At 52.9% G+C, this 461373-nt stretch carries 355 protein-coding genes, 2 tRNA genes and 1 other RNA gene (2 of these 358 running past the window's edge); 265 read left to right on the forward strand and 93 right to left on the reverse strand.

What is annotated here, in order from left to right; translation table 11 throughout:
• On the reverse strand, nt 1-676 hold the 5' portion of the coding sequence (locus MKY86_RS09420) for a histidine--tRNA ligase (RefSeq protein WP_076078306.1). 605 nt of this gene lie to the left of the window's left edge; the window shows 676 of its 1281 coding nt (coding positions 1-676); the start codon lies at nt 674-676; its stop codon lies off the left edge, out of view.
• Nucleotides 677-963: 287 nt separating this feature from the next.
• Between MKY86_RS09420 and MKY86_RS09425 the strand changes: the two genes are divergently transcribed.
• Together MKY86_RS09425 and MKY86_RS09430 are read left to right on the forward strand one after the other, a co-directional pair.
• Nucleotides 964-1617 carry an HD domain-containing protein gene (locus MKY86_RS09425; protein WP_076078307.1) on the forward strand — a complete coding sequence of 218 codons (654 nt, stop codon included), beginning with the start codon at nt 964-966 and terminating at the stop codon, nt 1615-1617.
• A gap of 91 nt (nt 1618-1708) precedes the next feature.
• A complete protein-coding gene (locus MKY86_RS09430) occupies nt 1709-3160 on the forward strand; it encodes a DEAD/DEAH box helicase (protein ID WP_076078309.1) in 1452 nt (483 codons plus the stop codon).
• Nucleotides 3161-3224: 64 nt separating this feature from the next.
• On the opposite strand, the gene MKY86_RS09435 is transcribed toward MKY86_RS09430, so the two are convergent.
• On the reverse strand, nt 3225-3929 hold the full coding sequence (locus tag MKY86_RS09435; RefSeq protein WP_076078311.1) for a hypothetical protein: 705 nt from the start codon (nt 3927-3929) through the stop codon (nt 3225-3227).
• 205 nt (nt 3930-4134) lie between these two features.
• Nucleotides 4135-5850: an ABC transporter ATP-binding protein gene (locus MKY86_RS09440; RefSeq protein ID WP_076078313.1), complete on the reverse strand. Its 1716-nt coding sequence runs from the start codon at nt 5848-5850 to the stop codon at nt 4135-4137.
• Between the two features lie 219 nt (nt 5851-6069).
• Between MKY86_RS09440 and MKY86_RS09445 the strand changes: the two genes are divergently transcribed.
• From MKY86_RS09445 to MKY86_RS09535, 19 genes are all read left to right on the forward strand, one after another.
• Complete coding sequence (locus tag MKY86_RS09445; RefSeq protein ID WP_209874443.1) at nt 6070-6174, forward strand: YjcZ family sporulation protein; 105 nt, start codon at nt 6070-6072, stop codon at nt 6172-6174.
• Nucleotides 6175-6366: 192 nt separating this feature from the next.
• Complete coding sequence (locus MKY86_RS09450; RefSeq protein ID WP_076078315.1) at nt 6367-7599, forward strand: CynX/NimT family MFS transporter; 1233 nt, start codon at nt 6367-6369, stop codon at nt 7597-7599.
• Nucleotides 7600-7756: 157 nt separating this feature from the next.
• Nucleotides 7757-8767: an ABC transporter substrate-binding protein gene (locus MKY86_RS09455; protein WP_076078317.1), complete on the forward strand. Its 1011-nt coding sequence runs from the start codon at nt 7757-7759 to the stop codon at nt 8765-8767.
• Between the two features lie 124 nt (nt 8768-8891).
• Nucleotides 8892-10502, forward strand: coding sequence for a helix-turn-helix domain-containing protein (locus MKY86_RS09460; protein WP_076078319.1), 1611 nt, complete (start codon nt 8892-8894; stop codon nt 10500-10502).
• 103 nt (nt 10503-10605) lie between these two features.
• Nucleotides 10606-10689: transfer RNA gene (locus tag MKY86_RS09465), tRNA-Leu, on the forward strand.
• Between the two features lie 437 nt (nt 10690-11126).
• Nucleotides 11127-11372 carry an acyl carrier protein gene (locus tag MKY86_RS09470; protein WP_076078321.1) on the forward strand — a complete coding sequence of 82 codons (246 nt, stop codon included), beginning with the start codon at nt 11127-11129 and terminating at the stop codon, nt 11370-11372.
• 12 nt (nt 11373-11384) lie between these two features.
• On the forward strand, nt 11385-12713 hold the full coding sequence (locus tag MKY86_RS09475) for a hypothetical protein (protein WP_143803665.1): 1329 nt from the start codon (nt 11385-11387) through the stop codon (nt 12711-12713).
• Nucleotides 12714-12746: 33 nt separating this feature from the next.
• Complete coding sequence (locus MKY86_RS09480; RefSeq protein ID WP_076078325.1) at nt 12747-13856, forward strand: hypothetical protein; 1110 nt, start codon at nt 12747-12749, stop codon at nt 13854-13856.
• Nucleotides 13810-14988 carry a radical SAM protein gene (locus MKY86_RS09485; RefSeq protein WP_076078327.1) on the forward strand — a complete coding sequence of 393 codons (1179 nt, stop codon included), beginning with the start codon at nt 13810-13812 and terminating at the stop codon, nt 14986-14988. The genes MKY86_RS09480 and MKY86_RS09485 overlap by 47 nt, the downstream gene beginning before the upstream one ends.
• A gap of 2 nt (nt 14989-14990) precedes the next feature.
• Entirely contained in the window at nt 14991-15875 is an 885-nt protein-coding gene (locus MKY86_RS09490; protein ID WP_076078328.1) for a hypothetical protein, read from the forward strand.
• Entirely contained in the window at nt 15875-16783 is a 909-nt protein-coding gene (locus MKY86_RS09495) for an FkbM family methyltransferase (protein WP_076078330.1), read from the forward strand. The genes MKY86_RS09490 and MKY86_RS09495 overlap by 1 nt, the downstream gene beginning before the upstream one ends.
• Before the next feature lie 10 nt (nt 16784-16793).
• Entirely contained in the window at nt 16794-17777 is a 984-nt protein-coding gene (locus tag MKY86_RS09500) for an ABC transporter ATP-binding protein (protein WP_076078338.1), read from the forward strand.
• The gene (locus MKY86_RS09505) at nt 17774-18577 is read left to right on the forward strand and encodes an ABC transporter permease (protein WP_076078340.1); all 804 of its coding nucleotides are present in this window, start codon (nt 17774-17776) and stop codon (nt 18575-18577) included. Before MKY86_RS09500 ends, MKY86_RS09505 begins: the two co-directional genes overlap by 4 nt.
• Before the next feature lie 9 nt (nt 18578-18586).
• Entirely contained in the window at nt 18587-19390 is an 804-nt protein-coding gene (locus tag MKY86_RS09510) for an ABC transporter permease (RefSeq protein WP_076078342.1), read from the forward strand.
• A gap of 27 nt (nt 19391-19417) precedes the next feature.
• Nucleotides 19418-20476: a Gfo/Idh/MocA family protein gene (locus MKY86_RS09515; protein WP_076078344.1), complete on the forward strand. Its 1059-nt coding sequence runs from the start codon at nt 19418-19420 to the stop codon at nt 20474-20476.
• Entirely contained in the window at nt 20466-20720 is a 255-nt protein-coding gene (locus tag MKY86_RS09520; protein WP_076078346.1) for an acyl carrier protein, read from the forward strand. The genes MKY86_RS09515 and MKY86_RS09520 overlap by 11 nt, the downstream gene beginning before the upstream one ends.
• Nucleotides 20714-22204, forward strand: a complete 1491-nt coding sequence (locus MKY86_RS09525; protein WP_076078348.1) for a discoidin domain-containing protein — start codon at nt 20714-20716, stop codon at nt 22202-22204. The genes MKY86_RS09520 and MKY86_RS09525 overlap by 7 nt, the downstream gene beginning before the upstream one ends.
• A 116-nt stretch (nt 22205-22320) precedes the next feature.
• A complete protein-coding gene (locus MKY86_RS09530; RefSeq protein ID WP_076078350.1) occupies nt 22321-24765 on the forward strand; it encodes a glycoside hydrolase family 38 N-terminal domain-containing protein in 2445 nt (814 codons plus the stop codon).
• A gap of 105 nt (nt 24766-24870) precedes the next feature.
• Nucleotides 24871-26424, forward strand: a complete 1554-nt coding sequence (locus MKY86_RS09535) for a response regulator transcription factor (RefSeq protein ID WP_076078352.1) — start codon at nt 24871-24873, stop codon at nt 26422-26424.
• Between the two features lie 386 nt (nt 26425-26810).
• Here MKY86_RS09535 and MKY86_RS09540 read toward each other — a convergent pair whose 3' ends face one another.
• The 3 genes from MKY86_RS09540 to MKY86_RS09550 form a co-directional block, all read right to left on the reverse strand.
• The gene (locus tag MKY86_RS09540; protein ID WP_076078354.1) at nt 26811-27764 is read right to left on the reverse strand and encodes an ROK family protein; all 954 of its coding nucleotides are present in this window, start codon (nt 27762-27764) and stop codon (nt 26811-26813) included.
• Nucleotides 27754-29580, reverse strand: coding sequence for a class I mannose-6-phosphate isomerase (locus MKY86_RS09545; protein WP_076078356.1), 1827 nt, complete (start codon nt 29578-29580; stop codon nt 27754-27756). Before MKY86_RS09545 ends, MKY86_RS09540 begins: the two co-directional genes overlap by 11 nt.
• 108 nt (nt 29581-29688) lie before the next feature.
• Nucleotides 29689-30588, reverse strand: a complete 900-nt coding sequence (locus MKY86_RS09550; protein WP_076078357.1) for an AraC family transcriptional regulator — start codon at nt 30586-30588, stop codon at nt 29689-29691.
• A gap of 81 nt (nt 30589-30669) precedes the next feature.
• On the opposite strand from MKY86_RS09550, the gene MKY86_RS09555 reads away from it, so the two are divergent.
• From MKY86_RS09555 to MKY86_RS09585, 7 genes are all read left to right on the forward strand, one after another.
• Nucleotides 30670-32202, forward strand: a complete 1533-nt coding sequence (locus tag MKY86_RS09555) for a response regulator (RefSeq protein WP_076078359.1) — start codon at nt 30670-30672, stop codon at nt 32200-32202.
• 156 nt (nt 32203-32358) lie between these two features.
• Nucleotides 32359-34056, forward strand: a complete 1698-nt coding sequence (locus MKY86_RS09560; RefSeq protein ID WP_076078361.1) for an extracellular solute-binding protein — start codon at nt 32359-32361, stop codon at nt 34054-34056.
• Nucleotides 34053-34943, forward strand: coding sequence for an ABC transporter permease (locus tag MKY86_RS09565; RefSeq protein ID WP_076078363.1), 891 nt, complete (start codon nt 34053-34055; stop codon nt 34941-34943). The genes MKY86_RS09560 and MKY86_RS09565 overlap by 4 nt, the downstream gene beginning before the upstream one ends.
• A 15-nt stretch (nt 34944-34958) precedes the next feature.
• Entirely contained in the window at nt 34959-35840 is an 882-nt protein-coding gene (locus MKY86_RS09570; RefSeq protein ID WP_076078365.1) for a carbohydrate ABC transporter permease, read from the forward strand.
• Nucleotides 35841-35964: 124 nt separating this feature from the next.
• Complete coding sequence (locus tag MKY86_RS09575) at nt 35965-37689, forward strand: sensor histidine kinase (protein ID WP_340826765.1); 1725 nt, start codon at nt 35965-35967, stop codon at nt 37687-37689.
• Nucleotides 37690-37903: 214 nt separating this feature from the next.
• Nucleotides 37904-40987, forward strand: a complete 3084-nt coding sequence (locus MKY86_RS09580) for a PAS domain S-box protein (RefSeq protein ID WP_340826766.1) — start codon at nt 37904-37906, stop codon at nt 40985-40987.
• Between the two features lie 146 nt (nt 40988-41133).
• Nucleotides 41134-41529, forward strand: coding sequence for a NusG domain II-containing protein (locus MKY86_RS09585; RefSeq protein ID WP_036725293.1), 396 nt, complete (start codon nt 41134-41136; stop codon nt 41527-41529).
• On the opposite strand, the gene MKY86_RS09590 is transcribed toward MKY86_RS09585, so the two are convergent.
• Genes MKY86_RS09590 through MKY86_RS09600 form a run of 3 tightly spaced genes read right to left on the reverse strand, consistent with a single transcriptional unit; the run spans nt 41530 to nt 44483 of the window.
• Entirely contained in the window at nt 41530-42387 is an 858-nt protein-coding gene (locus MKY86_RS09590) for a TIGR03943 family putative permease subunit (protein ID WP_076078369.1), read from the reverse strand. It abuts the gene before it with no gap.
• A gap of 37 nt (nt 42388-42424) precedes the next feature.
• Complete coding sequence (locus MKY86_RS09595; protein ID WP_076078371.1) at nt 42425-43414, reverse strand: permease; 990 nt, start codon at nt 43412-43414, stop codon at nt 42425-42427.
• A 31-nt stretch (nt 43415-43445) separates the two neighbouring features.
• Nucleotides 43446-44483 (reverse strand): CobW family GTP-binding protein, encoded by a 1038-nt coding sequence (locus MKY86_RS09600; RefSeq protein ID WP_076078373.1) that lies wholly within the window; start codon nt 44481-44483, stop codon nt 43446-43448.
• A gap of 227 nt (nt 44484-44710) precedes the next feature.
• Between MKY86_RS09600 and rpmG the strand changes: the two genes are divergently transcribed.
• The 7 genes from rpmG to MKY86_RS09635 all read left to right on the forward strand — a co-directional run bounded on the left by rpmG (nt 44711) and on the right by MKY86_RS09635 (nt 50343).
• A complete protein-coding gene (gene rpmG, locus MKY86_RS09605; RefSeq protein WP_036725285.1) occupies nt 44711-44860 on the forward strand; it encodes a 50S ribosomal protein L33 in 150 nt (49 codons plus the stop codon).
• Nucleotides 44861-44908: 48 nt separating this feature from the next.
• A complete protein-coding gene (locus MKY86_RS09610) occupies nt 44909-46117 on the forward strand; it encodes a GTP-binding protein (protein WP_076078374.1) in 1209 nt (402 codons plus the stop codon).
• A gap of 421 nt (nt 46118-46538) precedes the next feature.
• Complete coding sequence (locus tag MKY86_RS09615; RefSeq protein WP_076078376.1) at nt 46539-47246, forward strand: metal ABC transporter ATP-binding protein; 708 nt, start codon at nt 46539-46541, stop codon at nt 47244-47246.
• Nucleotides 47192-48052 (forward strand): metal ABC transporter permease, encoded by an 861-nt coding sequence (locus MKY86_RS09620; protein ID WP_076078384.1) that lies wholly within the window; start codon nt 47192-47194, stop codon nt 48050-48052. The genes MKY86_RS09615 and MKY86_RS09620 overlap by 55 nt, the downstream gene beginning before the upstream one ends.
• Before the next feature lie 89 nt (nt 48053-48141).
• Nucleotides 48142-49257 carry a metal ABC transporter substrate-binding protein gene (locus MKY86_RS09625; RefSeq protein ID WP_076078507.1) on the forward strand — a complete coding sequence of 372 codons (1116 nt, stop codon included), beginning with the start codon at nt 48142-48144 and terminating at the stop codon, nt 49255-49257.
• A 21-nt stretch (nt 49258-49278) separates the two neighbouring features.
• On the forward strand, nt 49279-49548 hold the full coding sequence (gene rpsN, locus MKY86_RS09630) for a 30S ribosomal protein S14 (RefSeq protein ID WP_076078385.1): 270 nt from the start codon (nt 49279-49281) through the stop codon (nt 49546-49548).
• Nucleotides 49549-49719: 171 nt separating this feature from the next.
• Nucleotides 49720-50343 carry a class I SAM-dependent methyltransferase gene (locus tag MKY86_RS09635; RefSeq protein ID WP_076078387.1) on the forward strand — a complete coding sequence of 208 codons (624 nt, stop codon included), beginning with the start codon at nt 49720-49722 and terminating at the stop codon, nt 50341-50343.
• A gap of 116 nt (nt 50344-50459) precedes the next feature.
• Here the strand turns inward: MKY86_RS09635 and MKY86_RS09640 are convergent, their stop codons facing one another.
• Complete coding sequence (locus tag MKY86_RS09640) at nt 50460-51044, reverse strand: helix-turn-helix domain-containing protein (RefSeq protein WP_036702276.1); 585 nt, start codon at nt 51042-51044, stop codon at nt 50460-50462.
• 199 nt (nt 51045-51243) lie between these two features.
• On the opposite strand from MKY86_RS09640, the gene MKY86_RS09645 reads away from it, so the two are divergent.
• The 17 genes from MKY86_RS09645 to MKY86_RS09725 all read left to right on the forward strand — a co-directional run bounded on the left by MKY86_RS09645 (nt 51244) and on the right by MKY86_RS09725 (nt 69503).
• On the forward strand, nt 51244-51531 hold the full coding sequence (locus MKY86_RS09645) for a Dabb family protein (protein ID WP_036702274.1): 288 nt from the start codon (nt 51244-51246) through the stop codon (nt 51529-51531).
• A 219-nt stretch (nt 51532-51750) separates the two neighbouring features.
• Nucleotides 51751-52191, forward strand: coding sequence for a DUF86 domain-containing protein (locus MKY86_RS09650; RefSeq protein ID WP_076078388.1), 441 nt, complete (start codon nt 51751-51753; stop codon nt 52189-52191).
• Between the two features lie 46 nt (nt 52192-52237).
• Entirely contained in the window at nt 52238-52903 is a 666-nt protein-coding gene (locus tag MKY86_RS09655; protein WP_076078390.1) for a helix-turn-helix transcriptional regulator, read from the forward strand.
• Nucleotides 52904-53001: 98 nt separating this feature from the next.
• A complete protein-coding gene (locus MKY86_RS09660) occupies nt 53002-53481 on the forward strand; it encodes a YtxH domain-containing protein (protein WP_081751142.1) in 480 nt (159 codons plus the stop codon).
• 226 nt (nt 53482-53707) lie between these two features.
• Nucleotides 53708-54514 (forward strand): glutamate racemase, encoded by an 807-nt coding sequence (racE, locus tag MKY86_RS09665; RefSeq protein WP_036725271.1) that lies wholly within the window; start codon nt 53708-53710, stop codon nt 54512-54514.
• A 168-nt stretch (nt 54515-54682) separates the two neighbouring features.
• Nucleotides 54683-55891: a M14 family metallopeptidase gene (locus tag MKY86_RS09670; protein WP_076078392.1), complete on the forward strand. Its 1209-nt coding sequence runs from the start codon at nt 54683-54685 to the stop codon at nt 55889-55891.
• Between the two features lie 576 nt (nt 55892-56467).
• The gene (locus tag MKY86_RS09675; RefSeq protein ID WP_076078393.1) at nt 56468-57844 is read left to right on the forward strand and encodes an FAD-dependent oxidoreductase; all 1377 of its coding nucleotides are present in this window, start codon (nt 56468-56470) and stop codon (nt 57842-57844) included.
• Nucleotides 57841-58779, forward strand: coding sequence for a carbohydrate ABC transporter permease (locus MKY86_RS09680; RefSeq protein ID WP_076078395.1), 939 nt, complete (start codon nt 57841-57843; stop codon nt 58777-58779). Before MKY86_RS09675 ends, MKY86_RS09680 begins: the two co-directional genes overlap by 4 nt.
• Before the next feature lie 25 nt (nt 58780-58804).
• A complete protein-coding gene (locus MKY86_RS09685) occupies nt 58805-59641 on the forward strand; it encodes a carbohydrate ABC transporter permease (RefSeq protein ID WP_076078396.1) in 837 nt (278 codons plus the stop codon).
• A gap of 102 nt (nt 59642-59743) precedes the next feature.
• Nucleotides 59744-61108 carry an ABC transporter substrate-binding protein gene (locus tag MKY86_RS09690; protein WP_162174689.1) on the forward strand — a complete coding sequence of 455 codons (1365 nt, stop codon included), beginning with the start codon at nt 59744-59746 and terminating at the stop codon, nt 61106-61108.
• A gap of 82 nt (nt 61109-61190) precedes the next feature.
• Nucleotides 61191-62939, forward strand: a complete 1749-nt coding sequence (locus MKY86_RS09695; RefSeq protein ID WP_076078398.1) for a sensor histidine kinase — start codon at nt 61191-61193, stop codon at nt 62937-62939.
• Entirely contained in the window at nt 62920-64542 is a 1623-nt protein-coding gene (locus MKY86_RS09700; RefSeq protein ID WP_076078400.1) for a response regulator transcription factor, read from the forward strand. The genes MKY86_RS09695 and MKY86_RS09700 overlap by 20 nt, the downstream gene beginning before the upstream one ends.
• A 106-nt stretch (nt 64543-64648) precedes the next feature.
• A complete protein-coding gene (locus MKY86_RS09705; protein WP_076078401.1) occupies nt 64649-66001 on the forward strand; it encodes an FAD-dependent oxidoreductase in 1353 nt (450 codons plus the stop codon).
• Between the two features lie 232 nt (nt 66002-66233).
• Nucleotides 66234-68375: a family 16 glycoside hydrolase gene (locus tag MKY86_RS09710; RefSeq protein ID WP_340826780.1), complete on the forward strand. Its 2142-nt coding sequence runs from the start codon at nt 66234-66236 to the stop codon at nt 68373-68375.
• A 166-nt stretch (nt 68376-68541) separates the two neighbouring features.
• Nucleotides 68542-68793 carry a hypothetical protein gene (locus MKY86_RS09715; protein ID WP_036725259.1) on the forward strand — a complete coding sequence of 84 codons (252 nt, stop codon included), beginning with the start codon at nt 68542-68544 and terminating at the stop codon, nt 68791-68793.
• 125 nt (nt 68794-68918) lie between these two features.
• A complete protein-coding gene (locus MKY86_RS09720) occupies nt 68919-69221 on the forward strand; it encodes a HesB/IscA family protein (RefSeq protein WP_036702251.1) in 303 nt (100 codons plus the stop codon).
• A 42-nt stretch (nt 69222-69263) separates the two neighbouring features.
• The gene (locus MKY86_RS09725; RefSeq protein ID WP_036725257.1) at nt 69264-69503 is read left to right on the forward strand and encodes a DUF1450 domain-containing protein; all 240 of its coding nucleotides are present in this window, start codon (nt 69264-69266) and stop codon (nt 69501-69503) included.
• 40 nt (nt 69504-69543) lie between these two features.
• Here the strand turns inward: MKY86_RS09725 and MKY86_RS09730 are convergent, their stop codons facing one another.
• On the reverse strand, nt 69544-69903 hold the full coding sequence (locus tag MKY86_RS09730; protein ID WP_143803671.1) for a hypothetical protein: 360 nt from the start codon (nt 69901-69903) through the stop codon (nt 69544-69546).
• Nucleotides 69904-69950: 47 nt separating this feature from the next.
• Nucleotides 69951-71084, reverse strand: a complete 1134-nt coding sequence (locus MKY86_RS09735; RefSeq protein WP_036725255.1) for a THUMP domain-containing class I SAM-dependent RNA methyltransferase — start codon at nt 71082-71084, stop codon at nt 69951-69953.
• Between the two features lie 170 nt (nt 71085-71254).
• On the opposite strand from MKY86_RS09735, the gene MKY86_RS09740 reads away from it, so the two are divergent.
• On the forward strand, nt 71255-71884 hold the full coding sequence (locus MKY86_RS09740; protein WP_076078405.1) for an O-methyltransferase: 630 nt from the start codon (nt 71255-71257) through the stop codon (nt 71882-71884).
• An 88-nt stretch (nt 71885-71972) separates the two neighbouring features.
• Here MKY86_RS09740 and MKY86_RS09745 read toward each other — a convergent pair whose 3' ends face one another.
• Nucleotides 71973-73193: an MFS transporter gene (locus MKY86_RS09745; RefSeq protein WP_036725253.1), complete on the reverse strand. Its 1221-nt coding sequence runs from the start codon at nt 73191-73193 to the stop codon at nt 71973-71975.
• A 229-nt stretch (nt 73194-73422) separates the two neighbouring features.
• Between MKY86_RS09745 and hemE the strand changes: the two genes are divergently transcribed.
• The 10 genes from hemE to MKY86_RS09795 all read left to right on the forward strand — a co-directional run bounded on the left by hemE (nt 73423) and on the right by MKY86_RS09795 (nt 84001).
• A complete protein-coding gene (gene hemE, locus MKY86_RS09750) occupies nt 73423-74484 on the forward strand; it encodes a uroporphyrinogen decarboxylase (RefSeq protein ID WP_076078406.1) in 1062 nt (353 codons plus the stop codon).
• Between the two features lie 88 nt (nt 74485-74572).
• Complete coding sequence (hemH, locus tag MKY86_RS09755; RefSeq protein WP_076078408.1) at nt 74573-75517, forward strand: ferrochelatase; 945 nt, start codon at nt 74573-74575, stop codon at nt 75515-75517.
• Nucleotides 75514-76974 (forward strand): protoporphyrinogen oxidase, encoded by a 1461-nt coding sequence (gene hemG, locus MKY86_RS09760; protein ID WP_076078409.1) that lies wholly within the window; start codon nt 75514-75516, stop codon nt 76972-76974. The genes hemH and hemG overlap by 4 nt, the downstream gene beginning before the upstream one ends.
• A gap of 130 nt (nt 76975-77104) precedes the next feature.
• Nucleotides 77105-78505 (forward strand): CapA family protein, encoded by a 1401-nt coding sequence (locus MKY86_RS09765; RefSeq protein WP_076078411.1) that lies wholly within the window; start codon nt 77105-77107, stop codon nt 78503-78505.
• Between the two features lie 19 nt (nt 78506-78524).
• Nucleotides 78525-79256 (forward strand): glycerophosphodiester phosphodiesterase, encoded by a 732-nt coding sequence (locus tag MKY86_RS09770; protein WP_076078509.1) that lies wholly within the window; start codon nt 78525-78527, stop codon nt 79254-79256.
• A 60-nt stretch (nt 79257-79316) separates the two neighbouring features.
• Nucleotides 79317-79940, forward strand: coding sequence for a fumarylacetoacetate hydrolase family protein (locus tag MKY86_RS09775; protein ID WP_076078412.1), 624 nt, complete (start codon nt 79317-79319; stop codon nt 79938-79940).
• A 25-nt stretch (nt 79941-79965) separates the two neighbouring features.
• Entirely contained in the window at nt 79966-80778 is an 813-nt protein-coding gene (locus tag MKY86_RS09780; RefSeq protein WP_076078510.1) for a DUF92 domain-containing protein, read from the forward strand.
• A gap of 76 nt (nt 80779-80854) precedes the next feature.
• Nucleotides 80855-81466, forward strand: coding sequence for a TetR/AcrR family transcriptional regulator (locus tag MKY86_RS09785; RefSeq protein WP_076078414.1), 612 nt, complete (start codon nt 80855-80857; stop codon nt 81464-81466).
• Between the two features lie 51 nt (nt 81467-81517).
• Nucleotides 81518-83470, forward strand: a complete 1953-nt coding sequence (locus tag MKY86_RS09790) for an ABC-F family ATP-binding cassette domain-containing protein (protein ID WP_076078415.1) — start codon at nt 81518-81520, stop codon at nt 83468-83470.
• 36 nt (nt 83471-83506) lie between these two features.
• Entirely contained in the window at nt 83507-84001 is a 495-nt protein-coding gene (locus MKY86_RS09795; RefSeq protein ID WP_340826788.1) for a tetratricopeptide repeat protein, read from the forward strand.
• A 384-nt stretch (nt 84002-84385) separates the two neighbouring features.
• On the opposite strand, the gene MKY86_RS09800 is transcribed toward MKY86_RS09795, so the two are convergent.
• The 5 genes from MKY86_RS09800 to MKY86_RS09820 form a co-directional block, all read right to left on the reverse strand.
• On the reverse strand, nt 84386-85429 hold the full coding sequence (locus MKY86_RS09800) for a M42 family metallopeptidase (protein ID WP_076078417.1): 1044 nt from the start codon (nt 85427-85429) through the stop codon (nt 84386-84388).
• Between the two features lie 27 nt (nt 85430-85456).
• Nucleotides 85457-85780 carry a LapA family protein gene (locus tag MKY86_RS09805; protein ID WP_076078418.1) on the reverse strand — a complete coding sequence of 108 codons (324 nt, stop codon included), beginning with the start codon at nt 85778-85780 and terminating at the stop codon, nt 85457-85459.
• Nucleotides 85781-85865: 85 nt separating this feature from the next.
• A complete protein-coding gene (gene pepF, locus MKY86_RS09810) occupies nt 85866-87656 on the reverse strand; it encodes an oligoendopeptidase F (RefSeq protein WP_076078514.1) in 1791 nt (596 codons plus the stop codon).
• A 206-nt stretch (nt 87657-87862) separates the two neighbouring features.
• Complete coding sequence (locus MKY86_RS09815; protein WP_340826790.1) at nt 87863-88033, reverse strand: hypothetical protein; 171 nt, start codon at nt 88031-88033, stop codon at nt 87863-87865.
• A 6-nt stretch (nt 88034-88039) separates the two neighbouring features.
• Nucleotides 88040-88273 (reverse strand): hypothetical protein, encoded by a 234-nt coding sequence (locus tag MKY86_RS09820; RefSeq protein ID WP_036702226.1) that lies wholly within the window; start codon nt 88271-88273, stop codon nt 88040-88042.
• 172 nt (nt 88274-88445) lie between these two features.
• Here MKY86_RS09820 and MKY86_RS09825 point away from each other — a divergent pair, with 172 nt between their 5' ends.
• Entirely contained in the window at nt 88446-88643 is a 198-nt protein-coding gene (locus MKY86_RS09825) for a cold shock domain-containing protein (protein WP_036725228.1), read from the forward strand.
• Between the two features lie 168 nt (nt 88644-88811).
• On the opposite strand, the gene MKY86_RS09830 is transcribed toward MKY86_RS09825, so the two are convergent.
• On the reverse strand, nt 88812-90056 hold the full coding sequence (locus tag MKY86_RS09830) for an MFS transporter (RefSeq protein ID WP_076078420.1): 1245 nt from the start codon (nt 90054-90056) through the stop codon (nt 88812-88814).
• 193 nt (nt 90057-90249) lie between these two features.
• On the opposite strand from MKY86_RS09830, the gene MKY86_RS09835 reads away from it, so the two are divergent.
• The 4 genes from MKY86_RS09835 to MKY86_RS09850 all read left to right on the forward strand — a co-directional run bounded on the left by MKY86_RS09835 (nt 90250) and on the right by MKY86_RS09850 (nt 95278).
• On the forward strand, nt 90250-91332 hold the full coding sequence (locus MKY86_RS09835; protein WP_076078515.1) for a tetraprenyl-beta-curcumene synthase family protein: 1083 nt from the start codon (nt 90250-90252) through the stop codon (nt 91330-91332).
• 64 nt (nt 91333-91396) lie between these two features.
• Entirely contained in the window at nt 91397-92368 is a 972-nt protein-coding gene (pfkA, locus tag MKY86_RS09840; RefSeq protein ID WP_036725223.1) for a 6-phosphofructokinase, read from the forward strand.
• Between the two features lie 147 nt (nt 92369-92515).
• Complete coding sequence (locus MKY86_RS09845) at nt 92516-95002, forward strand: CoA-disulfide reductase (protein ID WP_076078421.1); 2487 nt, start codon at nt 92516-92518, stop codon at nt 95000-95002.
• A 15-nt stretch (nt 95003-95017) separates the two neighbouring features.
• Nucleotides 95018-95278 carry a metal-sensitive transcriptional regulator gene (locus tag MKY86_RS09850; RefSeq protein WP_076078423.1) on the forward strand — a complete coding sequence of 87 codons (261 nt, stop codon included), beginning with the start codon at nt 95018-95020 and terminating at the stop codon, nt 95276-95278.
• A 94-nt stretch (nt 95279-95372) separates the two neighbouring features.
• Here the strand turns inward: MKY86_RS09850 and MKY86_RS09855 are convergent, their stop codons facing one another.
• From MKY86_RS09855 to MKY86_RS09870, 4 genes are all read right to left on the reverse strand, one after another.
• Complete coding sequence (locus MKY86_RS09855) at nt 95373-96728, reverse strand: MATE family efflux transporter (RefSeq protein WP_036725483.1); 1356 nt, start codon at nt 96726-96728, stop codon at nt 95373-95375.
• Nucleotides 96729-96861: 133 nt separating this feature from the next.
• Nucleotides 96862-98091 (reverse strand): putative glycoside hydrolase, encoded by a 1230-nt coding sequence (locus MKY86_RS09860; protein WP_076078424.1) that lies wholly within the window; start codon nt 98089-98091, stop codon nt 96862-96864.
• Between the two features lie 241 nt (nt 98092-98332).
• Complete coding sequence (locus tag MKY86_RS09865) at nt 98333-98521, reverse strand: hypothetical protein (RefSeq protein WP_171718441.1); 189 nt, start codon at nt 98519-98521, stop codon at nt 98333-98335.
• Nucleotides 98522-98696: 175 nt separating this feature from the next.
• On the reverse strand, nt 98697-99524 hold the full coding sequence (locus MKY86_RS09870; RefSeq protein WP_036725214.1) for a YitT family protein: 828 nt from the start codon (nt 99522-99524) through the stop codon (nt 98697-98699).
• 326 nt (nt 99525-99850) lie between these two features.
• On the opposite strand from MKY86_RS09870, the gene MKY86_RS09875 reads away from it, so the two are divergent.
• On the forward strand, nt 99851-101512 hold the full coding sequence (locus tag MKY86_RS09875; protein ID WP_076078426.1) for a DEAD/DEAH box helicase: 1662 nt from the start codon (nt 99851-99853) through the stop codon (nt 101510-101512).
• Nucleotides 101513-101586: 74 nt separating this feature from the next.
• Here the strand turns inward: MKY86_RS09875 and MKY86_RS09880 are convergent, their stop codons facing one another.
• On the reverse strand, nt 101587-101682 hold the full coding sequence (locus tag MKY86_RS09880) for a hypothetical protein (RefSeq protein ID WP_036702210.1): 96 nt from the start codon (nt 101680-101682) through the stop codon (nt 101587-101589).
• A gap of 179 nt (nt 101683-101861) precedes the next feature.
• On the opposite strand from MKY86_RS09880, the gene MKY86_RS09885 reads away from it, so the two are divergent.
• From MKY86_RS09885 to MKY86_RS09895, 3 genes are all read left to right on the forward strand, one after another.
• Nucleotides 101862-102710, forward strand: coding sequence for a YesL family protein (locus MKY86_RS09885; protein ID WP_076078427.1), 849 nt, complete (start codon nt 101862-101864; stop codon nt 102708-102710).
• Nucleotides 102711-102814: 104 nt separating this feature from the next.
• Nucleotides 102815-103006: non-coding RNA, 6S RNA (ssrS, locus tag MKY86_RS09890), on the forward strand.
• 149 nt (nt 103007-103155) lie between these two features.
• Nucleotides 103156-103545 (forward strand): DUF1499 domain-containing protein, encoded by a 390-nt coding sequence (locus MKY86_RS09895; RefSeq protein ID WP_036725209.1) that lies wholly within the window; start codon nt 103156-103158, stop codon nt 103543-103545.
• Between the two features lie 194 nt (nt 103546-103739).
• Here the strand turns inward: MKY86_RS09895 and tpx are convergent, their stop codons facing one another.
• Entirely contained in the window at nt 103740-104258 is a 519-nt protein-coding gene (gene tpx / locus MKY86_RS09900) for a thiol peroxidase (protein WP_076078429.1), read from the reverse strand.
• Between the two features lie 112 nt (nt 104259-104370).
• Here tpx and MKY86_RS09905 point away from each other — a divergent pair, with 112 nt between their 5' ends.
• Complete coding sequence (locus MKY86_RS09905; protein ID WP_076078430.1) at nt 104371-104997, forward strand: rhomboid family intramembrane serine protease; 627 nt, start codon at nt 104371-104373, stop codon at nt 104995-104997.
• Nucleotides 104998-105011: 14 nt separating this feature from the next.
• The gene (locus MKY86_RS09910; RefSeq protein WP_076078432.1) at nt 105012-105929 is read left to right on the forward strand and encodes a LysR family transcriptional regulator; all 918 of its coding nucleotides are present in this window, start codon (nt 105012-105014) and stop codon (nt 105927-105929) included.
• A 35-nt stretch (nt 105930-105964) separates the two neighbouring features.
• Here MKY86_RS09910 and MKY86_RS09915 read toward each other — a convergent pair whose 3' ends face one another.
• Both MKY86_RS09915 and MKY86_RS09920 read right to left on the reverse strand, forming a co-directional pair.
• Complete coding sequence (locus tag MKY86_RS09915) at nt 105965-106642, reverse strand: zinc metallopeptidase (protein ID WP_445669896.1); 678 nt, start codon at nt 106640-106642, stop codon at nt 105965-105967.
• Between the two features lie 34 nt (nt 106643-106676).
• Complete coding sequence (locus tag MKY86_RS09920; protein ID WP_076078434.1) at nt 106677-107108, reverse strand: MerR family transcriptional regulator; 432 nt, start codon at nt 107106-107108, stop codon at nt 106677-106679.
• 562 nt (nt 107109-107670) lie between these two features.
• Here MKY86_RS09920 and MKY86_RS09925 point away from each other — a divergent pair.
• The 4 genes from MKY86_RS09925 (at nt 107671) to MKY86_RS09940 (ending at nt 111861) form a co-directional block, all read left to right on the forward strand.
• Nucleotides 107671-109065: an ammonium transporter gene (locus tag MKY86_RS09925; RefSeq protein WP_076078435.1), complete on the forward strand. Its 1395-nt coding sequence runs from the start codon at nt 107671-107673 to the stop codon at nt 109063-109065.
• A 39-nt stretch (nt 109066-109104) separates the two neighbouring features.
• Nucleotides 109105-110178, forward strand: a complete 1074-nt coding sequence (locus tag MKY86_RS09930; protein ID WP_076078518.1) for a DUF294 nucleotidyltransferase-like domain-containing protein — start codon at nt 109105-109107, stop codon at nt 110176-110178.
• Nucleotides 110175-110924 (forward strand): exonuclease domain-containing protein, encoded by a 750-nt coding sequence (locus MKY86_RS09935; RefSeq protein WP_036725197.1) that lies wholly within the window; start codon nt 110175-110177, stop codon nt 110922-110924. Before MKY86_RS09930 ends, MKY86_RS09935 begins: the two co-directional genes overlap by 4 nt.
• Before the next feature lie 376 nt (nt 110925-111300).
• Nucleotides 111301-111861, forward strand: a complete 561-nt coding sequence (locus MKY86_RS09940; protein WP_076078437.1) for a TlpA family protein disulfide reductase — start codon at nt 111301-111303, stop codon at nt 111859-111861.
• 95 nt (nt 111862-111956) lie between these two features.
• Here MKY86_RS09940 and cimA read toward each other — a convergent pair whose 3' ends face one another.
• Nucleotides 111957-113576 carry a citramalate synthase gene (gene cimA / locus MKY86_RS09945; RefSeq protein ID WP_076078438.1) on the reverse strand — a complete coding sequence of 540 codons (1620 nt, stop codon included), beginning with the start codon at nt 113574-113576 and terminating at the stop codon, nt 111957-111959.
• A gap of 195 nt (nt 113577-113771) precedes the next feature.
• Between cimA and MKY86_RS09950 the strand changes: the two genes are divergently transcribed.
• From MKY86_RS09950 to MKY86_RS09960, 3 genes are all read left to right on the forward strand, one after another.
• Nucleotides 113772-115070 carry a DNA polymerase IV gene (locus MKY86_RS09950; protein WP_076078440.1) on the forward strand — a complete coding sequence of 433 codons (1299 nt, stop codon included), beginning with the start codon at nt 113772-113774 and terminating at the stop codon, nt 115068-115070.
• 154 nt (nt 115071-115224) lie between these two features.
• Complete coding sequence (locus tag MKY86_RS09955; protein ID WP_076078441.1) at nt 115225-115467, forward strand: ferredoxin; 243 nt, start codon at nt 115225-115227, stop codon at nt 115465-115467.
• Nucleotides 115468-115605: 138 nt separating this feature from the next.
• Nucleotides 115606-117033, forward strand: a complete 1428-nt coding sequence (locus tag MKY86_RS09960) for a L,D-transpeptidase family protein (protein ID WP_076078443.1) — start codon at nt 115606-115608, stop codon at nt 117031-117033.
• On the opposite strand, the gene MKY86_RS09965 is transcribed toward MKY86_RS09960, so the two are convergent.
• Nucleotides 117030-117167, reverse strand: coding sequence for a hypothetical protein (locus tag MKY86_RS09965; protein WP_340826796.1), 138 nt, complete (start codon nt 117165-117167; stop codon nt 117030-117032). The two genes, MKY86_RS09960 and MKY86_RS09965, sit on opposite strands and share 4 nt — an antisense overlap.
• Nucleotides 117168-117508: 341 nt before the next feature.
• On the opposite strand from MKY86_RS09965, the gene MKY86_RS09970 reads away from it, so the two are divergent.
• The 6 genes from MKY86_RS09970 (at nt 117509) to MKY86_RS09995 (ending at nt 123183) form a co-directional block, all read left to right on the forward strand.
• On the forward strand, nt 117509-118603 hold the full coding sequence (locus tag MKY86_RS09970) for a quinone-dependent dihydroorotate dehydrogenase (RefSeq protein WP_076078446.1): 1095 nt from the start codon (nt 117509-117511) through the stop codon (nt 118601-118603).
• A 27-nt stretch (nt 118604-118630) separates the two neighbouring features.
• Nucleotides 118631-119443 (forward strand): GTP pyrophosphokinase, encoded by an 813-nt coding sequence (locus tag MKY86_RS09975; protein WP_036725183.1) that lies wholly within the window; start codon nt 118631-118633, stop codon nt 119441-119443.
• Complete coding sequence (locus MKY86_RS09980) at nt 119433-119897, forward strand: DUF309 domain-containing protein (protein WP_076078448.1); 465 nt, start codon at nt 119433-119435, stop codon at nt 119895-119897. Before MKY86_RS09975 ends, MKY86_RS09980 begins: the two co-directional genes overlap by 11 nt.
• 68 nt (nt 119898-119965) lie before the next feature.
• Nucleotides 119966-121582: an RsmB/NOP family class I SAM-dependent RNA methyltransferase gene (locus MKY86_RS09985; protein WP_076078450.1), complete on the forward strand. Its 1617-nt coding sequence runs from the start codon at nt 119966-119968 to the stop codon at nt 121580-121582.
• Nucleotides 121583-121585: 3 nt separating this feature from the next.
• Nucleotides 121586-122350: a pseudouridine synthase gene (locus MKY86_RS09990; RefSeq protein ID WP_076078451.1), complete on the forward strand. Its 765-nt coding sequence runs from the start codon at nt 121586-121588 to the stop codon at nt 122348-122350.
• A gap of 32 nt (nt 122351-122382) precedes the next feature.
• On the forward strand, nt 122383-123183 hold the full coding sequence (locus MKY86_RS09995; RefSeq protein WP_076078453.1) for a Cof-type HAD-IIB family hydrolase: 801 nt from the start codon (nt 122383-122385) through the stop codon (nt 123181-123183).
• Between the two features lie 85 nt (nt 123184-123268).
• Here the strand turns inward: MKY86_RS09995 and MKY86_RS10000 are convergent, their stop codons facing one another.
• Nucleotides 123269-123358, reverse strand: coding sequence for a sporulation protein YjcZ (locus tag MKY86_RS10000; RefSeq protein ID WP_143803672.1), 90 nt, complete (start codon nt 123356-123358; stop codon nt 123269-123271).
• A gap of 114 nt (nt 123359-123472) precedes the next feature.
• Complete coding sequence (locus MKY86_RS10005; protein WP_076078454.1) at nt 123473-124879, reverse strand: RsmF rRNA methyltransferase first C-terminal domain-containing protein; 1407 nt, start codon at nt 124877-124879, stop codon at nt 123473-123475.
• Nucleotides 124880-125089: 210 nt separating this feature from the next.
• Between MKY86_RS10005 and MKY86_RS10010 the strand changes: the two genes are divergently transcribed.
• Genes MKY86_RS10010 through MKY86_RS10020 form a run of 3 tightly spaced genes read left to right on the forward strand, consistent with a single transcriptional unit; the run spans nt 125090 to nt 131251 of the window.
• Nucleotides 125090-126226 carry a glycosyltransferase family 4 protein gene (locus tag MKY86_RS10010; protein WP_076078456.1) on the forward strand — a complete coding sequence of 379 codons (1137 nt, stop codon included), beginning with the start codon at nt 125090-125092 and terminating at the stop codon, nt 126224-126226.
• A gap of 4 nt (nt 126227-126230) precedes the next feature.
• On the forward strand, nt 126231-127715 hold the full coding sequence (locus tag MKY86_RS10015; protein WP_083684867.1) for a metallophosphoesterase: 1485 nt from the start codon (nt 126231-126233) through the stop codon (nt 127713-127715).
• A complete protein-coding gene (locus MKY86_RS10020; protein ID WP_076078458.1) occupies nt 127712-131251 on the forward strand; it encodes an AAA family ATPase in 3540 nt (1179 codons plus the stop codon). Before MKY86_RS10015 ends, MKY86_RS10020 begins: the two co-directional genes overlap by 4 nt.
• Here the strand turns inward: MKY86_RS10020 and MKY86_RS10025 are convergent.
• A complete protein-coding gene (locus MKY86_RS10025; protein ID WP_076078466.1) occupies nt 131238-132371 on the reverse strand; it encodes a YkvI family membrane protein in 1134 nt (377 codons plus the stop codon). The two genes, MKY86_RS10020 and MKY86_RS10025, sit on opposite strands and share 14 nt — an antisense overlap.
• Nucleotides 132372-132547: 176 nt before the next feature.
• On the opposite strand from MKY86_RS10025, the gene MKY86_RS10030 reads away from it, so the two are divergent.
• The 5 genes from MKY86_RS10030 to MKY86_RS10050 all read left to right on the forward strand — a co-directional run bounded on the left by MKY86_RS10030 (nt 132548) and on the right by MKY86_RS10050 (nt 135381).
• Nucleotides 132548-133117: a xanthine phosphoribosyltransferase gene (locus MKY86_RS10030; RefSeq protein ID WP_036725092.1), complete on the forward strand. Its 570-nt coding sequence runs from the start codon at nt 132548-132550 to the stop codon at nt 133115-133117.
• Between the two features lie 108 nt (nt 133118-133225).
• Complete coding sequence (locus MKY86_RS10035; protein WP_076078468.1) at nt 133226-133543, forward strand: hypothetical protein; 318 nt, start codon at nt 133226-133228, stop codon at nt 133541-133543.
• A 131-nt stretch (nt 133544-133674) separates the two neighbouring features.
• The gene (locus MKY86_RS10040) at nt 133675-133896 is read left to right on the forward strand and encodes a hypothetical protein (protein WP_036725081.1); all 222 of its coding nucleotides are present in this window, start codon (nt 133675-133677) and stop codon (nt 133894-133896) included.
• A 19-nt stretch (nt 133897-133915) separates the two neighbouring features.
• Nucleotides 133916-134707, forward strand: coding sequence for an SDR family oxidoreductase (locus MKY86_RS10045; protein ID WP_076078469.1), 792 nt, complete (start codon nt 133916-133918; stop codon nt 134705-134707).
• Nucleotides 134704-135381 (forward strand): AlkZ-related protein, encoded by a 678-nt coding sequence (locus MKY86_RS10050; RefSeq protein WP_076078471.1) that lies wholly within the window; start codon nt 134704-134706, stop codon nt 135379-135381. Before MKY86_RS10045 ends, MKY86_RS10050 begins: the two co-directional genes overlap by 4 nt.
• Before the next feature lie 496 nt (nt 135382-135877).
• Here the strand turns inward: MKY86_RS10050 and MKY86_RS10055 are convergent, their stop codons facing one another.
• A complete protein-coding gene (locus tag MKY86_RS10055) occupies nt 135878-136336 on the reverse strand; it encodes a hypothetical protein (RefSeq protein ID WP_076078472.1) in 459 nt (152 codons plus the stop codon).
• A 180-nt stretch (nt 136337-136516) separates the two neighbouring features.
• On the opposite strand from MKY86_RS10055, the gene MKY86_RS10060 reads away from it, so the two are divergent.
• From MKY86_RS10060 to MKY86_RS10090, 7 genes are all read left to right on the forward strand, one after another.
• A tRNA-Leu gene (locus tag MKY86_RS10060) sits at nt 136517-136600 on the forward strand.
• A 379-nt stretch (nt 136601-136979) separates the two neighbouring features.
• The gene (locus MKY86_RS10065; protein WP_076078474.1) at nt 136980-137873 is read left to right on the forward strand and encodes a ketopantoate reductase family protein; all 894 of its coding nucleotides are present in this window, start codon (nt 136980-136982) and stop codon (nt 137871-137873) included.
• 112 nt (nt 137874-137985) lie between these two features.
• Nucleotides 137986-138396: a hypothetical protein gene (locus tag MKY86_RS10070; protein WP_340826803.1), complete on the forward strand. Its 411-nt coding sequence runs from the start codon at nt 137986-137988 to the stop codon at nt 138394-138396.
• Between the two features lie 226 nt (nt 138397-138622).
• On the forward strand, nt 138623-139969 hold the full coding sequence (locus MKY86_RS10075; RefSeq protein ID WP_083684870.1) for a citrate transporter: 1347 nt from the start codon (nt 138623-138625) through the stop codon (nt 139967-139969).
• 256 nt (nt 139970-140225) lie between these two features.
• Nucleotides 140226-142358, forward strand: a complete 2133-nt coding sequence (locus MKY86_RS10080; protein ID WP_076078477.1) for a hydantoinase/oxoprolinase family protein — start codon at nt 140226-140228, stop codon at nt 142356-142358.
• 35 nt (nt 142359-142393) lie between these two features.
• Nucleotides 142394-143077 carry a hypothetical protein gene (locus MKY86_RS10085; protein ID WP_076078479.1) on the forward strand — a complete coding sequence of 228 codons (684 nt, stop codon included), beginning with the start codon at nt 142394-142396 and terminating at the stop codon, nt 143075-143077.
• Nucleotides 143078-143094: 17 nt separating this feature from the next.
• Nucleotides 143095-143754, forward strand: coding sequence for a GntR family transcriptional regulator (locus MKY86_RS10090; protein ID WP_036725153.1), 660 nt, complete (start codon nt 143095-143097; stop codon nt 143752-143754).
• Between the two features lie 128 nt (nt 143755-143882).
• On the opposite strand, the gene MKY86_RS10095 is transcribed toward MKY86_RS10090, so the two are convergent.
• The 4 genes from MKY86_RS10095 to MKY86_RS10110 form a co-directional block, all read right to left on the reverse strand.
• Complete coding sequence (locus MKY86_RS10095; protein WP_076078480.1) at nt 143883-145031, reverse strand: DUF2812 domain-containing protein; 1149 nt, start codon at nt 145029-145031, stop codon at nt 143883-143885.
• Nucleotides 145028-145321, reverse strand: coding sequence for a PadR family transcriptional regulator (locus tag MKY86_RS10100; protein ID WP_235191871.1), 294 nt, complete (start codon nt 145319-145321; stop codon nt 145028-145030). Before MKY86_RS10100 ends, MKY86_RS10095 begins: the two co-directional genes overlap by 4 nt.
• A 179-nt stretch (nt 145322-145500) precedes the next feature.
• Complete coding sequence (locus tag MKY86_RS10105) at nt 145501-146187, reverse strand: DUF7002 family protein (RefSeq protein WP_076078482.1); 687 nt, start codon at nt 146185-146187, stop codon at nt 145501-145503.
• Complete coding sequence (locus MKY86_RS10110; protein ID WP_076078483.1) at nt 146184-147062, reverse strand: YihY/virulence factor BrkB family protein; 879 nt, start codon at nt 147060-147062, stop codon at nt 146184-146186. Before MKY86_RS10110 ends, MKY86_RS10105 begins: the two co-directional genes overlap by 4 nt.
• A gap of 234 nt (nt 147063-147296) precedes the next feature.
• Here MKY86_RS10110 and MKY86_RS10115 point away from each other — a divergent pair, with 234 nt between their 5' ends.
• On the forward strand, nt 147297-148241 hold the full coding sequence (locus tag MKY86_RS10115; RefSeq protein WP_083684873.1) for a hypothetical protein: 945 nt from the start codon (nt 147297-147299) through the stop codon (nt 148239-148241).
• Nucleotides 148242-148348: 107 nt separating this feature from the next.
• Here MKY86_RS10115 and MKY86_RS10120 read toward each other — a convergent pair whose 3' ends face one another.
• Complete coding sequence (locus tag MKY86_RS10120) at nt 148349-149209, reverse strand: SDR family NAD(P)-dependent oxidoreductase (RefSeq protein ID WP_076078485.1); 861 nt, start codon at nt 149207-149209, stop codon at nt 148349-148351.
• Between the two features lie 159 nt (nt 149210-149368).
• On the opposite strand from MKY86_RS10120, the gene MKY86_RS10125 reads away from it, so the two are divergent.
• Both MKY86_RS10125 and MKY86_RS10130 read left to right on the forward strand, forming a co-directional pair.
• Nucleotides 149369-149821 (forward strand): MerR family transcriptional regulator, encoded by a 453-nt coding sequence (locus MKY86_RS10125; RefSeq protein ID WP_076078487.1) that lies wholly within the window; start codon nt 149369-149371, stop codon nt 149819-149821.
• Between the two features lie 155 nt (nt 149822-149976).
• The gene (locus MKY86_RS10130; RefSeq protein WP_076078488.1) at nt 149977-150882 is read left to right on the forward strand and encodes a divergent polysaccharide deacetylase family protein; all 906 of its coding nucleotides are present in this window, start codon (nt 149977-149979) and stop codon (nt 150880-150882) included.
• On the opposite strand, the gene MKY86_RS10135 is transcribed toward MKY86_RS10130, so the two are convergent.
• A complete protein-coding gene (locus MKY86_RS10135) occupies nt 150869-151672 on the reverse strand; it encodes an N-acetylmuramoyl-L-alanine amidase family protein (RefSeq protein ID WP_340826812.1) in 804 nt (267 codons plus the stop codon). The two genes, MKY86_RS10130 and MKY86_RS10135, sit on opposite strands and share 14 nt — an antisense overlap.
• A gap of 207 nt (nt 151673-151879) precedes the next feature.
• Between MKY86_RS10135 and MKY86_RS10140 the strand changes: the two genes are divergently transcribed.
• Entirely contained in the window at nt 151880-152074 is a 195-nt protein-coding gene (locus MKY86_RS10140) for a YqzE family protein (protein WP_076078497.1), read from the forward strand.
• 181 nt (nt 152075-152255) lie between these two features.
• Here the strand turns inward: MKY86_RS10140 and MKY86_RS10145 are convergent, their stop codons facing one another.
• The 3 genes from MKY86_RS10145 to MKY86_RS10155 form a co-directional block, all read right to left on the reverse strand.
• Nucleotides 152256-153332: a hypothetical protein gene (locus tag MKY86_RS10145; RefSeq protein WP_076078499.1), complete on the reverse strand. Its 1077-nt coding sequence runs from the start codon at nt 153330-153332 to the stop codon at nt 152256-152258.
• A 151-nt stretch (nt 153333-153483) separates the two neighbouring features.
• On the reverse strand, nt 153484-154548 hold the full coding sequence (locus MKY86_RS10150) for a YqhG family protein (RefSeq protein ID WP_445669897.1): 1065 nt from the start codon (nt 154546-154548) through the stop codon (nt 153484-153486).
• On the reverse strand, nt 154548-156293 hold the full coding sequence (locus MKY86_RS10155; protein WP_036725050.1) for a DEAD/DEAH box helicase: 1746 nt from the start codon (nt 156291-156293) through the stop codon (nt 154548-154550). The genes MKY86_RS10150 and MKY86_RS10155 overlap by 1 nt, the downstream gene beginning before the upstream one ends.
• Before the next feature lie 423 nt (nt 156294-156716).
• Between MKY86_RS10155 and MKY86_RS10160 the strand changes: the two genes are divergently transcribed.
• The 40 genes from MKY86_RS10160 to MKY86_RS10355 all read left to right on the forward strand — a co-directional run bounded on the left by MKY86_RS10160 (nt 156717) and on the right by MKY86_RS10355 (nt 225616).
• Nucleotides 156717-159368 carry an adenosylcobalamin-dependent ribonucleoside-diphosphate reductase gene (locus tag MKY86_RS10160; protein WP_076073495.1) on the forward strand — a complete coding sequence of 884 codons (2652 nt, stop codon included), beginning with the start codon at nt 156717-156719 and terminating at the stop codon, nt 159366-159368.
• 857 nt (nt 159369-160225) lie between these two features.
• The gene (locus tag MKY86_RS10165; RefSeq protein ID WP_083684255.1) at nt 160226-160858 is read left to right on the forward strand and encodes a universal stress protein; all 633 of its coding nucleotides are present in this window, start codon (nt 160226-160228) and stop codon (nt 160856-160858) included.
• 45 nt (nt 160859-160903) lie between these two features.
• On the forward strand, nt 160904-163756 hold the full coding sequence (locus MKY86_RS10170; protein ID WP_076074805.1) for a Na+/H+ antiporter subunit A: 2853 nt from the start codon (nt 160904-160906) through the stop codon (nt 163754-163756).
• Nucleotides 163744-164076 carry a Na(+)/H(+) antiporter subunit C gene (locus tag MKY86_RS10175; RefSeq protein ID WP_076073499.1) on the forward strand — a complete coding sequence of 111 codons (333 nt, stop codon included), beginning with the start codon at nt 163744-163746 and terminating at the stop codon, nt 164074-164076. Before MKY86_RS10170 ends, MKY86_RS10175 begins: the two co-directional genes overlap by 13 nt.
• On the forward strand, nt 164073-165548 hold the full coding sequence (locus tag MKY86_RS10180; RefSeq protein ID WP_076073501.1) for a Na+/H+ antiporter subunit D: 1476 nt from the start codon (nt 164073-164075) through the stop codon (nt 165546-165548). Before MKY86_RS10175 ends, MKY86_RS10180 begins: the two co-directional genes overlap by 4 nt.
• Nucleotides 165549-165553: 5 nt before the next feature.
• Nucleotides 165554-166042 (forward strand): Na+/H+ antiporter subunit E, encoded by a 489-nt coding sequence (locus MKY86_RS10185; RefSeq protein WP_076073503.1) that lies wholly within the window; start codon nt 165554-165556, stop codon nt 166040-166042.
• Nucleotides 166042-166335, forward strand: a complete 294-nt coding sequence (locus MKY86_RS10190) for a Na(+)/H(+) antiporter subunit F1 (protein WP_076073505.1) — start codon at nt 166042-166044, stop codon at nt 166333-166335. Before MKY86_RS10185 ends, MKY86_RS10190 begins: the two co-directional genes overlap by 1 nt.
• Nucleotides 166325-166681 carry a monovalent cation/H(+) antiporter subunit G gene (mnhG, locus tag MKY86_RS10195; RefSeq protein ID WP_083684257.1) on the forward strand — a complete coding sequence of 119 codons (357 nt, stop codon included), beginning with the start codon at nt 166325-166327 and terminating at the stop codon, nt 166679-166681. Before MKY86_RS10190 ends, mnhG begins: the two co-directional genes overlap by 11 nt.
• Before the next feature lie 187 nt (nt 166682-166868).
• Nucleotides 166869-168401 (forward strand): carboxylesterase/lipase family protein, encoded by a 1533-nt coding sequence (locus tag MKY86_RS10200; protein ID WP_076073509.1) that lies wholly within the window; start codon nt 166869-166871, stop codon nt 168399-168401.
• A 279-nt stretch (nt 168402-168680) separates the two neighbouring features.
• Entirely contained in the window at nt 168681-170048 is a 1368-nt protein-coding gene (locus tag MKY86_RS10205; protein WP_076073511.1) for a cytochrome ubiquinol oxidase subunit I, read from the forward strand.
• On the forward strand, nt 170045-171058 hold the full coding sequence (locus MKY86_RS10210; RefSeq protein ID WP_076073513.1) for a cytochrome d ubiquinol oxidase subunit II: 1014 nt from the start codon (nt 170045-170047) through the stop codon (nt 171056-171058). The genes MKY86_RS10205 and MKY86_RS10210 overlap by 4 nt, the downstream gene beginning before the upstream one ends.
• A complete protein-coding gene (cydD, locus tag MKY86_RS10215; protein WP_076073515.1) occupies nt 171059-172819 on the forward strand; it encodes a thiol reductant ABC exporter subunit CydD in 1761 nt (586 codons plus the stop codon).
• On the forward strand, nt 172816-174537 hold the full coding sequence (gene cydC / locus MKY86_RS10220; protein ID WP_076073517.1) for a thiol reductant ABC exporter subunit CydC: 1722 nt from the start codon (nt 172816-172818) through the stop codon (nt 174535-174537). Before cydD ends, cydC begins: the two co-directional genes overlap by 4 nt.
• Nucleotides 174538-174890: 353 nt before the next feature.
• Complete coding sequence (locus tag MKY86_RS10225) at nt 174891-180365, forward strand: type I polyketide synthase (protein WP_076073519.1); 5475 nt, start codon at nt 174891-174893, stop codon at nt 180363-180365.
• A 24-nt stretch (nt 180366-180389) separates the two neighbouring features.
• On the forward strand, nt 180390-183425 hold the full coding sequence (locus tag MKY86_RS10230; protein ID WP_076073521.1) for a type I polyketide synthase: 3036 nt from the start codon (nt 180390-180392) through the stop codon (nt 183423-183425).
• A 26-nt stretch (nt 183426-183451) separates the two neighbouring features.
• Nucleotides 183452-188086, forward strand: a complete 4635-nt coding sequence (locus MKY86_RS10235; RefSeq protein ID WP_076073523.1) for a non-ribosomal peptide synthetase — start codon at nt 183452-183454, stop codon at nt 188084-188086.
• Between the two features lie 31 nt (nt 188087-188117).
• On the forward strand, nt 188118-198362 hold the full coding sequence (locus tag MKY86_RS10240; RefSeq protein ID WP_076073525.1) for a non-ribosomal peptide synthetase: 10245 nt from the start codon (nt 188118-188120) through the stop codon (nt 198360-198362).
• Between the two features lie 15 nt (nt 198363-198377).
• The gene (locus MKY86_RS10245; protein WP_076073527.1) at nt 198378-200408 is read left to right on the forward strand and encodes a condensation domain-containing protein; all 2031 of its coding nucleotides are present in this window, start codon (nt 198378-198380) and stop codon (nt 200406-200408) included.
• 22 nt (nt 200409-200430) lie between these two features.
• Complete coding sequence (locus MKY86_RS10250) at nt 200431-200673, forward strand: acyl carrier protein (RefSeq protein WP_076073529.1); 243 nt, start codon at nt 200431-200433, stop codon at nt 200671-200673.
• Complete coding sequence (locus MKY86_RS10255; protein ID WP_076073531.1) at nt 200657-201610, forward strand: thiamine pyrophosphate-dependent dehydrogenase E1 component subunit alpha; 954 nt, start codon at nt 200657-200659, stop codon at nt 201608-201610. The genes MKY86_RS10250 and MKY86_RS10255 overlap by 17 nt, the downstream gene beginning before the upstream one ends.
• Complete coding sequence (locus tag MKY86_RS10260) at nt 201588-202613, forward strand: alpha-ketoacid dehydrogenase subunit beta (protein ID WP_076073533.1); 1026 nt, start codon at nt 201588-201590, stop codon at nt 202611-202613. The genes MKY86_RS10255 and MKY86_RS10260 overlap by 23 nt, the downstream gene beginning before the upstream one ends.
• Before the next feature lie 11 nt (nt 202614-202624).
• Nucleotides 202625-203731 (forward strand): 2-oxo acid dehydrogenase subunit E2, encoded by a 1107-nt coding sequence (locus MKY86_RS10265; protein ID WP_076073535.1) that lies wholly within the window; start codon nt 202625-202627, stop codon nt 203729-203731.
• 49 nt (nt 203732-203780) lie between these two features.
• The gene (locus tag MKY86_RS10270; RefSeq protein WP_340827789.1) at nt 203781-207122 is read left to right on the forward strand and encodes a thioester reductase domain-containing protein; all 3342 of its coding nucleotides are present in this window, start codon (nt 203781-203783) and stop codon (nt 207120-207122) included.
• Nucleotides 207123-207170: 48 nt separating this feature from the next.
• A complete protein-coding gene (locus tag MKY86_RS10275; RefSeq protein ID WP_076073539.1) occupies nt 207171-207941 on the forward strand; it encodes a hypothetical protein in 771 nt (256 codons plus the stop codon).
• Between the two features lie 3 nt (nt 207942-207944).
• The gene (locus MKY86_RS10280) at nt 207945-208430 is read left to right on the forward strand and encodes a hypothetical protein (RefSeq protein ID WP_076073541.1); all 486 of its coding nucleotides are present in this window, start codon (nt 207945-207947) and stop codon (nt 208428-208430) included.
• A gap of 20 nt (nt 208431-208450) precedes the next feature.
• A complete protein-coding gene (locus MKY86_RS10285; protein WP_076073543.1) occupies nt 208451-209272 on the forward strand; it encodes a thioesterase II family protein in 822 nt (273 codons plus the stop codon).
• Nucleotides 209273-209309: 37 nt separating this feature from the next.
• On the forward strand, nt 209310-210233 hold the full coding sequence (locus tag MKY86_RS10290) for an ABC transporter ATP-binding protein (protein ID WP_076073545.1): 924 nt from the start codon (nt 209310-209312) through the stop codon (nt 210231-210233).
• A 29-nt stretch (nt 210234-210262) separates the two neighbouring features.
• Nucleotides 210263-211396: an ABC transporter permease gene (locus tag MKY86_RS10295; protein ID WP_076073547.1), complete on the forward strand. Its 1134-nt coding sequence runs from the start codon at nt 210263-210265 to the stop codon at nt 211394-211396.
• Nucleotides 211306-212541 carry an ABC transporter permease gene (locus MKY86_RS10300; protein ID WP_083684260.1) on the forward strand — a complete coding sequence of 412 codons (1236 nt, stop codon included), beginning with the start codon at nt 211306-211308 and terminating at the stop codon, nt 212539-212541. Before MKY86_RS10295 ends, MKY86_RS10300 begins: the two co-directional genes overlap by 91 nt.
• Before the next feature lie 41 nt (nt 212542-212582).
• Entirely contained in the window at nt 212583-213272 is a 690-nt protein-coding gene (locus MKY86_RS10305; protein ID WP_076073551.1) for a 4'-phosphopantetheinyl transferase family protein, read from the forward strand.
• Nucleotides 213273-213301: 29 nt separating this feature from the next.
• Nucleotides 213302-213838 carry a hypothetical protein gene (locus tag MKY86_RS10310; protein WP_076073553.1) on the forward strand — a complete coding sequence of 179 codons (537 nt, stop codon included), beginning with the start codon at nt 213302-213304 and terminating at the stop codon, nt 213836-213838.
• A 52-nt stretch (nt 213839-213890) separates the two neighbouring features.
• Nucleotides 213891-215546, forward strand: coding sequence for an FAD-dependent oxidoreductase (locus MKY86_RS10315; protein WP_076073555.1), 1656 nt, complete (start codon nt 213891-213893; stop codon nt 215544-215546).
• Nucleotides 215547-215562: 16 nt separating this feature from the next.
• Nucleotides 215563-216273 (forward strand): succinate dehydrogenase/fumarate reductase iron-sulfur subunit, encoded by a 711-nt coding sequence (locus tag MKY86_RS10320; RefSeq protein WP_076073557.1) that lies wholly within the window; start codon nt 215563-215565, stop codon nt 216271-216273.
• Nucleotides 216274-216323: 50 nt separating this feature from the next.
• Nucleotides 216324-216812, forward strand: a complete 489-nt coding sequence (locus MKY86_RS10325; RefSeq protein WP_076073559.1) for an LURP-one-related/scramblase family protein — start codon at nt 216324-216326, stop codon at nt 216810-216812.
• A gap of 187 nt (nt 216813-216999) precedes the next feature.
• Nucleotides 217000-218511, forward strand: a complete 1512-nt coding sequence (locus MKY86_RS10330) for an ABC transporter substrate-binding protein (protein WP_076073561.1) — start codon at nt 217000-217002, stop codon at nt 218509-218511.
• Between the two features lie 94 nt (nt 218512-218605).
• Nucleotides 218606-219535: an ABC transporter permease gene (locus MKY86_RS10335; protein ID WP_076073563.1), complete on the forward strand. Its 930-nt coding sequence runs from the start codon at nt 218606-218608 to the stop codon at nt 219533-219535.
• 27 nt (nt 219536-219562) lie between these two features.
• Nucleotides 219563-220450 carry a carbohydrate ABC transporter permease gene (locus MKY86_RS10340; RefSeq protein ID WP_076073565.1) on the forward strand — a complete coding sequence of 296 codons (888 nt, stop codon included), beginning with the start codon at nt 219563-219565 and terminating at the stop codon, nt 220448-220450.
• Nucleotides 220451-220465: 15 nt separating this feature from the next.
• Complete coding sequence (locus tag MKY86_RS10345) at nt 220466-222253, forward strand: hypothetical protein (protein WP_076073567.1); 1788 nt, start codon at nt 220466-220468, stop codon at nt 222251-222253.
• Nucleotides 222254-222280: 27 nt separating this feature from the next.
• The gene (locus tag MKY86_RS10350) at nt 222281-224032 is read left to right on the forward strand and encodes a sensor histidine kinase (RefSeq protein ID WP_076073569.1); all 1752 of its coding nucleotides are present in this window, start codon (nt 222281-222283) and stop codon (nt 224030-224032) included.
• Nucleotides 224033-225616: a response regulator transcription factor gene (locus tag MKY86_RS10355; RefSeq protein ID WP_076073571.1), complete on the forward strand. Its 1584-nt coding sequence runs from the start codon at nt 224033-224035 to the stop codon at nt 225614-225616.
• A gap of 70 nt (nt 225617-225686) precedes the next feature.
• Here the strand turns inward: MKY86_RS10355 and MKY86_RS10360 are convergent, their stop codons facing one another.
• Nucleotides 225687-226466: a helix-turn-helix transcriptional regulator gene (locus tag MKY86_RS10360; RefSeq protein WP_076073573.1), complete on the reverse strand. Its 780-nt coding sequence runs from the start codon at nt 226464-226466 to the stop codon at nt 225687-225689.
• A gap of 170 nt (nt 226467-226636) precedes the next feature.
• Between MKY86_RS10360 and MKY86_RS10365 the strand changes: the two genes are divergently transcribed.
• The 5 genes from MKY86_RS10365 (at nt 226637) to MKY86_RS10385 (ending at nt 233725) form a co-directional block, all read left to right on the forward strand.
• Nucleotides 226637-228364 (forward strand): extracellular solute-binding protein, encoded by a 1728-nt coding sequence (locus MKY86_RS10365; protein WP_143803486.1) that lies wholly within the window; start codon nt 226637-226639, stop codon nt 228362-228364.
• A gap of 72 nt (nt 228365-228436) precedes the next feature.
• Nucleotides 228437-229336, forward strand: a complete 900-nt coding sequence (locus tag MKY86_RS10370) for an ABC transporter permease (RefSeq protein ID WP_076073578.1) — start codon at nt 228437-228439, stop codon at nt 229334-229336.
• 56 nt (nt 229337-229392) lie between these two features.
• Nucleotides 229393-230271, forward strand: a complete 879-nt coding sequence (locus tag MKY86_RS10375; RefSeq protein WP_076074807.1) for a carbohydrate ABC transporter permease — start codon at nt 229393-229395, stop codon at nt 230269-230271.
• Nucleotides 230272-230352: 81 nt separating this feature from the next.
• Nucleotides 230353-232119, forward strand: a complete 1767-nt coding sequence (locus MKY86_RS10380; RefSeq protein WP_076073580.1) for a sensor histidine kinase — start codon at nt 230353-230355, stop codon at nt 232117-232119.
• A complete protein-coding gene (locus MKY86_RS10385; RefSeq protein WP_076074810.1) occupies nt 232097-233725 on the forward strand; it encodes a response regulator transcription factor in 1629 nt (542 codons plus the stop codon). Before MKY86_RS10380 ends, MKY86_RS10385 begins: the two co-directional genes overlap by 23 nt.
• Before the next feature lie 504 nt (nt 233726-234229).
• Here the strand turns inward: MKY86_RS10385 and MKY86_RS10390 are convergent.
• On the reverse strand, nt 234230-235372 hold the full coding sequence (locus MKY86_RS10390) for a glycosyl hydrolase family 8 (RefSeq protein WP_083684267.1): 1143 nt from the start codon (nt 235370-235372) through the stop codon (nt 234230-234232).
• Between the two features lie 225 nt (nt 235373-235597).
• Between MKY86_RS10390 and MKY86_RS10395 the strand changes: the two genes are divergently transcribed.
• Both MKY86_RS10395 and MKY86_RS10400 read left to right on the forward strand, forming a co-directional pair.
• Nucleotides 235598-237415 carry a family 43 glycosylhydrolase gene (locus tag MKY86_RS10395; RefSeq protein WP_083684270.1) on the forward strand — a complete coding sequence of 606 codons (1818 nt, stop codon included), beginning with the start codon at nt 235598-235600 and terminating at the stop codon, nt 237413-237415.
• Between the two features lie 71 nt (nt 237416-237486).
• Nucleotides 237487-238914 carry a family 43 glycosylhydrolase gene (locus tag MKY86_RS10400; protein WP_076073585.1) on the forward strand — a complete coding sequence of 476 codons (1428 nt, stop codon included), beginning with the start codon at nt 237487-237489 and terminating at the stop codon, nt 238912-238914.
• Nucleotides 238915-239022: 108 nt separating this feature from the next.
• Here the strand turns inward: MKY86_RS10400 and MKY86_RS10405 are convergent, their stop codons facing one another.
• Nucleotides 239023-239916 (reverse strand): helix-turn-helix transcriptional regulator, encoded by an 894-nt coding sequence (locus MKY86_RS10405; RefSeq protein ID WP_076073586.1) that lies wholly within the window; start codon nt 239914-239916, stop codon nt 239023-239025.
• A 119-nt stretch (nt 239917-240035) separates the two neighbouring features.
• Here MKY86_RS10405 and MKY86_RS10410 point away from each other — a divergent pair, with 119 nt between their 5' ends.
• Together MKY86_RS10410 and MKY86_RS10415 are read left to right on the forward strand one after the other, a co-directional pair.
• Nucleotides 240036-242462, forward strand: coding sequence for a glycoside hydrolase family 31 protein (locus MKY86_RS10410; RefSeq protein ID WP_076073589.1), 2427 nt, complete (start codon nt 240036-240038; stop codon nt 242460-242462).
• A 44-nt stretch (nt 242463-242506) separates the two neighbouring features.
• Nucleotides 242507-244222, forward strand: coding sequence for a beta-L-arabinofuranosidase domain-containing protein (locus MKY86_RS10415; protein ID WP_083684276.1), 1716 nt, complete (start codon nt 242507-242509; stop codon nt 244220-244222).
• A gap of 8 nt (nt 244223-244230) precedes the next feature.
• On the opposite strand, the gene MKY86_RS10420 is transcribed toward MKY86_RS10415, so the two are convergent.
• Entirely contained in the window at nt 244231-245100 is an 870-nt protein-coding gene (locus tag MKY86_RS10420; protein WP_076073594.1) for an AraC family transcriptional regulator, read from the reverse strand.
• 131 nt (nt 245101-245231) lie between these two features.
• Between MKY86_RS10420 and MKY86_RS10425 the strand changes: the two genes are divergently transcribed.
• The 13 genes from MKY86_RS10425 to MKY86_RS10485 all read left to right on the forward strand — a co-directional run bounded on the left by MKY86_RS10425 (nt 245232) and on the right by MKY86_RS10485 (nt 263732).
• The gene (locus MKY86_RS10425) at nt 245232-246083 is read left to right on the forward strand and encodes an amidohydrolase family protein (protein WP_076073596.1); all 852 of its coding nucleotides are present in this window, start codon (nt 245232-245234) and stop codon (nt 246081-246083) included.
• Nucleotides 246084-246088: 5 nt separating this feature from the next.
• A complete protein-coding gene (locus tag MKY86_RS10430; RefSeq protein ID WP_076073599.1) occupies nt 246089-247048 on the forward strand; it encodes an aldo/keto reductase in 960 nt (319 codons plus the stop codon).
• Nucleotides 247048-248067, forward strand: coding sequence for a zinc-binding alcohol dehydrogenase family protein (locus MKY86_RS10435; RefSeq protein WP_076073602.1), 1020 nt, complete (start codon nt 247048-247050; stop codon nt 248065-248067). The genes MKY86_RS10430 and MKY86_RS10435 overlap by 1 nt, the downstream gene beginning before the upstream one ends.
• A 56-nt stretch (nt 248068-248123) precedes the next feature.
• Nucleotides 248124-250370, forward strand: coding sequence for a glycoside hydrolase family 95 protein (locus MKY86_RS10440; RefSeq protein ID WP_076073604.1), 2247 nt, complete (start codon nt 248124-248126; stop codon nt 250368-250370).
• Between the two features lie 500 nt (nt 250371-250870).
• Nucleotides 250871-252553, forward strand: a complete 1683-nt coding sequence (locus MKY86_RS10445) for an extracellular solute-binding protein (RefSeq protein ID WP_076073607.1) — start codon at nt 250871-250873, stop codon at nt 252551-252553.
• A gap of 111 nt (nt 252554-252664) precedes the next feature.
• Nucleotides 252665-253651 carry an ABC transporter permease gene (locus MKY86_RS10450; RefSeq protein ID WP_036693453.1) on the forward strand — a complete coding sequence of 329 codons (987 nt, stop codon included), beginning with the start codon at nt 252665-252667 and terminating at the stop codon, nt 253649-253651.
• A gap of 14 nt (nt 253652-253665) precedes the next feature.
• The gene (locus tag MKY86_RS10455) at nt 253666-254577 is read left to right on the forward strand and encodes a carbohydrate ABC transporter permease (RefSeq protein WP_076073609.1); all 912 of its coding nucleotides are present in this window, start codon (nt 253666-253668) and stop codon (nt 254575-254577) included.
• 131 nt (nt 254578-254708) lie between these two features.
• On the forward strand, nt 254709-256241 hold the full coding sequence (locus tag MKY86_RS10460) for a response regulator transcription factor (protein ID WP_076073611.1): 1533 nt from the start codon (nt 254709-254711) through the stop codon (nt 256239-256241).
• Nucleotides 256242-256265: 24 nt separating this feature from the next.
• Nucleotides 256266-258074 carry a sensor histidine kinase gene (locus MKY86_RS10465; RefSeq protein ID WP_076073613.1) on the forward strand — a complete coding sequence of 603 codons (1809 nt, stop codon included), beginning with the start codon at nt 256266-256268 and terminating at the stop codon, nt 258072-258074.
• A complete protein-coding gene (locus MKY86_RS10470; RefSeq protein WP_076073616.1) occupies nt 258067-259587 on the forward strand; it encodes a response regulator in 1521 nt (506 codons plus the stop codon). Before MKY86_RS10465 ends, MKY86_RS10470 begins: the two co-directional genes overlap by 8 nt.
• Nucleotides 259588-259702: 115 nt before the next feature.
• Entirely contained in the window at nt 259703-260722 is a 1020-nt protein-coding gene (locus MKY86_RS10475; protein ID WP_076073618.1) for an endo-1,4-beta-xylanase, read from the forward strand.
• Between the two features lie 45 nt (nt 260723-260767).
• The gene (locus MKY86_RS10480) at nt 260768-262201 is read left to right on the forward strand and encodes a glycoside hydrolase family 43 protein (RefSeq protein WP_076073621.1); all 1434 of its coding nucleotides are present in this window, start codon (nt 260768-260770) and stop codon (nt 262199-262201) included.
• A gap of 19 nt (nt 262202-262220) precedes the next feature.
• Nucleotides 262221-263732: a glycoside hydrolase family 43 protein gene (locus MKY86_RS10485; protein ID WP_076073623.1), complete on the forward strand. Its 1512-nt coding sequence runs from the start codon at nt 262221-262223 to the stop codon at nt 263730-263732.
• Here MKY86_RS10485 and MKY86_RS10490 read toward each other — a convergent pair.
• Nucleotides 263729-264619 carry a helix-turn-helix transcriptional regulator gene (locus tag MKY86_RS10490; RefSeq protein WP_076073626.1) on the reverse strand — a complete coding sequence of 297 codons (891 nt, stop codon included), beginning with the start codon at nt 264617-264619 and terminating at the stop codon, nt 263729-263731. The two genes, MKY86_RS10485 and MKY86_RS10490, sit on opposite strands and share 4 nt — an antisense overlap.
• 125 nt (nt 264620-264744) lie before the next feature.
• Between MKY86_RS10490 and MKY86_RS10495 the strand changes: the two genes are divergently transcribed.
• Nucleotides 264745-266727 (forward strand): glycoside hydrolase family 31 protein, encoded by a 1983-nt coding sequence (locus MKY86_RS10495; protein WP_076073629.1) that lies wholly within the window; start codon nt 264745-264747, stop codon nt 266725-266727.
• Between the two features lie 498 nt (nt 266728-267225).
• On the opposite strand, the gene MKY86_RS10500 is transcribed toward MKY86_RS10495, so the two are convergent.
• Nucleotides 267226-268017: a helix-turn-helix transcriptional regulator gene (locus MKY86_RS10500; protein WP_076073631.1), complete on the reverse strand. Its 792-nt coding sequence runs from the start codon at nt 268015-268017 to the stop codon at nt 267226-267228.
• 240 nt (nt 268018-268257) lie between these two features.
• Between MKY86_RS10500 and MKY86_RS10505 the strand changes: the two genes are divergently transcribed.
• The 9 genes from MKY86_RS10505 (at nt 268258) to MKY86_RS10545 (ending at nt 281516) form a co-directional block, all read left to right on the forward strand.
• Nucleotides 268258-270003, forward strand: coding sequence for a family 43 glycosylhydrolase (locus MKY86_RS10505; RefSeq protein WP_340826850.1), 1746 nt, complete (start codon nt 268258-268260; stop codon nt 270001-270003).
• 78 nt (nt 270004-270081) lie between these two features.
• On the forward strand, nt 270082-271683 hold the full coding sequence (locus tag MKY86_RS10510) for a response regulator (protein WP_143803488.1): 1602 nt from the start codon (nt 270082-270084) through the stop codon (nt 271681-271683).
• A gap of 19 nt (nt 271684-271702) precedes the next feature.
• Nucleotides 271703-273445, forward strand: a complete 1743-nt coding sequence (locus MKY86_RS10515; protein WP_076073637.1) for a sensor histidine kinase — start codon at nt 271703-271705, stop codon at nt 273443-273445.
• A gap of 102 nt (nt 273446-273547) precedes the next feature.
• Entirely contained in the window at nt 273548-275260 is a 1713-nt protein-coding gene (locus MKY86_RS10520) for an ABC transporter substrate-binding protein (RefSeq protein ID WP_076073639.1), read from the forward strand.
• Nucleotides 275261-275358: 98 nt separating this feature from the next.
• Nucleotides 275359-276333 carry an ABC transporter permease gene (locus MKY86_RS10525; protein ID WP_036693425.1) on the forward strand — a complete coding sequence of 325 codons (975 nt, stop codon included), beginning with the start codon at nt 275359-275361 and terminating at the stop codon, nt 276331-276333.
• 16 nt (nt 276334-276349) lie between these two features.
• Nucleotides 276350-277291 (forward strand): carbohydrate ABC transporter permease, encoded by a 942-nt coding sequence (locus MKY86_RS10530; RefSeq protein WP_076073642.1) that lies wholly within the window; start codon nt 276350-276352, stop codon nt 277289-277291.
• Between the two features lie 89 nt (nt 277292-277380).
• Entirely contained in the window at nt 277381-279405 is a 2025-nt protein-coding gene (locus MKY86_RS10535; RefSeq protein WP_076073645.1) for a right-handed parallel beta-helix repeat-containing protein, read from the forward strand.
• A 271-nt stretch (nt 279406-279676) separates the two neighbouring features.
• A complete protein-coding gene (locus MKY86_RS10540) occupies nt 279677-280576 on the forward strand; it encodes a GNAT family N-acetyltransferase (RefSeq protein ID WP_076073647.1) in 900 nt (299 codons plus the stop codon).
• A 163-nt stretch (nt 280577-280739) separates the two neighbouring features.
• Nucleotides 280740-281516, forward strand: coding sequence for an alpha/beta hydrolase (locus MKY86_RS10545; protein WP_076074817.1), 777 nt, complete (start codon nt 280740-280742; stop codon nt 281514-281516).
• 430 nt (nt 281517-281946) lie between these two features.
• Here MKY86_RS10545 and MKY86_RS10550 read toward each other — a convergent pair whose 3' ends face one another.
• The 4 genes from MKY86_RS10550 to MKY86_RS10565 form a co-directional block, all read right to left on the reverse strand.
• On the reverse strand, nt 281947-283743 hold the full coding sequence (locus MKY86_RS10550) for a hypothetical protein (RefSeq protein WP_083684291.1): 1797 nt from the start codon (nt 283741-283743) through the stop codon (nt 281947-281949).
• A 45-nt stretch (nt 283744-283788) separates the two neighbouring features.
• The gene (locus MKY86_RS10555) at nt 283789-284754 is read right to left on the reverse strand and encodes a carbohydrate ABC transporter permease (RefSeq protein WP_083684293.1); all 966 of its coding nucleotides are present in this window, start codon (nt 284752-284754) and stop codon (nt 283789-283791) included.
• On the reverse strand, nt 284751-285665 hold the full coding sequence (locus tag MKY86_RS10560) for an ABC transporter permease subunit (protein WP_036724924.1): 915 nt from the start codon (nt 285663-285665) through the stop codon (nt 284751-284753). Before MKY86_RS10560 ends, MKY86_RS10555 begins: the two co-directional genes overlap by 4 nt.
• 703 nt (nt 285666-286368) lie before the next feature.
• Nucleotides 286369-287079 (reverse strand): helix-turn-helix transcriptional regulator, encoded by a 711-nt coding sequence (locus MKY86_RS10565; RefSeq protein WP_051477979.1) that lies wholly within the window; start codon nt 287077-287079, stop codon nt 286369-286371.
• Nucleotides 287080-287392: 313 nt separating this feature from the next.
• Here MKY86_RS10565 and MKY86_RS10570 point away from each other — a divergent pair, with 313 nt between their 5' ends.
• The 16 genes from MKY86_RS10570 (at nt 287393) to MKY86_RS10645 (ending at nt 310913) form a co-directional block, all read left to right on the forward strand.
• A complete protein-coding gene (locus MKY86_RS10570; RefSeq protein ID WP_076073650.1) occupies nt 287393-288784 on the forward strand; it encodes an ABC transporter substrate-binding protein in 1392 nt (463 codons plus the stop codon).
• 308 nt (nt 288785-289092) lie between these two features.
• Entirely contained in the window at nt 289093-291987 is a 2895-nt protein-coding gene (locus MKY86_RS10575) for an extracellular solute-binding protein (protein ID WP_076073652.1), read from the forward strand.
• Between the two features lie 18 nt (nt 291988-292005).
• Nucleotides 292006-292971, forward strand: a complete 966-nt coding sequence (locus tag MKY86_RS10580; RefSeq protein WP_076073655.1) for a carbohydrate ABC transporter permease — start codon at nt 292006-292008, stop codon at nt 292969-292971.
• On the forward strand, nt 292968-293849 hold the full coding sequence (locus MKY86_RS10585; RefSeq protein ID WP_036724919.1) for a carbohydrate ABC transporter permease: 882 nt from the start codon (nt 292968-292970) through the stop codon (nt 293847-293849). Before MKY86_RS10580 ends, MKY86_RS10585 begins: the two co-directional genes overlap by 4 nt.
• 18 nt (nt 293850-293867) lie before the next feature.
• Nucleotides 293868-295328 carry a hypothetical protein gene (locus tag MKY86_RS10590; protein WP_076073657.1) on the forward strand — a complete coding sequence of 487 codons (1461 nt, stop codon included), beginning with the start codon at nt 293868-293870 and terminating at the stop codon, nt 295326-295328.
• On the forward strand, nt 295325-295951 hold the full coding sequence (locus MKY86_RS10595) for a YIP1 family protein (RefSeq protein ID WP_036724916.1): 627 nt from the start codon (nt 295325-295327) through the stop codon (nt 295949-295951). The genes MKY86_RS10590 and MKY86_RS10595 overlap by 4 nt, the downstream gene beginning before the upstream one ends.
• Before the next feature lie 14 nt (nt 295952-295965).
• Nucleotides 295966-298530, forward strand: coding sequence for a DUF5696 domain-containing protein (locus MKY86_RS10600; RefSeq protein ID WP_076073660.1), 2565 nt, complete (start codon nt 295966-295968; stop codon nt 298528-298530).
• Nucleotides 298527-299432 carry a carbohydrate ABC transporter permease gene (locus tag MKY86_RS10605; protein ID WP_076073663.1) on the forward strand — a complete coding sequence of 302 codons (906 nt, stop codon included), beginning with the start codon at nt 298527-298529 and terminating at the stop codon, nt 299430-299432. Before MKY86_RS10600 ends, MKY86_RS10605 begins: the two co-directional genes overlap by 4 nt.
• Before the next feature lie 16 nt (nt 299433-299448).
• Nucleotides 299449-300396: a carbohydrate ABC transporter permease gene (locus tag MKY86_RS10610; protein WP_076073664.1), complete on the forward strand. Its 948-nt coding sequence runs from the start codon at nt 299449-299451 to the stop codon at nt 300394-300396.
• Nucleotides 300397-300415: 19 nt separating this feature from the next.
• Nucleotides 300416-301666, forward strand: coding sequence for an endo-1,4-beta-xylanase (locus tag MKY86_RS10615; RefSeq protein WP_076073667.1), 1251 nt, complete (start codon nt 300416-300418; stop codon nt 301664-301666).
• Between the two features lie 137 nt (nt 301667-301803).
• Nucleotides 301804-303477, forward strand: a complete 1674-nt coding sequence (locus MKY86_RS10620; protein WP_340827792.1) for an extracellular solute-binding protein — start codon at nt 301804-301806, stop codon at nt 303475-303477.
• Nucleotides 303478-303510: 33 nt separating this feature from the next.
• Complete coding sequence (locus MKY86_RS10625) at nt 303511-305268, forward strand: sensor histidine kinase (RefSeq protein ID WP_076073670.1); 1758 nt, start codon at nt 303511-303513, stop codon at nt 305266-305268.
• A complete protein-coding gene (locus MKY86_RS10630; protein WP_076073672.1) occupies nt 305246-306880 on the forward strand; it encodes a response regulator in 1635 nt (544 codons plus the stop codon). The genes MKY86_RS10625 and MKY86_RS10630 overlap by 23 nt, the downstream gene beginning before the upstream one ends.
• Before the next feature lie 148 nt (nt 306881-307028).
• A complete protein-coding gene (locus MKY86_RS10635; protein ID WP_340826856.1) occupies nt 307029-308735 on the forward strand; it encodes an RICIN domain-containing protein in 1707 nt (568 codons plus the stop codon).
• Between the two features lie 776 nt (nt 308736-309511).
• Nucleotides 309512-310678 carry a glycoside hydrolase family 27 protein gene (locus MKY86_RS10640; protein WP_235191859.1) on the forward strand — a complete coding sequence of 389 codons (1167 nt, stop codon included), beginning with the start codon at nt 309512-309514 and terminating at the stop codon, nt 310676-310678.
• A 31-nt stretch (nt 310679-310709) separates the two neighbouring features.
• Nucleotides 310710-310913, forward strand: a complete 204-nt coding sequence (locus tag MKY86_RS10645; protein ID WP_036724896.1) for a hypothetical protein — start codon at nt 310710-310712, stop codon at nt 310911-310913.
• Nucleotides 310914-311090: 177 nt separating this feature from the next.
• Here MKY86_RS10645 and MKY86_RS10650 read toward each other — a convergent pair whose 3' ends face one another.
• From MKY86_RS10650 to MKY86_RS10670, 5 genes are read right to left on the reverse strand one after another with little or no spacing between them, the layout of a single operon-like run.
• Nucleotides 311091-312677 (reverse strand): response regulator, encoded by a 1587-nt coding sequence (locus tag MKY86_RS10650; RefSeq protein ID WP_076073677.1) that lies wholly within the window; start codon nt 312675-312677, stop codon nt 311091-311093.
• Nucleotides 312655-314415 carry a sensor histidine kinase gene (locus MKY86_RS10655; RefSeq protein WP_076073680.1) on the reverse strand — a complete coding sequence of 587 codons (1761 nt, stop codon included), beginning with the start codon at nt 314413-314415 and terminating at the stop codon, nt 312655-312657. The genes MKY86_RS10650 and MKY86_RS10655 overlap by 23 nt, the downstream gene beginning before the upstream one ends.
• 31 nt (nt 314416-314446) lie before the next feature.
• The gene (locus MKY86_RS10660; protein WP_076073683.1) at nt 314447-315316 is read right to left on the reverse strand and encodes a carbohydrate ABC transporter permease; all 870 of its coding nucleotides are present in this window, start codon (nt 315314-315316) and stop codon (nt 314447-314449) included.
• Nucleotides 315317-315335: 19 nt separating this feature from the next.
• A complete protein-coding gene (locus MKY86_RS10665) occupies nt 315336-316247 on the reverse strand; it encodes an ABC transporter permease (RefSeq protein WP_076073685.1) in 912 nt (303 codons plus the stop codon).
• Nucleotides 316248-316286: 39 nt separating this feature from the next.
• The gene (locus MKY86_RS10670; protein ID WP_076073688.1) at nt 316287-317933 is read right to left on the reverse strand and encodes an extracellular solute-binding protein; all 1647 of its coding nucleotides are present in this window, start codon (nt 317931-317933) and stop codon (nt 316287-316289) included.
• 213 nt (nt 317934-318146) lie between these two features.
• Here MKY86_RS10670 and MKY86_RS10675 point away from each other — a divergent pair, with 213 nt between their 5' ends.
• Both MKY86_RS10675 and MKY86_RS10680 read left to right on the forward strand, forming a co-directional pair.
• Complete coding sequence (locus MKY86_RS10675) at nt 318147-320162, forward strand: beta-galactosidase (RefSeq protein WP_340826859.1); 2016 nt, start codon at nt 318147-318149, stop codon at nt 320160-320162.
• 277 nt (nt 320163-320439) lie between these two features.
• Entirely contained in the window at nt 320440-321864 is a 1425-nt protein-coding gene (locus MKY86_RS10680; protein WP_076073690.1) for an alpha-L-fucosidase, read from the forward strand.
• 155 nt (nt 321865-322019) lie between these two features.
• On the opposite strand, the gene MKY86_RS10685 is transcribed toward MKY86_RS10680, so the two are convergent.
• From MKY86_RS10685 to MKY86_RS10695, 3 genes are all read right to left on the reverse strand, one after another.
• The gene (locus MKY86_RS10685; RefSeq protein ID WP_076073693.1) at nt 322020-322499 is read right to left on the reverse strand and encodes a YbaK/EbsC family protein; all 480 of its coding nucleotides are present in this window, start codon (nt 322497-322499) and stop codon (nt 322020-322022) included.
• 54 nt (nt 322500-322553) lie between these two features.
• Complete coding sequence (locus MKY86_RS10690) at nt 322554-323111, reverse strand: helix-turn-helix domain-containing protein (RefSeq protein WP_076073696.1); 558 nt, start codon at nt 323109-323111, stop codon at nt 322554-322556.
• Nucleotides 323112-323322: 211 nt separating this feature from the next.
• Nucleotides 323323-328557 carry an S-layer homology domain-containing protein gene (locus MKY86_RS10695; RefSeq protein ID WP_076073698.1) on the reverse strand — a complete coding sequence of 1745 codons (5235 nt, stop codon included), beginning with the start codon at nt 328555-328557 and terminating at the stop codon, nt 323323-323325.
• A 435-nt stretch (nt 328558-328992) separates the two neighbouring features.
• On the opposite strand from MKY86_RS10695, the gene MKY86_RS10700 reads away from it, so the two are divergent.
• The 7 genes from MKY86_RS10700 to MKY86_RS10730 all read left to right on the forward strand — a co-directional run bounded on the left by MKY86_RS10700 (nt 328993) and on the right by MKY86_RS10730 (nt 338995).
• On the forward strand, nt 328993-330813 hold the full coding sequence (locus tag MKY86_RS10700; protein ID WP_340826861.1) for a sensor histidine kinase: 1821 nt from the start codon (nt 328993-328995) through the stop codon (nt 330811-330813).
• Nucleotides 330814-330815: 2 nt separating this feature from the next.
• Nucleotides 330816-332402 (forward strand): response regulator, encoded by a 1587-nt coding sequence (locus MKY86_RS10705; RefSeq protein ID WP_076073701.1) that lies wholly within the window; start codon nt 330816-330818, stop codon nt 332400-332402.
• 853 nt (nt 332403-333255) lie between these two features.
• Entirely contained in the window at nt 333256-334572 is a 1317-nt protein-coding gene (locus tag MKY86_RS10710; protein ID WP_076073703.1) for an ABC transporter substrate-binding protein, read from the forward strand.
• A gap of 63 nt (nt 334573-334635) precedes the next feature.
• Complete coding sequence (locus MKY86_RS10715; RefSeq protein WP_076073708.1) at nt 334636-335547, forward strand: carbohydrate ABC transporter permease; 912 nt, start codon at nt 334636-334638, stop codon at nt 335545-335547.
• Between the two features lie 11 nt (nt 335548-335558).
• Complete coding sequence (locus MKY86_RS10720) at nt 335559-336389, forward strand: carbohydrate ABC transporter permease (protein ID WP_076073710.1); 831 nt, start codon at nt 335559-335561, stop codon at nt 336387-336389.
• Between the two features lie 100 nt (nt 336390-336489).
• Nucleotides 336490-337797: an ABC transporter substrate-binding protein gene (locus tag MKY86_RS10725; RefSeq protein ID WP_076073713.1), complete on the forward strand. Its 1308-nt coding sequence runs from the start codon at nt 336490-336492 to the stop codon at nt 337795-337797.
• A 79-nt stretch (nt 337798-337876) separates the two neighbouring features.
• Nucleotides 337877-338995 (forward strand): GNAT family N-acetyltransferase, encoded by a 1119-nt coding sequence (locus tag MKY86_RS10730; protein WP_076073716.1) that lies wholly within the window; start codon nt 337877-337879, stop codon nt 338993-338995.
• Between the two features lie 93 nt (nt 338996-339088).
• Here the strand turns inward: MKY86_RS10730 and MKY86_RS10735 are convergent, their stop codons facing one another.
• Nucleotides 339089-340696, reverse strand: a complete 1608-nt coding sequence (locus MKY86_RS10735; protein WP_076073718.1) for a response regulator transcription factor — start codon at nt 340694-340696, stop codon at nt 339089-339091.
• Complete coding sequence (locus MKY86_RS10740; RefSeq protein ID WP_076073721.1) at nt 340686-342485, reverse strand: sensor histidine kinase; 1800 nt, start codon at nt 342483-342485, stop codon at nt 340686-340688. The genes MKY86_RS10735 and MKY86_RS10740 overlap by 11 nt, the downstream gene beginning before the upstream one ends.
• Nucleotides 342486-342735: 250 nt before the next feature.
• On the opposite strand from MKY86_RS10740, the gene MKY86_RS10745 reads away from it, so the two are divergent.
• The 4 genes from MKY86_RS10745 to uidA are packed head-to-tail and all read left to right on the forward strand — an operon-like array spanning nt 342736 to nt 347687.
• Nucleotides 342736-343620 carry a carbohydrate ABC transporter permease gene (locus MKY86_RS10745; RefSeq protein ID WP_083684391.1) on the forward strand — a complete coding sequence of 295 codons (885 nt, stop codon included), beginning with the start codon at nt 342736-342738 and terminating at the stop codon, nt 343618-343620.
• A gap of 11 nt (nt 343621-343631) precedes the next feature.
• Nucleotides 343632-344462 carry a carbohydrate ABC transporter permease gene (locus tag MKY86_RS10750; protein WP_076073726.1) on the forward strand — a complete coding sequence of 277 codons (831 nt, stop codon included), beginning with the start codon at nt 343632-343634 and terminating at the stop codon, nt 344460-344462.
• A 27-nt stretch (nt 344463-344489) separates the two neighbouring features.
• Nucleotides 344490-345839, forward strand: coding sequence for an extracellular solute-binding protein (locus tag MKY86_RS10755; protein WP_083684301.1), 1350 nt, complete (start codon nt 344490-344492; stop codon nt 345837-345839).
• A gap of 36 nt (nt 345840-345875) precedes the next feature.
• The gene (uidA, locus tag MKY86_RS10760; RefSeq protein ID WP_076073731.1) at nt 345876-347687 is read left to right on the forward strand and encodes a beta-glucuronidase; all 1812 of its coding nucleotides are present in this window, start codon (nt 345876-345878) and stop codon (nt 347685-347687) included.
• 487 nt (nt 347688-348174) lie between these two features.
• Here the strand turns inward: uidA and MKY86_RS10765 are convergent, their stop codons facing one another.
• Nucleotides 348175-349017, reverse strand: coding sequence for an AraC family transcriptional regulator (locus MKY86_RS10765; RefSeq protein ID WP_076073734.1), 843 nt, complete (start codon nt 349015-349017; stop codon nt 348175-348177).
• Nucleotides 349018-349166: 149 nt separating this feature from the next.
• Between MKY86_RS10765 and MKY86_RS10770 the strand changes: the two genes are divergently transcribed.
• Nucleotides 349167-351143, forward strand: coding sequence for a hypothetical protein (locus MKY86_RS10770; RefSeq protein WP_076073737.1), 1977 nt, complete (start codon nt 349167-349169; stop codon nt 351141-351143).
• An 81-nt stretch (nt 351144-351224) separates the two neighbouring features.
• Here the strand turns inward: MKY86_RS10770 and MKY86_RS10775 are convergent, their stop codons facing one another.
• Complete coding sequence (locus MKY86_RS10775; protein WP_076073739.1) at nt 351225-351743, reverse strand: GNAT family N-acetyltransferase; 519 nt, start codon at nt 351741-351743, stop codon at nt 351225-351227.
• A gap of 154 nt (nt 351744-351897) precedes the next feature.
• Nucleotides 351898-352755, reverse strand: coding sequence for an AraC family transcriptional regulator (locus MKY86_RS10780; protein WP_036729948.1), 858 nt, complete (start codon nt 352753-352755; stop codon nt 351898-351900).
• A gap of 249 nt (nt 352756-353004) precedes the next feature.
• On the opposite strand from MKY86_RS10780, the gene MKY86_RS10785 reads away from it, so the two are divergent.
• The 8 genes from MKY86_RS10785 (at nt 353005) to MKY86_RS10820 (ending at nt 371820) form a co-directional block, all read left to right on the forward strand.
• Entirely contained in the window at nt 353005-354357 is a 1353-nt protein-coding gene (locus tag MKY86_RS10785) for a glucuronoxylanase (RefSeq protein ID WP_076073742.1), read from the forward strand.
• A gap of 107 nt (nt 354358-354464) precedes the next feature.
• Nucleotides 354465-356024, forward strand: coding sequence for a response regulator transcription factor (locus MKY86_RS10790; RefSeq protein ID WP_076073745.1), 1560 nt, complete (start codon nt 354465-354467; stop codon nt 356022-356024).
• An 8-nt stretch (nt 356025-356032) separates the two neighbouring features.
• Entirely contained in the window at nt 356033-357757 is a 1725-nt protein-coding gene (locus tag MKY86_RS10795; RefSeq protein WP_076073747.1) for a sensor histidine kinase, read from the forward strand.
• A gap of 133 nt (nt 357758-357890) precedes the next feature.
• Nucleotides 357891-359573 carry an ABC transporter substrate-binding protein gene (locus MKY86_RS10800; protein WP_076073750.1) on the forward strand — a complete coding sequence of 561 codons (1683 nt, stop codon included), beginning with the start codon at nt 357891-357893 and terminating at the stop codon, nt 359571-359573.
• Nucleotides 359574-359628: 55 nt separating this feature from the next.
• Nucleotides 359629-360588: an ABC transporter permease gene (locus MKY86_RS10805; protein ID WP_340827793.1), complete on the forward strand. Its 960-nt coding sequence runs from the start codon at nt 359629-359631 to the stop codon at nt 360586-360588.
• 15 nt (nt 360589-360603) lie between these two features.
• Entirely contained in the window at nt 360604-361521 is a 918-nt protein-coding gene (locus tag MKY86_RS10810) for a carbohydrate ABC transporter permease (RefSeq protein ID WP_076073755.1), read from the forward strand.
• Nucleotides 361522-361827: 306 nt separating this feature from the next.
• Nucleotides 361828-369942, forward strand: coding sequence for an endo-1,4-beta-xylanase (locus MKY86_RS10815; protein ID WP_083684304.1), 8115 nt, complete (start codon nt 361828-361830; stop codon nt 369940-369942).
• Nucleotides 369943-370464: 522 nt separating this feature from the next.
• Complete coding sequence (locus MKY86_RS10820) at nt 370465-371820, forward strand: hypothetical protein (RefSeq protein ID WP_143803492.1); 1356 nt, start codon at nt 370465-370467, stop codon at nt 371818-371820.
• 3 nt (nt 371821-371823) lie between these two features.
• On the opposite strand, the gene MKY86_RS10825 is transcribed toward MKY86_RS10820, so the two are convergent.
• Genes MKY86_RS10825 through MKY86_RS10835 form a run of 3 tightly spaced genes read right to left on the reverse strand, consistent with a single transcriptional unit; the run spans nt 371824 to nt 376186 of the window.
• Entirely contained in the window at nt 371824-372786 is a 963-nt protein-coding gene (locus MKY86_RS10825; RefSeq protein ID WP_340826865.1) for a sugar ABC transporter substrate-binding protein, read from the reverse strand.
• Nucleotides 372783-374381, reverse strand: coding sequence for a response regulator transcription factor (locus MKY86_RS10830; RefSeq protein ID WP_076073765.1), 1599 nt, complete (start codon nt 374379-374381; stop codon nt 372783-372785). Before MKY86_RS10830 ends, MKY86_RS10825 begins: the two co-directional genes overlap by 4 nt.
• Before the next feature lie 2 nt (nt 374382-374383).
• Nucleotides 374384-376186 (reverse strand): cache domain-containing sensor histidine kinase, encoded by a 1803-nt coding sequence (locus MKY86_RS10835; protein ID WP_076073783.1) that lies wholly within the window; start codon nt 376184-376186, stop codon nt 374384-374386.
• A 269-nt stretch (nt 376187-376455) separates the two neighbouring features.
• Here MKY86_RS10835 and MKY86_RS10840 point away from each other — a divergent pair, with 269 nt between their 5' ends.
• The 10 genes from MKY86_RS10840 (at nt 376456) to MKY86_RS10885 (ending at nt 389022) form a co-directional block, all read left to right on the forward strand.
• Entirely contained in the window at nt 376456-377496 is a 1041-nt protein-coding gene (locus MKY86_RS10840; RefSeq protein ID WP_036729933.1) for an ABC transporter substrate-binding protein, read from the forward strand.
• Between the two features lie 305 nt (nt 377497-377801).
• The gene (locus tag MKY86_RS10845; protein WP_076073786.1) at nt 377802-379313 is read left to right on the forward strand and encodes a sugar ABC transporter ATP-binding protein; all 1512 of its coding nucleotides are present in this window, start codon (nt 377802-377804) and stop codon (nt 379311-379313) included.
• 7 nt (nt 379314-379320) lie between these two features.
• On the forward strand, nt 379321-380361 hold the full coding sequence (locus MKY86_RS10850; protein WP_340826867.1) for an ABC transporter permease: 1041 nt from the start codon (nt 379321-379323) through the stop codon (nt 380359-380361).
• Entirely contained in the window at nt 380351-381319 is a 969-nt protein-coding gene (gene yjfF, locus MKY86_RS10855) for a galactofuranose ABC transporter, permease protein YjfF (RefSeq protein WP_076073788.1), read from the forward strand. Before MKY86_RS10850 ends, yjfF begins: the two co-directional genes overlap by 11 nt.
• An 89-nt stretch (nt 381320-381408) precedes the next feature.
• On the forward strand, nt 381409-382470 hold the full coding sequence (locus MKY86_RS10860) for an ABC transporter substrate-binding protein (RefSeq protein ID WP_340826869.1): 1062 nt from the start codon (nt 381409-381411) through the stop codon (nt 382468-382470).
• Nucleotides 382471-382674: 204 nt separating this feature from the next.
• The gene (locus MKY86_RS10865) at nt 382675-384594 is read left to right on the forward strand and encodes a carbohydrate-binding protein (RefSeq protein ID WP_076073792.1); all 1920 of its coding nucleotides are present in this window, start codon (nt 382675-382677) and stop codon (nt 384592-384594) included.
• Nucleotides 384595-384623: 29 nt separating this feature from the next.
• Nucleotides 384624-386186: a glycoside hydrolase family 43 protein gene (locus tag MKY86_RS10870; protein WP_076073795.1), complete on the forward strand. Its 1563-nt coding sequence runs from the start codon at nt 384624-384626 to the stop codon at nt 386184-386186.
• Nucleotides 386187-386230: 44 nt separating this feature from the next.
• Nucleotides 386231-387313: an endo-1,4-beta-xylanase gene (locus tag MKY86_RS10875; protein ID WP_445669900.1), complete on the forward strand. Its 1083-nt coding sequence runs from the start codon at nt 386231-386233 to the stop codon at nt 387311-387313.
• A 428-nt stretch (nt 387314-387741) separates the two neighbouring features.
• Nucleotides 387742-388422, forward strand: a complete 681-nt coding sequence (locus tag MKY86_RS10880; protein ID WP_076074838.1) for a hypothetical protein — start codon at nt 387742-387744, stop codon at nt 388420-388422.
• Between the two features lie 39 nt (nt 388423-388461).
• On the forward strand, nt 388462-389022 hold the full coding sequence (locus MKY86_RS10885) for a hypothetical protein (protein ID WP_340826870.1): 561 nt from the start codon (nt 388462-388464) through the stop codon (nt 389020-389022).
• Nucleotides 389023-389036: 14 nt separating this feature from the next.
• On the opposite strand, the gene MKY86_RS10890 is transcribed toward MKY86_RS10885, so the two are convergent.
• Nucleotides 389037-389867: a helix-turn-helix domain-containing protein gene (locus MKY86_RS10890; protein ID WP_076073797.1), complete on the reverse strand. Its 831-nt coding sequence runs from the start codon at nt 389865-389867 to the stop codon at nt 389037-389039.
• Between the two features lie 308 nt (nt 389868-390175).
• Between MKY86_RS10890 and MKY86_RS10895 the strand changes: the two genes are divergently transcribed.
• From MKY86_RS10895 to MKY86_RS10915, 5 genes are all read left to right on the forward strand, one after another.
• Nucleotides 390176-391159 carry an ABC transporter permease gene (locus MKY86_RS10895; protein ID WP_076073800.1) on the forward strand — a complete coding sequence of 328 codons (984 nt, stop codon included), beginning with the start codon at nt 390176-390178 and terminating at the stop codon, nt 391157-391159.
• Nucleotides 391160-391176: 17 nt separating this feature from the next.
• A complete protein-coding gene (locus MKY86_RS10900; protein WP_076073803.1) occupies nt 391177-392058 on the forward strand; it encodes a carbohydrate ABC transporter permease in 882 nt (293 codons plus the stop codon).
• 69 nt (nt 392059-392127) lie between these two features.
• The gene (locus tag MKY86_RS10905; RefSeq protein ID WP_340826872.1) at nt 392128-393705 is read left to right on the forward strand and encodes an extracellular solute-binding protein; all 1578 of its coding nucleotides are present in this window, start codon (nt 392128-392130) and stop codon (nt 393703-393705) included.
• Nucleotides 393706-393801: 96 nt separating this feature from the next.
• A complete protein-coding gene (locus tag MKY86_RS10910; protein WP_083684310.1) occupies nt 393802-395547 on the forward strand; it encodes a histidine kinase in 1746 nt (581 codons plus the stop codon).
• Entirely contained in the window at nt 395544-396251 is a 708-nt protein-coding gene (locus MKY86_RS10915; protein ID WP_076073806.1) for a response regulator transcription factor, read from the forward strand. Before MKY86_RS10910 ends, MKY86_RS10915 begins: the two co-directional genes overlap by 4 nt.
• 49 nt (nt 396252-396300) lie before the next feature.
• On the opposite strand, the gene MKY86_RS10920 is transcribed toward MKY86_RS10915, so the two are convergent.
• Nucleotides 396301-397137 carry a YheC/YheD family protein gene (locus tag MKY86_RS10920; protein WP_076073808.1) on the reverse strand — a complete coding sequence of 279 codons (837 nt, stop codon included), beginning with the start codon at nt 397135-397137 and terminating at the stop codon, nt 396301-396303.
• 169 nt (nt 397138-397306) lie between these two features.
• Between MKY86_RS10920 and sbnA the strand changes: the two genes are divergently transcribed.
• From sbnA to MKY86_RS10950, 6 genes are all read left to right on the forward strand, one after another.
• Nucleotides 397307-399529: a 2,3-diaminopropionate biosynthesis protein SbnA gene (gene sbnA / locus MKY86_RS10925; RefSeq protein WP_340826875.1), complete on the forward strand. Its 2223-nt coding sequence runs from the start codon at nt 397307-397309 to the stop codon at nt 399527-399529.
• A 284-nt stretch (nt 399530-399813) separates the two neighbouring features.
• On the forward strand, nt 399814-401040 hold the full coding sequence (locus MKY86_RS10930) for an MFS transporter (RefSeq protein ID WP_076073811.1): 1227 nt from the start codon (nt 399814-399816) through the stop codon (nt 401038-401040).
• A 1-nt stretch (nt 401041) separates the two neighbouring features.
• Nucleotides 401042-402355 carry an alkaline phosphatase family protein gene (locus MKY86_RS10935; protein WP_076073813.1) on the forward strand — a complete coding sequence of 438 codons (1314 nt, stop codon included), beginning with the start codon at nt 401042-401044 and terminating at the stop codon, nt 402353-402355.
• A 679-nt stretch (nt 402356-403034) separates the two neighbouring features.
• Nucleotides 403035-403778 (forward strand): metal ABC transporter ATP-binding protein, encoded by a 744-nt coding sequence (locus tag MKY86_RS10940; protein WP_340827797.1) that lies wholly within the window; start codon nt 403035-403037, stop codon nt 403776-403778.
• Nucleotides 403771-404613 (forward strand): metal ABC transporter permease, encoded by an 843-nt coding sequence (locus MKY86_RS10945; protein ID WP_036729903.1) that lies wholly within the window; start codon nt 403771-403773, stop codon nt 404611-404613. Before MKY86_RS10940 ends, MKY86_RS10945 begins: the two co-directional genes overlap by 8 nt.
• A complete protein-coding gene (locus MKY86_RS10950; RefSeq protein ID WP_076073820.1) occupies nt 404610-405530 on the forward strand; it encodes a metal ABC transporter substrate-binding protein in 921 nt (306 codons plus the stop codon). Before MKY86_RS10945 ends, MKY86_RS10950 begins: the two co-directional genes overlap by 4 nt.
• Nucleotides 405531-405625: 95 nt before the next feature.
• Here the strand turns inward: MKY86_RS10950 and MKY86_RS10955 are convergent, their stop codons facing one another.
• Nucleotides 405626-406309, reverse strand: a complete 684-nt coding sequence (locus tag MKY86_RS10955; RefSeq protein WP_076073822.1) for an O-methyltransferase — start codon at nt 406307-406309, stop codon at nt 405626-405628.
• Nucleotides 406310-406468: 159 nt separating this feature from the next.
• Here MKY86_RS10955 and MKY86_RS10960 point away from each other — a divergent pair, with 159 nt between their 5' ends.
• The 4 genes from MKY86_RS10960 to MKY86_RS10975 all read left to right on the forward strand — a co-directional run bounded on the left by MKY86_RS10960 (nt 406469) and on the right by MKY86_RS10975 (nt 408976).
• Complete coding sequence (locus MKY86_RS10960) at nt 406469-407350, forward strand: LysR family transcriptional regulator (RefSeq protein WP_076073825.1); 882 nt, start codon at nt 406469-406471, stop codon at nt 407348-407350.
• A 102-nt stretch (nt 407351-407452) separates the two neighbouring features.
• Nucleotides 407453-407941, forward strand: a complete 489-nt coding sequence (locus MKY86_RS10965) for a DUF2975 domain-containing protein (RefSeq protein ID WP_076073827.1) — start codon at nt 407453-407455, stop codon at nt 407939-407941.
• A gap of 10 nt (nt 407942-407951) precedes the next feature.
• Nucleotides 407952-408167, forward strand: coding sequence for a helix-turn-helix domain-containing protein (locus MKY86_RS10970; RefSeq protein WP_076073844.1), 216 nt, complete (start codon nt 407952-407954; stop codon nt 408165-408167).
• Between the two features lie 29 nt (nt 408168-408196).
• Nucleotides 408197-408976, forward strand: a complete 780-nt coding sequence (locus MKY86_RS10975; protein WP_340826879.1) for a DUF817 domain-containing protein — start codon at nt 408197-408199, stop codon at nt 408974-408976.
• 5 nt (nt 408977-408981) lie between these two features.
• Here the strand turns inward: MKY86_RS10975 and MKY86_RS10980 are convergent, their stop codons facing one another.
• Nucleotides 408982-410109: a saccharopine dehydrogenase family protein gene (locus MKY86_RS10980; protein ID WP_076073849.1), complete on the reverse strand. Its 1128-nt coding sequence runs from the start codon at nt 410107-410109 to the stop codon at nt 408982-408984.
• A 123-nt stretch (nt 410110-410232) separates the two neighbouring features.
• Here MKY86_RS10980 and MKY86_RS10985 point away from each other — a divergent pair, with 123 nt between their 5' ends.
• Entirely contained in the window at nt 410233-411294 is a 1062-nt protein-coding gene (locus MKY86_RS10985) for a LuxR C-terminal-related transcriptional regulator (RefSeq protein WP_083684313.1), read from the forward strand.
• Between the two features lie 111 nt (nt 411295-411405).
• Here the strand turns inward: MKY86_RS10985 and MKY86_RS10990 are convergent, their stop codons facing one another.
• The 5 genes from MKY86_RS10990 to MKY86_RS11010 form a co-directional block, all read right to left on the reverse strand.
• Nucleotides 411406-411948, reverse strand: coding sequence for an NADPH-dependent FMN reductase (locus MKY86_RS10990; protein WP_036729889.1), 543 nt, complete (start codon nt 411946-411948; stop codon nt 411406-411408).
• 191 nt (nt 411949-412139) lie between these two features.
• Nucleotides 412140-413090 (reverse strand): 2-keto-3-deoxygluconate permease, encoded by a 951-nt coding sequence (locus MKY86_RS10995; RefSeq protein ID WP_076073852.1) that lies wholly within the window; start codon nt 413088-413090, stop codon nt 412140-412142.
• A 5-nt stretch (nt 413091-413095) separates the two neighbouring features.
• A complete protein-coding gene (locus tag MKY86_RS11000; protein ID WP_076073854.1) occupies nt 413096-414553 on the reverse strand; it encodes a glycoside hydrolase family 1 protein in 1458 nt (485 codons plus the stop codon).
• Nucleotides 414554-414580: 27 nt separating this feature from the next.
• Nucleotides 414581-416488 carry a beta-glucoside-specific PTS transporter subunit IIABC gene (locus MKY86_RS11005; protein ID WP_076073857.1) on the reverse strand — a complete coding sequence of 636 codons (1908 nt, stop codon included), beginning with the start codon at nt 416486-416488 and terminating at the stop codon, nt 414581-414583.
• Nucleotides 416489-416626: 138 nt separating this feature from the next.
• Entirely contained in the window at nt 416627-417457 is an 831-nt protein-coding gene (locus MKY86_RS11010) for a PRD domain-containing protein (RefSeq protein ID WP_036729881.1), read from the reverse strand.
• Nucleotides 417458-417805: 348 nt separating this feature from the next.
• Here MKY86_RS11010 and MKY86_RS11015 point away from each other — a divergent pair, with 348 nt between their 5' ends.
• The gene (locus MKY86_RS11015) at nt 417806-418852 is read left to right on the forward strand and encodes an aromatic ring-hydroxylating oxygenase subunit alpha (protein ID WP_076073859.1); all 1047 of its coding nucleotides are present in this window, start codon (nt 417806-417808) and stop codon (nt 418850-418852) included.
• Nucleotides 418853-418965: 113 nt separating this feature from the next.
• Here MKY86_RS11015 and MKY86_RS11020 read toward each other — a convergent pair whose 3' ends face one another.
• Both MKY86_RS11020 and MKY86_RS11025 read right to left on the reverse strand, forming a co-directional pair.
• The gene (locus MKY86_RS11020; RefSeq protein WP_076074852.1) at nt 418966-419571 is read right to left on the reverse strand and encodes a histidine phosphatase family protein; all 606 of its coding nucleotides are present in this window, start codon (nt 419569-419571) and stop codon (nt 418966-418968) included.
• 185 nt (nt 419572-419756) lie between these two features.
• A complete protein-coding gene (locus MKY86_RS11025) occupies nt 419757-420716 on the reverse strand; it encodes a quinone oxidoreductase family protein (protein WP_076073862.1) in 960 nt (319 codons plus the stop codon).
• Between the two features lie 175 nt (nt 420717-420891).
• Here MKY86_RS11025 and MKY86_RS11030 point away from each other — a divergent pair, with 175 nt between their 5' ends.
• The 8 genes from MKY86_RS11030 (at nt 420892) to MKY86_RS11065 (ending at nt 429416) form a co-directional block, all read left to right on the forward strand.
• The gene (locus MKY86_RS11030; protein ID WP_076073865.1) at nt 420892-421347 is read left to right on the forward strand and encodes a MarR family winged helix-turn-helix transcriptional regulator; all 456 of its coding nucleotides are present in this window, start codon (nt 420892-420894) and stop codon (nt 421345-421347) included.
• A 47-nt stretch (nt 421348-421394) separates the two neighbouring features.
• On the forward strand, nt 421395-421745 hold the full coding sequence (locus tag MKY86_RS11035; RefSeq protein WP_340826882.1) for an ArsR/SmtB family transcription factor: 351 nt from the start codon (nt 421395-421397) through the stop codon (nt 421743-421745).
• 263 nt (nt 421746-422008) lie between these two features.
• Nucleotides 422009-422674: a TetR/AcrR family transcriptional regulator gene (locus tag MKY86_RS11040; RefSeq protein ID WP_076073870.1), complete on the forward strand. Its 666-nt coding sequence runs from the start codon at nt 422009-422011 to the stop codon at nt 422672-422674.
• Entirely contained in the window at nt 422667-423947 is a 1281-nt protein-coding gene (locus tag MKY86_RS11045; RefSeq protein WP_076074854.1) for an MFS transporter, read from the forward strand. Before MKY86_RS11040 ends, MKY86_RS11045 begins: the two co-directional genes overlap by 8 nt.
• A gap of 3 nt (nt 423948-423950) precedes the next feature.
• Nucleotides 423951-426269, forward strand: a complete 2319-nt coding sequence (locus tag MKY86_RS11050) for an ABC transporter permease (protein ID WP_076073873.1) — start codon at nt 423951-423953, stop codon at nt 426267-426269.
• 9 nt (nt 426270-426278) lie between these two features.
• Nucleotides 426279-427037 carry an ABC transporter ATP-binding protein gene (locus MKY86_RS11055; RefSeq protein ID WP_076073875.1) on the forward strand — a complete coding sequence of 253 codons (759 nt, stop codon included), beginning with the start codon at nt 426279-426281 and terminating at the stop codon, nt 427035-427037.
• Nucleotides 427038-427111: 74 nt separating this feature from the next.
• Complete coding sequence (locus tag MKY86_RS11060; RefSeq protein ID WP_076073878.1) at nt 427112-427825, forward strand: ABC transporter ATP-binding protein; 714 nt, start codon at nt 427112-427114, stop codon at nt 427823-427825.
• Nucleotides 427818-429416: a hypothetical protein gene (locus MKY86_RS11065; protein WP_076073880.1), complete on the forward strand. Its 1599-nt coding sequence runs from the start codon at nt 427818-427820 to the stop codon at nt 429414-429416. The genes MKY86_RS11060 and MKY86_RS11065 overlap by 8 nt, the downstream gene beginning before the upstream one ends.
• Here the strand turns inward: MKY86_RS11065 and MKY86_RS11070 are convergent.
• Nucleotides 429385-430722 (reverse strand): MFS transporter, encoded by a 1338-nt coding sequence (locus tag MKY86_RS11070; RefSeq protein WP_076073883.1) that lies wholly within the window; start codon nt 430720-430722, stop codon nt 429385-429387. The genes MKY86_RS11065 and MKY86_RS11070 overlap by 32 nt on opposite strands.
• Before the next feature lie 79 nt (nt 430723-430801).
• Complete coding sequence (locus tag MKY86_RS11075) at nt 430802-431089, reverse strand: ArsR/SmtB family transcription factor (RefSeq protein ID WP_036729848.1); 288 nt, start codon at nt 431087-431089, stop codon at nt 430802-430804.
• A 131-nt stretch (nt 431090-431220) separates the two neighbouring features.
• On the opposite strand from MKY86_RS11075, the gene MKY86_RS11080 reads away from it, so the two are divergent.
• The 8 genes from MKY86_RS11080 to MKY86_RS11115 all read left to right on the forward strand — a co-directional run bounded on the left by MKY86_RS11080 (nt 431221) and on the right by MKY86_RS11115 (nt 439762).
• Entirely contained in the window at nt 431221-432486 is a 1266-nt protein-coding gene (locus tag MKY86_RS11080) for a serine hydrolase domain-containing protein (protein WP_076073886.1), read from the forward strand.
• Nucleotides 432487-432554: 68 nt separating this feature from the next.
• A complete protein-coding gene (locus MKY86_RS11085) occupies nt 432555-433040 on the forward strand; it encodes a GNAT family N-acetyltransferase (protein WP_076073888.1) in 486 nt (161 codons plus the stop codon).
• An 18-nt stretch (nt 433041-433058) separates the two neighbouring features.
• Nucleotides 433059-433547 carry a GNAT family N-acetyltransferase gene (locus MKY86_RS11090; RefSeq protein WP_076073891.1) on the forward strand — a complete coding sequence of 163 codons (489 nt, stop codon included), beginning with the start codon at nt 433059-433061 and terminating at the stop codon, nt 433545-433547.
• On the forward strand, nt 433544-434140 hold the full coding sequence (locus MKY86_RS11095) for a hypothetical protein (protein WP_076073894.1): 597 nt from the start codon (nt 433544-433546) through the stop codon (nt 434138-434140). Before MKY86_RS11090 ends, MKY86_RS11095 begins: the two co-directional genes overlap by 4 nt.
• A 223-nt stretch (nt 434141-434363) precedes the next feature.
• Nucleotides 434364-435302 (forward strand): ring-cleaving dioxygenase, encoded by a 939-nt coding sequence (locus MKY86_RS11100; RefSeq protein WP_076073897.1) that lies wholly within the window; start codon nt 434364-434366, stop codon nt 435300-435302.
• A gap of 31 nt (nt 435303-435333) precedes the next feature.
• Nucleotides 435334-435927: a flavin reductase family protein gene (locus tag MKY86_RS11105; RefSeq protein WP_076073900.1), complete on the forward strand. Its 594-nt coding sequence runs from the start codon at nt 435334-435336 to the stop codon at nt 435925-435927.
• Between the two features lie 235 nt (nt 435928-436162).
• A complete protein-coding gene (gene helD, locus MKY86_RS11110; RefSeq protein ID WP_076073903.1) occupies nt 436163-438592 on the forward strand; it encodes an RNA polymerase recycling motor HelD in 2430 nt (809 codons plus the stop codon).
• A gap of 180 nt (nt 438593-438772) precedes the next feature.
• The gene (locus MKY86_RS11115) at nt 438773-439762 is read left to right on the forward strand and encodes an aldo/keto reductase family protein (protein ID WP_076073905.1); all 990 of its coding nucleotides are present in this window, start codon (nt 438773-438775) and stop codon (nt 439760-439762) included.
• Between the two features lie 21 nt (nt 439763-439783).
• On the opposite strand, the gene MKY86_RS11120 is transcribed toward MKY86_RS11115, so the two are convergent.
• Nucleotides 439784-440668, reverse strand: coding sequence for a LysR substrate-binding domain-containing protein (locus MKY86_RS11120; RefSeq protein WP_076073908.1), 885 nt, complete (start codon nt 440666-440668; stop codon nt 439784-439786).
• Between the two features lie 201 nt (nt 440669-440869).
• Between MKY86_RS11120 and MKY86_RS11125 the strand changes: the two genes are divergently transcribed.
• The 4 genes from MKY86_RS11125 to MKY86_RS11140 all read left to right on the forward strand — a co-directional run bounded on the left by MKY86_RS11125 (nt 440870) and on the right by MKY86_RS11140 (nt 443075).
• Nucleotides 440870-441328 (forward strand): DUF4064 domain-containing protein, encoded by a 459-nt coding sequence (locus MKY86_RS11125; protein WP_379312911.1) that lies wholly within the window; start codon nt 440870-440872, stop codon nt 441326-441328.
• A gap of 252 nt (nt 441329-441580) precedes the next feature.
• A complete protein-coding gene (locus tag MKY86_RS11130) occupies nt 441581-442000 on the forward strand; it encodes a MerR family transcriptional regulator (protein ID WP_076073910.1) in 420 nt (139 codons plus the stop codon).
• Nucleotides 441997-442536 (forward strand): hypothetical protein, encoded by a 540-nt coding sequence (locus MKY86_RS11135; RefSeq protein WP_076073913.1) that lies wholly within the window; start codon nt 441997-441999, stop codon nt 442534-442536. Before MKY86_RS11130 ends, MKY86_RS11135 begins: the two co-directional genes overlap by 4 nt.
• Nucleotides 442533-443075: an AAA family ATPase gene (locus MKY86_RS11140; RefSeq protein WP_076073916.1), complete on the forward strand. Its 543-nt coding sequence runs from the start codon at nt 442533-442535 to the stop codon at nt 443073-443075. Before MKY86_RS11135 ends, MKY86_RS11140 begins: the two co-directional genes overlap by 4 nt.
• Before the next feature lie 86 nt (nt 443076-443161).
• On the opposite strand, the gene MKY86_RS11145 is transcribed toward MKY86_RS11140, so the two are convergent.
• The 8 genes from MKY86_RS11145 to MKY86_RS11180 form a co-directional block, all read right to left on the reverse strand.
• Complete coding sequence (locus MKY86_RS11145) at nt 443162-444124, reverse strand: hypothetical protein (RefSeq protein WP_076073918.1); 963 nt, start codon at nt 444122-444124, stop codon at nt 443162-443164.
• On the reverse strand, nt 444121-444615 hold the full coding sequence (locus MKY86_RS11150) for an RNA polymerase sigma factor (protein ID WP_036729806.1): 495 nt from the start codon (nt 444613-444615) through the stop codon (nt 444121-444123). Before MKY86_RS11150 ends, MKY86_RS11145 begins: the two co-directional genes overlap by 4 nt.
• Nucleotides 444616-444826: 211 nt before the next feature.
• Complete coding sequence (locus MKY86_RS11155; protein WP_076073921.1) at nt 444827-447484, reverse strand: family 16 glycosylhydrolase; 2658 nt, start codon at nt 447482-447484, stop codon at nt 444827-444829.
• A 443-nt stretch (nt 447485-447927) separates the two neighbouring features.
• Nucleotides 447928-449499, reverse strand: coding sequence for a response regulator (locus tag MKY86_RS11160; RefSeq protein ID WP_076073924.1), 1572 nt, complete (start codon nt 449497-449499; stop codon nt 447928-447930).
• Between the two features lie 2 nt (nt 449500-449501).
• Nucleotides 449502-451340 (reverse strand): sensor histidine kinase, encoded by a 1839-nt coding sequence (locus MKY86_RS11165; RefSeq protein ID WP_076073926.1) that lies wholly within the window; start codon nt 451338-451340, stop codon nt 449502-449504.
• Between the two features lie 107 nt (nt 451341-451447).
• Entirely contained in the window at nt 451448-453121 is a 1674-nt protein-coding gene (locus tag MKY86_RS11170; protein WP_083684316.1) for an extracellular solute-binding protein, read from the reverse strand.
• Between the two features lie 45 nt (nt 453122-453166).
• The gene (locus MKY86_RS11175; protein ID WP_076073929.1) at nt 453167-454051 is read right to left on the reverse strand and encodes a carbohydrate ABC transporter permease; all 885 of its coding nucleotides are present in this window, start codon (nt 454049-454051) and stop codon (nt 453167-453169) included.
• A gap of 34 nt (nt 454052-454085) precedes the next feature.
• The gene (locus tag MKY86_RS11180) at nt 454086-455006 is read right to left on the reverse strand and encodes an ABC transporter permease (RefSeq protein ID WP_036729794.1); all 921 of its coding nucleotides are present in this window, start codon (nt 455004-455006) and stop codon (nt 454086-454088) included.
• Between the two features lie 149 nt (nt 455007-455155).
• Here MKY86_RS11180 and MKY86_RS11185 point away from each other — a divergent pair, with 149 nt between their 5' ends.
• On the forward strand, nt 455156-455899 hold the full coding sequence (locus MKY86_RS11185; RefSeq protein ID WP_076073931.1) for a glycoside hydrolase family 16 protein: 744 nt from the start codon (nt 455156-455158) through the stop codon (nt 455897-455899).
• A 10-nt stretch (nt 455900-455909) separates the two neighbouring features.
• Here the strand turns inward: MKY86_RS11185 and MKY86_RS11190 are convergent, their stop codons facing one another.
• The 3 genes from MKY86_RS11190 to MKY86_RS11200 form a co-directional block, all read right to left on the reverse strand.
• Nucleotides 455910-456884, reverse strand: coding sequence for a phosphotransferase (locus MKY86_RS11190; RefSeq protein WP_076073934.1), 975 nt, complete (start codon nt 456882-456884; stop codon nt 455910-455912).
• A gap of 173 nt (nt 456885-457057) precedes the next feature.
• Complete coding sequence (locus tag MKY86_RS11195; protein WP_076073936.1) at nt 457058-457603, reverse strand: MerR family transcriptional regulator; 546 nt, start codon at nt 457601-457603, stop codon at nt 457058-457060.
• A 268-nt stretch (nt 457604-457871) separates the two neighbouring features.
• Complete coding sequence (locus MKY86_RS11200) at nt 457872-460985, reverse strand: glycoside hydrolase family 2 TIM barrel-domain containing protein (RefSeq protein ID WP_076073957.1); 3114 nt, start codon at nt 460983-460985, stop codon at nt 457872-457874.
• A gap of 132 nt (nt 460986-461117) precedes the next feature.
• On the opposite strand from MKY86_RS11200, the gene MKY86_RS11205 reads away from it, so the two are divergent.
• Nucleotides 461118-461373 carry the start of an AraC family transcriptional regulator gene (locus MKY86_RS11205; RefSeq protein WP_076073960.1) on the forward strand. The gene runs 566 nt beyond the window's last position, so only the first 256 of its 822 coding nucleotides appear in the window; the start codon lies at nt 461118-461120; its stop codon lies off the right edge, out of view.

The raw sequence follows: 461373 nt of genomic DNA on the forward strand, positions 1-461373 counted from the left end.
GTTCCTTGAATCCCGGGTTCTTCAGCTCCAGGAGCTCCGAGATCAGTGTAACCGTCTGAGCGGTTAGCTGCTTGTCTGTCAGCTCGGCTAGCACCCCGCCGCTGCCGATCTTAGCCAGCTTGTCGAGGGTCAGCATCACCGAGAGCTGTTCCTCTGCCGGAACCCCGACCGCCCCGAGAATCTCACCCAGGAAGCGGCGGTTGTTCCACTTCAGCACAACCGGAATCGCAAGGCGGCGAAACGCCTCTGCGGCGAGCTGCATCAGCTCCGCTTCCGCCTGGGGGCCGGCAATACCGACGACATCGGCGTCACATTGCAGGAATTCGCGCAGTCGGCCTTTTTTGACCGGACCATCCCGGAACACCTTCCCGATCTCATACCGCCGGTAGGGGAATTCAATGCCCGGATTTAAGGCAATCACCTTGGCAAAAGGGATCGTCAGATCGTAACGCAGCCCCAGCCTGCGCCCGCCCTGATCGGCCAGCTGGTACATCTCGCGCAGAATCTCATCGCCCCCGGCGTATTTGGAGGTCAGCAGCTCCAGTTCATTCAGCAGGGTCGTATCCATCGGCTCGAAGCCGTACAGCTCGAACAGCTCCTGAAGCGTAGTCCGCACCTTCTGGCGGATGGCCTGCTCCCGGCCGAAATAATCATAAGTTCCTTTAATATTCTGCATCCTTGGCAGCTCCTTTGTTCTATAGTTTCCAGTAAAATAAAAAACGCGCCGGACCCCGTGGTCCCGCGCGCTTATCTATGCCGCAGGGAGGTCAAACGCGAAATGCGTTAGCCCTCCCTGAATGAATTCAGGTGTGCTAACGCTGCTTGTGATGATGAAGTTGATTCGTTATGATGGACAAGCGGTTCATGCGAATCAATTCCCTTCCGGCTGGATTACAGCACATTATAGCGGATCAGGAGCAACCGCGCAAGACCTGCATTATTTTCCATAAAGGAGCAATCATAATGAACCATACAGAGCTGATTACAGCAGCAGAGAACTTCGCGAAGGAGCAACTCGGCCAGGATACCACCGGCCATGACTGGTTCCATACGAACCGGGTGCGGAATACGGCTGCGCTGATTGCCGGGATTGAAGGGGCCAATGTGGTGATCTGCACGATAGCCGCCCTGCTGCATGATGTAGCAGACGAGAAGCTGAACCCCTCCAAGGAGGCGGGGCTGCTCAAAGTACAAACATGGCTCACCGCACATCTGCCGGATGAAGCTGCGTGCAGGCATATTATGGAGATCATCGGGACAATGTCGTTCAGCGGCGGCGGGGGGGAGCCCATGTCAACGCTGGAAGGGCAGGTGGTCCAGGATGCGGACCGTCTGGATGCGCTCGGGGCGATCGGCATCACGCGGACGATGGTTTTCTCCGGTGCGAAGGGCCGTCCGGTCTATGATCCGGAGATTCCCCCGCGTGACGAATCGCTGAAGAAGGAATACCGCGATTATTCCAAGGGTACGGCGGTCAATCATTTTTATGAGAAGCTGCTGAAGCTGAAGGACCTCATGAACACCCCGTACGGCAAGCAATTGGCGGAGGAGCGGCACCGGTTCATGCTGATTTTTCTGGAGCAATTCGATAAGGAATGGAATCAGGGGGCGGAGTAGGTGTTATAATGGAATAATGCGCAAGATGGATGGAACGCGGGCTGGCCCCGCCTGAACCGGAACAATCAGCATAGAAGAGGTAGAATATAATATGAGTGAAGAACAAGTACAGTTTAGTGATTATGGTCTGAATGAGGAGATTATCCGCGCGCTGGAGGTTCTGAAGTATGTGGACCCCACCGAGGTGCAGCGGAAGGTCATTCCGGTAGCGCTGAAGAGGCAGGATTTGATCGTCAAGTCTCAGACCGGCAGCGGCAAAACCGCAGCATTCGCCATCCCGCTCTGCGAGCTGGCCGACTGGGCGGAGAACAAACCCCAGGCGCTGGTGCTGACCCCTACCCGGGAGCTGGCCCAGCAGGTGAGAGAGGATATTACGAACATCGGGCGCTTCAAGCGGATCAAGGCGGTAGCCTTGTTCGGCAAGCAGCCTTTTGCCCCGCAGAAGCTGGAGCTGACCCAGAAGACGCATGTCGTTGTAGGCACGCCGGGCCGTGTATTCGACCATATTGAGCGCGGTACGCTGAACCTGAGCCGGATACAATATCTGGTGATTGACGAAGCGGACGAAATGCTCAGCATGGGCTTCATCGAGCAGATCGAGAAGATCATTAAGCAGCTGCCCAAGGAACGTGTAACGATGCTGTTCTCGGCGACACTGCCGGAAGTGATCAAGAATCTGTGCCGGAAGTATATGACGGACCCGGTGGATATTGAGATTGAAGCCAGCGGAATTACGACAGCATCGATTGAACATGCCTTGATTGAGGTTGTACAAGCTGCCAAGTTCGGACTGCTTAGCGATCTGCTGACGGTGGAGAACCCGGATAGCTGTATTATTTTTTGCCGGACCCAGGAGCAGGTGAATGCCCTCTTCCGCGGGATGGCCGACCTCGAATATCCGGTGGACAAGATTCACGGCGGCATGGAGCAGGACGAGCGGTTTGAGGTGATGAATGCTTTTAAGCGGGGCCAGTTCCGTTATCTGATCGCCACCGACGTTGCAGCCAGAGGGATTGATATCGAGAACATTACCCATGTCATCAATTACGATATCCCGCTCGAAAAAGAGAGCTACGTCCACCGCACCGGCCGGACTGCCCGCGCAGGCAAAAGCGGCAAAGCCATCACCTTCGTGACGCCGAATGAACACAAATGGGTCAGGGAAATCGAAGGCTATATCGGCTTCAGCCTGCCGGAGATGAAGGCTCCTTCGGATGATGCTGTGGCCTATGCCAAACCAGCCTTCGACCAGAAGCTGGGCAAGCAGCAAGTCCGCAAAGCCGGCAAAACCGAGGTTATGAACCAGGACATCATGAAGCTGTACTTTAACGGCGGGAAGAAAAAGAAGCTTCGCGCGGTCGATTTCGTTGGCACCATTGCGAAGCTTGAGGGCATTTCGGCTGAGGACATCGGGATCATCACGATTCAGGATAACGTGACCTACGTCGATATTCTGAACGGTAAGGGCTCGCTTGTATTGCAGGCGATGAAAGAGACTACCGTGAAGGGCAAGCTGCTGAAGTGCCATATTGCTAAAAAATAAGACGGAGCTGCCCCACTGGTGATTATGCCATTGCGGCAGCTTTTTTGACAGTATGACGGATTGTCTACGGCTGAATGAGTGTCCGGAGGTCCTTATCTACTATTCGGGTGTCCCAGGGGAAGAAATATACTTCGATCCCATCATCGGCAAGAGAAAAAGCGTAGGCAAACGGCTGATCGGTGTAGAAGACTACTTTATAGTATTCCGGATCTTTTTCTTTATTTTGCGGGGTATAGTCGGGTGTGTCTTTCCCGCTTTCCAGCAGGTGAACGAACCGTTTGGCTTCACTGCCGGATAAAGTCCTGTAAGGCTTAACATCCTCCAGATGGAATAATTCAATTCGTTCTATTTTGTCTTTATTTAAGTCTTTATAAGATTGCCGTACGTTGGTAGAGAAATCATTCTCTACATAGATTCGGTAACCGCCAATGCTTGCTTCATCCATAGCAGCAATGACTTCATTGGCCTTAAAGCCTTCAACACGGTATAACGGGGTTCCCATTTCCAAAAAGGCAGCGTCCCCATCCTTTAGCCGGTAATCCGGATTAGTGACAACATCCGCGACTTTAAAATCCACCTTACCTACAATCTCAGTAGTGACCTGACTTGGATTCTTAATGACGCGGTCCCAAGATCCGGAGTATGAAGCTCCGTTTATCTTTACAAAATCCACCCAATCGATTTCAGCGCTTCCCGTTATCCGATCCCCTTTGGAGCAGCCGGACAAGAGTACAACAACCGTTAGCACGATGAGCATTTTAATTCTCATAGCATGGCCCCGCTTTCTTCAGAATCATAATAGATGAAGGAAATCCAGTAATTGTATTCTTAGACGAAAATATTCATCGGAGGTTGCAGCAAACCAAGCACAATAATGCAAAATACCCTTGCGAAATACAGCCAATGGCTGTATCCCGCAAGGGTATTCATGTGCAACGTCTTAATTAATACTGTTCCGGCATCAACAGAATTTCCTAAGCATTATACTGCGCCTGATACAGGCGGCTATACGTGCCTCCGGCGTTCACCAGCTCCTCGTGGCGACCTTCCTCGGAGATGCCGTCCTCGCTGACAACAACGATCCGGTCAGCGTTCTTGATCGTCGTCAGGCGGTGGGCAATGACCAGCGTGGTGCGGCCCACCGACAGGTCGGCCAGTGACTGCTGGATCGCTGCTTCTGTCTCGGTATCGAGCGCAGAGGTCGCTTCATCCAGGATCAGAATCGGCGGATTCTTCAGGAACATCCGGGCAATGGCCAGGCGCTGCTTCTGTCCGCCGGACAGCTTGACACCGCGTTCGCCGATCACAGTGTCCATGCCATTCGGCAGGCTGTTAATCAGCTCCTCCAGGCGGGCCTGACGGGCAGCCTGCCAGATTTCCTGCAGCCCTGCATCAAGCTTGCCGTAGGCAATATTCTCACGGATCGTGCCGGAGAAGAGGAACACGTCCTGCTGTACGATTCCGATCTGCTTGCGCAGCGAACTGAGCTTCATATCCCGGATGTCAATCCCGTCGATGGAGATCGCGCCGCCGGTCACATCGTAGAACCGGGGGAGCAGGCTGCAGATGGTTGTTTTCCCCGCACCGGAGGGTCCGACGAAGGCAATCGTCTCACCGGCGTTAACGCTCAGGCTAATATCCTCCAGCACCTTGCGGTCGTCTTCATAGCCGAAGCTGACATTGCTGAAGCTTATATCCCCGCGAAGCGGGCCAACCGCTACTGCATCCGGTTTGTCAGCGATATCCGGCTCGGTATCAATGACTTCCAGATAACGTTTGAAGCCGGCAATCCCCTTCGGATAACTCTCGATTACAGCATTAATCTTCTCAATCGGCCGGAAGAAGACGTTGGACAGCAGAATGAAAGCGACGAATTCCCCGATTTCCAGCTCTCCCTGAATGAAGAACCACGCCCCGCAGACCATCACTACAATGGTGATCAGACGGGTCATCATATAGCTGACCGACGAGCTTTTGGCCATGAGCTTGTACGCCATCAGCTTGGTCTCACGGAACTTCTGGTTGTCCACAGCGAACAGCTCTTTCTCGAATTCTTCATTGGCAAAAGACTGGACCACGCGGATTCCGCCGACATTATCTTCAATCCGGGCATTGAAGTTCCCTACGTTGCCGAATAGACGGTGATAAGTCTCGGTCATACTGCGTCCGAAGTGGATAATGACCCAGGCCATAATCGGCACGATGATGAACGTGATCACGGCCAGCTGAAGATTGATATCGGCCATCAGCACAAATGCGCCGACCAGCGTCATAACGGCAATGAACACATCCTCCGGCCCGTGATGCGCGACTTCCCCGATATCGTTCAGGTCATTGGTTATTCTGCCGAGCAGGTGACCTGTTTTATTGTTGTCGAAGAACCGGAAGCTGAGCTTCTGGATATGATCGAACATTTTTTTGCGCATATTGGTTTCAATATTAATGCCCAGCATATGCCCCCAATAGGTAACGACATAATTCATCGCCGTATTGAGCGCATAGATCCCGAGCAGGGCAACGCAGGCAATCAGAATCAGCGGCCAATCCTGACCCGGCAGCAGATCATCAATGAATTTATTGACAGCCACCGGAAAAGCAAGCTCCAGCAGACCGGCACCCACCGCACAGGTGAAATCAAGGATAAACAGCTTCTTGTAAGGACGGTAATAGGAGAAAAAACGACGCAGCATCTCTTGTTCACTCTTTTCTGTAATATGTTATGTATCTGGTTATTGAGATTGATTCTCAACTGAACCTATGTTTAGGATACTAAAGCGGGTTACGCGTTTTGTCAACGGTGAGAACATTTAAATTAGAAATATACTGCGGAATTCATTGCCGTTTAACCCATACCGAAAGGCGGTTTTATACATATTTTAACAGTATACAGGCATAAAGGAGGAGTTAACATGAGCGAAAATATTGGGGGATACGGCGGAGTTTTCACTTCGACTGGAGCGATTCTGGTTCTGTTCATCCTGCTCGTCATCATCACTAAATCCTTCTGTCTCTAATTCTGTTTCACCTGTTGCCCTGCCGCCGGCCCTGAGACCGGCGGTTTTCTTCTGCCTAGGAGGCTGCTCCATCAAGCGATATGGTATAATGAAATAATGCGCCTTGGTTGAAGGGTGTAATACATATAGCGGCTGTATTCCCTGACAAGCCCCGGGCTTGACGGGTGCTTTGCTGCGACCTGGAGGTACAACATGAAGCTCGGCCGTGAAAATAACAAGAGGACAAGCCCGGCCTTGTCCTCATCTGCTGCGGATATCCGCAGCAGATGGATGCTCGTCACCGGAATCATCTGTGTGGCCGCTGCCCTGCGCGCCCCATTCACTTCCGTCGGACCTCTGCTGGAGATGATCCGGGATGACCTGGGGTTGTCTAATACTCTGGCGGGAGCGATTACAACTTTGCCTTTACTGGCTTTTGCCCTGCTGTCACCGTTTGCGCCCCGGCTTGCCCGCAAGCTGGGACTGCCCAATATCCTGGTGCTGGCCATGCTAACGCTGTCCATGGGAATTCTGGTTCGTTCGGCTTCCGGTACAGTAACCTTCTTCGCAGGTACGGCGATGATCGGTCTGTCGATTGCCGTCTGTAATGTGCTGCTGCCGGGACTGATCAAGGGGAAATTTCCGCACCGCATCGGTCTGATGACCGGAATCTATACCGTGTCCATGAACATATGTGCGGCGGCGGCTTCGGGGCTGAGTGTTCCCTTGGCAACCTCGGCCGGGCTTGGGTGGAGGGGAACCCTGGCCCTTTGGTTTGTGATCGCTGCTCTGGCAACCCTCTTCTGGATTCCGCAGATGAAGAGTCTCGGCCAGAGTAGTGCAGGCGCCGTCCGCTCTTCGGCCGTGCGGATCTGGCGCTCCCCGCTCGCCTGGCAGGTGACGCTGTTCATGGGGCTGCAATCCCTGCTCTATTATGTGCTGATCGCCTGGTTCTCGGTGATCCTAGGTGAGCGGGGGATGTCTGCCGGCCATGCCGGCTGGATTCTCTCGCTGATGCAGCTGGCCCAGCTGCCGTTCACCTTCTTCGTGCCGCTCTGGGTGGGAAGGATGAAGAACCAGCGGCTGCCGGTGGTGATCACTTCGGTTCTGTTTATCACTGGCATCCTTGGCGTCTGGCTGGGCAGTACCGCACTGATGGCATTATGGGCTATCTGCATAGGGGTTGCCGGGGGCTTCGCCTTCGGTCTGGCGATGATGTTCTTCAGCCTGCGCACCCGGACAGCGCAGGAGGCCAGCGAGCTGTCAGGGATGGCCCAGTCTGCCGGATATTTGCTGGCGGCGGCGGGACCTGCACTGTTTGGCCTGCTGCATGATGCTGCGGGGAGCTGGAATGTACCGCTTGCGCTGCTTGCCTTAGCAAGCGTACTGCTGTTCGCAGCCGGTATGGGGGCCGGACGCGACAGATATGTGGGAGACCGGTTATAAACGATGGGCCCGTCAGCTTGGCGGGGTCAAACTATAAGTTTGTATAAGATTTTCGCTGAGAAAGTGCATTGTAAGCTGATCACGGCATGCTACTATTGTGTTTAAGATCATCTGAGAATGATTATCAATGAAATTAGACACAGGAGTGAAGAGAGACATGAACAATTGGGGCCGGAAAATCATTTGGACCGCTGTACTTATCCTGGCAATATCCGCTATCGCGGCGTGCGGAAATAATAACAAGGCTGCGGACAGCAAGGATGTGCAAACAGGGAATGCGGTTGCTGCCAGCGCAGCTCCTGCGGAGACTGGCGGAGCGGCAGCTTCAGAAGGAGCAACCCGCACGATTGCCGGGGAATTCGGAGAGGTCGAAATTCCCGTGAACCCCCAGCGGGTGGCAGCGATCTATCTGGAAGACTATTTGAAGGCGCTCGGCGTTACCCCGGTGGTGCAGTGGTACCATCCAAGCTGGGGCAAGCAGGATTATCTGAATCTGGATGTGCCTGAATTTGATATCAGCGGCAGCATAGAAGCGCTGCTCGATAAGAATCCGGATCTGATCATTACCGATGGCGGTGCAGATGCCGCTAAGGTTGAGCAGTATTCCCTGGTAGCCCCAACCTACCGCCTGCCGGAGAGCGTATTGCAGGATTCAAGGCTAATCCTTACAGCGGTTGCAGACGCGCTCGGTATTCCTGAGAAGGGGAAGGCTGTACTGGCCGAATATGACCAGAAGGTAGCAGACGGCAAAGCCGCGTTGCAGCAGGCCTTGGGACAAGAGAAGGTGGCTGTGATCCGGCTTAATGTGGCAGACAAAACCGTTGCTCTTTTTGGAGTCAAAAACCGTTTTACCGGTGTGCTCTATAATCAATTCGGTCTGACACCTGTTCCTATGGCCGCTGAGATGACGGAATTTCAGTCGATCATCTCCGAAGAAGTGATCCCCGAGCTTGAAGCGGATCATATCATTGTGTTCCCTGACAACGGGAATTGGGATACTGCGGCCAACCAGGAGGCGATCCAAATTCTCGATGGCCCTCTATGGAAGAACCTGCCTGCGGTCAAGAACGGCAATATCTACCGGATGGAGCGTTCACACTGGCAATCCGGGGGGATTACCGCCAACCAGATGAAGCTGGATGATCTGCTTAAGACGATGGTGAAGTAACACGGCGTGAAGTGATGATTAGTCTGTAATCCAAAAGAAGGTCTATCCGCAAGGTTGATAGATCTTCTTTTTTGTTTTACACTGGAGTCTATGATAATGATTCTCAGTCAGGAGGGGCGGCAGAATGACCGAACAGTTGCAGGAACACACCAGGAGAAGGCTGCTCCATAGCCTGATAAATATAGAAGCGGTGACCCGCTCCCCGTCCGGGAAGGATCAGACCGAAGTCTATCGGGAGCATACCCTAATCATTGTGTCCGAAGGGCAGGGGTGGCTGAAGGCAGAAGACAGAAGGTACTTTTTGGACAAAGGGGCCGGGTTCCTGATCGAAGCCGGATCACTGAACCGGATTCAGGCCGGCGAGCAGGGGATCAGCTGGTACCGGATGGAGTTCGCGCTGATTCCCGCAGGGCACGTCAAGCTTGGCACCGGAGATAAGGGGCAGGAGGAACATGCAGAATATTTGCTCTGCCCGGGATATCTGGACTGCCGGCCGTTCTCACAGTGTGCTCTGCTGCTGGATTCCATCTATTATAGCTCTCGGCGTCCGGAGAATATCGAATGGTTCGCTGCTCAGACCCGGTTCCAGGAGCTGCTGCTGTTGATTATGCGGGCGAATACTCCGGTACTGAAGGCTAAGGATGACCGTGAGGCCGTGGAAGCCTCGATCCGCTATATGGAAGAGCATTGCAGTGAACCGTTATCTGTTGATCAGCTGGCTGAGATTACAGGGATCGGGCGTGCGCGTTATACGCAGATGTTCAAAGAAATTACCGGCCGGATGCCCTTGGAGCACCTGAACGGGCTGCGTATTGAACGGGCACAGCAGCAGCTTCTGCTGACCCGGGACCGGCTGCATGAGGTGGCCCTGGCTGCAGGCTACAGCAATGAGTATTATTTCAACCGGCGCTTCAAAAGAACAGTAGGGGTGACTCCCGGACAATACAGAAGCCTCCATCAGGAGGGCGTCCGGGTATTTGCCCCTTTTCTGGAGGATTATCTGCTGGCGCTCGGCATTACTCCGGTCGTGCAGTATTGCCATGCCAAGTGGGGCAAGCAGGAATACCTCGGGCTGGATCAGGTTCCGGCGTTCGATATCTCCAGCGGAGACTGGCAAGGACTCACCCGTTACAGTCCTGAGCTGATTATGCTGGATGACGGCTTCCAGCGCTGGCAGCTTGGAGAGTGCCGCCAGGTGGCTCCATTATTCCGGCTCCCGTTCCATCAGGAAGACTGGAGGGCCACGCTCCGCAGCGCAGGTGCAGTCTTCGGGAGAACGGGTCGGGTGCAGGAGGTCATCAGCGAATATGAACAGCAAGCCCGTCAGGCCAGGCGGCTGCTCAGCCGCAGCGTCCGGGGGCAGACAGTGGCATTGCTGCGGATTTCTGCCCATGGTGTTGCCCTGTATGGCAGTGAGAAACTGGGGTACTCAGCTCATGTGCTGCATGAAGATCTGGGACTGCAGCGGCATCCTGCCGTTCAGCGTCTTACCCGGGGACAGAAGCGTGTCAATCTGACCAATGAAGAGCTGTCAGGGGTGACCGCAGATCATTTGTTCATCACGTTTGACCTTCAGGAAGGGGAGAGCCGGGAGCTGCTGGAGACACAGCTCTGGAGAAGTCTGCCTGCTGTACGCAACCGCTGTGTGTACGAGGTGGATTTCATGGCCTGGATGAATTACGGTGTCCTGTCGCATCAGCGGAAGATCGCGGATGTGATGAAGGTATTGGCTTAAGGCACACCTCCCTACAGAAATACACACAAAAAAAGCTTGCAATTCCCCTCCAAAGAGAGTATATTCTTAATTACGGTGATTGAATCACTGCAATACATAATATGCGGTCATGGCGGAATTGGCAGACGCGCTGGCTTCAGGTGCCAGTGATAGCAATATCGTGGAGGTTCGAGTCCTCTTGACCGCATCATAGCTTACAATACAGGTTCTTGCTTGGCATTTATGCCGGCAGGGACCTGTTTTTGTTTGTCTATTTTTTAAGATCCTTTTTAGGTTGAACTTGAAAATAGAAAGACAGGGAAAAGTGGCGGAGGGGAATTTTGGAACTGTAGGAGCGATAGCGTCCGCCTTTGTCTGCGGATTTCCACCGCGAACAGCGGTATACAATCAAGAAATCTGCAGACAACAGCGGCCGGAGGGCCAAACATTCTCTGGAGTCACGGCAATCCCATACTAGTAAAACTACAAGTTTAATCTATATAGTTCTTTTCCCACTGTAATCATTCCAATAAAAATCCTATACATATCATAAAAATGTGAGTTAGATGCCGGAACCCTGAGGCTGTATCATAACTAGTAAGCAATTCGTTTATTTAAAATTCATGATGCGAGGAGAACGGTGATATGCAGGATACCATTGTGCGGATCTTGAGTGAAATTAAGAACAATCCCGAGCTGTTGCTCACGGCCACTGAAGCCACCGATATTGTGAATGAGGTAGGTCTGGATTCCCTGCAGATGATTAATTTCATTCTCCGGATTGAAGACGAATTTGAAATTGAGTTTGATTTTGATCATTTTGCCTATGAGGATTTCCAGTCGATCGGGGATTTCATGGGGTTCATCACAGCCACGCAAACCGCTTCTTAAGGGGGCTTCATTATGAAGTCAACCGTGGTTCTAGGCACCTTTGATTCAGAGTCGTGGTGGCGGAGTCCGAATCGATCTATGCTTCCTTCTATGAACAGCAGCCAAGCTGTGACGATGGGCATGGATGAATTGTTGTTTCCTTTATGCAAGGAGCAGGACATTCTGTTCACCCGGCAGCCCATGGACGAGCAGCTTAGAAGCTATTTATCGCAGCTCGGCTATACCTTCACTCATGTTCATTGCAGAAATCCCGTTCATGCGGATGACTACACGCTGCATGTGTTTGATCTTCTAATGGCTGATGCTAGCTACTACCAGCAGCTACTCCCTACAGAGGTTCTGATCTCTCCCTATTCTATACTGTCCGATACCAGTGAGTTAGTGCGCAGGTTCAATTTCGGTAATCAGTTTCCCTCCTTAGATACAGTTCGGGCTGTGAATTCAAAGATCTATTCTCATGAACTAAGACAAAGATTGGACATTCGCAATAGTTCCTCTATAGCTGAAAGTTCTGAGGAACTGCTGACCTACGGGCTTCAGCTGCTACAGACCGGACAAGTGCTGGTGAAGGACCCGCTGGGTGTCTCAGGCAAAGGCAATATGTTAATTTCGGGCGAACGAATGCTGAAGAGAATTGCGGCTTATCTGCAAGAGCAAGAGAATCGAGGCAAACAAACACAGTTCATTATCGAACCCCTGCTTGATAAAACGGAGGATTTCTCCTGTCAGCTGTTCATTACAGCGCAGGGGGATGTGCAATACCTCTCTGTTCAAAAGATGGTAAACGACGCCTTCTCTTATTCAGGCTCCTATCCTGCCGATGCCGGGTTTATCGAGGCGCTCTGGAACAATCATTATTTCAGCATCATGGAAGAAGCCTGCAAGGATTTATTTAAGACAGGCTATCACGGAGATGTATGCATAGATTCCATGCTGCTGGCAAGCGGTGAGATGGTACCCATCGTTGAGATTAATGCCAGAAAGTCCATGGGGCTGATTAATCATCATGTCAATCAATATGTCCGGCAGTATTCCATGTTCAGCTTTTTGACCTTTATCTCGGCAGGCTGCTCCACGGAAGTGACCATGCTGCAGATTATCGAGGCTTTAGGTGCCAATAAATTGTTGTTTACGCAAGAGAACAGGCAAGGAATTATTCCGCTGGGTACAAACACGCTGTTCGGCTCCGGCAATACAGCATTCGCTGAGGGGGAGTCTGAATGGCGGAAGGGGAAGCTTTATGTAGCTGCTCCCTATACCTCTGACGTGAGTGAAGCATTCACGCTAATCCACCAGGTGAAGGACGTCTTGAAGTCTCTGGCGATTAAGATTTATAACTGACCCGTCTTTATTGTGAAAAGAGGGAGCTGACCAATGATTACCCTTTTATGCTCATCTGTCGCTTTGGGGGTATATACGCCCGCGGTCCTGTTACGTGAGGAGCTAAGCGGGTACTATGAGGCCGATCTGGAAGTGCTGGAAAGCCTGTATCCGCCCGGGACCAGACTGAAATTAACCGAGAACAAGAAGGTTTTCTCTACGAGGTTTGATGTAGCCAAGCTGGGTCACAGAATGATCAGGGATATCACACCGAATCTGGACCCGGATCGGGTAACCCGGCTTTTAGGCAAGTGGGCAGAAGAGAACCGGAGGGTGTTTATGGTTTTCTCGGGGTTTTGGATGCCCATTCTGGAAGAGTACGCGAAGAGTTACCGCAAGGATGTGCATGTGGAGCTGATTCATATGGATGCGGTCATATCTCCATCGTGGAAGCTGTATTCCAACAATATCCGGAATGATCTGTTTACGGTGAACGATGTCTGGTTTTTTGACGGGGCGTCTGGGCGGGTGAATTATAGTATTTCCATGGGTCATGCTGCCCCTAAGGACTATAAGGAACGTGACAACCGGCTCGTCATCCATGGCGGCGGCTGGGGAATGGGGACCTACAAGGAGACGGCAGCAGAGCTGAATCACTCCCTGGATTTGAACATCGTCATTCATGAGCTCACGGATAATCAGGCTTATGGAGCCGGCCACCGTTACTACATGGTGAAGCCAGGCTGGTCGCCCTGGATGAAGAATGAAGAAAATGAATATACCCTGCCGCCGTTCGGCGCAGTGATCCATCAGCGCTTTAACGAGGATACCGGGGTGAAGCATAGCTTCTATCAGCTGATCTGTAACTCGAAGGCTATTATCAGCAAGCCGGGCGGAGGAACCCTGCTGGATTCGCTGGAATCCTTCACTCCGGTTATTTTCCTGGAGCCGCTGGGTGAGCATGAAGCCTGCAACGCCGAGCTATGGGAGCGGCTGGGTTTTGGCATAAGGTATGAGCACTGGATGAGTATGGGCTGTCCGCTTGAGATTTTGGAGGCATGTAGTGAGAACATAAAAAGCTATAAAACTCAGGTGTTAAATTATGGGAGGTGCTTTCATGAGACAGCCGCAAACATCGGTAGTGCTCGACCGGGATTCCTTTGAACGGTTAAAGAAAACCATTAAGCATATGTCGGTCACGCACAAACAGGTTCACCTTAACCCTACGTATTCTACGAATCTTCCGGTCGAGGTCGGGCTTAAATTAACCAATGGCTGCAATCTGCGCTGCAAGCATTGCTTTGAATGGAACGCTGAGGGGTATCACCGGGATCTAGGCAGAGCCGAGCAGAGAGAAGAACTGGATTTCGCTGTGATTGAGAAAGTATTCCGGCAAACCAAAGAAACGAACGCTAATATGTTCCTTTGGGGAGGCGAGCCTCTGTACTACAGCCGGTTCAATGAACTGGCCGACCTGCTTGAGCAGGACCCCAGATGGACGGTGTTATGCACCAACGGCATTCAAATTATAGAGAAGCTGGATTCCATCCTCAAAATGTCCAAAAGTCTGGTCTGTCTGATCAGTCTGGAAGGCTTCGAAGCGGAGAATGATGCGATCCGGGGAAAGGGCACCTTCAAGAAGGTGATGGCGGGCATTGATAAGCTGCTGGAGCTGGAGAAGGAGGGCATCTACCAGGGGAAGATCTCCATCCATCTGACGATCAGCGATGTCATGATTGATAAGCTGTATGATTTTGTGGAGTTTTTTGAGAATAAGGGGATTGACTCGGTGTATATTACCTTCCCGTGGTATTTGCCGGACGAAGTGTCGAGTAATATGGACCGCTATTTCAACGAGCATTTCAAGTGGCTGGCGGATGACCTGGAGGAAGGGCACCGCAACAGCTGGCATTCGTTCAAATATCGAATCTCACCGGGCAGGATTGATTCGCTGCTTGCACAGATGGAGAGGATTAACCAGCGAACCTGGAATTTAAGAACACGTTATCAGCCCGCGCTCGAACTGGATGAAGTACGGGACTTTGTACTCGGTTCAGAGAAGCCTGCCCAGAATAAGACGCAATGCTTGTCGATCCGCACCAGACTGGATGTGCTGGCTGACGGTGAAGTCAGTGCCTGCAAATTATTTCCGGAGTTCTCCCTGGGGAATCTGGCCGACCAGGATCTCAAAGACATATGGGATGGCGACAATTTTGAAAGGGTCCGGGAAACCCTGCAATGCGGCCTGATGCCGGTATGCTCTAAATGCATTCTGCTGTATCTTCACGGAAAATAAGCATGAAGGCTATAACGAATTCCGCTGTGAGCCGCAAGCTGACGGATTGGGCGGTTCCCTTTGGCCCTTATGATTGTTTGTTGAATGCGGTTACATTATGGCTGTCTGTTCATCATGCCGATCCGAAGCCGCTGTACAGGTATAATTTCTCCATTAATTATTATGCAGGCTATGACTGGTTCGACAGTACGGTGCCGGTGAATGAGCTGTTTAGCTTCATCCGGCGTGCTTATGGGGTTGAAGGGAAGCCTTGCCGTTTCGACTCGTTGGATCGCGGAGAGATGTATCTGCTGCCGGTGGACGCCTATTATGTGCCTTACATGAAGGAATTTTACGGGAAAGGCCATATGCTGCATTATGTGCTGGCTGAGGCGGCAGACGATCAGAGCCTAAGAATTACAGATCCTTATTTCGCAACAAGCCTATTGGCAGACAGAACTTGCGTGGAACAGGCCTGGCGCACCTTCAGTGAACCGGTTATGGAAATTAGCCCGCCCCTCAGCCTAAATCCTGACCTGAACGCTATCCGGCCTTACTTAACTGCACAGCCCTATGAAGAGCTGCTCCCCCACGCCTTTGCCCGAATTTCGGAACGGATCATGGATGTTGGAGCTTATAGGGGGCCGGAGAATTTAATGGATAACCCTGTGTTCAAACAACGGTTTGGCTGCATCCGCACGATGGCTCTATCGCGGTTCAGGCATTTCGGCACCTGCAGCACCATGGATGTTGCTCACCTCGGCTCAGCCTGGAGGAAGCTTGAAGTGAGCTTTATGAAGATGACTATAAGCTTGGACAGAGGGGTAACGGCTACCATGAAGCAGCTGAAGCAGCTTGCGGAGGATGAGCTGGCTTATTTACATTCCTATGCAACAGGAGGCCGATGATGCCGGAAGAAACCAGGTATGAGCAAATCCAGCGGATGTTTTGGGAGAAGAGGGTCGAGGCGGTCCAATTGCTTAGACGGGCGCTTAAAGAGCAGGTGGAGCAGATTGAGATTCATAAGGATGAGACCCGGATCAGGCTTACAGATGGGAGACGGTTTCATTGGGATCTCGGGCACTTGAACAGTCTAGGTTTTCTCATGCGGGATGGATTTGTGGAGCGCGAGGAGAGCCGGTTGTTGTCCATAATGATCCGTGAAGGTTTTGAAGTGTTTGATATCGGGGCGAATTATGGATGGTATTCCACATTATTCGCACAAGCGGTGGGGCATAAGGGCAGAGTTCATAGCTTTGAGCCGGTAAGCCCCACCTTTTCTGAGCTGGCAAGAAATATCCAGTTAAACAAGCTGCAGAACGTAGTTCTTAATCAGCTTGCGCTGTCTGACTATAACGGGGAAGCAGAGATCTATCTGCCTGTAGTAAGCGGGTCGGAGGATGCTGCGTTAATGATTGACCCAGCCTTGCAGCATGAAACCTACCGTTGCCGGGTGCAGACGCTGGATACGTACATTGAGCAGCAGCATATCAGCCATATTGACCTGATCAAAATCGATATTGAAGGCGGCGAATTAAAAGCATTACAGGGATTGGAGCAGTATTTGCAGCATCATGAGAAGCCCATGCTCATGCTGGAAGCGACGGAGGTTCTGGCTTTGCGGTTCGGTAATTCGATCAGTGATCTCTTCCGGTTCTTGAAGGGATATCAGTATCAGCTCTTTCAACTGTCCGCAGAGGAGTTTGTTGAGCTGGATAGCGCTGCGGAGCTTACGGCGCAGAATATCTTTTGTCTGCAGCCGGAGCATATCAAGAGGTACAGCCCATTCATCAGATTGATAACCATTGCAAAGTAGGGATGCCGGTATGGTCATTCATGTGGATCAATTGAGCAAGTCCTTTGACTACTACAAAAAAGAAACGGGAATCAGAAACTCTGTCAAGAATCTGTTCCACAGGGAGAAATTAACCAAGGCTGCCGTGAACAAGGTCTCGTTTGATATTAACGAAGGCGAGATGGTTGCGTTTCTGGGTCCGAACGGAGCAGGCAAAACCACCACTCTGAAAATGCTCTCCGGCATTCTTTATCCGACTGATGGCAGTGCGGAGGTGCTGGGCTACACGCCCTGGGAGAGGAAAAATGACTTCAAGAAGCAATTTTCCATTGTTATGGGCCAAAAAAACCAGCTGTGGCTGGATCTGCCGGCAAGCGATTCCCTGTACTTAAACAAATGCATTTATGAAATCAGCGATCAGAAGTATAAGGATACCCTTGACGAGTTAGTGACGCTGATGGATGTAGGGCACCTGCTGCATGTACAGGTCCGAAGACTGTCCCTGGGTGAACGGATGAAGATGGAGCTGATCGCAGCTTTGCTGCACCGGCCCCGGATTATTTTTCTGGATGAGCCGACGATTGGCCTGGATCTGGTGTCACAGAAGAACATCCGCGAGTTCCTCAAGGCTTACAATCATGAATTCCGCACGACCCTGCTGCTTACGAGCCACTATATGAAGGATATTGAAGACCTGTGTAAGCGGACCATCGTGATCAATCAGGGCAAGCTGGTGTATGACGGGGAGATCCGCAAAATCAACGAGGTTATGAATGAGAAGAAACGGATGAAGCTGACCTTCTCGGCTATCGTCGAGCGGAAGGATCTGGCCGTTATGGGTTCTATTAAAGAATATAACGGACATGATGTCATTCTCGAAGTGGAGCGTGCGAAGTTTAAGGAGTATTCCAGAATGGCCATGGATCACTTTCCCGTCATTGATCTGAATCTGGAGGACATTCCCCTGGAAGAAGCCATTGCACGTTTATATGAACAGCCGGAGCCGCGCGGATGAACAATAAATTTGCCGTCAGCTTTTCGCTGGGAATCCAGAACTCCATGGAATACCGCTTTAACTTTTTTATGGGTTTTGCCAGTCTCTTTTTCCCTATCTTCATCCAGCTCTTCCTGTGGAAGGCGGTATACAGCCATGCCTCCAATATGAACTTATATGGCTATACCTACCAGCAGATGATCGTCTACACCATCGTAGCTGCCCTGATCTCGCGGTTGGTGGCTACGGGTCTGGAATATGACATTAACCATGATATCAAGAGCGGGGGGCTCAATAAATATCTGGTGCGGCCGATCGGTTATTTTCCTTATAAAATATGTGTCTACCTTGGCGGGAAGGTCCTCTCGTTTGCCATTACATTAATCATGCTGCTGGGCGTAGTGCTGTTCATGGTGTATTACTTCAAAGCGCCAATGAGCGTATCACGTATACTGATTTTTGGTGTCGTGCTTATGCTTGCGGTTGTGCTTAATTTCATGATCTCCTTCTCGGTCAGCGCGATTGCGTTCTGGTTAAACGATGTCTCTTATTTTTTTCATGTTACAGCGTTATTGATTCAGATCTTTAGCGGCGGGATTTTCCCGCTCGATATTTTTGGGGCGAGATGGCTGGCTGTCTTCGATTACCTGCCGTTCAAGTATACGATCTACATGCCGGTGAATGTAATCAACGGCAAGCTGACCCTGCTTCAGGCGTTGCATGTGATAGAGCTTCAACTATTATGGATTGGACTCCTTTTGTTGCTTACGCGCTATATCTGGAAAGTGGCGATCAAGAAATATATTGCTGTAGGGGGTTAAGGGAACCCGATGCTTAGATCACTCCGGAAGTACGGTTTCATATACAGCTTGTTCATCAAAAATTCCCTGATGTCCCAAATGGAATATAGAGTTAATTTTCTGATGGGCCTGCTGGTGGAGACCTCCTATCTGTTCGCCAAATTCCTGTATGTGATTATTGTCTATGAGGCGGGATTAACGCTGGATGGCGTACCCATTGACGCGATATTGCTGTTTATTGGCACCTATACCTTGATGACGGGGTTATATTGGGGACTGTTTGCCATCAACTTCGTGCAGATCCCGGAGCATGTAAGAACCGGGTCACTCGATCTTTTGCTAACCAAGCCGATTTCCCTGCAATTTATGATGACTTTACGGAATGTGGACTTTGGTCTGGCGATTCCGAATGTGCTGGGCGGCGTGACCATGGTTGTGGTGGGCTGGAGAAGACTGGGGCTTCCGGCTGATGCCGCTTCAATAGGCGGGTTCATCTGCTTCCTTGTGCTGGGGCTGTTCGTGACCTACACCTTGTTCCTGATCCCGCAATTATTATCGTTTTGGTTTATTCAGATTGCTGCTGTCAATGACATCTCCAACGGCCTGTTTGAGCTGAATAACATGCCAATGATGATTTACTCCAAATGGATACAGCGAATAGGGATATTTGTTATCCCAGTTCTATTGATTACTAACTTCTCACCCTTATTCGTGCTGGACCGGTTACATCCGGGCCTCTTCCTCTGGGCCATTCTGTCTCCCATCCTGCTGCTGGGAATCACGAGATGGATCTGGTCCAAAGCGATTCGTAATTACAACAGCTCAGGCGGCTAGATATCCGGAATCACAGGAGGTAAGGATATGAATACTCAGAAGCCATATCGGATTGGAATTTTGGGCTGCTCCACAATCGCTCCATTCTCGATCATTAATCCGGTCAGGGAGCTTGATCAATTTGTAACGTATGGTGTAGCTTCGCGTGATTTGGACCGGTCTACAGCCTATGCGCTGAAGCATCAGATTCCGCATGTGTACGAAAGCTACGATAAGCTGCTGGCGTCGGCGGACATTGATGTGGTCTATATTCCGTTATCCAATTTCCTGCATAAGGAATGGACGCTGAGGGCGATTGAGGCTGGCAAGCATGTCTTGATTGAAAAACCGATAGCCTTGCATGCCGATGAGGTGCTGTTCATCAATGAACGGGCCAGGGAACAGGGTGTGCATGTCCTTGAAGCGCTAATGGTCCAGCATCATTCGTGGCAGCAGGATATAACAGACATGATCACTGCTGAAACCTACGGCAAACTGAAAAAAATCAAAACCAGGATCTCCTTTGAAATTCTGCAAAGCAACTACAGCGCGGATAATTACCGGTTCAAGCCGGAGTACGGCGGCGGCTGCTTCATCGACGAATGCTCGTACTGGCTGCAGTTTATCCAAAAGGTTATCGGCCTAACGCCGCGGACACTGGACGGATTCTCGACATTCTCAGGCATCAATCAGTGCGACTGGACCTTTCATGCGGCGCTGCAATATGAGGGGGGCGTCGAGGTGGAATTCCTGGGTTCCTTCGAAATGCCGAACAATGCCACCCACTGGCTGGAGTTTGAGCGGGCCAAGGTAAGGATCAGCGGCTTTTTCAAGCCTTGTTATGGGGATTATAAGATCATTATTCAGGTTGAACATACGGAAGAGGGAACAACAGACAAGCTTGTGTATTCTCCGCAAAATTACTATGTGAACCAGCTCAGGTTCTTGGCTGAGGTTCTTGGGGGCACCAGAGAGAACATTCCCTTATCTGAATCCTATGAACGGGTGGCAACCATGAACGCCATCTATGAGATTGCCAGGAAGAAGCATGCCGGGCAGCCTCCCCTGGAAGATAGACCGGACGGGGAGGCTGTGAATGTTGGATGACCGAGAACAGGAGCTGCGTAAGCTGCTCGCTCAATTGCCCGGCGGTTCTCCCCGCCTGAAGAATGCAGGTATGGACGCGGATTTGCGAGGTTATGGCATGGATTCTTTGCTGTTTATTCATTTTGCGGTGGTCCTGGAAGAGCATTTCTCAATAGAGGTGAGCCCGGAATTTCTCGATATAGATAAACTATACAGTCTTCAGAAGTGGAGAGAATATATTGATTCACAGGATCTCGTATGTTAGTAGCCCTGGAGATGGACTATTACAGCGAGGGCTACCGGACCATGCACTCCAATTGTGTAGATTTGCCTATGGCGGGTGCCGCGGGCTTTCATCAGTATGAGAATTACTTCTACTATACCTTCCTGTATGCAGTGATGATGAATTGGGGAGAGGCAGCGGGCGGAGACTGGGTGGCCTCCAGGCGCACTATTCTTAACAAGCTGGGACTAACCCTTAAGGTAACTGAGGTCTCGGATGCTGCTGGGCTGCTGTCTGCGATTCGCATGAACATTGATCAGCAGTGCCCGGTCGTGATGATTGCCAACTACAACGATCTGTTTTTTTTGAGCCAATACAGGACGGTCGTTGACGATCATGCCGTGTTAATTACGGAATATGATTCAGCCAGACGACTGATCGTGATCCGGGAGAATCAGCTGAACAAGGAGGTAACCTTGAATATGATGAAGGGGGAGCCTTTTTTCAAGCTGCAGCTGACTGAGGAAATGATAGCGGATATCTGGAATAAATCCAATGCTTCTTTTAAGGAAATCAGGAATTATTGTTATAACAAGCTGTTCAGCGTAGCGAAAATAGGCGAACCGGAGGTTCACAGCTATCTGGAGCTGGTTGAGAATTTCGCACAGTGCTATGAGAACCGTTCTAATCATTTGATCGAAGCGGTGGATCATTTCAATGACAATGTCTCTCTTATGGAGGGGCTTAATGACGCAAATGCTATTGCGGTTGAATTTGAAACCATGCGCAGGAGTTATCACGGCTCGGCGATCATCATGTTCGATATCTTCGAGAAGGCGCTGACCTGGTTATCCTCTCATGAAGAATGGGGGCAGATATTCGGCGGGTTCCGGGATCAATATATCAAATTCAGATACCATCTGATCTCCAGCTGGCACGCGGATACGCTGAGACGGAAGCTGATGCCGCCGGATAGAATTCTTCAGCTTACAGAGGAGATTAGACAACTGGATACGGAGCTGTTCTCTCTGCTGGGCAAGCTGCTCGCATATCACCATAAGGAGCAAGAGGCTCACAATGCCGCACACGCTTGGACGAATTATGCGGCTTGTGCTGCGGTGTCGGCGGATAGTGAGTATAGCCTTGACCCGGCGACCGTCTGTCAAGCCAGCCAGGCGGTGAATGGCAGATGGGAGAATTGGGTCACGGATTCCTGGCATTCGGACACCGCCCAGCCCGTCCATTGGCTGCTGCTGGATCTGCTGAAGCAGAGAGAGATTAGGAAAGTTGTGATCAGGCATTCGCCTGCCCCCGGTTATATCACGATGGATTATGAGCTTCAGGGAAGCAACGACACAGAGCAGTGGGAGCAGATAGCGGCTGTACGGAATAATGAGTCTGTCTTAACCATGCATGAGGTTGACGGCTGTTCGTTCAGATATATCAGACTATATATTACTTATCCGGCCCAGAATGATTTTCAGGCGCGGATCTTTGAGCTTGAAGTGTGGGGGCTGCCTGTATAACCCAACCCTCAAGAATCTGATATGTTTCAAAAAAAAGTAGGATATCCTTCCATTTGGCCTGCTGGATATAATGGAAATGTGAAAAATAAAATGCCATATTGATTGGAGAATCAAGCATGAACAAAAAGAAGAAATGGACGATTTATGTGATTCATCATTCCCATACGGATATTGGCTACACCGAGCGGCAAGAGAAGATCGAGCAATATCACGTGGACTTTATCAGGCAGGCCATTGCGATCTGTGAGGCGGCTCAGACGGAGGACCGTAAGGAATGGGCGGGCTTTAAATGGACCTGCGAAACCTTCTGGGCCGTGGAGAAGTTTCTGGAGGAAGCCACGGAAGCAGAGAAGGAACAATTTGCAGCCACGCTCAGACGCGGGGATATTGAGTTATCGGGCACCTACTTGAATATGACGGAACTGATTAATTTCGAGCTGCTGGGCAGTATGCTTGCACGGGCTGGGCAATTCGCTCGGCCGCTGGGGCTTCAGGTGAAGTCGGCCATGACCGCAGATATTAATGGATATAGCTGGGGTTACGCGCAGGCCTTGGCCGATGCGGGAGTCGAGAATCTGCTGTCTTCTATCCATACGCATCATGGAATGTTTGCCATCGGGCGCAAGCAGTTCCCCTTTTATTGGGAGACACCCAAAGGCAACCGCCTGCTGGTATGGAGCGGCGAGCATTACATGATGGGGAATGATCTGGGGATCAATCCGGATGGGGCATTATCTTATACCATCAAAGACGAAGACCCGGTATGGGGGATCTCTAAAGATCACTGGAAGCTGGCCGAGACCCGGATTACCCGCTATCTGGATCAGCTGGAGAAGGACCAGTATCCCTACGATTTCGTATTGGTGAATGTCATGGGGCTGCTGCGGGATAACTCGGCGCCGAACCCCGGAATCATAACCTTCATCAAGGAATGGAATGAGAAGCACGGGGACCGTGTTGAGATTGAAATGACAACGCTTAACCGGTACTTCGAGCTGTTGCGGCAGCAGGAGGCCGAGATTCCTGTCTATAGCGGGGACTGGCCGGACTGGTGGTCCGATGGCGTGGCTTCAACCGCGATGCACACCCAGATCTTCAGGAATGCCCAGCGAACCCTGGACGTCGTCAAGCGGCTGGACCCGGAGCGCAAGCTGGCGGCGTCAAGCGATATTGCCCAGGCAGAGCAGCAATTAATGATGTATGCCGAGCATACCTGGGGATATCACTCCTCCATCTCGGAGCCCTGGCACATCATGGTACAGGAGCTGGCAGTCCGCAAAGAGGCGTATGCCGCCAATGCCAGCAGACTGGTTCATGCCTCGCTGGATGCGGTACTGAAGGCGCGGGGCGATGTGCTGCTGCGGGCAGACCGGGCATTCACCTATAAAGTGATCAATTCCTTCGATTACCCCGTAGAGGATCTGGCTCATTTCTATCTGGAGGAGCAGTGGGAAGCGGATTATTTCCGGCAGGGGTTCGAGGTGGTCGATGAGCAGAGCGGAGAAGTGGTCAACCATCAGCAGGAGAAGGTAAGCCGAGGATACCAGATTGCGGTCATGGTCAAGCTGGGCGCGAAGGAAGAGAAGCGGTTCAGTATCCGGGAGGCCTCGAAGACCGTCCCGGTGACGACGAGCAGCACCCGCTTGCGGGGAGCCGACCGGATTCATGATATCCGCGATATCTTCCCTCCTGTGCAGGAGGAGACTCCGCGGCTGTTCATCACGGAAAACCACATAGAATCGCCTTACGTACGAATTGCGTGGAGAGCCGGAGAAGGCATCGTCTCCTGGATGGATACACAAACAGGCCAGGAATTCATTGATCCCCGTCAGGCTCACGGAGCCTTCACTCCGGTGTATGAAGTGACCCCCGGCGGCGGTGACGACCAGATGACCGTTCGGAGAATCATGGGCAGGAACCGCAAAGGCATGAATGTGGAGCGTTCGGAGGGTGTCCTCTCAGGCGTGAAGGAAATAACGAATGGCCCGGTGTACGGCATCATTGAATTGAAGTATCAGGTTCAAGGGATGAGCCACTATTCGTTATTCCTGAAGGTGTTCAAGGACCGGAAGCGAGTCGATGTCTCCGTCCGCATCCACAAGGATAGCGTGTGGAACCCGGAGAATGTGTACATTGCCCTCCCCTTTGATACAGGCGGCAGCAGTGAGCTGTGGTTCGAGAAGGCCGGGGCTGTCCTAAGGCCGGGTATTGATCAGATACCGGGCACCTGTACAGATTTCTATTGTATTCAGGAAGGGCTTGCGGTTATATCTCCTCAAGGCGGGCTGTCCATTGCGACCCCGGATACGCCGCTGATGCAGACCGGGTCTTTGGAATACGGCCCAAGACTGGTGCAGGGCCAACAGGAAGAGAACGGCCATACCTCGTTATATGCCTGGGTGCTGACCAATTACTGGGAGACGAACTTCAAGGCCACCCTGGGGGGATTCTACGAATTCCGGTATATGCTGCAATGGGGAAGCGAAGCGGATACGGCAGAACAAGCTATTCAGTTGTGCCATAGTGCCAATGCAGGCACGGTTGCATTCAGAACCACATAAATTCCGGCGGGCAAAAGAAGGGCTGAATCTTTTATAGAGAAGCCCTTTTTTTGTTAGGACACTTTATATAGAAAGAGCCTTATGAAAAAAAGGGAGGCGTGCGCTGTGTACCGTATTCTGATTGTGGATGACGAACGCATTGAGAGAGAGGGCATTCAGCAATTAATACAGGATCACCATCTGGAGCTGGAGACACTCCTTGCGGCGAATGGCGAGATTGCGCTGGAGATCCTCGGGAAGCACAAAATTGATATTCTGATTACAGATATCAAGATGCCTTTTATGGATGGACTGGAGTTGTCGGAGAAGGTTAGCAGCCTGGGTCTGGATATTGAAATGATCATCTTCAGCGCTTACCATGAGTTTGAATATGCGAGGAGAGCCTTGCGGACCAACATATCGAATTATTTGCTCAAGCCGGTTCATATCCCGGAGTTTCTCAGTGTGATTAACGAGGCGATCAGGGCCTGTGAAGACAAAGCGGCAGAGAAATTGCGGAACGAACAACTGGTGGAGGGATATAACCGGGGACTTCTGTATGAGAAGGAGAAAATGCTGCTGGACTCCCTAAACGGTGTGAAAATCAATACAGAGGCCTGGATGTCCCCGGAGCTGCTGGAATATGTCCATCACAAGCATTGGCTGCATATGATTCTGGTGGACTGCCGCCGGAAGTTTTTTGATATTCACAACGATGAATTCATTAGGCTGTTACACGATAACCTCAGCTACGCCTTCGATTATGTCAACTTGAGCGAGCATCAGAGTATGCTGTTCGTCAAGCACCCCCGTCCTATCCCCAAAGAGACGCTGCGCATGCTTGGAGATGGGATCATCCGCGCCGCCGCCGGGAGCCTGGAGCTGAATGTGGGTCTGGTGATCGGCAGAGCGGTGAATCAGCCGGAGCAGTTATATGATGCCTATACCGAGATGGAGCAGATGCTGGAATTCAAATTTTTCATGGATGAGTACACTCTTCTATTTGCCGATGAACCCTTTGGACAAGCGGGCTTTGAGGAGATCGAATTGAATCCGATTCTGGATAAGGTCTACCAGTGTCTGGAGTATAACGATTTTACCGGTGCGAAATACAGTATAGAGCTGCTGTTCACCTACCTGAGAACCAAAGGGCAATTCTCATCCCTGTACACCAAGTTCATCTGCTCGGAAATTATGAAAAAGGTGGTATCGAGAGAGAAAAACCATGAGCCGCTGGAAATGAATCATTACCTGGACCAAATTCATAAGACCGTTTCCCTTCAGGACTTGAAGGATCACATGTTTGCGATTCTGTCCCTCATGGATAACGGCAGCGGAGTGAGCCCGAAGAAGGCCGCCAATCTCAAGCTGATCCGGACCATTACAGATGTAATCGACAAGGAATACGATCAGGATCTCTCTTTGGAGGCCATTGCGGAGAGGGTCTATTTGACCCCCAGTTACCTCAGTTATTTATTCAAAAAGGAGACAGGCCAAAGTCTCATCCGGTACATCACGCAGGTGAGAATGGACAAAGCCGTCGAGCTGCTGAGTACAACGAATATGAAGATCGTCGATATCTATAAGAAGCTGGGCTACAGAAGCTCGACCTATTTTATCCAGACGTTTCGTAATTACCATGGAGTCACTCCGGCCAGGTTCAGGGAAGGCTCTCCGTAGGGTAGCGCCCTCACCATGATCCAACTATTTCTCGCTGGCACGATACCGGAAATAGTTGGATTTTGTACACTTGTTGATGGGCGATGGGACCCTGCGGCGGCAACAGTTGTATAAACAGCACTTAAATTCTCCGATTTCACCCCAAGCAGCGAAAACGCACAATAGCAGATGTAGTTTATCCACTTGCTTCCGTACATCCCTCCGAAATGGGCCAATTAAGATACGTTTTTCCACCTGTGATCCTGAGCTGGACGGGTGCAACGACGAATCGCATGGCGAAGCGCCCGGCGAAAGCGCACGGTGAAGCTCGCCGCGAAGCGCACGGCGAAAGCACATGGCGAAACGCACAGTGAAGCTCGCCACGAAGCATATGACGATGCCCCCGCCTATCCCTCGCTGAACATCCGGGCAATGCCCCGGAAGGTATAGGCGAGAACATGCTCTGCCGTGCGGACGGTCAAGGCGGGGGAGGAAGGCCTCCGCAGGCGGTCCAGCAGAGCAGGCCCGAACAGGTCATGGCTTCGGGAGATTTGCCCGCCCAGCATGATGAAGTCCGGCCGGTAGCCGTCCACGTAAGGCTGGAGCAGCTCCCCGAGCCGGGCTCCGAATTCGGCGAATACCCCGCGTGCGGCAGCATTCCCCTCTCTGGCTTCATGGGCAAGCTCCTTCACATCCATGTCTGCTCCCGGAAGCCCCGCCTCCCCAATCCCCGCTTCACGGGCCAGCTTCAGGATGCCTCTCCTGGAGAGCCAATCATCCGCCCTGCCGTCAAGATAAGGCTGGTCATACAGCCAGCCGTCCGGCGGGATGCCCGGCCCGGATTCCATGATCCGGGAGCTGTCGATGAAGGCGGAACCGAGTCCGGTTCCTAGCGTCAAGGCCATGAACCGCTCACGCGGGAATTCGGCGCTGACTCCCAGCGCAAACAGGCGGGCGTCATTCTCGAAGCGGATATCCATGTCCGGCAGCGTGCCGGCCTCCCGGGAGCTGCCAGCGGGCCAGCGTGCGCGTAAGGCTTGGCCCAGATTCAGCCCGTAGATCGCCTCGAATTTGCCAAGCCCCCGGATCAGACAGACGCCCTGCCTGTAATCGAACGGGCCGGGAAAAGCCATCCCGATATGATAGCGGCAGTCCGTTACAGCGTCCCGGTACCTATGCTGATACAGGTTGTACTGGGCCTGAAAGATAGACATGAAATGGTCAAGGATCGTTTCCCGGTCCCGGTCAGCCAGGGCGGGGAATTCCATGTCACTGCCTTGCAGCGGAAGGCCGTCCTCTAGCACGCAGGTCTTAATAAAGGTTCCGCCCACATCCAGCGCAAGTACGATATCACGGCTCAAGGAGACTCACATCCCATGCTGCGGAGACACCGGCCTTGATCAGCTTGCAGGGGCCGGAACCGGTATTGACGATAGTGTATTCCCCTAGTACAGCCGGGAGAATATACGATTCCGCATAATGAAGCTCCACAAATACAGCCTCGTCCGCAGCTGACACAATCCGTACAGACTCTCCTTCAACGAGGTTATACATGGTCATTTCGCCGCGTGTATCGTCTTTCCAGGTATCCTTCAGATGAACACGGTGGACATAGAACAGCAGATCACTGCGCTGTCCCAGCACATACTCTTCATTCTCCCCTTGCTGCTGCAAAAGCACCGGCGAAGAGATGAGCTGCTCTTCAACCCGGGCGGTCTTCTGCGTGAAGTCAATATTGTCGAAGGCGAAGTCGATGTTGATCGGCCGGGGTTTGCCATCCAGATCCTTGCGCAGAAAATCATAGATTTTGAAGGTGAACCACCAGGTGGTCGAGGAAATCTCCAGCACCAGATTGTCTTTGCCTGCGGAATGAACGGTTCCGGGCGGGATCAGGAACAGCTCGCCCTTCCGGGACGCATAACGGTTGACATAATCGGTCAGCGGCAGCGGGATGCCTGTCTCCTGAGCCTTCTGCACCTCATGGCGGAACTGCTCAGGTAGGCAGTCTTCAGTCAGTCCCAGATAGACCCCGGAATCCCCCTGCTGCTCCATGATGTAATAGGATTCCTGCTGGGCCATGAATTCATTGAACCGGCTGCGGATATAGTCCTGGGTAGGGTGGACCTGGCAGGACAGATTGTCACCGTCCATCGTGTCCAGATAGTTGAAGCGGATCGGGAAATAATCTCCGAATAAGCCCGTCAGACGTTCCCCCAGAATCGCTGGATGCTCCTGCTGCATGACCAGCAGAAACGGAATCTCCATCTCTTTGCCTTCATACCCTACAAGTATGGAATTCTCGGGGGCAATCGGCTCGAAGCTCCAGGCGCAGTTCACCCAATCCTCCGGCAGATCGGCCAGCTGTTTGAGGAATTGTCCGCCCCATACCCCCGGTGCATAAAAAGGCTTCACCCGCAGCGGTGACCCGGCAATATCCGAGATCATCCGGCGCAGGGATGGCACTGCAGTCATGACCGGCTGTTGCGGCTGATTCAGGTCGATATAGTAATCCATTTGGTCCAGGATTTGTTTGCGGTAGGTTTCGAGAATAGGCCATTCCACGAACAGGGCGATTTTATATTTCTCCACGGCATCCCGGTTCCAGTTGAGGCCGAAACTCAGCAGCTCCTGCCGGTGGCCGGCCTGCTGGTATTCACGCGAGACATCCAGATAGAAGGAAAGATCGAACCGCCCCTCTCCAAGCCAGTATGCCCCCGGGCCAAAAACGATACAGAATGCAGCCGAATCCGCACCCGGCTCTGCCTCATCCAGCCTGCGGGCGGCTTCTTCCCTGGCCCCGTCCCGGAAATAATCCTCTATACTTCCGTCAGTGAAATAGCCGAAGGCGCGGTTCTCCGTAATATTGGCGGCAAAAAACTCCCGCAGCTCTTCGCCTGACTTGAGATAGCTGCCCGAGCCGATGAGGGACACTGAATGACCCGCTTGCTCAAGCGCATCCACTGCCCGCTGCAGAACGGTTTGAAACGGGGCGCCGTGGGTTCCGTCAAAAGCAACATGCAGCTTGCCGCTTCCCTTCTCACTGGCGAGCTGAAGCAGGGAAGCGGCAATCGCTGAATAGCCTTCCCGGAGCACTGCGGGAGGAGCAGCCAAGGAGATGTCGTCCTGCGGAACAGGAATGGGGCTGCGTACAAGGTTGACTGGTCGTTTAACAAACATGGGGAACTCACTCCTTCTAAGGGTTTACAACCATTGTAAGGAGTCCTTGCGGAATTATCTTTGAATACGGCGTCTGATTTTTTGTACAATCCGGACATTTGGTGATGATTAGTTCAGATTCTGTCTTCCGTCTGCAAACTGCGCTCTGCGGAACCGGGCGGGGGAGACACCAAGCTGCTTGGTGAATACGCGGGTGAAATAGTGCACAGACTCGAAGCCGCAGCGCTCGGCGATGTCTTTGATGGGCAAATCGGTGTGCAGCAGCCAATCCTTGGCTTGTTGGATTCTTCGTTCCTGAATATAATGGACGAAAGTCTGGCCCAGGCAGGCCTGGAAGATCCTCGACAGATGGCGCGGAGAGATATCCAGTTCCAGGGCGACTTGGGCCATGTGCAGCGGGGAGGACAGATTGTCGCGGATATAGCGCCTCGCCCGCTCCAAATGGCGGTGCTCCCCGCTGTCCTCCTTCATGGTCCCGGCCTGCAGATGGGGTTCGGGGGAGAACGCCTGCGGGAAGGAGTGCAGCAGGGCAAGCGCCAGATGGTTCATCGGCAGCCGGGACACGGGCGCTTCGCTCTCTGCCAGGCTGAAGAGAGTCCGCCAGATTCGGGCAGAGAGTGCGGCAGCTTCATGCGGAGCTATGGCCTGATCTCCGGTGGCAATATCCTGAAACGGCTTGCGACCGTCCGCAGAGCTTAAGGCCTCGTCGATTTCAAAGGCAATGAAGAACAGGACCAGCCCCTGCTCACTGCGGATCTGGTGCCAGATGCCCGGACGCGAGCAGAACAGGGTTCCTGGCTCCAGAGGGTAGAGCGCATCGTCATCCTGGTAAGAGCCGGTTCCTTGCTGGACATAACAGACTTCAAAAAAAGAATGGCGGTGCAGGGAATTATTATAATGATTCGGCATGAAGCCCCAGTAATGAATATGAAATGAGGTTTGTCCGTCACTGATATTTGAGATATGCTGATTCAAAAGTGCATTGGCTTTGCGGTACGCCAGGCGCATGGCGGGACCTCCTCATGGTGTAGGCTTCAATGAATGGATAACGTTTGCTTATGATTCTATCAGACATCAGGAGGGAACTCTATGTTTACCATATTGATTGTGGATGATGAGAAAATTGAACGGGACGGCATCCGGGGGCTGATCGCTGACATGAACTACGAGCTGCGGGTTGCCGAAGCGGAGAACGGGGAGAAGGCGCTGGAGTATCTTCGTCTGAACCCGGTGGACATCCTGCTCACAGATATCAAAATGCCCTTCATGGGCGGACTGGAGCTGGCGGAGCAGGCCAGCCTGGCGCAGCCCTCCCTGGAAATTATTATCTACAGTGCCTACGGGGAATTTGACTATGCCCGCCGGGCGCTCTATACCAATGCTTCCAGTTATCTGCTGAAGCCGATTGATATCGAGGAATTCGCCGGGGTGATGTCAGGCGTGATACAGAAATGCGCAGATAAGGCTACCCAGCAGCGCCGCACTGCCGAGATGATGCAGGGGTATCACAAGGGCCTGGAGTATGAGAGGGAGAAGTGGCTGACCGATGTGCTGAACGGGGTTCAGGTGATCGCGGATGCTGCTGCTCTGCCGTTCGGAGGGCAGCCGGCCGCTCTGCTGCTGATTGATTTCAAAGAGCGTTTCTTTGACCGCAGCTACGAGGCATTTGAGCAAGCGGCAGAGCAGCTTACAGCCGGTGAATATGAGCTGCTGAACCTGAATGAATATCAAAGTGTGCTTATGGTCCCTTGCCCAGGCAGCGGCGGACAGAAGAGGATCAGGGAGATGGGTGAAGCGCTATCGGAGCGGATCGCGGAACGCTTTTACCGGCATTGCTGCATCGTATACAGCCCCGTGATCTCCGATTGGCAGGAGATTTCAGCGTGTTATGAGCAGATGGAGCAGACGCTGGACTACAAATTCTTTTTTGAGGATACGATGGTGCTGTTTGCCGGAGATGATCTGGCAGGCCGCGTCCCGGAATTTGTCAGCACCGAGACGCTGATGGCCGATATCAACCAATTCATTCACCATGGGGAATATGCAGGCGCTGCCACAAGCATTGAGCTTCTGTTCAGCCACTTGAGCCGAAACGGCGGCTCTTCTGCAATCTATGTCAAGTATCTGTGTTCGGACCTGGTGCGGAATGCGTTTGAACAATCGGCCCGCAGACAGAAGGCGGATTTCCAGCAAACGGTCGAGCGTATCTTCAAAAGCGATTCGATTCTCGAGGTGAAGCAAGTGCTGCTGCAGGCGCTCTCGGAAATAGAACCGGACAACGGCCCTCCCGATGAGAGCAAACGCCATATTGTCCAGCAGGTCATCCGGATTGTGGAGAAGGATTTCAGGGAGGATATCAGTCTGGAGGTCATCGCCGGACGCGTATCGCTCAATCCCAGCTACCTGAGCCATTTGTTCAAGAAAGAAACCGGGCAGAGCCTGATCAAATTCATCACTCAGCAGCGTCTGGAACGGGCACGGCATTTACTGGACAGCACCAATATGAAAATCGTCGATATCGCCGAACATGCCGGCTACTGGAGCTCCTCCTACTTCTGCCAGACCTTTAAAAAATATTACGGCATCAGTCCGCAGAAATATCGTGAAATACTGAACGAATAATAGTACGACTTCTTGGAGAGCACCTGCGGGTGCTTTTTACTTCCAAATTAATTGACGCGTATCCAAAGAATTTGGGATTTCGCTCCCTTCCAGGCTAATTTACAATTTAACTGTAAGCATGAAAGCGTTTTATAACAAAGTTTGGGAGGGGCATCTATGAGATTGAAGAAAATTCGTGTTATGGCCTTGCTGCTGTCCATGGTAATGGTGCTGGGAGTGTTGGCGGCCTGCGGTAGCAGTTCTGAGGAGGAAAAGGTTGCTGCCCCCGCCGGCAGTGAGTCCACGAATGCCGGAGGCAATGAACCATCCGCCACCGCCAAAGAGGACGATGGACCCTTCAGCAAATATGAAGAACCCGTTACCGTGTCTCTGGGGAGACAGGGCGTATCGGGGAATAACCTGCCGGCAGGAGATACGCTGGAGAATAACAAGTATCTGAAATATGTCGAGGACCGCCTGAATGTAAAGGTGAAATACGATTTCTCGGTGGAGGACCAGGATGCGTATAACCAGAAGGTTACCCTGGCGATCTCAAGCAACTCCCTGCCTGACATTCTGGTGGTGGATGAGCAGCAATTCAAGAGAATGGCGAAAGCGGGTATGCTGGCCGATCTGACCGGATTATACGATCAATATGCCTCTCCGCTGATTAAGGATTATTACAACTCCTACACGGGAGACCGGGTGCTGAACACCGGAAGAATCGACGGCAAGCTGATGGCGCTGCCCAATACCAACATCGACGGCAATTATCAGCTCCTGTGGATACGCCAGGATTGGCTGAACAAGCTGAAGCTTGAGACGCCCCGTACCATGGATGAAGTGAAGACTGTGATTAAGGCGTTCAAGGAGCAGGACCCTGACGGTAACGGGAAAGCGGATACCGTTGGTCTGCTTGGCGATAAAAGTGTGGTCGCAGACGGCGGCTTCTTCACCTTCGATCCGATCTTCAATGCCAATCATGCCTATCCGAAGAATTGGTTCAAGGATGAGGGAGGAAACATCATCTACGGCTCCACGACTCCAGAGACCAAGCAGGCGCTCTCTGAGCTGAGAGAGATGTACGCGGACGGGTTGATTGACAAAGAGTTCTTGACCCGGAAATACGAGGATAATGCCGGGCTGGTGTCAGGCGGCCGGGCCGGTATCCTGTTTGCCCCCTGGTTCGGAGGCTGGGCGTTGTCTGATGCGGTGAAGGCCAACCCGGAAGCGGATTGGGTGCCGCTGGCTGTACCGCTGGACGGAGACGGCAAACGGAATATCGTGCCATCCACGCCGTCGGGAACCTTCATGGTGGTGAACAAGAAGGCGGAGCATCCCGAGGCCGCCTTGAAAATGCTCAGCGTGGAGTATGAAGGCATCCGCCTGATTGATCCGGCAGCGCAGGAGCTGTATAAGGATCTGGGTGTAGGCTGGCTCAATTATCCGATTAATGTGCAGTTGGATTATCAGGATTCCCTGGCACGCGATGTGCCGATCTACGAGAAGGTGATTAAGGATAAGAATCTGGACGGTCTGCCGGCCCGCATCCTGCCGAGAGTCAAGGCGGTCTTGAAGAATAATGAAAATCCGAAAAAGGATATTCCGGCTTATGCCGATTCACTGGCCTTTTATACTGCCGCCTCCATCACCGGAGCGAAAGAAATTGTGAAGGTGGAGCCTGTGTTCTACGGCAAGACGGAAGCGATGCTTAAAAAGGGAGCCAATCTGGAAAAACTCGAAAACGAGACCTTTTTGAAAATCATTACCGGCACTTCTCCCCTTGAAGAATTCGACAAGTTCGTGGAGACCTGGAAGAGCATCGGAGGGGAAGAAATCACCAAAGAGGTTGCTGAGGCAGTTGAGTCACCATGAGAAGCAGAGCTTCTATCTGGAATTACCACCTGATGCTGCTCCCCGGCATATTGCTGCTCATAGCATTCAGTGTAGTTCCGATGTTCGGAATCGTGATTGCCTTTCAGGACTTTCAGCCTACACTGGGCATCTTCCACTCTGAATGGGTGGGCTGGGAGAATTTCGAGTATATGTTTAGCCTGCCGGACAGCAGGCTGATTCTCGGCAACACCCTGAGCATTGCACTGATGAAGATCATTGCCGGACTGACCGTTCCCTTTGTATTTGCACTGCTGTTCCATGAAGTGGCGAATATTAAATTCAAGCGCACCATCCAAACGATTGTGTACCTGCCCCATTTCATGTCCTGGGTCATTCTCTCAGGAGTGCTGATTAACCTGCTTAGTCTGGACGGCATTATCAATCAGATGATGCAGTGGTTCGGCGGCGATCCGATTATGTTCCTTCAGAGCAATCACTGGTTCCGCTTTGTGATCGTATCGAGCGATGTATGGAAGGAATTCGGCTTCAATACGATCATCTATATCGCTGCCCTGACTTCCATCAACACCAATCTGTATGAAGCAGCCGCCATTGACGGAGCGAACCGGTTCCAGCGGTTAACCAATATTACGATTCCGGGTCTGATGACCACGGTGATTCTGCTGGCGACCTTAAGCCTCGGCAATGTGCTGAATGCGGGCTTCGAGCAGATTCTCAACCTGTATAATCCGATTGTCTATGAGTCGGGGGATATCATTGATACTTATGTATACCGTTCAGGCTTGCTTGAAATCCAGTATGGACTGGCAACAGCGGTAGGCCTGCTCAAATCGGTCGTAAGCTTTGTGCTGATTGCCGCTTCCTATGGTCTGGCTGCCCGGTTTGCCAACTACCGTATTTTCTGACAGAGGTGATTTGCTGTGATCCGTGGAACCAGCCGGACTGTTGATATTGTGATTTATTGTATTCTAACCGTGATTGCTTTTCTCTCCTTGGCCCCTGTACTGAATACCTTGGCTATTTCGTTCAGCGGCAAGGTGGCGGCCATGTCGGGTCAGGTCTTCTTCTGGCCGGTTGATTTCAATCTGGAAGCCTATAAGTCGGTAATCAGTGACCGCAGCTTCTTCATTTCCTTTGGCGTATCTGTGAAAAGGGTGCTGCTCGGAGGAGCCATCAATCTGCTGGTTACGGTGCTGATGGCCTATCCTTTATCGAAATCGAACAAACATTTTCCGGGCAGAAATATCTATATGTGGTTCGTTATCTTCTGTATGCTGTTCAACGGCGGGTTGATCCCGTGGTATATGACGATCAATACGTACGGGCTGCTCGATTCCATCTGGGCGCTTGTGCTGCCTACCGCCGTTCCGGTATTTAATGTGATTCTGCTGATGAACTTCTTCAAGGGCGTTCCGAAGGAGCTGGAGGAGGCTGCCGGGATGGACGGGGCGGGGGCGTGGAGAACGCTGGTGACGATTTTTATCCCCATCTCCCTGCCCTCACTGGCAACAGTCACCCTGTTCTCGGTCGTCGGTCACTGGAATGCGTTTTTTGACGGGATGATCCTGATGAACCACAAGGAGAATTGGCCGCTGCAAACGTATATCCAGCAATTGATTATCAGCGTGAATTCGATTATGAACACCACTGACCCGGAAGAGATCAAGCGTCTGTCGAATATGTCGAGCCAACTGCTCAATGCGGCCAAGGTGATGGTCTCGATGATCCCGATCATGCTGATCTATCCGTTTCTGCAGCGGTATTTCGTCAGCGGAATCGTGCTCGGCGCCGTCAAAGAGTAAGCGTAAACTGCATGTAAGCGGGTGTCCTGTAAGCCGGAAACGGCTGGGGACACCCCTTTGTTGTTTCGGGGCAGGGCTCATGCGGCGGGCCGCCGCTTTTACAGATTGTTATTTGCCGGGGGCAATGCTACGTTATAAGGACAAGAGGCTTAAGACAGGAGGGGTAGATCTGGAGCGCCCAGGCCGGTTCATCAGGAATTTAAGAATTAAGCATAAGTTGTTTGTCTCTTATTTGCTCGTTATCATTATTCCGCTCAGTGTGCTTGGCTGGTATTCGTATGATCAATCCAGGAGTCTGCTCGTTCAGCAGGCCCGGCTGACCTTAACCGACAATGTGTCGGAGATCGCCGCCAATCTGGATTATAAGTTCAGCAAGCTCAATGCCGCGCTGGACTCGTTCACCTTTAACTCCAGTGTAGTGTCCGTCTTCAACAATGATTACTCGGACAATTATTACTATATGTACAATGATCTGAACACCATCGTGGAGCCGCTGTTCAATACGCTTCTGTTCCTGAACGAAGAGATTCGCCAGCTGACGGTGTATACAGGGAACAACATCACGGAACGGAAGAATACGATTCTGCCGATTAGCACCGTATCCGGGAAGCCCTGGTATGAAGCGGCGATGGCCAGCGGCCAGACGCATTGGATCAAGGAGGGTACGGCCTTGTCCGCAGTGCGGAGAATGGTGGGCGGCTCGGGAACGCAGTATGACAACCTGATCTACTTAGGCTTTGACAGCAAGGATATGTTTGCGGGTCTGACCAATGTGGTCTCCGGTGAGTACGGCGTCCTGGTCGAGAATGGAGCGGGGGAGCCTGTGTATGACTATCACAACGGGCTGCCGTCCTTTGAATCGGCTAAGGCAGCGGAAGAGCGCGCGAGCGATTTCATCGTCATCTCCCAGACGCTGGGCGTGACGGGCTGGAAGCTTGTCTTTTATATGCCCAAGAACTCGATCGGTGTCGATGCCAAGACGATTCTCCGCGCCACCATGCTCACGGTCGGGATTTGCCTGCTGATTCTGGTGCCTGCGGTCTGGCTGTTGTCGAATGCATTCGTGAGAAGGATCTACCGTCTGAACCGCACGATGAAAAGGGTGACCCGTGGGGACCTGCATGTGGATATTGTGGTCGATTCCAATGACGAGATCGGCGAGCTGACCTCACGGTTCAAGGATATGCTGCAAAGTCTGAATGAGCTGTTCAATGAAGTCTACCGCAGCAAGGTTGTGCAGAAGGACGCGGAGCTGAAAGCGCTTCAGGCTCAGATCAATCCGCATTTCCTCTATAACTCCCTGTCGCTGATCAACTGGAAGGCTATAAGCATTAAAGCGTATGACATCAGTAAAATCACCACAACCCTCTCCAAATTTTACCGGACGACCCTGAACAGGGGGCAGGATGTCATCAGCGTTCAGGATGAACTGGAGAATACGAAATCTTATATTGATCTGCAGCTGATTATGCATGACCACAGCTTCGATGTAGTGTACGAGGTGGACCCGGAGGTGCTGGGCTATCACATGATCAAGCTGATTATGCAGCCTATTGTAGAGAATGCGATTGAGCACGGCGTGGACAACAAGCGGGAGGGGCGCGGCAGGATCAGCCTGCGGGCTGGCTTCGAGGAAGATACGATTGTATTCAGCATTGAAGACAACGGTCCGGGAATGACTCAGGAGACGATGGATACGGTATTAAGCAGGCAATCCAAATCGTATGGACTGTTCAACGCCCAGGAGAGAATCCGGATTTATTTTGGCGAGGCGTACGGGATCACGATCCACAGCGAAATCGGCCAGGGCACAACAGTGGCGGTGAGAATTCCCAGAAGGGCCAAGTAACGAATTCAGGAGACTGGACTAACCTATAACCACCGCCTTGATGTCATGAAAGTGACCAGGGCGGTTTTTTTGTATGTGGATATGCACGTTTCCAGCGGCAAGCTTACCCTGTGTATCTTCATTAGCGGGACTTTAGGTCTGGAGCATAATTTCCGAAAAAAAGGTATAATGTTACTAAATTATGTCCCCCATTTTCTCAGAGGAGGCTCTAGCTTTGTCCGACACTCTATTTAAGCACTTGTACTTGCGGTCCTCAATAGGATATGCGGCAGTAGCCATTACGGATGGTACTATGCTCATGGCCAACCCTGCGCTCTGCGGGATGTTGGGATACACTGAGACCGAACTCAAGGAGCTGCGTTACCAGGATATCGTCTTTCCGGATGAAGGGGCTACCCTGGATCACGGGCAGATTATGAATGCTTTAATAAACAGTCCTGATATGGCTGTAGATACCGACAAGCGGTTCGTACATAAGAATGGTGAGATGCTCTGGGTTGCCCTGCATCTTTTTCTGATCATTGATGAACAGACTGGAAGTCCCTCCCATTTGGTTGCGGAGATGACGGATATTACCGCGCGCAAGCTGGCGGAGAAGAAGATAGAGGAGGATCGCCAGCTCTTCGAGCTGATTACGGAGCACACCCCGGACATGATCTCATTCGCCGATCCCGATGGAACGCTGCGCTACGTCTCCCCGTCAGTCGAAACGTTGCTCGGCTACCCGGCAAGTGAGATGATCGGCCGCAACAAAACGGATTATTACCATGAAGCGGATGCGCTGGAAATGACCGAGCCGGGCAAGCTCTACTCTGACAGTGACACCTTTACACGCAGGGTCAGGCATAAGGACGGCCATTATCTTTGGACACAGAGCTCCTTCCAGGTGGTGCGGAATCGTGAAGGCGAAGTGCGGCAGATCCTGACGATTGCCCATGACATCACCGAGCGGAAGAAGGTTGAAGATATGCTGGCTGCTGCGCAGGAGTTAGGACAAATGGGCTCCTGGGAGTGGAATTCCGTATATGATCAGCTGATCGTCTCCAGCCAGCTGATGGCTATCTTTGAATTAGGCGGGAATTGCGGAAATCATACCGTGGTCCATTATACTCAATTGCTTGACTGTGTAGTGCCGGAGGACCTGGACAGATTGCGCGAAGAGCTGCATTATACGCTGAAGTCCGGGGCTAAGGGTGAGGCGATTTTCAGAGTGAAGGGCAGCGAGGAACGTAAGTCTATCTACGCACACTGGGAGGTAATCCTGGATGCCTCCGGCAAGGTTCAGTTGATCCGCGGGATGGTGCAGGATGTGACCGAGCGCGAGCGGATGGAGGAGCAGCTCCGTGAGAGCGAGAACCGGTATAAGTCGCTTTTCGAATATAACCCGTCTGCCATCAGTGCCATGGATCTTCAGGGATACATACAGTCAATGAATGCCAGTCTGGAGCAGCTGACAGGATACAGCAGGGAGACCCTGATGCATTCCAGTTACTGTGAGATTATTGAAGAGGATGAGCTGGAGCATGTGAATATGCGGTTTCTGGCGGCAGCCGGAGGCATGGCCCAGACCTTCGATACCCGGGTGATCCGTCACGACGGCGAGAGGGTGGAGGTAGGGATGATTTATGTCCCTATGCTCATTGATTCTGAAGTGGTCGGCGTATTCGCCATTACCAGTGATATTACAGAGCCTAAGCGCTATCTGGAGCAGATTGAGAAGCTTAGCTATGAGCATGCGCTGATCCTGAACTCCGTGTCTGAGGGGATTTTTGGCATGAATCTGGAGGGGGAGACTGTATTTATCAACCCCGCTGCGTCGGTCATGCTCGGATATAACCCGGGTGAGCTGGCCGGCAATATCAAGCTGCATACGATAGCGCAGACCTGGATGGACGGCGAGCTGTATCCCGGAGGACACCGGACGCTGGCGGAGCTGCTGAAGACCAACCTCTCTTATGAGCAGGAGCAGGAAGGGATCTTCTGGCGTCAGGATGGCTCCAGCTTCCTGGTCAAATACCGGATGACAGCATTGTATGATAACGGAGAGCACAAGGGGGCGGTGGTTGTTTTCCGGGATATCACTGAGGAGAAGGCTGTGGAGCGTGCCAAGGAATCTGCGGAGAAGGCTGACCGGGCCAAGTCGGAGTTCCTGGCGATTATGAGCCACGAGCTGCGTACGCCGATGAATGGAATTATCGGGATGGCCGATCTTCTGTCGGGAACAGAGCTTACGGAGGAACAGCAGTATTACACCCAGATTATTAATAAAAGCGGTGCCGCGCTGGTACATATTCTCAACGAGGTGCTGGATTTCAGCAAAATTGAATCCGGCATGATGACGCTGGATCTGCAGCCGGTCGATATCCGGCAGGTCGTTCAGAACGTCTGTGAGCTATTCTATCCGCGTATCCAGGAGAAAGGGCTGGTTCTGCGCAGCCATATTGAGCCCGATATTCCGGTTGTTGTCATCACCGACGAGACCAGGCTGAGGCAGGTGCTGGTGAATCTCGTCGGCAATGCGGTCAAGTTCACGGAAGAAGGCGAGGTCAGCGTCTGCGTGAAGCTGGAGGCTGCCGGGGAGCCAGGCTCGCTGATTCTGAGGTTCTCGGTAACCGATACCGGTATAGGCATTCCGCAGGGCAGCCAGAACCTGTTATTCCAGTCCTTTTCCCAGCTGGACCCTTCGATCAACCGCAAGTACGGCGGGACGGGACTGGGTCTGGCGATCAGCAAGAAGCTGGTGGAGCTGCTGGATGGCGCCATCGGTGTGAACAGCGTCGAAGGAGAAGGCTCGGAGTTCTACTTCACCATCGGCGTGATGTATTCGGTGGAGGAGCAGGGCCAAGCGCTGCTGGCAGGAGTCGCTGCCACTCAGGAGTATAAGAGTGGGATTTTCAATCTGGATTATCCCGAGGGTCAATACGGGCCGTTGTCCATTCTTATCGCGGAGGATCATCCGGTGAATCAGCAGATCCTGCAGACTTTTCTCAAAAAGCGCGGCTACACCTCTGACCTGGCAGTGAACGGCGAGCAGGCGGTAGAAGCTGTACGGTCCCGGCATTATGATCTGGTGTTCATGGATATTCAGATGCCGGGCATGGACGGGATTGAAGCCACCCGGCAGATCCGCGAGGCGATGGGGCTGTCCCCGGTGATTATTGCCGCTACTGCCTTTGCCCGCAAGGAAGATGAAGAGATGTGCCTCCGGGCAGGGATGCAGGACTTTATTCCCAAGCCGATCCGTGGAGATGAGCTGGACAGAGTGCTGAGGGAATGGTCCGGAAGCATCCGCAGATAGTCTAGTAATATAAAAGGCCGGATAGTTGGCAGGCAAAGCAAGCGCTATTCACGTTGACAGCTTTCCCTTGTCTGCATTACTATTATATAAATCGTAAACATTACGAATATATAACGGTAAGCGAAAGGGTCAATAGAGTGAAAACGATGAAGCGCGGAGATTTCCTGCTGATTCTCATTGTATTGCTGGCCGCCGGTTCCATCTACGGCTACAAGTGGTTCTCTAACCACAATCATCCGTATAAGCAAGGGGAGCTGGAGGCCGTAATCACCGTGAACGGCAAAGCCTACAAGACTGTCCAGCTGACCAAGGAAGAGCAGATTATTGATATTCGCACCCGATATGGTCATAACACGCTGAAGGTATACGATTATGGTATTCAGATGACCTATTCGGATGCTCCGCTGACCATTGCGCTGGACATGGGATTCATCTCCCGGCCGAAGCAGCAGATTATCTGCATTCCGGCCCGTCTCCTGGTGGAGATTTCCAATCCGGAGTCTTCGCTGGAGGATGACGATGCGCTGGACGCGGTCATCTAGTCAAGGCTGCAGCTCTTTCCATGCCGCTGCGGCATCGGCGTTCGTGTACACATAAGGTGTGGACGTTGCTGACACTGCGGTTATGCTCTGCGGAGCGATCTGCAGAGTCTCTACGCCCTCATGGGACGTCACATGAAGCTTGCCCCGAACCTCAATCCAGGTATCGGCGGGCAGGCTTATTTGTGTACCCGGTGCAAGAAGAATGCCGAAGGGGGTGGCATCTGCCGTACAGCATTGGACCAGGAAGCGGCTGACTGCATAGCCGGATCGACCGGACCCCTGCGGCTCGCGGTACAGGAAGCCTGATACAGAGATTTCCTTACCCTCGAACTGTGATTTGTACAGATTAAGGGCACCCAGCGTTTCCGAGAAAATCTCAGGGAATACAGGGATGACGGGCTGCCTGTAGAGCTGTCCTGCCAGCTCTGCAAATTCGGCCTCATAAGGGTTGGCCGGTGTGAAGCTAGCCCTGGTGCCGGGCTCAACGGCAGTGTAAGACAGGGCAAGGCCCTTCTTGGCCGCTGCGGCACTGCCTAGTGCCCGGTCGGGCAGCAGGAACCCGAGCAACAAAGGGAGCAGGAACAGGCTGTACAGCGCGGAGCTGCCCAGGAATGAACGGGGCAGGCGGTGCTCGCAGTCGCAGAGGGCAGAGCTTCTGCCAAGCACAGCTTGGAGCCCGAGGCTGAGCGCCATCAGGGAGAGCGGAACCGGGCATAATCTGATCCAGCGGGCCAGCTTGGGAGCAACATAATAATGGAGGGCATCCTGCTGGACCAGATGTCCGATATAGAGGGCGAAGGCGAGCAGAATAACCGCCCTGAGTACATAGTGAAACCGGATGCTTCCGGAGCTATTCATGCAGATCCTCCTCCAGATAATCGGAATTTCAGGGCAGCTACAGCCAGAATGAAGCGAGTACGGAGCCGGTGAAGACGGCCGCTATAATGAGGAAGAACAGGTACAGGGCAAATCGGGTTTTGAACAGCGAGAGCAGCATCAGGGCGTTCTTGAAATCGAGCATCGGTCCCAGCACCATGAAGGCGAGCAGCGCCCCGGCCGGGAAGGTATGCAGGAAGGTGGACGCAACGAAGGCGTCAGAGGTGGAGCAGAGCGAGAGTGCGAAGGCCAGTCCCATCATGAACACGTAGGAGCCGAGCGGACGGTCACCAATGGCGGACAGGCTGCTCTGATTCATGAAGGTCTGGATTCCCGCAGTCAGCAGACAGCCGATGATCAGGAATTTGCCCATCTCAAAAAATTCATCCGACGTATGCACCAGGATCGTCGCCGCCCGGCCCCCGCGTAGTGTGTCATGCAGCTCTTCGCTTCCCTCCCGGCGGATGGACAGGCGCAGCGGCGATCTGCGGACGGTGCCGTAGATGATCAGACCAATGCATGCCGCTACGGCAAAAGCCAGTCCCATCCGGGTGTAGGCCAGCTCCGGATGGGAGCGGAAGGCTGTCAGGGTGGCCCCGTAAACGACCGGATTGAGGATCGGACCGGACAGAATGAACACGATGGCAACGTAGAGCGGCATACCCTTATGCATGAGGCGGCGGACCAGCGGAATCATCCCGCATTCACAGACGGGGAAGAGGATTCCGAGCAGGCAGCCGAAGAGAATAGCCGGAAGCGCGCGGCGCGGAATCCAACGTGAGATCAGCTCGTCCGGCACGAAGACGCGGAGCAGGGAGGAGAGCAGCGCGCCCAGCAGGACAAACGGCAAGGCCTCCAGCAGAATGCCGAGGAATGCGGTTTTGAACGTGTCGACATAGCCGTTGTCCAGCAGGCTTAGATGCCCGGGCAGCCACAGACTGCCCGCTGTGAGCAGAAAAGCGGCGGAAAAGAGCAGCGGCAATATTTTGAACGGAGTAATGGTTGTCAAAGGTTCATCGGCTCCTTCCCGCAGAGGGTTCTTAACTGAATAAGGCCGCCCAGCTGCGGCTGATTGCCTTCTCGTCCAGATTCAGACCGATGCAGACGATATAAGGCTGGCCCGGGTAGCTTGATGCCTCCCAGGAAATACGGTTACCCGCGAGCTGCACCAATTGCACGGACTCCCGGCCTGCCAGTCGTACATGGCCCTTGGCCCGGAGCAGACTGTAGCCCCATTGCCGCAAAAATTGCTCCAGCTCCTCCTGACGGAGGCTCCCGGTCCATGCCGGGGGAACGGTTAACGTCACTGCTGCCACTTGGGAAAAAGAGCCGTCCGTTTCGGATTCAGGCTCATGTACTGCCGCCATGCTGCCGCCGCTCCTACTGCCCGTGTTCATCCGCTGGAGGGTGGCGCCGCTGATATTGCCGGGACCGCGCCGGGGAGCAGAGCCCTTAAATTCGCGTACGGCGATGCCTGTCAGCAGCGGGGCGAGATTAATCTGGCTGTAGTGGGTGAATACAATCTCGGATTCCGAATTTTGCTTGTAGACCATCTTCTCAATCTTCCACAGAGTCTCCGGTTCTACCAGATCGCTTTTGTTGACGATGATGAGATCAGCGGTGGTGATCTGCTTGCGCAGGGTGCGGACGAGCTGCTTGTCGGACGAGAAGCGGCTGCTGTACTCCAGTGCATTCTCGGCATCCAGCAGTGTAATGGCGTGGTGCAGCTGCAGCCGGTCTGCCAGCGCTGGTGCCAGCAGCGACTTCGCGATCTCGTCCGGGTCAGCTACCCCTGTAAGCTCGATGTAGATGATATCCGGGCGGCGCATTAGCAGGGCGGTCAGGCTGCGCGGCAGCTCCTCCTTGCGGCTGCAGCAGATGCAGCCGTCCAGCAGCTTTTCCACACTTGTGCCGGTACTCTCCTGCAGGATATAGCCGTCCACATCTTTTGCGCCCAGCTCATTCATGATTACGCCCGGGTTCAGCCCTCTGCGCTGGCTCTCCTTCAGCAGACTCAGCAGCAGGGTTGTCTTTCCGCTCCCCAGAAATCCGCTCAGTATAATCACAGGTATCTTCATGGCTCACTCTCCCGCTCCAATAGTACCGTCCCCATAAGAAGGCGGCCAAGCCGCTTCCGCTTGTAATTCCATCTATACGTCAAGCTTATTCAGGAAAGAACACTAATCTAAGAGAGAATCTAAGAGAGCCCAAAAGTTCCTGGACAGCTGTTGACAGCGGAGGGCGGGAGCGTGTAGAATGTGTAAATCGTAATAATTACGATTAAATAGAAGGGAGCTTGATTGAAATGAGAGTAATCGTTACTTTGGCCTGTACGGAGACGGGCGACCGCAACTATACCACCACGAAGAATAAGAGAACGACACCGGAACGCTTGGAGATGAGAAAATATTGCCCGCGCCTGAAGCGTGTCACACTGCACCGGGAGACCCGCTAAGCTGCGGAGTGTTTCTAGCATGAAAATATAAAGTACAAGGAGAATACAATGGATAAAATTCCTGTAACAGTGCTAAGCGGATATCTTGGCTCCGGTAAGACTACACTGCTTAATCATATTCTGCATAACCGTGAGGGCCTGAAGGTGGCCGTGATCGTCAATGATATGAGTGAAGTGAATGTGGATGCGAATCTGGTGAAATCCGGCAGCAGCCTTTCCCGCACCGAGGAGAAGCTGGTCGAGATGTCCAATGGCTGCATCTGCTGCACCCTCCGCGATGACCTGCTGCGTGAAGTGAATCATCTCGCCTCGGAGAGGCGCTTCGATTACATTCTGATCGAATCCTCCGGGATCAGCGAGCCGGTCCCGGTGGCCCAGACCTTCACTTACCCGAACCCGGAGCTGGATATCGACCTGACGGAGCTGGCCCGGCTGGACACGATGGTTACGGTGGTCGATGCCAACCGCTTCTGGCATGATTTCGCCTCGGGCGACAGTCTGCTGGACCGCAATATGACGGCGGGCGAAGACGACTTCCGGGATATCGTCGATCTGCTGATTGATCAGATCGAGACGTGTGATGTGCTGCTGCTTAACAAGTGTGATCTCGTGGAGGAGGTAGAGCTGAACAAGCTGGAGGCCGTTCTGCGCAGTCTTCAGCCGCGCGCGAAGATCATCCGTACGGTGAACGCACAAGTGGAGCTATCCGAGATTCTGAATACGGGATTATTCGATTTCGAACAGACCAGCCAGTCGTCCGGCTGGATCGCAGAGCTTGCCAAGGAGGAACACACACCGGAGACTGAGGAATACGGCATCACCTCCTTCGTCTACCGCCGGAGAGCACCATTCCACCCGCAGCGGCTGAGCTTCTTCTTCAGTAACTGGCCCTCTGAGGTTGTCCGGGCAAAAGGACTGGTCTGGCTGGCAGCCAGCGGTGATCTGGCAGCGACCATCAGCCAGGCAGGGCCGTCGATCCAGTTCGGTCCCGCCGGTTATTGGCTGGCTACCCTGCCGGAGGAGCAGCAGCAGGAGGTGCTGACTGCGGAAGCTGATGTGCTGGCGAAGTGGGACGAGCAGTGGGGAGACCGGCTGAATGAGATCGTCTTCATCGGAGTTCAGATGAACCGAGAGGATATAGAAGCCCGCCTGGACCGCTGCCTGCTGAACGCAGAGGAGATGAACCAGGACTGGACGGCATTCAACAACCCGCTTCCTTGGCATGTAGAGGAGCTGGTTGCGGCGGGGCAGGAATAACTTCTTCTGTAAATGATAGTCTGGAAAGCCGGAATCCTTTCTGCGGATTCCGGCTTTGTGCTGAATAGGGATTAGGCGCTACGAAGGCACGTGGGGCAAATGCGAATGTATGCGGAAAACTCGGATCGAACAAGGTTAATCAGTGTGATTACGATTAATTTATGGTTTTGGGTTTACAAATCGTAATGATTACGATAATATCAATGAAGTTGAAACATAATCGTAAATATTACGAATAATAATCAATACTTAGTTTGTTTAATCCGTGGAATAGGGTTGGGCCGAATTACAAGTGTCTAACAATAGACGCGGCAGTAACTACGGCAGCAGCCGTAGGACCAAGCACGGGATCGAGCACGGAATCAGGTACGGGAGCGTGATGGCAGCGCCACAGCGGGCCGGAAAGAGAGGGGGAGGAACGATGATTTTGTCATCCATCAGGGATGTGGTGTTCGGTTACGGGGATGAGCCGGTCATTGACCGCTTGTCGCTGGATCTGGAGGCCGGACAGTTCATTGGAATTACCGGACCGAACGGGGCAGCGAAGACCACGCTGCTGAAGCTGATGCTGGGCCTGCTGAAGCCTTGGAGCGGAACGGTTACGCTGAACCGGGAAATTACCGGAGGGGGCAGGCTTACAATCGGGTATGTGCCGCAGCAGGTAGCCTCCTTCAATGCCGGATTTCCGAGCAAGGTGATTGAGCTGGTCCGTTCCGGCTGTTATTCAGGGCTGGGATTGTTCCGCCGCTTCACTAAGGAACAGGAGGCGCTCGTCGAGAGCAGCCTGCGGCAGGTGGAGATGTGGGAGTACCGTAACCGGAGAATCGGTGAGCTGTCCGGCGGGCAGAAGCAGCGGATCTGCATCGCCCGCGCGCTGGCCCAGCAGCCGCAGGTGCTGGTACTGGATGAGCCGGTAACCGGGATGGATGCTGCCAGCCGCACCGGATTCTATGAGCTGATGCGGCATTATGTCAGCCGCCACGGCCGGACCGTAATTATGGTTACACACGGCCTGGAAGAGACAAGTTCCTATCTGGATACCGTGATTACGCTGGAACGCAAGGAGCAGGAGGGCTGGACATGCTTGGTTACGAATTCATGCAACGCGCATTTTGGGCAGGAGGCCTGATCGGGCTGATTGGACCCTTGCTGGGAGTCTACCTGATGCTGCGCAGGCAGGTACTGATGGCCGATACGCTGTCTCATGTCTCCCTTGCCGGAGTAGCACTGGGTTCCGTACTGGGATGGAATCCTGCTCTGAGCGGCTTCGCTGTAGCTATAGCAGGAGGGCTGATTATTGAACAGCTGCGCCGCTCTTACCGTACATACAGCGAGCTTCCGGTTGCTATTATTATGACCTCCGGCCTGGCGCTGGCCGTCGTGCTGATGAGCCTGAAGCAGAATCTGACCAAGAGCTTCAGCTCCTATCTGTTCGGCTCCATCGTTGCCGTAAGTGATACTCAGCTTAAACTGATCGCCGTGGTGGCTGCAGCCGGTCTTCTCTATTTCATCATTCTGCGCCGCCCATTGTACAGCCTAACCTTCGACGAAGAGACGGCCGCTATCAGCGGTGTCCGTACCGGGTGGTTGTCCTTCTCATTCGCCGTCCTAACCGGCATGACCGTTGCCGCAGCGATGCCGGTGGTGGGTGTGCTGCTCGTATCCGCTCTGATTGTGCTGCCCGCTTCTATAGCGCTGCGGATTGCATCGGGCTTCACGGCAGCCATAATGATCTCCGTCAGTGTGGGGCTGACCGGTGTGTTCAGCGGGCTTACAGCCTCCTACTATATCAACACGCCTCCAGGAGGCACGATTGCACTCATTCTGCTGGTATTTCTGCTGATAGCCATTGCAGTACAGAAGCTGATCAGGCTGCGCAGCCGCAGCCAGTATTCATCTCAAGCCAATGAAGAAAAGGGGTCTCACAACATATGAAATTCAAATCCATAGCAATATCCAATTCGAGTGCAAAGTCCACATTCACATTCAGAATCCGTCAGCTTGCCGCCTTGTCCCTGACCGCCATGCTGGTGATCTCCGGCTGCGGCAACAACACTGCGACGAAAGCCGCTTCAACCAGCAGTCCGGCGGCTTCACCATCGGCTGCGGCCGAAGCTTCATCTGTACCCGCAGCGGATAAATTGAACATTAAGGTTAGCTTTTACCCGATGTACGAATTCACGAAAAGCATTACCGGCGACCTTGCCAATGTGGAGGTGCTGGTCCCGCCCGGAGTCGAGCCGCATGACTGGGAATCGACTGCAAAGGATATGGCTGATATTTCGGATGCAGATGTGCTTGTCTATAATGGCGCAGGCATGGAGGGCTGGGTGCAGCAGATTGTGGACGGTGCTGCCGGAAGTGATCTGATTACGATAGAGGCGAGTAAAGGACTCCAGGTTATTGAAGGAACAGAGCACGAACACGAACATGAGCACGAACACAGCCATGAAGAGGAAGCTACGGCTGAAGCAGACCACGATCACGACCATGACCATCAACATGATGAGTCCGCAACTGAAGGAAGCGGTCACGACCATTCCCATAATGATACAGCTGTCAGTGAAGCAGACCATGACCACGACCACGACCATGACCATGACCATGACCATGGCGGTCTCGATCCGCATGTCTGGCTGGACCCGGTGATGGCTATCAAGGAGGTCCGCACCATTGAAGCAGCACTCTCCGCAGCTTTTCCAGGGAATGCAGCCGCCTTCCGCGCTAACAGCGATGCTTATATTGCCAAGCTGGAGAAGCTGGATCAGGATTTCAGAGCCGGGCTTCAGAACACGAAGCGTAAGGACTTTATTACCCAGCATGCCGCCTTTGGTTATCTGGCACAGCAATATGGCTTGACTCAGGTGCCGATTGCCGGGTTGTCACCGGAGCAGGAGCCGTCTGCTGCACAGATGGCCAAGATTGTGGAGTTCGCCAAGGCGAATAAGGTGACTACGATCTTTTTCGAGACCTTGGTCTCCTCCAGTGTCGCCGATACTATTGCCCAGGAAATAGGAGCCAAGACTGCTGTGCTGAATCCAATCGAAGGATTAACAGAGGAAGACGCTGCGCATAATCTCGATTACCTGAGTCTGATGCGGCAGAATCTTGAAGCGCTGATCCAGGCGTTGAACGAATAAGAACGAAGGAGCTGATCTATAGTGGCCAAGAAGTCAAAGGTTGTGAAGGAACAGAAGCGGCAGGAGCTGGTGGCGAAGTACGCTGACAAGCGCAGAGAGCTGAAGGCGGCGGGCGATGTGATGGCACTGCAGAAGCTGCCTAGGGATTCCTCAGCCACCCGTCAAAAAAACAGATGCAGCGTGTCCGGCAGACCGCGTGGCTATCTGAGTACATTCAAAATATCCCGAATCGTCTTCCGGGAGCTGGCGCATAAGGGGCAAATTCCCGGCGTTACCAAGTCCAGCTGGTAGGCTGTTAACTTCATAGATGCTATAACGTTAAGACGGCTGATCTCTCTGGTCTACAGGAGCCAGCCGTTTTGCTGTGTTCATAGACTTTGCCGGATCTGGCAGAGTGGACTATGATAGAGAAGAGGGGACAGCTATATAGATACATAATCTGAATAGGAAAGAAGGAGCTGCATGACCGGGTATTGGAGTAAGAGATTTGCGCAGGAGGGAATGATCTGGGGGAGTGAGCCTAGCCTGTCGGCAGAATGGGCGAAGCGGAAATTTCAGGAGGCAGGAGTATCGTCCGTGCTTGTTCCGGGTGCCGGGTATGGGCGGAATACCAAGGTGTTCTCTGCTGATTTTACAGTATACGGTATAGAATTAAGTGAACCGGCGCTTGAGCTGGGCGCAGCATGGGACCCGAGAACTAGCTTTATTGCAGGCTCGGCGCTGGAGCGTCAGCTTGGGCAGCCTGTGGATGCCGTATACTGCTATGATGTTCTGCATTTATTCCTCGCCGGGGACCGCCGCAGGCTGATTGAAGCGAGTCTCAGTCAGGTCAGGACTGGAGGGCTGCTCTATTTCACCAGCTTCTCCGATGAAGACCCCCATAACGGCTGCGGACGAGAGCTGGAGACGGGCACCTTTGAATATAAAGAGGATAAATATGCCCACTTCTTCAGCGATGCCGATTTGCGGGAGCATTTTGCCGGGACGGAGATTCTGGAGACAGGTTCATTTACCGAGTCGTTGCAGAACCCGCAGGGCGGGACTCATGAATACATACTAAGAACGATCCTTGCGATCAAACGGTAACTGCCTTCTGCGAAAGAAACGTCAACATGGCCCCTCCCTGCGGCGAGAAGGACCTTACTGTGAACCTGATGCTGTGCGTGTTCCCACTTCTTCCTGCAGCTTCCTATTAATGAAGGTTAATGCAGCTCGCAGTCGGCGAACAGGATATGCCGCGGAATGCGGAAGAAATTCTCGGCCTTCTCCTGCAGGGCCAGGGTAGGCAGATGGCAGTGGTGCAGCCACTTGCGGAAGGTGCCGGGATGGACGCCGATCCAGATGCTGACATCGGTTACCGAGAAATCATACACCATGCAGAGTCCGGTCAGAATCGCGTTGTGCTGCGGTGAATGGGCGAGCGTTCTTTTCATGAAACGGGATGGGGTCGGCTGGCACACAATCGGACTTTGCCGCAGAAGAGCTTCATTGAACAGGATATGGGGCGGATAGCCTAAATGGCGGCAGACCTTGTCCAGATTGGTTCTGGAGGGAATGCGTCCTTCATATACCCATGCGCTTACGCTGCGTGAGGAGACGGAGAGCTCTTCTGCGAGACGGGAGAGCTTCATGTCCTTGGCCATCAGAATGGCCAGCAGAACGCGGTTGCGGATCTGGCTGCGTTTGGGGCGGCGAAATCTTTTGACCCGTACGCCTTGTCCAAGATATTTGCGGTTGATCAGAGACCAGGCCTGAATTTTATGTGTTTCTTGCTGATTTTTAGCCATAATACCTCCGGGTGTACTGATTTAATGAAGTGACGGATCATCTAGTTTAGCTGTTATGACTTTACCATTTCATCACGGCATTCGTCCAGAGTGCAAAGCTCCTGTTTTGGCCATGAACCAAGATTGTTTCAGTAATGCTGCAGTTTATGATATATTTTGAGTAATCATTTTCACATTAATCAGGCTGGGAGCGGGATAGATGATCAAGCATATTGTTTTCTTCAAATTAAAGGACCGGTCCCCGGACAAGGTCGCAGAGACTGTTGCAGTCCTCCGTAATATGGAAGGAAGAATTCCGCAGCTGCTGTCCATTGAAGTCGGGGCCGATCTGATTCACTCGGAGCGTTCGTTCGATATCGCCCTGGTCACGGTTGTGGCCTCGATGGAGGATCTGCAGGCGTATCAGGTGCATCCGGCTCACAAGGAAGTCATTGCCCATATCAACGAGGTCAAGGAGCTGTCGGTAGCGGTCGATTACGAGATCTGAGACTGTACGTACTTGCAAGGCTGGAACCCATTAAGCACAGAAAGCGGTGAGCGGAATGCGTGAGCTTGAGTATCCGATGGAAGCATTGACGTATCTGATTGTTTTTATGGCGGCGTGTATCGTGATGGTGTTCTGGCTGAAGCGCCGGGGCAGGCGGGGGAAATAACGGCAGTTCATGTTAAGGAAGATCACTAAATACCGCAGGGTGGAGGGTCAGCTGTGTATTATGTCAACCGGAAGCAAATAGAAGTTATTCTTGAACAGATCCCTGATCTTAATGAAGGTCTAGCACATGCAGCTTCTTCCTGGGACGGCAGTACGCTCTTGGGTCTGGTGCAGGAACGGTGCTTACATCTGGCCGTTGAAGTCGTGACGGATGTGGGCAGCTGTCTGATTGACGGGTTCATTATGCGTGATGCCGGAAGCTACGAGGATATTATATCTATTATCCATGAGGAAAAGGTGCTGGGAGACAGCGGGATCTACGAGGATCTGACCTCGCTGGTCGCCTTGCGCAAGCCGCTGGTTCAGGATTATTTCGTGTGGGAACGCAAAGAGCTGCACCCCATGACCCGGACGCTGCCGGATATTCTGGAGAAGTTCGCCTGCGAGGTGCGCAGGTATCTGGATCAGGAGCTGGGCAGCGGGGTCACGGGCTAGCTGAGCCGGGGCTGTGTGCATACAGACAGAAAGGAGGTCGTCCTTTATGGCGAAGAAGAGTCAGGAGAGCGGTTCAACCCGGCGGATGATTATGACGCTGCTGAAGATGAGAGGTCCGCTGACGATCAGCGCTCTTGCCGAGGAATTGGGAATTACCGAGATGGGTGTCCGCCGCCATGTACTTCAGCTGGAGCAGGAGTCGCTTGCCAAGACCAAGGTTGTGCGCCAGGCCATGGGACGTCCGATGCATGTATATTCGCTTACCGAGCGGGCGGAGGATCATTTTCCCAAAAGCTATCATAATCTGGCGCTGGAGCTGCTGCGGGAGCTGGACCACGGGAGCGGGGCGGATGCGGTCAATATGCTGTTTGAAGGCCGCAAGCGGCGGATGCTTGCCCAGTACAGTTCGATGATGAAGAGCGGTGATCTGGAGGAGCGGGTTGCGGAGCTGTCAACCATTCAGAATGCCGGGGGCTATATGGCGGAGTGGAGCAAGGAAGAGGACGGCTCATACACACTGAGGGAGTATAATTGTCCCATTCGTCAGGTGGCTACCCAGTACCGCAAGGCCTGCCAGTGTGAGCAGCATTTGTTCGAGGAGCTGCTGGAAGCGAAGGTGACACGCAGTGAGTGTATGGCGGAAGGCGGCCAATGCTGCCGGTATGCTATCACGCCGAACCCCGAGCAGAAAACATCCGAAATCAAGGGCTGAACAGTCACAGGACATCCTCTCTATGCTTATGATATAGCAGAAATAGGCGATCGCCCGGGTGGCCGGGCAGAGGCACTTAGAATCCAAAGGAGAGATTGATGATGAAAAAAGATAACAAAAGCTTGCTCTGGGGCGTACTCGCCGGCAGTATTGTGGGATCGGTGACAGCGCTGCTGTTCGCTCCTAAGCCGGGTAAGGAGCTGCGCAAGGATATTGCCGAAGGCACAACGGAAGCTGTGGATAAGGTTCAGGTTATTGCCGGCCAGGCCGGCGAGAAAACCACAGAGATCTACGGTAAGGCCAAAGAAGCTGTAGTCTCGGTGGTAAGCGAAGTCAAGGAATGGAGCAAATCCGTCAAGGATGCGGTGGAAGAAGCAGATGTAGCTACTGTAAGCGGCATTGCGGAGCAGGCTGTGGAAGTTACCGATGCAGTGGAAGCCGTGCGTGACGAGGTGGCTGCATATGAGGCTGCTGAAGAAGCGGCAGTGGTGGAGGCTGAGATCGAAGCTGTGACCGGTACAGATGCTGCTGTAGCGGAAGCTATCGAGGATGGCAAAACCGCAGGGAAGCTGTCCTAAGCTTGATATAAAAGGTATGGAGCCGTTTTCCGCTGCACAGGCGGGAGGCGGCTTTTGCGTGTGGCGGCATGCTTCGGGTGGGTCTGCATTATGCCTCCGCTTTTCTTCCCTACTTGAACTGTACCGGCAAATGGGGTAATATCTGCAATTGGGGCTGAAATCCTGGTACACATTATTCCAGCCTTACATAAGCTACACAAAACGAGTTAAAGGATGCGGTGTGTTCGTGCAGCAGGCAATAGCAATATTAGACTCAGGCGTAGGAGGATTGACCGTAGTCAAGGAAGTGATGCGACAGCTCCCCCGGGAGAAAATCATCTATTTCGGCGACACGGCAAGAGCCCCGTACGGACCCCGTTCCACTGAGGAAGTGAAATTGTTCACTGAACAAATCGTGGACTATTTAATTCAATTTAATCCTAAAATGATCGTCATTGCTTGCAATACAGCAACGGCAGCAGCGCTTGATTATATCTCCGCCAAGGTAGCCATTCCTGTGATCGGAGTCATTCACCCCGGTGCCCGCGCCGCCATCAGCGCATCCAAGAGCGGACAGGTCGGCGTGATCGGCACCATCGGCACGATTACAAGCGGTGCCTATACGGCGGCGCTGAAGCAGTTGTCTCCCTTTGTTCAGGTGGTCAGCCAAGCCTGCCCGGCGCTTGTGCCCTACGTAGAGCAGGGGTTATTCCGCTCGGAGGAGAGCCATCTTGCGGTGGCCGAATCACTGAACGGCATCAAGTACGAGCCGATCGATACGCTGATTCTCGGCTGCACCCATTATCCGTTCCTGGTGGAGCCAATCGGCAGAGTGATGGGACCCGGCGTCAAGCTGATCAGCTCGGCGGATGAGACGGCGCGGGAGATCAGCACCATCCTCTACGATAAAGGCCAGCTGGCGCGCGGGGATGAGAGTCCGATTCACCAGTTCTTCTGCAGCGGAGATGCGGAAATCTTCCAGCGGATTGCCCGAGACTGGCTGGGCGAGCAGATCAGCCGGACGCCGGTAGTATGGCAAGTATCTACTCTGTAGGATAAGAGCATTGCAGCGGCGAACTGAATAGGGACAAACCCCCGAGTTGCTACATTTCCACATGACCCGCTGCTGCTGCTCATATACTAGGCATGAGGGCCGGGTCCCGTATGTCATCACGGAGGATGTTAGGGACGCCGGAACAAGAGGGCCGGGAGGATGAGACCTATGCAGCAATACATTGCCCGCAGGGGAGATACCGTAAGCCGTATCGCCGCAAGACACGGATTGACACCGGAGCATGTCATACAGGGGAATCCATGGGCTGGCAGCCAGCCGTACTTATATCCGGGGCAGGTGCTGTTCCTGCCGTCTGCCCCGCGCAAGCGGTATGCGGTGCAGGCGGGGGACGATGCGCAGAGCATCGCGTCCTTGTTCGGGGTTGGCATAGATGAGCTGGAGATGCTGAATCCCGGGGTAAGCTCGGGACGTATCTGCCTGCCGGGCAAGGTGCTGGTGATTCCGGCGGCCACCCGGGGGACAGAGGTTTATCTGCACGGGGAATACGGACCGGCTGAGATAGAGGCGGATGCTGCAAGACTTGCGGACCGCTATTCTTTTGTCAGCAGCGAGGTTATAGGCCACAGTGTGCTCGGCAAGCCGCTCCGCCTGCTGCGGATCGGCAGCGGCCCGCGTCACCTGCATGTGAATGCCGCGCTGCATGCCAACGAATGGTTGACGTCCCCGTGTCTGATGAGCTTTCTTGAAGAATATGCGGCTGCTTATGAATCAGGTGCGGACTGGCACGGGCGTCAGCCTGTGGACTGGCACCGGGACTGGACACTCTGGGCCGTGCCGATGGCGAATCCCGACGGTGTCGAGCTGGTGCAGGAAGGGGCGATGCCGGACCGTCCTCATTATGCAGAGCTGATGAGGTGGAACTGCGGCAGGCGCAGCTTCCGGCACTGGAAGGCGAACATCCGCGGTGTCGATCTTGGAGACCAGTTCCCCGCACACTGGGAGGAGGAACGCGACCGGCGGCAGGTGCCCGGCCCGGCGCCGCGCGATTACAGCGGCCCGGCGCCGCTCAGTGAGCCGGAGGCGGCGGCACTGGCGGCGCTGGCCGAGCGGGTTCCGGGCGATGCCGCCGTATCCCTGCACAGCCAGGGGGCAGAGATCTACTGGAACTACCGGGGCTATGAGCCGCCGGAGAGTAAGCAGTGGGCAGCGGCGCTTGCGGCGGTGAGCGGCTACAGAGCGGTGGAGCTGACCGGCAGCGATGCCGGCTACAAGGACTGGTTCATCGAGCGCTTCCGCAAGCCGGGCTTCACCGTAGAGCTGGGAGTAGGCAAGAATCCGTTGCCTGTGGCTGATTTTGAGGATATGGCCCTGGACACAGGCCTGATTCTCAGTGCGATTCTGTCGAATTTGAAATAAAAATGAAACAATGTCTGCAAATTTGCGTAAGATAACAGCAAAGGGTACGGCCGCAATCCTGACCAAATGATGCTTTGCGGCTGTATCCTTTTTTTGCGTGGGGATGAAGAGCAAAAGTGCTCCTGATTTCCGCAAAAGTCGGCTGGATGAGCCAATGAGGTGTATAAGTGCTCCTGATTTCCGCGAAAGTCGGCTGGATGAGCCAATGAGGTGTATAAGTGCCCCTGATTTCCGCAAAAGTCGGCTGGGTGAGCCAATGAGGTGCAAAAGTGCCCCTGATTCGCGGGATGCTGCCACTGCCACCAGCCACCACATACCTGACCTAAGAAACTGTTCTTTCATAGAGTTGGAGGGAGACCTCCTACTTCTGTAAGAACGGTTTTTTTGGTATGTTAACGCCTATCTGCGCTTGTTAGCGCAGGCGCTTAGGGCTGGAAATGAGAGTCAAAATAATACACATTAACGCGTATGAAAGCTATACCGTATCCGCCAAAGTCTCTTGCTAAAATTAGCGTATAGAAGAGCGGCGGAGGGCTTCACGGAAAGAGGACTACCCGCCGGGAAAGTGAGAGCCAAATGGAGAACGATACGTATACGCTGAAAAGTAAACCAATCCCACTGAACGCCTCCTACGATGTAATTGTTGTCGGAGGCGGGCCGGCGGGCTGCACCGCCGCAGCGGCGGCGGCCAGGGAAGGGGCGCGGACACTGCTGGTCGAAGCGACCGGGAGCCTTGGCGGAATGGGAACCTCCGGCCTGGTACCGGCCTGGTGCCCATTCTCGGACAAAGAGAAGATGGTCTACCGTGGTCTCGCGGCCAAGGTGTTCAATACCTTAAAGGCTCAAATGCCGCATGTGCCGGAGGATGCGATGGACTGGGTGCCAATCGAACCGGAGAAGCTCAAGCGGGTCTATGACGATCTCGTAACGGAGTCGGGTGCCCACATCCTGTTCCTGACCGCGCTTGCGGATGTGGACAGGGACGATCACGGCAACATCACCACACTCCTCCTTCTCAATAAAAGCGGCCTGCAGGCCTTCCGGGCACCCGTGTATATCGATTGCACAGGAGATGGCGATGTTGCTGCATGGGCAGGTGCCGAGTACCAAATGGGAGATGAAGAGACCGGCGATCTTCAACCCGCCACCCATTGCTTCATCCTTGGCAACGTGGATGATTATGCTTATGTGAACGGGCCGAAGCTCCATGCGGAGAACCCGCACAGCCCGATCCATGAGGTGGTCCGCTCAGGAGAATATCCGGGCATTCCGGATACGCATCTGTGCAACAATATGGTGGCTCCGCGTGCCGTAGGCTTCAATGCCGGACATCTCTGGGGAGTTGACAACACGAATGCCTTCTCCGTATCCGGGGCGCTGGTAGAGGGACGCAAGATGGCGGCCGCCTACCGGGACATGCTTGCCGCTGTTCACCCCGCAGCCTTCGGCAATGCGGTAGTGATGAGCACTGGCACACTGATCGGCACGAGGGAATCCCGGCGGATTACCGGCGATTATATCCTGACGGCGGAGGATTACATCTCCCGCAGAAGCTTCGATGATGAGATCTGCCGCAACAGCTACTTCATTGATGTGCATGGCACACAGAAGGAGCAGCAGAGCGGCGCCGGATCCAGCCAGTCCATCACGCTCTACGGGCCTGGTGAATCGCACGGCATTCCGTACCGCTGCCTTACGCCGCGCGGACTACGCAACGTTCTGGTCGCCGGACGGTCTATCTCCTGTGACCGCAGGGTGCTCGGCAGCGTGCGTGTGATGCCGGTCTGCCTGGCGATGGGCGAAGCTGCCGGACTTGCTGCGGCACTGGCTGCCGCTCAGACCGGAGGCGATGTCCATGCCATAGATGTCCCCCTCCTTCGCGCCCGTCTCCGGGAAGAAGGCGGCTATCTGCCGGACAACCAAGCTGAAACTGTAAGGGAGAGAATGCAATGAGTGAATCTGCGGTTACCCGGAAAACGGCCAAGCCCGCAGCCGGTAAGTATTGGACGCGCAAGAGACGGGAGCAGCTCGCCGGATGGCTATTCATTGCGCCAGAGGTCATCGGGATGCTCGTCATCGCCGTGTTCCCGCTGCTGTTCAGCCTGTTCCTCAGCCTGACGGAGTGGAACCTGGTCGGCGGCTTGTCGGCGATTAACTTTGTCGGTCTAGATAACTTTATCGAACTGTTCAGGGACAACCGCTTCCTGCTGGCCCTGAAGAATAATGTGTTGTTTACGGTCGGCACGGTGCCGGTCACGATGCTGCTGGGGGTGGTGCTCTCGGCGCTGATCCATAAGAAGCTGTACGCCAAGACGTTCTTCAAGGTTGCCTTCTTTGTACCTTATATCTGTTCCACGGTAGCCATCGCCGCAGTCTGGCAAGCGCTCTACCATCCGTCCAAGGGGCCGGTCAATCAGATCCTGATGCAGCTTGGAGTATCCGAACCGCCGCGCTGGCTGGTCGATACCAGCTTCTCGCTGATTGCCATTATGATTATCTATGTCTGGCAGCTGCTGGGCTATCAGATGATTATTTTCCTGGCGGGGATGACGAATATTCCCGAGGAGCTGTATGAGGCGGCGACGATTGACGGGGCCAGCGGGATCGGACAGTTCCGGCGGATTACGCTGCCGCTGCTGGGGCCGACCACCTTTTTCCTGGCGATAACAAGCACGATCTCTTCCTTCAAAATCTTCGACATGATCAAGTTCCTGACCGGCGGCGGGCCTAACTATTCCAGTACCGTTATCGTGTACCAGATCTACGAAGAAGGATTCGAGCGCTTCAAAATGGGCTATGCCTCGGCGATGTCCTGGGTGCTGTTCCTGATTATTATGCTGGTGACCTCCATTACCTGGATAACCCAGAACCGCAAGGTCCATTACTAGTCCAAGGCGAAAGGAACGAAAGGCAATGACAATGAAAAAACTTAAGCCCGGCAATCTGATCTTCACGGTCCTGTTCGCCCTGTGCTCGGTATTCTTCCTGATGCCGCTGGTCTGGATGCTGTCGGCGGCCTCGAAGACGGAGAAGGAGGTCTGGACCTTCCCGATTCAGTGGATTCCCACCGACTGGAATCTGATCGCTAACTTCAAGGCGGTGTGGATGGGTGATGTGGCATTCGGATTATTTTATATGAACTCGCTCAAAATCGCCCTGATCTCCACCCTGGCGACAATCGTCATCTCGGCCATGGCCGGGTATGCGCTCGCCAAGCTGGATTTCAAGGGCAGGGCGCTGATCTTCACCCTGATGCTGGCGTTCATGATGATTCCAGAGCAGGCCACGCTTGTTCCGCGCTATATTATGATTAAGGAGCTGGGACTCTATGATTCCCATGCCGCGCTGATCCTGATGGGGATGTTCTCCAGCTACTTCACCTTCCTGCTGCGCCAGTTCATGATCGGGATTCATAATGATATGCTGGAAGCGGCGGAGCTGGACGGCGCCGGGTTCTTCCGGATTTTCTGGAGTGTCGTGCTGCCGCTGAGCCGCCCGATCCTAGCGACCGTAGGGATTATCAAGTTCATCTGGACCTGGAACGATTACCAGGGGCCGCTGATTATGCTGAATTCGACCAAGCTGTATACGATTCCGCTCGGGATGCAATTTTTCAAGGAGGAATTCGGTACACAGATCTCCGTCATGATGATGGCCTCCGTCGCCGCGATTCTGCCGCTGCTGGTGCTGTTCCTGATCCTCCAGAAGCAGGTCATTAACGGGATTGCCATCGGAGGCGTCAAAGGGTAAAGGTCAAAAAAGTGTACGCGCACACCGCATAGCTGTACACGGTGTGCGCAAAGCTTAGATTGTATAATGAGCCTGCAGACAACAAATCAAGGGGGAATTGCTTTGAAAAAACTACCATTCATGCTTGCCAGTATGCTCCTCATGCTCTCCGTCACCGCCTGCGGCGGGAATGGGGGCAACACCTCAGCAGCAACCGATGCGCCAGCCTCGGCTGATCCGTCTGCCGGAACCACCGGCACAGCCCAGCCTGCAGGCAAAGCTAAGATCAAATTCTACACCTTCAAGGCCGATAAGCCGGAAGAGCCCATCTACCAGGCTGTTCAGGCGTATAACGAAGCTCAGGATAAAGTGGAAGTGGAGTATGAATCTCTGGTCCAGAATAGCGACAGCACAGATTTCATGAAGAAGCTGGATATTCTGGTCGCAGGCGGCGAAGTGGTCGATGTGTTCATGACCGGGAACGAGGATGAGCTGCTGGAGCGTGCTTCGCGGGGTGTTGTGGAACCGCTTAACTCCTTTTTTGAACAGGAGAGTATTAAACCCGAGGATGAATATTCCAAGCTGCTGAAGCTGGAAGACAAGGTCTACGGCATTCTGCCCAGCTCCACGCAGTGGCTGACGGTCTTCAACAAGGATCATCTGGAAGCTGCAGGGCTGTCCCTGCCTGAGATGGGCTGGACCTGGGATGATTTTCGCGATTATGCCAAGAAGCTGACGACACCCGAGCACTTCGGAACATACTTCCACACTTGGGGGGAATATCCGAACATTATCGCTTACACCGAGAAGCCGCATCCGCAGCTTAGCGCAGACTTGAAGCCGATTTTTGACGATCCGTCCTTCGAATACTTCTTCAACCTCCGCCGCACGATGGAGAAGGAAGATAAGAGCGCTGAGCCGTATGCCGATGTGCTGGCCTCGAACTACCATGTGCTGCAGCAGTTTTTTGCCGGAAATGCCAGTATGCTGGCTGTGCCAAGCTATGCTGTCCGGGCGGCGCTGAACCTGGAGAAATTCCCGCATGAATTCCAGAGCATGTACGCCCCGCTGCCGCGTTCGGTGGACAGTAAGGAACTGGGCATGACGAATATCTCCGGCGGCGGCCTGGCCATGGGCGCGAAATCAGCGAATAAGGAAGCCTCGTATGACTTCATCCGCTGGATGTCCAAGGAAGCCTACAAGTTCACCAAGGAGATTCCTTCGTTCAAGGGCGTGGACGGAGCGGAGCTGATCAATAGCTTTTTCGGGGAAAATACAGATCTGATCGATACCGCCTCCCTCTCCAAGACGCTGTTCGATCCGAATATTAAAATGCCGGACACCTTCAGCGTGCCCTACGGCAGCGAACTGAAAGCAATTGTGGAGAACGGCTTCGCCAGCTTCATTCTGGATAACCGCAGCTTCGATGAGGTCAAGAGTGAGATGACAGCGGAAGTCGAGAAGGTAGTTTCTGCCAATCAGAAATAACGGATGAAGTGCAAAGGCAGCAGGGATTTTGGATTATAATAGGGACGTTGAAGCTTTCATTACAGTGCGGGGTGGAATTCTTATGAAATGGTTAAGCCGTTTTTCCTTCCATCGCAGACTGCAATACACGTTCCTGATCCTGATCCTGCTGCCTTTTGTTGTCGTTACGTTCTGGTCGTATACCTCTGTGCGGGAGAATGTGAGTGAGAAGATCGCCCGTTCGAATGAGGAGACCCTGAAGGTCATCGGCAGTCAAATGGAAAAAACGGTGGACAGCATCTCGTTTGTCTCGGTGTATTTCTCTGAGGCTTATGATCCGGCCGTGCTGGAGAGTCTGCGTTATCTCAAAAATACGGGAAGCTTCGGAAATTACGGAGTGTATACCCATTACAACAAGCTCAAGACTACGGCCAATATCCTGTCGGTGCAGTCGCTCGATGCTGATCTTCAGATCATGCTGGTCAACCGGGAGAACCGGATTCTGATCGGCAACCAGAATATTCCGGTGTTCTCTGTGCTGCCTGAGAAGCTTCTTAAGGAGAGCAGCAGGCTGGATGAGCGGGAAAAAGTGTCGCTGCAATGGTTTCCCTACGGCGGCACCCCCGCTGCACCCGATTATTATTATGCGGTACGCTTCATTACCGACCCGCTGAACCAGGACAAGCTGGCTACGCTGTACGTGGGCATTCCGAGCCACTACTTCCGCAGCCTGCTCGATACGGGCAATGCGGTAAGCAGGCTCGCGCTTGTTGACCAGAAGGGGAGAAGTATTGCGGTCACTGGAGAAGCCGCTCCTGCGGATGAAGGCCCGCTGCTGGCCAGTGAGGTCCGTATTCCCAAGGTCGGCTGGCTGCTTACCAGCAAGACGCCCCGCAGCTCCATCGACAGTCATATCAACCGGGAGTTTCTGGTCTCCATCTCGCTGATCGGACTGTTCTTCCTGGCGTTTCTGGTCCTGTCCATGCTGTGGGCTGGATATATGAACAAGCCGATTAGCCTGCTGCGGGCCAGCGTCAAGCAGTATGTCGGCGGCAACCGCGCGGTGCGGATACCCGTCAGGGGCAAGGATGAGGTGGCGGTGCTGTCGGCGGCCTTTAATCAGATGCTGGAGGATATGAACGGGCTGCTGCAGCAGGTCGAGAGTGAACAGGAGGAGAAAAGGCGGCTGGAGCTTCAGGCGCTGGCGGCACAGATCCGGCCTCATTTTCTGCTGAATACGCTCAATTCCATCAAGGTGGATCTGCTGCTCAGCGGTGACCCGGCGCATGGCGCTATGATCGATGCGCTCATGAAGCTGCTGCGTGTGTATGTGCATGTGGATAAGCCGCTGGAGCTGGCGGAGGAGTGCAGGGTGCTGGGCAGCTATGTGCAGGTGATGCAGATCCGCAACCGTCTGGATATCGTCTGGGAATGCGAGGTGGGCGAGGAAGAAGGTGCGGTGATGCTGCCCCGGCTTCTGCTTCAGCCTATTGTCGAGAATGCCATCAGCCACGGCTTCTCCGCCCGCCCGGACCATCCGGCGATCCGGCTCGAAGCAGCGTTCGAGTCCGATCTGCTGCGGATCAGCATCAGCGATAACGGGCGCGGGATGCCGGAGGATAAGCTCCAGCGCCTGAACCGGCGTCTGCAAGGAAGTGAAGACACTGCGCTCTGGCCGGAAAAAGGGGTCGGGCTGGTCAACACAGCACGCCGTCTGCAGGTATTGTACGGATATCGCGCACGGCTGAGCGCGCAGGCAAGAGAAGACGAGGAAGGCATGACGTTCACCCTATATATCCCCGTGACCCGGGAGAAGGAGGCGGTTCCCCTTGATGACCCTGATGCTGATTGACGATGATGTCCCGATGCTGGAATACGTGGAATATCTGCTCGGGTCCTTGGGGCTGGAGCTGCAGCTGGTGGCTTCGGCGTATAGCAGCGAGGATGCGCTGGAGCAGTTCCATACCGCACTGCCCGATATTGTGATTGTGGACATCGGCCTGCCGGGGATGGACGGGCTGGAGCTGGCGGATGCCTTCCGGATCACGAAGCCGGAGGTTCGCCTGATTTTCCTGACCTGCTATGAGGATTTCCACTACTCGAAGCGGGCGATCCAGCTGGAGGCGGATGATTATCTGATCAAGGATGAGCTATCCCCTCAGCAGCTTAAGAGCAGTCTCGCCAAAGCGATGAGCCGCTTCAAGAGCCGCGAGGAACTGCTGGAGCGCTACTCCTTCCGCCAGGCGATTGAGCGCAATAAGGAAGTGCTGAAGCAGAGCTTCCTGAAGCAGCTGTTGTCGGGTGCGGCGGGCCAGGAGAACACTCTGGAGTTCGGTGAACGGCTGGGCATCTCCTGGAAGCACCCCTTTCTGCGTCATGGATTCCTTCATATGGATGCCGCATCGGTTACCGAGCGTTACCGGTACAAGGATATTCCGCTGATCCATTCAGCCGTGAACAATATTGCGCTGGAGCTGTCTGCGGCAGAGGCTTCCATTACACCGATTATGAGCAGAGACGCGGATATTTATGTGGTTTGGAATGTGGAGGACCCCGGCGTCACAGAGAACAAGCTGGCTGAATTCATGCAGGCGGTACAGGATAAGGTGGAGCAGTATCTGAAGATTAGCCTGCGGGGGTTCTATTCGGAGTCCTGTGTACCGGTCCGCAGCTTCGGTGTGTTATACAAGACTCTCACCGATTGCCGGGAAAATAACTTCTATCATTCAGTGAAGCCTGTGTCTCTGCTTGAGGAGCACGCGGATTTCGGGCAGACGTTAGAACGGCGCAGGGAAAAGGAACGCGGGATGCTGTCGTTGGCGCTTGCAGACCAGCATGCCGCCTGGATTGATCTGGCCGTGAATCAGTGGACGCAGCTGGCATCGGCGGAGCGGCTGCTGCCCCGGCTGGTGAAGGAGACCTGCGGGAATCTCGTGCGCCAGCTGGCCTTCGAAGCCGGCGGGCTGGCTGAGGAGGACTTCTTCACGCAACTCGAGCAGACGGTTCATATCGAGGAAGCGGCCAGCCTGACTAAGCGGGAGCTGAGGCATCTGTGGCGGCAGTTTGCGCTAGCCCCCGCAGCCGCTGAGGAGAAGGATGTCCGGCTTCAGGCGGTGGATGAGTTTCTGGAGGAGCATGTGGACCGAATGGTCACCTCTACCGACATGGCCGAGCATCTGCATCTGAATGCCAGCTACTTCTCCCGCTATTTCAAGAAGCTGTCCGGCGTGAACTTCACCGATTACGTCAACCAGTACAAGATGAATATGGCCATCACGATGCTGGCCCGCCCGCACGAGACCGTCGAGAATGTCGCCTACACGCTCGGCTTCTCCGACCGGGCGTACTTCTCCAAGGTGTTCAAGAAATACAGCGGCCGGAATCCCAGCGAATTCAAGGCAGGTCCGGTGGAAGAGCAGGGCAGAGAGCCATCCACGGATGACGCCAAGCCATAAAGGTCAAAACTGTCCACTGCAACAGGCAATCAGTCTGCACGCTGTTGCAGCCTCCGGCTTCTTATAATGGTAAGGAGTCTAAGTATAGCTTCAAGGAGGAACAACGATGAATAGAACTGTATTTACCTTGCCTGCGGAGGAGATAACGGTATCCCGCGAGGTGGATGTATTAGTTGCAGGCGGCGGGCCTGCTGGTGTGGCAGCGGCGATAGCTGCGGCCCGCAGCGGGGCTCGGACGCTGCTGATCGAGCAGCGCGGCTTCCTGGGCGGCATGGGCACCGTTGCCCTGGTGCCAGCCTTCTGTCCTTACAGTGACGGGGAGAAGGCTGTCGTGCGGGGAATCGGCCTGGAACTGCTGGAGCGGATGAAGGCCGGATGTGAGCCGGAGTTCCGCGAGCGCTTCGAGGCAGAGCTGGACTGGGTGCCCATCGACCCGGAGGTGCTGAAGCGTGTATACGACGAGGCTGCCACCGAGAGCGGAGCGGAGGTGCTGCTCCATACCGTGGCGAGCCAGACAGTGCTGGATGAGACCGGCCGAAGCATTGAGGGCGTGGTAATCGTCAACAAGTCAGGCCGGAGTCTGGTCCGCGCCCGGACTGTCATTGATACGACCGGGGACGCCGATCTGGCCGCCCTGGCGGGAGCGCCGTTCCATAAGGGCGGAGAATCCGGCGAGCTTCAAGCCGCGACGATGTGCTACCTGCTGGCGAATGTGGACCGGCAGCGTTTTGAAGAATACCGGAATGAAAGCGGTGACACGGATCAGATCCATCAGGCCGTCCAGCAGGCGCAGGTTGACGGAAAGCTGCCGCAGGGCCGGGACTCCGTCTCGGGACTAGCTTGGATTGCCGATTATCTGGTCGGTGTGAATTTTGGCCATGTGTTCGGCATTGATGGCTCCCGTGCAGAGGATCTGACCCGGGGGGCCATAGAGGGACGCCAGCTGGTTCACCGTCAGCTGGAATTCTTCAGAGCTTATGTACCCGGATTTGAACAGGCCCATCTGGTGTCCACCGGCGAGCAGATCGGTATCCGCGAGACGCGGCGGATTGTGGGCGATTACGTGCTGACCCAGGAGGATTTCATGAATATGGCTTCCTTCCCGGATGATATTGCCCGCAACAGCTACTTCATCGATATTCATATGGCCCGCAGCAGCGGGGCGATGCATATTCACCATCTTCCGCCCGGGAAGTCGCATGGTGTCCCTTACCGCTGCATGCTGCCGGTGGGACTGGACAATGTATGGGTGGCGGGGCGCGCCGCCTCCTCGGACCGTGTCGTGCAAGGCTCACTGCGGGTGATGCCGAACTGCTTCGCCATGGGGCAGGCGGCGGGTATGGCGGCGGCGATGGCGGCCGAAGCGGAGGGACAGAGCCGGAAGGTGGATCTCGCCAAGCTTCAGAACGGACTGGTGCAGCAGGGAGCCTGGCTGGGTGAGGCCTTGGCCGCTTTATAACTTAATAAATTGAGCTTGAAAAAAAGACAGACAGGGAAAAGTGGCGGAGGGGAATTTTGGAACTGTAGGAGCGATAGCGTCCGCCTTTGTTTGCGGATTTCAACCGTTAAAAACGGGATAAATCAAGAAATCTGCAAACAACAGCGGCCGGAAGTCCAAAACTTCTCTGGAGTCACGGCGATCCCACATGAAAACTTACAAGTACAATTTATTCTGCGGGAGCGTGATCCGAATGACGACAAGAGGGTATCGCAGTGGAGCTATGAATCCAGGACAAGGCAAGCCGCGCAGACGTCTATACCGGTTTTGCGTGCCGGGGCTGATCGGCTTGTTGCTGTTCAGTCTGCTTGCAGGCATGTCAGCCCCGGTGGCTGAGGCGGCAGGCACCACGTATTACGTCGATGCTGCACAAGGCAGCGACAGTAATTCCGGTACCAGTGAAGCGGCAGCCTGGAAGACGCTGGGCAAAGTCAACAGCGTGACCTTCAGCCCGGGGGACCGGATTTTGCTCAAGGCAGGAAGTATATGGAAGGACCAGTATCTGGATCTCAAGGGCTCAGGCGCAGAGGGGAATCCGATTACGGTAGACCGCTACGGGAGCGGAGCCAAGCCGCTGATTGATTTCGGCAACACCGCCGTGGGCGGTGAAGGCTTCGGGGTCAGATTGCGCAATGTCTCTTACTGGGAGATCAACAATCTGGAGATTACAAGCGGACAGCAGCCTACAGATATGCGCAGAAACGGTGTGCTGGTCGTAGGCGAAGGAGCAGGGGCTGGGAACTTCCGGCATATTTATATCCGGAATCTCGACATCCACGATATCTTCGGCACAGACCGCCGCACAGGCGGCATCAACTTTCATGCCCGGGGAGCCAATACAGCACTTGAGAGCACCTGGGAAGATATTTTGATCGAGGACAATACGATCATTAACGTGGCGGACACGGGGATACAGACGATGACGGATGCTTTTTTCAACAGTGCCTGGACGCATAAGTTCGACGCTTTCCGGGGTGTGGTCATCCGGGGCAATGTGGTGGAGAAGATCCACCGGGACGGCATCCTGGTCAGAGCCAGCGCCGCGCCGCTGATCGAATACAACAAGACGAAGTCCATCGGAGAAGCCTGCGATGTGAATACATCCATCGTCAATTACCTTGAGGATATCACTGTCGTTGCGGCGCAGTGGGCCTATTACACCAAAGGTGCTATTTTCCAATACAATGAAGCTTCAGATACCCGGATGCTGGGTGGAGACGGCCAGCCCTGGGATTTCGACATCGAGGTGCACGACAGCATCTACCAGTACAATTTCAGCTATGACAATGAGGGCGGCACCCTGCTGGTGATGAACAACACGAACAATAATATTTTCCGCTATAATATCAGCCAGAACGATAAGGACGCTAACGGGGTGTTCCATCTGGTGAACGGCGGGGGCAATCTCTATGTCTACAACAACATCATCTACCGTTCGGGAACGCAGAATAAGGCGCTGACCCATGCGAGCAATACAGGAATGGCCTATTACACGAACAACATCTTTTATAATGCAGCCAGCGGACAATATACGAACAGCCCCAGAATGACGTATGATCACAACAGCTTCTACGGGCTGAACTCAAGTGTTCCGAACGATCCCCATAAAATCACCGGCAATCCCGGATTCGTAAGTCCCGGCACGGCCACAGGACGCGATTCGGCAGACGGCTATAAGCTGGCGCTCTCCTCTCCGCTGCTGGATGCCGGGGCGGTGGTTGCAGGCAACGGAGGACAGGACTTCTTCGGGAATCCGCTGTATAACGGTGTGCCGGATATCGGTGTATTTGAGTTCCAGGGTACGATTACACCGCCGGTTACGCTGTTCCAGGATGATTTCGAGGATGGCAATTCCAGCGGCTGGACGACTTCTGGCGGAGCCTGGGGTGTGGAGGATGACGGCACGAAGGCTCTATCACAGAACTCCGGGACAGGAGAAGCGCTTGCCTATACAGGCGACGCCTCCTGGAGGGATTACACGTATTCGGCAAGAATCAAGCTGCTGAATGCTTTTGGCAACGCGGGTCTGTTGTTCCGGTATGCGGATGCTTCCAATTATTACATGTTCCGGCTAAATGATTCCGGCGACAAGGCGGAGCTGTTCAAAAAAACCGCCGGCACGCTCACGATGGTGAGCAGCACGAATACTGCCGTTACGCCCGGCCAGTGGATGGAGCTGAAGGTGACGGTAAGCGGCAGTACGATTACGGCATCTGTGGGCGGTACCCAGCTGATCCAATGGACCGATACGGCGGCGCAGCCGGCCGGAGGGAAGATCGGTCTGCGGATGCATTCCAGCACCGCACGTATCGACGATGTTAAGGTGACGGAGTGAACGTTGGTCCGGTTCGGGAGAATTCGATAAAATTCTACTTAAAAGCGAAACGAATCCTGCGCATTCGCGTAAGATAACAGCAAAGGGCACAGCCGCAATCCTTTTACAGGTGCTTAGCGGCGGTGTCCTTTGCTGCTTACACAGACTACACAGGGAGGCATAACTCATGAAATTCAGAAAACTGTTGTCACTCAAACAATGGTCTCATATATTCCGCAGCTCCTGGCATTATATCGTTTCGCCTAATGTGGCTATGGCCGACAAGCTGCTGTTCACGATTCCGGCGCTGCTGTACTGGGTGCTGCCCGATTTCATGCCGTTTATACCGATTGACGATATTGGCGTAACGATGCTGCTGATGGGCTGGTTCACAGCGCGGATGGACCGTAAATACGCGGCGCTGCACAGCGGAAGATGACATTTTAGCGACGATTGTACCTTTAAGTGTGGATGTCCATCTCCTAATGGTTGCTTTATCCTCCCATACTCCTTAAAATGAATTATTGAGTATTTAAAATATAGAGGCCTGGGAGATGGAATCGAATGAACGTCAAAATTACCCGCAACGCGGCTAAAGTGATAAAGAAAACCATGGAACTTGAAGGCAACAGTGAGCTTAAGCTTCGTGTAGCAATTACACATGCCCATGGCGACCATGCCCACTACGGACTGGATCTGGACACGCCTAAGGAGAACGATGTTGTAGTCTCCACCGACAAGGATATCGATGTCATTCTTGATCCGAACCAGCCCCTGCTGGACGGAGTGAAGATTGATTATCTCTACTTGCCCGAAGAAGGTTTCGTTATTACTAATCCGTCTAAAGGAAATCATGGCGATCACTAGTTGATCCGCCCGTATTTTACGGACATAAAGAAGGGTTGCTTCATGGCTAACGATATAAGATTATGTGACGAGTGCAATCATATCAAAATGAAAAGCATCGTGCCCAAGCTGCTGAAGATGGCACCGGATGCCGAGATCAAGACAGGCTGCATCTCCTACTGCGGACCATGCGGCAAACGCCCGTTTGTCTACATCAACGGCCGCTACATCAGCGGACCGACGGAAGACGAGGTGCTGGCCAAGGCGGAAGCCTTCGTCAAACGGCCGGTGGAGAAGAAGTAATTCAGATCTGCTGCGTCAGCAGCATCGTACAGCCCCCGCGTTATTTGCGGGGGTTGTTTTGGTGTGCGGAGGGGAGCGGGGCAAATGTAATCGAATAACCGACCACTTTGAGCAGCGCGGAGGTGTGCGGACCAAATGTAATCGAAAAACCGACCACATTGAGCAGCGCGGAGGTGTGCGGACCAAATATAGTCGAAAAACCGATCACAATACGCAGCGTGGAGGTGTGCGGACCAAATGTAAACGAAAAACCGACCACATTGAGCAGCGTGGAGGCGAGCGGACCAAATGTAAACGAAAAACCGACCACAATACGCAGCGTAGAGGCGAGCGGACCAAATGTAGTCGAAAAACCGATTACATTTGGCCCCGCAAACGCAAAAAAGCCATAAGTCCGCAAGCACAGAGTGCTTCATGGGACTTATGGCTTCTTAGACTTAATATTGCCTATTTCCGCGGAGGCAGCGGCCCCAGGTATTGATAGTATTGGCATTCGATCCGGCCGTTGTAGAGCTTGCGGCGCTTGTCCGCCTTGCGTCCGTAGTATTGCTCGAACTCCTTGTACGGGCTGATGGCGAAGAAGGACCAGGTGGGCAGATAGAGCATCATCTCGCCGAACTGGCGGGTCAGCTTCTCCACTTCCTTGTCATTACTGATCCGCTCGCCGTAAGGCGGGTTGGTGATGATGCAGCCGTATTCCCCTTCCGGCCGGGCCTTCGCAGCAGCCATATGCTTGAACGTAATCTCACCGGAGAGTCCGGCGCTCTTCGCCGCCGCCTCGGCGATCTCAATTGCTGCCGGATCGATATCCGTTCCGGTCAGCTGCAGCGGGTAATCGTCACGCACCGCATCGAAGGCTTCCTCGCGGGCTTCTTCCCACAGACGCTGCGGAATCTCCGGCCAGTGCTCGGACGGGAAGGAGCGGCGCAGGCCCGGCGCGATATTCCAGGCGATCATCGCTGCTTCGATCAGAATCGTGCCTGATCCGCAGCAAGGATCATAGAGCGGACGATGGCCGTTCCAGCGGCTGAGCTGGATCAGAGCCGCAGCCATCGTCTCCTTCAGCGGCGCTTCCGTAGCCTGACGGCGGTAGCCGCGCTTGTGCAGTGCCGGGCCGGTGGTATCCAGGGTGATCAGCGCGATATCATTCAGTAGAATCACTTCTACCACATACCGGGGGCCGTTCTCCGGGAACCATTCAGTGCGGTACGACAGCTTCAGCTTCTCGACAATGGCCTTCTTCACAATCCCTTGGCAGGCAGGTACGCTGGTCAGCTGAGATTTATGCGAACGGCCCTCTACCGGGAATTCGCCGTTCTCGGGAATCCAGTCCTCCCAATTTATCGCCTTCACTCCTTCGAACAGCTCATCGAAGGTCCGGGCCGGGAACTGGCCCATCTTGACCAGTACACGGTCCGAGGTACGCAGCCACAGATTACAGCGGCAGATGTCGATGTAATCCCCGCTGAACAGGACCCGTCCGTTCTCGACCGTGGTCTCATAACCCAGCTCGTTTAATTCGCGTGCTACTACAGCCTCCAGCCCCATGGGGGCGGTGGCGATCAATTGTAATTTGCCCAAGTGCGCTCAACTCCGTTTAACTTGTGGATAAATACGTATAGCCAGTACAATAAGAATAACTGGTTTGTCATCTGAACCTGCAGAACGTTCAGCTTACAGTATAGGGTAAGGAAGAGTTCTGCACAATGCCTGTCCGCAGGCACACACACCCATTCAAGAGGAGAATACATATGCAGAATCAGGAAGAGTACAGCGAACAGCTATATACAGAAGATGAATTATTGCTCCAAGTCAAAGCAGCCATCGCGGCCAAAGGCATGCCGGAGGTGTCCATTGCCCCGGGCTACGGCAGACTGCTGACGATGCTGGTGACCCTCTCCCGCTCAGCAAACCTGCTGGAGATCGGGGCGCTTGGCGGCTACAGCGGAATCTGTCTGTGCCGGGGACTCACGCAGGAAGGCCGTCTCACCTCTTTGGAGCTTAAGGCTGAATATGCAGAGCTGGCACAGAGCCATCTGCAGCAGGCGGGCTTCGGCGACCGGGTGGAATACCGGACCGGCCCTGCACTGGACAGCCTGAAGCTGCTCGAAGTACAGGGGAACAGGTATGATTTCTTCTTCATCGATGCCGATAAGGAGAACTATCCGAATTATCTGGAATATGCGATCCGGCTTGCTTCACCGGGGGCGATTATTGCCGGGGATAATATTTTTCTGCGCGGCCGTACGCTTAATACGGAGAAGAACGGACCGGCCGTTCAGGCCATGCGCCGCTTCAATGAGATGATAGCGGGCGATCCCCGCCTGACCAGCACACTGCTGCCTGCCTATGACGGACTGGCGCTGGCGATGGTGAAATAGCCTGGACCACACCGGCCATACCGTTCATGCCAGTCATACCGCTCGTACCGCACACACCAGTTATACCGTCCATAAGAGAAGCAGCCTGTTAACGGAATAGCCGCGGTTCAGTCTTCTTGTACAGCTTGATCCGCACCCAGACCGTATTGATCAGCAGGAATGCACCGGAGACAATGAACAGGCCTTCAATCCCGATATAACCGGACAGGAATCCGCCGATCACCGCACCGAGCATATTGCCGAGCGCGAGCGTACTGCTGTTGAAGCCAAACGCCCGGCTCTCCTTGCCGTCAGGCGTATAGGAGCGGATCAGGGCGTTGACGCTAGGCAGCAGGCCGCCCATGAAGACGCCCATCAGGAAGCGGACGAGAATCAGCTGCCAGACACTGGTCACGAACGCCTGCGGGATCAGGAACAGAGCGGCGCCGATCAGCGCAAAGGTCAATATCCGGTGCGCCCCCACCTTGTCGCTGAGCTTGCCGAGCAGCGGCGAAGCGAGCATATTCGAGATACCGGTGACTGCGCTGACCATACCTGCCCAGAAGGCAAGGTCCACGGTGGTGCCGTGCAGCTTCTCTACATAGAGCGGCAGCAGCGACATGGGACTGACCATGGCGAACTGCAACAGGAAGGTAACGCCGAACAAGGCGGGAAGCTGCGGTACCTTCGCCAGTTCCTTTAAGCCTTCTAGCACGGATACCTGAGGCACCTGTGCTGCTTCTGCCCGGTCGAATTTCTCTTTGACCAGGAATAACGCCAGCAATGAAGCAACGAACAGCAGTGCGCCGACCACATAGAAAATCGGCCGGAACCCGATCCAGTCCGCCAGTAAGCCGCCCATAAGCGGCCCCAGAATCGTTCCGGCTACCGCGCCGGATTGCATCAAGCCCATCGCGAAGCCCATCTTCGGTTTCGGTGTGGTGCCTGAGACCAGCGCGACAGAGGCGGGGTTGAAGCCGGAGATGGTTCCGTTCAGCAGCCGGAGCAGCAGCAGCTGCATCGGGGACTGGGCGAAGCCCATCAGCACAATCACAATCGCCATGCCGAAGCTGGAGCGCAGGAGCATAATTTTGCGTCCGTATTTGTCGGCAAGCTTGCCCCAGAGCGGCTGGAAGATGAACGAGGTCAAGAAGTTGGCGGCAAAAATAAGCCCGGCCCACATCCCGATCGCGCGGTCGCCGGTCACCCCCAGATCTTTGGCGAGATAAAGCGACAGAAACGGGGTAATCATAGTCATACCTGCATTCACTAGAAACTGGCCGAACCAAAGCACCATGAGGTTGACTTTCCAGGTCTCCCAATTCTTCAAAGTGCTTTCACTTCCTTTCAGGGGATTCATTGATACAGAGTTCACGAAAAATTGACATTATATCAGTATATCATAGATTTTCAGCCGGACAATGCAACACATGTCATAGTAATGTCATGGGATTGTCATTCCCTTTCGGGTGAGACGGTTGTTAGCCGCTTACAAAAGGGGCATAATAATGATATGTGTTTTTTCACAGTATTCTATCAAATCTAATGGAGATCTTATCATGACCTACAACGACACTTTTATCCGTGCCTGCAGACAGCAGAACACGGAGTACACCCCCGTATGGTACATGCGGCAGGCCGGCCGGTATGATCCCGACTACCGTACAATCAAGGAGAAATATTCGCTGCTTGAGATCTGCAGGCAGCCTGAGCTTGCGGCTGAGGTGACTCTGATGCCTGTGCGCAAGCTGGGCGTGGACGCGGCGATTCTGTATTCTGACATCATGAATCCGGTGGCCTCCCTCGGTGTGGATTTTGACATTGTGAAGAACATCGGGCCGGTTATCGAGAATCCGATCCGCTCCGCAACTGATGTGGAACGGCTGAAGCCGATCGATGTGGAAGGCGATCTGGGCCATATACTGGAGACTATCGCCATACTGGACAAGGAGCTGGACGTTCCGCTGATCACCTTCGCCGGGGCTCCGTTCACCATCGCCAGTTATCTCATCGAAGGCAGACCGTCCAAGACCTATCACCGTACCAAGGAGCTGATGTTCAGCCAGCCGCAGGTGTGGGAGAAGCTGATGGAGAAGCTGGGCGATATGGTTATCGTCTATCTGCGCGCCCATGTCGCCAGCGGCGGGAAGGCGTTCCAGCTGTTCGACAGCTGGGTCGGGGCGTTGGCTCCGCGTGATTTTGAGCAGTATGTGCTGCCGACGATCACCCGGATTTTTGCGGAGTTGTCTGATCTGGAGGTTCCGAAGATCTACTTCCCGGGTGTCAGCTCAGGGGAGCTGCTCCCAAGCTTGACCAAGCTGCAGGCCGATGTGATCGGACTGGACTGGCGGGTAAGCATCACCGAAGGACGGCGCAGACTGGGCGGAGGCTATGCGGTTCAAGGCAATCTGGATCCATACCTGCTGACCGCGCCGATGGATATGCTCAAAGCCCGGGCCAAGGAACTGATCGATGAAGGCATCATGCAGCCGGGGTATATTTTCAACCTGGGACATGGATTATTCCCTGAAGCTTCACTCGATACGCTCAAGGAATTAACGGATTATGTGCATGAGTATTCAGCAGCGGCAATGAAACAGTCGGCACCGCCGCTGGCATAGTTGAAGAAATAGCATCAAGATGGCAGCAGCCTTTGCTGCTCTCTTTGCTGTATAGGACGTTAATTATTCATAAAAGGGGATGGAAACCGTGGCCAACAAAATTGGAGTACTCGTGATGTCGTACGGCACGCCTGAGAGTCTTGAGGATGTAGAGGCTTATTATACGCATATCCGCCGGGGGAACGCTCCTTCAGCTGAGCAGCTCAAAGAGCTGAAGGACCGCTATAAGGCGATTGTCGGCGGGGTTTTTCCGCTTAGAGAGAATACGGACCGTCAGGTGGAAGCCTTGCAGGCCAAGCTGAACAGCGGGCAGATCCAGTATGTCTGCTACCAGGGTCTCAAGCATGCCAGACCGTTCATCGAGGATGGTGTCGAGGCTATGGTCCGGGACGGTATTACCCAGGCGATTGGCATCGTGCTGGCTCCGCATTACTCTGTGATGAGTGTAGGAACCTATATCAAGCGCGCCAAGGAAAAAGCCGAAGCCTGCGGTATTCATATGGAGTTCGTAGAGAGCTACCATATGCATCCCGAGCTGATCGATGTGCTTAGCCGGAGAGTGACTGCCAAGCTGGACGAGTTCGAAGAGACCGGCGCGTCGCGCGAGGAAGTGCGCGTGCTGTTCAGTGCACATAGTCTTCCTGAACGTATTCTGGCGATGGGCGATCCGTACCGTGACCAGCTGCTGGAGACCTCTCTGGCGATTGCCGCTCAGGCGGGGGTGGAATCCTGGCAGTTCACCTGGCAGAGTGCGGGCCGGACGGCGGAGCCTTGGCTGGGCCCGGATATTCTCGATACGCTGCGTGAGCTGGCCGAGAGCCAGGTGAAATACGTGCTGTCAGCCCCGATCGGCTTCGTCTCCGACCATTTGGAGGTGCTGTACGATCTGGATATTGAAGCACAGCAGCTTGCCTCCGAGCTGGATATGCGTCTCTTGCGGATTGACTCGCTGAACAGTGATCCGGCCTATATGTCGGTGCTCAGCGATGTGGTGCGGACGAAGGCGAACCAGTTGAAGGTGAATCTGCCATGACGGCATTACCCCGCAAGGTAGTTATTATCGGCGGAGGCCTTAGCGGGCTCAGCGCCGCGTTCTATATCCGCAAGTTCTACCGTGAGGCGGCAGTACAGCCGGAGATTACCTTAATCGAGAAGGATAAGGTCCTTGGCGGCAAAATCGAGACACTGCACCGTGACGGCTTCGTGATTGAGAAGGGCCCGGATTCCTTCCTGGCCCGTAAGACGGCGATGGTCGATCTGGCCAGGGAGCTGGAGCTGGACCACGAGCTGGTAAGCACGAATCCTAATGCCAAGAAGACCTACATCCTGCAGCGGGGCAAGCTTCATCCGATGCCTGCCGGTCTTGTGCTGGGGATTCCGACAGAGCTGAAGCCCTTCCTGAAGAGCGGTCTGGTCTCCTTCGGCGGCAAAATGCGGGCGATGATGGATTTCGTACTCCCGCCCCGCCGCAGTGCCGAGGATGAGTCGCTAGGCGATCTGATTGAGCGCCGTCTGGGTACAGAGGTGCTGGAGAATATGACGGAGCCGCTGCTGGCAGGGATCTATGCAGGGGATATGCGCAAGATCAGCCTTCAGGCGACCTTTCCGCAGTTCGGTGAGGTCGAACGCCAGTATGGCAGCCTAATCCGTGGGATGACGACCGGCAGGAAGCCGGTGGAGACTCATACCGGGACGAAGAAAAGTGCTTTTCTCACCTTCCGGCAAGGATTGCAAAGTCTCGTCCATGCACTCATCCATGAGCTGCAGGATGTCCGCCAGCTCACGGGGACTGGAGCAAAATCCATCCGGGTTCTGGGAGGTGCAGGTTCTTCCGGCACTCCCCGCTACGAAGTTGAGCTGGAGAACGGTGAGGTGCTGGAAGCCGACGACATCTGCATTACGGTGCAGAACTTTGCAGCCGCAGAGTTGCTGCGTCCCCATGTGGATGTATCGGCGCTGGATGCAGTGAACTATGTATCAGTAGCTAATGTGGTTCTGGCGTTCACCCGGCAAGATATCGTTACCGAATACGACGGATCAGGCTTCCTTGTTCCGCGTAAGGAAGGGCGGAACATCACAGCCTGCACCTGGACCTCTACGAAATGGCTGCATACCAGCCCTGACGATAAGGTGCTGCTGCGCTGCTACGTGGGACGCTCGGGGGATGAACAGAATGTGGAGCTGCCGGACGACGCGCTGGCAGAGCTGGTCCGCAAGGACCTGCGGGAGATTATGGGGATCACTGCTGCGCCGCTGTTCACAGAGATCACCCGTCTGAGGTCATCCATGCCGCAGTATCCGGTCGGCCATCCCGGCCGGATTGCCGGCCTGCGCAGCGAGCTGGCGCAGAAGCTGCCCGGCGTCTATGCCTTCGGCGCAGGCTATGACGGCATCGGGATGCCGGACTGCATCAAGCAGGCGAAGCTTACGGCAGAGACTGCCGCAGCCAGCCTCACGAAGCTGCCGGAGCCGGCGGGAGCTACAGTCTAAAAGGAACGGTGGAGCGGAGCAGTGGCGCTCCACCTTTTTTTATGAGAGGCTCCGTTCCCGGCTTGGAGCGGCAGCTGATAGATATGCTATAATAGAAACACTTTAAGGGTAAAGGAGATTACTTGGACTCATGTATCCGCCGAGATCAGGCAATAGACAAGGCAAGAGACAACATAGCAGGCGACGGCGCAGAAGGGTCTGGGCGTGGGTCAATGTGGCGTTGCTGCTGATGATTACCGCAGCGCTCGCTTATTCATTTATGGATGACAAGGACCCGCAGGGCTCTGCTGCTCCGCCAGCGGCGCTTGTCCCCTCCCCTTCACCAGAAGCTGCTGCAACGGCGGCAGCCCCTACGGAAGCCGTCCCTACAGAGGAAGCGCCTGGGACAGAGGCTACAGCCACTGCGGAGCCTGCTCCGGAGGAGACACCGGAGGCTTCTCCAGTGCCTGCGGCGACCACGGAAGCTTCGGCTACGCCAGCACCGTCACCAACGGATCAGGCAACCCCTACGGATGCACCGCAGGCCACAACGGGAAGCAGCAGCGGGCTGGTCGCAGGCTTGCCGGAGAATACCTCCGGAGCGACGGTGAAGCTGAGCTTCGCCGGAGATATCATCTTCAGCGGGAAGGCAGGTGCGCTGCTGGAGCAGAAGGGCTACGATTATTCCTACAGCGCGCTGGATGGAATGTTCAAGAAGGATGACCTCACGGTAGTCAATCTGGAAACGCCGATTACTACACGCGGGGTTGGGGCCAAGAACAAGCAGTTTGTGTTCAAGGGACCGCCGAAAGCACTGGACGCGCTCAAAGCCGCCGGTGTGGATGCCGTCAATCTGGCTAACAACCACACGCTGGATCAGGGGGAGGAAGGTCTGCTGGATACCCTGAAGCATCTGGGTGAGCGCGGAATCCCTCATGTGGGGGCAGGGCGGAATAGCCAGGAGGCCTATTCGGCGCAGTATTTTGAACGTAATGGAATTAAGATTGCCCTGCTGGGCTTCACCCGGGTGATGCCAGTGATTGAATGGAAGGCGGAGGCGGGCAAGCCTGGCCTTGCCTCGGTGTATGACAGTGCGGAAGGTCTCAAAGCGATTGCCGCAGCCAAGCAAAAGGCCGATGTTGTCGTTGTCGTCGTCCATTGGGGACGGGAGCGGATGGAGCAGTATGACAAGACCCAGCAGGCGCTTGGGCATAGCTTCATCGATGCCGGAGCCGATCTCGTGATGGGCGGCCATCCGCATGTGCTGCAGGGAATTGAGCCGTACAAAGGCAAATGGATTGCCTACAGCACAGGCAACTTTATTTTCACACGCGGCTCCATCCCGGCGACTTGGGAGACGGCGGTATTCCAGGCGGAATGCAGCAAGCAGGGGCAATGCGCTCTTAAGCTGAAGCCGATGGATGCCGAGCTGGCGCAGCCGGTGCCGATGAATGAAGCCGACGGGCAGCTGCTGCTGCACAGAATACAATCTATTTCTTCCGGCCTGATCAAGGTCCGCAATGACGGTACCGTAACCCAAGCGGTGAAATAGCCGGAGGTGCGTATCAATGATGAACAATATGTGTGTAGCCCACCGTGGTTTTTCCGGTAAAGCCCCTGAGAACACATTGGCTGCCGTGCGGATGGCGATTGCGCTGCCTTATGTACGCTGGATGGAGATTGATGTGCAGCTGACGAAGGACGGGGTGCCTGTGGTCATCCATGATTATTCCCTGGACCGCACGACTAATGGACACGGCAAGGTGAAAAATATGGATTATGAACACATGCGGCGGCTGGATGCCGGGAGCTGGAAAGGGCGTGCTTTTCGTGGAGAGCGGGTGCCTTCCCTGGAAGAGGTGCTCGCTCTGGCGTCAGGCCGGCTGCGGCTGAATATTGAACTGAAGACGGTGGGGGACATGTATCCGGGTCTTGCGCAGGCGGTCATTGATCTGGTAAATGCCAGGGGAATGCGTGAGGAAGTGGTGCTGACCTCGTTCGATGCCGGCGTATTGCGGCGGATCAAGGAGCTGGACGCGCGGTTCCATACAGGGCTGATCTATGACTCCAGATCCGGTAATCCTGCGGGTAAGCTTGATGAGCTGGGCTGCTCCTTCTTATCCATCAGCTATGACCGGCTTAGCCCGGTTCTGGCCAAATCCCTGATTGAACGCGGGGTGCAGGTGATGGCCTGGACCTTGAATAAGGGCAAGGAAATGCGCCGCCTGTCGGAGATTCATTCCGATATTATGATCTGTACGAACCGTCCGGATATCTGGGGCGAACTCTTTTTGAAGGCCTAATAAGGATTGCAGCATTGCAGTATGAATTCCAATTCATAGAGGAAGAGAGCTGACGGAACAATGAGCAGTGCGATCAATAATGTATACTGTGTAGGACGCAACTATCAATTACATGCGGAGGAGCTGGGCAACAAGGTGCCTGCCGAGCCGCTGATCTTCCTGAAGCCGTCTCATGCTGCCGTGGCCCTGGATAAAGCGATCATCCATCTGCCCAAGGACGCTGGATTGATTCATTACGAGGGGGAGCTGGTGCTGCGCATTGCACGTGATTACGTGCCGGGGATGAGTGTGCAGGAGCTGGTAGATGTGATGGCGCTGGGCCTCGACTTCACGCTCCGTGATGTGCATAATGATCTGCAGCGCAAGGGGCTGCCGTGGACGGCCGCCAAGGGCTTCAAGAATGCGGCTCCGCTGACCCCTTACATGGCATTGCCTGAGCAGGAGGAGCTGGAGGCCACCGACTTCACCGTCCGCAAGAACGGGATCGAAGTTCAGCGCGGGAACGTGAAGAACATGATTTTCTCCCTGCAAAAAATCGTTGAATTCATTGCCGCCCGCTACGGGCTGGGCAAAGACGATATTATCTTCACCGGAACTCCCGCCGGTGTAGGTCCTGTAGTGGCGGGCGATTCGTTCGAGCTGTTCTGGGGCGATACCCTCATGGGCACCTGCCTGATCGGTTAAGGCGATGCTCTCAGGACTTGAAGTGCTGCAATGGCTGATTGGGGCCTGCGGCGCGCTGCTGGTTGCCGGGGCTGCCTACTGGAAGCATTCGCTTAGCTTCTCAGGAATGGTGGCGGCAGTCGTCATGGGGACGATCTATTTCGGTGCGGGAAATCTGTTCTGGTTCGGTATCCTGCTCGTGTTCTTCATCTCCTCAACCCTGCTGTCGAAGCTGCATCATGAGAATAAGGCAGAGCTGGAGGCCACGTATGACAAAACCGGACGCCGCGACGCGGGCCAGGTCTTCGCCAACGGCGGACTCGGGATGCTGGCCGTTCTGCTGAACGCGGTCTATCCGCTGGAGCTCTGGGGCTTCCTGTTCATCGGGGTGATGGCTACCGTGACCTCGGATACATGGGCGACAGAGATCGGCACGCTGGCCCGGAAGCCTCCCCGGTCGGTGCTGACCGGGAAGGTGCTGGAGGCAGGCACCTCCGGCGGCGTATCCCTGCCCGGGACGCTAGCTGCTGCGGCGGGAGGAGCGCTCATCGGTGCAGCCTCCTGGCTGCTGCGGGCGGCCTCCGGCATGACGCCCCATGCCTTCTCGCTGCTGGTGCTGGCCGGACTACTGGGCGGGCTTGCGGGAGCTTTTGCCGACTCGGTTCTGGGTGCTACCGTGCAACGGATGAACCGCTGCACGGTCTGCGGCCGCGAGGTCGAGGCCTCCAAGCACTGCGGGAAGCCTACGGTATACGCCAGGGGCTGGCGCTGGATGGACAATGATACTGTAAATGCTGTAAGTTCTATAATAGGCGGTGCTGTAGCGCTGCTGGTCAGTTATATCAGTTACATAGGATAAGGACGGACCTGAGGATTAAGCCGGCCGTTGCGTTATCCGGTAACATACAGGATTCTATGGGTTGGGAGGTGAACCGTTGAGCAGTGCATCCGTAGACAAACATGCAGCTATTCTGGATGCCGCTTATGAGCTTTTCGGTTCAGGCGGCTTTTATGAGACCAAGATGTCGGAAGTGGCCGAACGTGCAGGCATTGCCAAGGGTACGGTCTATTTATATTTTAAAAGCAAAGAGGAGCTCTTCATGGCGGTTACCCGCCGCGATTGTGAAGGCTTCCTTGAGCAGCTTGAGGGTAAGCTGAGGACCTGCTCCGCAATGACAGACAAGCTCTCCGTGATTGCAGAGCATCATCTGTTCTATTACTATGAGCGCAAGCAGCATACGAAGCTGTTCTTCCGTGCGCCTAACAATAACCCTGAGCTGGTGGCGTATATGGCACAGTTCATGGAAGCCTATATGCAGGCTGTGGTGAAGGTGCTGCTGGAAGGCGGGGCTACCGAGCCGGAGCTGATGGCACAGTCGTACATCGGGATTCTGGACCGTCTGAAGATGGATATCCTGTTCGACCCTGAGTTTGCCGAGGCAGATGCGGATAAGAGGGCGAAGTTTGCGGCCAGGCTCTTTATCACTGGGGCACTGGGCAGCCTGGATTCGGCGCTGGGCGACTTCCCTGCTGAAGCTGAATCTTAAGAGAGTACAGCCAATTCCGGTTTCAAAATATAAGGCAAGCGAGGACAACTGATGAATATTATGACGGTGGAACATCTCTCCAAGAGCTACGGGGAGAAAACCCTGTTTCGTGATGCCTCCTTTGGTATGGACGACAGGGATAAGATAGGCGTAATTGGCGTCAATGGCACGGGAAAATCAACCTTTCTGAAGATTATCGCCGGGCTCGATACAGCAGATGAAGGGCAGATTAGCATCGGCAATGATGTGCGGGTGCAGTTCCTGGCCCAGAATCCGCCTTATGAGCCTGGAAATACGGTCCTGCAGCAGGTATTTGCCGGAGAGGACCCGGAGCTTGCGACGATGCGGGAATATATGGAGGTTATGTCTCTTCTGGAGCAGAATCCGGGAGATTCAGGGCTGGAGAGCAGGCTTGTCCGGATTGGACAGGCCATCGATGCCGCTGGCACCTGGCAGCTGGAGAGTGAAGCCAAGACGGTCCTCACGAAGCTGGGGATTACCCGCTTCGATGCCCGGATGGAGAGCCTGTCGGGCGGACAGCGCAAGCGCGTGGCGCTGGCGGCGGCACTGATTACGCCGTCGGAGCTGCTGATTCTGGATGAGCCTACCAACCATATTGATACGGATTCCGTAGCCTGGCTGGAGCAGTATCTGCAGAAGCGGCGCGGGGCGCTGCTGATGGTCACGCATGACCGTTATTTCCTGGAACGGGTAGCCAGTGTAATGCTTGAGCTGGACGCCGGGAATCTGTACCGGTATGAAGCGAACTATTCGCGGTTCCTGGAGCTGAAGGCAGACCGTGAAGAACGGGAGGCTTCGGCCGAGCAGAAGCGCAAGAATCTGCTGCGCACCGAGCTGGCCTGGATTCGCCGCGGGGCTAAGGCACGCTCCACGAAGCAGAAGGCGCGGATCGACCGCTTCGAGAAGCTCAAGGAGAGCACGGGAGGCGCATCGGCGTCATCTATGGATATCTCTGTAGCCTCCACCAGACTGGGCCGCAAAATCATTGAGATTCAGGATCTCACCAAATCGCTGGATGGCCGGACCTTAATCAAGGATCTGAATTATATTGCTGTGCCGCAGGACCGTGTGGGGATTGTCGGCAAGAACGGCAGCGGCAAGTCCACGCTGCTTAACCTGATTGCCGGTAAGCTTACCCCGGACAGCGGTGAGGTGCAGCTCGGGACAACCGTGAAGCTGGGCTATTTCACCCAGGAGCATCAGGACATGGATCTCAGCCTGCGGGCGATCGAGTATGTGAAGGAAGAAGCCGAGATCATCAAGACAGCAGACGGCAGTGTCATCACCGCCGGGCAAATGCTGGAGCGCTTCCTGTTCCCGCCCGCGATGCAGTGGACGCCAATCTCCAAGCTGTCCGGCGGCGAGAAAAGACGTCTCTACCTGCTGCGTGTCCTCATGGGAGCGCCGAACGTGCTGCTGCTCGATGAGCCGACGAATGATCTGGACATCGGTACACTCGCTGTGCTGGAGGATTACCTCGATGAATTCCCTGGCGTAGTCTTCACGGTATCGCATGACCGTTACTTCCTGGACCGCACCGTGGATAAGCTGATTGCCTTCGAGGATGGGGGCATCCGCCTGCATGTCGGCGATTATAGCGAATATGAAGAGTGGCTGGCGAAGAACGTCCCTTCGGGCAGCGGGAACTCCGGCAAGGCAGAAGGCGGCTCCGGCCGCAGCGCCAGCGGGACGGGTGCTGCCGCTGCTGAGCAGGGCGGGAATGCACAGGCCGGGTCAGCGCCGCGCGAGAAGCTGAAATTCACCTTCAAGGAGCAGCGTGAGTATGAAGGAATCGACGAGGCCATTGAACAGGCGGAGCAGCATCTGACGGACATCTCGGCACAGATGGAAGCGGCCTTCGCTGACTCCGGCAGACTCCAGGAGCTGGTGGAGAAGCAGCGGCAGGCCGAGGCAGAGCTGGAGCGCCTGATGGAGCGCTGGACGTATCTGAGTGAGCTGGCGGAGAAGATCGCGGGTAAGTAGGTAAGCAGCAACGCTTAGAAAGGGGCCGGTGACCCAGTGACTGTGACTCATACGATAGAAGAAGCCGTGCAGCTGCGCTCCTCTGGCCAAGCTGAAGAAGCGAGGAACATGCTGCTACAGCTACTCTCAGAGGGCGACAGTACTGCTGAGCTGCATTATCAGCTGGCATGGACGCATGATGTGCTGGGCTTGGAGCGTGAGGCGGTAGCTTATTACGAGCAGAGTCTTGCCTTAGGTCTTCCAGATGCGGAGCAGAAGGCAGGCGCGATGCTGGGTCTGGGCAGTACGTACCGGACGCTCGGGCAGTATGCGGAGTCCCGTGTGGTGCTGGAGCAGGGAGCGCTTGAATTCCCGCAGCGTGCGGAATTCAAGGCTTTTCTGGCCATGACGCTGCATAATCTCGGTGCACACACCGAAGCCATGGAGCTGCTGCTTACCTTACTTGCGGATACATCCGCCGATCCCAGTATCCGGGATTACCGTAAGGCCATCAAGTACTATGCGGACAAGCTGGAGCAGGTATGGCCTTAACCGGGGGATACAACATCTCACGTGTCATCGCAGCCTAATCCTCAAGTTCAGAAGGTTTATGCGAAAATCCTGCCCAAAATGCAACATCTCACTCGTTATCTCAGCTCTAATCCGCAAATGTTGCACAAAATGCAGGATAAATCCTCCCTGGAGCCGGTGGGCGGGGAGATTGTTGCAATTTATGCAGGAATCCCCTGCAAACGTCCAGTTATGGGCAGGCCAGGTTGCAATAGTTGCAACATTTCGGCCTGGTCAAGATTAATATGGTCAACTAAAAAGGCAGCCCCAGCTATTTACATGAGCTGGTGCTGCCTTTTTGTACTTGTTTACTAATATCCAGGTCGTGTTGCTATAGAAAGTGACCCGCCGTGGCGAGCAGCCCGATCAGTTCGCCCCAACATAAGCCGCCAGCAGCTTAGCCGTATTAAGCACAGCCTGCTTGTGGGTACGCTCCATGGAGTGCGAGGCGTGTACGCCCGGTCCGATCAGTGCGGCCCGGATGTTATTTCCGCCGCGCAGCGCAGCAGAGGCGTCGGAGCCGTATTGCGGATAGATATCGACCGCGAATGGAATGGCCAGACCGTTCGCCAGCTCGATCATGCGGCTGGTCATGGCATAGTCATACGGGCCGGAGGAGTCCTTAGCACAGATGGAGACATCCGTCTCTTTGCAGCTGAGGTCATCGCCCATCGCGCCCATGTCCACAGCGATCATCTCATTGATCTCCCCTGGAATCCAGGCAGCACCGTGACCTACCTCTTCATAGTTGGAGATGAGAAGGGACAGGTTATGCAGCGGCTTCCAGCCTTCGCGCCGGATGCTCTCCAGCAGCCCGAATAAAGCGGCTACACTGGCTTTGTCGTCCAGATGGCGGGATTTGATATATCCGCTGGGGGTAAGCACCGCCCTTGCATCGAACGAAATGAAGTCACCTACCGAAATCCCCAGCTTCAGCACATCATCCTTGGTGGAGACCAGCTCATCAATCCGGATCTCCATATTCTCTTCCGCACGCTTGAAATCACGGGCATCGGCATACACATGCACAGATGGATGACTGGTCAGGATCGTACCGGTATAAGTTAGGCCGCTGCGGGTATGGATGATGCAATATTCATTCTCAATGCTGTTCATGCTGAATCCGCCTACAGAGGTTAAACGGAGGGTACCGTTAGACTTAATAGAGCGGACCATGGCACCGAGCGTATCCACATGGGCGCTGATGCCGATCGTGCGCGAAGGATCAAGTCCGGGTACGGTGAGCATCGCGCCGCCTTTTTCATTCCAGGTGAGCGGAATATTGAGCGCCGCCGCTTCTTCAGCCACGAGTGCCATCACCTGGGCGGTGAAGCCGCTGGGGCTTGGGGTGTCGAGCAGTTTTTTGAGCAGATTCAGAATATATTCTTCATTGGGCTGGATGTTAAGCAAGGACAGTTCCTCCTATTCGTCTATGGGTTACAGCTGGGATGATCCTTCTGGAGTAAAGGGAGCACTCTCAGCAGGGATAGCTTCCATGTTGATACTGTTAGCGTCACGCAGCTTGGCAAGCTCGGCATTCAGGCTCTTGATCTGCTTCTGCAGCTTATACTGGCGGAAAATCCCGTACGAACCGACCACAACACCGCCGATCAGCGCACAGCCAAGAATAACGAGGATAAGCGGAATGCTGACAAAGTCGAAGCCGAAATTCACCGGAACCGTATCCACATTCATTACTGCGAATACTGCAGTCAGCAGAGCGAAAAATAAACCTAATATAAGTGACCATTGTAATTTCATATAGCTTCCTCCTCAGGATGATGTGACAATACAAATCCCCTGCCCGCAAAGGGCAAGGGATTACTGTAATACTAAGCCTTCTGTCTTACTTGGTCAACTGCTCCATCTGCTCAATGACGCTCTCAAATACGCTCATCGCTTCGCGGATCGGTTCAGGAGAGGACATGTCAACCCCTGCCTTGGATAAAATGTTGATTGAATAATCACTGCCGCCGCTCTTCAGGAAGCCTAGGTAACGGTCTACCGCCGGATTGCCTTCCTCCAGAATCTGTTTGGCGAAGCTCGTCGCCGCCGAGAAGCCGGTAGCATATTTGTACACATAGAAGCTGTTGTAGAAATGCGGAATCCGCGCCCATTCCATCTCAATATCCTGATCAATCACCATATCCTTGCCGTAATACTTGACATTCAGGTCATAGTAGATGGCCGAGAGATCCTGCGGTGTGAGCGACTCGCCTTCTTCAGCACGCTGGTGAATGATTTTTTCGAATTCAGCAAACATCGTCTGCCGGAATACCGTCGTGCGGAACTGGTCGGCATAATAGGTGAGCAGGTACATTTTTTCCTTCGGATCTGTGGATTTGTTCAGCAGGTAATCCATCAGCAGCGCCTCATTGGTAGTAGAAGCAACCTCCGCCAGGAAAATAGTGTACTGCGCATCCCGGTATTTCAGCGCTGTGTCTGAATAGTAGGAATGCAGGGCGTGACCCATCTCATGTGCCAGTGTGAACATGCTGTTCAGATTGTCATTATGGTTCAGCAGCACGTAAGGATGGGTGCCGTAAGCCCCCCAGCTGTATGCGCCGGAGCGTTTGTTCTCGTTCTCATAGACATCGATCCAGCCTTTGTCATAGCCTTCCTGCAGAACACTAAGGTAGTCCTCGCCAAGCGGCTTCAGGCCTTCCTTGGTAATCTTCTTGGCCTCGTCAAACGTAATATCCAGCTTATATTCGTCCACAAGCGGAGCGAACAAGTCATACATATGTAGCTCATCTACCCCAAGCAGCTTCTGGCGCAGCTTCATATAACGGTGCATCAGCGGCAGACTCTCGTGAATCGTATCGATCAGATTCGTGTAGACTTCCTTCGGAATATTGTCGCCGTACAAGGACATTTCCAGTACGGAAGGATATTTGCGCACACGGGAGTAAAAGACATTCTTATTCACATTCGCGCTCAGCGTGGCGGCAATGGTGTTCTTTTGCTTGCCGTAAGTTTCATAGACCGCTTTGAAGGCGTTCTTGCGTACCTCACGGTCCGGGCTTTCGAGGAATTGAATATAGCTTCCGTGAGTCAGCTCAACTTCCTTGCCTTCTTCGTTCTTAATCTTAGGGAACTTCAGATCCGCATTATTCAGCATGCTGAATACAGTTTGCGGGGCCTGGGCGATCGTGCTGACCTGAGCCAGCAGCGCTTCTTCCGCCTTGGACAGGACATGGGCCTTCTCACGTTTCATTTCAGTCAAGGTGAAGGTGTAGTCGGAGAGCGAAGGGTCAGCGATGAACTGGTCCAGTGTCGCGTCAGGCAGGGCCAGAATCTCAGGTGTGACAAAAGAAAGAGCTTCACCCGCTTCAACGCCAAGCTTCTTGGCCTTGGAGGAGAGAGCCTGGTACTTCGGAGCCGCTGTATCCTCGTCCTGGCGCATATGCGCATAGACATAGAGGCGTTCAGTCAGCAGGGACAGCTTATCGTCCAGCTCGAAGCACTTCTTCAGGGCATCCGGAGAATCCAGCTTCCCCTGGAAGGAGGCAGCGCTTGTAATCAGCGCCTTCACTTCCTTATATTCGGCATCCCATTGCTCCTCTGAAGCAAACATATCTTCAAGCTTCCAGCGGTTCTCGGCGGGCACTTCACTTCTCTTAGGTAATTGTTCCATAGAAATCCTCCTCGGTAGATGGGATGCGACTGGGCTGCTCTCCGCCTGCGGGAGCGCTGAGGACAGATTTCCCTGCAGCAGGCTGAGCGCAAGCAGGAGCGGGAGTGATTTGGCGGTAACGGACATGACGGCAGCCTCCTGATTCTCAAAGTCTGCTTAGTATGCCCTGCCAATTCATGTTTATTAAATCTTGCTTACAGATGAAGTTATGTGAGCAGGCTATAAATAATGAAGACAAAAGCCAGCGCAATCATAATGACTGCGGTCAATGCCATCCCGCGCTTCAAGCGCGGGGGCATTTTGTCCTTGCTCATAATCAGTACGGCACCCAGGCACAGGACGACAATGACATAAATGACAAGACTCTCATTATTCATGCCGGACTATACCTGTTTGAAGGCTGCGATGATATTCTTGTACTCTTCTTCATTATCCTTGTAGGATTCTTTATTGAAGCGGTTGTTCACCCACTGCATCATAGCCGGACGGCTCATGAAGGTATGCGTTTCTTCTCCCCATTGGTCGGAGATTTCACGAAGGATAATATAACGTCCCTGAACCTCCACCGTCATCATGTTCCACTTGTCTGTTTTGTATATTTCATGTTTTTTGATCATTATCATTACCACCCTGGCGATTTTTGGCTTTTGGGTCAATGATAACGCACCGGAGAAGTGAAAAGCAAATTAAATCATGAAATCAGGGAAAAGATGGATTGCTTTACAAGTATAGAAAGAGTATAATGTAAGCATACGCCATATATGGCGGTATTTTTAGGAGGTTGTTCATTTGAAAGGTACAGTAAAATGGTTTAACGCAGAAAAGGGTTATGGTTTCCTTCAAGTTGAAGGCGGCGAAGATGTATTCGTTCACTTCTCAGCGATTCAAGGCGACGGATTCAAGACTTTGGACGAAGGCCAAGCGGTAGAATTCGATGTTACGGACGGTAACCGTGGTCCACAGGCAGCGAACGTAGTTAAATTATAAAATACGGCCAAGGCAGAGCTTCTGTCAGCCGCAATATATATATTTGATCTAGCACGCACTGGCATAAGTAGCATCAGGCAGCTTGAGCAGCACAGTTCCTTCGGGAGCTGTGTTTTTTTATGCTGCGGCGTGCCCGGTGGTGCTATATCCTTCCCCGCCCATAATCAGTCAGAGCGGGGTCTTGCTCTTACGCCGCAGCGGACGGTCCGCACCGCCCCCGAGGTCCATCAGATGCTTGGACAGGAAGCCGATGAAGGCCAGAACCGAGAAGCCGGTAGCAACCAGATAGAATACAATTCGGCCGGCATCCTGGTAGATCAGCCCGCCGAAGGTGCCGCTGAGCAGCCCTGCGCCGCTGGACCATACAACGGTGAAGAGTGCCATTCCGGTTGCCCGCAGGTGATCAGGGATGATCCGTGTGATGTAGCGGACCGCAGTTACATAATAAATGCCGAACGAAATGCTGTGCATGGCCTGAATGGCAACTACGGTACCCGGCTCCTGGGCCAGCGACATGAACAGAAAGCGCAGCGTGAACATCAGGCTGGCAAAAGCAAGCAGCGGCAGCTCCTTGAACTTGTCGCCATATCTGCTGAGCAGGAAGAAGATGGGGATCTCACTGAGCGCTGAAGCCAGCAGCGCCCAGCCGACAACTTCATCTCCTGCATTCATGCCCTTGAGGCTGATCGTCAGGAAGGCCTCGTTCATCCGGTAGCCGATGGCGAGCAAGAAGACAGAGCTGAAGAACCACAGCACTTCCTTTTGCAGCAGAATCTCTCGGAGTCCGGCGCCCTTCAGCGGTAGATCCGTAGACTCCTTGTCTATAGAGAGCGGAGCCGCTTCGGTTCGCTTCACATCCTTCAGCCCAATCGTAATCAGCAGCGCGGTTACGACAATCACAATACAAATCGCTACGCTGTACTGAGGTCCCAGTGTTCTGAGCACATAGCCGATTGTAAGGGCGAAGAAGGAGTAACCGAGCGAGCCGAATACACGGATGGCAATGAAATTCCGCCCGTGGCGCTGGGCAATTTTGATTGCCATCGTATCTGCCAGTGGAAAGACAGGGTAATAGAAGAAATAGAAAAAGGATAAAATAAGCATGACACTCGAGAAATCGGTGGCTCTGGCCAGAATAATGGCGGTGATTAGCTGGCCTCCAAGCAGGAGAGCCATAATCTTACGGACGGTACCCAGCCGGTCGCTCATCATACTCCAGAACAGATTAGAGAGAATCGAGATCAACGGGCCTACCGAGTAGAGCAGACCCATTTGCGGACTGCTGAAGCCTAAGTGGGCATAAAATAACGGGAAATAAGAAACAACCAGCACACTGGTGCCGTACAGCGTAAACATAAAGGATCGCAGCCAGTTTTGATCACTGTATTGGCCGCCGCTCCGCCTCGCATTCATGATTGTGCACTCCTTCGGGATATAGAAAAGTATAGTATAGCATAAAGCGGAGAGGCCGGGGGATTCGTATAATATCGATTTTCTGAATCTTTCAAGAGTTTGCGAAAGTGATTTTGTTGTTTGTACAAATCCGCTCTGCATATTATAATAATCATGATTTGGATAAGGAGACAACAATGTGGAGGCACTGTCATTGAATGAATTTGAGCAAGGCCGTAACCGTAGTCCGCGCGGTCCTATTGGACTCATGAAGAGGGTCTATAAGTACGTGCTGCCGGAAGTGCGATCATGTCTCGATTCCTGGCGCAAGGATGCAGAAGGAATTCCCGATCCCGAGCTCCGTAAGCAAGCGCTTGCCAGCATTGAAACGAAGCAGTTTCATTGCGAAGGCGGCGGAATCTATGCCGCCGGCAATTTGTCGATGAGACATATACTGATTCCGCTAATTGTTGCTTATCAGACGATCAGTGATTATTTGGACAACCTGTGTGACCGCAGTACTTCGCTTGACCCGGCCGATTTCCGGTTGCTGCATAAGTCCATGCTGGATGCTGTTACCCCCGGCGCGGAGCCTGTGAACTATTACGCGCTGCGTACGGAACAGAATGACGGCGGATACCTGCACAGACTGGTCCGCAAATGCCAGGAGATGACCTCCCGGCTACCCGGCTACGGTGCTGCTACTGAAGAGGTCTATAATCTGGCTGTATTGTACACTGATCTTCAGGTCTATAAGCACATTCACCCGGAGCTTAGAGAAGCTGCCCTCAAGGAATGGTGGGAGAAGGAGGGGTACCGCGCGCCTCATCTCCAGTGGAATGAATTTGCGGCCGCAACCGGTTCAACCCTGGGCGTATTCATGCTTTTTCTGGCATCCTGTGATCCTAAGCTAAGCACAGTGGCATCATCATCCATTCGTGCTGCTTATTTTCCGCATGTGTGCGGCCTGCATATCATGCTGGATTATCTGATTGACCAGGATGAAGACCGGGCCGGCGGTGATCTCAATTTCTGCAATTATTATGAGAATACGGATATGATGCTGAACCGGATCGCTTCCATTGTGGAATGGGCCCGCAAGGATGTCCGGAGTCTTCCTGAGAACTCCATGCACCGTATGATCATCGAAGGACTGCTGGCCCTGTATTTATCCGATCCCAAGGTCAGTGAGCAACGCGAGGTCCGCTCGGTATCCCGGAGGCTGATGAAGAATAGTCCGCTGACCAGACTCTTCTTCTTCGTCAACAGCCGCTGGATACGCAAACACATGTATTAGATGCTGCCGGATCTTCTCCGGGTAAGGGGAGAAACTGGCACAAATTTAAGGAGGAACTAACAGAATGTCAAACGTAAAAAAAATCGCAGTATTAACCAGTGGAGGAGACTCCCAGGGGATGAACGCCGCAGTACGTGCGGTTGTCCGCAGCGCGATCTACTTCGGAATTGAAGTATTCGGCATTCAGCGCGGGTATCAGGGCCTGTTGAACCGCGACATTTTCCCGATGGATCTGCGCAGTGTCGGAGATATCATCCAGCGCGGAGGTACGGTTCTGCAGTCTGCACGCTGTCTGGAGTTCATGAAGCCGGAAGGCCAGCAGAAAGGTGCTGACATTCTGAATGAGCTCGGCATCGACGGTCTGGTTGTTATCGGCGGAGACGGCTCTTACCATGGCGCCAACAAGCTCAGCAAGCTTGGAATCAAGACGATGGCTCTGCCGGGTACCATTGATAATGATATATCGTTCACAGATTACACTATAGGATTCGATACTGCCGTTGGCGTGGTAGTGGATGCGATCAATAAATTGCGCGACACCATGTCATCCCATGAGCGTTCCTCCATCGTAGAGGTTATGGGGCGTCACTGCGGAGATATCGCTCTGCATGCAGGCCTTGCTTCCGGGGCGGAGACGATTCTGGTGCCGGAAATGCCTTATGACCTGAATGAGGTAGCTGACCGGATGAAGGATAATTTCGCACGCGGCAAACGTCACAGTATCGTCATTGTAGCTGAAGGCGTCGGCAAGGGTGAGGATGTTGCTCAGGCACTCAAAGACCGCCATGCTTCCCTGGATGCCCGTGTTACGGTACTGGGACATATTCAGCGCGGAGGTACTCCAACACCAGGAGACCGTAACCTCGCCAGCCGTCTGGCTGATTTCGCGGTTCGTAAGCTGATCGAAGGCGAATCGGACAAGGCATGCGGAATTATTAAAGGGGAATTGACCCTGACCGATATCGATAAGGTAGTGAATACGAAGAAGGATTTCAATATCGAGCTGTATGAGCTGGCTTCCCGTTTGTCCCAGTAAGAGCAGCAGAATTTATAGAATCTTCAAGTTTCAGCGGAGCAGCAAGCCTTCCATCACCGGAAGGGGCTGCTCTTTTTTGACTTGACATTATACCCCCACCCGTATAACATCATACCCATAGGGGTATATAACTAGGAGGGAATAAGAATGAGCAGAACTATAGTCATTATCGGCGGAGTTGCCGGAGGGGCATCCGCTGCGGCACGCCTAAGAAGACTGAACGAAGAAGACAACATTATCATGATTGAGCGGGGAGAGCATGTTTCTTTTGCCAATTGCGGGCTGCCTTATTATATTGGGGAGAGTATTGATTCCCGGGACAAGCTGTTTCTGCAGACACCGGCTGGAATCCGGGGACGCTTCAATATTGATGTGAGAATCTTTACCGAGGCGACAGAGATTGACCGTGAACGTAAGCAGGTACACTGCCGCAATGTTACAACAGGCGAGACACTTCAGATTCCATATGATATCGTAGTACTTTCACCGGGAGCGAAGCCGATCGTTCCCCCGATTCCGGGCATTTCAGAGGCTGAGAACCTGTTCACCTTAAGGAATATTCCTGATACAGACCGTATCAAGGCCTATGTGGACAGCCGTCACCCCCGGCATGCCACTGTAATTGGTGCAGGTTTTATTGGTCTTGAGATGGCGGAGAACCTGCGGGAGCGGGGGCTTGATGTCACTGTGATTGACCGGGGTCAGCAGATTCTGAACCCGCTTGATCTGGAGATGGTTCGTCCGCTTGAAGAGCATATGCGTCTGCACGGGGTGGAACTGCGGATGAATGAGGGTGTAGAGGCTATTGAACAGCAAGGCAGCCTGCTCCGTCTCTCCTCCGGCGGGGAGCTTAGAACGGATATGGTTATCTTGGCAATTGGGGTCAGTCCTGAGAATGACCTGGCACGGAGCTGCGGGCTGGAGCTGGGCATCCGGGGATCGGTTAAGGTCAATGCCTCGCTACAGACCAGTGATCCGGCCATCTATGCCGTAGGGGATGTCATTGAAGTGAAGGACCGCGTTCAAGGGTTCGATACCATGGTCTCCCTGGCCTGGGGAGCGAACCGGCAGGGGCGTCTGGCCGCCGATCATATCAACGGCCGGGAAGCCTCTTACACTGGGGCATTAGGTACTGCGATTATCAAAATCTTCGATATGACTGCTGCGCTGACCGGGAACAACGAGAAGACCCTTAAGTCGCTTGGGGTACCTTATGAAGCTGTGCATATCCATCCGAATTCTCATGCCGGTTACTACCCCGGTGCTGCACCGATAGCGCTTAAGCTGCTGTTCAACCCGCAGACAGGAGAGATTTATGGAGCACAAGCGGCCGGAAGTGCCGGAGTGGACAAAAGAATAGATGTCATTGCCACCGCGATCCGCAGCAAGCTTAAGGCAGATGAGCTGGCCGATCTGGAGCTGGCGTATGCGCCGCCGTATTCCTCGGCCAAAGATCCGGTCAATATGGCGGGCTATGTTGCCTCCAATCTGATGGAGGGACTCGTCCGTAATCTGCAATGGCATGAAGTGGATGAATTCACACGTAGTGGCGGCCTCATCATTGATGTCAGAGACGAAGCGGAGCGTTTAGCCGGTTTCATTCCGGGTTCCATCAACATTCCGCTGGCTGAGCTGAGAGGCCGGCTCACAGAGATTCCCGGGGATCGGGAGATCGCCGTGTCCTGCCAGGTAGGGCTGCGCGGCTACATTGCTGCCCGCATGTTAATCCAATACGGATATGCAGTACAAAACGTTGACGGAGGGTACAAAACATACGCAGCGATGGCAAGGGGGAATAACACTGAGATTTCCGGGAAGAGAGAGACACCGGCTTTAAAAGTGAATGCCCCGTCTCCCGCCAGTATAGTCCATAGCCACGAACAGCTCACTCGTAAGCCGCAGCTCCTGCTGGATGCTTGCGGATTACAGTGCCCCGGCCCTATACTCAAAGTATATGAGACTATAAGCTCAATGGAGGAAGGCCAGCGGGTTGAGATTACTGCAACGGATTTCGGTTTTGCCGCTGATATCAGGCAGTGGTGCAGCAAGACGGGAAACACGCTGGAATCTGTGGATGTATCCGGCGGCAAAGTCCAGGCGCTGGTACGGAAGGGAGTAGACCCGTCAGACAGAACCGTAGTTCCGGGGGAACAGTCATCGGTCTCTGAAGGTACAACGATGATTGTTTTCAGCGGTGATCTGGACAAAACCATTGCTTCCTTCATTATTGCAACAGGCGCCGCAGCGATGGGCAAGCAGGTAACCATGTTCTTTACCTTCTGGGGGCTTAATGTTCTGCGCCGGGGGCAGTCTCCGCAGGTGAAGAAGAATGCTCTAGACCGGATGTTTGGCATGATGATGCCGAAGGGGACGCGGAAGCTTCCCTTATCCCGCATGAACATGGGGGGGCTTGGGTCGAAGCTGATCCGCTATACTATGGGCCGCAAGAATGTGGAATCCCTGGAGAATCTGATGCAAGGCGCACTGAATGCCGGGGTTAAGCTGATGGCCTGCACGATGAGCATGGACATCATGGGCATCAAGCAGGAGGAATTAATAGAAGGTGTAGACTTCGGCGGTGTTGCGAGCTATCTGGGAGCTGCCGAGGATTCCGGCGTGAACTTATTCATCTAGAGGGGGCGAATTGCAGTGGAGTATGATAAAGCTATTATCAACCGGTTGAAGCGGATCGAAGGTCAGGTGAGAGGCGTCCTCGGGATGCTGGAGGAAGGCAAAGACTGCCGTGAGATCGTGACACAACTGACAGCGATCCGAACAGCTGTAGACCGCTCTATTGGTGCCGTGATCGGAGACAATCTGGAGCACTGCATTCAGGAAGAGCTTGCGAAGGGGAACTCCCCTGAGCAAGTGATTAAGGAAGCAGTAGATCTGCTTGTAAAAAGCCGGTAATGAAGAACAGCCACAGACGAAGGAGAGTACTCTCCCTTGTCTGTGGCTGTTCTTGTTATAAGACAAGAACTTTTTTGTGGAGCTCCTTGCTATTTCATGCCTTCTCCGGGGCGAATCTGCGTTGCACCCTGACGAGCCGGCCCAGGAGCAGAATTGCGCCGATTCCAAGGCCGGTAATGAGTCCGATCCAGTAGCCGTAAGCCCCAAGCTCAGTATAAGTGGCGAGCAGGTAGCCGACGGGCAGGCCGATCACCCAATAGGCAATGAAGCAGATGACGAACGCAGGATTAACATCCTTATATCCCCGCAGCACACCTTGAGTCGGGGTTGCGATAGCGTCGGAGATCTGGAAGAAGATCGCGTAGATCAGGAAATGCTGGATCAGCGAGATAACCTCATGGTCATCCGAATATAGTCCGGCGACATGATTCCCGGCGAAGAGCAGCACCAGTGCTGTGAGCAGGGAGAGGACAGCCGCCGTACCAATGCCCATAATGCCATACTGGCGCGCATCCCTCAGCCGGCCGGAGCCGCTCTCGAAGCCGACGAGAATCGTCAGACTCATGCAGATGCTCAGCGGAATCATATAGAGAGTGGAGGCGAAGTTAATAGCGGCCTGATGGGCAGCGATTGTAATGGTATCGAAGCGGCTCATCAGCAGGGTTACAGCCGAGAACACCGCCGTCTCGAAAAAGATCGAAAAGCCGATAGGCACACCAATCTTCAGCAGCTCCTTGAGACTTACCAGGGACACCGCGTGAAATTTACGGAAAATCTGCAGATTGCGGAAAGGCTCAGCCCGGTAGACGAAGATTAGGGCAATCAGAAAAATGACCCAATACGTGATCGCAGAGGCTACGCCTGCGCCTACTCCGCCAAGGCGGGGGAAGCCGAAGTTGCCGAAGATCAGCAGATAGTTAAGTCCCACATTGACCGGCAGGGCAATCAGGGTGATGAACATGGAGACACGGGTCTGGCCCAGGGCATCAATACAGCTGCGGACAACGGTATAGCCGAACAGCGGGATAATGCCGAAGGAGATAGCACCGAGGAAGCGGAAGGCAATATCTCGTACCGCAGGCTCCAGATTCATAAAATTCAGGATCGGTGTGAGAGCGAGGCTGCCAAGAATCAGCACGAGCACGGATACGATCAGGGAGAGCCAAATGCCCTGCATCACCTGGTTAGCGACATCCTTACCCCGCTTGCTGCCGAGGAGATGAGACACAATGGGTGTAATCCCCATAAGAATACCGCTAAGGCCTGTCTGGATCGGAATCCACAGGCTTGTGCCGATGGCTACGCCGGCCAGATCATTCGTGCCGAATTTGCCGGACATATTGGTGTCGAAGAAGGTAATGGCCGACAATGCAATCTGAGTAATCAGAATCGGAAGCAATATATGCAGGAATTGCCCGGCCTTTTGTTTAATGGAAGTTGTCTGTTTCATAATCATCAATGCCCCGTTATCTTTATTTTAAATACTTATATTCCCAGTGAAAATATTCCCAGTAAAAAGCCCGGCAGCTGCCGGGCTCTGGATATCATGCGGCTATGGATACATCCGGATAATTGCAGAAAGCTTATTGGTCGTACTTCACATCGGCCGTATAGCGGTTGTTGGCATTCCATAGCAGGAATTCGTCAATATTCTGATCCTTCAAGGCGCGGATCTGATCTTCAACCTGCTTCTTGCCGTATTTGACATAATGCCCGCTGCCCAGCCAGCTGGCGGTGAAATCCTGAATCCATGGGCGGATCACCGGTTTGAAGCTGCCTAGCGGATTAAGCTTCTTGTGTGTATCGACCATTGAGCCCTTAATGGTAGCATAAGGGTCTTTGTCCGGATCCTTCACATCGAACCAGCCGGTGGAATAATGGCTCGGATAGACCATCGGGCTGATGACATCGACATTCTTGGAGATCTTCACGAAATCCTGGCCGATACCTTCTGCGGCAGGTACCGAGGCGGCATAGCCGAAGATATCCACAGAGATCCGAACTCCCAGCGGTGCCAGCTCAGCTTTGGCATACTTAACAAAGTCGGCGATAATTTCCACGCGCGGTCTGTCGCTCTTCGTGTATTTCAGAGTGTCCGCACGCTTCTCGAAGCCTTCAGGGAAGCGTACATAGTCAAACTGGATTTCCTTGAACCCGAGCTTAACGGCCTCCTTGGCAATATCTACGTTATACTTCCATACATTTTCATTATAAGGATTGACGAAGCTGTCTCCGCCTTTGTTGGCCCAGACTGAGCCGTCTTTGTTTACGAAGGATAATTCCTTGTTCTTTTTGGCGAGCACAGAATCCTTGAATACTACGATCCGCGCAATCGGGTAGACATCATGCTCCTTCAGGCGGGTCATCAGCTTGTTGATATCACCTATGAACGGCTGTGGATGTCCCATTTGCTGAAGCTCAGCATTGTCCGTTTTGTAGGTGATATATCCGGCATCATCCTTAATATCGATAACCATGGAGTTGAGCTCAGTCTTGTCCAGCAGGGCAAGCAGGGTCTCCATCCGTGCGCCCCCGGCGCTGTAGGCAGTCACGTATATCCCTTTAACCTTGGGAGCATCCGGCTGCGGATCGGCAAGAGGTGCTGTCTCCGGCGATGCGCCTGGTGAAGGTGCAGGAGAGGCAGTGCCGCCTCCGTTCGGTGATGCTGCTGCGTCCGGATTGGTGGTGTGTTCTGCGACGATGGGGGGATTCATGGCGCTCTGCAGTACTGCTGCCACATCGGCTTCATGTCCTTGATTCGGGACACCTACGCCTCCCAGGGCCATCATCAGTAAAGCCCAGGTGATATTCATTTCTTATTCGCTCCCTTTATGTACATTCCTTATAAAGTATAAGGTAACGGATGCACCCAAAAAGAACAGACTTGTAACAATACCCGTAATTTTTTGAGGTCATATTTCCGCTCTTGTTGTTTATAAACGGGATGTACAGATTTTGAACCGCTGATTATAAAAGTAAATGCCGCCCCGGACTGGCACGAAGGCCAATGACCAGGACGGCAACTATTACAACTTGCTCTTTAGGGCAGCTTGCTTAATGAAGATACGCAGAATTCTGATGCTCGCAAATGCTGTAATGGATGATATCCATGGCATCTGCCGGTTCCAGAATACTCAGACCGTCACGCAGTACGATTACAGAATTGAGTTCGTCCTGCTTCAGGAACGGTATCATATCCGGATACCACCTCATGACGATTGCTGACAGTTTTACCGTTTCCATTTCCACAAAAATCACCCTTTCCTTTTTCGAATCGAACTGAATCAGAATTCAGGGTCCACCCGGAAAAACGAAGTGCCTGGAAAAAAGAGGGTAAATCACAATCTTCATGAAATTGTTAAGGTCCTGCGTAGCTATAATATAACATAATTTGAACGGATAAGCATTTTCTTATGAATTACCGTTTGCGGAAAGAGCCCATTACACCGACAGTCTCAACAATATTTACAAAAGCCTGCGGGTCGCTTGTTTTAATAATACGTTTCAGTTCTGCAAGCTCATACCGTGTGGTCACTGTCATTAGCATGTCCCGTTCTACATGAGAATAAGCACCTTCTGTCTTAAATTTTGTAACGCCGCGCTGAAGGCCCAGCAATTGCTGCAGCAGCTCGTCAGTCCGGTTGGTGATGATGTACACGGTAACTTTGATGTGGCTGATATGAATCAGGTCGACCACCTTGCCGGTGACGTAAATGGAGACCATCGAAGCAAGCGCCAGATTCCAGTTGTCGTCAAAATAAGCCGCAGCAAGAATGACGAGACCATTGAGACCGACCAGCACACTGCCTACCGGGAAATCCCGGTACCGTGTTATAATGGAGCCCAGAATATCGAAGCCGCCTGAGGAGCCTCCTACACGGAAGGAGATGCCTGCACCGGCACCCACAAGCACCCCGCCGAAGACCGAGGCAAGCAGCATATCCGAGGATACTTGAAAGACCGGTACCACCGTCATCAGCCAGGTGGTAGCCCCTACAGAGACCATGCTGAGAATAATAAATCGGCGGCCCAGCTGGAACCATCCGGTAGCAAGCAGCGGGATATTGAAGAGTAAATAGAGTAAGCTGATGTTAAAAGGAGTGAAATAACCGGCCAGCATGGCGAGGCCGGATACGCCTCCGCTGAGCAGTCTGTGGGGGATCAGGAACAGATTAAAGCCGCTTGCGATCATCGCTGAACCGAAGAGGACGGCAAGAAAGCTCCCGAATAATCTTAGTTTAACCAAGCAAATTCACCTCTGAGTGTAGTGTGAGTGTCATGTAAGTAATGAAAGTAAGGAATACACTGGTATTCCTGATTGGGTTTGTGATATAATGTATAGGATATTCTTGAGTAGGACGTTACAATGGTATTTTTGCATTGCTTAGAATGCGAAGCTACAATTGTCAGGTGTATGTAGTGGCCTGATCATAGGACAGTTGTTTGTCCCAATACGCGCTAAACCATGCAGAAAATCCGGCATGATTGGACAGCCTATAAATGTGTTTACCGCTACTTAAGAATACAGACAAGCATGTGGAATGTCCACTGTATAGAAGGAGCATGAATAATTTGAAAACATTCGCAGAATTCGGCTTGGAGCCAAAAGTACTTCAAGCAATCACAGAGCTAGGATTTGAGGAAGCAACACCAATCCAGGAACAGGCTATCCCGCTTGCTATGGCCGGATCGGATCTTATCGGACAGGCACAGACGGGTACAGGTAAGACCGCAGCCTTCGGGATTCCCCTCATCTCCAAGATCGCAAGAGAAGAAGAGAAGATTCTGGCACTGGTAATGACGCCAACACGTGAGCTGGCCATCCAGGTCGCTGAAGAAATCGGTAAGTTGACCCGCTTCAAAGGACTTCGTTCACTGGCTATCTACGGCGGGCAGGATATCGGCCGCCAGATCCGCGGACTGAAGAGAAAACCACAGATTATTATTGGTACACCAGGACGCCTCCTGGACCATATCAACCGCAAGACCATCCGCCTGGATGATGTTCAGACGATCGTACTGGATGAAGCCGATGAAATGCTAGATATGGGCTTCATGGAGGATATCCAGACCATCCTCAAGCTCGTTCCTGAAGAACGTCAGACCATGCTCTTCTCGGCTACTATGCCTCCTAACATTCAACGCCTTGCCCAGCAGTTCTTGAAGAACCCGCAGCATGTATCCGTAATTCCTAAACAGATTAGCGCACCGCTTATCGACCAGGCTTATGTTGAAGTGCCTGAACGCCAGAAATTCGAAGCGCTTAGCCGCTTGATTGACATGGAATCGCCAGATCTGGCAATTGTATTCGGCCGCACGAAGCGCCGGGTAGACGAGCTTGCAGAAGGCTTGCAGAAGCGCGGATATTCCGCTGACGGCCTGCATGGCGACTTGTCGCAGAACCAGCGGGATGCTGTAATGCGCAAATTCCGCGACGGCAGTATTGATGTACTGGTTGCTACAGACGTAGCTGCACGCGGCCTGGACGTATCCGGCGTAACGCATGTAATTAACTTCGACCTTCCGCAGGACCCGGAGAGCTATGTACACCGTATTGGCCGTACAGGCCGCGCCGGCAAAGAAGGAACAGCCTGGTCCTTCGTAACTCCGCGCGAAATGGATCACCTGCACCTGATCGAACGCGTGACCCGTCACCGGATTACCCGCAAACCGCTTCCTACGATGGCCGAGGCTATTGAAGGCAAACAACGCATTACAGCAGAACGTCTGCTTGCAATGGTTGAGGTTGGCGAACTGAACGAATACAAAGGCATTGCCATTCAATTGCTGGAGCAATATGATTCTGTACAGCTGCTGTCCGCAGCTATGAAGCTTCTTACCGGCGATAACAAAGATGCGCAAATTGAGTTGACTCCTGAAGATCCGATCCGTGCCAAGCGCCGCGGCGGCAAGAACGACATCCGTAGCGGGCGTAAGCCTAACGGCGGCTATGGCGGCAACCGTTCCGGTTCTAGCTCCGGTGGCGGCTATCGCGGCAACCGAGACAATGCAAGTGGCGGCGGCTATCGCGGAAATCGTGACAATGCCAGCAGCGGCGGAAGCACCCGTGGCGGCTACAGCAGCGGCTATGGCGGCAACAGCGGAAGCGGCAGCAGCTACGGCGGCGGCTACAAAGGCAACCGTGATGGAGCGAGCCGTAACACAGACGGAAGACCGTCCTCGCGTCCGAGCAGCACAAGCACCCGCCCGGCCAAGCAGGATTTTGACGCTTAAGCTATAACAGAACACCTTGAAGAAGACGAGCAACCGTTACCGGTTCCCGTCTTCTTTTTTTGCTGTGGATTCACTTAGATGAAGGTACGGCTGATGATGACCAGCAGGATGAAGAGCACGAGAATTGTTCCGGTGGAAGTCCAGGGATTGCAGCAGCCAGGTGCGGACATGAGGTCAACCTCCTTTGAACATGGGGGATTTGTTGTGGTTACAATGTAATATATGGACGTATTGCAGAGCTTGCTTAGACACTTACCTAGAACTTGTAAACTTGGGCGCTGGAAAAGTCCTGTACAAACAGGTATAGTTAAGATACGCAGTATGCACAAGATAGACAGGAGGAAGGGAATTGGAGTTTAAAGGAGCAATGGGCGGTATATACCGCATCACGGAATGGATCTCACGCATCGCCTTCAGCAATATTTTATGGGCATTGTGTTCGATACCGTTCCTGTTCGCAGGAATTTTGAAGATCCTCATGCTGGGTTCAGAAGCAGGCGGACCGAATGAGCAGATTATGCTGAACTGGGTACTTGGGGTATTCGCGCCATTCACTGTATTTCCGGCTACGTCGGCGTTATTTACAGTGGTGCGCAAATGGGTAATGGGCAATACCGATGTAAGTACATTCCGCACTTTTTTTCAGGGATACAAAGAGAATTATCTGAAAAGCATGCTGGGAGGGCTTATCTACACCCTGCTGTTTGTCGTGATGTACGTTGATGTGACCGTATACATGACGCAAATGCCGAATTTCAAGATCGTCGGTATCCTGATGCTGGTGCTGATGATTATTTTGTTCGTATCGATGTTTAACTTCTTCTCCATCGTGGTTCACTACCAGATGACGTTCAAGGAAGTGGTAACCAATTCGATTCTGCTCACGATCGCCCGGCCGATCCGTGTGTTCTCGACGTTGATTGGTTCAGGCGTTCTTCTTTATATAGGTCTGCGGTATCCGGTGCTCTATGTGCTGTGTATTCCTACGCTGATTGCTATGCTCGCCTTCTTTAATTTCTTCGCTACATACAATAAGCTGCAACTACAGGTGGAGAAGAAGAAGCTGGCTGAAGAACAGGCCGCGCTGGAAGCAGCTGAGAATGAAGGTCTGCCGGCCGATGATGATGACGATGATGACGAAGACGAGGATGAAGACGACAGAGATAAGGACACCGGTAAGGATTTCAAGCGGACTTAACATTCCCTTGATCATGAGGGCAGCAATGTCAACGGAAAATGATCCCGGTGTTAAATAAAGCGTATACAGGTTTACTTTTTCGTCAAAACGCAATATAATGATTATAAATCCTGCGATGTACGTTATGGTTGCTCGTTGTTTTGAACCAATGATAATGTCTTGGGAGATCTACATGAAGCGCGGCTGAACAGCCCTGTCTATATGACCTGGGGAATTCAAAAACGACTTCTGCGGTCACCCACCTGCTCTAGCAGGTTCAGAAGACACTGCAGCCGGACGGCATAGGCGGGTTTTCTAATGGAATTGACAAGGCATCCTGTTACCTGCTCACTAGCGGGTAGAGGGTGCCTTTTTCAAGGTTAAAGTGAGCAATGCCCTTTTGTTCCGCGGACAAGAGTGTTACACTTAGGATAGTGAACTTGGGATTTGAAGAGGGGGAAGAATTTTGTCGTTGAAAAGAACCTTGGTCGGTTTATTTCGCAGTCATGACGGAACAAGCGACCGTGCCAAAGATCCGGCATTGAAAACGCGTTATTACAATCTTTCAAGAGACAAGGCGTGGGATGAAGTATCCGCAACGCTGAAGAAAATTCCTGGTTATAAGGTCTTGCATGAAGTGCAGTCTGTAGGGGAGATTACCCTGGAGAAGAGAACGGCGTTAGGCCGCTCGCTGGATATTACCGTATCTGTGTTAAGCACCACGCCCGTACGCTGTGCCGTAGATATATATTCAGCATCCAGAGGGTCGCTTGGCGATCTGGGTGCCAATTACCGTGTCATTCAGCGTTTGTACCAGTCTCTGGATAAGAAGCTGGGCAAATATAAGGTGGATTAAGGACAGCATCCGGGCATGTATTGCCGGGATTGTATGCGGTTTCCGGGAGTGGGACAGCCCGTTCCGGGCACGGATATCCTTATTGATCATCATACGCAAAAAGCGGAGAAGGATGACCTTCTGCCGCTTTTTTTCAAAAATGTACATTTATAGGCTTGGATGCTGTATAACATATCAGTGCTGTCCGTTTAAGCCTAGAGCAGAGCTTTAACTGCGGAAATCGCCGCTTCGTAGTCCGGGTGCTCAGCCATTTCACCGAGATACTCGACATAAGCCAAAGTGTCGTTCTTGTCTACAACGAAGATGGAGCGCATGTCGAGGCGGAATTCCTTAATCAGGACGCCGTAGGCTTGTCCGAAGGAAGTCTCTTTGTGGTCGGACAGGGTGATTACACTGTCGATGCCTGCGGCGCCGCACCAGCGGGCCTGGGCGAAAGGAAGATCTGTGCTGATGGTGAGGATGACAACATCATCGCCAAGACCGGCAGCTTCACTGTTGAAGCGGCGGGTCTGCGCATCGCACACACCGGTATCCAGGGAAGGTACAACGCTGATCAGCTTGATTTTGCCAGCGTATTCTGTAAGTGTAACATCTTCCAGGAGATTCTTGCTTACCGTGAATTGCGGCGCGGAATCTCCGGCTTTCAGCTGCGGGCCTACCAGAGTAATGGGGTTGCCCTTAAAAGTGGCTACGCCTGTTCTTTCTTGCGTCATGTCCTTGTTTCCTCCTTGAATTGCATTATTGGCATGTACCTGCCAGAATAAATTATAATCTTTTTAGAAGCTGGATGTCGAGCTGGACAACATACATAAAAGGATGGGTGTTATGATTTTTATAAGGTATGAGAAGTGGAGAAGCTATCTCCGGTATTATCCTGTAACCTGTGCGCTGATTCTGGCCAATGTGGTTATGTTCATCGTGCTGTCCCTGAATGGCGGCTCCACCAACCTGTATACACTGGTGGAGTACGGGGCTACGGTCAATGTGGGTGCTGAAACGGATGAGTTGTGGCGCTGCGTGACGGCGATGTTCCTTCACAACGGCTTCGCCCATTTGTTCTTCAACAGCTTCTCACTGCTTGTGTTCGCCCCGCCGCTGGAGCGGTTGATGGGCTGGTGGCGTTATGCACTGCTGTATCTGGGCGGCGGCTTCATTGCTAATCTGCTGTGGGTTCTTATAAGCAGCCGAGGGAATGTGGAGATTGGAATTGTCTCTGTAGGGGCCTCGGGGGCGATCTACGCTGTCTATGGCGCATTCCTCTATATTGCGGTGTTCCAAAGGGCAATGATGGATGAGGGCTCGCGCAAGACGCTCTACGGACTTCTGATGATGGGGATTATCGTATCCTTTGCCGCTCAAAATATCAACTATATCGCTCATATCGGCGGCCTGATCGCCGGATTCTTCATCTATGGGCTAATCATCCGTGTATTCAAACGAAAACGTCGATAAGGAAGGGTGTAATCGTGGAGCTTAGACAGCTGCAGTATTTTCTGAAGGTTGCCCAGAAGGAACATGTCACCAGAGCGGCGGAGGAGCTGCATGTCGCACAATCTGCGGTAAGCCGCCAGATTCATCAGCTGGAGCAGGAGCTGGGAGTGGATCTGTTCATGCAGAAGGGGAGGAATCTGCAGCTTACGCCTGTAGGGCAGCTCTTTTGCAAAAGAGTGGAGTCGGTGCTGAATGAACTCGACCGGTCGGTGGCGGAGGTGCATGAATTCCTTGACCCGGAGCGCGGCGAGATCCGCATCGGCTTCCCGCATAGCCTCGGGACCCATCTGATTCCCTCCATTGTGGCGGAGTTCCGCCGTCATTATCCCCATGTGAAATTCCGCTTCAAGCAGGGAGCCTATCCATCCTTAATCAAGGATGTTATCTCAGGAGAGGTGGATCTGGCATTCATCTCGCCGTTCCCGGAGAATGTAGGGCATGTGGCCGGAGATATCGTAATGACCGAGGAGCTGTTCGCCATTCTGCCGCAGAATCATCCGCTTGCAAGCAGAGAAGTGATCCGGCTGGAGCAGCTGCGGGACGAGAAGTTCGTATTGTTCAGCCAAGGCTACTCGCTGCGGCCGATTGTCTGGCAGGCCTGCCTTGCGGCAGGGTTCAAGCCGCAGATTGCTTTTGAAGGCGGAGAGACCGATACAATACGCGGTCTGGTAGCTGCCGGGATGGGGGTAAGCTTGCTGCCGGAGATGGCGCTCTACCAGACCAACCCGATGCAGCCTGCACAGGTCCGGGTGGTGGAGCCTACGATTACCAGAACCGTCGGGCTGATTCACCGGACAGAAGGCAAGCTGCCGCTGGTCGCCCAGTCCTTCCGTAACTTCCTGCTTACCTATTTCAAAGACAGGCACACAGACAATACCCCGGTCGGCTCATAGCCTACCGGGGTATTGTCTGTGTAGTGATATAGATCTTAATCGCGGTTACCGAGGAACATCAGGATCAGGCGGATCAGCTCGATCAGAGATACCAGCGCTGCTGCCACATAAGTGAGCGCTGCGGCATTCAGGACCTTGGCTACGCCGCGTTCTTCATCATTACGGATGAAGCCCTGCTGTACCATAATCTGGCGCGCGCGGCTGCTGGCGTTGAATTCAACGGGCAGCGTGACGAGCTGGAAGGCTACTGCGGCAGAGAAGAAGATAATGCCGAGCCCGATAAGGTTGAAAGAGCTGAAGATGAAGCCTGCCAGCAGCATGAAGGGGGCGACCCCGGAGGCGAAGTTCACGACCGGGAACATCCGGTGGCGGAGCGCCAGCATCGGATAATGCTCCTTGTGCTGAATCGCATGGCCGATCTCGTGACAAGCGACGGAGACTGCTGCGATGGAGCTTTCATAATATACAGGCTCCGACAGCCGCACAACGCGGTTAATCGGGTCGTAGTGGTCTGTAAGGGTTCCCTGAACCGGTTCAATGGGAACATCGTAGAGTCCGTTGGCATCCAGCATACGCCGGGCAGCTTCATAACCCGTTAAGCCGTTCATGTTCGGCACCTTGGCCCATTTCTTGAAATTGCCCTTGACCCTGAACTGGGCCCATACAGAAAAGATAAAAGCGACAGCTAACAACAGATACATTAGTGGCATCATATGTGCTCATTCCTCCATTATAAATTACAAGCTGTTACATTGGCGGCCCTTGCGTCAGCAGAAGCCGGATCGCTTCCATACAGGCGACACCCTGAGGAATCAGTGCTGCCAGTGCCCGGTTAGCCTGGCCCGGCTTCAAACCGCTTATCACGGGCTCCAGGGCCTTCACTTCCCGTTCCAGCTGCTGCATCTGAAGCTCAAGCTGAACCAGCTTGCCGGAGACCTCAGCCTCAGGTGTGGCTGCATTCCACTTGCCCATCAGGGATTTGATTTCTTCCAATGTATATTTCTCTTGCTTAAGCTGATTAATACGTTGAAGAACGACTAAGGTTTTATGACTGTAGAGCCGGTAATTCTTCATGCTCCTGGATTCCGGTGTAATCAGTCCAAGCTTCGTATAATAATCAATGGTACGTTCACTGATGCCGGCCGCCTTGGCCAGCTCTCCGATCCGGTAAAGGGTCATATCTCCAAGTTATCTCACCTCGCTATTTCCTGCGTAAAATAATCATATCAAATTGGAAACCGTACAGTCAAACGTGACGCTTACTTTAAAGTATATGCTGACCTTTCATAAAGATGCTGGGGAGGCAATCGAAGCGAGAATGTTCCTTGGAGGAGAAGAATCCATGTAAAACATGACATGGCGTGTTATATGCTTAAGCGCCCGACTCAGCTGGAAATCATCAGGATCACGGTGAGCGGAGGGTACGGTGTGGTGTGATCAAGGGATAATAAAAGGCATGTTTACTAATAGACATTAATAAAAATACAGTATGAAACTTAGGAAAAAGCTCTGTTGACTGTATGCGTTTGCATAATTGGTACGTAAGAGAGCGCGCTAATTGTGCCGGGTTACCGGTAATCGTGCTCGGGAATAGTTCTTGAGTGAAGAAAAGCGCAGCTTCCAAAATTAAATTAAAGCATTCAAAAAAATAGTCTTGTCAATTTACCTGACTTCTGATTATAATGACATTAAGAGTTTCACGCTTTGTTAGAAAATATAACATTGGGGAGTGGGGTACACTATGAAAAAAAAGATGTTGATGATGTTCCTGGGTATGATTACACTAATGATCTATCCGGTCAGCGCCTTCGCGGCTGAGGGTCCGGCAGCACCGGATCTGCAGATTGGACTCGACACTGCATTTACGTTCCTGGCATTTATCCTTGTATTCTTCATGCAATCAGGATTCGCATTACTTGAGGCGGGTTCGGTCCGGATGAAGAATGCCGGCCACGTGGCCGGTAAGACGGTACTGACACTGGCGATTGCCAGCTTGTGCTTCTGGGCACTGGGCTTTGGCCTTGGCTTCGGTAACGGCAACAGCTTCTTCGGAACTACAGGCTTCTTCTACGGCGGAGATTCTACAGCCTCCGCATTTGAATCCCTGGCCTTCTCCGATGTTACACTAAATACGAAATTCCTGTTCCAAATGGCGTTTGCGGCAGTCTCCCTGGCGATTGTATCCGGCGGTATGGCTGAACGTGCTAAGCTTAGCGTATATATTATCTTCGGAATTCTCTTCTCGGTTGTAATTTATCCGGTTGTCGCTCACTGGGTATGGGGCGGCGGCTGGCTGGCAGAGCTGAGCATGCAGGATTATGCAGGCTCTACAGTAGTCCATCTTACAGGTGCAACGGCGGCTGTAGTGGCGACCATTCTCCTCAAGCCCCGTCTTGGCAAATTCAACAAAGAAGGCAAGCCGGTTATTATTCCGGGGCATAACCAGGTCTTCACTGTACTTGGGGTTATCATTCTCTGGTTCGGCTGGTTCGGCTTCAACCCCGGCAGCGCCTTGTCCCCTATGGGCGGATTCTTCGGACACGTAGCGCTGACTACTAACATTGCAGCGGCGGCAGGCGGTCTGGCAGCACTGGCAGCTTCCTGGCTGTACTTCGGCAAATCCGATATTCCGGCCATGCTTAACGGCGTACTGGCAGCTCTGGTTGCCATCACTGGTGCCTGTGCCTTCGTAGAGCCTTGGGCAGCCATCGTTATCGGTCTCATTGCCGGTGCCTTCACCTTCATGACCTCGCAGTGGCTGGAGCGTGCAGGATTGGATGATCCGATCTATGCTTTCTCTGTTCATGGTATCGCCGGTATGTGGGGGGCGTTGTCTACAGGCCTCTTCGCAGCACCTGATCTGATTGAACAAGGCGCACTTGTAGGTAAAGCAGGTCTGTTCTACGGCGGCGGCTTCCATCAGCTCGGCGTGCAGGCACTGGGTGTAGTCGGAACCTTCGTGTTCGTGGCTGTGATGTCCTTCGTCATCCTGTATGTAATGAAGATGGTTATGGGTATCCGTGTAACGGAAGAAGAAGAATTGATGGGTCTGGATATCAGTGAGCATGGTACGTACGGTTATCCTGAGCAAATGAAGCTGATTAGTGAATCAGAATCCAAAACCCTCAAACACTAATATTTATACTCAGGCAGGGAGGCGGACCGAGTGGCTTCGATGGAGGCAGCGGATTGGAACGAAGAAGAAAGTTACTTGTCCATCGTAACAGCCGGTTCGCCGGAGGAGCTTAAGGCGAGGCGTACCGCATGTCAACAAGTGCTGCTGGAGCAGCTGAGTGTGATTCCCGTTCAGGAATGGATGCACCGGGTCAATGCGATGCATGACCAGCTTGTCGGGACGGCGGTACGCATATGTGAGGCGCAGATGAAGGAGGCGGGCTACGGCCTGCCTCCCTGCGCCTATTCCTTTATTGTATTCGGCAGTGCGGGCCGGCAGGAGGCTACGCTGTGGAGCGATCAGGATAACGGTTTAATTGTAGAGGAAGCGCTGGAGGGTGAGCGGAAAAGGTATTTCGAAGCTTTTGGCAGCATGCTGTCGGATATTCTTGAGGCGATTGGCTATGAGAAATGCGAGGGCAGGGTCATGTGCTCTGAGCCGCTCTGGCGGAAGTCACTGGCAGACTGGAAGCGCCAGCTGGCTGACTGGATGGAGCAACTCGAATGGGAGCCTGTCCGGTACCTGATTATAGCTTCGGATATGCGTCATGTAGCGGGAAGTGAGGCACTGTCTGCGCAGTGGCGGGAAGCCCTGCATGCCGGATTCACAGATAACAGCAAATTGACGATGGCGGTACTGCGCAATACGGTGCGCCATAAAGCGACGCTGAATCTGCTGGGGCAGGTGCTCACGGAACGGTTCGGTGATAATGCCGGCGGCTTCGATGTCAAATATGGCCTCTACATTCCGCTTGTCAATATTGTCAGGCATTTGTCGCTGCTGCACGGAATCGAAGCATCTTCGACACTGAAGCGGCTTGATGAGCTGGCTAAGCTGGAGCAGTATCAGCATCTGGAAGAGATCAGGCGCGCTTGTCTGACGGCGCTCAGGATGCGGGTGAACACGCCGTTTACGGTGACGGATGGTCTGCTCGTGAGCAGCGATTATTATGCCGAGCATGATCTGAAGAATAAGCAGCTCCGGGCGGAGCTGCGGGAAAGCCTGCTGCTGATCAGACGCCTGCATAAGGCGCTGCAGCGGCAGCTCCGGTCAGCGGAAAGGAGACAGCTATGAAGGAGCCGAGCAAGGGCGGAGGATTCTGGAATAATCTGCGGCAAGGCGGAATGCCCTCCGCCATCGCTTCCATGAGAGGCGGGGAATCGGCGCAGCAGACAGCCCAGCAAATGGCCTTTATCCGTTCTCTGATGCGCGAGAAACGGCGTCCCGAGGTGCTGCATACTCCGCTGTCTGAACTGGAGACGGTGATATTCGATCTGGAGACTACGGGCTTCTCCCACCAGGGCGGGGATGAGATTATGTCCATCGGGGCGATCCGGGTGGTCGGGGAAGAGATCAAGGCAGAGGAATGCTTCTATACACTGGTGAACTGCGGAGCAACGATTCCGGACAATATTACGAGACTGACCGGAATCTCAGCAGAGATGACCTCCTCTGCTCCGCCGCTGATGGACGGCTTGCATAACTTCATGTCCTTCGTCGGGCAGCGGGTGCTGGTGGCGCACGGAAGTGCCCATGATAAGGCGTTCCTGAATGCCGCCCTATGGAAGACCTCCAAGGTCCAGTTAACCCACCGGGTGCTGGATACGATGATGCTGGCCCGCTGGCTGGAGCCGCACCGCAGCAATTACACGCTGGATGAGCTGCTGGCGGTTCATGAGATTCCCATTGAGGGCCGCCATCATGCGCTGGAGGATGCCAAGATGACGGCGAAGCTGTGGGTAGCTTACATCCGCCAGATCTTACAAAAGAATCAGGTAGATACGTTAGGCGACTTGTATGCCTATCTAAGCAGGACATGAGGGTTATTGTGTAAGACTAGCCGGATTGCAGTGCAAAGCGGGGACTAATTAAGGTATATCAGGAAGGCGGCGGGTCAGGCGCTACGTTGCGTATCGGCCTTAGGCCAATACACATGCCACCCGCTGCGGCAGCGCCAGCAGCTGTCCGCAGGTCTCCTGCGGCAGCCGGGCAGCAGAAGCTTCCCCAGCCTCTGCTGTACGGATGAGTCCGGTCTGAACAGCCGGGGGCTTCCCTGGGCCGCTGTCAGCTTTACCCCTCTCTCTTCATGGGATTTCGTCTTTGACGGAATCCTCTTTTTTATGTAAATTACGTTTGAAACTGGAGCAAGTGGGGGTACAATAGAGGAAAATCCTCCATGTAAAGGATCTGAACTCTATGAAAGCAGTCCATAAACGGAATATAACGATTCTGGCCTTGATTGTTTTTCTGGCCGTTCTTGCCATAGAACATAAAGTGAAATCGGAGCCTAAGGCGGTTGCGGTCCTGCAGCAGACGGCGGAACCGGAGACTGGTGCATCTGCCGGACTCAAGGCGCCTCCTTTTACAGTGCAGGAAGGGGATAAGCAATATGGCGTCGACGGGGCAAGGGAGAAGCCGGTGATTCTTAACTTCTGGGCCTCCTGGTGCGATCCTTGCCGGCAGGAGGCTCCTGAGTTGAATAAGCTGGCTATGAAATACAGCAAGGTGCTGGATGTATACGGAATTAACGTGACCAGCCAGGATTACAAGCCCAATGCGGAACGCTTCGTCAAGAAGTACATGCTGACCTTTCCGGTGATGTATGATCTGAAGGGCCAGATCTTCGACAAGTATAACGGGGCGGTGTTCCCGACCAATGTATTGATTGATAAGAACGGAGTCATCAGCGAGATTATTCTGGGGGTCCTGAGCGCAGAGGAATTGGAGAAAAAGATTATTGCGCTGACTGGCTCTTAGCACCGGCGATCAGCCGCATAGTGAAAAGCCCTCCTGCGCGGAGAAAGTTCCGCAGCGGAGGGCTTTTTGGAGTGCATAGAGCGAAGCCAAGGAGGTCAGTGATTGACCAGACCTCTCGGTTCATTGCTGGTCTGGATGTCCTGCTCCAGTGAGATCTGTCCCAGAAGGGCATATCTCATAGAATCGACCAGGGCCTCCCAGCTCGCTTCGATCACATTGCTGGACACGCCTACCGTGTTCCAGGTGTCGCTATAGTCTTTGGATTCAATCAGCACGCGCACCTTCGCGGCAGTCTGGTCCTGTTCATCCAGCACACGTACCTTATAGTCGGAGAGGTGCATATCCTTAAGCTGAGGGAAGTAGGTCTGCAGCGCCTTGCGCAGTGCGTTATCCAGCGCGTTGACCGGTCCGTTGCCTTCGGCGGCGGTGTACAGGCTCTCGCCGCCGACCTTCAGCTTGACGAAGGCCTCGGAGACGACAGGGCGGCCGGCGGTCTTCTCAACCAGCATCTTGAACGACTCGAAGGTGAACAGCTCATTCATCTCGCCGGTCGCTTCCCGGAGCAGCAATTCAAGCGAAGCATCCGCGCCTTCGAACTGATACCCCTGGTGTTCAAGATTCTTGATCTTGTCAATCACCTTGCGCGCCTGCTCGCTGCTTGGATCAAGGCTGAGTCCCATCTCCTGCGCCTTGGACAGCACATTGCTCTGTCCGGCAAGCTCGGAGACCAGCACACGCTGCTTATTGCCGACCAACTCAGGGGCGATATGCTCGTACGTCCGTGAATCGCGCAAAATAGCAGATACGTGGATGCCGCCCTTGTGGGCGAATGCGGCTGTGCCGACATAAGGCTGATTCACCGGCATATTCACATTGGCAACCTCGCTGATGAACCGGGCCGTGTTGGTTAACTGCGGCAGGGAATCGCCAGGGATGCAGTGATAGCCCATCTTAAGCTGAAGTGTTGGAATGATGGAACACAGATTGGCATTGCCGCAGCGCTCGCCATAGCCGTTAATGGTCCCCTGAACCTGCCGGGCACCGGCACCGATTGCGCTCAGGGTGTTGGCAACCGCAAGCTCACAATCGTTGTGTGTATGAATACCGAGCGATGCTTCCGGGAGCAGCAAGCCGATGCTTGTCACAATATCATGAATCTCCTGCGGCAGGGTGCCGCCGTTCGTATCGCACATCACCAGCCAGTCTGCTCCGGCCTCGCGGGCACGGGTGAGAACAGCGGCGGCGTATTCAGGGTTGTTCTTGAAGCCGTCGAAGAAATGCTCTGCATCGAAGATGACCTCAAGCCCCTTACGCTTCAAATAAGAGATGGAGTCGAAGGTCATGGCCAGGTTCTCTTCCAGGGTGGTCTGCAGGGCAGTATGAACATGGAAATCCCACGATTTTCCTACCAGGGTAGCCGCCGGAACGCCAGCGTTAATTATCCGCTGCAGCCCCTCGTCCTGCTCAGTTACAGTGTTTTTGCGCCGGGTGCTGCCGAATGCGGTAATCTTGGCATTCAGATGAAGCTCCTGGACTCTTTTGAAAAATTCGATGTCCTTGTTGTTGCTTCCCGGATTGCCGCCTTCGATATAATGGACACCCAGATCGTCGAGTTTCCTGGCAATCTTCAGCTTGTCATCCGCCGACAGACTGATCCCCTCGCCTTGTGTTCCGTCGCGCAGGGTAGTATCGAAGATGGAGATAGACTTAGACATGAGTGTCCTCCTAAAAGTGTTATTAGCCTTCGCATAGGAAATTAATTTTTATATTATAGCATTTTTACGCGGGAAAGTAACAAAGAACTTTTCACCCCGCTGTCACGAGGCGCCTCTCCGGCAAGTTGACCTCCCGCCGGGGTAGAGGTATGCTGACAATAACAATGGAACCCCGAAGATAAGAAGGTGGATGCCATGCAGAGTGTGGATCAATTTTATCCGGCAAGCGGCAGGGTTATTCTGCATGTGGACATGAATGCCTTTTACTGTTCTGTGCATGAGGCGGAAGATCCGGAGCAATATAAAGGCAAGGCGACAGCAGTGGCGGGCAGCGTGGAGGCTAGAAGGGGAATTATCGTCACCTGCTCCTACGCCGCGCGCAGGCTGGGCATCTCCACGGGCATGCAGGTGCAGAAGGCGCTGCGGATTTGTCCTTCCTTAATGCTTATTAAGCCGGATTTCCATCTATACCGCAAGTACTCCAATGCATTCATGCAGATTGCCTACAGCTATACTCCGCTGCTCGAAGCCGTCTCCATAGACGAATGCTATCTCGATATCACCGGCTCCCGCCAATTCGGAACGCCGCCGGAGATTGCCGAGGCGCTACAGCGCCGGATTATGGAGGAGCTGGGTCTGCCTTGCTCCATCGGGATTGCCCCCAACAAGCTACTGGCAAAGATCGCTTCCGATCTGAAGAAGCCCAGCGGCATCTCCGTGCTGCGGCTGCGCGATGTGCCGTCCGTGCTGTGGGACAAGCCGTGCAATGAGATGTTCGGCATTGGCGGCAAGACGGCCGAGAAGCTGCGCAAGCTGGGCATCTACAGCATCGGACAGCTGGCGGCGGCGGATGAGGCGATGCTGGTCGGCCATTTCGGCGTCATGGGCGCCTGGCTGAAGCGGGCGGGGAACGGGATTGATCACGGGATCGTCAATCCTGAGCGGGAGCAGAGCAAATCCATCGGCCATACAACCACGCTGCCGCATGATGTGGTAGGCCTGGCTGAGGCACGCCCGATTCTGCTGAACCTGAGCGATCAGGTTGCGCGGAGGCTGAGGAAGCAGGGGCTGGTTGCAGCGGGGGTACAGCTGACGATCCGCACGCCGGATATGAAGACGATCACCCGCTCCCGCCAGCTTGAGGCTCCCACCGAGAGCGCCGAGGACATTTATAAGGTGGCATGCGACCAGTTCGCGCGCCACTGGAAGGGCGACAAGCCGGTGCGGCTGCTGGGGGTAACGCTCCAGGGGCTGATGCCCAAAGAGGAATCGGCTATTCAGCTGGATCTGTTCGACTACGAACGGCAGCCGAAGAAGGAGTCGCTTAATAAGGCGATGGATATGCTGCGCAACAAGTTCGGCGAGAATGCGGTGCTGACCGCAGGCATGCTGAGCGACAGCCACTCGGCGCGGCTGCGTAACCATAAGGAGCGGGGAACCTCGCTGCAGAAGGATAATCTGGGAGGCGCAGACAAGGATATAGACTTAAGTTAAGGCCCGGCATCAGCGGCTTGGAGCCCCGCAGAGAATGAGGCAATAATGTCAACACATTGAAATTTCATTGAAATTGTATCCTATTTATATTAATATGAGAAAAATAACAGGCTGCGACTGCAGGCTGTATAGTTAAGCGGGAGGCAGAGAAAAAATGGCTAAGTACACTTGGGTCGAGAAGGACACATGCATCGCTTGTGGTGCTTGTGGCGCGACGGCCCCTGATATTTTTGATTATGATGACGAAGGTTTGGCAGAAGTGATCTATGAGAACGACGGCAACCACGGTAATGTAGTGATTCCAGACGACTTGTTCGATGACCTGCAGGATTCAGCTGACGGATGCCCTACAGATTCCATTAAGATTGCAGATTCGCCTTTCAACAAAGAGGGCTAAGCTTCTGCCGTCTTCATAAAGACATCTCCGGACCGTGATAAATGCGGCTTGAGGTGTCTTTTTTTGCGTCCACTGCCGATATACAATAGAAGGTACATACGAATACATAACCATATACCACCAATAGTGGAGGCCAACATGAAGAATGCTCAGCATCTAAAAGCCTATGTACAGATGCATCCGGATAATAAGATGGCATGGTACTTGCTTGGTAAGGAATACTATAAGAACGGGCAGTATGGAAAAGCGAATTACTGCTATAATCAGGCCGGGGAAGTGTATGAGGCATTTGAACGCAGCAAGGTGCCCGCGGATATGCTGCAGCAGTATGAGGAAGGGCTGCTGGAATCGGCCCGGGAACGGCAGACTGCGAGGCTCAGGAAGCGCCGGGTGCTGCTGGCTCTAATGCTGCTGCTGCTCATGCTTATTCCGGCTGCCGTCGCACCGGGAATTCTGCCGGACAGTAAGGGGGCATCTGCGCCGGTCGCGAATATCTCAGCCGTGCTGCCGGAGACAGCAGAAGAGACGCGGGTAAGTCCGCAAGAACCGGCAAGTCTGGATTTCACGGCGGTAGCGGCGGACGCTGCTGCGGGGGGCGGGGGCCTGGCAGCCATCCTGAAGTCGGCGAAGACGCCTTCCGCCACCGCACTGCTCGGTATGAAGCGCTCGGGCAAATGGCTGCTGTGGAAGAAAGGGCTGCCGCTGGGGGCTACTCTTGCCAAGAGCGGAGAAGGGCGTATAGTCTATCAGTCCTATAATCCGGCAGCGTGCGCATGCCAGCCGCCGGATTCGGCGGAGCTTAAGCAGCAGGGGCTGGGCTGGCAGAAGCAGCAGGAGGAGCTGGCTGTGCTCTGGAGTGCGCTGCGTGCGTACAAGAGCAGCAAGGGAGCATATCCCGAAGCGGTACAGGAATTAGTGAAGCCGTTCCCGGCGAACGTGCTGGGCGGCATCACCCCGCTGATGAAGGAAGCCTTCGCACCTCTGCGCAGAGCCGCACGGGGAGAGGCGCCGCTGTTCTCAGCATCTCCGCAGCCGTCCGGCGGCCAAGATGCAGGTATTCCGGGGCAAGAGCAGACGGGCGGCGGAGCTCCAACGGCGGGGCCGGGGGAGAAGCTTTTTTTCAAAGAACCGCTTGCTATTATTGTAGATAAGCAAAACCACCGTCTGGCGGTCACCAGCGGCAATGTGATTTTACGGAATTATGCCGTAGGACTCGGCGGAGATAAGACCCCTGAAGGGGAGTTCTTCATTAAGGATAAAGTTGTGAACCCGAACGGGCGCGATAACGGGGAGTTCGGCAGCCGCGGCATGCAGCTCTCGGACAGTAATTATGCGATTCACGGGACGAATGAGCCGGATAGCATCGGCAAGGATGAGTCGCTGGGGTGTATCCGCATGAGCCGGAAGGATGTGGAGGAGCTGTTCGCCATGGTGCCGATGGGCACGAAGGTTCAAATCAGTCAAGGGGTTCTGCCTGAGGAGCTGGTCGTTCCGGAGGAGCGATTCCCTTCGGATTCGCCCCGTAATCAGACCAACCCCCATAAAGTATACCATTGGCTACATTAGTTCCCGGTAACGAGAAATAATACGACAATGAGAGCAATCAGCAGTACCAGGCTGGCGCTGATCCACAGAATGGCTTTGCGGTTGACTTCTTCTTTTTTTTGCTGGAGTGTGGGAGGTTTGCGTTTCGTTGACATTTGGTCACCCTTCTTTCTCTCTTATTCTGTGATAACCCTTACATGTGAGGATTGGCGGTGGTGCATGGAACTTGTACCCGCTCCTCTATTCTAGTCTGGATGAAAAGACAAGTCTAGCTGCAATCTCTTACGGTAGGGACTGGCTGGCCGAAGTCTTGGTCTATACAGAGGAATACCGGCTGGAGTATCATAAGGAAGGTTTTATGCAAGTGCGGCAGGGCGGGGACAATCGCTGCGGCAAAAAACTTTTCTTTTCCCCCGGAAACGGATAAAATTAAGAAGAAACCTATAGATACGGGAGTCGTTATGTCAATTGTGGTTCCCTTAAAGGAGCGAGAACGGTGCTGTATCGACATTTTGGTAAACCGATTTTCTTTAAAATGGACCCGGAGACGGCGCATCATCTCGTCATCGGCGGACTGAATAAAGCAGATCTGGTTCCCGGCGGGAGCGCGGCTATGCGCCTCATGTACGGGGTTCCTGAGACCGCTGACCTTGCAGTGGATCTGTTCGGGGTACATTTCCCGACCCCAGTGGGCTTAGCGGCAGGACTGGATAAGAATGCAGAAGCGGTAGGAGGGTTCTCTTCGATCGGCTTCGGATTTATGGAGGTAGGCACGGTAACTCCGGTAGGCCAGCCCGGCAATGACAGTCCCCGGCTGTTCCGGCTGCTGCCCGACAAGGCGCTCATTAACCGGATGGGCTTCAATAATGAAGGCGCGGAGGCCATGGCTGAACGCCTCAAGAAGCTGAAGAAGCGCAGAATTCCGGTGGCGGTCAATATCGGACGCAACAAGGCCACCCCGAATGAATTGGCACATGAGGATTACCGCAAGTGTATCCGTACGCTGTATCCGTACGGTGATTTTTTTGTGGTCAATATCAGCTCGCCGAATACCCCGGATCTCCGGAGTCTTCAGCATGGCAGCGAGCTCTCGAACCTGCTTAGCGAGGTTAAGGAAGAGATGGAGCTGCAGCGGGCGAAGACGGGCGCCGCGAAGGGGCTGCTGGTCAAGATTGCTCCCGATGTCAGTGACGCTGAGCTGGAATATATGGTACATACCATCACGGAAGCCGGAATGGACGGTATCATTGCCACCAATACGACCCTCTCCCGTGAAGGGCTGCAGAGCGACAAAGCCGGTGAGACGGGCGGGCTGAGCGGCCAGCCGCTGCGCGAACGTTCTACAGAGATTATCCGCAGAATCTATAGCCAGACGGGCGGCAAGCTGCCGATTATCGGGTCGGGAGGGATTTTTACAGCCCAGGATGCTTACGATAAGATACGGGCAGGCGCCAGTCTGGTCGAAATTTATACAGCACTCATCTATGAAGGGCCGGAGGTTAATCGCAGAGTGCATGCCGGACTACGGCAGCTGCTGCGGCGGGACGGCTTCGAGAGGCTCCTTGATGCGGTAGGCGCTGATCATCACTGAAGGATGAATGGACAGGAGGACAAGGCGATGGACGTCAGGGACTGGGGAACTTTTCTGCTTCCTTATGAACAAACGGTGGAGGAATTGAAGGTTAAATTCAAGACGATGCGCTCTGAACTCAAGAAAAGGGAAGAATATACGCCGATTGAATTCGTTACCGGCCGTGTGAAGCGGCTGTCTAGCATACTTGAGAAGGCCAAACGGTTAAATGTAAAAATGGAGGATCTGGAAACGGGCATCGAGGATATCGCCGGCATTCGCATTATGTGCCAGTTCGTCGAGGATATCCGCAGAGTGGCGGAATACATCCGTGCCCGCAAGGATCTTGAAGTGTTATATGAGAAGGACTACATTACCAACTATAAGGAAAGCGGCTACCGCAGCTTCCATATGATCATCCGCTATCCGGTACAGACTGCGCTGGGTCAAAAGATTGTACTGGCTGAAATTCAAATCCGTACACTGGCGATGAACTTCTGGGCAACCATTGAGCATTCGCTGAATTATAAATACCGGGAGAGCCTGCCCGATGAAATGCGGGTGCGCCTGAAGACGGCAGCAGAAGCGGCTTCCATTCTGGACAGCGAGATGTCGAGTATCCGGGAAGAGATTCTGGAGGCCCAGAAGACCTTCGAGGAGAACTCGAACATGACGACCCAACTGCTGAAGGCTATTCATCAGCTGTATTTCTATCATCTTGTGAATGAAGCGATTGAGAGCCAGGAACGGTTCAATGCGATCTGGCAGGCTCAGGATATGGATGCGATGAAGGAACTGCTGGACCATGTGCGCGAGCTGCTCTCGAATGCCAAGAAGGGCAGCGAGCCGGATGGCTTATGAGCCGCTGTATCTGGCCTACCTCATCTACTTCAACCGGGACAGGGATTATTTCGAATGTCATGAGGTGCTTGAGGAATTATGGCTGGAAAAGCAGCGTGATCCGTTATACAAGGCTCTGCTGCAGGTGGCAGTGGGGCTGTACCATTTCCGTAATGCCAATGTGCGCGGGGGCTTGATTCTGCTGAAGCAGTCTCATGAAGTACTGGGCAGATATCCGGCGGTGACGCTAGGTATTGATCTGGAGAAGCTGGTCCGGGAAGCGGGAGCGTATGTTGCCCGTCTGGAAGCTTACGAAGATCAGCCCTTTGATTATTATGATCTCACCATCCGCATCGTAGACCCCGTGCTGAAGGAAGAGGTCAGGCTGGCGGCAGAGTCCATTCAGCCTGTGGTGCCCCAGCGGCGCGGGCCGCAGCAGCCGGACAGACCGAGGAACAGGCCGGATGGCGCTTGACCATAGTAAGGCTACAACAGGAGCACCCGCAGGGGTGTTCCTGATTATTTGAGCGGGAGGAAGGCATCATGACAGCACAACTGCCCGGAGCTTTCGCGCGGCGTATGAAAGAGCTGCTGGGACCGGAATATGAGCAATTTACAGATACCTATCAGCAGTCACCTTACGGGGGAATCCGTGTCAATACACTGAAAATAACGGTGGACGGGCTGCGGGGGCGTTCCCCCTTCACCCTGGAGCCGATTCCCTGGTGCCCTTCGGGCTTCTATACCGGAGAGGGAGCCAGACCCGGCAAACATCCCTATTATCATGCCGGGCTGTACTATATTCAGGAGCCGAGTGCCATGGCCCCGGTTGAACTGCTGAACGTTCAGCCGGGGGACCGTGTGCTCGATCTGTGCGCAGCCCCGGGCGGTAAATCTACCCAGATTGCCGCCAAGCTGCAAGGCGAAGGCCTGCTGGTCTCGAATGACCTGCATCCTGAACGGACGAAGGCACTCGCCAAGAATCTGGAGCTGTACGGGGTACGGAACGGCATTGTCCTGAATGAGCGCCCGGAGCGGATTGCGGCGGCCTTCCCCCGCTTCTTCGACCGGATTCTGATTGACGCGCCGTGTTCGGGTGAAGGTATGTTCCGCAAGGACGAGGATATGGTTAGACAGTGGGAGCCGGGAACCCCGGACAAATATGCGGAGATGCAGCGTGAGATTCTGCAGACGGCAGCCACGGCGCTGAAGCCGGGCGGAACTATGGTCTACTCGACGTGCACCTTCGCGCCGGAAGAGGACGAGGAACTGGTGGCCGGATTCCTGGCTGGCCATCCGCAGTTCTCGCTGGTTCCCGTAGGCGGAACCGGCCCGTTCGCTGCCGGACTCGGCCCATTGCCGGGTGCGGCGCGGCTGTGGCCGCATAAGGTCAAGGGGGAAGGGCATTTCATGGCTGTATTGCGCCATGACGGAAGTGGCGGACCTGCGAGCGAGGCATTTGAGGCCGGGGCAGCAGAGAATGGAGCTACGGTGACAGACACTTTAGAGAAGGTAAAAGCACGAAATGATAAGAGAGAGAGAAGTCTGTCTGCCGCGCCCCGGAGCACGGCTGCGAAAACAGACTTTCACAGTAAGGCAGTTCCCGGCAGGGCAGATCACGGCCGGGGCGGCAAGGGAGGACGCGGATCTGGACACGGCTCCGGCTCTGGTAGAGCCGGAACGGGTCCAGGTCCGCAGTCACAGCGAACTGGCGGGGAAGCGCTAGCGTTCGCGGTCTATGCGGACTTTATTCAAGAGCTGCTGGGGACACAGCCGCCCGGACATGCCATATGGTTCGGCGATCATCTATATCTCTCCCCGTTGCCGCGTGAAGCGCTGGACGGTCTGAAGACGGTTCGGCCGGGCTGGTATGTGGGGCAGATCAAGAGCGGCAGATTTGTTCCCGGTCATCCGCTCGCTACAGCACTGCGTCCTGAGGAATGCAGCCGCTCGGTATCGCTATCCAGCGCCAGCGGGGAAGCGGTGTCCTACCTGAAGGGGGAGACCCTGTCGATCCCCGCAGAGCGCCTGTCCGTTAAGGAAGGACATGCTTACAAAGGCTATACCCTCGTCTGCATCGACGGCTTCAGCGCAGGCTGGGGCAAATGGCAGGACGGGCTGCTGAAGAACGAATATCCCGCAGGCTGGAGGTGGACTTAGAGTATGGCTACAGGAGGAAATGCAAATAAGAAGCAACGGATTGACAAGGTGCTGTCCCACATGGGGATCGGCTCGCGCAGCGATATCCGCAAGCAGGCCAAGCAGGGCCTGATCACAGTAAATGGAGCTGTCGTCAAAGACAGCGGGTTCCATGTAGACCCGCAGCAGGACCGCATAGAGGTTGGCGGGGAGCCGGTCCTCTACCGGGAATTCATCTATCTGATGATGAATAAACCCCCGGGCGTGTTATCCGCCACCGAGGATAAACGGGACCGCACGGTTCTGGACCTGCTGAAGCAGGAGCATGCGCTGTTTGAGCCTTTCCCGGTCGGGCGGCTGGATAAGGATACCGTGGGTCTGCTGCTGCTTACCAATGACGGCAAGCTGGCACATGAGCTGCTGTCCCCGCGCAAGCATGTCCCCAAGACCTACGAGGCCACCGTGGAGGGTGAGGTCGATGCGGCGGATGTGGCTGCTTTTGCCGAGGGTGTTACGCTTGAGGATGGTTATGTGACCCTGCCCGCGCAGCTTAGCATTCTGAGCAGAGAACGGGGCAGCCGTGTGCTGTCGTATATCTCACTCACCATTACGGAAGGCAAATTCCATCAGGTGAAGCGGATGTTCGTAGCTGTCGGGAAGAAGGTAGTGTTCCTGAAGCGGGTGTCGATGGGCGAATTGAAGCTGGACGAGACGCTGCCCGAGGGAGCTTGCCGGGAGCTCACGGCCCGTGAGCTGGAGCTGCTGCGCGGCGGCAGGGCTGCGGAATAGAGGTATACTATACAGAGATAGGATGATGGGGTATGAAATACAAACTGATTGCACTGGATGTAGACGGAACACTGCTGAATGATGATCATCAGCTCAGCGAAGAGAACAAAGCGGCGGTTGCTGAGGTCACGCGTCAGGGCGGGCAGATTGTACTCTGCACAGGGCGCAGTCCGCAGAATTCGATTCCTTTTATGGAGGAGATGGGCTTGTCGGGGTATGTGCTGGGCCATAACGGAGCGGCTACGGTGAGTGTCAAGGACCGTAAGGTACTGCACCAGTACGGGCTGGACGCCAGAGGGCTGGACCCGTATATCGCCTATTGCCGCGAGCGTGATATCCATTTTGATGTGAATACGGCATTTGAGATGTATGTGGATAATGTGGAGAACCTGACGAAGGAAGCCCACTTTATGTATGAGCATTTCCGGATTATGCCTGAATCCCTTCCAGCCTGGGAGGAGTTCCGCGAACCGATTGTGAAATTCACTGTGTTCACACAGTCCGATATTCTGGATGAAGCGCAGCGGGAGTGGGCTACTTGGGGAGAGCAATACAATATTCTGCGCAGCGGAGAGTTCTTCGTTGATCTCATGCACCCGGAATCCTCCAAAGGCAATGCCCTGAAGCATCTGGCAGCTGAGCTTGGCATTCCGCAAGAGCAGGTGCTGTCGATCGGCAACTATTATAATGATATCTCCATGCTGACGTATGCCGGTCTGGGCGTGGCGATGGATAACTCTCCGGTGGAGGTTAAAGCAGCCGCAGATGTGATCACCGGCACCAATAATGAGAACGGTGTGCGCGATGCGCTGGTAAAATATTGTTTGTCTTGATGATGCGAATAACGGAAAAAGCAGCCTGCCCCCTTAAAGGGGGCGGGCTGCTTGAGGTCCGTGTGCTGTGCTGCTTATAGCGGAATTAGACGAACAACGAACGGGAAATGATTACGAGCAATATGAAGAGTACCAAGATCGCACCGGTCGAAGTGAAGCCTACACCTGCACCCATGTCTGATTCCTCCCTTGATTCATGTCTGTTCCCACTTGCCGCCTTAAGTCCGGCGGACCTCCATGGGATAATGACATCATATGCTTGTGAAGGATTCGTGAACTGGTCAGCAGCCTAAACTTCGTCAATATGGGCTGCCCTGATCCGCAGACCCTTGGGCAAATGATTCTTGAGCTGGCCGGAGCTGGCTTTGCCCCAGCCTACGGGCAAGCCGTCTACGGTTACCAGCGTCCAGCCATGCAGGCTTGGCGGAACCGGCAGACTCTCGCCGCGCAGCCAGGCCTGGATCTCCGTGCCGTCCGCAGGCATATCATAGCTGCGCGCCGCCTGATCCGGCCGGAGTGTCATGGCCAGGGCGTGGGCGGGCTCGATCCGGTTTTTCTTAAGATGGGCAATATGCAGTCCGGCACGCGGCACCTTGAGCCCGTCCAGTATCCCGGTGTGCAGCCGCTCATTGAATGCCTCAGGCAGCAGATACAGGGATTCGCCGAAAAGAAGCGGGACGCCGCGATCGGCGAATCCGGGCAGCTCTGCCGCCGCCCAGCTCATGAACTGTTGATAGGCCTCCCTAAGCGTAGCACTTGTCTTCGGACCGTCACTGCCGCGTTCACCGCGCTTGCCCCGGCTCTTGCGCGGAGCAGAATCCGCCGGGTCTGCTGAAGCCGCCTTGTGCAGCAGGGCCACGAAATGCCCTTCGCCCCGCTCCAGATGCGGCCACAGCCGCTTCGTAACGATCAGCTCCATATCGGGATAGGTCTGTACGAAGCGCTCCATCGTCTCCTCATTCTCCTGGCGGTTGAAGGTACAGGTCGAATAGACCATATGGCCGCCAGTCTTCAGCATCAGATAAGCATCCTGCAGAATATCCCACTGTCTGGCTACACAGATCTCCACATGCTTCGGGGACCATTCGTCTATCGCCGCAGGGTCTTTGCGGAACATGCCTTCACCGGAGCAAGGCGCGTCCAGCATAATGCGGTCGAACACCTCAGGGAATCTTTTGGAGAGATCACTAGGGGCTGCGGAGGTAACCAGCGTGTTGCTTATACCGAGCCGCTCGACGTTTTCGGCCAGGATTTTGGCCCGCTCCGGGTGAATTTCATTGGAGATAAGCAGCCCTTCCCCTTGCATCAGTGCGGCGATATGGGTGGTTTTGCCGCCGGGAGCGGCCGCGAGGTCGAGAACGATCTCTCCGGGAAGCGGCTTCAGCAGCTCGGCTGCGGACATTGCGGAGGGCTCCTGAATATAATATAGTCCGGCGGTATGATACGGATGTCTCCCCGGGCGAGCGGGGTCTTCGTAATAGAAGCCTGACGGACACCATGTTACCTGTGACAGGCCGAATTGCGGGATTGCCTGCTCCGCTGCGGTGCGGCTGGAAGGTGTACTGCTTTTTAAAGTATTGAACCGCAGACCCTGGGTCCGCGCAGCAAGATAGCTCTTCAGAAAAGCGTCCGCCGAATCCCCCAGCATCTCTCTAATATTGGCGGTGTAAGCGGCAGGCAGTCGTTCTTCATTCATAAATCACTCTCCTCTAGTCCAAGTTCAAGATAAGTAAAGCTGTCATCTTAGTTGCTGTTTCTCGTGGATACCGATAAAATTAAGATATGGAACCTTAGCGTACCTATACCTGCAGCAGTACCCGAAATTGTAATTGTACATATACACAACTATATCATAATTGCCGGGCTTCACCGTAAATAGGGCAATTGTAAAGGGAGATGTACCTATATGAACTTGCTGCAAGCGCTATTCTTCCCGCCGGAGCAGCCCGGTGGTGTATCTTCTATGATCCCTTATCTCCAGGAACGCTTCCGGTCCAGCCGCTGGGAGATGGATTTGTTCTGGCTGCCCAAGCGCATCCGGGGCAAGGGACGCGAAGACATCGTCTTCGAGACCTTCGACTGGACAGTGTACGGCGAAAGTCCGGTTGTGCAAAAATACATTCAGACCTACCGGGATTACATTTGGTGGACCAAGCTGCGCATGAGCAAAAAATATGATCTGATCCATGCCCATCATCCGATTGCAGGGCTGGCGATGAAGAGAATTTATCCTGATGTTCCCTTGATTCAGACGCTGCACTCCAGCTATGAGCGTGAATTGATTCTGAACGGGTTGATCCGCGAGGGGGGGCTTGAGCATCAGTTCCTGGTCGCGATTTACCGGGAGCTGGAGCAGGTGAGTGACCGGCTGATGACGGTTTCGCGTGCTTTTGCCGATTATGTGACTCCTTATATTGACCAGCCTGACAGCATTGGAGTCATTCCCAACGGATTCGATGAGAAGCGGTTCAAGCCTGTCCCGCATGAGAATGACATTCCGCAGCTGGTCACAGTTACCCGTCTCGTACCGGCCAAAGGCATAGATATTCTGTTCAAGGCCTGTGCCGAGCTGAAGAAGCGGGGGCATGAATATGTGCTGCATATCATCGGGGACGGACCGAGCCGGGCGGAGCTGGAGCAGCTTGCGCAGAAGCTGGGCATCTATAATGAGACTATTTTTTACGGCTATACGCTGCATCCTGAGGAATTCATGCCGTTCTTCGATATCTTCGTATTGCCTTCGCGGGCGGAGGCGTTCGGTTCGGTGTTTGCCGAGGCTGCGCTGAGCTGTCTGGCGCTGGTCGGGACGAATGTGGGCGGTATTCCCGAGCAGATTGAGGACGGGGTGAACGGGCTGCTGGTGAATCCGGATGATGAGCTGGGACTGGCAGATGCCCTGGAAAAAGTGATCACGGACCCCGGCTACCGCTATGAGCTGTCGCGTTCGGCCTGGGATAAAGCAAAGAGCCTCTACTCCCTGACCCGTGTAGCCAATGAGCTGAAGAAAACCTATCTGCAGTTCCAGCCAGGAATGAAGGGGTGAGGCTATGATTCCTTTTCGTTTCCTGCATGCTGCGGATCTGCATCTGGACAGCCGGTTCGCCGGTCTGTCCCATCTCCCGCAGGATATCCGCTCCTATCTCCGGGAGTCCACCTTCGCCGCCCTCGGGCGGCTTGTTGGCGTAGCCATCCTGCAAAAGGTAGATTTCGTAGTCATTAGCGGCGACGTCTACGATGTCTCAGATGCTTCGCTTCAGGGGCAGCTCCGGTTCCGGGAGGCCCTGGAGGAACTTGGACGCCACGGGATTCAGGTGTTCCTGATCCACGGTAACCATGATCCGCTGGACGGCCCGCGCCTTAGTTCGGCACCGCCTGCCCATGTTACGGTATTCGGCGGCAGTGAGCCGAAGCACGTGACCGCCCGCCGCAGGGAAGACGGACGGGAGGTAGCTGTGGTTAGCGGCATCTCCTACCCGACCTCCAAAGTGACAGAGAATACAGCTCTGCGCTTCAGCCGCCAGCCGGGCAGCAGCCTGTTCCATATCGCCCTGCTGCATGGCAATGTGGACGGGGATCTCCAGCATGAGACGTACTCCCCGTGCACCCGGAAGGATCTGATCGGCAGGGGCTATGACTATTGGGCGCTCGGGCATATTCATAAGCGGAGTATTCTGCATGAGCATCCGCCTATCGTCTATCCGGGCAATATTCAAGGGAGAAGCATTAAGGAGACCGGGCCAAAGGGCTGCTATACGGTTGATGTCAATGCAGAGGGGGGAGTCCGGCTGGATTTCCATGAACTGGACAGTGTGCGCTGGCAGGTCCGCGAGCTCTCTATTGATGGGCTCATTGACGAGGCCGAGTGGACCCTCGCTGTAGAGAATGCAGTGGAGGATATCCGCAGCGAGACCCCGCAGATGATGTCTGTGGTCAGGTTCCGCCTGACGGGGCGGGGCGATATACATAAGGTGCTGGCGGAGAAGGGGGCGGCGGATGACCTGCTCACCGAGCTGCAGCGGCGGGAAGCTGTGCGTGCGGTGCGCAAGGAATATGCAGGCTTGGTCTGGACGGAAGGCTTCTCCATCGAAACGGGACTTGCGGTTGACCGTGAGTACTTGCTTCTGGAGGACAGCTTCCTGGGTGAAATGCTGCGGCTTGCCGAACACAGTGGCGGGAATGCCGCAGAGTTGGACGAGCTGGTCGCTACTGCGCTGAGACCGATGATGGAGAATCAGGAGCTGCGCAGGCTGCTATTATCCATAGGAGCCGAAGAGAAGCAGGAATGGCTTAGAGGTGCAGCGGAGCTGGGAATCACATTGCTGAGCGGACTGGAAGAGTCCGGCGGGACGCCGCTGAATGCTGCGGAAGAAGGCAAGGACTGGTCTGCTAAGGGCAGTGAAGCATTCATGGAAGGGTCTGAATTGGTGGCGGGAAGGACGCTGAAGGATACTGACGGATGGGTGATGAGTAAGGCCGCTGCTGAGGATGCAGGAGATGGCGATGGACAGCAAGGCCGGGAGGTAGAGGAATGAAGATCGATTCATTGCGGATAGACGGCTACGGAAGGCTGGCTCAGCGGGAGATCGGACTGAATGAAGGGGTCACGGTTCTGTTCGGACGCAACGAGGCGGGTAAAAGCACGACCCTGCAGTTCATCCGTGCTATGCTGTACGGCATCCCCGGCCGGGGGAATCCGGCTGAACGGTACGAGCCGCTGCAAGGGGGGACGCACGGCGGGGTGCTGGAAGCAAGGGATGAGTCCGGCGCATTATGGACTATCCGCCGGTATGCATCCGGCGGCGCGGGGCCGGGCAGAGCAGAGAAGCTGCATATTGCACTCAGCCATCCGGATGGCCGTACGGAGGAGCTGAATCAGGCGGAGCTGGAGCGGCGTCTGCTTGGCGGCATCTCCCGGAGTATGTTCCGCCAGCTGTTCGCTGTCTCACTTGACGAGCTGCAGGAGCTGGGTGCCTTGCAGTCCGGGGAAATGAGCAGCTACCTGTTCCATGCCGGGATGGGCGGCGGCGGGGAGATTATGAGGGCAGAGAAGCGTCTGGTTCAAGAGTCCGAGAAGCTCTACAAGCCGCGTGGTAAGGTCCAGGAGGCGGCCAGGATTCTGCAGTCTATCGGGAAGCTGGAGCAGGAGGTAGCGGAGAGCCGCTCTTATCTGCCAAGATATAACGGGAATACTCTGGCTCTGGAAGCTGCGGAGCAGCAGCTGGAGCAGATGAAGCTGGACCGCGAGCTCGCCGGAGCAAGGCTGATGAAGCTGCGCAAGGCGCAGGACATCCGGGAGCTGTGGCTGAAATGGAGCGAAGGCCGGCTGGAGCTTGAAGAGCTTCCCGTGATTGCATCGTTCCCGGATAACGGGGCGGAACGCTGGAGGTCACTTACAGCCGATCTGCGCAGCTTTCAGGGCGCAGCGTTCCGGCTGGAACGGCTGACGGCGGAGCTTACCGCAGAGCTTGCGGCGAATCCGCCCGACCCTCTGCTTGCGGAGCAGGGGCCTGCGCTCGAAGCGCTGGACCGCAGCCGCAGCAGCTATGAGGACAAGCGGGCGGAGCAGCAGCGGCTTGCCGCGGAGCTGACGGCTCTGCGGGAGCAGCTGGAACGCCTGCTGCGCAGCATTGGCGCAGGCTGGGATCCCGCAGAGCTTGCGGGTTTCACCCCCGCCGCCGCGGACCGGGAGGCCGCGCGGCGTTATGCCGCCTCCTTTGCCGGGTATGACCGGCAAATGGAGACCCGGAGCGCGGAGCTGCTGAGCCTCCGCGCCCGCAAGGCCGCCGCCGCCGCTGCACTGCAGGCGGCCGAGCGCCTGCTGGCGCAGGAGCACGCCAGCGGCGCAGCGGACTTCGCGGGCCTGGCTGCGCGCAGCCCGCGTGAACTGGTGCAGCTCTGGGACGAGCTGCAGCAGGCCGCCGAGCGCTGGCGCGAAGCGCAGCTCGGCCCGGAAGGCGGCGCGTCAGCCCCGCGCCGCAGTGACGCCGCCGGGGGCAGCCGCCCCGGCGCGAACGGGCGCCGGGCGGCACGCTACCGGCGCTTCCTGCAGGCGGGCGCAGCGCTTACGCTGCTGCTGCCGCCTGCGCTGTGGCTGACCGGCGCACCGCCGGTCAGCGTATGGTCCGCGCTCGGCCTGCTGGCCGCAGCGGACCTGTGGCTCTGGGCCGCCCTGCGCGCAGCGGGGGCGGCGGTTCCCCCGCCGGAGCCGGGCGGCGGGGCGGCAGGCAAGGCCGCAGCGGAGATGCTGCGGCTGCGCGGGCAGCTGCTCTCCGGTGCGGAGCGGGAGAGCGGCGAGGCGTCCAGCCCTGACGCAGGCGGGCTGGAGGCCGGGATGCGCGAGCTGCGCCGGCTGATGGAGGCCTGGGGCAGCTGGCGCCAGCGCGTAGACCGGCAGGCGGCTGAGGCCGAGGCCTGCCGGACGGAGCTTGAGCGGCTGAGCGGACAGGAGCAGGTGCTGACCGGCGAGCTGGAGGAAGCGGAGGCCCGCTTCACAGAGCTGGCGGCGCGCTACGAAGATTGGCTGCGTCTGCGGAGACTCCCCGAAGGGCTGTCCCCGGACAGCCTGCCGGATATTTTCGCCCTGGCAGAGCAGGGCCATGAGCTGCTGCGCCAGGAGGCCAAATGGTCTGCGCGGCTAAGCGGACTGGCGGCGGAATGTGCACTCTATGAACAGGAAGGGATGAAGCTGCTTGCAGCTGCGGAGACCGGACGGCCAGACACTATTCCCTACATAGCTGAGCAGCAATCACAGCGCGCCAGGGTGTCTACTGTCCAGCAATCACTACCCGCTACTCCGCTTACTGATCAGCACCATCTACCCGTTACCGAGCCTACTGAGCAGCAATCACTACCCGCTACTCCGCTTACTGATCAGCACCAGCTACCCGCTACCGAGCCTACTGAGCAGCAATCGCTACCGGCTGCTCCGCTTACTGATCAGCAGCAGCTATCTGCTAGCGATTCATCTGCTTATCAGACGTCATCACCTACCGCTTTTAATGATCAGCACCGGCTACCCGACACCAATCCTACCGCCCAGCATCCACCCGCAACTCCAGCTGCTCCCCGCCACCCCACACCAGCCGCCCTATTAACCTGGCTGGAGCTGCGGAAGCGGGAGTGGGATCAGCTGAAGGCTGAGCTGCTGCGCAGAGAGAGTGTGGAGGCGCGGCTGGCTGAAGTCCGGGAGGAGCTGGCAGCGAATCACAGGGAGCAGGCGGAATTGAACCTGCGCTGCTCGAAGCTGCTAGAGGAAGGCGGTGCTGAGGACGGCGAGCAGTTCCTGCGCCGTTCCTCGGCGTGGCTGAGGCGGATAGAGGTTACGCGGTCCGTGCGTCAAGCGGAGCTGGCGATGTTCAGCGGATGGGATGACGAAGGCCGGGCAGAGCTGCTGAGTCTGCTCACGCATCTGGACGCTGGGCGGCTTGCGCAGGAGCGTCAGGCCGCGGAAGAAGCGGCGGCCGAGCTTGAAGAGGAACGCAGCGCACTGCTTGAGCAGCGCGGCAAGCTGCTGCAGGAACGGGAAGCATTGACGAAGCGCGGCAAGGAAGATACTGCGCTCCAGCAACTGGAGGAACAGCGGGCGGCACTGCGTAATCTGGCCGGGCAATATGCGGTAACGGCGCTGGCGGCCGAGCTGATGGGCCGGACACGCCGAATCTATGAGCAGGAGAAGCAGCCGCAGGTGCTGCAGCTGGCCTCCGTGTATTTCGCGAAGCTCACGCACGGGGAATACCGCCGGATCGTGATGACGCTGGGGCATAAAGAGCTGAAGGCTGAACATAAGGATGCCGGACTGCTGGACAGCGGGCTGCTCAGCCGGGGAACTGCGGAGCAGCTGTATCTGGCAATCCGGCTGGCCCTGGCAGAAACGATGAGCAGCAAGGTGAATCTGCCGCTGTTCTTCGATGATCTGTTCGTTAACTTCGATGAATACCGGCTTCATGCGGCTCTGGCTCTGCTTGGTGAGCTGTCTTCTTCCCGGCAGATCGTCATGATGACCTGCCATCGTCATGTCGCCGAAGCTGTGGCGGGCAGCATTCCTGCCGCAGCAGTTATTTCCGTGTAGTGCGGATCGCAGGCTTGATGCTGACAATCGTGATTCCCTGCTTCTTGCCGCCCGCTCCTCCTGTGGGCGGCTTGCCCTGCCCCGGCGGCGGAGACATAGGGGAGCGCACCAGCATGACCACCCATATCAGACACAGCGCGCCGAAGATCGGGTAGAAGATGCCCAGCAGCGAGCTGAAGCCGAATTGGCTGAACACATAGCAGATCAGCATCAGCAGCGGGGCGACAAGCGCAGGGGCGACTGGGAGCCGCTGTTGGAGCTGTACGCTTACCCCGTAGATACCGGCGACGAAGGTGCTGAAGATTTCCATGAAGATTAGCAGCAAGAAGACCATCTGCACCACCGGACCCAACCGGATGGCGATGCTTCCCATCGGAATCTCGAACTGCAAGATACCCGGCATCTGCGAGCTCATGGCAAAATGGGCCGCCAGCAGCATGAACCCGATGCCCGCTCCGCCCAGAATCCCGCCGCGCACCAGCGCACGTTCGTCATCCGTATGACGGGCCAGCGGAACCAGCACTGCCTGGGCCATGCCAAGGTTGAACGAAGTATAGAGCAGCGGAGAGATCCAGGCATTGATGCCGCTGTGATCCGTGGGCAGGAAGAGGAAGCGGTCGGCTCCCGGGACGCCCAGCGTATTACAGACAAGGATCAGCGACAAAGTAAGCATCAGGGGCACCACCAGGCTGTTGATCTGCAGAATTCCCGAAATGCCGCGCTTCAGCAGCAAGTAAGATCCGAGGATCGTCAGAAGCAACCCCGCCTGATAAGGGAGGCTGAGATGCTCCTTGAAGATCGCCCCGGCGCCTGCCAGCATGATGCTGTTCACCCCGATCAGAATAATCATGGTAAACAGGCTGATGATGGTCCCGGTCTTGGCTCCGAACAGGTGGCGGTTGAAATCCTCATACGAGTCCGCAGAGATTTTCCGGGCGATGATCATCATTTTGGTGCCCAGCCAGATAAAGAGAGCGGCAGAGAATAGAATCGTCAGCAGCGCCCAGTGGCCGTATCTGGTGAAAAAACGGAGGATTTCCTGGCCGGTAGCGAATCCGGCGCCGACAATGGTGCCAATATAAGTGAAAGCGATCTGTAATGTGCGGATATGTGACTTCATGCTTAGCCTCCTTATGAATGCTGCGAAGTTTACAATTGCGGGGCCTGCAAGGATATAGCCTTGTGTAGTCCGCATAGTACAGGTTATGATGAGGAACAGAGGGACATGACTTCCGCCTGGACGAACAGGTGCGATTTCGGTGGAACGTCTATAAAGGGTAATGGAGGTTTACAATGATGGAATTATTGAAACAGCGGATATTGGAGGAAGGCGTAGTCGTCTCGGATCAGGTGCTCAAGCTGGATGGACTGCTTAACCACCAGGTCGATCCGATGCTGACGATGGAAATGGGACGGGAATTTGCCCGCAGATTTGCTGAGGCTGGAGTTACTCGCGTAGTGACTGTGGAATCCTCGGGGATTGCCGTGGCATTTGCCACCGCTTATGAGATGAAGGTGCCGCTGGTGTTTGCCCGGCGCAAAAAAACGCTGCTGGCTGATCCCGACGCTCTGTGTGAACGGGTTCCATCTTTTACCAAAGGGATTGTTACGGACATTATGCTGTCCCGCCAGTTCATCTCGGAGGATGACAAAATCCTCTTCATCGATGATATTATCGCCAATGGCGACGCGGCGCGCGGCCTGATTAAGATTATCCAGCGTTCAGGTGCCGAGCTGGTGGGCCTTGGCGTAGTGGTCGAAAAAAGCTTCCAGGCCGGTGCCCGCACGATCCGGGAACAGGGAATCCGTCTGGAGTCTCTTGTTGATATCACCTCTCTTAATGACGGGACGATTGTTTTTGGATAAGGCTGAAGTGACAATAACAGGAACACAGCCTATTTTTGAAACATCTGCTTTTCACCCTATAAGTTTTCCTTTATAATAAAAATTAGACATGAGAGAGGAGGCGTCACAATGGGGAAAGAACCGGTGACAGAGCAATTTTTTATTGATAAACTAACCGAGGCTAAGGATCATTTCGAACGTGCGCTGGATTGCAAACACACGGAGTTCGACGATTTGTATCCCTATATGATCGAACATCCTCAATTTTTCTGGTACAAACGTTATGTTGCTTGGTCGGAGCTTTTGACAATCACAAGTTTGTGTGAAGAGCTGTCGTATGGCTGGAGACAGACATTCACAGAGCATCAGGTCGAATATCTGGAACAACGTGTGATGTCCGCTAAAGTTCTTGACTTCTGGTTTGAGAAGAATGAAGCGCTGATATAGGAACTTCATAAGACATACAGATTGCTTTTGAAAGATAACTAGACCCGGATGATTCTCATTTGGGTCTTTTTCATGACCGGATTCAGAGTTAAATTGGACAAGCTAAGCACAGAGAGGGGAGTAAGAATACTATGATAAGTGATGAACAACTGGATGCCTACCGGATTTCCGGTGAGCGGATAAGAGTTGTACGCGACGGGCTGGCGAGCAATGATATCCGGGGAATCGTGCTGGCCTGGGACGAGACCCAGGTGATGATCCGGCGTCCGAACAAGCATGTGGTGAAGCTGGACCGGAGATACCTGTATCAGCCGGTGAGCGAGCCGAGACCGGAAGCCTATACCCCGGAATGAGCGGAGAATGGAGGTCAAGATGAGTCATCATCATAAAATAGCGATCGTTACCGGAGGTGCAGGCGGAATCGGACGCTGCCTCACCGATGAATTACTGAAGGCCGGAGCAGTGGTTGCCTGCATCGATACGGATCTTGCTGCCGGACGCTGGCTGGAGGCCAAGTATGGAAGAGAGCGTCTGTTCTTTTATCAGGGAGACATTGCGGAACAGCCGGTGCTGGATGATTTCATCTCACAGGTAATCAGCCGCTACGGACAGGTGGATTACCTGATTAACAATGCCTGTATCAGCCGTAAAGGGCTGCAATCAGAATGCAGCTATGAGGATTTCGAGTATGTGCAGCGGATTGGAGTGACGGCGCCTTATTACCTGACGCTGCGGCTTAAGCCTCATTTTGCCCAAGGAGCCTCTATTGTGAATATCTCCTCCAGCCGGGAGCGGATGTCACAGCCGGATACCGAGAGCTATACTGCAGCCAAAGGCGGGATCGGCGCATTGACCCACGCCCTTAGTGTAAGTCTTAGCGGTAAAGTGCGGGTTAATGCAATCAGCCCGGGTTGGATTGATACCACCGCTTATCACGGTACAGAGGAATCGGCAGAGCCGGTTCATACAGAGCCGGATCGGCTGCAGCATCCTGCGGGAAGGGTAGGAACTCCGGCGGATATCGCAGGCATGGTGCTGTTCTTGTGCAGTGAGGCTGCGGGATTCATAACGGGCGAGAATATTACAATCGATGGCGGAATGAGCAAGCAGATGATCTACCATGGAGACGAAGGCTGGACCTATCAGCCTGGAGGACAACGATGAAGCTGCCTATAATTAAAAATGCCGGGGAACTGGCCGCGCTGGTGCGGGAGATCGGTTATCTGCCCTTGTTCCGCTGTGAGATCGCAGGCTTCTCTCTGGAGGAATGCACTCCTGCGGGCTACTGGTTCGTGAAGGGTGTAGAAGGGCCGTGGGAGTGGCGCGAGGAGATTGCGGCCGGGGGCGAGATCGCTTATGCGAAGCTCTTTAACAAGAAGGCCGGGTTCATCAGCAGAGAATGGTACCCGGACTTCGCCAATTACCGCCGGGACGGTTATGATTTCGATGCCAGATATGATGACGGACTGGCCTCCATGGCCAGCAAACGAATCATGGATGTGCTGCTGGAGCATGAGGCGGGGCTGCTCTCCAGTGATCTTAAAGGGCTGTCCGGCTTCGAGGCCAAAGGTGCGAAAGGCTTCGACACAGCCATGACGCTGCTCCAGATGCAGACCTACATTACAGCCAGCAAATTCGAGTATAAGCAGGACAAGCATGGCCGTCCCTACGGCTGGGGAATCGGGCGTTATGCCGTGAGCGAGTATGTATTTGGAGCAGATTATGTGACTTCGCGTTACAATGATCAGCCAGTGTCATCCAGGGAGCGGATTATGGAGCATACGGCTAAACTGTTCCCGGAGGCAGGATCGAAGCAGCTGGAGAAGGTTCTAAAGTAAGGTTAGGCGTCACAAAAACCGAACACAATAGCTCACACGAAGGCACCTGAGCCAAATGTATGCGAAAAACCAATTACAATTGCTCGCGTGGAGCTACCTGGTCCAAATATAGTCGAAAAACCGATTATAATTACTCGCGTGGAGCTACCTGCTCCAAATGTAATCGAAAAACCGATTACATTTGCTCGCGTGGAGGTACCTGGTCCAAATGTAATCAAAAAACCGATTACAATTGCTCGCGCGAAGGTACCTGCTCCAAATGTAATCGAAAAACCGATTACAATCGCTCGCGCGAAGGTACCTGCTCGAAATGTAATCGAAAAACCAATTACAATTGCTCGCGTGGAGCTACCTGTGCCTGTACTCCAGACGACAAAGTCTAATCAAACCACTCCCCGTCAACGTATCATATATTGATCTGCACCCGCACCAAGAGCCTCGTCCAGAATAGGACGAGGCTCTTATGTCAGTAATACAATCCATTACAAGATGCGGCTTAGATGGACATCGCCAACTGTTCGGCTTGTTCTTCCCGGGGGAGGACCGAGGCCAGCTCTGCACCCAGTCCGAGGTAGGCACGCATACGCTGCATCATTTCATTACGGAAGCCGGGCCATAGAATATGGATCTCGCCAACATAGCCCCGGCAGTTATACTCGGCGGTAACTCCGCGCTGATCCTGGCGTACAGTGCTGATCTTGAGCTGGCTCACGGTAAGCTCGCGGGTAACCTCCTGCAGCATCAGGGATGTCTTCTTGGTAGCGCTGGATACCAGCTCCATGTAGAGCTGGGGAGTCTTGAACAGACCGCTCTTGCCGATGGCACGGCAGTCCCGTTCAAATACTTTATGAATAAACGTTAGCAGCAGATAGCTTCTGACCAGGGACAATTCATCTTTGGTTATATTCTCAGGGATGGTTGGTGTAGTTAGGGGGTGTCTCTTGGTAATCGCCATTATAAATCACCTCATTTATAGTATGCGAACCTTTGTTCTCATTATACACCGAATCCGCAAATAAAAGCAATATTTTACTTGCAATTTATGGATAGCAATTTACAATAAAATAAACTTGACTCCATAATTCCGGCATGGTAAGATCAATCTTGTGACTGCGCAAGCAAGTCAACTGAATATGCGGTCATGGCGGAATTGGCAGACGCGCTGGCTTCAGGTGCCAGTGGTAGCAATATCGTGGAGGTTCGAGTCCTCTTGACCGCATCGCAGATTATAAAGGCCCGTTCATTTACCCTTGTGGGAATGGACGGGCCTTTGTTGTGTTTATTTTCCTTCCCGTCTTCGCTGGTGCGGCATCCTCATTCTTTAGTATAAGTCGTAATTCCTCTTGAATATAAATTCTCCGCTAACTTGATGAATTCTTCTGGGGGTAGATCCTTATCTCTTTGGAGCCAAAGACGAAATAAAGAAAGGGTCGTCGTCAGGTTGTTTTTTCATGTGTCCCTCCTGCTGGTGTATAAGATATCATCCGACAGATATTAAAAAATTGATGATTGATCAAGGAATCCTAAAGCTTTATGATCACATCATACAACATGTTGTTGGATGATTATACGGAAATATGAATCGGCGGGGTGGTTAAATGTCAGCAGCAAAGCAAGACAGAATTCTAATTTTCGGCGCAGGTGTCATCGGGAGTATTTACGCAATGAAGTTTACGGAAGCCGGGTTTGACGTTAGCCTGTTTGCGCGTTCGGACAGATTCAGATCTTTACAAGAAAAAGGTCTGCAATACCATGACAAAGGTACAGTCAGATCGATTCCGGTGAAGGTTATAGATACAGTCGAAAATGATGATGTATACGATTATATTTTCGTTACCGTCCGTTATGACCGGGCCGAATCCGCGTTGTTAGCACTAAAGGATAATCAAAGCCCGAATATCGTTACGATGACCAATAGCTCCATTGGATTTTCTTCGTGGCGGAGGATTGTCGGGGATCGGCTCCTGCCGGCTTTTCCCGGCTTCGGCGGACAGATTAAAGATGGGGTCCTGTACGCCCGGTTCATGCCCAAGTTTCTAGTGGCCACCTCATTTGGCGAAGTGAACGGCGCAGTGACGCAGCGCGTCTTAAAGCTCGCACAAGTCTTTCAAGCCGCCATGCTTCCTTACGTTATCAAAAAGGATATGCAGGCGTTTCTAATCACCCATTCCGTATCCGACATTGCTCTGCTGGGCAGTTTGTACGGCGGAAACGCAGACCCGGCCCGAACCCGAAAGACGGCACGTCAAATAACAGTTACTCTCAAAGCGTACCTCAGGAAAATAAAACAAGCGGGTGTTGCCGTTGATCCGCCACTTTTCACAATAGTCCCAAAGCTCCCAAGCTTCATACTGGATGTTCTCTTCATTGCTTGGCTACGCACGAAAATGGTTAAAGATATGCTGCTGCCGGATTATGCGAATGCTGCGAACCAGGAGGTTGTGCAGCTGGAGCAGGATCTGACGAAATTTTTATCTATGCAGAACGGCTGATACCGGATCATTGTAATCTGAGCAATTAAAACCTGCAAAAAAGGGTTAAGTGTATTACATAACTGCAGTCTGTACTACTAATTCTGCCTCAATCTTAACCAAGGAGTGAGCAATGATGAGCTGGGATGTATTTATCATGAAAGAGAAGTACGATTTTGAAGCGCCGGAGGAAGAACAGCCCCCAATGCCTCCCCTGGGACAACGTGATGAAATCATTGAGAAGCTGACCCGCCGTATACCGAACCTGGATTACCGGGATAAGGCTTGGGGCTTCCTTGAGGGCGAGGGGTATTCGATCGAGTTCAACACAGGTGATGAGGAGCTTGTGAATTCCATCATGCTGCATGTCCGGGGCGGGGGAACGGTGATGGAGACGATCCGGCTGGTCTGTGAGACACTGGAGGCTTATGCGCTGGATACATCGGATTCCGGCTATATCGATTTTGAGCAGCCTGAGCAAGCGGAGCAATCCTGGGAGCAATTTCAGCGGTATCGTGACCAGGTGTTGAAGAATGATAACTAAAGAGGTATATGGGAATCAACAGAGGCACAGGATGGTAATCACCTGCAGCCTCTGTTTTTTTTGCTGTGTACAGCCCTCTCAAAATCGCCTGAAATAACGTGCAGAAGGGTATTGACGCCTGAAGATTGATCATGTTAATATTTTCACGTGGCAAACTAACATGTCAGTATACATGAATAGCATGTTAGCATGTTAACTCATTTATCCTACTTCAGGAGGTTATTTTGTGGATGTGGCTAATGTTGTAATCGGTTTCATTATGGTTTTATCGTTTTTTGGATTGGTGTGGTATTGCGTCAAGGGGTATAACCTCATGGTTGGCTTCTTCGTCATGTCGGTGCTGTGGACCTCGATTGCCCTGATCGGAAATAGCATTCATCCTACCTCCGTGATGGAGGGCAAGACTTTCATTGATGTCCTTACCAACGTATTCCAGACAGGGCCGGAGAATTACGGGAAGGCGATCCTGGTTAATATTTTCTTCGGCGCCTTCTTCGGAAGAGTCCTGATCGACACCGGGATTGCCGCTACTCTGATTCGTAAGGTTGTAGAGCTTGGGGGAGACAAACCCAGAATCACCATGTCTCTGCTGTGTATCGTTACCGCTGTAATCTTCACATCCATGACCGGTATCGGCCCGGTAATCTCCATTGCGGTCATCGTGCTGCCGATCATGCTGTCGCTCGGGATTCCTTCACCGATTGCCCTGTTCTCCTTCATGGGCTCAATCATGGCGGGGATCTTCGGGAACATTGTGAACTTTAAGCAATATCAGGCGATTTTTGCAACAGCCAATGAGAGTTATGCCAGCTACGACTACAATACATATTTCAAATTTGGCATGATTGCGATGGCTGTATCCTTGATCGTGGTTCTGGTGGTATCTAATGTGATGATGAACCGGAAGCTCTCCCGGGCCTGGGCGGCAACACCGGATAGCGGAGCTACTGTAGATGCACCTGCTATCTCCTGGATCTCGATCATTCTGCCAGTAGTAGGTGTGGTGGTGCTCAAGGTTCCGATCATTTTTGGATTTATCTTCGCCGCCTTGTTCGCCCTGTTGACCTGCGGTAAGCTGAAGGGCGGTTTTGCAAGCGTTTGCAGAATGCTGTCGAAGCAGTTCGCGGACGGAGCCATAGATGTAGCGCCGATGATCGGGTTCCTGCTCACGCTGTCCATGTTCAACAATGCGGCCACCTATGCTTCCCCTTATTTCAAAACCCTGCTGGACGGCGCAATGCCCCAGACCGCGCTGCTCTTGTGTATTGTCTTCGCCATTCTGACACCGCTCGGCTTCTTCCGCGGCCCGATGAACCTGGTCGGCTCCGGTTCGGCCATCCTGGCTGTCGTGGTGGCAACCGCTGCCTGGCCGGTACAATTCCTCTATCCGCTGTTCGCCATTACTACAGTAGCACCGCAGCATTTGGACGTTACACAGTCCTGGGTGGCCTGGGGCTTCGGCTATACGAAGGTTCCGGCCAAGGAATATATGAAGATGTCGATTCCTACCGGCTGGATCATCGGGATTATTCTGTGTGCGGTTGTGTTCTTCATGTACGGCAATTTAGTGTAGTGTTTAGCACTGCTTAGTATTAATCAATAAGCAGTACTCAAGTCAATAACGAGAAGCTATAAGGAACGGAGGGGAAATTTGGAACTGTAGGAGCGGGAGCGTCCGCCTTTGTCTGCGGATTTCCACCGCGAACAGCGGGACAAATCAAGAAATCTGCAGACAACAGCGGCCGGAAGTCCAAATGTTCACCGCAGTGACGGTTAGGCTTCAAATTTCACTTGAGTCTACTATTAATGAAGAGAAACGGAGAAATCATATGAGTACAATGGTTAGAATGGGGATCGATGTGGGGGGAACCCATACCAAGGCAGTTGCGATTGACAACGCCACACATGAGATTATCGGCAAATCTTCCGTGAAGACGACGCATGACCATGCCACAGGCGTAGCCGCAGGCGTGGTGAAATGCTTCCAGAATTGCCTGGAGGAGAACAATATCCGTCCGGAGGACGTAGTGTTCGTGGCCCACAGTACCACGCAGGCAACGAATGCGCTGATCGAGGGCGATATTGCCCAGGTGGGCATCATTGGCCTGGCGAAGGGCGGTCTGGAAGGCTGGCTCGCCAAGCGTCAGACCCGGCTTCAGAATATTGACCTGGGCAACGGCAAGGAGATCAAGATCTACAATAGCTTTCTTAATGTTAAAAAAATGTCCGAAGCCTCCGTGATGGCGGTCATCGATGAACTTAAGCAGCAGGGGGCACAGGTGATTGTGCCTTCGATGGCTTTTGGCGTAGATAACGGGCGTCCCGAGGAAGTGGTCTATATAGAAGCAGAGAAAAAAGGCATGCCGACCACCATGGCCTCCGACATCACCAAATTATACGGGCTGACCCGCAGAACGCGGACGGCGGCGATTAATGCAAGCATTCTGCCGAAGATGCTGGATACCGCCAATTCCACAGAGAAGTCTGTGCGGGAGGCCGGGGTCCATGTTCCGCTGATGATTATGAGAGGCGACGGCGGCGTCATGGAGATCAGTGAGATGAAGAAACGGCCTGTGCTGACGATGCTGTCGGGACCGGCGGCTTCAGTCATGGGCTCACTGATGTATCTGAGAGCGTCGAACGGGGTGTACTTCGAGGTCGGCGGCACGACTACCAATATCGGTGTGATCAAAAACGGCCGCCCGGCCATCGACTATTCCATCGTCGGCGGTCATCCGACCTATGTCAATTCCCTGGATGTACGGGTGCTCGGCGTGGCCGGCGGGTCCATGATCCGGGCGAACAAGAGCGGAGTGGTCGATGTCGGACCAAGATCGGCGCATATCGGCGGTCTGGATTATTCGGTATTCACCGATCCGGATCAGATCAAGGGAGCGCAGGTCGAATTCTTTTCTCCGAAGCCGGGTGATCCTGCTGATTATGTGGCCATCCGGCTGGAGAACGGGGAGCGGGTGACGATCACGAACTCCTGCGCGGCGAATGTGCTGGGACTGGTGAAGCCGGAGCATTTCTCCTACGGGAATGTGGAAGCGGCCAGAAGGGCGATACAGGCACTGGCGGATTATTGCGGAACAACGGTAGAGGATATCGCCAAGCAGATTATGGAGAAGGCCTATGCCAAGATCGAGCCGATCATTCTGGCGCTGGCTGAGAAATACAAGCTGGAGAAGGATCAGATCTCCCTCGTCGGCGTGGGCGGCGGAGCGGCTTCGCTGATCGTCTATTTTTCGGAGAAAATGGGTCTGAAATACAGCATCCCCGAGAATGCCGAGGTTATCTCTTCGATCGGAGTTGCCTTGTCGATGGTCCGCGATGTGGTGGAACGGATTATTCCGTCCCCGTCCAAGGAAGTGATTGCCGCCCTGAAGATGGAAGCCTTGAACAAGGCCATCCAGAGCGGAGCGACCCCGGAGAGCATCGAAATTCATATCGATATAGATCCGCAGACCTCCAAGGTGACAGCGATCGCTACCGGTTCTACCGAGGTGAAGACGACCGAACTGCTGAAGGAATGTGATGAGGCGGAGCTGCGGGAGCTGGCTGCCCAGGATATGCGCATCCCTGTAGAGCGGACGGAGCTGCTGCAGAAGACTAGATATGTTAGTATTTTCGGCGAGAAAATGGATAAAGCCGGTGAAGCCGGCGCGGTTCGCATCCTGGACACCAAGGGCTTCATCAAGGTGCAGAGAGGCCGGGCCATGGCGCTGAAGACAACAGCCGGGGACTATCTCAGCGCGGTTAAGCAACTTTGGGAGGCAATGGCCGTCTACCAGACTGAGCTGATTGCAAGACCTGACTTCTACCTGTGTATCGGCGCAAGGGTGATGGACTTTACCGCCTCAGACTTCGAGCAGCTGGAGCTGCTGATGGACATTGAGATATCCACGTTCGAGCCGGACACGGAGGTTATTGTCGTGGCGGCCAATATCAAGCAGAGCTAAGAGCTGCGCGGAAGAGCGTGTAGACAGGAGGACGTATGCAAGTACAGACGAAGCTGGGAGAGCTGTTGAATCCATTGCTGGAGGTTGACGATGAGGCTTGGGGAATGTATGCCTTCAGGAGAGACATCCTGAACCGGCGTATTCCGCCGGAGACGAAGCGGGAAATGCTGAAGCAGGCCAGAGCCTGCGGCACCGAATATGCACAGCGGATGATGCTTGAATATGGGACCTGTGATGTCCGGGTGCTTGCTGAACGTATGAACCTGAAGCTGGAATTCAAGGATGCGCTCATGACCGGCAAGCGTGTGCTGTTCGCTTCCTATACCCCTCCCGACCGGATCGAAATCATGGAAGAACCCTTGCACAGAGCGGCAGAACAGGTGCGGGAGGCGGGTCCAGGTCTAGTTGAACTTTTTCCGCAAGCTGGTATAATGAATACTATCCTTGGCCACGAAATTTATCATTTTGTAGAAGACCGGTTTGCACAGGAAATATACACCCGGACCGAGCGCATTCTGCTGTGGAAGCTACTGGGCCTGAAGAATTATTCTACAATACGCACCTTAAGTGAAGTTGGAGCCATGGCTTTTACACAGGAGCTGAACAGACTGCGGTACTCGCCGTTTATTCTGGATGTTCTGTTGTATTATGCCTACGATTCAGCCAGTGCGGAGACAATAACCCGTGATGTACTAGGAGTGAGTTCAGGGAAGGTGTAGGGAAGCCGTTGAAGATTATGAATAACAGCAATTCACTGAATGATGTAACTTACAATAGAATAAAAGAAGACATCATGAATATGACGCTCGAGCCAGGAATGGATGTCAGTGTGCAGAAGCTGTCTGAACGCTATGGCGTCAGCCGCACACCAGTGCGGGAAGCAGTGGTCCGTCTTCAACAGTCAGGACTGGTGGAAATATATCCTCAGCGCAAAACGGTAGTCTCCAAGATCGATCTGCAACGGGTCCGTGAGGAGTGGTTCATCCGCACCTCGCTTGAATCTGCGGTGATCGATGAGTTCATCCGTAAGTGCAGCGAGCTGGTAGCAGATACGATGCAGGAACTGATTAATAAGCAGAAGAAATATATGGACAAGAAATACTTCAGAGAATTCTATATTAAGGACAACCGGTTCCATCAGCTGATCTTCCAGACGGCCGGGGAAGAATTGTCCTGGTTCACCATTGAAGAGGTAGCATCCCATTATAACCGTATCCGTCTGCTCTACGGGAAGATGGAAGGGGTGCAGCCGTCCGACATCGATAAGCATGTGAAGATGGTAGCGGCTACCCGCAAGCGGGATGTGGAAGGGATGCGCAAGGTCGTGATGGAGCATTCCAATACACTGCTGGACCGGGTCCAGAGCATGTCGGGGCAATACCCGCAATTCTTCTGATCATACAAATGACAAGCTTAAAGGCGTATACTGAAGTCTTCTCCGCATGGAGCAGAACTTCCGGTATACGCCTTTTGTTGCGAAAGCACTAAGCTGTCTCTACTTGTGCAGGGCCTTTGCAACAATAGCTATTGCAGCTTGAGCCGCCGGTAATATAGCCAGGTTCGGCCCGCGAACGAGCCGAAGAGCAGAATGGAAAGGAACATAATTGAAGTGTTCCACGCCTGGGAAGCGGTAAATTCATCCCTCAGGATGCTATCTATGAAGGCCGACACATTCAGGCTGTAGAGCAGGATCATGGGCAGGAACAGCAGGGTATAGCTGATGGCGATTTTACGTGCGTGCTTCAGGCGGTGTAACGGATCGCTGTAGAGCTCCGGGTATTCGGCATGCTCCGGGTTCTCCCGGCTCCACAGGGTCCATTTCTGCAGAGAGAAGGGAGAACTGTAGAGTCTGGTCCAGCCTGCCTCCTGATGCAGCTCGAAATACCCTTCACCCGCAACGACCTGATAGTCAGCGTGATATTTCATACGGCGCGGACGGCCCTTGCTGAAATGGAACAACGTTCCTCCGAAGCCTACTTTATAGAGATTCCAGCCGTCCAGCTCCTTGTCCTCCAGCCATTGCTCCAGCCGGTCAGGGGCATACATCCAGCCTAACTTCATCCGCGCTATCGTAGTGCCGGCAGGCTTAGGCGTTGCGGGAGGCTTCTTCATGTCCGTGTGCCCTTGAAGAAGTTCCCTGTTGGCTGTCCGGAGCTTGATAAGCGAATAAATGGCAAGTACCAGCAGGAGTACTGCCAAGGCAGCGGCCGTCCAGGTTGCCGCCCACATTGGGCTAGGCTGAATGCGGATAGGAGCATCTTGATTGAAGGTGAGCCCTAGTACAAGCAGTGGAATAAGTGCAATGAGCAGCAAATACACCAGGATTCCCATGAAAAGATAGGAGAGGATGCGGTTCCGCCGCAGGATATCCTTGCGGGAAGGATAGACCTTAATCTGTCCCGACGGCTGAGTGTTCTCGAAGAGGCACCACTTTCCTTGCTGGAGCCGCTTGCCCCATCCCTCAGCGGCGAGGGAGGAAGCGATCGGGGAGCGGGAGTACGGCCCGTAAGCAATCTGATACGTCAAGCGGATAGGCTCACCCTTCCTGAAGGTAAAGCGCCTCAGCAGCAAGTTCCACTCCTCGATTAGCCATCCCTTGCCGGCCATATCGGCCAACCAGGCTTCTGTCCCCGGCAGATCGTAGCTCCAAAAGGGCCGAAATACAGTTCTCATTGAAATTCCTCCTCACTGGTGACGGCGTTGCGGTGAAGTTCCTTTAATCTGCCGATTTCTGCGCGCATGACTTCCTTCCCCAGCTCAGACACCTCGTACACCGTCTTTCTCTCTTCATCGGCAAATACGGTAATTAGCCCATCCTTATTCATCTTGGTCAAGGTTCCATACACCGTACCGGAGCCCAGCCGTAGCCGTCCTTCCGACAGATCATCCACATGCTTGATGATTCCGTATCCGTGGCGCGGCTTGGTTAAGGACAACAGAATATAGAAGGCCGTTTCGGTCATAGGGACGTACTTTTTTAGAACTTTTTGTGCTGCGGACATCGCGTTCACCTGTTTCGTCAATTCGTTGTGCCAAGTCATGGCTATAAAAGAATATGTCATGCTGTGACTATGTCACAACATGACTATATCACGGTACGACATATAAATCAACTTTAGGTGAGCAAGATGAGGTAGCAGAGTTACATTGGCGAAAGAAGCAGGGGCCGGCACAATGGCTGCCAGAGCTCAGGTACAAGCTGGGGCTGGGAACAGTAGACTGTCTGTAGATACTGGCTGAGTGGGGCCAGCTTGTCCTGGGCCAGCACCTCCTTGATCTCGGACGGCTTGACGGGAATATCCCGCCCGGATGCGGACATGAACTCTGCAAGGGGCAACAGCATCCTGCAGCTTTTGCGGTACGCCATCCGGTGCGGGAACCTGGGGGAGCTGCCGGAATCGTATTTGGATAATCTGATGCGGGTGTAGTGATCAGCCAGGACTCTGCGGGCATCAAGCTTTAGCACAGCGAAGACCTCGCCCGGCTCTCTGCGCGAATACATTGCAGCCATTGCGAGGCAATCGCGCCAGGTCGGCCACAGGAACACATGGCGGTCCAGGCAGCGGCGGAATTCCTCCGCCGTTGTGCCTGGGTCCATGGCTTCGGGGGTAATGCGCAGATGGGCATTCAGAATCGCGGCTTGCCCGGCGTAGCTTACCCGGTGCGCGACAGCCCGCCGCTCTCCGGCTGCATGGGCGGGACTCAGCACGGCAGAGGAATAGATGGTGTCAAAGGCAGCCATGGAGGGCAGATTCACTGCCCGGGTGAAATGATAGAAGGAGGTGCGGAGCGGGCTTTTGGTAATGGCGTCAATCAGTGAGGGATTCATGGGAGCTTTTGTCCTTTGAAGGAGCTGAAGGGCATACTCTTCACCTTACGGTTCAGCAGGACCGCATTGATCTCGCCTCCGGCCAGGATGATAAAAGAGCTGATATATAGCCAGATTAGCAGCACGGTTACACCCCCGAGACTGCCGTAGGTTTTGGAGAAATCACTGAATTGATTGACGTATACCGAGAACAGAATCGAGGTCGTAATCCAGCCGATGGTGGTGAACAACGCCCCAGGCATGACCTCCCGCAGCGCCAGTCTCCGGCTGGGAGCGATCCAGTACAGCAGGGTGAAGACGATGAACATCACGAGCAGTGGAACCAGGTATTGGAGCAGATCCCAGAGCTTTTGGAATCCATAGGGAAGATCAACCAGCAGGAAGACCTGCGTCTTGAGCCAGCTGCCAAGGACCAATAGCAGAATGCTGAGCAGTACGACGAACCCGATCGTCAAGGTAGCGAGCAGGGCGATCCCCCGGATTTTCCAGAACGCTCTGCTCTCGTCAATCTCGTAGGCACGGTTCAGCCCCTTGATGATGGCATTGATTCCTTTGGAGGCGGCCCACAGGGTAGCCAGCATCCCGAAGGACAACAGCGTCTGGCTGCGTCCGGCGGACACATCCTGCAGAATCTCTTCTATAATAGAGATGGCTTCGGCGGGCATGATCTGCTCCAGCTGCTGTATATTTTTCTCCAGTGAGATATTCGCATACCCGATCAGGGTCATGATGAAGATCAGAAAAGGAAACAGAGACAGGATTAAATAATAGGTCAGCTGCGCAGCGATGCCCTGGACATCATCGTCGTTGATTTTCACCCATAGCTGCTTGATGAACTTGAAAGTGCCTCTTGTACTGGCGGAAGTGCTGTTCATAAGACCCTCCTTCATGAATTCCCGGATAGACTGACGTGGTAGCCAAATCGTTCCATATATATGTATACCCGTTATAATATCCTTTAGTCCGCCGGGGTAGTTTTTATTGTATCATACCGGGATTAGTTGGATCTGAGGCAGGGAAAATTCAAGCAGGAATTTCCCTTGTATTATACTGGAAAACTCTTAGAATAGTAGGAAAGATAACAATATAAGAATATAAGGAGAGTGTATATGAAGCTGCTGCTGGAGGAGTATGAGGGAATCAGGCGCTGGATGTACCGCAATGCCCGTCCGCTGGACCTGGCGAGATGGAGATTTCACTTTGAGGGGGGCGGGTCTGCGCCGGTACTGGAAGCGCTGTCCGCCTATCAGAATGAGGATGGGGGCTTCGGCCATGCCCTGGAAGCGGACGCGTGGAATCCGAATTCCACGCCCATCCAGACCGCTACGGCGGTAGAGAGGCTGCTGGAGCTGGAATTTGCAGATAACGGGCATCCGCTGGTGCAGGGAATTCTGAAATACCTGGACAGCGGTGTGGATATGGATGGCCGCACATGGAAGAATGTCGTAGCTTCCAATAACGATTATCCTCATGCCCCCTGGTGGCATACAAGCTCGGACAGTACTTCCCACAGTATGTATAACCCGACAGCTATTCTGGCCGGATTCATTCTGAAGGCTGCTCCCAAGGATAGCGGGCTGTATGCCACCGGACTGGGGATTGCCCGTGAGCTGACGGAGCTTTTCCTGCATGACCCTGTGATTGAGATGCATCCGTTGAAATGCGTGGCCACCCTGCTGGAATGTATCGCTTGGGCAGAATTGCAGGAGGAGTTCCCTTACGCTGCACTAAGAGAAGCGCTCAAGGTGCAGAGTGTGCAGTTAATCAGCCGGGATGCGGGTGGATGGAACGGGTATAGCTGCAGGCCGTCTGTGTTCATCCATTCGCCGCATAGCCCTGAATATGCAGAGCTTGGCGGGCTGCTGCATCAGGAGCTGGATTATCTGCTGGAGACCCGGAACTCCGAAGGAATCTGGGACCTGACCTGGGGCTGGGCGGGGTATGAACGGGAATTTGCCGTCAGTGAGAACTGGTGGAAGGCGCATATTGTCATTGAGAACCTGCGGCTGCTGCGGGCTTTCGGGCGGATGGCGGAGCTGCCACAGGAACAATAGTTTACAGTTACAAAATAATGCAGCGCATGTAAGCCACAGCTCTCCGGATGGAGGGGCTGTGGCTTGATTTCGTGCCGGATACCCGCAATGGCTGCAGGCAGAGGCCGTTACTGTGCGCTGTCCGTCTGAACGAATTCCCGCTGATATATGGCCTGCACGTTCTTCAGAATGGTGCTGCCGTGCTCAGAGAATTTGAGCGGCGTGACCTGGTTCTTGTGCAGGAACACCCCAGACTTGCCGCTGTGTTCGCCGAGGGCCGCCTGATACAGCAAGCCTGCGCCGTGGGCTGGCGCCGGGAAAAACATGCGCGTAATCGGCCGCAGCCAGAAGGGGATGCCTGATTTTTTGCCGCTGCGAAGGGTGTTATTGCCTCCGGGATCCGCGCTGCGGATAAGGATGCCTTCTGCTGCAAGCTCAGAGGCCACCGCCTCCGTCCACAAGGACATGGCCCGCTTGGTGTCGGCATACGGGCCAGTCAGCATCTGAAATTTCGCCGGGCGCTCCAGCGAAGCCGGGTCGAAGCTGCGCTTCATCATAAAAGCGTTGGAGGACGTATTCACGACTGTGTGAAGTGTACCTTTCAGCAGGAGCGGCTTCAGCTCCATCGTAATGATATACGGGACCACCGTCTGCAGCTCATAATGCAGCTCGCGTCCTTGCTTGGACAAGAATAACTCGGGAAAGCTGCCCCCGGCATTGTTGAACAGGACGTCAATATACGCTTCGTGGCGGTTAATGTCCTGCAATGCACTCCGCAATTGGCCAAAATCGCTTAAATCCGCCTTATAAATTCGCAGCTGTCTGCTGCTGAGCGCCTGCCCGGTAAGCGGATCATCTTCAGCAAAAGCAGAGCGGATCAGCGAAATAACCTCCCAGCCTTCGTTCAGAAGTCTATGGGTCAGGGCCAGCCCGATGCCGTGATTGGCTCCGGTAATCAGCGCGGTGCGCGGGGGATGTGATCGTCTCATATTGGTTACTCCTTTACATGGAAAGTGGTGAATGGTGCTCATTGTATAACTTGGAGCCAAGTCCAAGTCAAGCGATAAAATGTGTCATTGACTTGGAGCCAGCTCCAAGTTATATAATAGAACGAAGGCACCATTAGACCAGTGAAACGGAGTGATTCTATGAGTCTGGCGGAAGCAGATCTCCAGCAGGGATATTCGATTAAGGAAACGGCGGAGCGGACGGGTATGTCTGAGGATACGATAAGGTATTACGAGAAGATCGGGCTGCTGCCCCGGGCGAAGCGCAAAGGGAACAGCCACCGCATCTATAGCGATTCGGACCTGAACCGGATGTTGCTGGTGACATGCCTCAAAAAAACAGGAATGTCGCTGGACGACATGCGGCCCTATCTGGATTTGTCTCTGGATGCAGACCTGTCTCAGTATCCTGAGCTCCACGTGATGATTCTGAATCACCGGCAGAAGATTATCGAGCAGATCGCATCGCTGCAGCAGATTGTTGATTTCATTGATGTCAAAATAGAGCAGGGAAATCTGGGCCCGCAGACCTGCGAGCTGACCGGAGACCGTAAGCAGATGCCAAGAGGACGTAAAGCCAAAGCTAAAGAGTGAGGGTTAATGCGAAGCGGAGAGATTAAATGCTGACAGGCCGCCCGTGCCGTATCCGCATCCCATTGTTAATAATTGCGTAAGCGCTCCGTACATATTTACCCTTCGTGAGCCAAACAATGAGTACAATTGTTCAATCACGAAGGAGGTGTTCCAGTATGAATACAAGCAATCACAGAGTGAATCGTGTCCTTCTGTATCCCTTGGCCGCAGCGGTGATTATGGCAGCGGCGCTGATCCCGTCTGCCCCGCTTGCCGTGTCTGCTGCACAGGCAGACACGGCACTTTCAACACCCGCACCTGCGGATAGCAGAGGGAGCAGCGCATCGGGCAACCGGACAGCCGGGAATCAGCAGGCGCTCAGCCGTGTGGCGGTCATTATCGATGATTTTGGCAACAGCATGCGCGGGACAGAGGAAATGTTCAAGCTGCCCGTCAAAATCACCGTCGCGGTCATGCCATTCCTGCGCTCCAGTGAGCAGGATGCCCGGCGCGCCCATGAGCTGGGCTTCGATGTGCTGGTCCATCTGCCGATGGAGCCGCGCCAGGGCAAGCCGGAATGGCTGGGGCCGGGGGCCGTGCTGACCAGCATGAATGACGCCGAGGTCCGCCAGCGGGTGGAGGCAGCGCTCGATAATGTCCCTTATGCGATTGGAATCAACAATCATATGGGCTCCAAGGTGACTGGAGATGAACGGGTCATGGGTATTGTGCTGGAGGTCTGCAAGGAGCGCGGTCTTTTCTTCGTAGACAGCCATACCAATTACCGTTCAGTCGCGGGACGGATGGCCCGGGAGCTGGGAATGCCGCCGGTGGAGAATCATATTTTCCTTGATGATGTGCATTCGGCAAGCCATGTGGCGAAGCAGATGAAGCTTGTGCAGGAGCGGGCCTTGAGTCAGAAGTTCTGCGTCACCATCGGTCATGTCGGCATCCAGGGCAAAGAGACCGCCGCGGGCATCCGCAGCGGCATTGCCGGAATGAAGGACAAGGTGCAATTCGTCGGCATCTCCGATCTGGTCCGTGAGGAATGGAAGTGGAATTCCCGGCTTACACTTCCATAAGGTAGGCAGCGATCCCGTTCGCAATGGCTTCGGCGATCTCTTCCTGGCCCTTCGGTGTACAGAGCTTCTCCCGGTCAGCCGGACTGCTGACAAATCCCGCCTCAACGATCACCGTTGTGGCGGTTATTTTGTTGAGCAGGTAGAAAGGCTTGCCCCGGACAGGATCATTCTTCATCCCGTAGAGCTGGTTGAGCTGATCCTGAATGGTCCGGGCCAGCAGGAAGCTGCGCCCTTCCTGGCGGTACAGGACGAGCGGACCATGCTTGGACGGGGATTTCGCCCAGTTAATGTGGATGCTGACCACGACATTGGCCGGAAGCGTCTCTGCCAGTTCCTTGCGCTGGGCCAGATCGCGTAAATGCCGGGATCTGTTCCTCAGCCACAGATTCTCATCGCTGGGCGCATAATCGCCGGTCCGGTTCAGAATCGTATCGAAGCCATCTGCACGCAGCAGGAGAAAGAGGCGGCGTGAGATGGCAAGGGTGATGTCCTTCTCCAGAATGCTGCCGTAGGAGGTTCCGCCGTCAATCCCCCCATGCCCGGCATCAATCAGAATGATCCGCTGGTCATGGCCGAGCATATGCTGGCGCTGTCCGGGCTGCTCTGCCTGCGGATTAGTGCGGGGTGCAGCCGCGTGAATCACTGCGGTGTCTCCTGCCGTTAACATGAGCAGAACGCTTGCTGCGGCTATGATCCGCTTAAGCCGCCGCCCGGATCTCAGCTCAGGCTGCTCTTTTGAAAGATGGGAATGTGTAGCCGTATGGGGCTCTAATGCTTCTGACTGTCTCAAGTGAATAACCTCCCTGCCGGAATAATCAACAGCTACTTGTACTTAATGACGGTTTATACAGGTGTAGTCTTGTTAGATTGTGCCTTAACGGCCTAACCTATACGAAGCTTCGGATTCCGGTTTAGAGATCGGAGGATTGGAGCACACTATAGGCATAAGGTCAAGGGGCGGGAGCCCGCCCCGGTACTCACCTGGGAGGTGTATGAGATGGCATCCGGCGGAGATGATCTGGTGAAGTATATTACGGAAAAGGTAGTCGTCTACATTGAGAACCCTCGCGCTGTCCATGCCCGGCGGAAGGCAGAGAAGCAGCCGTGGGCGGAAAAATGGTTCGGCACGCTGCCGCTCGCCTGGTCCGTGTGGCGCAGCAAATGGAGCCGGGGAGGGGAGCGTAAGGAGTAGCGCTTCAGCAGTGAGCGGGCGTTGAGAGGAATTCAGGTGTATAAATGCACCTGAATTCGGAGAAAGCGGACGCTGAGTAGAATTTAGGTGTATAAGCAAACAGCCTTCCCAAGTGGCGTCGTGCAGGCGGCACCCGGGAAGGCTGTTTCAGTATGGAGCAGGAATTCTGGCCAGTGCCAGTCTACCGGCTTGAGCCGGGCAGAACAGCCGAGCCCAGCGTGGCTCCCCCGGGCAGCTGCACCGGCAGCTTGTGGAAAGTGCCTGCCTTCTGAAGGGCGCTAAGCGGGAGATAGCGGATGCCACCGGGACCGGCGGCGGCATAGACTACGGCGGCTTCAGTGCTGCCTTGGTCCCGGGAAGCACCGGGCTTCAGCCAGCTCTGGCTGCCTGTAATCATGAATGGCGCGCCGAGCGTGTCGTTGTGCCCCGGGGACTGGAAGGCGAGACTGCCCCGCTCCTGAAGCAGAGCGCTCAGGCTTGCTCCGTTCAACGTCTTCAGCCCGGGTGCGGTCAGCCACAGCAGATCGGCATACGGGTCATCCTCTCCGCCGCTCCGCAGAGCGGGCTGGGGAGTGCGCGCCTGGCCCGGGCCGGAGGACAGCATGGCTGAGGCTTCCGGTGCAGCATTAAGAATAGGCTCAGCCTGGCTCTGACTCCAGGGCAGCGTCTCCAGAACGGTAGCATTCAGATACAACGTTCTGTTCTCCGTAGTGATTTTCCAGACAGGCAGCATTGGAGCATAGAGCGCCGTAACCCCGATGGCACCTGAAGAATTAGAGGGTATCAGTCCTTGCTGCACCAGATACTGGCGCAGTTCAGTCATACTGTAAGGGAGACCATCGGTTCCGGCTCCGTATTCGCTAAGCAGATAGCCGCCCTGATCCGCAGCGGAGATAATGAGATAGCCGATCCGTTGACCGCTGTGCATCACATTGACCAGCCAGCTGCGCGTTCCCGGACCAAGAGGGTAGACCTCCGTGCCGGCATCCTTCCATTCCTTAAAAGGAGCATCCGCCGAGAGCTGGCTAATCGTCTGCCGGGTGAAGGCCTGCAGCGTTTCCGGCGCTGGAATCGGCTTCATCTCCAGTCCCGGAAGAACTTCCTGCGTGACGGCCTGCATCACGGTCGTTCGGCTGGCTTGTGACGCTAGCGCCTGGGGAGAGGAGGCGCTAGCAGCCAGCAGAGTCAGTCCAAGAATCAGACAGAGGAGCATGCGGCCACGCCGCCGGGAGCCCTTCCGTCTTGCAGTGATATTCATAGGTTCAGTCACCTTTCCTGTATAGAGGGAATTTACGCTTCTTACTGTTCATTGTAGGGGACAAGCCCTGAAAAGGCTGTTGCTTGCTGTCGCGCCAGGCGGCGGGAGTTTCGCTGTTTTTTTGCCTGCTTTTAGCGGACCAGGTCGCATTCTATGTGCTGCGCAGATGAAACAATCCGTACGTAACGGCAGAAACTGCAATCTGCGGCTCGTATTGCCATGAGGTCTCCTGGCGGCGGCGGTTGTACTGCTCCTGGATAGCCAGGCGCTTCTCTTCTTCCGGTTCTTTCAGCAGCTCCGCGTAGTAGATGTCCACGATGCTAAGCTCCAGCTCCAATCGTTCGCGCGCTTCTTCCGCCCAGGTGTAATCCAGCAGCGCCAGCTTCGAGGTCAGATATCCCTCTAGCCGGTCGGCCCCATCCGTAATCCCCAGCTCGAACGGCTGGACATGAATGTTCTCCGGCAGCCGGGGCGTCAGCTCCTTGCCGGCCAGCCGGGCCTCGAAGTCCGGGACGATCAGCCCGGAGGTTAACGACACCGCGATGAAATGCAGCTCCTCCCGCTTCAGGTCACAGGTCATCTCGACCTTGTAGCAGACCGCCAGCCATGGCTCGTAGGCGGCCGAGAACAGCGTGGTCCGCTGTCTGAGGCCAGGGTCCTCGAACAGCTGGAGGCACCGGCCTTCGTCCCGTGCCGCCGACCAGATCTGCCGCAGGCGCTTGCTGCCGTAGGTCACATCCTCGCGGCGGATCATGCCCGGTCCGAGGCGCGGCAGCGCCGGAACGATGCCGAAGTACCGCGCGAGAATGCTGTCCTCCGGCGCAGCAGATACCCCGGGCGGCAGCGCAGCTCCCGGCGCCTGCGCTGCGCCGAGCGGCTCCGCAGCAGCTTCGGCCGCCGCCCCGGCCAGCCCCGGCGGCGCCCCCGCCCCTGCCGGGCGGCTGGCCCCGCCACGCGGGCGGGCCGCAGGCGCAGCGGCCTGCGCGGCCAGTTCATCGTACTTCTGCGGGTCGAAGACGAAGCTGAAGGAGAGGGTCTCGGGATCTACGCCGGTGCGCTCCACGAAGCCCCAATAATAAGGGCGGTCCGTCAGCATCCGGTCCGCGCGCGGGGAGAGCTTCACCGTCACATGCAGCGGTGAGGATTCCAATATGGTGCATTCAGTCGCTTCCAGATAATCCATGACCTGCTTGCGCACTTCTGTAGGCGTCAGCATCACTTAGGCACCCCGCTATCATCCAGCTTGGCGTGGGTCAATTCACTGAGCGAATCGCCGATAGTATCCAGCCCGCTGCGCAGCTCCTCGTCGCTGCCCGCTTCAAGAACGATTTTGTACAGGCTTTTCTCAAGCGAGCCCTTCTGCTCGAAGCGCTCCAGAATGACATCCAGCCCGCCGATGACCATCTCGAACATGTTGATTTTCTCATGCAGCAGGTGGAGGATATGCTCTTCAATGGTCCCTTCGGTGGAGAGGTTATAGATGACCACATCATTCTCCTGACCCAGCCGGTGGACCCGGCCTATCCGCTGCTCGACCCGCATAGGATTCCAGGGCAGATCGAAATTGATCATATGGTGGCAGAACTGCAGGTTAATCCCCTCGCCGCCGGCTTCGGTGGCAATCATCACCTGGGCGCGTCCGCGGAAGAGGTCCATCATCCAGTCTTTTTTGCCGCGGTTCATCCCGCCCGAGTACGTCACACATTGCAGTCCATGGTCACGGAAATACTGAAGCAGATACTCCTGCGTGGCCCGGTACTCCGTGAAGACGATTACCTTCTCGTTCATTTCACGGATTAACTCCATCGTCTTCTCCGCCTTCGTATTCGTCTTGACCGTACGGATCGTCTGGAGCAGCCCCATCATCCGCTCGCGCTTCGGCGAATCGGCCGGCAGCTTCTTGATCAGATTCACCAGCGTTACGAACACCGCATCCCGGCTGCTGCACACCTCACGTTGAAGGGTGACCAGGGAGAGCATACTGCTGAGATTACCGCCCGCTTCCTGATACTGTTCTTTGACAAAAGCGGTCACGCCGTCATACAGCGCCTTCTCCTCAGCGGAGAGGGTGAGGGGGATATTGCGCACCTTGCGCTTGGTGAAATTCACCGGGCCTTCGCCCCGGCGGTTGCGGATCATGACCTTGGACAGCTCGCCCCGAAGCTGGACTTCGTTCTTGGGCTGGCGCTTATCCACCACGAAATTGGTAGCAAAATCGCCCTGATTCCCCAGCTGGCCCGGCTTCAGCAGCGTGATCAGATTGAACAGCTCGCCGAGATCATTCTGCACGGGGGTGGCGGTGAGCAGCAGACAGTACTTTTTGCGGAGCTGCTGGACGAACAGATAATTCGTCGATTTCTTATTCTTCAGCTTATGGGCTTCGTCGATAATCAGCATGTCGTACTCCTGGCTCAGCAGCATTTCCTTATGCGGGTCACGCTTGGCCGTATCCATCGAGGCGACGACAATGTCATTGCCCCAGGAATAGGCTTTCTTTTGCGCTACGGCAGAGATTCCGAACTTCGTATTCAGCTCCCGCACCCATTGCAGGACAAGCGAGGCCGGCACCAGAATCAGAACCTTGCCCACCAGCCCGCGCACCAGATACTCCTTCAGCACCAGCCCGGCTTCGATGGTCTTGCCAAGTCCGACTTCATCGGCCAGAATCGCCCGTCCCGACATCTCGAACAGCACCTTGTGTGCCGTATCCAGCTGATGGGGAAGCGGAGACAGCCCGGACAGATGCTTCATACACTGCAGCTCATCGAAGCTGGTAACCAGGCCCGACTGCTCTCCCTGCACGGCAAGGCGGGATAACCGCCAGTCGCCCCACGGCCCCCCTTTATCCAGTCTCGATTCCAGATCATGCAGCCAGTTACGCTCAAAAGATAGAGGAACAGGCAGCAGCGGCGCAGAAGTTACCTTCTCTTGGGGCAGGGAATTGCGGAATAATTGCGTCATGTTGCAGCCTCCTCCGTCGCAGTTTTCATATCGAAATGCGTAGCAGTAGTATGCTCGTTTCAGAGAGATTTCATAACCAGAGGGGTATGGAATTCACAGAGGAACGCTGTAATCCGCCTTGAAAGCTTTCAGTTCCAGTGTCTGCAAAAAAGCGAGAAAGAGGGAGGAAATGAGCCTTTCTTTTCCCAATTTTCCGTTATTCCTGCCTGGGGCTGCTTTTTCAAAAAAGACCGCTATCCACAACATGTGGTATAGTTTAAAAGTTAACGCACACCATATATTGTTACAAAAGCATGAAATTTAGCTGGTATGCGGATTTTTTCGGCTGTTTGTTATTGACAAGAGGAGCTTCCGCCGGACAAGCAGGCTGCGGCTGCCCAGCCGCCGGAAGCATGACCTATTAATCCCCGGGAGGTTTTACTATTGAGTACAGTGGAACACAACAAGCGTCTAGAGGGTCTGAGCGAGAAAATATTCCTGGACCGTTATGCCTGGAAGGACGCGGACAGCAATAATGCCAGGGTAGGCGATGTAGTACTTGTCCTGACGAAGGATGATCCGAAGTTCCCAACCAAGGAGGTTGGCGAGATTGTAGAGCGTACAGGCCGGATGGTTACGGTAAAAACCCGCAGCGGCGAGCTGGTGCAGTCGGATGTGGAAAAGCTGACACTGAACATCGAGAAGACGCCGGAGGAGATGTGGGACCGTCTTGCGGCAGCGATGGCTTCTGTAGAGAAGACTCCTGAGCTTCAGGAGGAATGGACAGGCAAATTCCGCTCGATTCTGGATGACTGGAAGCTGGTTCCCGGCGGACGGATTGCGGCTGGGGCCGGAGCCAGCGAGGAGCTTACACTGTTCAACTGCTATGTGATTCCATCTCCCAAAGACAGCCGGGGCGGCATCATGGAGACACTCTCCGAGATGACCGAGATTATGGCCCGCGGCGGCGGGGTAGGCATCAATCTGTCCTCGCTGCGCCCGCGCCGTGCCATTGTCAGAGGGGTGAACGGTTCCTCCAGCGGCTCCGTGTCCTGGGGCGGCCTGTTCAGCTATACAACCGGACTGATTGAACAAGGCGGGAGCCGCCGCGGCGCGCTGATGCTGATGATCAACGACTGGCACCCGGATGTGCTGGACTTCATTACCGTGAAGCAGACGATGGGCCAGGTTACCAATGCCAATCTGTCGGTTTGCGTCAGCAATGGCTTCATGAAGGCCGTCAAGGAGGATCTGGACTGGGAGCTGGTCTTCCCGGATACCACCGATCCGGATTACGACACCCTCTGGGACGGCGATCTGGATAAATGGAAGTCCGACAACCGCCGCGTCATCCCTTACCGCACCGTCAGAGCACGCGATATCTGGCATACGATTATCGAATCGGCCTGGAAGTCCGCAGAACCGGGCGTTGTTTTCATGGAGTATTATAATCAGATGTCAAATAGCCACTATTTCAATCGGATTATATGTACTAATCCGTGCGGTGAACAAGGCCTGCCCGGCTGGGGCGTGTGCAACCTGTCCGCCGTCAATCTTTCCAAGTTCTACGATGCGGAGAACCACGATGTGGACTGGGCAGATCTGGCGACAACGACCCGTTATTCCGTGCGTTTTCTGGATAATGTTATCGACAAGACACCGTATCATTTCCCTGAAAATGAAGCCAACCAGAAGCTCGAACGCCGCGTAGGTCTCGGCACCATGGGTCTGGCTGAGCTGATGATCAAGCTGAATATCCGCTATGGCAGCCCGGAATCGCTGGAGTTCCTGGACAAGCTCTATGGCTTCATGGCCCGCGAGGCTTATCTGGCTTCCGCAGAGATTGCGGGCGAGAAGGGATCATTCCAGGCGTTTGACACCGATAAATACCTGCAGAGCGGCTTCATGCGCAATATCACCGAGGTCTATCCTGAAGTGGGCGAGTCGATCCGCAAGCATGGTATGCGTAACGTAACTGTGATCACCCAGGCGCCTACCGGCAGCACGGGAACCATGGTCGGCACCTCCACCGGGATCGAACCGTATTTCGCCTTCAAATATTTCCGTCAGAGCCGTCTTGGCTACGATGAGCAGTTCGTGCCTATCGCCCAGGAATGGCTGGAGGCCCATCCGGGAGAAGAGCTGCCGGAATACTTCGTCACATCAATGGATTTGTCCGCTAAGGATCATATCCGCGCTCAGGCCGCGATCCAGCGCTGGGTGGACAGCTCGATCTCGAAGACAGCGAACTGCCCGTCCGACTTCACAGTGGAAGAGACCGCCGAGCTGTATGAAATGGCCTTCGATCTGGGCTGCAAAGGCGTGACCATCTACCGTGATGGCAGCCGTGATGTACAGGTGCTGGAGACCAAGAAGAAGGAAGACAAGAAGGACGAACCGGCAACGGCTGCCAAGCCAGAGGTGATTAAGGAAACGGAAGCCGCTCCGTCAGCTCCGACAACTGTAGCCGCAGCGCCTGCCCACCAGGCAGCGGCCAGCGGAGTAGACAAGCAATACAAGAAGCGTCCGCAGGTGCTGCGCGGCGCGACCTATAAGATCAACACGCCGTTCGGCATGGCGTATATCACCATCAACGATCTTGATGGTATCCCGGCCGAAATTTTCCTGAATGTGGGCAAGGCTGGCTCTGACGTCTTCGCCATGGCGGAAGCCCTGGGCCGCGTCTGCTCGCTATTCCTGCGCTACGGAGATCACGGCGAGAAGGTCGGCCTGCTGATCAAGCACCTCAAGGGCATCGGCGGCTCCGGCGCCATCGGCTTCGGCGCTAACCGCGTCGAGTCCATCGCCGACGCCGTAGCCAAAGCCCTGGAGACCCATGTGCTGAACAACGCCCATGACGATCATATTCCTGCGCCAATCGCAGCTACGCTGGAGCTTGATTTCAACGAGGCGCTGAACGCCGAGCTGAAATCCACGGTTCCTGCGGTAGCTACCGATGATGGCCATGGAGGCCATGGTGTGCACAACCACGCTACCGCTTCGCGGGATCTCTGCCCTTCCTGCGGTAGTGCCTCGCTGATTAATATTGAGGGATGCAAGACCTGCGGGAACTGCGGGTATAGCCGGTGCGGGTGAGAGCGGACTTGAATTCCATGATTAATTTAAAATGTATATTTATACAACTTATTTAAGTTCTGAGTAATTAATGTTCAGTTCCGATGAGACTTTTATTTTCATCGGGACTGTTTTTATTTTTATGAGTTTTCGTTATCAGCTCGGAACATCATTTAAACAAATGTGCTTATCAATTTTCTATAGATGATTACTATTGTATAAGCCACCAAATAAGAAACGAGACTCCAACCAATGTTCCATCCGTTTCCATAATCGACTATCCCTACTGAAAATGCCCCGTACTCCATTATTGTGGTCAATAGGCTATAGAAGACTAAAAAAGTTAGTGTTGAATACTTTTTTGAATCGATACTATTTATCATAAAACCGATTATATTCATTAACATCGCAATGCTAGATACAATGGGTACATTCGTGATAAAAAGCGAAGGTTTTCTTTTTAGATAATGGATGCTGATAATCCAAGGTAATATGAATGCAATCAAAATATAAAAGTAAATATTTATAATCATAAGTCCCCCTCGATCAAATTCTTGAACCGAAAAGATCCCCTTTTCATAGTTATTTCCTTATGTGCTGCACCCATTCGTGCTAGGGGGTGCATATTGCGAATTTATACCGGGGATAATCAAAGGGAAGAAATAAAAATGAAGCGGTAGCTAATAAGGAATTCCTCCTTTGTACACAGGCTCCCCTGAGGCTTCCATGTGTATTCACCGCAAATTGCCTTTACTTTCTCCTTGGGTGACTATATAATTGCAATAATTGTATACGGAGTTAACCGGAGGAGCCTGCCAACAGCGGGCTCTTTTTGTGTTTTTTACCTGGAATAAATTTACTGCTGTGGAGGACTTGAAATGGAAATGAACAATGAGAGCATCATGGTGTGTGTGCATTATGGTCCGCACGGGCAAAGATTAATACAGCGGGGAGGGCAATTGGCCAGATTGCTCAATGCCCCGCTGATGGTACTCACTGTAGATGCATCCAGAGACAATGAATATAACCGGGAGAAGCAACAGTACTTGTCTGGCTGGGAGCATCAGACCAAGGAGGCTGGCGGACAATTTGTGATCCGCAAATGTAATGGCAAAAAAACGGTTGATGTGATTGTGGAGACTGCAAAGGATAACAAAATTACACAAATTGTACTCGGACAGTCAAGCCAAACGCTGTGGCAGGAGATTACACGGGGAAGCTTTATCAATGATCTGCTGGAGTGGGTAGGTCCGATCGATCTTCATATCGTTGCGGTACAGCGGTATCCGGAGCTGCTTGAGCAGTCCCATGAGCAAGGGTTCACTGCTTATCTGGTCAAAGAGGGCGACCGCCATATCCTTATGGATGAACCGGATGGGGATGAAGCCATGAAGGGGGTTTTCTTTCGTGAGCTCGATACAGATTTCAATACCGGCCTGTTCAAAATCGTCAGCAACGGTGAAGCACAATATTTGAGAATTGTACAGAACGAATGGGTGAAGCCCCGTTAAGAGGATTATACCAAAACTAGAAAGGGGGCTTAAGCCTTGCTGCATATGATTATCCTGCTTCCGTTTTTGCTGGCTGCGCTAATGCTGCTGCTGAAGCAAAATAAACGGTTTCACTTGGGCTGGATCGCTCTGCCCCTTCCCGTAGCTCTCTTTATTTATTTCCTGACGAGAATTCCAGCCATCCGGGCGGGAGAGCCTATTGTGAACAGTATCACCTGGATGCCATCCTTTGGGGTGAATATCTCGCTGGTACTGGATGGGCTCAGCTTGCTCTTTGTCCTGCTGATTACCGGAATGGGTGCCCTGGTTGTGCTTTATTCGATTTATTATCTCGATAAGCTCATGGAGGGGATCCGCCAGTTTTATATATACCTGCTCATGTTCATGGGAGCCATGTTAGGAGTGGTGCTGTCAGATAATCTGATGGTGCTGTACGGATTCTGGGAACTGACGAGCATATCTTCGTTCCTGCTTATTGCCTTCTGGCACCGCCGGGAAAGATCCTCCTATGGAGCAATGAAGTCCATGCTGATCACGGTGTTCGGCGGTCTGGCGATGCTTGCCGGATTCAATCTGCTATATGTAATGACCGGCACCTATAGTATCCGCGAGATTATTGCACAGGCAGGGACCTTAACAGAAAGTGGAATGTTTATTCCTTCCATGCTGCTTATTCTCCTGGGAGCCTTTACGAAATCTGCCCAATTTCCATTTCATATCTGGCTGCCTGATGCCATGGAAGCGCCGACTCCGGTCAGTGCGTATCTTCACTCGGCGACCATGGTTAAGGCAGGGATCTATCTGGTAGCGCGGCTCACCCCGCTGTATGCCGGACAATCCGAGTGGTTCTGGCTGGTCTCAGTCACAGGACTGGTAACTCTGATCTATGGGTCGTTCAAAGCTATCCGGCAAACCGATCTCAAGGCCTTACTTGCATACTCCACGATCAGTCAACTCGGCTTGATCATGTCTTTGCTTGGACTCGGGTCGGCGGCAGCCTTCTTTACCGGTACGGGGGATGCGGTTTTCTATACGATGGCTACTACAGCTGCGCTCTTTCATCTCATTAACCATGCTGTATTTAAAGGCAGTCTGTTTATGGTTGTGGGCATCATTGACCATGAGACGGGTACCCGTGATCTACGCAAGCTTGGAGGGCTTATGTCTCTCATGCCGGTCACCTTCTCTATCGCATTGATCGGGACATTCTCTATGGCCGGATTGCCGCCATTCAGCGGATTCCTCAGTAAAGAAATGTTCTTCACTTCTGTATTCAATATCCGGGAGTTTGACATCCTGAGCTCCGGATACTGGACACAGCTCTTTCCGGTGATTGCCTGGATTGCCAGTGTATTTACCTTTGTATACAGCATGATCTTTGTCTTCAAGACCTTCCGCGGCAAGCTGAGGGAAGACAAACTGGATAAAGTTCCGCATGAAGCTCCACTGGGTCTCTTACTGTCACCCGTGATTCTGATTTCACTTGCAGTAGTGTTCGCTTTCTTCCCTGATCTGGTCTCTGCCACGCTGATTGAACCGGCAATGTCTTCCATTCATCCGGGGCTACTCGCACCGGAAGAAGCCTTTGAGGTTTCTATTCATTTCTGGCATGGATGGACACCAGAAATCTTCATGACGCTCGGTGTTATAGCAGCAGGTACGCTGTTGTTTAGAATCTATACAAGGTTACGTGTTCTAGACCGTGAAGCTGGCGGAACCAATGCACTGAGCCGTATGTATGACTTCTCGTTAAGACTGCTCGAGAATGGTTCAAGACGCTTAACTGATACCTATATGACTGGTTCGGGCCGTCATTACCTGCTCTATATTTTCAGCTTTTTCATCATTTCCCTGCTCACAGTTCTGCTGCGGCAGCCGGGCATTAGCTTTGGCATGGATAAGTATGCCTCATTGTCTTTTTATGAAATGGCTGTTGTAGCAGCCATGCTGCTGGCTGCCTTTGCAGTTCCATTTGCCAAGTCACGTGTCAACGCGATTCTTTTCACCGGTGGTGTGGGGTATATGGTGACGCTGCTCTTCGTTCTTTTCCGGGCACCGGATCTTGCACTCACACAGATGATTATAGAGACCGTATCGGTCATTCTGTTCCTTCTTTGTTTCCGGTATTTACCGAAGCTGAAGAAGCAGAAGGAGCCTCTGCGCTTTAAGCTGCCCAATCTGGTTATTGCGGCTGGAGCTGGCATCACGATGACGTTGATTGCTCTGGCGGCTATGGGTACCAGTCCTTTTCAACCGATCTCCGAGTTTTTCTTGAAGGAAAGCTACAACCGGGCTGGCGGTAAAAATGTTGTCAACGTCATCCTGGTAGATTTCCGCGGGTTTGATACTTTGTTTGAAATCATGGTGCTTGGCATCGCCTCACTGGCCATTTATGGTCTGATTCATCTGAGAATGGAGACGGAATTGCCGCCGCTGGAGCCTGCAAAGAAAGAACTATTGCCGCTGCGCAGCAATGATGTGATTCTACAGACGATCTCCAAGGGGATTGTCCTTGTCATTCTGATATTCTCCCTGTATCTGTTCTTTGCCGGGCATAATCATCCGGGGGGAGGCTTTATCGGGGCTTTGATGGCTTCTGCTGCACTTATGCTCATTGCAATCGCATTTGGCATGGATCAGGTACGTAAGGTGCTCCCTGTGAATTACCGGCTGCTTACAGCTTCCGGGCTCATGCTGGCTATTCTGACAGCGTCAGGTTCATTCCTGTTTGATGTTCCTTTTCTAAGTCATACGTTCGGCCACTTCCAACTGCCTGTACTTGGGGATACGGAGCTGGCGACAGCCGTCCTGTTTGACCTTGGCGTATTCCTGGCCGTTGTCGGTGTGATGGTGACCATCATTTTATCGATCGGAGGGGAGAAGAAATGGAACTCGTAATGGCAGTAGCGGTCGGAATTCTTTTCATGATCGGTGTCTACCTGATTCTGTCCAAAAGCCTGCTGCGCATTGTGCTGGGAACCTCCTTGCTGACGCATGGAGTTCATCTGCTGCTGCTCACGATGGCCGGGCTCAAAAGGGGCGCAGCCCCTATACTAGGCAAGGCGGATACCTATGTTGATCCGCTGCCGCAGGCGCTGATTCTAACCTCCATTGTCATCAGCTTTGGGGTCACAGCCTTCTTTTTCGTACTCGCATACCGGTCATATCAGACGCGGGGTACTGATGAAATGGACAGCATTAAGGAGGTCAACGAATGAGCAATCTATTGGTGCTCCCGATTCTCATTCCGCTGGCTACGGCGGTCATCCTGATTTTTCTCAAAGAGAAGATCCGGCTTCAGCGCGTGATTAGTGCGCACAGCGGTCTGCTTAACATTCTGATTGCGGTGCTGCTGGTTACACGTGTCCATTCTGAGGGCATACAGACCCTGCAAATGGGGGGCTGGGCTCCCCCGTATGGCATTGTATTTGTGGGTGATATGTTTGCTGTATTGCTGGTAACGATGGCTTCGATCGTCAGTTTTGCGATTCTGTGCTACTCCTTCAGCAGTATTGGAGAGCAGCGGGAGCGGTTCTATTACTATACGTTCTTTCAGTTTTTGCTGGTCGGGGTATACGGTTCGTTTCTTACCGGAGATATTTTCAACCTGTTTGTCTTTTTTGAGGTCATGCTGATATCTTCTTATGCGCTCATCTCGCTCGGAGGGACCAAGCTTCAGCTAAGAGAAACGTCGAAATACCTGCTCATCAATATCGTATCCTCGACACTGTTTGTTGCTGCGGTAGCTTATCTCTATGCAGCGGTAGGAACACTCAACATGGCGCACCTGTCCCAGCGTATCGCTGAAGCGGGACAAGGCGGCGTGCTTAATGTGATTGCTGTTTTGTTCTTGATTGTATTTTCATTAAAGGCAGGGCTGTTCCTGTTCTTCTGGCTGCCAGGGTCATACAGTGCGCCTCCGGCGGCTGTCCGGGCATTGTTCGGTGCCCTGCTGACCAAAGTAGGACTCTATGCAATCATCCGTACCTTCACGTTGTTGTTCGTGAACGATCCCGGCTTCACTCATGACTGGATCGCCTGGATGGCTGCTGCTACCATGATCCTGGGCAGCCTGGGGGCAGTGGCTTATAGGGATATCCCGCGGATTCTGAATTATAACGTCATTATCAGCGTTGGATTTGTAGCCTTTGGGCTCGCTGCAGGGACTGCAGATTCAATGAATGGGGCAGTCTTTTATCTGCTGCACGATATGCTGGCCAAGGGACTTATGTTTATTCTGGGCGGGATGATTATATCCGCAGCCGGAACTGACCGGCTAGGCAGTATGGGCGGGATGATCCGAAAGTATCCGCTCCTCGGCTGGATGTTTTTCATTCTGGCGCTCGCCCTGGTGGGGATTCCGCCGCTTAGCGGTTTTGCCGGCAAAATTATGATCCTGCGTGGAGCGTTGTCCGAGGGGATGCTGACACTGTCTCTCATAGGTCTGGGGTCAAGCTTTATGGTGCTGTTCTCCCTGATCAAGGTATTCAGGCTGGCATTCTGGGGAAATGAACCCAAGGAAGAGCAGCCTAAGATAAGCATAAAGGCCGCTTCGGCTGTGGCTGCCGGACTGCTGCTGCTTGTATTTGCTATGGGGATCGGTGCGGAGTCTGTGTATACTTATGTATCGCAGGCTGGCGAGATTCTGGCTTCACCTGCCCTATATATTGAAGCCATAATGAAGGAGTAGAGGAGATGGCCTTACAATTCCTGTTTAATCTGTTGATTGCCTTTCTGTGGATGGCGATAAATAACAATGGCTCTGGCTCTGGCTCAAGCTTCTTAGTAGGTTATCTGCTTGGCATCGGACTTTTACTATTATTTAGGAAATCCAGGTCCCAGCCCCGGACCTTCTATCTCATACGTATATGGGCTGTACTGAAGCTTCTGCTGATCTTTGCCCGTGAACTTACGGTCTCGAATTTCGTGGTCATTGGCCATATCATCCGTCCAAAACTGGCTATACGTCCCGGTATCTTTGCTTATGAGACTGCTTTGGCCACGCCCTGGGAGGTCACACTGCTCTCGTGCCTGATTTGTCTGACACCGGGAACCCTGACCCTTGATGTGTCGAAGGATGGCAAGACGCTGTACATTCATGCTATTGATATTAAAGATGCACAGCTGCTGGTCACGCAGATTAGAGGCACCTTCGAACGAGCGATCAGGGAGGTGACCCGTTAATGATCCCAGTTATGCTAAACGTGGCCATGATCATTCTGGCTCTGGCGATGCTGGCCTGCCTGTTCCGTCTCCTGAAAGGGCCAACCCGCTCCGACAGGGTTGCCGCACTCGATACGATCGGCATTCATGTACTCGCTATGATAACCGTCTTCAGTATGCTGCTGGATACCCAGGATTTTATAGAAGTCATTCTGGTTATCGGAATTCTGACGTTTATTGGTACTACGGCACTGGCCAGATATATTGAACGGGGAGCCGTTATAGAGGATGGAGGGAACCCCAATGACAGGTGAACTGATTAGCTCTATTCTTGTGGTAATGGGTGCAGTCTTCTGCGGCTTAAGTGCCTTCGGCTTAGTCCGGCTGCCCGATGTCTATCTGCGTTCACATGCGGCTACCAAAAGTGCAACCTTCGGGGTATTGTGTTTGCTGACAGGAGGTTTCCTGTACTTTTGGTTCAAAGACGGAACGGTTAACGTAAAGCTTCTGCTGGCGATTGTATTTGTATTCATCACTTCACCGGTAGCAGGTCACTTAAATGGCCGGGCTGCCTACCGTTCCGGAGTGCCCTTATGGAAGGGAAGCGTTCAGGATGACCTGAAGGTGCTGGGGGAAGAAAGCAAGGAAACGTCAAAATAATAGTTTGAAGTGAATGGAACGCGTGGAGATCAGCCGGATACCAAACAGGGTGTCTTTCCTTATACTGTAGAATCGCCAGCATGTTAGAATAGATCAATTACGGCCCTGCTTAGATCATTGTTTTGGGGCAAGGGGTCTATTAGAATTTGGGGGTAAGCAACGATGTGGATGTAAAGGAGACGGTAATATGCTTAGATTGGTCAATGTGGAGAATGGCACGGTAAAAGGCTTGCCCGCAGCCGATCCCCGGATTACGAGCTTCAAGGGAATACCGTTTGCAGCACCACCTGTAGGGGAGAACCGCTGGCGGGCACCGCAGCCTGCCGAAGACTGGGAGGGTGTACTTCAGGCCCACGAGTTCGCACCGGTCTCCATGCAGGTCAGACAGGAGCTGGATGATAACAATATCTATACCCGTGAATGGGCGGTAGAGCCGGATATCGCGATGAGCGAGGATTGCCTGTACCTGAACGTATGGACCCCGGCCAAGCAGGCGGACGAGAAGCTACCCGTCTATGTATGGTATTTCGGCGGCGGGTTGCAGGTGGGCCATCCGGCAGAGATGGAGTTCGACGGAGAACGGATTGCCCGCAGAGGGATTGTGGTGGTGACGATTAACTACCGGCTGAATATCTTCGGTTTCCTCTGCCATCCCGAGATTACCGCGGAATCACCGGAGGCGCCTGCCAACTTCGGCAACCTTGACCAGCAGGCCGCTACCCGCTGGGTGAAGCGCAATATTGCCGCCTTTGGCGGTGACCCGGACAACATCACCATCGGCGGGCAGTCAGCGGGCGGCGGCAGTGTCATGAGCCAGCTTACCTCTCCGCAGAACGAAGGATTGTTTCAGCGGGCGATTGTTGAAAGCGGTATCTTCACCGACCTGTATCCGGGAACGCTGCTGCCGCCGCTACGGGGGACGTTGCAGGAAGCGGAGCAGGACGGCATCGAGTTCTTTAACTATCTGGGTGTATCCTCCCTCGCGGAAGCGCGGAAGCTGGATGCGGTCTATCTGCGGGACAAGGCAGTTGCGCTTGGCGGCTTCTGGGGGAGCGTTGCCGACCAGAAGTTCCAGGTGGGCAACCCGTTCGATCTGTTCGTGCAGAACAGACGCTTGAAGGTGCCGATTATGCTAGGCCATACCTCCTCCGAGTTCTTCAGCACCCCGAATGTGCAGTCCTACGGGGAGTTCAAGCAGCTTGCGGCAGACATGTTCGGGGAGGATGCGGAGACCTTCCTGAAGCTTAGCGGCGCTAGGCCGGATGCTGTTCAGGAAGCGGCGGAGCGGGCAGCGGTAAGCGGGGTCGAATACGCCATCCGGATCGCCGGGCAGGCGAATGCGGATACCGGAAGCGAAACCCCGCTCTATTACTATAATTTCGATGCGGAGATTCCGGGATGGGATAACCCGGGCACCTTCCACTCGGTGGATCTGTGGTTCTTCTTTGAGACGCTGGCCAAGTGCTGGCGGCCGTTTGTCGGCAAGCATTATGATCTGGCCCGCCAGATGTGCAATTATACCGCTCACTTCATCCGTACCGGCGACCCGAACGGACAAGATTCCACAGGCGAAGCATTGCCGCACTGGGAGCCGTACACCCCGGAAGCACCTTACGGGATGCTGTTCGCAGACAAGGCGGAGTTCTCCAGAGAACAACCGGGCGAGATCATGAATTTTCTGGTGCAGCAGTACTTCAAGAAGAGTGGCAGTCCGGTCTGAGGGGATTCTGCTCTTGATAGAATCAGCGGCAGTTTAAGACTTTATTTATTGAGTCTTAGATTGCCGCTGTTTTTATTACTGGAACAGTCCTGTACCATGTTATTCCCTATCTATCAATAGCCCGATAGAGTAGTTTCGGCGGTATTCACTAAGATGTAAGAAAGAGTTGATGCTTCCATGAACGTTTGAAGGCAAAAAGGTGACCGGAGCCGATTTACTTAAAATTAAAGATATAATAATTCAAAATATCTACGATTTTTATAAGGAGGCACTAACGTAATGGGCATCGATACCGTGCTGTGGAGCAGACTGGTGACTGGCTTGACACTGGGGTTCCACGTTATATTCGCAACAATTGGCGTTGGGGTTCCGCTGATGATCGCCATTGCTGAATTCATGGGCATACACAAAAAAGACGCTCACTACACGCTGATGGCGAAGAGATGGGCCCGGGGGTTTGTCATTTCTGTGGCGGTGGGTGTGGTGACAGGTACAGCGATTTCATTGCAGCTGGCCTTGGTCTGGCCGAATTTCATGAAGCTGGCCGGTAACGTGATTGCGCTCCCGTTATTTATGGAAGTGTTTGCTTTCTTTTTTGAGGCCATCTTCCTGGGCATTTACCTCTATACCTGGGACCGGTTCAAAAAACCGTATATCCACTGGCTCCTTACGATTCCGATTGTTGCCGGTGCCGGGATGTCCGCTGTGTTTATCACGACTGTAAACGGGTTCATGAATCAGCCCGAGGGCTTTGCCATGGCGGGAGGGCAATTCATCGCGGTGAATCCGGTGGAGGCGATGCTGAATACAGCGACGTTCTCCAAGGTGTTCCATGTCTTAAGCTCAGCCTATCTGACCGGAGCTGCACTGCTGGCAGGCATTGCCGCGTTCGCACTCCTGAAGAAGGGGGCCTCCGAATACCACAAAAAAGCGCTGAAGCTGATGATGGCCGTGGTGATGGTGTTTGGACTGCTGAACGCACTTGCCGGGGATACGTCTGCGAAATTTTTGGCGGAGCATCAGCCGGAGAAGCTGGCTGCGGCAGAGTGGCATTTTGAAACGGAGAGCGGAGCAGATCTGATTCTGTTAGGCTGGCTTAACGCAGAGCATGAGGTGCTGGGCGCACTGCACATTCCCAAATTTCTCAGCTTCCTCGCCTTTGGAGATTTTAATGCAGAGGTGACCGGTCTGAATGAATTTCCTGCGGATGAGCAGCCGCCGCTCCTGGTGCATTATTTGTTTGATCTGATGGTCGGTGTAGGGTTCGCTCTGCTAGGCATTTCATTCCTGTATTTCCTGTTTGTCTTCTGGAAGAAACGTAATGAGCATAACAAATGGCTGCTTCGCGCGATCGCGTTAGGCGCACCGCTTGCCTTTTTGGGAGTCGAGCTAGGCTGGTTCTACGCTGAGATCGGGCGGCAGCCCTGGATCTTAAGGGGCTACATGCGTGTAGAAGAGGGGGCTACGACCTCACCGAGCGTAAGAATCCTGTTTTTTGTGTTCCTGCTGCTGTACATCCTGTTAGGCACTGTATGTGTTCTTGTGCTGCGGCGCATGTTCAAGGACAATCCGGCGGAAACCGAGATGGAGAAATGGAATCAGCATCCCGGCGGCAAATCCACAGTAAGGGGTGAGCACGCAAAATGAGTTATGAGCTGATTGGAATTTCGGTGCTATGGCTGTTTTTATATGGCTATTTAATTGTGGCCTCCATTGATTTTGGAGCCGGGTTCTTTGCCTTTTACGCCCGGCTGACGAAGCAGGATCATCTGATTAACCGTCTGATCTCCCGCTACTTATCGCCTGTCTGGGAGATTACGAATGTCTTTTTCGTCTTTTTTTACATTGGACTTGTCGGCTTCTTCCCGGACACCGCTTATTATTACGGCTCGGCGCTGCTTGTTCCGGGAAGCATAGCTGTGATCCTCATCGCGATCCGTGGTTCGTTCTATGCGTTCGAGAATTACGGCTCCAAAAATAACATCGTCTATCTGTTCCTGTACGGCGCTTCGGGCCTGCTGATTCCCGCGTCCTTGTCGGTGGCACTTACCCTGTCGGAAGGCGGCTTTATCTTTAAGCAGGGAGAGACCGTGTCGCTGGATTACTGGGCCTTGTTCACCAACCCGTTATCCTGGAGTATTGTAGGCTTGGCGATTGTATCGGTGCTGTTCATCAGCGCCTCCTTTTTGGCCTTTTATGCTTCCCGGGCAGAGGATCAACCCGCGCTGAAGCTTATGCGGACTTATGCGCTGTTCTGGAGCACCCCGACCATTGTTATCGCGCTGACGGCTTTTATTTATCTAGGACAGCACAATGAGCGACATTTTCAAAATATGATGGATTTATGGTGGCTGCTTGCACTGTCCGTTGCTTTCTTCATGCTTGCCATGTGGCTGCTGTACAGCGGACGCCGTTACGGGTTGGCGTTCATAAGCATCATGCTGCAATTCCTATGCGCCTTCTTCGCTTACGGAATCGGGCAATATCCTTATATTCTGGACCCGTTCATTACGCTTGAGAACAGCATCACTTCACCGGCTATGGGCCTGGCGCTGGTCATTGTGTTCATCGGGGGCATGTGCTTGCTCATTCCTTCCCTGATTCTGGTGTTCAAGCTGTTCCTCTTTGACGCAGATTATGTGAAAGGAAAGAAGTAAATGAAGAGCAAAACAAACCTGATCGCTGAGCAAATGTCGGGGCAACGAAAACGGCTGGTTATGCTGACCCTCCTGTCGCTCATGCTCGGCATTGCGATTGTAAGTCAGGCCGGGCTGCTGGCGGAAGCGGTCCAGCGGGTGTTCGTGGAGAAGGCTTCCTTATCCTCGGTTGCTCTGCTGCTCGCTCTTCTGCTGTCAGTGATGGCTATCCGCACTTTGCTGTTATACGGAAACGGAAGAATAGGCTTGGCTATGGCAGCCGCCGCTAAGGCAAATATGCGTTCAGCCGTGCTGCAAAAGCTTACCCATGCCTCCATGCCTTCAACGCTGCGGGGGCAGACGGGAGGAAAGGTCAGTGTGGCTCTGGATGCAGTGGACGAGGCGGACAGCTACTTCAGTCAATACATGCCGCGGATGGTGGAAGCAGCGATCATCCCGGTTCTGATTCTGGCGGTTACGTTTGTTTTACATGCGAATACCGGCTTCATTCTGCTGTTTACGGCACCGTTCATCCCGCTGTTTATGATTCTGGTGGGACTGCAAACGAAGAACAAATCCGAAGAGAAATATGCGCAGCTTGCAGAGTTCTCCGGTACGTTCCTGGATTCGCTTCAAGGGCTCGTGACGTTGAAAATATTTGGACAATCCCGCCGCCAGCAGCAGCAGATTGAGCGCAGCAGCCTGGGTTACCGTGACGCGACCATGGATATTTTGAAGGTTGCCTTTACGAATACGTTTATGCTGGAATCCATCGTCATGCTGAGCATCGGGATTGTTGCCCTTGAATTGGCTATTCAACTGCTCGTATTCAAATCGATGCCGTTCCACACGGCCTTTCTTGTACTGCTGCTTGTTCCAGAGTTTTTTAACCTGCTCAAGAATACAGGCACCGCTTTTCACAGCGGGCGGACCAGTATGGGGGCGGTTCGTAAGGTGGAGCAGATGCTTGCGGAAATAGGCGGCGGCACCAGTGCACAGCCGGAAGGGGGAGCGCAGTCCTCCACCAAGCTGCTCAAGATGCCGCCATCCATTGTGCTGGATGATGTGCATTTCCATTATGCCCCCGGTTCATTCGAGCTTAAATCTGGGCCTGTCTCCATAGGAGCGGGAGAGCATATTGCGATTGTCGGGCACAGCGGCTCGGGCAAAACAACCTTGCTCCATCTCATTGCCGGACTTCTGAAGCCGGTATCAGGGACGGTGCTGGTGAACGGAAGCCCGCTGTCGGAGTGGGAGGAAGACTCATGGTTTGAGCAGGTCAGCTATATTACACAGCACCCTTATATTTTTGCCGGCACCTTCGCTGACAATATCGCCATCGGCGCCGGACGTAACGTCTCCAGGGAAGAAATCAGGCAGGCCGCAGAGGAAGCGGGACTTGCAACGCTGGTTGCCGGGCTGGAGCAGGGACTGGACACCTATGTCGGGGAAGGCGGCAGGGGACTGTCGGGAGGAGAAAAGCAGCGGCTTGCTTTAGCGAGGGCATTTCTGAAACGTCCGGCTCTGATTCTGTTCGATGAGCCTACGGTGGGCCTCGACTTGCAGACCGAACAAATCCTGCAAAGCTCCATAACCAAGCTGGCCCAAAAGGCAACGATGATCACAGTCGCGCACCGGTTATATACGATCCGGCAAGCGGATCACATTTTGTTTATGGACCATGGCGTATTAGCGGCGGCAGGACCTCACGACGAGCTCCTTGAACGTGTGCCTCAATATGCCGAGATGGTTGATATTCAGCGAAAAGGAGGTTCAGCATGAACGAGCTGGCGATTTTGTCCAAGGCCATGATAGCAGAGCGTAAGGATATTCTCCTGTCGATTCTGGGAGGGTTTATTGCCGGCGCTGCCGGTGTGGCTCTCTTCTCCGCAAGCGGGTATCTGATTTCACAGACGGTCTTTATGCCGCCGCTCTATACCTTGATCGTACTTACCGCGCTGGTCAAGCTGCTGGGTCTGCTCCGCGCGGCAAGCCGTTACGGGGAACGCCTGTATTCGCATAGAGCAACCTTTTCCATGCTTAGCCGTTTGCGCACAGGCTTTTTTGCCCGGCTGATTCCGTTAACGCCCGGTATATTGAACAAGAACCGCAGCGGAGATCTGCTGGCGCGGATTGTCGGCGATGTAGAGAGCCTGCAGAATTATTTTTTGCGAGTCGCTTATCCGCCGCTTATCGTCATCACGGTCTTTCTGGCAACTATGGTGTTCAGTGCTTCTTATTCATTCTGGATCGCCTGCTTGTTTGTAACAGGAATGCTGCTAACCGCATTGGTTGTACCGGGAATCGTATTACTGGGCCAGCGGGCGAGTAATGGCCGTGTCCGCAAGCAGCGGGCGCTGCTGTCAACGGAAGTGACCGAGGTCTTGTACGGCTTCCGCGATCTGAAGGTGTACGGGCAATTGCCGCAGCGGGAGCAGCAGCTCCAGGCGGCTTCGGCAGCACTGACAGCAGAGCAGCAGCGTGCGGCAGGACATTTGCTGCGCGGACAGGCGATGCACACCTTTGTAACCTTTTTTATTTCCTGGGGTGTACTGACGTTAGGAGCCTATCTAATTATGGAAGGTGCGCTGGCCGGCGTATTTCTGGCGATGCTGGTCATGGCCTCACAGACGGTGTTTGAAGAAGCTGCGGCTATGGCTAATTTGCCTGCTTATAAGCAAGACAGCGAGCACGCGGCCAAAAGGCTGACTGAAACTGTAGGCACTGCCGGTGACTTACCTGTGCAGCCGGGCCGCACTCTACCAGCAGGCGATGCTGTTTCGGTGGAGCTGTCCGGCGTTACGTTCCAATATATCGATGAGTGGCGGCCCGCGCTGAAGGAAGTGTCGCTGCAGCTCCCGGCAGGCTCCAGAACGGCCGTGGTCGGACCGAGCGGGTCCGGCAAATCCACGCTGATCGATTTGCTGCTCAAGCTGCGCACACCTGTATCCGGGGAGATACGTTTGGGCGGCATTCCGGTACAAGAGCTGGATGAGTCAGGCATTTGGGAAGCCTCGAATGTCGTCTTACAGCAAGGTCATTTTTTCCGTGGAACAGTCCGTGACAACCTGCTGCTGAATGGAGAAGAACCATCTGACGAAGTATTGTTAGAAGCTCTCGCTAAGGCCCAACTGCCGGATGTGGCATTACATGATGTGGTATTCGAGAGAGGAGAGAACCTGTCCGACGGGGAGAAGCAGCGTCTGGCGCTGGCCCGGGTCATGCTCCGCAAAGGGCGGTTATGGCTGCTGGATGAACCGACATCTTCGCTGGATTATGTAACGGAAGAGCGCGTGTTAACCCATCTCTACGAACAGTCCGCCGGAGATACTTTACTGCTCATTTGCCACCGGCTTACCGGTCTGGAAGGTATGGACAGGATTATCGTCATGGAGCAGGGCAGGGTCATCGAAACAGGTTCATATGCGGAGCTAATGGAGCAAGAGGGCTACTTGTACCGGATGAAGCAAATAGAGCTGCAAATGATTGGAGAGCAATAGGTAGAAGGTCTCTATCGCGAGGCGATTATTCATGAATTGATTAACAATGCGACCATCGATATGATTATGCTGCTCACCTTAAGGTGAGCCTTTTTTTGGTGAAGAAAGTCACATTTTAATTTTGGGATATATGCTATTTTTATCTTGTTAAATGTAAATATTACCTCCTATACTAATTCTCCCTACTTTATACCTATTCATCCCCTTTAATGGTAATAGTTATTTATCACTACTCTGAAGTCTACCAATCCGTTGTAAAATGCATATTTATGCAAAATAATACATAGTTAGTCAATGGAATTTTTTTGTGATTTACAGTTGTGAATGATAAGCATAGTAAAGGAGCGAGAGGTATGAATAAACAGACGGACAAGCTAGTGGCGATTGTGGGGATGGGCTGCAGGTTCCCGGGGAGCGCAAATAATGTAGAACAGTTCTGGGACATCTTGAAGTCAGGCAAGGATACGATTACGGATATTCCCGAGGATAGGTGGAGTATTGAAGAATATTATCATCCTAACAAACAGATAAAAGGAAAAAGCCACGCCAGGCGCGGAGGATTTATCGATAAGTTTGATCAATTTGATGCAAAGTTCTTTGGGATTAATGCCAGAGAGGCCGATCAGATCGATCCGCAACAGAGACAAATGCTGGAAATTGTCTGGGAGGCGTTAGAAGACGCAGGAATTAAGCCCGGCAGTCTGAGCGGTTCCCACACCGGTGTGTTTATCGGCGGATTTACGCTCGATTATAAAATTCTGCAATTTGCTGACGCTGCACAAATTGGAACCCATGCTGCAGTCGGAAGCATGATGACGATGTTATCGAATAGAATCTCGTACATATACAATTTAATGGGTCCCTCTCTATCCATAGATACAGCCTGCTCATCCTCTGTGGTTTCTGTTCATGAGGCCTGCAAAAGTCTGCACAACGGTGAATGCGATCTGGCCTTGGCAGGCGGCATGGAACTGATCTATGCCCCGGAATATTTCATAGCCGAATCCAAAGGCGGATTCTTATCGGTGGACGGAAGCTGCAAGACCTTCGACGCTGCTGCGAACGGTTATGTCAGGGGAGAAGGGGGCGGAATCCTTGTCCTTAAAAGTCTGGAAAAAGCGCTCGAAGACGGCGACTATGTGTATGCCGTGATCAGAGAGAGCCTTGTGAACCAGGATGGAAAAACGAATGGTATTACGGTTCCTAACGGCGAATCCCAAAAGATGCTGCTGCAGGATGTATATGCGAGAGCAGGAATTGCCTCCGATGAAGTTCAGTATGTCGAATTGCATGGAACCGGAACAGCACTGGGTGATCCCATTGAAGTCAATGCGGTCGGTGAGTTCTTTGGTGAGCACAGAACTGAAGATAACAGATGTATCATGGCCTCGGTCAAACCGAACATCGGACATTTGGAGGCAGCCTCCGGCGTAGCATCGGTAATCAAGGCGGCGTGCATTCTTGATCATAGACAGATTGTGCCGCATATCGGGATGAAAGAGCTTAACCCTGAGCTTGATCTGGACAAGCTGAGGCTAAGAATTCCCTTAACTAATGAAAGCTGGCCGCAGGATGGTAAAGATGCCATCGTCGGTGTCAATTCGTTCGGATTTGGCGGAACCAATGCGCACGTGATTTTACAGGGAATAACGGGTGACAGAAAGTACGATGGAACATTCAACGAAGAACTGCCTCAAGTATTAACCATCTCCGCAAAAACAGAGCAATCCTTAAAGGCTCTTGCCGCAGAATACACTGAATTTCTGAATCATACAGAAGAAAGTTTACCGGATATTTGTTATTCCGCCCTTACCAAACGTGAGAAATTCCCGAAATCCCTTGTGTTATTCGGAGGGAATACACAGGAGATCATTCAGGGTCTGACAGATTATCAGCAGGATACTCTGCCGCAGAATGTGGTTGTGGGCAATGAGGGCAAAGACAAGAGACTGGTGTTTATTTTCACCGGCATGGGTCCTCAATGGTACGCGATGGGACGCGAGCTCTATCATGCGAATACGGTATTCCGCCATACGGTCGAGAAGTGCCACGCTGAGTTCTCCCGATACTTGTCCTGGTCATTGATGGATGAATTCCTGATTCATGAGGAACAATCCAGCATGCAGTTCACCGAAGTCTCCCAGCCGTTGAATTTTACGGTGCAGGTGGCCTTGGTTGAGATGTGGAAGAGCATGGGGGTCGTCCCGGATCTGATTATCGGACACAGTGTGGGTGAAGTGGCAGGATTGTATGCTGCCGGTGTCTACAGTTTTGAAGATGCGGTCCGGATTTCGTATTACCGCAGTATGCTCCAGCAGCGGCTGACGGGTAAAGGCGGTATGCTTGCGGTTGGCTTGAATGAAGAACAGGCCAAGGAGCTGATTGCTGACAATAACGACAAAGTATCCATTGCGGCAATCAACAGCAACACAAGCGTAACCCTGTCCGGAGATATGGCCTGTCTTACAGAGATCAGCAGCAAGCTTGAAGCTGACGGTGTTTTTAACAAGTTCTTAAGAGTAACGGTACCTTATCATAGCGTGTTTATGAATGAGATTAAATCGGAGCTGCTGGAAGCCCTGCGCGATATTCATCCGCAACCAACCAAAATCAGAACGTATACCACCGGAAATGGCCAGCTGGCGGAAGGGCCGGAGCTGGATAATGAATACTGGTGGCTGAATGTATCCGGTTCCGTGTACTTTGCCAAGGCCATGGAACAGATTTTGGAGGAAGGCTATTCCTGTTTTGTTGAGATTGGCCCTCATCCGGTACTGGCGAATTCTGTCAGTGAGCTTGCGAGTGAGATGGATATAGAAGTTCTGATCTCGCCCTCCCTCCGCAGAAATGATCCGGAAATCCCAAGAATGGTTAGAACCTTGTCTGAGCTATTCTGTGCAGGCTATGAAATTGACTGGTCCCGGAACTACAGAGGATCCTTTAAGTATGTGAAGCTGCCGCATTATCAATGGGAGCATGAGAGGTTCTGGAAAGAATCCAAAGAGCATATGAAGAGACGCCTGGGACAGAAAGAGCATCCTTTTATCGGATACCGCAAGAACAGCGTGGTTCCGGCATGGGAAGCGGAAATCAATGATTATATTATGCCGTTCGTCTCAGACCATTGTGTAAATGGCAGTGTACTGCTGGCCGGGGCCCATTTCATTGAAGCCGCGTTCCAAATGCTCCGTGATTATAGCAAATTAAGCATGGATGAGGTGTATGGTTTATATCATATCCACTTTAAAAGAGCGCTGTTCCTTGATGAGAATAATGCCGGCCACATGTCGATTAACTATGATCCGCAGCATGGTGTGGTGAAGATCGGAAGCCTGGCAGATGGCGATGTGTCCAGAACTACCGAGAATTTCCGCGGGGAATTTGTCAGAAAACAGACCTGGAGTGTGAGCCGGACAGCCGATCTGGAGGCTCTTAAGCACAGTGCCAAGGAAATTCTGAATCAGTCGGAATGCTACGAGCTGCTGGAGAAAATGAATTTCACCTACGGTCCTATGTTCCAGGGGCTTAAGAAGGTATGGATTAATCATAATGAAGTCCTGGCTGAGATCTGCATGCTGGAGGAGTTAGGCGTCCAGGACATGGATAATATCCTGCATCCGGTTATTCTTGATGCTGCCTTTCAGTCGCTGCTCGCTAATCAATTTGATGAGCTGAGAGATCACGGACAAGTTGATATTAAGCTGCCGGATACGGTGGACTCAGTCGTCGTATACGGTAAGACATCCGGTCCATTGCGGGTCCGTTCTATAGTGAAGGAATCCAATAAGGAGTTCATTGCCGGGGATATTGAAATCTATGATGAGCAAGGAAACATTGTTGTCATTGTAGACAACTTTGTGGCCAGATCCGTAGAGAAAAGTCCGGAAGCTGCCGTGCTTAGCGAGAAGAATCTGAAAGAATGGTTCTATGGCATTGAATGGAAGGCTCAGGAGGCAGAGAACGATGAGCAGCTGCTCGCGGCCCGTAATTCGTATACGAACTGGGTTGTGCTGTGTGATGCTTCCGGCATGGGTGACAGGATTGCCGAGAACTTAAGCGGCAGAGGCTATAACTGCAAACGGTTCTATGCGGATTATCAGAATCCCGGCAACCAGGATTCAGGCAGTGTTATTGTCAGCAATAATCAAGAGGATTATATCAAGCTGATTCAGCACATGGATCAAGAGCAGGAATACGGCATTATCCACCTGTGGGGTCTGGACATTACAAGTCATGATCAGATGGATACGGATGCTATTGAGGCTTCCAAGCAGAAGGCTGTCAACAGTATCCGCCATGTTATGAATACTTTGAATGAGCACTCCGTGAAATATCGTACTTGGGCAGTTACCCAAGGGGCAGTCAGTGTTGACGGCAAAGAGCCAGTTGATGTCCTGCAGGGAGCGGCTATCGGTATGTGCAGAGTAATCAGCCACTCCGAGTGCATTGGAAGCTGGGGAGCCAGTATGGATATCGATCATCACCCCGCCTCAGTCGAACTTCTGATCAATGATCTGCAGAACTATACACGTGAAGATCAGCTGGCGTATAGAAACGGTGTCCGTTATGTTGCCAGACTGGAGCATATCTACGATCTGGACGGGAACATCCCGGTCACTATGGCGGACAATAAGATTTATCTGGTCACGGGTGCCATGGGCTCACTCGGGCAAATCACTGTGAATTGGATGTACGAGAAGGGAGCCAGACATTTTGTATTGGTGGGCCGTACTCCGTTCCCTGGTAAAAAAGAAAGAAAAGGGATGGCTTCATCCCATAAGCTGTACAGCCAGGTGCAATTTATCAATGAGCTTGAACGGAAAGGCTGTACCGTTGAAGTAGCCGCGCTGGACATCGCCGATGAAGCAGCCGTTCAGGAGCTTACGCATCGATTGATTCATGAAGAAACCATGCCGGTCGGCGGTGTGATCCATATTGCCGGTGTAGTCAAAGACAAATTAATGATGCAGATGGAGCAACATGAGTTCGATGAAGTCTATGACACCAAAGTTAAAGGCGCTTGGTTATTGAATAAATATCTTGAAGAGGTTGAACTGGACTTTTTCATCATGTATTCATCCACCGGATCGGTTGTCACGGCGGTTGGACAAGTGAATTATGCCGCAGCGAATTCCTTTATGGATTCACTGGCCTGCTACCGCCGCAGTAAAGGCAAAACTGCCTTGAGTCTGGGCTGGGGACCATGGGGTGTGGGGATGGTTAAAGAAAAGAATTTGATTGATCATTATAAATATCAAAGAGGCATGAACCCGATCTACGCGGTGAATGGTATGCAGGCCCTGGAAAGAGTGTTCGGACAACAGCTATGCCATGCGGTAATCGGTGAAGCGGACTGGCCGCTTGCGCTTAATAATTATCCGGGCAAGCCTGCATTGTACAATCACCTCGCCGAGCAAAGCGAAGATACCGCAGGGGACGCGCAGGAGACGGACTTATTCAGCATTCTGGCCAAAGCCTCCGGCATGGAAGAAAAAAGTGCAGTTATCATGGATTTCTTCGCTGAGATCATCGCTGAAACCATTCATGCCAAGAAGGATGCGCTTGTTCTTGATGAGCCGATCAGTTCGGTTGGGGTAGATTCCATTATCGCTGCAGAGATCAGAAATAAAATAAATAAGAAATGCAGTATTAACATTTCCATTGTTGACCTTCTGGGTGGAATCAGCATTGCTGACTTGGCCGGAAAACACTTCAATGACATCAACGACCTGATCATTGAAGACGAATCCGAAGCGGACCTGGAGGCTTTATTGGACCAGTTAGAGAATCTGACAGAAGAAGAGGCTGCGCTTCTATTATCTAAATAAAAACGGAAAGGAGGATACAGAAGTATGGAAATATCCGCTCAGAATGATGATCTTAGAGACCTCGATATTGCCATTATCGGAATGGACTGCCAGGTTCCGGGAGCAGATAACGTAATGCAGTATTGGGAGAATCTGTGCAACGGGACGGAGTCGCTTACCTTCTTCACCGATGAAGAGCTTCGGGCAGCGGGGGTGCCGGAAGAACTGCACAGCAATCCGGAGTACAGGAAGTGCGGCTTCAAAATAAATAATATTGAGCAATTTGATGCGGCGTTCTTTGGCTTCACGCCCAGGGAAGCGGCACTGATGGACCCGCAGCAAAGAATTCTGCTTGAGAGCTCATGGCGGCTGATGGAAAGTGCCGGATACCAATCGGACCAGTATGCAGGGAAGGTGGGCGTATTCGTCGGAACGGGAACCAGCAAGTATTTATTGAAGAATATTATGTCCAGTATGGATCTGGATTCCACTCCCGAGATCAGACAGATATGGATTGGGAACGATGTTCATTATGCTTCGACCATGATTTCCTACAAGCTGAATCTGAAGGGACCGAGCGTGAACGTACAGACTGCATGTTCCACTTCCCTGACCGCCGTAGTTCTGGGCTGTCAGGCTCTGCTGAATTATCAATGCGATATGGCCATTGCCGGAGGGAGCTCCCTGTCGCTTCCGCAGGATAGCGGTTATCTCTACATCAAAGGAGAGGTTCTTGCGGAGGACGGACATTGCCGGCCGTTTGATAAAGATTGCAGCGGTTCATTAAGCGGCAGCGGAGTAGGAACCGTGCTGCTGAAAAGATTGGAAGATGCTGTGAACGACCGGGATCATATCATCGCAGTCATTAAGGGAGCAGCCTTTAACAATGACGGCTCGGCAAAGGTGGGTTATTCGGCACCAAGCGTTGAAGGTGAACGCAATGCCATTAAGAGCGCCCAGATTCTAAGCGAGATTGATGAAGACACGATTACTTATATTGAGACTCATGGAACAGCGACTCCCATGGGGGACCCCATAGAGGTACAAGCACTTACAGAAGCCTTCTCGGAAGCCACGGACAAGCTTAATTTCTGCGCCCTGGGTGCAGTGAAAGCCAATATTGGACATTTGGATTCTGCAGCAGGTACGGCCGGGTTAATCAAAACCAGTCTGATGCTCCAGAAGCAGAAGCTTGTACCCTGCATCAACTATAAAGAAACGAATCCCAACATTGATTTGCAGAACTCCCCTTTCTATGTCAATACCCGCCTCAGAGACTGGAACCCGGATTGCCGGGTAAGAAGAGCAGGCGTCAGCTCGTTTGGCATTGGCGGTACCAATGTTCATGTAGTCTTGGAAGAAGCGATCGACACCCGCAAAGTCGAGAGCCATGAGGAATACCAATTGCTGCTGCTATCCGCAAAGACAAAGACCGCCTATGAAGAGGTGGCCGGACAATTGCTGGATTTTGTGCAAAATAATAAAGATATTGATTACCGGAATATCCTGTATACGATGAATATCGGAAGAAAGAGACTGCCCTATCGAGGCGGTCTGGTCTGTAACAGCAGAGAAGAGCTGATTCATAAATTGGGCGGCAGCCTTCCTGCGGTGAAATCTCCGGACGGGAACGAAAAGGAAATTGTGTTCCTGTTCCCGGGACAAGGCGTGCAGTATGTGAATATGACAAAACAACTGTATGATACGAAGCCTATATTCCGGCATGAGCTGGATAAGTGTTTCGAGATTCTTCAGAAGCAGTTGAACTATGATTTAAGACAGCTTATCTTTGCAGATCAAGCGGATGCTAAGGGTGAGGAGACACTCACAGAAACCCGGAATACACAGGTTGCTCTATTTGCCGTTGAGTACTGCTTGGCCAAGACTTTGATGCATTGGGGAATTACTCCCAAAGCTCTGCTGGGGCATAGTGTTGGAGAGTACGTAGCCGCTTGTCTGGCCGGGGTATTCTCACTCGAGGATGGTCTTAGATTAATGGTCATGCGGGGCCGGATCATCCAAAGTCTGCCAGCGGGCGAAATGCTGTATGTGAATATGAACGAGCAGGAAGCGCAGGCCTATATTAACGGGAAGGTCTCACTGGCCTTGATTAATTCCGAGAACCGGGTGGTATTGGCCGGGGATAGCGCAGCGCTGCAGGAAGTGGTCGAACAGATTACAGAGCATCGAGAGTACAGAATTCTTCACACCTCCCATGCTTTTCATTCCTATATGATGCAGGGTGCAGTGGAGGACATGCTGAAGGTGCTCCAGACGGTGACGTTCAACAAGCCGATGATCCCGATCATGTCCAATGTCACGGGAGAGTGGCTGAAGCCGGAAGAGGCGATGAGTGCCGACTATTGGATACAGCATATGCTGGGCACCGTCAGATTTAAAGATGCTGCACTCCATTTGGCACAGAAAAATTATAAATACTTCATCGAAGTGGGTCCGGGAAAAACGCTCTCTGTCTTTATGCAGGATAATTTGAAAGACTACGCGGAGTGCCTATTGTTCCAAACGGTCCGCGGCGTTAAGAATACGATGAATGATAATAAATTTCTGGCGGAGTTCGTAAAGAAGGCCTGGATCAGCGGACTAACCATTGATTTTGCAAAATATTACGAAGATGAAATCTTATTCAGAACCCCTTTGCCGACGTATCCTTTTGAAAGGAAGAGACATTGGATTGAAGCTGGCAAGCAGAAGGCTTATGAAGCGGCTGGAAGCAACGACTGGGATAGGGAGCTCTCAGCAGACAGTGCTGTAGAAGCGGACACGATAGAGTATAACCGGCCGGATATATCGGTGGAATATGAACAGCCTGACAATGCGATTGAAGAGAGTATAGTGGAAATCCTCCAGGATATTATGGGGATCACGCCGATTGGAATCAACGATAACTTCTTTGAGCTTGGCGGACATTCTCTGATGATCACACAAGTCGTTCTGAGAATAAAGGAACTCTATGGGATTGAATTGCAGCTGAAACTGTTTATCGAAGCACCGACTGTCAAGAATGTAGCTGACCTTGTATTGGAAGAGTTGTCAGAAAGCCTCGATTTGGATGCAGTCTAAAAATGGACAGATAGAGGTGTGGAGAGATGCAGAACAACGAAAGCGGAAGTGTGAAAAACAGAGTGAATGCCTTATCGGACGCCAAGAGGCTGCTGCTGGAGAGTCTCTTGGAGGAACAAAGAAAAAAGAAAAGACAGATCATCCTGCAAGACAAAGGGCTGCATAGGGTCACCAAGAGAGCACCGGAGTTGACCGTGTTGCCTTCCAACTATATGCAAAAGAAAATTTGGTATGTCGAACAACTCTTCAATGATTCGATTACGTATAATGTTTCGGGTTATGTGACATTCCATGGAAAACTTCAAGTGGAGCTTTTGCACAGGGCCTTCAGAACGGTGGTTAAGCAGCAGGAGGTGCTGCGTTCCAAATTCAAGGGAGGACAAGGACAGCTTGAGGTTGAGCTCAGCGAAGATACCGAAGAGCCGGTCTTCAAAAGTTATGATTGCTCCCAGGCAGGGATGGAACTGTCTCCTGATGATATCAGGCAAAGGATGTACACGGAAGGAATACAGCCGTTCCGGTTAGCTGAGGGCAAGCTTATTCGCCTGATCTGTTACAAGCTTAGTGAGACCGAATGGATTGGACAAATTGTTTGGCATCATATTGTATCGGACGGCTATTCAAGCGGCATTTTTATTAGAGAATTGCTTCAACTGTATGAAGCCTATGCAGGCGCAAGCATGGCACCTGTAGAGGAACCCGCTGTGCAATATTATGATTATGTCATCCACATGAATGACCGGATTGGCAAAGGCGAGTTCGATCATCAGCTTAAGTTCTGGAGGGAACACTTGTCGGGCAGCAACATGAGCTGTATGCTTCCAACGGATTACACGGCCGGTCATGGGCTTACCTATCATGGCGAACGGGTAGCTTTTTCAATCCGCAAGGAGCTGAAAATAAAACTGGAAGCTGCTGCAAAAAAACACGGGGTTACACTGTTTGTTTTGTTAATGAGCGCACTCAAAATCATGCTGCATAAGTATATACACCAAAACGATATTATTGTCGGGGTCCCGGTTACCGGCAGAAATGAAGAGGAATGCCAGAGCATCATCGGGTGCTTCCTGAACATGCTGCCGATCCGCAGTACTATTGGAGAAGAGCAACAATTATTCGATTATATCCAGGCGGAGAATGCCCAGGTGATGCAAGCCCTGAAGCATCAGGATTTGCCGTTTGATTTCATAGTAGAGGACTTGAAGGTAGAAAGAGATTTGCTGTCTACCCCGATCTATCAGGTGGTGTTCAGTTATGAGACCCATGCGTTAAAGGATATTACAACAAAGGATTTCTACCTAGAGTTCGAAGAACTGGATTTAAAAACGGCCAAGGTTGACTTGGCGCTGGAAGTCAATGATGACAAGGATGGGTTAAGCGCCTGGTTTGAGTATAAATCGGATAAATTCTCCCGGGAGCGGATTGAAAAGATTAAGGATTATTATCTGAATATTCTGCAATTCATTGCTGAATATGACAATCGAGCCATTGCAAATATTGAAATGATCTCGGAAGAAGAAAAGGATGAGATCCTCTACTCATTTAACGAAAAGGTTACGGACTATAAGCCACAGACTATCAAGCAGCTATTCGAGACCCAGGCGGCGCTCCGGGAAGAGGCAGTAGCCGTAGTATGCGGCAATGAGAGGATTACCTATAAGGAACTGAATAACCGCAGCAATCAACTGGCACATCATCTGCGGAAAACCGGTGTGGGCTGCGAGAGTCTGGTTGCCATTATGCTGGATAAATCCATTGAGGCCATCATTGCCATACTGGGGGTAACCAAGGCTGGCGGTGCTTATATGCCGGTGGATTTGACTTATCCCCGGGAGCGGATGGAGTATATTCTGGAAGACAGCAAAGTCCGGTATATGATAACTTCCGGCATCCATCAGGATTATGCAGGCATTGAGCAGATTTCAATGGGTGACAAGCATATCGATACCGAGTCCACGGACAATCTTGCGGACCACAGTAATCCGGATAATCTTGCTTATGTAATCTATACCTCGGGAACTACAGGTCAGCCCAAAGGCGTGATGGTGGAACACAGCGGCATTGTTAACCTGAGAGATTATTTTTGGAATAAATACAAAGTGACCACGGATGATACGATCCTGCAATTTGCCAATCTTGTTTTTGATGCCTCTGTCTGGGAAATGATTATGGGAATTCTCACGGGTGCAAGATTATGCATCATTACCAAAGAAACTGCACTGGATGTGAATCTGCTGGAACAGGAGCTGAAAAGGCATAACGTAACCGTCGCCACCTTGCCTCCGCCATACTGGAATGTGATATCGGATAGACCCGTCGGAATCCGGTTGTTGATCACAGCGGGATCAGCAACAAGCGTCAATCTGGTCGAAAAATTGGCAGAGCCGATTGAATATTTCAATGCGTATGGACCTACCGAGACTACGGTCTGTGCGTCGGACTGGCAATACGAAAGGACTGTTCAAATCCCGAATAGAATTCCGATCGGCAAGCCAATTGCCAATATGCAAATCTATATTATGAATTATACTTCCTTATGTGGAAAAGGAATTATTGGAGAATTATGTATAGCAGGAGTAGGCATTGCCCGGGGGTATCTGAACAGGCCGGAACTGACAGCGGAGAAATTTATTGATAATCCCTATGGTCCCGGTAAATTGTACCGGACGGGGGATTATGCTAGCTGGCTGAACGACGGAAATATTGCTTTTACCGGAAGAATAGATAATCAGGTCAAGATCAGGGGACACCGGATCGAAATCGGAGAGATTGAGAGTAAGATTTCTTCTCATAACAAGGTGATTGAATCGGTTGTTATCCCGGAGAGTGACCACCAGAGCAATCTTTATCTGGCAGCTTATTTAGTTGTGGATGCAGCAGTGACTCTGACAGAGATTAGAAGCTTTTTGAACGATGGATTACCTTCGTATATGATTCCATCAGCATTTTATACGCTTGAGGCCATTCCGCTTAATATGAACGGTAAGCCGGATAACAGCAGATTAGCGTCCTTAGGCCAGCCTATGGAAGCGGAGAACGATTTCGTTGAACCGTTCACAGAGATTGAAAGAACGCTGGAACGAATCTGGTGTGAGGTCTTAGGGGCTGAGCGGGTTAGTACCCGCGATCATTTCTTCGAAATTGGCGGAGACTCCATTATCAGCATGCAGGTTATCGCCAAGGCGGCAGAGGCAGGAATTAAGCTCGAATTGAAGTCTTTTTACGATGATAAATGTATTGAACAAATGGCATTAAAGGCTGCGGCAGTTGAACAAATCTGCTGTGATCAGGGAGAGGTTACAGGTACTTACCTGTTGACACCTATCCAGCAGTGGTTCTTCACCCATAATTTCCCGGAAAATAACCATTGGAATCAGTCTGTAAGCTTTGAATTGAAGGAGACTGTAGATGCCGGGCGATTGAATGAAGCGCTCAATGAAGTGTGCCGGCAGCATGATTCGTTAAGAACCCGTGTACTTCCCGGCAAGGCTCCGAGATATGCGGATATTCTGCCGTTTGCCTACAGCGAACGCTTGAAGACAGTAAAGATTCCAGCTCATGTTGACTATGAACAGCGGATGCAGCAGGAATTGACGGCTTTTCAGCAATCTCTTAATTTGCAAGCGGGAGAAGTATTTAAAGGGCTGCTTATTGTATCCCATACGTTGTCAAGCAGCAGACTGGTATTGACAGCACATCATCTGGTATGCGACGCGGTGTCCTTCAGGTTCATCGTCGAGGATCTATTGAATGGCTATCAGGCCTTAGCAGATAAGCGGGAAGTCAGACTTCCGCAGAAAACCTCATCCTTCATAAGCTGGAGCAACGCGGCAGAAGCATACGCCGGCAGCCATGAAGCCGTGAGCAAAAAAAAGGAGTGGACCAAAGAAATTGCGGCTTATTCAAGAAATACCAAAAAAGGCCGGTCCAGCGTAGACAATCTTGAAGGAGATGCAGAGCAATGCCTATTCTCCTTATCGGAAGAAGATACCGCCAAGCTAATGACTGAAGTGCCTAAGCATTACAGCATTCAGCCGATTGAGGTCATGATTGCCGCCCTGGAAACGATGCTGCATGAATGGGATGGGGCAGACCATACCTTATATCTGGAAAGTCACGGAAGAGATATGCTTGCCGATCAGGTGGATCTGTCAAGAACGGTAGGCTGGTTTACCAACCTGTATCCTTTTTACTTCTCCGCAGATGATATTTCAACTACTGGAGCTACGCTAAAAAAAGTGAAAGACAGATTAGCTGCCGTGCAGAAGCGTAAGTTCGAGTTCTTGCTTAGTGATGGCCCCCGTGAAGCTATTGATGTTGTTTTTAATTACATGGGGCATTTGGATAACAAAACCTCCGAGCATGCACATTTCCGGCTGCTTACCGGAGAACCGCTGTATACCAGGGGATTGAAGAATACAAGAGTTAGTCTGCTTGAAGTCAACGCGTATATCCGGCAAGACCGCTTAACCTTCGAGTGGGGATATCACCCGAATATCCATTCCGGGGAGAACATCGTGCAGCAGGCCAATGCTTTCACGGATACGCTTAGGGGGATGATCAGCTACTGTATTGAATCTGAGGATGATGGAGTTTCCGCTGCGGATTTTGACGATGTGGATATGGAAGATTTAGATTTCATCTTGGCAAAGTTCAATTAAGGTCACTCAGGGACAAGAAAGAGGAGAATAAATGAACAAGAGGAACGTTGCAGATATCTATGGATTATCCACCATGCAGGAAGGCATGCTGTTCCACAGCTTGAAAAGTGAAAGCAGCAGCATGTATTTGGAGCAATTCTCGTGCAAATTACACGGGCAGATTAATTTCGAATATTTTTGGGATGCCTGGCAGAAGGTCATTAACGATCATTCCGCTCTAAGAACCGCCTTTGTCTGGGAAGGTGTGAAAAAACCTGTTCAGGTAGTTCTGAAGCAATGCGAATGCAGCTACATTCAGTATGACTGGAGCAATCTGCCGAGGGAAGAAATCGAGCATGATTATAGCATGTTTCTTGAAAATGACCGAATGATGGGTTTTGAACTGGACAAGGCTCCGCTGATGAGATTTGCTCTAATTCAAATTACAGAAGACAGCTATTATTTTGTCTGGAGCTTTCACCACATTATAATGGATGGCTGGTCACTGCCTCTGGTACTGGAGGAAATGTTCGGGAATTATAAAGCGTTCAAGACAGGGGAAGCGCCGGCGAAGCACAAATCCGTATCATTTAAGGACTATATCCATTGGCTGCATAAACAGGATGCCGGGGTCTCCAGACAGTACTGGAAAGAAAAGCTGAAGGGCTTTGAGGAAGCTTTGCCTCTGTATACTGAACCTGCAGTGGAAGAGCAGAAGGGTGAGACCCGTAAACTCTCCTTACGGCTTTCAGAGGATATACATCATTCTATCGAGCAGATCACTAAAAATAACGGGTTCAGCGCCTACCAACTGTATAATCTTGCCTTTGCCATCCTGTTGAGTAAATACAGTGGAAAAGAAGATGTCGTCTATGGGACAACTGTATCGGGAAGACCTGCGGAATTAAAAGGTATCGATCACACCGTAGGCATCTTTATCAATACCATTCCGGTTCGTGTTCAGTTAGACGGTAACCTTACCTTGCTGGAGTGCCTGGAGAACCTCACACAGGATCAAATCAGCCGCAGTCCCCATGAATATATGTCTTTGGCTGAGATCAGCAGCGCCCATAATCTGCCTCAATTATTCCAGAGTATCTTTGTATATGAGAATTATGCCAACGCGCAGGCTTATAAGGATATCACAGAGTTCTCCATAACAGAGCTGCAATTAAGAGAAGAAATCAATTATCCGCTGGCCTGGGTGGTTAAGCCGGATCACGGAATCCTTGTGGAGACGATTTATAATTCCGCTTATTTCAGCGACAGGATCATTGAAGAATTTCAAAGGAGCTTCATAACGATTTTGGATGAAATGGTCCTTAAAATAAATAAAGCTATCCGCACGATTCAACTGCTTCCATCGGAGCAGAATACAGATTTCAAAGCAGGGAAGGCAGTATCCGCCGTTGTGAACCTGCATAACCAGCCTATCCCTCAGAGTTCGGCTTCCGCTATACCGCGCGTTCTGATTGTTGATCCCTATGGGCACCCGCTTCCGGACGGATTCGAGGGCAGTGTATGTACGCCGGATCAGACCGCTTCCGGGTATAGGGGCCGTTATTATGCAGATGGAACGTTAATGATTAATGAGACCTTAAGCACCAGCATGATGATTGGCGGAATCAAACGTGATTTGCCTGCGCTGGAGCATGCCTTAAGAGCGGAGTCATTAGTAGAAGACGTGAAGCTGCTTCACCGTTATAACAGGAAGGGTGAATCCAAGCTCGTTGTCTATTATGTGGAACCGGTGACGGATGCTGTAGTGGAACAAGCGGCATTCGATGAAGAACGAACTGGAGCCATAAGAAGTGCAATCGTCGACAGATTGTGCATCTTGCTTGACTTCAATAAGAAGGATTGTCTGGCAGCAGCAGAGCTCGTTCCTGTGTCAAACATTCCTTATTACAGAGATGGCGTTGTCAAAATCAATGATCTGCTCGAACTGGAAATTATTAATGACAACCTCATTCAGCGCTGGAGTAATTTAGTGATCCCGGATGAGCAGAGCGCTATGAGTGAATCTCCTGTGAAGTTCGTGCGCAAGGCCGTAAGAATCAGCCGGGATAACGTGCATATCTCCGATTTGGCCGATGATTTTTCTTTTATTAAGAAGAAGAGCTCCGGCAAAATGGACAAGGCTGAAGGGGTTGAGACCCGCAAGGAAGAGAGCAGCGCTGAAACACAGCTATCCCTCATTGTTGGAGAAGACGTGATCATTCCTGAGAATACGGTCTTTGATCTGGGTTATTACATCAAACGGGCTGCCAATCAAGCTCCTGAGGATTATGGCATCCGGTTCGTTAATTATGATGGCAGCATTGACTTTGCTAACTATAAGCAGGTCTACAGTGAAGCCAAGGCTATCTGCTGCGGTCTTATCGAAAGAGGGCTGCAGCCTGGGGACAAGGTCATCTATCAGATGGATAACAACCGGAATTATGTAAATACGTTCTGGGCTTGTATGTTAGGCGGCTTTATCGGAATTCCGGCCACGGTAGCTGCTTCTTATAAAGAAGATAATGCAGTAATCCGCAAGCTGTTGAATGCTTGGAAAATGCTTGAACAGCCTGTGATTGTGACGGATGAAGCGCTGGCTGCAAGTATTCGCAGTGTTCCCGGAGTTCTTGGCGGCGAAGAAGAGTTCACCGTGTATTCCGCTGAACAATTGATGAACAGCCGGGAACTAGAAATCACCTACGAGGTGAAGCCGGATGATGTAGCGCTGCTGCTGCTTACCTCGGGAAGCACAGGAATGCCGAAAGGAGTTATGCAGACCCACAGAAATATTTTGAGACGCACGATTGCCGCCTGCCAAAATAACGGGTTTGGTCCAGAAGAAGTAACCTTTAACTGGATGCCTATGGACCATGTGGGCGGAATTGTCATGTGTAATGTAAGAGACATCTATCTGCATTGCCAGGAGATTCTGGCACCTGTTAATTATATTCTGGAAGCTCCGCTCCGGTGGCTTACGCTGATGAGTGATTTTAGAGCTACGAATACCTGGGCACCGAACTTTGCCTTTAATTTGATTAACAGCCTTGAGAGTGGAATCAAAGCACTGAATATTGACCTGTCTGCCCTGCGGTTTATAACCAACGGCGGAGAAGTGGTAGTGGCGCGGACCGCACTGAAGTTTAATGAGATCCTTAAGCCGTATCATCTGGATAAGTCGGCAATGATGCCGTGCTTCGGGATGTCCGAGACGTGTGCGGGTTCCATCTATTCCAGTGATTTTGGTCAAGACTTAGTGAAACAGGAGGATAGCAGTGTAAGTGTAGGCAGACCTCTTCCAGGGAACAGCATCCGTATTGTCGATGCTCAGAATGAATTAGTGCCTCTCTATACAGAGGGACGCTTTCAGATGGCCGGGGTGTGTATTACACCGGGATATTACAATAACCCCAAAGCAAACGCCGAAGCATTTACGCCAGACGGCTGGTTCGATACGGGGGATCTGGGGATTATAACCGACCGGGGACTTACCATTACAGGCAGGGCCAAAGACATCATTATCATCAATGGTGTCAACTATAATAATTCGGAAATTGAGGCCATTCTTGAGGAGATTGACGGGGTTGAAGTATCTTATACGGCTGCGGTATCAGTCAAAGCAAGCGGTTCACAAGAGGAAGAATTAGCGATATTCTTCCATCCGGTATCTATGGATGCCGCCAAGCTCAAAGGGATCATCAAAGAGATGCAAAAGGTAATCACTTCAAAAATCGGGCTTGTTATTGAATACATCATCCCTCTGGCTAAAAAAGATATTCCAAAGACAGGAATTGGTAAAATTCAGCGGATTCTGTTAAGAGATTCCCTGCTTGCCGGCAAATACGATGCTGTCCTGAAAAAACTCGAAATCGTCAGAAATAAGAACACCGTAAAGCCATGGATATTCAAGAAAGTATGGAAGCCGCTGAGCTTTAAGGCTGAAGAGGGCACCGTACCCTGCGTCAATATCCTGGTGTTTGAGGACCGCTACGGATTGGCGGGTGAATTCATAGAAGGTATGGGCCTGGATGAAACCAGGGTCATATCGGTCAAGCAAGAGGACCGCTTCCAGGTATATGACCGGAATCATTATGGCTGTGATTATACCCGTTATGAGGGCTGCAAAGAGCTGTTTGACTATTTTAAGCAAATCGGGTGGAAGGCCGATCATATGATCTATCTTCCCACTTATCAAATAAACGCTAGCGGACATACAGATATCTCAAACAGTAACCAACTCGGTGTATTTAGTCTAATCCACTTACTGCAGGTATTGGCGAACAATGACCTATGCGCTTCTACAAGCCTGTATGTGGGTAGCAGCAATGTATTTCAGGATGCAGGCGGCCTGGAAACCCGTTATGATAATGCCGCATTAATCGGCTTCATGGCTACTCTGGATACGGAGAATACGGGTGTACGATCGCTGCTGATCGATTTGGAAGGAAGGGATATCAAGCAGGATGCCCGCTTATTACGCGCTGAGATTATGCACGGAGAGACTGCAGTGAAGGAAATCAGCTACCGTGACGGCAGGAGATTAACATGGAAGCTCCGGAATGTGCCTTTACGGAAAGCAGAACCCAAGACAAAGTTCAAACAAGGCGGACATTATGTGGTAACCGGGGGACTTGGGGGCATCGGCACAAAAATTTGCAGTCAGCTCATTGAAAACTATCAGGCTAATCTTCTGATCCTGGGAAGAAGCGATCTGGGGACTCTTGAGGATAAGGATAGCAGAGTTCAGCATTACAACCAATTAGTTGCACTAGGAACTTCCATCAGTTACCGGCAGGCGGATGTGTGTGATCTGGATTCCATCATGCAGGCGGTTGAAGATTATGAGCAATCGAAGGGAATTCAGATTGATGGAATTATACATCTTGCCGGGAATTCAAGCTACCAGCGGCATTTTGACAACCGGGATTCATACCTGATTACGGAAATCGGACAGCAGACTTTTGCCGAAGAATTCGATGCCAAGGTCTATGGCGTGCTAAATCTGTTTGAACTCTTGAAAAGCAGAAAAGATGCGATGCTGATCACTTTCTCTTCGGTGACCTCGCTGCTCGGAAGTGCGACCTTCAGTGCCTATGCGGCAGGGAACAGCTTCCTGGAAATGTTCTGCCAATATGCAGCGGGTCAATTAGGGTATGCAGTGAAATGTATCTCTTGGACGATGTGGGATAAGATCGGAATGACTGCGGGAAGCCTGCAATCCATTAACAGTCTCAGTGAATCCATCGGGCAGCATGTGATCAGTGAGCAGGATGGCCTGTTATTCTTTGAAGCCTTGCTGAACCTTGGTGACGACATGGTCTATGTAGGGATTGACGAAAATAATGTGCATATCAGCCACAGAATCGATGAGAAAGTGTATGCCAAAGAATATCTTGCTGTCTACAGGCAGGAAGATACAGAGGCGCTTCTCCAGCTTGAGAACGCCAGGGTCCTGGATGATTATGGCGCGGTAAGCACGCTGAAGATGCTCACGGTCAACAGGGATGGCGAAGTGATCGAAGAGGAACAAGCAGAGCAATATGTAGAAGCGTCTACAGATGCTGAGAGAATCATAAGCAACATTTGGTCCGAAGTATTAGCCACCGGGAAAATAGGGATGAATGATAACTTCTTTGAGCTTGGAGGACATTCCTTAAAGGCAACCCAGGTCGTCTCCAGAATCAAAAAAGAATACGGGATCGAATTTGCCATCAATGACCTATTCTATCATCCGACCGTTGGAGCGCTGGCTAAGCTTGTGGAAGAGAGAGTTCACCCGGCTACGGATTCCAAGGGAGAAGGTCACCTTCCAAAATTATCTGATGAAGAGAAGAAACAGGGCATACCGGTTTCTTATGCCCAGCAAAGACTTTGGTTCTTAAAGCAATATGATGAAGAAAGCGCGTTTTACAATATTCTGGAGTCCATCAGGCTTAAAGGCGAGTTGAATGTCGCCTGCCTGCAGCAGGCTGTTACAGAAATCGTCAAGCGCCATGAAGGACTCAGAACGACCTTCGACAACATTGAAGGGCAAATTATGCAGGTTCTGCATGATGTGGATGCCATCGAGATTCCTTTGCAGAATCTAATGCATGTGGAAGAAGAGGCAAGAGAGCAGGTAATTACCAAACTGGCAGATGAAGAAGTCCATCAGGAATTTGATTTCAAAAACGGACCGTTGATCAGATGTAAGCTGCTTAAATTTGCTGCGGATGAGCATGTTATTTTCCTCACCATGCATCATATTATTTCCGACGGCTGGTCTATGGGAGTCTTTGTACATGAATTCGTCGAGCTATATGATGCCTTAGTGAATCAAAGACCGGCCGAATTACCCGAAATTGAATGGCAGTATGCGGATTATACCCAGTGGCAGAGAGACTGGTTCACCGGAAAGGTTAAAGAAGACCAGTTCCTGTATTGGAAGAACAAGCTCAAGGATGTTGCTACCCTGGATATCCCGTCGGATTACGACAGACCGAAAGTACAAACCTTTAACGGGAAAAAGGACTTCTTTGTATATAACAAGAGCATGATGGACCGGGTGAATGAACTGGCAGAAGCTACGGGTGCTACACCCTTTATGATTTATCTGGCGGCGGTCGATGTTCTGTTCGCAAGATATACCGGACAGGAGGATATCGCCATTGGAACTCCGATTGCCAACCGGACGCGGATGGAAACAGAGAATACGATCGGATTCTTTGTGAACACCCTGGTGCTCCGCAATGATTTGTCAGGCGATATTTCCTTCATGGAATTGATTGAACGGGTAAAGACAAGTGCGCTGGAGTCCTATGATGCGCAGGATATGCCGTTCGAGATGCTGGTGGATGAATTGGAGCTGGAACGCGATTTAAGCAGAAACCCGTTGTTCCAAGTGATGTTCTCCCTTCAAAATGAAGCACTGCCAGATTTCAAGTTGCCGAATCTTGCGATTACCCGAGTGGAAACAGACAATAAATCAGCAATGTTCGATTTCTGGATTTCTATGAGAGAGCTGGAAGACGGAGTGCACACCTTATGTGAATACAATACGGATATCTATAAAACAGGCACCATACGGAAGATGATGCGGCATCTGGAGAACATCATCAACAGCCTATGCGCAGATCCTTATCAAAAAATCAAGCAGTTCAATTTCATGGATAAAGAAGAAATCAATGAAATCCTCTATGAGCACAATAAAACGGATGTTCCATTGGAGAAAGAATTATTTATCCATGAATTATTTGAAGAACAGGCGCTCTTAAGACCGGATGCACCGGCGCTGAAATTCCAGGGAGACACACTTACGTATCGGGAATTTAATATGCGGGTGAATCAAGTCGCCCATTATCTGATTGCGCAGGGAATAGGCTATGAAGATTTCGTTGGTGTGTACGCAGACCGGTCCATTGAAATGATGGTAGCCGTCTATGGGATTCTAAAAGCAGGCGCGGCCTATATCCCTATTGATCCAACCTATCCCCGGGACCGGGTAGATTATATGCTTCAGGATTCTGAGGTTAAGCTGGTGCTGACCTGCATGGACGAGACTGATGCGCTTGCGGGAATCCGTAAGGTGGATTTGCGGGACAAGGAACTGTTCCTGCCGATGAGTACCGGTAATCCGGGAGTAAAGGTTGAAGGTACCCACGCGGCGTACATGATTTATACCTCAGGTTCGACAGGAAAGCCTAAGGGAACGATTAATATTCACAGCGGCATCCGAAACCGTATGGTATGGGGCCAAAAAGAATTTGGGATGCAGCCGGGAGATCGGCAGGTGCAGAAGACGCCCTTCAGCTTCGATGTATCCTGCAGCGAGATTTTTTGGGCGCTAACGGTAGGCGCCTGTCTGGTTATAGCGAAGCCGGAAGGGCATAAAGACGTGGAGTATCTCGCTCAGCTGATCAGGGATGAACAGATTACCATCTCTCATTTTGTTCCTTCGATCCTGAAGCTGTTTCTGGAGCATCCCGGAGCCAAGCAGGCAGGAAGCAGTCTGAGAAAAGTGTTCTGCAGCGGGGAGGCATTGCCGTACCGGTTAAAGGAACAGTTCTTCCAGACCTTCGATGCAGGTCTATACAACCTGTATGGCCCTACCGAAGCCTCCGTTGAAGTATCTTACTACGATTGCAGCGAGAAGCTGGATAAAGAGATTGTGCCGATCGGCAAGCCCATCTCCAATGTACAGCTGTATGTACTGGACGAGTACATGAATCCCGTTCCTTACAATGTGAGCGGAGAGCTATTCATTGCCGGTGCGAATCTGGCCAGAGGGTACTACAAACGTGACGATCTGACAGCCGAGAAATTCATTCCGAATCCGTTCAGTAAATATGTGGCTGAACGGATGTACCGGACCGGTGACATTGTCAAATTGCTGCCGGACGGCAACATCAACTTCATAGGACGCGCTGACAATCAGGTCAAAGTAAGAGGACTGCGCATTGAATTAGGGGAAATCGAAAAGGTGATTCAGTCGCATCCTTCCGTTAAGGATAACGTAGTCATCAACTTAGAGGATGGAAATGATGTAAGAATCGTGTCCTACATTGTCCGTGATGTGAATTATAGGGAACAGGACGTCATGGAGGAGAGCAAGGAGCAGGTCACCCAGTGGGAATCGATATTCGATAATGCCTACAACAAAGAGGAAACGATTCAAGATTTCAGTCTAAATACAATCAGCTGGAACAGCAGCTACACCGGGGAGAAGCTTGGTACCCCGGAAATGGAAGAGTGGCTTGCCGATTCCGTCGATCTGATTAAGAGCTTTAAGCCGCGTAGAGTACTGGAGGTCGGTTGCGGTACAGGGATGATTCTGTTCAAAATCGCCCCGTTATGCGAAGAGTACGTGGGTATTGATTTATCGAGGATAGGCCTCGATTATATCGAACGGAATTTGGACAGCTCCATGAATGTCAGACTATATCAGAAATCGGCTGATGAGCTTGGCGAGCTGCAGAATGAGACGTTCGACACCATTATTATCAATTCTGTCATTCAGTACTTCCCGAGCGGAGAGTATCTGAATGAGGTGATTACTACTCTTTTAGGCATGCTGGACAAAGAGGGAACCCTCTTTATCGGTGATGTACGGTCCCTGCCGCTGCTAAGAAGCTATCACACTTCGGTGGAATGGTATAAGGCTCCTGCGGAAACCACCGTGCAAGAATTAAACGACCGGATTAAGAATTCCATTGTAGCGGAGAATGAGCTGCTGGTAGACTCCAAATATTTCTTGAGTCTTAAGGATTCCCTGGAGCAGGTTCAACATGTCTCCATTCTGCCTAAAGTAACAAAGTTCGAGAATGAGATGAGTAAATTCCGCTATCAGGTAGTGATTCGAACGAAAGAAGCGGAGCAGCTGGACAATATCGTTCAGTTCAGCTGGCGGAATATACAATCAGAGCAGGGGCTCCAGGATATACTCACCGGGCGGCAGGATGAGGTTATTGTAATCCAAGATGTTCTGATGGATAAGCTGGTTCATGAGAACAAGCTTGAGTCGCTGCTGAACGACCCTGCGGTGCAAGCTGCAACTGTCCGTGAGCTGAGTGAAGACGTTAGGGAGCTTCAACTGTATGCTCCAAGCTTATATGATTTGCTCGTGCAGGATGGCGGGAATTACCGGCTTCGTGCTTTGTGGAATGGCCATGGCGAGAGCGGAGATTTTCAGCTGATCTTGTTCCATAAGAATAAATATGGAGCGGACACCTGTGCCTATGATTATGAAGTGCCGAATTTCATCCGCTACAATGAGGACCCAAGTGTATACTTCACCAATCCTTTGGAGTGGAAAGATAACCACCAGTATATTCCTGTCATCAGAGAACATATCAGAAGTCAGTTGCAGGATTATATGATTCCATCATTCTTTATGGTCTTGCCGGAGATGCCGTTATTGCCAAATGGCAAGCTGAATAAGAAGATGCTTCCGGAGCCTGGAAGGTTAAGAAGAAGCGTAAGGAATGAATTTGTAGAAGCAGCCAATGACAACGAAGCCAAGGTCAAGCGAATATGGGAAGCCGTCCTGAATGCCCGGAACATTGGCGTCAATGATAATTTCTTTGATATTGGCGGCCATTCGCTGCTTGTGGTTCAGGTCTATTACAAGATCAAGGAGAGCTTTGATACGAATATTACGGTGGTGGATATGTTCAAATACCCAACCATCCGCAGTCTTTGTGAATATCTGGAGGAGACAACGAACAGCTTTGCCGAAGTCGCTTCTGCCAGTGAAGTGATGGAGACGGAGAAGGAAGCCATGAAGGTAAAGAGGAAGCGCCTTAAGGAGCTTTTGAAAAGATAAGTAAGGAGTACTTATATGGAGACTAAAAAGGATAAAATCAAATCCTTATCAAGGGAACAGCTCGCAGGACTGATTACGAAGTCCAAAGACAGCAAAAAAAGGGATATTGAGAGGGTCGCCAGAACCTCGAATGCGTTCAGCCAGTCCTTTGCACAGCAAAGACAATGGTTTATGGAGCAGTTCATGAACGGAGGCGTATATAATGTCCCGCAGTCCTATCGGCTCAAAGGCGATATAAGACTTGATATTCTGGAAGATGTGCTCAATGCAGTCGTTGAGAAGCATGAAAGTCTTAGAACAGTGTTCAACACCATAGATTATATACCGTCTCAGATTATCAGACCGTATGAACGGTTCCGGCTGGATATTATTCATCTGGAGGAATACGACGGTGCGATGAGGGATGCAAAGATCCGGGAGGTTAACAGTGAAATTGCAAGACGGCCCTTTGATTTGACTGTAGGCCCTTTGTGGCGGTTCTATGTGTTGAGATTGTCTGCAGAAGAAATCGTCTTAACCCTTTCCCTTCATCATATTATCTGTGATGGCTGGTCCTTTGGTGTAATCATGAATGAAATTGCCGGGGGCTACCGGGACAGGCTTCACGGACAAGTTGCCCGTTCATTGCTGCAGGTACAATATGTCGATTATTCGGAATGGCAGCGTAAAAGAATTGAAGGCGGCCAGCTGGATAATCAGCTGGAGTATTGGACGGGCAAGCTGAAAGATGCACCGAAGGCCATTCATCTACCCTACGATTATAAGCGAGGCAGCACACAGACTTACCGGGGAAGGACGGAGTACTTTCTCATTGAAAAAGAAGCAGTGAAGGCAATGAGCGACAGATGTGTGCAAATGAATGGCTCGATGTACCATATGATGATGTCCGCGCTAACCCTTCTGATGCATGGCTACAGTCTGGATAATAAGCTCTGCATTGGAACACCGGTTGCCAACAGAAACCAGCTTGAATTGGAGAAATTAATCGGCCTGTTCATTAATACGGTAGTTATCCAAAGTGAAATAGCCGGCAGCATGACCTTTGCAGAGTTATTCACCCAGGTTAGAGGCCATTGCATGGAAGCCTTTAATCATGCGGAGATTCCGTTTGAGCAAGTGGTCACAGGCCTTGATATTGAACGTCAGATGCAGCATTCACCAGTGTTCCAGGTGCTGTATGTTCAGACCGAGGAGTCGATGCTGAGTGTTAGTATTCCGGGAATTGAGGTTGAAGTACTCCCAGTATCGGTAGAGACGGCACAATTCGATTTGTCGTTGTACGCAACCATTCTGAAGAATGGAATATCTGCAGGGTTCGAGTACAATACGGATCTGTTCGCGCAGGATACCATTCTGCAGATGATTGAGGATTTCAAGCTATTAATCCAATTGATTACCGAAAATCCTGACCGGACCATCGGGGAATTCGTCTCCTCTCTATCGCGTAAGAAAGTAGTGATGACGGTAGTCTCCTCCTTCGAATCCGGACCAGTAGGAGAGCCGATGGAATTCTGGCTGAATAAGCTCCGGATCGACTATAAGCTGCAATTCGCACCGTATAGCCAGATGTTTCAGCAATTGATTGATGATACGGGCCTGTTATGCAGAAGCAGTCAGGGCATAGGAATCCTGTTATTCCGTTTGGAAGACTGGATTCAAGGCATGGATGCTAAGGATGCCAGGCTTGCAGCCGTGCTGACGGACAATACGAACCGGTTCATCCAATGTGCCTCCAGCTTTGTGAACAAGCATCAGTCCAAGGTCATCCTATATCTGTGTCCGGCATCGGATAAAGTCAATCAGATGAATGAAACAAAGCGGCTCATTCAACAGTCGGAGCAAAAAATAGCTGCGGAATGTGCAAAAAACGGGAATATTTCTGTACTTCATGGAGACGAAATCGCTGTGAAATATAAGCTTAGTGAGTATAACGACGGTCTTGGTGATGAAGAAGGTCATGTTCCTTATTTAAGAGAGTATTACACGGCGATGGGCACAGAACTGGTCATGAGTATTTACAATACAGCACTGCAGTCAACGGGCTGAATGATGAGAGGATGCCGAAGTTATGACATTAAAAGAGATTGTTGCGGATATTCTGGCCATCCCGGACCAAGAAACGATTCACGAAGACTTGTCACCGCAGAATGCTCCGGAATGGACAAGCCTGAAGCATATCAAGTTAATCACAACCATTGAAGATACCTATAAGGTCAAGTTCACCTTCAAGGAAGTGAAAAGCTTGAAAAATCTTGCCGCCTTTATAACGGTCTTAAAGAGCAAAGGAGTAAGCAATGAAATCTTTGAATAATGCCATTGCCGGGCAGGCGGTTCTGGCGGGAAGCACTAGTGATCATGATCTGGAAAGAATGCTGTTGATCCGTCAATATGAGCTATCGATCCTCGGGCTTTTTTCAAGCGGACATGTCACAGGGACCACTCATACCTGCATGGGACAAGAATATATTCCGGTAGCTTTGAATCCGTTCATTGAAGAAGAAGACTTTGTGATCAGCAATCACCGGGGGCATGGGCATTATATTGCCAGATATGGGGATGCAGAGGGCTTGCTGGCAGAGGTCATGGGCAAACAAGGCGCCGTATGTAATGGAATCGGAGGAAGCCAGCACATTTGCAGAGACCGCTTTATATCTACAGGGGTTCAGGCCGAAGGCATAGCGGTAGGCACAGGCATCGCCTGGAGTTATAAATACAAGCAACAAGATAATCTGGTATTTGTCTATATTGGCGACGGAACCTTTGGCAGGGGCTGCGTGTACGAAAGCTTGAACTTTGCCGGCATCTGGAATCTCCCGATGGTCATCGTTGTAGAGAACAATGGAATAGCAATATCAACCCATCAAAGCTACAGCATGTCGGGAAGTATAGAAGGCCGGGTACGGGGGTTCGGTCTTGATTATCTGTGCATCCAGAGCAAAGCTGTTAATGAAATAAGAGAACAGACGGGTGACGCTATACACCGTGTCCGCAAGGAATCCAAACCCCTGGTCATTGAATTCATAACAGATCGGGTCGCGTCCCACAGTAAAGGCGATGACACTAGAAGTGCTGATGAGCTTGCAAGAGTCCGGGAGAAATACTGGTACAACCAAATGAAAGCCAGCGATAAGGCAAGGGTAGATAAGCTTGAAGAAGCTGTCCGGAATCAAATGCAAACGCTGCAGGAACTTGTCATACACAGAGAGGGAGCAGAATGGGCGGACTATGAAAAAAGAAAAAATAAATGAGAATTTGAGAAATGCCATTCATCAGCTGATGTGTGAGGATGAGGCAGTCGTTGTAATCGGGGAAGATGTACGTGAGCCTTATGGGGGTGCCTTCAAAATCAACAAGGGATTATCTGATGATTATCCGGACAGAGTGATTGGCACGCCGATAAGTGAAGAGGGATTTGTCAACATGGCAAGCGGAATGGCAATCATGGGCCACAAACCGATCGTGGATATGATGTTTTCGGATTTCACTACATTGTCATTTGATCCTCTGCTCAATTTTGCATCCAAGTCTGTAACCATGTACGGGGATAAGCTGGATCTCAGCATGATTGTCAGATGTGCGAATGGCGGTTACAGGGGGTACGGACCCACACACAGCCAAAGCATGCAAAAATACTTCATGGGTATCCCTAATCTAAGCGTGTATGAGCTGTCTCCTTTTCATGATAATTATGATGTGTTTAACCGGATGTTGAGTGAGAAAAATCCTTGTATTTTTTTTGAAGAAAAAATAATATATTCCCAGTACAGGTATGAAAATGGCGTGATCGATGAGCTTTTCAACTATTCCTTTAAAGGTGACCATGAGAACTGGGCAGTCGCCAGTATAGAAGAAAACAGTGTACCGGATGTTCTTATCCTTTGCCCCGGAGGCTTGGCTTCCATGTGCATGAAAGTGGCTGAAAAGCTGATTATGGCGGATGAAATTGAAGTTAAGGTAGCGGTACCTTCCAAGCTGTATCCCTGCGGAATCGAGGCCATTATTGAAGATGCGGTTACAGCCGGCAAGATTCTCATTGTGGAAGAGGGGACCAGCGGGCATACCTGGGGCGAAGGAATAGCGGTCAAATTATATCCATATCTCAATAAGCAGAAGGATGGAGCCATTGAGCTCTTAAGTTCTTCTGACAGCATTATTCCCGCATCCATGTATTATGAAAGCCAGGTGCTGGTAGGGGAACAGGACATTTATGAAAGTGTACTGAAGCTGATGAAAATCGCTAAAGAAGGGTGACGGAGGCGGGTATGAGACCAATTGTTGTTCCACAGTTAAATGCGAATGATAACAGCTGCTTGATCCAGAACTATTATTGCGCTGAGGGCGAATTCATTCATTCCGGTGATCTAATTACCACCTTGGAGACCTCCAAGGCAGCTATTGATGTCGAATGTGAAGCAGACGGCTATTTTTATCCTGCGGCTAAAGAACACACTGATGTGAGGACCGGCGAGGTTATTGCCTTTGTTTTTGAGTCCCTCCAAGAAATGAATACATACAAGGAATTATCCGCGGGCAGTGCCACAGCAGAAAGCGCGGCCAATTACAAACTTTCCAATCAGGCAGAAGCGTTTGCCGCATTGCACCAATTTTCGCAGCAGGAGCTGTCATTCTTAAATAAGAAATTGATTAAATTAAGTGACTTGGAAGAGCTGCTGAAGCAAAGAAACGACGGGGATGAGGCCCGGATTCTCTTGAGTAAGAATCAAAAACAGGTCTCTAAAACAGTAACCCAATCGCATACGAATATTCCAAATGCATTTTTATTAATGAAAGTATATTGTGATGAAGCTCTAACCGGAATGCGGGAAATCGGTGAGCAGCTTGAGGTCATTGTAGGGTTTGGAGAAGTATTACCGGTGCTGCTGGTATCGATCAAGGATGAATTCCCATTGATGTACGGAAAGCTTAAGGATGAAGATACATTTATTCCTGCTGCAGAAGTCAACGTCGGTGTGACCATCGATGTGGGGACAGGTCTCTACATTCCGGTAATTAAAGCTGAACACGCTGGAAGGGTTGAGCATACTGCAGAAATAATGATGGAATATAAATATAAAGCCTTAAGAAGCAGTTTTGCTGAAACGGATCTGATGGACGGAACAATAACGATTAGCCTGAATACAAGCGCCGATGTTGTCAGCGTTATTCCTATCATTCTGCCGGGGCAGACCGGGATGATTTCCGTGGGTGCGGTAATGAAGGAATTGGTCCTGATAGAAGGGACAGTGGCAGAAAGAAGCTATATCAATCTTGGCCTGGCGTACGATCATCGTGTAGTGAACGGATTCTATGCGGTCGAATTTTTGGCGCGGCTGAAGAGCAAGATTGAACATTTTGAGATCAATGTGTAAGGTGTGAGCCCGGAAGTGGAGAGTGAAGGAGGAGGATATAGTGAGTGACATGCCGCGCAATATTTATGTATTGTCCAGCTTCACTGCTGATTTACTGGAAGACTATCTTGAAGAAGATATCAAGGAACTCGGGCTTCAGTCCACAATTGAAACCGGACCTTATAATCAGATTATTTCCCAGTGCATGGACCCGGACAGCTTATTATTTCAAAAGAAACCGGATTATTTAGTCATCTGGACCCGGTTGGAAGATATTATAGGCCGGAAAGATTTCTATCGGAAAGAGAGCTTTAATTCATGCAAGGCTGATCTGTCGATGTTGATCGAGGCCGTTCTGCATGCCAAGGCGGCACTCCGCTGCAAGCTGATTTTTATGCTCCCCCCTGTCTATGAGAACAGGCCTCTGGGAGCCGGTGACCTGCAAATTATGTACGGTGCAATGGAAACTTCCATGATGCTGCGAAAGTTGATGATGGATAAGCTTAGATTCGTTGAAGGCATATACCTGGCAGACGGGGAAGAGCTGATCCGCAGATACGGCGCAGATCAGAGCTATCACATGGGCATGTATGCTTTTGCCAAAGCTCCTTATGTGAATAGCATCTACAAAGAGGCTGCAAGACAGATTAGCCGGCTCATCAAGCTGGATCTGAGAAATAAGCGCAATATCCTTGTCTTTGATGCGGATGTCCTATTGTGTGAGCAAGAGGAACAGGAAGGACACGCAGTTCTTCATGAATTGGATGAGCAAAGAGTGGTTACAGATGATTCCTACCTTTTATTTCAGAGCTATCTGCAGGAACTTGTAAGCTGGGGAAATGAAATCATGCTGTGTTCAAGATCCGCTCCAGAACAATTGAATGCCATATTGGACAGGGAAGATCTCATCCTCACCAAGCAAGAATGTAAGTATATGAGCTGTGAGTGTGAATCGATAACAGAAGCAATCCTGCAAATACATAGAGAACATGGCGTTTCACTGGATCAATTCATTGTATTGGATACGAAAGAGCTGTACCTGAACGGAATCCGCCAGCTGCTGCTGCCGGAGGATTCTACACTTTGGATGCAGAGCGTAGAGGCCTCGGGGATTCTGGATTATATATCCGCTGAAGCTTCTCATTACAGCCATGGCGAAGATGTCTTCGCAGACAGCACAGAGGAATACAGTCTGGAGGAATTCCTTCAATCCATCCAGCTGGAAGTCACTCTGCGGGAAATCAATGAGCTGCAGGCCGAGAAGATCGAGCATATCCTCCATAATACCAAAGACTTCAACCTGACAGGGTTACTATGGACACAGGAAGAAATCATCGGAGCGCTTAACGGGGATAATCAATTGATTTATTCCGTAAAGGTACAAGACAGATTTGGAGATTATGGTACGGCCGGTACCATCATTGGAACAGTTGATAAGAAGAGCTTCAAGGTTGACGCTCTGCTCTTAAATTGCCGGGTGCTCGGTAAAAATGTTGAATATCATTTAATGAAGGAATTAGCCCATAGAATTAGAGAACACCAGTGTGACTCTATAGTGTTCCACTATCAATCCAGCGGCAGGAATGAGAGTGCGGCTCAGTTTCTGGCCAGGATTACCCGCACGGACTTGAAGCGTGTTCACTCAGGTGAAGCCCTGACCATTTCTTGTGAAAAGCTCGCGGATTATGCGAATGAAGCACTCCATCCTAACAAAGCAGACAAAGAACCGGATATTTCAGACAAACCGCACAAGGCAGACCGCAGCTTCGACCCCTACCAGTTCATTTTTAATAGATGGAATAAGCTGGATGAAGTCGAAAAAGATCAAATGAACGATCTGGTTAGTCATACGCAGTCTATTGAAGAAATAATGAGGGCGATTGCGGATTCGAAAATGAAAACAAGAACAGGCGTTAAGGTTGAATATCTGCAGCCGAGAACGGAAACGGAGCAAAAAATTTCCGGCCTGTGGGCAGATATTCTTAATGTTGACAAAGTGGGAGTTTTGGATAATTTTTTCGAACTTGGCGGAACCTCCATCATGGCGGCCCAGCTCATTGTAAAGTTCAAGAATGCCTTTGATATGATGCTGCCGGTGCGGATTTTCTTCGACAACTCGTCCATTGAGCAAATGGCGATGTATATTGAAGCGGTCAAAAGCGAGCAAAATAAACAGGATATCAATGAATCCGCCGTAAGTAATTTCCGCTATAAGACCCGAGAATTCTTGAAAAATGAGGTGTGGCTGGACGAGGAAATTACCGGAGCAAAGGAACTTCAAGCGTGGGATCATACCCGGATCCATAACGTCCTTTTGACCGGTGTGACGGGATTCCTTGGGGCATTCCTGCTGCAAGAGCTTATCGCTATGACAGATTATCATCTGGTGCTGCTGGTCCGTGCGGACAGTGTGCAGAGCGGCTACGACAGAGTTGTGGCTAATATGGAAATGTACCATTTATGGGACGAAGCTTACAGAAGCAGAATAGAAATCTGCACGGGCGATCTTGCCAGACCCTTGTTGGGCCAAGGGCAGCAGGATTTCAACGAGCTGGCAGTCCGAATCGATTCCATCTATCATGCGGGCGCTATCACTAATTTCCTGGAGCCGTATAACAAGATTAAAGATGTAAACGTACAGGGAGTTCAGGAGATTTTACGTCTGGCATCCACTCATAAGTTGAAGCAGGTACATTATGTGTCAACTCATTATGTATTCTCTACGCTCTCACACGAAAACGGCTATATCGCATACGAGGATACCATTCCGTCCGATCATGAGGTGCTTGTACTGGGATATCAGCAGAGTAAGTGGGTTGGCGAGAGAATTATAGCTCTGGCCAAAGAGAGAGGCATTCCGGTAAGTATCTACCGCGTCGGCAGAATATCCGGCTCCAGTACCACAGGGGCATGTCAAACCAGAGATATCATGTGGCTTATGATCAAAAGCTGTGTAGAGGCAGGAGTATTGTTCGAGGAGAATGTGAATATAGAATTTATTCCAGTGGATTATGTCAGCAAGTCTATTGTAGCATTGTCCACCCAAGCGGGATCAACCAACAAAAACTTCCATATTGTCGCCAGTAAAATGAACACCCTAAACCAAGTGTATACCTGGATGAATTCGTACGGGTTCAAGGTTGAAAAAATGCCGTATGAGCAGTGGAAGGATGAGTTGGTGGAAAGAGTTGCCGCGAATCCTAATCTGAATACCACCAAGGCTATGCTGCCGTTCATTCCGGAAGATATGGGTGAATGGGATGTGGAAATAACGTATGACATTACCAATGTTACCAAAGGCTTGAGTGAAACTGCGATCACATGCCCTGAGGTAGGAGAGGAGGTGTTCAACCGGTATTTGGATTACTTTGTGAAGACAAAGTATTTTGAATTACCCGTTGAGGTCAAGTGAAGGATCAGAGAAGTTTACAATTATATGATTTTATAGGAGGAAAACATGATGAAGGAAAGATTGGATGTAATTACAGCAAAGAAAATGAGCCTGTACACTAGCGGGATGTGGGTCTCGCTCCTCATAGGCTTGCTCTATATGGGAATAGGCATTCTGATGCCTATTGATCCGGCGGAGAAATACAGAGGAACGGAATTCTATGAGCAAATTGCCGCCCATCCGTTTATTCCGCATTTATGGAGATATATCTTCGTAGCGATCGGCTTCTTGTCCATCTACTGGATATCGACGGCAGTGTCAACAGTGAGATCCAAAAGCTATGAATGGGAAGGCTTTTACAAATGGGTAACCATTGTTGGTTATGGCGGCGCGGGCTTGCTGTCCCTGGAGTGGATGAGAGAAATATTTATTATGAAGGTTATGACTTTGTATTCCACAGGCAATGAAATGTACCGGGTAGCCTTGGAAGTAGCAGCTTTCCCGCTCGACCCTGACTTTATCTGGATGTTTGGCGGCTTTGGATTATGGTATCTGGTGACTTCGCTGTTGGGCAAAAGAAATCAGGTTTTCTCCTCCAAGCTCAACATTTTGGGCATTATCGTCGGACTGGATTTGATCATCACCATGGTTTTTGCAATGACGGATACGATCATTTATTTCGATGGCGGTCAGATGACCGTTATGCAGATTACGGCTCTCCTCGGCGGTATTATGGGGGCTGTGTATCACATCTGGATGTTCTTTGATATGAGAAAGAATAAAGCGATGTTCGAAAAAAGCATTACCACCCTGCTGGAGCAAAAAAAGAGCGCGGCATAAACGATGAAACTAACCTTAACTAAAAACAGGCTCGGCTTTTCTCTCAAGGGCCTGATTATTCTTTTGCTGGTATTGCTTCCTAATTTGTTATTTTACGCATTTGCGGTAAACGGAACTGCCGGAACCGGGGCGGTCTTCGGCAACAGGGTTGAAATCATCAGTTATATTGAACGTTTGAGCCAAATATTATTAATGCTTGTATTAATTTTTCGCGTAAACAAAAGCTCTCCGTCATTGCAAAGCAGGTATGTGTTTGGAATGGCCGTATTTTTACTGCTCTATTACGCTTTATGGATTCGTTATTTTGCGGGCGGGATGGACTATACCTTGATCAGCGGGACTTTTTTCGTATTCATGGGGATGTCCATCTTCCCGTCGGTGTATTTCGCATTAGCAGAGAAATGGCTGGGGGATCATTTGGGAGTAGGGGTCGCCATTACCTTTGGGGTATTCCACACCCTTAACACCTATCTGAATTTTGCAGCTTAATGAGAAGAGTGGAGGATAACATGAAACAAGAGGTTAAACCATGGTTTTTTTTCAAAAGAAACGCTGAAAAGTCCGAGATCAGATTACGTTTGTTTTTGTTCCCTCCTGCCGGTGGAGATGTTTCAACCTTTTTGCACTGGGAAGAGCAGATGCCGCGGGATGTGGAGACCTGCTTGGTCAGGCTGCCGGGCAGAGGGGCGAGAATAACGGAGCCAGCCATTGATAATGTGGATATACTTACAGATCTATTACTCCAGGAAATGAAAGAGTACACTGATGTGCCGTACGTGTTGTTCGGGCATAGCATGGGAGGGCTGGTCTCCTATGAGCTGACGCAAAAAATATATAAACAGGGGCTTCCTTTACCGGAATATGTAATTATATCAAGCATGAAAGCACCCAACTATATGAACAAGTTCACGGAGAGTCTGACCGAAGACGGCAATGACAAATTATATCTGAAAAGCAATGCTGAATTTATGGATACAATCATCGGTCTTGGCGGAATTCCGGACGCTTTCAGTGCAAACAGAGAGTTTCTGGAATTAATCCTGCCTACCTTTAGAAAAGATATGAAAATGTGTGAAACGTATAATCCTGAGAGTGCGCAAGCCGTCCCGGTGTCATTTGATATCTATGGCGGGAACCGCGATAGCATTGCTACTAAGAAAGAACTAGAGGGATGGAAGAAATACACCACCCAAAAATACGCACTCACCCTCTTTCAGGGGAACCATTTTTATTTTATGGATAATCCCAATATGCTTCTGTTCCATCTGCGCAATAAATTAATGGATATAGGGAATAAGCTTACGGATCAAGCTCAAAGAGAAGCACTATAACACCGGCTTGCCATTTAAAAAGAGTGGAGGATTAAAGATGAATGTGATTCAAATCGATAACCTGGTCAAAAAGTTTGGTGACTATACCGCAGTAAACGGACTCAATCTGTCCATTGAAAAAGGTGAGGTGTTTGGTCTGTTAGGCCCGAATGGAGCCGGCAAGAGTACCACGATTAATCTGGTATGCGGCCTGCTTCATGCGACGTCGGGAAACATCAGGCTATTCGGAAATAAGGTGGAGGATGAGAAAAGAAAGCTTGGCTTTGTCCCGCAAAACATTGCCCTGTATGATAATTTCACTGCGTATGAGAACGTTAAGTTCTTTGGTGAGCTGTATGGACTGAAAGGGAAAGAATTGGAGAATGGAATCGATGAAGCCTTGGAATTCACCGGCCTGTCCGATGTCAAACGTAAAAAAGCAAAGACCTTCTCCGGCGGGATGTTAAGAAGATTGAATATTGCCACTGCTTTGGTCCATCAACCACAGATTCTTATTATGGATGAGCCAACGGTCGGGATTGATCCGCAGTCCAGAAACCACATCCTGAAGTCTGTCCAGCGGTTAAATGAGAAAGGCGTGACGATTGTCTATACAACACATTATATGGAGGAAGTTGAAGCGATCTGTAATCGCATAGCCATTATTGACAAAGGCCAGGTCATTGCTTCGGGTACAAAGAAAGAATTAACAGATCTGATCAGTGATAAGAAATCTCTGCAGTTAACTGTGGATGATGCCCTTGAACTGGATAAGGAAGCAATCTCCCAAATTGATGGCGTGGTTAATGTGGAAATCAATGACAACCTGATCCAGGTGGAGTCGTTAAAAGAAAATGATAATTTGAATGCAATTATTGCATACGTAAACAGCAAAAATGTGAAAATCAGAAGTATCGGCACCACTGATGTTACTTTGGAAACCGTATTCCTGACATTGACAGGGCGCAAGTTACGCGACTGACCATAGAGTCTAGAGGAAAGGAAGATCATATGTTTCAGATCATAAAGAAAATCATTAAAAATCAAATCAGAAATCCAAAGTGGTTATTATTCTTGATGATATTCCCTATCTTTTTAATGATTCTGATCGGTTCGATTCTGACCGGAGCCTTCTCTGACAAATCAAACCTGACCATGGTTGATGTTGCATTGCTCAATCAATCGGAGGGAATGGCAGCCGAGGTTATTGATGCCTTAACCACAGCCTCTGTATCCATTGAAAAAGATTACGGGATAAAAATGGGCTACACCGACTCAGAGAAAGAAGGCAAAAAAGAGGCACGGGTGAACAAAAAAGTATTCGTGCACCTGGATAAGGAGAAGATCCTGGTCTACGGAAATGAATCGGAGCCGTTAAATACAGCCAGAGTGGTAGCCTTATTCCGAAGCGTGGCCAGCAGCATCCAGACGGTTAAGGAAGCCTATAAAATTGACGGGGAAAAAGCGATTGAACTGATTGGTGCGGATAATGCCACCTATGAAGTGCCTGTAGAACTGATTCCCTCCAAAAGTGCCATGAGCTCCTATGATTACTATGGGGTGGTGGAATTAACGCTTATGGTGATGTATATGATGCTGATTCCCATTGGGGATTTATTTACGGACAAAAGAACCAAAATCAAAGAGAGAATTTTACTTACAGGACTTAGCCGGGTGAAGTATTATCTTGCCTCCTTGGCCGCGTACTCTATTTTTGCCTTTGTGGTATTTATTCCAGCCTTTATTTTCTCAATAACCTACTTGGATGTGAACTGGGGCAATTACTCTTTATTCATGTACCTGTATATTGTTTTATTTGCCATCTTCAATGTAGCTCTAGGCATGTTAGTGGCCCAATTATTAAAAGCGCGCGGCAAAGTGGATGTGATTCTTTCCGTGATTATCCTGCCGATTTTCTCCTTTCTCGGGGGATCGTATACACCATTTCCTTACGATATGGACGGCGTATTCGGCAAAGTCTTGCTGGTCTCCCCGTTACGATGGGTGAATATTGGTATTTTAAAAAGTACCTACGCGCATGACAGCCAAATGATATGGGTAAGCTCTGCCATATTTCTCCTTTTAATATTCGTCAGTCTATTTATCGTTGTTGCCAAAGAAAAGAAGGAGGAATTAAGAGCATGAGAACATTTTATGCATTAATAAAAAATAACTTAAGAATTACGATAATGCATAAACCGATTTCTTTTCTGTTAATGACCATCACTCCGATTATCGTCTTAATCATTGCCAGTAAAATGGTCAGTTACTCGACAACCTTTGTTAACGTGGGTATTGTGGATGGAGATCAAACCCGGGCCTCGGAAGCCATTACCCAAATTGTTGACGGTCTGGAGGGCATCAAGGTCTTCAAGATGAATGAGAATGAAGTGGAGGCCAATTTTCAAAGTAATAAAATAAATACAGCTTTGGTTATCCGCAGCGGATTCCAGGATGGGTTGTTAAATAATTCTATTGAGAATCTTGTGGTGAAAGGAAACGAAGAGCAAAACGTATATACGTTGCTTCAGGCTATCCTCAAAAATCATTTGTTGAATTTACGCAACTTGGGCAAGATTTCAGGGGGGGATGCTGCTGTATTCGAGAATGCGGTAGGCAATTATATCGCCAGCTCTGAGTTTGTGGAGAAAACCTCTCTTAACGATTTGTATACGGAGTACAACAACTCCAATATCTTTGTCGGTTTTTTGATCTTGTTTATTTTCTTCAATTCCTCGGCCATAGCGAATGTAATTAATATTGACCGGGAGCGCAATATTTACTCCAGAATCTTCCTCTCTCCGGCCAAAGTATGGATGTATTATCTGTCCAATGTACTCTGCAATCTGGTCATCACCGCCTTTCAAATTCTGGCCGCAATCCTCAGCATGGAATACTTCACGAATACCTCCATTGGCGTGGAGCCCGGTGTGCTGTTCTTGATTCTCTTCCTGACGGCTATGGTGGCTGTCTCCTTGGGGACATTCTATGTTTCCATTACGGAAGAGGCGGATGCTGCTTCCATGATTTCCAATTTTGCGAACCTGCTGATTGTTATTTTGGGCGGCTGCTTTATTCAGGTGGAACTGTTTCCTAAATTAATCAATGCCATTTCCTATATTTCACCGGCAAGATGGGCTATGGGAAGTATTCTGGATTTACAGCAAGGATTAACCTTGGGAGATATAGCTGGTAAGGCGTCTTTACTTGGCGGAATGGCAGCGGTGATTCTAGGCATATCGGTCATCATAACCAGCAAGCGGGAAAAGAAATTCAGAAGTCTTTCCTAAAGTGGCAACTAATTCAACTAGACAAGGATAGGAATATAACTATGGCAGAACTCTATTATATGAATATCGAAGACCCCATAAGTGTTGAAGATTATCAGACGTTACTGGGCACATGTGCTTCAGACAAAAGGGAAGCCCTACACAAATTCAGATTTGAGGCAGACCGGAAAAGAACCTTGTACGGGGAAGTGCTGGCCAGATTCATGATCGCCAAGAAAACTGGAGTTACGATGAAAGACATTGAATTTGACAAAAATCCATACGGAAAACCTTATGTAAAGGATCAGAATGATATATTTTACAATATATCTCATTCTGGAAAGTATGTAGTCTGCGGATTGGATACTGAGGATATTGGCATAGATATTGAAGAAATCCGGGACATCGACTTGGATATTGCTAAACGCTTCTTCCATATCAAAGAATATGAGGATATCATTTCTCGGGAAATAAGAGAGCAGGTTCATTCGCTGTATGATTTCTGGACGTTAAAAGAAAGTTATATTAAGTTTTTGGGCGTCGGGCTGAGTAAGCCGCTGAACTCATTTTATTTCATGATTAACGGAGAATCCGTACAGCTCTGCTCCCAAGAAGACCATACAGTTTATTTTAACCGTTACTTGCTGCAGGATAATTACAGGCTTGCCGTTTGTGTAAGCACACCTGATCATATCCATATGGAAAAAATATCACTTCATGACCTTGTAGCCTATATTAAGAGTGAAAGTTAATGGATAAAATCTGGTAAGGAGTTCCTGGCATGAAGAAAATAGTTGCGATTTCCGGAGCATTAAGCACTTTGTTTTTTTTGATACATCTTATAGTGGCCTGTATCTATTACGCAGGAATCATGCCGTATGGATATATTCATATGACAATCGGCGGAATTCTGTCCATTGTCATGTCCGTCCATATGCTTTCCGCGATCTTCCTGATGGTGAAAAATCGCCAAAGGGATAAACAAGCCAAGCAATATCCGCAGCTCAATATGGGCACTGTAATCCAGTCCGCAACGGGTATTTTCACAGGGATATTTTTATTGGTGCATATCCTGGTGATTGAATTAAGTAAACGGATAGACGGGACTATATTTAATATTATTTATGTTTCAGCAGAGTTTTTGTTTCTCTTAACTGTAGGTCTGCATATGGCCATCAGTGTGCCCAAGCTCTTTATATCCATGGGAGTCATTAAAAAACGGGAGAATTACCCGCTCTTCATCAGAGGGACCTATGTCTTCTTGGCCTTAGTGCTGGTGATGTATATGGGGTCCCAAATTATGTTTTGGGCAGCATAGACAGCCGGGTGAAGCTGTTGTCTGAGGGAGAGAGAGGAGTGTCAGCATTCGGATGAAGAATATACTTGTAATGGGCAGCGGCCTGGCCGGAATGACGGCAGCGCTGAAGCTTGTGGAAGAAGGAGCAGCTGTTACCTTGGTGTCACCGGCGTATTCAGAGAGAGCGCAGTCTGTAATGGCCATGGGCGGAATTAATGCTGCCCTGAATACCAAACAAGAAGATGATTCGATAGATGAGCATTTTGAGGATACCATGCGGGGAGGCAGTGAGCTTAATGACCCTGAAGCCGTGGCTAATCTGGTACGGAGGGCTCCGGAGATCATCCGCTGGCTTGAAGAAATCGGTGTGAATTTCACCCGGGATGAGAAGGGCAGAGTGGATTTACGGAATTTCGGCGGACAAAAAAAGAAACGTACTGCCTACGCGGGTGCGCGTACCGGTAAACAAATTGCCACAGCTATCATAGCAAAATGCCGGAAATATGAAGCTGCTGGCCAAATCAAGCGGCTGACGGGCTGGAGATTCCACTCCCTATTAATAGAAGGCCAGGAATGTGCGGGTGCTGTTCTGCTGCACGAGAACACGAACGAACTGCAAAGCCTGGTTGCCGATGCTGTGATTATGGCCGTCGGAGGGCCGAATGGCGTTTTCGGAAAAACTACCGGCTCCAGATTAAATGATGGCTATGCCGCGGGAATGCTGCTTGAACAAGGGGTCGAATTTTCCAATCTGGAGATGATTCAATATCATCCTACAACAGTACATACCCCTTCCAAACGTATGCTGATTACGGAGGCTGCACGTGGCGTCGGAGGAAGATTGTACGTCATTAGAGAGGGTCAGCCCTGGTACTTCATGGAGGAGTGGTTTCCGGGATATGGGGCATTAATGCCGCGTGATGTGGTGAGCCAGAGTATCTATAAAGTATGTAATGAGATGAAGCTGGGTATTAACGGGAGCCAGGAGGTTTATTTGGATGTCTCTCATCTGTCCCCGGAAATTATTGATGTACAGTTAGACGAAGTTGTCAGCATCTGTTCGAAATTCTTAAACGTTAACCCGTATAAGGAACCCATTCCAGTGGCTCCAGGGATTCATTACTTTATGGGGGGAATCAAGACGGATAAGAATCACACCACGAATCTAGCGAGACTTTTTGCCGCAGGAGAATGCTCCGCTCAATATCATGGGGCCAACAGACTGGGCGGAAATTCGTTATTAGGCGCGATTTGTGGAGGGTGGGTTGCAGCCGAAAGCTCTCTAAGGGTCGGCCCAATCGATGCTGCTGCCGCAGACAAAATAGGTAAACAGCAGCTGGAGACAGCAAATCAGGAGCTGCAGCATTGGGAGAAGAGAGCGAACACTTCTATAAAAGGCTATGTTCAGATCAAACAAGAATTATCAGAGCTTATGTACGGCGCCATGGGTATATATAGAAAAGAGAGACAGCTGCTTGAAGCCAAAAAAAGGCTGGAGGAAATGAACAGCGACAGCGCAGAGTCATGGTATCATCATCATTTTTATGAATACAAAACATTATCAGCCAATATTGTATTGGCAAGGGGAATGGTCGAGTCGGCATTGGCCAGAAAAGAGAGCCGGGGGGCACATCAGAGAATCGATTATAGTGAAAAAAATGATACACAATTCAAGAAATCTACGAATGCAGTATTTCTGAATAATAGTATCTGCATTGAGTTTAATTAAGAAAAGAGGCAGTACTATGAGTATCAGGATTAATATCAAGCGGCAGGATGATGCAACGAAGGAAGCATACTGGCAGAATTTTGAGTATTCGGGTGAATTACATGTATCCATAGGGACTCTAATTAATAATCTGAATAGTGAAATGCTGGAAAGGGACGAGGGAGAGCGGCCGATACGCTGGGACTGCAGCTGTGAACAGGGACTGTGCGGAGCATGTGCAATGGTGGTTAATGAGAAGCCGGTACTGTCCTGCCAATTATTTTGCGATGATCTGGTACAAGAAAACAATGAAATTACGATTCATCCCCTAAGTAAATTCCCGGTCATAAGCGATTTGGCAGTGGACCGGAGTCAAATGTTTGAAGTGATGAAGGACATGAAGCTATGGCTGGAAGAGCCGGCAAAGGTTAGAACCGCCAATTTAACGCTGCAATATGAAGTGTCCCAATGTCTGATGTGCGGCAGTTGTCTGGAGGTCTGCCCCAATTACAGCCTGGGTGAGCTATTTACTGGAATGTCCTCTGCGATGTCTATGACTAATCTGACCTTATTAAGTGAGGACAAGGCCTATAAGAAACAATATACCCAAAGAGTATATGATGGCTGTTCCAAATCTCTTGCCTGCCAGGAGGTATGCCCCATGGACATTCCGATTGTGGAGGCGATCTCCAAAATGAATAGAGTATCGGTCTGGGGAATGTGGAACATGTTTGGGAAACATGGATAAAATGAAACTGATTGATATAATTACCAAACTACGATAGCGGAGGACACACCATGAAACAGCTCTACATCAAGCAAAAGGTATTCAGCGTAGGCGAGAAGTTCACGGTGAAGGATGAGCGGGAACAGGATGTGTATTACGTGGAGGGCAGCTTCATGCGGATTCCAAAGACCTTCTTGATTATGAATGCAGGCGGAAGGGAAGTTGCACAGATTACGAAGAAGGTGTTCAGCTTCCTGCCCAAGTTCTTCGTGGAAGCGGATGGCCGTGAGGTGCTCACCATTAAGAAGGAGCTGTCGTTCTTCAAGGCGCGTTATTCAATAGATTCGGCGGATATTGAGGTGCACGGGAACTGGTGGGATATGGATTTCCAGGTCTTGCAGCGCGGGGCGGTCGTCGGGGAAGTGAGCAAGAAGTGGTTCACCTGGGGCGACAGCTACAGCGTGCAAGTATGGAATGAGGAGCTGGAGGCGATCATCATCGCGATTGTGGTGGCGATCGATTGTGTGAAGAGTGATGAAGCCTCGTCTTCTAATCAGTAGCTATTCTTCCAACAACATAAAAGACAAAAAGAGCAGCGGTTCTCCCGTTATTGGAGGATCGCTGTTTTGTATTTGGTATAAAATCATGAAACAAAATTGATAATGATAAGCATCAAAACTGATATCTTACCTCGATGAAAGCGGATACAATAAATTTGTAGTAATAATCAAGAGGGGGCAAGAAACAATGAAGATCAAAAAAAAGACAATGTTACTGGCAAGCTCGGTAGTTGTACTGTCTGCCCTAATGAGCGGCTGCAGTAAAGAGGCGGCAAGCCCGGAAGCCACGCCTGCTGCCCCGGCGGCATCGGAATCCTCCCAGGAGCCTTATGTAGTCAAAATAATTATGGTGGACGATGCGGATGATGAAGCGGTGAAGGCGGTTGCCGCAGAAGCAAGCAAAATTACAGAAGCGAAGTTTAACACCACTATTGAGCTGGTCCGGTACGGTTTCAGTTCCTTTAATCAACAAAGAAATCTGATGCTGTCCTCCGGGGAGAAATTTGACCTGATGCCAAGCCTGGGGCTGACCGTTCCGAACGCCTCCAACAGCGGCCAGGTGGTGGCGCTGAATGATCTGCTCAAGGAATACGGCAAGGATATGCTGGAGCAAATACCGCAGTCCGATTGGGATTCGACTTCCGTGGACGGGCAGATCTATGCGGTCCGCAATAATAAGGAGCTGGCCTCCGGTTATGGCTATGCCATCCCGACAGAGTATCTGGAGGCGCTGGGCACCGATCCTTCTTCGATCAAGACCGAAGAAGATTATGAGGGTCTCCTTAAGGCAGCCAAGGCAAAATTCCCGAATATGTACCCGCTCGTCTCGGATGCCGGAACCATGGGATATTATATTTCCTACAAGGATGATTTGGGAGGAGATCCCGGCGTACTGGAGGATTCCACCAAAGACAGCACGACAGTGGTGAACTGGTATACCTCGGATACCTACAAGGATATTGTAGCGCGCCGCTATCAATGGCAGCAGGAAGGGCTGCTGCTTCCGAACGGTTCAACCAACTCGGAGAGTGCGGTTAGTCTGATTAAGGCGGGGAAGGCCTTCTCGTCCATCACCAACACCAAGCCCGGCGTCGAGGCTGAGATTGAGAGAAGCACGGGCAAGCCAATGACGGTCATTGAACTGGTCTCCCCGTATTCTACAACCAATAATATTAACAATCTGTGGTACGTTCCCCATAACAGCGAAAAGCCGGAAAGAGCGGTGCAGGTGTTAAATGAAATGTACACTAACCCTGAGCTGGCTAATATCCTGATCTATGGCGTGGAAGGCAAGAATTATGTAGTAAAAGATGAGGCCAAAGGGCTTATCGATTACCCAGAGGGCATGGATGCCGGTAACAAGACCTACAACGTTGATCCGTGGGCTTGGCCGAATGAGCTGATCTCTCATGTGTGGGCATCCGATTCCCCTACCGTGTGGGAGGATACACTGAAGTTCAACGAAGAAGCCATCAAGTCCGTGGCCAAAGGGTTTGTCTGGAACAATACGAAGGTATTGCCGGAGATTGCTGCGGTCAATAATGTGCTCTCAAAGTTTGTTAATGCACTGGATTGCGGAGATTTGAACCCTGAAGAAGTGCTCCCCCGTTTCGAGAAGGAGCTGAAGAGCGCCGGCATCGACACGATTATCGCGGAGAAGCAGGCCCAGCTTGATGCCTGGCTCGCCCAGAAGAAATAACAGCTAGTTAGCCATAAGAACGCTCCTCCGGTCCGGCGGTCAGGACAGCAAGAGCGAGTTCCGGCCGCCGGGGCAGGGAGAGGGGAGGAAGCCAATGAGTCGCGTGAAAAAAATGAGCCGCTGGAAATTTAAACAGTATTTGCCCCTGTATCTGCTGTTGCTTCCCGGCACGATTTATATCATCATCAACAACTATATTCCCATGAGCGGAATCATTGTTGCCTTCAAGCAGTTCAATTACCAGAAGGGGATCTGGGGCAGCGATTTCATCGGGCTTAAGAATTTCGAGTTCTTATTTAAGACCCAGGATGCCTGGCTGATTACACGCAATACGCTCGGTTATAATCTGTTGTTCATTGTCATTGGAACCCTAATGTCCGTAGGGGTAGCGATTCTGCTGAATGAGGTGACGTCAAAGGTAGCCAAAAATATATACCAGACCACCATTCTGCTGCCTTATCTGATCTCGATTGTTATTGTGGGTTATCTGGTCTATGGCTTCTTAAGTGCCGAAACCGGATTTATCAACAATTCACTCCTGAAGCCGCTGGGGATAGATGCTGTCTCATGGTATACCAGACCCGAGTATTGGCCATATATTCTGGTAATAGTGAATGTCTGGAAGTATTTCGGCTTCAATACGATTATCTATTATGCCACCTTGGTCGGGATCGACAGCGGTTTTTATGAATCTGCGGCAATCGACGGTGCAGGCAAGTGGAAGAGCATCCGCCATATTACCCTGCCCACGCTGAAACCGACAATTATCATTCTCACGCTGATGGCGATTGGACGGATCTTTTACTCGGACTTCGGTCTCTTCTACCAGGTGCCCATGAACAGCGGGGCGCTCATGAATGTAACCAATACCATTGATACTTATGTCTATCGCGGACTTATGCAGACCCAGAATATCGGAATGTCCTCAGCTGCCGGTGCGTACCAGTCAATGGTCGGGTTTGTCCTGATTCTGCTGGCTAATTATATTGTCAAGAAAAGAGATCCCGACAGTGCATTATTCTAGAATCTTCATAGAAAGCAGGGAATGCAGATGGTTCAAACCAACAAGGGCTTCCGGGTGTTTGTACACTTATGCCTGGCTGCAATATCCATATTATGTATCATTCCCTTCCTGCTGCTGATCGTATCGTCCATTACCAATGAGACCAGCCTGATTCAGGACGGGTATTCATTCTTCACCAGCCATCTTGATTTTACCGCATATAAGTATATATTCACTAATTCCAGCGATGTGGCCCGGGCGTATATGATCTCCATTATCGTCACGGTAGCCGGGACAGCGCTAAGTCTGCTCATTACCACCATGTTCGCTTATCCGCTGTCGCGCAGGGATCTTCCGGGGAAGAATCTGTTTTCCTTTTTCATTTTCTTCACCCTGCTGTTCTCCGGCGGATTAATTCCGAGCTATATTATGTGGACACAGGTCTTCCATGTGAAAAATACCATGTATGCGCTGATCTTTCCCAATTTGCTGATGAACGCGTTCAACGTCATTATGATGCGCAGCTATTTCACGACGAACATTCCGGATGCCGTGACGGAAGCGGCCAAGATTGACGGAGCCGGGGAGATCCGGATTCTGTGGAGAATTGTACTGCCCATGTCCCTGCCGATTATTACAACACTGGTCCTGTTTATCGGACTCGGGTACTGGAATGACTGGCTGAACGGACTTTATTTTATCAGCGACACAAGCTTGTACAGCTTACAGGTGCTGCTCAACAAAATGCTGCTCGACACACTCTTCATGATGAGCGGACTCGGCAATAAGCTGCAGGTTAACATGGCGATGAATTTTCCGACAACTGCAATCAAAATGGCCATTGCCGTAATAGGCCTGCTTCCTGTACTGGTGGTCTACCCGTTTTTCCAGAGGTATTTTGTCAAAGGGATCGTTGTCGGTGCAGTTAAAGGATAAGGGGGAAGAATTTCAATGCCGGACTATTCAAATTTTAAGGTAGCCTTATATTTTACGACGAGATGTATTTCCAATTTTGATTCTGAAGAGAGCCTTAGACGCGGTTTTGATTTTTTTGAGAAGCATTTGAACTGCTCCAAGGTCTATCTGGAGACCCACAGGGACGATATGGACATGTCCAGAGAGCAGCTTGAAGTTATGAAGGAGTTTTTCCTTGCCAAAGGAATTGCCGTCTCCGGCGCGATTACAACCACGCTGATGAAGACGACACTGAGTAAGCCGCTCCGGAATGACACCGGGGTTTTCGGCAGCGGGGGCACGATTTTTGGAAGCCAGGCCGAGCCGGTTGAAGAAGGCTATAAGCGGTCATGCACAACGCTGTGCTACACCAATGAGGAAGAGCTGCTTAAGCTGGAGGACATGGTCAGATTCTCGGCGAGCGTGTTCGATGAGGTGATTATTGATGATTTCTTCTTCACGAACTGCACCTGTCCGTCCTGCATCAAGGCCAAGGGAGACCTTAGCTGGGCGGATTTCCGCTTGCAATTGATGACGGATGTATCGGAGAATGTAGTTATGCGCGCCGCCAAAGCGGTCAATCCCAAGGTGAACATGATCATCAAATTCCCGGACTGGTATGAAGCCTATCAGGAGACGGGGTATAACCCCGAGACACAGGCCGGGATATTCGATGAGATCTATACCGGCACGGAGACGAGGGATTCCAACCATTCCGCGCAGAGCCTTCCGCGATATGGCAGCTATTCGCTCATGCGCTGGCTGGAGAAGCTGAAGCCCGGGCATAATGCAGGAGGGTGGATCGATTCGCTGGGAAGCACGCCGCATATTTCCTATTTCCTCGAACAAGCCTATCTCACGCTGTTCGCCAAGGGGAGAGAGTTGACCTTGTTCTGCTACAGCTGGCTGATCGACACCGTTCAGATTCCTGCACTCGGTCATGAGCTGGGCCGCCTGGATCAGGTGCTGGGTGCAGCCGGCAATCCTGTGGGCTTATCGGCGTATGAGCCGTTTCATGCCCGGGGCGAGGATCACCTGTACGATCATCTGGGCATGGCCGGATTCGCTCTGGAGCCTGCACCCCAATTCCCGGACAGCTCCGGCCTCGTCTTCATCTCGGCAAGCGGTGCCCAAGATCCTGACATCATGAATAAGCTGAGTAATCACCTGCTGAACGGATCGGATGTCTGTATCACCTCGGGGTTCCTGCGGGAGATGCAGGGCAAGGGCATCGAAGAGCTTACCTCGGCAAGATATACCGGCAGAAAAGCCTGCTCCAATGAATTTGTCTCCGAAGGCTCAGCCTTCAGCGGCTCTTACTGGAGCGGAAGCAGCGTGCTGTTGCCGGTCATTGAGTATATGAGCAACGCCGGGGATTGTCTGGTCGCGCTTAAGAAAGAAAACCACTGGGCTCCCGTGCTGTTAAGAAATAAATACGGCAACGGAACCGTCTATGTTCTGACCGTACCGGATGACTATGTCGAGCTGTATCAGTATCCGGCAGAAGTACTGACGATCATGCGCCAGCATTTGATGGGTGATTTGAAGATTTATCTAGAGTGCAGAGGGAAGATTTCCGTCTTTCTGTATGATAATGATACGTTTATTGTGGAGTCATTTGCGGACTCCGAGGAGAAGGTTAAGGTGCACGTATCCGGGAATGGACGCAATTTGGTGGATGTAAGAACCGGAGACGTACTGCCAGTCTTTTACGGGAGACCGAATGAATCCGTATTTGAGGTTGAGGTGCAGCCGCTCCTGTACAGAGTATTCAAGTTGGTGTAGATATCCCCCGAGGAGAGCCGGATGCTTATGAGAGCGAGAGCACGAATTTCATACAAAAAACAGACCCTGCTGATCCTGCTGCTACTGATCGTTCCCTTTCTGATTTGCCTGCTTTTATACAATCTGTATACGGCAAATACGGTGGTGAACGCCAATATATTGCAGGAGAACAAGAGCAAGCTCCGTGTCTACTCCTCGTCCTTCGAGAAGAATCTGTCCAATATCCATGCCTTCATGTCAACAACGGTAGCGAACGATACGAATTTCAAGGTCCTGGGCTATAAAGTGGGGAAATTAGACGCCTTCCTGTCCGCCAATGAGATCATGGAGAAAAGCAAAAATGTCATGTCCATGTATGATATCGTTACCGGTTTTTTTCTATATTCCGCCCCTAACGGACTGATGTGGAACGAATTTCAACTTAAAACCGAAACGATGAACCGCCCAAAGCTGACAGAAGAAGTGCAGGGGATGATGCAGCAAGGGGATTTCACGCCTGCCGGGTGGTTTGTGCGCGAGCTGAATGCTGAATCCTATCTGGTCCGGGTATTTGAATACAAGCAGGCTTACTTCGTATGCATCATCCACCTGAACAGGGCTGCCCAATTATTGAATATGGACGGTTCGGCGAATGCCAACGCGTTGCTGTTTGCTTCCGGGGACATGCGTTTGTTGACGGCCGATCCCGATTTAGATCCTTCAACGCACGTATTGACAACGAATAGCAGCGGCAAGCCTTATGATACAACGAAGGTAGGAGAGAAGAAGTACCTGTTCATTCAGAGCGACTTCGGGGTGAGCGGGGTGAAGATGGTGTATCTGGTGGCGCTGCGGAGCATCTGGGCCAATATGGACTCCAAGCAGTTATCGCTGCTGTTCTCCTCGATCCTGTGTCTGCTCCTTGTACCTCTAGGTTATTATCTGCTCAACCGTTCCTTTTTCTCTCCGTTTAAGGGCATGGTCCATACGATGAACAGTATCAAAGACGGTAATTTTGACGTAACCATGAGCAATCAGTCCCCGATTCTGGAATTTGAGCAGATGAGCGAGACCTTTAATGAGATGCTCCAGGAGATCAAGTCGCTGAACATCAAGACCTATGAACAGATGCTGGAAGCCCAGCTTGCCACCATGCAGTATCTGAGAATCCAGATCCGCCCGCATTTTTATCTGAATTGCCTGAACAACCTGTATGCCCTGGCCCAGAACGGAGACTATAAGCAGATCCAGGAGATGATCCTTCTGCTGTCAGGGTATCTGCGGCATATGTTTCAGGAATCTCCCTATTTTGTCTCCCTGGCGGATGAAATGCGTAATACAGAGACGTATGTGGAGCTGCAACGGATGACGCAGTCCATACCGATTTATTTCTCGGCGGATGTGGTGGACGAGCTCCGGGATTTCCCCATCCCCCCGATCACGATCCTGACGTTTGTTGAGAATTCCATGAAATTCGGGATGTACCAGAACAAGTCCTTGATTATCCATGTGAAGGTCAGGCTGCTGAAGAATGACGCAATGAACTATGTCAACATCACCATTCTGGACAACGGGAAGGGCTTCCCGGAGGAGGAGCTGAACCGCCTGAATTCGGAGCAGACCGGGGAAGACTCGCAGCATGTGGGAATCAGCAATGTGAAGCGCCGCTTTTATATTCAATATAAGGGCAAGGCGATTCTGTCTTTCTCCAACTCCAATGGCGCATGTGTGGATATATTCATTCCGTATTCCGAGCCCGAATCCCAGGCGGAGCCTGAGACGAACAATGGGGTGGTCTAGATGATTGTGCTGATTGTGGATGATCAGATCAATATTGTGGAGGGTATCTATTCAGGGATTAACTGGAAATCCATCGGGGTGGAACAGGTGCTGAAGGCATTCAATGCCCTGGAAGCGAAGGAGATTCTTAAAAGTCAGATTGTCGATATTCTGCTCAGCGATATTGAGATGCCCGGGGAAAGCGGTCTTGACCTCCTAAGATGGGTGCAGGAGAAGCAATATGAGCTCATCTGCCTGTTCCTGACCTCTCATGCGGATTTCGAGTATGCGAAGGAAGCGGTTCAGCTGGGCGGGCATGACTACATTCTTCAGCCGGCCAAATATGAGGATATTGAGCAGTCCATCATCCAGGCGGTCCGCAAAATTAAGGGCAAACGCGAGACCGAGAAATACTCCTCCTACGGGAAGCTGCTGTTCAATAACAGTGAGCGTATTCTGCAGGTTCTGCTGAAAGAATGGTTCACAGAGAATTCTACCCATGTGGAGCATTTCCTGGCAGATATGAGAAGCTTCAATATTCCGATTAACGAGAGCAGTAAGGTGTACTTGACGTTAATCGATATGATCAGCGACCGTGATTCCTATAGTGTATGGGATACCCCTACCTTATCCTATGCCTTGTCGAATATTATTACGGAGCACTTTGACGCTTACAGGCAGCAGATTCTGCTGATTCCCGTGGAGGGGCAATGCTTCTTATGTATCATTTTCTCCCGCGAGAACGAACTGGTCAGTACCTGGATTCTTAAGCAGCAGTTGGACAGCTTGAGAGAGTTCATGCAAAAGTATTTCAAATGCAGGATTGCTTGTTATTCCGGCTCCTCCCTGTCTATCGATATGCTGGGCAAGCGGTTCGCTGAGCTCCACAAAATGAAGGAAGACAATGTTACGTTCCTGGATGACGTATTCATATGGAATCAGGATCAGATGCTCCCGCAGAATGCAAGCCATGCTGAGGATATGCACCTGTGGAACCAGTTCCTCGGCAAGGGATCGCCTGACCAGATTCTGAAGCAGGTGTTGTCCTTCTTAAGACAAAGGTCAGAGGAAGGAGGACTGAATGCGGAACGCCTGAAGCGGTTCTACCAGAACTTCATGCAGCTGCTCTCTCATATGACAGGGTATATGGACATCTCCGTCAATGATATCTTTGAGGGCAGCGAATGGCTGGACAAGTCGCTTCATTCCTATTCCAGTGTAGCGGACATGGAGAAGCTGATTCAATATGTGATGGAATATTTCCAGAGTGTGGCCGTATCCAAGCAGGATGCGCAGCGGCTGGTAGATACGATCATCCAGTATATCCGCAGCAACATAGAGATTGATATCCGGAGGACGGATATTGCCGATGCGGTCCATCTGACACCCAATTACGTCTCGCGGCTGTTTAAGAGTGTAATGAATGTCTCCCTGAAGAGCTTCATCATCACCGAGAAAATGAACACGGCGCGAACGCTGCTACGGAACACAGCCTTGCCCATCAGCATGGTTGCCGCCAAAGTAGGCTATGCCAACTTTTCACATTTCACGCAAGCCTATAAATCATTCTTCGGCGTAACTCCCATGGAGGACCGGCAGAACTGAAATTCTGAACGTTGCCCTTACTGGTTATCAAACCGGGGGCAACGGCTGGAAGCCCCGATAGGCTCTGGAGTTACGGCGGCGAAGCCCCGGCCTTGGCCTGTCGCTGGTAATTTCGCGGTGTATACCCGGTCACTTGCTTGAATTGCCGGCAGAAATGCTCCACATTCGGATAGCCGCACCGTGCTGCGATATCAGCGATGCTCTCTGTGCTGTGGATGAGGTATTCCTTGGCCATGCGGATGCGGCTGTTAATGACATCCTCCATACAGGAGAGTCCGAAGGTTTTTTTGTAGATATTCTGAAGATAGCCTGAACTGATCTCCAGCACACCGGCCATTCTGGCTACGGTCCAGTACTCCCCGGGATTGGTCTGAATAGACGTGCGCAGCTTCAGCAGCTTGTAATATTGCGGGGTAATATTGTCCTGGAAATAGGATTCCCACAGCTTGTTGAACAGTGCACGCAGGAGCAGATCGATGGAGGAGGCTTTGCAGTCCCCGCCCATATGATGCTCGCTGGCGAGCAGCTCAAGCAGCTTTTGGCAATAGTCAGGGTCGCTAAGCGCAAAGGGGATACCTAAGGGAAGCGGAGATTCGGTAACATAAGGCTCATTGGATTCAAAACGAATCCAGTCATTGATGAATTGGCCGGCGCAGGCCTGATAATATACTTTCTGCTGCGGCTGGTAAAGAACTACGCTGTGGGCAGGGTATTGCTTGAGTCCGCCATGCACCCAGAATAGCGCCGGAGTCTTGGTAATGACCAGGAGCCAGTGCGCGCCAGCGGGAACATCTACAACGAAATTAGAACCGTGTATCGTATTGCACTCGACATAGTGAATAAGGGCCATTTCCATACTCCTCCCGGCAACCATGCTTAATTATAGCATGGTTTTTTTTATGTTTTTGTCAATGCCGGATAAGTGAAGTAAAAATGTGAGCGTTGTCAATAAATAGGTGCCTCCCCCATAATGAAAGCGTAACCAAATTAAATCTACACTAAATGAACTGGGGGTTGACTATGAACACAGGTACAAGAAATGGTCTGGGCCGACTGAAGAGTACATCCATCCTGCTGTTGTCTGCACTGCTGTTGTCCGCTTGCTCGGGCAAGCTGGAATCCGGTAACGGCGGCAAGGACGCGGCAGCCGGTAATGATCCGAAGCCAAGCGCAGCTGTTGATGAGAGTCCGCTCGGCAAATACGATCCTCCGATTGAGCTATCGTTCGTCAGAGATCTGAGCGATGTGGTAGAGAATAACGTGCTTGGCGTATTGAAGGATGAGACGATTGATAACAACCGCTGGACCAAGCTGTATGAGGATCAGCTCGGCATCAAGATCAAATATAACTGGATTGTGAAGGGCAGCCAGACCTCGGATCAATACTTGCAGAAAATCAATGTCACCCTGGCCTCCGGGGATCTGCCGGATGTAACGCCGGTCAACGCCACCCAGCTCAAGCAGTTGGCCGATTCAGACCAGCTTGAGGATATGACAGCTTTATATGAAAAGTATGCTTCCCCGTTCACCAAGAAGGTGCTGTCGGGAGAAGGCACGAGTGTATTCGATGCCGCGACCTTCGACGGCAAGCTGATGGCTATCCCGAGCCTGGAATCCTCCATTGAACGCTCGATGTATATCTGGATTCGGACAGACTGGCTGGAGAAGCTCGGTATGCAGCCGCCGAAGACGATGGCGGATGTCCTGGCGATCTCTGAAGCGTTCGCTGATAAGGACCCCGACGGTAACGGCAAGAAGGACACCTATGGCCTTGGCATCACCAAGGATCTGTGGGGCGGGGCGATGGGACTGGAAGGCTTCATGGCCGGGTATAATGCCTATCCGAACATCTGGCTGGATGACGGAACCGGCAAGCTGGTCTACGGCAGCATTCAGCCGGAAGTGAAGAAAGCGCTTCAGGTGTTGCAGGATATGGCCAAGAAGGGGCAGCTGGATCAGGAGTTCGGCGTGAAGGACGGCGGCAAGGTCTCTGAGCTGATCTCGGCCGGCAAGATTGGGATGGAGTACGGCGAGCAGTGGAATTCCATCTGGCCGCTGCAGCTCAACCGTGACAATGATCCCAAAGCCCAGTGGCAGGCCTTCCCGATTGTCTCGGAATCGGGCGACACGCCGAAGGTGCCGCTGAAATTCAGCACGACCCGCTTCTTCGCGGTTAAGAAGGGCGCCGCCCACCCGGAAGCGGTGATCAAATTGTTCAACCTGCATGTGGAGAAGAACTGGGGTGAGACGGCTGAATTCGATAAGTACTATGCACCGCCGGAAGCGGAAAGTGTCTGGCAGCTGTCTCCGGTTACGCCGTATCCGGTCACGAAGAATGTAGATGCGTTCCGTGAGATTGATGCTGCCCGCAAGGCCGGTGACTTCTCTACACTGAAGGGTGAAGCCAAGACGATCCAGGAGAAGCTGGAGTCCTATGCTTCAGGTTCAACGGAGGGCTTCTCCCTGTGGGGCTGGGAGCGGATCTATGGAGAGCAGGGCTCCATGGGCATAGCTGACCAGTATATCAAGAATGACCAGTTCCTGCAGGAGAAATTCGTCGGCGCTCTGACTCCGACCATGGTCGAGCGCAAGACAACGCTTGAGAAGCAGCAGAATGAAATGTTTGTCAAAATCATTCTGGGTGACCCTATCGATAAGTTCGACCAGTTCGTGAAGGACTGGCAGAAGCTGGGCGGCGATCAAATTACGCAAGAGGTCAACGAATGGTACGCAGCGACTAAGAAATAAGGCGCCCCTGGAGGAAGAAAACGACCTTTTCTTCCTCCATTCCATTCTTGCCTGCAGATGTGGAGGATAACGATGAGAACAAAACTGCGAAAAGAACTGCCGCTTCATTTGATGCTTTTGCCGGGACTGGTGATGATCCTTCTGTTCTCTTACGTCCCCATGGCCGGTGTCATGATTGCATTTCAGAAATTCATCCCTGCCAAGGGCTTGTTCGGGGATCAGAAGTGGGTGGGCCTTGATAACTTCGAATATGTGATGAACCTGCCAAGCTTCACACAGGTGCTGTGGAATACGCTGTTTATTTCAAGTCTCAAGCTGATTCTGGGCCTGATTATTCCGCTGGTGTTCGCGATTCTGCTGAACGAGCTGGCCAGTAATGTGATCAAACGGTCTGTGCAGACAGCGATTTATCTGCCGTATTTCTTATCCTGGGTCGTGCTTGGCGGCATCTTGATTGATATTCTGTCTCCATCGGGCGGGATTGTGAATGAATTCCTCGGATGGTTCGGCGTCTCCAAGATATTCTTCCTCGGCGACAATGACTGGTTCCCCTTCACGCTGATTGCTTCGGATGTGTGGAAGAACTTCGGCTACGGCACGATTGTATACCTGGCGGCTATAACGGGGATTGATCCCGGACTCTATGAAGCAGCTACCATTGACGGTGCGAACCGGTGGCACAAGACCTGGCATATTACCATTCCGGGCATACGCATGGTCATCGTCCTGCTGTCGGTACTCAGTCTGGGTCAACTGCTGAACGCGGGCTTCGATCAGGTCTTCAATCTGTACAGTCCGCAGGTCTATGAGAGCGGGGATATCCTGGATACCTTCGTCTACCGGATCGGTCTGCTCGACGCACAATACGGCGTAGCGACTGCCGTCGGCTTCTTTAAATCGATCATATCGCTTACCTTAATTTCCAGCTCGTATTTCCTGGCTTACCGTTTCGCCAAATACCGGATTTTTTAGAGGAGGGAGTACCCTTGGAGCAACAGCTAACGCCTAAACCGGAGGAATGGACTCCCATTCGCCCCAAAAAACGCTTTGACGGGATTGCGGTATTGAACGCAACCGTTCTGATTCTGGTCTCACTGCTCTGTATCCTCCCGCTTATTCATATTATAGCGGTGTCCTTCAGCTCCAGCGCGGCGGCTTCCGCAGGGTATGTCAGGCTCTGGCCGGTAGATTTCACATTCGCCTCGTATATGTATACGATGAGCCGCACAGAATTCTGGCAGTCGATGCTTGTCTCCCTGACACGGATCGGCATCGGCACGCCGCTGAACTTGTTGCTGACGATCCTCGTGGCCTATCCGCTATCCAAGGAATCACACGCTCTGCGGTTCCGCAGCGTCTATGCCTGGGCCTTCTTCGTCACGATGCTGTTCAACGGCGGGCTGATTCCCTGGTATACCACGCTCAAGGAGTATGGCCTGCTGGATTCCATCTGGGCGCTGGTGCTGCCCGGCGCAGTTCCTGTGTTCAGCGTGGTGCTGCTGCTTAACTTCTTCCGGGAGATTCCGAAGGAGCTGGAAGAGGCGGCGCTGATTGACGGGGCGGGCCACTTCCGGACGGTCTGGTCCATCTTCGTGCCGATCTCCAAGCCGGCGCTGGCTACACTGGCCTTGTTCTCGATGGTGGAGCACTGGAACAGCTGGTTCGACGGCCTGCTGCTCATGGGGAATCCGGCCAACTATCCGCTGCAGAGCTATATTCAGACGATAGTGATCCAGCAGAACCTGTCGAATATGTCGCGTGATGCCATGCTTGATCTGGCGCTGATCTCGGACCGGACGCTGAAGTCTTCCCAGATCTTTCTCGGCTCCCTGCCGATTATTCTGGCCTATCCGTTCCTGCAGAAATATTTCGTGAAGGGAATTGTACTCGGCAGTGTCAAAGGTTAACCTCCCGGAAGTTATGCATAAGCCTGCGGCTCTCCCCGGATTCAGGCTATAATGGTGAAAATGATTGCTGGGGGCCTGGGATTGTTGTTCAAAAAGGATTACTCACTGCGCAATACGATATTTCTGCGGCTGATTGTGACCTTTCTGCTCATTATGCTGCCTATTCTTGTCTTCGCCGCTTATCTGTATCAGTGGATTGTGCAAACGGCCAGCAGCGATATCCGAAGCTCGGCCAGCGCGCAAACCGTCTTCTACTTAAATGATATGGAGAATGAGATCGAGCGGATGAAGCTGCTGCAATACAGTCTGCTGGAGGATGAGGATCTGAATAAGCTGGCTCTGACCTGGGAGACGCTGCCGACCATTGACCGCACGGAGAATCTGAATTCGCTGATGAAGCGGCTGTTCATCGTGCAGAACAGCAGCACGTATATCAAGGACGTCAGGGTTCATATTATGACTATAGGCCGGACCATATCATCAGTCGGCGGCGTGCGTGAGATTGAACTGAAGCGCTTCCGCGAGATCCGCTCGGTCTTCGGGGACCGCCGTTCCCAGGTGATTGAGTGGGATGGCGGCCTGTACCTTAGTGCGATGAAGCAGCGGGGCATCAAGGGGGCGGAGCCGCTGCTGACGGTCGAGATTGAGCTGGACACCCAGGAGCTGCGGGCGGCGCTGGGCCAATTCAATACGTATCCCGGCAGTGGAACGCTGCTGCTCTCCGATAGTGCGAGATTCGCGCTCTACAGCATGACCGGCGAGCTGGCGCAGGCGGAGCCGTCCCAGTATGCCCGGGATATCCGCGCGGTGGCCTCCGGGGAGAGGCTGAGGATCGCCGGTGCGCCTTATTATATCGTCCAGACCGGCTCACAGGAGCTTGGCTTGTCCATCTACCGGATGATCCCGGAGGATATTATCAAGAATCCGCTGAGCAAATTCTATACCTGGGCCTGGGTGTTTGGTGTGGCTGCGCTTGCCATCATCATAGCTTTTGCACTATCGACCTACAAGTTCATTCATAAGCCGATGCTGACGCTGGTGAAGAGCTTCCGGAGAATGGAGCAGGGCGATCTGGACATTCATATCCAGCATGAGTCGAAGGATGAATTCCGTTATCTGTACAGCCGTTTCAACCAGATGGTGAGCAATCTGCATTCCCTGATCGACCAGGTGTACAAGCAGAAGATTATGGCCCAGCGGGCAGAGCTGAAGCAGCTGCAATCACAGATTAACCCGCATTTTCTGTATAACAGCTTCTTCATTCTGAACACAATGGCGAAGACCGGCGATACCGAGCGGATCGAACAGCTTACTACGATGCTGGGGGAATACTTCCAGTTTGTCACCCGGAACGCTTCCGATCTGGTGTCATTGGAGCAGGAGATTCACCATGCAAGGATGTATACAGAGATTCAGGCCATGCGCTTCTCCCGCAGAATTGGGGTCCGGTTCGATGCCTTGTCGGAGGAGCTGAAGAAGGTGCCCGTTCCGCGGCTGATTGTGCAGCCGATTATTGAGAACGCGTTCAAGCACAGCCTGGAAAAGAAAGCCATGGAGGGCCTGATCATTGTCCGCTTCGTGCAGGAAGGCCCGGATATCCGCATTATCGTTGAGGATAACGGGGACCGGCTGAGCGATGACACGCTTGAGCAATTGAAAGACTCCCTTAATGTCTATCAGGAGCAGGCGGAGACCACCGGCCTTGTGAACATTCACCGGCGCATCCGCATAACCTTCGGAGAAGAGAGCGGCTTGCTGGCGGACCGGAGTGAGCTGGGCGGACTAAGGGTAACCATCCTGCTTAGAGCTGGAGGTGAGAATGCTGATGTACAGGATGCTTATCGTTGATGATGAAGAGATTATCACAGATGGACTGGCTGTAATTTTCGGCAAAATGGAGCTTGAGCTGGATATCTACAAGGCCTACTCGGGCCGTGAAGCGCTAAATCTGCTGCACCGGACCCGGGTGGACATCGTGCTGTCTGATATCTGTATGCCCGAGATGGACGGGCTGGAGCTGATGGAGCATATCCGCCGGAGCTGGCCGCAATGCAAAATCGTCTTCCTGACCGGACACAGCGACTTCAATTATGTCTACCAGGCGATTCAGGCTCCGGGCGTCCAGTATGTGCTCAAGAATGAAGGTTATCCGAAGCTGATTGAAGCAGTGATGCGTGCGCTACAGGAATTGAACGACACCATGCAGGTGAATGATCTGATCCGTGAATCCAAGGAGCAGCTGAACACGCTGGAGACCTTGGCACAGGGCGATTATTTCCGCCATCTCATTCACAGCGTCAAGGCGGATCAGGATATGGCCGGGGACTTCATCCGTCTGAACATTCCACTGGATGCTTCGCGGCCGGTCCTGATCGCACTGGGCAGCATCAGTGATCCTGAATCCTCGCGCACGTATATGAACCGCCGGGAGACAGCGCTTGCGGTCAAGTTCCTGTCGGAGAAGCTGCTGAAGGAGCGGACGGTCAGCCTTGGAGTCATCGACCGGTACGGTGACCTGATCTGGCTGATTCAGCCGGGCGGTACGGAAGAGGCTTCGCAGCCGGAGGATCTGGAGCAGATGATTAAATTTCTGGAAGGCACCTTCGAGCTGATTCAGCAGTCCTGCAGGGAATCGCTGGAGGTCGGGATGGCCATCACCCTCAGTGCGGAGGAGTCCGCGTGGTCCAGGCTTCCTGTGGTGTACGATAAGGCGAGGCAGGTTCAGCATTACCGGGCCGGGGACGGGGAGCGGATGGTTCAGAAGGTGCAGCTGAATGAAGCGGCGTTGCCGGATACCTTGCGTGACCGCTTCCTGCGTGACAAGGTGGAGACCCTGGCTGCGCATCTGGAGGCGGGCCGCAAGGAGGAGTTCCTCCGGCTGTTCGGGGAGATGGCTGAACCTGCGGGGCAGGAATGTACGCGGGGCAACCCTTATTTGACTGAGCTGTATTACACCATTGCTCTGATGCTCATGTCGTATACGAACAGATGGGAAGCGGACCAGGAGATCGGGGCAAGCGGGCTGATGCAGCTTGAGGTCCACCGTACATGGGGAGAAGCCTTCCGCTATCTGGAGGATACTGCCGGGAATCTGTTCTCTGTCCGCAGGAGCGGCGAGCAGAAGCGGGCGGCGGGTGTTATCGACCGGATCTGTATATATATAGAAGAGAATCTCGACCAGGACCTGTCGCTCGTGCGGCTGGCCGATGTGATCCACTTCAATCCCTCCTATCTGTCCCGCCTGTTCAAGCAGGAACGGGGAATCAATCTGTCCGAGTATATCGAGGAGTTGCGCGTCCGCCAGGCCAAGGAGCTGCTGCGCAGAGGGGAGCTGAAGGTCGCCGAGGTCGGCTCGCTGATCGGCTACGTCACCCCGCAATCCTTCACGCGGGTCTTCAAAAAGTGGACCGGAACCACGCCGCAGGAATACCGTGCGGATGTGGTTGGGGGTTGAATGGATAGGATATAAGAAAGTCGCTCCTTCGGATGGATGGCGTTGCCTCCATCGTCCGGGGGAGCGATTGTTCGTTGAGGAGAGTAAATGAGAGGGATAAATCCCATTAATGCAGCCAAAAGTCGGCTGGATGGGCGAATGAAAGAGATGGTATTAGAGTAACGAGGAGCACAAGTGCCCCTGATATCGGCAGAAGTTGGCTAAACGAACAAATCAGGAGCACAAGTGCCCCTGATTCCAGCATAAGTCGGCTAAATGAACAAATCAGGTGCAAAAGTGCCCCTGATATCGGCAGAAGTTAGCTAAATGAGTGAATGAGGAGCACAAGTGCCCCTGATTCCAGCATAAGTCGGCTAAATGAACAAATCAGGAGCAAAAGTGCACCTGATATCAGCAGAAGTTGGCTAAACGAACAAATCAGGAGCACAAGTGCCCCTGATTTCACTCTGCCCCGCCAGAAGTAGGCCAATGGAGGACAGTGAGGCCAGCTTTAGTTAGTTTCTTTTACTTATAAATCCGGTAATTCCCGCTCAGCGCCAGCATGGTGAAAAAGTATAGACAGTTGTCGTAATACCGCCGTTCTCCGGTGCGCAGCGGGGTGTTCCAGAATAGCTTGACGAAATGCCCGGCATCCGGGCCATCGGCGGCAAGCGAGGCCATGGCCAGAGTGGATAGCAGGCCGACCGGATGCAGGGAAGGCTCGTCGAACGGCTGCCCGTCAATGGTATACCGCCGGTAATCAGCCGGATCGATATCGCGGAAGAAAGCCTGAATGCGGTTAGACTGCTCTACCTGCCAAGGATCGCAGCGGAACCATTCATAATCCAGCCCAATGTTGGCGGCGACCCGGTAAGCATCACTGAAGAAGTGGCGGAAATCGCCATGCGGTTGAGGGTCCGCCGGAGTTCCGTCATAGTTAGCGTATTCCGGGGACAGCCCGGTAACCGGGTGGCAGGCCAGGTGCAAGTAATCCCGACTCCGGGTAGCAGCATCCTTCCAGAACGCCCGGTCAGCTTCATCCGCCTGCAGGGCGAACAGATCATAGAAATGCGGCAAATGATAGGAGGGATCGCTGAACGGAGTCTCCGGGATGAACTTGATCAGCCGGGTCTCCGGGTCCCACATCGGATCGCCTTCCCTCTCTTCTCCCTTGTGCACACAAGCGCGGAGAATGATTCTGGCCTGCTCGGAATAATTGAACGGCGCGGCTCCGTCACCCCAGCGGCGGGAAGCGAAGAATAGTGCCATCGCGAAGAACTCTTCTCCATCCGGCGCGGGACCGGGAGACAACCGTGTACCATCCAACTTGCATTGCCAGGCGAAATAATCCTTATATCGGCCCTCCGTATGCTGCATGAAGACTTTGGCGAAATTCCAGAGCCGGTCGAACTCCTCCTTTTTATCCATCTGAACCGCCATCATCATCCCGTAGGACATGCCCTCTGTGCGCACATCGGTATTGCCTGTATCTACGATATAACCCTTATCCTCATCCATAGTATGGTAGAGCCGGACATCAGGGGCACCGTAGAATATTTCGTTCCAGGTATCTTCCAGCCGCTGCTGAATCGCCTCCGGACGCAGTCCGTTCTCAAGGAACATATTTCTGTACTCCCCTGTGTAAAAAGAGCCCTCTGTAGTATTCATCATAACATCCTCCAGGTGAATTTTATTTTGCCCAAGTATATCATAAGCGGCAGTATAGAGATTAAAGCGTTTTCCAGATATTTTATAGAGGATTCCGGCTCCGGCCCATAATCTAAGGATAGATCAAACTTAGGTGTCTATATGTCATGGACTTCACGCCAAAAGCTTCTCTATACTGATAGGGACATGCTGCAAGATGAATAACAAGGTAAGGGTGATAGAGCTATGAATGAGGTGGCAGAGCTAATGAAGCTTACAGTCTACACGCGCATACCGAACCAGGATTACACCGGGTCTCTCGCCAACAGTGTTCATATGGCCTGTGCAGATGACGCTAACGAATTTCAGCCGCTGAACCGGAACTATGGCCTATTATTTGCCGTGGCCACCGTGGATGAGAAGAATGTGATTCATGAAAAAGGACTCAAAAACCCCTATCTGTTCCGCACACAGGATGGTGCTTTCGGGATGATTGCGGTAAGAATTGATGCCTCGGGGGAGGATGACGGGGAGAGCAGAGGGCAGATTCTGCTGTGGACCTCGCCGGATCTGGTGACCTTCGATGCTCAGCGGCTTGTCCGGCTAGACCATGAACGGTATGTAAAAGAAGCAGTCTGCGCACTGGACAGCACTGGCGGATATGAGATCCGCTGGCAGGACAATGACGGCAGCTATTATGTGAACCGGCTGGCCGACCTGCGGAAGCCGGAAGGGATCTCGCCGCCGGAGCCTGCGGAAGCTTACACAGTAGAGCGGCCCGCGCAGCCGCTGCCTGGAACCCGTCCGGGGAATGTGCTGACCGTGGACGGTCCCGCCGGCCGTAAGGTTCAGGCTGCCTGGACCCCGGTGCATAACACCGGTATTCGAGTGGCAGAGCAGGTCAGTGTTCACTCTGCCGATGAATTGACAAAGGTCAGAGCCACAGCACTATATTCTGACGGTTCTACTGCCGATAAGCAGGTGGCTTGGGATACCGGAGGAATTGATTTTACCTTGCCAGGAACGCATACCATACATGGCAAGTTAGTCACTTACGACTTGCCGTTCCCGTTAGCAAGCGGCTATGCAGACCCTGTAATTCTCCCTTGGAACGGCAGGTATTACTTCCTGGCCACCAATGACAATGTTAATGATATCGGCATCTATGTCCGCGTGGCAGATACCTTGCAGGACTTATTCGCTCCGGGCTTCCAGGAAGCCGTTATTCTGGACCTGAATGAGGAGCTGAACTTCATCCAGACCTTCTGGGCACCGGAATTCCATGTCATCGGCGGGGAGCTGTACATCCTGTTCGCTGTTGGCGGTAAGGTATGGGGACCGCAATGCCATCTGATGAAGCTGAACCCCGGCGGTGATATTATGAAGGCCGGGGATTGGAGCACGCCGGTCCGGGTGAAGCGGATGGACGGTACTCCATTGGCCGCAGACGGCATTACGCTGGATATGACTTATTTCAAGGCAGACGGTACCTCCTGTGTAGTCTGGTCTTACCGCAAAGGGATCGGAACGCCGCTGGATACCGGCTCCATGCTATACATCGCCACTGTAGATGAAGCGAACCCGGCGGTATTAACCAGTGAGCCGGTGCTGCTGTCGCGTCCGCTGCTGGGCTGGGAGAATGTTCAGGGCACGATCAATAACGAAGGCCCGTATCCGCTCCTGACGGAAGATACCGTGTATATTGCCTATTCCGGCGGGGCGGCAACGGGATATACCTATGCGGTAGGCTGGTTAAGCATTCCACGGGGCGGCGATGTTCTGGATGCCGGTGCCTGGAGCAAGGCGGGCACGCCGGCACTTTCTTATTATTCGCTGGACGGGGTGTATGGTCCGGGGCATAATTCCTTTTTCCAGGATACAGATGGTACTACGCTAGTCCTCTACCACGGGGAAGAGCAGCTGGTGAAGCATGGAACGAGATGCTCGGCGATCCACAGAGTCCATTACAACAGTAACGGCGTACCCTTGCTCGATGTGGCCGGGGAGAGAGATGTACATCCGGATTACGCCGACTGCACGATACAGGTGACAGTGCTTGCTTAGTCTGGAGTCACGGCCATCCCAGAATGAAAAATTAACAACGACAATCTATATAACAAATGGAGGATTATAGAATGACACAACAACAAGGATTTAACCCCTATCTGCCTTCTTGGGAGTATGTGCCGGATGCGGAGCCTTATGTTTTTGAAGGAAGAGTATATGTCTATGGCTCGCATGACCGGTTCAACGGACACGCCTTCTGTCTGAACGACTACGTCTGTTGGTCAGCGCCGGAGGACAATCTGGGCGATTGGCAGTATGAAGGGGTGATCTACAAGACGACAGATGACCCGCTCAACCCGGAAGGCAGCATGTGTCTCTATGCACCGGATGTGACGCAGGGACCGGACGGGCGCTACTATCTCTACTATGTACTGGACAAGGTTTCTGTCGTATCAGTAGCGGTCTGCGATAAGCCGGGCGGCAAATATGAATTCTACGGCTATGTCACCTACGGGGACGGCACGCGTCTGGGCGAACGGGAAGGCGATGAGCCGCAGTTTGACCCGGGGGTATTGACCGAAGGAGACACCACTTACCTGTATACCGGCTTCTGCGGATACGGCGACAAGTCCAGACACGGCGCGATGGCTACCGTACTGGGTCCCGATATGCTTACGATTATTGAAGAGCCAGTGTTCGTTGCACCGAGCCAGCCTTACAGCCAGGGAACCGGCTTCGAGGGCTATGAGTTCTTCGAGGCCCCTTCCATCCGCAAAAGAGGAGATATCTACTACCTGATCTATTCCTCCATCTCGATGCATGAGCTGTGTTATGCCACCAGCAGTCATCCTACCCGGGATTTCGTGTATCAGGGAGTCATTGTGAGCAACTGTGATCTGCATATCGATACGTATAAGCCTGCGGACCGGACGATGTATTACGGCGGCAATAACCACGGCAGCATCGTGGAGGTTAATGGAGCGTGGTATATCTTCTATCACCGGCATACCAACGGGACCGCGTTCTCGCGCCAGGGCTGCATCGAGCCGATTACGTTCCGTGAAGACGGCACCATCCCGCAGGTGGAGATTACAACCTCAGGCCCGAACGGCGGCCCGCTGGAGGGACGCGGAGAATATCCGGCATACCTGGCCTGTCATTTGTTCACCAAGGATCAGGAGATGTATACCGGAGGGTTTGGCAAGGTGGGTGCGTGGATGGACAGCAGGTTCCCGAAGATTACCCAGGACGGCAGAGACGGCGACGAAGAGGTTGGCTATATTGCCAACATGACGGAGTCGGCGACCGCCGGGTTCAAGTATTTTGACTGCAAGGGAGTTAGCCGGGTCTCTATCAAGGTGCGGGGATATTGCCATGGGGAGTTCCAGGTGAAGACGGCTTGGGACGGACCTGCGCTTGCTTCTATTCCGGTAGGCTTCACTAATGTCTGGAAAAAATATGCTGCGGAAGTGGAAATTCCGGACGGCGTGCAGGCCTTGTATTTCACATACACCGGAGGCGGCGGCGCTCAGTTTGCTTCATTTACACTGGAATAGACCGGAGGCATCAGACCAGGCATGACACAGACAGCAGGACCAGGGAGCGTGTTCCCGGTGCTGCTGTTTTGTCGTTCACATCGTAGAGCGTACGCTCTCAGCCTGCTGCTACACGCCGGAAGAATACCGGGCCTTGTACTCTGAGGGGGTCATGTTCATATAATGCTTGAACCATTTGGAGAAATAGCTGACATGCTGGTAGCCTGACTCCAGTGCAGCCTCCAGCACATTGTATGATCCGCTGCGGAGCAGACTGGCCGCCTGGCTGATGCGGATATAATTCAGATACTCCATCGGGCGCATCCCTGTCTGAGCCTTGAAAAACTTGCAGAAATGCGAGCGGCTCAGCGCTACCACGGCGGCAAGCTGATCCAGCTCCAGCCTGTCGCGGGAGTGCGCCTCCATATAGCTCAGCACCTCCCGGATCTGCCGGTTATATTCCCGGCCGTGCCGTGTCTCCGCAGCCGGGTTCAGCCTGGTCAGCCCGTATTGATAGCTGTCTGCGATGAACAGCAGTAAGAGCGCCTTCAGGCTCATTTCGTATGCCCCGGGCTTACGCTCATAGCGGCTTAACAGCTCCCTGATCAGCTGAAGCAAGGGGGAGTGGGCGGCATTTGCAGCAGATAACAGAGCGGGAAGCCGGACCTTCCCTTGCAGGACGGGGTCCAGGAACAGCTCCTGTACGCGGTCGGGCTGCGGCGAAGACAGCCAGGAGCTTTTGAACACGATGGAATAATAACAGGTGCCGCCCATTGCGGTGTCCATGCCCGAATGAAGCTCACCGGGATGAACGATCAGGGCATCTCCAGCCTGAATGGAGAACTCGCGGCTCTCAATATGGAAGGTAGCGTTGCCCTCTGCCAGATAGATCATCTCCATTTCGTTATGCCAGTGCACCGGAAGAATGGAATGCACGCGGGCCTGATGCTCCACCCGGTAGATATGCAGCGGGAATTCCGGCTGGCCGTGCAGCTTGTTCTCCCGGTAACGGTGTTCGTACATGATGCCCTCCTCTGAATCGCTATATTGTGATGATATCGCGCAAATATATGGTAGATGAACCGTTATCAATAATAATATCATTATAAACAGAGGAAGTCATAAGGAAGGGTGGAACCATAATGAAACTGATAACTGTTCAATCCGGAGAGGCTGGCGTAAGGCTGGAGACTAGTGAGGGAATAATGCATATCGGCTGGTGTACGCCGGGGATTGCCAGAATCCGCTATACGCTGAATGCTGAGCTGAGCGGTAAAGAGAGTCTGATGGTGGTAAGCCGGCCAGAAGCCGAGACCGTACCTTACACTATCACAGAACTGCCTGGCCATCTGCAGATATCAACGGCACAGCTAATGATTGAAGTGGATAAAGAGAGCTGTGCCTTCAGCTACAGAGCTGCGGACGGCACACTGCTGACACGGGAGCCGGCCAGAGGCGGCAAAACCCTGGAGCGCACAGAGGTCTATCATACAGTCTTCGATGCCTCAGCAGACACGGTCGAGACTGGGCAGGGTGCAGATGGTCTGCGTGCCAGAGCGGAGGGGGTTAACCGGAGGCTGGATCGGGAGGCTTTTCATACAAAGCTGGAATTTGAATGGCAGGAAGGGGAGGCCCTGTACGGACTCGGCTCCCATGAAGAGGGGATGATGAACCTCCGGGGACGGCAGCAATACTTGTACCAGCAGAATATGAAGGCGGTTGTACCGGTACTGGTGTCTACACGCGGCTACGGGATTCTGGTAGATTCGGGATCTTATATGACTTTTCATGATGATGCCTTTGGCTCGTACCTCTGGAGCGATGCGGATGAAGAGATGGATTACTATTTCATTTATGGTCCGGAATTCGATCAGATTACGGCGGGAATCCGCTATCTGACCGGAGAAGCGCCAATGCTGCCGAAGTGGTCCTTCGGGTATGTGCAGTCCAAGGAAAGATACGTCTCCCAGGCGGAACTCCTTGCCACCGTGCAAGAGTATCGTGAACGTTCGCTTCCCCTCGACTGTATCGTACTCGACTGGCAGTCCTGGACGGGTAATCTGTGGGGGCAAAAGACTTTCGATCCTGAGCGCTTCCCCGATCCCTCGCAGATGATGAACAGCCTGCACGCTATGAACGCCAAGCTGATGGTATCCATCTGGCCGATTATGGGCGCGGGCGGGGAGAATCATGAAGAGATGAAGGCACGCGGTTTCCTGCTCGGCAATCAGGCGACGTATGACGCCTTCTCGGAGGAGGCTCGTGCACTGTACTGGAAGCAGGCCAACGAAGGGTTGTTCACCCACGGCATTGATGCCTGGTGGTGCGATTGCACCGAGCCGTTCGAAGCGGACTGGAAGGGCGCGGTCAAGCCGGAGCCGGAGCAGCGTCTGCTGATTAATACGGCAGAATCGAAGCGGTATCTCGATCCGGGCTTGATCAATGCCTATTCCATGCAGCACTCCAAAGGCATCTATGAAGGCCAGCGTGCAGCGACCTCAGCGAAAAGGGTGATCAATCTGACACGCTCCGCGTTCGCAGGACAGCACCGTTACGGCACGATTACATGGTCAGGCGATATAGCCGCCAATTGGGAGACGCTGAGGAAGCAGATTGCAGACGGCCTTAACTTTTGCATGACCGGTTCGCCTTATTGGACTTTGGATATCGGGGCGTTCTTCGTGAAGAATCACAAGGAGCAATGGTTCTGGAGCGGGGATTATGACGAAGGTGTTGCTGATCTGGGCTACCGGGAGCTATATGTCCGCTGGTTCCAGCTAGGAGCCTTCCTGCCGATGTTCCGTTCCCATGGCACGGATACGCCCAGAGAGATATGGCAGTTCGGCCAGGAGGGTGAGCTGATGTATGACACGCTGGTGAACTATCTGAAGCTCCGTTACAGGCTGATGCCATATATCTACTCTCTGGCCGGAGCTGTGGCACACCGCAGCTATACTATGTTCCGTGCGCTGGCCTTCGATTACCGCGAGGATGTGCAGGTCCATGCCATCGGCGACCAGTTCATGTTCGGTCCGGCCTTCATGGTGGCTCCTGTGACAGAGGCCATGTATTACGGTCCCGGCTCCCGCGAGCTTGAGGGGGTTCTTAAGCAGCGCCGGGTCTACCTCCCTGAAGGCGAATGGTATGATTATTGGAGCGATGAACGGCTGCAGGGCGGCGTGACGATTGAAGCCAAGGCGGATCTGGAGACGCTTCCCCTGTATGTCCGCGCCGGGTCCATTGTTCCGCTCGGTCCCGACGTTCAATATACGGATGAACAGCCGGAGTCAGTGACGAGACTCAAGGTATACGGCGGCAAGGATGCAGCCTTCACTCTGTATGAAGATGAAGGCGATAATTATAATTATGAGACCGGCGCCTATGCCATGATTGAGCTGAGCTGGTGTGAAGCGGACCGCAGCCTGACGATCGGGAAGCGGGCCGGAGACTATGCCGGAATGCAGGCGGTAAGGCAATTTGCCGTAGAGCTGGCCGGTTATACGGGAAGCCGCATTGTCACTTATGAAGGGGAAGCTGTAATTGTCCGTGAAGCGGACCTGCAGAGCTGAGACGGGGTTAAAATAACATTTGCACGATAGAATCGAGGTGCCTTGTGTTTAAGAACTTTGGTCTGGATGAAGTGAGGTTAACCGACCATGAATTTGCTTCCCGCAGACAACTCGTTAAGAATTATATTGCCGAATTTGATTTGAACCGGCTGTTGCATACCTTTAAGCTCAATGCCGGGCTTCCTTCGGACGCGGAGCCTTTGGGCGGCTGGGAGAGTTCGGAGAGCGGGCTGCGCGGACATTTTGCCGGACATTACCTCTCTGCTTGTGCCAAATTCGCTCACGGCGACCAGGATCAGGCGTTAAGGAGAAAGGCGTTCCATATTGTGGATATAATGGAGGCTTGCGCGAAGCCTAACGGGTATTTGAGTGCCTTTGAAGAGGAGAAGCTGGATATACTCGAAGCGGAAGAGGACCGGAACGTCTGGGCGCCCTATTATACACTGCACAAAATCATGCAAGGTCTGGTGGACTGCTATCTCTATCTTCACAATCCAAAGGCTCTGTCACTCGCCAGGAATCTGGCTTATTACGTGAAGCAGCGTATGGATAAGCTGTCCCATTGGAAAAAGGACGGGATCTTGCGCTGTACGAAGGTAAACCCGGCCAATGAATTCGGGGGCATGGGGGATACTCTTTACACTTTGTATGAAGTAACAGGCGACCGGCAAATTCTTGAGCTGGCGAATCAATTTGACCGGCCTTATCTCCTACATCCGCTGGAGGCCGGGACAGATGTGCTTGAGAATCTGCATGCGAATACGCATCTGCCTATGGTGCTCGCGGCCATGCACCGGTATAACATCAGCGGAGAAGACAAGTACCAGGCGGCGGCAATTCATTTCTATGCGTATCTGCAGGGAAGGACGTTTGCGAACGGGAACAACAGCTCAAAGGCAACGGACTATATCCCGGGCGGAGTATCTGAGCGGTCCGAGCATTGGGGGGCTTATGGCGAGCTGGGCGATGCGCTGACCGGCGGCGAGAGCGAAAGCTGCTGTGCGCATAATACAGAGAGAATTCTGGAGCGGCTGCTGGAGTGGTCCGGTTCTGTGGAATATCTCGATCATCTGGAGTCCCTGAAGTACAACGCCATATTAAACAGTGCAAGCAGCAGCACAGGGCTCTCGCAGTATCATCAGCCGCTGGGCTGCGGCGTGTCCAAGACGTTCAGCGGACCGTATGATACCTTCTGGTGTTGTACCGCATCGGGAGTCGAGGCGATGAGTGAGCTTCAGAAGAACATCTGGTTCAAAAGCGGGGATGCACTGCTGCTGAACGCATTCATCTCCTCTACCTTGAATTGGAAGGATAAGAACCTGCAGATTATTCAAGAGTCCCGGTTCCCGGACGGGCTATTATCCACGCTTCAGATTAAGGCCGTAGGGCCCACAGTCTTCAAGCTGATCTTGAAGGAGCAGGCAGTCGCGGCAGTGACCATTAACTCTGTACCGCAGGTGCTTCAGCGGGAGAATGGGTATTATGCCATAGAGCGGGTGTTTGCGGACCAGGATCGCATTGAAATCGAAATCGCAGCAGCTCTGCATCGGGTGCCGCTCCCCGGTGCGGAGCATCTGGCGGCAGTGAAGTACGGCAACGTATTGCTTGCCCGGGTCGGCCCGGCCCAGCAGGAATCATTCGTTCCCCTGTTCCGGGTAGAGGAGGAAGAGTATACGGTATATCTCGATGCGGAGGGACACGAAGGCAGCGGCCGCCCGTTCTCCCGTGCGCAGGATGGCCGTGCAGCGTATGCAGATTGAAGAGCGCCTCAATACGATCTGCTATTTCTCCGGTAGGCGGCGGGTGTCATGCTGGTGATTCTTTTGAATGTACGGTAGAAATGGGGCAGGCTCTCGAAGCCGCAGGCCATGGCAATCTGCTCGATGGTATAGCTTGATTGCAGCAGGCTGTCCTTGGCGGCAAAAATCCGCTTCGTCGCAATATAATCCGTCACATTCATGCCCAGACGCTGCTTGAAGACCCGGCTGAAATGGGCCGGTGAGATATTCGCCCGCGCAGCCAGAGAGCTTAGCTCCAGCGGCTGATCCAGATGATCGTTGATATCCCTGAGCGCCTCACGGAACCACTCCGGCAGCACGGGATTGGAAGCAACCGGCTCGGCGGCTTGCGGCAGGCAGTAGCGGTTCAGATGCAGCAGTGTAAGATGAAGCAGCAGCGTAAGCGCCTGCCCGCCGTCCGGCTGATTCTGCTCGTGTTCCCAGTGGATCGCATCGATATCATTTTGCAGAATTTCAGCATGCTCAGGAGACAGGGTATACTTGTACTGCTTGTTTGTCTTGGCAGCGTCGAACAGCTTCAGATAGGGATAAGACTCACTGTAGGTAAGGTTATGAATCAGAGCCGGACTGAAAAAAAGGGCAGAGGAGGTCACCGGCTCCTCATTGTCGGGAAATCCCCGGTGCACCGTATTCCCGGGAACGACAATGATGTCGCCCGGATGCATCTCGTAAAAGGTCTGATCGATGAAAAAGCTTCCTTTGCCGCCGTATACGTAAATGAATTCGTACCAGTCATGCTGGTGGTCGGGCAGCTCGCGCTGCGGGCTTTTCGTTTCCTTATAGTCCAGCAGCAGCGTAACCGGTAATTGATGGTCAAAATGCCTGCGGATCGGTTCCATGAAGTCGCCCCCTGTGTTACATCTCTGTATTCTTACCCACATCATATCAAAATAAGGTATAGATTTGTTTGTTTTAGCTATTTTTATTCCTTTATCGGATGTTTACAATAAGGTGGAATGGAGGCGTTATCATGTATATTGATGCTCACCAGCATTACTGGAAGATAGACAGGGATGATTATGGCTGGATTACGCCGGAGATTCCGGTGCTGTTCCGGGATTATCTGCCCGCTGATCTGGAGCCTGAGCTAATGAAGCACGGGATCAGCCAGACGATTGTCGTACAGGCTGCGCCTACGGTGGAGGAGACGGAATACATTCTGGGACTGAGCGGGCAGGCGGATTCTGTTGCAGGCGTAATCGGCTGGCTGGATCTTGCAAGCCCTTCCTTCCAGGCGGACTTCGAGCGTCTCAACAAGCATCCGAAGTTCACCGGGCTGCGGGTGATGATTCAGGAGATGGCAGACCCCGGTGTGCTGTTGACCCGGCCTTATATAGAAGCGCTCTCATATCTTGCGGAGCGGGATGTGCCGGTAGACCTGCTGGTGCTGGCCGATCAGCTTCCGCAGCTCATTGAGATGCTGGAACAGGTTCCGGGACTGCGGGGAGTCATTGATCACCTGGCCAAGCCCCCGATTGCATCGGGTAGCCTGGAGCCGTGGAGAAGCCAAATGGCAGAGGTTGCGGGGCATCCGGGAATTTACTGCAAGCTGTCCGGGATGGTCACTGAAGCAGATCTCCAGGGCTGGAAGCAGGAGGATTTCACTGCTTACGTTCATGCCGTGCTGGAGCTGTTCGGACCCGAGCGGGTGATGTTCGGCAGCGACTGGCCTGTGTGCCTGATGGCGGCAACCTATGAGGAGGTTGTGGGGATTCTGCGCACAGCACTGCAAGGACGATTGTCTGCGGAAGAGATGGAGCCGGTATTTGGAGCGAATGCTGTTAGATTTTATAAGCTGGATTCACTAATTATAGGAGGTTGAGCGATATGAAATACAGAAAGCTGGGCAATACGGGACTGGATGTCTCCGCATTAAGCTTCGGGGCCTCTTCGCTGGGCAGTGTATTCCGGGAGGTTCCGAAGGATGAGGCTATCCTCACGGTTCATACGGCGATTGATCTGGGGATTAACCTCATTGATGTCTCCCCTTACTACGGCCTGATGAAGGCGGAGACCGTGCTGGGTGAGGCACTCCAGACGGTACCGCGCGACAAGTATATCCTGAGCACGAAGGCCGGACGTTACGGCGAGGGGGAATTCGATTTCTCCAGAGAGCGGATCATCCGCAGTGCGGAAGAGAGTATGGGCAGACTGGGCACAGATTACCTGGATATTCTGCTGCTGCATGATGTTGAATTCGGCTCGCTTACGCAGGTGATGGAGGAGGGAATTCCGGCGCTGGAAGAGCTGAAGCAGGCGGGCAAAATCCGTTACTTCGGCGTCAGCGGCCTGCCGCTGAGTGTGTTCGAGAAGGTGCTGCCGCAGACCAAGCTGGATGTCATTCTGTCCTATTGCCATTATTCGCTCAACGATACCACGCTGCTGCGGCTCCTTCCGCTGCTGGAGGAGAGCGGCACGGGGCTGATGAATGCGTCGCCCATCTCGATGGGGCTGCTTAGCAACCGTAAGGTGCCGGATTGGCATCCTGCAGGAGCGGAGATTCAGGCCGCATGCCAGCGCGCCGCTGAGTATTGCAGGGACAAGGGAGAAGACATCGCCAAGCTGGCGGTCCAGTTCTCCACCGCGAACGAGCAGATTCCTACGACCTTGGTCAGCACAGCGACACCAGCCAATATCCGCAACAATATTAAGTGGACCGAAGAGCCGATCAATGAACAATTACTGGCAGAAGTACGCGATATTCTGAAGCCGATCGACGGGGCGACCTGGCCGAGCGGCCGGGCAGAATGGAACGAAGCACCAAGCCGGAACAGGGAGCGCTTATAATGAAAGGAATTATTTGTGAAGAGATCGGAAAGTTCGTATTCAGGGATGATCTGCCGGAGCCGGAGCTGGTGGACGGGGAAGCGGTTGTAAGCATCCGCCGGATCGGGATCTGCGGGACGGACCTGCATGCTTACCGGGGGAACCAGCCTTATTTCACTTATCCGCGTGTGCTGGGGCATGAGCTGGCAGGGATTATTGAGCGCATTGGCGACAACCCGCAAGGGCTACAGGCCGGTGACCAGGTCAGTGTCATTCCGTATCTGCATTGCGGAGAGTGCCGGGCCTGTCTGAGCGGTAAAACGAATTGCTGCCAAAAAATGAGAGTGTTCGGTGTTCACCTGGATGGCGGAATGCGGGAACGGGTGAGTCTGCCTGTAGGCAATCTGCTGAAGACAGACGGGCTGACGCTGGATCAGGCGGCCATGCTGGAGCCGCTGGCGATCGGTGCCCATGCGGTGCGGCGCTCGGGTGTCGGTGAGGGGGAGCAGGTGCTGGTGATCGGGGCCGGACCGATAGGACTGGGCGTGATGGCCATGGCCCGGTACGCTGGGGCGAAGGTCATTGCGATGGATGTCAACGATGAACGCCTGGCCTTCTGCAAGGGCTGGGCGCAGGCAGAGCATACGGTAAGCGCCCTGAAGGAGCCGAAAGAACAGTTATCGGCGCTTACAGACGGCAATTTCCTGCCGCATGTCATTGATTCCACCGGCAACATCTCTTCTATGGAAGGGGCTTTCGGACTGGTCGGGCATGGCGGTACGTTGACTTATGTCGGCTTGGTCAAAGGGAACATTACCTTCAGTGACCCCGATTTCCATGCCCGTGAGATGACGGTGCAGGGCAGCAGAAATGCGACCCGCGAGGACTTCGAGCGGGTGATTAACGCCATTAGGGACGGTTATATTGATGTGGACCGCTATATTTCCCACCGCTGCTCATTCGGGGAGATGACCGGGCAGTTCGAGAGCTGGCTGAATCCTGAATCCAAGGTGATCAAGGCACTGGTGGAACTGAATTAACGGATGAAGCTGGACTAACGGGTGGAACTGACTAACTACGAAGGAGCGGAATTGTAATGAAAAGCAAGGAACACAGCCAGCGGTTATGGTATAGTGAACCGGCACAGAATTGGAATGAGGCGCTGCCGATCGGCAACGGCCGGCTCGGGGCGATGATCTTTGGCGGGGTGGCTGAGGAGAAGCTGCAGCTTAATGAGGATTCCGTATGGTACGGAGGTCCGCGTGACCGCAACAATGAAGATGCGCTGCCCCACTTGCCGAAGCTCCGGCAGCTGATTCTGGAAGGCAAGCTGAAGGAGGCGGAGGAGCTGGCGGGCATGACGATGGTGGGGCTGCCGGAAGCACAGCGCCATTATCTGCCGCTTGGCGACCTGCTACTGTCGTTCGGCGGACATGAGCAGCCTGCTCAGGACTATCAGCGGGAGCTTGATCTCGAATCCGGTGTATCCCAGGTGAGTTATTCCACCGGCGGAGTGCGGTATACCCGTGAGCTGTTCGCCAGCTTCCCGGATCAAGCCATCGTATTGCGGATTACCGCTGACCGGAAGAACGCAATCACCCTGAAGGCCAGATTCAACCGCCAGAACTGGAGAATGCTGGAGAAGACCGAGAAATGGAATGACAGCGGGCTGGTGATGGGCGGAGAATGTGGCGGGCGCGGGGGCAACTCCTTCGCTGCCGTATTGAAGGCCGTCACAGAAGACGGAACCTGCCGTAACATCGGCGAATATGTGCTGGTGGAGGGTGCGAGCTCGGTTACGCTGCTGCTTGCCGCAGGAACTACGTTCCGCCATCCTGATCCGGCGCTGCATGCCAAGCGGCAGCTTGAAGAGCTAAGCAGCGTTCCTTATGATAAGCTCCTTGCCCGCCATGTCGGGGACTACCGCAGCCTATACAGCCGGACCACGCTGACACTGCCGGAGAACCCGGAGCTGAGCGGACTGCCAACCAGTGAACGGTTAAATCGGTTCCGGCAGGGGGGGGAAGACCACGGACTGATCTCGACTTATTTCCAATATGGCCGTTATCTGCTGATCGCTTCCAGCCGTCCCGGCTCTCTGCCTGCGAATCTGCAGGGCATCTGGAACGACAGCTTTACCCCGGCTTGGGACAGCAAATTCACGATTAACATTAACGCGCAAATGAATTACTGGCCGGCTGAACTCTGCAATCTGGCGGAATGCCATGAGCCGCTGTTCGATCTGATCGAACGGATGCGGGAACCGGGACGGGTGACCGCCAAGGTGATGTACGGCTGTGGCGGCTTCACAGCACACCACAATACGGATATTTGGGCAGATACTGCTCCGCAGGATACGTACCTGCCTGCATCGTTCTGGCCGCTGGGAGCTGCTTGGCTGTGTCTGCATATGTGGGAGCATTACCGGTTTAGCCAGGACCGCCATTATCTGGCGAATGCCTACGATACAATGAAGGAATCTGCACAGTTCCTGCTGGATTACTTGATAGAGGATGAATCGGGCCGGCTGATTACCTGCCCGTCCGTCTCGCCGGAGAACACGTACCAGCTTCCCGGCGGGGAATCGGGCGTGCTGTGTGCCGGAGCCTCCATGGACTTCCAGATTATTGAGGCGCTGTTCAAGGCCTGCATTCAGAGCGCAGAAATCATCGGACGGGACGAGGCATTCTGCGAAGAGCTCCGCTCAGCGCTGAACAGCTTGCCGGGGCCGCAGATCGGTAAATACGGCCAGATTCAGGAATGGATGGAGGATTATGAAGAGGTAGAGCCAGGGCACCGGCATATCTCGCATCTGTTTGCACTATATCCGGGGGATGCCTTCACAGTGGAGCATACGCCGGAGCTGGCGGCAGCGGCCCGTACGACGCTGGAACGCAGACTTGCTAGCGGCGGCGGACATACTGGTTGGAGCCGGGCGTGGATCATTAATTTCTGGGCGCGGCTCCAGGATGAAGGCAAGGCTTATACGAATGTACGGGCGCTGCTGGAGCATTCCACCTTGCCGAATCTATTCGATAACCATCCGCCGTTCCAGATTGACGGGAACTTCGGAGGAACAGCGGGCATCGCGGAGATGCTGCTGCAGAGTCATACAGATAGGATCAGATTGCTGCCTGCATTGCCTGCGGGCTGGAACGAGGGCAGTGTCAAGGGACTGCGGGCAAGAGGCGGCTATACGCTGGACTTCTCGTGGGCGGACGGACATGTTACTGAAGTGATTGTTACTTGTACGGTATCCGGCACATGCCGCCTGGAAGGCCCGGGACTGGCTCCGGTATCGTTCGCTGGAGAAGCGGGCAGTTCGTATACCTTCACCGGGTAGATTAATATTAGGCTGGCTAGTTGACGAATAGGATAGTATAGTAATGTGGGATTGGCGTATTTGCGCCAGTCCTTTTTGCGTGCGTGGTTGGCTAGAACGTCGAGCGGGCCAAATGTAATCGAAAAACCGACCACAATCGGACCAGGGGGCGGCGCGCAGGCCAAATGTAGTCGAAAAACCGATCACAATGGGACTGGAGGCGGCGCGTATACCAAATGAAGAGCATTAATGCCTTTGATTTCGCCGGAATCCGCCGGATTCCGCCAAAATCCGGCAACCCTTGCAGGCCGTAAGCAGGCTCATCCCCAAGCGCAGCCAGCTCTGAAAGAACGGCAATTCCGCTGCCGAGATGCAAGCAAGCGTTTTCTTTTTATGAATTTTCAGGGGGGAAGACCTATATTCTATGAATTGTAAGCGCATTCTGAAAACGTATAATTAAAGTTGTCACCAGGAGAAATTAGAAGCATAAGCGATTAGCCAAAAAGGGGAGGCATAACAACATGCACAAAACGGCAAAACGTTCAGCAGCAGCCGCTGCGGCCGGTGTATTAGCACTCACACTGGCATTGACAGGCTGTGGATCAAGCAATAACACCAGCAACACCGGCACCAAGGATACCGCCACTGGAGGAAACGCCAGCCCGGCAGCAGCCGGAGACGACACGGCTCCGGTAACGTTCTCGGTATTCATGAACGGTCCCGGACAACAGCCAACGCCTGACAATAAGATTCTGAAGCTGATCAAAGACGAGACCGGAATCACCTTCAACCAGGAATTCCTGGTCGGTGACCTGCAGCAGAAGCTCGGGGTCATGATTGCCGGAGGCGATTACCCGGATATCCTGTCGGGTGACGACAAATTAATCAATGCCAAGGCTTACATTCCGCTTGAGGATCTGATTGAGAAGTACGCGCCCAACCTGAAGAAGCATTACGGTGCGGTCTGGAACCAGATCAAGGATGAGAGTGACGGCCACATCTACGTACTGCCAAGCTATGGCGTCTATCAAGGTAAAATTACCGAGCCAACTTACCAGGGACCAGGCTTCTGGCTGCAAAAAGGCGTGCTGGAGGAAATGGGCTACCCAACTCCCAAGACCCTGGATGAGTACTTCGATATCATTGCCAAATATAAAGAAAAACACCCGGATATGATCGGGTTCGAATCGCTCAACTTCGACTGGCGCGTGTTCCCGCTGCAGAATCCCCCAGAGCATCTGTCGGGACATCCGAATGACGGGGCCGTTATTGTAGACAACAATGTAGCACAGATTTTTGCCGACAAGGATATCTCCAAGACCTATTACAAGAAGCTTAATGATATCAACGCTCAAGGCTTGATGGACAAGGAAGCCTTCGTTCAGAACTATGACCAGTATCTGGCCAAAATCGCAAGCGGCAAGGTGATCGGGATGTTTGACCAGCACTGGAACTTCCAGGACGGCGAGAAATCCCTGATCTCCCAAGGCAAGCTGGAAAATACGTATATCGGCTTCCCTCTGCTCTATCCGGGCGCAGAAGAATGGTATCGTGACCGCGGAGCGGTCGGCACCAACCGCGGATTCGGAATTTCGATCAATGCCAAGGACCCTGTCCGCATTATCAAATTCTGGGATAAGATGATTACCGAGGATTGGCAGAAGACGCTTCAATGGGGCGTGAAAGGCGAAGATTATGAAGTGAATGCAGACGGCTCCTTCTACCGTACACCTGAGCAACGGGCCAATGCGGATCAGACCAGCTGGCAGGTTGCTAACAAAATCTCAGGGATGTTCGGTTACATGCCTAAGATTCAAGGTACGTACAGCGACGGCAACGCAGCAGATGCCGGTACACAGCCTCAGGAATTCTTCGACAGCCTGAAGCCTTATGACCAGAAGATTCTGAAGGCGTACAACAAGAAATCATGGTCCGAATTCTTCAAGGAACCAAAAGAGAACAATATCTACTTCCCTGCGTATTCCATCGTGCTTAAGGATGGTTCACCGGCACAGCTCGCACAGTCCAAGCTGAATGACCTCATGATTAAGTATTTGCCGAAAGCCATTATGGCCAGCCCTGCTGAGTTCGACGGCGTGTGGCAGGATTATGTGGACAGAATCCACAAGCTGGACATCAAGGCCTATGAAGACCGGATGAATGAAGGCATTCAGCAGCGTATCGAAAAATGGAGCGTTAAATAAACCATTCAATACAGAAATAGGAGCGGGAAATGCTGTTTCCCGCTCTTCCTAAATAGGAATGCGTGAATAGGACAACGTGGAGAGAATGATTTTTACAGGAGGGAATACAACATGTCTGATGCCGTACTGGACAAACAGGTCAAAAAACAGAAGACCCGAAAAAGCAAAATCGATCCGGAAATCGGTGTGGAACTCAGCTGGAAAACACTGAAAACACAGAAACAGCTTATTTTTATGTCCGTGCCCATTGCACTCTATCTGATTATCTTCAACTATGTTCCCATTTGGGGCTGGCTCATGGCCTTTCAGAATTACCGCCCGGCGGTGTCCTTCGGCCAGCAGGAATGGGTAGGCTTACAGCAATTCAAGTTTTTATTCTCTGATGATACCTTTATGCTGGTGCTTCGCAATACCATTGCGATGAGTTTTATCAACCTTGTACTGGGTACGGTTACGGCTATCGGTCTGGCTCTGCTGCTGAATGAGATCAAGCTCAAGTTCTTCAAGCGCGCGGTTCAGTCGATTTCTTATTTGCCGCACTTTCTGTCCATGGTTATCGCTGCGGGGATTGTATCCACTTCACTCTCCATCGACGGCGGGATTGTCAATGTCGTTCTAATGAAGCTTCACCTGATTAAAGATCCGATTATGTGGCTCAGTGAAGGGAAATACTTCTGGGGCATTATCGGGGCATCGAACGTGTGGAAAGAGGTGGGCTGGGGGACGATTATCTATCTGGCTGCTATTACCTCCATCGATCCTTCCCTCTACGAGGCAGCTTCCATTGACGGCGCGAAACGTTTTCAAAAGATGCGTTATATCACGCTTCCGGGAATCAAGGCAACATTCGTTATTTTGCTGATTATGAACATTGGACATATTCTCGATGCCGGCTTCGAGCTTCAATATCTGCTGGGCAACGGACTTACTGTGGACTATTCGCAAACCATTGATATCTTTGTAGTGAAGTATGGTCTGGCTATGGGTAACTACTCGCTAGCTACGGCGGCAGGGATCTTCAAAACGATTGTCAGTGTCATTCTCGTATTCATCGCAAACAATGTCGCAAAACGCCTCGGCGAAGAGCGATTACTATAGAGGAGGAAGCCCATATGAAAGCCGTGACCAAAGGTTCAAGCCGGATTGAGCCGGTTGTATTTCATACATTCAACACGATATTTATGCTCTTTGTGGTTACTGTCACGCTCTATCCGTTCCTCCAGACGCTGGCGGTATCCTTCAATGACGGCAGTGACACGCTTACCGGGGGAATCTACCTCTGGCCCCGTGTGTGGACGCTGGAGAATTACCGGGCGGTCTTTATATCAGGAACGATCTATCATGCCGCATTTATCTCGGTATCCCGTACGATTATCTCAACGGTGCTTGGTGTTTTCCTTACTACGATGCTGGCGTATGCACTGGCGCAGCCGCAATATATTTTCCGCAAAAAGATCGGCCTGCTGTTCATCCTGACCATGTATTTCAATGCCGGGCTGATTCCGAACTACTTCCTGATCAAGAATATGGGCCTGCTGCATAACTTCATGGTCTATATCCTGCCGAGTCTGGTCAGCGCGTTCAACCTGATTATCATGCGGACGTATATCCGCGGGCTTCCGTTCAGCCTTACCGAATCAGCGAAGATTGACGGGGCGGGAGAATTCAGGATTTTCTGGAAAATCATCTTCCCGCTCTGTACGCCTGTACTGGCAACCGTCGCACTGTTCATCGCGGTAGGCTCATGGAATTCCTGGTTTGACACATTCCTCTATGCCTCCTCGGATATCAAGCTCAGCACGCTGCAATACGAAATGATGAAGATGCTCGGCTCGATTATGAGTGCGAACAATGATCCATCGATGCTTGCGGGAGGCCAGAACAATCAGGTCCAGTCGCTGGTTACGCCAGCCTCCATGCGTTCAGCCATTACGATCGTTACTGCAGTTCCGATTCTGTTCGTCTACCCTTTCTTGCAGAAGTATTTCGTGGTAGGATTGAACCTGGGTAGCGTAAAAGAGTAATTGTCAATACGTATTATAGTAAGAAAAATATGTATACTATAACCGTTTCGGGTACAGCCGAAGCGGTTTCTCCTGTTCCATCACGGGGAGTCCTGCCGGGCTCCAACTACTTATATAAAGATGGTGATTCCATGCTTAAGGTACTGTTTGCCGACGATGAGCCGATTATGCTGGAGGGGCTGCGCTTTCTGGTGGACTGGAAGGCACTCAACTATGAAGTATGCGGCGAGGCGCTGGACGGGGAGGATGCGCTGCAGCTAATTCACAGCACCCGTCCTGATCTGGTCATCACCGATGTGCGCATGCCGGTCATCGATGGCCTTGAGCTCATTCGAAGAGCCTCAGAAGGCGATTGCCGCCCGAAGTTTATTATTTTTAGCGGCTATGCTGACTTTGAGTATGCCAAGCGGGCTCTGAAATACGGAGTCTCCAACTATTTGACCAAGCCTCTGGATGAAAAGGAGCTGACGGAGGCGCTGCATACAGTGACCGAACAGATTCTGAAAGAACATAAGGCCTCCTCACGGCGTGACGCGCTCTCGGCTCTGATGCAGGAGGACACGGTATCCCGGCTCTTGATGCGGGAGAATTCGGAGGAGGAGCGGGAGAAGGGGCTGAATATGCTGGGGATCGGCCCTGCCTCGCGGCTATGCTGTGTCCTGGTCCATGGAGCCGCGCCGGACAGCCTGCAAATGCGCAAGCAGGTCGCCGCCATGAGCGGCAAGGAGCCGCTGCGCAGCATTTCAGTCTATCCGTTCACCGCAGGCAGCGGGAAGCACGGGTATCTGCTGGTGTCACCGCAGGAAGGGCCGGCGCTTGACCGGACACTGCTTACCCGGTGGATGGAGGAGATGCGGCCGCTGTACACCACGCCGGTCTTTTTCGCGGCAAGTCTCCAGCATCAGGGCAAGGAGGCTCTGAATACGGCATATCGTGAGGCGCTGGCTGCTGAGCTGTGCAGGCACGATATCGCGGGCGGCGAGGCCGCCGGCTTCTTCGAGAAGCAGGATAAGTCGCAGATGGCCATGCTTCCGGCAGAGCTGAGACGATCGCTGCTGCAATCCGTCACCGAAGGGAAGGCCCGGCATCTCACGGATCAGCTTGGCGAGGTGTTCAAGATTTTCTCGGCGGAGGTGGCTTCCAGCTCCTGGATCGACGCTTTTCTGGCCAATGTCAAAGCAGAGCTGCTACGTGAAATTACCGCCAGAGGGGGAGACTATACGCATTGGGTGGAGAAATGGTTCCCGTCCCGGCATACGGCCAATTGTCTGCCGCTGCTTGAGCGTCAGATCGAGGAGGAGCTGTGTGAGGCTGCCGAGTGGTTCGCTGCGGCTGCGGACGGCAGGGCGGAGGATCAGATCGTGGCCGCAGCGATCGAGTATGTCCGCGGGCATTATCAGGAGAAGCTGAAGCTGCAGGATATTGCGAAGCATCTGCATGTGAATTCCGCCTACCTGGGACAACGGTTCAAGAAGCACTACGGCAGCTCCTTTAACGATTATCTCCATGAATTCCGCATTGAAGAGGCGAAGAAGCTGCTGCGCCGGACCGATATGGGTATTTCCGATATTTCAAGCAGAGTGGGCTATTCAGACGCCGATGTGTTCGCCGCCAAGTTCAAGGCGCTTAACGGAGTTACACCTTCCGTGTACAAGAAGAGTTAATTCATGAGGAAGGAGGGGGCGTGCATGAAGAATAACCGGAAGCCATCTGCCTTCATCAATGATATTCCGCTTAAATACAAGTTTTTGTTTATCTACTTACTGTGTGTGCTCGTCCCCATACTTAGCATCAATGCCCTCTTTTATGTGCAGATCAGTCGTAATGTGGAGGCACGGGAGAGGGAGAATCTGGAGATATCGGTAGACCGGGTGGCCTATGACCTGATGCAGATCGTGAACGAATGCGTGGCGATCAGCAATACGGTGGCTGCGGACCGGCCTTACATGGAGATGATGGATTACGCCTACCCGGATAATGAGGCTTATTATGATGCCTATAATGATTCTCTGAAGGATAAGCTGCGGCAGTACAGCACGCTGCACTCCTATATTTCGTGGATGGGCATATACACCTCTAATCCGACCATCCAGAACGGCAACAGCTATTTCATTCTTTCGTACGCGGATAAGCAGAGTGAATGGTACCGCAAAATCTCAAGCAGCACAGGTAAGGTGCTGCTCACTTCTTATCAGGGAACCGACCCGCTGAATCCGCCGCAGCAGGAGGTGCTGGTCAGCCTGATCCGCAAGCTGGATAACTTCACGGGCCAGCCCTACACGAAATATCTGAGGATTGATCTGCGGCTGAACAATGTACAGGAGCTGTTCCAGAAGGAACGTGACTATCTGGATTTCAAGCTGCTGGACGAGAAGAACCGGGTTGTGCTGGACTCGAACCGTTCCTTCTCCTCGCTGGATGCGAATGCCTTGCTGAATGTGGACACCAGTCTTGACAAGCCTTCCAAGCAGATTGTCCGGGCGCTCAGCAGTGCGGCCTATACCAAGGGCTGGCGGCTGGTCGGAACGCCGGAAGGGCGCAAGATCAACCATGAGATGGAACGCGCGCTCAGGAACTCGCTGATTCTGGTTCTGCTGACGATCATCATTCCGACTCTGCTCATGATCGTGATTATACGCTCCTACAATCTGCGGGTACGGCTGCTCTACAAGCATATGAAGCTGGTCAAATATGAACAATTCGAGAGCATTGATATGTATGAGGGGAAGGATGAGATCGGCGGTCTGATCCGCAGCTTCAATCTGATGACCGGCAAAATCCGCAATCTGATCAATGATGTCTACAAGCTGGAGATCCAGAAGAAGGATCTGGAGCTGGAGCGGGTAAGGGCGGAGCTGAAATATCTGGAGAGTCAGGTAGACCCTCATTTCCTTTTTAATACGCTGAATGCGATCCTGGTCATCTGTAAGAAGTATAAATATGAACAGGTTACCGATGTCATCCGCAATCTGGCCCTGATTATGCGCAGGTTGCTAAGCTGGAAGGATGATCTGATTACGGTGGAGGAGGAGGTATCCTTCATCGAGATGTATCTGCAGATTGAGAAGTTCCGCTTCCAGAACCGGTTCTCTTATGTGCTGGATATTGCGCCTGAGGTGCTGAACTGCCGGATTCCCAAGATGAGTATACAGGCTCTGGTGGAGAATTCCTGCAAGCATGGCCTGCAATCGGTCAAATGGGCCAGGGAAATTCACGTGTCCGCTTCGCGCAATGAGACAGGTCTGCTGATTGTGGTGACTGATAACGGCAAAGGAATCGAGAAGGAGAAGCTGGAATGGATCAAGTCCCATCTGGAGACAGAGGAGGATACAGGACAGAATGTTGGCCTCCGCAATGTGTATAAACGCCTCATGCTGTACTATAACGGCAGAGCCGAGTTCAGTATTGAGAGCACCGAATATGAACGTACGGTCATTACGATCCAGATTCCCGAGGATTTGAGTCTGGTTCCGATGGGGGAGGGAGCTCATGTATAAAGTAGTGCTCGCAGACGATGAGACCATTGCCTTAGAGGGGCTGCGGACGCTGACCGACTGGGAGGAGCTGGGCTTCGAGGTATGCGGTGCCTGCGAGAACGGGGAGGAGGCGCTGGCTGCCATTATCCGCAGCTCGCCCGATCTTGTGATTACGGATATCCGCATGCCCGAGATTGACGGGCTTGAGCTGATCCGGCGCGTACGCAGCCTTGATATGGAGCAGCCGGTCTTCATCGTGCTCAGCGGCTACGGCGAATTCGAATATGCCAGAACAGCCATCCGTTACGGGGTAAGGCATTACCTGCTGAAGCCGGTTATGGATGCGGAATGGGATAAGGTGCTTACGGACATTACGGATGAGCTGGAGCTGCGCCTTAAGCAGACCATGCAGCAGAGTCTGCTGTCCAGCCGTCTGCTGCCGCTTGCCATTGCGCGCATGCTTGAGGGGCACTGGGCGGAGCCGGATGAAGAAGCTGCTGAGCAGATGGACCGCCTGGATGAGGCGGCCACTGGGTGGACGTATGTGCATGTGGAGGGCAATAGCAGCCGGATTACGGAGCTGTGCCGGGAGCTGGCCGGACCGGCCGGTGCGATGCTCATTGATCTGCCCGGGGATCAGGCCGGGCTGGTCGTGGAGAGCTCGGGGGCGGCGGCAGGGCTGGCGGAGCAGCTATACGCCGGGCTGACCCGCAGCGGAGTGAAGGGTTCGGTCAGCATCGGGCCAAGTGTGCGGTCCCTCCGCGAGCTGCCGGTCTCCTACCGCGAAGCGGCAGACGCTGCGGCCCGCCACTATTTCTATTCGGACGGGTGCGGTCCGGTGGATTCGGCCAGTGAAGCCGAGGGCCAGGTTAACTACACGCTGCCTTCCGCAGAGCTGATTGAGGAGATCATCAGCGCAGTGGAGCGGCTGCAGGAGCATAAGGCTGCGGAGAAGCTGGGCGAATTGTTCCGCGGGTTCAAGGAGAACCGGACAGATCCGGGAGTCGTCCAGATGACGGGCATGGATATCATGCTGCGGAGCATGGAGCTGCTGAAGGAATTCGGGGGCGCGGACGATCAGTGGATCGGCACGCTTAATTTTTTCAGAACCGAGCCGAGGTCCCTGGAAGCTCTGCAGGTCACCCTGGAGACGGCGCTCTCCACCAGTATGAACTATATCCGCCAGCACAAGGAGCGTAACTCCGAGCATCCGCTGACCCGCGTGGAATGCTTCCTGCGGGATCATTATCCGGAGCATCTGACGGTGAAAGAGATTGCAGAGCATTTCTATATCAATCCGGTGTATCTGGGCCAGGCCTTCATCAAAAAGCACGGCATCAGCATTCTGGAGTACATTCATAATTTGCGGATCGAAGCAGCCAAGAAGCGGCTGATCGACACTCAGGACACGGTCAGAAGCATTGTGGAGAGCGTCGGTTACGTACACTATCACCATTTCTTAAGAGAGTTCGAGAAACGGACGGCGCTGAAGCCCGTTCAGTTCCGGGCACAGGCCCAATCTGAACAAGGCTAGGGTATCCATTTATTTATTAGGGTCCAAGTCTTTACTATGGTGATGGTAAACGCATTCAAATGCGTTATGATAGAGATAGCTGTCCAAAAATTGTTATTCACAGGAGGTTAGAAAGATGAAGCAAGCCAACAGCGAAATTCCTGCATTACATGAAATGTTTCGGGATGCCTTCAAGATAGGGGCTGCCGTCAGTACTGGCATTATATCTGCTCAGGGTTCTTTTATTGCCAAGCATTACAACAGCGTTACAGCCGAGAATGAAATGAAGCCGGTAGAGGTTCAGCCGGAGGAAGGGAGCTATACCTTCGATGCTGCGGACGGTATCTTCGAATTCGCAGAGACACACGGGATCGGTGTCCGGGGACATACGCTTCTATGGCATAATCAGACAGGGGACTGGATGTTCCGGAATGCAGAGGGAGGCCCTTGCAGCAGAGAGGAATTACTGACCCGCCTGCAGACTCACATTAACACGGTTGTGGGGCGTTACCGGGGACGGGCCTACGCCTGGGATGTGGTGAATGAAGCGATTGAGGATAAATCCGATCAATATCTGCGGGAGACCCGCTGGCTGGAGATGATCGGCGAGGATTATCTCCGCCTGGCTTTTGAGATGGCACATCAGGCAGATCCTGACGCGCTGCTGTTCTACAACGACTATAATGAGACCGATCCTGTCAAAAGCGTCAAAATCCACAAGCTGGTCCGCAGCCTGCTAGATCAGAATACGCCGATTCACGGTATTGGGATGCAGGGACACTGGAATATCTATGGTCCCTCCATTGAGGAGATCCGTAATGCGCTTAAGCTATATGCTTCGCTTGGACTCAAGATCCACATTACCGAGCTGGATCTGTCCGTGTTCCGTCATGACGATAAACGCACGGATTTGAAAGCGCCAACAGCTGAAATGCTGAAGCTTCAGGAAGAGCGTTATGCCGAGATCTTCGCCCTCCTGCTGGAATTCAAAGACTCCATTGATTCGGTGACCTTCTGGGGCGTGGCCGATGACTACACCTGGCTGGACGGCTTCCCGGTCCGCGGACGCAAGAACTGGCCGTTCCTGTTCGATGAACAGAAGCAGCCGAAGGCTTCATTCGCCCGGCTGGCCGAGCTGGCGGCTTCGCAATCTTAATATTCGTCCTAAGCTGAACACCATATCATATCTGGAGGGAATCCAATGACAACTCAATTGAAGCAGGCTGCCGGCAAGGTACAGCCAAATGGCAATCCGCTGGTGGCACACAGATACGGAGCCGATCCTTATGCCCTGGTATTCGGGGACAGAGTCTATCTGTACATGACCAATGATTCGCTGGAGTACGATGAGAGCGGCACCGTAAAAGAGAACAGCTTCAGCAGCATCAATACCATTTCGGTAATCTCCTCTGCCGATCTGGTGAACTGGACGGATCACGGCATTATTGCGGTGGCCGGGCCGGAGGGGGCTGCGAAGTGGGCTACCCAGTCATGGGCGCCGGCAGCGGTCCATAAGGTGATCGGCGGCAAGGACAAGTTCTTCCTGTACTTCTCCAACAATGCCAGCGGCATTGGCGTTCTCTCGAGTGACAGTCCGGTGGGTCCCTGGGTTGACCCTATCGGAGAGGCATTGATTCTGCGCTCCGTGCCGGGAGTCGAGGAGGTAACCTGGCTGTTCGACCCGGCAGTTCTGGTCGATGACGACGGCCAGGGCTATATCTACTTCGGAGGCGGGGTCCCGGAAGGGCAGTTCGCAGATCCGGGCACAGCCCGGGTGATGAGGCTGGGTGAGGATATGACCAGCGTAGTGGGCACTGCCGAAGTGGTTCCGGCCCCGTTCATGTTCGAGGACGCCGGGATTCATAAGTGGAACGGAATCTACTATTATACCTACTGCTCAAACTTCTATGACGGGGAACGGCCGGAAGGCAGCCCTCCTGCAGGCGAGATCGCTTATATGACCAGTGATCATCCTATGGGTCCCTGGACTTATCAGGGGACTATCCTGAAGAATCCGGGACATTTCTTCGGGGTCTCCGGGAACAACCACCATGCGGTATTTGAATTTCATGACAGCTGGTATATTGCTTATCACGCCCAGACCTTATCCAAGGCACAAGGGATTGCGAACGGCTACCGCTCCACCCATCTTAACCGCCTGACTCATCATGAGGACGGGTCCATTCCCGAGATTCATGCGGATTACGAAGGTGTGCAGCAGCTTGCAACGTTGAACCCGTATGAACGGATTCCGGCGGCAACGATGGGCTGGAGCGCGGGAGTGAAGACGGAATCCCTTACTGCCGGAGGCGTGCAGGCGGTTACGGATATTGAGCGCGGCGGCTGGATCGGACTATCCGGGGTAGACTTCGGCAGCGGAGCTGAGTCGTTCCATGTCTCGGTCCTGAGCCTGGAAGCGGGCGGCGTGCTGGAGCTGCATTTGGATGAGCCAGCGGGTCCGGTTATCGGCAGACTGACGGTTTCGGCGGCGGACGGCTCGCAGGAATGGGTGGAATTGAAGACAGAGGTCCAGGGAGCGGAGGGAGTTCACAACCTCTATCTGGTGTTCACAGGGGAGAGCGATAAGGGCTTGTTCAAGCTGGCTGCCTGGCAGTTCACACCACAGCATAACTAACATCAAGGGGGCGGGCAATTTGAATACAGCCAGAATTACCAATCCAGTGATATGGGCAGATGTCCCGGATGTGGATGTCATCCGGGTCGGCCCGGTGTTCTATATGGTCAGTACCAGCATGCACTCCATGCCGGGCTGCCCGATTATGAAATCGGTGAATCTGAAGGACTGGGAGATTGTGGGTTACGTCTATGACACCTTCGAGGACAACGAGGCCCACCGGCTGGAGGACGGCAAAGGCATCTATGCCAGCGGCTCGTGGGCGGCATCGTTGCGTCACAAGAACGGGACCTTCTATGTATGCTTCTCCTCCAATGACATGGATCAGTTCTATATCTACCAGACCCGGAATATTGAGCATGGGCCATGGGAGCGTTCGGTTATTCCGGGGCTGTACCATGACCCGGCGCTGCTGCTGGATGATGACGGCCGCAATTACGTGATCTACGGGAACGGGGATATCCGGGTCCGGGAGCTGACAGCGGATCTGACGGCTGTGAAGCCCGGCGGAACGGATCAGCTGCTGCTGGAAGGCGAGCGAAAGGACATCATGCTGCGGATGGAAGGCTGTCACGCACATAAGCGGGACGGCTACTACTTCCTCTTTTTCATTGAATGGCCGTCGGCGGGGAATCAGCGCAGGCGCCAGCTATGCTACCGGTCCCGGGAGCTGCTGGGTCCATATGAGCACAGGGTTGTTCTGGATGATGATCTGGGCTACCGCAATAACGGCGTGGCGCAAGGCGGGCTGGTGGATACAGAGGAAGGAGACTGGTACGCTGTACTGTTCCAGGATCACGGGGCGGTTGGACGTATTCCCTGCGTGTTCCCTGTGGCCTGGGAGAACGACTGGCCGGTGATCGGGGATGGCGGCAAGGCTCCGGTGTCCTTCGGGACGAAGCTTCCCGCCGGGGAGCCGAAGGCGCTTGTGATCAGCGATGAGTTCGAGTATGCGGAGAACCGGCTGGCGCTCCAGTGGCAATGGAACCATAATCCCGATAACGGGCTATGGTCGGTTACCGAGCGGCCGGGCTGTCTGCGTCTGCGTACAGGCCGGACGGCAGACAGTGTCCTGACGGCGCGCAATACGCTGACCCAGCGGACGGAGGGTCCGGCTTGCAGTGCCGAGACGCTGCTGTATCTGGGCGGCATGAACGAAGGGGACCGGGCCGGCATGGTTGCTCTCCAGTCCGGGTACGGCACGGTTGGGGTGACAGCCGGAGAGCAGGGACAGTTCACCGTGGAGATGTGTATCCAGGGTGACGATGGCGTTGAAGTGGTGGAGAGTATCCCATTCACAGGGGAGCGCATCTCCCTCAGGATTGATTTCAACTTCAAGGATGGTGTGGATGAAGCCAGGTTCTTCTATTCAGGGGATGGTGAGGTGTGGCATTCCATTGGTCAGACCCTGCATATGAAATATACACTGGATCATTTCATGGGCTACCGGATTGGCTTGTTCAATTATGCGACCCGGCAGACCGGCGGCTATGCCGATTTCGGTTATTTCCGTTATCACAGAGAGGATTAAGCCCGGGTCTGGAAATGGGAAGTATATTCGCTGGGTGTCATCGATGTATGCTGTTTGAATATTCTTCCGAAATATGTCAGGCCCGTGAACCCGACTCTGAAGGCCACCTCCTGAATCGAATACCGGCGAAGCTGGAGCAGGCGGCTGGCCTCATGCACCCGCAGCATGTTCACATATTCGATTAAGGTCTTGCCGGTATTCTTTTTGAACAGATGACAAAAGTAGTTGGGGGTCACACAGCAGATCCGTGCGGCCTCCTCCACAGTCAGCGGTTCATGGAAATGGTTGCTAAGGTGAATCAGCAGGGGCTGGATGCCCGTCTCCTGCCGGTCTTTTTTGGAAGGCGGTGCTGTGAACTCTGCCAGGGGATAAGCTAGACCCAGGGAAGAGAACAGGCCGCCTTTGATACATAATTCATACCCGGGGCTCTTGCTCTGGTAGCTGTAAATAATCTGTTCAATGCATCCTCTGATCTGGCGGGTAACCGGCTGGTCCGCCCCATAGAAGGCAGGCAGCCGGATCTCACCGGAGAGGAGCGGCCGGATATGCTGAAGCTCAGTCAGGTCCCGTATACCGTTCAGCAGCGCTTCGTTGTAGACAACCGCATACAGCTCACTGCCATCCTCTGTCGGGTAGGCCGCATGAATCTGCGGACGGCTGACGAAGGCAAGCTCGCCCTGCACCAGCTCTCTGGAGTGGGGGCCGACCTGGACGCGGAAGCGGCCCATGGTCACGAGAATCCATTCGAGATGGTCATGCCAGTGAGGCGGAATAATACTGCGGTCCGGAAAGCAGATATGAAATACATTGATGGGAAACAGGCCCTCGGGAATTTCCGTGTGCTCTTTTTTCCATGGATACGGCTTGTCCTCGAACGCTCCACTCATCTTATTCCCTCCACACAATCGTAATATCGTATGATAGATGCGTACTTTTATGTATAGTATAGCGGCTTTGCACTCTTTATAATGTGGTTGCAACCTTATTATAGAACTGTTGGAGGGATCGCGCTATGTTTCGTGAAGAGAATGGCAGACTGATCAGAGAATATGACCATGAGAGAGTCTGGATAGAGCCTTGGGGAGAGCATTCGCTGCGTATCCGGGCTTCGTATGCGGAGATTACCGATGAGCAGTGGGCACTTCTGCCTGCTGTGCAGACGCTGAGTCATATATCGATTACCCCAGAACGTGCGACGATTGTGAACGGGAATATCCGGGCGGAAATAACAGATAAGGGACAGATATTCTTCTATAACCAGCATGGCAAGCTGCTTCTTAACGAGACGGAGGATACCTATCAGTTAAAATACGGGGGCAGAGAGCTAAGCGCCATCCCCGGCAGCAGTGACTTCTCCGTGAAGCTCCGGCTGGAGGCGGACCCGCAAGAGAAGCTGTATGGCATGGGGCAGTATCAGCACTCTTTCCTGAACCTGAAAGGCTGCTCGCTGGAGTTGACCCACCGCAACAGCCAGATTAGCATTCCGTTCGTGCTGTCCAGCGCCGGTTACGGGTTCCTGTGGCATAATCCGGCGATCGGACAGGCGCATTTCAGCCTGAATGTGACCGAATGGACAGCCCCATCCACCAAGCAGCTGGATTATTGGATCACCGCCGGTGACTCGCCTGCCGAGATCGAGGAGGCATATGCCAAGGCTACGGGAACCGTGCCGATGATGCCGGAGTATGGCATGGGGTTCTGGCAATGCAAGCTCCGCTACCGTACGCAGGAGGAATTGCTGGAGGTGGCGAGGGAGCATAAACGGCGGGGTCTGCCGATCGACGTCATCGTGATTGATTTCTTCCACTGGACGAATCAGGGGGACTGGCGGTTTGACCCGGAATATTGGCCCGATCCTGAGGCGATGGTGCAGGAGCTGCAGGAGCTGGGCATTGAGCTGATGGTCTCGGTCTGGCCGACTGTCCAGACGGAGAGCGAGAATTATAAGGAGATGCTGGAGAAAGGGTACCTGTTGCGCTCGGACCGCGGAGTGCGGACGCAATTCCAGTTTCTAGGCCAGAATGCGATTTTCGATGCGACGAATCCGGAGGCCCGCAAGTTCCTGTGGGGACTGATTAAGCAGAATTATTATGATAAAGGGATCAAGGTCTTCTGGCTCGATGAGGCGGAGCCGGAGCTGACGGTCTATGACCATGATATCTACCGTTATCATATCGGCTCCAGTAAGCAGATCGGCAATATTTACCCCATGAAATACAGCCAGACCTTCTATGACGGCATGGCGGCTGAAGGCCAGGAGAATATCATCAATCTGGTCCGTACTGCCTGGGCGGGCAGCCAGCGCTACGGGGCGCTCGTATGGTCCGGAGATATTCACTCCAGCTTCAAGGTGCTCAGCATTCAGGTTCGGGCCGGACTGAATATGGCCGTGGCCGGGATTCCATGGTGGACCACCGACATCGGCGGCTTCCACGGGGGCAATCCGGCAGATGCCTCCTTCCGGGAGCTGATGGTCCGCTGGTTCCAGTACGGCGCGTTCTCTCCGGTGTTCAGGCTGCACGGGGACCGTTCCCCTTTTGTTCAGCCCACCGGAACGCGGGGCGGGGGCGTATGCGGAAGCGGCTCGGATAATGAAGTGTGGAGCTACGGGGATGAGGCGTATGTCATCTTCAAGGAGTTCATGCAGATGCGGGAGCGGCTGAAGCCGTATATCCGCGGGCTGATGCAGGCGGCACATGAGAAGGGCACGCCGCCTATGCGTCCATTGTTCTATGATTTCCCTCAGGACCCGGCGGCCTGGGATATCGAGGACCAGTATATGTTCGGTCCCGACCTATTGGTCGCCCCGGTGCTGGGCGAGGGTGAACGGGCACGCAAGGTATATCTGCCGTCCGGCTCAGAGTGGACCCATGTCTATACCGGGACTGCCTATGCCGGCGGACAGGCTATTACGGTCGATGCGCCGCTTACGCAGATTCCGCTGTTTGTGCGGGACGGTGCCGTGCTGCCGTTGCTTGGCGGGGAAGAAGTATAAAAGAAAAGTCAAACAGAGCAGCGATTCTCCGGTGGAGGGTCGCTGCTCTTGGTTATCAGGCCAAATGTATGCGAAAAACCGAACACAATGGGCAGTGCGGGTGCGTGTGGGCTGAATGTATATGAAAAACCGAACACATTGGACAGTGCGGGTGCGTGTGGAAACAATGGGCAGTACCGGGTGCGTGTGGAGCAAATGTAGTCGAAAAACCGATCACATTTGGCTAGGCGGAGGCGCGAGGATGGAATGTAGTCGAAAAACCGATTACATTTGGCATGGCAGAGGCGCGAGGATGAAATGTAATCGAAAAACCGATTACATTTGGCTAGGCGGAGGCGCGAGGATGGAATGTAATCGAAAAACCGATTACATTGGGCGGCGGCGAGAGAGTGCCCATAGTTGGAGCAACGATGTATTCACATTTCCACATACCCTTTGCCATACTCCTAACTAACTCCCACCATAGCCTCGTCTAACTCCGACCCTATTACACTCCCGCTATTCCCCCTTCCGAATCAGCGGTTGCTTGGAAGCCAGACGCTCCCGGTAGGCGCGGGGGGAGAAGCCGGTCAGCTGGCGGAATTGGCGGCAGAAATGCTCGACATTGGCGTAGCCGCAGAGGGCGGCGATCTCGGCAATTTTGTGCTGGCCGAAGCCCAGCTTCTCCTTGGCCAGCCGAATCCGGCATTGGATGACATCCTCCATGCAGGAGATGCCGAAGGCGGATTTGTAGATGGTCTGGAGGTAGCCGGTGCTGATGTGCAGATACCCGGCCATCGAGGATACAGTCCAAGGGTGGCCCGGATTGCTGTACAGCGTCTTGCGCAGCTCCAGCAGATTATAATACTGCGGTGTCAGCTTGTCCTGGGACGCTTCGGACAGCTTGTTGAACAAGAGGCGGAACAGGTAGTCAATGGACAACTCCCTGTAATCGTTCTGGAACGAGTTCTCCAGCGTCAGCAGCTGGAACAGCTGATGGCAATACCCGGGGTCGGGCAGGGAGAACGGGCTGCCCAGCGGCAGGACGCTTTCGGTGATATACGATTCATCCGCATCGAAACGGACCCAGTCGTTGACATACCTGCGGGAGCAGGCGCGGTAATAGATGTTGTGCCCTGGAGGATACAAAGCGACAGAGTGAGCGGGAAACTCCTTCAATTCACCGTCCACTTCAAACACCGCCGGGGTCTGGGTCAGGACAAGAAGCCAGGCGTCCAGTCCTTCGGGGATACTGTAGACGAAATTGGCCGGATGTGCGGCATCGTATTCCACGTAATGAATTGTGGGCATGGGCTTCTCCTTTCTGCGGATAGATCAATTAATGGTCAGTAAATATCATTGTTAGTATATTAGTGAATCTCTATAATTTGTAGTGGATATAAGAGTGAATTCGAAGGTTAACCGAACAGTGCGTGATTATTATTATTAGTAATTATCAATAGGAAGGAAGGTTATGGATCCATGATACCACAACAAAACGAAGATCGGAAAGATATCCTTTGCTATACAAGACTGCCGCAGGAGGATATCGTGTATGCATCGAAGCTGGCTTATAGTATGCACCTGGCTTACAAGACGGAGAGGGGCCAGTATCAGGCATTGAATCATAACTCGGGTGTCCTGTTCGCCAAGGCGACGGAGAATGAGGATGGGACACTCCGGGCCAAAAGCCTGAAGCAGCCGTATCTCTTCTACCTGGCAGACGGGAATTTCGGCGTCCTTGCCGTGCGCACCGAGGCAGACGGTGAAGCGGATGACCAAAGCAAGGGGAAGGTACTGCTATTCTCTTCGGCCGATCTCCTGCAATACAGTGAGATTGGACTGCTGGAGCTTAAGGCAGACACGCATGTAAGCGATGTCTCCTGCACCTATGACCCGCAGCGCAGCGGTTACCTGATCCGTTGGATCGACGGGCAGGGTCAGGGCTATGAGAATTTCACCGCCGACATCATGAGCCTTACGAATGTATCGGAACCGGTGGAAGCGGAGCCGTTCACGCTGGAAGCGGTGCAGGCGGAGATCGAGGGAATCCAGCCGCGTAATGTGATCTCTATCTCCGCCGGGATCGCCCGCAGACTCTTCTGCAAGCTTACGGTGCCGGAGAACATTGCTGTCGTAGTACCGGACCGTGTGAATGCGGCATCGGTGGAGGATGTGAAGGCAGTCCGGGCAACGGCCCTTTACAGTGATGGTACGCAGGCTGCCAAAAGAGTCCATTGGAACACGGATGCCATCAACTGGGACGAGGCCGGAACCTACAGCATCTCCGGGAAGATCCATCAGGATCACTTTCCATTCCCGGTTGCGCTTAACCGTGCGGACCCTTGCATTGCAGAGTGGAGGGGGAAGTATTATTTCATTGCGACTAATGATGCGGATAAGGAACATACGTTGTATATGAGGGAAGCCGATACGATTCCCGGGCTGGTAACAGCTGAGGAAGCCCTGATCCTCGATTCCTCCACGTATGAAGAGATTGGCGGCCTGCTGTGGGCACCGGAACTCCATATCATTGAAGACGAGCTGTATATTTTTCATGCCGCAACACCCGGCGAGTTCTTCCATGAGGAATCACATGTGATGAAGCTGAATCCGGGCGGGAATCCTATGAATGCGGCGGACTGGTCCAAGCCCCGCCGGGTAGTGAAGAAGGACGGCAGTTATCTGTGCGAGGCAGGCAAGACGATCTCTCTGGATATGACGGTCATCCGCTGGAATGGCCAGCTCTATGCCGCATGGTCGGAGCGCCAATTCCTGCCGGTGGATCTGGGAGCCTGGGTCTATATTGCCACGATTGACCCGCAGGAGCCGTGGAAGCTGACCAGTGATCCGGTGCTGCTGACCCGGCCGGATTACGGCTGGGCCAATAACCATACGTTCGTGGATGAAGGTCCGTTCGCTCTGTACACCGATGAGAAGCTGTACGTGACTTTTGCCAGTGCAGCGGTGGATGCTACTTATGTGGTCGGTCTGCTGACCGCAGACAAGGGGGCAGATTTGCTGGATATCAAGAGCTGGACCAAGGGCAATTATCCGCTGCTGACCTCCAGAAGCGTGCCGGGGGAATACGGCCCGGGTCATAATTCCTATGTGACGGACGAGGACGGGGTCATCTGGAACGCCTACCACGCCAGACCTGGAATCGAGGGACCGCGCAGCTCCGGCCTGCGCCGTGTGCATTTTGACATTGATGGTGCTCCCGTTCTGGATCTTACCGAGGAGAAGGACCTGAATCCGGGCCTGAAGCAGGTATCCATGGAAGTCATCGTAGGCTAGACTACGGGCCCGCCTAACTCTATAATATTCCTTATCATCGGGGAATCCTTGACCGTTTACTTAGGCCGGGGATTCCCTTTGTTTCACGATCTTACCGGAGGAGTGGATGCTGAAGTGTACGGGATCATTATTGTCGATGATGAGCTGTTTGTCCGCAAGGGCCTGATCGGAATGATTGACTGGGAGGGCAGCGGATTCCGGATAGTGGATGAGGCGGACAACGGGGAAGATGCGCTGGAGCTGATCCGGGCCAAGCGGCCGCAGCTCGTAATCACCGATATCCGCATGCCGGTCCTGGATGGCATCGGGCTGATTGAGGCGGTGACCGAGGAGCAGCTTGGAACGGAATTTATCATTATCAGCGGATATAACGATTTCCGGTATGCCCAGCAGGCTGTCCGGTATGGCGTGCTGGACTATGTGCTGAAGCCGATTAATGAGCACGAAATTGTGAAAGCGCTTCATAAGTTCCGCGATTTATTCACTGCGCGCAAGCAGCTCCAGGACCGGCTGAGCATTCATGAGGGAGTGAAGCGGGTGGAGGCGCTGATCCGGGGGGAAGCGGCGGATGAAGTGCTTGACGCCTGGGAGCAGCAGTGGATAGAGGCGGGGTCCCGCCAGTTCACCTATGTGTTGCTGGAGGTGAACAATGTGTTCCCCTGGAGCGGGCAGTCCATGCCCGGGAAGGCGGAGCTGAAGGATGCGATCCGGCAGGCGGTGCAGCAGTTCACAGCAGAGACGCCTATTATCTATGAGCACCGGAGGTTCTTCGGCTTCATTGTGCCGGAACATTATCTGGCGAACCATGAAGGGGAGCTGCGCAGCTTCGTGGCGGATTGTCTAAGCAAGCTCTACGAGCGTTATCCCCTGCAGGTTCAGGCGTATGCGGGCAGGCCGGTAAGCACACTTCAGGAGCTGAAGCATTCGTATACCTCGGCCAAGGAGACGGTGGAGTACAAATATGTCCGGCCTGCCCAGCCGATTCTGCTGTCCTCTGATATTGCCGGTCTGTCCCTGAACTACATCCATGCCAGTAGTAGGGTGTTTCAGGCGCTGATTGAAGCGATTGAGGAGAATCAGCACACGGAGATCATGGGCGGGATCGGTAAGCTGTTCGCAGAATTTCAGGAGAAGCTGGTCTCCCGGGAAGCGATGAAGGCCGTAGCCATTCAATGCGTCCATAGTGTGCTGCATACTATACGGAGCATGGAGGGGGATGAGAAGCAGCTGGCGAGCCTTGTCCCGATGATGAACTGGCCGGATCATAACATCACCCTTGCGGAGCTGAGGTCCTTGTTCGAAGCCTTTGCGCTGGAAGCGGCGGAGCGGATTCAAGAGCTGTACCAGAGCTACGGCAGCAGCGGGCTGTACCGGATCAAGTGCTATGTGGACCGGAACTTCCATGAGAACCTGAACCTCAAGCAGATCGCAGGCCAGTTCTATATGAACTCAGCCTATCTTGGCCAGGTGTTCAAGAAGAATTACGGCATGTACTTCAATGACTATCTGCTCCAGCTGCGTATCACCGAGGCCAAGAAGCTGCTGCGGCAGACCGATCTGCGGATCTATGAAATCGCCGAGCAGGTCGGATTCAAGAATGCCGATTATTTCGTCACCCAGTTCGAGAAGCTGGAGCAGAGAACGCCTACAGAATATAGAAACCGGACGGGCAACCGTTAATGCCAGGAGGGGGCGCTGCATGAAGCTGCTGAATAATATCCGGCTCAGGAATAAAATGTTCCTCGTCTATTTTCTCGGGGTCATCGCTCCGATTATTCTCACGAATGTGATCTTCTACAACACGATTACCGGAAATGTGAAGGCGCAGCGGATCAAGGACATCGATCTGGCGGTGGAACAGATTAAGAATGAGTTCCGGCTGATGGTGGATCAGGCCGTGGGCTTGTCCTCTTTTTTCTATGCGGATTACAAGACCAATGAGGTGCTGGACCGTAACTTCACACAGACCGAAGACTATGTCGAGGCTTACGACCTCTATCTCAGGTCCACCCTGAACAACTATTCCCCGTTCTCTTCCTCGCTGCAAAACAAGACCATCTATGTGGATAACCCCACGCTGCTGAATTCTGGGAATATCGGGATCCTGGCCGGGGAGGTCCGTGAGAGTGTCTGGTATAAGGAGTGGATGCAGGAAGCCTCCTCCCAGCCGATATTTGTGCGGGTTAATGAAGCAGACGGCCGCTTTCAGTCCTTCTCCGTGCTAAGGCGGATGGATTACTTCGCGGACCGGATGGACAAGGAGAAGCTGGTGAAGATTGATTTTAAGACGATTGATCTGATGGAGGTCTTCGCCAATCTGAACGTGCAGGGGGATGTGTATCTGCTGGGGCCGGAGGGGCGGATTGAATATACGACTAACCGGGCCATAGACTGGCAGGGGAAGGACCGGCAGCTGTATGCCTCCCTGAAGCAGGAGCAACTTATTGATTTCGAGAAGGAATACGGCAGTATCAGCTATCTGTCTGGCTGGCGGATTGTCGGCACAGTGAATGAGAAGGAGATCATCAAGGAGGTGCTGAAATCCCGCTATTTCATCCTCTGGTCAGCCTGCCTGATGATGATTGTCCCCACCGTTATTATTCTGATTATTACCCGTTCGATCAACCTCCGGATTATTGAGATCCTGAAGCATATGAAAAAGGTGAAGACGCAGCAGTTCCAGATGATCATGCACGGAGAATCGCGCGATGAGATCGGTCAGCTGACCCTGGAGTTCAACAGTATGATTATGCAGATTAAGGCTCTGATTAACGATGTGTATCTTACAGAGATTCAGAAGAAGTCGCTGGAGCTGGAGCGGCGGAAGGCGCAGCTTAATGCTCTGCAGAGCCAGATTAACCCGCACTTCCTGTTCAATGCGCTGGAGACGATTCGGATGCGGAGCCTGCTGAAGCAGGAGAACGAGACGGCCAAAATCATCCAGAGCATGGCGATGATCCTGCGCAGCTCGCTGACCTGGAATAAGGAGTGGGTAAGCGTGGAGGAGGAGCTGGGCTTCATTCTCTGTTTTCTGGATATCCAGAAATACCGGTTCGAGGATAAGCTGAGCTATCATATCGAGGTGCAGCCTGAGGCCTACGCCTGCGTTGTCCCCAAAATGGTGTTCCTGCCCTTCGTGGAGAACGCCAGTATTCATGGCATCGAGCCGCTCAAAAAAGGCGGAAGCATTAAGATCCGCATCAGCGTGGAGGGGGATAAGGTGGTCTTCCAAGTGGCGGACAACGGGATTGGCATGAGCAGTGAGCAGGTTGACACTCTGTACGGATACCTCGACATGGAAGGGATTATCGGCGAGCGTATCGGAATACAGAATGTAATCTACAGAGTAACCATGCTGTATGGCAGGCGCGCAATCTTCCAGGTGGACAGCAGACCGGGTGAAGGGACACGGATTGAGCTGAGAATTCCAGTTCATCCATAGTTTTCAAAGGAGAAGCCATAATTTCACGGGTAACGGAGAAATGTAAACGCTTTTATACTAAAGAAGCACTAAACCATGAATATACAAGGGGGAGTACAGGCAATGGGTAAAAGCAAGAGAATATGGCTTCTCGCTCTGACGGCAGTCGTCTCATTATCCGTGGTGACGGCTTGCTCGGGGCCTAATAATGCCAAGAAGAATACGGGGACGACGGAGCCGACAAGCGCTGCCGCTACCACAGAGACCGAACCCAAGCAGGATAAGGTAACGTTCAAAATCTTCAACGGGGTGGCCGGCTCGAAGGACGGAAATACCAATGAGACGACCATCGGCAAGCTGCTGGAGGATCAGACCGGTGTCAATTTCAAGCTGGAATTCGTGGTGGGCGACCTCAATACCAAGATCGGAACCATGATTGCCGCCAACGATTACCCGGATGTGCTGATTCCCGATGCCGCTATAGAGGAAGTGCTGAATGCCGGCGCATTCATCCCGCTTGACGAGCTGATTGAGAAGTACGGGCCGAATATCCAGCGTGTGTATGGCAAGTCGCTGAATCAGATGCGCTCCAAGGACGGTAAAATCTATTTCCTGCCGATTGCCGCCCAGGTGAACGATTTCATTCCTGAGCCGGAAGCCGGTGCGGGGTTCTGGGTTCAGCGCCGTGTGCTGGAGGAAGCGGGTTATCCGAAGATCAAGACGCTGGATCAATATATAGAGCTGATTAAGAATTACCGCGACAAGCACAAGGATGAGAATCTGACGGGCATGGTCTCCCTTACGCATGACTGGAGATTCTTCGCCACCTCCAACCCGCCGATGCATCTGATGGGCTATCCGAATGACGGTAACGTTACAGTGGATACCAACACCTGGGAAGCCAAGACCTATGCCGGTGCCGAGTCCACCAAGAAATGGCTGAAGGCGCTGAATGACCTTAATGCTGCTGGTCTGTTCGACAAGGCCTCCTTCGTAGATAACTATGACCAGTATATTGCAAAATTGACGTCCCACAAGGTGCTCGGCTTCTTCGACTACCGCTGGCAGGTGGATAATGCGCTGAATGTGCTGAAGGATGCCGCCCGTAAAGACCCTTCTCTGGACGGCTTCAAGTATTTCCCGCTGCCGGTAACCTTCGAGGAGGGCACCCCTGATGCCTATCTTGATCCGCCTGGGGGCCTGGTAACGAATCGCGGAATCGGGATTACCGTCAGTGCCAAAGACCCGGTCCGCATCATCCAGTTCTTCGACAACATGCTGACCGAAGAGAACCAGACCCTGATGTCCTGGGGCATCAAAGGCGAGACGTATGAAGTGAATGAGAAGGGCCGCTACTACCGTACGCAGGAGCAGATCGACAAGATTGACGAGCCGTTCAGAGAGAGCTTCGGCTTCAAGTACTTCAGCTGGAACTGGCCGATGTACAACACCACCTCTACCCTGGCTGACGGGAATGCCAAGAATGTTGCCAGCCAGCCGGAGGTCTTCCAGATGACGCTGACCGACGAGGATAAGGCGATCTTAGAGAAATACGGCGTACAGACCTATAGCCAGCTGTTCGCTGAACCGGTTCCGCGTCCATACTTCCCGGCGTGGGGCTTCGCGAAGGAGCAGAATTCCCCGGAACAGCTCTGGGAAGCCAGCAAGGATGAAATGACGAAGAAATATTTCCCTAAGCTGGTGCTGACGACTCCCGATAAGTTCGAAGCAGTCTGGGAGGAATACATGAAGGAATTCGGCAAGCTCGATACTGCGGGTTATGAGAAATGGACCACTGAGCAAGTCAAAGCGAAGGTCGAACTGGCGAACCAATAGCCGCCGGAATCGGCGGGAAAGACCAGGGCTGTACCGAGATGCTGGTCTTTCCTGCTTGCCGCTTAGACACCCCGGTGCGCTGAAGGAGAGAGATACGGATGGATAAAAATACGGTACCCGCGTTATCCCGGCCAGCGGCGGATAAGGAGCCGGGCCGGATGAGGCTGTTCTTCAAAAAGCTGGGCCAGCAGCGGGCCTTGGCAGTGATGTCAGTCCCTTTTCTAATCTGGCTATTTGTATTCAAATACTTGCCGCTGTGGGGCTGGAGCATTGCCTTCCAGGATTATAAGCCGGCCAGGAAGTTCATGGAGCAGACCTGGATTGGCTTCGAGCATTTCAAATTTCTGTTCGGGGATGACCGCTTCCTCCGGGTGCTCCGCAATACGCTGGCGATGAGCTCGATTAACCTGTTCTTCGGCTTCGTCACCGCGATCACCCTTGCGTTGCTGCTTAATGAAATACGCAATATTGCCTTCAAGCGTGTAGTGCAGACTGTCAGTTATTTGCCGCATTTTATCTCCTGGGTCGTGGCGGCGAGCATCATTCAGACGACGCTGTCCCCGGATGGTACGATTAACCAGCTGCTGGTGGGTCTGGGCTTCCTGGACCGCGGCAATGAAATCCTGTTCCTGGGTATCCCGGAATACTTCTGGACCATCTTCGGAGCCAGCTCCGTCTGGAAGGATATCGGCTGGAACACCATCGTCTACCTGGCCGCTATGACGACGATTGATCCCACGCAGTATGAAGCAGCGGAGATCGACGGCGCGAACCGGTTCAAGAAAATGATCTATGTCACGCTTCCGGGCATCAAGTCTGTTGTAATTGTCCTGCTCATTATGAATATCGGCTATCTGCTGGAATCGGGATTCGAGCCGCAGTACCTGCTGGGCAACGGCATGAATGTGGACTATTCCGAGAACATTGATATATTCGTACTGAAATACGGAATTGCCCAGAGTAATTTCTCCCTGTCCATCGCAGCGGGAATGTTCAAGACGGTCGTCAGCTTCATCCTGCTGTTCATGGCGAATAATGCCGCGAAGCGCATGGGCGAAGCCAGGCTGTATTAATAAAGGAGGCGCAGGCATGGAAACCGCAGCTGTCCATAAGAAAAAACGCAAGCCCCCGATAAGCTCTTCCACCGGCGACCGCTTGTTTGTCATTTGCAACTACTGCTTCATGATCGCACTAATGATTGTTACCCTGTATCCGTTCGTGAATGTCCTTGCCGTGTCGCTTAACAATGCGCAAGATTCTATTAAAGGCGGGATCTACCTTCTTCCCAGAGAATGGACGCTGGCGAATTACAATTATATTCTGAGAGAGGCCACGATTTTTCATGCGACCTTCATCTCGGTGCTGCGCACCGTGATCGGAACGGTAGTCACTGTCTTCTGCTCGGCCATGCTGGCCTACACGCTTAGCAGACAGGATTATGTGCTGCGCAAATTCATCACCGTAGCTTTTATCATGACGATGTACTTCAACGGCGGCCTGATTCCCAATTACCTGCTGATCCGGGATATGGGACTGGTCGGCAGCTTCTGGGTCTACATTCTCCCGGGAATCATCGGGGTGTTCAACCTGATTATTATCCGTTCCTTCATTGAAAATCTGCCGGAGAGCATTATTGAATCGGCGAAGATTGACGGGGCGGGGGATTACCGGACCTTCTTCAGCCTCATTCTGCCGCTAACAGTGCCTGTCCTTGCCACGGTGGCGCTGTTCTCGGGAGTGTTCCAGTGGAACTCGTGGTTCGATGTGTTCCTCTACAATTCCTCGGATGAGAAGCTGAGTACCTTGCAATATGAGCTGCAGAAGATTCTGCAGAACTCCAACACCACCACCGGCACCTCATCGCTGGACGGGATGATCCAGGGGGCTACCGGAGGCCAGCAGAATACGGTCACGCCAATGTCCGTACGGGCAACCATGACGATAGTAGCTTCCGTGCCGATTATTATGGTCTATCCGTTCCTGCAGAAGTATTTTGTCAAAGGCATGATGGTCGGCGGGGTCAAAGGTTAGGTTGTCTAATTGTATACATGGTTATAGCAATATACAGAATATTCATTTAAAATGTCCATATGACATACAAGAAAGAGGAGGATGCTCATATGGAATATCATGTTGCATTGCAAGGGAGCGATCAGGCTCCAGGCACGGCGGAACAGCCTTTCCGCTCCATCTCCCGCGCTGCGGCGCTGGCGGAGCCCGGGGATACAGTTACTGTTCATGCGGGTACATACAGGGAATGGGTGAGCCCGGCTAACGGAGGAACAGAGGAACAGCGGATTGTCTATCAGGCTGCCGGGGACGGGGAAGTCGTCATCACAGGGGCTGAACCTGTTGCGGATTGGCAGGACGAAGGAGATGGTGTCTGGAGTACAGTGGTGCCGAACAGCCTGTTTGCTGTGCGCAATCCTTTTGCGGAGAAATTGTATGGCGACTGGCTGTTCGAAGGGGCGTTCGAGCCGCATCTGGGGGAGGTCTATCTGGACGGCAAATCGCTGTATGAATGTGATAGCGTTACCAAGCTGCGCGATCCTCAGGTATGGCCGCAGGCCAAGTACGCAGCGGACTCTCTGCTGCAGTGGTATGCGGAAGCAGGCTCGGCCGCCACTAAGATCTGGGCGAGCTTCGGGGGCAAGGACCCGCGCCGGGAGAATGTGGAGATCAGCGTTCGACCTTATTGCTTCTGGCCGGAGCAGACCGGACGGGGCTACATTACGGTCAGAGGCTTCACGCTCCGCCAGGCGGCTCCGCAGTGGGCTCCGCCCACCGCGCTACAGGAAGGGCTGATCGGACCTCACTGGAGCAAAGGCTGGATCATTGAAGACAACCACATCTGCGAGTCCAAATGCACAGGGGTGAGCCTGGGTAAAGAAATCTCAACCGGGCATAACGAGTGGTCGAAAGGCCGGATGAAGGGCGGGACGCAGCGGGAGCAGGAGGTTATTTTCCGCGCACTCCGCCAGGATTGGCATAAGGACAACATTGGAAGCCATATCGTCCGCAATAACGTGATTCATGACTGTGAACAGGCTGGAGTCGTGGGGCATTTAGGGGCTGCTTTTAGCCGGATTGAACAGAATCGCATTTATAATATTCATCATAAACGGATTTTTCACGGGGCAGAGGTAGGCGGAATCAAGCTCCATGCTTCACTGGATACCCAGATTTGCGAAAATGTCATTTACAGCTCCTACCGGGCGTTATGGCTGGACTGGCAGGCACAGGGCACCCGGATCAGCCGGAATGTGTTCCACGACAACCTGTCCGAGGATTTCTTCATGGAGGTGTGCCACGGTCCTTATATGGTGGATCACAACCTGTTCCTGTCGCCGATGAACTTCCGCAATATGGCCCAGGGCGGCGCGTTCGTCCATAACCTGTTCGCCGGCAGGTTCGTGGTGCGTCCCGAGCTTACCCGATATACACCGTACCATATGCCGCATGAGACAGCGGTTGCCGGGTACAGCAATATCGCGGGCGGGGATGACCGCTATTATAACAATATCTTCCTGCGTGATGAGGATACAGATAATGAGGTAGTGCCGATGACCTTCTTCGAGCATCTGCCGCTTGCCCCGAGAGAGCAGCTTAACGATAACGGTGAGCGGGTGATGGACGGTATCCCGGATAATTCCCGCTGTTATCTGCATCCTGTCGGATTAGGCGGCTACGATGAGCACCCGAATGCGCTGCATAAGCAGTGGTGGGAATTGACCAAGGAAGAGATCAAGGCGCTGATCGATTCCGGCAAGCCGTTCCATCCTGAACAGATGGCCCTTCCTGTAGCCATTCAAGGTAATCTGTATCTGAAAGATGCGGTGCCGGGTGCGCATGAGCCGAACGCGAAGGTCTATGCCGACAAGGGTCTTGAGATCGAGGTTGATCCGGCTTCCGGCAAGGTGCAGGTGCATATTGTGAACCCTGAGCTGCTGCGTGCTGCCGCGCCGACCGTGGTCACCACGAATCTGCTGGGCCGAAGCTATCACGCCGAGATGCGTTATGAGGAGCCGGACGGCTCGGCGTACCGGTTCGACCGCGACTTCTTCGGTAAGCAGCGCCCGGACTCGAATGTGACACCTGGACCGTTTGAATTATCCGATAATAGTCCGGTGAAGATTGTGCTGTAAGTTAGAATAGTTGAAAGCCTGTCCGTGAGGACAGGCTTTTGTGTGATGCAGTAAATATAAAAAATCCTGCAAGAAGTGCAACAATGCTGGACAATACGAATGGTCGGTAAGAGAGAAATCCCTCAGATGTGCTGGCGCGAAGGTTATCCTGCGCCCCATGCTAAGTACAATAGTACAGATGGTTATAGCCGATCTCTGCCTATGAAGGGGAAGTGGGCCTACATATAATGGAAGAAGAATGAAATGATGAGAGTCGAATGGAGATGAGGAGATGAAGGCATTCAATGAAAAGTACATAGACACCGAGGAGAACTTCAACAACGTTCATGCCTTTTTGAGAAAAATGGTAACTTTGACGGGTAAACTTCAGACCTGGGAATTTGTCAGATTCGAGTTCTGGAACCGGTACGAAGCGCCCAAAAGCGCAGACCCTAATTTCATGGAGAATAATGCACACCTATGGAAGAATGAAGCAGGTGAGATAACAGGCCTGTTCATTTCCGAATCTGGAGGCGGTTTCTTCAGCTTAATTGTTCATCCGGATTACCCGCATCTGGCGGACGAGATGGTCGCATGGACCCGGAATGTATGGGGCAAGGAGAAAAAGAAGCTCAACACCGATTGCTATCCCTACGGTCTGGAGGTTCAGGCATTATTAGACCATGGTTTTGTGCAGGATTCCCATATCGGGAATACAAGAAGATACGATCTTGTGCATACTGAGTACACTTTGAACCTGGAAGAAGGCTTCTACATCCGGTGCATGGCGGAAGGGGCAGACGAAGAATCGAAGGGCGAGTTGATTGAACAGATCTTCTCTCCATCTGATTCCGGCCCAGTCAAGGTAGAGTATTGGAGAAAAACTCTGCCGTCCTATCTTGCGGAGCTTGATTTCTCTGTGGTTAATGATAAGGGCCGGCATATTGCCTTCTGTTTCGGGTTCGTGGATCAGGATAACGGGATTGCGGTTATAGAGACTATTGGGACCCACCCCGATTACCGGCAACGCGGATTCGGCAAGGCGGTTGTTACTGCCTGCTTCTTGCGACTGAAGGAGCAAGGTGTGACAACTGCTTATATTACGGGTTTTTCTGCTGAGGCTAATGCCCTATATCAATCCCTGCAGCCGGTGGAGATTACTCCGATGCATTCGTATGTATACGAAGGTTAAATACAATCGGGACTGTCCAATGTAGGAGAAAGCAGAAGACCTTCTATCCTACATATATTTTTTCTGCAACAGGTTCCTCAGCAGGATTCTACACTTAGTTTATTGAATAAACTAAGTGTAGAGGAATACATATAATCCAAGAGAGGAATGAGCAGCATTGGACATGAACCATCAGAAGTATACAACACAAGCAGCGGGATATGATCAGGAAAGAGAAGGGATAACACGTGGAGAGATCACGATGATCGAATACCCCTCTGCCACAGTGGGCAACACCCGGAAGGCCAGAGTCTATACGCCGCCTGGATACTCTAGCACAGAGAAATATAGTGTCTTGTATCTGCTGCACGGCATTGGCGGAGATGAAGACGAATGGTACACTCACGGCACGCCACAGATTATTCTTGACAACCTTTATGCCGATCACAAGCTGAAGCCCATGATTGTTGTATTGCCGAACGGGCGGGCGATGTTGAATGACCGGGCGGAGGGCGATATCTTCGCGCCTGATAAGTTGGAAGCCTTTGCAACCTTTGAGTCTGATCTGCTGAACGATCTGATCCCTTATATTGAAGCGAATTATTCTGTGCTGACGGACCGGGAGCACCGCGCGCTGGCCGGGTTGTCCATGGGCGGAGGGCAATCGCTCAACATGGGTCTGAATAACCTGGACCGCTTCGCCTGGGTGGGGGCGTTCTCTCCGGCGCCCAACACGAAGGAGCCTGAGCTGCTGGTACCGGACCCGCAGAAGGTAGCGGACGCGCTTAACCTGCTCTGGTTATCCTGCGGAGATCTCGATAGTCTCAAGTATGTCAGCGACCGCACCCATGCGTACTTCTCGGAACACAACGTACCGCATATCTGGGTGGAAGAGCAGGGCGACCATGACTGGCCGGTCTGGAAGAACGGCTTGTATCAGTTCGCGCAGCTTATTTTCTAAAGGGTTAGGGGGCGTTCGAAATGGGCGTCTCGTATGCCGCTTACCGTCAATCGCCTATTAGTCACCCACCCAACGTCCGCCGATCGCCAACTAATTTAGATGCTGTTTTTCCACTTGCTTATCTGTAAACGCCGGAATCCGCTAAATTAAGATACCTTTTTCCATCTGCTTTCGATGAGTGGGCTTGATTGGCTGGATAGGAGTAGGCAGGTTGGTGATGAGGGAGCGATTGGTTGGATATGGGGAGGCTGTTAGCCAAAGAGGCCAGGTTAGCTGGATGTGAGTAGGCAGATTGCCGACGAGGGGCTTCATTAGCCGGAGAAGTTGCTCTACATACTTAAGCGCAAGAGAGGCAGCCCCAAGCCATTTCCATGGCTTCGAGGCTGCCTTTTCTTTTACTTTTACAGCTTACGCAGTAACGCTCATTTGCTTACTTATTAGCAATCGCATCGGCACGCATTTTAACGATTTTGTCTGCTCGTTCTTTGTCTACCGCGAAGACATCATTCCAGCCGAGTCCTTCGACATCGCTCTTCAGCTTGGTCCAGAGCTGGTCGAATTCGGCCTGGTCCTTGGCGAAGATCATTTTCCAGGAGGTGTTCTTGACATAATCCGAAATCTGGCTGCGTTTGTTCTTGACGTCAGAAGAATCGGAGCCAAGACTGGTGTTGATGTTCGGCACGATGTCGATCATGTTGTTCTTCGTATAGTACTCGGTCGGAGTAGTGGCGTCATAGGTCTTCTGCCAATCTGTAGTCAGCGCAGTCTTGTTCGCTTCAATGGTGGAAGCCCAGTAGGTGCTGTTGTAGAACTCTTTGGTTTCCGGGTCGGTCACGAAATCACTCATAATCATCGAGTTGACCTTGCTCTGGCCGTCCTGGTAACCGCCGCCGCCGTATTCAGCAGGGACCGGGGTGTTTTCCTGGAATGCGGTTTGGCCGACTTCGGTTAGCTTGAATTTGCCGTCCGGTGTCTTCTCATAGTTGAAGCCTTCGAAGCCGTTGGTGTAGTAACGCAGGCCTTCCGGTGAAGACATCCAGTCCATCAGTTCCATGATTCTTTCCGGTTCTTTCGCTTTGGAGCCGATAGCGAACACTCTGCCGTTCCCGAAATAAGCATCACTGTTCTGGATCAGGTGGGTATCGCCGATCGGAACGGCTACGTTGCCGTCGCCCTGGTTGCCGCGTTCAATCGTATTGTAGAACCCTCTCTGCCAGGAGTACCACAGGAGCAGAACCTGCTTGTTGGTCAGCTTCTCAGATACCTTGTTCCAGTCCTGGGAAGGGGAATCCGGGTCGACGAGACCCATTTTGTTAGCGTCATAATAGAACTGCAGAATCTTCTTGTACATGCTGTTGTCGTCCACGATTGGCACGATGTCACCTTTGGCATTCAATTGAATCGTTGTCGTGCCGTTCGGCTGCTCATAGCCATACCAGTTGCTGAGCCAGCGGACATTCTCCATGCTTCCGCCATCCCAGTCCTTCCAGAGGGTGATCGGAACAATCGGCTTACCGTCCGGAGTCTTCGGATATTTAGCCTGCATATCCTTCAGAGCGGTCATAAGGTCGTTCAGATTATTCAGCTTCGGCGCGCCGATTCCCTTGTAATAATCCCAAGGCATAATCGGGCTGGAGTAAGGCAGCTCTTCTGAGAAAGTCGTTGGCGAAGTATCGGCGGTGAAGGCCGGGAGAGCATAGATTTTACCGTCCGGATTCTGCTTCTCGAAGGCCACATTGAACGGCTTAAAGTGATTGTCTACATATTGGGACAGATGCTCCGTGTTCTTAATCATGTCGGTTAGATCCATAATCATGCCTGCCGGAATCAGTTCCTCGAGCTGGCTGTTCTCAATAATCAGGAGGTCGCCGAGGTCGCCGGATGCCGAGCGGGTCTTGTACAGCTGGTCGCCCGCTACCTGCGGAGCCAGAATGTTCAGCGTGATATTGAATTTGTCTTTCAGCAGCTTGCCGTACCATCCCGTCTGCTCGCCTTGATAGTTAGCTGCGTTGTCGAATACCGTAATGGTTAGAGGTTTGCTGTGATCGATGCCTGTGCTTGTGCCCGGATCGGATGACTCAGTAGGTGTTCCGGGTTCGGCCGTCCCCGCAGCAGTTCCTCCATTGTTGGAATTACCGCTGCAACCACTTAACGCCGTTGTTACCAGCAGAATGGTCGTCCCTAGTAACAGCGCGGACTTTCTGCCCAGCTTAATGTGTGTTTTCATGTGTAGCCCCCCGAATGATTAATGTATCATAATGGCGCAGGTCCGTTAGCCTTTCACGGCGCCAATTATAATTCCTTTGACAAAAAATCTCTGGAAGATCGGATATACCAGCAGGATCGGTGCGACTACGATAATGGTTACAGTCATGCGGATGGAGGTAGAGGTCTGCTTGGTCGCCAGAGTAGCCATCGCCGTGGATCCGGCATTCTGCAGGTTGACCATGGTGGACAAGGAGCTCGCCTGGTTGATGTAGTTATACAGAATGAACTGCAGGCTGTAGAGCTTGCTGTCCGTCACCAGCAGGAGCGTATCTTGGAAGGAGTTCCACTGGTTGACTGCCGAGAAAATAGCAACGGTTGCAAGGATCGGCTTGCTGATCGGCAGAATGACTTTGTAGAAAATCGTGAAGATTCCTGCACCGTCAATGCTGGCCGCCTGCTGAAGCTCCTTCGGTGTTGCCTCCACGAAGGTTTTGACCAGGATAATGAAGAAAGGAGCAACAACGGACGGAAGAATATAAGCCAGGAAGTTGTCCGTCAGATGCAGCGATCTCATGGTCAGATACCAAGGGATAATCCCGGCGTTGAAGAACATCGTGATGATGGTGAAGCGGTACCAGAATTTCTTGCCCCACATGTCCTCCTGGGCAAACATGAATCCGAGGAAGGCCGAAGCGCCGACTGTTAGCAGTGTACCGATCACTGTTCTGCCGAGGGAGATCATGAACGCATTGCCCAGACCCGGGATTTTGAATACATCGACATAGTTCTGGAAATGAATCCCCTTGGGCCAGAAAATAATTTCGCCCTTGGCGCTTAGGTCGTTCGCGCTGATCGTGTTGATAATGATCGAGTAGAACGGATAAACGCAGATGAAGGCGAACAGTGAGAACAGGATATAAATAATAGTAGAGATGATTTTATCGGTAGCGCTGACCTGCATTTTGACCGTTTTTTTGGTGATGTCGATCTCCCGGGTGTTTGGCGTAAGACTGGTCTGGTTGTCACTCATACAATGCCCTCTCCTCTCAGCATTTTGGACAGCCCGTTCACCGAAAAGAGAAGCACCACGCTGATTACACTCTTCAGCATACTGATCGCAACGGAGACGGAATAGCTGCCGCCGCCCATGGCGAGGTTATACACATATAGATCAAGAACCTGAATAGTGTCCTTGTTAAACGCATTCTGGAAGACGAAATATTGCTCCAATCCGTTATTCAGGAAGCTTGCAATCTGGAGCATCAGCAGGACGAAGTAGGTTGGCATCATGCTTGGCAATACGACATGGCGGATCACCTGCATCCGGGTAGCCCCGTCCACATAAGCTGCTTCATACAGCGATTCGTCGATGCCCATGATGGCCGCGATGTACAGAATGGCGGACCAGCCGAGTGTTTTCCAGGTAGCCCAGGCCCACATGGTCCACCAGACATGCTCTGAGCTCTGCAGGAACATTGTAGGTGAATCGGTCAGCCCTGTCATATGCAGGAAGCCGTTGACCATCCCCTCACTGGAGAACATGGAGAAGGCGAGGGAGTACACAAGCACCCAACTGATAAAGTTCGGCAGCGTGGTGACCGTCTGGATGAATTTGCGGAAACGTACCGCCTTGATCTCGGTCAGGAAGATGGCGAAGATCATCGGGAGCCAGGAGAAGAGGATGCCCAGTCCGCTGATGCCGAAGGTATTCCAGATGACCTGCATTAACTGGTCAATCTTGACCTGATTCTCGACCAGGGAATGGAACCATTTGAAGCCGACGAACTCAGATTGGGATAACGGGATAGGCGGGGTGTAGTCAAAAAATGCATATACCCATCCATAGAGCGGATAGTACGCAAAGACAGCGAGTAAAAGCATAAAGGGAGAGATATAAAGGAATTTCCGGAACGAATTGCTTCTCATGCTCTGGCTGCGCATTGTTTCACTCCTCATCATATTCTCTTTGTATGATTGCTTCCTGAAGCTAAGCCGGGGCAAGCAATCCCGAGTAACTTGTCTGGCTGTCATCCCCCTTCATAATAAAAGCAGTGAAAAGCAATTTCGGAGCAATTGATAACGCTTTCATGTATGAAACTATAATAAGTTATCGTCTATCTTCCTACAATGACCGATCCTCACCAATTATTGATCTATTGTCAGGTGAAGGAAACGCGGACGAGAAGGGAAAGTGCATGGGAGGGGAAACGAGAGAAGCAAGAGAAGCAAGGGGCGCAGACAAAACGGGACTTTATAGGAGTGGGAAGAAAGGAATACGGGAGGCTAAACGGAAACCCAGAGAGTGATGAGGGGTATTAGTGCACCATAATTCGGAAAAAGAGGGCGGATGAGCCGAATGAAGGGTATTAATACACCTGATTTCATCAAAAGTGGGCGGATGAGCCGAATGAAGGGTATTAATACACCTGATTTTATCAAAAGCGGGCGGATGAGCCGAATGAGGGGTATTAATACACCTGATTTTATCAAAAGAGGGCGGATGAGCCGAATGAAGGGTATTAATGCACTTGATTTCATTAAATGGACGGGGAGCAGCGCTTCGATAGTCTGGCAGGCAGCGGGCGTACTTATTCAGAGCCTTGCTCCAGATTTCGTACAGGCCGCTCCCTCTACCCCCTCTGTCTCAGGCAATGACGAAGCATTGCTTGCGGTATTCATTGGCGCTGGTTCCGGTGTATTCTCTGAATTTCTTGTAGAACCAGTCGATTTCCGAATACCCGACAGCATCTGCAATCTCATAGATCTTCATGTCGGTCGTTTCCAGCAGCAGCTTGGCCTTCTCCATCCGCTGGCGGAGAAGGTATTCGTTGAAGGACATCTTCTCCTGCTGCTTGAATTTCTGTCCGAGATAGGCGCAATTGAAGTTCAGGGTGTCGGAGATCTGCTTGAGTGTAATATTATGATGGAGCTGCTCATCCACGCATTGCTTGATCGTACTGACGATCGGACACGGGGAGGACGGCTCTTTTTGAATGGTGAACTGAGCATAATCCCGCTCTACAGCAGCGGGTCTGCCAGCCTGAGCCAGCACCCGACTAACCGCCTCCAGACTTCCGCCCAGCTCAGCCGGGTCCACCGGGTCTGTTAAGTAATCGCTTACATTATAGAGTAAGGCTTGGCGCGCCAGCCCGAAATCTCCGCTGCCCCCGAGCAGAATAATCGGAACGGAGCTTCCCTGCCTGATCTGCTCACAGACTCTCATGCCCGGCGTATGGGCATCCCTGATATTTAGAAGAACCAGTGATATCCCCTCGCTGCGGATCAGCCGCAGAATATCGGATGAATAATCAGCATGCGCATGAATGATGAAATTCTTAAGTCTGCTCCCTGCCATATAAGAAGCGATCTCCCGCACTTGGGCGTTTCGCTCTACACATAAGATTCTGTACAACATGAAGACCCCGCTTTCAGAGAGAAGTTAAGCTTCCTTCATTCATTATGTGCAACAGAGCCGGGCGCTACAATGTGCAATTCTTGCACCAGGCTCCATTTGTTTACCTGATCGAAATCCGGTTGCCCGGTGGATAAGGACTTGCGGGCCGGACCTATAATTTGACAGGTGAACACCTGAAATTAGACGGGTTGCTGCCTGAAAATGTAAGCGCTAAACTTTCGAGGTAAGTCATTCATACTTGGGGGGACAGATCATGCGGGCAAAAAAAGTAATGTCAGTATTCATTAGTATGTTGTTATTAGCTGCAACGACGGCTTGCGGTGGCGGAGCAGGGAACGGCGGAAACGCCGGCGGGGGAGCGTCAGCCCAGCCGGCTGCGGCTACGGAGGCTCCGGCAGCTGAAGCCACTGCAGAAGCTACACCGACTGCAGAGCCGAGCAATGCTACACCGGACAAGGATTTCGATATGGGCGGCAGAACGATCAAGATCGTGTCCTGGTGGGATATGACGATTCCCGAGGACAATCCTGATAATATCCAGCGCTCGAAGAATCTGAAGGAATTGATGGCCAAGCATAATTTCAAGGTTGAATATGTCGCGCTGGACTTCGGTGAATACCAGAAGAAGGTTGTGGCTTCACTGGTCGCCGGTGAACCGCTTGGCGATATTGTCAGAATGGGCAAGGGCTATATGATTCCGGTGCTGACGAAGCAGGATATGTTCTGGCCGGTTGACGAGTACACCAAGAATGAGAATGCCTTCAATCAGCGTATGACTACAGAATTCTCGCAATATGAGGGCCGGGGCTATGGCTTCTCGGAGAATGCGGGCAACCTGATCAGCGGAGTATTCTATAACCGCACCCTGATGAAGAAGCTGGGCATGAAGCCGCTCCAGGAATATGTGAACGAGGATAACTGGAACTGGGAGACCTTCACCCAAGTCGCCAAAGAAGCGAACAAGGATACAGATAACAACGGAAAACTTGATGTTTGGGGCTTGGCCTCCGGCGGGTTCCTGGAAATGGCGCTGGCCTCCAACGAGACCGATCTGACCGTTGACGATAAACAGAATCTCGATGATCCCAAGCTGCTGGAGGTCTTCAAGTTCATCGCCAAGCTGGGTGCCGAGAAGGTAGCGCGGCCGACAGAAGGCGGGGACTGGCAGGAACCGGCGCAGTTCTTCCGTCAGGGGAACACGCTGATGTATGCAGGAGCAGATTATGAGGCGAACGGCTTCAAGACGGATATGAAGGATTATGATATCGGCTTTGTTCCTTTTCCAAAAGGACCTAATGCTACCGAATACCACAGTGTGGAATCCAATGTCCAGTTCCTGACCATCCCGAAGAAGGCCGAGAATCCGGATCAGCTGCTGTATATCTGGGAGAAGATCAACGATATCGAGTCCATCTACGATTATCCGAAGCAGGCTTCCCTGGAGAGCACGTATGACAACGAGGATGATATCAACAACGCCAAGCTGGTCGAAGGCGGCATGCTGCTCACGAACCATAATACCTTCTCAACCATGCCTTACTACGAGATGATTGACGAACTGAAGAAGGGAACCTCGGCATCTACTGTTATTCAGAAGTACAAGGCGAAGGTTCAGGCTTCTGTAGACGCAGTCTACAAAAAATAAACGGATATCCGCATGGAACAACAGTCCCCCGCGGACTGTTGTTCCCATTCTTGCAGCAATTATATAGCTGGAACTTGAAATATACACTTAGGGTGAAGTGGCGGAAGAGAGGTTTGAACTGTAGGAGCGATAGCGTTCGCCTTTAGGTTTGTATTTCTACTGCGAACAGCAGTTTAAATCAGGAAATACAAACCTAACAGCGGCCGAAAGTCAAACCTGCTCTGCAGTCACGACTAACCCTTTAAGTGGGATTTTTCTTGGTTCGATCTATATAAACTTATGATCCATCGCTTAAGGGGAGGAGTACGTTGAATATTCGAATCAGGAACATAGCGATTATATTGGTTGTTGTCCTGCTGGCCGGGACGATCTGGATATTTAATTCCTCGGGGCAGCCTGTGCATTCCGACTCTCCCGCAGTAGGCAAGTTCACGGCAGCCGCGCAGGATGCTGAAGAAGGCAGCTATGAAGCCTATCTGAAGCAACACGGGGATGCCCCGCGCCCTGACCGGGAGATCCGCATCGAAGGGGAGAGCTATTCCCCCGGCAGCGGAGATGTCTTTGAGGTGAAGCAGCAATTCGAGGGGCTTGACGGAGCAGCAGTCATTACCCAGGAATCGGGAACCATCTCCTGGGAGGTGCCGGTTCCGGAATCCGGGCTGTACAACATCCGGGTTCATTATTATCCGGTGGAAGGCAAAAGCTCGTCCATTGAACGTTCCTTATCCATCAACCGGGAGGTGCCGTTCAAGGGAGCGGATACCTTGCTCTTCGACCGGGTCTGGGGGAACCGTGAGGAGGTCATTAAGCAGGATGACCGAGGCAACGATCTGCGCCCCAGACAGGTGGAGCAGCCGGTGTGGCAGTCCACGGTCATTGCGGACAGTGAAGGCTTCTATGAGGAGCCGTATGCCTTCTATCTGGAGCAGGGGAACCAGACCCTGTCGCTGACCGCACTCCGTGAGCCGATGGCCATTGATTATATTGAGCTGTTCCAGGACCGGACAGTGCGCACCTATGCAGAGGCTAAGCAGGAGTATGAGACTAAGGGCCTTCAGCCGGTACAAGAGCCTTATATCGAGGTCCAGGCCGAAGCGGCATCCGCCAAATCCTCGCCTACCTTATACCCGTTATCCGACCGCTCCAGCCCGGCAGTGGTTCCTTATGCCGTCTCAAATTTAAGGATCAACACCATCGGCGGGGTGAACTGGAAGCTTCCGGGGCAATGGATCGAATGGGAGATTGATGTCCCTGAAGAAGGTCTGTACCGGATAGCGCTCAAGGAGAAGCAGAATCAGCTCCGGGGCGTCTATGCCAACCGCAGCCTGACCATTGATGGTGAATATCCGTTCACCGAGATGAAGCAGATCCGCTTCAATTACTCTCCCGGCTGGCAGATGAATGTACTCGGCGGGGAAGAGCCTTATCTGTTCCATCTTACACAAGGGACGCACAAGCTGAGACTGACCGTGACCCTGGGCGATATCGCGCCGCTGGTCCGTACCGTCCAGTCCAGTGTCCTGACCTTGAATGAAATGTACCGCAATATTCTGGCGATTACCTCCAACAACCCGGATAAGTTCCGCGACTATCAGCTGGAGAAGCGGATACCGGAGATGACCAAGGTATTCCGGGAGCAGGCGGAGATTATCCGCGGTGTCGGCGAATACCTGGAGCAGGCCACCGGGGAACGCAGCGACAAGGTATCCGTGCTGTACTCGATGGTTACCCAACTGGAGGATATGGCTAAGCATCCGGACACGGTAGCCAAACGGCTGGTCTCCTTCAAGACGAATGTCGGCGGACTGGGGACCTGGATTCTTAGCGTGCGGGAACAGCCGCTGACACTGGATTCACTGGTGGTCTCGGCGCCGGATAAGCCGCTTCCGTCTGCGCAGGCGACCTTCTTCCAGAAGCTGAAGCATGAGCTGAGAGCGTATGGCGCCTCGTATACCGAAGACTATGACAGTATCGGTAACGTGACGAAGAACCAGAAGGCGATTACGGTCTGGATTTCGACCGGCCGGGATCAGGCTCAAGTGATGAAGAGCATGATTGACGATACCTTCACGCCGGATTCGGGCATCTCCGTGGCACTGCGGCTGGTGCCTCCGAACATTCTGCTGCCGGCAACCCTGGCGGGCGAAGGGCCGGACGTAGCCATGCAGATCGGCGAGGATCTTCCAGTGAACTATGCGATGCGCAAAGCATCGGCCGATCTGTCCCAGTTCGCCGATTTCAAAGAAGTGGCTGACCGCTTCCGCGACAGCGCCCTTACGCCTTATAAATACAATGGAAGCGTCTACGGGCTGCCTGAGCAGCAGATCTTCCCGATGCTCTTTTACCGGAAGGATATTCTGCAGGAGCTTGGCCTGGAGCCCCCTACTACGTGGGAGGAAGTCTACAATGTCGTCTCTGTGCTGCAGAGACATAATCTGGAGTTCTATCTTCCCCTGGAGGATACACTGAACAACGCGACGCTGGTGCCCAATGCGGCCTTCACCATGCTGCTCTACCAGAACGGCGGGCAGCTCTACACGGACGACCAGAAGCGAAGCGCGCTGAACTCGGAGACCTCCATGAGTGAATTTAACAAGTGGACCCAGTTCTATACCAATTACAAGTTCCCGGTGAAGGTGGACTTTCCGAACCGTTTCCGTACAGGCGAGATCCCGATCGGGATTGCCGATTATACCATCTATAACAGCCTGACGGTAATGGCGCCGGAAATCCGCAATTTGTGGGAATTCACGGTGGTGCCGGGAACGAAGCAGGCGGACGGCACGGTGGACCATAGCGTAGCCAGCCATACAACCGGTGTCATGCTGCTGGAGAATGCCAAGGACAAGGATTCGTCCTGGGAATTCATGAAGTGGTGGACAGACAAGGACACCCAGGTCCAGTACGGCCGCGAAATGGAAGGGCTGATGGGAGCGGCGGCACGTTATCCGACCGCGAACATTGAAGCGCTGGAGGAGCTGCCGTGGCCGGTGAAGGATTACAAGGAACTGGAGAGCCAGTGGCAATGGGTGAAGGGTAACCCTCAGGTTCCCGGCGGGTACTTCACAGGCCGGCATCTGGACAATGCGTTCCGCAAGGTGGTCAACGGGAATGTGAATCCGCGTGAAGCTCTGTCGGATTATCTGATCTACATTAACGATGAAATTCAGATCAAACGGAAGGAATTCAAACTTCCGTATTAGGTTGGAGGCTGTAAGCTGATGGTACAAATACAGAATACCACTGAACCAGCCTTGCCAGGGCTGGCTGGCGGTCCGGTCAAGGAATCCCGCCTGGCGCAATTATGGAGAGATATCAAGAAGAGCAAGCATTATTATTTCATGATGAGTCCCTATATGATCATCTTCTTCCTGTTCACGGTAATCCCGGTGGTCGTCTCCTTCGGGCTGAGCTTCTTCTACTTCAATATGCTGGAGACGCCGAGATTCATCGGCTGGGAGAACTATTCAAGGCTGCTGCTGGGCGATGATGTGTTCATGATCGCGCTGAAGAACACCTTTCTGTTCGCTGTGATCACAGGCCCGTTAAGCTATATCGCATGCTTCCTGTTCGCCTGGCTGATTAATGAGCTGTCGCCCTTTGTCCGGTCGCTGATGACGCTGGTCTTCTATGCGCCTTCGATCTCAGGCAATGTGTTCTTCATCTGGCTGATTGTCTTCTCGGGGGACAGCTATGGTTATCTTAACGGCTTCCTGATGAAGATCGGGGTGCTGCTGGAGCCGATTATCTGGCTGCAGAATGAGAAGTACATTCTTCCCATTATCATTATTGTGCAGCTCTGGCTGAGTCTCGGCACAAGCTTCCTGGCCTTCATCGCCGGACTTCAGACCGTGGACCAGACGCTGTTCGAGGCCGGAGCGATGGACGGAATCAGGAACCGCTGGCAGGAGCTGTGGTTCATTACCCTGCCGTCCATGCGTCCGCAGCTGATGTTCGGCGCGGTCATGCAGATTACCGCCTCCTTCGCGGTGGCCGAGGTCTCTATTGCGCTGGCGGGCTTCCCGAGTGTCAACTATGCGGGACATACGGTGGTCACGCACCTGATGGATTACGGGACACTGCGCTTTGAGATGGGCTATGCCTCTGCGATTGCCACTATTCTCTTTGCAATTATGCTCGGAACCAACATGATGACCCAGAAGCTGCTCAGAAAGGTGGGTGAATGACCCTGTATTCAAGAGTGATAGGGGCCCTTCGCCCTCAAAAAAGACTGAACCGTTCCTTTGCTGTCAGCTTTATGCTCTTCGGCCTGCTGCTGGGCTTCGGCGCGTTCATGGTTCTTCCGCTGATCTATACGGTGAACAATGCCTTCAAGCCGCTGGATGAGCTGTTCATCTTCCCGCCGAGATTCCTGGTACGGAACCCGACGCTGGAGAACTTCACCGATCTGATGGTGATCATGGGCAATTCCTGGGTGCCGTTCACCAGATACATTGCGAATACTCTGCTGATCACACTGGTAGGGACCGCAGGACATATCCTGCTGGCGTCGGCAGCGGCGTATCCGCTGGCCAAGTTCAAATTCCCGGGCTCCAGCATTCTGTTCAAAATTGTAGTGCTGTCCCTGATGTTCTCGCCGCATGTTACGGCAATACCGAACTATCTGGTCATGTCGCAGCTGGGGTGGATCAATACCCAGGCGGCGATTATCGTGCCGTCATTGGCCTTTTCACTAGGTTTGTTCCTGATGAAGCAGTTCATGGAGCAGATCCCGGATGCGCTGATTGAGGCAGCCAAAATCGACGGTGCGAACGAGTACCGCGTGTTCTGGCAAATCGTAATGCCGAATGTGAAGCCGGCCTGGCTGACGCTGATGATCCTGCAATTTCCGGCGCTGTGGGGCACAGATGGAGGGAGCTTCATCTACAGTGAGAACCTGAAGACGCTTCACTACGCGCTCAGCCAGGTCATCCAGGGCGGGATTGCGCGTGCCGGGGTCGGAGCGGCCGTCGCACTGCTGCTGATGACCGTGCCGATTCTGTTGTTCATTATTTCACAGAGCAGTGTCATCCAGACGATGGCCACATCCGGTATGAAAGAGTAGAGAGGAGGAACGGTGACAATGGTCGCAAGGATAAAGAAACTGAGAACCGGTCTGCTGGCCTTGTGCTGCCTGGTCAGTCTGGGGCTTGGCGGAGAGCTGGCCCTGGCAGAGAGCGCAGCCCCTTCCTACAATTATTCATACTGGGGGAATGCGGTGGCGGCTCCGTCCGCCTACCAGGCTACTACGCTCATCACGGGTGCCAGCTCCGGTGCGGGCCCATTCAACAATCCGCAGGATATTCAGGTTACAGAGGATAAGCAGATCTATGTTCTGGATAGCGGCAATAACCGGTTTGTGATTCTGGATCAGGATTACAAATCCGTCAAGACGGTAGACGCGTTCCAGTTCAAGGGGAAGGCGGAGAAGTTCAACAATCCGCAGGGCATCTATGTGACGCAGCAGAAGGAAGTGTATGTCGCGGATACGGGCAATAAGCGTATCGTCCATCTCGACAGCGACTTCAAGGCTGTGGGGATCATTGAAGCCCCGAAGTCCGAGCTATTGCAGGCGAACTTTGAATTTCAGCCTGTCCGTGTTGCTGTAGACAAGGCGGACCGCATCTATGTGATGTCGGCCGGCGTCTTCGACGGATTCATGGAATTCGGGGCGGATGGTGTGTTCAAATCGTTCATTGGTGCGAACCGGGTGCATGTCGATGCGGTGGAGTATTTCTGGAAATCGATCTCCACCAAGGCGCAGCGTGAGCAGATGGTGATGTATACGCCTACCGAATTCACCAATCTGGATATTAATGATGAAGGCTTTCTGTACGCTACCAACGGTGACGATTATGGGGACCCGATCAAAAAGCTGAACGCGCAGGGGGCAGATATTCTGCGGAGAGAGGGCTATTACAAGCCCAGCGGTGATCTGCTCTACTCCACGCGCTCAGGGGGTGCCCCGCGGCTCGTGGATATTGATGTGAGCGACAGTGAAATATACGCGGTGCTGGATGCCAGCCGGGGCCGGGTGTTCACGTACAACGGGGACGGCTATCTGCTGTACATTTTCGGCGGAATTGGTAACCGTCTGGGCGAATTCAACACCCCGGTTGCCATTGAGCACAGCGGTGACGATATTCTGGTGCTGGATCAGGCGCTGGGTGAAATCACGGTATTCCAGACCACAGAGTATGGAAGAACGCTGAACAGTGCTGTGCGCAGCTACTATAACGGTGATGAGGAGATGGCTTCCCAGGAGTTCAGCAAGGTCGTCAACCTGAATGCGAATATGGAGTATGCCTATGCGGGTATAGGCAAGGCGTATCTGCGGCAAGGCGAGTACAAGGAGTCGGCGGAGTATTTCGAGCGCAGCATGGACCGGACCAACTATTCCAAAGCGTTCCTGCTCTACCGTAAGGAAGTGCTTCGCGGACATTTCTCCACCATTATGACGGCTCTGATCGCGCTGGTGGCCCTATGGCTGGGCCTGAGAATGTACCGGAAAATGAAGGCCAGAAAGAAGGTGGAGCTCCATTGAACAGAGAAGCGCTGCAACATCCACTGTATGTGATGGTTCATCCGTTCAACGGATACTGGGACCTCAAATATGAACGCAGTCAAAAAACCAGTCTGATCATCTCCTTCGGTATTCTGTTTATGCTGATTCTGACGAATGTTCTGGGCAATCAATACAGCGGGTTCCTGGTCAATATGAATAATCCCCGGTATCTGAACAGCCTGCTGGAAGCGGTCTATGTGCTGGTTCCTGTTCTGTTCTGGTGTGTGGCGAACTGGTCGCTGACTACGCTGATGGACGGGGAGGGGAAGTTCACGGAGATTTTTATTACCACCTGCTTCGCCCTAGTTCCGATTGTCCTGATTAATTTCCCATGGATCTGGATCAGCAATTTCATCTCGGCCCAGGAGAGCTCTTTTTATTACTTTTTCAAAAACTTTGCCATTCTCTGGTCGGGACTGCTGCTGTATGTGGGCATTATGACCGTTCATCAGTTCTCCCCGTCCAAAACGATCGGGACGATTCTGCTGACGCTGCTCGCTATGGCCTTCATGGCTTTCCTGACCCTGCTGTTCTTCAGTCTGGTTCAGCAGATGATTGCATTCGTCTCGACCATATACCAAGAAATTGTCTTGAGGAGATAGGAGGAGGACCGGGAATGAGGAAGCCGTTAATCATGCTGCTCTCGATTCTCTTCAGTATGAGTGTGCTGGCCGGCTGTTCGGCGTCAAGCTCAGGCAGCCAGGCCAGCGGGCATGAACCGAATCTTGAAGTGTCCTTTACGGAAGGGAGCGCGCTGAAATCTGCCTTCACCGATAGTGGGGTGAGCGGCATGACAGGGGTGCTCGAGAACGCGCAGCTCCGGCTGTTCATGGATGAAGCTACCGGAGGGATTGCCGTCAAGAATCTGTCGGACGGGACGGTCTGGTACAGCAACCCGCTGGACCGTGAAGCGGATGCCAAGGCCAGCGGGGATAATAAAGACCTGCTGTCCGCGCAGCTCAAGCTGGATTTCTATAACAACCTGGGTCAAGTCAGCTCTGTCAATTCATATACGGACAGCGTGGCCCATAAGCAAATGAAGATGGAACTGACGCCGGAAGGCGTCAAGGTCTTCTACCAGTTCGGAACGACCGCTGCAACAGCGGAGGATCTGCCGATGAAGATGGGCAAGGAGCGGTTCGAGGAGAAGATCATGAGCAAGATGGATAAGACCGGACAGCGGACGATGAAAATTGCCTACACCTTCGATGAGGAGAATGGTGTATATACGCGAAACGATGAAGCGCTGAAGGGGCTTCAGCTGGAGCGGACCCTGAAGGGCTTCGAGAAGGCGGGGTACACAGAGGAAGATCTGCAGCAGGACATCGCCGAGAACAAACTCAGCCAGACCAAGCCTGCGCCGCGTATTTTCCAGCTCGCCATTGAATACGCCCTGGACGGGGATCAGCTGGTCGTCAAGGTTCCGGCAGCGGATATCCGCTATCCTGCGGATTATCCGGTGAATGACATCTCCCTGCTGAGCTTCCTGGGTGCCGGAGGGAGCAAGGATTCGGGTTCCATCCTGGTGCCGGACGGCTCAGGAGCGCTGATTCATTTCAATAACGGCAAGATCCGTTATCCCGCATATAAGCAGGCGGTATATGGTGTGGATGGGACGATGGAGACCACAGATGCCTATGCACAGCAGCAGGAGGTCAAGCTGCCGGTGTTCGGCTTGATCCGGGAGGAAGGCGCCATGCTGGGCATTATTGAACAAGGCGCGTCCTTGGCTACCATCAACGCGGATACCAGCGGCAGATTGAATGGATACAACTATGTGTATCCGAGCTTCACCCTGATTGCCAAGGGAGATCTTACCCTGACGTCAAGCGATCAGAACCGCACCCTGCCGAAATTCCAGCAGGAGCCGCCCAAGACAGATTACGTTGTCCGTTATGCGTTCCTGAGCGGAGAGGAAGCTTCCTATCCGGGCATGGCGCGTTATTACCAGAGCTATCTGGCGGAGCATGGCGGACTGCCTGAGGCACAGCCGGCCGCTTCCGCAGAAGCTCCTGTGAATACGCCGTTCTATCTGGAGCTGGTGGGCGGAATCACGAAGACCAAGCATGTCCTCGGCATTCCGTATCAATCGCTGGAGGCATTGACCACCTTCGAAGAGGCCCAGAGCATTTTGGAGCAGATGAAGCAGCGCGGCATTGATCATATCAAGCTGAAATATGCCGGCTGGTTCAACCGGGGCCTCGATCACAAGGTGCCGGACCGGCTGTCTGTGGATCAGGCGATCGGCGGCAGCAAGGGACTGAACCGGCTGGCAGCATACGCTAAGGAGCAAGATATTCAGCTCTTCCCTGACGTGGCTCTGCTTCGGGCGAACCAGACCTCCGGCTTCCGTATTAATCAGAAGGCTTCCCGGATGCTCAGTGAGATTCCGGCAGCTGTCTATCCGTACAATATGGCCTTGAACCGGCGGGACCGTTCCTTCACGCCTGCCTACATTATTTCGCCAAGCAGGGTCGGCGGATATGTCGATGCCACGCTGAAGGAGATTGCACCGTTTCAGACCGGTGGCATCTCACTCAGGGATATGGCCGATCAATTGAACAGTGATTTCCGTAAAAATCAAGAAATTGACCGGTCTGCGTCCGAGCAGATATCGGTCCAATCACTGGAGAAGATCACCGGACAGTCCCTGCGCATTCTCGCGGACGGCGGGAATGCCTACGCCCTCCCGTATCTCTCTGACATTACGGATGCTCCGGTGTCCAGCAGCCGGTTCAAGCTGGAGGATGAGGAGATTCCGTTCTATCCGATGGTGGTGCGGGGATATGTGAATTACACCGGCAAGCCTTTTAACCTGTCCACGTTCACGAATCCAAGGCAGTATATCCTGAAGAGTCTGGAGTACGGCTCCGGTATCTATTATGAATGGATGTATGCGCCTAATTACAAGGTGAAGGATACCGACTTCGATAACCTGTATGCGGTCAATTACGAGCAGTGGATCAACCAGGCAGCCGATATGTACACTGAAGTGAACGGAGTGATGAAGAACGTTCAGAATCAGCGGCTGACGGGTCATGAGAAGCTGGCAGACGGTGTCTATAAAAGCACTTACGGTAACGGGATGTCTGTCATCGTCAACTACAATAAGACAGCAGTCCTTGCCGAAGGCCGGACGGTTGAAGCCGAAAGCTATATTACGGGTGGTGAGCAATCTTGAAATCCATACTTAGACTGGACCGCAGATCCTACAAAGAGCAAAAGGCATTAATGGGCTTCTTCTATGTGCTGCCCTGGCTGCTGGGGTTCATCTTCTTCTTCCTGATTCCGTTGTTGTCTTCGCTGCGCTACAGCTTAAGCTCGGTGCAGGCTAATTCCGACGGACTGATTGTTCATTTCAGCGGCTTCCAGAATTATGTCGAAGCGCTGACGGTGAATACCGAATTCAACCGCTCGCTGGCCGATGCCATGTTGAATATGGTCATCAATGTGCCGCTGATCGTCATCTTCAGCCTGTTCCTGGCGGTGCTGCTGAATCAGAAGTTCATCGGCAGATCGCTGGCCCGTTCGATTTTCTTCCTGCCCGTTATTCTGGCCTCCGGGGTCATTCTGAGCCTGGAGAGCACCAGCCTGATTCAGGCGGTCAACGATCAGAATGCCGGAGCGGGAGCGATTCAGGGACTGGGCACCTTCGAGCTGGAGGGGCTGATGCTGGATGCGGGCTTAAGCGAATGGGTAGTGAACTATCTGACCAGCGCCGTGAGCCGCATCTATAGTATTGTAAGCCAGTCCGGCGTACAGATTCTGATTTTCCTGGCAGGTATCCAGACCATCTCGCCGCAGCTGTATGAGGCGTCCAAGATGGAAGGGGCAACCGGCTATGAGGCCTTCTGGAAAATCACTTTTCCCATGGTCAGCCCGCTCATTCTGGTGAATTCCATCTATACGATTATCGATTCCTTCTCGAATAACGCCATGACTGACCTGATCCGGGAGACCGGCTTCACCCAGTTCAACTTCGGTCTAAGCTCTGCGATGGCCTGGCTGTATTTCGCCGCAGTGGCCTTAATTCTGGCCGTCAGCAGCTATCTGATCTCGAAGAAGGTCTTCTACTATGATTAAAGGGAGGATGGGACTAATGCATGCGACCCGCTTACTGTCGCTCGAACGCTGGAAGAAATGGATATGGTCCTTCGTGCGGCTGACGCTCATTGCAGGCCTGTCGTTCGTGATCCTCTATCCGGTACTCCAGAAGATATCCACGGCCTTCAAGGCCAAGAGCGATCTGTATTCACCGATTGTCGTCTGGCTTCCCGAGAATTACACGCTCGACAATTTCGTCAAAGCGATTGGAATTATGGATTACTGGCAGGCCTTGCTGAATACCTTCACCCTGTCGGCGCTGACTACAATCTTAACCGCCATCTCCTGCGCGCTTGCAGGGTATGGCTTCGCCCGGCTGAAGTTCAAAGGGAGCCAGCTACTGTTCGCCGGGGTCATATTGACGATCCTGGTTCCGCCGATCACGATTCTGATTCCGGTCTACCTGAATTTGAAGGATTTCAGCCTGATGGGGCTGATTCCACTGTTGACCGGTAAATCGGTGAATCTGCTCAACACCTACTGGCCGTTTATTCTAACCTCTGCTACGGCGAATTCGCTGAAGGCGGGGCTGTACATTTTCATCTTCCGGCAGTTCTTCCGGGGGATTCCCAAAGAAGTGGAGGAAGCGGCTTATATCGACGGGGCCGGGGTAGGCAAGACCTTCTACCGGATTATGCTGCCTAACGCGATACCGTCTATTGTTACGGTGCTGCTCTTCTCGTTTGTGTGGCAATGGAACGACAGCTTCTTCACCACGACTTATCTGACATCCAGCAAGGTGATGGCGACCCAGCTCGGCTCGTTGCCGTATAATCTGGCGATTCTGCTGGAGGACGGCGCCAATTCCAAGGCTGATCCGTTCTACCTCAGCATGGTCCAGGATACAGGGATTCTGCTGGCGATTCTGCCGCTGATCATTATCTACCTGTTCGTGCAGCGGTATTTCGTGGAGAGTATTGAGCGTACCGGGATTGTGGGATAACCGTAGAAGGAGGATGACTGTGCGCCAAAATAACAGAACAAGCACTCCGGCCAGACTGGCCCGGAGTATAGTCTTCGCAGCCGCGCTTCTATGGTTATCCGGCTGCTCCGCTCCTGGCGGAGATGCGGCTCCTGCTGCATCCCCGCCAGGGAATGTAGCGTCATCCCCGGCGGCCTCGCCCGCCGGGACTCCGGCCGCTGCCCTTGCAGCTTCGCCTGAAGCTGCGGCAGAAGCTCCGGTGCAGCAGGAGGCTCCGCCGCTGGCGGCAGCCTATGCGGATTACTTTCCTATAGGAGCTGCGGTGGAACCGGACCAATTGGAGGGTCCCGCAGCCGAGCTGCTGAAGCGGCATGTGAACTGGCTCGTGGCCGAGAATGCCATGAAGCCGGATGCAATTGCACCGGCTGAGGGCACCTTCACCTGGGAACGGGCCGACCGGATCGTCGCCTTCGCGAAGGCGAACGGCATGGGGCTGCGCTTCCACACCCTGGTGTGGCACAGCCAGACACCGGAGTGGTTCTTCCAGGATGAAGCCGGTCAGGCGATGGCGGATGAGACCGATGCAGCAAGACGGGAAGCGAACAAGAAGCTGCTGCTGAAGCGGCTCGACAGCTACATCACCGCTGTTGTCAGCCGTTACAAGGACGACATCTCCTCCTGGGATGTAGTGAATGAGGTGATTGAGCCTGGAGACCCGGATGGCATGCGGGCCAGCGACTGGTATAAGATTACCGGCACCGAATTCATCGAGACAGCCTTCCGGGCGGCCCGCAAGGCTGGAGGGCCGGAGCTTAAGCTGTATATTAATGATTACGGCACAGATAATCCCGAGAAGCGGGACCGGCTCTACGAGCTGGTGAAGGACATGCTGGCGAAGGGGGTGCCGATTGACGGGGTTGGCCACCAGACCCATATTAATCTGGACTATCCTTCGGTGGAGAGTATTATCGAGTCCATGGAGAAGTTCCATGCCCTCGGCCTTGATAATCAGATCACCGAGCTGGATATGAGCCTGTATGTCTATAACGATCTCAGCGATGTCGGCCCTGTAGTTCCTGAGGACATCCTGCAGCGGCAGGCTGCGCGGTACGGCGAGCTATTCGCTGCTCTAAGAGACAGGAAGGAGCTGTTAAGCGGGGTCATGTTCTGGGGCATTGCGGATGACCATACCTGGCTGAGCACGTTCCCGGCCGAGCGGACCGAGGCGCCGATGCTGTTCGACAGGCAGCATCAGCCCAAACCGGCCTTCCAGGCGGTCACAGATTTTTAAATGGTAAAGAACGGGTAAGCCAAACAAGAAATGCACCTTACAATTTCATTATTTTTGCCGGGATAATATAATATTCCGGTAATAAATAATCTTGCAAAGTGAGGTTGCAACTGGTGCCCAAAACAATCAAGAATACAATGGCCTGGACTGTCGCTGCATGCATGGCCGTACAACTGTTAACCGCTTGTGAGAGAAGCAATAGCCTTGCGGAGCGTTCTCCGGTTCCTGAGGGACAGCCGGGGAGCGCTTCGTTATATGAAGAGCCGGGTCTAAGCAAATATGATCCGCCCATCCAGCTGTCGTTCGTACGTGAGAACAACGATGCGCTGGAAGAAATACTGAAGGAATTGCCGGGAGAGTCGCTGGAGCATAACCGCTGGACCGAGCTGTATGAAGAGGTGCTCGGCATTAGGGTCACCTATGATTGGACGGAGTGGAGCTCCATCTACTCCCGCAAGTTGGGGGTATCTCTGGCCTCCGGGGATATCCCTGATATTGTGCGGGTGAATGCTTCGCAGCTCAGGGTGCTGAGCAATGCAGGGCTGATCCAGGACCTGAGCGAAGTCTATGACCAGTATGCAACCCCGTTAACCCGCAAGGTGCTGAGCGAGGAAGGAACGGGCCCGTTCGAGACGGTTACCCTTGACGGCAAGCTTATGGCGATCCCGGAGACCAATTCGTCCATTGAGGGTGCGATGTTCCTGTGGATTCGCACGGACTGGCTGGAGCGTCTCGGCCTGCAGCCCCCGCAGACGATGGCAGAGGTGCTGGCTATTTCGAAAGCGTTTACGCAGCAAGATCCTGACGGTAACGGCAAGCATGATACCTATGGCCTTGCGGCCACCAAATATCTGTGGGACCCGGTCATGGGACTTACCGGGTTCATGGCCGGTTATGATGCGTATCCCGGAATCTGGATTAAGGACAAGACCGGCAAGCTGGTCTATGGAGGGATCCAGCCGGAGGTCAAGCATGCCCTGCAGGTGCTTCAGGAATTGTACCGGACGGGACAGATTGACAGGGAATTCGCCTTCAAGGACGGGGTCAAGGCCAGCGACTGGATTGAGCATGAGCAGGTTGGAATGATGTATGGGGAGCAGTGGGGCTCCTTCCTCGTGCAGTCCAGCCGGGAGCATAATCCGCAGGCTGAGTGGCAAGCCTTCCCGCTGGTCTCGGAGTCGGGTGCCGCGCCGAAGGTGCCGCTTCCGTTCAGCACCAACCAGTTCCTGGCGGTCAAGCAAGGCGTCGAGCATCCGGAGGCGCTGATTAAGCTGATTAACCTGCATCTGGAGAAGAATTGGGGGGCTACGAGTGAGGTGGAGCGGTACTATAACGCTCCGCAGGCGGTGTGGAAGCTGTCGCCGGTGACGCCGTTTCCGGTGCAGAAGAACCTGGAGGCCTTCCGGGAGCTGGAGACCTTCCGGCGCACCGGCGATGCCTCCGTGCTTCGTGATGAAGCGAAGACGATCCAGAAGCGGATTGCCGCTTACGAGGCCGGGGGTGCAGACAGCGAGACAGGCTGGGGCTGGGAGCGGACGTACGGGCCTTCGGGTGCTTTTTCCATCCTGGACGGGTATGAGCGCAAATCTCAACTGCTCTATGAGAGCTTCGTCGGTGCACCTACGGAGACAATGATCGAGAAGCAGAATATTCTAAATAATCTTCAGATTGATGCCTTTCTTGATATCATTCAGGGCAGACCGCTCAGCGAGTTCGATGATTTCGTGGCACAGTGGAACAAGCTGGGCGGCGAGCAGATTACAGCTGAGGTCAACGACTGGTATGCTGAGAAGGGCGGGAGCGGAAAATGATCGGACCTGAGCAGACGAGTGGAGGCGGTGCACGTGCTTAAGTTTCCTGCGGTGTCGATGCGCCACACTATTTTTATCCGGATGGTTGTCACTTATCTCGCTATTATTCTGCCGATTCTGCTGCTTGGACTCTACCTCTACAACTGGAGCTACAGGAATGCAAGCCAGGACCTGTCCAGAGCGACCCTGTCGCAATTAACCTATTATCTGGAGGACCTGAACCGCGAGGTGGAGTGGATGGAGATCCAGCAGTATGATCTTGCCCAGGATACCGAGCTGAACAAGATTGCCGTCACCTGGAATTACATGGACGATGTTCAAAAGCGGGAGAGCCTGAACTACATCACGCAGCGGCTCACCTCCCTGAAGAACAGCAGCGCCTACATCGGCGATGTGTTCGTTCATATCCGTACCATTAACAAAACGCTGTCCGCGATGAACGGCATCGATGATTTTGACAGCAGCAAGTTCAATTTCTTCCGGTCCGTCGATCTCAGAAAAGAAGGCCGGCTGATCAACTGGAACAACTTCCTGGAGCTAAGCGTTACGCAATCCAGCGGCAGGAGGAATGAGCCTCCGCTCTTCATCGTGCAGATTGAGCTGGACAACGAGAAGCTGAAGGATTCGCTCCGGGCGATTAACGCGTACGAGGAGAGCGGGTCGCTGCTGGTCTCGCGGCTGACGGATTATGCGCTCGGTACAGAGAACAGCTCCCCGGAGCTGATTGAGAGCTATCACCAGGCGATCGATGAGGGGAATCTGTACAACTGGGAGCTGGACGGAATACGGTATCATATTGACAGCTTCACCTCTGACAAGCTGGGGATGGCTGTGGCCACCTATTTGCCGGAGAAGGCGGTCAAGCGGCCGCTGACCAAGTTCGTGGTCTGGGCCTGGCTGTTCGCGGCGGCGTCCTTCCTGGCGGTGTTGATCTATTCCTACGCGACCTATAAGTTCGTCCAGAAGCCGCTGCTTGTGCTGATCCGCAGCTTCAAACGGATGGAGAGCGGCTCGCTGGATATTCAGATTGACCATGGCCGCAAGGATGAATTCGGCTATCTGTATCTCCGGTTCAACCAGATGCTCAGCCGGCTGCGGATGCTGATTGACCAGGATTACACCCAGAAGCTGATGATGCAGCGGGCGGAGCTGAAGCAGCTCCAGTCACAGATCAATCCGCATTTCCTCTATAACAGTTTCTTCATTCTCAGCGCCCTGGCGAAGCAGGGGGACAGCTCCCGGATTGAGGAATTCTCCGGCATGCTGGGCGAATATTTCCGGTTCATCACCCGTAACGGAGAGGATAATGTCCGGCTTGCGGAGGAGACGCGCCATTCCCGGATGTATACGGAGATCCAGAAGATGCGCTTCTCCAGGCGCATTCAGGTTCAATTCGATGAGCTGCCGGAAGACATGGAGGAGCTGCGGGTTCCGCGTCTGATTCTCCAGCCGATAATTGAGAATGCCTATGAGCATTGTCTGGAGAAGCAGGCGGAGGATGGGGAGCTGCGGGTTTCTTTTGAACAGGAGGAACGGGAGATTCGCATTATTGTTGAGGATAACGGAAGCGGGCTGACCGATGAACGGATCGAGACCCTGAGAAGGCGGCTGAATCAGAACGGCGGAACGCATGAAGTCACCGGCATGAGCAATATCCACCGGCGTATCCAATTAATCTACGGGGAAGGCAGCGGCCTGTTCCTGGACAGAAGTATGTTAAGCGGCCTCCGGGTCGAGATCCGGATTAGGCTGACGGGAGGTGAAGGTCTTGTACAGACTATTGATCGTTGATGATGAAGAGATAATAACAGACGGCTTATACGAGGCGTTCAACCAGCTGCTTCCGGACAAGCTTGATGTCTACAAGGTCTATTCGGCCAAAGCGGCCCTGGAGTGGCTCTCGCGCACCCGGATCGATATTGTGCTGACCGATATCCGCATGCCCGGCATGAGCGGGCTGGAGATGTCTGAGCAAATCCGGGAGTTTTGGCCGCGGTCGCGGATTGTTTTTCTGACCGGCTACAGTGAATTCGATTATGCCTATAGTGCGCTGCAGCTTCCCGGGGCCCGTTATCTGCTGAAGACCGAGGGCTTCGACAAGATTATTGAGACGGTCCAGGAGGTGCTGCAAGAGATTGAGCAGGGCAATATGCTAAGCGAGCTGCTGGAGCAGTCCAGGGAGCAGCGCGATTCCATGGAGACGGCGGCGCAGGGCGATTATCTCCGCCATCTGCTTCAGGACAGCCAGGCCTTGTGTAAGGATACGGATGCGTTACGTTCAGACTTCAGCAAGCTGGGTATCAGCCTTAATGCTGATACCCCGGTCATGCTCGTTCTTGGACGGCTTACATACCCGGAGGGCATCTCTTACATGGACCGGCGTGAGCTTCTGACCTCTTCCCGGCTGATCTGGAATTCCCATCTGGCGGAGATGACCCGGCATGCCTGGGTGCTTGACAGGCACGGGGATCTCCTGTGGCTGCTGCAGCCTGTGCATAATGCCGGGGCTGCCTTCGGCGTGAATTTCGCGCGGTATCTGGAGGGGACGCTGGAGATGATCCAGGAGTCCTGCCGGCAGACGCTGGGCCTGCCGGTTGCTTTTACGGTCAGTGGCTCGGCCTGTGCCTGGACAGAGACCGGCCGCCATTACGAGCGGCTTCACCGGCTGCAGCAGATGAAGATCGGGGACGGCATCTCCATGGTGCAGATTGACCGCAGCGGTCCGCCGGAGTCTGACGCAGTCCGTGAGACTGGGGTCCGGCTCCAACAGCGGGTGGAGAATCTTGCGGCCCATCTGGATGCCGGACGGCGGGAGCGGTTCGCTGAGACGCTGGAGGAGATCCGGGAAGGCATTCATTCGGGCGTCTCCGTGGAAGAAGCCGCCGAGCTGTATTATACAGTTGCCCTTGTGCTGCTGTCCCATCTGAACCGCTCGGAGCTCTACAGCCTTGTCAATGAATATGGCAAGCTGATGCGGCTGGACGAGCATTCTTCCCTGGGGGAGGGCATCTATTATCTGGAGAGGCTGGCCTCCGATCTCTTCGAGCAGAGAAGCACAGCCGAGAAGGAACGCTCCTCGGAGGTTATTGAACGGATCTGCGATTATATCCACAGCCATTTGGGCGAAGACCTGTCTCTGGTGCGGCTGGCTGAGCTGCATTATTTCAATCCGTCGTACCTGTCCCGCTTCTTCAAGCAGGAGCAGGGTATTAACCTGTCTGAGTACATTGATCAATGCCGGGCTGTCAAGGCGAAGGAGCTGCTGGGAAATGAAACGCTCAAAATCCGCGATGTGGCGCTGTATGTCGGTTATGAGGCCCACCATTCCTTCACCCGGTTCTTCAAAAAAATGACGGGAATGACCCCCCAGGAATACAGGGAGTCTCTGCATGTAAATTTATAATCTGAGTCTATCAACTATAATTTGTAAGTCTATCAACTATAATCACACAGGTTTCAGCCCGTCTCCCCGCAGAGTACAATTCAGATGTATTCGCTTTCATTAAGACGGCATCCGCCGATTTTACGAAATGAGAAGGAGATGGGTATCTGTGAGAAAAAGGAAGTTAAGCTTATCCATGAAGCTGCTGGTGATGCTGGCCCTGCTGCTGACGCCGATGCAGTCCGGCGGCGGCACTGCAAACGCTTGGGAGGGTTCGCCTGTTCCCAAGCTGCATGTAAGCGGCAATCAGTTGGTGAACAGCAGCGGGCAGCCTGTGCTGCTAAGCGGCTGGCATCAGCCTACCGGGGCTTACTGGACGTATCAGAACAGCAATTATTATCTGAACCGCAACGGCGGGAACCGGCATAAGGCCACTCTGGAGTACCTGAAGGAGATCACGGATACCTTCACCAGCACCTCCGGCAAATACGGCAACAACCACGGCTGGTACTCGAATCAGGTCCGCCTGTTCATCGACCGGGAGGATATGGGTGATGTCGCGGCAGGAACGTATAACTTCGCGGGCCTTCAGGCAGCTACCCAGAATCTGATCATTCCCTATGTGGAGTATGCGAAGACTAAGGGGCTGTATGTCACGCTGGGGCTGGACTTCACCCTGCTGGACAATAAGGCGACCACCCAGGCCAATCTGGACAAGTTCAATCAGATCTGGGGTTACCTGGCCTCCCAGCCGGGACTCAAGAGCGCGGATAATGTCATGTTCGAGCTGGTCAACGAGCCGGTGCTGAGCGATGTGAACGGACAATGGGGCGGCAATCCCTCCCAGCCTAACTTCGCAGCGTTCTGGAATTCGCTGAAGAACTTCCAGAACTCCATGATCTCCACGATCCGCAGCAAGGGCGCGGATAATGTGATCTGGGCTTCAGGACTCGGCTGGGATCAGCATTATCAGCTGACGGCATCCAGTCCGCTGACTGACCCGCTGAATAATTACGGCTATGCCGTTCACTGGTACCCGGGCTACGGCGCTTATGACAATTTCAACTCGCTTCAGCAGATCTGGGATAGCAGCATCAAGCCTGCTGCCGATGCTTACCCGATCAATATTACTGAAACGACCTGGTTCAAGAACCAGCCGGGCGACTCCGCATATTGGGATCTGTTCAACGGTACGAATGCAGGCTTCGGCAAGAATACCAAAGCGATCTTCACCGCCGCCGGCAATGTCAGCATTGCTGTCCATATGAACGGCTTCCTGCTCGATCCCGGTCCCAAAAGCTCCTTCGCCGATCCGGACGGCGGGCTGCTCTATGACGGCAACGCCACCCGGGACGGCATGGCGCGCTTTATCTTCGAATGGTACTACGAGCGGGCACAGTTCAACCCCTGGAACGGGGTGTGGAACGGGGTCACCAACAATGCGAAATATAAGCTGATCAACCGGGCGTCAGGCAAAGCGATTGACGTTCCGAACGGGCAGAATACGAACGCCCTTCAGCTCCAGCAGTGGCCGGAGAACACGGCGCTGGCTCAGCAATGGACGGTTACGGATATGGGCACGTACAATAATATTTACCGGCTGCGCAGCGTGAATTCTTCCGACAATAAGGTGATGGATGTGCGTAACGGCACGAAGAATAACGGCGAAGCCATCCAGCTGATGCAGGATTTGAACAACACCGCCCAGCAGTTCCGTCTCATCAAGCTGAGCAACGGCTACTGGAGCATTCTTAATGTGAACAGTAACAAGGCAGTCGAAGTCACAGGAGCCTCCACCGCAGACGGCGCGAAGCTCCAGCAGAACCTCTACCGCGGCGATCTGCATCAGCAGTGGAAGCTGGTCCAGGTGAACTAGAGCTTTATGGTAAGAGCCCCCTTCTCCATCTGCAGGGCGGTCCGGGACAGTACCGGATTGCCGCGCGGGGGAAGGGGGCTTTTTGCGTGATGAAGCAGGGGAAAGGGGCGGGCGAGGAGGTGTGAGGCCGAATGTGTGTGAAAAACCGAATACATTTGGCGTGTGCGGGGGTGCGAGAGCAAATGTGTGTGAAAAACCGAATACATTCGGCGGGCGAGGAGGTGTGGAGGACGGGTGGCGAAGGCTGGAGGTTCGGGCGCAAAGGTGTGGAGGGAAACAGTTGCCTTTTATACACTTACTGGTGAACAAAAGGCTCCTCCTACGGCAATGGTTGGATAAACAACACTTAATTTTGCGCATTTCCACTAAAGTGACGAAATCAAACTAATTAGATGCTCCTTTTCCACTTACTCCCGCCTAATCCTGAGAATCCAGCAAATTAAGATACCTTTGTCCACCTATTTCCGAGAGAGAAGATGACACAAGTAGTTTTGCTTGCGGCAGGGCCAGAGAAGGTGTGATTTTTCAACCAGCCTACCCGCCCACTCCCGTCGAAGTTGATGCATATGCGCCCACAAGCATCACAATCCGCATAAAACAAACCAAGCTCTTTACACCTTCGACTCTCTCACTCCTTATATAAGAAAAGCAACATCCATCCATATGAAAGCAACGTCAAGCTATAGATTACAAGGATTAGGTGTGATTAAATACATAAATAATACAGCATTTGCCCAGGGATCAATTCCTGTCATAATGCGAAAGGATGAATACGAATGATGGACAAACAGCAACAGCTTGGCTTAACGCCGCCGATGGGATGGAATTCATGGAACACGTTTACTTGGGATATCAATGAGCAATTGATCCGGGAAGCGGCTGATACGCTGGTGGCGGACGGTTATAAGGATGCAGGGTACGAATACATTGTCATTGACGACTGCTGGAGCCTGAAGGAACGGGACAAGGATGGCAAGCTGGTGGCTGACCCGGACAAATTCCCGAACGGAATGAAGGCGGTTGCAGATTATATTCACTCCAAGGGACTGAAGTTCGGCATGTACTCTTGTGTGGGAACGCATACCTGCGCCGGGTATCCGGGCAGCTTCGAGCATGAATTCCAGGATGCCGCATCGCTGGCGGAATGGGGTGTAGATTTCCTGAAGTATGACTACTGCTTCAAACCCAGACATATGTCGGGGGAGCTACTGTACAAGCGGATGAGTCTCGCACTTAAGAACTGTGGAAGAGATATTCTTTTCTCCGCATGTAACTGGGGTGAGGATAACGTCTACCAGTGGATTCGTGAATCCGGCGCGCATATGTACCGTTCCACCGGCGATATCCAGGACAGCTGGGAATCGATCAAGACCCTCGCGCTGTCGCAGCTCGACAAAGCCGCCTACACCGGAGCCTACTGCCATAATGATCTGGATATGCTGGTAGTCGGCATGTACGGGGGCAGCAACAGCGACTTCATCGGCAGCCAGATCGGCGGCTGCACGGATGTGGAGTACAAGACGCACTTCTCGCTGTGGAGCCTGCTGGGCTCTCCGCTGATGATCGGCAGTGACATCCGCAAGGCCAACGAAGCGACCAAGAACATTCTGCTGAACCCGGATCTGATTGCCATCAACCAGGATATCGAGGGCCGCGGAGCTTACCGCATTAAGCCTGAGCCGCAGTGGTTCCATACCAATGAAGTATTCATGCTGGTAAAAGTATTAGCAGACGGTGACCTCGCGATCGGATTCTTCAATCTGAGTGATGGTCAAAGAGAGATGTCGCTGCAATTCTGGGATTTCGGGCTTCCGTATGCCTCCGGCAAATCGCTGTCCCTGTATGACTGCTGGGAGCAAAAGGAGCTTGGGGTATTCAGAGAACGGTTCGCTCCGGTCGTTCCAGCCCATGACTGTCTGATCGTGCGGGCGAAATTGGTCTGATTGGTCTAGAGATAAGAAAGAAGAGAAGCGTATGAGCATGAACAGAACCTGCAGACAATGCGGGGTCCCTCTGATGACGGATGATGTGGCGATTTACCTGAAGCTGGTCACGCGCAATGCCCAGGATTTCCTGTGTATCGACTGTCTTGGCGAGCAGCTGAAATGCGGACGCGAGCCGATTGAGCGGCTGATCAAGTATTTCAGGGAATCGGGGAAATGCGTGCTGTTCCGTTAGTTGTACCCTTGCATGACCCTCTATTGGCAGACACCAGAAGACAGCAGCGGACAGACTGCTGCGGACCGCGTGCTTGCCGGTAGGGGGTTTTTCGCATATATAGAACGACAAAAAGCTCACCGTCAAGGCGATTGCCTCTTTGGTGGGCTTTTTGGCCCGGAATTACCGGGAGCGTAATTAGAGAAGCGTGCTCTCCCTGAATTCCTGGGGGGTGACGCCAAAATGCTCCTTGAAGACCTTGATGAAATACGTGGGGTTCTTGTATCCCAGACGGTTCGCTATTTCATAAATTCTGTATTTACTGTCCTTCAGCAAGAATACAGCCTTCTCCATCCGCAGCCGCAGCAGGTAATCGGACAGGTTCTCTCCCGTCTCCCGCTTGAAGACCTTGGATACATGGGTTGGATGCATATACACATATTCGGCGATAGCCTGAAGGGAGACATCCTCCGACAGATGCTCCTGCACGAATTGATGAATCTGCGCGACAACGGAGTGACGGGAGGCGGACAGCTCGGTGTTCATCTCATGCTGCAGCCTGTCCAGCAAGCCCGTTGCCCAATATTCCAGTTCTCCGATGCTCCTGATATCAAGCGGCGTATGCAGGCGGTAGTCTGTCAGCAGACCGCCGTTCTTATGCACAAAGTAGGAGAACGCGGACTTCAAGGCGTAAACAATCTCCGATAAATGCTCATACGAGCCGCTATACTTCGTGCCCCATTCCTGCAACACCACATGCAGCTTCTCTCTTGCCGCCTCCCAGTTCCCGGCCTCAAGCAGATGCGGGAACAGGGGAGGAGAGTAGAGGGAAGCGACCACCAGAGAGGCCGGTTTGACATGATGACCGCCGAGCTGGACGACGAAGTCGTTGTCGTAGCCGATCTGCGAGCGGACCGTGGCGACGCAGCGCTGATACAGCTCCTCCACACTGGCAGGAAAGGTCCCGGAAGGGGAGAGAATGACCGAGATCGTCAGATGCAGCAACCGGCTGACAATCTGCCGCATCTCATCCGCGGTCTGCTCCAGTTGACGTCCCCTTGCATCCCCGCCGCCATTCACAATGAACAGAAGATGGCCGTATACATCCTCGCAGCTCCAGCTTTTGAAGTGCTGGGACACCAGCTCCTCCACAATATTGGTAACGGCGAAGCCCGGGAGTGACATATCGGACGGATCGTAGCGCTTCTGCGGGTCCTCGATGCGGATCAGAATCAGGGAGATCGTATCACCTAATCCGATTGGAAGGCCGTATAACTGGAGCTGCTCTGTCAATTTGCGTTCAGTCCACATGCGTCCCTGGATCAGATGGTTCAGCAGGTTGGAGCGCAGGATAGGCAGATTGCGGTGAACCATCGCCTGGGACTGCACATAGGCGTTCATCTGCTCCCGCTCGGCCTGCAGCCCGCAGGCCGCTTCAGAGACGGCAGCGAGCAGCTCCTCATCCTTCACAGGCTTGAGGAAATAATGAGCCGCCCTAGCTTTCAGCCCCTGCTGCGCATATTCAAATTCTGCATGGCCGGTAAGCAGAATACAGACCGTCTGAGGCCAATTCTGCTTGACCGCCCGGATCAGCTCAATGCCGTTCATGCCGGGCATACGGACATCGGTCACCACGATGTCCGCGGCATGCTTCCCCATCAGCTCCAAAGCCTGCTTGCCGGAATAGGCTGAGAATACGCTGGTAATGCCAGCCGTCTCCCAGGCAATGCTTGCGGTCATGCTCTCCACTAAGTGCTCTTCATCATCCACGATTAACAGCTTCATCCTCCACCGCCTTCTCTGTCCAGTACAGCTCTACCCGCAGTCCCGATGCCGCATTGACCGACAGCCTCACCCCTGAATCCGCTCCGTACCGGAGCTGGAGCCGCCGGTGCACATTCAGCAGGCCGCAGGCTTCCGACCGTTCGCCATACCGGTTCGTGAGCAGCTTCTGTAGCTCCTGAAGCCGGACGGTGGTCATGGAGCCACCGTTGTCGTCTACAATCAATGAATACCCGTTGCCGTCCAGGCTCCCGGTAATCGTTACTACTCCAACGCCCTCCAGGGCTTCAATCCCGTGAATCAGCGCGTTCTCGACAATCGGCTGGAGAATCAGCCGGGGAACTTCAAGGTCCCGCATGAGGTCCGCCACCTCGATGCTGTACCGGATGCGGCTCATCCGCATCCGGTGGATGCTGAGGTAATCGGCAGCATTCTTCAGTTCATCCGCCAGCCTCACCGCCTGATTCTCCACCCGGGTCGTATAACGGTAATAATCGGACAGGTGATAAGCCATTTGCAGCACGGCATCCTTACGTTCCAGCTTGGTCATGCTGATCACGTAGGACAGGCTGTTATACAGAAAATGGGGATTAATCTGTGATTGCAGCTGCTTCAGCTCAGCTTCATGCGTGAGCAGCTGCTGCTCCAGCACATTCTCGATCAGCTGCTGGATTTGCGCCGACATGTCATTGAATCTCGATACAATGAGCCGGAACTCGTTGTTCGCCTGAAGCGGAATTCTGGTCTTGTATTGTCCCATCTTGATGAGCTGCACCCCTCTGACCAGAGCGCGCAGCGGGACCTGAACATTGCGGTACAGCAGCCACGATAAGGCAATGCCTACGATGAGGATCAGTCCGAGGACCAGATAGGCGAACCGGTTGGTCACCCTAAGTGGCGTCAGAATCTCGGATAAAGGCACAAGGTTAACCACATACCCGTCCAGCACCTGCACATCGGAATAAGACAGAAGATAGGAAGTTCCGCTGACATCCAGAGTAATATTGCCCTCATGCGCCAGCTGCGTCCGCTTCAAGACGGATACAGCCTCCTGGAGAAGCTCAGGCGGGCAAGAGGGCGTGGATAAGAAGATGTCATCAGGTTTATAAAAAAGCGCTTCCCCAATTCCCTGCGATTGAAACTGCTCCAGCATCCGGATTACGTTGTTCATGTGAAAGCTGATTTCAATGATGGAATTGGCTTTGGCAATACCGCTGCTGGACTGGTAGGGCTCAAAGGTCAAGTGGATGACATTGCCTTGTTTGTCTGCGTGATCGTCATCCATAATGAAATTCCAGTTGTCCTTGCTCAGCCGCTGAAGACGCTCCAGATCATAGGAGGTTCCGTTAACCGTGGATATGGTCTGCTCTGAACGCGGCGAATAGACCGTGATTTCATTGATCCATTCCGTCGAGGCGCTTTGCAGATACAGCTTATCCTGAATGAGCTTTTTGCGGCTGATTTGTTCGTAGTAGCTGGAATTCAGCAAGGACAGGTCCTGAAATTCAATGACGTTCGGATCACGGATCAGGAGGTAGGTGAAGGTCTCCAGCTGAGTAATAATATTGTCCATCTGTGTGGCTAAGGTAGATAACCGGCTGATGCCTGATTGTTTGATTTGGCCGGTAATCACGTTCTCGTTGACTCTGTTCGAATAGACCGACAAGATCAGAACCGGCAGTAACAATATAACCAGCGAGCCGACCAGCTTGGAGAAGAGACTGCGTTCCTTGTTGCCCATCTGCTTCTGACTCCTAAGTTTTGTGCTTATCTTATTCTTTAACCGCGCCCATCGTCAACCCTTGTACGAAGAACCTCTGCAGGAACGGATAGACGAGCAGGATCGGCAATGCTCCTATCAGGATTTGCGCAGAACGCACCGTGCGTTCCGACAGAATTTTCAGCTGACTGGGGTCAATGTTCGTGTTGCGCATGTCGCCGCTCTGAATGATCGTCTGCAGAAATGTCGCCAGCGGATACTGCCGGTAATCGGTCATATAGATCAGCCCGTCAAACCAGGAATTCCAGTGCCAGACCATCGAGAACAAGGATAAGGTGGCCAGGGAGGGAAGCGACAAGGGAAGATAGATCGTGATCAGAGACCTCAGATAACCCGCTCCGTCAATGCTTGCCGCCTCCTCCAGCTCTTTGGGAATGGCGCGGAAGAATTGCATCATCAGAATGGTATTGAACACGTTCACCGCAGACGGCAGAATCAGGACCCACAGCGTGTTGGTTAAATGAAGCTGCGTGATCAGCAGATAGGTTGGAATCAGGCCGCCGTTGAACAGCATGGTAAAGACAAAAAACCAGGAGTAGAAGCTTCTGCCGTAAAATGAGCGCGAAAGGGTATAAGCGGCGGTAACGGTCAATGCCATAGACAGCAGGGTTCCGGCGAGCGTTCTTTCCACAGATAGAATTAGGGAACGCAGAAACAAGGGATTCGTAAGCGTTCTGGAGTAGGCTTCAGCCGTGAAGCCGACCGGCCAGAAAAACACCTGATTAGCCGTAGCCGCCGCGCTGGAACTGAAGGATACGGCCGCTACGTGCACAAGGGGAAGAATACATAATATAGCCAGGACTGCAAGAAGCACAGTGTTGAGCACTGTAAACCAGCGGTAAGAGATTGTTTTCCGATACATAGATTCCGCCTGCCTTTACTCAAAAGATGCGATAATTTCCGAACCGGTAGGCCAGCCGGTAAGCCGTAACGATCAGGATGAAGCTGATGACCGATTTGAATAAGCCGACGGCGGTCGCGAAGCTGAAAGAGCCGTTCATGAGACCTACCCTATATACAAAGGTATCTATAATATCCCCTTCACGGTAGACCAGCGGATTGTACAGGTTGAAGATCTGGTCGAAACCTGCATTGAGGATATTGCCCAGCGCGAGCGTGCCCACAACCAGGATAACGGGAACCAGCGCCGGCAAGGTGACATGGAGCGTCTGCTTGAACCGGGTTGCGCCGTCGATCTCGGCGGCTTCATACAGCGACATATTGATGCCGCTCATGGCGGCGAGATAGATAATTGCGGCGAAGCCGAACTCCTTCCAGACATCACTGACCACTACGGTGATCCGAAACCAGGTTCCGTCTCCAAGGAAAAATACAGTATCGGCGCCAAGGAGCGTCAGCAGGTGATTGACGATGCCTTTATTGCCGAGGATATCCGTCAGAATCCCGCCCAGAATCACCCAGGACAGGAAGTGCGGGAGGTACACGAGGGTCTGCACAAACCGTTTGAACAGCAGGGCGCGAACCTCATTCAGCAGCAAGGCGAAGAGGATCGGGACTATAATGTTGGCCGTAATCTTAAGTGAAGCGATGAGCAGGGTGTTATAAATGACCTGCACGCTGTCAGGATACGTAAACATATATTGAAAATGCTCCAGGCCCACCCATGGTGAATGCAGGAACCCAAGCCGGGGCTTGAAGTCCTGAAAAGCCATCAACAGCCCCGCCATAGGCGCATAATTGAAGATCAGCAAACAGATTACAGATGGCAGTATGAGCAAATGAAGAGGTAGCTGGCGAGTAAATCGCGTCTTGCTCTTCTTCCATTCCATCATCCGGACAACTCCTCTATAGGTTCATTTGGCAAAAGTCTTCTATTGGTTAAGCGCCTGATACCACTCGTTCACCTCTTTGGTAATATCATCTCCGCCGGAGGACTTCCATTTCTCCACGAAGCTGTCGAAAGAATCCGGCGATTCTTGCCCGTAAATAATTTTCAGGAAGGCTTCGCTTTCCATTTTGCGGAGCAGCTCGCCCTTTTGGGCCATGGTTGCTGTTGGAGGTCCGGTGTATTTATCGAAGACGGAGGCTTCGTCAATGTAAGTCTGCAGTACGGCGGCAGCCTCTGCCCATTTCTTCGGTCTGGCTGAGAAATACATTTCGTAAGGGGTCTCAGGTGTTTTTCCCTGGCCGAGCTTGGCCATGACCTCCAGCTCCTTTTTGGGAGTCTGAATGTCGTTGCCGTAGATGGTGTATTTCTTCACATCAATCCATCCGCCCGGGATTTTGTCCTGGTCATAGACCGGTTTGCCGTCCACGATGACATAGTCGTAGCCCTCAGCCCAGCCGTTGGCCAGCTCAGAGGAAGGATCGTAGAAGCCGGGTCCCATGATGGCGTCCAGATAGTTGAAGAAGGCCTCCATATATTTGAAATCCTTGTTGAAATAGAAGCGGACGGAGGATTGCGGTTCACTGCCAAAGCCCATTTTGCCGTCAATGCCTGCAGGAATGGGAACCGGAACATAATCAAAGGTCATATCCGCACTGAACGGATAGGAAGCCATCCAGGTCGGGCCGAAGACCATGCCGGATTTGCCCTGGACAAAGCTCTCCGCCGCCTTGGCTTCATCCATAATCCCGGCGTCTTTATCCAGATAGCCTTTATTCATCCATTCGCTAAGCTTGATTAGGCCCTCCTTGACTGTAGGCTGAACAGATCCGTACTGAAGCTTGCCGTCCGCACCCTCTGTCCAATACGTAGGGATAGCGGCTTGTCCGAACAGGAAATCGCTGGATACCATGAAGGTGTCCTTCACGGCGGTAACGCCTTTTTTGAGCGACAGGGATAATCCGAGGGTGTCCTTGATGCCATTGCCGTCAGGGTCGCGGTTGACGAACGCATCCATTACTTCTTCCATATCCGCGATGGTCTTGGGTGCTTGCAGGCCTAAGGTATCCAGCCAATCCTGGCGAATCCAGAGCACGCTGAAAGAGCTGTTGGCATTGAAGGTGGGCAGGCCGTAATGCTTGCCGTCATAAGTAACCGTATTCCATATTTCAGGGTACTGGGCATACAGATCCTTAAGCCGCTGCGAAGCGTACTTGTCAAAGGCCTCGTCGATATCCATCACTTTGCCGGAATCAACGACCTGATTCTCAAGCGTCGGATCGTTCAGGGTGAAGACATCCGGCAGCTTCTCATTTGAATTGAGCAGAAGACGGAGCTTGGTGGTGTAGGCATCACCTGTTCCCACGGTCCAATCCACCTTGAAGTCAATGCCGAATTTCTCCTTAGCCCATTTGGTGTGGACATTGTTCTCAATGGTTTCCCCGTTCTTGAATTTGTTGTCGGAGCCGACCACACGGCCTAAGGTAATCGTAGCCTCTTGTTGCCCGGTATTTCCCTGATCCCCCTGTGCAGCCTGACCCGGATCAGAGACCGCACTGCAGCCGGCAACAGCTGTCAGCATGACTCCGGCCACAAGGGCGATAGACGCCTGCTTCGCAAACCTTCTCTTCATGTATTGACCTCCCTGTATGTGATGCTGTTTAGTATATCGCTCAGGGGACCGAGGCATAAATAACAATATTGCGAGATTCATGCAAATATATTGGCCGTTCGAATTTACTTTCATTTTATTATATGTATTGATTAATTTATTATATTTCATATTATCAATGAAGCATTTAATATAGTTTGTGTATTTTACTATTTTTATATGGCGGTGATTGGATTGTTGTATGCAGGAGCGAATTACCATCCGCATGACTGGCCCCGGGAGAGATGGGCACAAGATATTGAATGGATGCGGGCAGCATCCTTTAACGTTGTCCGGCTGGGGCATTTGTGCTGGGACAGCTTTGAGCCCTCTGAAGGAAACTTTACGTTTGAATGGTTCGATGAAGTCATGGATCTGTTTCACGAGGCGGGTATACAGGTCGTGCTGGATATCGCAACCCGCCCGGCTCCGACATGGCTCCACAAGAAGTATCCGGCGATTGACCGGACCGATACGAACGGCATCCGCATGGAAGCGCAAACACGCTATATGGAGGATATCGGCCATCCGGCTTTTCAGGAATATGCGTATAAGTTCGCCGAGGTACTGGTATGCAAGTACCGGGACCATCCGGCCCTGTATGCCTTCGGGCTGTGCAACGAGCTGGGCTCAGGAGCGCCTTCTTATTCCAGAGAAGCCAGGGACCGCTTTGAAGCTTGGCTGAAAGGCAAGTATGAGACGGTAGAACAGCTGAACCAGGCGTGGACTACCCAGCGCTGGTCCCGTAAATTGAGCAGCTTCCACGATGTCGTGCTTCCGGTCTCCGGCCAGATTCAAGGTGCGCCGGAACGGGTGCTGGATATGTGGCGTTTTTATTCCGATGAAGTTCTGGCCTATATGCAGGGTCTGAGCCGGATTGTCAGGCAGTTCGCGCCTGAAGCCAGAGAATCTACGAATCACTGGTCAGAGAATCCCGGCTACGGGTTCGATTATCTGAAGCAATATGAGGAGATCATTGATCTCCCCGGTATCGGGTTCTACCCCGGCACCAATCCTGAGGACAGACGGGCCTTGACCGCCGCCTGCTTCTTCATGGATCACCGCATTGGCGAGCTTGACCAGCCCATCTGGTGCCTTGAATTCCAGACTGGCGACTTCGGAGGCTACGCTTCCCCGCGCCTGGCCATGAGAATGTATGCTTATCTCTCGCTTGTTCACAGAGCCCAGGCTGTCTGTGCTTGGACCTGGCGTACGATGCTGGGCGGCGAGGAGCAATATGTATTCGGTCTGGTGGATCATGACGGGACGCCGGGCTGGAAGTATGAGGAGTTCAAACAAATCGCTGAGGAATTCAAGCTGCTGCAGGAACGCGGGCTTCCCAGACAGACCTCTCCGCAGATCGCCATCGCCTACTCGTACGAGAGCTTGAAGGTGATGGACGGCAACCGGAGCTTCTACAAAACCGATTATACCCGGCAAGTCCTGGAGGCCTATGAGGCTATTGAGCGGGCCAATCTGGACTGTAATATTGTGAATCTGCGCAATATGCAGAAGGATTACAAGCTCCTGATCGTGCCGGGACATGCCGTCATGGATACAGCCTCTGCGGCAGCCATTCGCACCTTCGTTGAGGCAGGTGGCACCGCTGTGATGACGGCGTATTCTGCGAAGGTCAATGAGCATAACCGCGTGTTCGACACCCCGATGCCCGGCGGGCTAAGCGATGTCTTCGGCATCCGCAGCGGAGCCTTTATGAGAACCAGAAGCCATACGCCTTCGGAGAATGCCGGAGGTCTTGAGAAGACAGAGCTTCACCTGGAACGGGAAAAACCCGCTATTCTGCTCGGGGAGCAGGAATATCAGCCTGCTATTGACTATTACGAAATACTGGAAGCCCGCACGGCCGAGACTGTGGCTTCGTTCACGAATACACTCGAGAAGTCGCCCGCAGTCACGCGGAACCGTTATGGCAAGGGAGAGGCGATCTATGTCGCGATACCGGCGGATGCTGATTTTCTTGGTCCACTGCTGGATATGCTGTACCCGGCACTCGGTATTGAGAAAGGGCCGGTTACCCCTTCTGGCGTTGTCGCACGCCGCCTGGAAGACGGCTCTTTACTCTGTGTGAACACCACCGGTATAGAGCAGACCATACAGCTGGAGAGGGAGGCATCCGGGCTGCTGTCCGGCAGCCGCTTCGCGGATTCGCTGACTTTGGGCGCTTATGAGGTAGAGCTGGTAACGTACTAGATAAGAAGCACTAAATAAATAAACAAAAAGCAAAAGGAGCGGAGGGGAAATTTGGAACTGTAGGAGCGGTAGCGTCCGCCTGAAAGCTTTCCGTAGGAAAGCTCGCATCGGAAGCATCAGCAGTCAACGGATTTCACCCGCGAACAGCGGTTCAAAATCAAGAAATCTGGTGACAACAGCGGCCGGAAGTCCAAATGTTTACCGCAGTGACGACGAAGCTTCAAGTTCAAATCTTAAGTGCGTCTTATACAGACTACTATCAAAGGGGAGCATAAGGATGAATGATAATATCAGAAACGCAGCGCAAGTAGTACCCTCAGCACGGCAGCTGGCCTGGCAGGAGCTGGAATTCTATTCATTTATACATTTTGGAATCAATACTTTCACTGATAAGGAATGGGGACTTGGGGACGAAGCACCGGCGATCTTCAATCCCGAAGAATTTGATGCGAAGCAGTGGGTGGAGGTGTGCAAGTCGGCGGGGATGAGAGGCTTGATCCTGACCTGCAAGCATCATGACGGCTTCTGTCTCTGGCCCAGCAGCCATACCGGGCATTCCGTGAAGCACAGTCCATGGCGTGATGGCCAAGGCGATATGGTACAAGAGGTAGCGGATGCCTGCCGTGAGGGCGGACTGAAGTTCGGGGTGTATTTGTCTCCATGGGACCGCCATGACGGACGGTACGGGACTTCGGAGTATAACGAATATCTCAAGGATCAATTACGTGAGCTGTTAACCGGGTACGGGGACATCTTCTGCGTCTGGTTCGACGGTGCATGCGGTGAAGGCCCGAATGGCTTGAAGCAGGTGTATGACTGGGACGGATATTATGAGGTGATCCGGGAGCTGCAGCCGAGTGCGGTAATCTCCGTATGCGGTCCGGACGTCCGCTGGTGCGGCAATGAGGCCGGCCATACCAGGGAATCCGAGTGGAGTGTCGTTCCGGCAGAGCTGCAGGATTGCGAGAAAATCCAGGAAGAGTCACAGCATGTGGACGACGGTGAATTCGCGAGACGGAGCAACTCCCGCGATGAGAACCTGGGCAGCCGGGAAGCCATCGCCGGGAAGGAGCTCGTCTGGTATCCGGCGGAAGTGAATACCTCGATCCGGCCCGGCTGGTTCTACCACGCTGCTGAGGACGACCAGGTCCGCAGCCTCGAAGAGCTGCTGGACATCTATGATAAGTCGGTTGGCGGGAACTCGACATTCCTCCTCAATCTTCCGCCCGACAAGCGTGGTCTCATTCATGAGAATGACGCCCGGCGGATGGCCGAGCTGGGAAGCGTGATCAGATCCACCTTCGAGCATAATCTGGCTGTGGGAGCCCGGGCCACCGCAACGGAGACAATGTCGGAGAACAATGCTGCCAGCCGAGTATTAGACGGGAATAAAGATACGTTCTGGTGCCCCCAGGAAGGTACGGAGCAGGCTTCCATTGAGATTGATCTGAAGGTGGAGCAGTCCTTCGATACGATCGTGCTCAAGGAGCATATCCAGTCAGGCCAGCGTATCGAACAGCTTCATCTGGAATATCTGGATGGAGATTCCTGGAGACAATTTAGTGAATGCACAGTTGTCGGACATAAGCGTATTCTCAAATTCCAGGAGGTTACGGCAAGGCATATCCGCCTGACCATAGATAAATCACGGTGGTGCCCGACCCTGTCTGCGTTTGAAGTGTACCTTAGCAAGGTGGAGTAAGCCGAAACAGCAGGGGGTGTCCCGTAAGCCATGTAATGGCTGCGAGGGACACCCCTTAATTTGGAGTAGGATGTATGTTTACACTTGGGTCTTGGGTGGAACTTTTGAAAGCGTACCATGGGTGATAACTTGGCGGTACCAAGGAAACTCCGGTTTTATGTGCAATCATTCCATCCTTTACATGCATCAATCCACTCTGAATAACTAGAGTATTGTTCTAATTGTTTTATTGTAAGTTCAATCGCACTATTGCTACTTCCGCAAGCTGGATAGATTGTCTCAAAACGCTTAAGAGAGATGTCTAGATAAACAGAGACATCATTTTTAATAGCAAAAGGACAAACACCTCCAATTGCATGACCAACCCTATCAATGGCTTCATCTGGAGAAAGCATTTTTGCTTTTGTTTTGAAATACTCTTTGAATTTTTTGTTATCCACTTTTGCATCCCCGGCGGCAACGACTAAAGCAGCTTGTCCATTTACCATAAAAGAAAGTGTTTTTGCGATTCTCTCCGGCTCACAACCTAATGCAGATGCAGCCAAATCCACGGTTGCACTAGATACTTCAAATTCTTTAATCTGAGAATCCATACCATATTGTTTGAAAAAATCTTTTACTTTTTCAATTGCCATAATCATCACACCTCATTTTTAAATATTTTCTAGAAGATCATAGATGAAACTTGCCTATGTTCTTGGGTAAAAAATCATGTTGTAAATGACACATGGTTCTTGATAGGGATTATTGTAGGAATGAGAAACATTAGCACGAAAGCGGAGTGCCTGCTTTTCTTCTAGAACAATTTTTTTGTTGTTGACTACCATTTCTAACATGCCTTGCTCCACAAAAACATATTCTTCCACACCATCAAGGTGCTTTTTAGATGGATGCTGGCATCCGGGATCAAATTCGATATAGAAGATTTCAACGTTACGGGTAGGGTCAAAAGGAAAAACAGGAAAGGCTCTCATTTTTCCATCCTCTTCGATGATAGCGTTTTTGGACCGAGTATCAACCACAGTACACTCCTCTTCTAGCTCTTCCAATAATAAAGATAAAGGGACTTTTAAGCCCACTGCGATTTTCCAAAGAGTTGTAATAGTTGGTGAAGACTGTCCTCTTTCAATTTGTCCAAGCATGGGCTTACTTACATCAGTAAGTTTAGAAACATCTTCAAGTGTAAGATTTCTAGTTGCTCGTATTTCTTTTAACCGTTCTCCAATAGTTAATGCTGGCGATTGCACTGCATCACTCCTGACGTATGTCATAACATTTTATAATATATTATAACATACAAACTACGGATGCAAGACCAATAAATGAAGTGCAAGAAACGTAAGCTTCCTTCTATAAACAAGAAACAAGCCTCCAAAAACCAAAAACAGCAGAGCAGCGATTCTCCTGTTATTGGAGAATCGCTGCTCTGCTTGATTTTTATGGTGTTGATAGCATAGCTTAGTTCATTAATTGCGCTTGTGACAGCAAGCGGAGGATGACGGTTGCCGCCTCCGCACGGGTTGCGGATTGTCCCGGCTGGAATTGCCCGGCCGGTGTCCCGGTGATCAGGCCTGCCTGAACCGCCTTGGCCACATCCTGCTGCGCCCAGCCCGCAATCTTGTCTGCATCCTTGAAGGCTGCAGGCTGAAGCTCTGAAGCTGGGAGCGGCGAGCCGGCAAGGGCCATTGCCTTAACCAGAATAATGGTCATCTCCTGGCGGGTAATGATGTCGTTCGGCCGGAAATTATTGTCCGTTCCGCCCTGCACCAGACCCAGCTCAGCGGCTGTTCCGACACTTCCGGCGTACCAGGCGCCGGAGGCGATATCTTTGAACGAAACATCTGCCGGTCCGGAGGAGGAGTAGCCCAGCGCACGAACCATCATCGCTGCGAATTCTGCGCGGGTTGTGGTAGCGTTCGGTGCGAATTTGCTGTCCGTTATGCCGGTCAGGATGTACTTCGAGGCCAGCTTTTCGACGGATGCCTGTGCCCAGTGCCCCTTGATATCCTCAAATGTCTTGTTGCTTGAAATCACTGCAAACGTGCCGTTGCTCGGACTATAGAACGTTACACCAGTGCCGTTGAAGACCGCCGGGACGAAGGTGAAGCTTCCGTCCTTCTCGATCCGGACCACGGTTGTATTCCGGCTGTCCGCCGGATTGTCAAGCTGCAGAGTGCCCCGGGAATAGCTTCCCTTGAACCCCGGAATCTCCACTGTACGCCCATTGGCTTCAGCTGTTACCGTGTATTCAATAGCAGGTCTGATTAATTTGCCCTGGGCTGCCAGGACAGCCTGAAGGATCTCTTGCTGCCGCTGTTCCGGCAGGACCGTCATACTGACCTTAAGCTTCCAGTCCCCGGTTCCCAATTGCTGTCCCCAAGCTGCGGTATCAACCGCTTTGACAGGGAAGTGGAAGGTACCGAGCGTAGACGAGACGGTGATCTGGTCTGCCGCTTTTACTTTCTGCGCATCCAGTGTGGCTGTAGCAGTAGTTCCTGTAACCTCTGCTTCGACGGTCAAATGGCCGCTGCCGCTTGGTGCTTCCGGCTGAACAGGGGTGACCGAACCAACGGTAGTGCCACCGCCGTTGCCACTCCCGGCGTTATTGCCGCCGTTATTGCCGCCGCCAGGATCACCGCCGCCGTTGTTACCGCCGCCAGGTTCGCCACCGCCGTTGTTACCGCCGCCAGGATCACCGCCGCCGTTATTGCCGCCGCCAGGATCACCGCCGCCGTTGTTGCCGCCGCCAGGTTCGCCGCCGCCGTTGTTGCCGCCGCCAGGATCACCGCCGCCGGGTTCACCGCTGCCAGGTTCGCCACCGTCGTCAGTCGCAAGCGTATGCCGCGCATAAATATCGAACCGGTCGAACGCAGGCGCGTATTGGCGCGGGACTGCCGTATAAGGAGTAAAGCCTTGCGCCCCGGTTCCTCCATAAGGGTTGGAGCCGCCGTCATACGTATTATTATTGGAGAAACGGATGCTGTTGGTGCCAGCTTTCAGTTCAACATCAAAGGTCTGTGTGGCGAACTGCTGCCATGAAATGGTGTTCTTGAAGTAGACTGTCTGCGGCTCGCCGCCGTTGACGCTGATCTGTGCATACCTTTCCACAACGTCATTATTATAAGCATGTGTCCCCGCACTCTCACCGTTCGCGTAGGTAACGACCAGCTTATAAGTGCCTGCTTTGGACACCGTGATGTCAGTAAGCTCCAGATACCGCTCTGCTCCATCGAAGGAGGTAATGCCGTTCACATATTTGCCGCCGGAAGCGTATTTGGCAAAGGCATCCTCGCGGATGAGCGGCAGCTCGGAGCCGGCCGGAGTACCTACGACCGTTGCCGCCTCTGCCTCAACGGAATATACAGAAGTCTGGCTGACGAAGGCTGCGTTAATATAATCCAGGCTAAGCGCAGCGCTGGACCGCACATCGATCAGGTTAATGCCTGTGCGTAAGAAGGTTGGTACTGTAGCGGTCTGCCATTGTCCGCCGGTATCGGTAACAGGCAGATCTACGAGCGGCTTGCGGTCATGTTGAACTTGCAATTTGCCTGCGCCCGATGCCGCATAGCGGATCTGCAGATCATACATGCCGTCTTGCAGCACACTTACCACAAAGCGCGTATTGGCATTCTGGCTGCTGCCGTAACCGCTCACATATCCGGCACCCTCGAAGCCTTCGAGGCTGCTCTCTCTGGATAATCCCAGCGCAGAATCATAGTCGGCGAATTCCGCTTGAACACGGTAGCTCGGCTCTGCGCCCAACACACCGCTATAAGTTAATTCCATCGCGTCAAGGGTGGATTCGCCCTGGCCTGCTTCTCCCGTATCCGGGTTATACTTGCTGATGCCGATGGAATGAGTCCCTTGTGTCAGATCGGCAAAGATCGTATTGCCTCCCAGCAGCTGCATGTTGTAATCCGCACGCAGAACCACCTTCGTTGCGGGCTGATCATCAATCTTGATGAACCATTCGGAATTGATGCGCTGATTCGCATCTCCGGTATTGGATTGATTGCGCAGGGTGGAGGTTGCGCCGCTGCCGCCAATCAGATCCAGACGGTAGCTCCCGTCTGCCGGAACCGTAACATCCGTCCATTTCACCAGGCTGTCTGCAGCCTTGATGCCTTGGACATACTGGCCGTTCGAGGCAGAGCGTCCGGTACTCTTGCGCGGATAGTGGTCCGTAAGGGTCACATTGGTCCGCACCTGCGCATTCTCAGCCTCGAAGCGCTGATAGAAAGTCTCCTTAGGGGCATGATCTACAGCCGGAGTAATGACTGCATAATACGCCGAGGTGTAATCGTTCAGATTGACATCCAGAGTGACCGATCCGTTCTTGACGGGATAATCGCGGTCAAGAATCTGGGTAGGCTCTACTAGAAATCCGGTCAAGCCTGTATATCCAGCGTGCCATACGGTGATATGCACGGCTTCTGCTTCTGTGAGGAAGGAGGGGCTGCTCCCATTGCCGGTCACGTTGTTGAACACGATCTGGCCGTCTCCTTGAGTGCCTCCGAACGCGATACTGACCTGCTTTTTGTTGTCCTGAATGGAGCTTAGCCCATACAAGCCGGGGCCGAAGGCGTCATTCTCATGTCTGGCGTTGATGACCTCTATCTTGGCCATATCGCCGCCCATCATGTCGGCATACCACTTGTAGAGCCACCATGCTCCGTTAGGCTCGTTCTGCCCGGCGAGCAGGGAACCGTAGGAGTTGGCCGTGTTCCAATACGGCAGCATACTGTTCATCTTGAGCTCATCATAACGTGCAATGTAATGAATCAGCGAGCCGCCTACGGCGATCTCTGAGGTTGCGGCATACTCATTGATATCCACCTTGATCGGGAACGGAACCGTCCGGTCCGGATACAGCTCTTTATAGCGCTGTACGGACCTCTCTTCCACCGTCCGGAAGGTGGCTACGTTCGAGGGAGCCTGGTTGAAGGCTTTGTCCCACAGCATATGCCAGCTGATAATGTCAGGCAGACAGTCATTCTCTACGCAGTAGGGAATGAAATCCTCGAATACCTTGGCTCCATATTGGGTCAGATTCACTCCGGAAATGACTGCACCGGGGTCAATCTCTTTGATCTTCTTCGTTACCGCCAGCCAGTCGCTGTTGAAAACGGCTCTTGAGTTCTTGCCTGTCTGGTTGTCTGACAGTAGCTGGGGATAACGGGTATTGTTCTGCTCAGGCTCATTGAACGGGATATAGATGAATCTGGCATCCGCATCCCGCCCCGGATTCGCGGCCTCCCATTGCTGCTTGTAGGCCTTTACAGCTGTTGTAATCGGAATGACGGCCTCCTGGATATATTCTTCAGCCGTTCTGGACGGATAGTACCAATGCTGATAATAATCCTGCATGACGATATTGACAGCTTCCCCGCCGGCCTCGAAGAAATAGTCCGACACCCGGAGCGCGTCGCCGGTCGGATGCTGGATGCCGTTCGGCGGCTTCTGGGAGATATGCGAGGGCTTGATCGGAATCAGTGTATTGATATCCGGCACATTCGGCTCGCTGATGGCATACAGTGCGCCGGAAGAGCCGTGGAATACAGGTCCGAGCGAGCGGTCTGCCAGATCGACCGAGATTTTGGCCGGCTTGGCTGAAGTGTTCTCTTCATGCTTCGTCGCCGCATAGAGTGCGCTTACCTGAGTGGCATTTAACTGGACATTGTAGATCCGCAGATCATCGAATTTCCCCTTGATATCTCCATCCGAGGTATAGAGCGATCTGCCGAAATCGTTGAATTTCAGCGCGTTCAGATAATCACGCGAGAAGAAATGCTCCAGAACGGAGGACATGGTCGCTCCTGATGAGCTTTTGCTCTGATCCAGACCTTTGGTGCCAACGGGAACACCGTCCAGGTATACCTCGTAGGCCCCGCTGCTGGTCATAGTGACGGTCACCTGCTGCCACTTGCCCTTGGCCGGGTTGCGGTTCCAGACGATATCGCCTTTGTAGCTGGCAATCTGGCTTGGGTTCGTGCCGGTATAGACCCGGTTGCTGAATGTGCCGTCTCCGGCGATGATAATGAACTCGGAGTCCTGCCAGCCGCTTACCCCGGCATTCGTCAGCCCCTTCTCGGCAATTGTGGAGGACAGCAGACGGTTATAGGCGTTAGCCGAAGAGTCGATGTTGGCCCAAAAGGAGATGGACAGTTCATCCTTGATCCTGCTGTAGAGCTGATCGGGCAGCTTCAGCCAGGCAGTACCGTTCCCGCCGCCGGGTAAAGAGAGGACGTCTCCGCGCTGGTCGTCATAGACAATGGCTGCTACTCCCTTAAGCTCAGCACGTTCAGCGGCCGCATCGGGGTAGACGCTGTTCACCACCGTGGTGCGGTCAAGCACCTGTCCTTGGCGGAAGCTCCACTGGAACAGCGGGGCCGCCTCAGCAGCGGTCTTCAACTGGAGCTGATCCGGCGCAGTCTCCTGAACAGGAGCAGCCTCCGGCAATGCAGCAGCGTCCGCCACCTTAGCAGCATCCGGCTCTGCCGGGGAAGCAGGCACTTCATCGGAGTCAGGTGCCGTAACCGGATCGGTCACTAACTCCGAATCAGTCACCCATACAGAATCTGCCACAGGAACCGGGTCTGCGGTCGGAGCTGTGGAAGCGCTTGCCAAACTGGAAGGCAGGAGGGTCAGAATTGCCAGTATAGATATCAGTGAACGCTTAAGATATAGCCTCAATAGATACTCACCTCTTTTGTTTTTTGGGGATACCTGTCCTAATAGAACGGTCTGCGAACTTGAAACAATTCTCTATTCACTAACACTTATCTCCGCTATCTCTGCATAGGCACCGCAACCTCCCTGTCATTGCTGCTTCGCTTCACCGAGAATGTTAAGTGAATGACCCTTACTATAAAATCAAGCTTTTTTACTGTTTTTGTTCCTTTCTTTACGTCTCTGGGTTCCTGCCTGGAGCGAACAGACAGGGAAGCTGAGGCGGGAGCCATAGAATCCTGCCAGCCCTTTCCCCGTAATCCCCCTACATGTAAAAAAGGGAACGAAAAGAGTAAAAAAAAGACATGCAGAGCAGGGTGGCGGGAAAGCAGCCGGGAGTCTATCATTAAAGGTATTCTACAAAGGTGTTCCACCAACTCTGCCGCCGGAGGTTATGACTTGAAAGCTCCCTTCACCTTGAAGCCCAGTCGCCGTTTTGTGAGCGTGAAGAACAAGATGCTGTTCTTTTTCCTGCTGGCCATTCTGATTCCGGTTGTGATTCTGTTCGTTACCTCCTATATCTCCTCCCAGCAGATGCTTGAACGTAAATATACGGACCTGCTGGCCGATGTGACGAGACAGTCGAATATCCGCATCGAGGAATTCCTGGAGGACACGAAGCAGATTTCGCTCATCGCCAGCTACGGGATTAACAGCTACATCTCAGCCGTCTCGCAGGAGAACTACCCGGTACAGAACTATCTGCACGACAGCTCTGTGACGAACGAACTTCAGGCCACGCAATTGCTGATGAATTACATCACTATGAAGGACCGCGCCATCTCTATCTATGTCTACAATCTGGTGAATGGCAGCGACCTCTATGTGGCCCCGAACAAGCCTGTCGACTATACGTATAACCCCCGTGAGGAGGACTGGTTCACCGAATTCCTGCGTTCTGACGATATTACGCGCGATCTGCCGACCCGGCTGGACCTGCAGACCAAGGCGGACAGCAATTGGACGATTTACAATCTGCGTAAAATCTTCGATATGGAGAACGGCAAGCTGATCGGCGTAATGGCGGTAAGTGTAGACATAGATTTCATCAACCGGCTGAACAAGCGGATGGAGGCAGGCAACCGCTCGGCCTTCACCGTTACCGATGACAGCGGCATGATTATATTCAACAACAATTATAACCTGATCGGCAAGCCGTTCAGGACACTATTTCCGGTCCGTGAGGAAGAACTTGCCGCAGGTTCAGGCAGGCAGATTGTCCGTGTATCCGGCAAGGACTATATTCTGATCCAGTCGCCATTTGAGGAACATAACTGGAAGACTTATATGTATATGCCCGTGGAAGAGCTCGCGGTGGAAGGCGATATCCTGAAGCGGAATCTGTGGACGATTGCTGTCGTGCTTATCCTGTTCGCCCTGGCCAGCTCGGTGTACATGTCGAATCTGATCACCCGGCCGATCAAGCAGCTGATCCGCAATATGACGCTGGTGGAGCAAGGGAAATTCGATAATCTCCCGGCGGTCCGCTCGAATGATGAGATCGGTGTCATGGCCAGCCGGTTCGAGCAGATGTCCGCTGAACTCAAGCAGCTGGTGGAGCGGATCTACGTGGAGCAGGAGCAGAAGGTCGAGGCTGAAATTCGCGCGTTGCAGGCCCAGATCAGTCCGCATTTCCTGTACAATACGCTGAATTCAGTCAAATGGATCGCCACCATGCAGCAGTCGGAGAAGATTGTTGAGATGACCGGAGCGCTGATCTCTATGCTCCGTTATACTGCCAAGACGGACAATCGGCTGGTGCCGATCCGTGAGGAGCTGGAGCACATCGGCCATTATATAGTCATTCAGAAGGTGCGATATTTCAACCGGATCGAGTTCCATTCGGAAGTGGAGGAGACGCTTGCGGAGCAGGAGATTCCGAAGCTGAGCATCCAGCCGCTGGTCGAGAATGCGATCTTCCACGGAATTGCCGACCAGGAGGACGGGCTGCTGTCTATCGAGGTCCGGCGGGCCGGAAATGCAGAACTCACCATTACGGTCAGAGACAACGGTGCGGGCATAAGCGCTGAGGCGGCAGCGAAGCTGCGCAGCAGACTGGGCGGTGCAGAGGACAGCGGCGGCATCGGCGTTACCAATGTGCATCAGCGGATACGCCGGTTATACGGCGAGCCGTACGGGGTATCGTTCGAGAGCAGTCCGGGGCAGGGTGCGGTATTCGTGATCACAATTCCCATTCGGGACAGGAAGGGGGCCTATTGAGTATGCTGGGTGTGCTTATCGTGGATGACGAGCTGCTGATGCGTATCGGCCTGAAATCGATTATTCAATGGGAAGATGAGGGATTTACGATTCTGGGGGAGGCCGCAAACGGGCGCGAAGCGCTGGAACTGGCCGGGACGCACCGGCCGGATCTGATTATTACGGATATCAAAATGCCGGTGATGGACGGTCTGGAGCTGATCCGGGAGGCCCGGCGGCTGGACATCGGCGGGCAATTCGTCATCCTTAGCTGTCTGGAGGAATTCCAGTATGCGCAGGAGGCGCTCAGGCTCGGAGCGGCGGACTATCTGATCAAGAGCGATATGAAGCCGCAAGAGCTGGTGCATGTGCTGGAGACGGTTAAGAAGCGGGCGGTCCGCCTCTCCGCAGGCAGTTCCTCCGGAATGCCGCCCGGCTCCTACAAGGAGAGCATCGAGCATTTGAAGGAGACACTGTTCAAGGAAGTGCTGAGCGGCTTCAAGGGAGCCGAAGAGGTGCTCGCCCGGCGTGAAGCGCTGCATATCCGCCTGCCGGACGGGCCGATGGTGCTGATGAAGCTGCGGATCAACCGGTTCGACCAGCTGCGGCGCAAGTACGTGGAGCAGGATGAGAAGCTGCTGCGCTATTCGGTGGCGAATATTCTGGAAGAGATCCTGCCCCGCAAGCGGGCGAAGGAGATCATTGTCATGAATTCTGCGGAATATGTGCTGCTGCTCGATCTCGGGGAGGAAGGGCGGATTGTCCGCGCGGAGATCGAGCGTGCCGCCGCCAAGATCCAGGCGGCGATGAAGGATTTCCTGAAGCTGACGCTGTCGATCGGCGTCAGCGCTCCGGCTTCCGGCTTTGGCGGCCTGAAGCGGGCCTATCAGGAGGCGGACATGGCGCTTGACGAGCTGTTCTTCGCCAGCGGGAGCGGCCTGTCCTTCTATGATAAGGCCAGGAGCCGTCAGAGAAGCGGGGAGCGGCTGTTCATCGACAAGCCTTGCATGCGGAAGTTCAGGCAGGATACCGAGAGCGGAAGCGAAGGGGCGCTTGCCTTCCTGAACAGCCTGAAGGATACTATGCTGCTGGAGGGCTGCACGAAGCAGGCGGCGCGTTCGACCTACATCCGGATGCTTGGCGCGATTCTGTCCTGCTTCCCGGCGCTTCCCGAGCCGAATGAAGCCGGGCTTACGGTGTACGAGAGCATTCTCCATGAAGAAAGTCTGGAGGGGCTGCACCAGACCGTCGCCGGTTATCTGGAGCAGTGCAGAGCGCAGATGTCGGAAGGCGAATCCTCCCGGAGCTATGCAGAGCAAGCGAGTGAACTCATCATGCAGCTGTATGCGGAGGATATCTCCCTGCAATCCGTAGCGGACCGGATCAACGTGAACGCCTCCTATCTCAGCAGGGTATTCAAGCAGGAGACCGGCGAGAACTTCGTCAGCTTCCTGACCCGGCTGCGCATGGAGAAGGCCAAGAGCCTGCTCAGGGACAGGAACATCAAGGTCTATGAGGTTGCTGAGCGTGTGGGTTATCCGAACACCGCGTATTTCAGCAAGCTGTTCAAGAAGCTGAACAGTATGAGTCCGGAGGAATACCGGGGCTAGAAAAGCAACAGATTAACGGACCTGAGAGACCCTATTCCCAGCAAAACGCCACCTTTTGCGGATTAACGGACTCAGTAGCCCTTATCGTCTCTCTACGAGAGGTTTAGGAGTAGAGATTCCAAGAATAAGCACCATGAGGTCCGTTACTTGCCCAAGTGGTGACGTTAAACCAGAATAAGTGCCTCAGTCCGTTACGCCGGGCTATACGCCTTTAATGGACAACTCCCGTCTTCATCTGGGAAGGGCACCTGAAGGGGGGGCTCCACTCCTGCAGTCATTCAGGCAGGATAGTGCCCCATCCAACAGTATAAATCGCTTTGGTAAATCGTTTACTGTGGGTTTGCAGCGCCCCGATTACCATACCTGCTCATGAGCGCTAGGCTTAATTGTATTTTGTACAGCTAAAATGTCTGTTTTACTCCTTCTTCTCACCTTAGTTGTATTTCGTACAATTAAAATCTCTACTTTCCCTGGTTTCCGCCCTTTGGGGCAGATTTAGTTGTACAGATTACAGCTAGAAGAGGTAAGCCTTCTTTTTCGCTGTTTTTAAGTGTACATTATGCAACTATCACTGAATGTCTACTTGGAACCATAGGCTATAATGCGCTTCACGGTTGAACTCCATTCACTTCTTTAGTTCTGATGATCTACTAGAACGGCAATTGTCAAAAAAAGAACAGAGTCTGTAAAAGAAGTGCATCCGCTGCGGGTGCACTTTTTGCCGCTTCCGGGGAATGGTCAAAAAAAGGAAATGTTCCGTAAAAAACAGCCATTTCGATACCGTCCGCCTTCGCCTACTATTGGAGGTGCAGCAGATGCAGCATATCCTAAATGGAAGTTGGGGGTAATTCTAGTGAAGAAAAAAAGCTTAGCAACCGTATTGTCCATCCTGCTTGCAGCGGCCACCTTGACCGCTTGCGGCAGTGGCAACGGCAACAGCAACAGCAATACATCGGCTTCACCACCGGCAGAGGCAACGGATGCCGCAGCGGCCACCCAGGCGGCAAGCGGAGAGAAGGTCCAGCTGACCTACGCGATCTGGGATTCCAATCAGGAGAAGGGTCTGCGGACCATTGCCGATGAATTCGAGAGCAAGAACCCGGACATCAAGGTCGATATTGAGGTGACCGGCTGGTCCGATTATTGGACGATGCTGGAAGCGGGAGCCACCGGCGGCTCGCTGCCGGATGTCTTCTGGATGCATTCCAATGAGATCTACCGCTATGCGAATAACGGCATGCTGCTTGACCTGACAGACCGCATCAGTAAGAGCGAGGACGTCAAGCTGGAGAATTACCCGGAAGGACTGAACCAGATCTATAATCTGGGAGGCAAGCAATATGCGGTTCCGAAGGATTTCGACACCATCGGGCTGTGGTACAACAAGACGCTGTTTGACCAGGCGGGTGTGAAATACCCGGATGAGAACTGGACCTGGGATGATCTTCACAGCGCCGCGAAAGCGCTCACGAAGGATGGGGTATACGGCTTCCTCGCGCCGATGCACAACCAGGAGGGGTATTACAACTTCGTCTATCAGAATGGCGGCACCATTATTACAGCGGACAAGAAGTCAGGCTATGATGATCCGAAGACGATCGAAGCCCTGGATTTCTATATAAGCTTCGTACGTGACGGACTGTCCCCTGAGGTGTACGGAGATGCCGAGCGTGCCGATCTGCTGAAGAACGGCAAGGCGGCGATGGGCCTGTTCGGTTCATGGAACCTGAGCGGGTTCACAGAGAACGAATTCATGGCGAAGAATTTCGATGTGGCCGTCCTGCCCAAGAAGGCTGTGCAGGCCTCCATCTACAATGGTCTGGGCAATGCGATTGACGCCAAGACGAAGCATCCGGAGGAAGCGTGGAAGTTCGTGGAATACTTAAGCTCCAAGACCGGCCAGGAGCGCCAGGCGGAGCTGGGCGTTGCCATCTCGGCGTACAAAGGCGCGGCTGACAAGTGGGTGGATTCGAACAAGACCTTCAACATCAAGGCATTCGTTGACATGGTCAGCTATGGCGTAATCCGTCCGTATTCCAATACAACGGCTGTCTGGGAAGACAAGGCTTATGAAGCGCTGAAGCCGGCGTTCTCCGGCAAGGTGTCCGTAGAGGAAGCAGCCCGTAATGCAGCGAAGGTGATGAATGAGAGTCTGGCGGAAGAGAAATAAGCAAGAGTCATATGCCTGCGGCAGCCTCAGGGCTGCCGCAAGTTTGATAGGAGAGGGAAGCAGATGAATCATACCGTCAAGAGGAAAATTGGAGCCAAAACCTGGAATGAATGGTCCTGGGGCTGGTTCCTGATTGCGCCAACGATGATCGGCCTTATCGTCCTCAACTTCATTCCAATAGTGCAGACCGCTTACCTTAGCTTCTTCAAGAGCGGAGATTTCGGCAAAGGCAATATCTACATCGGATGGGAGAATTACCGCAAGCTGATTCATGATCCCCAGGTATGGCATGCTGTTGGCAATACACTGCTCTACACCTTGCTGGTCGTTCCTGTCAGCATTGCCATCGCCATGCTGGTGGCCGTCCTGCTGAACGGCAAGCTCGCGGGCCGCTCGCTGTACCGCACGATCTATTTCATCCCGATGGTCGCCGCTCCTGCGGCAGTGACCATGGTATGGCGCTGGATGTATAACCAGCACTACGGCCTCATTAATTACGGGCTATCCAAGCTGGGCCTTCCGGCTGTCAACTGGACGACGGACCCGGGGGTAGCGATCTTATCCATCGCGGTGATCGGAATCTGGAGTGTCATCGGCTATAATATGGTGCTGCTGCTCGCCGGTCTGCAGGAGATCCCGAAGGACTACTACGAGGCCTCGGATATCGACGGAGCCAGCCGGGTGCGCCAATTTTTCGTGATCACTCTGCCGCTTGTAACGCCAACACTGTTCTTTGTTGTGGTGACCACGATTATCCAGGCCATGCAAGTGTTCGATGTCATCTATATGATGATCGATGTGAGTAACCCGGCCTATGACCATACAGTATCGCTTGTGTATCTCTTCTATAATAACTCGTTCAAGTACTCGAACAAGGGTTATGGTTCAGCGATTGTAATGGTGTTGCTCGCGCTGATCATGATCATCACCTTCTTCCAGATGCGAGCGCAAAAAAAATGGGTCAACTACATGTAGGAGGCGGCACTATGGCCAAACATAAACAACTTAACCGTATCTTAGCCCACCTTGTGCTGCTCCTGGGAGCAGCCGCGATGATTCTTCCGTTCGTCTGGATGGTGCTGACCTCGTTCAAGTCGGTTACGGAGTCCACCTCGATGAATCCCTTTATCTTTGTCCCCAAGACCTGGCGGGCGGAGAATTATCTGGAGGTATGGCGGCAAAATAACTTTTTGATCCTGTACTGGAATACGTTTGCGATGATGGCTCTGCGGGTGCTGTGCGCGGTGATGTTCAGCGCGATGGCGGCGTATGCTTTTGCCAGACTAAGATTTCCGGGGCGTGACTTCTGCTTCAGTCTGGTGCTGTTCCAGATGATGGTGCCGACCCAGATCTTCATCATCCCGCAATATCTGATGGTCGATGCGCTGGGGATGCGCAATACGATCTTTGCCTTGCTGTTTCCAGGGCTGGTCAGTGCCTTCGGCACCTTCTTATTGAGACAATTCTTCATGGGCCTGCCTAAGGAGCTGGAGGAGGCGGCGAAGATCGACGGCTGCAATATCGGCCAGACCTTCGCCAGAATCATGCTCCCGCTGGTCCGCTCCGGTCTGGTGGCCCTCGGGATATTCACAGCCCTCTTCTCCTTCAAGGACCTGATGTGGCCGATGATCGTCAACACAAGCTCGGACGCGGCGACCCTCTCCTCGGCCCTGGCTAAGATTCAAAGCGCCTTCGCCGTGGACTACCCGGAGCTGATGGCGGCTTCCGTGCTGGCCATTTGGCCGATGCTGCTCATCTACATCCTGTTCCAGCGGCAATTTATCGAAGGGATTGCAACTTCGGGGGGCAAGCTCTGATTGTCCGTTGACTGCAATCTATGGAATCGGTCAGAATATAACGATAGGGCAAGAACGTTACAGAAGCGAACGGAGAATAGATTAAGGAAGGGGAAGCGTCATGAAGAAGTGGAGACCCGGTATCGGGGGCAGCATTGTTCTGCTGCTGTTCATGATTGGCGGCTGTGATACCCGGAGCAGTACAGACGCTTCCCTGCTGTCCGGCGGAGGCGGAGCGGCAGACACCCGCGAACCCGTCATCCTCCGGTACTCCAGCTATCTGCTGGATACGGCGCAAGCAGGCAAAGTGTATTTTGATGCGATTGCCGAATTCGAGAAGCTGTATCCCCATATCCAGATCGATGCAGATTTCATACAGAACAATAATTATACGGCGGGGATTAAGATCAGGCTGCTTGGCGGTGAGCCGATGGATGTATTCGATACGTGGTCGCCCAGCCTGTTCGAGGAATTCCGCGCTCTGCGGAGCGATATGTACCTGGACCTGACCGGAGCCGATTTTCTCAAGGAATTCTACCCGAACTCCCTGCTGCCGGTTACTGTGGGCGGCCGGGTATACGGAGCGCCGGAGGTCATGCACAGTGACGGGCTGCTCTACAACAAAACCTTGTTCGACTCTCTCGGGCTGGAGGTTCCGCGCACCTGGGACGAGTTCCTTGCGCTCTGCGTGAAGCTGAAGCAGGAAGGGCTTATTCCGGTGGCAATGGATGCGGAGTGGTCCACAGCCCAGTTCTTCTGGGGGTCTATCATGTCGGATAACGGGGCGGATGCCGCCTGGACGAAGAAGCTGGAGAGCGGGGAGATCCGGACCCATGATCCGGTGTTCGTGGATGCCATCCAGAAGCACTGGGAGATTATCGACCGGGGGTTCGTGCCGCCGAACTGGAAGAGCCTGAAGCATGAGCAAGCCAAGGATCTGGTCGGCACAGGCCAGGCGGCCATGATTATTACCGGAACCTGGGACATCCCCAGCATCAAGGAGCGGAATCCGGCACAGGATATCCGGTTCATGATGGTGCCGGGCAGTGTGCGGACGGTGCCGAACATCAATGTCGGCACGTACCGGGTGATCAGCTCGCGGACGGAGCATCCCGAGGAGGCCAAGCAGTTCGTGGCGTTCATGAACGGCAGGGCTACGCAGGAGAAGCTGGCCGCAGGCGCTTTGGCCGTGCCTTCGGTTATCTCGGCCCCGACGGACCGGAGCGATTCGGTCTCGTCCATTGCCGCTGCGGTAACGCGCGAGGACGCCACGCTCTATTGGCCGCATACGGTATCGACCGAGTCGCTCCAGGTGAAGATTCTGGAGGGCGTCAACCAGTATCTTGCCGGACAGCCCTTGGAGACCGCTCTGGCCAATATCCAGCAGGCGATTGATGAGGCTGCGGCCAAGCGGCGGAAATCAGAGTGACCTGAGCAGGAGATGGGAGATGCCTCTAGAATATAGTCAGGTAGGCAGTTGAAAATATAGACTGAAAGGGTAGGAGATAATGGTTAAATACAGAACGGCAGCTCCGCACGAACGCGAGGAATACATAGATTTGGCCAACCTTGCCTTCCGCTTTGATTTTGAGGTCCTGATGCCCAAGGCTTATGACAAAAGTGTAGATTCTTCCGCCATGCATAAGGTTGCTGTGGATGAGCAAGGCAGGCTGCGCGCGCTGGTGGCTGTTTTTCCAGAGTCTCTGACGGTATGTGATCATACGCTGCGCACCGGCTATCTGGGTACGGTATCTGTTCATCCGCGTGCGCGAGGCGAAGGGCATATGAAAGCGCTTATGAACCTGTGGCTTGAAGAGCTGCGGGGTACCTGTGATATGGTTGTATTATATGGACAGCGGCAGAGATATGAGTATTTCGGCTTCACGCTTGGCGGTGTCAAGTTCAAATATACCGTGGCAGAGGCCAATGTGCGCCACAGCTTAAGAGGGGTGGATGACACCGGGATCTCCTTCCGTCCGCTGTTTGAGGTTGAAGGAGGAGCAGAATTTGCGCATAACCTGAACACCTCACGGCTTGCTTATGTTGAACGCAGCTTAGAGCAATTGCCGCTGATTTTCGGTACGCTCTGTCAAAAGGCACTCGGCGTTCTGGATCAGGGCAAGCTGATCGGGTATCTGGTTGTCAACGAAGCGGGCGATGATATAGCTGAATTCGCAGTGGAGAATCCGGACGATATTCTGCGGACAATTAAGGCTTACATGGCTTACAGCAGAGCCGGGCGAATAACGTTGCACGCGCCGGAATATGACATCCCGCTGAATAAGGCTCTTGGCAGCATTGCCGAAGACTTCGTAATCGAGAATTCGGATATGTATCATATTCTGGATTTCGCCAACATCCTGAAGGCTTACCTTACGCTGAAGTACAAGACCACAGGTATTATCCCGGGAGAATTCTCCGCAGTAATGGACGGACAGCCGGTGACGGCGCGGGTGGACGGAGAGGGCGTGAGCGTCGAGCGGTCTGCCATGCCGGATGCAGTTGTCCTCAGCAAGCAGCAGGCTCAGACGCTTCTGCTTACCCAGCATGGCCGATATATGGCAGTGGATGCACCCGCAGGCTGGTTCCCGCTGCCTCTGTTCTGGTACAAGATTGATAAATACTGAGTAATCATAGTTCTGGATAATCCTAAATAAGACAATGGACAAGCCGGGAGCGGACCCTTAGAGTCTGCTTCCGGCTTATTGTTATACACCAGTCTAGAAGGACTTCCGGAATTCCGCCGGAGTCATGCCGGAGAAGTTACGGAACAGCTTGATGAAGTAGCTGACGTTGTCATAACCCAGCTGTTCCGCGATCTCCACGATGGTCAGGTTCGTCTGATTCAGGAGATCGCGGGCCTGTTCCATTTTCATTCTGGTCACGTACTCGATGAAGGTCAGCCCGGTCTCCAGACGGAATAACCGGCTGAAATGGGTGGGGTTCAGGCCCAGACGCTTCGCCATCTCCTCCATGCCAACCTTCTCGCTGATATGATTCATTACATACCGTTTGGCTTCGGCTATTTCTTTGCGGACATTCTGCTTCCACATGGAGCTTAGCATGAGTATTTTATCCTTCAGGAATTCCTCCAGCCATTCCATGAGCTGCTCCAGCGTTTCGAATTCCTGGATTGAGCGCTGGTGCCGCTCACTGTTGAAGTTGCTGACGAAGTTCTGCATGACGACATATTTCAATTCCAGCTCCATCACCATCTTGAGCAGCCAGCTCTTCACACTCTCCACCGGATATTTCTGGTCCCCGATATACTGCTTGATCTCCCTGACCTTGGCCGCAAGCTGCGAGCTGTCCTCCTGCTGAATGCAGTCCCTAAGCTGCTGGAGGATCTCCGAATAATGCACGAACAGGTCCTCGCCGCTGGTCTGGACAGGCGCATACTTCATAACCGCTCCCTCGGCGGTATAGAAGCGCAGGGCATGGGAATCCAGCAGCGCCTGAATCTGCTTCTTAATGTCGATCAGACTTGGAGTAGCCTCCCCGTAAAAGAAGGAAATCCCCATCCGCAGATGCAGCTTCGCCATTCTCTGGACATGCCGGAAGTTATCACGGAACTCCTCATAAAGATTGCGGACGAGGATATGCGGCAAAGGAATGAACAGGATGAACTGCCGTTCCGTCAGCGCGAACTGGATAATGCCGTCTATCTCCAGGAATTCCTGCAGGACATTATCCATCACGAACTGCAGGTTCACGACTCCGCCGAACCGCCTCTCCAGCTCATAGGAGCGCTCCGGGACCGCCAGTACAGGCAGATACGGGGTGCCTGTGTGCAGGCTAATGCCCATCGCTTCGGCTTGTCCGTACCACTCGGCTTCATCCCAGACCGGCTGCTCCACGAACATGCGGATGAACCGGGTCCGGATGGCGGCATGGTTCTGGCTGACCAGCTTCTCCATCTGGAGATAGTGGTTACGGGATTTCAATTTCACCTCCAGCCGGGCCACCGCCTCCGTCAATACGGCAATCACCTGATCGATCTGCAGACTCTCCTTCAATATATATTCGGCCACATTCAGTTTCACAGCCTTCTGGGCATATTCGAATTCCCCGTGGCAGGACAGGATAATCGTCTGCAGCTGAGGGTTCACCTCCCGCGCCTTCTGGATTAGCTCCAGTCCATTCATCGCCGGCATGCCGATATCCGTAAGCAGAATATCCGGCTGATGCAGCTGGCAGGCTTCCCAGGCCTGTCTGCCGTCCGAGCAGCAAGCCGATAATTCAAGGCCGAGGGTGTCCCAGGGAATCGAAGTGCTTAAATACTCCAACACCGGATAATGATCGTCTGCCAGTACTACTTTATAGGTCATGATTATCTGCTCCTATCCGCTTCACGGGCATGATTAACTGTACGGTGGTGCGCTCCCCGTGAATGCTCTCAATGTTCATCTCGAAGCGCTCCCCGTAGATTAGCTTGAGCCGCTGGTAGACGTTGATTAATCCGATGCCGCGAGCGGACTCTGCCACTGGCGTCCCGTCAGCACTCAGGGCACCTAACTCCGCATCCTTCTGCCTGATGTGCTGAAGCAGGGCTGCGAGCGTATGCTCCTCCATTCCCGTGCCGTTATCCTCGATGCTAATGGTTAGCCTGGACTGAACGAGTCCGATGGTGATGACGACCCGCCCTCCGCCCTGCAAGAACCCGTGCTTGTAAGCATTCTCAATAATGGGCTGCAGGATGAACCGCGGCACCGTCTCCAGCAGCAGCTCTTTGTCCACATGCACTGCATATTCCGTAGGATATCTCATCGTGAACCGCATTAACTCCATATACTGCTTCGTGAAATCAAGCTCACTGGCAATGGAGACGAATTCCTCCCGGCTGGAGAAGCTGGCCCGCAGCATAGCGGAGAGGGAGCCGACGATCGCAGCATTCTCCTCATCCTGCTTCATCAGCAGCTTCAGCCGGATCGAACTAAGCACATTGAATAGAAAATGAGGGTTAATCTGGGCCTGCAGCATCGCAATCTCCGCCTGGCGCTTCAATTCCTGCTCCGTCTCCACCTGCCTGAGCATCAGCTGTACCCGGTCCAACATGTTATCGAAGGAGTGCCCCAGGCTGCCGATCTCATCGGCTCCCCGGATGCCCGAGCGCACCATGAGATCCCCGTCCTCCACCCGGCGGGCCGCCTTACCCAGGACAAGCACGGGCTTGGTGAATCTCCGCAGCAGAACCGTCAGCGCGAACAAGAAGCTGACTGCAAATATCGTCTGAATAATCAGGCCGGTCCGGTTAATCCCGTTCAACCTTTCTGTTAGCTGCTCATAGGGAGCGACACTGATGAGTCTCCATCTGGCAAACTTCAGCGGCAGCGAGAGGAGGAGCTGATTCTCCCCCCTGAACTTGACGATGTCAGGGAAGACCAGCTCATCTACAGGCAGCAGATGATCAAAGCTTGTGCCTATCAGCTCCTGGTTCCGGTTCGACAGAATGTTCTCCTCTTCATCCAGCAGATACACATCCTCTTCCAGTGAAGCAAACCGTTCACGGATCGAAGCCTCACTGCGGCTGACAATCAGGTAAGCGTAGGGAGCGGCCGTCGTTTCTTCTCTTAAGGCACGCGCTGTCATGAAGATATACGGCTGCTCAGCCTGCAGGGAGGTCAGGTAATTGTCTTCTGCTCCCATAAATAAGGTGTCATACGGCGGGAGCTGCTCCAGAGTGGAGAACCAGCGCCGTTTCAGAAATTGCCGGGGATCATAATCATAGAAGGAATAATCGGAATAGGCATGTCCTTCCTTGTCCAGCAGGGTGATCCGCAGATCGATGGTGTCTCCGGCCACCTGCTCCAGGCGGCTGGTCAGGGTCCGCGCAGCTACGGGATTGGTCTTGGCATCCTCCAGCAGGGTCTTGATCTCCGGATCGAAATGGACGAAGTTCGACACCGACACCATCTCTTCGAAGATGACATCAATCTGTGACTGGACAATTCTCAGGGACTGCGTGGATTTCTCCAAGGAGTGCTCCCGGATAATCAGCTTGGAATAGACGTTGGTAATATAGAGCATCCCCAGTGCCGGAATTACGAGGCAGGCGATGGAGGTAAGGATTAGCTTTTGCCGGAAGGAGAGCTGACTGAGCCTGTGCTTTTCTTTCATTAATATCCCTCCAGTAGTAGACCTTCACAGACTTATGGTACTTGATTCTGCGGTTCGGCTCATCCAATAAATTTTTCGATTTAGAAAAAATAATGCTATACAAAGTTTTCACCACAGATAAATTCGTTGCATGTGCAATAAAAGTTGCCCTTCTATAATAAAGCTACAAACATAAAAAGAGGTGGATAAAGTGGAGGTTATTACTGAAGAGGGGACGGCAAAACGGTCCGGCAGCCCCGGGATAAGCAAGATGCGCAAGCAATCCTTTTACGACAATATTGCAGGGTATTTATTCATTGCCCCCATGCTCATTCTGACCGTAACGCTGGTAATTATTCCGATTCTTCTATCCGGTGTGATCAGCTTCTCGAACTGGAACTTTGTGTCCGGGCTGGACGGGTTCGGGTTTGTCGGTCTGGATAACTACACCCGGCTGGTGCAGGACGAGTCCTTTCACCGCTCGCTCTACAACAACCTGATCATGATTGCCGTCGTTCCGGTTGCGATGTTCCTGGCGCTGGTGCTGGCGGTGCTGATCAACAAGGCAACGTATTTCAAAACCTTTTTCAAAGTGATCTACTTCATGCCCTTCATCTCGAGCTTCGTGGCCATCGCCCTGCTCTGGAGAGTGCTCTATCACCCGAACAACGGTCCGATCAACGGCTTCCTCAGATCTATAGGGATCGAGCATCCGCCCATGTGGCTGGCTGATCCCAAGTTCGCCCTGATCTCGGTCATGATTATTATGGTGTGGACTTCACTGGGCTTCAACATGGTCATCTATCTGGCGGGCCTTCAGAATATCTCACGGGATCTGTATGAAGCCGCCGATGTGGACGGGGCCTCACCGCTCAGACAATTCTTCAGAATTACACTGCCGATGCTGTCGCCTACGTCCTTCTTCCTGCTTATCACAGGAGTTGTCGGGTCCTTCAAGGTCTTCGATCTCATTATGGTGTTAACCGGCGGCGGCCCGGCAGGCTCAACCTCAGTTATTGTCTACTATCTGTATGAGGTGGCGTTCGTCAATCTGGAGTCGGGCTATGCTTCGGCGATGGGCATTATTCTGCTGATCCTCATCCTGCTGGTGACCTTGTTTCAATGGGTCGGACAAAAGAAATGGGTCAACTACTAGGAGGTATACACATGCGATCGATCAAACTTAACCGTGTTATTGTTACCGTTTTCATGGCGGTTGCGGGTATCCTGTTCATCATGCCGTTCTTATGGATGCTCTCCGCCTCCTTCAAGCCCGAGCTGGATGTGATGAAATATCCGATAGAATGGATTCCCTCGAAATGGAATGCGGTGGAGAACTACAAGCAGGTATGGGCGGGAGCCGTGCCGTTCACACTCTATTACTGGAACACGACGAAGGTTACCCTGATGTCTACAGCGCTATCGCTGATTATTTCCGCTATGGCGGCTTACGGCTTCTCCAAAATCATTTTCAAAGGGCGGGACATCCTCTTCCTGGTTGTCCTGGCCACCTTCATGATTCCGACGCAGGCCATTCTGGTTCCGCAGTTCATTATGTACCGCTGGCTTGGATTGTTCGACAGCCATTTCGGGCTGGTGCTGCTTGCCGCCTCCGGCGTGCTGGGAACCTTCCTGCTGAGGCAGTTCTTCCTGGGAATCCATGATGAAATTATTGAATCGGCGCGGATTGATGCAGCGGGCCACTGGACGATCTTCATGCGGATTGCCATGCCACTGGTGCAGCCAGCCCTTGCTACCTATATGATTCTCCGCTTTATCTGGACCTGGAATGATTACCAGAATCCGCTGATCTTCCTTCGTTCCGATTCATTGTTTACCCTGCAGCTGGGCATCCGGAAATTCGCTGATTTCAGCGGCGAGTTCTACTCCTTAATGATGGCAGGTGCCGTATCAGCCATTCTGCCATTGTTAATTATTTTCATGATTGGCCAGAAGCAGGTGATTGAGGGAGTTGCGATGGGCAGTGTCAAAGGCTAGACTAATTACATTACAGGGGGCCAAATCATGTCAAAAGTAAAACGCAATCTATTCATCGCTATACCGCTGTTATCCCTGCTGGTATCCGGTTGCGGAGGGGCCGGCAATGCAGAGAAGGAGCCGGCGGCAACGGGTGCCGGAACAGATGCAGAACAAGCGGTAACCATTAAGCTTAGCAACTGGTATGCCAAAAAAATGGACAACTGGGATATCGTCATTGCCGAGTTCGAGAAGCAGCATCCGAACATTAAGGTGGAATTTGCCTCTGCGGAGGATAACAACTCCAACGAGTATTATAAGAAGCTGGACCTTGCGGTGGCCGGCGGCGATGATCTGGATATCCTCATGTTCAGTAACATGACCTTCCTGTCCCAGCGTGCAGGCCTGGGGATGATTGAGCCGCTGGATGATTATCTGGCCAAGGGCAGCATTAATTTCAAGGACGAATATACATCCGATACCAGTATTGACGGCAAGGTCTATGGACTGCCCGGCAAGTCCTCCCAGGGTCTTGTGATTATTAACGAGGATCATCTGAAGGAGGCGGGACTTGAGCTGCCTAAGGACTGGACCTGGGATCAGTACATGGATTACGCTAAGGCGATGTCGAAAAAGAATGGCGATAAGACCCGGTACGGCACCTACTTCCACAGTTGGATTCAATATGGATATGTGGCGCAGAACTTCGGCCAGCCGGTGAATGCCAATCTGACTACCGATGACGGCAAGACCGCCAATATCGACAATCCGTTCATGCGCAAGTCGCTTGAGCTGCGGCTTCGGGGAGAAGCGGAAGGCTCCGCAACCCCGTATTCCGAGGTGGTCAGCCAGAAGCTGAACTACAGACCGCAATATTTCAACCAGGACACCAGTATGCTTGTTACGGGGACCTTCCTGATCCCGGAGACTGGCGGAACGGATACCATTCCAGCTACCTTCAAGACCGTGTTCGCTCCGCTGCCTAAGATGAAAGCGGAAGATCCAATGTCATCGAACGTGAGCGGGGATGTCCTGAGCATCTACAGCAAGTCCAAGCATAAAGACGAAGCCTACACCTTCATCCGCTGGTTCTCCACCGAAGGGATTGTACTGCAAGGCAAGAATATCCCGTCCTGGAAAAAAGCTGATCTGAATGATGTGGTGGACCGGATCATCGCAGGCAGCAAGACCCCGGAAATGATCGACAAAGCTTCCCTGCTCTATGTTCTGGAGAATACCAAATCTACTACTGCAGCTACGGCAGTACCTTATCACGCTGAGCTGGAGAAGGTGCTGCTGGAGGAGTTCGACAAAATGATGCTGTCCGGTCAAAGTATTGATGATACGATTCAGCATGCACAAACCAAGATTCAGAAGATTATTGATTCCAAATCCTAAGAAGCAGATATCACAGATTAGATAGGAGTGCTGCCCGTGCTGTATCCAATAATGACGGAAACCCGCAGTCTGTATGATCTGGGCGGGGTATGGAATTTCAAGCTGGACGATGGCTCCGGCTGGGACGAGAGCTGGCAGGCATCGAAGCTCACAGATACGATCCCAATGGCGGTGCCCTCGGCTTACAATGATCTTGGCGTAAGTCCGGAGATTCGTAATCATGTCGGCTGGGTGTGGTACGAGCGGGAGCTGACGCTCCCGGCGAACATCCTGAATGAACGGCTGGTGCTGCGCTTCGGCTCGGCTACCCATAAGGCGAAGGTATTTATCAATGGAAGCTTGGTAATGGAGCATGCCGGCGGCTTCCTTCCCTTCGAGGGCGTGATTAACGGCTATATCCGGCCTGGAACGAACCGGTTGACGGTGGCTGTTCATAATGTCGTGGATTACACGACACTGCCTGTAGGCCTGTACACAGAGACTGAAGGCCCGGACGGGAAGACCAAGGTGAAGAATCAGCCGAATTTCGATTTCTTCAACTTTGCCGGATTGCAGCGGCCGGTGCGGATCTATTCCACGCCGCAGACCTTCGTTCAGGACGTTACTGTAGTGACCGATTACAAGGAGGAGCAGGGGAAGGAGAGGCAGGGGATAGTCCGCTATAGCGTGGACATTAGCGGAGAAGCTGAGGTCCGGGTCACGCTACTGGATGAATTGGGGAAGGCGGTCTGCTCAGGTTCAGGGCAGTCCGGCACTCTGAATATTCCCCGCGTGATCCTATGGCAGCCGCTGAATGCCTATCTGTACACCCTGAAGATTGAGCTTCTGCAAGCGGAGCAGTTGGTTGATGTCTATGAGCTGCCGTTCGGTGTACGGACGGTAGAGGTGAAGGACGGGCAGTTCCTGATCAATGGCGAGCCCTTCTACTTCAAGGGGTACGGCAGACATGAGGACACTCCGTTCCATGGACGGGGACTGGATGAAGCCGCGAACATTATGGATTTCAATCTGATGAAATGGTCGGGGGCCAACTCCTTCCGCACGGCGCATTATCCGTATGCCGAGGAAGTGATGCGTCTGGCCGACCGTGAAGGCTTCGTCGTGATTAATGAGACTCCGGCGGTAGGCTTGGATCTTAATTTCCTGGTGATGTTCTCAGGAGGTTCGAAGAAGGATACCTGGGCAGAGGTCCAGACCTTCGGGCATCACCGGCAGGTGATCCGGGAGCTGATTAACCGGGATAAGAACCATGCCTGTGTAGTGATGTGGAATGTGGCTAATGAACCAGCCTCTTATGAGGATGGGGCTTATGAATATTTCAAGCCGCTGATTGAGCAGTTGCGGGAAGAAGACCCGCAGCATCGTCCGGTTACGCTGGTGACGCATATTGAGGCATCCCCGGCGAACGACAGAATCTCTGAGCTGATCGATGTGCTTGCCTTCAACCGGTATTACGGCTGGTACGTGGACGGGGGAGATCTGGAGTCGGCGAAGAACAAGCTGCGGCTGGAGCTGGAAGCTTGGAGCCAGCGGTGCCCGGGCAAGCCGATGATGATGACCGAATATGGAACCGATACCGTAGCCGGACTGCATGATGTGGAGCCAATTATGTTCACGGAAGAGTACCAGGTGGCGTTCTACCGGGCGAACCATGAAGTCTTCGACGAGTTCCAGGAGTTTGTGGGCGAGCAGGTATGGAATTTCGCCGACTTTGCTACCAGCCAGGGCATCATCCGCGTGCAGGGGAACAAGAAGGGCATCTTCACCCGTGACCGCAAGCCCAAGGCGGCAGCGCACGAGCTGCGCCGGAGATGGACGGAGATACCGGATTTTGGCTATAAGAAGTAGATTGAGTTTAAGTTGCAACGTAAGTTTGCAAGCCTCCAACCCTTCAAGCCTCCCGTTATGGGAGGCTTTTTTTAAACAATAACCCCCGGCTTGGCTGGGGGCCTTATGTGATTCGTAGCAAGAGGGAAGGGCGGATATAGTTGGAAAAAAGGCACTTAATTTTGCCGAAATCGAGGGTTGAGGGCAAGCAGTTTGAAAAAGTACACTTAATTCCTGGAATCCGATGGATTTAGCAGAAGTCGGGCTGAGTAAGCTGCATTTTTCCAACTAATTAGTTTACGTACCCCTTTACCGCCAAATTAGATGTACAATTTCCACTTGTATAAGTCCGCCGCCATGAGTCAGACGCTGTAAGTCTCCCGCGCTCTCAACTGTAAGCAACACTCTCTCGAATCTGTAAATCCCCAGCGCCCTAATGATCCAGTCCCGCCTTCCGCAGACACTGCGCCTTCCCGCTCCACTTCCCGCGAACATTCTACATTCTGTTTTATTCCTGCTTGGCGTATCTTCCAGGGGATACTCCTGCCACCTTGGTGAAGCTGCGGATGAAATTGGCATAATCGCTGAAGCCGGATTGATAACAGGCCTCGGTGATGCTAAGCCCTTCGCGGAGGCAGGCCTTGGCTAACGAAATCCGGCGGTCCAGGATATAGGAACGGAGCGTTAAGCCTGTGTGCTGTTTGAACTGGCGGCTAATATAGGTGCTGTTCAAATGAAAGGTGCTGCTAAGCTGCTCAAGCGTGAGGGTCTGGCCTAGATGGGCATCAATATACTCCATGGTCCTGCGGACCAGCTCCGGCATGATATCTGCAGGAACGATGCTTGTTCTATGAAACACGGTGTTGGTCAGCACCAATAATTGAGCAAGCATGCTGTTGGCGAGGATATCTGCCCCATACGCATCCGATGAGAGGACCTCCTCCAGATCGCCGGTCAACCTGAGAACCTGCTGAAGCTCGGCTTCCTCCAGATGCACGATGTTGCCCTTACCCTTCGGGCGGTAGTCGAAGCACCAGGATAGAGGGGTAGCCGGAGTAGACAGGCGGTGCAGATAAGATTTTTGGAGATTGATCGTAATCCGTTCATATTCCGATTCATCCTGGCTGAAGGAACGATGCATTTCTTCCGGGTTCAGCACAAGCAGATCTCCGCGCTGCAGGTGGTAGCAGCTGTTCTCAATATAGAACTTGACGTTGCCGCGCAGAAATAAGTACAGCTCATACGCTTCATGGCGGTGATAGAAGGTTCCCATATTATAGGTGGTTGTCCTGTGCAGGTAGAGGTAATCTTTATGGATAGGGTCATAGCGAAGCTCAAATGGCTCGTTCATGGGTAACCTCCGGATCATTTCGCGCAATAATAACAGCGGAACCTGCAATGATTCTTCTCTGGAACTACTTTAAAATGACATTATCCTAGCATGCAGGAATATGATTTGCAACCCTTTTATCGTATTACAACAGACTGGAGGACAGGGTAGTGGAACTGATCATAACGGCAAGAAGCAAGGCTCAGGAAGATCCTGAATATACCGGACTTAACGGGCATGGACTACATGCATCCGTTGAGATAACAGGCGGGACAGGCAGTGCACAGCACCCCTTTCAGGCTCATGTACAGATCAAAAATCTGAACAGCACGCCTTGGTCAGGCGTCATTCATGTGGAGTTGCCGTTCGCCAAGGCTGATCCGCGCTTTTTTCTTCCCGCATTTATGTATGGCCGTAACCGGGGGGAAGCTCCGCAGAATGTTCCGAATGAGTTCCCGCGGCTTAGAGACGGCCAGCCCTCGCGTCCTTCTTCTTCCTGGTGGATGGTGCGCAGCGACCGGCTGTCACATCCGGCGGCGCTGGTATACGACACTGGCAAAGTGTACGGATTATGCGCCAGCCCTTATTTTATATACAGGAAGGGAGAGAAGATCCAGTGGAAGCCTGGGCTAGAGGGGGAGTTCTTGCAGTATGGCGGCCTCACCTGCTCGCTTGCCAAGGGAACGGTCGGCTATACGCTGGGGTATGAGAATGCTCCGCTTCTGTTCATCAAATCGCGTCTCGTCAAGGAACGGGCACCGCTGGAGGAGAACTGCTTCGAACTGGCGGCCTCAGAGTCAGTAGCGTTCCTGCTGGAATTGTATGACTACAAGGCTGAGTCTGAGCTGAGCATTAATGCTGCGCTGGAAGAGATCTATTCCCGCTATCATCAGCCCCCAAGACCCGGCAGCGGGATCAGGAGCGCTGCGGCCGATCTGTCGAAGGCCATCTATCAGTATGCGTGGCTGCCTGAGGACCGGAGTTACACAACCTTTGTCTATGAGGACAAGGAGACGGGCGGGTACCGGTACAATAAAATCATCTCCATCAGCTGGACAAACGGTCTGACTGTAGCCACCCCTATGCTGATGGCTGCGCTGCGGCTGGGAGATGAGCCTATGCGCGAGCAGGCGCTCTCCTGCATTGAGCATATCATCGGGAACTCCCTGAACCCGGCTTCCGGTCTTCCCTATGAGGCCTATCAGGACGGGAAATGGAGCATTCACGGCTGGTGGTTTGACGGGATGCGCACGCCCGGACATTCCGCCTATCTATGCGGACAGGCCTTGTTCTATATTATGAAGGCCTATGAATACGAGAAACGGCTCAAGCATGTCGTTCACGAGGAGTGGGTGGAGTTCGTGCGGAAGATTCTCCCTGTACTGGAGAGAAGCCGGAATTCGGACGGTGAATACCCTACGATTCTCTCCGAGCGAACCGGTGCCGGGCTTGAATACGATTCCTTCAGCGGGACCTGGATCATGGCTGCCATAGCCTACTATAGCTGGCTAACGGGAAACCGGTCGCATCTGGACAGCCTGAAGCGCAGCGAGCGGCATTATTATGAGACCTATGTGAGACGGATGGAGTGTTATGGGGCGCCGCTTGATGCGGATAAGGCGGTAGATTCTGAAGGGATTCTGGCGTATATCCGGGCGGTGCGATATCTGCACGCCCTCACTGGGGATGAGCTGTATCTGGATCATATGAGAGATGCGCTTGCTTACGAGTTCACCTTCAAATTCGCTTATAATTCACCGGTTAAGGTGCCGCCGCTCAGCACAGTGGGCTGGTCCAGCTCCGGGGGGAGTGTGACCTCCGTCGCCAATCCGCATATTCATCCCATGTCGAGCAGCGTGGTGGATGAGCTGTATTACTTCGTGCAGCAGCGCGATGATCCCTACGTCCGGCAGCGGATGCTGGATACCGTCGGCTGGGGCTGTCAGACCTACAACCGGTATGACCGGGAGTTCGATCACGGCTTGACAGGCTGGATGTCCGAGAGATTCTGCCATTCTGAGGGGTTGGTAACCGAGACCTACAGTGACGGTTCACCGGCCAGCACCTGGTTCTGTCTGATGCCCTGGGCCAGCGGCAGTATTATTGAAGGTCTGGTTGGCGATTACTGGGAGGCGGACAGCGAGTAGCGCTGTTAATTCTCAATGTTGATATTCTGCCAAAAATATAACCGCCCTGCAGAGGGCGGTTAATTAAGCTGTTGTTTCCCATTAGTTGCAAGTAGACTCGCAGGATACCGTAAATTTCATACCCATCGTCTGCACTGCATTTCCTTGAATTTCAGTGGAACCATCTTCTACGAATACCGGAATTTCAAGTGCTGATATCAACTTCGTCCAGAACTTAACAGCTTTTACATTCGATTTGAACATCCCCACCTCGTAGCGGCCAGAATACAGTTTGAAGATTTGCATGACAGCATCTTTGGCTATATTCGTGCCTCTGTATTTGGGCAATACAAATAGCTCCTGCACTGAATAGTCCACTTCCTTTGCAACATAAGGAGGGGAGGTAACCAGAATAAAGCCAACGATTTTGTCATTAAACGTGATGAAGTGAGGATATAACCGTTCGTCCCTATAATATGGCGAGATATCTTCCATTTCGAATGTACCTTCTGCTCCAATATCCTCCTGTGAGTAAGCAGAAAGCTCATAGAGATAGTAATTAAATAAATTTTCAAATTGTTCTTTGTTTGTATCTGTTATTTGTTGAATTGTCGCCTTCATCTTATTAACCCCTATATATTATTTTCTTTTCAGTGCCCTCTGTTTGACGGAGACCTTTGCTACCCTAAAGATACAGTATCACACATTACGTCGAACGTAAGGTGAAAAGACAGCTATAATTAACGTTACCTTTTTCAAAAGAATGCCCGGGCACTTACGGCAGCATACCAGCCCGGTACCTGCCCGGGGACATACCGGCCACCTTGGTGAAGCTGCGGATGAAGTTGGCGTAATCGCTGAAGCCGGACAGCTCGCAGGCGGCCGCGACGCTCTTGCCGGAGGTAAGGTGGCTCATGGCCAGGGAGACGCGCTTGTTAACGATATAGGAGCGGACGGTAAGTCCCGTGTGCTCTTTGAACTGCTGGCTTATATATTTGCCGCTGTAATGAAATTCCTGCTCCAGCTGGGCGGAATAGATCGGTTCGAGCAGATGCTCCTCGATGTAAGCCATCGTCCGGCGGACAAGCTCCGGCATGAGATTATGCGGCAAAGCGGCGGAGGACTGCTGCAGAGTGTTGATGAATACAAGCAGGCGGGTGGCATAGGAATCGGCCAGCAGATCCTGTCCGTACTCCTCGGAGTGAAGGCTATAGATCAATTGGTCCGCCAGTCTGGAATAGAAGGCGCACTGGTCGCGGGAGAGCCGGATCAGCGTGTTCAGCCCCGAGGGAAAGGCGTTGAAGCAGGCCAACAGGTTCGTGCGGCTGCTGGATAGCCGCCGCAGGGCGGATCTTCGCAGGTTCAGCCCGATCCGTTCATAGGTCTGGTTGTCGGCACAGACACAGCGGTGCATCTCACCTGGACGGATCAGAATCAGATCGCCGGGGGAGAGCTTGTAGCAGGACTGCTCCACATACATATAGGTATTGCCTCTCAGGAACAGGTAGATTTCGTAGGCATCGTGCCGGTGGTAAGGCTGAGCCGGGCTGAGCTGCTCCGTGGTGGTTGATTTGTGGAAGCAGATCATTTCTTCGGGGATCGGGGTGAACACATACTGGGCAAGCTGCTCCATGGCATCCATTCCTTTAATTGGATATATAAGGATTATCGGTATCCGCGCAATATAGTATCGCTGATATGCAACGACGATATATCAACTATTTAATATAATACAGGAATAGGAAGCGCTTGCAAGTGTTGCAAGGGAAAAGGACAAGCCTGTACAGGGTACAGCTGCCGCTTCGATTAGACAGGAGGTGCGACCAGAGGCAGAATTCGGCAGGAATGTTGTGCAGAAATCATATAATAAGGAGATGAAGCAATGAAATCAACGTTTAAAAAATCACTATGTACCTTGCTGGCAACGGTAACTATGTTGTCTATGCTGGTGGTGCCACCGCCACCCAAAGTTTCAGCAGCCAGCGATGTGACAGTCAATCTGTCCGCCCAGAAGCAGTTGATCCGCGGATTCGGGGGCATCAACCACCCGGTCTGGATCGGGGATCTGACCGCCGCGCAGCGGGAGACCGCCTTCGGGAACGGGGCGAACCAGTTGGGATTCTCCATTCTGAGAATCTCTGTGGACGAGAACAAGAACAACTGGTATAAGGAGCTGGATACGGCCAAGGCAGCCGTTGCCAAAGGAGCCATCGTTTTTGCTTCGCCGTGGAATCCGCCTAGCAGCATGACGGAGACCTTCAACCGCAACGGGAATACCTCAGCCAAGCGTCTCAAATATAACCAGTACGGCGCATACGCCCAGCATCTGAATGACTTCGTGACATACATGAAGAATAACGGGGTTAACCTGTATGCGATCTCGATACAGAATGAACCGGACTATGCCGAGACCTGGACCTGGTGGACACCTGCCGAAGTCCTGAACTTTATGAAGAATTATGCCGGTTCTATCAATTGCCGGGTCATTGCTCCTGAGTCCTTCCAATATCTGAAGAATATGTCTGACCCGATTCTGAATGACTCCCAGGCGCTGGCCAATATGGACATTCTGGGGGCACATTTGTATGGAACTCAGGTGAACAACTTCGCTTATCCGCTCTTCAAGCAGAAGGGTGCAGGCAAAGAGCTGTGGATGACCGAGGTCTATTATCCGAACAGCAATAACAACTCGGCCAACCTGTGGCCTGAGGCGCTTGAAGTAGCATACCATATGCACAATGCGCTGGTGGAAGGGGATTTCCAGGCTTATGTATGGTGGTATATCCGCCGCCAATACAGCCCGATGAATGAAGACGGCAGTATCAGTAAGCGCGGGGACAGCATGGCCCAGTTCTCCAAGTTCGTCCGCCCGGGTTATGTAAGAGTTGATGCTACGAAGAACCCTAACACCAATGTCTATGTCTCGGCTTACAAGGGCAGTAACAAGGCAGTGATTGTCGCTATTAATAAAAGCAATTCGGCGGTCAGCCAGCGGTTCGTCCTGCAAAATGGCTCCGCATCGAGTGTGTCCCCATGGACCACAGACGCCAGCCGCAAGGTAGCCGCCGGATCAGCCATTAATGTGTCGAATGGTGCCTTCACTGCCCAACTCCCGGCTCTTAGTGTAACTACCTTCGTAGCCACACTCGGAAGCAGCAAAAGCTCAGTAACGGATACTACTTATGAGGCCGACACCGAAGTCGAAGCCGACACTACATTAATCGTTGCAGAATAGAAACCATTCACTCCAGTTTCCATAAGCAACCTTATCCTGGCCTGTAAACAGCAGCTTGTACAGTGCGTTTGCGGGCCGGGATTTTTTAGAATATAAGGAGGGGTATCGTGTTCAAAGTGTTGCTGGTAGACGATGAGGTGTATGTTCGCAAAGGGCTGCTTGAAATCATTCCTTGGGAAGCGATGAAATTCAGCGTTGTGGGAGAGGCCAATAATGGCGCTGAAGCGCTGGAGATGATTGAACAGCTGGAGCCTGACCTGGTGATTACGGATATCCGCATGCCTACTCTGGACGGGCTGGATCTGATCCGCAGTGTGTATGCACAGGCCAGACTTCCTCTGATCTTCATCATTATCAGTGGCTTCCACGATTTCAACTATGCGCAGCAGGCCTTGCGCTACGGGGTTCATGATTACATCTTGAAGCCCATAGATGAAGAGGAGATGACCGCTGCGCTGCGGAAGCTGTCGTATGCCATGGGCAGGAAGCGGATTGCCTCGCTGACTAATGATGATCTTACGACCAGTGCAATCATGGAAGCGCTCGTGCAGGAGAGTCTCCAGCCGGAGGAGGCCGAACCTTATGCAGCAGCCTTGGGTCTGGAAGGAGTGGGCGGCTTTCTCTACACCATGACCGAGATTCATGCGGGAGGGGGGCAGGACAAGCCAACCACCCTGAAGCAATTCCAGGAGGCGCTGTACTCCCCAGAGGTGGGAGGTGCCGGCATTCCTGTCCTGGAACAGCAGCCGGGGACCTTCGGGATGCTGTTCTGTACGGACCAGATCGAAGGCGGATGTGGAGGTCTTGCGCTTCATTTGGAGCGGCTTCGCATAGCCCTCGCGGGGCGGCTATATATGGAGCTGAGCCTGTACGCCGGTGATCCTGTTGACACGCTGGCCCATGTCCACCGCTCTTATTCAGAGGCTAACGAAGCAGCCAGGCACAAATATGCCGAGAATACTGGAGTCATTACATATGCACAGATTAAGGATAAAGCACTGTACGTGTTTGATATGAATCCGGTACTGGCAAGCAAGCTGATTCTGGAGCTGGAGGAGGGCAACATGACGGACTATCAGCAAACCGTGAACGGCATGTTCACGTTATTCCATGAGCAGCGCTACACCCCGCAAGCCGTGAGCAGCTCCCTCGCCCGGTGTATGGCAGGTATTCTTGGCGTGATCAAGGAGATGGACGGCACCGAAGCGGAAATTCTCCGGCTGAAGGAGCTGGCTGAACGGGGGCACGGGCAGTGGAGTCTGGCCATGCTGCAGGAGCATTTCCAGCAGGCTATACAAGAAGCAGCGGAATCTATTGCACGGCTCCGCAAGCTGAACAGTCTGGGCGGAATCAAACCGATCAAGCAGTACATTGACACCCATTACCATGAGAATATCAGCCTGAAGAACATCGCAGCCATGTTTTATATGAATGCAGTCTATCTGGGGCGCTTGTTCCGCAAGACTTACGGCGTCTATTTCAATGAATATCTCCTGGAGCTTAGAGTGCAGGAAGCCAAGAAGCTGCTTCGGCAGAGCGATCTGAGAATGTACGAGATTGCTGGCAGGGTCGGTTTTCAGAATGCTGATTATTTCGTAACCCAATTTGAAAAGCTGGAACAGCTGACGCCGTCTGAATACCGGAATATGCTGATCGGCAAAGAATAGGGGGGCCTATGAAGAACTTCCTGAATTACCTGAAGCTGCGCGACAAGCTGCTGTTGATGTATATGCTGTCCGTGTTCATTCCTATCGTACTGACCAATGTAGTGTTCTATAACGTGACCACATCCAATATACGTAATCAAAAAATCCGCGATGCGGACATGGCACTGAATAATCTGAAAAACGACCTGCGGGTGACAATCGATCAGGGGGTCGGACTTTCGTATTCCCTGTATACCGATTCCATCTTCAACAAAACCATTACCCGTAAATTCACCAGCCAGAAAGACTATGTGGATACCTTCAATTCCTACCTGAGGGGCGCGCTTGCCGATGAGAATATGCAGGGGGTCCGCTGGTATCAGGTATATACGGATAATCCCACCATCTTAGCCTCCGGCTATATGGACCGGTTAACCGGCGAGATCCGAAAGTCCGGCTGGTATACCCGTTCCCTGGCCTCCTCTGCTTCCTATCCAACCTTTATCTATACAGACCAGAAGTTCAGCCTGATTCAGAGATTGAATAATTACAATACCGGCGGCTTCGAGCAGCTCGTCAAGATTGACCTGAATATGGAGCAGATTCACCAGATTTTTGAGGGAAGCGGATTTGACGGCCAGGTCTATCTGGTGGACCCTCAGGGCAGAGTACAGTTCGGGAATGTGACGGCGAACCTCACGAAGGATATTTATTTTCATGAGATCAGCTTTCCTGGCAGCTCCCGGATCTTTGATGAAGCGTACAGTGACATTAATTATCTAAAGGGCTGGACTCTGAAAGGCGTGATGGACGAGGAAAGCGTGCTGAAGGAGGTCCGCAAGTCGCGGTCCTTTGTTATATGGCTGGCATGCATCAACTTTGTACTGCCAACGATCATCATAGCCGTCATGTCGAGGTCCATTCATGTGCGGCTGGTGCGGATTCTGCGGCATATGAAGAAGGTGAAGGCGCAGAACTTCGAGACAATTCCCCCGGAAGATGCCAGAGATGAGATCGGACAGCTGACCGCCGAATTCAACCGGATGACCGAGACGATCAACAGTCTGATCAATGAGGTCTATGTGGCAGATATTCAGAAGAAAAATCTGGAGCTGAAGCAGCAGCAGGCCCAGCTTCATGCCCTGCACAGCCAGATCAATCCCCACTTTCTGTTCAATTCTCTGGAATCGGTCCGTATGCGCAGCATCATCAAGGGGGAGAAGGAGACCGCGAAGATCATCCAGCATATGGCCAAAATGTTCCGCAAATCGCTCTCCTGGAGTCATAACGATGTTACCGTCCGCGAGGAGCTGGAGCTGATTGAGAGCTTCCTTACGATCCAGCAATACCGGTTCGGTGACAAGCTGGAATACAGCATTGTTGCTGAACCGGCAGCACTCGGCCTGCGGATTCCCAAGATGGTTCTGCTGCCGTTCGTAGAGAATGCCAGTATCCATGGCATTGAATCAAGTCCGGATAAGGGGAGTATCGTAATCTCAGTCACTCTGCAGGCGGACAGGCTGATCTTCAGATTCCAGGATAACGGGATCGGCATGGATTCAGACAAGCTGGAGGAGCTTCACCGGTATCTGCAGGATGGCGACGATATCGGCGAGCATGTCGGGATGAAGAACGCGTACTGCCGTCTGAAGCTTTGTTATCGGGAGGGCTTTGCTTTTTCAATGAATGCCCGCTACAGGGAGGGGACATCTATTGAAATTTCGCTTCCTGTTATGGAAGAGAAGCCGGGATGAGGAATGTACTTGGATATGTTTTTCTAAGTATGAGGTATGGTTTGTTGGGTAATCAAGAAAGCGTTTACTTGTTATATTGAAAGAGCTTACAGCATTGAAGGAATTTAAGAATCATAAGGGGGATTTAGTCGAAATGTTAAAAAGCAGGATTATGACCGCTGGTTTGGCACTCGTGTTGGCGGCGACTTTGGCAGGTTGCGGTAACGGCAATAACTCGTCTGACAGTGCAGCGAACAGTACCACGGATCAAGGAAAAGAAGATAACGCAGCGGTTACGTACAAGTATTTCAGCTTTGGCGGGCCGAAGAAGCAGGTCCTGGGCAGTGAGACCACGATCGGGAAAGAGCTGCAGACACAAACCGGCGTGGACTGGAACATTGAATATCTGGTTGGCGATGGGGATACGAAGGCTGGAGTGATGATTGCCAGCGGTGATTATCCTGACATTATTGATTCCAGCGGCCAAATGGCCAAGCTGATGGAAGCAGGGGCCTTCATTCCGCTGGATGATCTGATTGAGAAGTATGGACCCAACATCAAGCGTGTTTATGGCCCTTATTTTGATAAATTCAGACAGAAGGACGGTAAAATCTACTTCTTCCCTTACGGAGCCAATATCGGTTACCTGTCCGAGCCTAACTTCCAGACAGGGTTCTATATCCAGCGTTCTGTACTGAAGGAATTCAATTATCCTAAAATCACCACTCTGGATGAATATTTCGACCTGATCAAGCAGTACAAGGAAAAGCACCCTCAGATAGAGGGCAAGGATACCATCGGTTTCGCTACTCTTGCCGGTGAGCAGGGCAGCTTCTATACCCTCCAGAATCCGGCCATGCACTTGGCAGGCTCACCTAACGACGGCAGCTCCATCATCGACATGAAGACCCATGAGGCTAAGCTGGTGGCGGGCTCTGAATATCAGAAGCGGTGGATCGGGAAGCTGAATGAGGCCAATGCCGAAGGGCTGGTTGATCCGGAGTCCTTCACCATGAACAAGGACCAGTATCTGGCGAAGCTGACCTCCGGACGCGTCCTCGGTTATTTCAGCTACTCCTGGCAGGTTGGGGACGCAACCAACAATCTGAAGAAAGCCGGCAATGATGATAAACGGTATGTATCGTTGCCCATCGTGTTCGATAAAGGAACGAAGGATCAATATATTGATCCTCCCGGCTTTGTCAACAATTACGGGGTTGGCATTACCGTCAAAGCCAAGGATCCGGTCCGCATTATCAAGTACTTCGATAACCTGCTGAAAGAAGAGAATCAGATTCTGGTCCAATGGGGCATCAAGGACCAGAGCTATGCAGTTGACGAGAACGGCCGCTTCACGTATGCCAACGATGAACAACGGCAAATGCATGAAGATCCGGAAAAGAGCATGAAATTCGGGTTCGACTACTTCAATTACAGCTGGCCCCGTTATGGAAACGCCTCTGTTCTTCAGGACGGCAACGCCTATGGTCCCGGCAGCCAGCCGGAGGTGGCAACCTTCAGCTACACGGAGGGTGACAAGAAGCTCCTTGCAGCATATGGGGTGAAGACCTTCAGTGAGCTGTTCAGCAATCCGGACGAGCGATCATGGTTCCCCGCGTGGTCGATTGCCCTTGAACAGGGATCGCCCCAGCAGATGTTCATCACCAAAGCAGATGATCTCCAGCGGAACCACCTGCCTTCGATGATTCTGGACACACCGGCCAACTTCGGCAAGAACTGGGACGATTACATGAATCAGCTCAACAAGCTGGATAAGAAGACCTATGAGGACTTCATTACTCAAAAGGTACAGGACCGCGTCGCCGGTAAATGGTGATATAGAGATTAATCAGCAGGGAGCCGGAAGGGAGTAAGATCAAGTGGAGAAACCAGTGAATTCTGTTAGCCCATCCCTCAACAACAAGGGGACGGGCTTAAATAAAACCAGTTCATTCCTCAAACGCCTTATCCAGCAGAGAACGCTGGCTTTCATGTGTATTCCATTCGTCCTCTGGGCGTTTGTGTTCAAATACCTTCCCATTTGGGGTTGGACCATGGCCTTTCAGAACTACAAGCCGGCCAGAAGCTTTTCCGAGCAGGAATGGGCGGGCTTGAAGCATTTTCGGATTCTGTTTGAAGACAGCACCTTCTACCGGGTGCTGCGCAACACGCTGGTGATGAGCACCCTTCAGCTGGTGCTGGGCTTCGTAACCGCAATTACGCTGGCTCTTTTACTGAATGAGCTTAAAAATATTGTGTTTAAACGTGTGGTTCAGACCATCAGCTATTTGCCGCACTTTATCTCCTGGGTTGTGGCGTCAAGCATAGTGCTGACCGTGCTATCGCCCGACGGGATCGTGAATCTGCTGCTGACGAAGCTGCATCTCCTGGACAAACCGGTGCTGTGGATGGGGAAAGGGAATTATTTCTGGGGGATTCTCGCGGGAACCCAGGTATGGAAAGACGTAGGCTGGAACACCATTATCTATTTGGCAGCGATTACAGCAATCGATCCTTCTCAATATGAGGCGGCTGAAATCGACGGGGCGGGCCGCTTTCAGCGGATGCTCAATATTACGCTTCCCGGACTCAAGCCGGTGATCATTATCCTGCTGATTATGAATTTGGGTAACATTCTTGAATCCGGATTTGAGCCGCAATATTTGCTGGGGAACGGGATGAATCTGGAATACTCGGAGAACCTGGATATTTTTGTTCTGAAATATGGTTTGGGAATGGGCAGCTTTTCCTTAGGGACCGCAGCAGGCATATTCAAAACCGTAGTCAGCTTTATCTTCCTCTTCTCCGCCAATCATATTGCCAAGAGAATGGGAGAAAGCAGATTATTCTAAAAGGAGGTTTATGTCATGCAATCAAGTAAAGCGTCCCGCTTACGGAACTCCAGTCCGGGGGACCGGATATTCGATATCTGCAATGTAATCTTTATGATTTGTCTGATGATTGTCACGATGTATCCCTTTGTTAATATGATCGCCGTGTCCTTCAACGACGCCAATGATGCCGTGAGAGGCGGTATTTATTTGTGGCCGCGCGAGTGGACCTTTAACAACTATAAATATATCTTCGGAGAATCGGAGATTTATCATGCGACCTTAGTTTCACTGCTGCGCACTGTGATTGGTACGGCGGTGTCGGTCTTCTGTACGGCAATGCTGGCCTTCACCGTCAGCCGCCAGGAGTTTGTGCTGCGCAAGTTTGTCACTCTGTTCTTCGTCATTACCATGTATTTCAGCGGAGGCCTGATCCCCGGATATCTGCTGATCCGCAATCTGGGCATGACAGACTCCTTCTGGGTCTATATTGTTCCGGGGGTGATCGGGGTGTTCAATATGATCATTATCCGCTCCTTCATTGAAGGACTTCCCGAAGGGATTCTGGAATCGGCCCGGATTGACGGTGCGGGAGAATTCACTACCTTTATCCGTGTGGTATTGCCGCTCACCATTCCCGCAATGGCAACCGTATCCTTGTTCGTCGCGGTGGGGCAATGGAATTCGTGGTTCGACGTCTTTCTGTACAATTCCTCCAATATCAAATTAAGTACCCTGCAATACGAATTGATGAAAATCCTGCAGACCACCAACACCTCTGCGACTGCAGGGGCGGTAGACGCGTACCAATCCGCAGAAAATGCTGTGAGGGTAACGCCTACTTCGCTGCGGGCGACAATGACGATTATCGCCAGTGTGCCGATCCTGGTGGTGTATCCGTTCCTGCAGAGATATTTCGTGCAGGGGATGACGGTCGGCGGGGTGAAGGGCTGATTGCGGGTATGGTTATGTCGGACTATATAGATACGATTTTTTGCTGAAGCGGCTGCACCATCCTGGTTCAAGGATGGTGCAGCCGTTTGTACATCCGGGAGGCATCTCCCTGATAGCACAACGACAAGCAGTGGCAAGCTGGATACATGATTTTAACATGAAGTTCTCATATCGTTAAAAATCAAAGTGTTTTAGTGTTATTTTAAAATGAATCGTGCATCCTTCTTCTATAAATGTACAATCTGATTTGTTAGGATATTACCAGGCAAAACAATGTAAGCGCATACAAGAGGAGGAATCTCTAGGATGAGTAAAAAGATCAGGAGAAAGGCACTCTCAGTTTCAATGGCTGGTGTGCTGCTGCTATCCGTTATTACCCCTATGCCATTCTCTAACCCGCTTCAAGCTGCTCCGGCTGCTGCCATGCAGGCTGCTATTGCTCCGGCACAGGTAACCGCCGATTGGTACAAGAGCTATCAGACGATGGATGGTGTAGGAGCCGCCTATGCGTATACGGATTCCGTCCATATGCTGCAGCTCGCTTCGGCCGGCCATCAGGATACGGTCCGGCATCTGCTGGATCTGACCTTCAGTGAACAGAAGGGTACAGGTCACGACATTGTCCGGGTGATCATCGGTGACAACGGCGGCCTGACGACTTCCGGGGCTACTGCGGCAAGCCCGGGGTTCAACCCGCTCACCAGTCTCCTGGCCGATGTGAATAATCCCGGCTTCGACATTGAGGGGAATGCCATTCCCATGCGTGGAACAGCAGGACAATACGGCTACAAGATCGAAGCGGAGAACCGCTATTATGACGGCAATACCGACAGCATCTGGCCGGTTGAACCGGAGCATGCTCCTGGAACGCTTGTACCTGTGCAAGACTTTGTATGGGATTATCCCTCCTGGAATCAGCCGATCGGCAATGACGACGGCGGCCCGACCAATCTCCTCAGTAAGCCCGGTGAACAGCCTGTAGTCATCAAGAATTCCCCGCGTACCCGCAAAGAGCTGTTCGATATCGATCAGGTCTGGACCATGCGCCAGGCACAGCAGTATGGCGTCAAGCAATTCTACGCCTGCACCTGGACCGTACCCTACTGGATGAGCCAGTCCAACACCAATTCTCCCAGCAAAATTGTCCGTGGCGACATCGCCACCATTGGCGGAAAACCGGTAAAAATATACTATCAGGCCTATGCAGATTATCTTGTCAATTATATCCGCGGCATGTGGGAGCAGTATGGGATTCCGGTTACCCACATCAATCCCTTCAACGAAGTCGATCTGGCGGGCGGCTCAGCTGCTTACGTTACGGAACTGATTAACGGTTACATCGGACCTGCTTTGAAAAAATCGATGCAGCCTGGCGGCGACCTCTATGATATTAAGAACCCGGAAGGCAAGCTCATTGACTTCATTCCCCAGCTTGCCGCAGTGGACGGCACCAATCTGGGCGCTTCCTTAAGCAGAGGCGGCGAGGTGTTCTCGCAGACGGACCCGGATAATGCGCTCGACAAGAATCCCTATCTCGATGTATTCACTACCCATCTCTACGGTACAGTTGGCATCGGTACGGATGAGACCAAGCTGTACCACACCGGGGATTTCTCCAAGAATCCTCTGGATTATACCAAGGACGGAAGCAAGTATCCCGAATATCTTACTAAGTATAAGCTCTGGCAGGCAGAATTCATGAACCAGGACACCGGTGACGGTTCGGCTGGAGCGTATACGCAGCGCTACGGTAATCAGAATATTAATGATGCCGTGCGCTGGTCTAATCTGATGACCAATATGTTCACCAGCAACCCGGGCTTCACCGGCTTTGTCTGGTGGAGCATGTGGGACAGCAACGGAGCAGACGGCTCTGACCTCATCCGCTTCGTGACGACCAACTCCCAGCAGGAGCCGGGACGGATCAGCACACTGACCGGTGAATACCGGTTGTTCAAGCGCTTTTACAGCTACGGGCATTTCTCCCGGTTCATGAATCCCGGCGATGTGCGCTTTGAGGTTACACGCGTACCGGCGCCTGATCTGAATGTGGTCGGCTTCAAGAATCCGGCTACGGGTGATTTCTCGATGACGGTATCCAATGCCAACAACGATGACAGCGTTCAGCCGCTGGAATTCAATTTGAAGGACTTCCCGGCAGGAACAGATAGTGTAACGGTGTTCCGCACCTCGGGAAGCGAGAACCAGAAGAAGCTGGGTAAGATTCCTGTATCGGGCGGCAAGTTCGTCATTGATATTCCGCCCGCAAGCGTTGTGACGGTTGTTCCGTCCAAGGGAACCTTTGCCACCTATCAGGGGCTGGACGGGGAACGCGATATCTTCTCCACGTTGGAAGCAGAGGGGAATGACAACAGCGTGCCCGGCGATAGTGCAGGTAATGCGGGCCGTGCCAATGAGGCAGTGACGCTGGGGGCAGGCGGATACCTCGCTTACAACAATGTGAATTTTGCAGACGGCTCGGCGAACGGCGGTGTGGTCCGCAGACACTTGCTGTACCTTACCGCCCAGACGAAGTCGGCGCAGGGAGGCAAGCTTGCTGCTTATGTGCTTCCGGTGGGGGCCGCTGCCGGCAGCAGCGCCGATATCCTGTCCCAAGGTACGCGGGTCGCAGAGATTCCGGTACCGGCCAATGACAGCTACGGCAAATTCCAGGACATGGTCGGTACAGGCGATCTTAGTGCTTACGGCCATAAGGATCTGTATATTGTGGCCGAACCAAACGGGACTGCGGGTACGATCACCGTTGACCGCTTCCTGTTCGGAGCAGGCGATTCCGACTGGAGTACTGCCGCCAACAATTCTACAGTATCTATTCCGGGCAATCTGCTGCTCAACGGGGATTTTGATACGGCAACCGCTTCCAATACAGACAACTGGTCTGCCGGACGTTACAACAAGGGAACCTTTGAGCCTGCTGCCGCAGGACCTGTGTTAACGGCGGATACCATACAAAGCTATTCGGGGCTGTCACGTTACCTGAAGAACAGCTCGACCTCGAAGGTTGCCGGTTCCGGCAAGCTTGCTGGCCGCATCGATGCTGCGCAGCAGTATGACGGAATGTGGCAGGATGTTACCGGTAAGCTGAACAAGGGAGAGAGCTATAACTTCAAGGGATACTTCCTCTCGATGATGAGCCGCCCGGACAGCTATGATGTTGCTGCAGAGCATCCGGGTGATGTCGAAGCGGCGCTGGTGTATTACGACGGGAACGGGAATCAGCTCGGAATGACTCCGATCAATGGCCGCGATATGCCTGAACCGTACGCAGCCCGTGAAGCCGGTGATCCTGCATACTGGGCGGGCGGCAAATTCATCGGACGCATTCTTGAGGGCGGGCCGCTTAGCTTAAGCTCCTTCCAGCCCGTGGATGTGAAGGTGGCGGACTGGCATGAGACGCCTAATCAGCCATTCACGTATGAGGAACCCGCAGGCACAGCGAAGGTGGTCCTGGCGGTGTATGCGAAGGATGCGAACATCCTGTATGCTGATCAAATGTCGCTTACTCCTGAGGCGGTCGTGTCGCACAACCTCTTTATTAATGGCGTTCAGCCGTCTGATTTTGACGAAGCGAAGCATGAATATAAATATACAGTCACCGGGAACGCCATTCCGAAGGTTACAGCGGTAACCAGCGATCCGGCTGAGCTTGTGAGTATCTCGCAGGCGGACAGTGCGCAAGGCACGGCAGTGGTCCGGTTCGTCAAAGGAGAACAGATCAAGACTTATAAAATCTTCTTCAGTACGAACGAAGTCATTGATTTCGCGGCTGGCCTTCCGGCGGGCTGGGAAGTCATCAATCCGGCTGATCCGCAGACTGCCCTTGGCTATAGCGCGGAGGGTGCGGCCATTCAGACCTTGAAGAGCGATACGGACTATCCGGGCAGCCATAATATGCTGCAGCTTCCGGGCTCTGCTGAAGGCAACTGGACGCTGACAGCGAAGCTCACCGTTGACAAACCGCTGAATGATCCGTCCATGGGTGAGAATGCCCAGGTTGGACTTGGCATCAGCGCTACTGCAAGCGGAGAATTTTACAGAATCAATGCAAGGAAGGTCAGCAGCAATATCAAAGTCAATAATTCAGGCAAAATTGGCACCCAATCCTTCACCAACAATACGAACCAGACTAACCTGAGCGGTACTAATTATTTCTTGCGGATTGTAAAAGAAGGCAATGTGGTGCAAGGCTATTTCTCGACCAACAGCGGCTCTTCCTGGACCACGATGGGCAGTCCGTCCACGTATACTCCGGAATTCTTCAAGGCTGCCAAGGTGCAATTGTATGGAACCAATACGAGCGCTGTAACGGACTTCAAAGTCACCTTCTCGGGGGTTACCCTGGTGAAGACCCTGGGAGAGACGGGGGAAATTACTGCAGATCAGCAGGCGGTAGAGGAAGCTGCGGCCTTGATTGGCAACCGGATTACCGTTCCTAATGCAGTAGAGGGTGAAGACAACACTAAGCTGATGGCCAAAGCACAGGCGATTCTGGATGGCAATGAAGCGCTGAAGCAACTGGGAGTGAAGACCGCTATTACTCTCCAGGGAGGCGGATTCACGCTGACTGTAACTAAGGGAAGTGTCAGTGTAAAGGTCAGCCCGTTCACTATTGCAGCGGGGATGAAGGCGGTAAGAGATTTCGAAGATGGGACCGTGCAGGGCTTCCAGCCGAAGGGAAGTGCTGGCGTGAAGCTGGAGGTCACCAAGGAAGCTAACCATACCACGGGCGGCGCTTATGCCTTGAAGGTCACAGGCAGAGCGGCTAACCCGGACGGACCTGCGGTCCAGGTCAAGGATACCGTCACCATCGGCAACGAGTACAAAGCGGCGGTATGGGTGAAGCTGATCAGCCCGGCAAGCGCACAGCTCAAGCTGACGGCACAGGTCAATGCACCTACGCCGTACTATGTCAGTCTGGCTACACAGACGGTCAGTGCAAGCGGAGACTGGGTGAAGCTGGAGGGAACCTATCGTTATCTGCATGATGATGTCACTTTATATGTAGAGAGCCCTAATAGCACTACTGCATCTTACTATATCGATGATTTCAGCTTCACAGACACTGGTCTGGAGAGCATTCTTCCGCTCCAAGAAGTGTATAAGAACGACTTCCTGCTAGGCAATATACCCGGCACTAATGATCTTAATCCGGGCAACGGGCAGAATGCGTTCTTCAATTATCACTTCAATGCCGTGACCTTCGAGAACGAGATGAAGCCGGACGCGCTGCAGAAGACCAAAGGTAATTTTACCTTCAACAAATCAGACGATATGGTTGCCAAATCCCGGGCGATGGGGGCGGAGGTCCATGGGCATGTGCTGGTATGGCATAGCCAGACTCCGGCGTGGTTCACGCAGCAGGTGGATGCCTCAGGCAATGCCGTGAAGGATGGGACGGGGAATCCGGTCTATCTCAGCCGCAGTGAGGCTCTGGCAAATATGAAAACCCATATCCGTACGGTCATGGAGCATTACAAGGATTCGGTGATCTCCTGGGATGTGGTCAATGAGGCGATGCAGGATGGTCCTCCGGCCGTAACGGACTGGAAGGATGCGCTGCGTAAGTCACCTTGGTACTATTCTGTCGGCCCTGACTTTGTAGAGCAGGCATTCCTTGCCGCCAGGGAAGTGCTGGATGAGCATCCGTCGTGGAATATCAAGCTGTATTACAATGATTTCAACGATGATTTCCCGGAGAAGCGGGATGCCATCTATGACATGGTCAAAGAGATCAATGACCGTTATGCGCTGGCCCATCCCGGCAAGCTACTGGTTGACGGCATCGGGCTGCAATCCCACTATGACATGAGAACCAAGCCTGCCAATGTTGAAGCGGCGATTGAGAAATATGCTTCCCTGGGCGTGGAGCTCTCCATCAGCGAGCTGGATGTGCTGGCAGGCATGAATTATTCCCTCTCAGCAGAGTGGGCAGAGAAGCAGGCGAACCTGTATGCCCAATTGTTCCAGATCTACAAGAAGCATGCGGATGTAATCGCGCGTGTCACCCTTTGGGGATATGCAGACAGCGCGAGCTGGAGAGCAGGCCAGAATCCGTTGCCGTTCATCAGCTCGCTGGCACCGAAGCCGGCGTATTATGCCATCCTTGATCCTGAGAAGTATCTGGCCGGGCATCCGCTCTATGTGACTCCAGAGACTAAGAGCTCTACGGCGCTGTATGGTACCCCTGACATTGATGGAAGCATAGACGACCTCTGGGCGAATGCGCCGGAGATCCGGATTGACAATCATCTGATGGCGACAGCGGAGACCACAGGAACCGCCCGGACGCTGTGGGATGAAGAGAATCTCTATGTGCTGTTCCAGGTCCAGGATACGCAGTTAAGCAAAGCCAGCACGGATAAGACGAAGCAGGACTCCGTGGAAGCTTATGTGGACGAAGACCGTATCAACGCCTGGCCGTACCGAGAGGATGACGGGCAATACCGGGTCAACTATGCCGGGGAGCAGTCCTTCAAGTTCCTCAGTAATTCGACACCGGCGGTCTCACCGGGATTTGAATCGGCGGCGGTAACCGAAGGGACGGCTTATACGGTGGAGATGAAGATTCCATTCCGCACACTGAGGCCGGAGAACGGGACACAGATCCGGTTCGATGCGCAGGTGAACAATGCAACCGGGTCCAATCTGATCGGCGTAGCTACCTGGAATGATCTGCTGGGCCGGGCTGCAAAATCAACAGAGGTGTTCGGCAACCTTACCCTCAGCGGCAAGGGAGACGCAGCTCCGCCTGTGTGGGCTGAAGGAAGCAAGCTTGAAGCTACCGGTATTACGCGTACAGGGGTTACCTTATCGTGGCCGGCTGCAATGGATAATCTTGGTGTTACCGGCTACCGTATCTACAACGGGATCGATTCCGAGCCGGTGCTTGTAACAGGCATTGAGCCGGTGGAGACCGCAACCGGAGCCGTATATCGTTATGAGGTAGCTGGATTGCTGCCGAACACGTCATATACCTTCAAGGTAGAGGCAGGCGATGCAGCGGGGAACTGGAGTAAGGACGGACCGTACGTTATAGTGACCACCCTTCGAGGTGAAGACATCACGCCGCCGGTCTGGGCGGAAGGAAGCACGCTTGCCGCTTCCGGTATCACGAGTAGCGGACTGACGCTGACCTGGTCGGCTACGGCCACAGATGACAGCGGCATCTACGGGTACCGGATTACGAATGGAACCGGAGATAAGCCGATTACGGTTACAGATGCTGTGTATACGGAGACCGTAACCGGTGCTGTATACAGTCATCAAGTAACGGGATTACAGCCGGGTATGCAGTATACGTTCAAAGTAGAAGCGGGAGACACGGGCGGCAATTGGAGCGAGGGTGGGCCTTCTGTGTCAGCAACGACACTGCCTGCTACCGACACCACACCTCCGGTCTGGATGGAGGGAAGCAAGCTTGAAGCCTCACGGATCACAGCATCCGGTCTGACACTAACCTGGACGCGGGCTGCTGACGATACGGGAGTGACCGGCTACAAAGTCTATAGGGGGGCAGAGGAAATCGCTGCGTTGTCTGGAACAGAGCTGCGGTACGAGGTAACCGGGCTTGCTGCGGGAACAGAGTATCATTTCTCGGTGCAGGCCGGGGATGAAGCCGGGAACTGGAGCAATAATGGTCCTGCCCTCTCTGTAACTACGCTGAAAGACAGTGGCGGTCCGTCTGAGCCGACGCCAACACCAACAACAAGACCAACACCTACGCCGACGCCAGTACCGACGTCAGTACCAACGTCAACAGCTACGCCAACACCGACACCAACATCGACGCCGGGAGCAACAGGTACACCAGCTGCGTCACAGACACCAGCACCTACGCAGACACCAGTGCCAAGCAGCCCGTTCAAAGATGTAGGTGCCAAATACAGCTGGGCTTCGGAGGCGATTGACACACTGTACAGTCTGGGCATCATCCAAGGAACCTCCGCGGCCACCTTCAGCCCGGAGAAGAACATTACGAGAGCGGACTTTGTGCTGCTGGTAGTGAGAGCATTGGGTCTCGAAGCGGAATCCGGTTCCGGCTTTGCAGACGTAAGCCAGGGAGCCTACTATTATGAAGCGCTCAGTATTGCGAAGCAGCTGGGGATTATCAATGGAACAGACGGCAGCAAATTCAATCCGAAGGGCGAAATCTCGCGGCAGGATATGATGGTGATTGCAACCAGAGCCTTGAAGGTGGTGAACAAATTATCTGCCGGCGGCAGTGCCGGAGACCTGGTCGGCTACACAGATAGAATGAAGGTGGCGAAGTATGCCATTGATAGTGTAGCAGCACTGGTCCAAGAGGGAATTGTCCGGGGAGACGGGAAATCCCTTCATCCCACTGGAACAGCCACGCGGGCGGAAGCTGCTGTCATGATCTTCCGGATATTGCAGAAGTAACACTCCATAGTTAGATACGTAGAAGCACAACCCTTATGGCAGTCAACGTCTACAGACATCGGAAGATGGGATAGACGTTGGCTGGCCGGAGGGTTTTTTGAGTAGTATGAAGGCTAACAAGAACGGAATTAGTTGGATAATGTACACTTGCTGATGAACCAATAGACTCTATTACAATAGCAGTTGGAAAAAATACACTTAATTTATCCCATTTCATCCAAAGTAGCGAAACTGGAAAAATTAGATGCTGTTTATCCACTTGCTTCCGGACATTTCACGGAAACCGGCGAATTAAGATACACTTTTCCATTTGTTTACTGCTTGAATTACTCAACTATTCATCCTCTCTAATACATAGCATCGGGCATCCCGCATCCCGCAACTCTGGGTCTTCCCGCCCAGACCTGCCGCTACGCGTTTACCTTGCTGTTATACCGGAAGTACTAATATTTCCTCTGCATCTTCTTTTTTACAAATAATTAGTTTATCATTGCTTCATTCCAAAGATTAGGAGGATTTACTATGCGTGGAGTAATAAGACATATAAGCCGATTGTGTACGGGGCTTATGCTGCTGGGTGCTGTATCATATGCGGGAGGGGAGCAGGTACTGGGTTCGCCTGTCCAGAGTGGACAGGTGATCGGGACAGGGGCAGCAGCTCTGGCTACTGTGGACGTCAGTTCTTCCATTACAGTGCTGGGCAGCCCGTTCAAGAAAGCGGCTTATGCGCGTAATGTCTGGGACATGCAGCTTTTTGGCGGCAAAATCTATCTGGGCCACGGCAACAGCAGCAACAATGCGCCTTCGCCCAATGCGGGGCCGGTTCCAATCTATTACTGGGATCTTGCCCAGAATAAATTCTCTGTGCAGGATGTTACGTATACGAACCCGGCGACAGGCAAGGTGACCACCAATGTCTATGTCATGGATGAGCAGATCGACACTTTCAAGGTGCTGAATGGGGAGCTGTATATTCCCGGACATGACTCCAGGGTACCAGGGTGGGCTTACGGGAATTTTTATCGCCTGAACGGGGATCACTGGGACCAATACATGAACATTCCCGGAGGCATCCATGTATACGATATGGCTTACTACAAAGGCAAGCTGTACGCAGCACTGGGCGCTAACGAAGGGCCCTTGATTTACGTATCTTCTAACGGAGGCAGCACCTGGACCCGCTTCGGTACCGTCTCGCAGTACGGGATTATGCGTGCCTACAATCTGTTCGAGCTGGGCGATACACTGTATGCGTCCTCAGCCACGGCAGGGAAGACCCAGGGGATTCCAAATGAAAAGGGGTATATGACCTCCATCAAGCAGAGCACAAGCGGGGGAATTCAGACGTCCAAGCTGACTTTTACCAGTACCCAGTTGTTCCCGGGTCTCAGCTTCGTTATCAAAGCGGGTGAAGTGAATGTTCCCGGTGTCAGCGGCCAGCCTTGGCTGAAGCTCCTGCGTACGACCCCGGTGAATGACCGGCTGCTCTATATTCCGGGTGTGATCTATAACGACCATCAATCTATCCCGCAAGGGCTGTACTCGGCAGCGGCCAACTTCCAGAATGTGCGCAAGGAGCTGTTACCTGACTCTGCTGTAGTGCCTATGGATATTCTGGAGCGCGGGGAGACGGTGTATGTGCTCGGTTATGTCAAGGAAGCCTCGGGACAATATACGAATTACGTCTACCGCAAAAGCACCGCCAGCTTCGCAGCCGGCGGGGAAGGCTGGAGCGAGGTCTTCCACTTCAGCCGGGATACGTTCGCCCGTTCCTTCGAGGAACAGAGTGGCGATTTCTATTTTGGACTGGGGAGCTATGCCGACGTCCTTCCGGCTTCCACCGGCACGATTCTGAAGCTGAGCGCCGGGTCTTATTAATAGCTACTCCCCAATAATCGCAATATCAGTGTTGATCCATTTGGCTGTGTCTACACTCTTGGCCTGTAGAAGCAGTGTGTTAATAATATCCTCGCCCCAGTTCTGCTCGTTCTGTGAGATTACGCGGGTAATCTGGCCGTTATCCAGCGCTTGCTGCAAGGCTGGGGTCAGGCCGAGGGCGAGGTTATAACGCTTCAGCCCCTTGGCCTTCCAGACCAGGACAGAGCTGGTGCTGGAGACGAAATCCAGATTAACCAGTGCGCTGAAATGGGGATGATCCGAGATCATCTGCTCCAGCTGCCCGGCAGCCCGCTCCTCACTGCCGTCATTGTGACGGATCTCCAGTACATCAATGTCCGTATGCTGAGTCAGGTAAGTCTGAAGTCCCAGCAGTCGTTCCCGGGTGCTCTGCATCCGGGACATTCCGGACTCCACCAGAATCATTCCTTTGCCGCTTAGCAGACGTTCCACCGTCTGTCCCATCACTGCGCCGGTTGCCCGGTTATCCGCCCCGATATAGGCTGCTCTCCGGCTGGCAGGCGAATCCGATTCGAAGCAGACCACAGGAATTCCTTGGGCGGCCGCTTTGTTAATCATGGCGGTGAGCGCCTGCGAATCCACCGGAGCAATCGCAATGCCGTCTACCCCCCGCTTAATCATCATCTCCATGATGCGGATCTGCTGCTCCAGATTGGCTTCATCGGGAGCTTGGACCAGCAGCTCTACATTATGCTTCCGGGCTACCGCTTCCGCTTTTCCGGTGATCATCTCGTAAGTGGCATTCACCATAGGGTAGATAATGCCGAAGGTCAGCGGAGGTTCTTCACCTGCACTTAACGGAGAATCTCCCGTTGTCTTCTCAGGAATATCCGCTGCTCCGGCTGCCTTAAGACAGCCGCCAAGCAGGAAGCCTGCCGTCAGCAGCAGGAGAACCACGGACCATCCCCTAAGCCTGTTTACGCTCACGCATTTCCCGCCCCTCTGCGGATCGTGTGCAGCTGCTCCCCGGTATTTCCCTGCCTGCGGAATTCCATGGGCGTCATCCCCGTTACTTTTTTGAACAGATTGGAGAAATAATGCTGATCGTTGTAGCCGACCAGATAGGCGATTTCAAAGGTTTTGTGCCCCGTGGATTTCAGCAGCTCCTTGGCCCGGTCCATACGTGTAGCCGTCAGAAATTCCGTGATGGTCTGCCCGGTCGCCTGACTGAAGGTCTTGCTCAGATGGCTGGGACTGACCCTGACCACCTTGGAGATGTCATTCAGGGAGAGCTGCTCCTTGTCGTATTGCTCACGGATATACTGCTTCACCCGGTCGATCAGCTCACGGTGCTTGTCTGCTCCTTCGGACCGCCATTCCCACAGCCGCTCGTACAGCTGCTTGAGATACTGAAGGCCGTCATCACTACTGGAGATTTGCTTCAGCTCTGTCTGCAATTCTTGGAGTATGCCGGCGTAGCCCGCGGCTGCGCGGAACCCGTTCTTCGCCGTCTGCACCAGCTCCAGGGTGATATCGTTCATCAGGTAACAGGCATATCCTGAGTTCCAGTTCATCTGTTCAAGCTCCTTGGACAGCTCCAGCAGGAAGCCTGACATCTGCCTGTGGTCGCCTGACTTCAGGAACTGGACCAGCCGGCTTCTGTCGAGCAGAACCCCATGGGCGCTAGGGTCATAATACGCCTCAAGCATGGCGGCGGAATGCATTCTGGACATCTGCTTGAACATCCGGTCATTCTCGGCCTCCAGATAGGAGAGGTGAATGCCCTGAAGACGTTCGCAGACCTTGCCCCGGCTGACGGACAGCTCCAGCCCGCAGCTTTCCCTCAGCCGCTGCTTCGCAGCCGCACACAGGTCATCCAGAGTATGGTTCATCCGGAGCGGATCACTGCCTTTATAGATCAGAACCATCTCCATCCGGCTGCGCTTGTAGATGAAGCTGTCGGCCGCCTCCTTGAGCAGGCCCGCTAACAGCGCCTCAGCATCCGGTGAAGCGGGGGGAAGCTCCGGGGACTCCTCCATATTGGGCGGATGCAGAGTAAATATAGCGGCGGCGTAGTAAGGAGCTGTTAACTGCAGCTCAAGCTGGGCCGCCGCTTCGTAGGCGGCAGCGGTGCTGATCAGGCCTCCGCACAGATCGGCGAACAGATTCTCGGGGGTGTAGGCATATTTGTGCCTGATCCGTAATTCCTCATCAATCCGGGCGCTGACGCTGCGCAGAAGCTCCAGCAGGTCGGCTGCGCTGAACGGCTTCAGGCAGTAATCCTCGACCCCCAGGCGCAGCGCCTGCTGGGCATACTGGAAGTCATCGTGGCCGCTGAGAATGATGATTTTGATCTGCGGGAATTTCTGGCGGACGACAGAGGTAAGCTCCAGGCCGTTCATGAACGGCATTTTGATATCGGTAATCAGAATGTCGGGCAGCTGCGCTTCAATAATAGGGAGCGCCAGCTCACCGTCGGGAGCGTCACCGCAATAGAGGAAGCCCTCCTTCTCCCAATCGATGCATTCCCTTATATTCTCGCGGATCAGGATCTCGTCATCCACCAGCATAATCTTCTTCATCACTAGACCCCCCTGTTCTTGGGTATGCGAACCGTAATTTGTGTGCCATAGCCTTCCGAGCTGTCCAGACGGATACCATATTCGGGTCCAAAATACAGCCGCAGCCGCTGATGCACATTCTGCAAACCGAAGCCGCCCTGGCCGGTGTCCTCGGGTTCCTCCGACTGGATGGGATGCTCGATCGATTCCCGCAGCGTCTCCAGCCGCCCGGCGGGAATGCCGATGCCATTGTCGGAGACCGTAAGCATAATGGAGCCTCCGTCGGTGTACGCGCCGATGCGGATCAGTCCCATGCCCCGCTTATTCTTGATTCCGTGATACAGGGCGTTCTCGACCAACGGCTGCAGGGTCATATTCAGAATCGGATACTCCTGCAGCTCCTCCGCCACCTCCAGCTTGAACTCCAGGATGTCATGGTAGCGCATCTGCTGGATAATCAGATAGCTTTGCACATGGGCAAGCTCGGAGCGGATCTGTATCCAGTCGCGCCCGTTGTTGAGGCTAAGCCGGAAGAACGCGGATAACGCCTTCACCAGCCGGATCACGCCATCGTGATTCCCCGCTTCCGCCATCCAGACAATAGAATCCAGCGTGTTATATAGAAAATGAGGGTTAATCTGCGCCTGAAGCGTCCGCAGCTCTGCCTTTTGCAGCTGCTGCTGCTTACGGATGCTCTGGGCCAGCAGCTCTTTGATCTGCTCCACCATAATGTTGAAGCTCTGCCCGAGATCGGCGATCTCATCGGTACCGTCCGGCTTGACTTTGGCTTCCAGATAGCCACTTGCGGTCAGGCGCATCTTGTGCTGGAGCAGCTGGATGGGCCGGGTTAGCCGCCGGGTCAACAGATAATGGAGCGTGATCGCAAAAATAATGCTTAAGGCCACGCTCACAATAATCAGCTGCCTGATCCGGTTCGCCTCGGCCACGATCTCCTGCAGCGGGGCTATGCCGATAATCGTCCAGCCTGTTGCCAGCGAGGAGGTATGGACGATGAACCGGGGCGGTCCGCCCGTCTGAAGCACGAAGCTGCCGCTTCTGCCGCGTTCCCCCGCAGGAATCAGGTTGTCCTGAATAACGGCAAGTTCTCCCGCCCTCACAGGAGGAACATAGAGGGGATTGTTCTGCTCGTCCAGCAGGTAGAAGAATCCGGTAGTGCCGATCGTCACCTTGTCGCAGAACTCTTTAATGAAGGAATCGCTCAGATCCACGATGATATAACCGATGACCTCATGCGTAATCCGCTGCTTGACCGCCGTCATAATCGAGATCACGCCCTCGTCCCCGTAGGTGAATCCGTCCACCCGGTCATAGCCGGTTATCAGCGGCGGGGGCACCCGGAGGATCAGCTCCGGATGCTGGGATAACGCCTGAAAATGCGGATTGCGCAGCGGGTTGCTAGCCGACTGGAAGATTCCCCGGCGCTCGCTGATGCCTTTGCCGTACAGATTAATCAGGCTGATGTTGAGCACATTCTCATACTTGTAGGTGTCCCGGTAGAGGGTGAAGGTCTGCAGAATGTCCTTGGCCTCCTGATAGGTCTCCGACTGTGAGAACAGAAAGTGGATGACCTGAGGATTATTGCTAAGCTCCAGCAGACGCTCGGTATCCTTGAACAGGTTGTCCATATTCGTTCCCAGCATTTCGGCCTGAAGCATGCTTGAAGCCTTGCTGTGACTGGAAATGGATTGGTAGGATTTCTGGTAGGAAATGAGGCCGACGGCAATCAGCGGTATGGTGGACAGCACTATGAACAAAGCCAGCAGTTTGGCTCTAAGACTGGAGGAGATCCAGCGTGTAATCCGCATTATCGGGAATTCCCTTTCACAAGTAGAGTAGATGCCGTTCCTAACTCTATTTTATAACAAATATTGGAATACCGAAACAAAAAAGAAAGCGCAAACAAAATATCCACCTTTTGAATAAAAAAGTACACCAAAATACCTATTCGGAGGGAATAAACCCAAAATTAGAAAGTAAACGCCAAAGGCTGCCCGTATAATGCTCTTCTGTAAGCGTTCTATAATGGGCACAACACCGGAACAAGGTGAACGTCAAGGGGGAGGAATAAGGAGATATGAAGAAGCTTGGAAAAGTGGGGGCTGTGCTGGCCCTGACCCTGTCCATGACCCTGTTAGGGGCATGCAGCAGCAATAACGGCGGGAACACGGCGGCGGATGCGGGTAAGACAGACAGTGCAGCAACGAAGGCGCCGGCGGCCAATGCCACCAAAGAGGCCAAGGACATCACGCTCGGCTTCTCACAGGTTGGGGCGGAGAGCGGCTGGCGCAGCGCGAATACGAAGTCCATTCAGGATTCAGCCAAGGAAGCAGGCTACACGCTGAAATTCTCGGATGCCCAGCAGAAGCAGGAGAATCAGATTAAGGCACTGCGTTCTTTTATCCAGCAAAAGGTCGATGTCATCTCCTTCTCTCCGGTAGTAGAATCCGGCTGGGATACGGTGCTGAAGGAGGCTAAGGCTGCGGGCATCCCGGTTGTTCTGACAGACCGTGCGGTGGATTCCAAGGATACCTCACTGTATGTTACCTTCCTGGGCTCCGATTTCGTGGAAGAAGGCCGCAAGGCAGGGAAGTGGCTGACTGAGCAGTATAAGGACGCTTCCGAGGACGTTAACATTGTAGAGCTGCAGGGAACTACAGGCTCAGCTCCGGCTAATGACCGGATGGCAGGCTTCGCCGAGACCATTAAGGATAACCCGCACCTCAAGGTCATTGCTTCACAGACCGGCGATTTCACCCGCGCCAAGGGCAAGGAAGTCATGCAGGCCTTTCTGAAGGCCAATAAGGATATCGATGTGCTGTATGCCCATAACGACGATATGGCGCTGGGGGCGATTCAGGCGATTGAAGCAGCAGGTCTGAAGCCGGGCCAGGATATCAAGATTATCTCTGTCGATGCCGTGAAGGACGGCATGCAGGCGGCCAGTGAAGGTAAAATCAACTTCATCGTCGAGTGCAACCCGCTGCTTGGACCTCAGCTGATGCAGGTAGTTAAAGATGTGGTCGACGGCAAGCCGGTAGAGGCCCGGATCGTGACCGAGGAGACAACCTTCACTTCCGAGCAGGCCAAGGAAGCTTTGCCTAGCCGCCAGTATTAAATACTATATAAGACACACTAAAGAAATTAACGAAAAGCAAAAAGAAGCGGAGGGGAAATTTGGAACTGGAGGAGCGGCAGCGTCCGCCTTTGTCAACGGATTTCAACCGCGAAGAGCGGATTAAATCAGGAAATCTGTTGAAGGGCAGCGGCCGGAAGTCCAAATGTTCACCGCAGTGACGACCAAGCTTCGAGTTCAAACCTTAAGTGTGTTTTATATAGCAGTAAGTCGGGTAGAAAACTTGCTCCGGCGGTCCTTGAACCGCCGGAGCGGTTGTCTATGGAGAAGAAGGAGTGGATATAGCTATGAGCACACAGCAGCCCATACTGCAAATGACCCGGATCCATAAACGGTTTCCGGGGGTGAAAGCTCTGACAGATGTGAGTCTGCGCCTGTTCCCCGGCGAGGTTCATGCCTTGATGGGCGAGAACGGCGCCGGCAAGTCCACCTTGATCAAGGTGTTGACCGGCGTCTATTCGATTGACGAGGGCCTTGTGGAGATGGAGGGCACAGCCATCTCCATGCGCAGCCCGCAGGAATCGCAGGCTGCGGGCATCAGCACCGTGTATCAGGAGGTGAATCTGTGCCCCAACCTGACGGTCGCCGAGAACATCTTCATCGGCCGGGAGCCGCGGCGGTTCGGCTGCATCCAGTGGAAGCAGATGAACCTGCGGGCAGATGAGCTGCTCCGGGAACGGATGAATCTGCACATTGACGTCACCCTGCCTCTACAGAGCTACTCTGTAGCGGTTCAGCAATTGGTTGCCATTGCCAGAGCGCTGAATATCTCGGCGAAGGTGCTGATTCTCGATGAGCCGACCTCAAGCCTGGATCAGAACGAAGTGGATCAGCTGTTCCGCATTATGAGGAAGCTTCAGCAGGAGGGGCTGTCGATCCTGTTTGTGACGCATTTTCTGGACCAGATGTATGAAATCTCCGACCGGGTCACTATTCTGCGCGGCGGCGAGCTGGTCGGTGAATACATGGCGAACGAGCTAAGCCGCCTGGATCTCGTACTCAAAATGATCGGCAAGGAGCTTAATCTGCTGGATGAGCTGCCAACGCTTGCGGCACAGGACAAGAACAGCCTGGGCGAAGAGCTGCTGAGGGCGGAAGGGCTGGGCCGCCGGGGCGGAATCGAGCCGTTCGACCTGAATATCCGTAAGGGAGAGGTCGTCGGACTGGCCGGGCTGCTGGGTTCCGGGCGGACGGAGGCGGCACGCCTGTTGTTCGGTGCCGACAAGCCGGACTTCGGGCAAGTGATCCTGCCGTCAACTGGCGGCGGGGTGCACTCCCCCCGGGAAGCCATAGGACGGCGGATCGCCTTCTGCTCGGAGAACCGCAAGACCGAGGGGATCATCGGCGATCTGACAGTAAGAGAGAACATTATTCTGGCGCTCCAGGCCAAGGACGGGATGTTCAAGACGATCCCGCGCAAGCGGCAGGAGGAGCTGGCCGGAGAATACATCCGCATGCTGAATATCAACCCTCCCAGCCCGGACCAGCTGATCAAGAACCTCAGCGGCGGCAATCAGCAGAAGGTGCTGCTGGCCCGCTGGCTGCTGACGGAGCCGGAGCTGTTCATCCTCGATGAGCCGACGCGGGGCATCGATATCGGAGCCAAGGCAGAGATTCAGAAGCTGGTGCTGACGCTCTCCCGGCAGGGGATGTCGTTCCTGTTCATCTCCTCGGAGCTGGAGGAGGTGCTGCGGGTCAGCGACCGGATCGCCATTCTGCGCGACCGCCGCAAGGTGAAGGAAATTTCAGAGAAGGACATGAGCCAGCAGCAGATTATGCAGGCGATTGCGGGAGGCTGAACCGATCATGAGCTCAATAATGAAGCATCATTTATTCTGGCCGCTGTGCGTTCTGGCTGCACTGCTGCTGTTCAACCTGTGTTATTCGCCGGATTTCTTCTCGATCACCGTCCATGACGGGCATTTATACGGCAGCTTGATCGATATTCTGAACTTCGGTGCCCCGCTGATTCTGGTAGCTATCGGGATGACGCTGGTAGTGGCTACCAAGGGGATCGACCTGTCGGTCGGTTCCATAGTAGCCATCTCAGGCGCCATCGCCTGTCTGAGCATCAGCAGAGCAGCGGATCAGAACAGTCTGGGGCTGATCCTGACCTCGGTGCTGCTCGCCGCAGGCTTGTCCCTGATGCTGGGGGCCTGGAACGGACTGCTGGTCTCCGGGGCCGGGATTCAGCCGATTATTGCCACGCTGATTCTGATGGTTGCGGGAAGAGGCATCGCCCAGCTCATTACCGGCGGACAGATTATTACGGTAACCAGCACCAAGTATGCGTACATCGGGTCCGGTTCACTGGCGGCGCTGCCTTTCTCTATTTTTGTCGTAGCTCTGGTTCTGGTGATCGCTCTGCTGCTTACCCGGCGGACGGCCCTCGGCCTGTTCATCGAATCGGTGGGCTGCAATCCGGCCGCCAGTAAGATGTCCGGCATCCGTGCCCACTTAGTTATCTTGTCTGTCTATGTGTTCTGCGGCTTATGCGCCGGTATCGCCGGCCTGCTGCTTAGCTCGAATGTCTCCAGCGCTGACGGCAATAATGCCGGTCTCTGGTATGAGCTGGACGCTATTCTCGCCGTGGTCATCGGCGGGACGTCGCTGATCGGCGGCCGCTTCTATCTTACCGGCACCGTGATCGGAGCGCTGATCATCCAGACGCTGACCACAACCATCTACATGATCGGCGTCCCGCCGGAGATTACGCTGGTTGTTAAGGCCTGTGTCGTCCTGGCCGTCTGTCTGATCCAGTCGGATACCTTCCGCGCCGCGATTGCCGCCCGCTGGAAGTCGCGGCATTACCCCGCTGAGAAGGAGATGAGCCGTCATGCCTCTTAACCGCAAGTATATTCCGATTGTTGTCACCATTCTGCTGTTCATCGTCATGTTCACCGCCGGTTCCTTCCGGTACACCGGGTTCTTCTCTCTCCAGGTGCTGATGAATCTGCTGGTGGACAATGCCTTTCTGCTAATCACGGCTGTGGGCATGTCCTTCGTCATCCTGTCCGGCGGCATCGATCTGTCGGTCGGCTCGGTGATTGCGTTATCCACAATGGTCTCGGCGAGCCTGGTACAGCAGCAGGGCTGGCCGCCCGCCGTGGTGATCCCGCTTGTGCTCCTGATGGGTGCGGTATTCGGCACGGCTATGGGAGCGATTATTCATTATTTCTCCATCCAGCCGTTCATCGTCACACTGGCCGGAATGTTCCTGGCCCGAGGCTTATGCTATGTGATCAGCATCGATACCATTACTATTGATAACACCTTCTATACCGCTATGGCCCAGACGCGAATTCCGCTGCCGGGCGGCAGCTTCCTCTCAATTAGCGCTGTTATCGCTATACTTGTCGTAGCAGCCGCTATCTTCACGGCCCACTATACCCGGTTCGGGCGCAATGTGTATGCCCTTGGGGGCAGTGAGCAATCGGCACTGCTGATGGGGCTGCCTGTGGCGAGAACCAAGGTGCTGGTCTATACGCTTAGCGGGCTATGCTCGGCGCTGGCAGGCGTGGTGTTCACCTTTTACATGCTGTCGGGGTACGGGCTTCATGCCGTCGGCTTCGAGCTGGACACTATCGCGGCGGTCGTCATTGGCGGCACACTGCTGACCGGAGGTGTAGGATATGTGCTGGGCACCTTCTTCGGTGTACTGATTCAAGGCGTAATTCAGACGATTATCAGCTTCGAGGGCACGCTCAGCTCCTGGTGGACGAAGATCGTCATCGGCCTGCTGCTGTTCATCTTCATCCTGCTGCAGCGGGTGCTAAGCTCCAGGCGGCTGACTATAAAAGAATAAGCACTCCGCATGGAGAGACAAATTATACTTGTCTCTCCATTTTATTGCTATATAATTGTAATCGCTATCATATGGAAGGGGGGATCTGCTTGCGAACGGTAAAAGAGTGCCTGGTGCTGCTGTTCTTCGTCCTAACACTGATGCTGACGGGCGGCTGCACGGGTGGCGGAAATAACGGCGGGCCACAGTCGATTCCCATGTCCGAGCCTTCTCCTGCGGCCCTTACAGGCCTGCTGCCATCCGCAGCGGAGAGTGCCGCTGACAACAAGCCTATCGTGCTGGGCTTCTCCCAGCTCGGGTCGGAGAGTACCTGGCGGGAAGCGAACACCGCCTCGATCCGCGAAGCCGCCGGGGAGGCGGGGATTACGCTGCTGCTGAAGAACGCCGAACAGGATCAGCAGCAGCAGTTCGAGGCCATCCGCTCTTTTATCCGCAGCGGGGTCGATGTGATCGCCATTGCGCCTGTGGTGCAGACCGGCTGGGAGCCGATTCTGCTGGAGATTAAGCAGGCCGGAATTCCGGTGATTATCCTGGACCGTTCAGTGAATGTACCGGACAGCTCGCTCTATGTCACGTTCATCGGCTCTGACTTCTACGAAGAAGGGGTGAAGGCGGCCAAGTATGTGAGGGACAAGATGCGCCATCACAGCGAAGAGATCCGCATTGCCGAATTGCAGGGAACCGTAGGCTCAACGCCGTCCATCGACCGCGGGCGAGGGTTCCGTAAGCTGATCGCGGATCAGCCGAACCTGCGGATTACCCTGAGCGCCCCGGCGGATTTCACGCGCAGCGGTGGTCATGAGGTGATGAAGACCTTCCTGCAGCAGCCGAAGGAGAAGTGGCCCCGCGTACTCTATTCCCACAATGACGATATGGCGATCGGCGCGGTAGAGGCCATTAAGGAGGCCGGGCTTGTGCCGGGGGAGGATATAATCATTGTGTCGGTGGACGGGACGCGGCGGGCATTCGAGCAGATGGTGGCGGGAAGCATCAACGCGGTGGTCGAATGTAATCCGCTGCTCGGGCCTCTGCTCATGCAGGCCGTGAAGGAGATTATGGCCGGCCGGACCCTGCCGAAGCGGATGGTGACCCCGGAGGATATATACACCCAGGAGCTGGCTGTAATAGAGATCAACAACCGCAAATATTAAGACAAAAAAACCAAAAAATTTCAACTTTTCAAACAAAAATCTACATTGTTCATTGGGCAGAAGTATATTAAGATGATCTCGAATAACAAATATTAGTAGATTCATTCAAGTAATTCAATAAGAGGGGAGGATTGTGAGCTTCCGGCATAAGTAACGCATCCGATTGAAAGGGTTTACAAAAAATTGTAATGGAGGAGAATGCCGATGTTCAAAAAGCTCTCGGTGCTTGCGATCACCTTTGTTCTGCTGCTGGGCTGTCTGCCTATGCTGTCTGCTCAGGCGGCAGGGAATGCCACAGCCAAACAGCCGGGAAATTCCAATCCGCTGATGGACCACAAGCTGGGTGCCGATCCCTTCGCATTGACGTACAACGGAAGAGTCTATATCTATATGTCGAGTGATGCCTATGTCTATAACAGCAACGGAACCGTGAAGGATAATGATTTCAGCGCACTGAACAAAATTAATGTCATCTCTTCGGCAGATATGGTGAACTGGACAGACCATGGCGCCATCCCGGTAGCCGGAGCCAATAATGTCAACGGTTCTGCGGGTATTGCCAAATGGGCCTCGCTCTCCTGGGCGCCTTCAGCAGCCGTGAAGAAAATCAACGGACAGGACAAGTTCTTCCTGTACTTCGCCAACGGGGCGTCAGGCATCGGGGTACTTACAGCCAACTCTCCGATTGGCCCATGGTCCGATCCGCTGGGTAAAGCGCTGGTGACAGGCAGTACACCGGGAATGTCCGGGGTGACCTGGCTGTTTGACCCGGCGGTGCTGGTCGATGACGACGGCAGCGGCTACCTGTATGCGGGCGGGGGCATCCCCAACACTTCGGACCCGGCATCCATCGCGAGTCCCAAGACAGCCCGCGTGCTGAGACTCGGTGCGGATATGACCAGCATTGTTGGAAGCGCATCCACTATTGATGCTCCATATATGTTTGAGGATTCGGGCATCCACAAGTACGGCGGCAAGTATTATTACTCGTATTGCTTCAACTTCTCCGGCACGCACCCGGCTGCCTATCCGGCAGGTGAAATCGGGTACATGGTCAGCAACAGTCCGATGGGGCCATTTACGTACACCGGACATTTTCTGAAGAATCCTTACACCTTCTTCGGGGTAGGCGGCAACAACCACCATGCGGTATTTAACTTCAACAACCAATGGTATGTTGTCTATCACGCTCAGACTGTGGCGAAGGCTGTCCTCGGTGACGGCAAAGGCTACCGTTCTCCGCATATCAACAAGCTGGTCCATAATTCGAACGGAACCATCCAGGAGGTTCAGGGAGACATGGCGGGCATCGCCCAGATTGCCAATCTCAATCCGTACACCCGGGTGGAAGCTGAGACGATCGGCTGGAATGCAGGCATTACAACGGAACGTACGCAGGCTGCGGGCGGTCCTGTCAGCAATATGAATGTGACCAATATTAACAATGGAGACTGGGTTGCTGTGGGCAATGCCGATTTCGGCTCCGGCGCTTCCAGCTTCAAGGCGAATGTGGCTTCCGCCACAGGCGGCGGTAAAATCGAAATCCGGCTCGACAGCGCAACCGGCCCGCTGGTCGGCACGCTGAATGTTCCTAATACAGGAGGAGCCCAGTCCTGGCAGGAGGTACAGACTACGGTCAGCAATGCGACAGGAGTGCACAGACTCTATCTGGTCTTCACCGGATCAGGCTCCGGCAATCTGTTCAACTTTGATTACTGGCAGTTCTCGACGGGCGGTGATGGCGGCACGACGCCTCCTCCGGTGAGCAAGGTGGAAGCGGAGGATATGACGCTCAGCGGGACCTATGCGGGCAAGATCACTTCCCCTTTCAGCGGAGTGGCGCTGTACGGGAATGATGACGCTGCTGCGTTCAATCAATATTATGCCTATGGCACGCATAACTTCTCGGTCCGGGGGGCTTCTAACAATTCATCTACGGCGCGGGTGGATCTGCTGATCGGCGGTGTGAACGTTGGCTCCTTCAATTTTAGCGGCACAACCCCTTCTGTACAGACGTTGACCAATGTGGCCCACGCCACCGGCAATCAGGAGGTCAAGCTGGTCGTAACTACGGACAATGGAAGCTGGGACGCCTATGTGGATTATATTGAATGGAGCCAGTGACGAAGCAATGGGGCGGGAGGAATGGGATTATGGCTAAAAAGGCAGGGCTGTACCTGCTGGCAATTTCGCTCATGCTTGGCATCCTGTTCAATCCTTCTACGGCTGCGGCGGCGACCTTCACCAACCCGTTTATCTATGCCGATGCCCCGGACAATGATGTCATCAGGGTAGGCAATGTGTATTACATGACCAGTACCACCATGCATATGACCCCCGGAGTCCCTATCATGAAGTCCTATGATCTGGTGAACTGGGAAATCGTGAACTATGTCTACGATACGTATGCGAACGGGGATGCCCAGAACCTGAACAACGGACAGAATGAGTATGGCAAGGGTTCCTGGGCCAGCAGTATCCGGTACAATAACGGGATCTACTATGTGTCCTTCGGGTCCAACTCTACCGGCCGGACTTATATCTATCAGACGACGAATATTGAAAATGGCCCCTGGACCTCATCGGTCCTGAACAGCTATTATCACGATGCGTCGCTGCTGTTCGACAATGGCCGGGTCTTCCTGGTGTACGGAGTGGATAATATCAGCCTGATTGAGCTGACGGCAGATGCCAAGGCCATTAAGTCTGGCGGAATCAGTCAGGTCATCATCCCGAATTCCAGCAATATTGCCGGTTCGAACTTCATCGTGAAGGCCGAAGGCGCGCATATCCAGAAGATCAACGGCTATTATTATGTGTTCCTGATCTGCTGGCCTTCGGGAAGCGGACGCACCCAATTGACCTACCGCTCCACCAGCTTAACTGGAGGCTATACGGGGCAGGTGTCACTTAACGACTCGGGCATTGCCCAGGGCGGAATCGTGGACACGCCATCCGGCTCCTGGTACGCGATGCTCTTCAGAGACAGCGGGGCGGTCGGGCGGATGCCGTATCTGGTACCGGTAACCTGGTCCGGAAACTGGCCGGTCTTCGGAAGCGGGGGCAAGGCGCCGCGGACCCTGAACCTGCCTGCCGAAGGGTATCCGGTGAAGAAGGTGTACGCGTCAGACGAGTTCACAGCACCTTCTTCAGGCTCAGGGCTGGCTAAGGTCTGGCAGTGGAACCACAACCCCGATAACTCGAAGTGGTCGCTGACTCAGCGCCAAGGCTTCATGCGGCTGACGACCGGCAAGGTAAGCACAAGTCTGCTGGATGCCCGGAACACGCTGACCCAGCGGACGTTCGGACCGAAAAGCACAGGCGTCACGGCCCTGGAGACGGGCGGGATGAAGGACGGGGACGTTGCCGGACTGGCTGCTTTTCAGGCGAAATACGGCTTCGTCGGCGTGAAGATGTCCGGCAATTCCAAATCCATTGTGATGGTCAATGCCAGCTCCGGGTCCATGACTCAAGTGGCTAATGTGCCGCTCAGCCAGAACAGAGTCTATCTGAAGGTGCTCTGCGATTTCACCAATCAGACAGATAAAGCGTACTTCTCCTACAGTCTGGACGGCAACAACTGGACATCCATAGGGAATACGCTGCAGATGTCTTATACGCTGCCTCACTTTATGGGCTATCGGTTTGCACTGTTTAATTATGCGACGAAGTCAGCGGGCGGCTATGCGGATTTTGATTATCTGCGTCTGGAATAGCTTGTTTGAATTTGAACCCAATTAGAAAAAGGAGATGTATTCAATTGAAGAATAGAATCAAGAAGGTTGTGGGCGGGCTCGCCTTAGCGAGTGTCCTGCTCACCTCTGTGATGGCAGGCAATGCCAGCGCAGCAATTACCAACGGATCGAAGTTCCTGGGGAATATTATTGCAGGCAGTGCGCCCAGCAACTTCACCACCTATTGGAATCAGGTCACCCCTGAGAACGGCACGAAATGGGGAGCGATTGAAGGCAACCGCAACCAGATGAACTGGGGCAATGCGGACATGATCTATAACTATGCGATTAGCAAAAACATCCCGTTCAAGTTCCATACCCTGGTCTGGGGAAGCCAGGAGCCTAACTGGGTTGCCGGCTTGTCGGCAGCGGAGCAGAAGGCGGAGATCAGCTCATTCATTACTCAGGCAGGGCAGCGTTATTCGGCCAAGTCAGCCTTCGTGGATGTCGTCAATGAACCGCTGCATGCCAAGCCTTCGTACCGCAATGCCATCGGCGGTGACGGAAGCACCGGCTGGGATTGGGTCATCTGGTCCTTCCAGCAAGCCCGGGCGGCGTTCCCGAATTCCAAGCTGCTCATCAATGAATATGGCATTATCGGTGACCCGAGCGCGGCCGATAAGTATGTGACTATTATCAATCACCTGAAGTCCAGAGGACTGATTGACGGAATCGGAATTCAGTGTCATTACTTCAATATGGATAACGTAAGTGTGAGCACCATGAATACTGTACTGGGTAAGCTTGCTGCAACAGGCTTGCCAATCTATGTCTCCGAGCTGGATATTACCGGTGATGACAACACCCAGCTTGCCAGATACCAACAGAAATTCCCTGTGCTCTGGAACCATCCTTCCGTTAAGGGCGTAACCCTGTGGGGCTACATCCAGAATCAGACCTGGGCAGCCAATACCCATCTGGTGAATTCCAACGGTACAGAGCGCCCTGCCCTGAAATGGCTGAAGCAATACCTGGGCGGCTCGTCAGCCCTGATGGAAACCACCGACACCCAGGACATCACCGACAGCGTGATCCAGCCGGACAGTGTGGTTGAGCCAGACCTGCAAGCGGATCTCCAGCCCGTGCTGGAACCCGTTCCGGCCGAGTAAGCTGAGGCAGGCAGACGGTATGTTTTAAAAGCATTACTTAAGGGCAGCTCCCGTGGCGCAATGCGTTCAGGGAGCTGCCCTTTTTTGGTGGGATGCAGTGCGGAGGTGCGTGGACCAAATGTAGTCGAAAAACCGAACACATTGGGCAGGCGCGAGGTATGCGGACCCAATGTAGTCGAAAAACCGAACACATTGGGCAGACGCGAGCTGCGTGGGCCAAATGTATGCGAAAAACCGAACACAATGTGCGTTTGCAGATGGACGTAAGGCTCCTAGTGATCTTTATCTTGCGTTCGCTGACCAAAAGTGGCACACTAGAAATAGATATATTAAACGTGGCAAAGGATGCCCCGCTCCCTTCTCTTGTAGAAGGAGGCGGGGTTTTGTGCGTTTAGAGATTAATCTCATTGCAGAGCGGGGGAATTAAAGTGGGATTTACAGAAGAACATGACCAGTGGTTAAGCAAGCATTTGAAACAAAGAAAGGGGGAGCGGCTCGATGCACTTAAGCGGGGCCATAGTTACGGTAACCGCTTATTCGTTGAATGTGTGTGGTGGCCACTTACCGGACATTTTCACGGACTCCATCCGGAATATGAAGTTAAGGACTGGCGCGGTAGATCCTATTTTATCGATTTATTGTGGAAGGCCGGTTCCTCGCGTGTTGCATTTGAGATCATGGATTACGGATCGCATGGTACGGACCGGAGCAAATACCGGATGGACTTGAATCGCGGCCTCTTCCTGCAATCACAGGACTACATGGTTCTCTATATCTCGCTGGATGAGATGAAAGAGAATCCGTCATTTGTCCTTTCCACACTGCGGAACATGCTGTCTCCTTACTTGTTGGCAGGAACTGCTAATAGAAGCACAGAGAAACCCTATTCCAGAATTGAACGGGATTTGATGAGGCTAGCTATCCGTAACTATCGTGTCCTTCGTCCCGTTGATGCTGCGAGAGAGCTTGAATTACACTACACCACAATTATTAAATACAGCCGTATGCTGGTGGATAAGGGGAAATTCCGCCCTGTAGCGAGAGGGACTTCTCCACGAGTTACATACTACGAGTATATAGGCACCATTCAAAGCCCAGATTTGGTCTAAAAAACAGCGTCACCGAATGTAATCGAAAAACCGATTACATTGCGCCGGATGGGCGGTGCGGATGGAAATGTAATCGAAAAACCGATTACAATGGGCCGGATGGGTGGTGCGGATGGAAATGTAATCGAAAAACCGATTACAATGGGCCGGATGGGTGGTGCGGATGGAAATGTAATCGAAAAACCGATTACAATCGGCCGGACGGGTGGTGTGGATGGAAATGTAATCGAAAAACCGATTACAATCGGCCGGACGGGTGGTGTGGATGGAAATGTAATCGAAAAACCGATTACAATCGGCCGGACGGGAGGCATGGAGGGAAATGTAATCGAAAAACCGATTAAAATCGGCCGGACGGGTGGTGTGGATGGAAATATAATCGAAAAATCGATTACAGTCGGCCGGACGGGAGGCGTGGATGGAAATGTAATCGAAAAACCGATTACAATCGGCCAGACGGGAGGCATGGATGGAAATGTAATCGAAAAACCGATTACAATGGGCCGGACGGGAGGCGTGGATGGAAATGTAATCGAAAAACCGATCACATTGCGCCCGCCATCACTCACCTGCACAAGTAAGTGTCCCCGCGCCCGCTAACGCGCCCGCCAAGCTCACCCGCCATCCGCCGCAGGAAGGGACAGCTCCCCCTCCCTATACACCTTCCTGTACTGTGAAGGCGTGTAGGAAGTAACCTTCTTGAATATCTTCGAGAAGTACAGCGGGTCGTGGTAGCCGACCGAGTAAGACAACGACTTCACCGACAACCGCGACTCTGCCAGCAGCTCACAGGCCCGCCGGATGCGCACGGTGGTCAGGTAGCCGGAGATGGAGGTGCCGGTCTCTTTTTTGAACAGCCGGAACAGGTAACTGCGCTCAATCGTCACATATTCCACCACATCCAGCACCGACAAGGAAGACTTCCAATAGTTACTCTCAATATAGGCCTTCGCTGACCCTACATAGTCCTTCTTGAGACTGGCCTGCTCACTCGGATAATACTCCATGTAATACGACAGCAGCAGATGAAGCGCCGCATCCGAGCGCTCCCGTGCATACGGCTCCTGTTGATACCCCTCGACCTGATCGAACATAGCCCTGAAATCCTGCGGGGCAGCCGTTACAACGGGCTGGTCGGGTGAGATATGAATCATGGCAAGTAAGCGCAGAGCCTCCGCCCCGCTGAACTCAATCCAGCAATACGCCCACGGGTCCTGCGGATCAGGATAATAATACACCTCCGTCTGCGGAAAAATCATAAAGCTCTCACCCGTCTCCACAGGGTGTACCGCTTGGCCGGTCTTCAAGTAACCTCTGCCGCTCACGATATAATGCAGCGCATATACATCCCGGACGCCGGGTCCCCATCTATGCAGATTGGGGGGCTTGTACCCATTCCCTTTTACCATTGGACCCTCGCCAAGTCCGTATTCCTTAGAGTTCATAGTTGGCACCTATATCCTTCATCTTAGAACTTCTGTTATAAGAAGCACTAATGAAATTAACGAAAAGCAAAAAGAAGCGTAGGGGAAATTTGGAACTGGAGTAGCGGTAGCGGCCGGAAGTCCAAATGTTCACCGCAGTGACGGCCAAGCTTCAAGTTCAAATCTTAAGTCCGTCTTCTATACTATATGACGAATACCACAAATAAACAAAGGAAGCGTATTCAAAAATGACAACGCTTTCTTAAGAATGTTGGCTTACGCCGTCCCGGAGCTTGCAGGTAAACTAAAGGTACGAGGGAGGAGCGCATATGGAATTGGAAACACAGTTGAGTAGTCCCGGAACCGGCGGCGGCCGGCGGTCGTTTTTATGGAAGCGGTTTAAAAAACAGAAAGTACTGCATGTGTTCGTCGGGCTAGGCATGATCTATCTGTTGATCTTCGCGTATACTCCGATGTTCGGTATTCTGATGGCGTTCAAGGATTACAGCATCTCCAGCGGCATCAAAGGAATCTTCACCAGCGATTGGGTCGGGCTGAGGTATTTCGATGAATTCGTCCATGACTATCAATTCGGCAAGCTGGTCCGCAACACGCTGGTCCTCAGTTTGCTGAAGGTCATCTTCGCCTTCCCGGCGCCGATCCTGCTGGCGATCATGCTGAACGAAGTGAAGCACATGGCCTTCAAGCGGTTTGTGCAGACAATCAGCTATCTGCCGCATTTTATCTCCTGGGTGGTCGTGGTTGGCGTATCCTATGCCTTCCTGTCCGCCGATGTCGGTGTGGTCAATAAGGCGCTGATGGCGATGGGCTTCACGGATGAGCCGCTGGCCTTCCTGACCAGTCCGAATTACTTTTGGGGGCTGGCGGTAGGGAGTGCGGTGTGGAAGGAGATGGGCTGGTGGACGATTATTTTTCTGGCGGCGATCTCGGGGATCAGTCCTTCCCAGTATGAGGCTGCTGAGATTGACGGTGCCGGAAGGCTGGCGCGAATCCGTTATATCACCCTGCCGGGGATGAAGGGAACTATCGTTGTTGTGCTGGTGCTGACCATCGGGAGTATTCTCGGCGGCGGACTGGTCGGCTCCAACTTCGAGCAGGCCTACCTGTTAGGCAACAGTATCAATAATCCAACCTCTGAGATTGTCCAGACCTACGCATTCAGGGTGGGGTTAAGCGACGGGCGGTTCTCCTATGCAGCGGCGATAGATTTAATTCAATCGGTGATTTCGGTAGCGCTGATATTCTCCAGTAACTATATTGCCAAGCGGGTATCAGGCTCCAGTCTGTTTTAGAGAGAGGAGGGAAGGCTATGCTGAAGAGTCAGCGGCAGAAGGATTTTGTTTTTGACAGCGTGATCTATGTGGTATTGTTCATTATTATGCTTACGATGCTGTATCCGTTCTATTATGTGTTAATTGCTTCCTTCAATAAAGGCTCGGACTCGCTGCTGGGCGGTGTGTATCTGTGGCCCCGGAATTTTACCCTGGAGAATTACCGGGTGTTCATGGATGATCCCAAGTGGGTGAAGGCGTTCCTGATCTCCGTACTGCGGACGGTGTCCGGCACCTTGCTCGGACTGCTGCTCACCAGCATCGTCGCTTACGGTCTATCCCATCGGGATCTGTTATTCAGCAAGGTCTATTTCACAGTGATCGTATTTGCCATGTACTTCTCCGGCGGACTGATCCCTTATTATGTAGTTCTGCGTTCACTAGGTTTGTTAAATTCCTTTGCGGTGTACATTATCCCGTCCATGCTCAGCACGTTCTTCCTGCTCATTGCGATCTCGTTCTTCCGCGAAATTCCTGCTGAGCTAAAAGAGTCTGCGCATATAGACGGGGCCGGCGAGTTTACGATATTCTTCCGCATCATCCTGCCGGTCTCAACGCCGGTGCTGGCAACTATGGCTTTGTTCATGGGGGTCGGGCAATGGAATTCCTGGCTGGATTCGGCTTATTTCGTCCAGTCCGAGGAGCTGCGTACGCTGGCCTTCCGCATGATGGAGGTCATTAACAAGAGCAACTCTCCGATGGATTCGCTGGCGGTAGCCAACAGTGCCTCGGCGGGTGTGACCAGCTTCTCCTTACAGGTCACTTCAATGGTGGTGTCCATCGTTCCCATTATCTGTGTGTACCCGTTCCTGCAGAAGTATTTCGTTCATGGCATCATGCTGGGTTCGGTAAAAGGCTAGGCCAGTGCTTCAGTGTTCAAATGTTCCATTGCACATACAGCTCATTAATTCAATCATGGAGGGATTAGCTTGAACAAAAGCAGAAGCTTCAAGATCGTCGCAGCCGCACTCTCAATGGCCGTAGTGTTATCCGCCTGCGGCGGTAACGGGGGAAATACCGCCCAGCCCGCCCCGTCCGGCAGCCCGGACGCCGCAGCAGGCGGGAATGCACCGGCCAAGCCCGGACAGGTGAAGGAGTTAAGCCTCTTCATCGATGCGTCGTGGTACCCGGTTACGGAATGGAAGGGCCCGGTCGCCGACATGATTACTGAGAAGACAGGAGTGAAGCTCAAGGTTACGGTCGCTACCGATGATAAGCAGCTTCCGCTCATGATTGCCTCCGGTGACCTGCCGGACCTGGTGTTCACCTCTTCCAACATAGACCGGTTATCCGACTCGAAGCTGTCGTATTCCTGGAATGAGCTGATTGAGAAATACGCGCCGGATTTCAAGATTGACAAGACCCGGATTGCCATCCATACCATGGATGACGGCAAGTTCTATACCGTGCGGAACTCCTTTGCTACCCAGGAGGAGATGGCGAATAGTAAATATTCGTTAGGCAGCGACGGCAACCCGGGCATCGCGGTACGGGAGGATATTCTGAAGGAGCTGGGGAATCCGCCGATCAAGACCCTGGATGATTTCGTCAAGGTGCTGGGCATGGTCAAGGAGAAATATCCCGAGATGGTCCCGCTGATCATGGACAAGGACTGGATCGAGCAGTATTTCCTGGCCCAGTTCGGTACGGAGACCCTGCTCGACGGCTGGTATGAACAGGACGGCAAGGTGGAATATGCGATCAGGCAGCCTAAGATGCTGGACTTCTTCAAGTTCATGAATAGCCTGTACCGCAACGGCTATATCCTGGCTGAGAATTTCGCACTGGCCAATGACCAGATTGATGATCAATATGCTACGGGCGGTAAAGCCTTCGCCCATAGCCACACCGTCTCCACCGCAGATACCGATAACATCAAGATCAAGAGCAATCAGGGGAACTTCTCCTTCAAGATGCTGCCAAGCGTATTGTCGAAGGATGCCAAGGTAGTCAGCTCAGGACTCGGCTTCTCCGGAACCTTCATCACCAAGAAGAATAAGGACCCGGAGGCCTCCATCAAATTCATGCAATATCTGGCCAGCGACGAGGGCAAGAAGCTGACGATGTTCGGGGTAGAGGGCGTGCACTGGACCTGGAATGAAGAAGGCCACCCCGATTTCAAATACAATCCGTCCGATGCCGATTTCGTGAACAGCAACGGGATTAAATGGTGGTATCTCTATAACGATGGGGTTACCGAAGGTATGCTATCCTATGTTCCTGAGCTGCAGAAGACCCAGGCGCTGATGGAACTGAAGGCGGTCCGTATCTACAAGCCGGAGCTCGGCTTGATCCAGACCCAGCCGGATTCACAGGAGAAGACCATTAAGACCAAGATCGATGAGATGGTCAAGAATGAGAAGGTCAAAATCTATCTGGCTGAATCGGAGGAAGCCGCAGTAGCAGCCTATGAGAATATGCTGAAGAACGCAGAGAACATCGGCCTGCAGAAGCTGACCGACTGGGCGAATGCGACCTATCAGAAGAAGAAAGAACTGTTCAAGTAAGCGAAATCCTGCCGGTAGAGACCTGTCTCTACCGGGTTTTACATGTTCATGGTAGGATTAGAGAACACAAGTCGGGCACCGGAGGGACAGACTGCCGTGAGCATTGTACGCAAGATGATAGTAGGGTATATTTTTCTGATTTTTATTCCTGTAGTTACGTTTGGCTACTATTATTATAGTAAGATCTATGACAGTGTAAGCAGCCAGTTTGTGGAGAGCCGTCAAAAGATACTGGAGCAGGCCTATGCCAATATGAAGGCGGATCTGGCCCGGATTGATTCCACCCAGCGTATGCTGCAGTACAACCCGTATGTCACCGACTATCTGGACGGCAGCTATGAGACGGACTCAGAGAGCATATATGCCTATAACCGTTATATCAATCCGGTGATTCTGCAATCGCTTAATATCAGTCCTGAGATCGACACGTTCAGAATCTATATAACCAAGCAGGGAGTGCTGCCCATTACTGACCGGCTGCTCGAACTATCGGCGCTGAACGAACAGGGTGCCGAGGCTACCCGTATGCTGCGGCCGGGACAGGGCAAATGGATCATTCCCGATCCTGAGGTGGAAGCGCCCCCGCTGGTATTCTACCAGAAAATATATAATAATGACTTTACCGAGATTGTGGGACTGCTGGAGCTGCGGGTTGGCAGTGAGCTGATCCGCAAATTCTACCGGGCAACAGGCGGAGGGGATTGGACCGCGCTGCTTCTGCCGGCAGAGGGCGAGCCGCTGGAGCGGGAAGGTATCCCCGCAGCGGTGGACGATGCCACCTGGAGCAGACTGACTTCGGGAGAAGCACAGACCTATTTCATTAACCGGGAGGTCATTGTTAATCAGCTATATATGAAGGAACTGGGCGTACGTGTCGCCGTCATCGGCAAGGTATCCGAGGTGTTCCGCTCGATCAGGAGCCAGGAGCTGGTGATGATTACGACATTCGCGGTGCTGCTTGCGTTATTGTCGTTCGCCTATTACACACTCGCATCAACGATTACGAAGCGCGTACTCCGGCTCGCCAGACATATGCGCAACCTGAATGATGATAATCTGAAGCAGTCCATCAGCAAGGAAGATAAGCCGGGCCGCAGGGATGAGATTAGTTTCCTGACCGAGACCTATAATTCGATGCTCCTGCGCATGGATGAGCTGATCAACAATGTTCACCGGGCCGAGCTGCGCAATAAGGAAGCCGCTTACAAGGTGCTCCAGGCCCAGATCAAGCCGCATTTTCTCTATAATACGCTGGAGACCATCCGCATGCTGGCCGAATCGAACAACGACAAGGAAGTGGCGGAGATCTCTTACTGGTTCGGCAAGCTGATGCGCTACAGCCTGTCCGCCCAGGACGATCATACCGTTCTCTCCCAAGAGCTTGAGACCGTAGTTTTCTACCTCAATATTCACAAAATGCGGCTGCAAAAAAGACTTACCTATGAGGTCGATATCGCTGTGGCTGCCGAGACCCTGATCTGTCCAAGATTCATCCTCCAGCCGCTGGTTGAGAATAGTATTATTCACGGAGCTGCTGTGACGCTGCGGCCGGTCCATATTCTGATTCAAGCGCAGGAGACGGCAGAGGAGATCCGAATCAGCGTATCCGACAGCGGCATTGGCATTCCTGAGAACCAGGTGCGGCTTATTCGCGCCCGGTTATCCCGCGGAGAAGAGGTGAAGACTCAGGAAGAGGCGGAGGGAGGCGTGGGCCTGTATAATGTCAGCGAACGGATTAAATCATTTTATGGCGGGACTTCACGGCTGGTTCTTGAGAGTGAAGAGGGCAAGGGGACCTGCCTGACCATCATCCTATCGAAAGGGGCGGCAGAGCAAGCATGAGAATTCTGATCGTAGACGATGAGCCGATTATCCTTGGAGGGCTGGTGAAGGTAATTGGCGGAGCCGCGCCGGTCGGAGCTGAGATCCGCGAGGCCGGTGACGCCTTCGAGGCGCTTCAGATTATGAAGGAATATATGCCGGATGTGACGGTAACCGATCTGCATATGCCGGAGAAAAACGGGTTCGAGATGATGGAAGAGGCGAAGGAGAACGGTTTATGTGAGCGCTTCATTATTCTTACCGGACATGATGACTTCGAATATGCCCGCCGGGCGCTCCGTTACGGGGTAGTGGACTACCTGCTGAAGCCGGTGGATAAAGAGGAGGTAGCCCGGCTGCTGAGTCAGGTGAACCGGAATCTTCCCTCCCTGGACAGTACGGACTGTCCGCCTCATGCCAAGCGGATTCTTGCCTATACCCGGCTGAATTATATGAATGACCTGTCCCTCGATCATCTGGCCGAGCTGATGAACCTTCATCCGAATTACATCAGCAGCCTGTTCAAGAAGGTCACGGGTGATACCTTTGTCAATTACCTGAATACCACCCGGATCAAGGAAGCGCAGAAGCTGCTGAGCCTCCACCGGGATCTGCCGGTAGTCGAGATCGGACGCCGGGTCGGGTATGAGAACAAGCATTACTTCAACAAGGTGTTCAAAAAATATACCGGCAGCACCCCGGGGGCTTACCGGGAAGACCACTGAAGCTTGCGCTCGGCCAGGAGGCCGGGCGCAAGGATGGGGCATGCTGTACCTACACGCCTCTCTTGGCCTTCATGCACTTCAGCTTGTAGGTGCGCCCGTAAGCTTTGCCGTATCTTACGATCCGCTCCAGCATCCGGGTGTCCTTCAGCTTGGTGAACGGGCAAGGATCGGGGGCGGTGTTCACTTCCAGAATCCAGGGAGTCAGCCGCCGGTCCAAGGCCAAATCCAGGCCGATTTCCTTAAGTCCGGGATAGGCAGAGCTTAACTGGAGGGCGCACTTCACGCCAAGTTTGTACATTTGGGCAAGCAGCTCACTGCGTTTTTCTGAACGGGTGTAAGCCTTCAGCAGTGTCTCCACCGGATAGATGGTTCCGCCCTGGCTGCCATTCGTAACCACCTTCTGCGGATGCGCCACGCGTCCCGCCGCTCCTGTAGCCTCCCACTCCCCTTGCGGATTACGCTGTACCATCACCCGGATATCAAAAGGCCGTCCGCCGTAAGTCAGCAGCCGGATGCCCTTTTGCACCAGATAGGACCGGCCCCGGGTCTCGGCCAGGAGGGCCTGATAGGCCTCGCTATAATTACTGTATGTGTGTATCTTTGTCCCTGCCTGATAGCGGTAGGACTGCCTGGTCCCCGGCTCTGCCTCGCTTCTGCCAGCGCCGCTACTGCTCCGCAGCATCCGCTGTTCAACCCTTATGACCCCTTCGCCTAACGAACCGCAGCAGGGCTTAATGTAGACCATCTGATGATTTTGCAGCATCGCCTGGAGTACTCTCCGGCTTAATTTCCGGGTCTCCGGGATATGCCGCTTTAATTCAGACTTCTTCGCCAGTACCGTTGTCTTCGTTAATTTATTGGAGATTCGGCTGATTTGCTCCTTCATGCTACTCCCCCGTTCTATGGATTCTAATAGGCTATAGTACGGTACAAAGCAGGATTTGGCTTGGGCGGATGCCCCGGGGCCGAACACACAGGCCGATGATTACATAGATTATTGAAGGTATTCATCCGGGGCTGCGTTCAGGCAACCGGTTCGGGAGGCGTCGAGAGGAATGGCGGAGCAGTGGCGGGATAAAGTAAACGAAGTAATCAGGTACTTCCCCTGGTACAAGGATCTTATCGGCAATGAGCACTTGAATTACAGTCTGGAGCAGCTTCCCCTTATGACTTCGGATCTGCTGGATATTCATTATTATAACAACGAGCCCGATGCTGCCCATGCCGTCTACCGGACCTCGGGCACCAGTACAGGACGGCGTAAATCAATCGTCTATTCGGAAGAGGATGAACAGCATTATATCGATATCAAAACCAGGCTGTTCGGGGAATTGCTTCAGGGAAGCGGATGTGCCCGGGCGCTGGCGGATATGGGAACCGGACATGCTGCGAATACGGCGTTGGCTATTTTTGCACGGCTGGGATTGGTTAACAGCTCCATTCCCTTCGAGTTGCCGGTAGAACAGCATATTGAGCGTATTCAGGCTTTCCAGCCCGACCTGCTGTACACCATGCCCTCGATCTTGGATCATATCGTATATGCTGCAGAGGACCCCCTGGCGTTTGGAATCCGCAAAATCATTCTGGTCGGCGAGATCGCTACCCGCGAGTGGCAGCAGAACATGGCCCGCCTGTTCGGCCTGAAGCCGCAGGATATTACCGATACGTACGGGTCGATTGAAATCGGCACGATTGCTTATTATTCGCATGAGCTGGGCCGGTATCTGCTGGCTGACGGCATCGTTGCCGAAGCTGTGGGAACGGAGATCTTAGGGGAAGGGCTCGACCCGCTGGGTAACGGCGAAGGCATTCTGGTGTTAACTTCAACCGTGCGTAAGCTGCTGCCAGCCCTCCGGTTTGTCACCTATGATGTGGTGAGGGATTTCAGGACCGTGCAGGTAGACGGGGTGGAGCGGCAGAGCTTCCAGTCCATCGTCAAACGGGTGGGCCGTGAGCTGAAGCATGGGGAGAAAATCAGCATCTACGATATTGAACAGGTGGTCTACCGTCATCTTCAGCAGGCCAGGGTCCGGGTCGGGGTCAGCCATAATGCATTATCCGTGTATATCCAGAGCAGGTCAGCTGCTCCATCCTGCGTTCCGGTCATCAGGGAAGAGATCAGGGCATGCATCCCGGAGATTGGTCTGATGATCGCAAGTCATCTGCTTGACGATATTGAGGTCATTCTGACGGAAGAGAACGAGGAGCTTGCCGGCGGGCAGGTGAAGAACAAGAAGCTGTATTACCGGAAAGATCAAACGGAGCCGCAGACAGTGGAGCAGCGGGCAGAGCCTCAGCTTACCAGCGGGATTTTATCGGCCATCGGACATACACCACTCCTGAAGCTGGATAATCTGTTTGCTGCCAGCGGGTTCAGCGTCTACGCCAAAATGGAGCTGATGAACCCGGGAGGAAGCGCAAAGGACCGCCCAGCCTTGCGGATGATCCGGGAAGCGTGGAAGGAAGGCCTTATCAGGCCGGGGACAGTAATTGTTGAATCCAGTTCCGGGAATATGGCTATCAGCCTGGCCATGATATGTAAGCAGCTCGGGATGACCTTCATCAGTGTGGTGGATGCCAGAACCACCGGGATGAATCTTCAGCTGCTGAAGGCCCTGGGTGCGGCTATTGATTTCATTGACCGCCCTGATCCCGAAACCGGGGAATTCCTGCCGGCCCGGCTGAAGCGTGTGCAGCAGCTGCTCGCGGAGATACCGGGCAGCTATTGGCCGAATCAGTATGCCAATCCCAATAACTATCTATCCCATTATGATACGACCATGCCTGAGATCGTGACGGAGCTGGGGCAGGTCGATTACCTGTTCTGTAGTGTCAGTACCTGCGGAACGATAAACGGACTGGCAGAATACGTGAAGGACAATGGACTGCGGACCCGGATTGTGGCGGTGGATGCAGAGGGTAGCGTTATTTTTGGCGGCCATCCGAAGAAGCGGCACTTCCCTGGACTGGGTGCCGGTATTGTGCCCCCGCTGCGCAGACCGGATCTGATTGACCGGATTGTGCATGTGACCGACGCCGATATGGTGAAGGGCTGCCGGGCGCTGGCCCGCAGGGAATCCATTCTGGCCGGAGCCTCCTCCGGGGCAGTGCTTGCTGCTATTCGGCAACTTAAGGAGGAGATCCCTCCCGGCGCAGTCTGCACCGCCATCCTGCATGATAAGGGAGAACGGTATCTCGATACGGTATACTCGGACACCTGGGTGCAGAGCCAATTCGGAGCGGAGCTGCTGTCAGCCACGGAAGAATTCCTGGTGTGATCACAACAGGGGGAACATTTACGTGGAGCGAATCAAACCTTACACGAGCTTGGTATTATCGGCTGGAGGCTGATAATGCCAAGCTCATTGTCAGATGACCATTGGCACTCTTTTGATGACCCGTTCGAACGGATTCAGATATAGTCATCACCTGGGAAGAAGGCCTATGGTATGATGGACGTAATCGTAATAGCAGATCCGCCCGTGATTTTACACCCCATTAACATCCTTAATATGTTGGCGTGATATAACTGAAACAATCGGTTATAAGAGGAGAAGATGAGATGAAGCTAAGCAAAGAGGAGAGATCGTGGATTCTGTACGACTGCGGGAATTCCGCTTATTCGATGGCCGTGACTACGGCGCTGCTGCCGATTATCTTCGGGATGTTTGATAATGTGGGCAGCAGCATGGACCTGGGGTACTTCAACTCCATCGCCAGTATTCTGGTCGCGGTCCTCAGCCCGATTCTCGGTACGATTGCCGATTATAAGGACCGGAAGAAGCGGTTTTTTATTTTTTTCGCTGCGCTCGGTATCCTTGCCACCGCCTCCCTGGCCTTCGTGTCCCCGGACAGCGGTCAATGGCAGCTGCTCATCGCCTTTTACATTCTGTCAGCGGTCGGCTTCGCCGGGTCCAACATCTTCTACGATTCCTTCCTGGTGGATATTACGGAGGATGAACGGATGGACAAGGTGTCTACCCGAGGGTTCGCCTACGGCTACATCTTCAGTTGTATTCCGTTCGGCATCAGTCTGCTGCTGATCTTCCTGCTGGGGATGGACAAGGCCATCGGCTACCAGATCGGGTTCATCATTACGGCGCTCTGGTGGGGGCTGCTTACGGTGCCGATGATCCGCGATGTGAAGCAGAGATATTATATCGAGCCTGAGCCGAAGCCTGTTTCCAAGAGCTTCCAGCGTATCGCTGCCACCTTCAGGAATATCCGCCAGCACCGAATCGTCTTTGTGTTCCTGCTCGCCTACTTCTTCTATATTGACGGAGTAGACACGATTATCAAAATGGTCGTACCCTACGCCACCTCCGTCCTCGGCACAGATGCCCTGGATACCTTCACGCTGCTGGGAATTCTGCTCATCATCCAGATTATTGCCTTTCCCTGCGCGATTCTCTATGGTAATCTGGCCAAAACCTACTCCGCCCGGAATCTGATTATTGCCGGGATCTTCACCTACGTTATTTCTTGTATCGCAGCGTTCTTCATTAGCTCGGTATGGCATATTTTCCTGCTGGGTGCGCTGATCGGCTCGGCACAGGGCGGTATTCAGGCGCTTAGCCGGTCCTATTTCGCCAAAATCATCCCGAAGGAGAATTCCAACGAATTCTTCGGGTTCTATAATATCTTCGGCAAGTTCGCGGCGATTCTCGGCCCTGCCTTAATGTCTCTGACCACTACCTTGACCGGGGATGCCCGCTACAGTATTTTGTCAATTATTCCGCTCTTTCTGATCGGCTTCTTCATCTTCATCACATTGCCAAAGGGGACATAGTATGGAATCTACTGGACTGCAACCGCCACCACCCTCGGCAGCCAAGCATCTGATCGTCATTTCCTATGATGCCTTCTCTGAAGATCACTGGGAGATGGCCAGCCGCCTGCCCAATCTGTCCAAGCTGATCACCAGCGGTGCCTACAGCAACCGTCTCAGAAGTGTCTATCCCACGCTCACTTACGTGGTACATACGACCATCGCTACCGGCGTCTACCCGGATAAACACGGCATCTATCACAACAATCCGCTGCAGCCGTTCGTGCCGGAGGAGGAGCAGCGCTGGTTCTGGTTCCGGGAGGCAGTCCAGGTGCCAACGATCTATGATGCCGCGCGTAAGGCGGGTCTGAGTACGGCGGGACTGCTCTGGCCGGTAAGCGGCAAGTCCTCGATTCAGTATAATATTCCAGAGATTCGGGCGCTAAAAGGGGAGAATCAGGCGCTCAAGATACTGCGAAGCGGCAGTCCCCTGTACTGCGCCCGGCTGGAGTTGAAATACGGACGGATCAGGCAGGGCATCGGCCAGCCGCAGCTTGATAACTTCACCACGAAGTGCGCCGCCGATACAATTAAGCGGCATAAGCCGAACCTGCTCATGATGCATCTAATCGACCTGGATGACACCAAGCATATGTACGGCACGGACAACGGGGAAGTAGACGATGTTATCCTGCGGATGGACAACCGGCTGGGTGAGATCATGCAGGCGGTAGAGGATGCCGGAATCCGGGAGGAGACGGTAATTATGGTACTGGGTGATCATGGTCAGTTCAACGTGCGCTACAAGGTGCATTTGAACAACCTTTTGCAGGCTAAGGGGCTGATCCATGAGAAGGACGGCGTGATGCAGTGGCGGGCCTACTTCCAGAGCGGCGGCGGTTCAGCTTATCTGCATGTGCAGCCCGGAGATGAGGAAGCGCAGCGGCTGGCCTTGGCGGTGGTGGATGAATACAGGCGTGAAGGAGCATCAGGAATCGAGAGTGTATATACGGAAGAAATGCTGAAGCAGCTCCACGCCAGCCCGGTGGCAAAAGTCATGCTTGAAGCACAGCGGGGCTACAGCTTCGATGAGGCGCTGGCGGACACGCTGATCACCGATCTGCAGGCTGAAGGTATACGCTATGCTACGCATGGCTACTCGCCGGATGCAAGCGGGTACCGCTGCAATCTCGTCATCGCAGGGGCCGGGATCAAGCAGAGCTACCCCATCGGTGACCTGGAGATGGTCGACATCGCCCCGACGATGGGACGGATTCTGGGGATGGAGTTCGGGCCGGGGGACGGGCGGGTGCTGGAGGAGATTTTTGAGGCATAGCTAGGAGAATAGTAGTGGTAGTATGAATGATGAATAGAGCAACTTCCATCGGTCTGATCAGGATGTCCGCGCACGCGGCAACCGGGTTGGGCTTTTTTGTTGATAGGGTGGGTGAACAGGAGGATAGCTTGCTTATGCGGAGGTGTGGAGCGGGTGAACGTAAGCTGGATGTAGGCGAAAAAGCGAACACAATGTGCGCGCCGAGGTAGAGTGGCGTTTACCGCAGGAAATAGGTGGATTTCCTCCACTTGCTGATGAACGAATGAGCGCTTCCCGGACAACAGTTGTATAAACAACACTTAATTTCAGCCTATTTAGCCGCAGAAGCCCAAACAAACTATTTTAGTTGCACTATTTCCACTTGTTGCCATGCATTTGCCTGAAGTGGGCTAATTAAGATACGTTTTTCCACCTGTTTGCCGCTAAGAGGGAGGCGCTGCCCCTGAACATTAACCAACGCCACGACGGTAATTTAAATTTAAATTACCGTTGACAATTTGCCTATGATCAAATATATTATCCATAAGAATAAAAGTTTCCCGAAGGAAACATATATGCAGATGAGAAACAATAGACATATTAATAGGCTAGATAGTTTGAACTGAATAATTCAAGTTGCGGCCAATCCCAAAACCTAAAAAGACTAGATAGACCAAATAAGAGACGGGGTGCTGACATGATTCAGATTAAAGGTTTAAATGTTGATTATTTCGGCCATTCGGCGCTGGAAGGAGTGACGCTCGATATCCCTTTCGGGCATTCGGTAGGCATTATCGGGCCCAATGGCGCCGGTAAATCCACATTCATTAAGGCGCTGCTGGACGTGATCAAGAAGAGAAGCGGAACGGTGAAGGCAGAGGGGAAGGACATCGCCCTGTACAGACGGAATATCGCCTACGTGCCGCAGAAGAACGATATTGACCTGACTTTTCCCATTACAGTGAAGGATACGGTGCTGACCGGAACTTATCCGAACCTGAAGCTGTTCCGGCGTCCGGGCAAGAAGGAGCGGAATATTGCGGAGCGCAGCATGGCGATGGTGGAGATCGGTGACCTTGCGGATAAGCAGATCAGCAATTTGTCCGGCGGGCAGCTGCAGCGGGTGTTTATCGCCCGGGCGCTGGCCCAGGAGGCCAGTGTGTTTTTCCTGGATGAGCCGTTTGTGGGCATTGATATGGTCAGCGAGCGCATCATTGTGAACCTGTTCAAGCAGCTCCGCGAGGAAGGCAAGACCATCCTGGTGGTGCATCATGATCTGCATGAGGTCGAAGAATATTTTGACAAAATCATTCTGCTCAACAAGCAGCTAATCGCCTTCGGAGATGTGCAGGATACCTTCACCACGGAGAACATCCGCAGAGCTTACGGTACATCCCTCGGCAATGTAATGATCCAGGGGGCGGGAGGTGCCGCTCATGCTTGAGTCCTTATCCAGCCTGCTGAATATTCCAGTGTACGCCATTAACGCCGGGTTATCAGCGATTATTCTCGGGATTGTCTCGGGGGCGCTCGGCAGCTTCATCGTTCTGCGCAAAATGTCGCTGATGGGCGATGCCTTATCTCACGCGGTGCTTCCGGGCGTCGCCCTGTCTTATATTCTGGGCATTAACATCCTGCTGGGCGCTTCATTGTTCGGCCTGTTAGCCGCTATTCTCATTCAATTCATCACCAGCCGCAGCAATATTAAGAGCGATACCTCCATCGGCATCATTCTCAGCTCCTTCTTTGCACTCGGCATTGTTCTGATTACGTTCGCCCGCAGCGGGCTGGATCTCACTCATATTCTGTTCGGCAACATTCTGGCCGTTCCGCAATCCGAGCTGTTGCAATCCTTCATCATCATGCTGGCGGTGCTTGCTATTATTACACTGCTGTATAAAGAGTTGCTGATCAGCTCATTCGACCCCGTGGTAGCGAAGGCTTACGGGCTGAAGACCGGCTTTTATCATTATCTGCTGATGATGCTGCTCTCCGTAGTGACCGTCTCCTCCTTGTCCCAGGTCGGGATTGTGCTGGTCATCGCCATGCTGGTCATCCCGGCAGCCACCTCGTATCTGTGGTCTAATTCATTACTGCATATGATCGTTTTAGCCTCTGCAGTAGGGGCAGCCTCGGGGATCATCGGCGTATACGTGAGCTTCCGCTACAATCTGCCGACAAGTGCAACAATCGTGCTGGTAGGCGTCACCCTGTTCAGCATTTCATTCATCATATCGCCCAAAAATAATTTTCTGCGGAAAGGATTGAAGCAAGCATGAGACTGTTCAAAATACTATCGGCATCCGTACTCCTTCTACTACTAGCAGCCTGCTCCAACACCAGTAAGGGGGGAGCGGATGACGGTAAGCTGCAGATCGTGGCCACGTATTCGATTATTGCCGACATGACCCGGAATATCACCGGAGATAAAGCGGAGGTCTATAGCATGGTGCCTATCGGCACAGACCCGCATATGTATGATCCGCTGCCCGCAGATACAGGCAAGGTGTCGAGTGCGGACCTTATTTTCTATAACGGCTTGAATCTGGAGACCGGGAAGGGCTGGTTCCAGGATCTGCTCAAGGTGACGAAAAAGGAAGCGGCCGCGTTTGCCGTCTCTGAAGAGGTTGCGCCGATGTACCTAACCGAGAAGGGGAAGGAATCCCAGGTTGACCCTCATGCCTGGCTGGATATACAAAATGCGGTCAAGTATGTGGACGTCATTACCGCGCGTGTGATCGAACGGGACCCGGACAACAAGCAGTATTATCTGGATAACCAGACCGCGTATGTGAAGGAGCTGACCGAGCTGGATCAGTATGCCAAGGAAGCCGTGAGCAAGGTCCCGCAGGAGAAGCGTGTCCTGGTGACCAGTGAAGGGGCCTTCAAATACTTTTCCAAGGCCTATGGCTTCGAGTCCGCCTTCATCTGGGAGATCAACACGGACAGCCAGGGAACACCGGAGCAGATGAACCGGATTATCGGCATTATCAAGGAGAAGCAGATTCCGGCGTTATTCCTGGAGACGAGCGTCAACCCCAAGACAATGGAGACCATATCCCGCGAGACCGGGGTGCCGGTGCACTCCAAGATTTTCACGGATTCTCTGGCTAAGGAAGGCGAAGACGGCGACACCTATTTGAAGATGATTAAGTGGAATATCGATCAGGTGATTGAGGGCTTGTCGAAGGAATAAGCGGATGCCTGTGTGCGAAAAAGAGCCCGCAACAACCAATAACCCGCAAGGCCGGATAAGCACTGCTATCCTTGCCTGCGGGTTATTCGTTATCCTTAGGGGTTATTTTGTGTGGTGACAATCCCGAGCACGAAGCCGTCATAGCCCTTGCTGCCGACCGTCTGTATTGCAGTAGCATCTATACGCGGCTCTGCGGCGAGCAGCTCCATGAACTGTCGGATACCTTGAACCCGGTCATCCTTACTGCCCGGGTCAATAACCTCGCCGTCACGCACTACGTTATCAGCCACAATGACCGCGCCCGGCCGGGCCAGCTTCAGCGCCCACTTCAGGTAATGCGGATTATTAGGCTTGTCGGCATCAATGAAGATGAAATCAAACGGCTCATCGCCCCGGGCTTCCAGCAGCGCCAGCGAATCCAGCGCCGGGCCTTCAATTACCTCTGTCTTGTCTGCCAGCCCCGCCATTCTCAGGTTATCCTCAGCTACTACAACATGCTTGTGCTCGAATTCCAGCGAGACCAGCCTGCCCGTCTCCGGCAATGCCCGCGCCAGCCAGATGGTGCTATAACCGCCCAGGGTGCCGATCTCCAGAATGTTGGACGCTCCCTTCATAAGGGCGAGCAGATACAGCAGCTTCCCCTGATTCGGAGCGACATCAATCGCCGGTAAGCCTGCCCCGGCATTCGCATCCAGCACAGCGTCTAGGACCGGATCTGCCGCCAGCAGCCTGTCACTGAAATAGGTATCGACCTTACTCCATTTACTTTGTTCTTCCATGTGAATCCCTCCGTTAGTTGTGTTTTTATATTGGTGTATTAGAACTGCTTTAAATATAAGGGATTATCATTCATAATACTAATATATGTTAATGTCATAGTCATAAGTATTGGTTATGAATGAAGCCTATGAATACAACCTATGAATAGGAGCGCATTTATGAACATTCATGCACTGAGGCTTTTTTATTATGTAGCCGAGACGGGAAGCGTTACGAAGGCGGCTGCCCGGCTGAGGATCAGCCAGCCGGCGGTGACCAGCCAGATCAAGAGGCTGGAGAAGGATTTGGGGTTGCCGCTGTGTAGTCCCAGCGGCCGGGGAATCTCGCTGACTCCCTTCGGGACAGAGCTGGCGAAGCAGGCAGGCAATCTCTTCACCTATGAAGAACGGATTGAAGAGTTCGTAGAGGATTACCGCCAGGGACGGAAGGGGAAGCTGCGCATTGCCGCTACCTATCTTCCGGCGAATTTCCTGGTCCCGGGCTGGGCCGCCCGGTTCAAGGCGGGGCAGCCTGAGATGGAGATTGAGATTACCACGACCAATTCCACGCAGGCCTTTGAACAATTGCAGCGTCATGAAGCAGATGTGGCCTTTTACGGGGGCGGAGCTAAGGAGAAGCCGGAGGATGTAGACTGGCTGGAGCTGTTTGAGGATGAGCTGTGGTTCGTAGTGGCCCCTTCCCATCCTTTTGCCAATGGTACGGTATCGCTGCCGGAGATGATGCAGGAGCCGTTCGTGATGCGTGAGGAAGGCAGCTCCACCCGGGAGCGTCTGGTCTCGCTCTGTACAACCTACGGCCTGAAGCCGCCGCGTGTGACCCTGCAATTCAGCGGGTTGGGCGAAGTCATTCGTTCGGTCATGGCAGGGTATGGCGCCAACTTCATCTCCTCGCTGGCTGTGCGGGACTATGTGGAGTGGAAGCAGTTATGCCGGGTACAGGTGGAGGGTATTCAGCTTAGCAACCATATTGCTGTCTGTACACGCAAGAACGAGACCCTGTCAGCCGGGCTACAGCGGTTTATTGACATCTGCCGGCAATGATAAAACAATAATTAAATATTATTATTCAATCTAAATATATTGATAAACGATAAATACTGTGTTAAATTGAACTCACAATTAATGAGTGAGGTGCTTGTCTTGATGAAACGTAAACCCGCTTCAACCACTTTTTTGAAGGCTGTGATTCTTCTGCTGGGCATGGGTGCACTGGCCCTGTGCATCTTTGCGGTTCCGTCCATCGCCGGCTTTGCAGCCGAGCTGTATCCGGAGCATGCGTACCTCAAGGCTCTGGTCATGATTGATTTATACGGGGCGGCGGTAGCTTTCTACATTGCGCTCTATCAGACCTTCAGGCTGCTGGGGTATATTGACCAGAACATGGCCTTCTCGGAGGCTTCGGTACAGGTGCTGAAGAATATCAAGCACTGCGCAGTGGCCATCAGCGGGATATTCGTTATAGGTATGCCGCTGTTCTATCTGATGGCGGAGAAGGATGATGCCCCGGGGATCATCGTCATCGGGATGATCCTTATTTTTGCCTCGCTGGTCATTGCCGTGTTCGCGGCAGTTCTCCAGAAGCTTTTGAAAGACGCTATTGAACTGAAATCTGAAAATGATCTGACAGTCTGAGGTGACGACCATGGCGATTATAATCAACATTGATGTCATGCTGGCCAAACGGAAAATGAGCGTAACCGAGCTTACGGACCGGGTGGGCATTACGATGGCGAACCTGTCCATTCTGAAGAACGGCAAGGCCAAAGCGATCCGTTTCTCAACGCTTGAGGCGATATGTAAGGCGCTGGACTGCCAGCCGGGAGATATTCTGGAATATACAGCGGATACCACGGAATAATGAGCGCCGGGAGCGGGGAGGGAACGTTATTGAGATCGATGAAACGGCTGCTGCACTTCGGGTATCATCAGGCGATGAGCTGTATCTTTCCTGTAGCGATCTTTGGAACGTTAATCCTGACCCGGACAGCAGAGCTGCCGTTCATCCACCGCTATGATCTGATTCTGCTAATCCTGCTTACTGTACAGTATCTGATGTACCGGAGCGGGCTGGAGACGCTGGATGAGATCAAGGTCATCTGTGTGTTTCATGGGATTGGACTGGTGCTGGAGATGTATAAAATAAGAATGGGCTCCTGGGCCTACCCGGACCCCGGTTATGCGAAGCTGCTCGGTGTGCCGCTGTACAGCGGATTCATGTATGCCAGTGTGGCAAGCTACATGTGCCAGATCTGGCGCAGGCTGAGGATGGAGTTGACCGGCTGGCCGGGTCTTGCCGCTGCGGGACTGCTGGGCGGAGCGATCTATCTGAACTTCTTCACCCACCACTATATTCCGGATTTCCGCTGGTGGCTGACAGCTCTGGTAGTAGTGGTATTCTGGAGAACCTGGATCATCTACCGGGTGCAGGGCAAGACGTACCGGATGCCGCTTGTGCTGGCTTTTGCCATTGTAGGCTTCTTCATCTGGCTGGCCGAGAATATTGCGACCTTCCTGGGGGCGTGGCAATACCCGGACCAGCACGGGAGCTGGCAGCTGGTCGGCTTCGGCAAGATCAGCTCATGGTTCCTGCTGGTGATTATCAGCGTGATTATTGTCGCCCAGCTTAAGCATGTTAAGGCCGGGCGGCGCGGCGGGGAACACAGTTAAGGCCATCATGGCCTGCCGGACCGTGTCCAATAAGCCAGGCCGTCCAGCGGATAACGGAAGGACGGCCCGGTTCCGCCGGAGACGGACGGGATTAGCGAACATTGTTCCCCGTTGGAATCAAGGGAGAATAGCTGTTCAATATGATAGACACCGGGAGACGGTGCTGACTCATAGAGTCTCAAGGCGACTCCAGCAGCCGTTGCCGCCGTGATGGATGCTTCATGTACGCCTGTAATTCCGTATTCTCTGGAGGCGGGCCTGCCATCCTTCGTGCCGCAGGCATCGACTTTGACCGCGTAGCGCTCGGAGCCGAAGCGGAAGCGGGTGAACGCCTGGACCGCGAGGTTGCGGAGTGTCCGGTTACGCAGCAGACGGGAGAGTCCGGTGCGGCGCAGCAGCGCTGCGGCTGAGGTCATGCTCCGTGAATCGAAGCAGAGCCGGGTCGAGACGGAAGGTACGGCAAGGGTCTGAGGCAGAGTCATCTGATCCGAAAAAGGAAAACGGTAGGCTCTATGCGTCCGCAGAGCAAACCCGAAATCCGCAGTCTTAGCCTCCGTGAAGCTTGAGGCGATGCGCGGTCTGCCGTGTTCGGTAATCTCGAAGTCGGCTCCAAGGTTGTCCACCGTCCACTCCATAGCCGCCTGTCCATGGCTGTCACCCAGTCCCAGCATGATCGAGATGTCGATCTGCTCTGTATGGTCCAGCTCCTGGACGGCCCTTGCCGCAAGCAGATTGGTTAGCCCTGGTGCGAGGCCGACACTCAGCACTGCTGCCGCCTTGAGCTTATGCTTCACAGGGTCGAGCCTTTGCAGCATAGTCAGGAAGTCTCCGCTTGCCGAGACATCTACATAATGGGTGCCGCTCTGGAGGCAGGCTTCGGCCAGCCGGGTGTCCTGCTGATCCAGACACATGACGACCAGCTTGACCTTCCCCAGCAGCTCTGGGGGAAGCGGCTTCTCTGCCGACAGGCGCAGCGGCTTCACATATCCGCCGGTACTGCGGGAGAATTCCTCGGCCCTGTTCAGGTTTCTTCCTGCCGCGTAGACTTTGCCGGGGTGCTGTGCCCCGAGTAGCCGGCATATCTGTGACCCGACATGCCCGTAGCCGCCGATTACTACAATATCTGTTTTCATGAGTATTCCCGTCCTTCGTGGTGGATTGCAGAATCTGCGGTATAATTAACTTTACATATTATTATCCTGATTTGGCGGGCGGCAGACTATCCCACATTTGTGGGATTTCGGGGAGGACAGAAGATGAACGAGGTTATGAGAAGCATTCTACAGCTTGACCCTGCCCGGGGTGGTCCGGTTCTGGATTCACAGCAGTACCGCGAAGCGGTGATTGCCAGGCTCCGCCTGCTGGTTCCATTCGCTGCGGCCTGTTGTACGACAGTAGATCCGCACACGCTTTTAACCACAGGGGCGGTCACGGAGCAGGGACTTGAAGAGGTTCATCCGCTATTGTTCGAGTATGAATATCTGCATGAGGATTATATGAAGTATGAGCAGTTAGCGGTGTCGGATATTCCGGCAGTCTGCTTAAGCGGAGTGACCGGGGGAAGCCTGGAGAAAAGCGCGCGGTACCGCAAGGTGCTGCAGCCCGCCGGATTCGGGGATGAGCTGCGCGTGGCGCTGCGTACAGGCGGGGTCTGCTGGGGGTTCCTGACCTTATTCCGTCCGCTGGGCCAGCCGACGTTTCAGGAGCAGGAATGCGCCTTGTTGGCTTCGGTAGCTCCGCTGATCGCTGAACGTCTGCGTGCGTATGCCTCTGTCCTGCCGGTATCCGGAGCGGACCGGGCAGTGCCGGAGGATAACGGTATTCTAGTGCTGAGTGAGCGGCTGGTAGCGGTCAGTGCGAATGCAGCAGCCCGTTATTGGCTGAAGCAGATCTGGAACCTGGAGCAGCTGGAAGAAGGGCAGCTTCCCGGTCCGGTGCGTGCCGTATGCCTGCGGGTGCTCGGCGCGAAGAAGCCCGCCGGAGCCGGGACTTCTCAGGCAAGAATAAGTCTTCCAATCGGCGACGGGGCGTATCTGACAGTTACCGCAAGCCTGCTTGGCGGCCCGCAGACACAGCTCGCCGTATCCTTGGTGAGTGCCCGCTCCGGGGATGTCTTCCGGCTGCTGGCCGAAGCCTTCGCCCTGACCGCGCGGGAGAAGGAGCTGGCAGAGCTGCTGGCGCTGGGGTTATCGACCAAGGAGCTGGCCGAATCGCTGCATATCTCCGCCTACACGGTACAGGATCATTTGAAATCCATTTTCGCCAAGACAGGTGTATCCAGCCGCAGAGAGCTGATCAGCCGGCTGCTTCCGCGATAAGGCCAAGAATCACTAAGAACAAATAAGGGGAATCTCCACAGCCTTTGGCTGGAGATTCCCCTTGCTTCATGTTTAGACTTTTACAGATCTGGAACTGCTTCGAATGAACTCTTACTGGCGCAGTGTCTTCAGCGCGCCGCTCCAAGCCAAGACCTGATCCAGCATAGCATTGACATTGGCAGCATGCAGGTCAGCCGGCTTGAACACCGAGCCATTCTCGAAATCGGTGAACAGCGAGAGCAGCGGGTGGACACGAACATCGGCAACGGACAATTCGCCGAGAATACCGCGCAGATGCTCAGCAGCGCGGGCGCCACCGGCGGAGCCGTAGCTGACGATTCCGGCAGCCTTGTTGTTCCATTCTTCACGGGCAGAATCCAGTGCGTTCTTCAGGGCACCGGAGAGACTGTGGTTATATTCCTGAACGATGAATACGAATCCATCCAGGGTAGCCAGCTTAGCTGCCCAAGCCTGAGCTTCAGCGTAGCTGTCGCTCTCCCCGAGCAGCGGTAGCTTGAAGTCAGCAATATCTACGATTTCGTAATTAGCATCTCCACGGGCATCAGCGATCCCCTTCACCCATTCGCCTACCTGCGGGCTAACGCGGCCCTGGCGTGTGCTTCCAAGAATAATTCCGATATTAAGTGTTGTCATTGTAATTCCTCCTCGAATTTTGTTTTCCGTAATTTGTTTTGCTTGATATGTTTTTTATTATAGCTGATAACTTTAATAAAGCAAGTGAAAATTTGAAACCTAGTTAAATTTTTAGCTAAAAATTAAAGCGGCCCAATCGCAGACCCGAATCTGGGAAGGCAATGGACCGCAATGGATGACTCTGGTTGCAGCTAATGGCCGGCTTCGGCCGAGTTCACTTTTACAGCCAGCCGTTTAACCACATAAGGTATGGTGATGGAAGTCAGGATAACAGTAAAAGCAATCTGTGCTATAGCTGTATCCGCATAAGGAGCATAAGCTGGGTTAAAACCGGCAGCCATCCCGGGCACAACCATCGATAGACCGGCGACTGAACAGGTAGCCGCCGCTGCATACCCCGGGCGTTTTAACAAGTGACGGTCAATCATAACCAGCGGCAGCAGACAAAGCAGGAAGAAGAGTAAGGTTAGCAGCAGGCCGGATAAGCTCGACCGGAAGGCCAGGCTCAGGTTGATGCTAGATCCGAAGCTAATGCCAAGGAATGGCAATAGGATCACTGTTCCCGGAGCAAACATCCTCTGAAGGTTAGCATCAAGATTGCCAAGCAGAATACCTACGGCAAAAGGGAGCAGCGTGGCCGCCACGCTAAGATAATCAATTCCTGCCCCGCTGGCCGAATTCAGGATCATGACTGGAATGACCGGAACAGCGATCAGGTTCAGAATTCCAAAGGCAGCCTGATCCATCTCATCTCCATAAGAATGCATCAGTGCCAGATATAGCCCCGGATTGCAGCTTGTCATCACGGCGATGAAGGCAATGGCAGAGATGCCGCCGAAGCCCTCCGCGCCGAACCCCTGCACAAAGGCCCAGCCGATCAGCCAGGCGATCAGGATTCTTGCCAGAACATGCACCCCGGCGCGCTTCAGTGTAGCAGGGAGCAGGCGGAGGTCCAACTGCGTCCCGGATACAAACAGGATCAAGCCGATAAACACCATCGTTCCTCTGGAGGTAAACAGAGCGGTTGTAGGATCACCAATGCCGAACAGCTGCGGAAACACCGTGTTGACGGCGGCTGCCAGCAGCATGGGGACGATGAGCAGACCGCCGGGTATTTTTTGGACAGACCGTAGTATATTCATACTGCCTACAGCTCGGCCCCGTTCGTCCGGATAACATTCTGATACCAATAGAAGGAATCCTTGCGGGTTCTCTTCATCGTCCCGTTGCCGTAGTCATCCTGATCCACATAGATGAACCCGTAACGTTTGCTCATTTCCGAGGTAGAAGAGCTGATCATGTCAATCGGCCCCCACATGGTATAGCCTATCATTTCGACACCATCCTGAATGGCCAGCCCCATCTGTTCGATATGTTTTCTCAAGAATTCTATGCGGTAAGGATCGTTCACAGTACCGTCTTCATTCAACTTGTCGTAGAAGCCTGAGCTGTTCTCCAGAATAAACACAGGCTTATTGTAGCGGTCATACACCAGATTCAACGTATACCGCAGCCCAACAGGGTCGATCTGCCAGCCCCACTCATTTTCCGGCAAATGCGGGTTTTTATAGACACTGTGTACGTTGCCTGCCGTCAGTTCGAGCTGTTCTGTGTCACTGCTGGAGATCATGGAGTTGTAGTAGGACATACCAACGTAATCCGCCGTATGTGCACGGATGCTATCCAGATCGCCATCCTCGATGTGCAGCGTGATATTTTTGTCTTTGAAATAAGTCTTGGCGTAATAAGGATATTTGCCCAGGTTCAAGACATCGAGGAAGAACTGGTTTTTCATCTGGTCATCCTTCTGCATCTGGAGGGCATCCTCCGGTTTGCAGGTGTACGGATAGGTCGTGAAGTAAGCGACCATGCTGCCGATTTGGTTACCCGGATCAATCTCATGTGCCAACCGGGTTGCTCTGGATGCTGCTACGAACTGATGGTGTAACCCCTGGAACAGCATTTCCTCATAATTCGGTGCATCGTATTCGATAATTCCGAGTGTTTTTGCTCCGGCTTTGACACTCATATTGATTTCATTGAACGTCACCCAATACTTTACTTTGCCCTTGTAACGCTTGAATAACACCTCGCAGTAGTTGACATATAAGTCCACCAGCCTGCGGTTATACCAGCCGCCGAATTTGTCAATCAGCACGATCGGCGTATCGAAATGGCTAATGGTGATCAGCGGCTCCATGCCGTGCTTCAGGCACTCCTCAATCACCTGATCGTAGAATTGCAATGCCTTCTCGTTCGGGGCGGCATCGTCTCCGCCCGGGAATACACGGGCCCATGCGATGGAGTAACGGAAGACCTTGAAGCCCATTTCGGCGAACAGAGCGATATCCTCACGGAACGTGTGGTAAAAGTCGATGCCGCGGCGTTTTGGATATTTAACCGTATCCGGATCGTTTTTGGCCTCTTCAATCATCTCGCGGTTAATCTTCATCTGCTTGGTTACTTTACGATCGTTATTCTTATTGAATTGCATCACATCAGGAATGGTCAGGCTCTTGCCGTCTATATTGTAAGCACCCTCCGCCTGACAGGCGGAGAGAGCGCCTCCCCACAGGAAGCCTTCCGGAAACAAAGATTGCGTCATTATAGTGTTCCTCCTTAATTGTATGAGTTACGGAATCAGTTTCAGCAGTGCTTCGCCTTCTTGGATTGAACCGCTATCTGAGGCCGTCAGTACATCGGCGAACTGCTGCATATTGGTCACGACAATAGAGGTAATGGTAGGATACCCATCGGCAATAATTCCTGCGGGATCGAATTCCACCAGCAGATCACCAGCTTGTATGGTTTGTCCTTGCTCTACATAGGATTTGAAATGTTTGCCTTTCAGGCTCACCGTATTTACGCCGATATGAATCAGTATTTCTACGCCGTTAGCAGCTTTAAGCCCGATGGCGTGCTTGGTTCTGTACAATGCCTCAACCACTCCGTCAAAAGGGGCATACACTCTGCCTTCACTCGGCACAATGGCAATGCCTTTGCCCATCAGCTCCTGAGAAAAGGCTTGGTCCTCAACCTCGGCTAACGGCTTAATTTCACCTGTCATCGGACTGACGATCAGCATACCAGCGGTATCCGCAGCGCGGGATACCGAAGGGGTGGCATCCTGAGTGGCTGCCGGCGAAGCGGCGTTCTTCTTAGCCTTCGTAGTGGCTTGCCCGCCCGCATCTTCCTTGATGCCTGCGAGCAAGGTGAATACAAATCCCAGAACGACTGCTGCGATGGACCCGATCACAATATAGACGTAACGGTCTGCTGTATACGTTCCCAGGGCCAAGACTCCCGGAAGGGCGATGGCATTTGCACTCGCATGAACAATACTGTAGAAACCGCCTACGAGTCCGGCTGCCGCACACCCGGCAAAGAACGGCCGTTTGTAACGAAGATTAACGCCGTAAATCGCCGGCTCGGTAATACCGAACAGGGCGGTGAAACCGCTGGACCCGGCTGCGGATTTCATCGTATTGCTCTTGGTGAGGACGAAAACACCGAAGGCGGCTCCAGCCTGGGCCAGGTTAGCTGCAAGAGAGGCCGGCAGCAGCATGGTCGAGCCTATGCTGGCAATCTGTTGAATCTGGATCGGCATAATGGCGTAATGCATGCCAAACATAACCATAATGGGCTTGAAGAACCCGAGAATCGTACCTGCCAATACGCCAACGGTTGCATACAGGTAGTTGATGCCGTCGGTCAGCCAAGTACCGATATAAGATCCGACCGGTCCAAGTACGATCAGTTCCAGCGGGATCATGATGAACAATACAATCATTGGAGTTAAGAGCACCCGCAGAAACTTGGGGATGAATTTGTCCACTACAGGGTAGAGGTAGCTCATGACCCACACGCCCAGAATGATTGGAATCACCGACGAGGAATATTTCATCAGCAGGATCGGCATGCCGAGGAAATCGATTGTTTTCACGCCGGTTTCGGCAATTTTGGCTGCGCCATCCAGAATCACGGGATGCATTAATCCGGCAGCAAGCGCAACGGCCAGATACGGATTGGTTTTAAATTTCTGGGCAGCACTTACAGCGATGAAGAAGGGCAGGAAGTAGAAAATCAGATCGCCAATCATATTGACGATGGACAGGAACCCGGAGCCTTCCATCCATCCTAGCGCTGCCAATACTGTAGCCACGCACTTGATCATACCGCAGCCGATCAAGGCCGGGAGCACTGGAGTGAAGATGCCTGCAATCGTCTCAAGCACCACATTTACCGGATTTTGTTTCTTTTTGGGAGCTGCATCTCCGTCTTCGCTCTGGAGGTTCCCCGAGGTGAGATTGCGCAGCTCAGCATACACAGCATCTACCTTGTTCCCGACCACCACTTGAACCTGCCCGCCTGCATTCTGCGCCTTCAGTACGCCTTCAAGTCGGTCCAGCGCCTTCAGATCGGCCTTTCTGTCTTCTTTAAGCACGAATCTCAGCCGTGTTGCACAGTGGGTGAGCGATGAGATATTACGTTCGCCGCCTACAAGCTCCAGTACGTTTTGGGCCAATTCCTTGTTATTCATGACCATTCTCCTTACATAAAGTAGTCTGGGAATAAAAAAATGACCAAGCCAGGGAATCGTCATTCCCGTGTGCTTGGTCATGCCTGATCGAATCAGTAACAGTCCAATTCATAGTATGCAATTATCGGGCAGGGCCGGCTAGTCGTTGGAGATTAACCTTTGAATGTGAAGAATCAGATACAGCTTCTCATCATTGGTGCAGCTCCAGCCGTAATTGTTCTGCAGGAATGCCGCGATCTTCTCCACACACTCCAGTTCACGCGGGAATTTCTCTGTTACCATCTCAAACAACGCTTCATTCTCTTTCTTCAGCGACTTGCCGCTCATCTGCCGCATGATGAAATAGCGGACATGGGTGGCGAAGCGCATGAAGTGAATGGACTCTTCCTCAAAATCAATTTTCAGCGCGTATTTGATGATGGACAGCATCTCGCCGGTAACGGTGGTAATTTTGGTTGTATCGCTCATTTCTCCAGACCCCACCTGGGCATTCACAAAATGTAAGGCAATCAGGGTCGTTTCGGCTGCCGGGAGACGGACTCCCGCTGTAGCTTCAATTAACCGGACTGCAGCTTCACCTACACGGGTCTCATCCGGGTATAGGGTGCGCACTTCCCATTCCAGCGGATTCTTGATGGAGACACCTTCACGGGTACGGGCCAGAGCAAAGCTTATATGGTCAGAGAGAGTGAGCAGCAGATTGGTATTGAACGTCTTATGCAGAATGTCGCTGCCCATGGTAATGACTTCTTCCGCCAGATAGATATGCTCAATCGGAATGCTGTTCAACAAGTCGTACATGCGGATGTTTTTGGGAGCGACAAAGATTTTCTCCACCACCATATCGGTTTCAGTCAACTGATAGGGGGTCTTTGGGAAACCAACGCCCTTGCCAACCACAAACACTTCCTCATTGTTGTCATTAATAGCAATAGCTACATTGTTGTTCACTTTTTTGATGACCTTCATACATACTCACCTCCCCGCCAAATAAAAATGACCGAAAAGGATTACAAAAAAATGTAATCGTTTTCGGTCATGCCTGGTTGCCCAGTAACAGTCCGTGTAAGGAATATAACCTTATTATAATCAGCAGCTTCGAAATGTCAATCATGCATTTTAAGGGTATTAGAAATCAATTTATATGTCACTTTGCATAACATTAAATAGCTGATTTTAGGCTCGAATACAAAATATTCAGCGAAATAATTGATTGTCATAATGAAATTAGCTTAAAATACACTCAACAAGTCAGTTATTCTGACATATAATTAAGCAATCTTATGTATCTATAATATATGGAGAGGTGGGGCAGCCATGATAGAGGAAAAGAAACGGCAGGCAGAGCTTGAACTCCCGCGTGATTGCACCTTCTCACCAGAAGACTGGCGTATTCTGGCCCAGTACTGGTATCCGGTGGCTACAGCAGCAGAGGTACAGGATCAGCCGGTGGCCGTGAAGCTGCTGGATATGAAGCTGGTATGCTACCGCAGCGGAGGCAAGGTGGTTATTGCCCGGGATCTGTGTTTTCACCGGGGAGCCCCGCTGAGTAAGGGATGGGTGGAGAACGGGGAGATTGTCTGCCCGTATCACGGGTTCCGCTATAATTGTGAGGGGAAATGTACTGCGGTACCGGCACATCCAAGCGCCAAAATCTCGCCTAAATTGAAATTGATTGTCTATCCGGCCATCGAACGCTACGGTCTGATCTGGACCTGCCTGGCAGATGCGCCGGAGCAGATTCCCGCCTTCCCGGCCTGGGATGATCCCGACTATATTAATATTCTGATCCCGAGCTTCGATATTGCCGGCTCGTCCGGGCGGCAGATGGAAGGCTTCCTTGATGTATCCCATTTCGCTTACGTGCATACGGCAACCTTCGGTGACCGCAATAATACAGAGGTTCCCCAGTACAAGGTGTGGCGTGAAGGGGAGACGGAGCTGGTGGCCGAATACTGGAGCACGGTCAGCAACTATGGCAAAGGGCAGGAGAATCCTGCGCCGGAAGGCTTCCAGTGGCTGCGGGAGTTCCGTGTATTCGCACCGTTCGCCGCTTCGCTAACTGTCTATTTCCCGGATGAGGGCAGGCTGAAGATTCTGAACTGTGCTTCTCCGGTATCGGCCCGTTATACCCGGCTGTTCTGCCCGATCTCGCGGAATTTTGATAAGAATACGCCCTTAGAGGACACGGTGAAATTCAATCTGCAGGTGTTCCAGGAGGATGCGGAGATGGTGGAGTCGCAGACGCCGGAGGATCTCCCGCTGGATCTGCAGGCTGAAGCCCATATTCCGGCAGACCGCACCTCCATTGCTTATAGACAACTGCTAAGCAGTCTAGGGCTGGGGCAGAATTATACGTCCTGAGCATTATTAACAGCACACGCCCGGCAGCAGAGAGCAGAAGCTCGGCAGCCGGGCGTGTGCTGTTGTGTTGATTGGGTGGAGGCTGCTGCGAAACGCAAAGCTGGCGGCAGCAGCTAGACCGTATAATTTTCCAGCGACAGGCTCCATCTTCCGTCCACCAGCCCGATTCTGTGCAGGCTGGCATAGGAAGCAGGGAATTTACTGCCCCGGTTATTCCAGTCGATCCCTTTGATGATGTGATAGATGATATTTATGACACCGCCGTGTGTAACAATAATTATGTTATCATCAGGGCCGCTGTCCGCATACTCTTCGCTGAGCCGGGTGAAGGTCTCTTGAATCCGTGTGAAGAATTCGAGCGGACTCTCTCCGTCAGGGTAACGCTCGTCCATCCGCAGTCCTGAGAAGTATAAGCCGGGGTAACGTTCATTCACGATTTCGTTCGGCATGCCGGCGATCACACCATTGTTCATCTCCCGCCAATCCATATTGCGCTCCAAGGGTAATTCTAGCTCTCTTGCCAGCTCGCCGGCTGTATCCAGCGCCCGCTGCAGATCGCTGCTGACTATACGTTGTATAGGGAATGAAGCCGAATTCTCTCTCAAAAAACAGCCCAGCTTCTCGGCTTGTCTGTAGCCTTGGGTATTTAGTCCCCGCTGGCTCCATCCGCCGCGATATCCTTCGTCATCCTTGCCGTGTCTTACCAGATATATCGCCAACTGCTCCTCGGCCCCCTGTTCTATGATGCGTAAGTATGATTCCTTAAAAGGTTCCTTCAAAAAGGATATCCTGCTAAGTCTATCACTTACTTTCCAGAATGTTCAAGAACAGAAGTTACAGTAGGAGTAACGTAGCTTGACAATACCCGGACACAGCTTGCTTGGAGGGTTCAGGATTGCTTATTTTAGGGCACGAAGACAATACGCTGCTGATTGTCTGGCGGATTCTTCCATACTTGTTCAATCTGAGATAACGGATAAATGATAGGGTTCGCTGTAAGCTGACCCTCTGCAATCGCCTCAATCAACGCCGGGAATTCGGCCAGATATCCGGCAGGCGTGACGGACCCCTGGCCGCTGCCGATGATCTGGAAGTTGGCAGAACGGAGTGCAGCGGAAGGAATCGCGGCGTCCGCGCCTGCCATGGAACCGATCTGAATCCAGGTTAACAGCCGGCTGCGGTCGGACCGGCGGGTTAATATCGGGAGCATGGAGAGTGCAGCAGGATCACCCCACAGATAGTCGAGAACGATATCCACTTCAGCTGAGGCTTCGCCGAGGTTCCGGGACACTGTCTCGGGATCCCCGGTAAGAGATATGGCTACATCTGCACCATACTGTGTAAGCGAACGCAGACGTTCCGGGTTCCGCCCGGCAGCGATGATCTGACTGGCTCCCATAAGCTTGGCGATCTGCACGGCCATCTGCCCGGAGTTGCCGGTAGCACCCAGAATAAGAACCTTGAACCCGGGCTTAGCCTGAACCCGGCGGCGGAGAGTTACCCAGGAGGACATGGCCGGATTCATCGCGGCGGCGATGAGCACGGGATCAGCATCTCCGGGTAGCGGGACAGCACGGCGAAGATCGATGAGGGTCTGGTCTGCGAACGATCCCGGGGCATTATCGGCGGCTACAAAATAGACCAGCTTGCCATCCGGGAGCCGTCCGACGCCATCAATGCCTGGGATTAGCGGCAGTTCATCCGTACTGGTGTAGTGAGAGCCATTGGCTTGTGCCCGGACCCGGAGATGTAGTCCGGCAGCCAGCACATCTACCAGAGCTTCGTGTTCTCCTGAAGGTACAGGAGCTGCAAGCTTTTCGTATTTCGGACCTGAATCGAAGGATCTTACAATAGCAGCGTACATAAATAGGCCTCCATTTACCCGGATAGTTACCCGGGTGAGTAATTTTGGTTTGTGAAACAAACTAAAAAGTTTGTAATACAAACAATATAGTTTGTATTACGTACAAAGTCAACGGCTGCTGTGGTACAATAGGAGCGAACAGGTCTGAAATATACAAAAGTGCGGAGTGAAATCAATGAGCGGTTACGATAATTCTTTTGATAAGCTGGATGATCTGTCGATGGTAGACAGCCTTGTGCAGCTATCCTTCCTGGTGCAGAATATCCTTGCCCGGATAGGAACGGAGCATGATCTGTCGATCATTCAGATCCGTCTGCTGGGGATACTGCGCGACCGGGAGCCGGGAATGCTGCAGCTGGCCAAGCATCTGGGCCTCGACAAATCCAGTATTACAGGGCTCGTTGACCGGGCGCAGCGCCGCGGGCTGGTAGAGCGTACCGTATCAGAGAGTGACCGGCGGGCATTCAATGTGAAGGCTACTCCGGCAGGCTGGAAGATTATTCACGAGGTCGGGGAGCAGATCGAGCGGCAGATTACGGCGGTAACCGATGGTCTTACCGGGGAAGAGCGGGCACAGATGATAGCCCTGGCCAGCAAGATTCTGGTCACTGCTCCAGGGATGAGCCGCTGAACGAAACGATAGGATTCGTAACGATGAAGCACATAGGAGGGATTTTCATGGATCAGGAGCTTATGAATGAGCTGGTATCTCAATTCAAGAATTCACTGAAGGTATTGAACGCGGTCGGTGCCGAGACCCGGCAAGCCATCCTGATGGCCTTGCTGCAAGGGCCGCAAGATCCGGGCATGCGTGTAGGCGAGATAAGAGGGATCACCCACTTTTCCCGTCCGGCCGTGTCCCATCATCTGAGAATATTGATAGAAGCGGAGATAGTTAGCGTACAAAAAGAAGGCACCCGTAACTATTACCGGCTTGATTCTGGAAGCAAGCTGATGGTGCTCAAAAGCCTGGTGAACGGGCTGGAGAAGGTTCTGGCACAATGCGAGCGTGAAGCAGGGATTCTCTGATCATGGAGAATCCCTGCTGTGCGGTATGCGAAAAACCGATTACAATTACTGCTGTGAGGGTGCGTGGGTGCACGGGACAAATGTATATGCAAAATTTAAGCTACCTTGTTTCAGAAAAGCATGCTATGCTATAATCACTTACCGACAGACAGTCGGTCGGTGATTGTTTATTTACAAATAAAGCTACAGTTACACCCAAAGATGCATGTACAGTTACACCCAAAGTTAGTACAATCCCAGCTTTACCACAAGGAGACATGACCATGAGAGTTGTAAAAGAAGCAGAAGCCCGCAGAAATGAGATTCTGGATGCAGCAGAGGAGCTGTTCGGACAGAAGGGCTTCGACGGTACCAGCACGGGCGATATTCTGGGCAAGGTCGGCATTGCGCGCGGGACACTGTATTATCACTTCAAGTCGAAGGAGGATATTATGGACGCGCTGATTGAGCGGACGAATGCCACTATCCTTCATGCCGCGCAGCAGGTTGCTGAAGACAAGAGCATCCCCGTCATTGAGCGGATTCTCCGTGCGGTCATGGCGCTGAACATCAGCAGCGGAGACGGCAGCAGCACGGAGATTATGGAGCATATCCACAAGCCGCAGAATGCGCTGATGCATCAGAAGGTTCAGAAGGCGGTCATCCGCAGCGTTCCGCCCATTCTGGCCTCCATCATCAGCGAGGGGATAGAGCAGGGAATATTCAATACTCCCTATCCGTATGAGTGTATGGAGATGGTTGTTGTCTATGCCACCACCATTTTTGATAATGACATAGTTGAAATGACGGCAGAGGAGCGTATGTCACGCATTCTGGCCTTCATCGCCAATGTGGAAAGGCTGCTCGGTGCCGGGAGCGGAAGTCTGATGAGTGTGATGCAGATGTTCGGCGGCTCCGGTGGAGTGGAAGCGGGCAATGGTGATGAATAGATCCGGCACAGGCTTCGGCAGATTCCTGTTTCTGTGGTCAGGACAACTGATCTCAGCTATCGGCGGCGGGCTCACCGCGTTCGGGCTGGGGATATATACCTTACAGCAGACCGGGCAGGCTTCGGCTATGGCGCTGGTGACATTACTGGCATTCATGCCTTCCCTCCTACTCAGTCCAGTCGCTGGCGTGCTAGCGGACCGCTATGACCGCAGGCTGCTGATGGTGCTGGGGGATACGCTCTCTGCCTTAGGTCTGATCTATATTCTGGTCTGCCTGCTGAATGGAGATGCACAGCTGTGGCAGATCTGCTTAGGGGTGACTGTAAGCTCGGTATTCTCCTCCTTGCTTGATCCCGCCTATAAGGCTACGATAACGGATCTGCTTACCGAGGAGCAGTATACGAAGGCCAGCGGGTTTGTGCAGATTGCCGGCTCAGCGAAATATCTGATTTCGCCGCTCATTGCCGGGCTGCTGCTTACAGTCTCTGATGTGAAGCTGCTGCTGATCATCGATATCTGTACTTTTTTTCTAACCGTGCCTACTACGCTTGCTGTCCGCAGCGGTCTTACCTCCAAGAAGACGGAGCAGGCACCGGCCTTTATCCGTGAATTTCAAGAAGGCTGGAGAGCAGTCTCCGGGAATCGGGGAGTACTGGTGCTGGTGATTATGACCTCGGTCATGACCTTCTTCATCGGGTTCATCGAGACCTTGTCCATGCCGATGATTCTGGCGTTCTCCAGCAGTGCGGTCCTGGGGACGCTTGAGACGGTCATGGCATCGGGAATGCTGGTGTCGAGTGTCATTATAGGGATGCTGCGGATACAAAAAAATTTCGTACGCATGCTGGCAGTGTCGCTTTTTTGCTCAGGAATCAGTATCGCCGTCTTCGGACTGCGTGAGAATATTGTGCTGATTGGCGCTGCCGGATTTATGTTTTTTGCCATGTTGCCCTTTACGAACACGGCCCTGGATTATCTGGTCCGCACCAATATTGACAATTCCGTTCAGGGGAGAGCCTGGTCATTGATCGGACTGCTCTCACAGCTAGGATTCGTGGCGGCTTATATGCTGGCAGGTGTGCTGGCAGACTACGTATTTACTCCCTTGCTGGTGAGCGGCGGAGTTCTGGCGGATAGTGTGGGGCGGATCATCGGCACTGGCAGCGGGCGGGGGATGGGACTTCTCATCATCATTGCCGGCCTGCTGTTAAGCGCCGCTTCGGTTATGATCTATCGGCTCAAATCCATTACAAGTCTTGAGAGCAGGGGGTAACTTATGTTTTACCGAATCATCCGCAGAGATATCCGCACAAGTAAGGGAATTACGCTCACGACTATGCTGTTCGTAGCAGCTGCAGCCATGCTCGTCTCTCTGTCAGCCATTCTGGTCGTCAATCTGAGCGGGGCCATCGATCATTTGATGACACAGGCGAAGACGCCGCATTTCCTGCAGATGCATTCCGGCCAGCTGGATCAAGCCCGGCTCAAGGCCTTTGCAGAGCAGAACAATAAGGTTGAAGAACACCAGGTGCTTGATTTCCTCAATGTAGAAGGCGCGAGGATTGTCATGGACGGGCATACGCTTGCGGACAGTGTTCAGGATAACGGCTTCAGCACACAGAGCGGGAAGTTTGATTATCTGCTTGATCTGGACGGGAAAGTGATTGATGTACGGGATGGCGAGGTGTATGTCCCGATCAGTTATATGAAGGATGGCTCCGTCAAGGCCGGAGGGACGGTTACCGTGGGAGACACAAGTCTCACTGTAGCGGGGTTCCTGCGGGATTCACAGATGAACTCGCTGCTCGCTTCATCGAAGCGGTTCCTCGTCAGCCCGGCGGATTATGCGGAGCTAGCGCAGTACGGAACCACGGAATACCTGATTGAGTTCAGACTGAAGGACCTGTCGATGCTGGGGGCCTTCGAGACAGACTATACCGCAGCAGGACTTGAAGGCAACGGCCCGGTGATTACATATCCCCTGTTCAGAGTGCTTAATGCGATCTCGGACGGGCTGATGATTGCGGTGATCCTGCTGGCGAGTGTGCTGGTTGTTATTATTGCTTTTCTATGTATACGGTTCACCCTCATGGCAACCATCGAGAGCGATTACCGGGAGATCGGTGTCATGAAGGCCATCGGTCTGCGCGTCTCGGATCTCAAAAGAATCTATCTGGCCAAATACGCAGCAATAGCAGCTCTGGGGAGTATCCTCGGCTTGGCATTATCGTTCAGCTTCAGAGGTCTGCTGCTTGAGAATATCAGGCTGTATATGGGCGAAAGTGCGCATCCGGCACTTGCTCTGGCCTGCGGCATCCTTGGCGTACTGCTCGTATTCCTCATTATTGTTGCCTATGTGAACAGGGTACTGAAGCGTTTCCGGAAGATTTCAGCTGTCGAAGCCATCCGTTTCGGCACATCCCAGCAGACCCGGGCGGGCTCAGGGCGGTTTACCTTGAGCGCCAACCGGCTGCTGAACACGAATGTTTATCTAGGCGTTAAGGATGTCTTGTCCAGAAAAGCTCTATATGCAACTATGCTTGCAGTACTCGTCATCTCTTCCTTCCTTATGATTGTGCCCCAGAATCTCTATCATACGATCTCCTCTCCAAGCTTCATTACATACATGGGCATCGGTGACAGTGATCTGCGCATGGATATCCAGCAGACGGACCATATTGCAGAGAAGGCCGCAGACATTGCACGGGTGATGGAGCAGGATGTGATGATCTTCCGTTTTGCCGTGCTGACCACTCAGGCGCTGAACGTGAAGCTGGACAATGGTGTCGTTGAGCGGATAAAGGTTGAGCTGGGCGACCATTCCATTTTTCCGGTTGCCTATGGTGAAGGACATGGCCCGGTTGCAGCGAATGAGATTGCCCTCTCCGCTGCGAATGCCAAGGAGCTGGGCAAGCAAGCCGGTGATTCCCTGACCCTGCTCGTAGACGGAGAAGCGAAGGAGCTTACGGTGTCCGGGATTTATTCGGATGTGACCAACGGCGGGAAAACAGCCAAGGCCACCTTCACCACGACTTCTGATCAGGCCATGTGGGCCGTGATTTATGCGGAGCTTGCAGATTCCATGCTAATCAGTAGCAAGGTGAGCGAATATGCAGAGCGGTTCAGTTATGCGAAGGTGTCCGATATCGGGGAATATGTGACGCAGACCTTCGGCTCTACCATTAGCTCAGTCGGTAAGGCTGCATGGGCTGCTCTGGCCGTGATGCTGGTCCTGAATGTACTGATTACACTCTTGTTCATGCGGATGCTGGTAGCCAAGGACCGTTACTCTATTGCCGTCATGAAATCGATGGGCTTCCGGAATTCCGATCTGACTGTACAGTATTATGCGCGTTCTATATTTGTACTGGTGACCGGGATGGTTCTGGGCACCCTGCTGGCGAACACTCTGGGGCAGATTCTTGCCGGGGCTGTGATCTCCTCCTTCGGGGCTTCGTCGTTCAAGTTCGTGGTCAATCCGCTCTCGGCGTATCTGCTGTGTCCGCTAATCATGACCGGTTCTGTACTCATCGGGGCGGTTATCGGCACATCGGGCATCGGTCGAATTCAAATATCCGGCAATATTAAGGAGTAGATCAAGAAGATGAAGAAGATCATTTCGGGAGAAAATATAACCAAACAATATGGCACTGGTGGGGAGCAGCGCAAGGTGCTGGACGGGGTATCCGTCGATATTCACGAAGGCGAATTCGTCTCGGTAATGGGACCCTCAGGCTCAGGGAAGTCCACGCTGATGTTTGCACTGAGCGGAATGGACCGGATCGACTGGGGGCTGGTTACTTTTGAAGGCAGGGATCTGGGATCCCTTGAGGGCGATGAGCTTGCCGACCTCCGCAGAACGGGAATGGGCTTCGTGTTCCAGCAGCCGACACTGATGAAGAATCTGAACATCCTGGACAATATTATTCTGCCGTCGATGCGTGACAACCGGCGGAAGGTTGCAGCGATTACGGATAAGGCGCAGCAGCTTATGGAAAAGGTGGGGATCGCGGAGCTGGCAAAGCGTGATATTACGGAGGCTTCGGGCGGACAGCTGCAGCGGGCCGGCATCTGCCGGGCGCTGATGGGCAGTCCGCGCATTATTTTCGGGGATGAGCCAACCGGCGCGCTGAATCTGAAGGCTGCCGAGGAGATCATGGACCTGCTGTCCGGAATCAATGAAGAAGGGACGGCCATCATGCTGGTCACCCATGATGCCACTGTGGCGGCCAGGACGCAGCGGATTATGTTCATGTGCGATGGCCGGATTGTCGATGAGATACGCCTGCCGAAATACAGCGGAGGGACGCTTGAGCCCCGCATGAATTTAATCACGGCAAAAATGCGGGAGATTGGGATTTAATATTGAAATGAACCATTAGCCCGGGCTGTTCGTATTATAGTTATTTGCTAACACCAAGGAAGAGGTGAGAGGAAATGCTGACCATCAAGAATTTTACGAAGAGTTATAAAGGCGGCGCAAAGGCGGTGGATGATCTTAGCCTTGAGGTTGAACGGGGCGACATCTATGGCTTCATCGGGCATAACGGCGCTGGCAAGACCACGACGATCCGCGCTGTGGTGGGCGTGCTTGATTTTGAACAAGGGGAGATTGAAATTGACGGCATCTCAATTAAAAAAGATCCGTTAGCCTGTAAGGCGAAAATTGCCTACATCCCGGATAACCCGGACTTGTACGATCACCTGACGGGGATTCAGTACCTGAATTTCATCGGCGATCTCTTTAACGTATCCAAGGCGGACCGTGAGCGGCTGATCGGGCAATACGGCGATGCCTTCCAGCTCACAGCCAGTCTGGGCGATCTGATCTCCTCGTATTCCCACGGCATGAAGCAGAAGCTGGCCATTATCTCGGCGCTGATTCATGAGCCAAAGCTGCTGGTGCTGGACGAACCCTTTGTCGGCCTTGATCCCAAGGCTGCACATACGCTGAAGACGATCATGGCAGATGTGTGCAGCAGAGGCAGTGCGATTTTCTTCTCCACGCATGTGCTGGATACTGCTGAGAAGCTCTGCAATAAGATTGCGATCATCAAAGGCGGGCGGCTGATTGCCCATGGTAAGACCGAAGAGGTCAGGGGCGAGAACAGCCTGGAGGATGTATTCATGGAGCTGATCGATCATGATTAATGTCTGGAGATTAACGAAGCTGCAGCTGTTGTCTTCCTTCGGCCTCAATAAAGCGCTGCATACGAAAGACTCTGCACAGAGACGGAAGGCGCTACTGCTCAGCATCGCGATGATAGCCGGGATACTCATGATCGGAGCCGTGTCATTCGGCTACAGCTTCATGATGGCGCAGTCGTTCGAGCAGCTTGGGCGGATGGACTTATTGCTGGCAGTGATGATGGCGGTCACTTCGCTGGTCGGCTTCTTCACTACGGTCTATAAGGCAAGCGGGGTATTATTCAGTTACAAAGACTACGATATGATCATGTCGCTTCCGGTAAAGACCAGCCATGTGGTGGCGAGCCGGGTGCTTCAGCTCTATGTGATGAACCTGTTCTTCACGCTGCTGGTCATGCTTCCGGCGGGGGCGGTGTATGCGATACATGTGAAGCCGGGTGTGCTGTTCTATCTGTTTTTCCTATTGACGCTCTTCTTCATTACTCTGCTGCCGATTATAGCGGCTACGCTTGTGGGCACCCTCATTAGCTGGGTCTCTTCCCGGTTCCGGGCGAGCAAAATCCTGAATATGATCCTCACGTTCGCCTTCATCATTATACTGATGCTGGGCTCGTTCACGCTCAATCAAGGGCAGCAGGCGATTGCAGATGTTGGAGCCGCCTTGGGTGATATGATCTTCAAGGTGTATCCTCCGGCTTCCCTGTACGTTGATGCGGTCTGCTCGTACCGGGTAAGTGCCTTGCTCTTCTTCATCGCGGTGTCTGTGCTGGTCTTTATGCTGTTCTCAGTCCTGCTGGCGACCCGGTACAAGGCGATTCATACAGGGCTTATGACCAGCCGCGCAAGCCGCGGATACACGATGAAGCCGCTACAGGCTAATTCAGCATTCAAGGCCTTGTATCTAAAGGAGCTGCGGCGTTATTTCAGCTCGGTCAATTATGTGCTGAACACAGGGATCGGGATGGTGCTGCTCCTGATGATGTCCATTTCCTTATTATTCGTTAGCTCAGAGCAGCTGGGAACCATTCTTGACATCCCGCAGCTGTCGGACTCCCTAAGTACGCTGAGTCCGCTGGTGATCTCTCTGTTTGTTGTTCTGAGCTGCACCACGGCCTGCTCCATTTCGCTGGAAGGAAATCATCTGTGGATCTTGACCAGCTCGCCCGTGCCCAAACCGGCGATTGTATTCAGCAAGGTGGCGGTGAATCTCACCATTACGTTACCCATTACAGCTGTAAGCTGGGGGCTGCTGGCCTATACTCTTCATGCCGGATGGATGGAAAGTATATTAATGCTGGCCGTTCCGGTAATCTATGCCTGCTATTCTGCCCTGCTGGGTGTTATGGTGAACCTGAAGCTGCCCAAGCTGGACTGGACTAGTGAAGTTGCGGCCATCAAGCAGAGTGCGTCGGTGCTGGTAACGATGGTTATCGGCGTTCTCACGCTGGCTGTTCCCGCCGTACTGTTCATGCTTCTTCCTGGGCTGGGCGGAAATCTCATCCTGCTGGGATACTGCATTCTAATGGCAGCGGTGTGCGCCGGTATGTACAGATATATCTGGATTAACGGGGAACGGTTATTTCAGAAGCTGTAGCAGCCGGTTTATCTGTGCGGATAATCATGGGTATAAGTGTCACCAGAGCGGCAAAGAACAGAAATATCGCCCAGTAAGGGCTGTTCAGCGACAGCATCCGGCTCGACAGTGCGGGTCCTGCCGCCATGCCCGCGAAGTTAATCAGATTGAACAGCCCGAAGCCTGCGGCACTCGCTGGTGCAGGAACGGTCAGGGGAACGCTATGGTTCAGTCCGATCTGTACAGCGCAATTCCCGATATAGATACACACCAGAGCGACTACTAAGAGGGCCAGAGAGGTGTTAGCTCCTTGAGCCATGAGAACAAAGCCGGCAATGGCTATAAGGCTAAAGACGCTGATCAACCGCTTAGGGGTCCATATCTGCAGCAGACGTCCAGCCAGCAGGTTCGTGCCCACATTGAACAGTGCGGTGGCGAATAGAATCAAGCCGATTGTAACAGGAGATATCCTGTAGGTATGTGTAAGCAGCAATGGAAACAGATAGAGGACAGCCACGATAGAGGCGCTGTTCAAAGAGGTTGCCGCAAGCAGCTTTTGAAAAGGCTTCAGCTTCAGCATATGTATATCTGCAAAAGGGTTCATCCGGTCTTTACTGGCATAAGCCTTCATGAGTACAATCATTATTAGGGTGATGATGAACAGCCAGAGATTCAGGGAAATAGCGAGCAAGAATGAGACGATGATCAGCGTCACCATCACTGCACCTGCCTTATCGAATTGCTGCCGGTCATGGTCTTCTCTGAGGTAAGCTCTAGGCATGAAGGCATAGATCCCGAAGAATCCCAGGGCAATAAGGAACATGAACAGGAAGAGGAAGTGCCACCCGAAGAAGGTGGTAATAGCGCCGCCGAGCAGAAAGCCGGCCCCCGAGCCGAGGGTCATCATCGAACTGATTAGGGTTAGACCAAGCTTCCTGTGAGCCGGCTGCAGATAGTGGCTGACGGTAATCATGGACAAGGGAACGAAGCAAGATCCGCCACTGGCTTGAATCACGCGTGCTGCAATGAGCAGGAGGTAGTGCCCGCTGAGGTATCCAAGAATGGAGCCTCCGACAAACAGGCTAATTCCTGTCAGGAGCAGCGTTCTGATCTGATAGTGCTCGGATAATTTGCTGTACGTTAAAGCTCCGATGGAGATGATGCAGGTATAGCAGGTAATGATCAGGCTGGCCTTCGTGGTCGTGAGATGCAGATCGGCTATGATGCTTGGCAGGGCCACGTTAAATAAAATAGCATTAGACACGCCCATCAGCACGAGAAAACATAAGGTTGCCAGCAAGGCAGCCTCTTTGTTCATCATTTTCATCCGTAATTCTCCTTCGTATTTGTTATTGTTTAATAGTCATAAAACTATATGACTATTAAGGCAAAAAAAAGCTACTGCCCTAGAGAGTAGCTAAGAACCCGGGTAAATAGGCCTCAAAGGTGTCCAGGTTCAAACTGATATGCTTATGTACACCTTCCTTCCTTATATTCACCAGCCCGGATTCAGACAACAGCTTAAGATGATACGAGCTGTTGGATTTGCTGATTCCGAGGCTCTGCCCGACCTCCCCGCAGATAGGGGGCCGCTCTATATTCTTCAGAAAGCGGATAATCTCGATCCGCTTCTCATCCGACAACGTCTGAAATATGCGGACACGCTGCGTGTCCGTTAATGGTTGTAAAGTCATGTGACTATGATACTCTGGGGCATTCTGGTTGTCAACGGCGATGGTGTATCCGCTTTATCATTGCATAGATGTATAATTATGTATTACAGTGTTTTTACAACACCATTCCAAATAAGTTAGGAGATGAACCCGTGCAGTCCCTACTTGAGCAGCTTGAAGATTATACGAATAAATACCTGAAGCTATGGGATTTTTATGGCGTGATTCAAGTGATCCGGAAGGGCGAGGTGATCTTCGAGCGGGCCTGCGGGTATGCAAGCATGGAGTTTGGAATTAAAAATACGCTGGCGTCACGCTTCTCCCTCGCCTCCATGTCGAAGCAGTTTACGGCCTTCGCTGTTATGATGCTGCATGACAAGGGGCTGCTGGATGTTGAGCAGCCTGCATACCTGTATCTCCCGGCAGAGCTTGCCATTGATGAGTCTATCACTGTTCATCATCTGCTGTCTCATACCTCGGGTCTATATAACTTTTATAATTTTGAGAACGATTTCTTCGGCGGAGATTACCGGCTGGACTATTCCCGGACAAGGTTCTTCCGGCAATACATTAACAAGAAGCCAACCAAGCCGGCAGGAGCAGAGTACGATTATAATAACTCCAACTACAATCTGCTGGCCTGGATCATCGAGCATGTCTCGGGGGAGAGGTACGGGGAGTTTCTCCATAATTATCTCTTCCTGCCTCTAAGGATGACGAACAGTACGGTGGATGACGGTTGCGCCGTGATTGAGAACAGATCAAGCAACTATATCAAAGACTTCGCGGACACCGTCAAATGTCCATATTACAACGAGAAATTCAGCATCGGAGCCGGCGGGATTGTATCGGACTGCGAGGATTTGTACAATTGGTATGCCTGTCTGCGGGACCGGCAGCTCCTGTCCTCTGCGGCTTATGAACGATTCTTCCAGGAGAACGAGAACAACTACTGCTACGGCCTGGAGCATCACCTGCTATACGGTCAAGACCGGTATTCCCATGGGGGCGATCAGCTGGGGATTTGCACGTATATGCAGCATTTTTTCGCTGAGGATTTGTGCATTATCATCCTCTCGAACAATGAAGGCATCAATCAGTACAGACTGGGCCATGCGCTCGCGGATATTCTGCATCAGGTGGAGGTAGAGCCGCCGGCCCGGCATCCTGAGCATCAGCTCAGTGAGGAATGTTTAAGGGCGTACTGCGGAACCTACCTTGCAGACAAAATTCAGATCGAGCTGGTCGGCGGGAAGCTGTATTTCACCAGATTTACTGGCAACGTCCACATTGAGCTCTACCCGGTAGGCGAAGGAGAATTTGTCCAGCGCCATTATGACCAGCTCCACCCCTATAAGATCACTGAGAATACGCAGGGGGAGAAGATTTTTCTTGTATATGCACGCTTTGCCCCTTGATGTTGCCGCAGCGGCAAGTGATAGGATATAGTTGAAAGTTACAACACACAAGAAAAGAAGGGAAGTAAATGAGCATTGAATTCAGTAAAATCAGCCTGTTTGAACGGGGGACACTGCTTGAATTATTGAAGGATGCCTATTCCTTCGATCGCAGGTATGAGCAGAGCTGTCTGGAGGATTGGCAGGAGTTTGACAACTTTTTCTTTGACAATCTGCAAATTGCGGATAAATATGGGTTCATGACTACGATGCATGGTAAGGCGATTGGCTTTGTATCCTGGGACCCGAGGCAGATGCCCCGATATGCTGAAATCGGCCATAATTGTATTGCCACTGCCCACAAAGGCAAAGGCTACAGCACCCTGCAGCTTCAAGAAGCGGTCGACCGAATCCTGCGGAATGAAGTCGGGCAGATTCGGGTGACCACTAATGATGATCTGATCCCCGCGCAGCGGATGTATGAGCGCGTTGGTTTTGTTTTGCAGCAGAAACGGCACATGGGTCCTGACTCCGTACTTAAGGGTGAACATTGGGATTACGTGTATAGGGTATAAAGTCAGGAGGTACATACAATGAAACAGTCAGATGTTACATTAAGTAAAGCTACGTTGGAGGATGCGGCGGATATTCATGCTATGCAGCTTCAGGCCTTTATGCCGCTCTTGGAGAAATATCAGGATTATGAGACAAATCCGGCTAATGAAACGTTGGAGAGGCTCGTAGAACGGATGAATCAGAAATTTGTGAATTACTATATCATCCGAAACGCCGGGAATGCTGTAGGCAGTATCAGAGTCAAGAAAATAGAAGAGCATCATTACTGGCTCGGTCAATTATGTGTAGTTCCGCAATCCCAAGGCCAAGGCATCGCCCAGCAGGCATTCGCCCGGATTGAAGAGATCTATTCGGATGCGAAAACGTGGGGGCTGGCGACCGTCGTGCAGGAAGAGCGGAACTGCTATTTGTATGAGAAGCTGGGCTACAGAAGGACCGATGAAACCCGGGAAATCAATGATAAGATGACCTTGTGCTATTACGAAAAGCGGGGAGGATCTTCATGAAACGGATCGCAATGGAACGTCCAGCAGTGGATTACGATGATAACGTAACAGAGATTGATGAACAAATATGTGCTCTGTTTAGGCAGAGGAAGGACATTTTGAATAACAAACAGGCTTATCCTACAGATGAACTATTGTCTAAATGGTCTGCCAGCTTTGGACTGTATGAAGAGTTTATAAAAACTATATTCATGTTATTGATGGACGAAGAGCATTTCAGACCGATGGTGGAGCCTGAAGGATTCAGACGGCATATTCAAGTTCTGAAGGCGGTTGAGCAGGGGGTGCGTCTCTATACTCTAACCACGGTGAGGCAGTATACCAATGCTAGTGTTATCTTGCTGAATATCGATTGGGATGCGCCGGAGGATCAGGACCTCAGCCACCAGGGAATGATTCAACAGGAACTTATCATAGGTAAACCCTATTTCTGCCGAATGATTAATGGGTCAAGCAATTCGGACCATGCTACTTATAAATATGTTGTATCACCCCCATTGCCTGATGATCTGTCTGGTATGGAGTTCAGGTTCAGAAGTAACGGGGCTACACGCACAGACAGTGCAGATGATGATATCGTGTTTAAGTTATAGGTACTTGCCCGTACATTCCAGCCTCTTCAGCAGAAGGGGCTATTTACTTGCCTTCCTGATGGCATAGTGTGTAATTCAGACGCTGGTTTCAACAAGTACTTGACAACTGTAACTATAGAAAGTAAAGTGAGGATATAAATTATCTTAACTTAAAGATAATGTTTAACCAAATATCTTAAAGTAAAGATATTATTCGATTTTATTAACTTAGGAGGCAATTCAAATGAACAAACAAACCATGGGTATTCATCATATCACCGCGATTGTCGGGCATCCGCAGGAGAATATGGACTTTTATGCAGGGGTACTGGGGCTGCGGCTGGTGAAGCAAACGGTCAATTTCGACGATCCGGGAACTTATCACTTCTACTTCGGCAATGATGGCGGGAAGCCGGGAACGATTATTACCTTCTTCCCGTGGGCGGATGCGTATCAGGGTAAGATCGGCGGGGGCCAGGTTGGCGTTACTTCGTATGTGATTCCGGCCCAGGCGATGGCGTTCTGGAGAGAGCGGCTCACGGCATTCAAGGTGGCTTACACAGAGATGGAGCGGTTTGGCGAGCAGTACCTGGAATTCGATGATCCGCACGGTCTGCATCTGGAGCTGGTGGAACGGGAGGCGGGTGAGCGTAATGAATGGACATTCAGCGGCGTAACCCCCGAGGTGGCGATCAAGGGCTTCGGCGGCGCAACACTGCTGTCCACTCAACCTGAACAAACGGCGGAGCTGCTGGAGAAGGTGATGGGACTTACATTCGCAGGGCAGGAAGGTGATGTCGCCCGTTACCATTCGGCTGCGGATCTTGGAAATGTGGTTGAGCTGAAGGTAACGGCTGTACCGCGCGGTGAAATGGGTGTCGGCACCGTACATCATATCGCCTGGAGAGCGAAGGATGATCAGGATCAGCTTGAATGGCAGGAAGTTGTGCATGATAATGGATATGGGGTAACACCGGTGCAGGACCGGAATTATTTCAACGCCATCTACTTCAGAGAGCATGGGGAGATTCTGTTCGAGATCGCTACCGATCCTCCGGGCTTCGCTCATGATGAAACGCCGGAGACGATGGGGACCAGCCTGATGCTGCCGGAACAATACGAGCCGCACAGAGCACAGATTGAACAAGTTCTGCTGCCGGTTACTGTAAGAGAGCTTGACTAATCTGCTTTGACATTAAAAAGGAGGCACGAGCATGATCACTATTGATCCGCAGCAGGGCACCGAACGGGATAATTATAAGCTTCTGGTCGGGACGATTATTCCGCGTCCGATTGCTTTTGTAACCACCTTGTCGGAGGATGGGGTCTTGAACGGTGCACCGTTCAGCTATTTCAATATTGTATCCTCCAACCCGCCGATGATCTCCATCTCTATTCAGCATGCCGGGGGTCAGTCCAAGGATACTGCACGCAACATCAAGCACATAAAGGAGTTTGTGGTTCATATTGTGGATGAGCAGAATGTCAGACAAGTGAATATGACTGCTGCACCGTTGCCGCCTGACCAGAGTGAGGTCGCCTTAGCCGGTATGACGCCTGTGGATAGCCTACGCATTAAGGTCCCCGGCGTCCAGGAAGCGAAGGTGCGGTTGGAATGTGTGTTGGAGCATTGCCTGGAGCTGCCTAATAATGATCTGTTGATCGGCAGGATCGTGCAGTTTCATCTGGACGAGGCGATCTACGAGCAGGGGAGAATTAATCCGGTGGCATTAGGGGCGGTAAGTCGTCTGGCAGGGAATAACTATGCGGGGATTGGGGAGATTTTTGAGATCGAGCGGCCTGTGTAATAGGACAGGTTATCACCTAAACAACAAAACCCTGGCGCAAGCGCCAGGGTTAATTATGATTCAGGAAGTATTGCATACAAAGAAATAATATGCTAATGTTAGAAGACTGTTGACTATTTTCAAAAATCAGATCGGAGGTAACGCATCTTATTTATATTTTAATTATAGCAAAGGGACATCCGGTTTGTCAACCCGCCTGTTTGGGACTATTTCAAGAAAGAGGAGTGATCAGGTGATGGAGAAGGTAAGCAGCTGGGAGCAGGAGCAGGAGTGGCTGGAGCAGGTCAAAGAGAAGCTGAAATCGGGGATCGCAAACCTGGAGCCGGAGGTTGGCCAGCTGAAGGAGCAGGCTACGGACATCCGCCGGAGATTCTGGGAAGAAGTAACGGTCAATACGAGTACGGAGGAGGATTTCGAAGAGAGCTTCTTCACCATTACCCAGCAGGACGCAGTCCTGTCTGAACGGGAACGCAGTCATGCGCGGAAGCTGCGGCAATGGAAGAATATGCAGCGGCTGCTGCCGTCGCCTTATTTTGGGCGGATAGATTTTCATGAGGAGGGTCAGAAGGCTGTGGAACAGGTCTATATCGGAGTGTCCTCCTTCATCGAAGAGGATGGTCTGAGCTTCGTGGTCTATGACTGGCGGACCCCGATTGCGAGCCTGTACTACGACTATCCGCCGGGAAAAGCAGCCTTCGACACACCCGGAGGACGGATTAGCGGAACGATGGAACTGAAGCGGCAGTACCAGATCCGTGACGGTCAGCTCCAGCATTTGTTCGATTCGAGCGTTACGATCGGAGATGAGCTGCTCCAGCAGGTGCTTGGCAAAGGCGCAGATTCACAAATGAAGAGCATTGTAGCCACGATTCAGGCCGAGCAGAACGCGATTATCCGTAACGATACGAGCCGGATGCTTATTGTGCAGGGAGCGGCGGGCAGCGGCAAAACCTCGGCAGCGCTCCAGCGCGTAGCCTACCTGCTGTACAAACACCGCGAGCGGCTGACGGCGGATCAGATTGTGTTATTTTCCCCTAACCCGATGTTCAACAGCTATGTATCTACCGTTCTTCCGGAGCTGGGTGAAGAGAATATGCAGCAGGTCACCTTTCAGGAATATCTGGAAACATGGCTGGGGCAGGATTACCGGATTGAAGATTCGTTCGATCAGATGGAATACGTGCTTACCGCTCAGCAGGAAGAGGGGTATGAAGCCCGTCTCAAGGGAGTCGGATATAAGGCGTCGGAAGCCTTCCTCCGGGCACTTCAGGGTTATGCGCAGTGGCTGAAGCTGGAGGGAATGCTGTTCAAGGACATTCGCTTCCGGGACCGCGTGTTAATCTCGGGGGAGCTAATCAAGAGCAAGCTATACAGCTTTGATCCTTCGATTCGTCTGCCTAACCGGATTACGCTGGTGCAGAAATGGCTGCTCGAAGAGCTGACCAGACTGCAAAAGCTGGAGCAGGGAGCCTCCTGGGTAGAGGAAGAGATGAATTACCTCGACAATGACCAATACGCTGAAGTATACCGGATGCTGCACAGGGAACGGGGCGTGTTTGATTTTGCCGAGAAATACCTCCGCCTTCAGGAATTGCTGGTCCACAAGCGCGAGCAGGATGAGAGTGACTTTGATTTCGCCGAACGGGAGGAAGAGCTGCTGGCCCAGATGATCGTGAAGGAGCAGTTCAAACCGCTGAGACGGGGGATCAGGAAGTTCACCTTTATCGACATGGCCGGGCTCTACCGTCAATTGTTCAGTGATGAAACGGCCTACAGGGAAATGATGGGTGAAGCGGAGGTGCCGGAGCTATGGCCGGAGATCTGTGCGCAGACCCGGGAGATGCTGGATAGCGGGACACTCTGGTATGAAGATGCGACCCCGTATTTGTATTTAAAAGAGCTAATCGAAGGTGTGCGGACGAATACGCAGGTGCGGCATATTTTCGTGGATGAAGGCCAGGATTATTCCATGTTCCAGTATGAGTTCCTCAAAAAGCTGTTTCCGCGTGCCCGTATGACGGTGCTGGGAGACTTCGGCCAGGCGATCTTCACGCAGGCGACGAATCTGTATGGAAGCAGCTCACCGCTGCTGAAGCTCTATGGAGAAGAAGAGACTAGCCAGTTCCTGCTGGTCCGCAGCTATCGCTCGACCTTTGAGATTGTGGAGTTTACGAAGCGGCTGCTGCCCGGCGGTGAGGCGATTGTGGCTTTTGAACGGAGGGGCCGGAAGCCGGTATTAGCTAAACTGGACAATCGTGAGTTGAAGGCAGAGCGCATCGTGAAAGATCTCGCGGAGCTTCAGGCTGAAGGCTATAGCTCCATCGCTGTGATTACGAAGACGGCCGCAGAGAGCAGAGAAGCTTATGAGTGCCTGACTGCCCAAGGTGGGGCCCCGGAGCTGAGGCTGATTACGAAGAATACGCCAACTTTTGAAAAAGGAATACAGGTGATCCCCGCTTATCTTGCCAAAGGCGTGGAGTTCGATGCCGTACTGATCTACGACGCGTCCCCGCAGACGTATCAAAGGGAGAGCGAGAGGAAGCTTTTTTATACGGCATGTACTCGGGCTATGCACCGGCTGCAGTTGTATACTGCGGGGGAGTGGACGCCGTTTGTCGGTGGGGTAGATGGGGCGTTGTATGAGCAGACAGTAGCTACGCTATAGTTCTAAGAAGGCCTCTCCAATTTAATGGAGGGGTCTTTGCATGTTGAGCTTGGTTCAACTATGAGAACGCAGTGAACGGCTCGGTAATACTTTTTTCATATCAAAATACTCGTTAAAAGATATTTCACCTATTAATAGTAATTTGTTACGCTTAAATGGCTATTAAAAGGAGGTAAGAAGATGGAATATCGTAAATTGGGTGCCAGCGGCTTATCGGTCAGTGAGATTGCTTTTGGCAACTGGATTACGCATGGGGCTCAAGTGGATAATGACACCGCCAAAGCTTGTGTCCATGCTGCATTGGATGCGGGAATTACTACATTTGACACCACAGATGTGTATTCGGACACGAAGGCGGAGACGGTGCTGGGACAAGTCTTAACAGGTGTGCGGCGGGAAAGCATCGAGTTATGTACCAAGGTCTATCAGCCTACAGGAACAGGAACTAATGACCGTGGTCTATCCCGGAAGCATATTATGGAAGCTTGTAACTCTTCGTTAAAAAGGTTACAGACGGATTATATAGATATTTATTATGCCCATAGATTTGATAAAAAGGTTTCGCTGGAGGAGACCTTCCTGGCCTTCTCTGATCTGGTGCGTCAAGGGAAGGTTCTGTATGTGGGGATCAGCGAATGGACGGCTGAACAGATCACACAAGCTGCGGTGTTGGCCCGGGAGCTGAGGGTTCCTCTGGTGGCTAGCCAGCCGCAATATTCGATCTTATGGCGGGTGATCGAAGCGGAGGTGATCCAGGCTTCTGAGCAGGAAGGAATCGGGCAGGTTGTCTGGTCACCGCTGGCCCAAGGCATTCTGTCGGGAAAATATCTGCCGAATCAACCTGTCCCGCAGGGGTCCCGTGCTTCGACTTCAGCGGGTTCTCCGTTTTTTGAACGATTGGCTGGCCAGTGGCTGCATACAGAGGTTCTTACGGCTGTATCCCGGCTGTCCTCACTTGCACACGAAGCGGGGCTGACACTGCCGCAATTGGCCATCGCATGGGTGCTGCAGAATCCGCAGGTGTCGGCTGCAATCATTGGGGCATCCAGACCAGAGCAGGTACAAGAGAATGTGAAGGCTTCGGGCGTGCGTCTTGAACCTGATTTGCTGAGTGAGATTGACAGAATATTAGAGGGGCTAGTTGAGCGTGATCCTGCAAAAACCGGGTGAATAACGTTGTCCGCTCACCTTTCACCTGGAATTATGTTCTTGTAAAATCTCTATAAATGCAGTGAGGATGGCCTGATTCGTATCCGTTCTCCAGGCAGCATAGAAGGGGACAGGCGGGACATTGTCTTCAAAGGGTCTGAATACGACTCCGCTGCGCTGGAAGACGGAAACTGAAGAAGGGACAATGGAAACCCCCAGGTTCGCTGCCACAAGGTTCACAATGGTATACATTTGCACGGCTTCCTGTACAACCTGAGGGTAGACATCATGTTCAGCGCAAAAGCCCATAATCAGATCATGAAAAGGAAGACTGTGCTTACGCGGAAAGAAGATAAAAGGCTCGGAACGCAAAGCGGAGACTGGCAATGCAGGCAGCTTGGCGAGCGGATGTTGATCAGGCAATACGGCAACCAGAGTTTCGTTGATCAAGCTGCAATGATTAATATTCTGTGCCGGCTCAATGAAGCGCATGAATCCAATATGGATGGTACCGTCGTGCAAGGCCTGCCATTGTTGGGCAGAAGTCATTTCCAGCAGGTTCAGCTGTATTTGAGGGAACCGTTGCCGGAATATTTTGAGCACATCGACCATGATTCCGCCCTCTGCTGAACCGATGAAAGCAATGTTCAAATGTCCAATGATGCCTTGGCTTGCCAATCGCACAGTTTGAATAGACCGCTCCAGTTGAGATAAGATCCGGCTGGCTTCCTCCCAAAAAACAGACCCCGCTGGTGTGAGGCGGACTTGACGTTTATTCCGTTCAAATAACTTCACACCCAGTTCTTGTTCCAGAGCTTGAATCTGCTGGGTCAACGGAGGCTGTGTCATATTTAATTTCTCTGCGGCACGATGGAAATGAAGCTCTTCCGCAACCGCAATGAAGTATTGTAATTTTCGTATATCCATTGTTGAGGTCCTCTTTTTCTACAGATAAAGCTAGTATAGCATAAGGGGTAGGATCGACATGTATACTGCGAAGCACCGCAGATGAATCTGGGGACAGTCAGATACTATACGCAGATATCCGCCGGGACACGCGGCCTTCGACACACCGTGAGGACGGATCACCGGCACGATGGAGCTGAAGCGGAGGGATTAGTAATTTAATTGAAATGTAAATTGTCGAAAAAGTTAGAAATATGTAAATATAGGTATATACAAATATCTAAAAAAGTAGTAATATTCTCCTGTGAAATAATTACCATGGGGGGATTTGGAATGTTTGCAATGGGTCTAATTGGTGGTATTACTGGTATTATCGCCTCACTCTTAGCGATGGCTATCGGAGGCGTTGATGCTGCTTTTTCGGATAGTGGGACTTCAAGTATTACAGGGTTGGCAGTTTCTGCGTTACTATTCAGTATTTTGGGAATAGTTGGTTCTGCGTTCTCTAAAAGCAAGCCAAAACTAGCTGGATATCTTATGTTGGTTAGTGGTGTAGCTGGGGCTATCAGTATTTCGTTGTTCTACGTTCTTTCAGGAGTACTACTTATCGTGGCTGGATTCATGGGAGTTTTAAGTAAGAAGAAAGCTGGAAATTCCACAGTTCCTCCTGTATTTGAATAAGTACAGAACAATTGTGGAAATTTAAAATTATAAATTATACAGTTTGGATTTTTTTAAAAAAAGCCTATCAACCAGTTAAGGTTGGCAGGCTTTTTTCTTTTTGTAATTAGGACCTATCAATCTTTTACCTCTGATCTCCAGCAATATCCGGATCTCACGTAAAGTGAGAATATTGACATTCTTAATGTGTTACACTAAACTGTAACAAATACAGTTAACTGTAACTAAAATTCCGTAAGGAAGGAGAATCCAATGAATACCTACACAGCGAAGCAAGTGGCTGAGGTGTTACAGAATGAAGATCCTCAGATGAATCTGCGGACGGTCAGGTATTATACGCAGATCGGGATGCTGCCGCCGCTGGAACTGGTGGGCAATAAGAGGGCGTATACAGATAGTCATTTGCATTATTTACGGGCGATCCTTGTATTAACCAGGAGCGGCGAGACGTTGGCCTCGGCCCAAGAGAAGTTAGCCGGACTGACGATGGACGAAATCATGAAGCTGGGCGATAACCTGCGGCTCTACCAATCGGATAAGATGCTCCAGAGTGAGCTGCATGTTGTTAGTGAGGATGTCATTCTCTCCGTTAGTCCGCGCATCTCAACGGCGCTGAAGGAGAAGATGCTTGAGACGATTACTAGACTACTTCAAGAGGAGGGGCAGGTATGATCCATATCCGCTTTGCAAAATCTGCTATAGAGCAGGAAGAAGGAATGAATCATCTCTGGCTTCACATCGCGCTGCCCGGCGGGGTGCAGAATGCCCGCTTACAATTAATCCTTCCGGCAGGGCTTCACCGGTCCCCTAATCTGAATGGTGCTGTTGAAGACAGCAGTGGGAGAATATGGATTGACGATACGCAGTCAGTAACGGACCTGTACGTTGAAATCTTCACCCGGGAGCCGGTCCCTTGCGGGGAGTATAGTCTGGCGGTTGAATTGTCTTACACGGGTAGGGATGGAACCGGTACCAATGTTAAGCAGGTGATTCCGCTGAAGGTCGTGTCTGAGGAGGAGTCGGTGGAGATTCATACCGATGAGGAAGTGGTGCGCAGAATTAAAGAACTGCAACTTCCACAAGACAAAAGTGAGCTGAATGAGTATAACGAATACACCCCGGCCAAGCTAATCAGGCTTGATTCCAACGCTATGTCGGAATGGGAGAAGAAATACCGCGTGGAAGGAGCTAAGATCGAGAGCATATGAGAACCCAATTACCATTATTCATTATCACCGGAGCCAGCGGAGTAGGTAAAACCACGGTCATGCATGAGTTGAGGGAGCAGATGCCGGAATTTGTTCTGTTCAGTACGGATGACGATAATTTCGGGACGACGGGGAAGAAGCTGGAGTACCAGGACCGGTATAATGTGCTGTTTCATTGTGCGCATGCCGTTGCGTTGTCGGGAAGAGGAACGATTATTTGCGGGACGATGATGCCCTGGGACGCCAAGAAATGCGATGTTTATGATGCTTTCAGTGAAGTGCACTTTATTAACCTGCATTGTGACGATGCCACCCGAAATGCCCGCCTGCGGGGCCGGGAGGATGCAGCGACCTGGACAGAGGATATGCTCAGGCAGCACGAGGAATTCGCGCAGTGGCTGCTGGACCATGCAGATACGGAGTATGATCCGCCGATGCCTACTTTTGACACCACTTCTACACCTACGGCCGCGCTGGCGGAACAGATCAAGGAGTATATTAAGGAAAAATGGAAGGGTAGCACGGGAATTGTCTCTTAGGTGAATAAATCTGCGGTGTATAGGATGGTTTACTTTCTATTCGTGTGTAAAAGCTTAAGGCCATCCCGGCAGGGATGGCCTTTGAACTATTTTAGGTTATCCCACAGCGTCTGGAAGGCACCGGGCTCAACCTCGAAGAATACTGGCGCATTGCCGTAGCGCACAAGTCCCTTGCCGAACAAGGTTAGCTCAACCCGGGCTTTGTCAGCAAGTTCGAGGTAAACCAGCTTGCGGTCCTCATTGTCATAGATGCCTTGCGCCATGAGCGAGTCTGCGGACAGCGGCTTGGCGGCATTAAGCGCGCTCAGGAAGCCGTTAAGCGCTGCGCCTTCCGGCAGCGGAAGGTATTGCTGCTTGCCGTTGTTCCAGCTATCGAAGCTCTCCCACTGGGCGGAGGTGATGCGCCCGTCCAGGTTCAGCTTGCCGATCAGATCGGCTCCGCTGTTCACGGTAATTCCGTTCGTATGTTCGTACAGCTCCGCGAACACCTGACCGTCTGCCTCTGTATAAGACATGACCAGGAAGCCGGAATCATATCCTTTGACAGCATAGATATCCGTCTCCCCGATGTTTGAGGCCAGCTCCGTATACGCATCCTTGCCGCTCCATTCATCAATCCCGCTGGTCGTGCGGCCCAGCTTCTCCCCGCGCAGTGCAGCCGCATCGGCCGCTTCAATGCGGATCGCCGCCTGGGTATAGATATTGCCCTGGTAGATGACCAGGCCGATCATATCTGCCTGGGCACCGGAGCTTTTATCCGGCAGCTCGATCTTGGGAATGACGACTCCGGCAGAATTCCCTGCCGAAGGTGTGCCCGGATCTACCTGGGCTACTGGATTCGGGGAAGCTGTACTATTTAGCTGCTTCATTACGCTGGGTCCGGCCAGGCCGATTCCGGCGGCGACCAACACGCTTGCTGCGATATAGACCATCTTACGCGGACGGCGCTTTTGTTCCATTTTACCTTCTAATCCTTGCTTCATTTCTCTGCTTGAACTCATAGTATCCACCGCTTTCTTGTATTGGTTTCGAAACTGATCTTCCTTCATTCCGCTTCTGCTCCTTCCAGTTCCAGTCTTAACAGCTGACGTCCGCGCTGAAGTCTCATCTTCACGGCCGACTCGCTGATCTGCAGAATTCTGCTGATCTCCTGGACAGGGTAATCCTCATAATAGTACAGATGAATGACAGTCTTATACTTCACCGGCAGGGCCAGCACGAGCTGCAAGACCGCCAGCTCCTCGGGGTTATCGGCCGTAACCGGCTCCACCCCTTCGAGCTTGACCTCGCGCTTGCGCCAGCCTCTGCCCAGCAGATTCTTGCAATGATTGGTGATGACCCGGATCAACCAGGCCTTCTGGTGTTCGTCATCCTTGAATACGGGAGCCTTCTCCATCAGCTTGATGAAGGTGTCCTGCGTAGCCTCTTCGGCATCCTGGCGGCTGCCCAGATGAACCAGGGCAATCCGGTACAGCATATCTGCATATTGTTCGTAGCTCTTCATCACAGGATGGCCCGGCCGGGTCATGGGTTGCTGCATGAGGTTATGCCCTCCTTTATCTATAACACCCTTTAGGACGGCATCCGGTCACATTTTGTTTCCGGGAATTTATTCTGCTTGTTCTAAGCTCACCCTGATACAGCAAAAAACAGGGGATGAAGAAGTCCAAGACTTCCTCATCCCCTGTGATAGAGGCCGTATGAAGCGGCCGGCTCATCCGGTCACTTATCTGTTTGCAGGAATCCTGCTGTTACTCGGGGGTTCCCTGGGTTACCCCGTGAACATAAGTCTTCCAGGGGGTGTCCAGCGCCCCTTGTCCCGGATTGTAAGTGAAGAAATACTCTACGGAATCGCCTTGCTGCACGTTATTGACCGCGTAGGTGTAATTGCCGTTGCCTGCGGAGGTCATGGCTACGTTCTGCTGGCCGCCGCCGTTGATCTTGTAATGCAGATCAGCAAAGGTGGCGCCGTTCACATAGAAGAGCAGGTTATTGCCTGTTTTCTTCAAGCCGCGCACCTGATCTCCAATCACAATGGTCGCTGGCGGCGGGGAGACTACAGTGATTGTGCTACTCGAGGTTTTGCTGCCATCAGCGGTTGTGGCTGTTACGGTAGTGGTGCCTGTAGCCAGTCCGGTGACGAGACCGCTCTGGCTTACTGAAGCGGTGCTGCTGTTCGCCACGCTCCAGGTCACCTGCTTGTTAGAGGCATTGGATGGCGACACGTTAGCCGTTAACTGGACGCTCTGTCCAACCTGCACCTCAGAGGCAGATGGAGTTATGGAAACACCGCTCACCGGAACGCTTCCGGGATTGCCCGGGTTCCCGGGATTTCCGCCGCCGCTGCCTTCCTTATACACCCGTACATAATCGACCTGCATCGTTGCCGGAATATCGGACGGAGCCGGAGTCAGTCCGCCGTCGAAATGTCCGCCCACTGCCAGATTCATAATCAGATAGAAGGGCTTGTCGAAGGGAGCATTAGGGTTGTTCGGTGCCGCTACAGAATACCACTGCTCTCTATTGACCTTGAAGAAGAATTTGCCGTCCACATACCATTTCACGTTGTCTTCTTCCCAGACCATGGAATATACGTGATAGTCGTTCGCAAAAGTCTGACCTTGCGGGAAGTGATACTCCCCGGCGATGTACTTGTTCACCGGCCATTGTCCGCCGAAGTGAACCGCGCCGCTGGTTGTGCCGGGCAGCCGTCCCTTGGCTTCCATGATGTCAATCTCGCCGGATGCCGCCCAGGCACCGTAAGCCGCATCCTGTGGCAGCATCCACAGGGCGGGCCAGATCCCGTTCCCTGTCGGCAGCTTGGCACGGATGTCCACCCGGCCGTACTGGAAGGATAGATGGTCTTTAGTGTTGATTTTGCCGGAGGAATATTGTGCATACCGGTTCGGGTCCTGCGGGAAGGACTTCGGATCGTTCTTGGCCCGGATATTCAGTTGTCCGTTCTGGACAAATACATTCTCGGTACTATTCGTATAATGCTGCAGCTCGTTATTCCCCCAGCCCCAGCTGTTAGGGTCATTGGTGATATAGTAACCCTGCTCATAGTTCCACTTGCTGGTATCCAGTGCGGTTCCGCTGAACTCATCCTGCCAGAGCAGGTTCATGCCCGCTACGGCAGGATCTGACGGAGTACCCAACGTAATATCTTCCTGATCGCTTTCATCTGGACGCGGGGCATTCGGATTGCCGGTGAAGGTATAATACACATAATTGCTGCCGATATTGCCGCCCTGCTGGCCGTTTAACGGATAGCCGATGCGGATCTCCATATTCTCCTGGATCGGCTGGAACCACAATCCATACACATAATCTGCCCAATAGCCCCACTGGTTCGCCGCAGACATATTGTTATAGCCGTTGCCTGCGTAGACGAAGCCGCTCTGGGCGGAATTGCTCAGATCGACCCACTGGCCGCCGATTTTGATCTGATACACATATTTGTTCAGCTCGCTGCCAATCGGTGCGCCCCCGTCAATTTTCGGCAGGGGAAAACCAATCGATCCGTTGTTATCCGCAGTAAAGGCTGTGCCTTCATAAGCGGTGAGGACATAGGAATTTCTAACCGGCTGATTGAAGGTAAGGGTGTAGATCAGACTAGCGGAAGAGGTCTTGGACTCCAGCTTCACATTGATCGATTCGGTGATCGTGAACCAGTATCCGCCGCCGCCTTCAGTGAACTGGCCGAAGTTGCTGTCGTAGATCCAGCCGCTGGCTGCATTGTTGTCAATATCAATCCAGGTGCTGCTGTTAATCGGCTTCACATAGACCTTCAGGTCATCGGCCACAGCTTCATATGTGAGCGCCGGATCATTATTGAAGGTAGGGTAGGTGAAGCCGGCCCCGCCGGTGAAGCCTGCTGTAATCTGCGGCCCTTGGGTTGGTGTCATCGCGCTGATGGTGGTCTTGTTCAGGTTCTGAAAAGCCAGTGTATAATTCAGCGTAACCCCGCTATTCGCCTTAGAGTGGAGCTGGATCTCGGTTGTAGCCGATAGGGTGAACCAGTAGCCGTTCTGTCCGCCGTCGCTCCAGTGCCCCCAGTTCTGGTTGTAGACAAAGCCGCCTGCGCTGTCAATGTCTACCCAATTGCCATTTACTTTCACTTTGACGCCTACATCATCCGAAACATCGCTCCAGGACGCAGCCCCGCCGTTAAATACCGGCATAACGAACCCGTAGCTCGCCTGCCCGACGCCTGATTTGGAGATGACCGGACCGTCTGCCGCTGAGAAATAAGCCATTGAGCTAACTGTAGTTCCTGCGGCCTCTGCGCGCTGAATGCCTGAAGCAGGGAGCTGGCCGATGCCGGACAGCAGCAGCAGGACCAGGAACAGACTAAGCACCTTCTGCTTGAAACCGGGTTGCGTTTGCATAGTATAAAGTCGCTTCATACTTGCCCTCCTTTAATAAAATGGTAGTGAAGGTAACCGCTTACATGTGAGAGAACATCTTTATTCTATCGAAACTTATATCCCGCTAAAAGGGACAATCCTTTTTGTTTTGACCCAATTTTTTGGGTCGCTTAGCTGCTGCGGCGAAAATATTGGCCAGTGCGTGTCCAGAAACATCATGAAGCGGTGGGATGGAGTGTGGGCAGGGGGCGTGTGGACGGAATGTATGCGGAAAACAGCATACACTGGGCTCGCTGAAGGCGAGTGGGCCAGATGTATGCGGAAAACAGCATACAATGGGCTCGCTGAAGGCGTGTGGGCGAAATGTATGCGAAAAACAGCATACAATGGGCTCGCTGAAGGCGCGTGGGCCAGATGTATGCGAAAAACAGCATACAATGGGCTTGCGCTACCCGCGCGGTCCCACTGGGGTTCAGCTTTTTTCACAGCACAGTATCGCGGTAATCCTCTTCACTGGCAGGCTTCCGGCGGATCAGCAGACGGTATTCGGTCGGCTGCATGTCCATGGCTTCGCGGAAGGCGCGGGTGAAGCTTTTGTAGCTCTCGTAGCCGACCATGGCGGCAATCTCAATGATCTTGTGATCGGTCTCGGCCAGCAGACGCCGCGCTTTGCCCAGACGCACATCACGCAGGTATTCGGCGAAGCCCTTGCCGATATTCTTCTTGAACTGGTTGGAGAAGTAGGCGTAATTCAGCGAGACATGATTGGACACCATCGCGAGATCCAGCGGCTTGTGGTAATTCTCGTGGATGAAGCGGATGGCCTCATTCAGATCCTGCGAGCTGCGGTAGCTGCACTTGTATTCATAGTAGAACTGGTCGAGCCGCAGGAGCTGCTGCTGTAAGGCCTGGATATATTCGCGGATGCCGGGATAGTCGAACAGATTGCGCAGACACTCCAGATCCAGCGCTTCTTCACCCAGATAAGGACGGATGACACGCTCATAATCCTCCATCATCCGGACAACGGCGCGGCATAGCTGCTGGGTGTAACGGATGTGATAGCGCTGAAGCACCTCCTTATGGAAGAGGCTGGAGATCCCTTGGGTGATTCTGCCGCTGTTACTTGTGCCGGTTAACTGGAAGAGGGCATACAGCTCCTCATAAGGAAGCTCCCAGTGCTGCTCCAGCCGCGCGATGTGCTGAGGCAGCAGGCAGCGCGTATCCGGGAAAAGAAAGCTGTGGCGGTACAGATCAAGCACCTGTGTATAACTGCCCGGCAGAGTGCTTAATCCTTGGTGCGGATCAGTCATGGCCGTGACGGCCCCGATCTGCTCTTCGCTGAGCGCAGCAGGCAAGGCTCCCGGATCTATGGCTGCATCCACGGCCAGGACCAGGTGGGGGCGGTGCTGGAGACAGATGCAGCCCTGTCTGCCATACACACGGTAGGCCAGGGCTTCGATGCTGTGACTGCTGCTGGCCCCCGGCTGGTTAATCCAGCGCTCCTCGCGCAGGTGGCAGAGGCGGTAGCTGCGCCACAGCCCCGGGTTCTGCTGCTCAGTCGCGGCAATCCACGCTTCATCGCCCGCCGCACCTTGCATATACATCCGCAGCTCCTTGCGGTCCGTCTCCCGGGCACGCTGCGAGAGCCGCTCGATATTGCTGGTGAGCAATCTGTGCGTCTCGATCTCCTGCCAGACATGCTCCACCGAGACCTGCAGGTCCTCACGCTTCACAGGCTTGAGCAGGTACCCTTTGGCCCCGAGCTCAATGGCCTTCTGGGCATAGGCGAAATCGCTGTATCCGCTAATGATCAGATAATCCACCTTCAGGCCTTCCTGCCGGCTTTGCGCCATAAGCGCAAGGCCGTCCATATCCGGCATGCGGATATCGGTAATGACGAGCTGGATGCTGTGCGCCCGGAGCAGCTCCAGGGCTTCAAGCCCGTTAGCAGCGCTGTAGATATGGCCGGGCTGCTGCGGGAACTGGCGGAGCATCGCCTGCAGTCCGTCGCGGATATGCTTTTGATCATCCACCACCAGAATATTGATCATGCCTACCAACCTCCAAGATTCTCATTTTCCCAGGGCAGCCTCAGGGTTACACAGGTATATTCCCCTTGAACGCTGCTGATCCACAGGCCGCAATCCGTGCCGTAATGAAGCTGCAGGCGCTTATGTACATTGTCCAGCCCCAGCCCGCTGCTGCTGCTGATAATCGGGGTGTCAGAGTCCCCCCGCAGCACAGACTGCAGGCTGTCCAGCATCCGGGGAGCAACTCCGGCGCCGTCATCGCGGATCTCGATCAGCAGCAGACTGTCATTCTCTACCCGTACCGAAATGGTGATCTGAATACTGCCGCCGGAAGGGGCCGCATGGTGTACGGCGTTCTCGACAATGGGCTGCATGCACATCTTGGGGATGCGGTAGCGCTGGACCTCCGGGGGGAGATCGGCCGACAGCTCCGTGCTCCCGCCTTCCATGAAGTTGATGAACCGGATATAGCTACGGATATTGGCCAGCTCCTCGCTGAGCGCGACCGTATCGCTGTGCCATTGCATGCTGTAACGCAGCAGGGACCCCAGCGAGACGAGAGCGCCTGCGATGGCAGGCTGCCGTTCCACCTCTGCGCGCATTCTGATAGATTCCAGCGCATTGTACAGAAAGTGGGAGTTGATCTGCGAATGGAGAGAGTGGAGCTGCGCATTCTTGGCGATAAGCTGCTTATCTACTACCTGTGTCATCAGCTGCTGGATTTCGTCCAGCATACTATTGTAGCTGACGGCGACATAGTCAATTTCGTCACCGGTTTCGTTCGCGCCAAGCCCGGTATCAATCTTGGCATCCAGCTGGCCCCTGCGCACCTTGCGCATCGACCCCAGCACCTTCTCCAGCCGGCGGAAGATGCGCCGGGTCATCCTCGATACCAGCAGCAGCATCAGCAGCAGGACGGAGGAGGTGATCGCGATGACCAGCAGGTATCCGTCACGCGGACCTTTTGTCAGCTCATGGCGGGAAGCGATGTCTACCACATAGGCGTTGAGGGGAGCGATGTAACGGTACAGCGCATAGTAGGACTGATCCCCGGACTGGACGGTAACGGGACTTTTCTGCTCCAGTACGTCCAATTGTGCATGAACCCGGCTAAGGATATCGTCCAGCTTCGCTCCGGCTTTCTGCGGCAGCTCATGCCCCGAAAGATACACATTGCGGGAAGCATCCGCGCCGTCCATGATTACCGTGAAGAAGTCGCGCCCGCTGTCCTCCAGCAGGTCATTGAACAGCACGTTGTGCTTCGCGCGGACCTCCATAATGGTGGGCAGCTTCTGCTGCTGGCCCTGAAGCCTCACCAGCCTGTAATAAGACAGCGTATCTGCGCCATCCTTGAAGGCAGACAGTCGGAACGCCGCGCCACCCTCATCCCGCAGCGTCATCCAATAGTCCTGGGGCCAGAACTTGGAGTAATGATAGACTTCCGGCCAGATCTCATAGACCTCAGGGTTATCCACATAGAAGCTGAGACTGCTGATCATCTCATGACTCTGAATGATGTTATGCATCTGTTCGTACTGGTTCTGCTTGAACTTCACAAGCCTAAGGCCGTCTGCGCGCATATTGGAGTGGATGAAATCCACGAATCCTTTCTGGGTCAGGGCGGTCGCGGAAGCGTTCTCAAGAAGTTCGAGCCGGCTGCGCAGCCGTTCGTTCAGCCGGTCCACATGATTGCTGCCTTCGGCCATGGCCTGCTTGAAAAGCTGGCTCTCCTGGTTGCGGATGAACAGGAAGGAAACCACAACAGCGGGAACGGCAATCATCAGGCTGAAGGCCAGGAACAGCTTCTGCGAGATCGGGGCATTACGGTATAGTCTTCGTATCGTTGTCAGCAGCTTCTTCACCGGTAACACCTCCCGTTCTGTAATCTAGCATATCGCAGAAATCTGCTCCTTCCAAGCAGGAATACCGGCCGCCTCATGGGCAGCCGGTACTGAATAAGCGGGCGGAACTATTCGGCCGCCATCTTGGCCTTGCGGGCATCCAGCTCGGTCTGCCGGTATTCCATCACCTGCGCGAACCCGTAGCCGTCGCGGCGGGAGCGGAAGCTCTCGAACACCTTGTCAAAAGCCGCCTCATCCTTGGCCGTAATCAGCTCCGGCAGCACCTCTTCCCAGTTCTGGGAGATCCGCGACCAGGCTACGGCAACATCGGAATCGCCGAGCGGGTCCAGGCCTTTGTAGATCCCGCTGTCAATATCGGCCTGCGCATTCGCGAAGTCCTCCATCTGCTTGATGACCGGGGCTTTCTCCGGTCTCCACTGGTTGACGATGACCGGGTTACGCATCATCCAGTAGGTGTCCAGAATGCCGTATCCTTTCTCCAGCTTCTCAATATTGCTGCCCAGCATGTCGGCGAACTCGGCCTTCAGCTGCGGCTTGCCGTCCACGGAATCCCAGGTTTCGCCTTCCTTGCCGAGGAACAGGTCGCGCTGGCCCTCCTCGCTGGCGAGGTAGGTCAGGAAGCGGATCGCCCGCTCCGGGTTCTCGGTGGATTTGCTGATCATGGTCACCATCCAGCCGTCCATGTTGCCGGGGAACAGCTTGGCGCTCTCGCCCTTGTTATTCTGCGGCCCGTCAACCGCGATGTAGTAGGAGTCCGGGTTGGCCCCCGCCGCGAGCATCGGATTGACCGCTGACATGCCGGTCCATTCGCGGATCATCATGAAGTAGCGGGCGTTGTTCGTTTTCTCCTCTACCTGGGTATCGGAATCCACCAGGAAATCGACGTTAATCAGTCCGCGCTCGTATGCGGTGCGGAAGGTTTTGAGCCAGGCGATGTAATCAGGGTCGGTAATACGGTCATATACTTTGCCATCCTTCTCATGTGGAACCGCCAGCAGATTCTGGAGATATTCCGTCATCCCGTAAGGCACATTGCCCTGGGCGAAAAAGGGGCTGATCGGCTGGCCCTTATACTCGGGGTACTTATCCTTCAGCAGCTGCAGCGCACTGAGGAAGCCTTCCGGGGTACTGAGGTCCGGCCTGCCCATCTCCTCGTACAGATCCTTGCGGACCAGGAAGGTCTGGTTGGCCGCCGTCATGCCGGTCTCGTGCATCAGGTTAGGGCTGTAGGAATCATTCGGCACTCCGTAGGTGTTGCCGTTCTCCTGCCGGTACCACTTCAGTGTGCCGTCACCGGCGACCTTGAAGAAGTAGGGATCATACTTGTCGGCCAGTTCATTGAGCGCATAGACATGATCGCCTTCCCACAGCTTTTTGACAGCGGTCTCCCAGGAGCCCATGCTGATCAGGTCAGGCAGCTTGCCGGAGGTCATCATCAGCGTAACCTGCTCATTCGCTTCCCCGGAAGGGACCTCCAGCTTGACGTTCACGCCCGTCTTCTCGGTGACATATTTGGAGGCGAGGCTCTCACCCCAGGTGTGGGCATACCAGTTCGCGCCGACGAACCAGGTGAGCTCCACCGGACTGGTATCGAGCTTCCAGGCGGGCTCCTCCGCATTCAGCTTGGTCTCGGTCTGCAGTTCCGCTGACGCTTCGGCCTGAGGCGCAGCCGTCGGCGTATTCTCCTTAGTGGCGGAATTGCTGCTGCAGGCGGCCATGGTCAGGGTGAAGATTACGGCCAGAATGACAGCCAGGATGGGGCGTACAGATTTGCTTTTCACAGCATAATCATCCTTTCGGGTTAGGTGTGGATAAGTCCGATATCGTTATCCTTTAATCGCGCCAATCATCACACCCTTGACCAGATAACGCTGAATGAAGGGGTAGAAGATCAGGATCGGCAGCGTAGCCACCATCATGGAGGCGAATTTGATCGAGTTGCCGGGCAGCCGGGCACCGAATTGGGCCATCGCCTGCTGCTGCATGAAGGACATGGAGTTCTCGGCGATGATTTTGTACAGCATGGTCTGTAGCGGCAGCAGCTCCTGCGAATGGATGTAGATCACACCCTGATAATAATCATTCCAGTGATAGACGGCGGAGAACAGCGCAATGGTAGCAATGACCGCCATGCTGTTAGGCAGTACAATCCGGAACAGCACGCCGTAATCCGAAGCGCCGTCTACCTTGGCCGACTCCTCCAGGCTGTCAGGAATGGTACGGAAGAAGCTCATGAAGATGACCATATTAAAGAAAGTATACATGGACGGGATGATGAACACCCAGAAGCTATCATACAGGCCGAGCTTGGTCATGAGAATAAAAGAGGGGATCAGCCCGCCTGAGAAGAGCATGGTGATCAGAGAGATTTTGAGATAGAGCTTGCGGCCGATGAGATTCGTCTTGCTGATTCCGTAAGCGATGATTGCGGTGAAGAGCACATGCACCACTGTTCCGATAACCGTCCGCATTGTAGTGATGTAGAACCCGTTCATCAAGGTCTTATCGTTAAAAGCCACACTGTAGCTGGCCAGCGACAGCTCGGAGGGGAACCAGTTAACGGTGCCTAGTGAAGCCTGCTCCGGCGAATTCAGCGAGTTGACGAGCACGAACCACATCGGGTACAGCGTCAGGAAGCAGACGGCCAGCATCAAGAGCGTATTGCCGATCTCGAAAGCACCAATCCGCCGGAATCTTCCGCTTCTTGCCATGAATCGGTTGTCTCCTTTCCAAGTGAATGTATGTTCAAAAAATACTGTCCCCCGTAAGCTTCTTGGAGCTCTGATTGGCTAACAGCAGCAGTCCCAGCGCTACAATAGAGCGGGCGAACAGGACGGCGGTGGAGAAGGAATGGCGCCCGGAGACCAGCCCCATGTTATAGATGTAGAGGTCCAGACTCTCCGCCATCTTCATGTTCATGTTGTTCTTCAGCATGAAGATCTGCTCAAAGTTGCTGCCGAGTATTCCGCTGACGGCGAGAATGAACAGAATCGCAATCGTGGGGCGGATGCTTTGCACCGTGATATGCCACATCCGCTGCCAGCGGTTCGCACCGTCCAGCTCCGCAGCTTCATACAGCCCCGGATCAATGCCCGCTATGGCCGCTATGTAGATGATGGCGCTCCAGCCGGTCTCCTTGAGCGTATCGGTGAAGAAGGTGATCCACCAGAAGTACTGCGGCTCACTGTTAAACAGGATATCCCGGTCCTGAAGCCCCAGCGCCATCATCAGCTGGTTAATGACACCGCCTTCGCCCAGCCAGTTGAGGGCGATGCCGCCGAAGATCGTCCAAGCGATGAAATGCGGCAGGTAGGAGATCGTCTGCACCGTGCGCTTGAACCGCAGGCTGCGGATTTCATTCAGCAGCAGGGCGAATAGAATAGGGATGGGAAAACCGAGAACGAGCTTGATGCTGCTCATCCCGAGGGTGTTGCGGATCGAGCGCCAGAACCGGTCATCTGTCAGGAAATCGCGGAAATGCTTCAGTCCGACAAACGGAGATTCCAGCATAGGCTTCGCGATACTGAAATCCATAAAGGCTATGATCAGCCAGAGCATGGGGATGTAACAAAAGATAAACATCCAGAGAATGCCCGGGATCACCATGCTTTGCAGCTGCCACTGCCTAAGAAGCGCTTTCATTTGTCCCGTTCGGGTGTGGAACATGTACTGTACCCCCTTCCTTCTTCATCGTATGAAAAAGGCTGGCGGAAAAATAGGCCATGATTATTGGCCCTATCCCAATTTTTTGGATTCCTCCCGCTGGGGGCGGAAATTCAGTATGCTGTGATTACATGAAGGGAGTGTGCCAAACGATGAACAGACTGGTATGGGAGCAGGATTTCCAGGGGGGGACTGCTGATTTGAAGCTATGGAACATCCGCATGGGAAATGATCTGCTGGACAATGACGGAAATGCAATCTTCCCGGGCTGGGGGAATGGAGAGCAGCAATTCTATACGGGGCGGCCGGAGAATCTCTCGATTGGCGCAGAGGGGCTGCAGCTCTGTGCGCGCCGCGAGGTGACCCGGCAGGAGGGCCGCAGCTTCGCTAACACCTCGGCACGAATTGATACGAGGGATCATTTCGCTTACTGCTACGGCAGGCTGGTCGTACGCGCCAGGCTGCCGGTAGGCCAGGGCATCTGGCCGGCCATCTGGCTGCTTCCGCAGGATCAGGCTTACGGTCCCTGGCCCGCTTCCGGTGAGATCGATATCCTGGAGGCGAAGGGCCGCCTGCCCCGGCACATAGCAGGAACGCTGCATTATGGGCCGGATCTTGAGCGGAAGGTCGTGGAAGAATACACCCATGAGCTGGAGCGCGGGACGATTAACGAATTCCGGGAGTACACGCTGGAATGGGAGGAAGGCTCCATGAGGTGGCTGGTGGACGGGCACTGCTATGCCGAGCGGCGGCTTGAGCCGGGGATGCCGTTCGACCAGCCCTTTTATCTGCTGCTTAATCTTGCCGTTGGCGGATGGTATGACCCTGTCGCAGTAGATGAAGCTGCGCTGCCTGCGGTAATGACGGTGTCGGGCATCCGGCTGTATCAGAGCTAAGGACAATCCCTCAGATCCCGGCAAAAATATCATTCAAGCGGTCCCAGTTGGCCGCGATCCAATGATTCTCCTGACGGAAGCGGACGAGCGGCGGGAATTCATCCAGCTGAGGCACAGCAATCCATTCGGCTTCCTTCCACCAGGTTAATTTCACTGACCGGATGAGTGTACTTGCAGGCAAGGGAGTATATTCACGGTAGCCCGTCACGAAGGCCCGTACCCGGTGCAGCCCGATTCCGTCCTCAGATAACGCGCAGGAGAGGATCGGCCGGGCTATATCGAACTCCGGGTAGACGAAATGCAGCCGGTCGAAGTCAAGGATCGCCGCCACCTGATCTGCGCTGAACAGTATATTATCCACGAACAGGTCCCGGTGCCCCCAGCCCCGTTCGCAGTCCGCGAAGATGCCGGTGTCCATCCGGTCGATGATCCTCCGCTGAAGCTCAAGCGCCGATAGAGTATCCTCGCTCTGCCGGGCGGTGGCCTGATGATAGCGTGTCTCCCAGTTCCTTAACATAGACGCCTGGCTGCGGACCTCCCAGTACAGCGGCAACGAAGCAGGCTGTGCGTTAAGCACCTTGTGCATCCGGCCGACTACCCTGCCTAGGGCATACATCTGCTGCTGGGTTGCCGAGCCTGGTGCAATGCTGTCACCGTCACACAGGTTCATCAGCACATAACGTTCCTGTGAAGGCGTTCTCAATACATAATTTCCCGCGTGCGAAAATAACTTCGGAACAGGAAGGCCTTCCAGGTGAAGATGATCCTGATGGCTTAAGGAGACCTCCAGTCCGCGGGTGAGGGGTTCAGGGTAACGGATCTTGCTGTACTGCTTCACGAACAGACGGCCGTGATCACTGTCCAGCCTCCACTTCAGATTCAGAAATCCCTGATCAATCCGCACAGCTTCAGTGACATGCACCCCGAAAATTTCTGTCATGGAGTCCAGGATTTCATCCCGGATTCTTGCGGCGGTGTCTGACATACAATATCTCCTCACCGGGGTAATATAGGGCTGGGTTAGCGAAGTGTTCACACTAGTGTAATCTCTGTAATGCTGCTATATGACTTTATTTTCACCGCCGGGAATCAATTTCTCCTAAGACCGAGCAGAATTCAAAGCTGGGCAAGTCGGCTGTAAGGCTGAAAGAGATAGGGTTACAGGAATGAAAAAAAAGAGCGCAATAGACCTCGCTTCCTTGGTGGAGACGTCAGCCTGCCAGCGGCAACCGGATAAAGCTCTTCACGCGGGGAGAGGGATGGACTGCCGGGCTTCTGTATCGTTTCCAGCGTTGCGGATAATTCCTTAATCATTACTCTCATATCCTCAAGCTCTGCACGCTGCTGGAGCAGCTGTACCGAAACGATCTCGCTCGCTTTTTGATCCAGTGCATGTTCAATATACTCGATCCGGGACCATATTTTATTCATAGGGTCACCGTCTGTATATAGGCTTGGATTATCACGCAGCGGGCCCCTTGGCAGCTTGTCGTTCGTGAGATCCGGATCTATGCCTTCCAGCGCTTCCCCCTGATTAATACGGTCTTTAATATGATTGAGCTGGCTGATTTGCTGCTCCGAGAAGGTATAATGTCCAAGACGGTCCTTTGGAAAGAAATCGGGGAACATGGCCGCCCAGCGTTTGATCGTAGTCTGGCTAACGGACAGCAGCTCCGCAGCTTCCTTTGTTTTCAGAATTTCCATTTCAATCCCTCCAGTGTAGTAGTCTTCTATGAGTAATTCGTTATTCTTCGGCAGCCCCCTGCACAGGCGACAAAGGAAGTGCTGATTCGCCAAGCAAAGTGGTATTACGACTATTCTTGCTCTCTAGAGAGCAGTGAAATACTTACATTACTGAGGTAGAATCTATAACAAAGAAAAAGCTTTCCATAACCCCTTCCGGGTAATTATGGAAAGCTTTCTTCAGCTAGTTACAGACATTGTGCTGAGCTGCCTTAAGGGAGAAGGCAGTTTATAGCAGGGAGAGCTTGAACTTGAAGGTATACGGACGGTTGGCAGGCAGCGTGAACTGCTCATGGGTTGGCGCACCCCAGCTGTCATCGCCGCCCACGCCCATTTGCTTGTAATTGACACGCAGCACGGTCTTGTCAGAGGCTGGCAGCTTGTAGCCATGGTCGCTGGCTTCAAGCTCAGCCGGAGACCAAGGAAGTGCATTGACTTCAAGCGGCAGCGCGCCGTCCACAGATAATCCGTGTCCTTCGCGTCCTGCGGTGACGGAAGCATACCGGACATCGGTCTTGTTGCCGCACTCCTGAGGGCGGAGATAATTCGTGAACTGCTCACTGACCTTGCCTGTGTAGAGTCCCAGCGGAGCTCCGGACTTACGGTCCCAATAGTTCTCATGCGGCCCGCGGCCATACCAGGAGATCGTGTCCAGGCTGCTGTCCAGCTCGAAGACCATTCCGAATTCCGGGATCTCCGGCAGGGCGCTGCTGCCCGGGTTAAGCTCCTGTACAATCTCGACCGAACCATCCGTACGAATCTCGTAATGAACACGCAGGGTGGACTGCGGCTGCGTACCCAGTAGATAGTCGGCGGTCACGAAGCCTAGGTTGCCTTCTACACGGCAGCTGAACCGGGCCAGCTGACGCTCGTAGGACGCTTCCTTCCAGATCGCACAGCGCTCAGGATGCTTGTTGCCCAGATCATTGTCTGTTACAGCTCTCCAGAAGTTAGGTCTGGCCGGTGCGACGAGAACCTCCTTCCCGGAGGACTTCAGCGAGACAAGCGCGCCGGTTGCTGTCTCGAAGGCAAGCGCGAATCCGCTGCCCTCGAAGTTCACGAAGCCATCCTGTTCCTTCACTTGCAGGGTGCCGCCCGAAAGTTCCGGGTTACGGGACGGGATATACGGGGTTAACACGAACTGTTCCCAGGCAATTTCATGCGCGGCCTCAGACCAGGCGGTTGCGCCCTCCTGAACGAACGACACTGTAAGCACAGCTTCCTTGTCCGATTCAAGCAGCTTTGAATCCAGCGGAACCGTGAAGCCGGCTGCTTCGCCAGGCGCTGCCGAGAGCGGTAATTGTCCTTCCTGGGCCGCCTCGCCGTTCAGAGCCAGCGTCCATCTCAGCTGATAGTCCGCCAGATCCGTGAACAGGAAGTTGTTGCGGGCCTCGAAGCTTCCGCTCTTCAGATCCAGTGCGGTGATGGTGATATTCTGATAGCACTTCTTCACCTCGTAGAGCTTAGGCGTCACGCTGCGGTCCGCGAACAGCAGCCCATTGCCGCTGAAGTTGCCGTCATGCGGCTTTTCCCCGAAATCCCCGCCGTAAGCCAGATAAGACACCCCTTCAGGAGTGGTTGTACGGATCGCCTGATCCACCCAGTCCCAGATGAATCCGCCCTGAATGCTGTCATATTTGTCGAACAGCTCCGTGTACAGATGCAGGCCGCCGCAGGAGTTGCCCATGGCATGGCTATATTCGCATAGAATATAAGGCTTCTTCGGATTGCTGAGTGCGTACTCCACGACTTCATCCGGCTTGATGTACATCGTTGATTCAATATCGCTGGCCGCGTCCGAAGGTCTGTAATGATAAGTGCCTTCATAATGCACCGGACGGGTCGGGTCAGCTTGCTTCAAGTGGTCATACATGGCCAGGAAGTTATCGCCGCCGAAGGATTCGTTGCCAAGCGACCAGATAATGACGGACGTGTGGTTCTTGTCGCGCTGCATCATGGAGTTACAGCGGTCAATGACGTTCGCGCGCCATTCCGGGCGGCTGCCGGGAACGTTCCCCTCATGCAGCTCCTTCTGCCCGTATTGCCAGGAGCCATGTGTCTCCAGGTTCGTCTCGTCAATTACATAGAGACCGTATTCGTCGCACAGCTCGTACCATACCGATTGGTTCGGATAGTGGGAAGTACGCACGGCATTGATATTATGCAGCTTCATCAGCTTGATGTCGGTGATCATATCTTCCTTGGAGAGCGCACGGCCGGTATCGCAGGAGAATTCATGGCGGTTCGTGCCCTTGAATACGATCCGTTTGCCGTTGATCTTCATCAGGCCGTCCCGGATCTCGAAGGTCCGGAAGCCCGTCTTGCAGCTGAGCGCTTCCAGCAGCTGTCCCTGATCGTCCTTCACCGAAATCAGCAGGGTGTAGAGGTTAGGCTTCTCCGCGCTCCATTTCAGCGGGTTCTTCACGGCTGCGGACAGCTTAAGCAGCTGAGTTCCTTCTTGTTCAAAAGCAAATCCGGCGGACACCGGCGCTGCCCATACCGGCTGCTGCTTGCTGTCGTAGAGCTGTACTTCAACGGTGTGTGCCCCGATGACCCGGTTATAATAGTTCTCCAGTGTCAGGTCGACCTGCAGCTCCGCATCGGTGAAGCTCTTGTCCAGCTCGGTGCGGACGAAGAAGTCGGCTACCCGTACTGGAGGCGCAGTGTAGAGATAGACATCGCGGAAAATTCCGCTCAGACGCCAGAAGTCCTGATCTTCCAGCCAGCTTGCATCACACCAGCGGTAGACTTCAACGGCCAGCTTGTTCTCGCCGGGAAGCAGGTAGGCGGTGATATCGAATTCTGACGGTGTGAAGGTATCCTCAGAGTATCCGGCAAGTTCGCCGTTCACCCATACATAGAAGGCGGATTCCACACCCTGGAAGCTGAGGAATACCGGCTGTCCGTCCCAATCCTGCGGAACGCTGAAAGAACGGATATAGGAGCCTACCGGATTGTATACCGTCGGAGCGAAGGGGGGCTTCAGATCCGGCTCGGATACCTCCCAAGGATAGCGTACATTGGTGTATTGGGGATAATCATATCCCTGGAACTGCCAGTGGGAAGGGACGGCGATATCTGCCCAGCCGGCAGCGTCGTATCCGGCCTTATAGAAGTCCTTGATCCGTGCATCCGGTGTCTCGGCAAATGCGAATTTCCATGTTCCGTTGAGCGTCTGGTAACGGGATGAGGACGCTTTATCCCCTTGCAGAGCGTCGGCTGCTGCCGGGAAGGACATCATGGAGGCGTGGGCATCTATACGGTTCAATTGAAAAATCTCAGGATTATTGTTCCATTCGGGATATCCGTTGGCAGGCTGCTGATATGAGAGTTTGTTGCGCAAGTTAACATCTCCTTATATTGTTATATTCATATTATAGAATGGGAAATGTTCTGGGTATATATAATGATTTTGTTTAGATATAATAGAATATGAAACTAAGTGATGCCAGATTGCATCTGGAGGGAGGCTGCTATGGACAGTACGATGATCTTTTGCGAAATGGAAGATATGCTTCTGCTGCCCCTGTATCCCATGACCATCGGGTATTGGGAGCATCAGGGGGAGATGTCCCGGCCTGCGGGCTTCCCGGATTATCAGCTGCACCAGGTCCTTGGCGGCAAGGGTGAAGTGAATATCAAGGGGAAATCCTATATTGCCGAGGCGGGTGATATCTTCTGTCTCTACCCGGATGTGCCCCACTCTTATACGCCGCTTACCCGCGAATGGG

It is taken from the genome of Paenibacillus sp. FSL R7-0333 (genome assembly GCF_038000365.1).
In the GTDB taxonomy this organism is placed as follows: domain Bacteria; phylum Bacillota; class Bacilli; order Paenibacillales; family Paenibacillaceae; genus Paenibacillus_AQ; species Paenibacillus_AQ silagei.

Bases quoted from the DNA above. Each gene is read 5' to 3' on its own strand.
- MKY86_RS10815 (WP_083684304.1), top strand. From the start codon at position 361,828: ATGAGTAAAAAGATCAGGAGAAAGGCACTCTCAGTTTCAATGGCTGGT.
- MKY86_RS10850 (WP_340826867.1), top strand. From the start codon at position 379,321: ATGAGCTCAATAATGAAGCATCATTTATTCTGGCCGCTGTGCGTTCTG.
- MKY86_RS11045 (WP_076074854.1), top strand. From the start codon at position 422,667: ATGAATAGATCCGGCACAGGCTTCGGCAGATTCCTGTTTCTGTGGTCA.
- MKY86_RS10005 (WP_076078454.1), bottom strand. From the start codon at position 124,879: ATGAATGAAGAACGACTGCCTGCCGCTTACACCGCCAATATTAGAGAG.
- MKY86_RS10335 (WP_076073563.1), top strand. From the start codon at position 218,606: ATGAGTCGCGTGAAAAAAATGAGCCGCTGGAAATTTAAACAGTATTTG.
- MKY86_RS10235 (WP_076073523.1), top strand. From the start codon at position 183,452: ATGCAGAACAACGAAAGCGGAAGTGTGAAAAACAGAGTGAATGCCTTA.
- MKY86_RS10180 (WP_076073501.1), top strand. From the start codon at position 164,073: ATGAGCAATCTATTGGTGCTCCCGATTCTCATTCCGCTGGCTACGGCG.
- MKY86_RS10280 (WP_076073541.1), top strand. From the start codon at position 207,945: ATGAAACTAACCTTAACTAAAAACAGGCTCGGCTTTTCTCTCAAGGGC.
- MKY86_RS11180 (WP_036729794.1), bottom strand. From the start codon at position 455,006: ATGTTCCACACCCGAACGGGACAAATGAAAGCGCTTCTTAGGCAGTGG.
- MKY86_RS10735 (WP_076073718.1), bottom strand. From the start codon at position 340,696: ATGACCTATAAAGTAGTACTGGCAGACGATCATTATCCGGTGTTGGAG.
- MKY86_RS09820 (WP_036702226.1), bottom strand. From the start codon at position 88,273: ATGATCAAAAAACATGAAATATACAAAACAGACAAGTGGAACATGATG.
- MKY86_RS10250 (WP_076073529.1), top strand. From the start codon at position 200,431: ATGACATTAAAAGAGATTGTTGCGGATATTCTGGCCATCCCGGACCAA.
- MKY86_RS09680 (WP_076078395.1), top strand. From the start codon at position 57,841: ATGAGTGAATCTGCGGTTACCCGGAAAACGGCCAAGCCCGCAGCCGGT.
- MKY86_RS09905 (WP_076078430.1), top strand. From the start codon at position 104,371: ATGATTTTTATAAGGTATGAGAAGTGGAGAAGCTATCTCCGGTATTAT.
- MKY86_RS11065 (WP_076073880.1), top strand. From the start codon at position 427,818: ATGATTAATGTCTGGAGATTAACGAAGCTGCAGCTGTTGTCTTCCTTC.
- MKY86_RS11085 (WP_076073888.1), top strand. From the start codon at position 432,555: ATGAGCATTGAATTCAGTAAAATCAGCCTGTTTGAACGGGGGACACTG.
- hemE (WP_076078406.1), top strand. From the start codon at position 73,423: ATGACCTACAACGACACTTTTATCCGTGCCTGCAGACAGCAGAACACG.
- MKY86_RS10535 (WP_076073645.1), top strand. From the start codon at position 277,381: ATGGAATATCATGTTGCATTGCAAGGGAGCGATCAGGCTCCAGGCACG.
- MKY86_RS10055 (WP_076078472.1), bottom strand. From the start codon at position 136,336: ATGGCGATTACCAAGAGACACCCCCTAACTACACCAACCATCCCTGAG.
- MKY86_RS10865 (WP_076073792.1), top strand. From the start codon at position 382,675: ATGTTCAAAAAGCTCTCGGTGCTTGCGATCACCTTTGTTCTGCTGCTG.
- MKY86_RS09915 (WP_445669896.1), bottom strand. From the start codon at position 106,642: ATGATGCCACTAATGTATCTGTTGTTAGCTGTCGCTTTTATCTTTTCT.
- MKY86_RS10715 (WP_076073708.1), top strand. From the start codon at position 334,636: ATGAATCATACCGTCAAGAGGAAAATTGGAGCCAAAACCTGGAATGAA.
- MKY86_RS09815 (WP_340826790.1), bottom strand. From the start codon at position 88,033: ATGAATAATGAGAGTCTTGTCATTTATGTCATTGTCGTCCTGTGCCTG.
- MKY86_RS10385 (WP_076074810.1), top strand. From the start codon at position 232,097: ATGTACAGGATGCTTATCGTTGATGATGAAGAGATTATCACAGATGGA.
- MKY86_RS10565 (WP_051477979.1), bottom strand. From the start codon at position 287,079: ATGGCAGGGAGCAGACTTAAGAATTTCATCATTCATGCGCATGCTGAT.
- MKY86_RS11155 (WP_076073921.1), bottom strand. From the start codon at position 447,484: ATGAAGCGACTTTATACTATGCAAACGCAACCCGGTTTCAAGCAGAAG.
- MKY86_RS10725 (WP_076073713.1), top strand. From the start codon at position 336,490: ATGAAGAAGTGGAGACCCGGTATCGGGGGCAGCATTGTTCTGCTGCTG.
- MKY86_RS09480 (WP_076078325.1), top strand. From the start codon at position 12,747: ATGATTACCCTTTTATGCTCATCTGTCGCTTTGGGGGTATATACGCCC.
- MKY86_RS10350 (WP_076073569.1), top strand. From the start codon at position 222,281: ATGAGAGCGAGAGCACGAATTTCATACAAAAAACAGACCCTGCTGATC.
- MKY86_RS10435 (WP_076073602.1), top strand. From the start codon at position 247,048: ATGAAAGGAATTATTTGTGAAGAGATCGGAAAGTTCGTATTCAGGGAT.
- MKY86_RS10395 (WP_083684270.1), top strand. From the start codon at position 235,598: ATGAATGAGGTGGCAGAGCTAATGAAGCTTACAGTCTACACGCGCATA.
- MKY86_RS09445 (WP_209874443.1), top strand. From the start codon at position 6,070: ATGAGCGAAAATATTGGGGGATACGGCGGAGTTTTCACTTCGACTGGA.
- MKY86_RS09565 (WP_076078363.1), top strand. From the start codon at position 34,053: ATGAGAAGCAGAGCTTCTATCTGGAATTACCACCTGATGCTGCTCCCC.
- MKY86_RS10370 (WP_076073578.1), top strand. From the start codon at position 228,437: ATGAGAACAAAACTGCGAAAAGAACTGCCGCTTCATTTGATGCTTTTG.
- MKY86_RS09965 (WP_340826796.1), bottom strand. From the start codon at position 117,167: ATGTCAACGAAACGCAAACCTCCCACACTCCAGCAAAAAAAAGAAGAA.
- MKY86_RS09625 (WP_076078507.1), top strand. From the start codon at position 48,142: ATGCTGGTGATCTCCGGCTGCGGCAACAACACTGCGACGAAAGCCGCT.
- MKY86_RS10170 (WP_076074805.1), top strand. From the start codon at position 160,904: ATGATTATCCTGCTTCCGTTTTTGCTGGCTGCGCTAATGCTGCTGCTG.
- MKY86_RS10470 (WP_076073616.1), top strand. From the start codon at position 258,067: ATGTATAAAGTAGTGCTCGCAGACGATGAGACCATTGCCTTAGAGGGG.
- MKY86_RS10495 (WP_076073629.1), top strand. From the start codon at position 264,745: ATGTTTCGTGAAGAGAATGGCAGACTGATCAGAGAATATGACCATGAG.
- cimA (WP_076078438.1), bottom strand. From the start codon at position 113,576: ATGTCTAAGTCTATCTCCATCTTCGATACTACCCTGCGCGACGGAACA.
- MKY86_RS10120 (WP_076078485.1), bottom strand. From the start codon at position 149,209: ATGAGACGATCACATCCCCCGCGCACCGCGCTGATTACCGGAGCCAAT.
- pfkA (WP_036725223.1), top strand. From the start codon at position 91,397: ATGTCAAACGTAAAAAAAATCGCAGTATTAACCAGTGGAGGAGACTCC.
- MKY86_RS10430 (WP_076073599.1), top strand. From the start codon at position 246,089: ATGAAATACAGAAAGCTGGGCAATACGGGACTGGATGTCTCCGCATTA.
- MKY86_RS10010 (WP_076078456.1), top strand. From the start codon at position 125,090: ATGAACTTGCTGCAAGCGCTATTCTTCCCGCCGGAGCAGCCCGGTGGT.
- MKY86_RS10785 (WP_076073742.1), top strand. From the start codon at position 353,005: ATGAAATCAACGTTTAAAAAATCACTATGTACCTTGCTGGCAACGGTA.
- MKY86_RS10820 (WP_143803492.1), top strand. From the start codon at position 370,465: ATGCGTGGAGTAATAAGACATATAAGCCGATTGTGTACGGGGCTTATG.
- MKY86_RS09430 (WP_076078309.1), top strand. From the start codon at position 1,709: ATGAGTGAAGAACAAGTACAGTTTAGTGATTATGGTCTGAATGAGGAG.
- MKY86_RS11135 (WP_076073913.1), top strand. From the start codon at position 441,997: ATGATCCATATCCGCTTTGCAAAATCTGCTATAGAGCAGGAAGAAGGA.
- MKY86_RS09490 (WP_076078328.1), top strand. From the start codon at position 14,991: ATGAAGGCTATAACGAATTCCGCTGTGAGCCGCAAGCTGACGGATTGG.
- MKY86_RS10445 (WP_076073607.1), top strand. From the start codon at position 250,871: ATGCACAAAACGGCAAAACGTTCAGCAGCAGCCGCTGCGGCCGGTGTA.
- MKY86_RS10240 (WP_076073525.1), top strand. From the start codon at position 188,118: ATGAACAAGAGGAACGTTGCAGATATCTATGGATTATCCACCATGCAG.
- MKY86_RS09940 (WP_076078437.1), top strand. From the start codon at position 111,301: ATGAAAGCAGTCCATAAACGGAATATAACGATTCTGGCCTTGATTGTT.
- MKY86_RS09725 (WP_036725257.1), top strand. From the start codon at position 69,264: ATGGCTAACGATATAAGATTATGTGACGAGTGCAATCATATCAAAATG.
- MKY86_RS09475 (WP_143803665.1), top strand. From the start codon at position 11,385: ATGAAGTCAACCGTGGTTCTAGGCACCTTTGATTCAGAGTCGTGGTGG.
- MKY86_RS09770 (WP_076078509.1), top strand. From the start codon at position 78,525: ATGAACAATATGTGTGTAGCCCACCGTGGTTTTTCCGGTAAAGCCCCT.
- MKY86_RS11030 (WP_076073865.1), top strand. From the start codon at position 420,892: ATGAGCGGTTACGATAATTCTTTTGATAAGCTGGATGATCTGTCGATG.
- MKY86_RS10230 (WP_076073521.1), top strand. From the start codon at position 180,390: ATGGAAATATCCGCTCAGAATGATGATCTTAGAGACCTCGATATTGCC.
- MKY86_RS10970 (WP_076073844.1), top strand. From the start codon at position 407,952: ATGGCGATTATAATCAACATTGATGTCATGCTGGCCAAACGGAAAATG.
- cydD (WP_076073515.1), top strand. From the start codon at position 171,059: ATGAAGAGCAAAACAAACCTGATCGCTGAGCAAATGTCGGGGCAACGA.
- MKY86_RS10590 (WP_076073657.1), top strand. From the start codon at position 293,868: ATGGTCGCAAGGATAAAGAAACTGAGAACCGGTCTGCTGGCCTTGTGC.
- MKY86_RS09955 (WP_076078441.1), top strand. From the start codon at position 115,225: ATGGCTAAGTACACTTGGGTCGAGAAGGACACATGCATCGCTTGTGGT.
- MKY86_RS10560 (WP_036724924.1), bottom strand. From the start codon at position 285,665: ATGCGCAGCCAGAGCATGAGAAGCAATTCGTTCCGGAAATTCCTTTAT.
- MKY86_RS09460 (WP_076078319.1), top strand. From the start codon at position 8,892: ATGACCGAACAGTTGCAGGAACACACCAGGAGAAGGCTGCTCCATAGC.
- MKY86_RS09660 (WP_081751142.1), top strand. From the start codon at position 53,002: ATGATGAAAAAAGATAACAAAAGCTTGCTCTGGGGCGTACTCGCCGGC.
- MKY86_RS10245 (WP_076073527.1), top strand. From the start codon at position 198,378: ATGGAGACTAAAAAGGATAAAATCAAATCCTTATCAAGGGAACAGCTC.
- MKY86_RS10890 (WP_076073797.1), bottom strand. From the start codon at position 389,867: ATGAACTCTAAGGAATACGGACTTGGCGAGGGTCCAATGGTAAAAGGG.
- MKY86_RS10200 (WP_076073509.1), top strand. From the start codon at position 166,869: ATGCTTAGATTGGTCAATGTGGAGAATGGCACGGTAAAAGGCTTGCCC.
- MKY86_RS10255 (WP_076073531.1), top strand. From the start codon at position 200,657: ATGAAATCTTTGAATAATGCCATTGCCGGGCAGGCGGTTCTGGCGGGA.
- MKY86_RS10965 (WP_076073827.1), top strand. From the start codon at position 407,453: ATGAAACGTAAACCCGCTTCAACCACTTTTTTGAAGGCTGTGATTCTT.
- mnhG (WP_083684257.1), top strand. From the start codon at position 166,325: ATGACAGGTGAACTGATTAGCTCTATTCTTGTGGTAATGGGTGCAGTC.
- MKY86_RS11060 (WP_076073878.1), top strand. From the start codon at position 427,112: ATGCTGACCATCAAGAATTTTACGAAGAGTTATAAAGGCGGCGCAAAG.
- MKY86_RS09640 (WP_036702276.1), bottom strand. From the start codon at position 51,044: ATGGCTAAAAATCAGCAAGAAACACATAAAATTCAGGCCTGGTCTCTG.
- MKY86_RS10585 (WP_036724919.1), top strand. From the start codon at position 292,968: ATGACCCTGTATTCAAGAGTGATAGGGGCCCTTCGCCCTCAAAAAAGA.
- MKY86_RS10080 (WP_076078477.1), top strand. From the start codon at position 140,226: ATGAGTACAATGGTTAGAATGGGGATCGATGTGGGGGGAACCCATACC.
- MKY86_RS10480 (WP_076073621.1), top strand. From the start codon at position 260,768: ATGACAACTCAATTGAAGCAGGCTGCCGGCAAGGTACAGCCAAATGGC.
- MKY86_RS10175 (WP_076073499.1), top strand. From the start codon at position 163,744: ATGGAACTCGTAATGGCAGTAGCGGTCGGAATTCTTTTCATGATCGGT.
- MKY86_RS10660 (WP_076073683.1), bottom strand. From the start codon at position 315,316: ATGTATCGGAAAACAATCTCTTACCGCTGGTTTACAGTGCTCAACACT.
- MKY86_RS09575 (WP_340826765.1), top strand. From the start codon at position 35,965: ATGCTACGTTATAAGGACAAGAGGCTTAAGACAGGAGGGGTAGATCTG.
- MKY86_RS11195 (WP_076073936.1), bottom strand. From the start codon at position 457,603: ATGGAAATTCTGAAAACAAAGGAAGCTGCGGAGCTGCTGTCCGTTAGC.
- MKY86_RS10750 (WP_076073726.1), top strand. From the start codon at position 343,632: ATGCGATCGATCAAACTTAACCGTGTTATTGTTACCGTTTTCATGGCG.
- MKY86_RS10440 (WP_076073604.1), top strand. From the start codon at position 248,124: ATGAAAAGCAAGGAACACAGCCAGCGGTTATGGTATAGTGAACCGGCA.
- MKY86_RS11115 (WP_076073905.1), top strand. From the start codon at position 438,773: ATGGAATATCGTAAATTGGGTGCCAGCGGCTTATCGGTCAGTGAGATT.
- MKY86_RS09960 (WP_076078443.1), top strand. From the start codon at position 115,606: ATGAAGAATGCTCAGCATCTAAAAGCCTATGTACAGATGCATCCGGAT.
- MKY86_RS10450 (WP_036693453.1), top strand. From the start codon at position 252,665: ATGTCTGATGCCGTACTGGACAAACAGGTCAAAAAACAGAAGACCCGA.
- MKY86_RS10755 (WP_083684301.1), top strand. From the start codon at position 344,490: ATGTCAAAAGTAAAACGCAATCTATTCATCGCTATACCGCTGTTATCC.
- MKY86_RS09645 (WP_036702274.1), top strand. From the start codon at position 51,244: ATGATCAAGCATATTGTTTTCTTCAAATTAAAGGACCGGTCCCCGGAC.
- MKY86_RS10580 (WP_076073655.1), top strand. From the start codon at position 292,006: ATGGTACAAATACAGAATACCACTGAACCAGCCTTGCCAGGGCTGGCT.
- MKY86_RS10960 (WP_076073825.1), top strand. From the start codon at position 406,469: ATGAACATTCATGCACTGAGGCTTTTTTATTATGTAGCCGAGACGGGA.
- MKY86_RS10145 (WP_076078499.1), bottom strand. From the start codon at position 153,332: ATGAATATCACTGCAAGACGGAAGGGCTCCCGGCGGCGTGGCCGCATG.
- MKY86_RS10140 (WP_076078497.1), top strand. From the start codon at position 151,880: ATGGCATCCGGCGGAGATGATCTGGTGAAGTATATTACGGAAAAGGTA.
- MKY86_RS10205 (WP_076073511.1), top strand. From the start codon at position 168,681: ATGGGCATCGATACCGTGCTGTGGAGCAGACTGGTGACTGGCTTGACA.
- MKY86_RS09435 (WP_076078311.1), bottom strand. From the start codon at position 3,929: ATGAGAATTAAAATGCTCATCGTGCTAACGGTTGTTGTACTCTTGTCC.
- MKY86_RS09980 (WP_076078448.1), top strand. From the start codon at position 119,433: ATGGCTTATGAGCCGCTGTATCTGGCCTACCTCATCTACTTCAACCGG.
- MKY86_RS10490 (WP_076073626.1), bottom strand. From the start codon at position 264,619: ATGAGTGGAGCGTTCGAGGACAAGCCGTATCCATGGAAAAAAGAGCAC.
- MKY86_RS10420 (WP_076073594.1), bottom strand. From the start codon at position 245,100: ATGGAACCGATCCGCAGGCATTTTGACCATCAATTACCGGTTACGCTG.
- MKY86_RS10425 (WP_076073596.1), top strand. From the start codon at position 245,232: ATGTATATTGATGCTCACCAGCATTACTGGAAGATAGACAGGGATGAT.
- MKY86_RS10185 (WP_076073503.1), top strand. From the start codon at position 165,554: ATGGCCTTACAATTCCTGTTTAATCTGTTGATTGCCTTTCTGTGGATG.
- MKY86_RS09425 (WP_076078307.1), top strand. From the start codon at position 964: ATGAACCATACAGAGCTGATTACAGCAGCAGAGAACTTCGCGAAGGAG.
- MKY86_RS10775 (WP_076073739.1), bottom strand. From the start codon at position 351,743: ATGAAGGCGACAATTCAACAAATAACAGATACAAACAAAGAACAATTT.
- MKY86_RS10405 (WP_076073586.1), bottom strand. From the start codon at position 239,916: ATGTACGAACACCGTTACCGGGAGAACAAGCTGCACGGCCAGCCGGAA.
- MKY86_RS10040 (WP_036725081.1), top strand. From the start codon at position 133,675: ATGATAAGTGATGAACAACTGGATGCCTACCGGATTTCCGGTGAGCGG.
- MKY86_RS10915 (WP_076073806.1), top strand. From the start codon at position 395,544: ATGAGAATTCTGATCGTAGACGATGAGCCGATTATCCTTGGAGGGCTG.
- MKY86_RS10225 (WP_076073519.1), top strand. From the start codon at position 174,891: ATGAATAAACAGACGGACAAGCTAGTGGCGATTGTGGGGATGGGCTGC.
- MKY86_RS10515 (WP_076073637.1), top strand. From the start codon at position 271,703: ATGAAGCTGCTGAATAATATCCGGCTCAGGAATAAAATGTTCCTCGTC.
- MKY86_RS09455 (WP_076078317.1), top strand. From the start codon at position 7,757: ATGAACAATTGGGGCCGGAAAATCATTTGGACCGCTGTACTTATCCTG.
- MKY86_RS10810 (WP_076073755.1), top strand. From the start codon at position 360,604: ATGCAATCAAGTAAAGCGTCCCGCTTACGGAACTCCAGTCCGGGGGAC.
- MKY86_RS11070 (WP_076073883.1), bottom strand. From the start codon at position 430,722: ATGAAAATGATGAACAAAGAGGCTGCCTTGCTGGCAACCTTATGTTTT.
- MKY86_RS10475 (WP_076073618.1), top strand. From the start codon at position 259,703: ATGAAGCAAGCCAACAGCGAAATTCCTGCATTACATGAAATGTTTCGG.
- MKY86_RS10355 (WP_076073571.1), top strand. From the start codon at position 224,033: ATGATTGTGCTGATTGTGGATGATCAGATCAATATTGTGGAGGGTATC.
- MKY86_RS09865 (WP_171718441.1), bottom strand. From the start codon at position 98,521: ATGGAAACGGTAAAACTGTCAGCAATCGTCATGAGGTGGTATCCGGAT.
- MKY86_RS11035 (WP_340826882.1), top strand. From the start codon at position 421,395: ATGGATCAGGAGCTTATGAATGAGCTGGTATCTCAATTCAAGAATTCA.
- MKY86_RS10610 (WP_076073664.1), top strand. From the start codon at position 299,449: ATGCATGCGACCCGCTTACTGTCGCTCGAACGCTGGAAGAAATGGATA.
- MKY86_RS09600 (WP_076078373.1), bottom strand. From the start codon at position 44,483: ATGAAGATACCTGTGATTATACTGAGCGGATTTCTGGGGAGCGGAAAG.
- MKY86_RS10035 (WP_076078468.1), top strand. From the start codon at position 133,226: ATGGGGAAAGAACCGGTGACAGAGCAATTTTTTATTGATAAACTAACC.
- MKY86_RS10620 (WP_340827792.1), top strand. From the start codon at position 301,804: ATGGCCTGGACTGTCGCTGCATGCATGGCCGTACAACTGTTAACCGCT.
- MKY86_RS10085 (WP_076078479.1), top strand. From the start codon at position 142,394: ATGCAAGTACAGACGAAGCTGGGAGAGCTGTTGAATCCATTGCTGGAG.
- helD (WP_076073903.1), top strand. From the start codon at position 436,163: ATGGAGAAGGTAAGCAGCTGGGAGCAGGAGCAGGAGTGGCTGGAGCAG.
- MKY86_RS09985 (WP_076078450.1), top strand. From the start codon at position 119,966: ATGACAGCACAACTGCCCGGAGCTTTCGCGCGGCGTATGAAAGAGCTG.
- MKY86_RS10995 (WP_076073852.1), bottom strand. From the start codon at position 413,090: ATGAATATACTACGGTCTGTCCAAAAAATACCCGGCGGTCTGCTCATC.
- MKY86_RS10900 (WP_076073803.1), top strand. From the start codon at position 391,177: ATGCTGAAGAGTCAGCGGCAGAAGGATTTTGTTTTTGACAGCGTGATC.
- MKY86_RS09935 (WP_036725197.1), top strand. From the start codon at position 110,175: ATGAAGGAGCCGAGCAAGGGCGGAGGATTCTGGAATAATCTGCGGCAA.
- MKY86_RS10290 (WP_076073545.1), top strand. From the start codon at position 209,310: ATGAATGTGATTCAAATCGATAACCTGGTCAAAAAGTTTGGTGACTAT.
- hemG (WP_076078409.1), top strand. From the start codon at position 75,514: ATGACGGCATTACCCCGCAAGGTAGTTATTATCGGCGGAGGCCTTAGC.
- MKY86_RS09715 (WP_036725259.1), top strand. From the start codon at position 68,542: ATGAAATTCAGAAAACTGTTGTCACTCAAACAATGGTCTCATATATTC.
- MKY86_RS11105 (WP_076073900.1), top strand. From the start codon at position 435,334: ATGATCACTATTGATCCGCAGCAGGGCACCGAACGGGATAATTATAAG.
- rpmG (WP_036725285.1), top strand. From the start codon at position 44,711: ATGAGAGTAATCGTTACTTTGGCCTGTACGGAGACGGGCGACCGCAAC.
- MKY86_RS10570 (WP_076073650.1), top strand. From the start codon at position 287,393: ATGCGGGCAAAAAAAGTAATGTCAGTATTCATTAGTATGTTGTTATTA.
- MKY86_RS10730 (WP_076073716.1), top strand. From the start codon at position 337,877: ATGGTTAAATACAGAACGGCAGCTCCGCACGAACGCGAGGAATACATA.
- MKY86_RS10645 (WP_036724896.1), top strand. From the start codon at position 310,710: ATGAGCATGAACAGAACCTGCAGACAATGCGGGGTCCCTCTGATGACG.
- MKY86_RS10870 (WP_076073795.1), top strand. From the start codon at position 384,624: ATGGCTAAAAAGGCAGGGCTGTACCTGCTGGCAATTTCGCTCATGCTT.
- MKY86_RS10460 (WP_076073611.1), top strand. From the start codon at position 254,709: ATGCTTAAGGTACTGTTTGCCGACGATGAGCCGATTATGCTGGAGGGG.
- MKY86_RS10680 (WP_076073690.1), top strand. From the start codon at position 320,440: ATGAATGATAATATCAGAAACGCAGCGCAAGTAGTACCCTCAGCACGG.
- MKY86_RS10945 (WP_036729903.1), top strand. From the start codon at position 403,771: ATGCTTGAGTCCTTATCCAGCCTGCTGAATATTCCAGTGTACGCCATT.
- MKY86_RS10110 (WP_076078483.1), bottom strand. From the start codon at position 147,062: ATGAACAGCACTTCCGCCAGTACAAGAGGCACTTTCAAGTTCATCAAG.
- MKY86_RS11075 (WP_036729848.1), bottom strand. From the start codon at position 431,089: ATGACTTTACAACCATTAACGGACACGCAGCGTGTCCGCATATTTCAG.
- MKY86_RS11140 (WP_076073916.1), top strand. From the start codon at position 442,533: ATGAGAACCCAATTACCATTATTCATTATCACCGGAGCCAGCGGAGTA.
- MKY86_RS10835 (WP_076073783.1), bottom strand. From the start codon at position 376,186: ATGCGGATTACACGCTGGATCTCCTCCAGTCTTAGAGCCAAACTGCTG.
- MKY86_RS10325 (WP_076073559.1), top strand. From the start codon at position 216,324: ATGAAACAGCTCTACATCAAGCAAAAGGTATTCAGCGTAGGCGAGAAG.
- MKY86_RS11000 (WP_076073854.1), bottom strand. From the start codon at position 414,553: ATGACGCAATCTTTGTTTCCGGAAGGCTTCCTGTGGGGAGGCGCTCTC.
- MKY86_RS09720 (WP_036702251.1), top strand. From the start codon at position 68,919: ATGAACGTCAAAATTACCCGCAACGCGGCTAAAGTGATAAAGAAAACC.
- MKY86_RS09525 (WP_076078348.1), top strand. From the start codon at position 20,714: ATGTTAGTAGCCCTGGAGATGGACTATTACAGCGAGGGCTACCGGACC.
- MKY86_RS10275 (WP_076073539.1), top strand. From the start codon at position 207,171: ATGAAGGAAAGATTGGATGTAATTACAGCAAAGAAAATGAGCCTGTAC.
- MKY86_RS10100 (WP_235191871.1), bottom strand. From the start codon at position 145,321: ATGACCGAAACGGCCTTCTATATTCTGTTGTCCTTAACCAAGCCGCGC.
- MKY86_RS09635 (WP_076078387.1), top strand. From the start codon at position 49,720: ATGACCGGGTATTGGAGTAAGAGATTTGCGCAGGAGGGAATGATCTGG.
- MKY86_RS10330 (WP_076073561.1), top strand. From the start codon at position 217,000: ATGAAGATCAAAAAAAAGACAATGTTACTGGCAAGCTCGGTAGTTGTA.
- MKY86_RS10500 (WP_076073631.1), bottom strand. From the start codon at position 268,017: ATGCCCACAATTCATTACGTGGAATACGATGCCGCACATCCGGCCAAT.
- MKY86_RS09805 (WP_076078418.1), bottom strand. From the start codon at position 85,780: ATGAAATTACAATGGTCACTTATATTAGGTTTATTTTTCGCTCTGCTG.
- MKY86_RS11120 (WP_076073908.1), bottom strand. From the start codon at position 440,668: ATGGATATACGAAAATTACAATACTTCATTGCGGTTGCGGAAGAGCTT.
- MKY86_RS10305 (WP_076073551.1), top strand. From the start codon at position 212,583: ATGGCAGAACTCTATTATATGAATATCGAAGACCCCATAAGTGTTGAA.
- MKY86_RS10920 (WP_076073808.1), bottom strand. From the start codon at position 397,137: ATGAAGGAGCAAATCAGCCGAATCTCCAATAAATTAACGAAGACAACG.
- MKY86_RS09450 (WP_076078315.1), top strand. From the start codon at position 6,367: ATGAAGCTCGGCCGTGAAAATAACAAGAGGACAAGCCCGGCCTTGTCC.
- MKY86_RS10155 (WP_036725050.1), bottom strand. From the start codon at position 156,293: ATGACGCAATTATTCCGCAATTCCCTGCCCCAAGAGAAGGTAACTTCT.
- MKY86_RS09545 (WP_076078356.1), bottom strand. From the start codon at position 29,580: ATGTTTGTTAAACGACCAGTCAACCTTGTACGCAGCCCCATTCCTGTT.
- MKY86_RS11160 (WP_076073924.1), bottom strand. From the start codon at position 449,499: ATGATCAATATTCTGGTGGTGGATGATCAAAAGCATATCCGCGACGGA.
- MKY86_RS10830 (WP_076073765.1), bottom strand. From the start codon at position 374,381: ATGAAGAAGATTATGCTGGTGGATGACGAGATCCTGATCCGCGAGAAT.
- MKY86_RS09765 (WP_076078411.1), top strand. From the start codon at position 77,105: ATGTATCCGCCGAGATCAGGCAATAGACAAGGCAAGAGACAACATAGC.
- MKY86_RS10150 (WP_445669897.1), bottom strand. From the start codon at position 154,548: ATGCTGACGCCTACAGAAGTGCGCAAGCAGGTCATGGATTATCTGGAA.
- MKY86_RS10265 (WP_076073535.1), top strand. From the start codon at position 202,625: ATGAGACCAATTGTTGTTCCACAGTTAAATGCGAATGATAACAGCTGC.
- MKY86_RS09505 (WP_076078340.1), top strand. From the start codon at position 17,774: ATGAACAATAAATTTGCCGTCAGCTTTTCGCTGGGAATCCAGAACTCC.
- MKY86_RS09515 (WP_076078344.1), top strand. From the start codon at position 19,418: ATGAATACTCAGAAGCCATATCGGATTGGAATTTTGGGCTGCTCCACA.
- MKY86_RS09510 (WP_076078342.1), top strand. From the start codon at position 18,587: ATGCTTAGATCACTCCGGAAGTACGGTTTCATATACAGCTTGTTCATC.
- MKY86_RS09555 (WP_076078359.1), top strand. From the start codon at position 30,670: ATGTTTACCATATTGATTGTGGATGATGAGAAAATTGAACGGGACGGC.
- MKY86_RS11130 (WP_076073910.1), top strand. From the start codon at position 441,581: ATGAATACCTACACAGCGAAGCAAGTGGCTGAGGTGTTACAGAATGAA.
- MKY86_RS10545 (WP_076074817.1), top strand. From the start codon at position 280,740: ATGAACCATCAGAAGTATACAACACAAGCAGCGGGATATGATCAGGAA.
- MKY86_RS09485 (WP_076078327.1), top strand. From the start codon at position 13,810: ATGAGACAGCCGCAAACATCGGTAGTGCTCGACCGGGATTCCTTTGAA.
- MKY86_RS10345 (WP_076073567.1), top strand. From the start codon at position 220,466: ATGCCGGACTATTCAAATTTTAAGGTAGCCTTATATTTTACGACGAGA.
- MKY86_RS10685 (WP_076073693.1), bottom strand. From the start codon at position 322,499: ATGGCAATTGAAAAAGTAAAAGATTTTTTCAAACAATATGGTATGGAT.
- MKY86_RS11100 (WP_076073897.1), top strand. From the start codon at position 434,364: ATGAACAAACAAACCATGGGTATTCATCATATCACCGCGATTGTCGGG.
- MKY86_RS10090 (WP_036725153.1), top strand. From the start codon at position 143,095: ATGAATAACAGCAATTCACTGAATGATGTAACTTACAATAGAATAAAA.
- MKY86_RS11145 (WP_076073918.1), bottom strand. From the start codon at position 444,124: ATGAAGGAAGATCAGTTTCGAAACCAATACAAGAAAGCGGTGGATACT.
- MKY86_RS10105 (WP_076078482.1), bottom strand. From the start codon at position 146,187: ATGAATCCCTCACTGATTGACGCCATTACCAAAAGCCCGCTCCGCACC.
- MKY86_RS11055 (WP_076073875.1), top strand. From the start codon at position 426,279: ATGAAGAAGATCATTTCGGGAGAAAATATAACCAAACAATATGGCACT.
- MKY86_RS11090 (WP_076073891.1), top strand. From the start codon at position 433,059: ATGAAACAGTCAGATGTTACATTAAGTAAAGCTACGTTGGAGGATGCG.
- MKY86_RS10550 (WP_083684291.1), bottom strand. From the start codon at position 283,743: ATGAAAACACACATTAAGCTGGGCAGAAAGTCCGCGCTGTTACTAGGG.
- MKY86_RS10650 (WP_076073677.1), bottom strand. From the start codon at position 312,677: ATGAAGCTGTTAATCGTGGATGATGAAGAGCACTTAGTGGAGAGCATG.
- cydC (WP_076073517.1), top strand. From the start codon at position 172,816: ATGAACGAGCTGGCGATTTTGTCCAAGGCCATGATAGCAGAGCGTAAG.
- MKY86_RS09880 (WP_036702210.1), bottom strand. From the start codon at position 101,682: ATGTCCGCACCTGGCTGCTGCAATCCCTGGACTTCCACCGGAACAATT.
- MKY86_RS10640 (WP_235191859.1), top strand. From the start codon at position 309,512: ATGATGGACAAACAGCAACAGCTTGGCTTAACGCCGCCGATGGGATGG.
- MKY86_RS10665 (WP_076073685.1), bottom strand. From the start codon at position 316,247: ATGATGGAATGGAAGAAGAGCAAGACGCGATTTACTCGCCAGCTACCT.
- MKY86_RS10720 (WP_076073710.1), top strand. From the start codon at position 335,559: ATGGCCAAACATAAACAACTTAACCGTATCTTAGCCCACCTTGTGCTG.
- MKY86_RS09830 (WP_076078420.1), bottom strand. From the start codon at position 90,056: ATGAATGCGAGGCGGAGCGGCGGCCAATACAGTGATCAAAACTGGCTG.
- MKY86_RS09845 (WP_076078421.1), top strand. From the start codon at position 92,516: ATGAGCAGAACTATAGTCATTATCGGCGGAGTTGCCGGAGGGGCATCC.
- MKY86_RS09705 (WP_076078401.1), top strand. From the start codon at position 64,649: ATGAATAGAACTGTATTTACCTTGCCTGCGGAGGAGATAACGGTATCC.
- MKY86_RS10845 (WP_076073786.1), top strand. From the start codon at position 377,802: ATGAGCACACAGCAGCCCATACTGCAAATGACCCGGATCCATAAACGG.
- MKY86_RS10540 (WP_076073647.1), top strand. From the start codon at position 279,677: ATGAAGGCATTCAATGAAAAGTACATAGACACCGAGGAGAACTTCAAC.
- MKY86_RS09950 (WP_076078440.1), top strand. From the start codon at position 113,772: ATGCAGAGTGTGGATCAATTTTATCCGGCAAGCGGCAGGGTTATTCTG.
- MKY86_RS10045 (WP_076078469.1), top strand. From the start codon at position 133,916: ATGAGTCATCATCATAAAATAGCGATCGTTACCGGAGGTGCAGGCGGA.
- MKY86_RS10000 (WP_143803672.1), bottom strand. From the start codon at position 123,358: ATGGGTGCAGGTGTAGGCTTCACTTCGACCGGTGCGATCTTGGTACTC.
- MKY86_RS11010 (WP_036729881.1), bottom strand. From the start codon at position 417,457: ATGAAGGTCATCAAAAAAGTGAACAACAATGTAGCTATTGCTATTAAT.
- MKY86_RS11175 (WP_076073929.1), bottom strand. From the start codon at position 454,051: ATGGCAAGAAGCGGAAGATTCCGGCGGATTGGTGCTTTCGAGATCGGC.
- MKY86_RS09995 (WP_076078453.1), top strand. From the start codon at position 122,383: ATGAAATACAAACTGATTGCACTGGATGTAGACGGAACACTGCTGAAT.
- MKY86_RS10070 (WP_340826803.1), top strand. From the start codon at position 137,986: ATGATGAGCTGGGATGTATTTATCATGAAAGAGAAGTACGATTTTGAA.
- MKY86_RS09560 (WP_076078361.1), top strand. From the start codon at position 32,359: ATGAGATTGAAGAAAATTCGTGTTATGGCCTTGCTGCTGTCCATGGTA.
- MKY86_RS10125 (WP_076078487.1), top strand. From the start codon at position 149,369: ATGAGTCTGGCGGAAGCAGATCTCCAGCAGGGATATTCGATTAAGGAA.
- MKY86_RS10935 (WP_076073813.1), top strand. From the start codon at position 401,042: ATGGAATCTACTGGACTGCAACCGCCACCACCCTCGGCAGCCAAGCAT.
- MKY86_RS11095 (WP_076073894.1), top strand. From the start codon at position 433,544: ATGAAACGGATCGCAATGGAACGTCCAGCAGTGGATTACGATGATAAC.
- MKY86_RS10955 (WP_076073822.1), bottom strand. From the start codon at position 406,309: ATGGAAGAACAAAGTAAATGGAGTAAGGTCGATACCTATTTCAGTGAC.
- MKY86_RS10270 (WP_340827789.1), top strand. From the start codon at position 203,781: ATGCCGCGCAATATTTATGTATTGTCCAGCTTCACTGCTGATTTACTG.
- MKY86_RS09695 (WP_076078398.1), top strand. From the start codon at position 61,191: ATGAAATGGTTAAGCCGTTTTTCCTTCCATCGCAGACTGCAATACACG.
- MKY86_RS10320 (WP_076073557.1), top strand. From the start codon at position 215,563: ATGAGTATCAGGATTAATATCAAGCGGCAGGATGATGCAACGAAGGAA.
- MKY86_RS10050 (WP_076078471.1), top strand. From the start codon at position 134,704: ATGAAGCTGCCTATAATTAAAAATGCCGGGGAACTGGCCGCGCTGGTG.
- MKY86_RS10520 (WP_076073639.1), top strand. From the start codon at position 273,548: ATGGGTAAAAGCAAGAGAATATGGCTTCTCGCTCTGACGGCAGTCGTC.
- MKY86_RS09975 (WP_036725183.1), top strand. From the start codon at position 118,631: ATGGACGTCAGGGACTGGGGAACTTTTCTGCTTCCTTATGAACAAACG.
- MKY86_RS10895 (WP_076073800.1), top strand. From the start codon at position 390,176: ATGGAATTGGAAACACAGTTGAGTAGTCCCGGAACCGGCGGCGGCCGG.
- MKY86_RS09530 (WP_076078350.1), top strand. From the start codon at position 22,321: ATGAACAAAAAGAAGAAATGGACGATTTATGTGATTCATCATTCCCAT.
- MKY86_RS09685 (WP_076078396.1), top strand. From the start codon at position 58,805: ATGACAATGAAAAAACTTAAGCCCGGCAATCTGATCTTCACGGTCCTG.
- MKY86_RS10670 (WP_076073688.1), bottom strand. From the start codon at position 317,933: ATGAAGAGAAGGTTTGCGAAGCAGGCGTCTATCGCCCTTGTGGCCGGA.
- MKY86_RS11150 (WP_036729806.1), bottom strand. From the start codon at position 444,615: ATGCAGCAACCCATGACCCGGCCGGGCCATCCTGTGATGAAGAGCTAC.
- MKY86_RS09585 (WP_036725293.1), top strand. From the start codon at position 41,134: ATGAAGCGCGGAGATTTCCTGCTGATTCTCATTGTATTGCTGGCCGCC.
- MKY86_RS10315 (WP_076073555.1), top strand. From the start codon at position 213,891: ATGAAGAATATACTTGTAATGGGCAGCGGCCTGGCCGGAATGACGGCA.
- MKY86_RS10530 (WP_076073642.1), top strand. From the start codon at position 276,350: ATGGAAACCGCAGCTGTCCATAAGAAAAAACGCAAGCCCCCGATAAGC.
- MKY86_RS11015 (WP_076073859.1), top strand. From the start codon at position 417,806: ATGATAGAGGAAAAGAAACGGCAGGCAGAGCTTGAACTCCCGCGTGAT.
- MKY86_RS09860 (WP_076078424.1), bottom strand. From the start codon at position 98,091: ATGAATATCACCTGGGCTTTACTGATGATGGCCCTGGGAGGCGTAGGT.
- MKY86_RS09740 (WP_076078405.1), top strand. From the start codon at position 71,255: ATGCAGAATCAGGAAGAGTACAGCGAACAGCTATATACAGAAGATGAA.
- MKY86_RS10165 (WP_083684255.1), top strand. From the start codon at position 160,226: ATGGAAATGAACAATGAGAGCATCATGGTGTGTGTGCATTATGGTCCG.
- MKY86_RS10300 (WP_083684260.1), top strand. From the start codon at position 211,306: ATGGGTAAGCTCTGCCATATTTCTCCTTTTAATATTCGTCAGTCTATT.
- MKY86_RS09670 (WP_076078392.1), top strand. From the start codon at position 54,683: ATGCAGCAATACATTGCCCGCAGGGGAGATACCGTAAGCCGTATCGCC.
- MKY86_RS10795 (WP_076073747.1), top strand. From the start codon at position 356,033: ATGAAGAACTTCCTGAATTACCTGAAGCTGCGCGACAAGCTGCTGTTG.
- MKY86_RS10740 (WP_076073721.1), bottom strand. From the start codon at position 342,485: ATGAAAGAAAAGCACAGGCTCAGTCAGCTCTCCTTCCGGCAAAAGCTA.
- MKY86_RS11025 (WP_076073862.1), bottom strand. From the start codon at position 420,716: ATGTACGCTGCTATTGTAAGATCCTTCGATTCAGGTCCGAAATACGAA.
- MKY86_RS10410 (WP_076073589.1), top strand. From the start codon at position 240,036: ATGAAACTGATAACTGTTCAATCCGGAGAGGCTGGCGTAAGGCTGGAG.
- MKY86_RS09710 (WP_340826780.1), top strand. From the start codon at position 66,234: ATGACGACAAGAGGGTATCGCAGTGGAGCTATGAATCCAGGACAAGGC.
- MKY86_RS09590 (WP_076078369.1), bottom strand. From the start codon at position 42,387: ATGAATAGCTCCGGAAGCATCCGGTTTCACTATGTACTCAGGGCGGTT.
- MKY86_RS09615 (WP_076078376.1), top strand. From the start codon at position 46,539: ATGATTTTGTCATCCATCAGGGATGTGGTGTTCGGTTACGGGGATGAG.
- MKY86_RS09920 (WP_076078434.1), bottom strand. From the start codon at position 107,108: ATGACCCTTTACCGGATCGGAGAGCTGGCCAAGGCGGCCGGCATCAGT.
- MKY86_RS10285 (WP_076073543.1), top strand. From the start codon at position 208,451: ATGAAACAAGAGGTTAAACCATGGTTTTTTTTCAAAAGAAACGCTGAA.
- MKY86_RS10020 (WP_076078458.1), top strand. From the start codon at position 127,712: ATGAAGATCGATTCATTGCGGATAGACGGCTACGGAAGGCTGGCTCAG.
- MKY86_RS10095 (WP_076078480.1), bottom strand. From the start codon at position 145,031: ATGAGAACTGTATTTCGGCCCTTTTGGAGCTACGATCTGCCGGGGACA.
- MKY86_RS10015 (WP_083684867.1), top strand. From the start codon at position 126,231: ATGATTCCTTTTCGTTTCCTGCATGCTGCGGATCTGCATCTGGACAGC.
- pepF (WP_076078514.1), bottom strand. From the start codon at position 87,656: ATGGAACAATTACCTAAGAGAAGTGAAGTGCCCGCCGAGAACCGCTGG.
- yjfF (WP_076073788.1), top strand. From the start codon at position 380,351: ATGCCTCTTAACCGCAAGTATATTCCGATTGTTGTCACCATTCTGCTG.
- MKY86_RS09790 (WP_076078415.1), top strand. From the start codon at position 81,518: ATGAATATTATGACGGTGGAACATCTCTCCAAGAGCTACGGGGAGAAA.
- MKY86_RS10065 (WP_076078474.1), top strand. From the start codon at position 136,980: ATGTCAGCAGCAAAGCAAGACAGAATTCTAATTTTCGGCGCAGGTGTC.
- MKY86_RS09700 (WP_076078400.1), top strand. From the start codon at position 62,920: ATGACCCTGATGCTGATTGACGATGATGTCCCGATGCTGGAATACGTG.
- MKY86_RS10365 (WP_143803486.1), top strand. From the start codon at position 226,637: ATGAACACAGGTACAAGAAATGGTCTGGGCCGACTGAAGAGTACATCC.
- MKY86_RS10780 (WP_036729948.1), bottom strand. From the start codon at position 352,755: ATGGAGCAGCTTGCCCAGTATGTGTTCACCCCGATCCCCGAAGAAATG.
- MKY86_RS10600 (WP_076073660.1), top strand. From the start codon at position 295,966: ATGAGGAAGCCGTTAATCATGCTGCTCTCGATTCTCTTCAGTATGAGT.
- MKY86_RS10980 (WP_076073849.1), bottom strand. From the start codon at position 410,109: ATGAAAACAGATATTGTAGTAATCGGCGGCTACGGGCATGTCGGGTCA.
- MKY86_RS09610 (WP_076078374.1), top strand. From the start codon at position 44,909: ATGGATAAAATTCCTGTAACAGTGCTAAGCGGATATCTTGGCTCCGGT.
- MKY86_RS10705 (WP_076073701.1), top strand. From the start codon at position 330,816: ATGCTGGGTGTGCTTATCGTGGATGACGAGCTGCTGATGCGTATCGGC.
- MKY86_RS10800 (WP_076073750.1), top strand. From the start codon at position 357,891: ATGTTAAAAAGCAGGATTATGACCGCTGGTTTGGCACTCGTGTTGGCG.
- MKY86_RS10190 (WP_076073505.1), top strand. From the start codon at position 166,042: ATGATCCCAGTTATGCTAAACGTGGCCATGATCATTCTGGCTCTGGCG.
- MKY86_RS09775 (WP_076078412.1), top strand. From the start codon at position 79,317: ATGAGCAGTGCGATCAATAATGTATACTGTGTAGGACGCAACTATCAA.
- MKY86_RS10930 (WP_076073811.1), top strand. From the start codon at position 399,814: ATGAAGCTAAGCAAAGAGGAGAGATCGTGGATTCTGTACGACTGCGGG.
- MKY86_RS09675 (WP_076078393.1), top strand. From the start codon at position 56,468: ATGGAGAACGATACGTATACGCTGAAAAGTAAACCAATCCCACTGAAC.
- MKY86_RS09520 (WP_076078346.1), top strand. From the start codon at position 20,466: ATGTTGGATGACCGAGAACAGGAGCTGCGTAAGCTGCTCGCTCAATTG.
- MKY86_RS10115 (WP_083684873.1), top strand. From the start codon at position 147,297: ATGAAGCTGCTGCTGGAGGAGTATGAGGGAATCAGGCGCTGGATGTAC.
- MKY86_RS09495 (WP_076078330.1), top strand. From the start codon at position 15,875: ATGCCGGAAGAAACCAGGTATGAGCAAATCCAGCGGATGTTTTGGGAG.
- MKY86_RS10455 (WP_076073609.1), top strand. From the start codon at position 253,666: ATGAAAGCCGTGACCAAAGGTTCAAGCCGGATTGAGCCGGTTGTATTT.
- MKY86_RS10840 (WP_036729933.1), top strand. From the start codon at position 376,456: ATGAAGAAGCTTGGAAAAGTGGGGGCTGTGCTGGCCCTGACCCTGTCC.
- MKY86_RS09925 (WP_076078435.1), top strand. From the start codon at position 107,671: ATGAAAAAAAAGATGTTGATGATGTTCCTGGGTATGATTACACTAATG.
- MKY86_RS09655 (WP_076078390.1), top strand. From the start codon at position 52,238: ATGGCGAAGAAGAGTCAGGAGAGCGGTTCAACCCGGCGGATGATTATG.
- sbnA (WP_340826875.1), top strand. From the start codon at position 397,307: ATGGCGGAGCAGTGGCGGGATAAAGTAAACGAAGTAATCAGGTACTTC.
- MKY86_RS10130 (WP_076078488.1), top strand. From the start codon at position 149,977: ATGAATACAAGCAATCACAGAGTGAATCGTGTCCTTCTGTATCCCTTG.
- MKY86_RS10025 (WP_076078466.1), bottom strand. From the start codon at position 132,371: ATGAAGTCACATATCCGCACATTACAGATCGCTTTCACTTATATTGGC.
- MKY86_RS10765 (WP_076073734.1), bottom strand. From the start codon at position 349,017: ATGAACGAGCCATTTGAGCTTCGCTATGACCCTATCCATAAAGATTAC.
- MKY86_RS10310 (WP_076073553.1), top strand. From the start codon at position 213,302: ATGAAGAAAATAGTTGCGATTTCCGGAGCATTAAGCACTTTGTTTTTT.
- MKY86_RS10360 (WP_076073573.1), bottom strand. From the start codon at position 226,466: ATGGCCCTTATTCACTATGTCGAGTGCAATACGATACACGGTTCTAAT.
- MKY86_RS11190 (WP_076073934.1), bottom strand. From the start codon at position 456,884: ATGTCAGACACCGCCGCAAGAATCCGGGATGAAATCCTGGACTCCATG.
- MKY86_RS09855 (WP_036725483.1), bottom strand. From the start codon at position 96,728: ATGAAACAGACAACTTCCATTAAACAAAAGGCCGGGCAATTCCTGCAT.
- MKY86_RS10950 (WP_076073820.1), top strand. From the start codon at position 404,610: ATGAGACTGTTCAAAATACTATCGGCATCCGTACTCCTTCTACTACTA.
- MKY86_RS09440 (WP_076078313.1), bottom strand. From the start codon at position 5,850: ATGCTGCGTCGTTTTTTCTCCTATTACCGTCCTTACAAGAAGCTGTTT.
- MKY86_RS10295 (WP_076073547.1), top strand. From the start codon at position 210,263: ATGTTTCAGATCATAAAGAAAATCATTAAAAATCAAATCAGAAATCCA.
- MKY86_RS10655 (WP_076073680.1), bottom strand. From the start codon at position 314,415: ATGGGCAACAAGGAACGCAGTCTCTTCTCCAAGCTGGTCGGCTCGCTG.
- MKY86_RS09500 (WP_076078338.1), top strand. From the start codon at position 16,794: ATGGTCATTCATGTGGATCAATTGAGCAAGTCCTTTGACTACTACAAA.
- MKY86_RS10210 (WP_076073513.1), top strand. From the start codon at position 170,045: ATGAGTTATGAGCTGATTGGAATTTCGGTGCTATGGCTGTTTTTATAT.
- MKY86_RS10390 (WP_083684267.1), bottom strand. From the start codon at position 235,372: ATGAATACTACAGAGGGCTCTTTTTACACAGGGGAGTACAGAAATATG.
- MKY86_RS11005 (WP_076073857.1), bottom strand. From the start codon at position 416,488: ATGAATAACAAGGAATTGGCCCAAAACGTACTGGAGCTTGTAGGCGGC.
- MKY86_RS10260 (WP_076073533.1), top strand. From the start codon at position 201,588: ATGAAAAAAGAAAAAATAAATGAGAATTTGAGAAATGCCATTCATCAG.
- MKY86_RS11050 (WP_076073873.1), top strand. From the start codon at position 423,951: ATGTTTTACCGAATCATCCGCAGAGATATCCGCACAAGTAAGGGAATT.
- MKY86_RS09990 (WP_076078451.1), top strand. From the start codon at position 121,586: ATGGCTACAGGAGGAAATGCAAATAAGAAGCAACGGATTGACAAGGTG.
- MKY86_RS09470 (WP_076078321.1), top strand. From the start codon at position 11,127: ATGCAGGATACCATTGTGCGGATCTTGAGTGAAATTAAGAACAATCCC.
- MKY86_RS10525 (WP_036693425.1), top strand. From the start codon at position 275,359: ATGGATAAAAATACGGTACCCGCGTTATCCCGGCCAGCGGCGGATAAG.
- MKY86_RS10745 (WP_083684391.1), top strand. From the start codon at position 342,736: ATGCGCAAGCAATCCTTTTACGACAATATTGCAGGGTATTTATTCATT.
- MKY86_RS11040 (WP_076073870.1), top strand. From the start codon at position 422,009: ATGAGAGTTGTAAAAGAAGCAGAAGCCCGCAGAAATGAGATTCTGGAT.
- MKY86_RS10555 (WP_083684293.1), bottom strand. From the start codon at position 284,754: ATGAGTGACAACCAGACCAGTCTTACGCCAAACACCCGGGAGATCGAC.
- MKY86_RS10465 (WP_076073613.1), top strand. From the start codon at position 256,266: ATGAAGAATAACCGGAAGCCATCTGCCTTCATCAATGATATTCCGCTT.
- MKY86_RS10030 (WP_036725092.1), top strand. From the start codon at position 132,548: ATGGAATTATTGAAACAGCGGATATTGGAGGAAGGCGTAGTCGTCTCG.
- MKY86_RS09930 (WP_076078518.1), top strand. From the start codon at position 109,105: ATGGAGGCAGCGGATTGGAACGAAGAAGAAAGTTACTTGTCCATCGTA.
- MKY86_RS10985 (WP_083684313.1), top strand. From the start codon at position 410,233: ATGAACGAGGTTATGAGAAGCATTCTACAGCTTGACCCTGCCCGGGGT.
- MKY86_RS10340 (WP_076073565.1), top strand. From the start codon at position 219,563: ATGGTTCAAACCAACAAGGGCTTCCGGGTGTTTGTACACTTATGCCTG.
- MKY86_RS10400 (WP_076073585.1), top strand. From the start codon at position 237,487: ATGACACAACAACAAGGATTTAACCCCTATCTGCCTTCTTGGGAGTAT.
- MKY86_RS09550 (WP_076078357.1), bottom strand. From the start codon at position 30,588: ATGCGCCTGGCGTACCGCAAAGCCAATGCACTTTTGAATCAGCATATC.
- MKY86_RS10990 (WP_036729889.1), bottom strand. From the start codon at position 411,948: ATGACAACACTTAATATCGGAATTATTCTTGGAAGCACACGCCAGGGC.
- tpx (WP_076078429.1), bottom strand. From the start codon at position 104,258: ATGACGCAAGAAAGAACAGGCGTAGCCACTTTTAAGGGCAACCCCATT.
- MKY86_RS11185 (WP_076073931.1), top strand. From the start codon at position 455,156: ATGAACAGACTGGTATGGGAGCAGGATTTCCAGGGGGGGACTGCTGAT.